At 40.6% G+C, this 461,373-nt stretch carries 476 protein-coding genes, 4 tRNA genes, 6 pseudogenes and 1 riboswitch (2 of these 487 only partly in view); of the genes and pseudogenes, 410 read left to right on the plus strand and 76 right to left on the minus strand.

The genetic code is table 11. The features are described from left to right. From C0213_02755 to C0213_02790, 8 genes are all read left to right on the plus strand, one after another. A protein-coding gene (locus tag C0213_02755; protein AUX11367.1) for an HD domain-containing protein crosses the window boundary here: on the plus strand, window positions 1–35 show its end. It extends 598 nt beyond the left edge of the window; only the last 35 of its 633 coding nucleotides appear in the window; its start codon lies beyond the left edge, outside the window; it ends in the stop codon at window positions 33–35. Window positions 36–242: 207 nt separating this feature from the next. After that, window positions 243–2,246, plus strand: coding sequence for an excinuclease ABC subunit B (locus C0213_02760; protein ID AUX11368.1), 2,004 nt, complete (start codon window positions 243–245; stop codon window positions 2,244–2,246). Between the two features lie 9 nt (window positions 2,247–2,255). After that, a complete protein-coding gene (locus tag C0213_02765; GenBank protein ID AUX11369.1) occupies window positions 2,256–5,108 on the plus strand; it encodes an excinuclease ABC subunit UvrA in 2,853 nt (950 codons plus the stop codon). A gap of 120 nt (window positions 5,109–5,228) precedes the next feature. Next, the gene (locus tag C0213_02770) at window positions 5,229–5,765 is read left to right on the plus strand and encodes a hypothetical protein (GenBank protein ID AUX11370.1); all 537 of its coding nucleotides are present in this window, start codon (window positions 5,229–5,231) and stop codon (window positions 5,763–5,765) included. 125 nt (window positions 5,766–5,890) lie between these two features. After that, a complete protein-coding gene (locus C0213_02775; protein ID AUX11371.1) occupies window positions 5,891–6,775 on the plus strand; it encodes an RNase adapter RapZ in 885 nt (294 codons plus the stop codon). Continuing rightward, the gene (locus tag C0213_02780) at window positions 6,772–7,806 is read left to right on the plus strand and encodes a hypothetical protein (protein AUX11372.1); all 1,035 of its coding nucleotides are present in this window, start codon (window positions 6,772–6,774) and stop codon (window positions 7,804–7,806) included. The genes C0213_02775 and C0213_02780 overlap by 4 nt, the downstream gene beginning before the upstream one ends. A 2-nt stretch (window positions 7,807–7,808) precedes the next feature. Next, window positions 7,809–8,753: a DNA-binding protein WhiA gene (gene whiA / locus C0213_02785; GenBank protein ID AUX11373.1), complete on the plus strand. Its 945-nt coding sequence runs from the start codon at window positions 7,809–7,811 to the stop codon at window positions 8,751–8,753. A 92-nt stretch (window positions 8,754–8,845) separates the two neighbouring features. Then, window positions 8,846–9,301 (plus strand): MarR family transcriptional regulator, encoded by a 456-nt coding sequence (locus C0213_02790; protein AUX11374.1) that lies wholly within the window; start codon window positions 8,846–8,848, stop codon window positions 9,299–9,301. A gap of 113 nt (window positions 9,302–9,414) precedes the next feature. Here the strand turns inward: C0213_02790 and C0213_02795 are convergent, their stop codons facing one another. Both C0213_02795 and clpP read right to left on the minus strand, forming a co-directional pair. After that, a complete protein-coding gene (locus tag C0213_02795) occupies window positions 9,415–9,939 on the minus strand; it encodes a DsbA family protein (protein ID AUX11375.1) in 525 nt (174 codons plus the stop codon). A 224-nt stretch (window positions 9,940–10,163) separates the two neighbouring features. Further along, window positions 10,164–10,748 (minus strand): ATP-dependent Clp protease proteolytic subunit, encoded by a 585-nt coding sequence (gene clpP, locus C0213_02800; protein AUX11376.1) that lies wholly within the window; start codon window positions 10,746–10,748, stop codon window positions 10,164–10,166. Between the two features lie 877 nt (window positions 10,749–11,625). Here clpP and C0213_02805 point away from each other — a divergent pair. The 18 genes from C0213_02805 to C0213_02890 all read left to right on the plus strand — a co-directional run bounded on the left by C0213_02805 (window position 11,626) and on the right by C0213_02890 (window position 27,759). Continuing rightward, on the plus strand, window positions 11,626–12,108 hold the full coding sequence (locus C0213_02805; protein ID AUX11377.1) for a PTS mannose transporter subunit IIAB: 483 nt from the start codon (window positions 11,626–11,628) through the stop codon (window positions 12,106–12,108). Between the two features lie 27 nt (window positions 12,109–12,135). Next, complete coding sequence (locus C0213_02810; protein ID AUX11378.1) at window positions 12,136–13,047, plus strand: PTS fructose transporter subunit IIC; 912 nt, start codon at window positions 12,136–12,138, stop codon at window positions 13,045–13,047. Beyond that, window positions 13,034–13,846, plus strand: coding sequence for a PTS fructose transporter subunit IID (locus C0213_02815; GenBank protein AUX11379.1), 813 nt, complete (start codon window positions 13,034–13,036; stop codon window positions 13,844–13,846). The genes C0213_02810 and C0213_02815 overlap by 14 nt, the downstream gene beginning before the upstream one ends. 82 nt (window positions 13,847–13,928) lie before the next feature. Continuing rightward, complete coding sequence (locus C0213_02820) at window positions 13,929–14,318, plus strand: PTS fructose transporter subunit IIA (GenBank protein ID AUX11380.1); 390 nt, start codon at window positions 13,929–13,931, stop codon at window positions 14,316–14,318. A 23-nt stretch (window positions 14,319–14,341) separates the two neighbouring features. Continuing rightward, the gene (locus C0213_02825) at window positions 14,342–14,503 is read left to right on the plus strand and encodes a hypothetical protein (protein AUX11381.1); all 162 of its coding nucleotides are present in this window, start codon (window positions 14,342–14,344) and stop codon (window positions 14,501–14,503) included. A 5-nt stretch (window positions 14,504–14,508) separates the two neighbouring features. Beyond that, window positions 14,509–15,135, plus strand: a complete 627-nt coding sequence (locus C0213_02830; protein AUX11382.1) for a hypothetical protein — start codon at window positions 14,509–14,511, stop codon at window positions 15,133–15,135. Between the two features lie 74 nt (window positions 15,136–15,209). After that, a complete protein-coding gene (locus C0213_02835; GenBank protein AUX11383.1) occupies window positions 15,210–15,974 on the plus strand; it encodes a GntR family transcriptional regulator in 765 nt (254 codons plus the stop codon). Window positions 15,975–15,999: 25 nt separating this feature from the next. Further along, entirely contained in the window at window positions 16,000–17,169 is a 1,170-nt protein-coding gene (agaS, locus tag C0213_02840) for a tagatose-6-phosphate ketose isomerase (protein AUX11384.1), read from the plus strand. Window positions 17,170–17,244: 75 nt separating this feature from the next. Next, window positions 17,245–18,354, plus strand: a complete 1,110-nt coding sequence (gene nagA / locus C0213_02845) for an N-acetylglucosamine-6-phosphate deacetylase (GenBank protein AUX12798.1) — start codon at window positions 17,245–17,247, stop codon at window positions 18,352–18,354. A gap of 29 nt (window positions 18,355–18,383) precedes the next feature. Then, window positions 18,384–19,370, plus strand: a complete 987-nt coding sequence (gene lacD / locus C0213_02850) for a tagatose-bisphosphate aldolase (GenBank protein AUX11385.1) — start codon at window positions 18,384–18,386, stop codon at window positions 19,368–19,370. 57 nt (window positions 19,371–19,427) lie between these two features. Then, the gene (lacC, locus tag C0213_02855) at window positions 19,428–20,366 is read left to right on the plus strand and encodes a tagatose-6-phosphate kinase (protein AUX11386.1); all 939 of its coding nucleotides are present in this window, start codon (window positions 19,428–19,430) and stop codon (window positions 20,364–20,366) included. A gap of 172 nt (window positions 20,367–20,538) precedes the next feature. Further along, the gene (locus tag C0213_02860) at window positions 20,539–22,377 is read left to right on the plus strand and encodes a hypothetical protein (GenBank protein AUX11387.1); all 1,839 of its coding nucleotides are present in this window, start codon (window positions 20,539–20,541) and stop codon (window positions 22,375–22,377) included. 25 nt (window positions 22,378–22,402) lie between these two features. Beyond that, window positions 22,403–23,443 (plus strand): peptidase M42, encoded by a 1,041-nt coding sequence (locus C0213_02865; GenBank protein ID AUX12799.1) that lies wholly within the window; start codon window positions 22,403–22,405, stop codon window positions 23,441–23,443. Between the two features lie 11 nt (window positions 23,444–23,454). Further along, a complete protein-coding gene (locus C0213_02870) occupies window positions 23,455–23,769 on the plus strand; it encodes a PTS lactose/cellobiose transporter subunit IIA (protein ID AUX11388.1) in 315 nt (104 codons plus the stop codon). A 1-nt stretch (window position 23,770) separates the two neighbouring features. Next, entirely contained in the window at window positions 23,771–24,103 is a 333-nt protein-coding gene (locus C0213_02875) for a PTS sugar transporter subunit IIB (GenBank protein AUX11389.1), read from the plus strand. 29 nt (window positions 24,104–24,132) lie between these two features. Next, window positions 24,133–25,461 carry a PTS sugar transporter subunit IIC gene (locus tag C0213_02880; GenBank protein AUX11390.1) on the plus strand — a complete coding sequence of 443 codons (1,329 nt, stop codon included), beginning with the start codon at window positions 24,133–24,135 and terminating at the stop codon, window positions 25,459–25,461. A gap of 14 nt (window positions 25,462–25,475) precedes the next feature. Next, window positions 25,476–26,540 (plus strand): peptidase M24 family protein, encoded by a 1,065-nt coding sequence (locus tag C0213_02885; protein AUX11391.1) that lies wholly within the window; start codon window positions 25,476–25,478, stop codon window positions 26,538–26,540. A 25-nt stretch (window positions 26,541–26,565) separates the two neighbouring features. Then, on the plus strand, window positions 26,566–27,759 hold the full coding sequence (locus tag C0213_02890; GenBank protein AUX11392.1) for an aminotransferase: 1,194 nt from the start codon (window positions 26,566–26,568) through the stop codon (window positions 27,757–27,759). A gap of 47 nt (window positions 27,760–27,806) precedes the next feature. Here C0213_02890 and C0213_02895 read toward each other — a convergent pair whose 3' ends face one another. Further along, a complete protein-coding gene (locus C0213_02895; GenBank protein ID AUX11393.1) occupies window positions 27,807–28,403 on the minus strand; it encodes a hypothetical protein in 597 nt (198 codons plus the stop codon). 199 nt (window positions 28,404–28,602) lie between these two features. Here C0213_02895 and C0213_02900 point away from each other — a divergent pair, with 199 nt between their 5' ends. From C0213_02900 to C0213_02920, 5 genes are all read left to right on the plus strand, one after another. Next, window positions 28,603–29,562: a nucleoside hydrolase gene (locus C0213_02900; GenBank protein AUX11394.1), complete on the plus strand. Its 960-nt coding sequence runs from the start codon at window positions 28,603–28,605 to the stop codon at window positions 29,560–29,562. A gap of 190 nt (window positions 29,563–29,752) precedes the next feature. Next, entirely contained in the window at window positions 29,753–37,267 is a 7,515-nt protein-coding gene (locus C0213_02905) for a hypothetical protein (GenBank protein AUX11395.1), read from the plus strand. Window positions 37,268–37,873: 606 nt separating this feature from the next. Further along, complete coding sequence (locus C0213_02910) at window positions 37,874–38,518, plus strand: NAD-dependent dehydratase (GenBank protein AUX11396.1); 645 nt, start codon at window positions 37,874–37,876, stop codon at window positions 38,516–38,518. Between the two features lie 100 nt (window positions 38,519–38,618). After that, window positions 38,619–38,999: a transcriptional regulator gene (locus C0213_02915; protein ID AUX11397.1), complete on the plus strand. Its 381-nt coding sequence runs from the start codon at window positions 38,619–38,621 to the stop codon at window positions 38,997–38,999. A 163-nt stretch (window positions 39,000–39,162) separates the two neighbouring features. Beyond that, the gene (locus tag C0213_02920) at window positions 39,163–39,909 is read left to right on the plus strand and encodes an oxidoreductase (protein ID AUX11398.1); all 747 of its coding nucleotides are present in this window, start codon (window positions 39,163–39,165) and stop codon (window positions 39,907–39,909) included. Between the two features lie 53 nt (window positions 39,910–39,962). Here the strand turns inward: C0213_02920 and C0213_02925 are convergent, their stop codons facing one another. Continuing rightward, window positions 39,963–41,081 carry an aryl-alcohol dehydrogenase gene (locus C0213_02925; GenBank protein AUX11399.1) on the minus strand — a complete coding sequence of 373 codons (1,119 nt, stop codon included), beginning with the start codon at window positions 41,079–41,081 and terminating at the stop codon, window positions 39,963–39,965. Window positions 41,082–41,191: 110 nt separating this feature from the next. After that, entirely contained in the window at window positions 41,192–41,833 is a 642-nt protein-coding gene (locus tag C0213_02930; protein AUX11400.1) for a 3-methyladenine DNA glycosylase, read from the minus strand. 138 nt (window positions 41,834–41,971) lie between these two features. Between C0213_02930 and C0213_02935 the strand changes: the two genes are divergently transcribed. From C0213_02935 to C0213_03010, 16 genes are all read left to right on the plus strand, one after another. Next, the gene (locus C0213_02935) at window positions 41,972–42,844 is read left to right on the plus strand and encodes an ABC transporter ATP-binding protein (protein ID AUX11401.1); all 873 of its coding nucleotides are present in this window, start codon (window positions 41,972–41,974) and stop codon (window positions 42,842–42,844) included. 3 nt (window positions 42,845–42,847) lie between these two features. Further along, on the plus strand, window positions 42,848–43,591 hold the full coding sequence (locus C0213_02940; protein ID AUX11402.1) for an ABC transporter permease: 744 nt from the start codon (window positions 42,848–42,850) through the stop codon (window positions 43,589–43,591). Continuing rightward, window positions 43,591–44,718 carry a hypothetical protein gene (locus C0213_02945; protein ID AUX11403.1) on the plus strand — a complete coding sequence of 376 codons (1,128 nt, stop codon included), beginning with the start codon at window positions 43,591–43,593 and terminating at the stop codon, window positions 44,716–44,718. The genes C0213_02940 and C0213_02945 overlap by 1 nt, the downstream gene beginning before the upstream one ends. After that, entirely contained in the window at window positions 44,711–45,316 is a 606-nt protein-coding gene (locus tag C0213_02950; protein AUX11404.1) for a DNA-binding response regulator, read from the plus strand. Before C0213_02945 ends, C0213_02950 begins: the two co-directional genes overlap by 8 nt. Before the next feature lie 69 nt (window positions 45,317–45,385). After that, the gene (locus C0213_02955; GenBank protein ID AUX11405.1) at window positions 45,386–45,712 is read left to right on the plus strand and encodes a hypothetical protein; all 327 of its coding nucleotides are present in this window, start codon (window positions 45,386–45,388) and stop codon (window positions 45,710–45,712) included. A gap of 123 nt (window positions 45,713–45,835) precedes the next feature. Next, window positions 45,836–47,476 carry a peptide ABC transporter substrate-binding protein gene (locus C0213_02960; protein AUX11406.1) on the plus strand — a complete coding sequence of 547 codons (1,641 nt, stop codon included), beginning with the start codon at window positions 45,836–45,838 and terminating at the stop codon, window positions 47,474–47,476. Between the two features lie 79 nt (window positions 47,477–47,555). After that, complete coding sequence (locus C0213_02965; protein ID AUX11407.1) at window positions 47,556–47,963, plus strand: organic hydroperoxide resistance protein; 408 nt, start codon at window positions 47,556–47,558, stop codon at window positions 47,961–47,963. Window positions 47,964–48,325: 362 nt separating this feature from the next. Beyond that, window positions 48,326–48,772 carry a hypothetical protein gene (locus C0213_02970; protein AUX11408.1) on the plus strand — a complete coding sequence of 149 codons (447 nt, stop codon included), beginning with the start codon at window positions 48,326–48,328 and terminating at the stop codon, window positions 48,770–48,772. 28 nt (window positions 48,773–48,800) lie between these two features. Continuing rightward, window positions 48,801–49,280: a hypothetical protein gene (locus C0213_02975; protein AUX11409.1), complete on the plus strand. Its 480-nt coding sequence runs from the start codon at window positions 48,801–48,803 to the stop codon at window positions 49,278–49,280. Window positions 49,281–49,298: 18 nt separating this feature from the next. Next, window positions 49,299–50,123 (plus strand): hypothetical protein, encoded by an 825-nt coding sequence (locus C0213_02980; GenBank protein AUX11410.1) that lies wholly within the window; start codon window positions 49,299–49,301, stop codon window positions 50,121–50,123. Continuing rightward, window positions 50,057–50,614 carry a signal peptidase I gene (lepB, locus tag C0213_02985; GenBank protein AUX11411.1) on the plus strand — a complete coding sequence of 186 codons (558 nt, stop codon included), beginning with the start codon at window positions 50,057–50,059 and terminating at the stop codon, window positions 50,612–50,614. Before C0213_02980 ends, lepB begins: the two co-directional genes overlap by 67 nt. 25 nt (window positions 50,615–50,639) lie before the next feature. Next, window positions 50,640–53,351 carry a hypothetical protein gene (locus tag C0213_02990; protein ID AUX11412.1) on the plus strand — a complete coding sequence of 904 codons (2,712 nt, stop codon included), beginning with the start codon at window positions 50,640–50,642 and terminating at the stop codon, window positions 53,349–53,351. A 41-nt stretch (window positions 53,352–53,392) separates the two neighbouring features. Beyond that, complete coding sequence (locus C0213_02995) at window positions 53,393–53,683, plus strand: hypothetical protein (GenBank protein AUX11413.1); 291 nt, start codon at window positions 53,393–53,395, stop codon at window positions 53,681–53,683. Continuing rightward, window positions 53,673–54,329 (plus strand): WxL domain-containing protein, encoded by a 657-nt coding sequence (locus tag C0213_03000; protein ID AUX11414.1) that lies wholly within the window; start codon window positions 53,673–53,675, stop codon window positions 54,327–54,329. Before C0213_02995 ends, C0213_03000 begins: the two co-directional genes overlap by 11 nt. Before the next feature lie 36 nt (window positions 54,330–54,365). Then, window positions 54,366–55,118 (plus strand): WxL domain-containing protein, encoded by a 753-nt coding sequence (locus C0213_03005; protein AUX11415.1) that lies wholly within the window; start codon window positions 54,366–54,368, stop codon window positions 55,116–55,118. A gap of 17 nt (window positions 55,119–55,135) precedes the next feature. After that, window positions 55,136–56,149, plus strand: coding sequence for a cell surface protein (locus C0213_03010; GenBank protein AUX11416.1), 1,014 nt, complete (start codon window positions 55,136–55,138; stop codon window positions 56,147–56,149). Between the two features lie 21 nt (window positions 56,150–56,170). Here C0213_03010 and C0213_03015 read toward each other — a convergent pair whose 3' ends face one another. Beyond that, complete coding sequence (locus C0213_03015; protein ID AUX11417.1) at window positions 56,171–56,521, minus strand: hypothetical protein; 351 nt, start codon at window positions 56,519–56,521, stop codon at window positions 56,171–56,173. 167 nt (window positions 56,522–56,688) lie between these two features. On the opposite strand from C0213_03015, the gene C0213_03020 reads away from it, so the two are divergent. Beyond that, entirely contained in the window at window positions 56,689–57,051 is a 363-nt protein-coding gene (locus C0213_03020; GenBank protein AUX11418.1) for a hypothetical protein, read from the plus strand. A 14-nt stretch (window positions 57,052–57,065) separates the two neighbouring features. Here the strand turns inward: C0213_03020 and C0213_03025 are convergent, their stop codons facing one another. Beyond that, a complete protein-coding gene (locus C0213_03025; GenBank protein AUX11419.1) occupies window positions 57,066–57,413 on the minus strand; it encodes a bacteriocin immunity protein in 348 nt (115 codons plus the stop codon). Window positions 57,414–57,589: 176 nt separating this feature from the next. On the opposite strand from C0213_03025, the gene C0213_03030 reads away from it, so the two are divergent. From C0213_03030 to C0213_03075, 10 genes are all read left to right on the plus strand, one after another. Further along, window positions 57,590–57,724, plus strand: a complete 135-nt coding sequence (locus tag C0213_03030) for a bacteriocin (protein AUX11420.1) — start codon at window positions 57,590–57,592, stop codon at window positions 57,722–57,724. 251 nt (window positions 57,725–57,975) lie between these two features. After that, on the plus strand, window positions 57,976–59,073 hold the full coding sequence (locus C0213_03035) for a hypothetical protein (GenBank protein AUX11421.1): 1,098 nt from the start codon (window positions 57,976–57,978) through the stop codon (window positions 59,071–59,073). Between the two features lies 1 nt (window position 59,074). Beyond that, window positions 59,075–59,821 carry a DNA-binding response regulator gene (locus C0213_03040; protein ID AUX11422.1) on the plus strand — a complete coding sequence of 249 codons (747 nt, stop codon included), beginning with the start codon at window positions 59,075–59,077 and terminating at the stop codon, window positions 59,819–59,821. Between the two features lie 423 nt (window positions 59,822–60,244). After that, window positions 60,245–60,841, plus strand: coding sequence for a hypothetical protein (locus tag C0213_03045; GenBank protein AUX11423.1), 597 nt, complete (start codon window positions 60,245–60,247; stop codon window positions 60,839–60,841). 1,132 nt (window positions 60,842–61,973) lie between these two features. Further along, window positions 61,974–62,309: a hypothetical protein gene (locus C0213_03050; GenBank protein AUX11424.1), complete on the plus strand. Its 336-nt coding sequence runs from the start codon at window positions 61,974–61,976 to the stop codon at window positions 62,307–62,309. A gap of 98 nt (window positions 62,310–62,407) precedes the next feature. After that, window positions 62,408–62,590 (plus strand): hypothetical protein, encoded by a 183-nt coding sequence (locus C0213_03055; protein ID AUX11425.1) that lies wholly within the window; start codon window positions 62,408–62,410, stop codon window positions 62,588–62,590. 135 nt (window positions 62,591–62,725) lie between these two features. Then, a complete protein-coding gene (locus C0213_03060; GenBank protein AUX11426.1) occupies window positions 62,726–63,058 on the plus strand; it encodes a bacteriocin immunity protein in 333 nt (110 codons plus the stop codon). 18 nt (window positions 63,059–63,076) lie between these two features. Continuing rightward, window positions 63,077–63,364 carry a bacteriocin immunity protein gene (locus tag C0213_03065; protein ID AUX11427.1) on the plus strand — a complete coding sequence of 96 codons (288 nt, stop codon included), beginning with the start codon at window positions 63,077–63,079 and terminating at the stop codon, window positions 63,362–63,364. Window positions 63,365–63,387: 23 nt separating this feature from the next. Continuing rightward, window positions 63,388–63,567: a hypothetical protein gene (locus C0213_03070; protein AUX11428.1), complete on the plus strand. Its 180-nt coding sequence runs from the start codon at window positions 63,388–63,390 to the stop codon at window positions 63,565–63,567. Window positions 63,568–63,598: 31 nt separating this feature from the next. After that, the gene (locus C0213_03075) at window positions 63,599–63,835 is read left to right on the plus strand and encodes a hypothetical protein (GenBank protein ID AUX11429.1); all 237 of its coding nucleotides are present in this window, start codon (window positions 63,599–63,601) and stop codon (window positions 63,833–63,835) included. A 72-nt stretch (window positions 63,836–63,907) separates the two neighbouring features. Here C0213_03075 and C0213_03080 read toward each other — a convergent pair whose 3' ends face one another. Next, window positions 63,908–64,231, minus strand: a complete 324-nt coding sequence (locus C0213_03080; protein ID AUX11430.1) for a hypothetical protein — start codon at window positions 64,229–64,231, stop codon at window positions 63,908–63,910. Between the two features lie 83 nt (window positions 64,232–64,314). Here C0213_03080 and C0213_03085 point away from each other — a divergent pair, with 83 nt between their 5' ends. The 3 genes from C0213_03085 (at window position 64,315) to C0213_03095 (ending at window position 66,585) form a co-directional block, all read left to right on the plus strand. After that, window positions 64,315–64,599 (plus strand): hypothetical protein, encoded by a 285-nt coding sequence (locus C0213_03085; GenBank protein AUX11431.1) that lies wholly within the window; start codon window positions 64,315–64,317, stop codon window positions 64,597–64,599. 169 nt (window positions 64,600–64,768) lie between these two features. Further along, a complete protein-coding gene (locus C0213_03090) occupies window positions 64,769–65,809 on the plus strand; it encodes a threonine ammonia-lyase (GenBank protein AUX11432.1) in 1,041 nt (346 codons plus the stop codon). 143 nt (window positions 65,810–65,952) lie between these two features. Beyond that, window positions 65,953–66,585: a hypothetical protein gene (locus tag C0213_03095; GenBank protein AUX11433.1), complete on the plus strand. Its 633-nt coding sequence runs from the start codon at window positions 65,953–65,955 to the stop codon at window positions 66,583–66,585. Here the strand turns inward: C0213_03095 and C0213_03100 are convergent. Continuing rightward, a complete protein-coding gene (locus C0213_03100; protein ID AUX11434.1) occupies window positions 66,572–67,009 on the minus strand; it encodes a hypothetical protein in 438 nt (145 codons plus the stop codon). The two genes, C0213_03095 and C0213_03100, sit on opposite strands and share 14 nt — an antisense overlap. Window positions 67,010–67,165: 156 nt before the next feature. Here C0213_03100 and C0213_03105 point away from each other — a divergent pair, with 156 nt between their 5' ends. The 3 genes from C0213_03105 (at window position 67,166) to C0213_03115 (ending at window position 69,167) form a co-directional block, all read left to right on the plus strand. Then, entirely contained in the window at window positions 67,166–68,518 is a 1,353-nt protein-coding gene (locus C0213_03105) for an FAD-dependent oxidoreductase (protein ID AUX11435.1), read from the plus strand. 158 nt (window positions 68,519–68,676) lie between these two features. Further along, window positions 68,677–68,919, plus strand: coding sequence for a twin-arginine translocase subunit TatA (locus tag C0213_03110; protein ID AUX11436.1), 243 nt, complete (start codon window positions 68,677–68,679; stop codon window positions 68,917–68,919). 11 nt (window positions 68,920–68,930) lie between these two features. Continuing rightward, entirely contained in the window at window positions 68,931–69,167 is a 237-nt protein-coding gene (locus C0213_03115; protein ID AUX11437.1) for a hypothetical protein, read from the plus strand. 39 nt (window positions 69,168–69,206) lie between these two features. On the opposite strand, the gene C0213_03120 is transcribed toward C0213_03115, so the two are convergent. Further along, a complete protein-coding gene (locus C0213_03120; protein ID AUX11438.1) occupies window positions 69,207–70,988 on the minus strand; it encodes a glycerophosphodiester phosphodiesterase in 1,782 nt (593 codons plus the stop codon). Between the two features lie 91 nt (window positions 70,989–71,079). Then, window positions 71,080–72,486 (minus strand): dipeptidase, encoded by a 1,407-nt coding sequence (locus tag C0213_03125; protein ID AUX11439.1) that lies wholly within the window; start codon window positions 72,484–72,486, stop codon window positions 71,080–71,082. 168 nt (window positions 72,487–72,654) lie between these two features. Here C0213_03125 and C0213_03130 point away from each other — a divergent pair, with 168 nt between their 5' ends. After that, complete coding sequence (locus tag C0213_03130) at window positions 72,655–73,329, plus strand: hypothetical protein (protein AUX11440.1); 675 nt, start codon at window positions 72,655–72,657, stop codon at window positions 73,327–73,329. 253 nt (window positions 73,330–73,582) lie between these two features. On the opposite strand, the gene C0213_03135 is transcribed toward C0213_03130, so the two are convergent. The 5 genes from C0213_03135 to C0213_03155 all read right to left on the minus strand — a co-directional run bounded on the left by C0213_03135 (window position 73,583) and on the right by C0213_03155 (window position 77,363). After that, window positions 73,583–74,710: a hypothetical protein gene (locus C0213_03135; protein AUX11441.1), complete on the minus strand. Its 1,128-nt coding sequence runs from the start codon at window positions 74,708–74,710 to the stop codon at window positions 73,583–73,585. A 102-nt stretch (window positions 74,711–74,812) separates the two neighbouring features. Beyond that, complete coding sequence (locus C0213_03140; protein ID AUX11442.1) at window positions 74,813–75,712, minus strand: hypothetical protein; 900 nt, start codon at window positions 75,710–75,712, stop codon at window positions 74,813–74,815. A 24-nt stretch (window positions 75,713–75,736) separates the two neighbouring features. Next, the gene (locus C0213_03145; protein AUX11443.1) at window positions 75,737–76,432 is read right to left on the minus strand and encodes a hypothetical protein; all 696 of its coding nucleotides are present in this window, start codon (window positions 76,430–76,432) and stop codon (window positions 75,737–75,739) included. A gap of 106 nt (window positions 76,433–76,538) precedes the next feature. Then, entirely contained in the window at window positions 76,539–76,991 is a 453-nt protein-coding gene (locus tag C0213_03150) for a toxin (GenBank protein ID AUX11444.1), read from the minus strand. Window positions 76,992–77,024: 33 nt separating this feature from the next. Further along, window positions 77,025–77,363: a hypothetical protein gene (locus C0213_03155; GenBank protein AUX12800.1), complete on the minus strand. Its 339-nt coding sequence runs from the start codon at window positions 77,361–77,363 to the stop codon at window positions 77,025–77,027. A 175-nt stretch (window positions 77,364–77,538) separates the two neighbouring features. Here C0213_03155 and C0213_03160 point away from each other — a divergent pair, with 175 nt between their 5' ends. Together C0213_03160 and C0213_03165 are read left to right on the plus strand one after the other, a co-directional pair. Next, the gene (locus C0213_03160; GenBank protein ID AUX11445.1) at window positions 77,539–77,793 is read left to right on the plus strand and encodes an XRE family transcriptional regulator; all 255 of its coding nucleotides are present in this window, start codon (window positions 77,539–77,541) and stop codon (window positions 77,791–77,793) included. A gap of 64 nt (window positions 77,794–77,857) precedes the next feature. Next, entirely contained in the window at window positions 77,858–78,085 is a 228-nt protein-coding gene (locus C0213_03165; protein AUX11446.1) for a hypothetical protein, read from the plus strand. Here the strand turns inward: C0213_03165 and C0213_03170 are convergent. Continuing rightward, window positions 78,080–79,057 (minus strand): hypothetical protein, encoded by a 978-nt coding sequence (locus C0213_03170; GenBank protein AUX11447.1) that lies wholly within the window; start codon window positions 79,055–79,057, stop codon window positions 78,080–78,082. The genes C0213_03165 and C0213_03170 overlap by 6 nt on opposite strands. Window positions 79,058–79,147: 90 nt before the next feature. Between C0213_03170 and C0213_03175 the strand changes: the two genes are divergently transcribed. From C0213_03175 to C0213_03390, 44 genes and pseudogenes are all read left to right on the plus strand, one after another. Beyond that, window positions 79,148–79,342: an XRE family transcriptional regulator gene (locus C0213_03175; protein ID AUX11448.1), complete on the plus strand. Its 195-nt coding sequence runs from the start codon at window positions 79,148–79,150 to the stop codon at window positions 79,340–79,342. A gap of 15 nt (window positions 79,343–79,357) precedes the next feature. Continuing rightward, the gene (locus C0213_03180) at window positions 79,358–79,681 is read left to right on the plus strand and encodes a hypothetical protein (GenBank protein AUX11449.1); all 324 of its coding nucleotides are present in this window, start codon (window positions 79,358–79,360) and stop codon (window positions 79,679–79,681) included. Beyond that, a complete protein-coding gene (locus C0213_03185; GenBank protein AUX11450.1) occupies window positions 79,678–79,866 on the plus strand; it encodes a hypothetical protein in 189 nt (62 codons plus the stop codon). The genes C0213_03180 and C0213_03185 overlap by 4 nt, the downstream gene beginning before the upstream one ends. Then, window positions 79,835–80,158 (plus strand): annotated as a pseudogene (locus tag C0213_03190) (hypothetical protein). Before C0213_03185 ends, C0213_03190 begins: the two are co-directional and overlap by 32 nt. Before the next feature lie 371 nt (window positions 80,159–80,529). After that, window positions 80,530–80,787, plus strand: a complete 258-nt coding sequence (locus C0213_03195; GenBank protein AUX11451.1) for a hypothetical protein — start codon at window positions 80,530–80,532, stop codon at window positions 80,785–80,787. Window positions 80,788–80,963: 176 nt separating this feature from the next. Next, a complete protein-coding gene (locus tag C0213_03200; GenBank protein AUX11452.1) occupies window positions 80,964–81,767 on the plus strand; it encodes a hypothetical protein in 804 nt (267 codons plus the stop codon). After that, window positions 81,764–81,985, plus strand: coding sequence for a hypothetical protein (locus C0213_03205; protein ID AUX11453.1), 222 nt, complete (start codon window positions 81,764–81,766; stop codon window positions 81,983–81,985). Before C0213_03200 ends, C0213_03205 begins: the two co-directional genes overlap by 4 nt. Next, entirely contained in the window at window positions 81,982–82,203 is a 222-nt protein-coding gene (locus C0213_03210) for a hypothetical protein (GenBank protein ID AUX11454.1), read from the plus strand. The genes C0213_03205 and C0213_03210 overlap by 4 nt, the downstream gene beginning before the upstream one ends. Further along, window positions 82,200–82,994, plus strand: a complete 795-nt coding sequence (locus C0213_03215) for a DNA methyltransferase (protein AUX11455.1) — start codon at window positions 82,200–82,202, stop codon at window positions 82,992–82,994. Before C0213_03210 ends, C0213_03215 begins: the two co-directional genes overlap by 4 nt. A 67-nt stretch (window positions 82,995–83,061) precedes the next feature. Next, window positions 83,062–83,364, plus strand: coding sequence for a hypothetical protein (locus C0213_03220; GenBank protein AUX11456.1), 303 nt, complete (start codon window positions 83,062–83,064; stop codon window positions 83,362–83,364). Window positions 83,365–83,422: 58 nt separating this feature from the next. Further along, window positions 83,423–83,695: a hypothetical protein gene (locus C0213_03225; protein ID AUX11457.1), complete on the plus strand. Its 273-nt coding sequence runs from the start codon at window positions 83,423–83,425 to the stop codon at window positions 83,693–83,695. A 167-nt stretch (window positions 83,696–83,862) separates the two neighbouring features. Then, window positions 83,863–84,084 (plus strand): hypothetical protein, encoded by a 222-nt coding sequence (locus C0213_03230; protein AUX11458.1) that lies wholly within the window; start codon window positions 83,863–83,865, stop codon window positions 84,082–84,084. Between the two features lie 150 nt (window positions 84,085–84,234). Next, complete coding sequence (locus C0213_03235) at window positions 84,235–84,492, plus strand: hypothetical protein (protein ID AUX11459.1); 258 nt, start codon at window positions 84,235–84,237, stop codon at window positions 84,490–84,492. 4 nt (window positions 84,493–84,496) lie between these two features. Further along, on the plus strand, window positions 84,497–84,925 hold the full coding sequence (locus C0213_03240; protein AUX11460.1) for a replication terminator protein: 429 nt from the start codon (window positions 84,497–84,499) through the stop codon (window positions 84,923–84,925). Between the two features lie 11 nt (window positions 84,926–84,936). Then, a complete protein-coding gene (locus tag C0213_03245; protein AUX11461.1) occupies window positions 84,937–85,305 on the plus strand; it encodes a hypothetical protein in 369 nt (122 codons plus the stop codon). Between the two features lie 12 nt (window positions 85,306–85,317). Further along, complete coding sequence (locus C0213_03250; GenBank protein ID AUX11462.1) at window positions 85,318–85,626, plus strand: hypothetical protein; 309 nt, start codon at window positions 85,318–85,320, stop codon at window positions 85,624–85,626. 1 nt (window position 85,627) lies between these two features. Next, entirely contained in the window at window positions 85,628–86,371 is a 744-nt protein-coding gene (locus C0213_03255; GenBank protein ID AUX11463.1) for a hypothetical protein, read from the plus strand. A gap of 13 nt (window positions 86,372–86,384) precedes the next feature. Then, window positions 86,385–86,906 carry a hypothetical protein gene (locus C0213_03260; protein ID AUX11464.1) on the plus strand — a complete coding sequence of 174 codons (522 nt, stop codon included), beginning with the start codon at window positions 86,385–86,387 and terminating at the stop codon, window positions 86,904–86,906. A 196-nt stretch (window positions 86,907–87,102) separates the two neighbouring features. Next, window positions 87,103–87,750: a hypothetical protein gene (locus C0213_03265; protein AUX11465.1), complete on the plus strand. Its 648-nt coding sequence runs from the start codon at window positions 87,103–87,105 to the stop codon at window positions 87,748–87,750. Window positions 87,751–87,796: 46 nt separating this feature from the next. Then, window positions 87,797–88,039, plus strand: a complete 243-nt coding sequence (locus tag C0213_03270; protein AUX11466.1) for a hypothetical protein — start codon at window positions 87,797–87,799, stop codon at window positions 88,037–88,039. A 70-nt stretch (window positions 88,040–88,109) separates the two neighbouring features. Next, window positions 88,110–88,379 carry a hypothetical protein gene (locus C0213_03275; protein ID AUX11467.1) on the plus strand — a complete coding sequence of 90 codons (270 nt, stop codon included), beginning with the start codon at window positions 88,110–88,112 and terminating at the stop codon, window positions 88,377–88,379. Continuing rightward, window positions 88,369–88,608 (plus strand): hypothetical protein, encoded by a 240-nt coding sequence (locus tag C0213_03280; GenBank protein ID AUX11468.1) that lies wholly within the window; start codon window positions 88,369–88,371, stop codon window positions 88,606–88,608. Before C0213_03275 ends, C0213_03280 begins: the two co-directional genes overlap by 11 nt. Further along, on the plus strand, window positions 88,601–88,927 hold the full coding sequence (locus C0213_03285; protein AUX11469.1) for an endonuclease: 327 nt from the start codon (window positions 88,601–88,603) through the stop codon (window positions 88,925–88,927). Before C0213_03280 ends, C0213_03285 begins: the two co-directional genes overlap by 8 nt. Before the next feature lie 135 nt (window positions 88,928–89,062). After that, window positions 89,063–89,518, plus strand: coding sequence for a phage terminase small subunit P27 family (locus C0213_03290; GenBank protein ID AUX11470.1), 456 nt, complete (start codon window positions 89,063–89,065; stop codon window positions 89,516–89,518). After that, the gene (locus tag C0213_03295; GenBank protein AUX12801.1) at window positions 89,508–91,280 is read left to right on the plus strand and encodes a terminase large subunit; all 1,773 of its coding nucleotides are present in this window, start codon (window positions 89,508–89,510) and stop codon (window positions 91,278–91,280) included. The genes C0213_03290 and C0213_03295 overlap by 11 nt, the downstream gene beginning before the upstream one ends. A 27-nt stretch (window positions 91,281–91,307) precedes the next feature. Then, window positions 91,308–92,552: a phage portal protein gene (locus C0213_03300; GenBank protein ID AUX12802.1), complete on the plus strand. Its 1,245-nt coding sequence runs from the start codon at window positions 91,308–91,310 to the stop codon at window positions 92,550–92,552. Further along, window positions 92,530–93,237: a Clp protease ClpP gene (locus C0213_03305; protein ID AUX12803.1), complete on the plus strand. Its 708-nt coding sequence runs from the start codon at window positions 92,530–92,532 to the stop codon at window positions 93,235–93,237. The genes C0213_03300 and C0213_03305 overlap by 23 nt, the downstream gene beginning before the upstream one ends. A gap of 2 nt (window positions 93,238–93,239) precedes the next feature. Next, entirely contained in the window at window positions 93,240–94,385 is a 1,146-nt protein-coding gene (locus C0213_03310) for a phage major capsid protein (protein AUX11471.1), read from the plus strand. Window positions 94,386–94,417: 32 nt separating this feature from the next. Then, a pseudogene (locus C0213_03315) lies at window positions 94,418–94,645 on the plus strand (hypothetical protein). Between the two features lie 4 nt (window positions 94,646–94,649). After that, window positions 94,650–94,964 (plus strand): DNA packaging protein, encoded by a 315-nt coding sequence (locus tag C0213_03320; GenBank protein ID AUX11472.1) that lies wholly within the window; start codon window positions 94,650–94,652, stop codon window positions 94,962–94,964. Then, window positions 94,957–95,328 (plus strand): head-tail adaptor protein, encoded by a 372-nt coding sequence (locus tag C0213_03325; GenBank protein AUX12804.1) that lies wholly within the window; start codon window positions 94,957–94,959, stop codon window positions 95,326–95,328. Before C0213_03320 ends, C0213_03325 begins: the two co-directional genes overlap by 8 nt. Window positions 95,329–95,330: 2 nt before the next feature. Next, the gene (locus C0213_03330) at window positions 95,331–95,753 is read left to right on the plus strand and encodes a head-tail adaptor protein (GenBank protein ID AUX11473.1); all 423 of its coding nucleotides are present in this window, start codon (window positions 95,331–95,333) and stop codon (window positions 95,751–95,753) included. Beyond that, the gene (locus C0213_03335; protein ID AUX11474.1) at window positions 95,750–96,118 is read left to right on the plus strand and encodes a hypothetical protein; all 369 of its coding nucleotides are present in this window, start codon (window positions 95,750–95,752) and stop codon (window positions 96,116–96,118) included. The genes C0213_03330 and C0213_03335 overlap by 4 nt, the downstream gene beginning before the upstream one ends. A 10-nt stretch (window positions 96,119–96,128) precedes the next feature. Next, entirely contained in the window at window positions 96,129–96,758 is a 630-nt protein-coding gene (locus tag C0213_03340) for a phage tail protein (protein AUX11475.1), read from the plus strand. Then, window positions 96,755–97,009 (plus strand): annotated as a pseudogene (locus C0213_03345) (hypothetical protein). The gene C0213_03340 and the pseudogene C0213_03345 overlap by 4 nt, the downstream one beginning before the upstream one ends. Before the next feature lie 23 nt (window positions 97,010–97,032). Further along, the gene (locus C0213_03350; protein ID AUX11476.1) at window positions 97,033–97,428 is read left to right on the plus strand and encodes a hypothetical protein; all 396 of its coding nucleotides are present in this window, start codon (window positions 97,033–97,035) and stop codon (window positions 97,426–97,428) included. A 211-nt stretch (window positions 97,429–97,639) separates the two neighbouring features. Next, window positions 97,640–101,860 carry a phage tail tape measure protein gene (locus tag C0213_03355; protein ID AUX11477.1) on the plus strand — a complete coding sequence of 1,407 codons (4,221 nt, stop codon included), beginning with the start codon at window positions 97,640–97,642 and terminating at the stop codon, window positions 101,858–101,860. A gap of 10 nt (window positions 101,861–101,870) precedes the next feature. After that, window positions 101,871–102,698: a phage tail family protein gene (locus tag C0213_03360; GenBank protein AUX11478.1), complete on the plus strand. Its 828-nt coding sequence runs from the start codon at window positions 101,871–101,873 to the stop codon at window positions 102,696–102,698. Continuing rightward, on the plus strand, window positions 102,695–104,197 hold the full coding sequence (locus C0213_03365; GenBank protein ID AUX11479.1) for a hypothetical protein: 1,503 nt from the start codon (window positions 102,695–102,697) through the stop codon (window positions 104,195–104,197). Before C0213_03360 ends, C0213_03365 begins: the two co-directional genes overlap by 4 nt. Continuing rightward, window positions 104,194–105,627 (plus strand): hypothetical protein, encoded by a 1,434-nt coding sequence (locus C0213_03370; GenBank protein AUX11480.1) that lies wholly within the window; start codon window positions 104,194–104,196, stop codon window positions 105,625–105,627. Before C0213_03365 ends, C0213_03370 begins: the two co-directional genes overlap by 4 nt. 10 nt (window positions 105,628–105,637) lie before the next feature. Next, the gene (locus C0213_03375) at window positions 105,638–106,417 is read left to right on the plus strand and encodes a hypothetical protein (GenBank protein ID AUX11481.1); all 780 of its coding nucleotides are present in this window, start codon (window positions 105,638–105,640) and stop codon (window positions 106,415–106,417) included. Next, on the plus strand, window positions 106,417–106,707 hold the full coding sequence (locus C0213_03380) for a hypothetical protein (protein AUX11482.1): 291 nt from the start codon (window positions 106,417–106,419) through the stop codon (window positions 106,705–106,707). Before C0213_03375 ends, C0213_03380 begins: the two co-directional genes overlap by 1 nt. Before the next feature lie 223 nt (window positions 106,708–106,930). Next, complete coding sequence (locus C0213_03385; protein ID AUX11483.1) at window positions 106,931–107,452, plus strand: hypothetical protein; 522 nt, start codon at window positions 106,931–106,933, stop codon at window positions 107,450–107,452. Then, window positions 107,439–108,365 (plus strand): hypothetical protein, encoded by a 927-nt coding sequence (locus C0213_03390; GenBank protein ID AUX11484.1) that lies wholly within the window; start codon window positions 107,439–107,441, stop codon window positions 108,363–108,365. The genes C0213_03385 and C0213_03390 overlap by 14 nt, the downstream gene beginning before the upstream one ends. Before the next feature lie 27 nt (window positions 108,366–108,392). On the opposite strand, the gene C0213_03395 is transcribed toward C0213_03390, so the two are convergent. Beyond that, complete coding sequence (locus C0213_03395; protein AUX11485.1) at window positions 108,393–109,547, minus strand: hypothetical protein; 1,155 nt, start codon at window positions 109,545–109,547, stop codon at window positions 108,393–108,395. A 107-nt stretch (window positions 109,548–109,654) separates the two neighbouring features. Between C0213_03395 and C0213_03400 the strand changes: the two genes are divergently transcribed. Further along, complete coding sequence (locus C0213_03400) at window positions 109,655–109,915, plus strand: hypothetical protein (GenBank protein ID AUX11486.1); 261 nt, start codon at window positions 109,655–109,657, stop codon at window positions 109,913–109,915. Window positions 109,916–109,944: 29 nt separating this feature from the next. Continuing rightward, window positions 109,945–110,223, plus strand: coding sequence for a hypothetical protein (locus C0213_03405; protein AUX11487.1), 279 nt, complete (start codon window positions 109,945–109,947; stop codon window positions 110,221–110,223). A 198-nt stretch (window positions 110,224–110,421) separates the two neighbouring features. Here C0213_03405 and C0213_03410 read toward each other — a convergent pair. After that, window positions 110,422–110,493, minus strand: a tRNA-Arg gene (locus C0213_03410). A gap of 291 nt (window positions 110,494–110,784) precedes the next feature. Between C0213_03410 and C0213_03415 the strand changes: the two genes are divergently transcribed. From C0213_03415 to C0213_03440, 6 genes are all read left to right on the plus strand, one after another. Then, complete coding sequence (locus C0213_03415) at window positions 110,785–111,822, plus strand: SorC family transcriptional regulator (protein ID AUX11488.1); 1,038 nt, start codon at window positions 110,785–110,787, stop codon at window positions 111,820–111,822. 38 nt (window positions 111,823–111,860) lie between these two features. Continuing rightward, window positions 111,861–112,877, plus strand: a complete 1,017-nt coding sequence (gene gap / locus C0213_03420; protein AUX11489.1) for a type I glyceraldehyde-3-phosphate dehydrogenase — start codon at window positions 111,861–111,863, stop codon at window positions 112,875–112,877. A gap of 100 nt (window positions 112,878–112,977) precedes the next feature. After that, the gene (pgk, locus tag C0213_03425; GenBank protein AUX11490.1) at window positions 112,978–114,192 is read left to right on the plus strand and encodes a phosphoglycerate kinase; all 1,215 of its coding nucleotides are present in this window, start codon (window positions 112,978–112,980) and stop codon (window positions 114,190–114,192) included. Between the two features lie 25 nt (window positions 114,193–114,217). Further along, window positions 114,218–114,973 carry a triose-phosphate isomerase gene (locus C0213_03430; protein ID AUX11491.1) on the plus strand — a complete coding sequence of 252 codons (756 nt, stop codon included), beginning with the start codon at window positions 114,218–114,220 and terminating at the stop codon, window positions 114,971–114,973. A 116-nt stretch (window positions 114,974–115,089) separates the two neighbouring features. Next, window positions 115,090–116,385, plus strand: coding sequence for a phosphopyruvate hydratase (locus tag C0213_03435; protein AUX11492.1), 1,296 nt, complete (start codon window positions 115,090–115,092; stop codon window positions 116,383–116,385). A 341-nt stretch (window positions 116,386–116,726) separates the two neighbouring features. After that, window positions 116,727–117,104 (plus strand): glyoxalase/bleomycin resistance/extradiol dioxygenase family protein, encoded by a 378-nt coding sequence (locus tag C0213_03440; protein AUX11493.1) that lies wholly within the window; start codon window positions 116,727–116,729, stop codon window positions 117,102–117,104. A 45-nt stretch (window positions 117,105–117,149) separates the two neighbouring features. Here the strand turns inward: C0213_03440 and C0213_03445 are convergent, their stop codons facing one another. Genes C0213_03445 through C0213_03460 form a run of 4 tightly spaced genes read right to left on the minus strand, consistent with a single transcriptional unit; the run spans window position 117,150 to window position 122,012 of the window. Then, the gene (locus tag C0213_03445; protein ID AUX11494.1) at window positions 117,150–118,205 is read right to left on the minus strand and encodes a hypothetical protein; all 1,056 of its coding nucleotides are present in this window, start codon (window positions 118,203–118,205) and stop codon (window positions 117,150–117,152) included. Window positions 118,206–118,222: 17 nt separating this feature from the next. Beyond that, the gene (locus tag C0213_03450; GenBank protein ID AUX11495.1) at window positions 118,223–118,924 is read right to left on the minus strand and encodes a hypothetical protein; all 702 of its coding nucleotides are present in this window, start codon (window positions 118,922–118,924) and stop codon (window positions 118,223–118,225) included. Next, window positions 118,905–119,261, minus strand: coding sequence for a hypothetical protein (locus C0213_03455; protein AUX11496.1), 357 nt, complete (start codon window positions 119,259–119,261; stop codon window positions 118,905–118,907). Before C0213_03455 ends, C0213_03450 begins: the two co-directional genes overlap by 20 nt. 21 nt (window positions 119,262–119,282) lie before the next feature. Then, window positions 119,283–122,012 carry a hypothetical protein gene (locus C0213_03460; GenBank protein AUX11497.1) on the minus strand — a complete coding sequence of 910 codons (2,730 nt, stop codon included), beginning with the start codon at window positions 122,010–122,012 and terminating at the stop codon, window positions 119,283–119,285. Window positions 122,013–122,214: 202 nt separating this feature from the next. Between C0213_03460 and argR (C0213_03465) the strand changes: the two genes are divergently transcribed. From argR (C0213_03465) to C0213_03485, 5 genes are all read left to right on the plus strand, one after another. After that, on the plus strand, window positions 122,215–122,682 hold the full coding sequence (gene argR / locus C0213_03465; protein AUX11498.1) for an arginine repressor: 468 nt from the start codon (window positions 122,215–122,217) through the stop codon (window positions 122,680–122,682). Window positions 122,683–122,951: 269 nt separating this feature from the next. After that, a complete protein-coding gene (locus tag C0213_03470; GenBank protein ID AUX11499.1) occupies window positions 122,952–124,103 on the plus strand; it encodes an osmoprotectant in 1,152 nt (383 codons plus the stop codon). Between the two features lie 14 nt (window positions 124,104–124,117). Next, complete coding sequence (locus C0213_03475) at window positions 124,118–124,744, plus strand: ABC transporter permease (GenBank protein AUX11500.1); 627 nt, start codon at window positions 124,118–124,120, stop codon at window positions 124,742–124,744. Window positions 124,745–124,755: 11 nt separating this feature from the next. Further along, window positions 124,756–125,691, plus strand: coding sequence for an osmoprotectant ABC transporter substrate-binding protein (locus C0213_03480; GenBank protein AUX11501.1), 936 nt, complete (start codon window positions 124,756–124,758; stop codon window positions 125,689–125,691). Continuing rightward, complete coding sequence (locus C0213_03485; protein ID AUX11502.1) at window positions 125,688–126,347, plus strand: ABC transporter permease; 660 nt, start codon at window positions 125,688–125,690, stop codon at window positions 126,345–126,347. Before C0213_03480 ends, C0213_03485 begins: the two co-directional genes overlap by 4 nt. 145 nt (window positions 126,348–126,492) lie before the next feature. Here C0213_03485 and C0213_03490 read toward each other — a convergent pair whose 3' ends face one another. Beyond that, window positions 126,493–127,383: an RluA family pseudouridine synthase gene (locus C0213_03490; protein AUX11503.1), complete on the minus strand. Its 891-nt coding sequence runs from the start codon at window positions 127,381–127,383 to the stop codon at window positions 126,493–126,495. Window positions 127,384–127,538: 155 nt separating this feature from the next. Between C0213_03490 and C0213_03495 the strand changes: the two genes are divergently transcribed. The 5 genes from C0213_03495 to C0213_03515 all read left to right on the plus strand — a co-directional run bounded on the left by C0213_03495 (window position 127,539) and on the right by C0213_03515 (window position 134,988). Then, window positions 127,539–129,620 carry a carboxypeptidase gene (locus tag C0213_03495; protein ID AUX11504.1) on the plus strand — a complete coding sequence of 694 codons (2,082 nt, stop codon included), beginning with the start codon at window positions 127,539–127,541 and terminating at the stop codon, window positions 129,618–129,620. 23 nt (window positions 129,621–129,643) lie between these two features. After that, entirely contained in the window at window positions 129,644–129,988 is a 345-nt protein-coding gene (locus tag C0213_03500) for a hypothetical protein (GenBank protein AUX11505.1), read from the plus strand. 134 nt (window positions 129,989–130,122) lie between these two features. After that, window positions 130,123–131,316 carry a DNA repair exonuclease gene (locus C0213_03505; protein ID AUX11506.1) on the plus strand — a complete coding sequence of 398 codons (1,194 nt, stop codon included), beginning with the start codon at window positions 130,123–130,125 and terminating at the stop codon, window positions 131,314–131,316. Between the two features lie 2 nt (window positions 131,317–131,318). Continuing rightward, complete coding sequence (locus C0213_03510) at window positions 131,319–134,030, plus strand: hypothetical protein (GenBank protein ID AUX11507.1); 2,712 nt, start codon at window positions 131,319–131,321, stop codon at window positions 134,028–134,030. Next, entirely contained in the window at window positions 134,020–134,988 is a 969-nt protein-coding gene (locus tag C0213_03515) for a 3'-5' exonuclease (GenBank protein AUX11508.1), read from the plus strand. Before C0213_03510 ends, C0213_03515 begins: the two co-directional genes overlap by 11 nt. 61 nt (window positions 134,989–135,049) lie before the next feature. On the opposite strand, the gene C0213_03520 is transcribed toward C0213_03515, so the two are convergent. The 3 genes from C0213_03520 to C0213_03530 form a co-directional block, all read right to left on the minus strand. Next, window positions 135,050–135,958, minus strand: a complete 909-nt coding sequence (locus C0213_03520; protein AUX12805.1) for a peptidylprolyl isomerase — start codon at window positions 135,956–135,958, stop codon at window positions 135,050–135,052. 162 nt (window positions 135,959–136,120) lie between these two features. Continuing rightward, on the minus strand, window positions 136,121–136,447 hold the full coding sequence (locus C0213_03525) for a hypothetical protein (GenBank protein AUX11509.1): 327 nt from the start codon (window positions 136,445–136,447) through the stop codon (window positions 136,121–136,123). A 2-nt stretch (window positions 136,448–136,449) separates the two neighbouring features. Next, window positions 136,450–136,878 (minus strand): HIT family protein, encoded by a 429-nt coding sequence (locus C0213_03530; protein ID AUX11510.1) that lies wholly within the window; start codon window positions 136,876–136,878, stop codon window positions 136,450–136,452. A 218-nt stretch (window positions 136,879–137,096) separates the two neighbouring features. On the opposite strand from C0213_03530, the gene C0213_03535 reads away from it, so the two are divergent. The 4 genes from C0213_03535 to C0213_03550 all read left to right on the plus strand — a co-directional run bounded on the left by C0213_03535 (window position 137,097) and on the right by C0213_03550 (window position 140,656). Next, on the plus strand, window positions 137,097–137,825 hold the full coding sequence (locus C0213_03535) for a multidrug ABC transporter ATP-binding protein (GenBank protein ID AUX11511.1): 729 nt from the start codon (window positions 137,097–137,099) through the stop codon (window positions 137,823–137,825). Then, window positions 137,825–139,027, plus strand: coding sequence for a multidrug ABC transporter permease (locus C0213_03540; GenBank protein ID AUX11512.1), 1,203 nt, complete (start codon window positions 137,825–137,827; stop codon window positions 139,025–139,027). The genes C0213_03535 and C0213_03540 overlap by 1 nt, the downstream gene beginning before the upstream one ends. A 132-nt stretch (window positions 139,028–139,159) precedes the next feature. Further along, window positions 139,160–139,954: a phosphotransferase gene (locus C0213_03545; GenBank protein AUX11513.1), complete on the plus strand. Its 795-nt coding sequence runs from the start codon at window positions 139,160–139,162 to the stop codon at window positions 139,952–139,954. Between the two features lie 60 nt (window positions 139,955–140,014). Continuing rightward, complete coding sequence (locus C0213_03550) at window positions 140,015–140,656, plus strand: tRNA (guanosine(46)-N7)-methyltransferase TrmB (GenBank protein ID AUX11514.1); 642 nt, start codon at window positions 140,015–140,017, stop codon at window positions 140,654–140,656. 82 nt (window positions 140,657–140,738) lie between these two features. Here C0213_03550 and C0213_03555 read toward each other — a convergent pair whose 3' ends face one another. Next, complete coding sequence (locus tag C0213_03555; GenBank protein AUX11515.1) at window positions 140,739–141,065, minus strand: hypothetical protein; 327 nt, start codon at window positions 141,063–141,065, stop codon at window positions 140,739–140,741. 122 nt (window positions 141,066–141,187) lie between these two features. Between C0213_03555 and C0213_03560 the strand changes: the two genes are divergently transcribed. The 7 genes from C0213_03560 (at window position 141,188) to C0213_03590 (ending at window position 147,704) form a co-directional block, all read left to right on the plus strand. Then, window positions 141,188–141,508, plus strand: a complete 321-nt coding sequence (locus C0213_03560; GenBank protein AUX11516.1) for a thioredoxin — start codon at window positions 141,188–141,190, stop codon at window positions 141,506–141,508. 18 nt (window positions 141,509–141,526) lie between these two features. After that, the gene (locus tag C0213_03565; protein AUX11517.1) at window positions 141,527–142,156 is read left to right on the plus strand and encodes a DUF4479 domain-containing protein; all 630 of its coding nucleotides are present in this window, start codon (window positions 141,527–141,529) and stop codon (window positions 142,154–142,156) included. Between the two features lie 180 nt (window positions 142,157–142,336). Continuing rightward, a complete protein-coding gene (gene asnB, locus C0213_03570; GenBank protein AUX11518.1) occupies window positions 142,337–144,241 on the plus strand; it encodes an asparagine synthase (glutamine-hydrolyzing) in 1,905 nt (634 codons plus the stop codon). 163 nt (window positions 144,242–144,404) lie between these two features. Further along, window positions 144,405–145,739 carry a UDP-N-acetylmuramate--L-alanine ligase gene (locus tag C0213_03575; GenBank protein ID AUX11519.1) on the plus strand — a complete coding sequence of 445 codons (1,335 nt, stop codon included), beginning with the start codon at window positions 144,405–144,407 and terminating at the stop codon, window positions 145,737–145,739. 96 nt (window positions 145,740–145,835) lie between these two features. Further along, window positions 145,836–146,537 carry a BAX inhibitor (BI)-1/YccA family protein gene (locus C0213_03580; protein ID AUX11520.1) on the plus strand — a complete coding sequence of 234 codons (702 nt, stop codon included), beginning with the start codon at window positions 145,836–145,838 and terminating at the stop codon, window positions 146,535–146,537. Between the two features lie 259 nt (window positions 146,538–146,796). Next, window positions 146,797–147,108, plus strand: a complete 312-nt coding sequence (locus tag C0213_03585; protein ID AUX11521.1) for a PadR family transcriptional regulator — start codon at window positions 146,797–146,799, stop codon at window positions 147,106–147,108. Continuing rightward, on the plus strand, window positions 147,105–147,704 hold the full coding sequence (locus C0213_03590) for a hypothetical protein (protein ID AUX11522.1): 600 nt from the start codon (window positions 147,105–147,107) through the stop codon (window positions 147,702–147,704). The genes C0213_03585 and C0213_03590 overlap by 4 nt, the downstream gene beginning before the upstream one ends. A gap of 214 nt (window positions 147,705–147,918) precedes the next feature. Here the strand turns inward: C0213_03590 and C0213_03595 are convergent, their stop codons facing one another. Together C0213_03595 and C0213_03600 are read right to left on the minus strand one after the other, a co-directional pair. After that, window positions 147,919–148,356, minus strand: a complete 438-nt coding sequence (locus C0213_03595; protein ID AUX11523.1) for a universal stress protein — start codon at window positions 148,354–148,356, stop codon at window positions 147,919–147,921. Between the two features lie 194 nt (window positions 148,357–148,550). After that, window positions 148,551–148,624, minus strand: a tRNA-Arg gene (locus tag C0213_03600). Between the two features lie 102 nt (window positions 148,625–148,726). Between C0213_03600 and C0213_03605 the strand changes: the two genes are divergently transcribed. The 29 genes from C0213_03605 (at window position 148,727) to C0213_03745 (ending at window position 185,444) form a co-directional block, all read left to right on the plus strand. After that, on the plus strand, window positions 148,727–151,138 hold the full coding sequence (locus tag C0213_03605) for a Xaa-Pro dipeptidyl-peptidase (protein ID AUX11524.1): 2,412 nt from the start codon (window positions 148,727–148,729) through the stop codon (window positions 151,136–151,138). 20 nt (window positions 151,139–151,158) lie between these two features. Then, on the plus strand, window positions 151,159–151,668 hold the full coding sequence (locus C0213_03610; GenBank protein AUX11525.1) for an acyl-CoA thioesterase: 510 nt from the start codon (window positions 151,159–151,161) through the stop codon (window positions 151,666–151,668). Window positions 151,669–151,926: 258 nt separating this feature from the next. Continuing rightward, complete coding sequence (locus tag C0213_03615) at window positions 151,927–152,325, plus strand: hypothetical protein (protein ID AUX11526.1); 399 nt, start codon at window positions 151,927–151,929, stop codon at window positions 152,323–152,325. Then, a complete protein-coding gene (locus C0213_03620) occupies window positions 152,297–154,114 on the plus strand; it encodes an acyltransferase (protein AUX11527.1) in 1,818 nt (605 codons plus the stop codon). Before C0213_03615 ends, C0213_03620 begins: the two co-directional genes overlap by 29 nt. 251 nt (window positions 154,115–154,365) lie before the next feature. Next, on the plus strand, window positions 154,366–155,604 hold the full coding sequence (locus tag C0213_03625; protein ID AUX12806.1) for a hypothetical protein: 1,239 nt from the start codon (window positions 154,366–154,368) through the stop codon (window positions 155,602–155,604). Between the two features lie 423 nt (window positions 155,605–156,027). Beyond that, entirely contained in the window at window positions 156,028–159,285 is a 3,258-nt protein-coding gene (locus C0213_03630) for a hypothetical protein (protein AUX11528.1), read from the plus strand. Beyond that, complete coding sequence (locus C0213_03635) at window positions 159,282–160,361, plus strand: cell surface protein (GenBank protein AUX11529.1); 1,080 nt, start codon at window positions 159,282–159,284, stop codon at window positions 160,359–160,361. Before C0213_03630 ends, C0213_03635 begins: the two co-directional genes overlap by 4 nt. Further along, window positions 160,358–161,413, plus strand: a complete 1,056-nt coding sequence (locus C0213_03640) for a hypothetical protein (protein AUX11530.1) — start codon at window positions 160,358–160,360, stop codon at window positions 161,411–161,413. The genes C0213_03635 and C0213_03640 overlap by 4 nt, the downstream gene beginning before the upstream one ends. A 326-nt stretch (window positions 161,414–161,739) precedes the next feature. Beyond that, window positions 161,740–162,633 carry a cell surface protein gene (locus C0213_03645; GenBank protein AUX11531.1) on the plus strand — a complete coding sequence of 298 codons (894 nt, stop codon included), beginning with the start codon at window positions 161,740–161,742 and terminating at the stop codon, window positions 162,631–162,633. A 31-nt stretch (window positions 162,634–162,664) separates the two neighbouring features. Next, window positions 162,665–163,036: a MarR family transcriptional regulator gene (locus tag C0213_03650; protein ID AUX11532.1), complete on the plus strand. Its 372-nt coding sequence runs from the start codon at window positions 162,665–162,667 to the stop codon at window positions 163,034–163,036. A 149-nt stretch (window positions 163,037–163,185) separates the two neighbouring features. Beyond that, window positions 163,186–164,832 (plus strand): hypothetical protein, encoded by a 1,647-nt coding sequence (locus C0213_03655; GenBank protein AUX11533.1) that lies wholly within the window; start codon window positions 163,186–163,188, stop codon window positions 164,830–164,832. A gap of 22 nt (window positions 164,833–164,854) precedes the next feature. Further along, the gene (locus tag C0213_03660; protein ID AUX11534.1) at window positions 164,855–165,646 is read left to right on the plus strand and encodes a hypothetical protein; all 792 of its coding nucleotides are present in this window, start codon (window positions 164,855–164,857) and stop codon (window positions 165,644–165,646) included. A gap of 234 nt (window positions 165,647–165,880) precedes the next feature. Then, the gene (locus tag C0213_03665) at window positions 165,881–167,062 is read left to right on the plus strand and encodes a penicillin-binding protein (protein AUX11535.1); all 1,182 of its coding nucleotides are present in this window, start codon (window positions 165,881–165,883) and stop codon (window positions 167,060–167,062) included. A gap of 174 nt (window positions 167,063–167,236) precedes the next feature. After that, window positions 167,237–168,754 (plus strand): glycerol kinase, encoded by a 1,518-nt coding sequence (glpK, locus tag C0213_03670; GenBank protein AUX11536.1) that lies wholly within the window; start codon window positions 167,237–167,239, stop codon window positions 168,752–168,754. 11 nt (window positions 168,755–168,765) lie between these two features. Next, window positions 168,766–170,592 carry a type 1 glycerol-3-phosphate oxidase gene (glpO, locus tag C0213_03675; GenBank protein ID AUX11537.1) on the plus strand — a complete coding sequence of 609 codons (1,827 nt, stop codon included), beginning with the start codon at window positions 168,766–168,768 and terminating at the stop codon, window positions 170,590–170,592. 24 nt (window positions 170,593–170,616) lie between these two features. Further along, window positions 170,617–171,336 carry an aquaporin gene (locus tag C0213_03680; GenBank protein ID AUX11538.1) on the plus strand — a complete coding sequence of 240 codons (720 nt, stop codon included), beginning with the start codon at window positions 170,617–170,619 and terminating at the stop codon, window positions 171,334–171,336. 222 nt (window positions 171,337–171,558) lie between these two features. Continuing rightward, window positions 171,559–172,044, plus strand: coding sequence for a 5-(carboxyamino)imidazole ribonucleotide mutase (purE, locus tag C0213_03685; GenBank protein AUX11539.1), 486 nt, complete (start codon window positions 171,559–171,561; stop codon window positions 172,042–172,044). Beyond that, window positions 172,028–173,179: a 5-(carboxyamino)imidazole ribonucleotide synthase gene (locus C0213_03690; protein ID AUX11540.1), complete on the plus strand. Its 1,152-nt coding sequence runs from the start codon at window positions 172,028–172,030 to the stop codon at window positions 173,177–173,179. Before purE ends, C0213_03690 begins: the two co-directional genes overlap by 17 nt. Beyond that, the gene (locus C0213_03695) at window positions 173,176–174,471 is read left to right on the plus strand and encodes an adenylosuccinate lyase (protein ID AUX11541.1); all 1,296 of its coding nucleotides are present in this window, start codon (window positions 173,176–173,178) and stop codon (window positions 174,469–174,471) included. Before C0213_03690 ends, C0213_03695 begins: the two co-directional genes overlap by 4 nt. A gap of 112 nt (window positions 174,472–174,583) precedes the next feature. Further along, entirely contained in the window at window positions 174,584–175,309 is a 726-nt protein-coding gene (locus C0213_03700; protein ID AUX11542.1) for a phosphoribosylaminoimidazolesuccinocarboxamide synthase, read from the plus strand. Next, window positions 175,302–175,562: a phosphoribosylformylglycinamidine synthase gene (locus C0213_03705; GenBank protein ID AUX11543.1), complete on the plus strand. Its 261-nt coding sequence runs from the start codon at window positions 175,302–175,304 to the stop codon at window positions 175,560–175,562. The genes C0213_03700 and C0213_03705 overlap by 8 nt, the downstream gene beginning before the upstream one ends. Next, window positions 175,559–176,236 (plus strand): phosphoribosylformylglycinamidine synthase I, encoded by a 678-nt coding sequence (locus C0213_03710; GenBank protein ID AUX11544.1) that lies wholly within the window; start codon window positions 175,559–175,561, stop codon window positions 176,234–176,236. The genes C0213_03705 and C0213_03710 overlap by 4 nt, the downstream gene beginning before the upstream one ends. Beyond that, window positions 176,226–178,451 carry a phosphoribosylformylglycinamidine synthase subunit PurL gene (locus C0213_03715; protein AUX11545.1) on the plus strand — a complete coding sequence of 742 codons (2,226 nt, stop codon included), beginning with the start codon at window positions 176,226–176,228 and terminating at the stop codon, window positions 178,449–178,451. The genes C0213_03710 and C0213_03715 overlap by 11 nt, the downstream gene beginning before the upstream one ends. Then, window positions 178,427–179,860 (plus strand): amidophosphoribosyltransferase, encoded by a 1,434-nt coding sequence (locus C0213_03720; GenBank protein ID AUX11546.1) that lies wholly within the window; start codon window positions 178,427–178,429, stop codon window positions 179,858–179,860. The genes C0213_03715 and C0213_03720 overlap by 25 nt, the downstream gene beginning before the upstream one ends. A 5-nt stretch (window positions 179,861–179,865) precedes the next feature. After that, complete coding sequence (locus tag C0213_03725; GenBank protein ID AUX11547.1) at window positions 179,866–180,894, plus strand: phosphoribosylformylglycinamidine cyclo-ligase; 1,029 nt, start codon at window positions 179,866–179,868, stop codon at window positions 180,892–180,894. After that, window positions 180,891–181,460 carry a phosphoribosylglycinamide formyltransferase gene (locus tag C0213_03730; protein ID AUX11548.1) on the plus strand — a complete coding sequence of 190 codons (570 nt, stop codon included), beginning with the start codon at window positions 180,891–180,893 and terminating at the stop codon, window positions 181,458–181,460. Before C0213_03725 ends, C0213_03730 begins: the two co-directional genes overlap by 4 nt. A 16-nt stretch (window positions 181,461–181,476) precedes the next feature. Next, entirely contained in the window at window positions 181,477–183,009 is a 1,533-nt protein-coding gene (gene purH / locus C0213_03735) for a bifunctional phosphoribosylaminoimidazolecarboxamide formyltransferase/inosine monophosphate cyclohydrolase (protein AUX11549.1), read from the plus strand. Between the two features lie 14 nt (window positions 183,010–183,023). After that, entirely contained in the window at window positions 183,024–184,274 is a 1,251-nt protein-coding gene (locus C0213_03740; protein ID AUX11550.1) for a phosphoribosylamine--glycine ligase, read from the plus strand. An 81-nt stretch (window positions 184,275–184,355) separates the two neighbouring features. Beyond that, complete coding sequence (locus tag C0213_03745) at window positions 184,356–185,444, plus strand: lactate oxidase (GenBank protein AUX11551.1); 1,089 nt, start codon at window positions 184,356–184,358, stop codon at window positions 185,442–185,444. 110 nt (window positions 185,445–185,554) lie between these two features. On the opposite strand, the gene C0213_03750 is transcribed toward C0213_03745, so the two are convergent. After that, window positions 185,555–185,797, minus strand: a complete 243-nt coding sequence (locus tag C0213_03750; GenBank protein AUX11552.1) for a hypothetical protein — start codon at window positions 185,795–185,797, stop codon at window positions 185,555–185,557. 206 nt (window positions 185,798–186,003) lie between these two features. Between C0213_03750 and C0213_03755 the strand changes: the two genes are divergently transcribed. From C0213_03755 to recN, 14 genes are all read left to right on the plus strand, one after another. Next, entirely contained in the window at window positions 186,004–186,624 is a 621-nt protein-coding gene (locus C0213_03755) for a TetR family transcriptional regulator (GenBank protein ID AUX11553.1), read from the plus strand. 147 nt (window positions 186,625–186,771) lie between these two features. Next, window positions 186,772–187,080, plus strand: coding sequence for a 50S ribosomal protein L21 (gene rplU, locus C0213_03760; GenBank protein AUX11554.1), 309 nt, complete (start codon window positions 186,772–186,774; stop codon window positions 187,078–187,080). Between the two features lie 14 nt (window positions 187,081–187,094). Continuing rightward, window positions 187,095–187,436, plus strand: coding sequence for a ribosomal-processing cysteine protease Prp (locus C0213_03765; protein ID AUX11555.1), 342 nt, complete (start codon window positions 187,095–187,097; stop codon window positions 187,434–187,436). A gap of 28 nt (window positions 187,437–187,464) precedes the next feature. Further along, window positions 187,465–187,752 carry a 50S ribosomal protein L27 gene (locus tag C0213_03770; GenBank protein AUX11556.1) on the plus strand — a complete coding sequence of 96 codons (288 nt, stop codon included), beginning with the start codon at window positions 187,465–187,467 and terminating at the stop codon, window positions 187,750–187,752. Window positions 187,753–188,051: 299 nt separating this feature from the next. Next, a complete protein-coding gene (gene efp, locus C0213_03775; protein AUX11557.1) occupies window positions 188,052–188,609 on the plus strand; it encodes an elongation factor P in 558 nt (185 codons plus the stop codon). Window positions 188,610–188,654: 45 nt separating this feature from the next. Further along, window positions 188,655–189,098, plus strand: a complete 444-nt coding sequence (locus C0213_03780; protein ID AUX11558.1) for an Asp23/Gls24 family envelope stress response protein — start codon at window positions 188,655–188,657, stop codon at window positions 189,096–189,098. Then, entirely contained in the window at window positions 189,098–189,526 is a 429-nt protein-coding gene (locus C0213_03785) for a N utilization substance protein B (protein ID AUX11559.1), read from the plus strand. Before C0213_03780 ends, C0213_03785 begins: the two co-directional genes overlap by 1 nt. Before the next feature lie 193 nt (window positions 189,527–189,719). Next, window positions 189,720–190,571 carry a bifunctional methylenetetrahydrofolate dehydrogenase/methenyltetrahydrofolate cyclohydrolase FolD gene (locus C0213_03790; GenBank protein AUX11560.1) on the plus strand — a complete coding sequence of 284 codons (852 nt, stop codon included), beginning with the start codon at window positions 189,720–189,722 and terminating at the stop codon, window positions 190,569–190,571. Further along, window positions 190,564–191,913: an exodeoxyribonuclease VII large subunit gene (locus C0213_03795; protein ID AUX11561.1), complete on the plus strand. Its 1,350-nt coding sequence runs from the start codon at window positions 190,564–190,566 to the stop codon at window positions 191,911–191,913. Before C0213_03790 ends, C0213_03795 begins: the two co-directional genes overlap by 8 nt. A gap of 1 nt (window position 191,914) precedes the next feature. After that, complete coding sequence (locus C0213_03800; protein AUX11562.1) at window positions 191,915–192,145, plus strand: exodeoxyribonuclease VII small subunit; 231 nt, start codon at window positions 191,915–191,917, stop codon at window positions 192,143–192,145. After that, window positions 192,145–193,017, plus strand: a complete 873-nt coding sequence (locus tag C0213_03805) for a polyprenyl synthetase family protein (GenBank protein ID AUX11563.1) — start codon at window positions 192,145–192,147, stop codon at window positions 193,015–193,017. The genes C0213_03800 and C0213_03805 overlap by 1 nt, the downstream gene beginning before the upstream one ends. A gap of 8 nt (window positions 193,018–193,025) precedes the next feature. Next, window positions 193,026–193,856, plus strand: a complete 831-nt coding sequence (locus tag C0213_03810; GenBank protein ID AUX11564.1) for a TlyA family rRNA (cytidine-2'-O)-methyltransferase — start codon at window positions 193,026–193,028, stop codon at window positions 193,854–193,856. A 78-nt stretch (window positions 193,857–193,934) separates the two neighbouring features. After that, a complete protein-coding gene (gene argR, locus C0213_03815; protein ID AUX11565.1) occupies window positions 193,935–194,387 on the plus strand; it encodes an arginine repressor in 453 nt (150 codons plus the stop codon). A gap of 49 nt (window positions 194,388–194,436) precedes the next feature. Continuing rightward, window positions 194,437–196,140: a DNA repair protein RecN gene (gene recN / locus C0213_03820; protein AUX11566.1), complete on the plus strand. Its 1,704-nt coding sequence runs from the start codon at window positions 194,437–194,439 to the stop codon at window positions 196,138–196,140. Between the two features lie 58 nt (window positions 196,141–196,198). Here the strand turns inward: recN and C0213_03825 are convergent, their stop codons facing one another. Beyond that, window positions 196,199–196,522: a hypothetical protein gene (locus C0213_03825; protein AUX11567.1), complete on the minus strand. Its 324-nt coding sequence runs from the start codon at window positions 196,520–196,522 to the stop codon at window positions 196,199–196,201. Window positions 196,523–196,643: 121 nt separating this feature from the next. Between C0213_03825 and C0213_03830 the strand changes: the two genes are divergently transcribed. The 12 genes from C0213_03830 (at window position 196,644) to C0213_03885 (ending at window position 208,799) form a co-directional block, all read left to right on the plus strand. Continuing rightward, the gene (locus tag C0213_03830) at window positions 196,644–196,868 is read left to right on the plus strand and encodes a hypothetical protein (protein ID AUX11568.1); all 225 of its coding nucleotides are present in this window, start codon (window positions 196,644–196,646) and stop codon (window positions 196,866–196,868) included. Window positions 196,869–196,939: 71 nt separating this feature from the next. Then, window positions 196,940–197,551: a guanylate kinase gene (locus C0213_03835; protein AUX11569.1), complete on the plus strand. Its 612-nt coding sequence runs from the start codon at window positions 196,940–196,942 to the stop codon at window positions 197,549–197,551. A gap of 4 nt (window positions 197,552–197,555) precedes the next feature. Continuing rightward, window positions 197,556–197,813, plus strand: coding sequence for a DNA-directed RNA polymerase subunit omega (locus C0213_03840; protein AUX11570.1), 258 nt, complete (start codon window positions 197,556–197,558; stop codon window positions 197,811–197,813). An 87-nt stretch (window positions 197,814–197,900) separates the two neighbouring features. Then, the gene (gene coaBC / locus C0213_03845) at window positions 197,901–199,118 is read left to right on the plus strand and encodes a bifunctional phosphopantothenoylcysteine decarboxylase/phosphopantothenate--cysteine ligase CoaBC (protein ID AUX11571.1); all 1,218 of its coding nucleotides are present in this window, start codon (window positions 197,901–197,903) and stop codon (window positions 199,116–199,118) included. A gap of 1 nt (window position 199,119) precedes the next feature. Then, the gene (locus tag C0213_03850; protein AUX11572.1) at window positions 199,120–201,537 is read left to right on the plus strand and encodes a primosomal protein N'; all 2,418 of its coding nucleotides are present in this window, start codon (window positions 199,120–199,122) and stop codon (window positions 201,535–201,537) included. Window positions 201,538–201,556: 19 nt separating this feature from the next. Next, the gene (locus C0213_03855) at window positions 201,557–202,513 is read left to right on the plus strand and encodes a methionyl-tRNA formyltransferase (protein ID AUX11573.1); all 957 of its coding nucleotides are present in this window, start codon (window positions 201,557–201,559) and stop codon (window positions 202,511–202,513) included. After that, complete coding sequence (locus C0213_03860; GenBank protein AUX11574.1) at window positions 202,503–203,846, plus strand: 16S rRNA (cytosine(967)-C(5))-methyltransferase RsmB; 1,344 nt, start codon at window positions 202,503–202,505, stop codon at window positions 203,844–203,846. The genes C0213_03855 and C0213_03860 overlap by 11 nt, the downstream gene beginning before the upstream one ends. A 21-nt stretch (window positions 203,847–203,867) precedes the next feature. Then, complete coding sequence (locus C0213_03865; protein AUX11575.1) at window positions 203,868–204,614, plus strand: protein-serine/threonine phosphatase; 747 nt, start codon at window positions 203,868–203,870, stop codon at window positions 204,612–204,614. After that, a complete protein-coding gene (locus C0213_03870; GenBank protein AUX11576.1) occupies window positions 204,611–206,491 on the plus strand; it encodes a serine/threonine protein kinase in 1,881 nt (626 codons plus the stop codon). The genes C0213_03865 and C0213_03870 overlap by 4 nt, the downstream gene beginning before the upstream one ends. Window positions 206,492–206,576: 85 nt before the next feature. Next, window positions 206,577–207,476, plus strand: a complete 900-nt coding sequence (gene rsgA, locus C0213_03875) for a ribosome small subunit-dependent GTPase A (GenBank protein ID AUX11577.1) — start codon at window positions 206,577–206,579, stop codon at window positions 207,474–207,476. Window positions 207,477–207,499: 23 nt separating this feature from the next. After that, window positions 207,500–208,162, plus strand: coding sequence for a ribulose-phosphate 3-epimerase (locus C0213_03880; GenBank protein AUX11578.1), 663 nt, complete (start codon window positions 207,500–207,502; stop codon window positions 208,160–208,162). Continuing rightward, window positions 208,149–208,799: a thiamine diphosphokinase gene (locus C0213_03885; protein ID AUX11579.1), complete on the plus strand. Its 651-nt coding sequence runs from the start codon at window positions 208,149–208,151 to the stop codon at window positions 208,797–208,799. The genes C0213_03880 and C0213_03885 overlap by 14 nt, the downstream gene beginning before the upstream one ends. 335 nt (window positions 208,800–209,134) lie before the next feature. Here C0213_03885 and C0213_03890 read toward each other — a convergent pair whose 3' ends face one another. Further along, entirely contained in the window at window positions 209,135–209,320 is a 186-nt protein-coding gene (locus tag C0213_03890) for a 50S ribosomal protein L28 (GenBank protein AUX11580.1), read from the minus strand. 302 nt (window positions 209,321–209,622) lie between these two features. Between C0213_03890 and C0213_03895 the strand changes: the two genes are divergently transcribed. The 13 genes and pseudogenes from C0213_03895 (at window position 209,623) to C0213_03955 (ending at window position 226,718) form a co-directional block, all read left to right on the plus strand. Continuing rightward, window positions 209,623–209,985, plus strand: a complete 363-nt coding sequence (locus C0213_03895) for an Asp23/Gls24 family envelope stress response protein (GenBank protein AUX11581.1) — start codon at window positions 209,623–209,625, stop codon at window positions 209,983–209,985. Window positions 209,986–210,048: 63 nt separating this feature from the next. Next, window positions 210,049–211,719, plus strand: a complete 1,671-nt coding sequence (locus C0213_03900; GenBank protein AUX11582.1) for a hypothetical protein — start codon at window positions 210,049–210,051, stop codon at window positions 211,717–211,719. Between the two features lie 208 nt (window positions 211,720–211,927). Then, entirely contained in the window at window positions 211,928–213,979 is a 2,052-nt protein-coding gene (locus C0213_03905; protein ID AUX11583.1) for a DNA helicase RecG, read from the plus strand. Window positions 213,980–213,998: 19 nt separating this feature from the next. Continuing rightward, window positions 213,999–215,012 (plus strand): phosphate acyltransferase PlsX, encoded by a 1,014-nt coding sequence (locus C0213_03910; GenBank protein AUX11584.1) that lies wholly within the window; start codon window positions 213,999–214,001, stop codon window positions 215,010–215,012. Between the two features lie 146 nt (window positions 215,013–215,158). Beyond that, window positions 215,159–215,401, plus strand: coding sequence for an acyl carrier protein (gene acpP / locus C0213_03915; protein AUX11585.1), 243 nt, complete (start codon window positions 215,159–215,161; stop codon window positions 215,399–215,401). 470 nt (window positions 215,402–215,871) lie between these two features. Next, on the plus strand, window positions 215,872–217,518 hold the full coding sequence (locus tag C0213_03920) for a peptide ABC transporter substrate-binding protein (GenBank protein AUX11586.1): 1,647 nt from the start codon (window positions 215,872–215,874) through the stop codon (window positions 217,516–217,518). 69 nt (window positions 217,519–217,587) lie between these two features. Continuing rightward, on the plus strand, window positions 217,588–218,523 hold the full coding sequence (locus tag C0213_03925) for an ABC transporter permease (protein ID AUX11587.1): 936 nt from the start codon (window positions 217,588–217,590) through the stop codon (window positions 218,521–218,523). After that, window positions 218,524–219,537: an ABC transporter permease gene (locus C0213_03930; GenBank protein ID AUX11588.1), complete on the plus strand. Its 1,014-nt coding sequence runs from the start codon at window positions 218,524–218,526 to the stop codon at window positions 219,535–219,537. Window positions 219,538–219,944: 407 nt separating this feature from the next. Then, window positions 219,945–220,970 (plus strand): ABC transporter ATP-binding protein, encoded by a 1,026-nt coding sequence (locus C0213_03935; GenBank protein ID AUX11589.1) that lies wholly within the window; start codon window positions 219,945–219,947, stop codon window positions 220,968–220,970. Window positions 220,971–220,998: 28 nt separating this feature from the next. After that, window positions 220,999–221,961 (plus strand): ABC transporter ATP-binding protein, encoded by a 963-nt coding sequence (locus tag C0213_03940; protein ID AUX11590.1) that lies wholly within the window; start codon window positions 220,999–221,001, stop codon window positions 221,959–221,961. Between the two features lie 170 nt (window positions 221,962–222,131). Further along, window positions 222,132–222,824, plus strand: a complete 693-nt coding sequence (locus tag C0213_03945; protein AUX11591.1) for a ribonuclease III — start codon at window positions 222,132–222,134, stop codon at window positions 222,822–222,824. A gap of 35 nt (window positions 222,825–222,859) precedes the next feature. Continuing rightward, window positions 222,860–226,420, plus strand: coding sequence for a chromosome segregation protein SMC (gene smc / locus C0213_03950; GenBank protein AUX11592.1), 3,561 nt, complete (start codon window positions 222,860–222,862; stop codon window positions 226,418–226,420). 172 nt (window positions 226,421–226,592) lie between these two features. After that, window positions 226,593–226,718: pseudogene (locus tag C0213_03955) on the plus strand (cell wall protein). Window positions 226,719–226,734: 16 nt separating this feature from the next. Here the strand turns inward: C0213_03955 and C0213_03960 are convergent. Next, a pseudogene (locus tag C0213_03960) lies at window positions 226,735–226,854 on the minus strand (EscT/YscT/HrcT family type III secretion system export apparatus protein). On the opposite strand from C0213_03960, the gene C0213_03965 reads away from it, so the two are divergent. From C0213_03965 to C0213_04020, 12 genes are all read left to right on the plus strand, one after another. Beyond that, window positions 226,811–227,959, plus strand: coding sequence for a signal recognition particle-docking protein FtsY (locus C0213_03965; GenBank protein ID AUX11593.1), 1,149 nt, complete (start codon window positions 226,811–226,813; stop codon window positions 227,957–227,959). The pseudogene C0213_03960 and the gene C0213_03965 sit on opposite strands and share 44 nt — an antisense overlap. A gap of 71 nt (window positions 227,960–228,030) precedes the next feature. Then, window positions 228,031–229,068 (plus strand): hypothetical protein, encoded by a 1,038-nt coding sequence (locus tag C0213_03970; protein AUX11594.1) that lies wholly within the window; start codon window positions 228,031–228,033, stop codon window positions 229,066–229,068. Between the two features lie 104 nt (window positions 229,069–229,172). Beyond that, window positions 229,173–230,456 carry a gluconate:proton symporter gene (locus tag C0213_03975; GenBank protein ID AUX11595.1) on the plus strand — a complete coding sequence of 428 codons (1,284 nt, stop codon included), beginning with the start codon at window positions 229,173–229,175 and terminating at the stop codon, window positions 230,454–230,456. Window positions 230,457–230,466: 10 nt separating this feature from the next. Beyond that, window positions 230,467–231,612, plus strand: coding sequence for a glycerate 2-kinase (locus tag C0213_03980; protein ID AUX11596.1), 1,146 nt, complete (start codon window positions 230,467–230,469; stop codon window positions 231,610–231,612). A gap of 124 nt (window positions 231,613–231,736) precedes the next feature. Further along, window positions 231,737–232,078: a putative DNA-binding protein gene (locus C0213_03985; GenBank protein ID AUX11597.1), complete on the plus strand. Its 342-nt coding sequence runs from the start codon at window positions 231,737–231,739 to the stop codon at window positions 232,076–232,078. A 24-nt stretch (window positions 232,079–232,102) separates the two neighbouring features. Continuing rightward, window positions 232,103–233,539: a signal recognition particle protein gene (locus tag C0213_03990; protein ID AUX11598.1), complete on the plus strand. Its 1,437-nt coding sequence runs from the start codon at window positions 232,103–232,105 to the stop codon at window positions 233,537–233,539. A 92-nt stretch (window positions 233,540–233,631) separates the two neighbouring features. After that, window positions 233,632–233,907: a 30S ribosomal protein S16 gene (locus tag C0213_03995; GenBank protein ID AUX11599.1), complete on the plus strand. Its 276-nt coding sequence runs from the start codon at window positions 233,632–233,634 to the stop codon at window positions 233,905–233,907. Between the two features lie 9 nt (window positions 233,908–233,916). Beyond that, a complete protein-coding gene (locus C0213_04000) occupies window positions 233,917–234,159 on the plus strand; it encodes a KH domain-containing protein (GenBank protein AUX11600.1) in 243 nt (80 codons plus the stop codon). Window positions 234,160–234,224: 65 nt separating this feature from the next. Beyond that, complete coding sequence (locus tag C0213_04005) at window positions 234,225–234,755, plus strand: ribosome maturation factor RimM (GenBank protein ID AUX11601.1); 531 nt, start codon at window positions 234,225–234,227, stop codon at window positions 234,753–234,755. Further along, on the plus strand, window positions 234,745–235,467 hold the full coding sequence (locus C0213_04010) for a tRNA (guanosine(37)-N1)-methyltransferase TrmD (protein ID AUX11602.1): 723 nt from the start codon (window positions 234,745–234,747) through the stop codon (window positions 235,465–235,467). Before C0213_04005 ends, C0213_04010 begins: the two co-directional genes overlap by 11 nt. 135 nt (window positions 235,468–235,602) lie before the next feature. After that, a complete protein-coding gene (locus C0213_04015; protein AUX11603.1) occupies window positions 235,603–235,950 on the plus strand; it encodes a 50S ribosomal protein L19 in 348 nt (115 codons plus the stop codon). A 77-nt stretch (window positions 235,951–236,027) separates the two neighbouring features. Next, complete coding sequence (locus C0213_04020; protein AUX11604.1) at window positions 236,028–236,216, plus strand: hypothetical protein; 189 nt, start codon at window positions 236,028–236,030, stop codon at window positions 236,214–236,216. Here the strand turns inward: C0213_04020 and C0213_04025 are convergent. Together C0213_04025 and C0213_04030 are read right to left on the minus strand one after the other, a co-directional pair. Beyond that, a complete protein-coding gene (locus tag C0213_04025) occupies window positions 236,213–236,617 on the minus strand; it encodes a hypothetical protein (protein AUX11605.1) in 405 nt (134 codons plus the stop codon). The genes C0213_04020 and C0213_04025 overlap by 4 nt on opposite strands. A gap of 290 nt (window positions 236,618–236,907) precedes the next feature. After that, complete coding sequence (locus tag C0213_04030) at window positions 236,908–237,255, minus strand: hypothetical protein (protein ID AUX11606.1); 348 nt, start codon at window positions 237,253–237,255, stop codon at window positions 236,908–236,910. 194 nt (window positions 237,256–237,449) lie between these two features. Here C0213_04030 and C0213_04035 point away from each other — a divergent pair, with 194 nt between their 5' ends. Together C0213_04035 and C0213_04040 are read left to right on the plus strand one after the other, a co-directional pair. After that, window positions 237,450–237,650, plus strand: a complete 201-nt coding sequence (locus C0213_04035; GenBank protein ID AUX12807.1) for a hypothetical protein — start codon at window positions 237,450–237,452, stop codon at window positions 237,648–237,650. Window positions 237,651–237,807: 157 nt separating this feature from the next. Beyond that, window positions 237,808–237,898 (plus strand) — tRNA-Ser (locus C0213_04040). Between the two features lie 222 nt (window positions 237,899–238,120). Here C0213_04040 and C0213_04045 read toward each other — a convergent pair. The 4 genes from C0213_04045 to C0213_04060 all read right to left on the minus strand — a co-directional run bounded on the left by C0213_04045 (window position 238,121) and on the right by C0213_04060 (window position 242,201). Beyond that, window positions 238,121–238,807, minus strand: a complete 687-nt coding sequence (locus tag C0213_04045; GenBank protein AUX11607.1) for a hypothetical protein — start codon at window positions 238,805–238,807, stop codon at window positions 238,121–238,123. A gap of 135 nt (window positions 238,808–238,942) precedes the next feature. Further along, complete coding sequence (locus tag C0213_04050; protein AUX11608.1) at window positions 238,943–239,854, minus strand: DNA adenine methylase; 912 nt, start codon at window positions 239,852–239,854, stop codon at window positions 238,943–238,945. Window positions 239,855–239,912: 58 nt separating this feature from the next. After that, window positions 239,913–241,544, minus strand: a complete 1,632-nt coding sequence (locus C0213_04055) for a hypothetical protein (GenBank protein ID AUX12808.1) — start codon at window positions 241,542–241,544, stop codon at window positions 239,913–239,915. A gap of 324 nt (window positions 241,545–241,868) precedes the next feature. Further along, the gene (locus tag C0213_04060) at window positions 241,869–242,201 is read right to left on the minus strand and encodes a hypothetical protein (protein ID AUX11609.1); all 333 of its coding nucleotides are present in this window, start codon (window positions 242,199–242,201) and stop codon (window positions 241,869–241,871) included. 212 nt (window positions 242,202–242,413) lie between these two features. On the opposite strand from C0213_04060, the gene C0213_04065 reads away from it, so the two are divergent. Next, window positions 242,414–242,656 (plus strand): hypothetical protein, encoded by a 243-nt coding sequence (locus tag C0213_04065; protein AUX11610.1) that lies wholly within the window; start codon window positions 242,414–242,416, stop codon window positions 242,654–242,656. 76 nt (window positions 242,657–242,732) lie between these two features. Here C0213_04065 and C0213_04070 read toward each other — a convergent pair whose 3' ends face one another. Then, a complete protein-coding gene (locus C0213_04070) occupies window positions 242,733–243,239 on the minus strand; it encodes a Cys-tRNA(Pro) deacylase (protein ID AUX11611.1) in 507 nt (168 codons plus the stop codon). Window positions 243,240–243,626: 387 nt separating this feature from the next. Here C0213_04070 and C0213_04075 point away from each other — a divergent pair, with 387 nt between their 5' ends. From C0213_04075 to C0213_04115, 9 genes are all read left to right on the plus strand, one after another. Further along, a complete protein-coding gene (locus tag C0213_04075) occupies window positions 243,627–244,073 on the plus strand; it encodes a hypothetical protein (protein AUX11612.1) in 447 nt (148 codons plus the stop codon). A gap of 32 nt (window positions 244,074–244,105) precedes the next feature. Next, window positions 244,106–244,492, plus strand: a complete 387-nt coding sequence (locus C0213_04080; protein ID AUX11613.1) for a hypothetical protein — start codon at window positions 244,106–244,108, stop codon at window positions 244,490–244,492. Window positions 244,493–244,636: 144 nt separating this feature from the next. Continuing rightward, the gene (locus tag C0213_04085) at window positions 244,637–245,161 is read left to right on the plus strand and encodes a DUF3013 domain-containing protein (GenBank protein ID AUX11614.1); all 525 of its coding nucleotides are present in this window, start codon (window positions 244,637–244,639) and stop codon (window positions 245,159–245,161) included. A 63-nt stretch (window positions 245,162–245,224) separates the two neighbouring features. Next, window positions 245,225–246,127 carry a 50S ribosomal protein L11 methyltransferase gene (locus tag C0213_04090; protein AUX11615.1) on the plus strand — a complete coding sequence of 301 codons (903 nt, stop codon included), beginning with the start codon at window positions 245,225–245,227 and terminating at the stop codon, window positions 246,125–246,127. An 11-nt stretch (window positions 246,128–246,138) separates the two neighbouring features. Next, on the plus strand, window positions 246,139–246,894 hold the full coding sequence (locus tag C0213_04095) for a 16S rRNA (uracil(1498)-N(3))-methyltransferase (GenBank protein AUX11616.1): 756 nt from the start codon (window positions 246,139–246,141) through the stop codon (window positions 246,892–246,894). A 39-nt stretch (window positions 246,895–246,933) separates the two neighbouring features. Next, a complete protein-coding gene (locus C0213_04100; GenBank protein AUX11617.1) occupies window positions 246,934–247,278 on the plus strand; it encodes a hypothetical protein in 345 nt (114 codons plus the stop codon). Between the two features lie 79 nt (window positions 247,279–247,357). Beyond that, window positions 247,358–249,589 carry a GTP pyrophosphokinase gene (locus C0213_04105; protein AUX11618.1) on the plus strand — a complete coding sequence of 744 codons (2,232 nt, stop codon included), beginning with the start codon at window positions 247,358–247,360 and terminating at the stop codon, window positions 249,587–249,589. A gap of 12 nt (window positions 249,590–249,601) precedes the next feature. Then, complete coding sequence (locus C0213_04110; protein AUX11619.1) at window positions 249,602–250,048, plus strand: D-aminoacyl-tRNA deacylase; 447 nt, start codon at window positions 249,602–249,604, stop codon at window positions 250,046–250,048. Then, the gene (locus tag C0213_04115) at window positions 250,048–250,674 is read left to right on the plus strand and encodes a haloacid dehalogenase (protein AUX11620.1); all 627 of its coding nucleotides are present in this window, start codon (window positions 250,048–250,050) and stop codon (window positions 250,672–250,674) included. The genes C0213_04110 and C0213_04115 overlap by 1 nt, the downstream gene beginning before the upstream one ends. A 37-nt stretch (window positions 250,675–250,711) precedes the next feature. Here C0213_04115 and C0213_04120 read toward each other — a convergent pair whose 3' ends face one another. Beyond that, entirely contained in the window at window positions 250,712–251,098 is a 387-nt protein-coding gene (locus C0213_04120) for a hypothetical protein (GenBank protein AUX11621.1), read from the minus strand. A 97-nt stretch (window positions 251,099–251,195) separates the two neighbouring features. Between C0213_04120 and C0213_04125 the strand changes: the two genes are divergently transcribed. The 25 genes from C0213_04125 (at window position 251,196) to C0213_04245 (ending at window position 276,885) form a co-directional block, all read left to right on the plus strand. Then, entirely contained in the window at window positions 251,196–251,318 is a 123-nt protein-coding gene (locus tag C0213_04125) for a DUF4044 domain-containing protein (GenBank protein AUX11622.1), read from the plus strand. 310 nt (window positions 251,319–251,628) lie between these two features. Further along, window positions 251,629–252,060 carry a cell division/cell wall cluster transcriptional repressor MraZ gene (locus C0213_04130; GenBank protein AUX11623.1) on the plus strand — a complete coding sequence of 144 codons (432 nt, stop codon included), beginning with the start codon at window positions 251,629–251,631 and terminating at the stop codon, window positions 252,058–252,060. Window positions 252,061–252,074: 14 nt separating this feature from the next. Next, on the plus strand, window positions 252,075–253,031 hold the full coding sequence (locus C0213_04135; GenBank protein ID AUX11624.1) for a 16S rRNA (cytosine(1402)-N(4))-methyltransferase: 957 nt from the start codon (window positions 252,075–252,077) through the stop codon (window positions 253,029–253,031). An 8-nt stretch (window positions 253,032–253,039) separates the two neighbouring features. Further along, window positions 253,040–253,417 carry a cell division protein FtsL gene (gene ftsL / locus C0213_04140; GenBank protein AUX12809.1) on the plus strand — a complete coding sequence of 126 codons (378 nt, stop codon included), beginning with the start codon at window positions 253,040–253,042 and terminating at the stop codon, window positions 253,415–253,417. Window positions 253,418–253,479: 62 nt separating this feature from the next. After that, window positions 253,480–255,552, plus strand: a complete 2,073-nt coding sequence (locus C0213_04145; GenBank protein AUX11625.1) for a penicillin-binding protein — start codon at window positions 253,480–253,482, stop codon at window positions 255,550–255,552. A 32-nt stretch (window positions 255,553–255,584) separates the two neighbouring features. Next, window positions 255,585–256,547 (plus strand): phospho-N-acetylmuramoyl-pentapeptide-transferase, encoded by a 963-nt coding sequence (locus C0213_04150; protein ID AUX11626.1) that lies wholly within the window; start codon window positions 255,585–255,587, stop codon window positions 256,545–256,547. Between the two features lie 15 nt (window positions 256,548–256,562). Beyond that, window positions 256,563–257,927 (plus strand): UDP-N-acetylmuramoyl-L-alanine--D-glutamate ligase, encoded by a 1,365-nt coding sequence (locus C0213_04155; GenBank protein AUX11627.1) that lies wholly within the window; start codon window positions 256,563–256,565, stop codon window positions 257,925–257,927. A 15-nt stretch (window positions 257,928–257,942) separates the two neighbouring features. Next, the gene (gene murG / locus C0213_04160; protein AUX11628.1) at window positions 257,943–259,043 is read left to right on the plus strand and encodes an undecaprenyldiphospho-muramoylpentapeptide beta-N-acetylglucosaminyltransferase; all 1,101 of its coding nucleotides are present in this window, start codon (window positions 257,943–257,945) and stop codon (window positions 259,041–259,043) included. 21 nt (window positions 259,044–259,064) lie between these two features. After that, entirely contained in the window at window positions 259,065–259,925 is an 861-nt protein-coding gene (locus C0213_04165) for a cell division protein FtsQ (protein ID AUX11629.1), read from the plus strand. Between the two features lie 129 nt (window positions 259,926–260,054). Further along, window positions 260,055–261,365 carry a cell division protein FtsA gene (ftsA, locus tag C0213_04170; protein AUX11630.1) on the plus strand — a complete coding sequence of 437 codons (1,311 nt, stop codon included), beginning with the start codon at window positions 260,055–260,057 and terminating at the stop codon, window positions 261,363–261,365. A gap of 27 nt (window positions 261,366–261,392) precedes the next feature. Continuing rightward, the gene (locus tag C0213_04175) at window positions 261,393–262,631 is read left to right on the plus strand and encodes a cell division protein FtsZ (protein ID AUX11631.1); all 1,239 of its coding nucleotides are present in this window, start codon (window positions 261,393–261,395) and stop codon (window positions 262,629–262,631) included. A gap of 15 nt (window positions 262,632–262,646) precedes the next feature. Continuing rightward, the gene (locus C0213_04180) at window positions 262,647–263,081 is read left to right on the plus strand and encodes a cell division protein SepF (protein ID AUX11632.1); all 435 of its coding nucleotides are present in this window, start codon (window positions 262,647–262,649) and stop codon (window positions 263,079–263,081) included. A 33-nt stretch (window positions 263,082–263,114) separates the two neighbouring features. Then, window positions 263,115–263,366 (plus strand): YggT family protein, encoded by a 252-nt coding sequence (locus C0213_04185; GenBank protein ID AUX12810.1) that lies wholly within the window; start codon window positions 263,115–263,117, stop codon window positions 263,364–263,366. A gap of 1 nt (window position 263,367) precedes the next feature. Beyond that, window positions 263,368–264,156: an RNA-binding protein gene (locus C0213_04190; GenBank protein AUX11633.1), complete on the plus strand. Its 789-nt coding sequence runs from the start codon at window positions 263,368–263,370 to the stop codon at window positions 264,154–264,156. 33 nt (window positions 264,157–264,189) lie between these two features. Beyond that, window positions 264,190–265,014, plus strand: coding sequence for an arabinan synthesis protein (locus C0213_04195; protein AUX11634.1), 825 nt, complete (start codon window positions 264,190–264,192; stop codon window positions 265,012–265,014). A 231-nt stretch (window positions 265,015–265,245) separates the two neighbouring features. Next, window positions 265,246–268,032, plus strand: a complete 2,787-nt coding sequence (locus tag C0213_04200) for an isoleucine--tRNA ligase (protein AUX11635.1) — start codon at window positions 265,246–265,248, stop codon at window positions 268,030–268,032. Window positions 268,033–268,241: 209 nt separating this feature from the next. Further along, the gene (locus tag C0213_04205; protein ID AUX11636.1) at window positions 268,242–269,222 is read left to right on the plus strand and encodes a transcriptional regulator; all 981 of its coding nucleotides are present in this window, start codon (window positions 268,242–268,244) and stop codon (window positions 269,220–269,222) included. A 219-nt stretch (window positions 269,223–269,441) separates the two neighbouring features. Continuing rightward, window positions 269,442–269,699 (plus strand): hypothetical protein, encoded by a 258-nt coding sequence (locus C0213_04210; protein AUX11637.1) that lies wholly within the window; start codon window positions 269,442–269,444, stop codon window positions 269,697–269,699. A 17-nt stretch (window positions 269,700–269,716) separates the two neighbouring features. After that, window positions 269,717–270,466: a sugar phosphate isomerase gene (locus C0213_04215; GenBank protein AUX11638.1), complete on the plus strand. Its 750-nt coding sequence runs from the start codon at window positions 269,717–269,719 to the stop codon at window positions 270,464–270,466. Between the two features lie 3 nt (window positions 270,467–270,469). Next, entirely contained in the window at window positions 270,470–271,756 is a 1,287-nt protein-coding gene (locus C0213_04220; GenBank protein ID AUX11639.1) for a gluconate:proton symporter, read from the plus strand. Window positions 271,757–271,790: 34 nt separating this feature from the next. Beyond that, the gene (locus C0213_04225) at window positions 271,791–272,753 is read left to right on the plus strand and encodes a 2-dehydro-3-deoxygluconokinase (protein ID AUX11640.1); all 963 of its coding nucleotides are present in this window, start codon (window positions 271,791–271,793) and stop codon (window positions 272,751–272,753) included. Next, the gene (locus tag C0213_04230) at window positions 272,750–273,376 is read left to right on the plus strand and encodes a 3-hexulose-6-phosphate synthase (GenBank protein ID AUX11641.1); all 627 of its coding nucleotides are present in this window, start codon (window positions 272,750–272,752) and stop codon (window positions 273,374–273,376) included. The genes C0213_04225 and C0213_04230 overlap by 4 nt, the downstream gene beginning before the upstream one ends. Continuing rightward, entirely contained in the window at window positions 273,373–273,915 is a 543-nt protein-coding gene (gene hxlB, locus C0213_04235) for a 6-phospho-3-hexuloisomerase (protein AUX11642.1), read from the plus strand. The genes C0213_04230 and hxlB overlap by 4 nt, the downstream gene beginning before the upstream one ends. Before the next feature lie 260 nt (window positions 273,916–274,175). Then, the gene (locus C0213_04240) at window positions 274,176–274,718 is read left to right on the plus strand and encodes a TetR/AcrR family transcriptional regulator (GenBank protein ID AUX11643.1); all 543 of its coding nucleotides are present in this window, start codon (window positions 274,176–274,178) and stop codon (window positions 274,716–274,718) included. 319 nt (window positions 274,719–275,037) lie between these two features. Further along, window positions 275,038–276,885: a hypothetical protein gene (locus tag C0213_04245; protein AUX11644.1), complete on the plus strand. Its 1,848-nt coding sequence runs from the start codon at window positions 275,038–275,040 to the stop codon at window positions 276,883–276,885. Between the two features lie 45 nt (window positions 276,886–276,930). On the opposite strand, the gene C0213_04250 is transcribed toward C0213_04245, so the two are convergent. Next, a complete protein-coding gene (locus C0213_04250; GenBank protein ID AUX11645.1) occupies window positions 276,931–277,611 on the minus strand; it encodes a GntR family transcriptional regulator in 681 nt (226 codons plus the stop codon). A 192-nt stretch (window positions 277,612–277,803) separates the two neighbouring features. Between C0213_04250 and C0213_04255 the strand changes: the two genes are divergently transcribed. From C0213_04255 to C0213_04335, 17 genes are all read left to right on the plus strand, one after another. Next, window positions 277,804–279,315, plus strand: a complete 1,512-nt coding sequence (locus tag C0213_04255) for an MFS transporter (GenBank protein ID AUX11646.1) — start codon at window positions 277,804–277,806, stop codon at window positions 279,313–279,315. A 21-nt stretch (window positions 279,316–279,336) separates the two neighbouring features. Then, on the plus strand, window positions 279,337–280,965 hold the full coding sequence (locus tag C0213_04260) for a mannitol dehydrogenase family protein (GenBank protein ID AUX11647.1): 1,629 nt from the start codon (window positions 279,337–279,339) through the stop codon (window positions 280,963–280,965). Continuing rightward, window positions 280,958–282,040 (plus strand): mannonate dehydratase, encoded by a 1,083-nt coding sequence (gene uxuA, locus C0213_04265; GenBank protein AUX12811.1) that lies wholly within the window; start codon window positions 280,958–280,960, stop codon window positions 282,038–282,040. The genes C0213_04260 and uxuA overlap by 8 nt, the downstream gene beginning before the upstream one ends. A gap of 16 nt (window positions 282,041–282,056) precedes the next feature. Then, window positions 282,057–283,478: a glucuronate isomerase gene (locus C0213_04270; GenBank protein ID AUX11648.1), complete on the plus strand. Its 1,422-nt coding sequence runs from the start codon at window positions 282,057–282,059 to the stop codon at window positions 283,476–283,478. Window positions 283,479–283,570: 92 nt separating this feature from the next. Beyond that, on the plus strand, window positions 283,571–284,902 hold the full coding sequence (locus tag C0213_04275) for a gluconate permease (GenBank protein ID AUX11649.1): 1,332 nt from the start codon (window positions 283,571–283,573) through the stop codon (window positions 284,900–284,902). Window positions 284,903–284,921: 19 nt separating this feature from the next. Further along, window positions 284,922–285,800, plus strand: coding sequence for a galactose mutarotase (locus C0213_04280; protein ID AUX11650.1), 879 nt, complete (start codon window positions 284,922–284,924; stop codon window positions 285,798–285,800). Window positions 285,801–286,005: 205 nt separating this feature from the next. Beyond that, complete coding sequence (locus tag C0213_04285; protein AUX11651.1) at window positions 286,006–287,355, plus strand: PTS sugar transporter subunit IIC; 1,350 nt, start codon at window positions 286,006–286,008, stop codon at window positions 287,353–287,355. Window positions 287,356–287,493: 138 nt separating this feature from the next. Further along, entirely contained in the window at window positions 287,494–288,198 is a 705-nt protein-coding gene (locus C0213_04290; GenBank protein ID AUX11652.1) for a GntR family transcriptional regulator, read from the plus strand. 67 nt (window positions 288,199–288,265) lie between these two features. Further along, window positions 288,266–289,408 carry an amidohydrolase/deacetylase family metallohydrolase gene (locus tag C0213_04295; protein AUX11653.1) on the plus strand — a complete coding sequence of 381 codons (1,143 nt, stop codon included), beginning with the start codon at window positions 288,266–288,268 and terminating at the stop codon, window positions 289,406–289,408. Further along, on the plus strand, window positions 289,392–290,492 hold the full coding sequence (locus C0213_04300; GenBank protein ID AUX11654.1) for a SelA-like pyridoxal phosphate-dependent enzyme: 1,101 nt from the start codon (window positions 289,392–289,394) through the stop codon (window positions 290,490–290,492). The genes C0213_04295 and C0213_04300 overlap by 17 nt, the downstream gene beginning before the upstream one ends. Before the next feature lie 9 nt (window positions 290,493–290,501). Continuing rightward, window positions 290,502–290,846, plus strand: a complete 345-nt coding sequence (locus C0213_04305; protein AUX11655.1) for a transcriptional regulator — start codon at window positions 290,502–290,504, stop codon at window positions 290,844–290,846. After that, a complete protein-coding gene (locus tag C0213_04310; GenBank protein ID AUX11656.1) occupies window positions 290,839–291,192 on the plus strand; it encodes a hypothetical protein in 354 nt (117 codons plus the stop codon). The genes C0213_04305 and C0213_04310 overlap by 8 nt, the downstream gene beginning before the upstream one ends. 12 nt (window positions 291,193–291,204) lie before the next feature. After that, window positions 291,205–291,561 carry a hypothetical protein gene (locus tag C0213_04315; GenBank protein ID AUX11657.1) on the plus strand — a complete coding sequence of 119 codons (357 nt, stop codon included), beginning with the start codon at window positions 291,205–291,207 and terminating at the stop codon, window positions 291,559–291,561. An 11-nt stretch (window positions 291,562–291,572) separates the two neighbouring features. After that, window positions 291,573–292,352 (plus strand): hypothetical protein, encoded by a 780-nt coding sequence (locus C0213_04320; GenBank protein ID AUX11658.1) that lies wholly within the window; start codon window positions 291,573–291,575, stop codon window positions 292,350–292,352. 10 nt (window positions 292,353–292,362) lie between these two features. Then, window positions 292,363–293,019 (plus strand): hypothetical protein, encoded by a 657-nt coding sequence (locus tag C0213_04325; GenBank protein ID AUX11659.1) that lies wholly within the window; start codon window positions 292,363–292,365, stop codon window positions 293,017–293,019. Between the two features lie 18 nt (window positions 293,020–293,037). Next, window positions 293,038–293,781, plus strand: coding sequence for a 2-dehydro-3-deoxyphosphooctonate aldolase (locus C0213_04330; GenBank protein ID AUX11660.1), 744 nt, complete (start codon window positions 293,038–293,040; stop codon window positions 293,779–293,781). A 54-nt stretch (window positions 293,782–293,835) separates the two neighbouring features. Further along, window positions 293,836–294,477, plus strand: a complete 642-nt coding sequence (locus C0213_04335; GenBank protein AUX11661.1) for a histidine phosphatase family protein — start codon at window positions 293,836–293,838, stop codon at window positions 294,475–294,477. Between the two features lie 62 nt (window positions 294,478–294,539). Here the strand turns inward: C0213_04335 and C0213_04340 are convergent, their stop codons facing one another. Next, complete coding sequence (locus C0213_04340; GenBank protein AUX11662.1) at window positions 294,540–295,187, minus strand: bifunctional 2-keto-4-hydroxyglutarate aldolase/2-keto-3-deoxy-6-phosphogluconate aldolase; 648 nt, start codon at window positions 295,185–295,187, stop codon at window positions 294,540–294,542. 108 nt (window positions 295,188–295,295) lie between these two features. Here C0213_04340 and C0213_04345 point away from each other — a divergent pair, with 108 nt between their 5' ends. Then, window positions 295,296–296,051, plus strand: coding sequence for an IclR family transcriptional regulator (locus C0213_04345; protein AUX11663.1), 756 nt, complete (start codon window positions 295,296–295,298; stop codon window positions 296,049–296,051). Between the two features lie 29 nt (window positions 296,052–296,080). Here the strand turns inward: C0213_04345 and C0213_04350 are convergent, their stop codons facing one another. From C0213_04350 to C0213_04365, 4 genes are all read right to left on the minus strand, one after another. Further along, the gene (locus tag C0213_04350) at window positions 296,081–296,320 is read right to left on the minus strand and encodes a hypothetical protein (protein AUX11664.1); all 240 of its coding nucleotides are present in this window, start codon (window positions 296,318–296,320) and stop codon (window positions 296,081–296,083) included. Between the two features lie 24 nt (window positions 296,321–296,344). After that, window positions 296,345–297,466: a glycosyl hydrolase family 88 gene (locus C0213_04355; protein AUX11665.1), complete on the minus strand. Its 1,122-nt coding sequence runs from the start codon at window positions 297,464–297,466 to the stop codon at window positions 296,345–296,347. Between the two features lie 13 nt (window positions 297,467–297,479). Further along, complete coding sequence (locus C0213_04360) at window positions 297,480–299,000, minus strand: MFS transporter (GenBank protein ID AUX11666.1); 1,521 nt, start codon at window positions 298,998–299,000, stop codon at window positions 297,480–297,482. 110 nt (window positions 299,001–299,110) lie between these two features. After that, window positions 299,111–299,926 carry a sugar phosphate isomerase/epimerase gene (locus tag C0213_04365; GenBank protein AUX11667.1) on the minus strand — a complete coding sequence of 272 codons (816 nt, stop codon included), beginning with the start codon at window positions 299,924–299,926 and terminating at the stop codon, window positions 299,111–299,113. A gap of 78 nt (window positions 299,927–300,004) precedes the next feature. On the opposite strand from C0213_04365, the gene C0213_04370 reads away from it, so the two are divergent. From C0213_04370 to C0213_04380, 3 genes are read left to right on the plus strand one after another with little or no spacing between them, the layout of a single operon-like run. Beyond that, complete coding sequence (locus C0213_04370; GenBank protein AUX11668.1) at window positions 300,005–301,288, plus strand: endopolygalacturonase; 1,284 nt, start codon at window positions 300,005–300,007, stop codon at window positions 301,286–301,288. A gap of 18 nt (window positions 301,289–301,306) precedes the next feature. Continuing rightward, window positions 301,307–302,731, plus strand: a complete 1,425-nt coding sequence (locus C0213_04375) for an altronate oxidoreductase (protein ID AUX11669.1) — start codon at window positions 301,307–301,309, stop codon at window positions 302,729–302,731. Continuing rightward, window positions 302,728–304,227, plus strand: coding sequence for an altronate hydrolase (locus C0213_04380; GenBank protein ID AUX11670.1), 1,500 nt, complete (start codon window positions 302,728–302,730; stop codon window positions 304,225–304,227). The genes C0213_04375 and C0213_04380 overlap by 4 nt, the downstream gene beginning before the upstream one ends. Window positions 304,228–304,279: 52 nt before the next feature. Here C0213_04380 and C0213_04385 read toward each other — a convergent pair whose 3' ends face one another. After that, window positions 304,280–305,263, minus strand: coding sequence for a transcriptional regulator (locus C0213_04385; GenBank protein ID AUX11671.1), 984 nt, complete (start codon window positions 305,261–305,263; stop codon window positions 304,280–304,282). 115 nt (window positions 305,264–305,378) lie between these two features. Then, window positions 305,379–306,719: an MFS transporter gene (locus C0213_04390; GenBank protein AUX12812.1), complete on the minus strand. Its 1,341-nt coding sequence runs from the start codon at window positions 306,717–306,719 to the stop codon at window positions 305,379–305,381. A gap of 313 nt (window positions 306,720–307,032) precedes the next feature. Here C0213_04390 and C0213_04395 point away from each other — a divergent pair, with 313 nt between their 5' ends. The 4 genes from C0213_04395 to C0213_04410 all read left to right on the plus strand — a co-directional run bounded on the left by C0213_04395 (window position 307,033) and on the right by C0213_04410 (window position 311,162). Continuing rightward, window positions 307,033–307,707: a hypothetical protein gene (locus C0213_04395; GenBank protein ID AUX11672.1), complete on the plus strand. Its 675-nt coding sequence runs from the start codon at window positions 307,033–307,035 to the stop codon at window positions 307,705–307,707. 115 nt (window positions 307,708–307,822) lie between these two features. Then, window positions 307,823–308,920, plus strand: coding sequence for a glycoside hydrolase 105 family protein (locus tag C0213_04400; GenBank protein ID AUX11673.1), 1,098 nt, complete (start codon window positions 307,823–307,825; stop codon window positions 308,918–308,920). 22 nt (window positions 308,921–308,942) lie between these two features. After that, window positions 308,943–310,241, plus strand: a complete 1,299-nt coding sequence (locus C0213_04405) for a glycoside hydrolase family 28 (protein ID AUX11674.1) — start codon at window positions 308,943–308,945, stop codon at window positions 310,239–310,241. A 78-nt stretch (window positions 310,242–310,319) separates the two neighbouring features. After that, window positions 310,320–311,162 carry a xylose isomerase gene (locus C0213_04410; protein AUX11675.1) on the plus strand — a complete coding sequence of 281 codons (843 nt, stop codon included), beginning with the start codon at window positions 310,320–310,322 and terminating at the stop codon, window positions 311,160–311,162. A gap of 428 nt (window positions 311,163–311,590) precedes the next feature. On the opposite strand, the gene C0213_04415 is transcribed toward C0213_04410, so the two are convergent. Next, window positions 311,591–312,541 (minus strand): hypothetical protein, encoded by a 951-nt coding sequence (locus C0213_04415; GenBank protein AUX11676.1) that lies wholly within the window; start codon window positions 312,539–312,541, stop codon window positions 311,591–311,593. Between the two features lie 105 nt (window positions 312,542–312,646). Here C0213_04415 and C0213_04420 point away from each other — a divergent pair, with 105 nt between their 5' ends. The 24 genes from C0213_04420 to C0213_04535 all read left to right on the plus strand — a co-directional run bounded on the left by C0213_04420 (window position 312,647) and on the right by C0213_04535 (window position 332,660). Further along, window positions 312,647–313,204 carry a flavodoxin gene (locus C0213_04420; protein AUX11677.1) on the plus strand — a complete coding sequence of 186 codons (558 nt, stop codon included), beginning with the start codon at window positions 312,647–312,649 and terminating at the stop codon, window positions 313,202–313,204. Between the two features lie 14 nt (window positions 313,205–313,218). Further along, window positions 313,219–314,211 carry a UDP-glucose 4-epimerase GalE gene (gene galE / locus C0213_04425; protein ID AUX11678.1) on the plus strand — a complete coding sequence of 331 codons (993 nt, stop codon included), beginning with the start codon at window positions 313,219–313,221 and terminating at the stop codon, window positions 314,209–314,211. Beyond that, window positions 314,208–314,582, plus strand: a complete 375-nt coding sequence (locus C0213_04430) for a methylglyoxal synthase (GenBank protein AUX11679.1) — start codon at window positions 314,208–314,210, stop codon at window positions 314,580–314,582. The genes galE (C0213_04425) and C0213_04430 overlap by 4 nt, the downstream gene beginning before the upstream one ends. 9 nt (window positions 314,583–314,591) lie before the next feature. Then, window positions 314,592–315,344 (plus strand): DUF4931 domain-containing protein, encoded by a 753-nt coding sequence (locus C0213_04435; protein AUX11680.1) that lies wholly within the window; start codon window positions 314,592–314,594, stop codon window positions 315,342–315,344. Between the two features lie 54 nt (window positions 315,345–315,398). Continuing rightward, window positions 315,399–316,073 (plus strand): hypothetical protein, encoded by a 675-nt coding sequence (locus C0213_04440; protein ID AUX11681.1) that lies wholly within the window; start codon window positions 315,399–315,401, stop codon window positions 316,071–316,073. Window positions 316,074–316,578: 505 nt separating this feature from the next. Then, window positions 316,579–318,048, plus strand: a complete 1,470-nt coding sequence (gene rhaB / locus C0213_04445) for a rhamnulokinase (GenBank protein AUX11682.1) — start codon at window positions 316,579–316,581, stop codon at window positions 318,046–318,048. Then, complete coding sequence (gene rhaM / locus C0213_04450; GenBank protein ID AUX11683.1) at window positions 318,045–318,374, plus strand: L-rhamnose mutarotase; 330 nt, start codon at window positions 318,045–318,047, stop codon at window positions 318,372–318,374. Before rhaB ends, rhaM begins: the two co-directional genes overlap by 4 nt. After that, window positions 318,367–319,620 carry an L-rhamnose isomerase gene (locus tag C0213_04455; protein ID AUX11684.1) on the plus strand — a complete coding sequence of 418 codons (1,254 nt, stop codon included), beginning with the start codon at window positions 318,367–318,369 and terminating at the stop codon, window positions 319,618–319,620. The genes rhaM and C0213_04455 overlap by 8 nt, the downstream gene beginning before the upstream one ends. Before the next feature lie 20 nt (window positions 319,621–319,640). Next, window positions 319,641–320,456, plus strand: coding sequence for a rhamnulose-1-phosphate aldolase (gene rhaD / locus C0213_04460; protein AUX11685.1), 816 nt, complete (start codon window positions 319,641–319,643; stop codon window positions 320,454–320,456). Between the two features lie 108 nt (window positions 320,457–320,564). Further along, on the plus strand, window positions 320,565–321,410 hold the full coding sequence (locus tag C0213_04465) for a 5-dehydro-4-deoxy-D-glucuronate isomerase (GenBank protein AUX11686.1): 846 nt from the start codon (window positions 320,565–320,567) through the stop codon (window positions 321,408–321,410). A 33-nt stretch (window positions 321,411–321,443) separates the two neighbouring features. Next, window positions 321,444–322,259, plus strand: a complete 816-nt coding sequence (locus tag C0213_04470; GenBank protein ID AUX11687.1) for a 2-deoxy-D-gluconate 3-dehydrogenase — start codon at window positions 321,444–321,446, stop codon at window positions 322,257–322,259. 51 nt (window positions 322,260–322,310) lie between these two features. Next, the gene (locus C0213_04475) at window positions 322,311–323,267 is read left to right on the plus strand and encodes a 2-dehydro-3-deoxygluconokinase (protein AUX11688.1); all 957 of its coding nucleotides are present in this window, start codon (window positions 322,311–322,313) and stop codon (window positions 323,265–323,267) included. Further along, on the plus strand, window positions 323,264–324,061 hold the full coding sequence (locus C0213_04480; protein ID AUX11689.1) for a hypothetical protein: 798 nt from the start codon (window positions 323,264–323,266) through the stop codon (window positions 324,059–324,061). The genes C0213_04475 and C0213_04480 overlap by 4 nt, the downstream gene beginning before the upstream one ends. A 98-nt stretch (window positions 324,062–324,159) precedes the next feature. Beyond that, the gene (locus tag C0213_04485; GenBank protein AUX11690.1) at window positions 324,160–324,396 is read left to right on the plus strand and encodes a hypothetical protein; all 237 of its coding nucleotides are present in this window, start codon (window positions 324,160–324,162) and stop codon (window positions 324,394–324,396) included. 192 nt (window positions 324,397–324,588) lie between these two features. Further along, on the plus strand, window positions 324,589–324,825 hold the full coding sequence (locus C0213_04490) for a hypothetical protein (GenBank protein AUX11691.1): 237 nt from the start codon (window positions 324,589–324,591) through the stop codon (window positions 324,823–324,825). A 244-nt stretch (window positions 324,826–325,069) separates the two neighbouring features. After that, window positions 325,070–326,077: a 2-keto-3-deoxygluconate permease gene (locus C0213_04495; protein ID AUX11692.1), complete on the plus strand. Its 1,008-nt coding sequence runs from the start codon at window positions 325,070–325,072 to the stop codon at window positions 326,075–326,077. A gap of 19 nt (window positions 326,078–326,096) precedes the next feature. Beyond that, complete coding sequence (locus C0213_04500; GenBank protein ID AUX11693.1) at window positions 326,097–326,354, plus strand: hypothetical protein; 258 nt, start codon at window positions 326,097–326,099, stop codon at window positions 326,352–326,354. Between the two features lie 170 nt (window positions 326,355–326,524). Next, window positions 326,525–327,229, plus strand: a complete 705-nt coding sequence (locus tag C0213_04505; protein AUX11694.1) for a GntR family transcriptional regulator — start codon at window positions 326,525–326,527, stop codon at window positions 327,227–327,229. An 11-nt stretch (window positions 327,230–327,240) separates the two neighbouring features. Further along, window positions 327,241–328,029, plus strand: a complete 789-nt coding sequence (locus C0213_04510) for a PTS sorbose transporter subunit IIC (protein ID AUX11695.1) — start codon at window positions 327,241–327,243, stop codon at window positions 328,027–328,029. After that, entirely contained in the window at window positions 328,022–328,822 is an 801-nt protein-coding gene (locus C0213_04515) for a PTS fructose transporter subunit IID (protein ID AUX11696.1), read from the plus strand. The genes C0213_04510 and C0213_04515 overlap by 8 nt, the downstream gene beginning before the upstream one ends. A 12-nt stretch (window positions 328,823–328,834) precedes the next feature. Continuing rightward, complete coding sequence (locus C0213_04520; protein ID AUX11697.1) at window positions 328,835–329,314, plus strand: PTS mannose/fructose/sorbose transporter subunit IIB; 480 nt, start codon at window positions 328,835–328,837, stop codon at window positions 329,312–329,314. 20 nt (window positions 329,315–329,334) lie between these two features. After that, the gene (locus C0213_04525; protein ID AUX11698.1) at window positions 329,335–330,477 is read left to right on the plus strand and encodes a glucuronyl hydrolase; all 1,143 of its coding nucleotides are present in this window, start codon (window positions 329,335–329,337) and stop codon (window positions 330,475–330,477) included. Window positions 330,478–330,489: 12 nt separating this feature from the next. Next, window positions 330,490–332,256: a beta-galactosidase gene (locus tag C0213_04530; protein ID AUX11699.1), complete on the plus strand. Its 1,767-nt coding sequence runs from the start codon at window positions 330,490–330,492 to the stop codon at window positions 332,254–332,256. Then, window positions 332,253–332,660, plus strand: a complete 408-nt coding sequence (locus tag C0213_04535; protein ID AUX11700.1) for a hypothetical protein — start codon at window positions 332,253–332,255, stop codon at window positions 332,658–332,660. The genes C0213_04530 and C0213_04535 overlap by 4 nt, the downstream gene beginning before the upstream one ends. 49 nt (window positions 332,661–332,709) lie before the next feature. On the opposite strand, the gene C0213_04540 is transcribed toward C0213_04535, so the two are convergent. The 4 genes from C0213_04540 to C0213_04555 all read right to left on the minus strand — a co-directional run bounded on the left by C0213_04540 (window position 332,710) and on the right by C0213_04555 (window position 336,585). Beyond that, a complete protein-coding gene (locus C0213_04540) occupies window positions 332,710–334,308 on the minus strand; it encodes a glycoside hydrolase family 43 protein (protein AUX11701.1) in 1,599 nt (532 codons plus the stop codon). 67 nt (window positions 334,309–334,375) lie between these two features. After that, window positions 334,376–335,233 carry a PTS mannose transporter subunit IIB gene (locus tag C0213_04545; protein AUX11702.1) on the minus strand — a complete coding sequence of 286 codons (858 nt, stop codon included), beginning with the start codon at window positions 335,231–335,233 and terminating at the stop codon, window positions 334,376–334,378. Continuing rightward, the gene (locus C0213_04550) at window positions 335,226–336,092 is read right to left on the minus strand and encodes a PTS sugar transporter subunit IIC (protein AUX11703.1); all 867 of its coding nucleotides are present in this window, start codon (window positions 336,090–336,092) and stop codon (window positions 335,226–335,228) included. Before C0213_04550 ends, C0213_04545 begins: the two co-directional genes overlap by 8 nt. 1 nt (window position 336,093) lies before the next feature. Next, entirely contained in the window at window positions 336,094–336,585 is a 492-nt protein-coding gene (locus C0213_04555) for a PTS mannose/fructose/sorbose transporter subunit IIB (GenBank protein AUX11704.1), read from the minus strand. Between the two features lie 211 nt (window positions 336,586–336,796). Here C0213_04555 and C0213_04560 point away from each other — a divergent pair, with 211 nt between their 5' ends. The 8 genes from C0213_04560 (at window position 336,797) to C0213_04595 (ending at window position 348,852) form a co-directional block, all read left to right on the plus strand. Next, a complete protein-coding gene (locus tag C0213_04560) occupies window positions 336,797–339,538 on the plus strand; it encodes a transcriptional regulator (GenBank protein AUX11705.1) in 2,742 nt (913 codons plus the stop codon). A 141-nt stretch (window positions 339,539–339,679) separates the two neighbouring features. Next, a complete protein-coding gene (locus tag C0213_04565) occupies window positions 339,680–340,084 on the plus strand; it encodes a PTS mannose transporter subunit IIA (protein ID AUX11706.1) in 405 nt (134 codons plus the stop codon). A gap of 21 nt (window positions 340,085–340,105) precedes the next feature. Further along, window positions 340,106–341,221: a glycosyl hydrolase family 88 gene (locus tag C0213_04570; GenBank protein AUX11707.1), complete on the plus strand. Its 1,116-nt coding sequence runs from the start codon at window positions 340,106–340,108 to the stop codon at window positions 341,219–341,221. A 15-nt stretch (window positions 341,222–341,236) separates the two neighbouring features. Then, window positions 341,237–342,061, plus strand: coding sequence for a hypothetical protein (locus tag C0213_04575; GenBank protein ID AUX11708.1), 825 nt, complete (start codon window positions 341,237–341,239; stop codon window positions 342,059–342,061). Then, a complete protein-coding gene (gene rpoN, locus C0213_04580) occupies window positions 342,051–343,343 on the plus strand; it encodes an RNA polymerase sigma-54 factor (GenBank protein ID AUX11709.1) in 1,293 nt (430 codons plus the stop codon). Before C0213_04575 ends, rpoN begins: the two co-directional genes overlap by 11 nt. Next, window positions 343,340–345,436 carry an alpha-galactosidase gene (locus tag C0213_04585; GenBank protein ID AUX11710.1) on the plus strand — a complete coding sequence of 699 codons (2,097 nt, stop codon included), beginning with the start codon at window positions 343,340–343,342 and terminating at the stop codon, window positions 345,434–345,436. The genes rpoN and C0213_04585 overlap by 4 nt, the downstream gene beginning before the upstream one ends. Before the next feature lie 14 nt (window positions 345,437–345,450). Beyond that, a complete protein-coding gene (locus C0213_04590) occupies window positions 345,451–346,653 on the plus strand; it encodes a glycoside hydrolase family 28 (protein AUX11711.1) in 1,203 nt (400 codons plus the stop codon). A gap of 126 nt (window positions 346,654–346,779) precedes the next feature. Further along, entirely contained in the window at window positions 346,780–348,852 is a 2,073-nt protein-coding gene (locus C0213_04595; GenBank protein ID AUX11712.1) for a DNA topoisomerase III, read from the plus strand. Between the two features lie 125 nt (window positions 348,853–348,977). Here C0213_04595 and C0213_04600 read toward each other — a convergent pair whose 3' ends face one another. Beyond that, window positions 348,978–349,832, minus strand: coding sequence for a DNA-entry nuclease (locus C0213_04600; protein ID AUX11713.1), 855 nt, complete (start codon window positions 349,830–349,832; stop codon window positions 348,978–348,980). A 108-nt stretch (window positions 349,833–349,940) separates the two neighbouring features. Further along, entirely contained in the window at window positions 349,941–350,933 is a 993-nt protein-coding gene (locus C0213_04605) for a LacI family transcriptional regulator (protein ID AUX11714.1), read from the minus strand. A 138-nt stretch (window positions 350,934–351,071) separates the two neighbouring features. Here C0213_04605 and C0213_04610 point away from each other — a divergent pair, with 138 nt between their 5' ends. The 9 genes from C0213_04610 to C0213_04650 all read left to right on the plus strand — a co-directional run bounded on the left by C0213_04610 (window position 351,072) and on the right by C0213_04650 (window position 363,122). Then, complete coding sequence (locus C0213_04610) at window positions 351,072–352,238, plus strand: galactokinase (GenBank protein AUX11715.1); 1,167 nt, start codon at window positions 351,072–351,074, stop codon at window positions 352,236–352,238. 25 nt (window positions 352,239–352,263) lie between these two features. Continuing rightward, window positions 352,264–353,256 carry a UDP-glucose 4-epimerase GalE gene (gene galE / locus C0213_04615; protein ID AUX11716.1) on the plus strand — a complete coding sequence of 331 codons (993 nt, stop codon included), beginning with the start codon at window positions 352,264–352,266 and terminating at the stop codon, window positions 353,254–353,256. Window positions 353,257–353,266: 10 nt separating this feature from the next. Further along, window positions 353,267–354,763, plus strand: coding sequence for a UDP-glucose--hexose-1-phosphate uridylyltransferase (gene galT / locus C0213_04620; GenBank protein AUX11717.1), 1,497 nt, complete (start codon window positions 353,267–353,269; stop codon window positions 354,761–354,763). Between the two features lie 45 nt (window positions 354,764–354,808). Continuing rightward, window positions 354,809–355,849 (plus strand): galactose-1-epimerase, encoded by a 1,041-nt coding sequence (locus tag C0213_04625; GenBank protein AUX11718.1) that lies wholly within the window; start codon window positions 354,809–354,811, stop codon window positions 355,847–355,849. 106 nt (window positions 355,850–355,955) lie between these two features. Next, window positions 355,956–356,156: a cold-shock protein gene (locus C0213_04630; GenBank protein ID AUX11719.1), complete on the plus strand. Its 201-nt coding sequence runs from the start codon at window positions 355,956–355,958 to the stop codon at window positions 356,154–356,156. 449 nt (window positions 356,157–356,605) lie between these two features. After that, on the plus strand, window positions 356,606–359,515 hold the full coding sequence (locus C0213_04635) for a hypothetical protein (protein AUX11720.1): 2,910 nt from the start codon (window positions 356,606–356,608) through the stop codon (window positions 359,513–359,515). A 305-nt stretch (window positions 359,516–359,820) separates the two neighbouring features. After that, the gene (locus C0213_04640; protein ID AUX11721.1) at window positions 359,821–361,080 is read left to right on the plus strand and encodes a tyrosine--tRNA ligase; all 1,260 of its coding nucleotides are present in this window, start codon (window positions 359,821–359,823) and stop codon (window positions 361,078–361,080) included. A gap of 168 nt (window positions 361,081–361,248) precedes the next feature. Beyond that, window positions 361,249–361,449 carry a hypothetical protein gene (locus C0213_04645; GenBank protein AUX11722.1) on the plus strand — a complete coding sequence of 67 codons (201 nt, stop codon included), beginning with the start codon at window positions 361,249–361,251 and terminating at the stop codon, window positions 361,447–361,449. A 245-nt stretch (window positions 361,450–361,694) separates the two neighbouring features. Next, the gene (locus C0213_04650) at window positions 361,695–363,122 is read left to right on the plus strand and encodes an MFS transporter (protein ID AUX11723.1); all 1,428 of its coding nucleotides are present in this window, start codon (window positions 361,695–361,697) and stop codon (window positions 363,120–363,122) included. Window positions 363,123–363,142: 20 nt separating this feature from the next. Here the strand turns inward: C0213_04650 and C0213_04655 are convergent, their stop codons facing one another. The 3 genes from C0213_04655 to C0213_04665 all read right to left on the minus strand — a co-directional run bounded on the left by C0213_04655 (window position 363,143) and on the right by C0213_04665 (window position 365,959). Further along, complete coding sequence (locus C0213_04655) at window positions 363,143–364,015, minus strand: hypothetical protein (protein AUX11724.1); 873 nt, start codon at window positions 364,013–364,015, stop codon at window positions 363,143–363,145. A gap of 67 nt (window positions 364,016–364,082) precedes the next feature. Beyond that, window positions 364,083–365,279 (minus strand): toxic anion resistance protein, encoded by a 1,197-nt coding sequence (locus C0213_04660; protein ID AUX11725.1) that lies wholly within the window; start codon window positions 365,277–365,279, stop codon window positions 364,083–364,085. Beyond that, window positions 365,279–365,959: a 5-bromo-4-chloroindolyl phosphate hydrolase gene (locus tag C0213_04665; protein ID AUX11726.1), complete on the minus strand. Its 681-nt coding sequence runs from the start codon at window positions 365,957–365,959 to the stop codon at window positions 365,279–365,281. The genes C0213_04660 and C0213_04665 overlap by 1 nt, the downstream gene beginning before the upstream one ends. 190 nt (window positions 365,960–366,149) lie before the next feature. Between C0213_04665 and C0213_04670 the strand changes: the two genes are divergently transcribed. The 8 genes and pseudogenes from C0213_04670 (at window position 366,150) to C0213_04705 (ending at window position 371,602) form a co-directional block, all read left to right on the plus strand. Continuing rightward, on the plus strand, window positions 366,150–366,692 hold the full coding sequence (locus C0213_04670) for an ADP-ribose pyrophosphatase (protein ID AUX11727.1): 543 nt from the start codon (window positions 366,150–366,152) through the stop codon (window positions 366,690–366,692). 11 nt (window positions 366,693–366,703) lie between these two features. After that, complete coding sequence (locus C0213_04675; GenBank protein AUX11728.1) at window positions 366,704–366,994, plus strand: hypothetical protein; 291 nt, start codon at window positions 366,704–366,706, stop codon at window positions 366,992–366,994. Window positions 366,995–367,036: 42 nt separating this feature from the next. Continuing rightward, entirely contained in the window at window positions 367,037–367,729 is a 693-nt protein-coding gene (locus tag C0213_04680; protein ID AUX11729.1) for a 5'-methylthioadenosine/S-adenosylhomocysteine nucleosidase, read from the plus strand. Window positions 367,730–368,025: 296 nt separating this feature from the next. Continuing rightward, a pseudogene (locus C0213_04685) lies at window positions 368,026–368,253 on the plus strand (RNA-binding protein). Between the two features lie 178 nt (window positions 368,254–368,431). After that, entirely contained in the window at window positions 368,432–368,773 is a 342-nt protein-coding gene (locus tag C0213_04690; GenBank protein AUX11730.1) for a thiol reductase thioredoxin, read from the plus strand. After that, entirely contained in the window at window positions 368,770–369,714 is a 945-nt protein-coding gene (trxB, locus tag C0213_04695) for a thioredoxin-disulfide reductase (protein AUX11731.1), read from the plus strand. Before C0213_04690 ends, trxB begins: the two co-directional genes overlap by 4 nt. 15 nt (window positions 369,715–369,729) lie before the next feature. Beyond that, window positions 369,730–370,380: a DsbA family oxidoreductase gene (locus tag C0213_04700; protein ID AUX11732.1), complete on the plus strand. Its 651-nt coding sequence runs from the start codon at window positions 369,730–369,732 to the stop codon at window positions 370,378–370,380. A 259-nt stretch (window positions 370,381–370,639) separates the two neighbouring features. Further along, window positions 370,640–371,602, plus strand: a complete 963-nt coding sequence (locus C0213_04705; GenBank protein ID AUX11733.1) for an LD-carboxypeptidase — start codon at window positions 370,640–370,642, stop codon at window positions 371,600–371,602. A 173-nt stretch (window positions 371,603–371,775) separates the two neighbouring features. On the opposite strand, the gene C0213_04710 is transcribed toward C0213_04705, so the two are convergent. The 4 genes from C0213_04710 to C0213_04725 all read right to left on the minus strand — a co-directional run bounded on the left by C0213_04710 (window position 371,776) and on the right by C0213_04725 (window position 375,073). Further along, a complete protein-coding gene (locus tag C0213_04710) occupies window positions 371,776–372,501 on the minus strand; it encodes a cobalt ABC transporter (GenBank protein AUX11734.1) in 726 nt (241 codons plus the stop codon). A 5-nt stretch (window positions 372,502–372,506) separates the two neighbouring features. Continuing rightward, on the minus strand, window positions 372,507–373,322 hold the full coding sequence (locus C0213_04715) for a cobalt ABC transporter permease (GenBank protein ID AUX11735.1): 816 nt from the start codon (window positions 373,320–373,322) through the stop codon (window positions 372,507–372,509). Further along, window positions 373,306–374,313 carry a cobalamin biosynthesis protein CbiM gene (locus C0213_04720; GenBank protein AUX11736.1) on the minus strand — a complete coding sequence of 336 codons (1,008 nt, stop codon included), beginning with the start codon at window positions 374,311–374,313 and terminating at the stop codon, window positions 373,306–373,308. Before C0213_04720 ends, C0213_04715 begins: the two co-directional genes overlap by 17 nt. A gap of 94 nt (window positions 374,314–374,407) precedes the next feature. Next, window positions 374,408–375,073, minus strand: a complete 666-nt coding sequence (locus C0213_04725) for a Crp/Fnr family transcriptional regulator (GenBank protein ID AUX11737.1) — start codon at window positions 375,071–375,073, stop codon at window positions 374,408–374,410. 234 nt (window positions 375,074–375,307) lie between these two features. On the opposite strand from C0213_04725, the gene C0213_04730 reads away from it, so the two are divergent. The 22 genes from C0213_04730 to C0213_04835 all read left to right on the plus strand — a co-directional run bounded on the left by C0213_04730 (window position 375,308) and on the right by C0213_04835 (window position 398,144). Continuing rightward, window positions 375,308–376,582, plus strand: coding sequence for a lactate racemization operon protein LarA (locus C0213_04730; GenBank protein AUX11738.1), 1,275 nt, complete (start codon window positions 375,308–375,310; stop codon window positions 376,580–376,582). Window positions 376,583–376,594: 12 nt separating this feature from the next. Further along, window positions 376,595–377,377 (plus strand): 1-(5-phosphoribosyl)-5-amino-4-imidazole-carboxylate carboxylase, encoded by a 783-nt coding sequence (locus C0213_04735; GenBank protein ID AUX11739.1) that lies wholly within the window; start codon window positions 376,595–376,597, stop codon window positions 377,375–377,377. Beyond that, on the plus strand, window positions 377,374–378,201 hold the full coding sequence (locus C0213_04740) for a lactate racemization operon protein (GenBank protein ID AUX11740.1): 828 nt from the start codon (window positions 377,374–377,376) through the stop codon (window positions 378,199–378,201). The genes C0213_04735 and C0213_04740 overlap by 4 nt, the downstream gene beginning before the upstream one ends. Next, window positions 378,183–378,653 (plus strand): hypothetical protein, encoded by a 471-nt coding sequence (locus C0213_04745; protein AUX11741.1) that lies wholly within the window; start codon window positions 378,183–378,185, stop codon window positions 378,651–378,653. The genes C0213_04740 and C0213_04745 overlap by 19 nt, the downstream gene beginning before the upstream one ends. 137 nt (window positions 378,654–378,790) lie before the next feature. Next, entirely contained in the window at window positions 378,791–379,504 is a 714-nt protein-coding gene (locus C0213_04750; GenBank protein AUX11742.1) for an aquaporin family protein, read from the plus strand. A 20-nt stretch (window positions 379,505–379,524) separates the two neighbouring features. Beyond that, window positions 379,525–379,830: a hypothetical protein gene (locus C0213_04755; protein AUX11743.1), complete on the plus strand. Its 306-nt coding sequence runs from the start codon at window positions 379,525–379,527 to the stop codon at window positions 379,828–379,830. Window positions 379,831–379,854: 24 nt separating this feature from the next. Then, window positions 379,855–380,691, plus strand: a complete 837-nt coding sequence (locus C0213_04760) for a TIGR00268 family protein (GenBank protein AUX11744.1) — start codon at window positions 379,855–379,857, stop codon at window positions 380,689–380,691. 127 nt (window positions 380,692–380,818) lie between these two features. Next, window positions 380,819–381,985 carry a cysteine desulfurase NifS gene (locus tag C0213_04765; protein ID AUX11745.1) on the plus strand — a complete coding sequence of 389 codons (1,167 nt, stop codon included), beginning with the start codon at window positions 380,819–380,821 and terminating at the stop codon, window positions 381,983–381,985. Window positions 381,986–382,044: 59 nt separating this feature from the next. Continuing rightward, entirely contained in the window at window positions 382,045–382,392 is a 348-nt protein-coding gene (locus C0213_04770) for a cysteine desulfurase (GenBank protein ID AUX11746.1), read from the plus strand. A gap of 186 nt (window positions 382,393–382,578) precedes the next feature. Further along, window positions 382,579–383,718, plus strand: a complete 1,140-nt coding sequence (locus C0213_04775; GenBank protein AUX11747.1) for a tRNA 2-thiouridine(34) synthase MnmA — start codon at window positions 382,579–382,581, stop codon at window positions 383,716–383,718. A gap of 159 nt (window positions 383,719–383,877) precedes the next feature. Continuing rightward, window positions 383,878–384,528: a deoxyribose-phosphate aldolase gene (gene deoC, locus C0213_04780; protein AUX11748.1), complete on the plus strand. Its 651-nt coding sequence runs from the start codon at window positions 383,878–383,880 to the stop codon at window positions 384,526–384,528. A 15-nt stretch (window positions 384,529–384,543) separates the two neighbouring features. Beyond that, window positions 384,544–385,734 (plus strand): phosphopentomutase, encoded by a 1,191-nt coding sequence (locus tag C0213_04785; protein ID AUX11749.1) that lies wholly within the window; start codon window positions 384,544–384,546, stop codon window positions 385,732–385,734. A 16-nt stretch (window positions 385,735–385,750) separates the two neighbouring features. Further along, the gene (deoD, locus tag C0213_04790) at window positions 385,751–386,455 is read left to right on the plus strand and encodes a purine-nucleoside phosphorylase (GenBank protein AUX11750.1); all 705 of its coding nucleotides are present in this window, start codon (window positions 385,751–385,753) and stop codon (window positions 386,453–386,455) included. A 21-nt stretch (window positions 386,456–386,476) separates the two neighbouring features. Next, window positions 386,477–387,706, plus strand: a complete 1,230-nt coding sequence (locus C0213_04795; protein AUX11751.1) for a NupC/NupG family nucleoside CNT transporter — start codon at window positions 386,477–386,479, stop codon at window positions 387,704–387,706. A gap of 23 nt (window positions 387,707–387,729) precedes the next feature. Further along, the gene (locus C0213_04800) at window positions 387,730–389,004 is read left to right on the plus strand and encodes a permease (protein ID AUX11752.1); all 1,275 of its coding nucleotides are present in this window, start codon (window positions 387,730–387,732) and stop codon (window positions 389,002–389,004) included. Between the two features lie 27 nt (window positions 389,005–389,031). Then, window positions 389,032–389,985 carry an RNA polymerase subunit sigma-70 gene (locus C0213_04805; GenBank protein AUX11753.1) on the plus strand — a complete coding sequence of 318 codons (954 nt, stop codon included), beginning with the start codon at window positions 389,032–389,034 and terminating at the stop codon, window positions 389,983–389,985. An 18-nt stretch (window positions 389,986–390,003) separates the two neighbouring features. Further along, a complete protein-coding gene (deoA, locus tag C0213_04810; protein AUX11754.1) occupies window positions 390,004–391,302 on the plus strand; it encodes a pyrimidine-nucleoside phosphorylase in 1,299 nt (432 codons plus the stop codon). 235 nt (window positions 391,303–391,537) lie between these two features. Further along, window positions 391,538–392,872 carry an FAD-dependent oxidoreductase gene (locus C0213_04815; GenBank protein AUX11755.1) on the plus strand — a complete coding sequence of 445 codons (1,335 nt, stop codon included), beginning with the start codon at window positions 391,538–391,540 and terminating at the stop codon, window positions 392,870–392,872. Between the two features lie 153 nt (window positions 392,873–393,025). After that, window positions 393,026–393,685 carry a histidine phosphatase family protein gene (locus C0213_04820; GenBank protein AUX11756.1) on the plus strand — a complete coding sequence of 220 codons (660 nt, stop codon included), beginning with the start codon at window positions 393,026–393,028 and terminating at the stop codon, window positions 393,683–393,685. Between the two features lie 11 nt (window positions 393,686–393,696). Further along, window positions 393,697–394,356 carry a hypothetical protein gene (locus C0213_04825; protein AUX11757.1) on the plus strand — a complete coding sequence of 220 codons (660 nt, stop codon included), beginning with the start codon at window positions 393,697–393,699 and terminating at the stop codon, window positions 394,354–394,356. 5 nt (window positions 394,357–394,361) lie between these two features. Continuing rightward, entirely contained in the window at window positions 394,362–396,890 is a 2,529-nt protein-coding gene (locus C0213_04830; GenBank protein AUX11758.1) for an ATP-dependent RecD-like DNA helicase, read from the plus strand. 42 nt (window positions 396,891–396,932) lie between these two features. Then, window positions 396,933–398,144, plus strand: coding sequence for a GNAT family N-acetyltransferase (locus C0213_04835; protein ID AUX11759.1), 1,212 nt, complete (start codon window positions 396,933–396,935; stop codon window positions 398,142–398,144). Window positions 398,145–398,204: 60 nt separating this feature from the next. Here C0213_04835 and C0213_04840 read toward each other — a convergent pair whose 3' ends face one another. Beyond that, a complete protein-coding gene (locus tag C0213_04840; GenBank protein AUX11760.1) occupies window positions 398,205–398,444 on the minus strand; it encodes a hypothetical protein in 240 nt (79 codons plus the stop codon). Between the two features lie 265 nt (window positions 398,445–398,709). Between C0213_04840 and C0213_04845 the strand changes: the two genes are divergently transcribed. From C0213_04845 to C0213_04940, 20 genes are all read left to right on the plus strand, one after another. Further along, complete coding sequence (locus C0213_04845; protein ID AUX11761.1) at window positions 398,710–399,321, plus strand: amino acid transporter; 612 nt, start codon at window positions 398,710–398,712, stop codon at window positions 399,319–399,321. A gap of 89 nt (window positions 399,322–399,410) precedes the next feature. Continuing rightward, complete coding sequence (locus tag C0213_04850) at window positions 399,411–400,523, plus strand: hypothetical protein (GenBank protein AUX11762.1); 1,113 nt, start codon at window positions 399,411–399,413, stop codon at window positions 400,521–400,523. Between the two features lie 179 nt (window positions 400,524–400,702). After that, a complete protein-coding gene (locus C0213_04855) occupies window positions 400,703–401,419 on the plus strand; it encodes a transcriptional regulator (protein ID AUX11763.1) in 717 nt (238 codons plus the stop codon). 1 nt (window position 401,420) lies between these two features. Then, window positions 401,421–401,975, plus strand: coding sequence for a RimJ/RimL family protein N-acetyltransferase (locus tag C0213_04860; GenBank protein AUX11764.1), 555 nt, complete (start codon window positions 401,421–401,423; stop codon window positions 401,973–401,975). Window positions 401,976–402,235: 260 nt separating this feature from the next. Then, complete coding sequence (locus tag C0213_04865) at window positions 402,236–402,691, plus strand: 3-hydroxyacyl-[acyl-carrier-protein] dehydratase FabZ (GenBank protein ID AUX11765.1); 456 nt, start codon at window positions 402,236–402,238, stop codon at window positions 402,689–402,691. Window positions 402,692–402,701: 10 nt separating this feature from the next. Continuing rightward, a complete protein-coding gene (locus C0213_04870) occupies window positions 402,702–403,682 on the plus strand; it encodes a 3-oxoacyl-ACP synthase (GenBank protein AUX11766.1) in 981 nt (326 codons plus the stop codon). Window positions 403,683–403,724: 42 nt separating this feature from the next. Beyond that, the gene (locus C0213_04875) at window positions 403,725–403,964 is read left to right on the plus strand and encodes an acyl carrier protein (GenBank protein ID AUX11767.1); all 240 of its coding nucleotides are present in this window, start codon (window positions 403,725–403,727) and stop codon (window positions 403,962–403,964) included. 151 nt (window positions 403,965–404,115) lie between these two features. After that, window positions 404,116–405,060 carry an ACP S-malonyltransferase gene (locus C0213_04880; GenBank protein ID AUX11768.1) on the plus strand — a complete coding sequence of 315 codons (945 nt, stop codon included), beginning with the start codon at window positions 404,116–404,118 and terminating at the stop codon, window positions 405,058–405,060. Further along, window positions 405,060–405,791 carry a 3-oxoacyl-[acyl-carrier-protein] reductase gene (gene fabG / locus C0213_04885; GenBank protein AUX11769.1) on the plus strand — a complete coding sequence of 244 codons (732 nt, stop codon included), beginning with the start codon at window positions 405,060–405,062 and terminating at the stop codon, window positions 405,789–405,791. The genes C0213_04880 and fabG overlap by 1 nt, the downstream gene beginning before the upstream one ends. A gap of 13 nt (window positions 405,792–405,804) precedes the next feature. Then, window positions 405,805–407,037, plus strand: a complete 1,233-nt coding sequence (gene fabF, locus C0213_04890) for a beta-ketoacyl-[acyl-carrier-protein] synthase II (GenBank protein AUX11770.1) — start codon at window positions 405,805–405,807, stop codon at window positions 407,035–407,037. Window positions 407,038–407,041: 4 nt separating this feature from the next. Beyond that, a complete protein-coding gene (gene accB, locus C0213_04895; protein ID AUX11771.1) occupies window positions 407,042–407,497 on the plus strand; it encodes an acetyl-CoA carboxylase biotin carboxyl carrier protein in 456 nt (151 codons plus the stop codon). 3 nt (window positions 407,498–407,500) lie between these two features. After that, window positions 407,501–407,923, plus strand: coding sequence for a 3-hydroxyacyl-[acyl-carrier-protein] dehydratase FabZ (gene fabZ, locus C0213_04900; protein AUX11772.1), 423 nt, complete (start codon window positions 407,501–407,503; stop codon window positions 407,921–407,923). A 13-nt stretch (window positions 407,924–407,936) separates the two neighbouring features. Then, a complete protein-coding gene (gene accC / locus C0213_04905; protein ID AUX11773.1) occupies window positions 407,937–409,283 on the plus strand; it encodes an acetyl-CoA carboxylase biotin carboxylase subunit in 1,347 nt (448 codons plus the stop codon). 13 nt (window positions 409,284–409,296) lie between these two features. Then, a complete protein-coding gene (locus tag C0213_04910; GenBank protein ID AUX11774.1) occupies window positions 409,297–410,148 on the plus strand; it encodes an acetyl-CoA carboxylase carboxyl transferase subunit beta in 852 nt (283 codons plus the stop codon). After that, window positions 410,126–410,923: an acetyl-CoA carboxylase carboxyl transferase subunit alpha gene (locus tag C0213_04915; protein AUX11775.1), complete on the plus strand. Its 798-nt coding sequence runs from the start codon at window positions 410,126–410,128 to the stop codon at window positions 410,921–410,923. The genes C0213_04910 and C0213_04915 overlap by 23 nt, the downstream gene beginning before the upstream one ends. A gap of 23 nt (window positions 410,924–410,946) precedes the next feature. Continuing rightward, window positions 410,947–411,696 (plus strand): enoyl-[acyl-carrier-protein] reductase FabI, encoded by a 750-nt coding sequence (locus C0213_04920; protein ID AUX11776.1) that lies wholly within the window; start codon window positions 410,947–410,949, stop codon window positions 411,694–411,696. Window positions 411,697–411,701: 5 nt separating this feature from the next. Further along, window positions 411,702–412,457: a biotin--[acetyl-CoA-carboxylase] ligase gene (locus tag C0213_04925; GenBank protein AUX11777.1), complete on the plus strand. Its 756-nt coding sequence runs from the start codon at window positions 411,702–411,704 to the stop codon at window positions 412,455–412,457. A 15-nt stretch (window positions 412,458–412,472) separates the two neighbouring features. Beyond that, a complete protein-coding gene (locus C0213_04930) occupies window positions 412,473–413,009 on the plus strand; it encodes a BioY family transporter (GenBank protein AUX11778.1) in 537 nt (178 codons plus the stop codon). A gap of 36 nt (window positions 413,010–413,045) precedes the next feature. Further along, complete coding sequence (locus C0213_04935) at window positions 413,046–414,257, plus strand: hypothetical protein (GenBank protein ID AUX11779.1); 1,212 nt, start codon at window positions 413,046–413,048, stop codon at window positions 414,255–414,257. Window positions 414,258–414,328: 71 nt separating this feature from the next. Continuing rightward, window positions 414,329–414,796 (plus strand): GAF domain-containing protein, encoded by a 468-nt coding sequence (locus C0213_04940; protein ID AUX11780.1) that lies wholly within the window; start codon window positions 414,329–414,331, stop codon window positions 414,794–414,796. Window positions 414,797–414,834: 38 nt separating this feature from the next. Here C0213_04940 and C0213_04945 read toward each other — a convergent pair whose 3' ends face one another. Both C0213_04945 and C0213_04950 read right to left on the minus strand, forming a co-directional pair. Next, a complete protein-coding gene (locus tag C0213_04945) occupies window positions 414,835–415,380 on the minus strand; it encodes an ECF transporter S component (protein AUX11781.1) in 546 nt (181 codons plus the stop codon). A gap of 12 nt (window positions 415,381–415,392) precedes the next feature. Then, window positions 415,393–416,367, minus strand: coding sequence for a nucleoside hydrolase (locus C0213_04950; GenBank protein AUX11782.1), 975 nt, complete (start codon window positions 416,365–416,367; stop codon window positions 415,393–415,395). Between the two features lie 18 nt (window positions 416,368–416,385). Further along, window positions 416,386–416,430: riboswitch (PreQ1 riboswitch) on the minus strand. Between the two features lie 172 nt (window positions 416,431–416,602). On the opposite strand from C0213_04950, the gene C0213_04955 reads away from it, so the two are divergent. Then, a tRNA-Ser gene (locus C0213_04955) sits at window positions 416,603–416,693 on the plus strand. Between the two features lie 136 nt (window positions 416,694–416,829). Here C0213_04955 and C0213_04960 read toward each other — a convergent pair. Further along, on the minus strand, window positions 416,830–417,432 hold the full coding sequence (locus C0213_04960) for a nitroreductase (GenBank protein AUX11783.1): 603 nt from the start codon (window positions 417,430–417,432) through the stop codon (window positions 416,830–416,832). Between the two features lie 107 nt (window positions 417,433–417,539). Beyond that, entirely contained in the window at window positions 417,540–417,929 is a 390-nt protein-coding gene (locus C0213_04965; protein AUX11784.1) for a hypothetical protein, read from the minus strand. Window positions 417,930–418,139: 210 nt separating this feature from the next. On the opposite strand from C0213_04965, the gene C0213_04970 reads away from it, so the two are divergent. From C0213_04970 to C0213_04980, 3 genes are all read left to right on the plus strand, one after another. Further along, window positions 418,140–419,114, plus strand: coding sequence for a hypothetical protein (locus C0213_04970; GenBank protein ID AUX11785.1), 975 nt, complete (start codon window positions 418,140–418,142; stop codon window positions 419,112–419,114). Between the two features lie 26 nt (window positions 419,115–419,140). Beyond that, on the plus strand, window positions 419,141–419,791 hold the full coding sequence (locus tag C0213_04975) for an HAD family phosphatase (protein ID AUX11786.1): 651 nt from the start codon (window positions 419,141–419,143) through the stop codon (window positions 419,789–419,791). Window positions 419,792–419,929: 138 nt separating this feature from the next. Further along, window positions 419,930–420,784, plus strand: a complete 855-nt coding sequence (locus C0213_04980) for an XRE family transcriptional regulator (protein ID AUX11787.1) — start codon at window positions 419,930–419,932, stop codon at window positions 420,782–420,784. A gap of 40 nt (window positions 420,785–420,824) precedes the next feature. Here the strand turns inward: C0213_04980 and C0213_04985 are convergent, their stop codons facing one another. From C0213_04985 to C0213_04995, 3 genes are all read right to left on the minus strand, one after another. Beyond that, the gene (locus C0213_04985) at window positions 420,825–421,319 is read right to left on the minus strand and encodes a universal stress protein (GenBank protein ID AUX11788.1); all 495 of its coding nucleotides are present in this window, start codon (window positions 421,317–421,319) and stop codon (window positions 420,825–420,827) included. A 62-nt stretch (window positions 421,320–421,381) separates the two neighbouring features. After that, window positions 421,382–421,657 (minus strand): hypothetical protein, encoded by a 276-nt coding sequence (locus tag C0213_04990; protein AUX11789.1) that lies wholly within the window; start codon window positions 421,655–421,657, stop codon window positions 421,382–421,384. A 314-nt stretch (window positions 421,658–421,971) separates the two neighbouring features. Beyond that, window positions 421,972–423,252: a recombinase RarA gene (locus C0213_04995; protein ID AUX11790.1), complete on the minus strand. Its 1,281-nt coding sequence runs from the start codon at window positions 423,250–423,252 to the stop codon at window positions 421,972–421,974. A 132-nt stretch (window positions 423,253–423,384) separates the two neighbouring features. Between C0213_04995 and C0213_05000 the strand changes: the two genes are divergently transcribed. Further along, window positions 423,385–425,664 (plus strand): bifunctional glutamate--cysteine ligase GshA/glutathione synthetase GshB, encoded by a 2,280-nt coding sequence (locus C0213_05000; GenBank protein AUX11791.1) that lies wholly within the window; start codon window positions 423,385–423,387, stop codon window positions 425,662–425,664. Window positions 425,665–425,716: 52 nt separating this feature from the next. On the opposite strand, the gene C0213_05005 is transcribed toward C0213_05000, so the two are convergent. Next, on the minus strand, window positions 425,717–426,160 hold the full coding sequence (locus C0213_05005) for a DUF1694 domain-containing protein (protein AUX11792.1): 444 nt from the start codon (window positions 426,158–426,160) through the stop codon (window positions 425,717–425,719). 70 nt (window positions 426,161–426,230) lie between these two features. Between C0213_05005 and C0213_05010 the strand changes: the two genes are divergently transcribed. Then, window positions 426,231–426,836, plus strand: a complete 606-nt coding sequence (locus C0213_05010) for a DUF1054 domain-containing protein (protein AUX11793.1) — start codon at window positions 426,231–426,233, stop codon at window positions 426,834–426,836. 95 nt (window positions 426,837–426,931) lie between these two features. Here the strand turns inward: C0213_05010 and C0213_05015 are convergent, their stop codons facing one another. After that, entirely contained in the window at window positions 426,932–427,537 is a 606-nt protein-coding gene (locus C0213_05015; protein ID AUX11794.1) for a 30S ribosomal protein S4, read from the minus strand. Between the two features lie 372 nt (window positions 427,538–427,909). Here C0213_05015 and C0213_05020 point away from each other — a divergent pair, with 372 nt between their 5' ends. From C0213_05020 to cls, 17 genes are all read left to right on the plus strand, one after another. Further along, window positions 427,910–429,622, plus strand: coding sequence for a septation ring formation regulator EzrA (locus tag C0213_05020; GenBank protein AUX11795.1), 1,713 nt, complete (start codon window positions 427,910–427,912; stop codon window positions 429,620–429,622). A gap of 159 nt (window positions 429,623–429,781) precedes the next feature. Continuing rightward, on the plus strand, window positions 429,782–430,930 hold the full coding sequence (locus C0213_05025) for an aminotransferase (protein AUX11796.1): 1,149 nt from the start codon (window positions 429,782–429,784) through the stop codon (window positions 430,928–430,930). 24 nt (window positions 430,931–430,954) lie between these two features. Further along, window positions 430,955–432,172, plus strand: coding sequence for a tRNA 4-thiouridine(8) synthase ThiI (locus C0213_05030; GenBank protein AUX11797.1), 1,218 nt, complete (start codon window positions 430,955–430,957; stop codon window positions 432,170–432,172). Between the two features lie 125 nt (window positions 432,173–432,297). Further along, a complete protein-coding gene (locus C0213_05035) occupies window positions 432,298–432,924 on the plus strand; it encodes a redox-sensing transcriptional repressor Rex (protein ID AUX11798.1) in 627 nt (208 codons plus the stop codon). Window positions 432,925–433,242: 318 nt separating this feature from the next. Beyond that, window positions 433,243–435,891: a valine--tRNA ligase gene (locus C0213_05040; GenBank protein ID AUX11799.1), complete on the plus strand. Its 2,649-nt coding sequence runs from the start codon at window positions 433,243–433,245 to the stop codon at window positions 435,889–435,891. 121 nt (window positions 435,892–436,012) lie between these two features. Next, on the plus strand, window positions 436,013–437,317 hold the full coding sequence (locus C0213_05045) for a bifunctional folylpolyglutamate synthase/dihydrofolate synthase (protein AUX11800.1): 1,305 nt from the start codon (window positions 436,013–436,015) through the stop codon (window positions 437,315–437,317). Window positions 437,318–437,345: 28 nt separating this feature from the next. Beyond that, window positions 437,346–437,969: a haloacid dehalogenase gene (locus C0213_05050; GenBank protein ID AUX12813.1), complete on the plus strand. Its 624-nt coding sequence runs from the start codon at window positions 437,346–437,348 to the stop codon at window positions 437,967–437,969. Window positions 437,970–438,042: 73 nt separating this feature from the next. Beyond that, window positions 438,043–438,717 carry a hypothetical protein gene (locus C0213_05055; GenBank protein AUX11801.1) on the plus strand — a complete coding sequence of 225 codons (675 nt, stop codon included), beginning with the start codon at window positions 438,043–438,045 and terminating at the stop codon, window positions 438,715–438,717. A 163-nt stretch (window positions 438,718–438,880) separates the two neighbouring features. Next, window positions 438,881–439,885 carry a rod shape-determining protein gene (locus tag C0213_05060; GenBank protein ID AUX11802.1) on the plus strand — a complete coding sequence of 335 codons (1,005 nt, stop codon included), beginning with the start codon at window positions 438,881–438,883 and terminating at the stop codon, window positions 439,883–439,885. Window positions 439,886–440,042: 157 nt separating this feature from the next. Continuing rightward, window positions 440,043–440,903, plus strand: a complete 861-nt coding sequence (mreC, locus tag C0213_05065; GenBank protein AUX11803.1) for a rod shape-determining protein MreC — start codon at window positions 440,043–440,045, stop codon at window positions 440,901–440,903. Continuing rightward, the gene (mreD, locus tag C0213_05070) at window positions 440,890–441,435 is read left to right on the plus strand and encodes a rod shape-determining protein MreD (protein AUX11804.1); all 546 of its coding nucleotides are present in this window, start codon (window positions 440,890–440,892) and stop codon (window positions 441,433–441,435) included. The genes mreC and mreD overlap by 14 nt, the downstream gene beginning before the upstream one ends. A gap of 16 nt (window positions 441,436–441,451) precedes the next feature. After that, a complete protein-coding gene (locus C0213_05075; protein ID AUX11805.1) occupies window positions 441,452–442,123 on the plus strand; it encodes a septation inhibitor protein in 672 nt (223 codons plus the stop codon). 1 nt (window position 442,124) lies between these two features. Further along, window positions 442,125–442,919 carry a septum site-determining protein MinD gene (minD, locus tag C0213_05080; GenBank protein AUX11806.1) on the plus strand — a complete coding sequence of 265 codons (795 nt, stop codon included), beginning with the start codon at window positions 442,125–442,127 and terminating at the stop codon, window positions 442,917–442,919. A gap of 451 nt (window positions 442,920–443,370) precedes the next feature. Then, on the plus strand, window positions 443,371–444,012 hold the full coding sequence (locus C0213_05085) for an amino acid ABC transporter permease (protein AUX11807.1): 642 nt from the start codon (window positions 443,371–443,373) through the stop codon (window positions 444,010–444,012). Window positions 444,013–444,024: 12 nt separating this feature from the next. Beyond that, window positions 444,025–444,666: a polar amino acid ABC transporter ATP-binding protein gene (locus C0213_05090; GenBank protein ID AUX11808.1), complete on the plus strand. Its 642-nt coding sequence runs from the start codon at window positions 444,025–444,027 to the stop codon at window positions 444,664–444,666. After that, window positions 444,666–445,466, plus strand: a complete 801-nt coding sequence (locus tag C0213_05095; GenBank protein AUX12814.1) for an amino acid ABC transporter substrate-binding protein — start codon at window positions 444,666–444,668, stop codon at window positions 445,464–445,466. The genes C0213_05090 and C0213_05095 overlap by 1 nt, the downstream gene beginning before the upstream one ends. 12 nt (window positions 445,467–445,478) lie before the next feature. Continuing rightward, a complete protein-coding gene (cls, locus tag C0213_05100; GenBank protein ID AUX11809.1) occupies window positions 445,479–446,915 on the plus strand; it encodes a cardiolipin synthase in 1,437 nt (478 codons plus the stop codon). Window positions 446,916–446,967: 52 nt separating this feature from the next. On the opposite strand, the gene C0213_05105 is transcribed toward cls, so the two are convergent. Next, window positions 446,968–448,290: an N-acetylmuramoyl-L-alanine amidase gene (locus C0213_05105; GenBank protein AUX11810.1), complete on the minus strand. Its 1,323-nt coding sequence runs from the start codon at window positions 448,288–448,290 to the stop codon at window positions 446,968–446,970. A 388-nt stretch (window positions 448,291–448,678) separates the two neighbouring features. Between C0213_05105 and C0213_05110 the strand changes: the two genes are divergently transcribed. The 8 genes from C0213_05110 (at window position 448,679) to C0213_05145 (ending at window position 457,438) form a co-directional block, all read left to right on the plus strand. Further along, on the plus strand, window positions 448,679–449,983 hold the full coding sequence (locus C0213_05110; protein AUX11811.1) for a histidine--tRNA ligase: 1,305 nt from the start codon (window positions 448,679–448,681) through the stop codon (window positions 449,981–449,983). Further along, the gene (locus tag C0213_05115) at window positions 449,983–451,755 is read left to right on the plus strand and encodes an aspartate--tRNA ligase (GenBank protein AUX11812.1); all 1,773 of its coding nucleotides are present in this window, start codon (window positions 449,983–449,985) and stop codon (window positions 451,753–451,755) included. The genes C0213_05110 and C0213_05115 overlap by 1 nt, the downstream gene beginning before the upstream one ends. 112 nt (window positions 451,756–451,867) lie before the next feature. Further along, on the plus strand, window positions 451,868–452,299 hold the full coding sequence (gene msrB / locus C0213_05120; protein ID AUX11813.1) for a peptide-methionine (R)-S-oxide reductase: 432 nt from the start codon (window positions 451,868–451,870) through the stop codon (window positions 452,297–452,299). Continuing rightward, complete coding sequence (gene msrA, locus C0213_05125; GenBank protein ID AUX11814.1) at window positions 452,299–452,817, plus strand: peptide-methionine (S)-S-oxide reductase; 519 nt, start codon at window positions 452,299–452,301, stop codon at window positions 452,815–452,817. The genes msrB and msrA overlap by 1 nt, the downstream gene beginning before the upstream one ends. Window positions 452,818–452,894: 77 nt before the next feature. Beyond that, entirely contained in the window at window positions 452,895–453,773 is an 879-nt protein-coding gene (locus C0213_05130) for a YitT family protein (GenBank protein ID AUX11815.1), read from the plus strand. A 162-nt stretch (window positions 453,774–453,935) separates the two neighbouring features. Further along, window positions 453,936–454,838, plus strand: a complete 903-nt coding sequence (locus tag C0213_05135; protein AUX11816.1) for a deoxyribonuclease IV — start codon at window positions 453,936–453,938, stop codon at window positions 454,836–454,838. Continuing rightward, the gene (locus C0213_05140; GenBank protein ID AUX11817.1) at window positions 454,835–456,700 is read left to right on the plus strand and encodes a DUF2207 domain-containing protein; all 1,866 of its coding nucleotides are present in this window, start codon (window positions 454,835–454,837) and stop codon (window positions 456,698–456,700) included. The genes C0213_05135 and C0213_05140 overlap by 4 nt, the downstream gene beginning before the upstream one ends. Window positions 456,701–456,784: 84 nt before the next feature. Next, the gene (locus C0213_05145) at window positions 456,785–457,438 is read left to right on the plus strand and encodes a nitroreductase (protein AUX11818.1); all 654 of its coding nucleotides are present in this window, start codon (window positions 456,785–456,787) and stop codon (window positions 457,436–457,438) included. Window positions 457,439–457,489: 51 nt separating this feature from the next. On the opposite strand, the gene C0213_05150 is transcribed toward C0213_05145, so the two are convergent. After that, entirely contained in the window at window positions 457,490–458,332 is an 843-nt protein-coding gene (locus tag C0213_05150) for a pyruvate, phosphate dikinase regulatory protein (protein ID AUX11819.1), read from the minus strand. Between the two features lie 208 nt (window positions 458,333–458,540). On the opposite strand from C0213_05150, the gene C0213_05155 reads away from it, so the two are divergent. The 6 genes from C0213_05155 to C0213_05180 form a co-directional block, all read left to right on the plus strand. After that, window positions 458,541–458,717 carry a 30S ribosomal protein S21 gene (locus tag C0213_05155; GenBank protein ID AUX11820.1) on the plus strand — a complete coding sequence of 59 codons (177 nt, stop codon included), beginning with the start codon at window positions 458,541–458,543 and terminating at the stop codon, window positions 458,715–458,717. A gap of 24 nt (window positions 458,718–458,741) precedes the next feature. Further along, a complete protein-coding gene (locus tag C0213_05160) occupies window positions 458,742–459,185 on the plus strand; it encodes a hypothetical protein (GenBank protein AUX11821.1) in 444 nt (147 codons plus the stop codon). 294 nt (window positions 459,186–459,479) lie between these two features. Next, window positions 459,480–460,448 carry a phosphate starvation-inducible protein PhoH gene (locus C0213_05165; GenBank protein ID AUX11822.1) on the plus strand — a complete coding sequence of 323 codons (969 nt, stop codon included), beginning with the start codon at window positions 459,480–459,482 and terminating at the stop codon, window positions 460,446–460,448. 9 nt (window positions 460,449–460,457) lie between these two features. Next, a complete protein-coding gene (locus tag C0213_05170; GenBank protein ID AUX11823.1) occupies window positions 460,458–460,934 on the plus strand; it encodes an rRNA maturation RNase YbeY in 477 nt (158 codons plus the stop codon). Continuing rightward, window positions 460,912–461,313 carry a diacylglycerol kinase gene (locus C0213_05175; GenBank protein AUX11824.1) on the plus strand — a complete coding sequence of 134 codons (402 nt, stop codon included), beginning with the start codon at window positions 460,912–460,914 and terminating at the stop codon, window positions 461,311–461,313. The genes C0213_05170 and C0213_05175 overlap by 23 nt, the downstream gene beginning before the upstream one ends. Window positions 461,314–461,338: 25 nt before the next feature. Beyond that, window positions 461,339–461,373, plus strand: partial view of a GTPase Era gene (locus tag C0213_05180; protein AUX11825.1) — the start only. Its footprint extends 868 nt past the window's final position; only the first 35 of its 903 coding nucleotides appear in the window; it begins with the start codon at window positions 461,339–461,341; its stop codon lies off the right edge, out of view.

The raw sequence follows: 461,373 nt of genomic DNA on the forward strand, positions 1-461,373 counted from the left end.
TGACGCAGTTGGTCCGTCAAACGTTGTCAAACTAGGCTAGTTCACTAGTGTGGCGAAAATATGTTCGGTATGTTAGAATGGTAATTGATAAAAAAGAGGGCGTCTGTTTAGTGGCTTAAGCACCACGTAGAGACGATCACTGACAACTTATAAATTTGTAATTTAAGAAGGTGTCTGGTACAAAACCCCGTTTTGTATCAGGCGCTTCTTTTATCGCAATAAAATGGCACTGGAGGCAATTCATGATTGATAGACAGAACGATAACCAATTTGACTTAGTCGCACCATACGAACCTGCTGGCGATCAACCTGCTGCAATTGAAACCTTAACGAAGAATTTTGAAGCGGGTGCTAAAGCCCAGGTCTTGATGGGTGCCACTGGGACTGGGAAAACTTTTACAATGTCCAATGTGATTAAGAATCTCAACAAACCAACGTTGATTATTTCGCATAATAAGACGTTGGCCGGACAATTATATGCCGAATTTAAGCAGTTTTTCCCCAACAACGCGGTTGAATATTTCGTGAGTTATTATGATTATTACCAACCAGAAGCCTATGTACCTTCCAGTGATACGTATATCGAAAAAGATTCGAGTATCAATGACGAAATCGATAAATTACGGCATTCAGCCACGAGTTCGTTATTAGAACGCAACGATGTGATTGTTGTGGCCTCTGTTTCTTGTATCTTTGGGTTAGGGGATCCACGCGAATACCAAAATCACGTCTTGTCATTGCGACCAGGGATGGAAGTTGAACGCAATGATTTATTACGTCAGCTAGTTGATATTCAATTTGAACGCAACGATATTGACTTTCAACGGGGACGCTTTAGAGTGCGCGGTGATGTCGTTGAAATTTTCCCAGCTTCTCGTGATGATCATGCTTTACGCGTTGAATTTTTTGGCGATGAAATTGATCGGATTGTCGAAGTCGATGCGCTAACTGGTGAAGTAATTGGCGAACGGTCACACGTTGCTATTTTCCCCGCAACGCATTTTATGACAAATGACGAAAAAATGGAAAAGGCGATTGAAAGTATTAAAGCTGAACTGGCTGAACGGCTAGCTGTTTTAAAAGGCGAAGGTAAATTATTAGAAGCGCAACGCCTTGAGCAACGGACAAACTATGATCTTGAAATGATGCAAGAGATGGGCTATTGCTCCGGGATTGAAAATTACTCACGCCATATGGAAGATCGCCAAGCCGGCGAACCGCCTTATACGTTGTTAGATTTCTTCCCAAAAGATTCAATCATGATGATTGATGAATCCCATGTTACTATGCCCCAAATTCGGGGGATGTACAATGGCGATCGCGCGCGGAAACAAATGTTAATTGACTATGGTTTCCGGTTACCAAGTGCGTTAGATAACCGCCCCTTAACGTTGCCAGAATTCGAAGAGCACGTGAATGAAATTATGTATGTGTCGGCCACACCTGGTCCTTACGAAGCGGAACAAACCGATATTCAAGTGGATCAGATTATTCGACCAACCGGCCTGTTGGATCCCAATATTGAAGTGCGGCCAATCATGGGTCAGATTGATGATTTAGTCGGTGAAATCAATGATCGCATTGAAAAGAACGAACGGGTCTTCATTACAACTTTAACCAAGAAAATGTCGGAAGATTTAACCGATTATCTCAAGGAACTGGGCATCAAAGTCCGGTACTTGCATAGTGATGTCAAGACGTTGGAACGAACGGAAATTATCCGTGATTTACGACTGGGTAAATTCGATGTCTTAATTGGGATTAACTTATTACGGGAAGGAATTGATGTGCCTGAAGTGTCCTTAGTGGCAATTTTAGATGCGGATAAGGAAGGCTTCTTACGTAGTGAACGGTCCTTAATCCAAACCATTGGCCGGGCATCTCGTAATGAAAATGGACAAGTCTTGTTGTATGCCGATAAGATTACAGACTCAATGCGCCACGCAATTGATGAGACTAAACGTCGACGGACAATTCAAGAAGAATATAATGCCGCCCACAATATCACACCGAAGACGATTATTAAACCAATTCGGGATGCAATTTCAATGGTACAATCGGTTGAACATCCAGAAGAAATTAAGATGACCAATGAGATTGATTTAGAGAACATGTCGAAGGCTGAAAAACTAGAAATGGTTGAACGACTATCCGAACAGATGCGCTTAGCAGCTAAGAAACTTGATTTTGAACAAGCGGCGACATTGCGCGATACCATTCTAGAATTAAAAAGTGAAATAGATTAGAGGTCAAGTATGGCAAATGATAAGATAGTAATTCACGGCGCACGCGCCCATAATTTAAAGGATATCGATGTTACGATTCCAAGAGATAAGTTGGTGGTTATCACTGGATTATCTGGTTCTGGGAAGAGTTCGTTAGCGTTTGATACGTTATACGCAGAAGGACAACGGCGGTATGTTGAGAGTTTATCAGCATATGCCCGTCAGTTCTTGGGGCAAATGGATAAACCGGATGTTGATTCAATTGACGGGTTAAGTCCAGCGATTTCGATTGACCAAAAGACGACCTCTAAGAATCCACGTTCAACAGTCGGAACAGTCACTGAAATCAATGATTATCTCCGCTTATTGTGGGCCCGAGTTGGTCAACCCATCTGTCCCAACGATGGGACTGAAATCAGTAGCCAATCAGTAGAACAAATGGTTGACCGGGTATTGGCTTTACCGGAGCGGACTAAACTCCAAATTATGTCACCAATCGTTCGTGGCAAAAAAGGCCAACACAAAAAAATCTTTGAGAAGATTCAACGTGAAGGCTATGTGCGTGTTCAAGTGGATGGCGAAGTGATGGATGTTAGCACCGACCTAGAATTAGATAAGAATAAGAAACATGATATCAATATTGTTGTTGATCGAATTGTCGTTAAAGACGGGGTGCGCTCACGGTTATTTGATTCATTTGAAGCAGCCTTGAGACTATCTGATGGATATGCGACAGCCGATGTAATTGGCGGCGAACAACTCTTATTCTCTGAACATTATGCGTGCCCAATCTGTGGGTTTACAGTTGGGGCATTAGAACCACGGCTATTCTCATTTAACGCGCCATTTGGGGCTTGTCCTGAATGTGATGGTTTGGGCTTAAAACTAGAAGTTGATACGGATCTCGTTGTGCCAGATACAAGTAAAACATTGCGTGAAGGGGCGATTGCACCTTGGAACCCAATCAGTTCGCAATACTACCCACAAATGTTAGAACAAGCTTGCACGGCCTTTAAAATCGATATGGACCGTCCTTTCAGTAAGTTGACACCTCGTCAAAAAGATATCATCTTAAATGGCTCACAAGGCAAAGAATTCCACTTCCATTATGAAAATGATTTTGGGGGCGTTCGCGATGTTGAAGTGCCTTTTGAAGGGGTCCTCAGCAATATTGATCGGCGTTATCGTGAAACGAATAGTGATTTCACACGGACGCAGATGCGCACTTATATGACGGAATTAACGTGTCAAACGTGTCACGGGAAGCGACTAAATCGCCAAGCTTTGGCGGTTAAAGTCGGTGGCCAAGATATCGCTGAAGTCTCAGACAATGCGATCAAAGATGGCCTTCCATTCTTCGATAACCTTGAACTTTCTGAAAAAGATCAAGTGATTGCGAAACCCATTTTGAAAGAAGTTCATGACCGCCTAACTTTCTTGATTAACGTCGGCTTAGACTATTTGACGTTGAGTCGTTCTGCTGGCACGCTTTCCGGTGGGGAAGCGCAACGGATTCGTTTGGCCACGCAAATTGGGTCGAACTTATCTGGCGTGCTTTACATCTTAGACGAACCTTCAATTGGGTTGCATCAACGTGATAATGACCGGTTAATCGGTTCTTTGAAGAAGATGCGCGATTTAGGGAACACCTTAATCGTGGTTGAACATGATGAAGATACGATGCGAGCAGCCGATTACCTAATTGATATTGGCCCAGGTGCTGGGGATCTTGGCGGAGAAGTGATGGCCGCTGGGACACCCACGGAAGTCGAACAAAACCCTAATTCCTTAACAGGCCGTTATTTAGCGGGGCAGGATTATATTCCGGTACCATTAAAACGGCGTCAAGGAAATGGTAAAAAGGTGCGGGTAACTGGCGCTGCTGAAAATAATTTAAAAGATTTAACGGTTGATTTTCCATTAGGTGAATTTGTCGCCGTGACCGGAGTTTCTGGATCGGGTAAATCAACATTAGTGAATACGATTTTGAAGAAGGCGCTTGCGCAAAAGATGAATCGTAATTCAGCTAAACCGGGGCAGTATAAGACTATCACGGGTTATCAAAATCTTGAGAAGTTGATTAATATCGACCAAAGTCCAATTGGCCGGACACCGCGGAGTAATCCAGCCACTTATACTGGAGTCTTCGATAATGTCCGTGATTTATTCGCCCAAACCAATGAAGCGAAGTTACGAGGCTACAAGAAGGGCCGTTTTAGTTTTAATGTGAAGGGCGGTCGCTGTGAAGCCTGCAAGGGTGACGGGATTATCAAGATTGAAATGAATTTCTTACCGGATGTCTACGTCCCTTGTGAAATTTGTCATGGTAGTCGTTATAATTCAGAAACTTTAGAAGTGGTTTACAAAGGCAAGAATATTGCTGAAATTTTGGATATGACCGTTTCTGAAGCAACTGAATTCTTCGAAAATATTCCTAAGATTGCCCGTAAACTACAAACAATCGTCGATGTTGGTCTAGGTTATGTAACATTGGGCCAATCGGCAACAACCTTATCTGGTGGAGAAGCCCAACGGATGAAATTGGCTTCTGAATTACAAAAGCAATCAACCGGTAAGAACTTGTATATCTTGGACGAACCAACAACTGGTTTGCATACGGATGATATCAAACGGTTGTTAGGCGTACTAGAACGGTTGGTTGATGAAGGCAACACGGTTTTAGTCATCGAACATAATCTAGATGTGATTAAAACAGCTGATTATATCATTGATTTAGGACCAGAAGGCGGTGACAAAGGTGGCACCATCGTTGCGACTGGCACACCTGAAACGTTGGTGAACGTTGCAGAAAGCTATACGGGGCGCTACTTGAAACCAATTTTAGAACGGGATACCGCCCGCACATTAGCGGCACAAGAATAGTCATGAAGCTGAGTCCTATTTTAGGCTCAGCTTTTTTGATGGGTTTCTTTTTACTAAAGTTATTGAGCATTGCTTCCAAAAAAAGTATGATAGATTTATTAGATAGGAAGAGGTGGTAAGATGTTTAGAAGAAATGATTGGCGCTTTGATTGGTCAGAACTAATGACCGGCATTATTTTCCTAATTGGAGCGTATTTCTTATTGAATAAGCCCCAAGCAACATTATCCGGCTTAGTCATCATTGTGGCGGTGGCTGCAATTATCCGGGGAGTGGCTAAAATTAGTGTTTACGGCCAGTTAAGACAAGATACGGGTATCCGGGCGACCGTGATGTTGATCAATGCTATTTTAGATATTGTGATTGGGTTATTATTCATCTTTAATATTCCAGCCGGTATCTTTACAATGAGTTATATGTTTGCAATCTGGTTCTTGTTAGATGCGGTTGTTGGTCTATTAAATGTGAGCCATTTGAAGCAATTTAACATGGGCTTATACATGCTATCAATCATATTAAACGTTTTAGGGTTGATTGTTGGTTTGTTATTATTAATGCATCCAGTGGTTGCAGCTGTAACAATGACAACTTTATTGGGTTTTTATTTTGTGATTGTGGGAGTCAATGCGATTGTGATTGCAATTGCGCGCCGCTTATAAAAACGAAAAGTCTAGAACAACATTCAGTTGTTTTAGACTTTTTTATGTTTATAGCCGTGTTTGCTTTCAATGACACGCCAGGAATGCTACAATAGAATAACCGATAATTCGAGGAGTGGGGACTAATGACAGATACATTGAATTTAGTAGTAATTACTGGGATGAGTGGTGCGGGTAAAACCGTTGCAATGCAGAGTTTTGAAGATTTAGGTTATTTCTGTGTTGATAATATGCCACCTTCATTATTACCCAAATTTTGGGAATTAGTGAAGGAATCCGGTAAGGTTACAAAGATCGCGTTAGTGATCGATTTACGTTCGCGCGCCTTTTATGATGGGATTATCGAAATGCTTTCCGGGCTTGATAATACCCAATTTGTCACAACTAAGATTCTATTCTTAGATGCTTCTGATGAAGAACTTGTTTCTCGCTATAAAGAAACGCGTCGTTCGCACCCACTTGCGCGTAATGGTCGTTTAATGGATGGGATTCATAAGGAACGTGAATTACTAACTGAAATCAGAAACCAATCTCAGATGGTGGTTAATACGTCAATGTTATCACCTCGCGAATTACGGGAACAGATTTTCCGGGTCTTTAAGACCTCTGATAATCCGTCATTTCATATCGAAGTGATGTCATTTGGATTTAAATATGGGTTGCCAATCGATGCTGATATTGTGATGGATGTGCGCTTCTTGCCTAATCCATACTATGTTGCGGAATTCAAAGCGTTAAATGGGTTAGATAAACCAGTTAGAGATTACGTTATGGAACAGCCCGCAACAGAACAATTTTATCAACAATTGACGGCCCTACTAAAAAGTATCATGCCAGGGTACCTTAAAGAAGGTAAAACCAGTGTCACGATTGCAATTGGCTGTACTGGCGGTCAACATCGCTCAGTCGCATTAGCACAACGTTTAGCGGATGATTTAGCCGTTGACTATCCAGTTGATGTGACGCATCGTGATATGAAGAAACGAAAGGAATCGGTGAACCGCTCATGACAGCTACTAATCGCATAATCCGGGTGATTAAAGGTCGTCGTCCCAAGGTGGTTGTGATTGGTGGTGGGACAGGCTTACCCGTTATTCTAAAAAGTTTACGTGAACAAAATGCGGATGCGACTGCCATTGTAACGGTTGCAGACGATGGTGGTTCATCTGGTGTGATTCGAGATTATATTAACGTTGTGCCACCTGGCGATATTCGCAACGTTTTGGTGGCTTTATCAGATTTACCACAATTGACGCTCGACATTTTTCAATATCGATTTAAATCACATGACGCCTTCTTTTCAGGCCATGCGATTGGTAATTTAATTATTGCGGCGCTTTCTGAAATGGAATCCGGCATCTTTGACGCGGTCCAACGACTTTCAGAAATGATGGCTGTCGATGGGCATGTTTACCCAGCCGCTAATGTGGCCTTAACGCTAAATGCAGCTTTCCAAGATGGCACACAATTGGCCGGTGAATCTGAAATTACCGCAGCACGCAAACAAATTAAGCGTGTCTGGGTGACCAAGACAGATCCTGAGGATCAAGAGGAACCAACCGCAGTTCAAGAAGTTGTCGCAGCAATCATGGCCGCTGATGTGGTGGTCCTCGGTCCAGGAAGCCTATTTACCAGCATTTTACCTAATTTAATGATTAAAAATCTTGGTGAGGCAGTTAAGCAAACCAAAGCCGAGGTTATTTACATTTGTAATATCATGACTCAAAAAGGCGAGACCGAGCGCTTCACAGATGCTGACCATGTCCGGGTTTTGAATGAACATCTAGGGCAACATGTGGTGGACACAGTTCTTGTCAATACTGGTCAGGTGCCAGCTAATTATTTGGATCACCAAAAATATGATGAAATTTTATGGCCAGTCGAACATGACTTTGATGGGCTGAGACAACTAGGTTGCCGAGTGATTTCGGACAATTTCTTAAAGCTCGATAATCATGGCGTCTTCCATAATGGTCAAAAGGTCGCAAGTGAAATTATGAATCTTGCCTTTCAGGTTAATACAACTAAGCGAGGTGAATAAGGATGGCTTCATACGCAAGTGAAGTAAAAAAAGAGCTAACGCAACTCGAAGTACATCCGGAACATGCACGGGCTGAACTAGCCGCTTTAATCAGAATGAATGGCTCATTAAGTTTGATGAATCACCAATTTGTTTTGAACGTGCAAACCGAAAATCCGGCGATCGCTCGCCGGATTTATAGTTTATTAAAGCAAAACTATCAAGTTGAATCAGAATTATTGGTTCGGCGCAAAATGAAATTAAAGAAAAATAATCAATATATTGTACGACTCAAATATGATACAAATACGGTTTTGAACGACTTAAACATCGTTGCTGAAGACGGGTTTACAATTCATACACGAGTGTCAGAAGATATCATTGATGAAGATCAGCGCGTCCGTTCATATCTAAGAGGGGCCTTTTTAGCTGGTGGTTCGGTTAATAATCCGGAAACTAGCCGCTATCACTTAGAGATTTATTCACTCTATGAAGAGCACAATCAAGATATTGTGCGGATGATGAATAGATTTGGGCTAAACGCTAAAACAACGGTTCGCCGCAGTGGTTACATTACTTATTTGAAAGAAGCGGAAAAAATTGCTGATTTCTTACAGGTGATTGGTGCCACGAATGCGATGTTGAAGTTTGAAGACATTCGAATTGTCCGTGATATGCGTAATTCAGTGAACCGGTTAGTTAACTGCGAAACAGCCAATTTAAATAAAACGATTGATGCGGCTGCGAAACAGATTGAAAATATCGAGTATTTAAGGGATTCAGTAGGGCTAGATAATTTACCCGCGAAATTGCGGGAAATTGCGTTATTACGGTTGGAATTTCCGGACATTACTTTGAAAGAACTTGGTGAAAAGATGCCGAGTGGGGCGATCTCAAAATCAGGGATTAACCATCGTTTAAGAAAATTAAATCAATTGGCTGAAGGTTACCAACAAAAAGTCATTTAGAAGAAATGCTCGTTAATAAATGCACAAGAGTTTGACTTTTACAATTAAATTGTGTACACTATAAACTAACGGGTTTCCGGGGAGGAAAATATATGATTAAACCAGTATTATTAGATGAGCAATTATGCTTTTCGATTTATCGCGCACAGAAAGCTTATAACCACTTTTACGGAAAGGTCTTAAAACCTTATGGCTTAACTTATCCACAATTCATCGCAATGTTAGCATTGTGGGAACATGGGACAATGTCAGTTAAGGAATTAGGTCACCATTTAGAATTAGATAGTGGGACATTAACACCACTATTGAAACGCCTAGAAGCGGATGGTTGGGTTGATCGTAAGCGTGCATCTGATGATGAACGTCGCGTTGACGTTTCATTAACAGAGCAAGCAGAATCACAAAAACTTGAAATTTACGAACGTGTTGGTAACTGTACCAACTACCTAGATTTCACAAGCGACAAATATCATGACTTACGTCAAAGCATGAACGAAGTCGAAAAACATTTAAATGCTATTCAAGCTGATACCGATCGATTTGCTTAAAGCGAATCATGATGAGTGCAAAAATTAAGCGGTCAAAATCCTTGTTATAAAGGATTTTGACCGCTTTTTATATTAAAAAGCGCGTCCTTGAGTAAATCAGGGGCGCACTTTATTTATTGAGCTTGTAAAATCATATCGAGTTCTTCTGGTGTTATTGATTCATCAAAGATGTGTTCACCAGCGATGATTGTTGGGACGAATTTGATATTGGCCGCTTGAGCTTCGTCAACAATGGCCGCTAACTGTACGGTATTATCAAGTGGACTTAGTTTAAGGTTAGCTTGCATGTATTTATCGAATTCAGAATCCGATAAATCAGGCCGCCATGTTTTTTGATGCGTGTAGAGAAAATGGATGGCGTTTAAAGCAATAGCGGGTTGATCGAAGGGTAGGTAAGTATGGGCGAGGTTACCAATTAATAGATCATCTTTATCCTTGTTATAAGGTTTGATGATTCGTCGTACTTGACCGGCTTCGACGGCCTTAGTGAGCTGTTCCTCGGATTTGAGGAACCATTTGCGACAATAGGGACAAGCTAAATTCAAAAATTCAACAAATGTGACGGGTGCTTCAGGGTGGCCAATGACAATCCCACCTTCAGTTGTCACTTGATCACTTTTAATAATACTAATATCCATCATAAAACCTCCTCTGTATTAAACTAAGTATAGCAAATACGCAGCAAAAAAGGACACCACAAGGATTAAACTTGAGGTGTCCTGTTTGAATTAATGTCCGGAATGAAAACGTGCTTCCTCAAACTACCTTTTCCGGTTAAACTAAAAATGGCAATCATGGTTGAAAAACACCATAATTGCCATTTTTTGTTAATCATCAAAGTCAAAGCGTTTGAGTCAGCACGCTATTTTGGTTGGTTAACCATAATGTCGTCAATCAAACCGTAATCTTTTGCTTCTTGGGCTGTCATGTAGTTATCACGATCAGTGTCTGCTTGTAATTTTTCGAATGTTTGGCCGGAATTGTCTGCCAAGATTTGGTTCAAGCGTTTCCGGGTCTTCAAGATTTCGCGAGCAGCGATTTCAATTTCAGTTTGCTGGCCTTGTGCACCACCTAAAGGTTGGTGAATCAAGACTGTTGAGTTAGGCAATGCAAAACGTTTACCTTTTGTCCCAGCTGAAAGTAAAACGCTGGCCATTGAAGCAGCCATGCCCATAGCGATGGTTTGAACGTCAGATTTGATGAAGTTCATTGTGTCCATGATAGCCAAACCGGCTGTCACAGAACCACCAGGTGAGTTGATGTAGATTGAAATATCCTTATCTGAATCTTGCGCATCTAAGAATAGTAATTGCGCAATGATTGTGTTAGCCATTTGGTCGTTTACTTCACCAGATAACATGATGATCCGGTCTTTTAATAGACGAGAATAAATATCGTAGGCGCGTTCGCCACGAGATGTTTGTTCGATAACTGTCGGTACTAACATTGAATTGCCTCCTTATATAAAGCTGGGAAGGTATGTTTAACCAAAGTAATTGGTTAATCCTCCCAATAATCTATAAACCAAATTTTACAGCAAAGGTCAACTATGGTCAAATGGTAAGCCCTAAATACTGATTAATTATGTAGGGTGCAATCCCATGCCAAATATGATATACTGTTTATTAGTTAATCAGCACGTATCACTGTAGTATCAAGTATTGTTTGAAGACTTTAATCAACTGGAGTAACCCTGGAGTTACAAGTAGTGTAAAGAGGCGGCTTACGCTGTTTAAACGAGAAAATATTTAGAAACACAAGAATTGAGACATAATTGCATTAACCCAAAAATAAAACCGGCATAAGAATATGCCCTAACCGCTAGTGATTAATACTAGCGAGTGGCGCCAATTAGTGACTGGCGCCCCCGACATTATGTCAGATTTAATATGCGAAATTAATTAGAAGGCCACCTAGGAATAGGTGGCCTTCGTCAATTCTATTAGAAAAAGATTAAGTTGCCTGAGGGTGATTTAATCTTTTTTTTATGAAAGTAAATAGATTAGTAATCAGTTTATTCGATAATTTTGGTATACCATTAAAACCCGCAAAAAGTAATCGATGGTTCTAAGAAAATGTAACTAAATCATTCAAATATAGAGATTGGTTAATACCACTTAAAAAGAGACTGGTCCACAAATTTAATTGTTCAAAAATGTTGGTTTAATAAGGTTTAAAGGAATGGATATAGATTTATAGTGGCGTAAAATTAATTGACAAAGAAAGCGTTATCATTTATATTGAAGCCAACTGGTAGTGATGAGTCACTGCTAGGTAGTGTTTATTATTTTTAGTGCAATTATCCGATATGGAGGGTGATATATATGTCAATCACGGCTGTTAGAATTGATGGACGACTCGTTCATGGCCAAGTAGCCAATCTCTGGACACCATCTTTAGGTGTTACGCGTATTATGGTTGTTGATAACCAAGTGGTGGATAGCGCTGTCGAGAAGGCTGGACTGAGAATGGCGACGCCTGCTGGGACTAAGCTTAGTGTTTTATCGGTTGATACAGCAGCTGATCACATCTTGGCCGGGCGCTATGATTCGCAGAAACTATTTTTAGTCGTTAAGAAACCTGAGACATTATTAGCATTAGTTGAAAAAGGGGTTAAATTACCTGAGATTAATGTCGGTAATATGTCACAAACTGATGAAACAAAGCACATCAATAAATCGATTAATGTGACGCCTCATGATGTTGATGTTTTCAAAGAACTTAGCGCTAGCGGTATTCCAATTACTAATCGAATGGTTCCAGGCGATAAGGTAAATGATTTTATGGCACTTATTAAAGACTTATAAAAATCTATTTAAAAAGGAGACATTATCATGGGCATTCAATGGTGGCAAATCTTATTACTAACGTTATACGCTGGTTATCAAATCTGTGATGAATTAACCATTAACTCTAGTGCGGGTTCGGCTGTTTTTGCTGGCTTTATCTCAGGCGTAATCATGGGCGATATGAAGACGGGCTTGATGATCGGTGGGGCAATGCAATTAACGGTTTTAGGTGTCGGAACGTTTGGCGGCTCTTCTAGAATCGATGCGAACTCGGGAACTGTTTTGGCAACCGCTTTTTCTGTTGGGTTAGGAATGAATCAAAATCAAGCAATTTCAGCAATTGCGGTACCGGTGGCAGCTTTATTAATTCAAACTGATATTATTGCGCGTTTTGCGAATACCTTTTTTGCACACCGGATTGATAAGTTGATTGAAGAGCACAAGTATCGCGCAATCGAAAGAAACTACCTGTATGGTGCGATTCCTTGGGCATTATCACGCGCACTACCAGTTTTCTTAGCATTGACTTTTGGTGGGGGCTTAGTTAACTCGGTTGTCAGTTATATGAATAGTCAATTGAGTTGGTTAGCGACCGGGCTTGAAACAGCAGGTGCTGTCTTGCCAGCCGTTGGATTTGCCATTTTATTAAGATATTTGCCAGTTAAAAAACACTTCCCATATTTAATTATTGGCTTTGTTTTAACGGCGATTTTGGCAACAATTTACGCTGCAGTGGGAGCTCTAGGGGGTGCTGTAACAGGTGTTGCAAAAGATTTTACTTATAACTTTGCTGGTTTACCAATGTTAGGGATTGCCTTAATCGGGTTTGGTTTTGCCGCAATTGAATACAAACGCGGTATGGATAAGCACGAGGCAACTCTTTCGGCAACACCTGGTGTAACTAAACAAGCCGTTGAATTAGACGATAAGGGGGAAATTGAAGATGACGAACTCTAATTATCAGTTAACCAAACAAGATTTTAAACAGATTAACCGTCGTAATTTATTCACTTTCCAATTAGGCTGGAATTATGAAAGAATGCAGAATACAAGTTACCTGTACATTATGTTGCCTCAAATACGTAAAATTTATGGGGATAATACCGACGAATTGAAGCAGGTGATGAAGAATGAAACCCAATTCTTTAATACGAGTAATTTCTTCAATACGATTATTACTGGGACCGATTTAGCTATTCAGGAAAAAGAAGGTATTAAATCACTTGAAACTGTTTCTGGGTTAAAGGTGGGCCTAATGGGTTCTTTTGCCGCGATCGGTGATTCAATCTTTGCTGCTTTGATACCGGCGATTTTCGGAGCAATTGCAGCTAATATGGCGGTTGCTGGTAATCCAACGGGGGTTTTCCTATGGATCGCCGTTAATATTGGGATTATGTACTTCCGGTGGCGTCAACTTGAATTTGCGTATAAAGAAGGCGTTAATTTAGTAACTCGGATGCAAGCTAAATTATCAGCGCTAACAGATGCAGCCACGCTTTTAGGGGTTTTCATGGTGGGGGCGCTAGTAGCGACGATGATCAATATTAAGATTGGTACAGTTATTCATTTAGGTGATTTAAACGTTGTTTTACAAGATAAGATTGATATGATCTTACCAAAATTGATTCCAGCAGCGATTGTGGGCCTTGTCTACTGGATGCTTGGTCGTAAAAATATGACCGCCACTCGGGCAATTTTCATCGTATTATTCGTATCAATTGCCCTTTCAGCAATTGGGGTGATTGCAAAAGGTTAATTTAATACCAGCCTCTCTCTACACGCGTGAATTGTAGCGGGGGGCTTTTATATTAAAAATAAAATGAATGGAGAACAATCATATGAGTACATTGGTATTAACAAGTCATGGGCGTTTTTGTGAAGAATTGAAAAAAAGTGTCGAATTAATTTTTGGACCACAAGATGAGATTCGAACATTGGCGCTGTTACCTGAAGAAGGCGAAGCAGATTATAGCCGTAAATTTAAAACGCTTCAGGCTGAAACAAACGGCGATAAATTAATTGTGTTAGCCGATCTAATGGGTGGGACGCCCGCTAATCAGGTTGCTAAGCTGGTGATGCAAGGTGCTGATATTGATTTATATACTGGGATGAATATGCCAATGTGTATTAGCTATCTCAATGCACAAATGACGGGGCAGCCACTCAATTTAGTGGCAGATGCAACAACCGGTATTAAATTTCTCAACGAGATGCTCCCTAAAAATTAAGCGTTAATAGAGAGGGGAAAAGTATGGGACTTAAGCTATTAGCCATTGACCTAGATGGCACCACTTTGAATTCACAAGGCGAAATTTCTGATGTTAATAAAGCGCATTTGCAGCAGATTGTTGCTGGTGGTGTTCAGTTGGTGGTTGCAACGGGTCGCAGTGTGCATTCGGCGAGTTTTTTTTAGAGAAAATGGCAGTGAAAGAAGCCTATATTGTGGCGTTAAATGGGGCCGCCGTTTTTAAATGGGGTGATCTAAACCCCTTGATGACGATTAAGATGCCAGTAACATTAGTTGAACAAGTGGTTGCTAATGGCGATTTGCAACAAGTCAATACCTATCTTAGTACAGATATGAGTTCTTATATTTTAGTACGTGATGAATCGTTATTGACGATGTTTGCTAAAAATGGGGAACTGACTACAATTGAGACGCTAGCTAACTTAGGTGATGACCAAGCGAAAGTTTCTAAGATGCTCTATTGTACGAAAAATCCAGCAATTCTAGCAGAACTCGTTGCCAAAACAAAGGATTTACCGGTGGCCGCGGTTAAACCGGATGAAATGTGTCTGGAAATAACGGCACAAGCTACGAGTAAAGCCAAAGGGTTACAGTTTTTAGGAAAGCGTTTAAATATTTTACCTGAGGAAATGGCTGCAATCGGAGATAGTGAAAATGATTTTGAAATGCTCAAATATGTAGGAAACGGCATTGTGATGGCTAATGGGATGCCACACATCAAGGCCATTGCGGATTACGTCACTTTGAGTAATGATCAAGATGGGGTAGCGCATGCTATCAATTATTTATTGCACTAAAGCCTTGTGGTACCTACCAATTACGTATAATTAGTCAGATGCCATTGACTTTAGGGTGTTAATAGGGTAGATTAATGTATGTGGTAGATACCAGTTACCAAGGAGGCGTTAGCGTGGTTACACATAAGAATAACCAACCACTTTATAATCAATTAGTGGATACTTTAAAAATTAAGATTGAAAATGAAATGAATGTAAATGATCGATTGCCCTCTGAACGTGAATTATCAACTCAATATGGATTGAGTCGGACGACGGTCAGAATCGCATTAAACGAACTGGAATTGATGGGATACGTTCATCGACAACATGGTAAAGGAACTTTTGTTTCAAATTTAATTAAGGGACAGACGGATTTAGGTGGTACCTACAGTTTTACAGAGCAAATGAAATCTTTAGGTAAGGTTCCTGAGACGAAGATTTTGAGTTTAAAAACAATGAAAGCCAACCAGTTTGTAGCAGAAGGATTAGGAATCGCTGTTGATGATGACATTATCAAAATGAAACGGCTACGTTCAGCAGATAATGAACCAATGATGTTAGAACGAACTTATTTGCCACTTAGTAAGTTTCCCGACTTAACGTTAGAAATGCTACAAACAACACCACTGTATGAACTCTTTATGAAGCGCTATAACCAAACAGTGAAAGTTGCAGATGAGATTTTATCGGTGGGGATTATGACGGCTAAAGATGCGCAACTCCTTAAATTTTATGAAGGCGCACCGGTCCTAAAGCTCAAACGGACAACTTATAATAATAAAAATGAAATTATCGAATATACACTGAGCGTGGCGCGTGGTGATAAATTTACCTATCATTTGCGGCATCAACGATAATTTTTTAAAGAAGGAGCGAAGTATTATGTTTGAAGAAAATGAAAGCGCATTATCGAAAATGGGCGCTAGTATTACGACCCACGAAATCAAACAGCAACCAACACTATGGCAAGAGGCCTTTGACAACTTTAAGGCCCAAGCAGTAAAAATTAACACCTTTCTTACAGCAATTACACCACAAAATGGCTTACCAATTCGGGTTATCTTTACCGGAGCAGGAACATCAGCTTATGTTGGGGATACAGTGATGCCTTATCTAAATCAAGCAGGGGATACGGAGCGTTACCAATTTGAAAGTATTCCAACCACTGATATTGTTGCGGCGCCGTATGATTATTTAAACCCTGATGTAACGACGATTCTAGTTTCATTTGCGAGAAGTGGTAACAGTCCTGAAAGTGTTGCAACAGTTGAAATTGCTAAGCAAGTGATTAAAGACTTATATGAAATCACGATTACTTGCGCACCGGATGGCCAACTAGCAGTTGCTTCTAAGAATGATGCTCGCAATTTATTGTTGATGATGCCAGCGGGTGCTAATGACCAAGGCTTTGCAATGACCGGTTCCTACAGTTGCATGTCACTCACGGCCCTATTGGTCTTTGATCAAACACCAATTGAGAAAAAAGCCCACTATGTCGCAAAAATAATTGCGATGGGTCAAGAAGTGATTGCACGGGAAGCGGAAATTCAAGCCGTCGTTGATTTGGACTTTGACCGAATTGTTTATCTAGGATCAGGGAGCTTATCTGGATTAACACGTGAAGCGCAATTGAAAGTGCTTGAATTAACAGCTGGTAAGTTAACAACGATGTTTGATTCATCAATGGGCTTCCGACATGGGCCTAAATCATTCGTTAACGAACAAACATTGGTTTTTGTTTTCGTCAATAACCAGCCTTACACGAGACAATACGATGTCGATATCTTGGAAGAAATCAACGGTGATCAAATTGCCGCTAAGACGTTAGCAATCGATGTGCAGGGCGCGCAAAATTTCTCAGGTGATCGGTTCACTTTCGAAAGCGGTTGCTCGCACTTGCCAGAAGGGTATCTAGCATTGGCAGATGTGATGTTTGCCCAAACGGTCTCCTTATTAAGTTCGATTAAGGTTGGCAACACACCTGATACACCATCACCCAGTGGGACGGTCAACCGCGTGGTTAAAGGGGTTACGATTCACGAATACGAATAGATTGGCCTTAAATATAATGATGATCTTGGGGGCTTTAAAGTGGCGACATATTATATTCATGCAGACAAATTTTTTTTGAAGAATAAAGTTGAAAATGGTGGCTATTTAGCCATTATTGATGGTCGTTTTGGAACATATCAAACAGAAAAACCAGACGGCGAGATTAAGGATTATAGTGGCAAATGGATTGCACCGGGACTCGTAGATACCCATATTCATGGCTTAAAAGGGCATGATGTAATGGATAATGACTTTGAGGGTGTTAAAGCAATGTCAGACGGGCTTTTAGAATGTGGGGTAACGTCTTTCTTACCCACGACCCTAACGGCAGCACCTGAAACATTGAATGAGGTGATTGCTGATATTGGGGATCATTATACGGAAGCTTCAGGGGCGAAGATTCAAGGCGTTTTCTTTGAAGGCCCATTCTTTACTGAAGAACATAAGGGCGCTCAAAATCCAAAGTACTTCTCTGATCCTAGTCTTGAAATTTTTAATCATTGGCAAGCGTTGGCCCATGGCATGATTAAAAAAATCGCCATTGCGCCGGAGCGAAAGGGTGCTAAAGTCTTCACGGCAACGTTAAAACAACAAGGCGTCAAAGTGGCGTTGGCCCATAGTAGTGCAACCTATGAAGAAGCAAAGGAAGTTGTTGAAGCAGGTGCTTCAATCTTCGTTCATACCTATAATGGCATGAGCCCACTAAATCACCGTGAACCGGGGATGGTTGGCGCCGCTATGACGCTCAAAGATGTTTTTGCTGAATTAATTTGTGACGGGCATCATGTCCATCCACAAGCCGCTCAAGCACTGATTAGTGTGCGAGGGACAGATCAAACCGCACTGATTACTGATTGTATGCGTGCTGGTGCAATGCCGGAAGGCCCATCAATGTTGGGTGAGTTCCCTGTAATGGTTAAAGATGGGGCGGCTCGCTTGGAATCTGGTAGTTTAGCAGGGAGTGTTTTAATGCTCAAGCAAGCTGTTAAACATATTGTGGATTGGAATATTGCGACACCCGCCCAAGCGATTAAGATGGCTAGTCAAGTACCCGCGGAAAGTGTCGGAATTGATAATCGATGTGGCAGTATTACACCGGAGCATGCTGCCGATTTCATTGTTTTTGATCATGATTTAAATCTTGTTGAAACTTATTTAGATGGTATTTTACGTTACCAAAAATAGTTAATTAATATTAAAGGAGATTTATACCTATGCTAAAACTAACACCTGCCAAAAAAGAAGCTTTGAAACGATTATCAACAAAGGATGGCATCATCAGTGCGCTCGCCATCGATCAACGCGGTTCATTGAAAAAAATGATTGCTAGTGATGTCCAAGGCAATCCAGAAAAAGAAATTGTTAACTTTAAAGTTGCTGTTTCCGAAGAACTAACACCATTTGCTTCATCAATTCTTTTAGATCCAGAATATGGCTTACCAGCTGCTAAAGCCCGGGATGACGATGCAGGTCTCTTATTGGCTTATGAAAAGACGGGGTATGACGCAACGACACCAGGGCGCTTACCTGATATTTTGGAGGATTGGTCAGTTCGTCGGATTAAGGAAAATGGTGCAGATGCGGTCAAGTTCCTTCTCTATTATGATACAGACGAAGATGATCATATTAATCACTTGAAACATGTTTTCATCGAACGTTTAGGAAGCGAATGTGTGGCAGAAGATATTCCATTTTTCCTTGAATTAGTGGCTTATGATGCGAATAACGATGACGCTAATGGTGCAGCCTATGCAAAGGTTAAACCACATAAAGTCATTGAAATGATGAAAGAATTCTCAAAAGCACAATATCACGTGGACGTTTTAAAGGTCGAAGTGCCGGTTAATATGAAATATGTCGAGGGCTTTGGCGATGGTGAAGTCGTTTATACAAAAGCAGAAGCGGCCGCATACTTTAAGGAACAAGCCCAAGCAACCGATTTACCATTTATCTTCCTAAGTGCCGGTGTGACAGCTAAATTATTCCAAGAGACATTAATTTTTGCCAAGGAATCAGGGTCAACCTTCAATGGTGTTTTATGCGGCCGAGCAACATGGAAAAACGGTGTCAAACCATTTGCTGCTGAAGGTGAACAAGCTGGCCGTCAGTGGTTACAAACACAAGGTAAGCAAAATATTGATGAACTAAATGCAGTTTTACAAAAGACAGCTACACCATGGTTTGGAAAAGTAATGGCATAAAAATAAAAGGGCTGACTTTGCGAAGTTTAGCCCTTTTTAATTAGGGAGGTAACCAGCATGATTTTAACAGTCACTTTAAATCCGGCAGTTGATATTTCTTATCCGCTTGATACCTTAGTTATCGATGATGTAAATCGGGTGACACAAGTTAGTAAAACGGCCGGTGGTAAAGGTTTAAACGTTTCAAGAGTCCTCCACCTAATGAATCAAGAATTATTAGCGACTGGGATTGTTGGCGGCCATATTGGTAACTTTATCAAACAAAAATTAGATGAAGATCATATTCAACACGCATTCTTCGAAATCAAGCAAGAGTCACGGAATGCGATTGCAATTTTACATGACGGCGGCCAACAAACTGAAATTCTAGAAGCCGGTCCCACGATTTCACAAGCTGATGCCCAAGCTTTCCTAGCGTTTTATGAGACCTTATTACCACGGGTTAACACAGTGACCTTATCGGGTAGTTTACCAGGGGGCTTATCAAATGATTACTATGCCAAAATGGTTACAATGGCGCGCGATGCGGGTGTTAATGCCATTCTGGATACATCTGGGGTTTCATTGGCGGCTAGTTTAGCAGCGCCTGTTAAACCAACTTTAATTAAACCTAATGAGACAGAAATCGCCCAATTAATAGGTCATTCAGTTGATGTTAATCATCTAGCAGCGTTAAAACATAGTTTACAGGAAGCGGTTTTTGAGGATGTTGAGTGGCTGGTTGTGTCGCTGGGGGCTGCGGGCGCATTTGCAAAACATAATAATCGATTTTATCGTGTGACCATTCCCAAAATCCACGTTGAAAATCCAGTTGGTTCTGGGGATGCGACGCTCGCCGGATTAGCAATGGGCATTGATGCAAACGCCTCGGATGAAATTATTCTTAAAACGGGGATGACTACCGGTATGTTAAATACCATGGAAAAACAAACAGGCTTCGTTAATCCTGAATTATTTGAGACTTATTTTGAGCAGGTAATAGTTGAAGAAGTTTAAAAGTTAATATAGTCCAAAGTTATGAATATCATGGCTTTGGATTTTTTTATACGCTTATTCAGGGTACTATTTTTCAAAAAAATTGGAAAAGGTTACCCTTTTAAAGCATTGCACTAGCCCATACAATAAACCTATAGAAGTAAGCGCTTACTTTAGGCAAAAGGAGGTCCCTATGCGATTGTATCGAATCGTAAAACTATTCCTTGATTATTCACAGTTTATGACTTTAGCAGATTTAGCGACAACTTTAAAAGTAAGTACCAGAACAATCAGAACAGATATCGACGAATTAATGAGAGATGCTGGTGAACAAGGGTTCGAAATCCTAGAGCGTCCTAAGAAGGGGTACTACTTGGTGATTCATGATTCAGAAAAATTCCAGTTGTACTTTGATACTTTGAAAAAGATTGATTTTAAAACGCCTGATCGCCGGCGCAATATGCTGTATGTAAACTTATTATTCCAAGCTGACTATCAGACAATTGCTAATTTGAGTGAATTGCTTCAAGTAAGCAAATCCCAAATAAAGATCGATTTAAAAAAATTAACACAAGAGAAAAGCTTAACAGGTCGATTGGAACGAAGAGCACACTACGGGCTTCGATTGACAGTTAGTTTTGAAGATCGACTAACAATGATGCTCGAACAATACTATGCAGCCGATACAGATTTTTTGACACTATATTATCAATTTCTTGATGCTGGTGTGGAAGAACAGTTAATTCATTTTGTTAATGCTTTGCTAGCAAATAGACAACAGTATCGAGATGAGCAATTAACTTTGATATATCAAAAATATTTTATCAGCTACGCTTTTATTGCGTTTAATAATCAGCTGTTATCACCAGCTGATTTTTCAGAAGCAGTATTTAGAGAACTGTTGGCAATCTCAGAATTTAAACCATGTGCGGATTATCTGGCGCAATTAATAACGGATCAATCAAAAGGATTGGATGTTCCACCAGTTGACTGCGTCAAAATCGAGCATGAAATTGAGTTATTTTTTCGTAAAATCGATGGTTTATACCAAACGAATATGTCTGAAGACCAGGAATTTATGCGATTAATTAAACTTCATATTCGGGCTTTGATTGGACGCCAGCCATTTCAAGAGGATTGTCACCAGCCATTAACAATTGAGATGAGTCAGCGATATGCTCAAGAATTTGATTTTTCATTAAAATTAGCAGATATGTTAGAAGAAGCCTTTAATATCCAGATTACTGCGGTCGAAGTAGGTTTGATTTGTACGCATCTAGCAGTTCATTTTGAGCGGCATAAATATCGACAGATAAATAATTATCGCAAAATCGCAATTGTTTGTTCGAGTGGTGGTGGGAGTGCGCATCTCATAAAACTTCAATTGAGTTATCTCTTCACAGATGCCACTATTGGGACTTTCGCCTTGAATGCTGAAGAACAGATTAGTACTTTTAGGCCGGATATTATTTTCTCGATTAGGCCGTTACGTGCGACTTACCAAGTACCAGTGGTTTTAATTAATGAATTGGGATTAGATTTAACGCCCAATACACTGTTAGAAGCAATTGCGCAACAAAGCAGTAATGTGGCCGAAAATGATAAACAAGTTTTTTTATCGCTATTCGATAAACACTATTTCAGACGAGAAAAAGGGATAACTTACCCACAATTATTAGCTCAGATGTCAAACCAACTCGAAGATGACGGAATTGTCGAGTCTGGCTTCACACAGAGTGTTTTGGAAAGAGAGAATTTACTGAGCACGCTGTATGGCGAACGACTGGCTATACCACATCCACTTGAACTACTTGCTAAGCGAAATCAAATCTCAGTGGCGCTTTTCCAACCAACACCGAATGAGCCGTTTAAAATTATTTTCCTTCTAGCAATTCAGGGCCAGCAAGTTAATTTAATCAGGATGGTTACCGAAAAAACTTTTCAATTACTAGGTAAGGAACAGATGCTTCGAGAACTGTCAGAGACAAGTAGCTTTGAAGAATTCTATGTCATATTAAAAAATAGTTTGTAAAAAAGGAGCAGTAATAATGGCGAACATCACAATTGAAACACTCGAAAAATTATCCAATGCGGATGGGATCGCATCTTGTGAACAAGAAGTTAGAGATGTCATCAAAGCGAGTATTAGTGAGCACGTTGATGATATTAGTTACGACGGTTTAGGCAGTCTTATCGCAACTAAGCAGGGGCAACCTGGTGGGCCCAAGATTATGATTTGCGCCCATATGGATGAGGTTGGGTTCATCGTTAGAAGTATTAGTACAGGCGGATTAATTCAATTAATGGTCGTTGGTGGCGTTAAGTTAAATGCGCAACAATTTCAAAAATTACGTGTGACTACGCAAACTGGCGCTAAAATCAGTGGGATTGTCTGTGGCGAATATGATAAAACAGCCGCCTCTAAGCTTTACCTGGATGTAGGGGCTACTAGCGCTGAAGACGTCGCCCAGTTAGGGATTCAAATTGGTGATATGGTGACTTACGCGACACCATTTGAATCGTTTGATTTAACTGATATTTATGCTGGCAAGGCGCTTGACGATCGATTAGGCTGTTTCATTATGACGGAAATTGCTAAGCGTTTAGCTGATGAATCGTTAGAAAGTACGATTCAATATGCTGCAACGAGTAGTGAAGAAGTTGGTATTCGGGGTGCAAAGACGGCAGTTTATACAGGTAATCCAGATGTCGTTTTTGTAATTGACGTCGCTTGTTTTCCAGATGAATACGTTCGAGATCATACAAATAATCGTCAAATTGGCAAAGGGATGATGTTAACGCATTTTGATCGTACGCTTGCCCCTAATCGTCAATTAATTAAGATGGTCAAAGAAACGGCCCAACGTCACCAGTGGCCACTTCAATTGGATATGTTTAACAACGGTGGTACTGACGGTGGAGAGGCGCATAAGGTTAATGAAGGGAAACCCACCGTAGTCACATGTTTACCTTGCCGTTATGGTCATTGTGCGTATTCAATGATTGATATGAAGGATATTGAAGATTGTATTTCAATTTATGTTGATTTATTAAAAAATTTCCATCAAAAAGATTTACAAAACTTACTCACATTTTAAGGAGCATACAGATGGCACAAAAAGAGATTGATATCATGACAATTATTTCGACAGCTGGAGATAGTAAGGCGAAGGCATTCATGGCGTTGAAAAAAGTTCGAGATAAGGACTATGTAGGGGCCCGTGCACTTATTGCCCAGGCGCGTCAAATTGGCACAGCTGCGCATAATATTCAAACAGATTTAATTACAGCAGAATTAGATCCGGATCAAGAGAGTCCAGAAATGGGGCTGTTGATGGTTCACGCGCAAGATCACTTTATGACGTCACAATTAGCTTGTGACTTAATCGAATCGTTAATCGATGTATTTGAAGGAGGAAAATAAAATGAGAATTTTACTTTGTTGTGCAGGTGGTTTTTCAACGAATATGTTAATGCAAAATATGAAAAAGGTCGTTCACGAAAGCCAAAAGTTAAACGATGATGATTTTGCATTCACGGCGATTCCCGCAGATAACTTGGAAAGCGAGATTGATAACTGGGATATTGTATTAGTTGGACCACAAATCACACATAAAATTGATTTTATCCAATCGTTAACCGAACCACGTCAAATTCCGTATGCCATTATTGATAAAGATGTTTATGGCCAAATGGATGGCGCAACAGTGATGAAATTAGCGTTGGTTACTTATAACAAATATCAAGCTGGCCACTAGTATAAATTAGATCGAAGGGAGAAATAGCGATGTTTTCAAAATTCGAAAGTATTATGAATCGGTTCTTCATGCCACTGGCGCATAAGGTCGATAATCAACCACACTTGAGTGCGATTAAAGCGGGGATGGTGGCAATGACCCCCTTTACTATTTTAGGAAGTTTCTTTGCCATTATTCCGGCATTGCCGAATATGATTGGTCTGAAGAATCCAGTCAGTCAGTTTATTCTAGGGAATGCTGAGTTACTCGATTTACCTGTTAAATTATCAATTGGTTTGATTGGATTATACGCCTGTATGTGTATTGCTTATCAACTCGGTAATCACTATAAATTGTACATCCCGGGTTGTGTAACATTGTCGACGTTCTCATTTTTATTTATCGCGGCATCGTTTACGAAAGATGGTGCGTTAGAATTTACCAATTTAGGCGCTAAAGGATTATTCGCTGGAATGATTGCGAGCATCTGTTCCGTTGAACTTTATCACTTCTGTAAAGCCAAGAATTTAACGGTTAGAATGCCAGAAGGAGTACCGGATTTTGTTTCTAAATCCTTTGAATTAATTCCAACTACGATTATTGTCGGCGGGACTTTTATTTTTGCGCGATTCCTCTCATTAGAATTAACCGGTCAACTACCACCAGATTTATTAACGAAACTATTAGCCCCACTAGTTGGGAGCATGGACAACCCATGGGCGGTATTGGGCTTAAACTTTGCGATTTGTACGATTTTCTTCTTTGGGATTCATTCTTCTGTTTTTGGACCGATTACGCGACCAATCATGGTAACGTTTATTGCCGAAAATATTGCTGCAATGCAAGCTGGTAAAGAATTACCACATTTTTATACAGCGGGGGTTTCAAGTGCTTTCTTCGGTTTTACAGGTGCCGGTATTACAATGGGCTGCGTTGTCGCCTGTATGATTTCAAAGAGCAAACGCTATCGTAAAATTGGTCAAGTAGCACTTTTTCCATCATTGTTTGGAATCAATGAACCCATTTTATTTGGGGCACCGATTATTTTAAACCCCATCATGTTTATTCCGTTTGTTTTTGGAGGCGCCATTATCGGAACGTTACCAATGTTCTTCATGAGTTGGGGTTGGATTGCAAAGCCAGTTTTTGATCCACCATATGTCGGTGTTTTCTTAGAAGGTTTTTTAACCAACGGTGATTGGCGGTCAATTGTCGCTAATTTATTACAATTTGTATTAGCAGTTGCAATTTATATCCCATTCTTCAAAGTCATGGAAAAAGCTGAATTAGAAGCGGAAAACAAATCAGTTGAAGCAAGTAAAGACATATTTAATGCGGATGACAAAGAAGTGCTTGATGGATTAGATCTTGATTTCTAGAAGGAGGCTTCAAAATGACCGTCCAAGTTGAAAAAGTGCAGCACCTTCTGGATGAAATGAACTTGCAAGCTTTGATTATTAAAAGTAAAGCGAATAAAACCTATTTAGAATCGTTAACAGGTAGCGGCGTTTGGTTACTGATAACCAAGCAAACTAAGTATGCCTTTATGGATGGTCGCTATGTGGCTGAAGCACAACAAAAAATGAGTGATTTTCAAATAGAAATAGTCTTCCAAGGGACGTATCTACAGGCGATTATTGAGAAATTAACGGCTTTACAAATTGATAATATTGGCTTTGAGGATCGCGCATTTTCAATTCAAGAGTATCAACTGCTACAAGCAGATGAGCATCATTTCGAGCCACTTGGTAGCCATTTGGCAGTTATCAGAGCGATTAAAACCGATGCTGAATTAGTCAAAATGAAGGCGGCTTGCCAGCTGACAGATACTGCTTTTGCGCAATTGTTACTGCATGTTAAAGCCGGTGTGAGCGAAAAATGGTTATTAGGGCAACTTTATGCGATTATTTTTGACTTGGGTGCTGACGGAATGGCGTTTGAGCCCATCATTGCATCTGGGATTAGAGGTGCAATGCCACATGGCCGGGCAACGGATAAATTGATTCAAGAAGGTGAACTTGTCACAATCGATTTTGGTATCATCTTAGCCGGCTATCAATCAGATATGACCAGGACAGTGGCTATTGGTCAACCAAGTGTTGCAATGAAGCGTGTTTATGAAACGGTCAAGGCTGCGCAACAATTGGGAATCGATAGTCTACAGGTTGGAACAGTGGCTGCCGACAATCATAGCATCGTAGCTGATTTCATTATGGGCCAGGGTTATGGTGATTATTTTAATCATGGTTTAGGTCATGGCATGGGAATTGGGGATGGCGAACTACCAGTGCTGAATGCTAAAAGCCCGGATCAATTACAAGTGGGTATGGTGATGTCGTGTGAACCGGGTATTTATATACCTGATTTAGGGGGGGTTCGGATTGAAGATGACGTGGTTATCACCAAAGATGGGCCTGTTATTTTAAACGAAACGACCAAGACGCTGTTGGTACTTTAAAATTAATGAATAAGGTGTGGCGTAAATGATAAAATATGATTTCGATACATGTGCGGATCGACGGATTGATCACGCGCGCAAATGGGACCGCAAAATTGTTCAGGGGAAATTTCCAAAAGTGAGAACTGATTTCATTCCCGTTTGGATTGCAGATATGGATTTTCAAGCAGCCCCCGAAATTCGAGAAGCCCTAGCAAATGTCGCGCTAAATGGGGCATACGGTTACACATATGCCACTGATGAATGGTACGACGCTGTTTTAAATTGGCAAAAAAGACGGCATCATAATCGGCTAGAGCGTGATTGGTTAACGCTCGGCTATGGAACCGTCCCTAATATGCATTATTTATACCAAGCCTTTTTGGCACCAGATGAAAAAGTCTTGATGAATACGCCAGTTTACGGACCATTCGCTTATGCGGCTGAACATAACGGGTATCAAATTGTTAAAAATAAGCTTAAATTAGAAAATAAACGATATACGATTGATTTTGAATTACTGGCAAAACAGTTACAAGACGATAAAATTAAGATTTATCTACTCTGTTCACCGCATAATCCAAGTGGTCGGATCTGGCAACTGTCTGAAATGCAACGGATTGCGCAGTTATGCCTCGAAAACAACGTCTTATTAGTTGTTGACGAGGTCCATTCTGAACATATTATTAACGGGCAATTTTATTCAGCCTTTCAATTGCCTAAACAGTATTGGAACCAATTAATTGTTTTAACCTCTCCCAATAAAGGATTCAACCTAGGCGGTTTAAAACTATCTTATTCAATTATTCCTAATGTAAAATTGCGGGAAAGATTACGTCAACAATATGCTAAAAATTCAATTACTTCACCTAATGTTTTTGGACAGATAGCGATGATTGCGGCTTATAATCAAGGGGAAGAATGGCTGAACCAATGTGAGGCGTATATCAAACAAAATTATGTAGATATTCAAGTCATGTTGGCTGAATCGTTTGATGGCTGGGAAATGTGTGACATGGATTCGTCTTATCTACCATGGGTTAATATTGCTAATACACCTTTTACGATGCATGAAATTGTTGACATGATGGCCAATGAAGCCGGTGTTATTTTGGGTGATGGCGATGATTACGTTGCGGATGGTGACACCTTTATTCGGTTAAATCTAGGCGCACCTAATGCATTGATTAAAGAATCAATGACTAGAATGGCAGAAGTTTGGCAAGCACATACAAAATAAAAATAACGGTTCAAAATCATAATAAGATTTTGAACCGTTATTTTTATTTAAGCATCATATTCCGCCAAGTCATAGTCTTGGATTGCCTTTTTGATTTTGGTTGCGTAGTTGGGGTCAGTGGCATAACCAGTCTTTTGTAAGAGATCGGCTTGTTCCGCATAATTAGTGAGGTTGGCGAGTGTTGTATAAGTGCCAACACTCAGAAAGTCACTATGATCTTGAATCGCGATTTCAAGAGAGGGGTAAACCTTGAAATAATCTTTAATGGTGGTTCGTTGATTATTTTCGTATTCATCGGTGGTCATTAGGATTTGCTGGCCTTGGTATTGACCCTTAACGCCAAAAAGATTATTGGCTTTGGTTGCTAAATCACTGCGTCCCCAGTCAGATTCAATAATGGCTTGGGCGATAATAATACTAGGTAAAACCTGATGTTTTTTTTGATAGACCAATTTAGCATTTTGACCGATTTTTTTAATGAAGCGACTTTGTCGTTGCTGTTCTTCTTGATTAGTTTCCCAAGTTCGAGCGGGTGTTTGACTGCTTTGATGTAGGCCGCAGCCGGTCAGTAGCACTAACAGACTACTGAAAATTAGTCCGATTCGTATTTTAGACGTGATTGTTGCCAATAAATTGCCTCCCAATTGATAGTAAGATTCAGCTTAACAAATAATACGGTAAAATAATCAAAATACCTCCGAATTTTAGTGTGATTTAGTTAATTTTAAATAAATTTAAGAATAATCGGTGGGATGTCAGTTTAGAATTTACGTTGTTCGCGCAATGCGGTACACTAAAGTTAGTTCCAAAAAAGCGTTCACAAAGTTTAGGAGGGGTTTTAAAATGACACACAAAATGATTTTAGATTTAGATACTGGAATTGATGATGCATTGGCGATTGCCTATGCATTAGGTTCACCAGAAGTTGAATTAATTGGCATTACCTCAGAATATGGCAATGTTTTGACGGAAAGAAGTGTCGTCAATAGTCAACAAATCTTACATTTATTGGGCCATCCAGAAATCCCTGTTTATTTGGGCGCTGGTCATTCTACAACGACGAACGACTTTAGCGTGTTACCAATTAGTGCGGAAATCCACGGGCAAGATGGGGTCGGCGAAATCCATTTAACACAGCCGCATCCGGATGCGGCTAGCCAGTCAGCTGTTGATTTTATATTAGCTGCTTGCCAACAATATGGAGCTGATCTCAGCATTGTGGCGACTGGCCCAATGACGAATTTAGCCCTAGCGATTCAAAAAGATTTGCCAACACTGCAAAAAGTGGGACAAATCGTTATCATGGGGGGCGCGCTCACCGTTTGTGGGAATGTTTCACCATATGCAGAAGCTAATATTAGCCAAGACCCAGAAGCAGCCGATTTACTTTTCAAGAGTGGGTTACCAGTCACGATGGTCGGTTTAGATGTGACGCTCAGAACACTCTTCACTAAGAAAGATACACAAGAGTGGCGGGCACTTGCAACGGATGCGGCGAAAGCCTATGCCGATATGGTTGATTATTATATTAAGGCGTATGAAGTGACATCACCGCATTTACATGGTTGCGCCTTACATGATCCATTAGCAGTGGCAGTGGCCATTGATCCAAGCCTTGTGACAACCTTCCCATTAAACTTAAAAACAGAGGTTGAGGGGCCTTCGCGCGGTCGGACAATCGGCGACAATGCTCGCTTGGACGATCCGAAAACGAGAACGGCTGTCTGCGTTCAAGTCGATACCCCTCGTTTTTTGAACGCGTTTAAAACACGGATTGGTCAACTCTTAAAAGCAGTAAAATAATTAACAAGCAGAAAAATAGGATTATTAAATTGAAGGTCGTATATTAGCGTTAAAGTAAGCGCCTGTGGCTAATTTAGTCATGGGGGCTTTTTTGTGTTATTTTTTGTAACTAATAATTACCATAAGCATATAATTACCTTTTGTGTTTTGTGAATGTTAATTTGAGATTATACGAAAGGAGTGTTGCCATATGAAAAAGGTTAGTCGTAAGAAAATGCTCAGGCGGACATTGTATGTCTGTAGTGGTACGTTATTATTACTAAATAGTGGTGTTGGGGTGGCAAGTGTCTTTGTCATTAATCAAAATCGGGCGCAAGCGAGCCAGGTGAATCCACGGGCCGGCTTAGCTGATGTCTCGATTTTACAAAATGCGAGTTTAACCTCGACAACGGGGACACAAATGACCCCTAATGCAGAGGGGAACTTTGATTTATCGTTAAACTACACAGGACAAGGTGTCGCCACAGTCGGTGTTGCGGATAAAAAAGTATTAGTTTATGCTTTACCCGCTTCACTTCAGGGGAAAGTTGTTGGCGGTAGTACAGTTGATATTCAAGCTGATCTTTTACCAATTACACCCGGGGATATCCCAGGTGTTAAGCCGTTATTTGATGCGTTAGGCTTAGCGATTACTGCATTGGATAAGGCTTTAAAAATTCCAGCAGTAGTTGCAGCCTTTGATGATTTGAAGCAAGTTCAAAGTTTAGGTAGTTATCAAGAAACGGTAACTGCTAATGTCTCCCCGGATGGCAAAACAATTTCGGTCGACTTTACGCAAGGATTTGGGCGTTATGTCCACCAAGCTTACGCAGCCTTATTCCATAGTCTCCGGGATGCGATTGCAGCCGTTCATTCGGACAATATCCTAATTGAGACTTTAGTGAAAGCGCTTCAAAAAGCGAGCGCCGAACTTTTTGAAGTAATCGATGCGATTGCCGGTGGTACGTCAACAATTTTAGATAGTGCTTTGAGTGGTAATTTATTAGGCTCAGCTAGTGGGACCTTGCATACGACGGTTAGTGATCCGGGTGTGCCAACTGCTACGGTGAAAGCAGCAGCCATTAATAATGCCTTAATTTCAGCAGACATTTTGACAGCGATTGAGCAAGAAGGGGAAGCAGTCACATTGAATTTCCCAACGACTGCGACTAACCCGATTGAAAATTATGATGTGGCAACGCCAACGGTAACCCAACCAGTGGCGGGGCAAACAACAGTCGCTGGTAATGTGATTTTAAAAGAACCGATTCCAGCTGGCACCACTTTTGAAGCAGTTGTAACCCTGGATGATGGCACAACTAAGACTGCGGCAGTGCAGGCTGACGGAACGTTTGCCGTGGATACGGGGGCTTTAACAGCTGGTCAAATTTTATCGACAAAAGTGGTGGCAACTAACGGCCAATATACAAAAGAAAGTACAGCGGTTGAATCAACGGTTAGCGATGTTTCAACTGAAAATCCAATCGAAAACTATGATGTGGCAACCCCGACAGTTGATCCTGCGACAGCGGGCGATACGAAATTAGACGGCCAAGTGACATTAAATCAACCAATCCCAGCTGGTACGACGTTTAAAGCCGTCGCAACTTTAGCGAACGGCACTGAAGTCAGTGCTGATGTAGACACAACGACCGGTAAATTTAGTATCGATACTGATCCATTAGTCGCCGGAGATGTGACGGTGAAAATCGTGGCAACAAATGGACAATTCACAAAACCAAGTGCCAACGTGACAGTCACAGTTGCGGATGCACCGATTGAAAATCCAATTGCCAATTATGATGTGGCAACCCCGACAGTTGATCCCGCAACAGCTGGCGATACGAAATTAGATGGCCAAGTGACATTAAATCAACCAATCCCAGCTGGTACGACGTTTAAAGCCGTCGCAACTTTAGCGAACGGCACTGAAGTCAGTGCTGATGTAGACACAACGACCGGTAAATTTAGTATCGATACTGATCCATTAGTCGCCGGAGATGTGACGGTGAAAATCGTGGCAACAAACGGTCAGTTCACGAAACCAAGTGCCAACGTAACGGTCACAGTTGTGGATGCACCGATTGAAAATCCAATTGCCAATTACGATGTGGCAACACCAACGGTCAATCCCGCAACAGCTGGGGATACGAAATTAGATGGCCAAGTGACATTAAATCAACCAATCCCAGCTGGTACGACGTTTAAAGCTGTCGCAACTTTAGCGAATGGGACAGAAGTCAGTGGTGATGTAGACACAACGACCGGTAAATTTAGTATTGGGACTGATCCATTAATTGCGGGCGATGTAACGGTAAAAATCGTGGCAACAAACGGTCAGTTTACAAAACCAAGTGCGAATGTAACGGTGACGGTTGCTGATGCACCAATTGAAGATCCAATCGCCAATTATGATGTGGCAACCCCAACGGTTGAAAAATCTTTTGCTGGTGATACGAGCGTTAAGGGCCATGTTGACTTGAAGACGCCAATTCCAGATAATACCAATTTTGAAGCAACTGTAACGCTTCCTGGTGGTCGTCAAGTTAAGGCGGAAGTGCAAGCAAATGGCGACTTTACGGTTAATACAGAAGATCCGCTAGTTGCAGGTAGTCAATTAGCTACCCATATTACAGCCATTAATGGTCAATTTACAAAAGAAGGGGCCGCAGTCAACTCAACGGTGGCCGACGCCCTACCAACTGATCCATTAGTTAACTATCAAGTGACAACCCCAACATTGGATTCAGCAATTGCTGGTCAAACCAAGGTGAGCGGTCACGTGAACTTACAGGTCCCAATTCCAGAGGGAACAACTTTCAAAGCTGAAGTGCAATTATCTGATGGTGGGACCGTTGCAGCCGATGTACAGGCTAACGGTGACTTTGAAGTCCCAACGCGGGCGTTAGTTGCGGGTGAAAATCTATCCGTGAAAGTAATCGCACAAAATGGCATCTATCAAAAAGAAAGTACACCAGCCTCATTATTGGTGAGTGAAGTTGTGCCAACCGATCCACTTGAAAATTATACAGTGGCGACACCGGATGTTAATCCGATGACAACTGATGATACACAACTAACAGGGAAAGTAACGCTAACGGATATACCAGCTGGTACGACTTTTGAAGCTGTGGTGACAATGGCGGATGGTAGTACCAAACGCGCCAATGTTAGCCCTGATGGCCAATTTATAATTGAAACAGGTCAATTAGCGGCTGATGATGTTTTATCGGTTAAAATCACTGCTAAAAATAGTGGTTATATTAAGGATAGTGCTTCAGTCGACGTGACGGTTACCCAAGCACCGGATACGAATCCATTAGCCAATTATACGGTTGCTCAACCAGTTGTAGACGCTGCTTATGCAGGTGATACGACAGTTACTGGGAAGGTTGATCTGACAACGAACCCAGCACCAGCCGGGACAACTTTTGAAGCAACAGTTATGCTACCAGACGGGACACTTAAAACGGCTGAAGTAGCAGATGACGGTACTTTTACGGTCACAACGGGTGAATTAAAGGCTGATGATATATTAGAAATTCATGTCACTGCCCACAATAGTGGTTATCAAAAAGAGAGTAATCCAGTTCAATTAACCGTTGACGCGACTGCAGAAACAAATCCGCTTGAAAACTACACGGTTAATGCACCAGTCGTAGCGCCGTTAACTGAAGGCGATACGGCAGTTAAAGGCCAGGTTAACCTAGGAATTCCGATTCCAAATGGGACGACTTTTGAAGCGATTGTGACACTTGCAGACGGGACCACTAAAGCTGTTACAATTGGTGCGGATGGTCAATTTACCGTACCAACGGCGGCCTTAGTTGCCGATGAGACGGTCGCTGTAAAGGTGGTCGCAACTAATGGCACATTTACCAAGGATAGTAGTGTCGTTTACCAAAAAGTGAGTCAAAAATTACCAACGGATCCAATTGCGGATTATGAAGTTGGGACACCAACAGTTGATCCGGTAACGGCTGATCAAACGCGTGTCACTGGTCAAGTTGTGCTTGCAGAACCGATTCCAGAAGGCACAAGTTTTGAAGCAACAGTTACCTTAGCTGACGGCACGCAAAAAACAGCCGTAGTTGATGAAAATGGCCATTTTACAATCGTGACCGGTAACTTAACTGAAGGTGATCAATTAACGGTGAAGGTAACCGCTAAGAATAGTATTTATACTAAAGATAGTGCGTTAGTAACGGTAAATGTTGGTCCAGCAGTTGAACAAAATCCACTCGCTGATTACGATGTCAATATGCCAGTATTGAATCCGGCTAAAGCGGGTGACACACATGTCAGTGGTTCTGTGACATTGAAACAACCAGTGCCGGCAGGAACAACTTTTGAAGCGAGCGTGACATTACAAGATGGCACAACGACAACCGCAACAATCTTGCCATCTGGTGAATTTACAGTTGGTACAAAACCATTGACAGCCGGTGAAATACTATCAGCTAAAGTAACTGCGATTAATGGAAACTTCAAGAAAGATAGTCAGACAGTCAGTTTGACGGTTGATGCAGGCTTACCAACTAATCCGATTGAAAATTATGACGTGGCAACACCAATGATGCAACCGGCAGTTGAAGGCGAGAAGTCAATCAAGGGGCAAGTTACATTAGCCCAACCAATTCCAAATGGGACGAGCTTTAAAGCGGTAATTACATTACCAGACGGCACGACGAAAGCGACAACCATCAATAGTAGTGGTCAGTTCGAATTAACGACCGATGCATTAGTGGCGGGGCAAACCTATACCGCTAAAGTAGTCGCAACAAATGGTGCGAATATGAAGGAAAGTCAATCCGCTTCCGTCACTGTTTCTGAAAAAGAAGAAACAGATCCATTAGTTGATTACAACGTGGCAACCCCAACGATTAATCAAGGAATTGCGGGTGAAACCCAAGTTAGTGGTCAAGTTCAACTTGATCCAGATTGGCCAGCAGGGACAACCTTTGAAGCGGTGATTGTATTACCAAACGGTCGGACACGCGCTGTGAGACTTGATTCTGGCGCAGTGGCACCGGATGGCAAATTTACAATTAATACAACGGCGCTAACGGCTAATCAAAAAGTCTTGGTTAAAATTGTTGCTAAAAATGGCACTTTCACGAAGGACAGTGCAAACGCTGAAATGATTGTTAAAGCAGCCCCAATCACTGATCCATTAGAAAACTATGACGTGGCAACCCCAAGCGTTGATCCAGTTAAAGCGGGCGACATAAAAGTGACAGGTAAAGTCGAATTAACCAAACCAATCCCAGACGGGACAACTTTTGAAGCTGTTGTGACATTGCCAAATGGCGATAAACAAACAGTCACAGTAGATGAAAATGGTAACTTTAATATCCCAATCGATGCAGTTAGAGAAGGCGACCAATTAACGGTCGAAGTGATCGCACATAATGGTGATCATGAAAAAGGTAGCGATAAAGTTAATGTGACGGTCGAAGCTGGTAATCCAGGTGAAACGAACCCACTAGAAAACTACGTCGTGGCTAAACCAAGTGTTGATCCAGTTAAAGCTGGCGACACAAAAGTGACAGGTAAAGTCGAATTAACCAAACCAATCCCAGACGGGACAAACTTTGAAGCTGTTGTAACATTACCAAATGGCGATAAACAAATAGTCACAGTAGATGAAAATGGTAACTTTAATATCCCAATCGACGCAGTTAAAGAAGGTGACCAATTAACGGTCGAAGTGATTGCGCATAACGGTGATCATGAAAAAGGTAGCGATAAAGTTAATGTGATCGTTGAAGCTGGTAATCCAGGCGAAACCAACCCACTAGAAAACTATGTGGTTGCCAAACCAAGTGTTGATCCAGTTAAAGCTGGCGACACAAAAGTCACAGGTAAAGTTGAATTAACCAAACCAATTCCTAAAGGGACAACTTTTGAAGCAGTTGTGACATTGCCAAATGGTGATAAACAAACAGTCACAATTGACGAGAATGGTAACTTTGATATCCCAATCGACGCAGTTAAAGAAGGCGACCAATTAACGGTCGAAGTGATTGCGCATAACGGTGATCATGAAAAAGGTAGCGATAAAGTTAATGTGATTGTTGAAGCTGGTAATCCAGGTGAAACCGATCCGCTTGAAAATTACTCAGTAGCAACGCCAACGATTAAACAAGGTGTTGCTGGTGAAACACAAGTTAGTGGGACGGTTCAATTAGATCCAGACTGGCCAGAGGGCACAACTTTTGAAGCTGTTATCGTCTTACCAAATGGCCGAACACGGATAGTTCGTCTCGATTCTGGGACAGTTGGGCCAGAAGGACAGTTCATTATCAATACTGCTCAATTGACAGCAAATCAAAAAGTGCAAATTAAGATTACAGCTAAAAATGGCACATTTACAAAAGATAGTGCGATTGCTGAAATGATTGTCAAAGCAGCACCGATCACCGATCCATTAGAAGACTATGTCGTAGCTAAACCAAGCGTTGAACCCGTTAAAGACGGCGACACGAAGGTGACAGGTAAGGTTGTATTAACGCAACCAATTCCAGAAAATACAACTTTTGAAGCTGTTGTCACAATGCCAAATGGTAAGCAAGAAACAGTACCAGTTGATAAAGATGGTAACTTTGTAGTACCAATCGATGCTGTTAAGTCAGGTGATAAATTAACAGTTGAAGTGATTGCCTACAATGGTAACTATCAAAAGGGTAGCGATAAAGTTAATGTGACGGTCGAAGCCGGTAATCCAGGTGAAACGAATCCACTAGAAAACTATGTGGTTGCGAAACCAAGTGTTGACCCGGTTAAAGCTGGTGATACGAAAGTAACAGGTAAGGTTGTATTAACACAACCAATTCCTAAAGGAACGACTTTCGAAGCCGTTGTAACATTGCCAAATGGCGATAAAGTGAAAGTGGCAGTTGATTCAAATGGCAACTTCATATTACCAATCGATGCAGTTAAAGCAGGTGATAAATTAACGGTCGAAATAATCGCACATAACGGCAATCACGAAAAGGGTAGCGATAAAGTTAATGTGACGGTTGAATCTGGTAATCCAGGTGAAACCAATCCGCTAGAAAACTACGTTGTTGCTAAACCAAGTGTTGACCCAGTTAAAGCGGGTGATACGCAAGTGACTGGTAAAGTCACTATCAATAAGCCATTCCCTAAAGGTACAATGTTTGAAGCAAGCGTGACAATGCCTGATGGTTCCGTTAAATACGGTATGGTTGATATCAACGGCAATTTCATCGTTAAAACAGGGCAATTAAAAGCCGGTCAAAGATTGATCGTCACGATAATTGCTCACAATGGTGACTTTGAAAAAGATGGTCAACCAGTCAGAATTCGTGTAGCCGCTAATGACCAGGATGGCTCTGGTACCGGCAATGGCAATGGCGATACTGGTAACAACACTGGTAACGGTGGCAACACGAATGGTAATTCAAACGGCAGTCATAACCCGGGCAATAATAATGCCGGTAATGGTGATAATGGCCAATTAGGGAATTCAAACAACGTCAATAATTTGACGAATAACGGATTGAATAGTAGTCAAAATAACCATTACATGTTAAATGTGGGTGTTAGTGACACAACTGGTGGTCAAAATGCTAACAGTAAAGATGGCGATTTACCACAAACAGACGCCAATAAGACTGGTGTCTGGGCAGCGGTTGGGGCATTCTTAATCGCAATGGTGACACTATTTAAGAGCTTATTACCAATCAAACGTGATAAATAATAAGTTATCTGAATAATGCCACAAAAAAAGGGTGATCATCATGATCACCCTTTTTGTATTTTCTTGGAAGGAAAATCGAGCTAGCGGGGATTGAACCCGCATTGATCATCATTTAGTGTTTCTAACTTGATTTTTCTTGGGAGGAATTTATCTGATGTATAAAGAATACCAATTGAATGTGAACGAAATGTGAAGATTCACAGATGAAACTAAGACGAATTGACGGCTTTTATGGGAAAGCAAAAATGCGAGGTAAAAAGTCGCTTAACAGCGGCCCTTTACCTCGCATCTTTGGTTGGCCAGCTATTGGGAGATAGCGGCCTGGCAATTGAAGTTCTTGGGAGGAATTTCAATTGATTACTTATTATTAGGATGGTTCTGGGAGTAAATCGACATAGGGAGGTATGCCGATTCGGTTAATCAGATGATACTTGGGAGGCGTTCATCTGATATATATATAGAATAACAATTAAATATGAACAAAGTATGAATATTTAATTGCGATTGTTAGATAAATATGACTATCTTTTTGTAAGTGTTTTTATTTGTAAAAAAGGTTAGCAGTCGCTACACTTTAGATAGTGATAAATTTAGGAGGCGTTTTAAATGGAAAAGGTATTAATATTAGGGGCGCATGGCAAGATTGCACAATTGACACGAGCACTATTGCTAGCTAAAACGGATGCGCAATTAGTGTTATTTCTAAGAAAAGCGAACCGACTAACAATCCAAGATCAACAACGCGAACAGTTGGTTGAAGGTGATGCTAGCCAGCAAGTCGATTTAGTCCAAGCGATGAAGGGCGTCACAGTCGTCTACGCAAATTTAGCGGGCGTTAATATTGAAACGCAGGCTAAAGCCGTTGTATCTGCTATGAAAACAGCGGGGGTTAAACGCTTAATTTGGATTTCAACACTCGGTATCTATGACGAAGTTCCCGGGGCATACGGTCAGTGGAACCATCAAATGTTAGACGATGGTTATTTACCAACATACGCAGCCGCCGCCAAGGTAATTGAAACGTCAGGATTAGCCTTTACAATTATTCGCCCAGCTTGGTTATCTGATAAGGACGAAATCGATTATGAAATTACACATCGTGCGGATGCTTTCAAAGGGACCGAAGTTTCCAGAAAAAGCGTCGCTGCAGAAGTTGTTCATTTGATTCAAAACCCAACTGAAGCAGTTGGTGATTCATTGGGCTTAAATAAACCCAATACAGAGGGTGACAAACCAGAATGGTACCGCTAAAAAAAGAAGGTCATAGCGACCTTCTTTTTTTGTGTTCGATTTTCTTTTGACGGCGGTTAGGGTATGATAGACCAATCATAATCAAATTGAGGTGGCTTTAATGAACGAACCACAAAATCATTATACAAATGGCGTCCTGATGACCTTAGCGGTGATGGGCACAAAATGGAAACCATTAATTTTATGTCATTTAGTGGATGGTCCCCAGAGACCGGCCGACTTAAAAAGAGCGGTTCAAGGAATCTCATCAAAAGTACTGACGGATCAACTACGAGAACTAGAGCGCGATGGGATTATTACACGGACTATTTTTAACGAAGTACCACCGCATGTCGAGTATGCTATTTCTGAATACGGGCAATCATTGGTGCCCATTCTAGGCGTGATGGCCAACTGGGGTGAAGCCCGAATTGATTTTCTAAAGCAAAGCGGTGTAGCAGTCGATTTGACTTACACAGATCATGAAAAATATGAACTTTAATGTAAAAATAAGCTGTTAAAAATTTTTTGAGATCGTCTTGATTAATTTAAGCTGCCATACCACAAAACTTACTTTAAAGTGCCTTAGTTAGTTGAAAGTGCGTAATTGTTTATTCCGATAAGCCGTCTATACTAGCCTTATCAACTAAAAGTGAGGAATAAAAATGACAATTCAAAATAAAGTCGTCGTGATTATCGGCGCATCAAGTGGAATTGGTAAAGAAACAGCTACGTTATTAGCGGCTAAGGGTGCCAAGTTGGTCTTAGCGGCTCGTCGTGAAAGTCTGTTGGCACCATTGGCTGCAGCGTTGACTGCTAAATACAATACGGAAATTATTTATCAAAAAACAGATGTGACGCAATTAGCGGAGGTGAAAGCACTGATTGATTCTGCAATCACTAAATTTGGTCGCATCGATGTGTTGTTTAACAATGCCGGGTTAATGCCTGTTTCAATGTTGCGCGACGGTAAAGTTGATGAATGGGAAGCAATGATTGATATTAATCTGAAGGGTGCTTTATACGGTATTAAATACGCCCTACCAATTATGGAACAACAAAAGAGTGGTCATATTATCACAACTGATTCAGTTGCGGGCCATTTTACAGGTGAAGGTTCGTCTGTTTATTCAGCCACTAAATACGCAATGCGGGCCGTGATGGAAGGCTTGCGCGTTGAAGAAGTTGGTAAAGGCATCAAATCAACGTTGATTTCACCAGGGCATGCGCAAACTGAATTGGCTGCCAAAATTAGTGATCCGAAATTAAGAGAAGCAGTTCTCAAGAGTGAAGCAGAAACGGGCTTGAGTGCCAACGATGTCGCTAATGCCGTGGTTTATGCAATTGAGACACCAGCCAACGTGGGAATCAATGAGGTCATTCTACGATCGATTGATCAGAGAGATTATTAGTCTAAAAGACTCAAAAAAAGCGAGATGCCTAGGCATCTCGCTTTTATTTTGGATTAGATTTGGTAATCAGGGTCGATAATTAAGACAGGTTTAATTGTTTCGCCCTTAATTGATGCTTCATTTGCAAGATTGATATCTTCGAAGCGATAGAATTTTTCAGTTTTATCAAATGGGAACATCCCTTGACGGTAGAATTCAATTAAACGCGGAATGTCGATTTGTGGGATTGAATCACCCATGTTGACGCCAACGACTGATTTATCGTTAACACATAAATCGTTCCAAGTATCGAGATCGATGTGGTTAGGGGTAACAGCGATTGTTGCTGAAACACCACCTTGGCAAAGTGCTTTGATTGAGTCTTCCATGACTGGGGTAATCCCAGTGGTATCGACACAGAAGTTCACACCACGGCCGTTAGTGAGTGCTTGAATAGCGGCAACCACATCGTCTGTTTGACGACTATTAATCGTATCAGTGGCGCCAAGTTCTTTAGCGAGTGCGAGGCGTTCGTCGATAATATCGACTGCGATGACTTTGGTACAGCCGGAAATTTTACCGGCCATCATTGCGGCTAAACCAACGGCTCCTGTGCCGAAGACGGCGATTGTATCACCAGGTTTTGGTTTTAAAGTATTTAAAACAGTACCACTACCAGTAACGTAGCCACAACCAAGCGGTCCGAGTTCACGTAAGTCTAAATCATCAGGCACTTTAACGGCATTTCGTTCACGAACGACAGTCGTTGTGGTGAATGATGATTGATCAAACATATCAGCAACATGGTGTTCGTTTTCGGTAAAGTGTGAACTACCATCTGGACGTACGCCAGAAAGGTTATTTTCAGCATAGTTTAAGCATTGGGTTGGCATCCCTTTAAGACAGTTTTCACAAATGCCACAAGCATAAAATGACAGAACGACATGATCGCCAACTTTTAAACTTTGGACGTTTGAGCCAACTTTTTCAACAATCCCGGAACCTTCATGACCAAGTACGATTGGATAGCCAATAATTGCGTCGCCTTTACGCAGCGCTTCATCAGAATGACAAATCCCGCTAGCGACCATGTGGACTTGCACATCGTCTGGATGAAGTGGGGCCAATTCGATATTATCTTTAATGACAAATGGTGCACCTTGTTGTTCAACAACGGCTGCTTTAATTTTCATGAGAATACCCTCTTATTTAAATATTTAATTCACAAATAATTATAACATTTTTGAAATCGTTTACAATATCAAATTAAGGCTATCAAGTAAAAAGGTTGAATAACCGGACCCTAAAGCCATCCGTGTTGTTCACGGTCCCAATCTTTTTTCAAAGTGCCGCTGACATAGGGATTACCGGTAATAAAATAACGGTAAGGGAGTTGGCCACTGGCCGCTTTAGCGTTAACCCCGATGCGGGGCGCCGTTGTAATGTGACGTGGTTGGCGCCGATTTGCGAGATCAATTGTTAATGGTGCGGTAGCCACATTTTTAAAAGTTAGTTGTTTATCATGAATCCCTAAGGCGCCCATTAATTTACCGGGGCCGTTAGTGAGGTTAACACCAGGTTTGTTCGGTCGATTGCGCTGCATCTGTGCCAAACCATGTGTAGGTTCAATGGCTCGGATCAAGACGCCCTGGGGCTGATCCACAGCTTGCGTCACGATATCAAATAGGAAGAAACTGCGTAATTGGTAGATATAAATTGTGCCCGGTTCGTGATAAAGGGGTTCACTAAACGGCGTGCGGCGCCCATTATAAGCGTGTGCGGCAGTATCTTGAGCACCCACGTAGGCTTCGGTTTCAACGATTAAACCACCGAGGGTCCCTTGGTGGCTCGTGTATAACAGGTGAGTCCCCAGTAAATCACGGGCAATCTCAGTTGTGGGCCGATTGGTAAAAAAAGCCATTGGTGCTGGTTGTATGCTTGTCATCTTAAAACCTCCAGACAAATTTATTTTAACACGGTGCTGCGAAGATGTGACATTTGTCATATCGAAATCATGACAAATGGGTCTAAGTGTGCGGGAGAGATTTCGCTATACTTGGTTTATTCAAACGAGGTGACTAAAATGATTGATATTCAACAATTAAAAATGCGATTCGATTCCCAAGTTGTTTTAGCAGGACTTGATTTAACTGTTCACCCGGGTGAAATTATCGGCTTGGTCGGTGCTAATGGGGCCGGCAAATCAACGTTAATTAACCTAATGTTGGGGCGATTAGCACCGACGCAAGGTCAGATTCGTATTTTGGGCGAACAACCAAATGAAAAACGCCACTTGAATCAAGTCGGTGCCATGACGCAAGGTGATATGCCACTAGCACGTTTAAAAGTGATTGAAGAACTGGCATTAGTGCGCAGTTATTATCAAACACCGCTAGCAACTGAAACGTTGTTAACCCTTGCGAACTTAACGGAACACGCCCAAAAATTAGTGTCACAGTTGTCAGGCGGTCAATTACGACGTTTATCGTTTGCCCTTGCTATGGCGGGCAATCCCCAGCTTCTCTTTTTAGATGAGCCGACGGTCGGCATGGATGTCGGTAGTCGGCAGCAGTTTTGGCAGCAGATTGATTATTTGAAAAAACAAGGGAAAACGATTATTTTAACGTCCCATTACTTAGAAGAAATTGAACAGATTGCGACTCGGATTTTAATTCTTAAGGCGGGCCAATTTCAATACGATGGGGACTTTGCCACGTTACAACGCCAATTCAAGAATGCGCAAGTTAGTTTTACGACGACCGAACCTCTGGATAGTTTTACACAGTGGTCAGCGGTTACCAGTGCCAGTCAAGATGGCGCAAAAGTGACATTACAAGTTAGTGATAGTGATCAGGTATTAGCACAGTTGGCGCCGTTATTGCTCACAAAGGTCCACGATATTCGAATTCAAGCGAGTTCGTTAGCCGATATCTATCACGACATAATGGGGGAATAATAGATGAAGACAGTGATGACACAAACAAAAATGGATTTTAAGCGGGCTTATCTAAGAAATCCCAGATTTGCCTTTTTCTCTTTATTAATGCCCATTGGCTTTTATCTCTTGTTTACCAAAGTGATGAATCAAGGTCTAGCGAGCGCAAGTTTCAATTTACAGTACATGGTTAGCATGACGACGTATAGTTTAATTCTCAGCAATATTTTTACGTTATCGACACTGCTTTATAACGATATGAGAGAAGGTTTGTTAGCGTTGATTGATCTGTCGCCAACGAGCAAAGCAACCTATTATACGGCAAAGTTGCTTAATTTAGGGGTTATCAACGGCGTAACCATTATCGTTATTTTTGTGGTCGCGGCACTTAGCAATCAGCTCCAATTGGCATGGACAACATGGCTATTAACAGTGGGGTGGTTGTGGCTAGCAAGTTTACCACTTTGTTTGCTGGGCATTAGCATTTCGTTTTTAAATGATGATAATCAAATTCAGTTGGCAGCGAATTTACTCGCATTTCCACTGGCAATTTTAAGCGGTCTTTGGTGGCCGTTAGCGCTGATGCCTAAACAGGTACAAGTCATTGGTCGTCACTTACCGGTTTATCCAATTAATCAAATCGCGCAATCAATCGTCTTAAAAAAGACGGTTCACTTCGCAGATTATGGCGTAACGCTTGGTTGGACTGTGATATTAGTTGGGCTTGTCGTATACTTAAATCATCATCAAAAGGGAGCACGTCATTAATGTCTTTTTTTAAACGTTACATTGCAATGCCCCAACAATACGGTCTTTTCCCGTATGTTTGGTTACTCTTTTTACTTTTCCCAATCGCCTATTCGTTTCCGTTTAAAACATTGCGGCAACAGGTCATTATAGGGTTGGTGCTTATTTTTGTGATCGCGTACCGCAATAGTTATGTCGCCACTACCTATCGACCATTTTGGTTGTTGCTCCAAATGGTGGTGAGTGCGATTCTTGCGGTGATTGTTCAAGCGCTCTATCTCAGTATTTATACGGCCTGGGTGTTTGGCTCGATTCCGATGCGCCGACGTAGTTTCTGGGGTTATTACGGGGCCTATATGCTGTCAATCTTGGTACCGACGCTTTTTCTTTACTATTATTATGGTGGTCAGATGGGGCGTGATGATTGGGTTGGCTTAGCCGTCTATGGCTTATTCTGCATTTTATCTCCATTTGCAGCCGGTTCAATTCAACGTTATAATCGCAAAAATCGGCAGTTAATGCAGACCAATCAACGATTGACGGAAATCATTAAACAAAATGAGCGCCAGCGAATTGCTCGTGATTTGCATGATAACTTAGGCCAATCGTTTTCGATGATTACTTTAAAAGCGGAATATGCGCGTAAATTATTGGCTAAAAAGCCGGATGCGGTGCCTGAACAACTATTGGCGATTGAACAAGCGTCCCGCCAGAATTTAAAAATGGTGCGTGACATTGTGGCCGGCTTACGCCAAACGACAATTGCCGAAGAATTGATTAATCAAGAACGTAATCTCAGCGTAGCGGGCATCATCTTATTAACGAAGGATGAAAATCAAATTGAAGGTTTACCACAATCAAACCAACAAGTATTAGCACAATGTTTGCACGAAGCAGTGACTAATATTATTCGTTACAGTCACGCCACGGAGTGTTACGTGACGTTTGCGCAATCGGCAACGACTTTTCAGATGACGATTCAAGATAACGGCCGAGGCTTGAAAAAGGCTGACCAGTTCAAAAGTCATGGGCTGGCAGGGATGCGTGAACGCTTGGAAGTGATTCAAGGTGAATTAACCGTTGATGGGCGCCACGGGACCACATTAACACTGACAATGCCAATTGCCACGGAGGCAAAAAATGATTAAACTTTATTTAGCAGAAGATCAACAACTTTTAAATACCGCACTAGCTGGTATTTTAGAGCTAGAAGATGACCTAACAATGATTGGAACCGCCACTAATGGCCAAATCGCCTTGGAACAGATTGCAACCTTACAACCGGATGTCGCTTTACTGGATATCGAGATGCCGGGGTTAACGGGACTTGAAATCGCTCGACGATTGCATGAACAACAGCCACAGGTTAAGGTCATCATTTTAACGACCTTTGCTCAGACTAGTTATTTTAAACAGGCGATTAGTGCTGAAGTTGCCGCTTATCTCTTAAAAGACGGCCCTAGTGATGATTTAATCGTCGCGATTCACTCGGTGATGGCGGGCAAAACAGTCTACGCACCAGAATTAGTGGTCGGCTTAACCAATCAACCGCAAAATCCACTTTCACAACGGGAAACCGATGTTTTGCAGGCGGTGGCCAACGGTTTGAGCAATAAAGAAGTCGCGCGCCAACTCTTCTTATCAGATGGGACCGTCCGTAATTATATGTCGATGATTCTCAGCAAATTAGCCGCCAGCAATCGGATTGAAGCAATCCAAATTGCGCGCCATAATGGCTGGTTATAACGGTCAGACTTTAAAATTGCATCGCAGTCGTTAATTGACTATGCTTGCAAGCATAAAGGAGGCGTTAATATGAGTTTAGAAAACCTGCATAAATGGGCATTTTTCTATTTTTCACCCGCATTTTCACCGGAACAAAATACCGTTATTAATCGCAATCAGGCTGGGACCTGTGAAATGATTACGGTCGGTTTTGATCCAAGTGCTAAAACGGATGGCTCGGTGATTGAACTTGCCGTACAATTGAAGGCAGAAGGGGTTCAGTTTATCGAACTTTGTGGTGGTTTTGGGCCAACTTGGACGACTAAAATTAATGAAGCATTGAACTACGAAATACCGGTGGGCGCGGTTATGTATGGCCCTGAATTCCGCCAACCATTATTTGAAATTATGCAATAAAACGGTTCCAAGCAGAGACTTACCTGAAAATCGCAGATAAGTCTCTTTTTTGAGTCTTTTTAATTAACTTTCTGGGTGCTGTTCGGTATAATTCACTTATAAATTGTAAGAAGGAGGGATACGATGTTAAAGAAGCGACGAACATTCATCATCGGATTGGGGGCTGCACTATTATGTAGTCTGTTCTTAATCCTCAATGTTGCTAATGTGCAGGCCAAACAAGTTTTACAGTTAGGCGCACAGGCGCCGCTTGATACGATCGATATCTCGACTTCAACGGGTTACGGTCAAACTGGTAATATTTACGAAGGTTTATACCGACTCGGCAAAAAAGGTAAAATTGAAGCGGGCTTAGCAAAGCGTAGCCAAGTTTCAGAAGATGGGTTAACGTGGACTTTTAAAATTAGAAAAGCACAATTTAGTAATGGGGATCCAATTCGGGCGCAAGATTTTGTTTATGCTTGGCAACGGACGATTAAACCAACGACTAAATCGCCTTACACGAACCTATTTAGTAATATCAAAAACGCTCCAGCGATTGCGGATGGCAAATTAGATCCAAAGCAATTAGGGGTCAAGGCTTTAGATAAACACACGCTACAAGTGACGTTAACCAAACCGGTTGCCTACATGAAGACCTTGATGGCTTACCCATTATTTGCGCCACAAGATCAAAAGGTGATTGAAAAGTACGGCAAGAAATACGCGACAAAATCAAAATACATGGTTTACTCGGGACCATTTACGCTTAAAGGTTGGTCTGGGACCAGTGAAGAATGGCAGTTCAAGAAAAATCCGCACTATTGGGATCATCAGAAAGTGAAATTAAGTGCGGTTAAATTTACGGTGTTGGAAAATACCAGCACGGCGTTATATCTCTATCAAGACGGGCGCTTAGATTTAACCCAACTCGATAATCAACAAGTTGAAAATTATAGTCGTAATCGCGATTTCAAGCGTTATCCATATGCGCAAACTTACTTCTTAAAATATAATTTCAACAGTGACAATCAACCGGTCAAGCATATTTTGAACAATCAAGATGCGCGTCTGGCACTATCCTTGGCGATTAATCGGAAGACAATGAACAACCGCCTCTATGGCTTTAAAACAAATCCGGTCACGGGCTTTGTCGCCTCTGGTTTAGCCAACTCACCCGTTAAAAAGGTCGACTTTGCCAAATCACAAGCCGTGCCACATACGGTCGATTACGAACCGAAACTGGCCAAAGAATATTGGCAAAAGGCGCTAAAAGCCACCGGGATGAAGAAGGTGACACTCTCATTAACAGTTGATAGTGATGATCCGAATACATCTTATGTCAGCCAGTATTTAAAAGGACAATTGGAAGAAATCTTACCAGGCTTCCAGCTCAACTTAAGAACGGTGCCTAGCCAAGTTGCAAGCAGTCGCGATCACGAGGGCGACTATGATATCTTATTATCCGCTTGGGGGGCCGATTTCAAAGATCCAATTTCATTCTTAGAAATCATGCTACCAGGAGCGGCCAATAATACTGGTGGTTTCAAGAATGCGGCTTACCAAAAAGCCGTTGATTTAGCCACGAATCAAGATGCCAATGACCCAAGTCAACGTTGGGCTGATATGGTCGAGGCAGCACAAGTCTTGAACCGCACACAAAGCTTGACACCGCTATACCAAAATGAAACGGGTTATCTCCAAAATCCGAAGGTCAAAGGGATTATCCATAATACCGCTGGGACCCAGTGGAGTTATAAGACCGCCTATATTAAGGGGCAATAAGCCACCAAACAGATTATTATTGTTTCAAGTGGCGCTATGCTAAAGTAAGGGTATCCAATTCAGAAAGAGGGTATTTTAAATGGCAAAGCAATATGAAACAACGATGATTAATGAAGGTGGCCGAAACGGGTTCGTTTACGACCCAGAAAAATCAACGAAGTATGTGATTAAAGCGCCGGGGACAGATAAAACTGGTAAGAGTACCAACCCGGAACAACTTTTCGCCGCTGGCTACAGTTCATGTTTTAACAGTGCCTTGGAACTCGTTTTAAGTCAGGATCAGATTAAAGCTGAAACGACGGTTAAAGCAACAGTCTCACTTTATAATGATGGTCCCGCAGATTTCTATATCGGGGTTGAACTTGTCGGTCATATTGAAGGCCTCTCGCCAGAAGATACGAAGCGCTACCTCGAAAAAGCTCACGAAGTTTGCCCATACTCTAAGGCAACACGTGGTAATATCGACGTTAAAATTGATGTCATGTAATTTAAAAATAAAAAGTTCTCTAGCAATCCATATGTTGATTGCTAGAGAACTTTTTTTGTTTTTAATTAAGTACTTAAATCACAATAGGATTATTATTTTTAATTTTAAGATAACGTTTTAATTATAGGACTTTTAAATAAAGTCAATGATATTAAGTGAAATCGCAACTTGTGAGTTGTGAACTTCTCAATAAATCTAGTTTATCCTATTGTTTAATTTTGCGCAAGATGATTTTTGCATTTTTTTAAAAATCCTGTCGTTATAAGGTGTTAAGCGCATACGTTGTGTAAGGTATAAAAATTTTCATAATAAATAATTTGCACGATATAAGAATTTATATTTCAAACCATAACTCACGAGTTATGGGTAACTCTGTTAGGTATTTTGGAGGTGGTAAAGTGCAATTTTTTAGTAAGTTATTTGAATTAAAGAAAGAGATTGATCAATTTTACAAGGCGGAGTTAGAGCGCTTTGATATTACCGATACGCAATTCTTCTTGTTAACTTATATTGATAGTGTGGAGCTTGCTAGCCCCACCAAGCTTTCAGGAATTTTTAATATCAGTACGCCAGCAATTTCACGTCTTTGTCGGGAATTAGAAAATAAACGACTCATTGAACGTTTCCGTGATAGTGGTATTCAAGCTGATTATCGCCTGGTATTCATTCGTTTAACACCAGCAGGGCGACATAAATTGGTAGCAGTTAACCAAGCATTAGACGACTTAATCAACGCAACTGAAGAAGATGCAATGGTCCATAAACTGGATGCTAGTCGCGCATTGATTAACACACTACAACTTAGTTAGCATTAGAAATTTGTCAGGAGAATGAAGAATGGAAGCTATTAATATCGAAGAAATTGAAGCATTAGATATAGAAGTGAAACGAATTATTGCAGAGCTACAAGCTGAAAAAGATAAGAATCAAGTCTTGATGACTGAAAATAATCAATTACGTCAAAAAGTGACCGAAACTGATCAATACCGGCATAAGGCTGAACAGTTAGCCCATGAAGTCCGTCATTTAAAAACACAAGGGCAAAGCAATATCTCAGAACTTAATAGCCAAGATATCTCAGAAATTATGGTCGCTGCCAAAGTCGCCGCTAACCAAATGGTCAAAAAAGCTGAAAAAGAAGCGCGCGATTATGAATTAACTAAAAGAGCAGCGCTTGAAACCGTTAAGGCTGAAGCGGATGTCTTTCAAACTAATTTGTTGAAGGTGAAAGCCCAAATCGAAAATGATTTGACGGCTTGGATGACGCGTATTGATGAAATTGCGCAAGTACCCACATCGACTGAACAGGAACACTAATAGATGGGATGAAGAATGATGATTAAACTATATCGCGGAGCGACTCCTGTTGAACGTGAGGATCAGGTAGCATTCGAGAATGATCCAGAACAAATCATTAAGACCTATAAAAAAATTATTGCCAAATACGCTAGTACACTACCGAGTCCCAAAATCTACGTCCAGTACTTAGAAATGCGTTACTATTTCGAAGTCGATGTTACAGGACATGCACGGGTACCGGTTCGCCGAGTTGTTCGTTTGTTGAAGAGTGCCTTTCCCCAATTTATTTGGACGCGGGTTGTTGAACACGCCGACAATCGTTATCGACTGGAATTCGTGCCGGTTTCTTGGTCGTATAGTGATTCGATCGATGCCGAACAAGTTTTAACTGCCGCGATTGCGGAAATGGGTTATGGCCAAAATGAATTATATGAGAGTATCAAGCAACAAATGGCGACGCTTTTTTTCGAACTATTTGATTTTGAACAAGCGGTGATGCGCCAAAAACCACAACAAGAAATTGTCGTTCCAAAGAAGGTTAGAACAATGAGTAAGCGTAATAGCGAACAAGATAACATAAGTGTAGCCGAAGAACCAGAACAGCCTATTATTGATCGGGAAGTAGCGCTGCAAGAAAAGATTAAGGATTTACTGGGTAAGTTATATGGCACTAAGGAAACGCAACAACCTACTGAAGAAATAAAAGAAGAAGCAAAAGTAGTACAAATTAGGCCGACTAGACTTAAGGAACAAAAGAGTGAACAGGTTACGCCCAATATTAAGGCACCAGTAGTATCGGAATCTGTGGGGGCGTTACTTGCCAAAATAAAAAAAAAAATCGCTCCTATCACGAAACAGTAAGTTTAAGGCAAGTTCGACTTAAAAAACAATTGATTTTAGGCGGTGTCAGTCTCGCAGTGGTTATTTCACTAGTTTTGTCGCTTGCTCAGTTTTTCGAAATCGCAAGCGTTGATGGCCAGTCAATGCAGCCAACTTTTCGGAATAATGAAATGGTTGTAATCGTGAAGAATCCCACAAAATTAACACGTGGTGATGTGATCGCTTTAAATGTACCTAGTATGGCAGATAAAACATTTATCAAGCGAATTATTGGGTTACCAGGAGATACCGTTTATGCTAGCGGCGGTACTTTATACATTAACGATAAGCCGATTGAACGTCTTGCCAAACAAGGACCGACACCCAAGTTTAGCTTATTAACGAGTACCGGGCAGACTATCGTTCCTGACAAAAAATTATTTGTATTAGGAGATAATCGCCAAAATTCAACTGATAGCCGTACTTTTGGATTTGTTGATTACGATGACATTATTGGAAAAGTTGGTCTATAGGAGGAAAAATGAAAAAATGAGAATAATGATACGAAAAAAACAAGCTATTCTTATTTGTTTAACTGTAACTTGTTTGATTGGACTTGTTTGGAGCATTTTGCGGTTAGAGCCGCATCTATTAGCAGGCGATACTCAAGTAGTAGATCTAGTAGTTAAAGGACAGACTGATCATCAGGAGATTCAATTAACAGTTGATGATCGAAATAGCGACGATACTAAGATAGTTGTCCCCCTAGGGAAAAATTTGGCATATCAACCAACAGAACAGACTAATGCTAGTGTTACATATGACCAGATTAATAACCAACTAGTAATTGATTGGTTGAAAGGGAGACCCAAAAATGCCCATTTAAAGCTTAATGCAAAACACCCGGGGACTTATGTTTTTAAAGCACAGACTACTCGGGATAATCAGCCCGTTAATTCTGAGTCAATAGCTATTACCGTTATTGACTCAGAGAAGAAGTTGTTAAGCCAGGGGAGTCAAGAATCGCTACCTGCTGCTACTAGCAATATCGAACAGATTGAAAATCAAGATACAGCTACCTCATCAAGAGACTCAAAACAAATTTTGCCAGTTGGTAAGCCAACAACCAAATTAGCCAGAGCCACAGTGCCAGCAGATACTGCTATTGTGAAACCCGCCGATTTGGGGAATCAACCTTGGTTATTGTATCTGTTGAAATTAAGATGGAAGATGGATATTACTCAAGGCAAAACAACATTTGGCGATTTGAAAAAAGTATATGGGTTAAGTGTCCGTTATAAATCTGGCGATACACCCACTGATTACTCAAAAATAACAGGACAGATTCCAGCGGGGATTAAATATTTTCCAAATTTAACTGAGATACAGTTAGGGAATCGATTCTACGAACCAAGTTTACAGGGATCTACACCGGCGCCTGGTATTACAGGAACAATTCCGACTGAAGTATATGGATTGAGTAAGTTACAGTTACTTTATTTATATAAGACAGGGATGTCAGGTGTGTTATCCAATGACCTTGGTAAGTTACAAAACTTAACCGCACTTTCTATCGTAGGCGGAAGTTTTACAGGAACAATTCCAGTTAATGTATCATCCTTAACGAAATTAACCGATTTTGAATTCGCTAGTATCAAAGGTTTGACGGGATCAGTACCTAAAGAACTAGGTAAATTAGTTAATATTATAAATTTTAACATCAGTAATGATAATCTTTCAGGAGAGTTACCATCAGAATTAGGGCAACTCACCAAAATGGATCAATTCATTATGGGGAATAATTTAATTAGTGGAGAGATACCTAAATCATTTGATAATTTAAAATCAGATACCTATATTGATGTCCGTTCTACAAAGTTGCATGGGAAATTATCACCTAAGTTATTAGCTAGAACGGGTAGCAAAACGTTATACACCATTAATACACAGCTAACAATGGATGATCCGCAAAGCGGTGTTGATTTAAATCCGGCATTTGTTAAAGATTCATTTCTTAAAGCTAAAGGACAGACAGGTGCTCCAGATAGTAAAGTACTTATTAATTATGCGAATCCTATATATAAAAGTACGGGAGGCCATATAAAAATGCAGGTACCATCAGGTGGTGCTATTCAGGTGTTTGATAAGGTTGGCGCAACCTCGATGGCAAAAACAAACTTAGGATTGGGGTCGCAAACGCCATCAACAGGCGATATCCTTCTTGCGGGCCATAGCTATCAAATTACAGATAGCAGTGGGCAAGTTGTTTATGATGGCAAGGCTGATCCTGATTTTAAATTAAAACCAACTACTAAAGATAAAAAATATATCATTCGGATGGATAATACACACGAGACATTTGACGACAAAACCAGTCCGTTGATGACGACAATTGTGATTGATGTTGCGTTGAAAGATGCCAAAGTGAAACAGAGTCTTAAGCCGGAAGATCCAGCAATTGGAACCGATAATAACGTAAAATATATCGTTAAAAAGCCGTTTAAAATGATTAGTACGGTTCAAAATGATGATACGTATAGTCTCGATTTAGATAATATGACTGAGAGAATCAAGGCTAACGATAAAGACAAAGTCACAATTGATGCAAGTACCTTTGAGATACTACCACCTGGTTCAACAAAATGGGTGAGCGTACCGAGAAGTGATGTTGTTACTGTAACAGATGGCTACCAAGTTAATTTAAACAACTTATCTGTTGGATCAGCTGAGCAAGTTAAATTACGTTATACAGTGACAACAAGCAAAGCTTTCATCGATAAGTCAGTATTAACAAGTGATGCAACAACTATCAATGATTATCATTATCCACTAATGGAAGCTAATTTTGATATTAGCGGTGAGTTACGTTTCTATCAGGTACCTAAAACGATGAGCTTTGCTGATAGTAAGATTGCGAGCCGGACAACTGAGATTGAACGTCAGTTACCTGATTGGAAAATGCAAATTGAAGATACTCGGTTAAATAAAACCAAATGGCATATAACAGCCAATTTAGTAGATAATTTAAAAAATAGCACAGGAGATGGCCTCGGAGATAGCGTTATCTTTAAGAAGTCCGGGCAATCTAATCAAATAATTAATCAAACAAATGCGGTAGATGTTTTTGACGGGACAAGTGACAGTAATGATTATCAAGATGTTAAATGGACAGCTGATACTGGGCCAGCATTAAGTGTTGCTCCCGGATTGGCAAAGCTAGGTAGCTATACTGGGACGATGCAATGGACCTTAATTGATGCGCCAGCTTAAATAAAAGAGGGGGGACCTGGGTGTTTAAGAGAGGATATCTAATGCTAATTGCTTTGATATTATTTTTTATTAGTATTAGCACAGTTGATGTTCGTGCGGCCACAATAACGAGTCACGCGAGCATCGGGTTTGATCAGACGTACATTCCGTCGACTGAACCACCCGTGATTGAAGATGGTCAACAAGTAGTGACGCCGACTGTCACGCCACCAGTAGAGCGATTACCACAAACGGGGACGGCTTCAATCTGGCAGTTACAAGTTTTAGGGAGTTTATTAATAACTGGGTACTTTGTAGCCAGAAAAAAAGGGAGATTTTACCATGAAAGTTAATCACATTATTTTAGCAAGTAGTTTATTAATGGCCGGTGTTACCGGACCAGCAACCACCGCATTTGCAGCTGGTGCACCAATTCAATCAACCACTAAAGGAGACGTTAATTTTACCCAATCCGCAACACCTTTAACGATTGATAGAGCTTCAAATATTCGTTTTGGGACACAAAGTATTTCAGCTAAGGAAGAGACTTATTCTGCAAAATTGGATAATGATGGGAAGACAGATGTCCCTAATTCAGTTGAGATTACAGATATTCGTGGTACTAATGCGGGATGGAAAGTTCAAATAGCACAAGGCGCACAATTAACAGCTAAAGATACTGCTGCTAAGAAATTGACGGGTGCCGTGATTACTTTAGATAATATCAACACAACAACGGATGCAACTAACCTAGCCGGTGCACCAACAGGTGGTTCTAAAATTGTCTTAGTACCAGGCGAATCATCAAAACCTGGCGCAGCTTTCGATGTTGCTGTCGCTCAAAAGGATCAGGGAATGGGTACTTGGAAAGCTAACTTTGGTGATACAAAATCTGGTGCCCAAAGTATCAAATTGACAGTTCCAGGGGCAACTGAAAAAGCTAAAGATGTGACGTATGAAACAACATTAATTTGGACATTAGCGGATACACCAGCTTAATGCGGATTAACTAATATATAGGGGAGTATTAAAATTATGAAGAAGACAATCAAATACACAACATTGACAATGGCAAGCCTACTAACAGTGGGGACTTTAATGAGTGCTACCAATACAGTTCAAGCGGCAGCACCCGTTGCGACAGATGGTGGTACCGTAAAGTCAGTAGGGACAATTAAATATGTAACGGATAACGATGTAACAGAACCAATTGATCCGATTAATCCTGATATTGAAAAACCAATCACACCAACAGACCCAGGTGATCACGAGAAACCAAGTGCTGGTCCGTTGAGTATTGATTACGTTTCTAACATTCGTTTTGGTGAACAAAAAACAACGGGTACTGACAAGACTTACTATGCTAATTTAGATAAAATCAATGAATCAGACGGAAAAGTCAATGAAGTACCTAACTTCGTGCAAGTAACTGATAAACGTGGGAGCAACGCTGGTTGGCATTTATCAGTCACTGAAGATGCTCAATTCAAAAATGGTAACGATACGTTAGATGGGGCCTTAATTACCATGAAAAACGGGACGCTCTCAACACCTAATGATGGTGAAGCACCTACTGCGAGTGCTGACATTAATTTAGTACCTGGTGTAGCATCAGATGTTTTAGATGCTGGTGTTGATAAAGGGACTGGGACTTGGTTAGATCGTTTCGGTAACGATGAAACAGACGGCAAACAAAGTATTTCAATGTTTGTCCCAGGTAAGACTAAAAAAGTACAAGGTGAATATAAGACCACATTAACATGGACTTTAACAGATTCACCAGCATAAGAAAGTGAGCGTTAAACATGCAGAAAAAAGGTTTAGGGTTATTGTTGGTGGGATTAGCATTCTTAGTATTATCGGTGAAGCCCGCCGCGGCAGCCGAAATGCAGTTCTCAGTCCAGGCTGAAATTCCGAAGAATCAGGTTGATAAAACCAAAAGTTACTTTGATCTGAAGATGCAACCCGGCCAAGAACAAGATTTAGTGGTTAATATGCGTAATGATACGGCCAAACCGGTCACAGTTAATGTATTGCCGAATACGGCCACCACTAACGATAACGGAATTGTTGCCTATAATGAACAAAAGAAAAATGATCAGTCATTAAAAATACCGTTTAAAGATATCGCGACCACTAATAAAGAAGTCACGGTACCCGCTAAAAGCAGTCAATCCATTAAGGTGAAGGTCAAGATGCCTGAGGCATCGTTTGATGGCACCGTTTTAGGTGGTATTTACTTTAGTGAAAAAGTCGCAGATACTAAATCTAAAAATAATGAATCAAGTCAAATTGTGAACCGCTATGCTTACGTGATTGGCGTTAAGTTGACGGAAACTGATAAAAAGGTTAAACCGGATCTACACTTAAAATCGGTGAAACCAAGTCAAGTGAACTACCGGAATGTAGTCAATGCTAATATTCAAAATGATCAAGCCGCGATTTTAACTGATTTGACAATTTCAGGCAAAATATATGAAAAAGGCGATTCAAAAGTGCTTTATCAAGCGAAGCGCGATAAATTACGAATGGCGCCTAATTCAAACTTTAACTTTGGCGTTAGTTTGAACAGTGAGACGTTTAAACCAGGGCGTTATACTTTTAAGGGCACGGCCAAAAGTGGTCAGCAACACTGGCGGTTCCAAAAAGACTTTGAAATCAAGAGTGCTGAAGCCAATAAGTACAATAAGAAAGACGTATCGATCGAACAAGATCATACGAATTTATATATTATTGCCGGTGCCGGCATTGTCTTAATTCTAATCATTATCATTGTGATTTTGATGCGCAAATTAAGAGATAATAAAAAAGAAGCATAATAAAGAAGACTCAATTCTATTTTAGAATTGGGTCTTCTTTATTTTATGTAACCAACTCTTTAAATTAACGCCAACAATGCAAAGCACCAAGCCAATGATGATTGCACTATAACCAGTTTGTTGACTGGCGATGATTGTCAGTATCAGTGCAATGAAGGCCGCAATCAACAGGCCATTTTGGCCGATTGAAATGGTGGCTTTGTGATACGCCACCGAACAAAGCGCTGCAATACCAATCGTGAGAGCGGCAATTAATAGAATCGCTTGCCAGTGGGGTTCCCATAAACTGAGAAGTGCACCGAGTAAGCTATAAGTACCCACGAGGACTGCTAGCGAATAATAATAAGCGTCAAGGGGATTGAATTTGTGCATGAATAAAAACCTACCTTATATCAATAGTGATTTAAGTATCACATGGTACAAGCGGTTCTTTCAATTGAGTGGACAGAACTTTACTATTTTATAAACAAATCAGGCGCCTTTTTTAACTAGATTGCTTCAGGTATACTAAATAAAAATCGTTATGTGGGGTAACTAAGATGACTCAGAAAAAGAAATGGCCGGTATGGCTCAAAATCGTGATGTGGTTTGGGATAATTGGTGGTGGCTTTGCGGTGATGATTCTTTTGAATCTAGCTTATTCAAAAGGGCTGACCGCAATTGCCCAGAGACTGGGTGTGCCTTATAGCTATTACCATCATATGCATCATGAGCGGCACCACTATGAAGAACAATATATGGCCAATGATTTCGACGAGGTGGGATTAATCTTAGCCATTTTAACGGTCTTAGGTGGCGTATACTTATGCTTCAGTTTACTAGAAAATCAGGATAAAAAACGCAAGAAACGTGCAATCAAACAACATAATAAGCGGCTTAATAAAGTAAAGCAACGTCACTAGTGGGCGTTGCTTTTTTAAACTCTAGCGTATTTACGGGCATTAGAATAGTTAAAAAATTCAGCTTTAGCGGTATAGTCGCCACGATAAACACTATTCCAGCCGGCTCTTTGACCATAAGCACCTAGGTCGATTAATAATTGTTCTTCAGATTTATTGAGATGAATTTTACCAAAGCCAACACTATAAATATAATTTGCGAGGCGGTTGACTAACGCTTCAGGATTCTTGGCAGTTTCAAGTGTGAGATAGACCTGACTCAAAACATCGGTAATGTCGAGAAGCGCGTTTGATTTATCTGGATGAGCCATTAGGCTGTTGTAAAGTGTATGAATGTTTTCCTTAGCAATTTCTTGATTAGTCATAATGAAAAGCCTCCACAAAAAGTATTATCAACATCTGTTTTAGTCTTCTTAGTAAATTTTGTCAACTTCAATAGAGTTCTTAACGTTAATCTGAAAAATGGTAACATTAATATTAAAAAATAAGATCTGCTTGTGAATTATGTATAATTTGATTAGACTAAAGAATAGGAGAAAGTATGATGATATTTAAAAAACTTTCAGAAAAAGAATTGCAAAAAATAAGCGGTGGTGTCGGAATACAAAAATGTAGTCTGGGATTTAGTTCACGAGAGTATTTAAATAAAATTACTAAATGGATTAAGCATCATTAAAAGGGCGCGGTAACGTGATTAAAATCAATCTAATTTTGGGCTTGTTACAAAATTCTGTTGTGATTTTTTCCATATTGAATATAGATCATTATTTAGAGAAACGGTATAAGTATTACTACTTGTTTAGTGATTTAGTAATCGCATTTTTTTTGGGAATAGTTGGTCTAATAATAGAGGATGCATATCTCATTGTTTTTATAATTGGGTGCATCCTATTTGGAGTACTAAAGAAAAAAAGTATATATATTGATTTGGTCCATGCTAGTTACATTCTTCTAGCTACTTTAATTGAAATTATTTTATTTATGTTAAGTGGGTATATCTGTCAGTTATTTTTATTGATGATGAAGATGAATTCAGATGATAGGTATTCTGAACTACTAGTAGTAAGCACTATCGTTTTATCAATTATTTTGCTATTAGCATTATCTGGATTAAAGCATTGGAAAAATAAACAGATTTTAATAATTACTAGCGAAATAAAAATGTTATCTTTGGAAAAAACAGTTTTTTATATGTTATTAACTTTATTTTTAGCAATGGAATTAGTCTTAATAATTAGTAATATACAATCCGTAACTGCTACCTTGCAAGTGGTTATAGTATTGGTTTTTATTATTTTTACATTTTTAATGGGCTCTCAGATTATGCTATCTATTAAAACATATGCGATACGACAGGAAACAGAAGATAAAATTGCGCGGAATCAACAACTTCAAGATTACCTAGTCAATATCGAACAGCAGTACACCGAATTACGGCGATTTAAGCACGATTATCAAAATATCTTGTTGTCGTTGGAGAGTTTTGCCGAAAAGGGCGATCAGCAACAGTTTAAGGCGTATTATCAGGAGTTATTAGCGCAACGGCCAATTCAAAGCGAAATTCAAGGGGCGGTCATCGCACAACTCGACTACTTGAAAAATGATCCTATTCGAGGATTAGTCATTCAAAAATTTTTAGCAGCTAAACAGGCTGGTGTCACCTTAAAATTCGAAATGACCGAACCAATCGAATTACAAACTGCTAATTTATTAACGGTTATTCGGATTATCGGTATTTTATTAGACAATGCCATTGAACAGGCTGTTCAAGAAACTGATAAATTGGTGAGCTGTGCTTTCTTACAATCTGAAGGCTTAATCGAAATCACGATTGAAAACACGGCCAGTCAAGTTAAGGATATCCAAGCATTTTCAGCGTTAGGCTATTCAACCAAAGGTGCTGGTCGGGGAACTGGTTTAGCTAATGTGCAGGATTTGATTGCCAAACAAACCAATTTATTCTTAGAAACACAGATTGAAAATAGAAAGTTACGACAAACATTGATGATTACGGAGGAAACTTAATTTGTATCCTGTTTATTTATTAGAGGATGATTTACAGCAACAAGCGATTTATCAGCAAATTATCGCGAATACGATTATGATTAACGAATTTGCAATGACTTTAACATGTGCTGCCAGTGATACCGAGACATTGTTGGCAGCAATTAAGGACCAACAACGAGGGTTATTCTTTTTGGATATGGAAATTGAAGATAACCGCCAAGCCGGTTTAGAAGTGGCAACTAAGATTCGGCAGATGATGCCGTTTGCGCAAATTGTCTTCATTACAACCCACGAGGAACTGACATTATTAACGTTAGAACGAAAAATAGCGCCCTTAGATTATATTCTCAAGGACCAATCAATGGCTGAAATCAAAAGGCAACTGATTGATGATCTGTTGTTGGCTGAGAAGCAAAATGAAGCAGCAGCGTATCACCGAGAAAATTTATTTAGTTATAAAATCGGTCCTCGCTTTTTCTCATTACCATTAAAGGAAGTTGTTTATTTATATACTGAAAAAGAAAATCCGGGGCATATTAATTTGTTAGCCGTTACTAGAAAGGTTACCTTTCTAGGAAATTTAAATGCGCTGGAAGCCCAATATCCAATGCTCTTTCGGTGTGATAAAAGTTACTTAGTTAACCTATCTAATATTGCCAATTATGACAGTAAAACGCGTAGCTTAAGTTTTATCGATGGCAGTGAAGCAAAGGTCTCGTTTCGTAAATCACGAGAACTAGTAGCTAAATTAAAACAAATGATGTAGCGCATATTAACGTTTAACAGATAAAGTTGAACGTTAATATTTTTTTGTAAGATGATTCAAAAATTACGTTACAATTATTTTGTAAGACAATAAGATATCGGCCGATGTAAAGACATCTTATGGTAATTTTAATGATAAAATAAATTTTTTATTAAGGGTGTAAAAGTGGAGAGAATAAGTGAATACAAAGTATTGAAGATGATAAATTAGGACTAGTTATTGGGGGACGAAATAATCTAGCATATGGTCTTGGTAAGTTAGTTCGTGCCGGTGTTGATATAGGAATAGCGATTGGGAGCAAAGATCGCTACAAACCAAGACACTAAATTAATGAAATCATAGGTAAGATAATTGAATACGTTAGAAGTGATTAGCCAGAGAAGGGCTGTTGGTGGGTTTGTATTATTAATAATAGGTTATTTATTGAGTAGTCGTATTAGTCTAGAAATTTCTTTTTTTAATATATCTTGCTTATTTTTAATCTTATTTTCGTATAGTGCACTGATTGTATTATTTGGTTATCAATCAACAAAAGATTTATTAAAACCTCTAAAACGACCTTTTGTGAGAAAAATATTATCAGCAGTTGGATTAAGTTTTCTAATTGTCTTTGGAATAAGTATTGTGTTAATGATGTTTTTTGGAGAAGTGGCGGTCACTCAGAATGGCAATATTCCATTCCTGAAGTCAACTACTGTAAGGTGGCAATTAGTGAGCTTGCTAATTATCTTTTTAAACATAATAGGTGAAGAATTATGGGTCGCTGGGATTGTTTTACCAATAGCGACTTGGCTAACAGAATATAAATTTAATTGGCTATTGGCTAATTTAATTGGCTGTTTAATTTTTGCATTAATCCATTTAGAGATTTATAAGTTCAATATTGCAATATGTCTAATTGTAGGATTTTCTAGGTATGGATTTTCGATGGCTTGGAAATCGAATGATACATTAAGAGGTGGGATATATGCGCATCTATTATATGACTCCTTATTGTTAGCTGTGAATATACTATTATAAAAAAGATTAGCGTCTAATCGATAATGAAGTGAACCCCAAAACTACTCCAATTTTTTGGGGTTCACTTCATAAACTTGGACATTAATCTTTGTATTTAGTAAGAAATAGCGTAGCATATTAGCTTAAATTCAAACGTACTGTTAACGTTAATCTCAATAAAATAATGTTAGTAGATAACGAGCCAGCTGGTAAGGAATGTATGACACGCTTAAGAGAATAAGCCATGGGGGATTAGTTTTAGTTGCATCGAGAAAAGGGTGACAAATAAGATGACCAAGGAAAAATTTAATTATTTTTTTGGTCTATCGAAATAATGATACTAGGTCTGGGCATATTAAATTGGAGAAAAAAACAATTTTATTAGTACCAATATTTATAATGCTTAATATTTTCTATCAATTTATTTATCAAAATATTATTCCAAATTTAGGTAGTACAGTAAATCAAAATGATTTAGTGAACACTATTCGTCATAACGTTGGCTTATTCTGGCTTTTTTCTACTAGTAGTAATTGCAGGAACAATTTCTGAAGAAATTATCTTTCAACGAGTAATTCAGTATAACTTATATGTAGAATTGAAACGATATCAATCCTTTAATAATTTGATATGCCGATATATCGCTATACTAGGTGCTACCATGTTATTTATACTTTTTCGTATCTGGGGAGAGTCTGATATTGGTTGGTTATTGGATTTGAGCAATAGCGGTCTTATTTTTTTTTGCAATTATTTATGATTTAACGAGATTCAAACTAATGTACCCAATAGTGGTTCATATCGGTATTAATTTACTTGCTTTTATTGCCGTAGTTTACTAAGCGTGTTAAAGGAGAATATAAAAATAGTGTTTCTTAAGAAAAGTAACGGGTTAATTATTATTTCAATTTTATTAATAATAGGTGGTATTGGTCTATTAATCATCTTCGGCAATGAAGATCGTTTTAGATTAGCGGATATAATGCTTATTATCGGGATAACCTTGTTTATTAATATTAAGTTCAAGGACTGTCATTAGCGTGTTTGATAGACATTTAAAATAAAAAACTAAACGTTGAAGTAAATTTATAGAGTCACAAAGTTACGATAATATTATTAAAGAAGCTTCTAAATAGTTTAAGGAGGAGAAGTTATGAAGAAATTATGCATATTAGTTTATCAAGGTCTGCCATTTCTGATTGATAATTTGGTTATCTTTAATAAGAAGGAACGGAATTTTGTGAAGAAGTTAAACAATAGAATCGATGAACTATCGATGAGTTGGCAAGTAGAACTTGATAGCTCATTTGGAAATATGAGAGATATTGAGGTCAAAACGCCTCAAGCCTTATTGCTAAAAAATGGTTTGCAGTATCGTTTAAATACTGGCAGCTTTCCCAAAAATGATATCTATCAATTGGGAGCTTTAGAATTACAAGAAGGTGATATTGATGCCGTTATTTCTTTTTTGAAGCATTTAGAGAGGTAGTTTGAATTTCTTTGATACACAATTATTTTGTAAGATATCAACTAGATACTTTATTAAAAAAATTAATATTTATATTTAAATGGAGGAGTGCATTAATAATGCGTTTAAAAAAGAATTTCTATAAATCATTAGATCTCTATATTGGTATTTGGGCCTTAATAGCTAGTTTTGCAGTATTCAATGAAACGATGTTTAGTGTTTCTTGGTGGTTGGATATTGTTGGTGTCATAATAGGGATTTCATTAATCGTATCAGGCTTATTTTTAGGCGATAAAGCTTAGTTTTTGCGCCTTCGAAATAGTAATAAGAATACATACTAAATATTAACGTTTAACCGATAAAGTTGAACGTTAATATTTTTTTTACTCGAAAATGGTAATTGGCAGCATAATAGTGTCATAAGGGAGTTGGTTATATTGGCAATTAATGATCAAGAACTATTCGATTTAATCGATGCAGCTTACAATGAAGATTTATCAAATCAACCACAAAAATATGAATACAAGGCAGCCTTATTGGCAGGTGCCAAGCGCTTAATCGAAGGTGCAGATTCGCTTAGTGTCTGTGTCGATATCTACAATGCTTATCATGAAAATTACATCGTATCGATAAGCTTACCGCGTGCTAATCGCAATTTATATGGTTACATTCATCATAAATTAGAAAAATTAGATCAAAAACGATTACGCGATTTGAATTTAGGTTACGGTTTAATTGCCTCTTCAATGATGTTTGGCGGTATGCATTAAGAATAGGAGTTGGATAATATGAAATGGTATTCAGGTGGTTCAGAACGTAGTGAACAAGCGATTATAACAATTAAGGCATTATTGACGGATTTACAAGATGCTTCGAAAGGACCTGCTTTACAAACTGTTTTAACGACTTATCAAGCAGAACTTGAAAGTAAAAAAGCAAGCGTGCCCTTGATTTTGAGTCGCTTAAATTTGGCAATTGTCAATGCGCTTCAAGAAGACGGTTTGACTTTATCAGCTGCGCAATCCGAACAGGTCAAAGCACTAACGGCACTCTCTAACATTCGTTATGGCTACTAACAGCATTTTTAAGGGGAATTGGAATGACATTTAATCACTTTTTTTATAAAGCAATTGATTTTTATTTTGGGCTCTATCTTTTATTTTCAAGCTGGTCGATTATTAACGAAAGTATCAGCACCATTTCATGGTGGTTCGACTGCTTCTGTATTGTGTTAGGTTTGTGGTTAATGATCGAAAACTTACTCACTAAGAAGGACTGATGATGTTTGTCGAATTGGAGGAAAAAATAAGTTGGCGAGTGATCAAGGATTGCTGAACATTTTGCGGTTAATTGAAGTCGCCTTGAGTGACCCGCAAGTAGCGGCAGATTACCAATTAGCTGCTCATTTAAATCGGGGCGCAGCGGCTGTTAAAAGCGGGTACTTGGATAGTCAATGCCGCAATGACTATCAACAAGCAATCAATTATTTCTTGATGGTTAATGGCTTTAAGGTTTCACCGGCCTTGATTCAATTAATGTCGTTATAAAATACGGTGCAACGATAAATATACGAAATCTAATAAGGGGTTGGGGCAAAAATAAATTTTGTCCCAACCCCTTTAATGATTCGCTAAAAATGCGACAACTGAGCGCGTACTAAGCGTTGATAGTTCTAGTGCGCCAAGTTGGTAGATTTGGCTTTGATCAAAAGCATGCCGATCAAATTGGTGCTGTAAGCCATTTTTTAGAATTAAGGCGTCTGGCTTTTTGGCCTTGATGGCCTGGCTGTCTCCAAAACTTTCATCTAGTGAAACATGCCAATCCAATTGTTTGGCGGCCAGCGCGGTGTTTAAGTGCATGATAAATTCCTGCTCGTGATGACTACTAAAGTTGCTCCCAATAATTAAAGGAAGGGTTGTATAGACTAAAATGGCTTCTTTCATCGTGATATCTCCTTGTTTGATAACTATCATATGCTATTATACAACTATTGATAGCGCTTTATATACAAAAGGAGGTTTTGATGATGTTTGATAAAACGTATTTTGATTTCTTTAAGCAGATGAGTTTAACCGGTGATGGCACCAGTTGGTATTTATTGGCGTTGAAGACGCCGTTAGAAGCAGCATCAGTCATTGAACGGCTTCAAGGGCAGTTCGACCAAATTCGTTTATACGGTGAAGGTTATAGTATTCGAAGCAGTTTGGGACAAGCAAAGGTGATTGAACTAATTGAACAATCTTTAAACCTAAAAGTTGAGCAAGACTTTCAATTAGTCAGTCTTTCGCAGTTTAATGCGATTGGACGTTAAATGTCGATAATAATGAGAAGCTGCTAATTACCATATGAAAACGTTCTAATAAACGCGGGATTCCCTTTGACAAGTGGGCCAAAGAGGACTACATTTAAATTGTGAATGATAGTACAAAAGGCACTAATATTCATGTTCAGGATTAATCAATATGGAAGAGGTGGCCACTATGGCAACAAATAATTTAGTTTTGAAGACAGCTGACATTTGTGATATTCGTGATATTGAAGAGGCGCGGGCAACAATCAAACCTTACATCCGGGAAACACCATTAATTCAATCGATGTTTTTAAGCCGGAATGTCGCTAAGGGCAATGTTTATCTGAAATTAGAAAACATGCAATTAACAGGCTCGTTCAAATTTAGAGGTGCCAATAACAAAATTAATCATTTAACTGAAGAACAACGGCAACGTGGGATTGTAACAGCATCAGCTGGTAACCATGCACAAGGTGTCGCATTAACCGCTAAGTTATTGGGAATTGATGCAACCGTTGTTATGCCCGAAGAAGCCCCAATTGCTAAACAAAAAGCAACGGCTGGCTACGGCGCTAATGTTGTCTTACACGGTGCAACGTTTAACGATGCGCGTTTATACATGGAACAATTAGCAGCAGAAAAAGGCATGACAATCGTTCATCCTTACGATGATCGTGAAGTCATGGCTGGCCAAGGGACAATTGGTCTTGAAATCTTAGATAAAATTTGGAATGTTGATACAGTAATTATCCCTGTTGGCGGGGGCGGCTTAATTTCAGGTGTGGCAACAGCTTTGAAATCTTTCAACCCATCAATTCACATTATCGGGGTTCAATCTGAAAACGTGCATGGGATGGCGGCCTCAATCGATGCTGGCGAAATCACAAGTCACCATGATGATTTCACATTAGCAGATGGTACCGATGTGGCTATTCCAGGGAACTTAACTTATCCAGTTGTTCAAAACCTAGTAGACGAATTTGTCTTAGTGACTGAAGACGAAATCGCAATGGCAATGACTGACTTGATGCAACGGACTAAGATTGTCACAGAAGGCGCTGGTGCCTTACCAACTGCTGCCTTATTAAGTGGCAAGATTGATCCTAAGTGGCTTGAAGATAAGAACATTGTTGCGATGGTTTCAGGCGGTAATGTTGATTTAACGCGGGTTTCAGGGATTATTGAACATCTCTTCAAACCAGCAGACACAAGTAAGGGTGTTGTTGGATAGATTATTTAAAAAAGGTATCGCGAATTTTCGCGATACCTTTTTTTGACGTTTATCGAGCAATTATTGACGTTCATTAGAATTGATCAACAGTTAAAACAGATTATGGGATACTAATCTTAAATCAAAAAATTAGGTGGTTTGAAATGTTTACTATGAAACGCGTCTGTTATTTCATATTGTTAGTTTTATTAACCAGTATGATCTATGTTGAAGCATTATTAGGGGTTAGCAATTATTATCTAGCCCAGCATGAAATACGGTTTATCGTGTTTGATTTAATCATGTGGGGACTCTTATTGGCTTTGTTGCTGGTTATTTATCGTCGCTTGTCAAAAGCTAACGGGCCAGAAGTAGCGGTCCCAGTGATTAAGAAGATTGGGATTATACTGCTCATGCTAGCAGTGAGTTACTTGTTAAACTGGTTTGATCAACAGTGGCATCCACTAGCGTTACCACAAAATCAAGTGGTGATTGATCAGCGAATGCAGGTAGCGCCTGATTTAACAACCATCGGTAATGGCTTAATCGCACCAACAATTGAAGAACTATTATTTAGAGGACTCTTTTTTAATTTCTTTTTCCTGAAGAAAACAAGGTTTAATGGTTTCTTGAAGATCATTGTATCAGGGCTGATATTTGGTAGCATGCATGAATTAGCAATTAATTATAATTGGTTGATTTATTGCGCGATGGGCTGGATTCTAGGTGCCACTTATTACTGGACGAAGGATTTGAAATGTTCAATGATTCTGCATGCCTTGATTAATTTGTTTTAGCTAATCGGTTGGCCCGCATCTGCAACAATTTCGAGGTGGTTGCCAACGAAATTGTGGTAAGGATAATGAAGAAGGTCATTGGTAATAATGGCGCTGGCATTTGAGCGCCCGAAAATTTCAGGATAATCGTGGTGAGCGTCGTGAAAGTCGATAGAATATTCAGGATTAATAATGAAAGTTCATAATGACCATCTTGTTTAGAGAGAATGTGGCCTGAGTATAAAACGCCAACAGCAAGAATAATATATAAGAAGTAAAAGCCCCCAAATAAAACAATGAAGCCACTAGGCGATTCCTTAGCCATTTTGAGAATCGTTTGGTCTGTAAAAACGGTGATAATCGTAGTGAGAATTTGGTAGGCGATATAGAGGGTTACGAGGTAGATCAATGTTGGAATATTGCGCTTTAATTTTTGTTTGAGCAATTACTTAGTCTCCAATCGAAGTTTTTGGTACTGTTAGTTTAGCATGTGAATAATGGTAAACGCTATAAAAAGAATGGTGGCGTAACCGAATTCATTTGTAATAATTATTATCTGCGTTATAATTAGATTGTACGAAATAGATAAGGAGTGATCAGTGTGAAAATTATTGTTGTCGGTTCATCCCATGGTGGGTTCGAAACAGTTCAAGAAAGTTTACTAGATTATCCGGATGCAACAATCCAATGGTACGAACAGGGCGATTTTCTATCGTTCTTATCCTGCGGGATGCAACTCTATTTAGAAGGAACAGTCAAGAATGTTGACGATGTTAGCTATGCAACGCCAGAAGGCATGCGTGCTAAAGGTGTCGATGTTCGTTTACAACAAGCTATTACAGCCATTAACGCTGACCAACATACGGTTCAGGTTAAGGATTTAAAAAATAATACAACTCGTGAAGAAAGTTACGATAAGCTCGTCTTAAGTGTCGGGGCCGTGCCATTTGAACTCCCCGTTGCTGGTCGGGATTTAGCTAACGTTTATGCAATGCGTGGTCGTGATTGGGCGATTAAGCTCAAGGCCAAAACAGTTGATCCAACTGTGAAAAACGTCGTTGTTATTGGCTCAGGTTATATCGGTATCGAAGCTGCTGAAGTCTTTGCCAAAGCTGGTAAAAACGTGACAGTTGTTGACGTCTTACCACGTCTATTGAGTTTATACCTCGATCAAGAATTTACAGATGAATTAACAACTGAAATGCAAGCTCATAATATTTACCCAGCAGTCGGTCAATCTGTTAAGGAATACCGCGGTGCTGATGGTAAAGTTACTAAGGTTGTGACGGATCAAGCCGAATATGATGCCGATTTAGTCATCGAAGCTGCTGGTATTCGTCCCAATACAGCTTGGTTGAAAGATGTACTTGATTTAGACCGCAGTGGGCGGATTAAGATCAATGAATATCTACAAACGAGTCAACCTGATATCTTTGCGGTGGGGGATGCAACGGTTGTTAAATATGCACCTACTGGCGAAGAAATTCCAATTGCTTTAGCAACGAATGCCCGCCGTCAAGGTCGCTACGCTGCTAAAAACTTGGTCACAGCTGACCAACCCGTACCAGCTGTTTCTGGTTCATCAGCCTTGAGTGTTTTCGATTATCACTTTGCTTCAACGGGGATTAAAGAAGGGACTGCTGATAAGTCAGGCGTTAAGACTCAATCCGTCGTTGTAACGGAAACTTATCGTCCACATTTCGTTCCAGCTGACGAAAATCCAGAAGTTAAATTCAAATTAACATTCGATCCTGAAACAGGCCGAATTTTAGGTGCACAAATCATGTCTAAAGCAGACGTCACAGCTAACATCAACGCCATTTCCTTAGCCATTCAAGGCAAGATGACGGTTGACGATTTAGCTTACGCTGACTTCTTCTTCCAACCTGGTTTCGACCGGCCTTGGAACATCATGAACGTTGCCGCTCAAAAGGCACAACGCTTGATGCACTAATAAAAGTGAAGCGCGTGTGTCATAAGTTGGGTATCTCCTGAGGATCAATATTAGACTATCAAAAAGGTGTTGCGGTGAAATAAATTTTTGCCGCGATACCTTTTTTATTTTGCCAAATGATAGCGTATAATAGAAGAAAAGTGATGGGGGTAAACAAAATGTCGATAGCTTATTTAATCGTTATCACACTGCTTTATATTGTGCTTTATATTGGTACTCGTAGACGGGGAAACCAGGAATTGATTAATGTCCTAATAATATGGCAAGTCCTGATTATCGTTAATATTATTTTTGACACAATTGGCCATGAACAAAGTATCGCTGGCTTATACAAGGCGGTTTATCCGATGGCACTGTCGTTCTTTTGTTATTTGGGGAAAGATATGTTTAAGAAGAAGTAGGGAGGTACATGATGCAACTTAATTTGTGGCGTGCTTTTAAAACTGCCTTTTTCTTTTTAAGCACAATGGTCATTGCAAAAATTATTTTTAAGTGGGCAGCTTTTCGTGAGTACTATACAAGTGGTAGCGCGGAATTAGGAGGAATGGGCATTAGCATGATTTTTCTGGGTGTTTATCTGGGGCTGTTATTACTACTAACCTTGCTTATTTTCGCTTATCTACAGGTAAAACAATTATTTAAAAAATAGGATATAAAAAAACGACCAGCAGCTGCTGGTCGTTTTTTGCTACCCAATACCCATGACATAAAAGGCTAATTTATCGGCGTAATGCGGTTTTGTATGTTGGTTTTGGGCTTGTGCAACTGCTTTGAGATTATCGGTGATCACGCCATCCGCACCAAAATACATCATTCGCTGGACTGCCTGTTGCTCATTGGGTGTCCAAACAAAGACGGCTTTCTTTTCTTGATGCGCCGCTTGAATGAAGTGCCGGTTGACCGTCGTCATTTCAACCGCGTAGAAATCGGCGTGTGAAATGGGTGGCCCGATGAAATTAAAAGGGAGGATATATCCGGTTTGAATTTGCGGTGCTGCCTTTTTGACATCTTCCACCACTTGCCAGTTCAAAGATTGGACCATGTGATCATGGGTCTCAATGTTGGCTTGGTATTTGGCTAGGAATTTTTGCACCAAACCCGGATTATTGGTAGTTGGCGTCTTGATTTCAATTAAGAGTTTTTGGTGGAGCTGATTGGCGAGTGCGAGATAATCGTCAAAAGACGCGATTGGCGCGGTGCGTTTATGTTCGCGCACGGTCAGATTGGTGAGTTGCGCCAGTGTTTTTGATTGCGGTGTTCCGGACTGACCAGTTAATGGGGCCAGCTGAAAATCATGAAAGACAACGAATTGATGATCTTTGGTCAGTTGGACATCCATTTCCACGTAGTCGGGTTTTAAACGGTGCGTTTTTTTGAGCGCAGTGAGTGAATTTTGGACACCATTTTTTTGAGAGACACCGCGGTGAGAGATACTGATGGGTTGTTGAATTGAGACGGCGCGAAGGTAATTCCAATTGTAAAAGCCGGTACCCATTAAAGTAACCATGGCCACTAGCAATAATAAGCCGCCATTGAGGGGAACGCTCAGTTTAAGACTAGAATAGTTAATCGCAGGCTGATTGAATTGCGAATCGGATAGTAGCGCATCAACCAGTATGAAAAAGATGGTGACAGTGGAGAGGACCAGGTTAATGAGAACGACCACTTGTAAAAATGTCATGAGGATAACGGCGCTCTGGAAGCCGACGCTGGTGTGCGTTTCAATGAACGCCTGAAGCTGGATTAATAAGAAGAAACTAACGGTTGTAAAACCCACGAGGCCTCCGACGATGAGTAACAACCGGCTAACTAGGGTTACCAGTTGGTAATGTGTAAAGCGCCAACTCGTGCGTAACGCCCTTTTTAATGACATTTGTTGAAGAATAATATTGGGAAGGGTGAAGATGAGGCGCAAACCAATATATAGCAAACTCAAATAAATTAATAGCCCCAAAACAGCAATCAGCCGTCGATTGGTGATGATGTAATCTAAAATAAAGGCCGGCAATTTAAATTTTGTCAATAAATCGGAGTGATAACCCAAACCGCCCAATGGGATAATTAGGATGTAATAATATAGGAAGAAAAAAATGGTACCGATGCGCAGATGCGTGATTTGGGCGACTGTCATCTTAAGTAATGCTTGCAGGGCCAGTGGTCGTTTAATCTGAATAAAATACACACTTAATAGTAGAAATGTGAATTCGAAGAAGGCCAATAATAAAATCAGCAGCGCAATCCCGACGAGCGCCAGAAGCGCAAAGGGGTGCTGGTGAATAAGTACGGGCAGATTGCTCAACGCTAAAAACTGAATCTGGTAATGTACTAAAATGAAGTAGCTGGCTTTACTTAAAAGCGGCAGGCAAATTAAAAGTAAAAAGCCGTGCATTAATAAAACACTGCGGAAATAAGCTTGGCTTTGTTTTAAAAACGTAAAGGTATTTAAAAATAACTTTTTAAAATATTGCATTAATATAGAAGCTCCTCAATAGAAACGTTTATAAGGACTATTGTACAACAAAAGAAGGGTTGAGTAACAACCGCTACTTAACCCTTCTTTATTAATCATTTAATGAATAGCGTAGTTTCATATGGTTGGCGCCGGTGGTTACCATTTTTCCAAGGAGTTGGTTGAGGTTCCTGAAGTAAGCATCAGCGAGCGTTTGGTTAGCGGCAGTCAGTTGTGCAGTACTATTCTCCGGATTAGCTAAAATTGCGGCATCCGTTTTAAGTTGAATCTTGCGACAATCAATTAATGCTTGGGCTTCAAAAGCATCACGGAGTCCTTGATAACGATCGAAGTCAGTATCTCCGAGTAGGGCTGTTAGACGATTTAACCAGTAAATGTTATTAGGATCAAAGCTGGTTTGTGTCTCGCGATAAACGGCCGGCGTCGTATTTGTATTGGCATAAAATGGCACTAAACCGTTAAAGGTGTTGGGGCCAAATGCTAACCAATGAATCCTGGCAATCGCTTCGGGGACATCGTTACGGATTTGCAGAATATGCGTTTCTTCATTGCGATTTAAACCGATTGTCCGGTAGCGTTGACGGACATCTTTTGAACCTGTGCCATAAGGATCAAAAGGCGTGTTCTCGAAATGAGAACTGAGGGCCCATTTAACGGCTTCAATCGTTAGTTTTTTAGTGGGGACCATCATGAAGGGCAGTTCTTGATCTTCATAGTCACCCTCATCAAGACCACCAAATGCTTTTAAAATGGCATAGGCGCGGGGATTATTATAGTGAGCATCTTTGATGGTTGCTGTGCCAAAGATGTGGCGGAGGTTTACTTGATCCTCATCAGGATTGAGATGGTATTGTGCAATTAGGCTTGGTAGATTTTCTGAGAATAGCGTATTTGGTGAGGCAAAATCGAATTCAGCAATGTTGAGACGATTAGGCGCAACGACAAAAGCGTTATCTGGGATGCGAATTGCTGCCCAGTGATGCCCGCCGATTGTTTCTAAATACCAAACTTCATCGTGATCAGAAAAGGCAATACCATTGGTTTCATAAGTCCCATAGGTTTCAAGGAGTTGACCAAGCCGTAAAACGGCTTGGCGAGCTGATTGGCTATAAGGCAGAACAAGTGTTACGAAATCCGCTTCACCAATTCCGTCATCAGTTAGCGGATCAATTGCTAAGATATGAGGATTGTTGGTAATTGTTTCGCATGCCGTCATCGCGACGTTGGCGCTATTAATGCCGGCACCAGCCCAAATGCCATATTGATCATCGGCATCGGGTGTCGAAGTGTAACGTAACGGATTTGTAGGTAATTTGATTTTGAGCCCATTAATGGCTGAGGTGTAATCAATGGGTTGATCGGCTGGTTGAATAACGCGGAATTTTTGCGGATTAGGCTTATTGTAGCCATCCTCGTTTCTAGCGATAAGGGTTGAACCATCAAGCGTGGCTTTTTTCCCCACTAAAATGGTTGTACAAGAACTGATTCGTTTATTCAAAAGAAGGACTCCTTCAGGGTTTATTATTTATTATAAGCCAAGTTACCACTCAATCCCTATGAGACATAATAAAAAGTGAGTAACTATTTAAAAATAGCGATTACTTTGGTATAGTGTCAGTATAAAGTTAAAGGGATTTACGAATAGGATACTTTTGGGGGGAACAAGATGGCGAAGTACAAAAAGGGGCCAATTATGACGCAATGGGAGTCTGATTTTTCAAAAGCGCGTGCTAAACGTAAGAAGACGCTGATCATCCAGGGAGTGGTTTTAGTGTTGATCGTCGCTGGTGGGTTAACCTGGTTTATCAGAAATAACAATGCTAGCCAAAGTGTTGCCCAAAAAGGGTCAACGCAATCAGGCGTTTTTTATCAACCATCCTCTGAGCGAACGAAAGCGGCTAGTGACGAAGTGGTCATTAATGAAAAAGATTTTAAAGCATCGGCCAGCAGTGCTGCCGCCGAAGCCAACAACCAAGACGGTTGGGAGGGTGTCTACCCAGATAAATACGTTAAAGGGGCACTGACAACCGATTATATGAACTTTATTGCGATGAACAATAGTGGATTGCGCTGGTTACAAGGAAATGGCTACCGTTTATTGACGGAAAGTGAATTCTTCAAAGAAACCGGCCAAGCAGCACAAAAGAAACAAAAAGTGGATATGAAAAAAGTTGTGGTCAGAGATCCAGGCACGAGCTTACCTGCTTTAAATGACGCCTATGGCCATCCACGTTACTCATATTTCTGGGCAACAAAAGCCCAAAAAGCCATTTTGGGCCAAGTTAAGGTTAATAATCAATACCTCTTCTTTGAAGTAGGGAATAGTTTCTTTGATAAATAAGACAACAAAAAAGCCCCGTCGATTTGATAAAATCGACGGGGCTTTTTATTATGATATATCTATATGCGCCACCCGGGAATTTAAACCACATTCAAACCATTTGAAAACTATTATTAGTGAGTTGCTTAAAACGTTGATATATAAGGGATAGTGGGGGTATATGGCAGGTCAAACCTTTGACTTTCTTTTTTGAATTCTCTGCATTTATTCTGCGTTTTCTGCACGAAATCTGCACGAATCTGCATGCCAAAATTTATAGATTACTCAAAATTTTGAGTGCTTTTTCATCTTCACGTTCGCGACTAGTTTGAAGTAAATGCGTATAGACTTCATAAGTTACACTTGTATTTGCGTGGCCAAGTCGTTCAGAAATATAATCAATTGAGACACCTTTGGCAATGAGCATAGAAGCATGTGTATGACGTAAGCCGTGAAAGGTGATGACATTTCTAGTCTTTAGTTCAAGTAGTATTTTTTTAAGTGTTTTGTTAGCTGCAGTGTCGCTGGGAATCTCGTGGCGGTTGGTCATAAAGACGAAACCTAGTTTGTTTTTAAATCCTTGTTTTAAAAATTGACTCCGTTGCTGAACCTGCAATGACTTTAGAATTTTAGCAAGTTGCGGTGTGATTGATATTGTTCGATTCGATGTGATCGTTTTTGTTTTAGTGAAACCTTTTCGTGTTTTATAATCGTAGGCCTTGTTGATCGTGATGGTGCGGGCTTCAAAGTCCACACAATCCCAAGTTAAGCCAGCGACTTCGCCATACCGACAACCCGTCAGTAAGCCAAATAGTATTTCAATTCTAGTGACCGCCATAAAAGAGCCGGTTTCGATACATAGTTTTTTTAATCGCTCTGCTTCATCGTACTCCAAAAACTTCAAGCTGCTGTCTTTAGATTCTAAACCAGTAATTAATGCGCCAAAGGTAAAATCACGTGTGAGTAGGCCATCGTTAATAGCATACTTGACAGCATTTCTAAAATAGCTATTTAGTAATCGCGTGCTATCCTTAACGTGCGTTTCAGCGTATTGATCTAACATCCTTTGATAATCAGCGGATTTAACATTCCTTAATTTAACATTTCCAAAATTCGTTTCAACTAGTTTAATGGCCACTTTATATTTCGATTCGGTTGTTTGATGTAGCCGCCCAATCTTATAAGTTTTGGCCCATTTCTCGAAGTAACCAGCAAAGGTTGTATCGGTAACAGTAACCAGGGTACCAGCATTCTTCATTAGTTCGAGTTCTTGTGCAGCTGCTATGGCGTCTGATTTTTTCTTGAAACCACTCTTTTGTTTGTTGTGAGTTCTATCAATTGAAACCCGATAGCCCCAAGTACCATTACGTTTAAAAATTTGTGCCATTGTTAAAACCTCCATTTTAAGCTAAAATAGAGTACGCAAATAGCGCACAATATTTTGCGTTATTTCTGTGAAGCACATCCAACTGTTTGGCGACGGGGGATGTGCTTTTATTATTTATTAATGTTGATTTTTTAAAGAGGTAATATAATATTCGTTGAAAACAGCGCTGATCCCATCAAGTAACATGTCACATATTCCCTTAGATGTGTAGCCACTATTGTGATGGTCGACGGAATTGCGTAACCTAAATAATGTATCTATATAAGTTTGTTGTCGAGATTCAAGAAGAATTGGTTCTTTTGTGAACGCCTTTAAATAGTCTTTTGCTGTAGGATTCCTACCTAGAGATTTTTCAACCCCATAATTAGTCAATATCAGAAGCATAAGGTGTTCGAGAGTACTCCCAATACCGGCCGCACATAGGAACCATTTTTGATTCTCATAGGCAAACAAACATTGGTTGAATTCGTCACTAAACTGGTTATTATTAATTACGGATAGCATTTCGTTGAAATGATATTTATCAATGAATATTTTTTTATTAAGAAGTGGGAACTGCTGAGTTATGTTTTTCTGTTCCAACATATTCTTTGAATTATTGTATTCTCTACTTACAAAGCTTTTCACCCAATCTAGTAGATTTTCTTCAACCGAATTAGACAATGGAAAAGTTGCATAAATACTGTTTGGGTTAACTTTATTCTTTAAATTAGGTTCAATTAAGTTTTGATTTGCTAAATAATTGAATCTTTCTTCTGTTATAAAAAGTGATTCGAATTCATAATTGTGTGTTTCCGTAACGAATGAGGCTTCAATTAACTCATCTTTAGAAGATTCAATTGCGAATATTATATATACAGTTCCCACATTAGAGAACACTTCATACATATAAATTTGGATCTTTTTTTTAGCTGACCACATGAAGCGATTAAGTTCAGCATCTTTAACACCGATATAGTCTAATTGTTGATCATATGCTAATTTTATTTTTTTTAGAAGTTTATCATTATTTTCCATTATATTAAGCACCTCTGGATATTTTTAAACCAAACTATACATCATAATACCAATTATTTTATTGCCAAGATATTTTTCATTAATCCCAACATTAATCTGGTTCTGATTAACAGTACCGCGGCCGCTGATTGTACCTTTTATCGAAATTGTTGAACCAACGCTAATCTTTTGTTTAGTTTTTCCTACAGCCAGGAATTCCTGTTCTGATTTTTCAGTAGGAGTTAGTAGTAGGTGGTATTCTCCCATCTTATCCGCACCGATATCTTTAACGTAAAAATTAGGTAAGATGACGTTAGAAGCAAATAGATCATCATCAGAATACTTAGACATATCATTTACATCAAAAAGTGAATTTATATCTTTATATTGATTATCACTTGATGACTCAGAGTGACTAGTAGAATTTACTGATTTCGTTTCTTTTTTTGAATTCGATGATTCAATTTTCTTAGAAAGAGCGGCTGATTCTTTAATTGATTCTGAGTGATCCTTCTTTGACTCGATACTTTCTGAATGTTCTTTTGCAGCCGTAATTTCATGCTTTGATTGCATATTGGAAAGTGGGCTACCAACAGCAGTGCCGATTATAGCTACAAGAACAGTAATTAAAGTTTTTTTCGAAAGATAGCGTTTCGATTTGTAGATTTGGTAACCATTAAAAATAATAAAAACTAAAGTGGCGATAAGAATTATATCTCCTATGAATCTTATAAACCCCATGACAATACTCCTCCAAATATGTTAAAATATGCACATGGTTGTTGCTTTTTTTATTTTATCGGAGCAGCATTTGCGTCTTACTTCCCAACGAAGTAGGGCGCTTTTTTTATGCTTTTAAAATCTGAATACCATTGGCGAAATTGATTAAAATATTATCTTTTACAATAACACCGTATTTCTCACGGTAATATGCTAAAACGTCGAAGAGGTATTCGACAGTCACGTCTAAGTGATCAGCTAGCTCAAATTCGTTGGTTGACTGCCAGTAAGCTGTAACTAACTTATCGAGTGGCACCAGACGGTTAAATGAGCGGCGACGTGCAATTGTTTCTTGCTTGGCGCTCTCAATATCATTTGGATTAAGAATATTGCCAACCGATATTTCTTGATGACTAATTTCTTCGACCAACGTTTGGGCTTGCTCAGTCCGCGTACGATTAGCGTTTATGATAATCGTTTTACCAATACATAAACCATCAACGCCCACAGGCATGTCGGTTCGTGGTTTAATATCAAATTCTGTAGATGATTCTGCAATTAATGAGTCGAGCATATCCATATATAATTCACATCACTTATTCTTGGGATGATATTACTTTTTAGAGCGCTTAATCATGTCAATGTAATCAATGATTTTTGCCATGTCGTCGTCGGTGAAATCTTTATTAAGGTGAGCTGCTATCAGTTCAGCGTCTGAACTGACTTCAGAATTTTTTCTGTCCTTATAGGTGGTATCGATATCACTTTTTCCAACACCGAAGGCATCAGCAATTTTTTGAAGTACACCGTGAGATGGTTTAGATCTAAGATTTAAATAATCACTCATAGTACTTTTACTAATACCAACTTTTTCAGCGAGTGTCGATTGATTGTAATTACTTTCGGATAAGTATTTACGGATATTCTCAGCGATGACTTTCCGCTGAAACATTTCATCTTCGGTTAATTCTCTTACCATAGTGACCTCCGCCAAGCTTTAATTTATAGACATAGTATAATACGAAAAATTCGAACTTACAATAATAAAATACGAAAATACTGAACTTTTGTGTTGACAGTACGAAAATATCGTACTAAGATGTGAAGTAACGAAAGGAGGTTGTCACATGAAAAGTTTAGAGCAGTTGCGAAAAGGTGTTGGTTTATCTCAATTAGAATTGGCGACCTTGTTTAAAGTGTCTGATAGAACGATTTATAACTATGAAAGAGACTCAACTAATATTCCGAACTCATTGTTAGATAAGTATATGATTGCTTTCGATATCGAGTACGATGATATTTTTTTAGGTAAAAAGTACGATTTTATCGTACAACAACAAAAACTAATCCATAGAAGACTAAAGGATAAGAAGTTAGCCTAGTATTGAATTTCTTTTTCCATTTCAACAGGTTGCTACGTTACTAATAGTGGGAGGTGATTTAGGGATGAAGAAAAGCGATGAGATTAGAGAAGCGTACTTAACTAAATTTGAACGAAATAATTCACTGGAAGAGTTTGGCGTTTCTGATGGCGAAAAAATGGTTGGAACAAAATTAGTTGATCTAATGAAAAAAGAAGACTTAACGTACGATTCAGCGTACGCCAGTCTTCAATATGCTTATAACTTATTAAAGTATGAATCTAATTTTTTGAAGCTACCAGATAAATTATAAATACTTTGAAACTACTTTATAGATTGCGACTATAACAACGGCGAACCATGCGTATGCTTCAACAGCATCTTTAGCTTTAACCAAGATATTCGTAAAGGAAATAGCCCAAGATACTAATACAGAAATAATTGTAGGGAGGCTAAAACCATCATTAAGCATGTCTATAACAGTTTTATTCAGGTATTCCACAAGTTCGATATTTTCCTCAACAAGATTTTCAGAACCTACGTCTGTATCGCTGGTGGATTGTCCTGGTTGCCAATCATTGTTTTCAGGAATAGCTTCATCAGATTTCAAATTACTTGTTTGATCATTACGCTGATAGCTCACACTTTCAGGATTGAAAGTATTGTAATCAAAATTTTTGGACATGATGGCGCCAAATGATTTAATGTCCATCGTCTTGGAGATACTATTCCATGCACTGGCAGTTTTAATGTTGACCTTAATCGCTTCAGAAATTGGTGAGGTAAGAGATTGGGTACTATCAAGAATGTTATTTATAGCTGAAATTTTATTGGAATAGGAGCTAGCTTCGCTTCCTAAGTCAGTAGTTATAGCTAGTTTTATCGATCCATTTGACAGTGACGGCTGTTTGAATGATTCGATGGTAGGTACAGTCAGTTTTACCGAATCATTTATCAATGAGGATTGTTTAATTTCCCCAATATTGGGTACGTTCAAGGATATTGTTCCTGGGTCAGCAACTGCTGATTTCATAGATTCGATTGATGATATCGATTGTTTAACTAATCCAATATCAGATATAGTACGGTTTAATGCGATGTTTGATGATAGTTTTTGGTTCACTTCAGAGAATGAAGTAGTTATATGTTTGCGTGGGGATAAGGTAATGTTTGTTAAGTTTTCAGACAATTTTGTTTGTGTTGCTAGAATTTCGTTTACATGGGGTATCGAAATCTGTAAACCTTTAAGCCTCGTTTTATAAGAACTTTTGAAAGCATCGGACATTATTGTACACCGCCAAATATATTAGTATATCTCAATTATATACAGTATACAGAGCGTGGTCAAACGTGTGTTCTATGAGAGGGAAGTAAAATGTGGAATAAAATCGAACAACTAATGATTAAACAAGGATTAAATCAAAATACGTTAGCAAGGCGCATGAGTATTAGTACAAGTACCTTGACTGAACTAAAAATGAATCGAATCAAGAAACCAAGCTTTGAACTTATGTGTAAGTTTGCAGATGCATTAGGTGTTAGTTTGGATGATTTAAGAAGTAATGAATAAGTAGGAGGTAAAACAATGGAACGTACTAAAGTCATCGTCCCACAGTTCACAATCGAATTGCCAGCTGGCATGGAGTTAATTGCCACTGAAGACAGAGAACGGTTGGAAGCCGATCAACAGATTATCTGGGATTTAAATAAAGCCTGCGAGGTATCAGGTTATACCTATAAAGACCTCTCCAAAATACTGCAGGTGTTTAAGAAGCAACTGGATATTGATAATGGTGGCTGTGTTTTCTATCCATTCAATGGTGGCAAATACAAAATTGAATCATTGAAATTTACGCAGTTCTTGCGGAATAACTTTCCAAGAATTATGAAGGAGTTGAAGTACAAATGAATAAGAATTTTTATCTAGCAGTCATGATCAGCATTATCGCAGGTCTCTATATTCCGAAAGACATGCAATTTATCGTGACAGTAATAATCATGAGCTCAATCGTTACTTTTATCGGTATTAATTACAAGGAATTCTTTAAAGGAGGAAATGACGATGAACGAACTGATTCAGACATTTCAAAGTAACGACGGACAGACGGTTGTCAGTGGTCGCGACTTACATCGCTTCTTGAAAGTTGGCAAAGATTTCTCGACCTGGTTCAAAGACATGGTGGCATACGGCTTTGTAGAGGAAAGAGACTTTTCCCCAATTTCGGGGAAAAGTTCTGGTGGTCGCCCGCGCATTGAATACGCGATGACAATTGACATGGCTAAAGAGGTTTCCATGATCCAGCGCACAGAAGTTGGTAAGATGGCCCGACAGTATTTTATTGATATGGAAAAACAGGCTAAGGCCTTACCAATGTCAATGGAAGACATGATGATCAACCAGCTGCAGGAACAAAAGAAAATTAAGTCGGACGTCAACATGTTAAAAGATAACATGCGCATCACATCAACTAATCAATTTACGCTTCAGTCGTACGGTCGCAAGCAAGTCGTTTCAATCTTAGGTGGGAAAAAGTCAGCTGCTTATCAGCATTTCAGCGCTAAAGCCTTCAGCCAATTGTGGCGCGACTTCAAACAAGCGTTTAGCATTCCCCGATACAGCGACTTACCCCAAGCCAAGTTTGATGACGGGCTTGAATTCATTGAAAACTGGTTACCAGATACTGAGTTGAGAATGTCAATTCAACGCTTAAACCGAAGCAACATTTTTCAAACAATTAATTAATGGAGGATTTTAAGATGAACGACAAATTAAAAAAGCCGCAGACCTTTTCAGTCTGGGCTAAATCAGAATATGCCCAAATGGTAGCGACACAGATTCAACATGATATCCAAAGTCTTTTCGGCATGGCACCTAATATCGAAGTTGGGGGATTCGCCAGCGACGATGATCGACCAATTCGCATTAATTATTACGGTAGCAAAACAGAGGTTCAATCAGTTAAGAAAATGATTAGCGACCGCTATGAACTGAGTATTAATAATGATGAGTTTTAATCAAAATTTAGGCACAAAAAAAGGCCTCAACTCTCACGAGTCAAGACTTCAATAATTCATCCGATAACTGAATTATACCGCTGTTAAGGCGTTGAAGTCAACATATGAGAGAACGGCCTATAGCGTGCTTGTATGCTGTATTAACTTAACGACGTTTTAAAAGTGGGTGTAATCAAATGAGGTTTGTACGGGAGAAAAAAATATACTGTGGGCCAAGTTATGTTGAGGTCGATATCATTCCTAGAACTTGGGAAGCGGATATGGTTGCTAAACGAGGGACACGATCTAAGAAAAAAAGAGAGTCGGCTCCAAAGCAGCGCAACTTGAACGAGAAAAATGCTAAGCGATATCTCAGACAGTTGGGTAATGGAAACTTTACTGAGGGTGATTGGTTCATTAGTTTGAGCTATCAAGATAAATTCCAACCAGAGACTATGGAGCAGGCAGAAAAAGAAGTCGGAAACTATATTCGTCGATTGAAAGCCAGATATAAGAAGTTAGGCCAGGAACTCAAATATATTTTGGTCAATGAAGGTGGGGCCAAAAAGGTTCGTTTCAACCACCATCTGGTGATAAATAGTCTAGATGAAGGCTTAACCAGGGATGACGTTGAAGCATTATGGGCTAAGAAACCAAAAGGTCAGAAAAAAGAACGAATTGGGACAGTCAATTCTAAGTATATTCAAACTAATGAGAATGGCCTTGAAAGAATCATGGCCTATATGAGCAAGGACCCTAAAGGCAGAAAGCGCTGGTCATCATCTCGTAATTTGAAGCGACCGGACTCTAGACCAAACGATCATAAATATGGACCACGAACGCTTGAAAAAGTTGCACAGACACCTGATCAGGGGATGACCTACTTTACTAAGAAATATCCTGAATACGATATTAGTGAAGTTGAAGCAAAATACTACGAAGAAACCGGCTGGCACGTCTATCTGAAGATGTGGCGCCGTGTGGAGAGGATTAATAGATGATGAAAACAAAGACATTTAGATTTGATGAACTAGAACCAAAAGCTAAAAAAAGAGCAATATTTGAAGCCTATGTCTATCTCAGCGATAAATATGAATACAGTAACAAAGAAGGGTACGAGCCAATAAATAAAAATGTCATGAAAGAAGTCGAAAAATCTGTGTACACAGGAACAGGTCAGGCTTATGGACTTGTAAAAGAAGAGGAGGCTCACAAATGACAGTACAATCAAAAATTAAAGTACCGCGCGCTTATTGCATTGGTCGTGTTCAGGATCATGTGATTCGAGAATACAGTTTGTTTTTATACAACGATATCGTTTTGGCACAAGCCGATTGCGATTCATTGAACGGTGTCGATAAGCAATTGGACCAGGTCGAGGGATGTTGGACAGTATTGGAATTTGGCAGACCAATATTTGTGGGGTCGATGGGATGAAACGTATCTTAAATTATCCCGGTTCCAAATGGACGATGGCCAGCTTTATTTGCTCCATTATGCCAGATGATTATACGACCTATGTTGAACCGTTTTTCGGGTCCGGAGCAGTTTTCTTCAACAAAGAACCCAGCACAATTGAAACCATCAATGATCTTGATTCAAGGTTAGTTAATTTCTTTCGAGTGTGTAGGGATGAACCAGCTGCTTTAATTAAAAAGGTTCAACTGACGCCGCTTAGTCGTGAAGAGTACGAATTGAGTTATCAAGTAAGTGATGACCCAGTGGAGGACGCTCGTCGAATGCTAGTGCGAAGTTGGCAAGCGATTGGTGGTAAGACTTCAGATAAAACTGGTTGGCGGGCCAATATCAATGTGAATGGATCCAAGATAAACGAATGGAACCATTTAGATGAACGAATAGCAGCTGTCGCCACCAGACTGAAGCAGGCGCAGATTGAACACCAGAACGCCTTTAAATTATTAGACCGCTACAACAGACCTAAGGTACTCGCCTATGTGGACCCGCCTTACTTATTGAGCACGCGGACCAAACGGCATTATAAGCATGAATTTACTGACGCTGATCACGAGGCTTTACTCGATCAGCTGGTTAATTTTGACGGTTATGTGATTTTATCTGGATATGAGTCTGATATGTATAACGACTTCTTAGCGGATTGGAGCAAGATTCATTTCGAGGTCGGCGTTGAATCGGGTGGTCGAGCTACTGAAACAATTTGGTGTAACTATCCAATCCAGCAACCTGTGAAACAAATGGAATTGATTTAAACATTTGGCGATTAGGTCATATTCCACACTTATGCATTAATAATCAAATGTTTTAGGAGGGAACGCCATGATCGAACATTATCAGTCAACCGAGCGTGTTACAGCAGAGGAATTTGATGGTTCTAAGCAGATGATGAAAAAATATAAAATCATCAAGCAGAGAAGAGGGCCGCATGATTACACAATGCATGCATATAGCGATATCGGGATGGATATTGGCGATTATATTTTGATCGGCAATCCAGGAGAATATAGCAGCATGTCGAAATATGTTTTTGAATTGAGGTTTGAGAAATCATATTTCGACCCAATCCCACTGAGTAGGCGGAAGGGTAAATCATTATTATTTGAACAAGCCTCCCTACTTTAGCTGATTGAGATACGAAAATAAAAAGACCGCGTTAGCAGTCAGTCGGAAGGAATTCAATATGGAACCAATAGTAATTACGTTACCTGAAAAATGCAGAGAATTAGCAGAGGAAGTGGTTGGTTGCTATGGGTATAACAGCGCAATCGAACCATTATGTAATGAGCCATTGTGTGAATCAGAGTTACAGCATTTATTGAGTGATTGGCTGGAGGGTGCGGGTGACTTAAAGATGTATCAAAAGCAATTGAATCTAAAGAATGCAGCATTCGAAATGTTATTAGGTGCCATCTTTGTTGCAGACCTAATTAAGTTCAAGGAGGCACCCCAATGATCTATATCATTTTGTTCCTAGCAACTACTGGCCTCCCGTTCGTCAAATTAATCATGGGATGCATCATCTTATTCGTTTTATCAGGCCTATTCATTTATCGAAAGGAGACATGGTAATTAAATGAAATATCAAGACTTAATGACGGTGGTAAAGGTGGAGGAAGGCTAATGGCGAAAATAGATGAAATTAAAAATCGCGATGACTACCAAGATATGCTTGAATACGGCCATCGAATGGTTGAAGCATGGGAAGAGTACACCGATTACAAGTTGAAGCTTCAAGAGAAAATGCAAGGGACTTCTTACGACTGGCAAAAACCTGCAACCTTGGCTAAACAATTAGACAAGCTATACGCTGAAAAGTATATGCCCACTGGGGAGGAAGACTAATGGACGATTATCGTGTTGAAAAACTAGCGGATGACATTCGCGCCGGTATGAAAATCACAACTAACATGGTTCGGCGCTTCTATCGCATCCCTGATCAAGAAGCAATCGACTTACTGAAGAAGTCAAAACTTAGAGCGGAGGAGCTTGATTATGATAGAGAAGTTCAAAAACAAAGTGAAAGCGATGCTAAGCGGCAGGCGCAAAGATACTTCGGTGGATCATCAGGATACCGCTCAAACTCATATCGATAGAGTTGAAATTGGTATTAGCACCGTTGACCTTGCCAGACAGCTTAAAGCAATTAGACAGCTGCTTCTTAGACCGAAGATTCGTCTTAATTACGATGAAAAACATTTTGGCATGACCTCATATCAGAAATGGCATAAATCTAACAAGAAATGGAGATAGCATTATGGCTGAACAACTTTTTAATTTCGACTTATCAAAAATCGCAGATGGTGGTGCACAGGAGAAATTCACCACTGAATTGCAAAAGGTCGCCGATAACATTCTAGATTTAAATACCGAATCCAAAACAAAACGAAAGGTCACGATTGATTTGACCTTCATCCCCAATGACAAACGAGATGCCGTTGACGTGGCAGTCGATGTGAAGTCTAAGTTGGCACCGCAAGTTGGTGTCACGACAACGATGCTATTGGGCCGAAATATCGATACTGGCATGGTTGCTGTCGCTGAATTGAAATCAGGTGTGCCAGGACAGACCTACTTTGATACTGAAGACGAGACAATCAAGACCGACACCGGCGAACCGATTGATGACATTGAAGCAGATAGTTCTAAAAAAGATAATGTGATTGATTTACAAAATCAGGGATAGGGGTGAGTGATATGAATCAATGGGATGAATTACCAGAAATCGAAGTTCTTAAAAGAAAGATACTAATCAATAAAAAAGATTTATTCGAAGGAGCATATTATATTAATCCGACAAGTGAAGAACCATTTCATGATACGGAAGATGTGTATGATGTGGCATTGGTCTCAGACTTGATTGAAAGAAATATAGGTGACTTTAATAATGTTGCCTATGCTAAAACATTAATCGAGACTACCAACTATCCTAATGACCAGTTAATCCGGATTGAGGGCTTTGATGATGGCACCTATTTACTCATAGAAATTTGGCATTCGGATAATGAAGATGGCTACGGCGCTATCGTTAGTGAGTTAGTTGAAAATTGGAAAGAATTAATTTAGGAGGGACACAATATGCTATTTACTTACAACGGTGAAAAATATGACACGTATAAGAATAATGGATTACAGAGAACACAAGATGATGACTTGAAGTTGAAAGTTGTTAATGAATATTTTGACGAACCTGATCAAGTGTTAAAAGAGTGTAGTTTAGATATCGCTTTTGAATTGGCGCTAATGTCTGCCAGGTATGAAGATATCATTTCAGAAGTAACTGGTGGGGAATTTTCAAAGGCTGGTACCTATCCTGAATGGGTCGTCAAAGAAACAGAAGCGTACTTTAAAGAAATATATAAAGAATTAGATTCGGAGGATGATTAACATGGAAATGACAACCGAAACAATCAACAGATTACACGAATTAAGTTTGGAAGCTGGAAAGGGTAAGGTGCTTGAGGTTGATGGCGAGCACTTCGCTATTGACGGTAATGGGGATGTCCGCCTACTTAAACCGCAAAACTTATCCGATACTGCAGTTGAAGTCACAACACTCATGGGTGTCGTCGACTTGGTTAAAAGTATGGACGAACGTAAAACGCAAAATCTTTATATCCAAGTTAAGTCACCAACCAAGGTGATTGTTTTCGGTCACTTAGATGATTACGGTCGTCGTGAGCAGTTGGTTCGCGCTAAGGCTATGACGCCTGAAATTTATTACGGTAACTTTTTAGACCAAGAACAAATGAATATCTCATTGCAGTCACAGTTTGAAGAAACTAAAGACCGTGACATTCTTTTGAAAGTGATTGGTAATCTGAAGGAAGAAGCTGTCCGCAACGCTAGTGATGATGGCGTGAGCCAAGCAGTCACAATTAAAACCGGTGTCGTATCTGTTGAACAAGTTAAAGTACCAAACCCAGTTGGCTTGGCACCATACCGGACGTTTAACGAAGTCACGCAACCAACCAGTAACTTCGTATTCCGGATGCGCGAAGGGATGAAGAGTGCCATCTTTGCAGCAGATGGCGGTGCCTGGGAACTTGAAGCAATGAGCAATGTCAAAGAGTATTTGACTAGAAATCTGGATGAAGAAATTAATAGTGGTCATGTGATTGTGATTGCCTAAGGGGATGAAGTAGTTGTCAATTGAAGTAACGAATGAATTAGTTGAAGATATTGCCAGTGCCGTATTAAAGAAACAACGCAAGTTAACCCGTAAGCAACAGAAGCTTGAAACCAATCGACGACTACGGAATACCAGAATGTTGCTCGAACATTATCGCCCACTCACTGATCACATTCTTTTAAGTGAAAAATCAGCGGTTGAGACAATGGAATACGAGATTGAACATGGTACCGTGATTCGATTGGAGTCAGTCGGTAAGTATCATGAGAAGTCACGCCAATTATTGAAGTACATCAACATGGCATTGGCAATGTATAAAGAGCGATGTGAGAACTGGGATGACCTTGCTTTCCGGCGTTATCGCACGATTGAATGGTTGTACTTATCCACAGCCCATTTAAGTGAGAGCGAGATTGCTAAGTATTACAATGTTGACCGTTCAGTCATCAATCGTGATAAAGACCGTGCTATCAACGAATTATCGGTGTTGCTATTCGGAATCGATGCAATTTTAGACGGATTTACGAGCCGCTAGAGCTTGCACAAATCTTGCACACAAAGGTCACAAATCCAGTGTTATAGTAGTATTATAGAAATATTCAGTTGAGGGAATATTTCTGATGAAAAAGTTAGTCAACATCGCGTGGAGTCCTGCCAGAAATGGCGGGACTTTTTAATGTTTTGGTACATAAATAATTATGATACTATTAATTTGAGAGGTGATGGCTACTATGAGTGATTCCAAAGAAAAAGAAAAAACAAATCATGATTTAGCTGGAAATGAATACTCCAGTCGTGATATGGAGGTCTGGGAATATTGGGCCAATAAACAAAAAGGTATAAGAAGAATGGCTAGACGAGTAATTGTTATGATTGTGAAAAAAGGAGAATTCTTTCTATTAGGTGCTTTTATCAATTTGTTTGTGGACCTTGCCTTTATATCGATTCATGGCAAATGGTTTGAAAATTCAACGAACGCGGCAAAAGGAACAATATTTAATGGCGATTTTCGTGGTAATACCTTAATTGGATTAACGGTTTTTACAAGTATAATTATGGGTATCTCATTTATTGCTGTTCAGGCTAGGTCATCAGAAATGGTAATTACACTCTTTAGAAAATCCGCTGATGCTTTACTGTACTTCGCCCTTGGATCTTGGATACTAGTCAAGCCTTGGCACAATAATTATTTGTTATTTACATGTATGTGTATTTTCACATTGGTAGGATCGTGTTCAATCGCGCAAATAATCATTGTTTTAATTAGGAGTACTGTTTCATATGTGAAAAGTCCAGTTGAGAATGAGGCAGTATTAAAAAAGATGAACTTTATCTGGATTGTTATTGCAGCGATAATTGGATGGATGTTGAAGAAATAGTATTGAAATAAGTTTTGCTATAACATTTATAAAGGGAGAGTTGAAAATGGAAAAATTTAAAGTAAAAGTATACGTTGAAAAGAAGAAAGATTTCAGTACCGCAAGTGGTCACGCGGCAAATGGAAGGATATATGAATTGCCGATTATTCCTAGAAAAGGTGACTATCTTGTACTAGACACGACGATGGATGATAATCATGTTGAGTCATCAAGATACGAAGTCTATATTGTGAATATCATGAATACGGGTAATGTCGATGCTCAAATTCATGTCTTAACAGACGAATAAGATTATTATTAATAAGCCAGCTTAATCGCTGGCTTATTTTTGTGCAATCAATTAAAAGGAGGAATTATCCATGCAAAAGCCAATCATCAATGCAACCGTGAGTCGGACATCAGTTGATGCCGATCCAACGTTTAAGATAATCGTGCCTAACAATGTCGAAACAACTGAACTAGAATATGTATTGACCAGAGTCATGTACAACATGGTACGCATCTATGCGAGAGGGAAGCACATCCCATTTGAGGATGCGCTGGTGCAATATAAAGAAGCGGTGGCCGTTCATATCGGTGTGATCTACGACCAGGAACAGAAGTTAAAGGAGGAACAAGATGGCAGATAGAGTCGTGATGATGTCGCAAGATGAATACGATGAGATCATCAATGGTGTGAGTGGACTACCATTCGAAGTGAACCGAACAGTAGGTAGCAATGGTCAGTTTGTTCGGACTGTAATTGAGGTGTCTAAGTCTAAGATGGAACAGGCACTACAAGTCAATGACTTTGAAGCGGTATCGCCAGCTGATGGGTCACCAATCAACTACGCCTGCAACGTGAAGTGGATTGACTGACAAGTATATCCGCTTCTATCACACCAAGGCATGGCAGTCAGCGCGCAAGCTGGCACTAGTCCGTGACCATTACCTATGTCAAGAGTGTCTGCGAGCAGGCATCGTGACCTATGCACGCATTGTCCATCACATCATTCCATTAAAAGATAATTGGTCAAAACGTTGTGATTTAAAAAATTTAGAAACCATTTGTCCTGAACACCATAATCAGGATCACCCAGAAAAAGCAACAGCAAATAAGCAAGAAGCCAAACATCTGCACGCACAGAAAAAGCGGGCAGATGTTTTTGTATTCCATGCGAACCATGAATTGAAGTAGCCCCCCTAGGTCCGATAATTTTTTGATGAAGTTCTAAAACAACGGTGATGAGATCCCCACACAATAAATTCGTTTTTCAAAATTTTTTTAATCGTCGAATTTGGGCGGTTTCAGAAAAGAAAGGAGGGATGTTAGATGCCGAGAACTGCTAAAAGTGCCATGTTGCATATTATGGAGGGAAATCCCAATAATAAAACAAAGAAAGAGCTTCAAAAACGTCAAAAGAATGAGTTGAAGATGAAATTATCGGCGGATAATCTTGTCCCTCCAAAATGGTTGAGTGCTGGTGCAGCCAAAAGATTTACTGAAATCGTAAAAATTATGGGCCCAACCGGTATTTTGAGTGACAGTGATGTTGATACATTAGCCATTTATTGCGATACCTTAGTGGATTATCAAGCTTATAAAAACAAGGTTAAAAAGTTGGGGATGTTTAAAGATGGTAAGGTTAATCCGTTTGTCCGTGAGAAACGCAACACTGCCATTCTACTGAATCGCTATGCTAATGAGCTTGGATTAACCCCATCTGCGCGTGCTTCAATGGCCATTCATATGGGTGACGATGAAGACGGTGATGAAGATGACTTCTAAGATTCTTGAGTATAGTCAGACAAAACTAGAACGTTGGTGGGCGGCTTACAAAGCTGAAAAATTAGGTTGGGCTTATCTGCAGGAACCATCACCGCAGTTATTAACGACTTTTTATGCGGAGATGGTTGCTGAAGGTTCGATTGAAGCCAGTGAAGAGAATATTCAAGCGGCACAGCGCCACCTAAAAGATTTGAAGCGCCAAGGCACGGATGATTTTCCATGGATATTTGATGAAGAGCGCGCTTGGCGCCCAATTCGTTTTATCGAAAAGAAGTGCAAACCATCAAAGGGTGATTTTAAGCAGCTGGTTCTTCAACCATGGCAACATTTTATTATTGGATCAATGTGTGGGTGGGTTCATCGTGATTCAGGGATCCGCAGATTCCGTGAAGGTGTGATTTTTGTTGGGCGTAAAAATGGGAAGACTACGCTTGAATCAGGGTTGGCTGATTATATGGCTGGTTTTGATGACGAACGTGGTGCTAACGTCTATTTCTTGGCCAACTCGCAAGCACAAGCGCGGAAGCTCTATGATGAATCAAAAGCGATGATTGAAGTATCACCTTATTTATCAAAGCGGTTTGTCACCACACGTTCAGAAATTCGCTTCCCTAAGAATCACTGTACGATCGTACCAATGTCGGCTGAAAAGAATAACAAAGATGGGGAAAATCTCCATTTTGCCGTGTTTGATGAAATTCACGAGTATAAAGATTATCAATTAATCTCAGTTATGAAACGATCACGGGGCGCACGTCGGCAACCGTTGATCATTTACATTTCAACTGCCGGCACAGTTTTAGATGGGCCATTAATGGACTTTGTCGATAATGGCAAAGAATGTCTATCCGATTATGATGCGCATTTAGATGAGAGAACCTTCTATTATTTAGCGAAGTTGGACAGTATCGAAGAAGCTGATGATCCTGAATTATGGGTCAAAGCCAATCCCAATATCTGCATGATGTCGATGGTCGATATGATCACGGATTACAAAAAAGATAAGAAAACGCCTGCTGAATTTGCTGACTGGATTACCAAACAATTTAATATTTTCAGCTCAACTGATGAATTGAGTTTCGTCACACTAGACACCATTAATAAGAATAATGGCGAAGTTGATCTTGAATCGTTAGTGGGGATGGAGTGTATCGGAGGTTATGACTTATCCGAAACAGAAGATTTCACCGCGGCTGGTCTTGAATTTAAATTGGAAGATGGCCGAGTATTCTGGCTAATGAAATCATGGGTACCACAAGCGCGTTTTGATATTGATAAGAATCCGGAGCGATTACGTGAGTGGGAACAAGCCGGTTATTTGGAGATTATCCCAGGTGATTACGTTAATTATGAGTACGTTTATAACTGGTTTGTTGAACAAGCTAAGCACTATAAGATTACTCAAATTAATTACGATAAAGCCAAGGCCTTGTTCTTGAACCAAGCACTAATTGACTATGGATTTAAGACCGAAGTTACCCGGCAAGGCTTCACAACGTTGGGTGGGCCAATGCAAAACGTTAAGGAGTTGCTATTGGACGGTCGTGTGGTCACAAATAATAATAAAATGTTCCGCTGGTATCTCAATAATGTTAAATTGGTCACTGACCGGCTGAATAACTGGATGCCAACTAAGCAAGGTCGTAACCGGAAGATTGATGGGTTCGCGGCCTTTTTGAATGCGCATGTGACAATGGTCGAGCGACTGCAGGCCAAACCGAAAACTGGCCGGATTAAATATGTATCGTTCAATGATATCTAATTGAAAGGAGGTGATATATTGCAAATGATGCAGCGGCTTAGACAATTTTTTAGTAAGAATCGGTCGACCGTCAGTAATAAAGGTGGCGGACTCAGTTCGTGGATTGGTAAACATTTCTTTGGGATTAACAATGAAGCAATGGACACGAATGAGACAATTTTTAGTGTCATCACACAGTTAGCAAACACCTTGTCATCATTGCCATTGAAGTTATTTGATAATTATGAAGAGCGGAAGGATATGGCGGTTGCTGATCTAATTAAATATCAACCAAATCCTGTTATGACAACTTTTGAGTTCATCAATAAATTAGAAGTTGATAGGAATAAGGACGGAAATGGCTATGCCTTAATTGAACGGGACCATTATTTACAGCCCATTGCGCTATGGCCGATTCCGCCAGAGTATGTTTCAGTGCTTCAAAACACAGACGATAATTCAATTTGGTATCAAATCACAGGTGTCAATCAGAATATGTTAGTTGACAGCCAGCAGATGATTCATGTTAAGCATATCACTGGGGCTTCACGCCTAACGGGTATTTCGCCGATTAGCGTGCTCAAGAATGCATTGGCATTTGATAAGGCAGTTGCGACCTTCTCACTGAATGAAATGAGTAAGACGGATAGCTTTAAGGTAACTTATGAAGCTAATCTTGATGATGAGAAGCGTGAGAATACCATTGAGGATTTCAAACGGTTTAAAAATGATAACGGTGGGGTCCTATTTCAAGAACCAGGCGTTACTGTGGACCAAATCAAGCGTGAATTCGTCTCTGGCGATGTGATCAACACCGAAAAAATAACGCATACGCGAATCGCGAATGCATTCAATATTCCGATTTCATTCATCAACAATATCAATAATACGGTTGCAACCAACAATGAGCAGATTATGACGCAATTCGTTCAAAAGACTTTAACACCGATTGTGCGCCAATATGAACAAGAACTGACCATCAAACTATTGACCCAAAAGCAACGGAAACAAGGTCTTTATTTAAAGTTCAACATGAACGGCTTGATGCGTGGGGATGTGCAAGCGCGGACTGCGTTCTATCAAGCCATGCGCCGTGGTGGTGTCTTTTCAACCAATACAATTTTAGGATTGGAAGATATGCCACTGTCAAAAGAGCCAATGGCCGAGAAATTATTTGTTTCAGGTGACCTGTATCCAATCGATATGGATCCGACACAACGAAAGGGGGTGAGTTCAAATGCCAAAGAAGATCAACAAGCCGTTCTGGTCAATGACCCAGACAAGTCAGACTGAAGCTAGTATCAACATTGATGGGGAAATTACTACGTATCAATGGGATAAATCAGATACTACCGGCGCATCTTTTAGGGATGATTTAAAGGCCTTAGGGGATGTAGATGTGATTAATTTACACATTAATTCGCCGGGTGGTTCCGTTTTTGAAGGGATTTCAATCTTTAACCAACTAAAACAGAATAAGGCAACCATCAACGTTTATGTTGACGGGTTAGCTGCTTCAATCGCAAGTGTGATCGCAATGGCCGGTGACACTATTTTTGTACCTGAAAATTCTATGCTAATGATCCATAATCCGTGGACGTATTGCGTTGGCAACTCTGCAGAGTTGCGTAAACAAGCCGATGATTTAGATCGAATTGCTGAATCAAGTGTCACAACGTATTTAGCGAAATCTGATGGCAAGATTTCTGAAGAAAAGCTTCGTCAGTTGTTGGATGAAGAAACATGGTTATCCGCCAGCGAAGCAGTTGAATATGGGTTAGCTGATGAAGTGCTACCAGCTAATCAAATGGCCGCTTCAATCAGTGATGAGTTCAAGCAGCGTTATCAAAACGTTCCATCAGCATTATTAAAGCAAACAACACCAGCAACGCCGGATACAAGTGCCATGCGCCAAAAAATGATTAACCGAGCAACAAAAACAAACGAATTAATTAAACAAACCTTAGGAGGATTTTAAAAATGCCAGTCACATTATTTCAGAAGAAACAAAACCTAGCTAATATTGGTGCTGAATTAGCACAAGTTAATGATGATATTGCCCAAAAAGCAGGTAACCCTGCGATTGAAGATTCAGTCTTAAATGAATTAAGTCAAAAAGCGGATGGACTTGAAAATCGTTTTAACATGTTAAAACGTCAAATTGATCGTGAAGAACAAGATTCAGCTAAAAAAGCGAAGCAAGCAGAACCATCAGATGATCCTAAACAAAAGGTCACAGACGCTTATGCCGGTTTAATTCGTGCAACTATGTCCAACCAAGCAGTTGATACCAACATTCTTCAAGCACTAGGCGATGACAAAGATACAACTGGTGGTCAAAACATCTTACCTGTTACTGTTTCAAACAACTTGATTAGCGAACCAATGGAAGATAATCCATTGCGTCAAGATGAAATTGTCAGTGGTATCACGAATTTAATCTTGCCAAGAATCGCTTATTCAATCGACGATGATGACTTTGTTGCTGATCAAACTGTCTCTAAAGAATTGGAATTAAAAGGAGACACAGTTTCATTTGGTCGCTTCAAATCTAAATTAAAAGCAGCCATTTCTGAAACAGTTTTAAACGGTACAAATACCGCCTTAGTTCAATACGTCAACGATGCATTGGCTTCAGCTGCCGCTGCTAAAGAAAAGAAAGTTCAATTTGCAACAACGCCTAAAGCGGGTGAAGAGCACATGAGCTTTTACTCAGATGAAGTTGGTATTAAGAAGATTACTGAATCAACATTGTTTGATGCAATTACGCAAGCTGCTGGTGATATCAATGATGCATTTCAAACGAATGTAAAGGTTTATATGCGCCGACCAGAATATTTACGGATGATCAAAGAATTATCAAATAGTTCAGTTACTTTATTCGGTAAAGCACCGGAAGAAATTATTGGTTATCCAGTTCGCTTTACTGAACGTGCATCAATTCCTGTTATTGGTAATTTTAAGTATGCGCAATTGAACTATGAAATTGCGTCAACACTCTACGAACAATGGAAAGACTATGATAAAGGGGTAAATTACTTTAGCTTAACCGCCTGGTTCGATCATCAAATCTTATTAGCTTCAGCATTCCGTTTAGCAGTCGTTGGTGATTCCCCAAAACAGTAACTGGCGTTGATTTAGACCAGAAAACCTTAGCTTTAAAGGTTGGTGAAACTGCCACTTTAAAGGCAATGGTTCAACCAAGTGATGCAACTAATCAAACTGTTGCATTCTCAACGTCAGACACAAAATTAGCAACCGTCACACCGGTTCAAGGTAAAGTTACCGCCGTCGCTGTTGGTGAAGCTGATATCACGGTCACAACTGAAGATGGTGGCAAAACTGCAGTGTGCCATGTCACGATTACGGAAGCAGCTGGGAGCTGATTAAATGAAACTAACTGATTTAAAGAATAAATTAGCAATTGATAGTGATGTCTTTAATAGTATGTGGCAATTGTCATTAGATGCCGCCGAAGCCATGATTCAGGGCGCGGTTGGCTCGCAAAAGCCAGAGTTCTACGAAGACAACAAGCTGTATGAAATGGCAGTTGTCATGCTAACCGATCACTTTTTTAAGAATCGTTCAGCAACAACGACTGGCAACATCAAGGAAACACCACTCGGCGTGCAGTCAATTATTCTACAACTGAAACCTGCATACCGGTTATTCAAGGGAGGAGGTGATTCCGGTGCCGATAACTGAAACTGGTCAGTTAGACCAAACAATTTCGATTGTTATCCCAGGTAAGTCTAAATTCGATGAGTTTGGTGATTTAGTGAGTCGTGAAGATAAAGTCATCTATGAACGACTATTCGCGATGCAACGAACCAAAAAATCAGATGATGTTGGACAAAACTTACCGGAATTAAGGACGCAAGCTCAGTTCGTGATTCGCCATCGTCAATCACAAGAAACGATGATTACAACTAACATGCTATTGCAGCATTGGAAGTTGGTTGACGGAAGTAAGGTGGATGTTATCGAGTACCAGATTGATGATTTTAATCAGGATACGCAGTACGGCGATTGGGATGTTATTATCTGCCATCGTGTGCCGGAGGTGTGACGATGAGTTTTACAATCGAAGATAATATTGTTGAGGGCTTGAGGGAACTAGGAGCTAAGGCCACACGAGTTCAGAATAAAGCAACCCGAACAGGCAGTCAGGTCTTTGCTGAAGCATTGAAACACAACACACCCTATGAAGATCGGTCAGACCGTTCTTGGAAGGGACAACGTGAGATGGACAGAATCAAGGGAACTAAGTCAGTGTTCAAACACATGCGGGATGATATCCAGGTATCTGGTATTGATCAATTCGGACATATTAATGTTGGGTTTGGGAAGGACACCTATTGGCGAGTTCATTTTGTTGAGTTGGGAACGCCAAATTATGCGCCGAATCCATTTATCTCAAAGACTGTATCTGAAACGCAAAGTGTTTATCAAACCACCGTTGCAACTATCCTAAAAAAGGAGTTGGGACTATGAGAATTGGGGCAATTCAGGTCGGTAATATTCTCAAATCAATTACCTCTTTTGAAGAGCGAATTTATACGTTGAAGAAGATTCCTGAAACAGTTCTGCAGGAAAAACAAACGCCATTTGTTCAAATTCATGGACTGCCTGTGGGGAATAATTACTATTCAAGCAATAAGAAGTTTGGTGAGATTGCATCAGTACAAATTGCGGTGTATGTACAAACGAATCGTGAGGCTGAACAATTTTTAACGCAAATAGAAACATTACTGAGCGCTCATGAATTTGAGTGCTCTTTTTTTGAAGTTAATCCAAATTATGAATACGGACTTGTCGTCCTAACAATGCGGTTTAACAAATATCAAAGATTAAAGTGAGGGAAAAATAATGCCAGAAACAAAAAAACGTAAAGCAATTGGCACCGCCGGATTTCGGCGAGTGTTTATTGGGATTATGGATCAAGACGAAAAAGTAACTAAGGTTGTTAAAGTCGATGAAACGTCCGGTGGGGCGATTGATTTTAAGGCTACCGGTTTTACTGGCCAATCAAATGTTGTTTATGCATCAAATATCGCTTATTGGATTTCTGATGCCGGAACAGGTACTGGGAAAATTGAATTATCAACTGTTGAATTACCAGATGATGTTTCAACCGCCGTTCTAGGAGATGAAGTCGATGAAAATGGCATCTACGTCACTAAAGCAGATGTTAAACAACCTTATGTTGCGATCATTGCTGAAGCCCAAGATTTGGAAGGTAATCCAATGTGGATTGGGGTTGGGAAAGCTAAGTTCGGCACAACCGACGGCGATGAATTGAAGACTGCTGAAGACAAAGGGATGACGCCTAACAACGTATCGCTTTCAGCACAAGCAATCACCCGTAAATCAGACAAGATTGTCAAAGCAAAAGCGACGGCCAGCAATGGCACAACATTAGAACAGTTCGCAACCAAAATGTTTCCAAGTTGGAGCGGCGATCTAGAAAATATTGACGGTGACTCCCCAAAAGTGTAACTGGCGTTGATCTAGACCAAACAACTTTAGCCTTCAAAGTTGGCGAAACTGCCACTTTGAAGGCCATGGTTCAACCAAGTGATGCAACGAATCAAACCGTTGCATTTTCAACGTCAGATTCAACCTTAGCAAGTGTGACACCGGTTCAAGGTAAAGTCACCGCCATCGCTGTTGGTGAAGCTGATATTACAGTTACTACTGAAGATGGTGGCAAGACAGCAGTGTGCCACGTCACGATTATAGCAGCTTAATTAAAAATTGAAGGAGCATAACTATGATTAAAATTGATTTATACGATGCAAAAAATGACGAAACAGCTCATTACGAAAAGACACACATCGAATTTGGAATGTTTAAAAAAATTGCGAAATTTAATAAGGAAGTGAATCGTAAAGAAGCTGAAGCAAGCCTAATGCGGCAAAAGTTTAATCAAGGTATTTTGACCTCTGAAGAAGAAGCGAAGTACGTAAACATGATGGCCGGTTCTGAAATCGAAGATATTGAAGCAATGGAAAAATTAATTGTTGAATTATTTAACCATCCAAAAGTAACCACTAAATCAATTGAATCTGGTCTAGATTTAAGTAAGGGTATGGAAACCTTACAGGGGATTCTTAATGATGCCATGGGTGGGATTAAAGCAGATGCGGATCATCCAGCAAAAAAATAACGCCGGATGAAGCACTTGAAATCCTTGATGATATCACGAAACAATTGATGGAAAATGGCACCCCATTCAACGACATTGAGTCAATGGATGCGGGTGCTTTTTTTGATTATTTAGACCGGATGTCATCTGATCAACCGGCTTCAGATGAAGATACTCAGTATCTATCTGCGGTTGAATTCTACAATCAATTCTAGAGAAAGGAGGATAAAATATGGCAGCTGCAGGACGTCCTCTTGGCTCAATGGTTGTTAGTTTAGGGATGGATGGGAGTAAATTTGAAACTGGTTTGAAGAATATTCAAAATCAGTTCAAGTTAGCTAAATCCGAGATGAAAGCCAATCTTTCCGTATTAAGTAGCACCGAATCTGCGTATGATAAAGCGGCTGGTCGAGTTGATGGCTTAACCAAAGTGATGAGCGTCAATGATCGCCAGATTGAGACGCTCACTAAGTCGTACAAGGAACAAGTTCGAATCAATGGTGAGTATTCTGATACCGCTCAAAAAACTGGGGCTAAAATTAATAACTTGGTGCGGGAACAGGCGAATTATAAGCGTCAATTAGATGATGCTAAAATCGCGATGCGAGAAGCAGAACGTGGCACCCAAAGTTATCAGAATGCTTTGAGTCGTCAGACGCGTGAAATGAAAGCCAACTTGTCAGTCTTATCGATGCAAGGTAAAGAAACTGAGGCTAGTCGGACTAAATATCAATCACTCGGTCGTCAACTAGATGATTACAATAAGTTAATTGGTGCTGAAAAATCAAAGTTGGAAGATTTAATCAGCATCAAAGGCAAAGATGCACAACAAACGTTGGAACAGAAAACGAAGATTGTTGAGCTAACGAGTGAGCAGAAAAAGGCCCAGTATCAGTATGATGAACTTGGAAAATCAGTTAAAAATATGTCTGAAAAAAATGCTCGAGCGGTCGATTCGCTTGGGCATTTTTCGACTAAAACAAAAGAAGTTGGTGAGCATGTCAGTTCAGCTGGCCATTCGCTAACCGGTTTTAGTACGTTGGCAGTTGGTGCCTTTACCATCGGAACAGTGCAAGCAACGAAGTTCCAGCACACAATGCAAGTTGTAAAGAATAACATCGAAACTGGTGGTGAATCAGCAAAAGCCGCTATTAAAGGGACTGCCATCATGACCAAAGATGCTGAACAGTTTTCAACTAAGTATGGGATTTCAGTTCAAAAAATCTCAGAAGGTTACTTGGATTTGGTTAAGCGTGGTTATGATTCGAATCAGGCAATTGGGTCGATGAACACTTTGCTCCAAGGGTCAATTGCTTCAGGCGATGATTTTAACGACGTTATTAAAGTGACAACTTCCACGCTCGAGTCGTTTAATATGCGGTCAAGTTCAACTGCTGGGATGATGAAGAACACTACTGAAGTAACGAATAAATTAGCGTTCGTTGCTGATAAAACATCAACAGGGTTCCAAGACTTAGGGATTGGGATGTCATACGTTGGTGGTTCTGCTTATCAAGCTGGTTTGTCATTATCCGAAACTGCGTCATCAATGGGGTTACTTTCTAATAATGGTCTTGAAGCCGATAAAGCTGGTACTGGTTTACGGAAGGTTATTAATAGTTTAGTTAGTCCTACTAAGACTGGACAAGCAGCATTGGATGAGTATGGTATCTCAATTAAAGATGCTAATGGTCAAATGCGGCCCCTATCGAATATCATGGGTCAATTTCAACAGAAATTATCAGGTTTGAGTAAAACCAAGAAATTAGACTTATTTCATGGGATGTTTGGAACAACTGGCCAGCAAGCAGGATTAATTCTAGAAGAAAATGGGAATAAAATTGGCGAGTTGGCTGATGAAACTGATCGTGCTGCTAAGAGTAATTATGCAGCGACTTTATCAGCGAAAAATATGCAAACCGCTCAGAATCAAATGAACAAGTTTAAAGAGACGGCTAATATTTTGGCGATTCAATTTTCTACGACTTTATTACCAGCATTAACGTCCGTAGCTAATGGTATTTCGAAGTTAATGGGTAAATTAACTGAGATGCCTGAAGGCGCAAGAAAAATTACTGCCTTTGCAATCTTAGGCGCGGCTGCATTGGGACCGTTATTAATTGGTATTGGCGCATTAATTAAATCAGTAGGTGCGATTACTGGTGCCGTTAAAGGCCTGATAGGGTTCTTTAGTGGTGGTAGTTGGTTAGCGACTACACTGACAGGACCTGTCGGAATAGCAGCCTTGGCTGTTGCCGGCTTAGCAACTGGCTTTGTATTGGCATATAAGAAATTTAAACCGTTCCATGATTTGGTTAATTCCGGAGTGGCTAAGTTTAAGGCAATTTCAAAAGCAATTTCAGACTTGTTTACAAATAGTTTTAGTTCTAAAAAAGCCAGCCAGGCGACTAGCATTTTAACCAAGTTATTACCGATGGGGACGCTTGGACCAACCTTGGCAGGTATTAATAAGATTAAAACAACGTTAAACGGGTTGAAGATATTGGGAACCGGCGTTGGAACGACACTTGCGGGAGCTGCTAAAAAGGTAGCGAATGCGTTTAAAGCGATGTTCCAAGTTTTCAATGGGAGTAAAGCAGGCGCCAAAGCATTACAGAATATATTCCCTAAACCAGTAGCAAATACGATCATTGCTTTAACAAAGCAAGTTAGAGCAAGTTTTAATTCGATGGGAACTTCAATTAAAAATATTGTTAGTTCAATCAGTAAGACAATTACGCCAATTTTTAAAGGAATCGGTAAAATTTTCAGTCAAGTGGTTGGGTCGATGGTGAACTATTGGCATAAAAATGGTAACGATATGAAACAGGCCTTTACCAATATTTTTGGTGGCATCTTAATTGTTGTTACTGCAAAGATTAAAGCCGTGTTGTCCGTTGTGTCGGTAGTGTTAAAAGTCTTATCAGCAACTATTTCTGCAATATTAAATGTTATTCGAAATGTCTTTAGCCAAGTATTTGGAAGTTTGCAGACAATTGTAAAAGGCGCTTTAAACATCATTCAAGGTGTATTCAGTGTGTTTGCGGGCGTCTTTACCGGTAATTGGTCAAAAGTATGGTCTGGTGTTAAACAGATTTTTAAAGGTATTTGGGATACGTTTAAAGGAATTGTTGGTGGCGTATTAAACGTTATTTCTGGATTAGTCAATTCAGGGATTGACGGTGTTAACTGGTTAACCTCTAAATTTGGTGCTAAAGCTATCGGTCACATTCCGTCGGTGAAGTGGGCGACGGGGACGACTAAGATGTATCCGAATGGTGTGCCAACCAATCAGATTGCAACGGTCAATGACGGTGGCAAGAAAGAAATGGTGATCTATCCGAATGGACAGGCAATCATTCCTGATGGTTGGAATACGCAGATGTTTCTACCTAAGGGCTCTCATGTTATTAATGGTGATGACACAGAACGTTTGACGACTGGTCATTATTATAAAAATGGGACGCTGGGAAATATTGGCTCAGCGCTCTCAGGCGTCTTTGGCAAAATTAAAGATAGCATTTCTTTTGTTGGGAATGTTATTGCACATCCGATTAAGTATTTGAAGCAAGCTTTTGAGTCTAAATTAAACTTAGGTGGTAAGACAAGTTTTGTGATTGAAAATGTTAAGGGTGTCGGTGGTTACGTGATTAACGCAGTCAAAGATAAAATTGTTGAAGCATTGAAATCTTGGAAGACTGAAAATGATACTTCAGAACCAAGTGGCTCGGGTGTTGCACGTTGGCGCAGCTCAGTTAAAAAAGCTTTAGGTATGCTTAACCTCTCTACAAGTCAATCGATGATTGCTAAGGTTCTCCGTCAGATTCAAACTGAATCCGGCGGGAATCCTAAGGCGGTTGGTGGCGATGACGGTTACGTATCAGAGGGGAAAGCAACAGGATTAATGCAAGTTAAACCAGGAACCTTTAATGCGTATAAGCTAAAGGGCCACGGTAATATTATGAACGGCTTTGATAATCTTTTAGCTGGATTGAACTATGCAAAACATCGATATGGAAGTGATTTATCTTTCTTAGGTAAGGGCCATGGCTATGAAAATGGTGGGTTCATCTATAGAGAACAGATTGCGCGGATTGGTGAGGGTAATAAGGCGGAAGCCGTTGTGCCATTAACTAACCGCACTAGAGCGATGCAGATTCTAGCTCAGATTAAAGATCGGTACGGTTTGGATGGTGGCAGTCAACTGGTCCTAAAAGACCAACGTTCAACAACTACTAATAATGACTCTAAAATCTTAAATGAAATTGCGCGTAATCAGCAAATCATGATTGAGATGTTCAGATCGTTACTCCAAATGATTAATACAATTATTGCGTTAATCCAGGCTAATCCGGAACAAGCAAGTTCAACCGGACTAGTAAGCCAGTTAGGCGATCTGCTAGACCAGGCAAAGCAAACTAAGAAACAATTAAAAAAATATCAATTAGGATAGGAGTGTTCAGATGATTCCTGAATTATTTGTGACAAAGGACGGACAGACGATTAATATCGATGCGTTCAAAGGGTTGAATTTCACCGGTTTAACGACACAGTCCCCACAAAGCATTACAAACTATCAGTCAAATAAAATTAGAGATGGGTCCGTTCAAAACGGGCCTATTTTATTTGGCAGTCGAACGGTTACCGCTGATTTCTATTTTGACGGTGAAGATGTTTATGACTATAAATTAGCATGCCAAGATATTTGGCGACTTTTATTTTCTCGTGAGCCAATCACTTTACGAGAATCTCAAATGCCTGGACTTAATATGGAAGTTATCGCAAAACCATTTGATGTTACCAGATTAAATTGGCATGAAATGACATTTTCCGTTGAATTCGATATGCCGTCTGGTTATCGCCATTCTTTAGTGAAGTCCGATCAGCTGCAGTTTATTTATGATGAAGAACTATCTCAATTTGGGATGAATTTACCAAATGGTGAAGATTTAGCATACCGCTTCAAGCAGACTAGATTTAAAGTTTATAATCCGTCTGATGTAGTTATTGATCCTTATTGGCAGAAACATGATTTGGACATCATTATCAAAGGTATGGGGACACCAACCATTACGAATCTCACAAATGGTTACGGTATTGCGTTAAATCGGGCGCTCACGGCGAACGACACGCTCATTTGGCACGGGGTTCGCCCACTACTGAACGGGGCGAGCTGTGAACGCGTCACAAATCACGGCCATATCCAACTTGAGAAGGGATGGAACGATATTAGTGTGACTGGATTGACTAATGTCGACATCACTTTTAGTTTCCCATTCCTTTATCTATGATTGATTTTAAAAAGCAGAAAGTGTTGGTTCGTGATTTCAATAATCAATATGAGGAAACAGTCACCTCGATTAATTTTGAAGAACTAGTACGTAGTTGGAAAAAGAATTCAGATTATCAGGTTGAGTTCACAGCGCTAAATGATGGTTCATTAGCTTATAATCTTTTGCGGAATGAAAACTCATTGTTAATTGATGGCCAAGAATACGTGATTAAACAAGCTGAGAGGTCACTGGATGGCTATGACAAATCGGTGGCTGTCACAGCGACACATATTTATTTTGAAGCGACACGGATTTATAACTATCAAACTAAATCAGGCACCATCACCTACAGTCTTCAAGATATCCTCCACTATTTTTTCGACAACAATTCCTACGGTTTCACTTGGGAGGTTATTGGAAGTTTCAGCAAGGTTCAGATTGAAAACTTGGGCAATACTAGTGCACTGGACGCGCTCAACACGTGCGTCGATAAGTTCAATTGCGTGATTTATCCCGACAACAAGCACATCCGGATTTACGCCCGCGACGCTTGGCAGAAGCAGGTCGACAAGTCCTATCTTTACGGGTACAACACGACGACCTTCAGCTGCAGCTGGGACACCACTGCGATTCAAAATGTCACGATGTGTTACGGAAAACAAAAGGAGGGCGCTGAAGGCCAGTATTACTTCCCGCCTTTTATGACCAAGAATGCCACGAGTATTAAGCGGTGGGGTGAGCGCCCAGGCGCCGAGATTTCGGATGAAAGGTTTACTGACAAGAATGCGATGAACGCCTACGCCATGAGTTCAATGCAAGGTGATCCAGTCACGACGATGGCGCTCACTTATGACGGCGATGACCAAGTTTTACCTGGCGAAGTTTGGTATCTGCGCGTGGAACCGGAACAGTTTGATACGGATGTCGAAGTCACGGGCATCACGGATTATCCATTCGCCCCCGATCATAAACCAGAAGTCGAATTGGATAACTCGGTCCGGACACTTTTAGACGAGGATATTGCTCAGGAACGACTGGTCAAGGAAGCCATTAAGCATAATCAGGCGGCCGCACAAGAGATTAAAGCTACTAACGAAAAGGCAGTGAAGGCCTACGACTCGCGCTTCATCGGCGACTTGTACGGCACGCCAACCAGATTAACACGCGCCACCGGCCCACAATTGCCGGGATACATCCTAAAAGTCCCAGCAGACAACCCAGACCTAGGCCTGAAAAAGGACCAACAATTCTATGCTGCTACAGCAGTTAATTATGTGGAAGGCTTGGCGGAATATGTAACGGGAATGCTGCCGGTAATACCGGAGATACCAAAGTACGAACCGGCGACACCAACGAAAGATGGATTAATGAGCGCTGGTGATAAAGCCAAATTGGATAAATTAAAAATAGAACCGTTGACCAGCATCCAGATGAAAGATGCGGTTAGCGGTTCTATTTATCAAGTCACTATTGAAAATGGTGAGATTAAAGTTAAGAAAGGAGAGAATAAAAATTGAAAATACCTAATTTTTTAAGTGACCTATGGGATGAGCCTAGCCTATTTCAAAATAGAGAAGCTAGAAATCAGAAACAGCATAATTGGGAAGCCTTGCGGGGATTTGCAAAATCGGTGGGTAACTTCCTATTAGTTGCGGTTAATTCAGTAAATGATGCTGTAAAAAATGCCGATGATCGAATGACTGATATTGAGGATAGTTTCAACAGCCAAATATCTGGTAGCACGAGTCTTGATGAAGTGATTGCTGGGAGAAAACCAAAAGGGAAGGCATCTTATAAAACAATCGGTCTACGGATGGATGATATGATTACCATTGAAGATGGCACTATTACGACGAATGAATCCATAGATATTGGCGGTAAATTAGATCCGGTTATTAAAGAACAACTAGATGAATTCGTATTAACCTTACCTAGAGACGGTTTTAAAGTGTTAATGGTAACCGATTCACATTATGAAGATCTTTACGATGAAAGCAGCCCGTTTAGCTACCCATATGCTTCGGACGCTTTAGCTCATCTAAATGCTGTTAATTATCTAAGCCAATATGTGGATGTGGTCATTGCTGGTGGCGATAATACTAATGGGTTAAATCAAGATGTTAGTCATTCAATCGCGGACCAGGCGCAGTATTGCGCCAAGATTTTACAAACCGAAACAGATTCGGATAAGTTTATTCTACTAGGTAATCACGACGATGCTTCTACTGGGATTCGATTGGAAAAAATCACACCAAACAAGATTGTTAAAGAGGATGATTTTAAGAGGCTATTTAGAACTGGCGAATTAATTAATGACGAAAAACGTGATGGTGATAGCCTTTATTTCTACAAAGATTATCCAGATTCAAAAATCCGTTTAATCGGTCTTAACGGGTTAGATGTCCCTGAAGATAAGACTATCGACGATGGGACTTTAAAGTTTACGCGTTATCTAGATTACTCATATAGTCAAAAGCAGATTGATTGGCTAGTGAATGAGGCTTTGTCGAATATCTCGGAAGGTTATCAAATTGTTGTTATGACTCATATCCCGCTAGTTTACGGATTTTCGCCTAGCGTTGAAACCATTTGGGCTAACGGTAATATTCTTGAAGGTTTGCTTAATGCTGTTGCAACTGGCGGACGTTTTACAGGAAAGTCGGAAGACGGAATTCCTAGCGAGTTACAAGCGATTGTGGCTGCTGACTTTACAACGCAAGGCCCACGCAAGGTAGCAGGATTATGGGCTGGTCATGTTCATGCTGAGAAAATAACTAAACGAGATAACTTCACGCAATGCTTGTTTATCAACGACTGTAATACTAATCCAGATAATATCGGAACGATTCAAGCTTTAGGAATAACGATTGCGACAGTTGATCCAGCGGCTTCAAAGGTAACCTTATCTGGAATTGGCCGAGCAACAAACCGGCAATATAACTATTAGGAGGGAAAACATGAAATTAAAACAGACGATTAATTTACTTACGCGGTCAGTTGCGGCGTTGAACGCTAAGTCCGGCTTATTGGTTAGCCGACAAAATCCGGGTCTTGCAAGCCCTGAAATGAAGCGCCAGTTAGAATCACTTTTCGACCATAGAATTGAGCTTAATGATAAAAACACCGATGTTAATACATTACCGCCTGGTCAATACGTCGGAGGGAGTAATTTAGTTAATGCCCCAATTACTCAAATGGGGAATGAATTTTTTATTGATGTATCTGTGGCTAAGAATGGCGATAAGGTTCTATACGCAACTAATATCCCCACCGGGTCAACTTGGAAGAAGGTCATCGCTCATGGTGACACTAGTGGGCTTTATTATCCTAGAAACTGGACTAAAATCACCACTGAAACGGTACTTTGGAGCGGTATGGGTGACGTCGCTGTTGGACAAGTCCTTAAACTAATTGATAAATGGAGCTTCTACGACGGCTTAATTATCACTTACAACTTGAACGGAGCAATTGGTAGTGTCCGAATGCAAGTGCCGCGTTCGGATTTCCCGACTGGAGTTCCGTCACAAATGTATTTTGTCGGGTTCAATGTTTCAAATACACTATCTGAAAATGCCATTAATGTCGATATTGCGGAAGGTTATCTTGAAAAAGTGAATGAGTCAAACCTTAAACTAGGCAGCTTTAACCACATTATTGCGAACTTGGCGAAAGGAACGGCTCAATATAACGTGGGACAAGGCTCATTTCAAATTAACAATATTTTGGGGGTGAGATAATGATTTTAAGTATTAATAAAAAAAGTGAGATTTTATCTTACGTTGAAATCGGTGGTATCGAGGGCGGATTAGAGTACATTGGAGAATTACCTGACGGATTTAGGGATAATTTTAAACCGAGATATTATCTATTATCTAATGGACTAATTGAAGTTAATCCTGATTATTCTGAGCCAACTACCGAAGAACCAAAACCAGTGTTAACCCAGCAAGACGAAATCAACGCTCATCTATTTAAAATGAATCTAGATTTGCAACTTAAACTGAAGGAGTTGGAATCCAATGGATAAAGAGTATATTGCGTTTTTATTTCATCACGGAGAGCTAGACCGTGATTATTTAAAGCTAGCCGTTGAGTTTGGTCAACTAACGCAAGCTGATTTTGATGACATTACTAAACCAAACGGGGCAGAATAATGGGGCTATTTAGAGGTTTAAAATACGCGTTACCAATAGCAATCCTCCTCTGGATTGCTATTTTTTATATCATCATTAAAGGAGGCACCAGAATTATTGATTGTTTTACAAACCTTATATGACATGCTAGCAGTGCAGTTCCACAAAATGAGCCAACCAAAAATGCTCCTGCAGACTGCAGCTGTCGCCATCGCTTTTAAAATCCCTGGATGGGTGTTTCATCAAGGCCCCACGATTAATCATGCGGTGATGATCGTCGTGCTGGTCGTGGTGATGTGTTGCGATTGGCTGTCGGGGTCGGTCCTCGCGCATCGGTCGCCGGTTATGCTCCACAACAGTCACTACGGCAACGAGGCGATGATCCGCGACGCCATCATCGTTTTTATCTGCTTCGGCTTCATGGGGATGGACTTTGTACTCAAAAGTAAATCATTTCTATTCGCGGTCTTCACCGCAGCGTTTATCGCGCAAAACATGAACTCAGTGCTAAGTAACGTCTATGTCCTTGGATGGAATAAATACTTCCCAATGTGGCTATTCAGCTTACTAAAAGACGAAATCATTTCAAAAGTTAAAAAATATTATCAAAAAGGGGAACCAGAAAATGAAAAAGAATAAATTAATGAAACTAGTAGTCGCCGGAATGGCGGCTTTTTTAATGGCCGTAGGAACAACAACCGGTGCACAGGCTGTGTATTCGATTGACTACACGTATGCATTTAATGCCAACCAAGGTAGTTCGCAACGCGCTTTAAATATGTATTTAATCTTGCATGAAGTCGGTGGCGAGGCGCCTGGCGTGAATGTCGCCATGAATATGAAAAATAACTATACGCCTTATTCTGCTTACTCAACATTTATCGTTGGCGATGGTGGACACGTCTACCAAATTGGCGAACCCGGTTATGTTGCATACGCTGCAGGTGATGCTAACGGCTACAGCCCAGTTCAAATCGAGCTACAACACACATACGACAAGGCCACGTTCGCTAAAAACTACGCAACCTACATCGAACTTGCCCGTGACTATGCCAAAAAATATGGTATTCCATTGACCTTAGACGCAGGTGGTGCTGGAACACCAGGGATTAAATCGCACCTTTGGATTACCCAAAACATCTGGGGTGATCACGTCGACCCTTACGGTTATCTAGCATCAATGGGCATTTCTAAAGCTAAGTTGGCGAATGATTTGGCAAAAGGGACAACTAATGTCGGTGGAGGTAATACTACGCCAACCAATCCCACAAAGCCAACTACGCCAAGTAATTCAAGTGTACCAGCAGGCTTCACAGCTGAACGCGGTACATTCGTAAATGGTGATACGCCAATCATGGACCGTGTCGGTGGTGCATCTGTCTACAATACACGCGGCGAATACTTGCAACCATACGCAAGTTGGTCATATGACAGTTACAAGCGCATCGGAAACTTAGTTTGGATTCACCAAGTATTCTTTAACGGCACGCGTAACATTGATGTGTTTATCCCAGTCCGTGAGGGATCATGTCCATGGGGGACATTCAAGTAGGCATTAAAAAAGCCCTCGAATGAGGGCTTATACATAGGAGCTATTTCGAACATATTCATCTTTTAGAATGTTTAAATCCGTATCCTTCCAAATTAAATTACTGGTTGCAAAATGGATAGTATCTGAATTAATGCTGGTATCTAATTCCTCTTTGTCACCCCATAGATTCATCTTTTTAACGAGACTTTTAAATTTTTTCCCTCTATCAGTATATTGAGCGTTATAGAAAAGTATCATTAAGTGATTTTCACTTAGTTGAGTTCGTAAAATGCCGCAGTATTTATTAATTACCTTGTCTGAGTTAGAGAAATCAAGAATAATCTTTAAAATTCGATGAACGGTTCTAAAATAGATACCATGCTTGTTATCTAAGAGTATCTTTTCAATAATTTCTTTTTTTTCGGTTTCTGAAATTTCAGAAGACATTTCCATAGTTTCATGATGAAACATTTCAAATAACTCCTCTTTCCAGCACCCAATATCAGAAGCTTTATCAGGAAATTTTTTTTGAATGTCTGATATAAGGCTATTGAAAAGGGTGTTGTTGCCTTCACTATTAAATATTAAATCTATTGCGTTTACTGGATTATTATTAAAATTTGTTATTATTAGAAGACTCTCCAGCTGATTATCTAATACATCATCTGGGTAATTTGAATCCGTATTTTCAGTATCTCCTTTATAATAAGAATAGTATATGGAAGAACGCTCAGATAAGTTTATATCACTCAAGTTAGTAATATGATCCAGAAATTCGGGTTTCCGGATAGGAATCCGTTTGGAATCTAATGTAGATGGATTGTTTTTAATTTTTTGTAGTTTTGTTTGCTCCCAATCTAAATATAAATTATCGAGTTTAGTAAAAACATCATTTAAGAATGGTTCATTTCGTTTGTAATTGCTTTTAATCTCATCAGTACGTAATTTATTAAGTTTCAATTGTGATTTGGTTTTTATTTTATCTAATGTTGTTTTGATCTCATCAGAACTATTTTCATTTGAAGAAATAACCTTATTAAGTAAAGAAATCAAATGAAAAAATAAATTATCAAAGTTGTTATTTTTGTTATTTTTGGCAGTGACGATTGAAGTATATACTGTGGCAATTAGTGCAAGTGTTGCAATGATGGTACTGATGTTAGAAATTAACCACTTTAGAGCACTGTTCATAATCAAATACATCTCCTTGTATGATAGTTAACTCCATTAGTATACCAAATCACAAAAGAATTACCACTTGACTTATACGAACGTACATTCGTATAATATAACTCGAAGGAGTGGTCGAGATGGAATATGTCAGCTTAAAAGGGACTATCAATAGCGCCGTTAAAGTCATCAGCTTCAGCCCGTACCTTGTTCGGTTCAAACTTAAAACAGCGGAACAGAATTATAATTGCCTGGTCGCAAAAGATGCGTTGAATTTTATGTATGTTGCCGAAGAAGCTGCAGGTATTTCAATTTTCGGCCACTTGAATAAGAGGAAACAACTAATCGTAGACAAGTACCATGTCAAGAATGTTATTCCAAATTTATCTGTTGTAAGATAATACGAGAACAAAAGTCGGGAGCGAATTGAATGAAGCAATTTGAACCAGCACGGATTAACGATCAGTATTCTTTAGTTTTGAACCCAACCGGAAATGTCGACCTATATAGGGAAGGAATCGGCGAGGTGGGTAGTATGAGTTACTATTACACGCGAAACGATTTACCACTGTTCATCTGTCGCCACGATCCAACAGCAGATTTGAGAACTATTCATGACGTGATGGTGCAACTGGATAACCAGATGGATGAAATGGTCGAATGTGGTTGCTTAATGGTAGGTGGCCGGAATGTTGCAATTCAGAGATAAATAAAAATGCCATCCTAAATTAGGGTGGCATTTTTGATTTCTTCTATAATATAAATTGATTTATAGTTGGGTGCAGAATGAATCGGATAGCTACTTAAAGGCAAAATAAAAACCCGTCAACTTAATGACGAGTTTTATACTTTTTCTGCACCAATCTGCACGGAAGACTTACAAAGCCTAGTACAAAAGGTATATATATGCGCCACCCGGGAGTCGAACCCGGATCTCAAGAACCGGAATCTTGGGTGCTATCCATTACACTAGCGGCGCAACCTAATATGTGTACTCAACAGTACAATATATTATTTTAGCGGATTTCTAGAAAAATTTCAAGCCCAAATTTTAATAAATCGCGATAAATCAACGTTTTAAAATTATTCGGAAAGAAAACGTATTCATTAAGCGCAAAGCATTGCATGTATTTTACTCACTTGATATAATGGTCTTGTTCAAAGGATAAGTTACTAGTTTTAGTAAGTTGCCTTTTATTTTTTGCCAGACATGGGTCGATTGATGACACAGATGGACATTTAATGTCCCACCGGAAAGTAGGCGAGAGCAATGCGCGATGAGTTATCTGCAATAGAAGCGGTTGCGCCTGATTTTGTCGGTGTCGTTAAGAAACGTTACCAAGTCCTACAGCATATTGATTGGCTTGCACCAGTTGGGCGACGCACACTTGCTGAGCAGCTCAAATTGAGTGAAAGAGTCATTCGGACGGAGACGGATTTTTTAAAGGCACAAGGTTTGCTTAATTCGTCAAAATCAGGTATGGTTTTAACTGTCAAAGGACAAGAAGTTCTTGATCAGTTGAAACAAGTAATGGACCAATTCTTAGGATTACGGCAGACCGAACGAGAGTTGAGTCGCTACCTTGGAATTGAGCATTGCTTAATTGTATCTGGCAATAGTGATGAACAACCAAAAGTCCTCACCGAAATGGGCAAATTAGTCAATAGTACGTTACAGTTATTATTACCACAAGGCCAAAGCGTTGTGGCGGTAATGGGTGGTACGACGATGGCTAAGGCAGCTCATGAACTGTCAACCGATCTTTCTAAAAAGCGCAATTTAATCTTTGTGCCGGCTAGAGGTGGGATTGGTGAGAGTGTTGATATTCAGGCGAATGCGGTTTGTGCCGAGATGGCCAGCCAAACTGGTGGTAAACATCGGGCATTATACGTTCCTGAACAGGTGAGTGAGAAGACTTATGCCCCACTATTAGAAGAACCAAGTGTTCAAGAAGTGTTGAAGCTGATTGAACGCAGTCGCGGCGTGTTGCATAGTATTGGCGAAGCCATTACGATGGCAGAACGGCGGGATATGCCGATTGAAACCATCAAGATGCTGAAAGAAAAGCATGCGGTGGGTGAGGCCTTCGGTTACTTCTTTAACGCACAAGGCGAAGTGGTGTACAAGATTCCGCGAATTGGATTACAGATTCGTGACTTATTAAATATTCCGTGTGTACTCGCGGTTGCAGGTGGGACTTCTAAGGCCCAAGCAATTGAAGCGTACATGCACCTCGCACCTCAACAGACGTGGTTAATCACGGATGAGGGTGCCGCAAACTCGATTTTACAAGGGGCAACCCTTTAAAATAAAAATTTTCATTTCCTAAAGGAGGAAATTCTATTATGACTACAAAAGTAGGGATTAATGGTTTCGGACGTATTGGTCGTTTAGCTTTACGTCGTATTTACGCAACAAGCAGTGACGTTTTGGAAGTTGTTGCTATCAATGATTTAACATCACCAGACATGTTAGCACACTTATTAAAGTATGATACAGCTCATGGTCAATTCGATCACGAAGTATCAGCTACAGAAAACAGCATCGTTATCGATGGCAAGAACATTCCAGTTTATGCTGAATCAGATGCACGTAATATTCCTTGGGTTAAGAATGATGGCGTTGACTTAGTACTTGAAAGTACTGGTTTCTACACATCAGAAGAAAAAGCACAAGCTCATCTTGATGCCGGTGCTAAAAAAGTTCTTATCTCAGCTCCTGCTGGTGCTGTTAAGACAGTTGTTTACGGTGTTAATGATGACACTATCACAGCTGATGACAACATCATCTCAGCTGCTTCATGTACTACAAACTGTTTAGCACCTTTAGCTAAAGCAGTTAACGATGCTTTCGGTATCAAAGCTGGTACAATGACAACAATCCATGCTTACACAGCTACACAAAAATTACAAGATGGTCCTGATCGTGGTGGAAACGTACGTGCTGCACGTGCTGCTGCTGCTAACATCATCCCTCATTCAACTGGTGCTGCTAAAGCTCTTGGCTTAGTTGTTCCTGCATTGAAGGGTAAACTTGACGGCCACGCACAACGTGTCCCAGTTATCACTGGTTCATTGACAGAATTAGTTGCAACTCTTGACAAAGAAGTTACAGCTGACGAAATCAACGCTGCTGTTAAGAAAGTTACTGAAGGTAACGAATCATTTGGTTACAATGCTGACCAAATCGTTTCATCAGATATCATCGGTACAGAATTCGGTTCAGTATTCGATCCTACTCAAACACAAATCGTTGGCGGTGGCGCAGGCCAAGTTGTCAAAGTTGTTGCTTGGTATGACAACGAATCAGGCTTTACAGCTCAAATGATCCGTACATTAGAAAAATTTGCTAGCTTAATCTAATTTCACTTTTGTGAACTTAGAAATGCGATAGCATTTTATAAGGCGGGAGGAGGTAAACTCCTTCCGTCTTTTTTTATGAAAATCTAGGAGGTTTGTCCACATGGCAAAACAAACAGTTGCAGATTTAAAAGATATTAAAGGCAAAAAAGTCTTAGTACGTGTTGACTTTAATGTACCAATCAAAGGCGGCGTTATCGGTGACGATAACCGTATCGTAGCTGCTTTACCAACAATCCAATACATCATCGACAATGGTGGCAAGGCTATCTTACTTTCTCACTTGGGCCGTATCAAGAGTGACGAAGACAAGAAAGAATTGACATTGAAACCAGTTGCTGCACGTCTTGGCGAATTATTAAACAAAGACGTTGCTTTCGTTGCTTCAAACGAAGGTCAAGAATTAGAAGATGCAATCAATGCAATGACTGATGGTCAAGTATTGGTTATGGAAAACACTCGTTTCCAAGATATCGACAACGACTTTGGCAAACGCGAAAGTAAAAACGATCCTAAGTTGGGCGAATACTGGGCATCATTAGGCGACATGTTCGTCAACGACGCTTTTGGTACAGCTCACCGTGCTCACGCATCAAACGTTGGGATTGCAACCGCTATGAAAGCTAATAACAAACCTGCAGTTGCTGGTTACTTATTAGAAAAAGAAATCAAATTCTTGGGCGAAGCAGTTGACGCACCAGAACGTCCATTTGTTGCTATCTTAGGTGGCGCAAAGGTTTCTGACAAGATCGGTGTTATCGAACATTTATTAGCTAAAGCTGACAAAGTGATTGTTGGTGGTGGTATGACTTATACTTTCTACGCTGCTAAAGGTTTATCAATTGGTAACTCATTAGTTGAAGAAGATAAGATCGAATTAGCTAAAGAATTAATCGAAAAAGCTGGCGACAAATTAGTATTGCCTGTTGATAACGTTGTTGCAGACGCATTCTCAAACGATGCTAAGACAGAAACTGTTGAAGGTAACATTCCTGATGGCTACATGGCATTAGATATCGGACCTAAAGCAATTGCTGACTTCGAAAACGTGCTTAAAGATGCTAAGACTGTTGTTTGGAACGGCCCTATGGGTGTGTTCGAAATGGACAACTTTGCTAAGGGTACATTGGCAATTGGCGAATTCTTAGGTAACTTATCAGGCGCTACAACAATCGTCGGTGGTGGCGATTCAACAGCCGCAGTTAAGAAATTAGGCGTTGGCGACAAGTTAACACATATTTCTACTGGTGGTGGCGCATCACTTGAATACCTAGAAGGTAAGACATTACCTGGTATCGCTGCTATTTCAGACAAATAATTTAAAATTAAGAGGAGATTTTCTCATGCGTAAACCAATCATTGCTGGTAACTGGAAAATGAACATGAACCCAACTCAAACAACTGAGTTCGTTAATGCTATCAAAGCCAACTTACCTAAGTTTGATCAAACAGAATCAGTTATCGGGGCACCTGCTGTTGACTTACCTGCTTTATTAGAAGCAGCTAAAGGCACAGACTTAAAAGTTGCTGCTGAAAACTGTTACTTCGAAGATGCTGGTGCATTTACTGGCGAAACTTCACCAAAAACTTTGAATGAAATGGGTGTTGATTACGTCATCATCGGTCATTCAGAACGTCGTGATTATTTCCACGAAACTGATGAAGATATCAACAAAAAAGCACACGCAATCTTCAAAAACAACATGACACCTATCTTCTGTTGTGGTGAATCATTAGAAACTCGTGAAGCTGGCAAAGCTGAAGAATGGGTTTCAAACCAAGTCACAGAAGGTCTTAAAGGCCTTTCAGCTGACCAAGTTAGCTCAATGGTAATTGCTTACGAACCAATCTGGGCAATCGGTACTGGTAAAACTGCTTCTGCTGATCAAGCACAAGAAATCTGTGCTGTTGTTCGTCAAACAGTTGCTAAGTTATACGACCAAACAGTTGCTGACAAAGTTCGTATCCAATACGGTGGTTCAGTTAAACCTGCAAACGTTAAAGAAATCATGGGCAAAGAAGACATCGATGGTGGTTTAGTTGGTGGCGCAAGCATGGAACCTGCTTCATTCTTAGATCTTGTTCACTTTAACGACTAATTTTTCGCCGTATGTATTTACGAATCGCTAAAAATTAGCTAAAATAAGATGTGGGCTTTGCCTGACATCCAAAAAAGTGCTGGTGAATATCATCAGCCAAAAAAGGAGAAAATTACATGTCAATTATTACTGATATTTTAGGCCGCGAAGTCTTAGACTCACGTGGTAATCCTACTGTCGAAGTTGAAGTTTATACTGAAGATGGCGGCTTTGGTCGCGCAATCGTTCCATCAGGTGCTTCAACTGGTGAACATGAAGCTGTTGAATTACGTGACGGCGACAAATCACGTTTTGGTGGCAAGGGTGTATTAAAGGCTGTTGAAAACGTAAATGGCCCTCTTGCTAAAGAAATCGTAGGTTTCGACACAACTGACCAACGCGGTATTGATGCTGCAATGATCAAGTTAGACGGTACTGAAAACAAAGGTAAATTAGGCGCTAACGCAATCTTAGGCGTTTCATTGGCTGCTGCACGTGCTGCTGCTGACGAATTAGGCTTACCATTGTACGAATACTTAGGCGGCCCTAACGCTCACGTATTACCAACACCAATGATGAACGTTATCAATGGTGGTGCTCACTCAGATAACAAAGTTGATTTCCAAGAATTCATGATCATGCCTGTTGGTGCTAAATCTGTACGCGAAGCTATCCGTATGGGTTCAGAAACTTTCCAAGCATTGAAGAGTCTTTTATCAGCTGACGGTAAAGTAACTTCTGTTGGTGATGAAGGTGGTTTCGCACCTGATTTTGCAAACAACGAAGAACCTTTACAATACTTGATCAAAGCTATCGAAAAAGCTGGTTACAAACCAGGCGAAGATATCTCAATCGCTATCGACGTTGCTTCATCAGAATTATGGAACAACGAAGACAAGACATACAAATTACGTTGGTCAACTGGTGAAGAATTCACAACACCTGAATTCGTTAAATACCTTGAAGGCTTAGTTGCTAAATACCCAATCATTTCAATCGAAGATCCTATCGATGAAAACAACTGGGAAGACTGGGCATCAATCACTAAAGAACTTGGCGAAAAAGTTCAACTTGTTGGTGATGACTTCTTCGTAACAAACACTGATTACCTACGTAAAGGTATTAAGATGGGCGCTGCTAACTCAATTCTTGTTAAAGTTAACCAAATCGGTACATTAACAGAATCATTAGAAGCAATCGAAATGGCTAAAGAAGCTGGCTACACAGCTGTTGTTTCACATCGTTCAGGTGAAACTGAAGATACAACAATCGCTGACTTAGTTGTTGCTACAAATGCTGGCCAAATCAAGACAGGTTCAATGAGCCGTACTGATCGTTTAGCTAAGTACAACCAATTAATGCGTATTGAAGAACAATTAGGTGATACAGCTTCATACAAAGGTATCAACTCATTCTACAATATCAAAAAATAATAGGTGCGTTCGGAGCCGTTTAGGCTTTGAGGATTAACCTAAAAACAGGCGTTACGGTGGTTTTCACTGTGACGCCTGTTTTGTAGTTAACCGGAAAAGGCTGGTTCGAAAAGCCCGATGAATGCGTTCGAGCTTGATTAGGTTTTGAGCATTAGCCTAGGGTTGTGAACAATTGGTGTAACCGATTGTTTGCAATGCATAGCTAAGCGCAGAAATTTAGCTTGAAAAGCATATTAAAAAAGGGCATCTCATTACTGAGATGCCCTTTTTTATGCTATCGTTGTAACCGTTTTAAATCAATGTCATAATAGAATTATCAAACATAAGTGAGGGATAATTTAATGCATATTGAACATGTCGGTTTATGGGTTCATGATTTAGAAACAATGATGACCTTTTATCAAACGATGTTTCAAGCGACTGCGGGTGAGTTGTATGAGAATCACAAAAAAGGATTCCAATCATACTTTTTAACTTTCACAGATGGTGCACGGTTAGAGCTTATGCATCAAGATAGTGAGTTGGCTGGCTTAGCCACCAAGGGCCAAATTGCGCACTTAGCACTGGCTGTTGGTAGTGAAACTGCGGTTGATCAATTAGTCGCCAAGTTGCAAGCACAAGGCTTACCATTGCTAAATGGCCCACGAGTAACGGGCGATGGTTATTACGAGGCAGTCGTTCAAGATCCTGAACAAAATCTAATTGAATTGACGGTTTAAGCCGACAAAAAAGAGTTACTGCTAGGAGTAACTCTTTTTTGTTGGTCAAGATTTTAGTCGATCAATTTCGGCTTTGAGGGCCTGATTTTCTTTTTGTTTCTTTCGGTAACGCCAATAGACGTAGGCCAAAATCAACAGAATAAGCGTTAATCCAGCTAGGATATAAGGCCAGTAGTCGGTTTCAGGCGTCAAGCTGACGTCTTTTTGGTTCCACTTAGCAGCAGTTTGACGATTGATTGTAAAGTGCCGGGTGAAATGCCAAGTGCGACCTTCTGAACGGACTGTTAAATCAAGCGTGTAACGGCCGGGTTTAAACCGATCATTAAGCGGTAGATAAAACTGCATAACCGAATTGGGTGCAAATTGGACTTGCTTTTTCTCGGTTTGATAAAGTTTTTTCTTCTGGTTATGCTTGGTGACAAAAGCGTTTAATGACGTTTGGTTTTGGAACTTAGGCTGGACATTACGAATATTAGCAATAATTTGGTTGGTCCCCATATGTTGGCCAGTTTTGACAGCCCCCAGTTTGAATTCTGGTGTGACGCTTTGATCATTACTACGGGCAACCACCGCCACTGCGTATGCAAATTTGTTCCGCACGCTAATTTGTTGTGTTACTTTTGAGGCTGTAGGGACTTCAGTTGCGCTAATCCCGCCCACTAATTGGCCGTTAAAAGTTTTATCAGGTGCTTTCAGGCGAATATTGACGACTTTTTGTTCATGAGCGGTTAACGTAATATTCTTTTTGGCTGGTTTCAGATGTTTGCCCAGGGGATATTTGAGCGTTTTATCTGATTGATTCACATTATCGCTATAGTTGACGACGCCGTTAATATTGGTGGTCGCTGTGTTGGTTTGCACGCGAACTTTAATTGGTTGGTCCTTATGATTGACTAATTTAATCTGGAGGTCTTGTTGTTGCTTGGGTTGGACAACTAAATCAAAATAACTTAATTGTTTGTCGGCCTGGTTATCAGGCGGAATAATGGTCATCGCAAAATCCGCTACGGGTTGCGCGGCTTGTATGGATTGTGCCTGGGCGAAGAGGGCAATTAGGCCAAATAACAGGCCGATAACTAGTCTTTTAATTGTTGTCCGCATATTCAAAAACTCCTTTGTTAGCTATTTGGGCTAGCGATTAAAGTCCATGTGATATCTGATTGATAGTGTGCTTTGTCTGTGGGATTAATGGTCTTGGGTACATGGAGGAAGATAGCGTCACTAGCTGTTCCTGAAGTTGGTGCAGTCCCTAATGTTGCGACAACGTTCCCGAAGGATGTCGCGCCACCTTTCATAAAGGTACTTGCTTGATCGTTAATTTGAACGGTTTGATTGCTAGTTGTTGGTAAGGCAGCATCGCCCTTATTAGCACCATCAATGGTCACGTTTGGTGTTTTAAAGAAAATGTTAACGCCGGTTAAGACGTCGGAAGGATTGGCGTCACTTGCGTCGGTAGTGCCAGCGTTAGCGAAATCCGTTTGGGCTACTTGTAGGTCCCAACCATCTAATTTAGCTTGGCTACGATCATCTTGAATTGAAACGACATTACTAGTGGTAAGCGTGTTTGCTGTGCCAATGTGAGAGCCACTTGCTACCGCTGCTAAATCTTGATCCGCTGAACGATCAATTTCATGAGAGCCAAAGTGGAAGTCAGGAACAGCAGTAATCACTAATGGATTACTTTTTTCAGTAAAGACAACCGCGGCATCGGTCGTTTTTCCATCAACATCTGTCGGAGCGGCTTGAATTTGGCCTGCTGAGAGAAGAGTTGTTGTTGCAAGTAGTGAGAATAAAGTTGTGCTAATCATTGTTTTTTTCATAGTAGGTCGCCTCTTTCTTAATGAGTAGAATAGTAGTTAATAATAGGAGCAATCCGCTAAGTTGATAATAGCGTATATCGGTAATGCTGGTTTGTGGTAAGCGTTGTGTTAACGGTGGTACATATTCGAGCGGGGTCATGTGCCATTCATTGTGAATGGGGCCCGCGTTGTCCGGTGCGGCAATCAAAGGCGGCCGTGGTAGGGGGACGACCGGTAGTGTTTGCTGATTGCTAAATTGAATTGTCGCACTCGAAGTGGCGGGTACGGCCTCTGCACGAATCGGGGTGAATAATAGACTACCACCTAGCAGAAAAGTGAAGAAATAGCGTTTATACATCGCATCTAACCTCCTAACGATTTAATTGGGGGCAGTGATGAGCATTAATTCTAATTCAGCCGTATACGGGGTTGCGGCTTGTTTAGGACCAGCCGGAAATTGGGCTTGAACCGTTTCTTGCAGCAGATCCGTTAAATCCGTTTCATCAGCACCTGGTTGAATCGGTGCGTGGGCGGCTTTTAAATAAAGTTGTTGCGGTTGTCCGGCAACCAATGGCTTAGTGGTCTGATCTTTACGCCAAATCAGCGCATTATCGAGAGTGGCTTGACCAGCGGTAAAAGGTTGCTTGAGGTTGACCTGAACGGCCCAGTCCCCCCGGTTAGTGGCTCGTGGATCAGAGACAATCAGGCTGGTATCTGCTGTCTTAGTATAGGGGTAGAGAGGACTTTGACTATTGGTAAGCGGCAGACTACCAAAATCGAGATGAGTCGGTGCTGCTAGAAAGCCTAGCTTGCCAGCTGGAATATCCTTTAGCACCTTCCGGACAGGCGTTGTGAGCGTGTATGGCGCTGGATAGTTAGCTTCGACAACAATCTGATTGGGTTGCGTTGGTAAATCAGATTCAAATTGATAGTCGAAAGTTTGGTTGGCAGCCGCCGTTTTAGCAGGGCCTTTTAATAATGATTGCCCCGCGGCACTGAGAAAGTTCAGTGTGAGTTCACTGCTAGGTGTCGCTTGTCCGGCAAACTTGAAATTAAAGTGGGGGTCATCGTCATTTGGTAACCCGGTGTCATTTGTTAAATTAATGATTTCTGGTGGAAGTGGCGCTTGGAGTAGTAGTGTTTTCACTGCCGTTGAGTCACCAAGGGCCTTGAGCTTAGTTTCTAGTGCTAGATCTGTACTCGTAGCAGTTGGCGTTGCTCCAGCACGCCATTCAAAGTGTGCAAATGGGTAAACCGTCTTCGTTTGATCTTTTTCCGTCAGCTGGATACCACGATAGATGGTGTGTGGGCTTGTACTTTTAAGATTCACTTGCATGTTTAGAAAAATTTTACCAGTGTCGTTATTATTAAAAGTGACGTTAGCATCACCAATTGAAAGTGGTGCGGTCACCGTGTTACTAACACCTTGTATCATAGGAATCGCTGTGGTAGTTTGATTGTTGAAGACAACGGTACTCCTGTCGGCAATTAGCATTTCCGAACCAGCTTTAGAAAGTGGTAGGAGGCCTTTACTTCCAGTTTGAGCACCGTTAATGGTGTAAGTAACCTGACTACCCTCTAAAAAATGATATTGGAGTACACGTGCAATTGTTGAAGCATAAAATTGACCAAAAGTGGCGTCCAATTTACCAGCAATTCTAGTAATAATGGGTGAATCTTGGGCTGTTGAGATGAAATTATTGGTAATATTAAACTTTGCTTGAGAGGTACTATCGACATTAATGATAGGGATTGTTGTATCCGTTGGACTATAAAGTGAGCTGTAAAAATCTTTATCTGATTGTAAATCAAGCGTACTATTTTGAGTGGCGCTCAACTGACTATCCTTGGTATTACCGACAAATGTATCATTGGCAGTATGGATTTTGATGGTACTGTTTTGATCGGCTTTAATGGGTGAATTGGTTTGAGAAGCACTGTAAAGACTTCCTGATAATGCCATATTAACCGTGCTACCGTTAGTAGCCGTAATGCCTTGGTTTTTAGAACCACTAGTTGTATAGTTAGTGGCTTGCGGGACAATTAAACTCGCACCATTGGTGACGGTTGTTGGCGAACTGTTATTGCCAGAATAGCGGAAGATTGGCCCGGTTGAATTCAGAGTCAGACTCGCGCCTGTGCCGGCTACATCAATAGCCACATCTTGGGAACTAAGACTGGTTGCGCCGATAATGGATTGATTTGTTGAGAGTATCACTTTGGCACCATTACTGACAAAAATACCACTCCGACCATCACTATTACTATTAGCATAGTTGGCAGATAAAAATCCGGCTGAACCGTTATGACTGATGGTCGTTTGCCCACCGTTAAATTCGAGACGAGCAGCTTCAGCAAACTCTTGGGAGTAAAGTCCGGTTGATTGGACAAATTGATTGGTACCGCTAAAGGCGATTGTACCACGCATAAGGTGAAGGGCCTGTGCGCTACCAGCGTATGTGACATTATGAAAGGCCAAGGTTGTTGTATCACTGTTAGTATCCCCATAGTAATGGCAGATACCGTAATAATTATTGTTAGTCAATTGGAGATTAGTGAACGTAATTGTTTTTCCTTTCATGCCTGTTCCCTCTAAATAGAGGGCCGTTGCTGCATTAATGGACGAAGGATCTTCAATCTTTAAGAAATGGGGTTGGCCGGTTAATGGATCAGCACCATCGATTGTGACATTTTGTGGATTAGCTTTGCCGATTTGAATTCGTTGAATCGTATTTAAAGTAATATCAGCGGTTAGTTGAACACTTTCACCGTCTTCCAAAGCCGTTTTCAATTCGGCTGCATTCGCAACTGGTGTGAGACCGGCTTTGACGCCGGGAGTTTGTTTGATAAGTGGCTTGAGCGGTTCAACTGGCTCTTGCGTTGGTGTTTTGACCGATTCAGATTCGGATTTTTTTGATGCTGCAGTTGTTGAGCCTGATGACGATTCAGTGGCTGGTGAATCGCTTGAATGGTCTTGTTCGACGAGGACTGAAGCTTGCGATTCACTTGGTGGTGCTGATGCTGATTCCTCAGCACGACTAACTTGGATGGGGGATAGAAGTGCAATGGATAGACTTAGTAATAAGAGATATGAAACGGGGGTCTTCATCAGCATAGCCTCCTTGATTCCTTGTATATTTTATATCTTATAATAATCATAAATAATAAAAAATAATAAGTCAATTAATGTGATTGTATGAGCAATTTTATCATTTAGGGGTACGCCTAAGATTAAAAAATGATAGCGCTGTTTGTTAGCCACCAAAACTGGTATAATAAGGTTAATTAGATTCGTCGGAGGAGTGATCGTGATGAAAAAAGTAGACCGACAGACACGGATTGAACAGATTATTAATCAGCAAGTGATAACCACTCAAGAAGAATTACTAGCAACACTAAGAGATGATGGCATTGATGCCACCCAGGCGACAATCTCGCGCGATATTCGCGAGATGCAGATTGTTAAAGCGCGCGATGTGAACGGTGAGTTACGCTATACCGTTTTTCATGATGATGAGCGGACGCAAGAACAACGGTTGAACGATAAGTTGCGTGAAGTTGCCTTGACGATTACCCAGGTTCAGGTGATGAACGTGATTAAAACTGTTCCTAGTAATGGTAATTTATTAGCAGCGTTGATTGATGATCTGGGATATGAAGATGTCGTCGGGACGCTTGCTGGGCATGATACAATTGTGGTTATCAGCCCGGATGAAGCACATGCGGCCGATTTAAATCAACGGTTTTCGGCACATTTAGCACGCCGTAAAAGGGACTAAATTTTAAAATTAATTATAAAGGGCAACAATAAGTGAGACATTCATAGCTGACTTATTGTTGCCCTTTTTCTGAAGGTATTAATGATGAGTAAGTATTCGTAATGACTTATTTAAGTAAGTGTATGACTGCAAGAAATTATCGGAAAAAAGTTGATATTCAGCAATTTAAGGCTGAAGTGTAAGCCTTATCAATTGACACTCACTCGTTATCTTCTTAACATGAACTATATAAATAAATTTATGCTAATGCATTTATTAGGAGGTTAATGATGGCACATTATCTAGAATTTGACCATGTTTCAAAGATTTATCGCGGTGGTAATAAGGCCGTTGATGACATTAGCTTCACAGTTGATCAAGGGGAATTCATTTGCCTAATTGGGACATCTGGTTCCGGCAAAACAACGACAATGCGCATGATTAACCGGATGATTAATCCCACTCACGGCACAATTACGTTAGATGGGCAACCACTAGCGGATACGGACCCTGTTAAATTACGACGAAAAATTGGGTACGTCATTCAAAATATCGGATTAATGCCCCATATGACGATTCGCGATAATATTACGATTGTGCCTAAATTATTAAAATGGTCTGATGAAGATCGCGAAAAAAAAGCACGAGAATTATTAAAATTGGTGGAACTACCTGCTGACTTTTTAGATCGTTATCCCAATCAATTATCGGGTGGCCAACAACAACGAATCGGTGTGATTCGCGCATTGGCTGCGGGGCAAGATATTATTTTAATGGACGAACCCTTTGGGGCACTTGACCCGATTACGCGTGAAGCACTCCAAGATTTGGTTAAGCAATTGCAAGTTGAGATGGGCAAAACGGTGATTTTTGTGACCCATGATATGGACGAAGCGCTCAAGTTGTCGTCGCGAATTGTGATTATGGACGGTGGCAAAATTATCCAATATGGCACGCCCAATGAGATTTTAAGACAGCCCGCTAACGATTTTGTTAAAGACTTAATTGGTCATGATCGTTTATTAGAGGCTAAACCGAATGTTGAAACCGTGGGGCAAATTATGCTGAAGACGCCGGTTGCCATTACGCCGGATAAATCATTAAGTTTTGCCATTAAATTAATGCGGCAACGGCGGGTTGATACGCTGTTAGTCGTTGACGAGCAACAGCAACTCCAAGGGTTAGTAGATCTGGAAAATATTGATCATCATTACAAAGATGCAGGGACCGTGCAAGATATCATGTCGACAAAGGTCAACTTTGTCAATCAAACCGATCTAGTCCGCGATACAATTGAACGGATATTAAAGCGTGGTTGGAAATATGTACCGGTTGTCGATGATGACCATCACTTAGTGGGCATTGTGACGCGAACAGCGCTTGTCGACGTCGTTTATGACGCTGTTTGGGGCGATGACGAGCCAGATAATGTAACAGACTAAAGGAGGCTAGCGTAATGCTTAATTTTTTAAACCAAAATGGGGCCGACCTCTTGATTAAAACCTGGGAGCAACTTTATATCTCGGCCATTGCGTTACTATTAGGGGCATTAGTTGCAGTACCGCTCGGGATTGCCTTGACGCGCGTGCCCAAGACCGCGAAAGTCGTGATTGCAATTGCCAGTATGTTACAGACGGTTCCCTCACTGGCATTACTAGCGTTAATGATTCCGTTACTCGGGATTGGGAAGGTGCCCGCCATTGTGGCCTTGTTTATCTATTCGTTATTACCGATTTTACGCAATACCTATATTGGGATGAACGATGTTGACCCAGTGTTAAAAGATAGCGCCAAAGGCATGGGGATGACGCCGCTCCAGTCAATCATGCAAGTGGAAGTTCCGATGGCGATGCCAGTCATTATGTCCGGCATTCGCTTATCGGCGGTCTACGTCATCGCTTGGGCGACACTCGCGTCATATATTGGTGCCGGTGGTCTTGGGGATTTCATCTTCAACGGGTTAAACCTATTTAAACCGGATTTAATTATCGGCGGGACAATCCCGGTCACAATTTTAGCCTTGTTGGTTGATTTCTTGCTTGGTCGTCTCGAAAAAAGAATGACACCCGTTGCCATTCGCTAAAGGAGGTCGCTATGTTAAAAAGATTAAAAAAAATCACAGCCGTCACGCTGCTTAGTGGCTGCCTTTTGCTATTAGGCAGTTGTGGTTTGCCCGGTCTTGGTGGCTCGACAAAGGATACCATTCGGATTAGTTCTCAAAGTACGACGGAATCTCAAATTTTAGCCAATATCGTCAGTCAATTGATTGCGCATGAAACGGATAACAAGGTCGAATTGGTCAATAATCTGGGGTCTTCAACCGTCACGCATGAATCATTAATCCGCGGTGATGCGGATATTTCAACGAGTCGGTATGCCGGAACCGAGATTACCGGCACGTTAAAAATGAAGCCCACGAAGGACCCCCAAAAGGCCCAAACAATCGTAAAGCGCGAATTCAAAGACCGTTACCAACAAACGTGGTTTCCAACCTATGGCTTTGCCGATACCTACGCCTTCATGGTGACGCAGCAAATGGCTAAAAAGTACCATCTGGAAACGGTCAGCGATTTAGGCCGGGTGGCGAAGCAATTAACCGCCGGTGTTGACTCGGTGTGGGTCAACCATGAAGGGGATGGCTATCAAGAATTCAAGCAAACTTACGGCTACGATTTTAAGAAAGTTGCACCAATGCAAATCGGTTTAGTCTATAGCGCACTGGCGGCCGGTAAAATGGACGTCGTCTTAGGGTATTCGACTGATGGGCGGATTAAGAGTTACAACTTGAAGGTCTTAAAGGATGACCGCCACTTTTTCCCACCATATGATGCTAGTCTAGTTGCTACTGATCAGATTTTAAAACAACATCCAGAACTGAAACCACTTTTAAAGCGGTTATCCGGGCAAATCAATCTTGATACGATGCAGACGCTCAATTACCAAGTGGATAACGACTTGCTAGAACCCGCTGTGGTGGCTAAGCAATTCTTGACGCAACATGATTACTTTAAGAAAGGAGCCAACAAATGACGCATTTAAACACGTGGCAACAGCTACTTTATTATTTCCAACATAATGGTGGTTACGTTTTAAGCCAATTTAATCGGCACTTCTTAATTTCAATCTATGGGGTGTTATTAGCGGCCATCATTGGGATTCCGATTGGGATTTTGATTGCGCATCGTAAAAAAATGAGCGATGTGGTAATCGGCATTGCCAACGTTATCCAAACGGTACCGTCCTTAGCGATGCTATCAATCATTATGTTGGGCTTAGGCTTAGGCACTAATACGGTGATTATGACGGTCTTTTTATATTCGTTATTACCAATCATCAAAAATACGTATACTGGGATGATTAATGTCTCACCAAATATTCTGGATTCCGGTCTGGGTATGGGGATGACCAAGTGGCAATTATTGACGATGGTTGAATTACCCTTGTCCTTAGCCGTGATTATGGCGGGGATTCGCAATGCGCTCGTAGTGGCAATCGGAATCACCGCGATTGGTTCATTTGTCGGGGCCGGTGGTTTGGGTGATATTATCATTCGGGGGACGAATGCGACCGACGGCGGTGCGCTAATTTTAGCTGGGGCGTTACCAACGGCTTTGATGGCAATTATTGCCGATCTCGTTTTAGGGTTCATCCAACGCCGGTTAGAAGCGCCACAAGCCCATCATTGAAAACGCTAAAAAAGGAGCCCAGACAAAATTTACTTTTGTCTGGGCTCCTTTTTGGGATAGCCGAATCCTCGAAACGTGTTCTATCAGTTATCTCCTGGAGGATTAATAAAGATCCCCGGCTGATAGCCCACTTTCTTTTATTTGGTTATGAAAGATAGGGTTCAAACGCATCAGGAACTGGTGCCGTGACGGTTTGCGGGTGATCCGTATAAGGTTCTGTATACCGCAACGTCTGACCGTGGAGTAAGAGTCGTGGGGTTGTGTCGGTCGGGTTATAGAGGGGATCGCCTAGGATTGGATGACCAATACTGGCTAGATGGACGCGAATTTGATGGGTCCGGCCAGTTTCAAGATCGACCGCTAACACCGCCGTCGCGCCTTTCCGACTTAAAACGCGGTAGTGGGTAATCGCCGATAAACCGTTGATGTAATCGACACAACGTTGACGATCATTTTCTGGGTCGACACCGATGGGCGAATTAATGGTCGCATGCTCTGCCAGTTCGTGTTTGGAATCATTGACGATGGCAATGTACTGGCGGGCCATCTTTTTTTGACTGAGTTGGCGATTTAAAATTCCGATCACAATCGGGGTTTTGCCAATCAATAAAACGCCACTGGTAGCTTCGTCAATGCGGTGGACCATGTAGGCCTTTTTCCCTTGTTGGGCGAGGTAAAAGGCGACTTGATTCATTAATGTGCCGTTTTCACCGGGGCGGTTGGGATGGGTTTTAATGCCGGCAGGCTTATTGACGATTAATAAATCGTCACTTTCAAATAAGACACTGAATGATTGCGTCGCATCTAGTTCGTAGTTTTGAACTTTGACGGACACCTCTGAAAAATTCAGCGTGATTTCATCGCCAGGTTCTACGTTGCGGTTAAACGCGCGGTATTGACCGTTGACGAGTATTTCACGATTAATCCGCAAGAAATGTTGCATTTTTTGCGGTACTAACCAGTGATTGAGCAGTCCACGGACTGACATCGGACTAAAGTCTGTTTCTAAAGTTACTTTTTTTTGGTAAATTATCATCAGCGTAAACCACCTTCAAGCTACCAGTTTAGCGAATTTGGCACTAAAAGTAAATTTTAAAAGATTATTAATGTCAACGCACTGGCATAAGGGGCATCCTGGAATATGCTACAATATAACAAAGTACGATGTAAATTGATTAAAAGAGGGATTGTATGAATAAGCAGGATTCGCCGATTTGGTTGGCGATTAAACGTTTTTTTAAACGGGCGTGGCGAGTCGTGAAGTATGTTTGGTATCGACTACAATTAACCCGCTGGTTGATTTTGGGGATATTACTTTTAATATTTTTCATGAGTAGCTACTTAACCTTTAAAGCAAAAACGGCTAACGTTGGGGAAATTAAGGCCAACTTACAAACATCAACAACACTTTATGATGATAAAGATGCACGAGCGGGGACCTTATACACTCAAAAAGGCACGTACGTCGAATTAGATAAGATTTCGCCCGAGATTCAAAATGCCGTGATTTCGACGGAAGATCGCTCCTTTTATACGAATCCGGGCTTTAGCGTCAAGGGCTTGGCCCGCGCCGCTGTCAACTTAGTCATTCACCACGGACAAATTACCGGTGGGGGGAGTACGTTGACCCAGCAGCTCGCCAAAAATGCGAAGTTGAGTCAGAAGCAGACTTTCTCCCGGAAGTTTGAAGAACTCTTCCTAGCGGTTCAAATTACGAAGACTTACTCTAAAAAAGATATCTTAGCGATGTATTTAAATAACGCCTACTTCGGTAATGGGGTGTGGGGCGTACAAGATGCCTCTAGACGGTACTTCGGTAAAAATGCCAGCGAATTAGATGCTAGTGAAGCGGCCGTGATTGCCGCCATGCTCCGTAGTCCAAGTTACTATAATCCGGCTGATCATTTAGATAACGCTACATCACGGCGAAATTTAATTCTCGGCTTAATGGTGGATAACGGGAAATTGACGGAGAGCCAGGCAAAAGCGGCGAAGAGTGAACCATTAGTCGTTAAAAATACCTTGGAACAAAACGATAGTTACAAATATCCTTACTACTTTGATGAAGTTGTAAATGAAGCGGTTAAACGGTTCGGGCTTAAAGAAGAAGATCTCGTTAAAAACGGCTATAAGATTTACACCGCACTTGATCAATCACAACAAAGTAAGATGGAAAATACCTTCGAGCAAAATTGGTTATTCCCAGACAATGCGGCTGATGGCACCTTAGTGCAAGGCAGCTCCATTGCTATCGATCCGAAAACAGGTGGTGTATCGGCCGTGGTTGGTGGGCGTGGCGATTACACGATTCGTGGGTATAGTCGAATTACCCAAATGAAACGGCAGCCGGGTTCGACAATTAAACCGTTGGCCGTTTATACACCAGCTCTAGAAGATGGCTATCACTATGATTCTTCTCTTCAAGATAAGAAGAAGAGTTACGGAACCAATAAATATACACCAACTAATCCAGATAATGTTTATACCGGTTCAATGCCGATGTATCAAGCAGTGGCCAATAGTACGAATGCGCCTGCTGTTTGGTTGTTAAATCAAATTGGGCTTAAACGCGGCATCAAGTCAGTTGAAGATTTCGGGATCTCAGTCCCTAAGAGTGACCAAAACTTAGCGATGGCCCTTGGTGGTTGGCAAGGAGGGGTTTCACCTTATCAAATGGCGAGTGCTTATACGGCTTTTGCCAATAACGGGGAACTTTCTGAGACCCACTTTATTCGAAAGATTGTGGATGCCAGTGGCGCCGTTATTGTTGATAACACGACACCATCGAAATCCCGGATTATGAGTCAGAAAACCGCTAAGGAAATGACCAGCATGATGTTGGGCGTTTATAACAGTGGGACTGGGCGTTACGCTAAACCAGATGGCTATCAAGTCGCTGGTAAATCCGGTAGTACCGAAGTCCCCGACAGTTACGGTTACGGCACGAAGGATCAATGGTTAATCGGGTATACCCCGGATATTGTGGTCGCGACTTGGATGGGCTACGATAAGACGGATCAAGAACACTTTATGAAAAATACCAGTATCGATGGCCTAGCGCCAATCTTTAAATACGAAATGCAACAGTTGTTACCAACGACGGCCCAAACTAGCTTTGATACGGAAGACGCGCAATCAATGGCTAAAAAAGAAGACAATCAGGATTCTGACAAAGTCGTCAATTCGCTGCAATCGGGAATTAAAGATGGTGTAAATAAAGCGAAAGAAACGGTCAATCAATGGTATAATAACTTGAAAGGTTTTTTTAACTAAATTCATGTAAGGGAGTCACTACTATGACAGTCAACATTTATGATGATGCGAACCAAATGGCAACTAATTTACAAACATTACCACAATTTTTAGGCTTGCAAAATGCTTTTGCAGCACTTAAGAAGGATGATATTGCCTTCACAATGTTCAAGAAATTTCAAACACAACAAATGACTTTACAACAAAAACAAATGCAAGGCGAAGAATTAACGGATGACGAAATCAAAGAAATCCAAGAACTTGCTCAAAAAATCGGTGATATCGATGCTATCAAGAACTTGATGGAACAAGAACGCCAATTAAGCCAATTAATGGATGAATTAAACCAAATCATCTCAAAACCAATTGCTGATATCTACCAAGCCTAGAACGTATTTTTTAAGAGGAGTATCGAGTCGCAAAACGCGCACTTGATGCTTCTTTTTTTAGTGGTAAGGCGCCTTTCTAAGCCTTAGTTGCAATGCTATAATAAGACATATTACCAAAATGGGGGATAGCGATCATGAAATTTATTCACGCGGCTGATGCGCATATTGATAGTCCGTTTGTCGGATTAAAAAAAGCGTCAACCAATTTATGGACGACGATTCACGAATCAACTTTTACCGCCTTTGAAAAATTAGTGCAAACGGCCATTGATGAAGCTGTTGATTTTGTTTTATTAGTGGGTGATTCATTTGATCAAGAGGCCCAGAGTTTACAAGTCCAAAACTTTTTGAAACAACAATTTGAACGCTTAAACGCTGTTGAAATCCCAGTTTATCTTAGTTATGGGAATCATGATTACTGGGATCCCAACCAAATTCATTTCGATTTTCCAAAAAATGTCCATGTTTTTACAACTGATGTTGAAGCCAAAACACTAACGACTAAAGCCCAAGAAACGGTCACGATTGTTGGTTTTAGTTACGGGCAACGGTGGTTAGCAGCGGATCAAACCGCCCAATTTCCGCCACGAGCGGCTACGACTTATACAATTGGGACGTTGCATGGTAGCCAGAGTACGGCATCTGATGCGGATCATTACGCACCGTTTACGTTAAGCGGGCTCAACCAACTACAATATGATTATTGGGCACTAGGACATATTCATAAACGCCAAATTTTACAAGCACGGCCGTATGTCGTTTATCCGGGTAACTTGCAAGGCCGGCATAAGAATGAACCCGGTGAAAAAGGTTTTTATTTAGTGACCGCGCAAGCGGGGCAATTCGAGCTTGAATTCAAACCGACGACGGTGATTGAATGGCAACGGCAACGGTTTGAGATTCCTGAAAATCCAAGTTTGAATCAATTGCAAGAAGGTTTGAGGACACAATTATTGCAAAGTGAAACAGCAAGCTTAGTGGCTTTGGAATTGACGCACGCTGAACGGTTATCAAGTGATCTGATTCAACGCGTTAATAATGGTGAGTTACTCGCCTATTTACAAACAGACCTTGAGGCTAGCGCTATCATGCATTGGCCGTACGCGCTTAAACTACAGTTTGCTTCCCAACAACAATTTAGCCAGATTGATCAAGCCTATTGGCAAGCGGCGGCTGATAAGATTTTTACGCCAGATTACATCTTGGAAAAGGCGCAACCGCTCTTGAAAGAAAAATTCATCCGAGAAGCCCTTGTAGATCCCGATTTTCAAGCGGACTTGCAGGCAATGGCTGAAACGATTTTACAAGAAAAGAAGCTGGAGGACTAAGCATGCGGATTAAAACAATTAACATCTTTGGCTTTGGTAAGTGGCACGATCAAATAATTGATTTACAAACTGATTACCAGGTGTTATATGGCCAAAATGAAGCTGGTAAATCAACCATCACGGCGTTTATTAAAGGTGTCTTGTTTGGGTTTGCGACTGGCAAGCAAAAGTATGAACAATATTTACCTAAAAGCGGGGCACAGTATGGTGGCGAGTTAATTGTCGACTATCATGATCGTGAGATTACGATTCGGCGAGTTGCCGGCAAAGCGGGCGGCGAGGTAACGGTTATTGACCAGGGTAAGGAGTTTGGTGCGGATTATTTGAACCAACTGATTGCGCCCGCCGACAAAGCGCTTTTTACACAGATTTTTGAAACTAATCAACAGGATTTAAATCAGATTTTTGGTCTAACTGCCGATGATTTTATGCAACATCTCTTAACGATTGGCGCGGTTGGTAGCCATGAATGGCTTGCTTTTGAGACTAGTTTGGATAAAGCTAGTCAGCAAATCTATAAACCATCGGGTCGCAAGTGGCCATTGAATAAAGCCTTAAAACAATATCCGGAAATTCAACAAGCTGTTAGCCAGGCTAAAGCGGCTAATCAGCAATACGAAAGTAACGATCAACAACTACAACAAGCACTGCAGACGCTGAAGCAAGATCAGACAACATTAGCTAAAGTGCAAACCCAAAAAAATCAGCAGCAACAATTACTAGAACGTTGGCCGAAGTACATGGAGTGGCAGGCCTTACAAGAAGCTTTAGCAACGACCAAGCCTTTTGACAGCACTTTGTATACGCAATATCAAAAGATCGAACAGCAACGTCAAGAATCACAAGCGGCATTAGCAGACGCTAAACAAGCGGTGGCCGCAATTCAAGAAACGCTCGATCAAACAGGAGAGTTTCGGTTTTATCAAACCCATCAAGCTGCAATTGATGGGTTATTAGAAGAATGGTCAACACGGCAAAAGCAAGCCCAACAATTAGCACTACAACAAACGCAATTGACGCAGTTGACGAGCGAACAAGCAGCATTAGCTACCAAATACCAATGGGCGACGACGGCCACGTTACCAACGGTCTTAAGCACCGACCAGCTAGAGCAGTTACAAGTGGCCAATACCACCTACGAACAAACGCAAACCACTAATCGGGTTTTAACAGAGCAATTAACAGCCTTGATCGAACAGGTGGCCGAACAAGAACAATTAGTGACCACTTTGGAAACCCCAGTGGCCGTTGCTAGTTCAACACCAATCAGCAATATTTATTTCGGCTTAGGGATTGTTGGTTTATTAGGCGTCTTTTTACCCGGCGGCTTAAAAGCAGTTGCTTTGTTAGGGTTAGGATTACTTGGTTATGGGTTATACACCAAGTATCAAAAACAACAAAAACAAACGGCCGATACAACGCAAAAGGCACAGTGGCAACAAGCGCTCGCTAAGCTCGACCAGTTACAAGCGGATCTTCAGGAAAAACAAACAGCTCTTGCAGATGGACAACAAGCTTTAAACACCAGTCAGCAACAAGTCGCTGCGCTTTTAAGTGCGAACGGATATCCGAACGAAGCAACGGTGACACAAGTTATGAACCAACAAGATGCCTTAGCGCGGATGCAACACTTGCAAGCATTAATGGCCCAACAAAGTGCTGAGATTAACACGCTTCAAGTGGCCTTAACCGATTATTTTGACCAGTTTGCATTTGCTCATGATTGGTTAGGGGCGCTGCAAGGCGAACCACTGCATAACCTAGCGCAAATTGAACAATTTAAGAGTCGACTTGACCAATTGAAACAAGCCCTCGCACAGGATAATGAACGCTATGAGTATCAACAACAACAAGTAGCGCGTTTACAAAGACAAGATCAAGAACGTCAAATTCAACAAGCTGACTTGCTTGAAAAAGCTCATCTCAAAACGGTCGCTGAACTAGAACAATGTGCAGCCGTTGAACAGCAACGTCAAGTCCAACAACAACGCCAAACAGATCTTGAACATGAATTAGCAAGCTATTTGCCCCAATTACAAGACTTTGAAGACCAAGCAGCCCTTGAAACAGCAATCGATCAATTGACGCAACAAACAGCAACGTTAACGGCGGCAATTCACACCCAACAACAGACGGTGGCCGAGTTACAAGTGATTCAACAAAAGTTAGTGGATAGCGATGCTTATCAACGGCAACGACAAGCACAGTTAAATGCCGAAGCTGATATGCTTGGCTTAGCACAAGATTGGTTGGCCAAACAACTGGCAATCGATTGGATTCAAGCAACCCTAACGGCAGCTTCCCAAGAACGCTTCCCCCGTTTATTGGCAAAAGCTACGCAATACTTTGCAATTTTAACGCAGAATCGGTATATTGAAATTACTTTCGAAGCGGCAACCTTAACTGTCCTTCGACAAGACCAGGTTTTATTTGAGGTTGGCGAACTTTCGCAAGGAACGGCAGAGCAATTATATATTGCATTGCGCTTTGCGTTTGCAGAAGAAATCGCCGATGTTGTTTCACTACCACTATTGGTAGACGATGGTTTCGTCAATTTCGATGATCAACGGCAAGCAGCGGTTTGGCAGTTATTGCAAAACCTCAGCGGGGCACATCAAGTGATTTACTTGACAGCTAATCCGCGAACTGAAGCCGCTTTTGGCACAGAACACTGGTTAAACTTAGAGAAGGTAGGGGTAGCAAATGACGACTAAAAAGTTATATGATTACCAAAACGATGAAAACTTAGCGCTATTTGTTTTAATTAAAGCAGCGGATGTCAGAGTTGCTAAAAATGGCAAGCAATTTATTGCCTTTACATTTCAAGATCAATCTGGACAAATTAGTGGTAAGTATTGGGATGCCTCTGATGAAGATGTGGCTTTATTTACAGCTGGTAAGATTGTCCATCTTCAAGGTAAACGGGAACTTTATCAAAGTAACCCACAAATTAAAATTTATAAAATCCGCTTAGCGACTGAAGACGAACCACAAGTTATTGAACAATTTATCCAAAAGGCACCGGTACAAACGGCTGATATGGAAGAAGAAATTAGCCAAGTGCTTTTTGAAATTACCAATCCTAATTGGCAACGGTTGGTGCGCCACTTGATTCAAAAGCACCAGGTGGACTTCTTTAGTTTCCCAGCCGCCAAGACGAATCACCATGCTTTTGCTGGTGGCTTAGCCTACCATACGTTATCGATGTTACGGCTAGCTAAAACAATTGCCGCCCAATATCCACAAATTGATGCGGCTTTATTGTATTCAGGTGTTTTATTGCATGATTTAGGCAAGACCCTGGAATTATCGGGGCCGGTTTCAACGGAATACACCGTACGTGGGAATTTAATCGGGCATATTGTACTAGTTGATGAAGAGATTGTTAAGGCCTGTGAAACGTTAAAAATCGATATTAATAGTGAAGATATGTTGGTACTCAGACATGTTGTCTTAGCCCATCACGGTTTAATGGAATATGGGTCACCAGTGCGACCACAAATCTTAGAAGCAGAAGTGCTTCATCAAATCGATGAAATGGACGCCAGCATTACGATGATGACGCAATCTTTACAACATGCAGAAGCAGGGCAGTATACTGAACGGCTTTTTGCAATGGATGGTCGGCATTTCTACCGGCCAGTTAATGATCAACAATTGTCGCAAGACTAACTAAAAAAAGAGCTTCAACCAAACAGTTATCTGTTTGGTTGAAGCTCTTTTTTAAAACTGATTATTTTGATGATTTAGCTGATGATTTCTTAGCGTTAACGCCGTAGCTTGAAAGGATATCTGATAAATCTTTATCCTTGATTGTTACGTCGGCTTTCTTAAGTACCTTCGTGTAAACCTTAGCCATCACAGTTTGATCACTAGACCACTTAGCGTAAACTTGGTCAGTTAATGTCTTCTTGTGATCTGCCATCTTACCTTTACCAGGGTTCTTGATCATCCGGATAACGTGGTAGCCATATGATGTCTTAACCGGTGTGGTTGTGTATTCGTTTGTCTTCAACTTGAAGGCAGCTGTTTTGAAGGTTGCATCTAATGATGTATCTGTGCTATCAAAGACAGGTAATTTACCGCCATCTTTTTTAGTACCAGTATCTGTTGAGTACTTCTTAGCTAAAGCGTTGAAGTTCTTAGTTGAGTTGTCTTTCTTAAGTTCAGAAATAACTGTTTCAGCAGTGTCTTTCTTTTCAACTAAGATATGTTGAACTTCAACTTTTGGTTCGTATGATTTCCATTGTTTCTTCAAATCAGCATTGGTTACTTTTTTGTTAGCCTTTAAAGCAGCGTTAGCTAACATTTGCGTTGTGATTTGGTTTTTGAATGAAGTTGTTGTTAAACCACTTTGTGCAAGTACTGAGTTGAAAGATGAACCGTATTGTTTTTTATAAGTGTTGTAAGTTTTGTCGATTTTTTTGTCGAGGCTCTTGCTACCGTATTGTTCTTGAAGCGCTTTTTGCAAGATCATTTGTTGTACTTGTTGCTTGCCGGCAGAAGTTTCCTTAATTTCTTTGTAGAATTCGTCTTGAGTGATTTTACCACCCTTAAGAGTTGCGATTGTGTTGCTACCACAACCTGCTAGTGTAACTACCATTAATAGACTGGCAGCGGCTAATAGCCATTTTTTCATTATATGACACATCCTTATCAATTATTGTAAATACGATTAATACCGTGAATTCATCAATTAATATAACACATAAACGGGCTGAATTAAATCAGTGAGCGAAAATTTCACAGAACCTTCAAATTTAGCTTTTTTATGAAGAGACTTAAAAAAGACAGATAAATGCTGTTATAGCGCCTTTAAATCGTTTGTAAGGCGGTTAATTGATTCTGAAATTTGGGCAACACGCGGTTGCGCTTCAAATGAAAAAGTTTGAACAGCATCGCTAATATCCGCAAGTGAATCAACAGCGGTGGTCTTAATTTCATCTGAAAGCTGACTGGCAGTGTTTTGTAAATTAATTGCACTAATTTGAACATCTTGTGCTTGGTTGGTGACGTCCGTTAAATAATGGCTGATTGCTTGTTGCCGTTCTAGCCCCGTTTTTTTAGCGGTTAATAGTGCATAAGTTGTGCCCAGGAGGCTACCAACCAGTAATCCTTTTGAAAATGACATCGCTAAGCCTCCAATTGTTTTTTAATCGAATCAGCAATCGTTTGCAACTTTTCTGGTGTATAATCCGCTGAGTTATCAGCAAATTGTATAGAGAAGCCATCTGCTGTCGTGTAGCGAGGGAGTAGGTGGATATGAGAATGAAAAACAGATTGGTAAGCAACCTCACCGTTATTATTACAAATATTCATCCCTTTGATGGCAGGATTACTTGCTTTAATCGCATTAGCAATCTTGGGCACCCGGCTGAAAACCGCTGCAGCTAAGTCGGCGTCATATTCGAAAATATTGGCAACATGTTGCTTGGGAATGATTAGGGTATGGCCAGGGGTGGTCTGGGTAATATCGAGAAATGCTTTGACAACGTCATCTTCATAGACAACGGTGCTCGGAATTTCCTGACGAACAATTTTACAAAAAATACAATCATCCATTAATTAAATACCTACTTTCTATAGATTGGAGTGCTGTATACCGTTAATGCTATCATAATAACGCGCTTTCTGCTACTAAATCACGGCCAATTGAGTTAATCGTTCGTTATCAATGAAAGGGTTTGTTAAAATTAATCATTGATGATAAAATTCGTGTTAAGTGTTTGTCAGAAAAGGGTATCAACTAATTTTAATTTAAGTAAAATGAGGCAAGTTAAATGAGTCTAGAAATTAAGCAATTAACGGGTGGTTACGCCCACGTACCAGTACTCCAAACGGTGAGCTTTACAGTTCCCAATCAACAGGTTGTCGGCTTGATCGGTTTAAACGGAGCCGGTAAATCAACAACCATTAAACATATTATTGGGTTATTGACACCGCAAAAAGGGACGATTACGCTCAATGGTGTCACGTTGCAATCCAATCCAGATCAATATCGGCAAAGTATGGCCTATGTGCCTGAAACACCAGTCCTTTACCCAGAATTGACGTTGCGGGAACATTTAGAATTAACAATGATGGCCTACGATTTGGATTTCGAAAAAACATGGAATAAAGCGATGGTGCTGTTGAAAAAGTTCCGACTCGACAATAAGTTGGATTGGTTCCCAGTTCATTTTTCAAAAGGGATGCGCCAAAAAGTGATGATCGTCAACGCTTTTATGACTGATGCTGACTTATTCATCATAGATGAGCCTTTCACGGGACTTGATCCGCTCGCTATTCATGATTTATTAGATATTATTGCTGAGAAAAAAGCAGCCGGGGCGGCGATTTTGATGTCGACCCATATTTTAGCCACGGCACAACAATACGCCGATTCGTTTGTCCTATTGAATCAAGGTAAGGTCCGGACAACCGGGACGCTTGAAGAACTGAAGGCAGAATTTAACATGGCAGATGCAAACTTAGATGATATCTATTTGCAAATGACGAAAGAAGGTTAATGATGCGACAGTTATGGCAAAAACGTGTTCGACAACATATTCAAGAACAAGTTAAATATCTCAAACTAGTTTTTAATGACCATTTCGTCTTAGCTTTAATTTTTCTACTGGGCGCATTAGGTTATACGTATGCTAATGCCGTCAAAACCTTGGATCCCAAAGCATGGTGGCTTAAATTACTATTAAGTCTCGTCTTATTAGCGGCAGTTAGCTTTGGTCGCTTTGCAACCTTGCTTAAAGAGGCGGACAGTGTCTTTTTGTTACCGAAGGAAAGTGATTTGCCGGTTTATTTAAAAGCGGCGCGGGGGTATAGCACCTGGTTACCGGTCGTTTTTACCGGGCTGGTAACGGGATTAATTGCACCAACCCTGCTGATTACAAAAACTGTGCCGAGCTGGCAATTGCTGCTTGTTTGGGCTACATTAATTGCAATCAAAGATCGCCGCTTTTCAAATCAATTATTGAATTGGTACCAAATAGATGCCAAGCTACCCAAGGTTGTTTGGTTATTAATTGACTGGCTGTTAATCGGTAGCCAACTTTTTAGCGGCTGGGCGCTTGCGGGAGTCTTAATCGCAAGCGGGTTGGCTTACTATCAACGGCGTCAGTTGGCAACTATTCAACAAGCAACATTGTTTGATTGGTTAGCAGCGGTCAGCGCTGAGGATTCAAGAATGGGGCGGATTTATCGCCTATACAATCTCTTTACAGATGTACCGGGGTTAAATAGTCAGGTTAAACGGCGCCGTTACTTGGATTGGTTATTGCCAGTTGCTAAGCGAGTTGGCAATCCATATTTGTATCTATACACACGTGGTTTTGTTCGCGGGACAGAGTTTAGCGGGTTATACGTTCGCCTAGTGGTTTTAGGAGGCATCATTCTATGTTTCAGCCATCTCTGGTGGTTGAGCTTAGCGCTAGGGTTGTTATTAATCTACTTAGTCGGCTTTCAATTATTACCGTTTTATACCCAATACGAACAAATTATTTTTACCCATCTGTATCCGGTTGCTAAACAAGCTCGCGTGAAAGCTTTTCAACAACTTTTACTGGGTTTATTATTGTGCCAAGCAATCTTGTTTAGCGTGATACTCCTATTAACGATGGGCTTCAGCGGATATGTCGGCTTAAGTATCGTTGCGCTATTTAGCTTAGTGGGTGTTTTTGTTCAGTTCTATTTACCAAAACGATTGGTTAAATAATCCCGAATTCGAAGGGGTGTCTACTTGACGTAGCACGTGTGCGTATTATATGATACTGGTAGTTAAAAATCAGTTGAAGTAACGCGGTGCCACGGGGTAGGCACCTTATTTTATTGTAAAGGAGTCGGGTGGATGAATTTCGACTTAGATACCGGTTGGCAAGTACGTTCAGCTGGTGGTGATACGGGTGCCGCTTATTTAGGCGTCCGGGCATCAGAGAAGATATTTTTAAAACGAAATACGTCGCCATTTTTAGCGGCTCTTTCTGCAGAAGGCATTACACCACGTTTAATCTGGACCAAACGGATCTCAAGTGGGGATGTGTTAACCGCACAAGAATGGCTAAATGGTCGGACGCTCAAGCGTGACGAGATGAATAGCCCGCAAGTTGCCAAATTATTGGCGCGGGTGCATCAATCGCATCTACTAAAACGCATGTTACAAAAGGTTGGTGGTCAGGTCTGGCAAGCACCAGAGATGTTGCAGACTTACTTCTATGATTTACCGCAAGATTTACGGCAACATCCTTTTTTAGCACAAACGAGTCAGTATTTAAAAGACACGATGTCAGCATTACAAACACCTTCTCTAGAGGTGTGTCATGGCGATTTAAGTCATAAGAATTGGTTGTTGTCTGATATCAATCGTTTGTACCTAGTCGATTGGGATTCAGCAATGTTAGCTGATCCAGCTGTCGATTTCGGAATGATTTTATTTCAATATGTTCCACGTCAAGAATGGCAAGAGTGGCTTGAAAACTACGGTTTAGAGGTAACGCCTGAATTATTGATGCGCGTTAACTGGTACGGTAGTTTGAACTTACTCCAAAGCATTAAGCACCATTATCAGCGTGGTCGTTTTACTGAAATGAACCATGACATATTGCGTTTAGAAGAAGTTCTTTCTGAAATAATTAAAAAAAATTAAATGCCAAAAGGTTGGGCAATTGTCCAACCTTTTTAATTGGCAGCAAATGAGGAGTTTATTATGCGTTTAAGAAACAAACCTTGGGCAGCGGATTTAATCGCTGAAAATCCAGACATGATCTTGGTGAGCCCAGAAAAGATTGCCGGTAACTGGCAAAGCCGTTTTGCCAAGGCACAACCAATTTATATCGAAGTCGGTTCAGGTAAGGGGCAATTCATTACTCAAATGGCTCAAAAATACCCAGACCGCAACTTTATCGCGGTTGAAATTCAAGAATCAGCGATTGCCGTTATCTTGCAAAAACAAGTTGAGTTGAAACTCCCTAATCTTCAATTATTGTTAGGGAATGGGGCCGCATTGACGACTTTTTTTGCCGAAAACGAAGTCGCAGGGGTTTACTTAAACTTCTCTGATCCTTGGCCTAAAACGCGCCATGAAAAACGGCGCTTAACCTATAAATCATTCTTGGCTGAATACCAACAAATTATGCAACCAACGGGTTATTTACGTTTTAAGACCGATAACCAAGGCTTGTTTGAATACTCATTAGTGAGTTTAAATGCGTACGGGATGGTTTTTGATGATATTTCACTTGATTTACACAATAGTGATTTAGCAGAAGACAATATCCAAACAGAATATGAAGAAAAATTCAGTAAGCGCGGCCAAGTTATTTATCGTTTAGAAGCACATTACAAATAGTCTGCTTTAAAAAACACGTTTCAAAATAGCATCTCAAGCCAAACAAAAAACACTTACCAATCCGGTAAGTGTTTTTATTTGTTTAAAGTTGTGAAAATTCAATGACAACACCCGTTTTAGCATCAACTTTGAAGTGGAATTGGTTCGTGCCTTCTTCACGTTCGCAGATAACACCGCCTTGATAAACTGGGAAAGTCCGCTTGTTTTGTGAAAATAGATGAGGACTTTCCTCAATCCAAGAGCCGACGATTTGCCCTTCATGGCGAAGGCTTGCTTTAACATCTTCTAAAATCTTGTCGAGCTTAACCATCTTCTGTTGGGTTTTATATTGTCTGGTACCGGCTGCTGCCGCAACGGCTAGTCCGAAACCAGTTAAGAGATATTTTAACGTTTGACTATTTTTTTTCAAAAAAAAACTCCTCAGTAAATTTATCTTTAAATAGTATAGCACACTTTTTTGAGGAACAAGAGTGGACATTTGACCACAAACCGCTTATATTAAAACGAGTAGTTAAATTGAAGGGGTGCATAATGAAAGAATTCGCAAAGATGGCAGAAACAAATCTAACCCATCTCATTACCAAAGGAAAACATGTCTTATTTTTTACAGCAACGTGGTGTAGCGATTGCCGGTTTATTAAACCCGCAATGCCTGAAATCGAAGCTGAATTCCCAGAATATGAATTTATCGAAATTGATCGTGATCAATACATCGATATTTGTGAAGAATGGGAAATCTTCGGTATTCCAAGCTTTGTTGTGATTGATAATGGCCGTGAAGTTGGTCGTTTTGTGAATAAGGACCGGAAGACAAAACGTGAAATTTCAGAATTTATTCACTCATTAAGTTAATTTTAAAGGAGTCATAAAATGCTAATTGCAAGTATGAACCAAAAATCTTTTCCAAATATTCTCGTTGTGATGACCCAACCAGATGTGGCTAATCAGGTAACGACTGAGAAACAATCAATTGTCAGAATTAGCGATCAAGCAGATCAGACAATTGGTTATAACTTTTTAGCAATCGATCAATTATTACCTGAATTACAATTTAACGGGGTCCAAGCGCTCAGTGCTGCGGATGTCGCAACTTTAAATCAAGCTCTTGAAGCTGCTGATTTCACACCTGATTTAGTTGCTGACGAGACTCCACACATTGTGGTTGGTTATGTGCAGGAATGCGATGTGCATCCAGATTCCGATCATATGCACGTGACACAAACCCAAATTGCACCTGATCAAACGGTTCAAATCGTTTGTGGGGCTGCAAACATTGCGCAAGGCCAAAAAGTAATTGTCGCAACAGTTGGCGCAGTGATGCCAGAAGGTAAAATCATCTGGCCTGGTCAATTACGTGGTGTTCAAAGTGATGGTATGATTTGTGCTGCCCGTGAAATTGGTGTCGAAGGTGCACCGGCCAAAGGCATTATGGTCTTACCAGATGATTGGGAAGTTGGCCAAGCAGTGACGGCTGATGCAGTTGCCGCGCTATTAAAATAATTAAGCAACTTACGAATTTGTTATGGGCTTATTAAAAATAAAATAGTATGATAGTAAATAGCAATTAATTAGTTAATGAAGCCTAATTAATTGTTATTTAGTTTTTAAATTTTTTGATAATAAATGATTAAAAGTCTAATGAAGAGATTAATATCAGACTATTAAAGAGGAGTTAACCGTATGTGTGGGATTGTCGGATTTGCTGGTGGATTGTTTGATTTACCAAAGAAAAAAGAAGTATTGAACCAACAAATGGATGTCATTAAACATCGTGGCCCAAGTGGTGCGGGGGATTTCATCGATGATAAAGTGGCACTTGGTTTCCGACGGTTATCAATTATTGATTTAACCAAAGGTGATCAACCCATTTATAATGAAGATCATACTAAATTGATTTTCTTTAATGGTGAAGTGTACAACTACCGTGAAATTCGTAAGGAATTGGAACCATTAGGTCACGAATTTAAGACGGATTCAGATACTGAAACAATTTTGCATGCCTATGAACAATGGGGCAAAGATGTTTTGAAGAAGATTCGTGGGATGTTTGTGTTCGTGATTTACGATTTACAAACGAAGACCTTATTTGGCGCCCGTGATTTCTTCGGGATCAAGCCCCTTTATTACACAACGCTTGATGATGGCACCTTTATGTTTAGTAGTGAAATTAAAACATTCATGCGGCATCCAGAATTTAAGCGGACATTAAACAAGCAGGCACTTAAATCATTCATGATGAACCAATACAATGATTTACAAGAGACTTTCTTTGAAGGGGTCTTCAGATTCCCGGCCGGTCATTACTTCACTTACCAGGATGGCCAATTAGATATTGAGAAGTACTGGGATATGCAATTTGATCCTTCTAACTTATCTTTTGAAGAAGAAGTTAAGAAAATTGATGCTTCTGTCGAAGAATCAATCAAGATGCATAACGTTGCTGACGTACCAGTGGGTGCCTTTCTTTCAGAAGGGGTCGACAGTAGTTACGTGACAAGTATCTTGCAACCACAAGAAGTCTTCAGTGTTGGTTTTGACGACCAAACTTATAATGAAGTAACAGCTGCTCGTGCTTTGGCAGACGAACTGGGCTTTAACTTCAATGAAACTAAAGTTAAAGCGGACGATGCGTTTGCTGAATTTGATAAAATCCAATATTACTTGGACGAACCAGACGGGAACCCATCATGTGTGCCATTATGGTTCTTATCACGTTTTGCCCGTGAAAAAGTGACCGTTGCGCTTTCAGGTGAAGGTGCTGATGAATTGTTTGCCGGCTACGTTAACTACGGAATGCATTCACACAACACAACAATCAAGGCTTTCACATCTAGTTTGAAGAAATTACCAAAGGGTGCTCGTGCTAAATTGGCGAAGACAGTCAAAAAGATGCCAGCCTTCCCTGGTCGGGTTCATTTATATACGAACTTGGCTAACCCTAAGGAATTTTATGCCGGTCAATCAGTAATTTATGATATCGAAAATCCAAGTATTTTTGGTTCCGATGAAGCCAATCAATACTTGAAACCTGCTTATCAAAATGACGCAACGATTCAAGAAAATTATCAAGCGGACTTTGATCGGGTTAAAGATGCTGATCCCGTTTCACAAATGCAATACATTGATATGCATCACTTTATGTTAAATGATATTTTGCAAAAAGCTGATAAATTATCAATGGCGCACAGCTTGGAACTTCGGGTACCATTTTTAGATCCGAAAGTTGCTAAAACTGCTGGGCAAGTGCCAACTGAATACTTGATTAACAGTAAGGATACTAAGTATGCTTACCGTCAAGCTTCTGCTAAGCATTTACCAGCTGCTTGGGCCAACAGACCTAAGTTAGGTTTCCCAGTACCCATCAAGCAATGGTTAGAAACTGATAAGTATTATGAACAAGTCAAAGCGCTCTTTAGCGAAGATTTCGTCAGTGAATTCTTTGATCAAGGTCAATTACTAGCTTTACTTGACGCTAATAAGGAACAGCGGATTAATGGCCGTCGTAAGATTTGGACAATTTTCACGTTCCTAACGTGGTATAAAGTTTATTTCATGAATATTGAAGATTATTTAGTATTAGGTTAAATACAGAGCGGCCCGGGCAAAAGTTATTTTTGCCCGGGCCGCTTTTTTTGAGGAAATGTTGATTTTTAAGGATTCATTATTTAGCTCAAACGCCCGATATGGTAAACTTAAAGAGATTTGATTTAAATATACTTAGTGACTTTCTGAAAAGAGGACATTTAAAATGATAACAAGTGAAACGGTTTACCACTTTGTGGGTATTAAAGGATCAGGCATGAGTGCTTTAGCGCTCGTATTAAACGATTTAGGTTATCAAGTACAAGGGTCAGATATCGACCAATATACCTTTACACAACGGGATTTGGAGAAGGCAGGTATTAAAATTTTACCTTTCTCAGCCGATAATCTTCACGAAGGCTTGACGGTAATTGCTGGTAATGCTTTCCAAGATGATCAAATTGAAATTAAGACCGCGCTGGAAATGGGCTTGCCAGTTGTGCGTTATCACCAATTCTTGGGTGAACTCTTGAAAAATTATACCAGTATCGGTGTTGCTGGTGCGCATGGTAAAACAAGTACCAGTGGTTTATTAGCACACGTTTTAAGTGGCGTTGCTAAAACAAGTTTCTTAGTGGGGGATGGAACCGGTAAGGGCATCAAAGATGCACAATTCTTCGCTTTTGAAGCGGATGAATATCGCCGTCATTTCTTAGCTTACTCACCAGATTACTTAATCATGACCAACATCGACTTTGATCATCCCGATTATTATACGGGCATTGAAGATGTTTTCGATGCTTTCCAATCAGAAGCCTATAAGGTGCAAAAAGGGATTTTTGCCTGGGGTGATGATCCAGAATTAAGAAAACTAAAAGCAAATGCCCCAATTTATTACTACGGTACTAAGTCAGACGATGATTTCCAAGCACGCAATATTCAACGGACCGTTGAAGGGTCAGAATTTGATGCTTATTATCACGATGAAAATATCGGGCATTACCACGTGCCATTATACGGCGAACACAACGTACTTAATAGTTTAGCTGTGATTGCCGTTAGTTACCTCGAAAAAATTGATGGCCGTGAAGTTGCACGTGAATTGGCTGACTTCAAGGGGGTTAAACGCCGCTTTACTGAAAAGAAAGTTGCAGACGTTACGATTATTGATGACTATGCGCATCATCCATCAGAAATTAAAGCGACTTTAGATGCAGCCCGTCAAAAATATCCAGATCGCCAAATCGTAGCAGTTTTCCAACCGCATACATTTACCCGGACAATTGCGTTAATGGACGACTTTGCCGCTAGTTTAAACCTTGCGGATGAAGTTTTCTTAACAGATATCTTCAGTTCTGTTCGTGAAAAATCAGGTAAGGTTTCAAGCGCTGATTTAGGTGCTAAAATCACTAAGGGTGGCCGGGTCCTTACATTGGATAACATGTCACCATTATTAGACTTTGAACAACCAGTAGTCGTCTTCATGGGGGCCGGCGATGTTCAAAAATACGAATATGCTTACGAAGAATTATTAAGTAACTTAAGTCCTAAGGATAACTAAAGATTCAGGCAAGATGATTGTGTTTTAGTCATTTTTTGTTACAATATTGCTAACCGAGGATTATACCTCGTTAGAAATATTAAGAGGTGATTATTCATGGATGGAAGACGCGTGGTCAATGTCGATAGCGAATCACGATTTTTTAGTAAAGTATACGGATTAATGGCTTTAGGGGTTGGTATATCAGCACTCGTTGCTGTTTTACTAGTCACAGTTTTTGCAAGTCAAACCGTAGCCATTTTAAGCAGTAGCAGTACTTGGATGGTCTGGGGATTAATGATTGTCGAAATGATTTTGGTCGTTCAGATCAGTCGCAAGGCAACCAAGAATCCGTCAGCTTCAATGATGATGTTTATTGCTTACGCGCTGTTAAACGGCTTAACGTTTACGGTCATCTTATTAGCGTATAACATCGGTCAGATTGGTGCCGCATTTATTTCCAGTGCATTAGTCTTTGTTGCGATGTCGGCTTACGGCCGGATGACGAAGAACAACTTAAGTGGTTTTGGGAAGTTTGCCATGATGGGCTTAATTGGGATTATTATTGTATCCCTCGTTAATGCTTTCATGGGCTCAGCTGCTATCGAGTACTTCTTATCTTATGCAATGTTAATTGTTTTCATCATTTTAACAGCCTGGGATAACCAAAAACTAAGCTTGTTATATCGTCAATACGGTTCAACTGGGGAAGTTTCAATCTCAGGATTAGCCGTGATGGGTGCTTTAACACTTTATCTAGATTTCGTTAACTTATTTATTACTATGATCCAAATCTTTGGTTTCGGTAATCGAGACTAATTTAAAAAGAATGTGTTGTCAGTGGTTAGCTTTTGAGTATTTGCAGAACTGGGCGAATCGGTGATGAAATCACCAATTTGACAAGTTTAGCAAAACGCAGAAAGTTACTGACAAAAGCACGTTTATACTAGCAACATTCGGTTATCAAGAAGGGGTCTGAGACAAAATTTACTTTTGTCCCAGATCCTTTTTTTATGGCTAATTATGTTTGACATAATACTATGCAAAGTATAGTATTATATTTTGAAAGGATGATGACATGAACGCGCAATTAAAGAAGGGGTTGTTAGAATTTTGTGTTTTAGCAACGCTTAAAAAAGCCGATTCCTATGGCTATCAGATTATTAAAGATACTTCAAGCGTCATTGAAATCTCTGATTCAACTTTGTATCCCATCTTAAAACGGCTCGAAAAACAAGCACAGATTGAAAGTTACCAAGTGGCGCATAATGGACGGTTACGGAAATATTTCCACCTAACACCTATTGGCACAGCTGCGATTGACCAGTTTTTAAAGGAATGGACACAAGTAACGACAATCTATGAGTATATTAAAGGAGAAGCATCATGACTAAAAATGAGTTTATCAAAGATTTAGCGGCCGCTTTAACGCGCTATGGCGTGAGCGATGCTGCCAACACGATTGATTATTACGATGAATTGATTGATGACCACATTGAAGGCGGGGAAACTGAAGGCGCCGTGATAGCTAGTTTAGAGACCCCCAATCAAATCGCCGCTCAATTGGCGGATCAGTTTCAACCAACACAGGTTCAACGGCAAAAAATGTCACCGTTAGTATTAATAATGTTAGTCGTATTGTTGGTGTTGGGCTCGCCACTTTGGGGTAGTTTGTTATTAACCGCAATTGTTTTACTCGCGGTGGGTTATTTATTGCTATGGATTGGGCCTTTGATCGGTGGGACACTAGCAATCGCTGGCATTGTGGGCGGTGGCGTTAGTTTAATCTTCTCCTGCTTTGTCGCTTTAAGCGAGGGCGCCGTAGTTGGCTTGATGCAACTGGGCATAAGTTTTGTGATGGTGGGTGTTGGCATCCTAATCGGTGGGATAACCTGGTATTTTTCAAAATATATTGTGCAGTTTTCAATCGGCTTAACACGGTGGTTGATTCGAAAAAGTCAAAGACAATCAAAGGTGGTGGCTTAAATGCTCACAAAAATTAGAATGAATTGGTTTAAGATTAGTTTAGTGATGATCGTCATCGGCCTTTTAATCATGGGTGTGAGCTATACGCTAAGTGGCTTTGATGGTGGTCTTTTTCAAGAACAAGGCAGTCATGATTGGTTTAGAACGTTTAATTTTTAAGATTGCAAAAAAGGCACGCCCTACAAAATTTTGTAGGACGTGCCTTTTTAAATCCTTATTTGACCAGCAAAACGTTAGCCTTAGCGTGGCTGCTGACATATTGGGCGACAGAACCAACCATCATTCGTTCGATAGCCCCTTTACCGGTAATACCTAAGACGATCAGGTCAATTCCAAATTCTTCGGGGATGCGAATCGCAATTTCTTTTTTAGGAGAAGCGACTTCTAAAATGGGGGTTACCTTTTCAAGGCCATGGTTGTGCGCGTAACGCACGTTAGCAGCTAGTTGGGATTTTACCCGATCTTTCTCTAAAGCGGTCACCTTGGCGTACATACTTGCATCTGGTGAAACGAAAATATCATTCGGGACAATTCGCGCGACAAATAGTTCAGCGTCGTTGCGCTTGGCAATTTCAACAGCTTCCATAAAAGCTTTATTGGCAAGCTCGGAACCATCGACACCGACTAGGATTTTTTGATAAGTCGTTAACATAAGACAACATCCTTTCTAGGTAACTTATTGTTAAGATAAGTATATTAGGCCGGCGCGCTTTAAACAATTTAAACGCTTACAGAAATATGTGTGGTTCTTGGGTGGCAAGAATATTTTAACGCACAAAAAAATAGATGAGAACGTTGATTTAACAACGTTCTCATCTATCAAGATTGTCTCGGATGACGCCAAAATGTCACAGGCGAGATTCGAACTCGCGACCTACGGTTTAGAAGACCGTTGCTCTATCCAGCTGAGCTACTATGACAAAAAGATTGGTTATTGCTTTTAGATTATCAAGCAACATGCTATATTATAAGCAATTGAAGTATCTGATGTCAATTGAAATTCGTAGAAATGGGGTAAAAAAATGAAATTAAATCAGTTTGCACGGTTAACCACCACTTATTCGGAACAAATAAAGGCCTTACAACGGATTAAGCTCCTTGATGAAGGCTATGAAGCACTATCAGTTCAAACTTTAGCACAACAAATATTCGCACGGTTCTTCCCAGAGGCCCATTCAAAAACGGCTCAACATGAACAGATGCAAAAAATTCAAGCGACGGCTAGTTTAAATTTAGCGGATTATTTGGCAAGCATCTCAACTTCATTTGATCAACGAACATTTTATAATATTGCATTGCAATTGCTAGGGTTTAAGGTGGCCACTGATTTTCAATTTAATCATCCCCGGCGATTCATGGCAAAAGTTGGCATACCATATGTTGATCAACCAGTCTTAACCCAACAACTCTTTTTAGAAGCTGTTTACCTCTTATTAACAACCCGTAGTCAAAACGGCATGCTTTATTTAGATTGCTTGGCTAATCGCGGCTTCTTTGCGCACTGGCAAAAAGCAGCTGCACCGGCGTTCTTAATTTTTAATGGTAAAACCCAACCCGTGTTTGATACACAACACTTTATTCGTGAAGTGGTTTATGTTGAATCCAGTTTGGATACCGATTTGGACGGGCACCTTGACTTGCTTGAAACGACAATCTTTAGACCTAAAGAAACGGAACAAGGCTTACGTGTCCCTGTTTTATACACGGCTAGTCCTTATTATAAGGGGACTAACGATGTTGATGCTGATTTGCATAACGTCGATGTGCCAATTGAACCTAAAGCGGCTATCCAACCCCACTTGACGGATTTGAAGACCGAGGGCCAACAAGCTATACCGGCCGCTAGAGAACCACTTGGAGAAACAACTGAAACGGAATTAGAAGCCGCTGATGATAGTAACTACCTGTTAAATGATTATTTCTTAGCACGGGGGTTTGCAACGGTTTATGCCGGTGGTATCGGGACCCGGGGTTCAGATGGCATGCGGACGTGTGGTTCACCAGAAGAAACAGCCTCTACCACTGCGATTATTGAATGGTTAGCGGGTAATCGGCGGGCTTATACTAACAAAACAGATCGGATTGAAATTAAGGCTTGGTGGTGCAATCAAAAAGTCGCCATGACTGGGAAGTCTTATCTAGGCACTTTGGCGACTGCCGCTGCGACAACTGGTGTCGAGGGGTTGAAGACGGTTATCGCCGAAGCCGCCATCTCCAGTTGGTATGATTACTACCGTGAAAACGGCTTGGTAGTGGCCCCGGTTGATTGCCAAGGTGAAGATGCAGATGTTTTAGCAAAACTCTGTCAAACTAGACAGATGGATGCGGCAGATCACGCTAAATCCGGCGCACTTTTTGAAGAGCAGTTAGCAGCTTTACGAGAAGGCCAAGATCGGATCACAGGGAATTACAACGCCTTTTGGGCGGCACGTAATTACCGGGACAATGTTCAAAAAATCAATTGTGATGTCGTTTTAGTCCATGGTTTAAATGATTGGAACGTTAAATTGCAAAATGCCGGGGCACTATGGGATGATTTACGGCAATTGCCAATCGAAAAGAAAATTTTCTTGCATCAAGGGCAACATATTTATATGAATAATATCCAATCAATCGACTTTACCGATATGATGAACTTATGGTTGAGTTATCAATTGTTAGACATTGACAACCATGCGCCAGAGGTTTTACCAACCGTGACAATTCAAGATAATACGCAAGAAGCAACTTGGCATACCCAAGATGATTGGTTAAACCCTAAAAATCCACGGCAAACGTATTTCTTAAACGATCAAGAACATCTGGATTTGGATCAGAAATCGACAACGGCCGTGGCTAATTTTGTTGATGATGGTGTAGCTTTGTTTAAAAAACAGCATCTCAGTGAGGCTATTTGGCAGGATCAATTACTAGCACCACAATCTGACTTTGCGCAAAACCGCTTATTAATGTTATCACCAGCCCAATCGAAACAATTAGTGATTGATGGGCGGGTACAGTTGAAAACGAAAGTCGCAGTTAATGCCAATCGTGGTTTGTTGAGCGTGATGTTGGTCGATTACGGCTTATTCAGTCGTTTAGGCACAGCACCAGCGGTTTTAGCCGCTAAAGGGCAACAATTAGGCTATCACTGGCGTTATGATGATTTGAAAGAATTTAAATTAGGGCCCCTTAGTCCTTATCAATTGATTACTAAGGGCCATCTCAATTTACAAAATCGCCACAATAGCTATCAAACTGAGACAGTAAACGCAGATACTTTTTATGAGGTTCAACTAGATTTACAACCTACGCATTACCATCTAGCAGCGGGCCATCAGCTAGGTTTGGTAATCTATGCAACGGATATGGGCATGACATTGCGTGAAGAACAACAAAACCAATACCAAGTGGATCTAAGTGCAAGTCGCTTAGTAATCCCTACTTTGGATTAATTGTGAATGGAGCGTTTTGAATGACAGAATCAGTAACTTGTCGCCAAACTTTATCAATTAGTAATCATCGGGTCTTTGCGAGTGATTTGAATGAGCATGAAACAGTTTATGGTGGCCGATTATTAGAACTATTGGATGGGGCAGCTTCGATTGCAGCTAGTCGGCTAGCGCGCGTTGAAACCGTGACGGCCAGTATTGATCAATTAAATTTTATTGCGCCATTTAAATTACAGGATTCCTTATGTATTGAAAGCTACGTGGTCGGTGTTGGCCACCGTTCAATTGAAGTTTTTACAAAAATTATTGGCGAACATTTACAAACCGGGGAGCGTTTCTTGGGTTTGACCGCCTTTTTAACCTTTGTTACGACTGAAAAGACGCCCGATTTACCTGCGATTACACCAGTAACGGCCGAGGAACAATTCATCTGTGCAGGTTATAGTCAAAGAAAAGCACAACGTTTGGCTAATTTTAAAAATCAACAAGCGTTTAATCAACAAATCAATCTTGATTATCCATGGGATTACTAACCGAGAAAGCTAGCCACTTTAGTGGTTAGCTTTTTTAATGTCTTCATCAAAAATAATGAATGGTTAATGATAGATGAATTTTCAAAATACTGGATTGGCAGCTCATCTAAATTATGATAAAGTTGGTATGCTTATGGTGCTAACAATTTTAAGGGCTTAATTTAGTTGGCACATTAGTAGTAATGGAGATTTGGATAACATCATTAATGTTATTCATTACTATTGAGTAACATTATTTTGGGGGAGGATTATGACGGAATGCAACAGGTGAAAAGTTTCTTTTCAAAGGGTGCCAACATTATGTTAAGTATTCTTTTGTTGATTGTTTTTGTGTGTTTGGTGATTACGTTGGAACCACGCGATAGCGGGGTGCAATCAATCAGTTTAGATCGTGATCGATTACAGTATCAGGGGGCTGTTGAGAAGGGCCGCTTCAGTGGTGATGGTAAGCTCATGTTAAAAAATGGTGACTATTATAGTGGCCAATTTAAAAATGGTCGTTTTGACGGCACGGGGCAATTTATTTCTCATGAAGGTTGGCAGTACAAGGGCCAATTTAAAGCGGGCGCACCTTATGGTAAAGGTGAACTGAAGAAAAACCATGTGACTTATAAGGGGGATCTCGTTAATGGGAAGTATCAAGAAAGCAAGAATTAGATGGTTTAGTTTAATTCGCATTTTTGGCCTTGGGATGGTTTTATACTATCACTACTTTAAAACAAGATATGCCGGTGGCTTTGTCGGGGTCGATGTCTTTTTCACCTTTTCAGGTTACCTCATTACAGCGCTGTTTATTGATGAATTTATCCGGCGTGATCAAGTGAAGTTATGGGCGTTTTATCGCCGCCGGTTTAACCGGATTTTTCCACCATTATTATTAATGGTTTTAATCGCAGTGCCGCTATCTTTAATTGCGAATCCGGATTTAAGAACGAATTTAACGAAACAAATTACAGCTACTTTGAGTTTTACAACTAATTTTTATGAAATTAGTACGGGTGGCAGTTATGAAACTAATTTTATTCCGCACTTATTTGTGCATACATGGTCATTAGCAGTTGAAATGCACTTTTATTTAATTTGGGGCTTAATGGTCTATCTTGTTTCAAGGACTGTCAAAAGTGCGAAGCATTTTAGAACGGCAATTTTCAGCGTTTCCTTTATTCTATTTGCCGTTAGTTTTCTATCAATGTTTACGCAAATTAAAGGGTTATCTGAATATTCACCGATTTATTTCTCAAGTTTAACGCATGGCTATCCATTCTTTGTCGGTGCAATGATTGGGAGCTTTTGTGGCGTTGGTCAATCAGCAAAGGGCTTTAATCAATTAACGAGTCGCTTGACCTGGCGGACCCCGTTAATGGGATTTGTAGTCAGTGCATTGTTATTATTTGGTTTAGGCACGCGTCTCAAGTTTGATCAAGCCAGTACGTATGCTTATGGGATCTTGCTAGGGAGCTTAATCACAGGGGGGCTCATTATCTTTGCGCGTTTATTACATGATAAGGCGCCCAATGTGGCTGAACCACGCTTCATTACCTACCTAGCAGATATTAGTTATGCGATGTATCTTTTCCACTGGCCATTGTACATTATCTTTTTAAGTTACTTTAACAACAATACCAAGGCAGTAGTGGCCGCTCTAATTGGTTCGGTTATTTTCTCAACACTGTCTTATTATTACATCGAACCACTTTTGATGGGCAAACCAGTTGCTTACCAAAAGGCGATCGGTGGCCCGTTGTTGTTTGTCATGGTGATTTTAGGCGTAGTGACAGCTAACCATGCAATTGATGCACCACATATGTCTTCTTTAGAACAACACCTGTGGGTCGGCAATCTTTATCAAGATACTGATCAAATTCAAGCGGTTCACGCTAAGGTTAGCCAACCTAAACAAACGGCACCAGTTAGCCAAGCTAACTACAATGTGCCTCAAGGGATTAGCATTATCGGCGATAGTGTCACGTTAGGTGCTCGGAGTTATTTATTAGAACATGTTAAAAATAGTGACATTAACGCTGAAGGTAATCGTCGAATGGATCAGGCGTATGACGTATTGATGGAGCAACAAAATAATAATCAGTTGCGGGAATACGTTGTAATCTGTATCGGCACAAATGCTTTTCCTGATTTTAAAGAACAAATTGACAAGATTGTCCATGATTTGAAAAAAGGACATCGTCTGATTTTTATGACCCCGTATGACGGTCATGCAGACGCGACTTATGATAGTACCAAAATTGCGGTTTATGAACGGACACTACCGGCTAAATATCCATTTATCACGGTTACGGACTGGAATAAAATCGCTGCTAGCCATCCAGAAGTCTTTGTAGGCACTGATGGCACCCATTTTGGTGGTATTGAAAAAGGTAACATTTTATATACGAAGGGTATTAACGATGCCATTAAAACGGCCGGTAAAAAGAGTGTAAAAGCATAATTTAAAATAGAGCGCTAATCAGCTAGCCTTTAGGGGCTAATTGATTGGGGCTCTTTTTATAATTGACACACGAGGCGACTGTTACGTCCCTTAACAGTTGGTGTGACTAGATTTTTTATAACGGAGACTTATGGTTGTAACTTGATTGTAATATGAATGTAACATTATTGGTCTATACTATAACCTATCAATAAAACACGGGGTAATTATAAAAAATGTCTTTCAAAAAAGTAATCACAAGCGCAATTGTAATGAGTATGGTGGCCGTTTCAGCACTAAATACAGTCGCAGTTAAAGCAGCCACAGTTGATGAAACGCAAGAAGCCATTACAAATAATAAAAGCGAAACTGCCAAATTATTAAAGGATATTGCTGCAGCTAATGCTGACAATATCAAATTACAACAACAAATTACTGATAATACGACGAAAATTGAAACGACTAAAACAAATATTGATCAAGCGACTCAAAAAATCGCAACCTTAAAAACACAAATCACAAGCGCAAAAGCTGAAGTTCAAAAAAGAACAACGGTTCTTAAGGCACAACTTGTTGCTCTACAAAAACAAACAGGCGACACGGTTAGTGGGAATGTTTACTTTGATTTCGTCTTGAACTCAAAAGACTTTTCTGATCTTGTTGCAAGATCATTCACAGTCAACAAGTTAAATCAAGCAAGCAAATCAGCGCTAGAAGATGTCAAAGCAGCTAAAGCAGAATATTCAAATTTAATGACAGAACAAGAAACAACTAAAGCTAATTTACAAGCTGAAAAGACAAGTCTTGAAACACAACAAACTGATTTGAAGGCCATGAAAGCTAAATCAGATCAACAACAAGACGCATTAAACCAAAAGATTAATGATAACAAAGCAACATTAGAAGCACTACAAACACAATATGATGAAGCTGCGGCTGCTTTAAAGGTTGCTAACGATCAGGCTAAAGCAACAAAAGCAACAAAAGCTGACCAAGCCGCTAAGGACACTTCAGATAAATCAGAAGCAACAAGTACTTCAAGCGACAGTAAAGCAAGTACTTCAAGTAAAGTAGAAAACAAAGCAAGTGATAACAGTGAATCAAAGAAATCTAACGATGACAGTAATGTGAGCGAAGGTGACGGTAGTTCACATGGTAACGTTGCTGGCAACTCATATGCATGGGGTCAATGTACTTGGTATGTTAAACAAGTTGCACCTTGGGCTGGTAACAACTGGGGTAACGGCGGTCAATGGGGTGCTTCTGCATCAGCAGCTGGTTTCCGTGTCGATCACACACCTTCAGCCGGCGCAATCATTGTCTTTGTACCTGGTCAATCAGTAGGTGGTCAATGGACTGCTGATCCGACTTACGGTCACGTTGGGTACGTCCAATCAGTTAGTGGCAACAGTGTCACAATTACGCAAGGCGGCATGGGTTTTGCTAACGCAGCTGGCCCAAATACTGCAACCCTTTCAGATGGTGGCAGTTACATGTATATTCACCGTTAATTATGATTGTGACTGAAAGCGACAAATTAAAATGATTAGAAGAATAGATAGAAAGAGTAACCTAGTGGTTACTCTTTTTTTATCTAACACTAATAATCGTATTTTTCTACAAAACAACGTATTAGCGTAATCCAAAAAAGAGTAGCCATTAGGCTACTCTTTTTTTTATTATTAATAGTTCTGTTTTTAACATTTAAATATTCCTTATGTATAAAGTTAGTTGTCTTTATAGCATTTGGAGTGTCATTGTGAGTTGAATCATAACTCAGGAGTTATGATTCAATTAGCTTCCTTACAGTCAATAACATTAACAAATTTTGGGAATGTTGTCAATAAGGGATTTGTAAATAACTGATATATGCAAGCCAACATATTTTGGAAAAGTTCACAACTCCTGAGATACGACACGAAAGAGGCTTAATAATGAAAAGATTAGGATACTTTTTTTGGATAATAATGAGTTTAATTTTGTTTTTACAAATTAGTAACAAAATAGTTTTAGGACAAACTAATAATGCTACATCACAAGAAAGAGTTACTATCAAAAATACCAAAAGCAAACTCACAGATGTCAAAAGTACGGATATCGATGATGGTATCACTAATTGGAAAGAATCGGGGAAAACAACTGCTAGTTCAATTATGGAACCATCTTACCCAAATAAAGGGTTAATATATTCGTTTGGGACCCTGGTGGGTGGAGAAGATAGTAGTCAGGATAGTAAAATTGATAGTTCTACAGGTTTGATAATTAATGGACAACCTAATGTTGGTATTTTGGACAATAATAAAATTGAATCAATTTATTATAATGGTGCCAGCAAAATTAATGCTAACGGTAATTCAATGGCCTTTGGGTTAGTCTTTGATCCGAACGCCCCTGCTGGAAGAATTTCGAAGTATTCTGTATTGATCAATAAGTTACAAAATAAAAAATATTATCTTGGTCAAGACGGTAACAATACGGTTATGAAAATTATGGGAGATTTTAATCGTGACGGGCATCAATTTATTATAGAAATCTTATTGAGACCTGAAAAAACGACTGATAAAGTAGTTGTCAATCAAGAAATGTTTATTAAAAATATTGGGACTACGGATGAATCTTTTGGGGTGTTTTATGGTGGAGATGTTGCGGTAGCTGAAGATGATCGAGTAGCAATGCAATCATTAGGCAATAATGAAGGTTTGTATCTGGAAGGTGCTGCTGGAAAGTATAAATTATTGTTGGAAATGGATCAGCAATACGGGCCTAGTGATTTTGTAGGCAGTCCTTTAAACCAAAAATGGTTATCGGGATTTTCAGGCGCTACTTTTAATGGTCAAGGGATTGTTAATACACCAATTGGGTTAACCCCTGGTGCAACCGTCATTCCGGCGGGCAATGATACAACTTATACTTTGAAATGGCCTTATCAAACGCTAGCACCAGGTGGTGTTTATCACGTTGTGCACGGGATACAGGGTTTAATTGGTGAAATAGTGCGCCCCGTATTTTCCAAAACGTATCAGAATTTAACTTCTAAAGATGGTAAAAATCGCATTAATGACACTGTAAAGTTTGATGTATCGTTAAAAAACCTTGGGTTTCAAGATAGAATTTCAGGCATTAAGATACAGGATCAAATAACTGATGATTTTAAACTTGATCCAAGCAGTATTGTATTAGTAAAAGCTGATGGTTCTAAAGAGAAGGTGCCAGAATCAGCTTATAATACGACTACAAAAGAGCTACTAATTAATGTGAAGGACAAAGTCGCAGATAACAAAATAGTTTCAATTGAATATGATGCTTCAATAGCCCCGCAAGCAGCTGGTAAAGAAGTAACTAATACAGCCAATTTAGACTGCATAGATGATATTGGTGGGCAAGCATTTAAGCGCCAAGCTACTGTGAAATTTTATGTTGAAAAAGCTAACTATTTAGATCAAGTCACCAAATTAGTCCGTAATGATTCCCAAAAAGAACAGAATTATCAATCAACTACGCAAGCAGCTAATGGTGATAAAGTATCATATCAAATTAATTATCATGTAGATGCCAACTCACCTAGTGGCTTTGCATCAGGCACGTTGGTTGATAATTTGCCAGCCGAGTTAAATTTGAATGGCCCAATCACAGTGAGCTATAGCGATGGCACAACACAGACAGTGACTGATTTGAAAAATTTAAAACTAAATCCGATGAAAAAAGGTGAGTCAGTTAAGGTAGCATTCAGCGCAATTGTTAACGCTTCTAAAAGTAAGGTCATCAGAAATACGGTTAGTGTTATTGGACAATCCAATGCGGGTGATTCAATTAAGGGGACAGATTATGCAGACCTCAATCTAGTCGTACCAGCGGCTAAAATTAAACATGAACTAAAGAATGAAACGACACCCGATAAAGATTTCGGTGAGGTGACAGAGGGTAATAAAGGTGATGTCATCTCGTATCGGTTTACGATTAACGATTTTTCTAGCACACAAAAACAAGCTTACCTTGAGAAAATTACGGACCAAACTAATGATTTGGAACTCGTCAAGGATTCGATTCAGATTAAATATACACCTAAACAAGGCAGTGCTATTAGTTGGAATGTCAATCAAGCAGGTCAGGATGAATTCAAAAATAATCACCGGCTTCAATTAACTAATGGTAACGTAATAGATTTTGAAAAAGGCGATAAGGTTATCGTCACTTATAAAATGAAGATTACGACACCAGATTTAAAAAAAGTCATCATTAATAACGGCACATATAATGCTAAAGCTGGTGTGACAGCACCAATCAAATCAAATGATACTAAAATTACTACTAAATCCGGAATGGGACAAGTTACATTTCGCTACATTGATCGTAAAACAGGTCAATCAATTGGAGATAAAGAGGTAATTGTGACTGGACCGTTTGGAAAAAAAGTTTCGGAGTTAACTTCTAATGAAACGAGTGGTCATCAGGATCCTAATAAAATTAGACCAGCATACATTCAAGATTATGTCGCAGTAGATTACACGGATGAACTGGATTTGAGTCATGCGACTTACTATCGGCCACAAGATATTGACCCCGTTATTGATCAGAAACCGCAAGTCTATACTATCCGTTATGAACGTTCAGGATTAAACTTCTCAGCGCCTAAAAAGTTTGAATTCGGGGAATACTTAGCTAATCCGAGTGATGCAACATACTACCTTAAAGCATTAAAAGATAATCAAGGTCAAAAAGTACCATATAATATAACGATTTCAGATTATTACGGGGTTAAAGATTGGTCATTAGGAGTTAAACAAAATAAGCAATTTGAAGCTAGTATCGCTAATAATCAAGGCAACCAGCAGACAGTACAATTGGATCGAGCAAAATTACGATTTAAAAATGCTAGTTTTAGTCAGTTGGTGACTGACAGTCAAAATACAGCGACTGACCAAAGTAATGTCATCAATCAGTTTCAATTGACGCCAGGAGAGCCCTTAAAAACACTCGTTAATTATCATAAGAACGGGAAATATGTAGCTGGAAATGGTGATAATAATAAAAATCAACAGTATGATAACCCAGGATTTTCAACCTATAGTTATCAATTTGGTGATCAAAAAGATGCCGATAATAGTATTAGTTTACATGTCCCAGCAACGACTAAACGCTATAAAACCCGTTATACGTCACAGTTAACTTGGACATTAACTGTTGCACCATGATCAAGTTTATAAATTATAAAGAGGTAAGCACTTTGAAAAATTGGATAAAAATTATTGGCCTAAGCACTACGATAGCAATGGCTTGTTTTTCTGCGGCTAAAATTGATACGGAAGCAACGACTCAAACGCAAAATAGTGATTTTGAAATTCAACGTTTAGAAACTAAGTCGCAAGTTAATAATGATTTGAAGTATTTTGACTTAAAAATTAAGCCAGGGACTACTGAAACGCTTAAAATGCGAATCCAAAATTTTACAAATCATAAAATTACGGTCAAAACAGCTATTCGTAATAGTTATACCCAAATTGGTGGAGGGCTTAATTTTACGACACAAACAAGAAACTTAGATTCTAGTTTGAAAATACCATTAACCAAAATTGCTAAGGTTCGTAAAGAGGACCGGATCGTTAACTTAGGACCGCAAGAAGTACGAGATGTTTCGGCTACTGTTAAGATGCCCGTTGATCAAACTAGAGGAATGATTTATGGTGATTGGCAGTTTATTGAGTACATGAAAGATAAGGGGGCCGGTTCTGCAGTCTCAAGTAATTATGCGTACTCTGTTGGCATTGCACTTCGGGGCAATCATTATCGAATTTACCCAGAACTGAAATTTGATAAAGCAAAAGAGTTACTATACGAAAAACATGCAGCGATGGGAATTGATTTACGCAATACGCAACCCATGTTACTGCAAAATGTCATCATGCAAGCTGTTGTTTCAAAAGAAGGATTGTATTCTTCAAAACATGTTTTTAATGTAACCAAGAGTAAAATAGCGCCAAATTCTAAAATAACATTACCTATTACTTGGGCTTACGATCAATTAAAACCTGGTAAATATAATATCAATGTTAAAGTCAAAGGCGAAAATGATTGGAATCACCTACCAATGATTTGGACTTTCAAAAAAACATTTGTTGTTAACAAGAAAGATGCGCAACGAATTAATCAATTAGCGATTAAGCAACCTAAGAATAAATGGTTGTACGTAAGTGTTGCTAGCGGTGCGCTACTATTAGTGGCGTTAACTGAATTACTAAAGCTCTTATTGACTAGTGGTGTTACAAAGTGAAAAAAGGCATTAAATTTATAGTTTTTATTTTAGTGATTACGGTTATTTTTATAGTAGATAGTGCCGAAGTTAGTGCTAAATCTAATCGTATTAGAGCGCCTAAAAGTCAGGTAGAACCAATAACGGTTCAAGTTTTACCGGTGTTACCAAGTGATAATATCGGGGGATCACACCTTGGCTACTACGTGTTGCCCGCAAATAAACGGAAAAAGCGATATGAGAAGCTTAAATTATTTAATCCAACTAATCAGGCACTAAAAGTTAGATTTAGAGTTGTTGATGCGACGACTAATGATAATGGCTCAGTTGATTATACTGGCCAAAATAAAGTTGATCCAACACTACTAAAAGAACCTGGTTCAGAGTTAATTAAAACGCCAGTAGCAATAACATTAAAACCAAAGCAGTTGAAGGAAGTAGCTCTAGAAATTAATCAGCTAGCCTCGACCTTTAGGGGGCAAAAGGCAACGGCAGTTAATGTATTAGCTAGTGGCATCAATAACCAACAAAGTAGCATTCAAAACCAATATAACTATGCAATTGGGGTTATCCTGCAAGGAAAATCGTTATCGAAAAAAGCATTAAAGAAATTAAATCTTAGCGGAATTAAAGTCCGATTAATTGGGAATAAAAAACCAGCAATTAGTATTCGACTAACTAATCCAGACGCAACTTACTTAAAAGAAACAAAAATCACGCTAAGGCTTGTTAATCAAAGATATAGTTTTTTTAACTATCAGATGACGCAAAAAGACCTTAAGATTGCGCCTAATTCTAAATTCTATGAAGATGTTTTGTTAGGGGGCAAACGGCTAGTGCCGGGTGTATATAAGTTAACAATGACGACTAATAACGAGCGTTACCACTGGACGACTAGTCAATATGTCAAAATTACTAAAAATCAAGCACGGTTTATCAACATGAATAACGATCAGTACCTAAAAAAGAAGAAGCAATTAATTGAAATCACAATTTCCGTACTAATGTTATCAATTTTAATGGCATTATTTTATCGGTTTAGGGAAAGAAAGAAGGATTATTTACGTGAATAAGTTATCGATTATCCATTATGTTAACCAAAATAATTATCAAAAAGTTAAGTGGGGACTGATTGCGCTGACGATAGTGTTATCAATCATTTTCTGCAGTAGCCTATATGCTGCAATTAAGTTTCAGCAAGAATTAAATTCATTTACAACGATCACATTAGGCAACTAGACAATAATATTGTTGCTTTAACTACTGGACAGCTCAAGATATTTGAGCTAGAGACGCACCACCTAACGCACGTTTATAACCTCAGCGCCTGATAAGGTGTTTGAGTTATAAAAATATAACACGACATTGTCGTAAAATTATTTAAAGGAGGAATTTCAACATGAAATTCAATAATTTAACAAGTGCTGTATTAATCAGTGCATCAGTTTTATCAATCTTTGCTGTACCAACTGCTACATTTGCTGCAACACATGAAGGGACACCAGTCGATAACGGCGGGGTACCATTGCCACAAAATGATACAACAACAGCTGGGATTTCTTTTGGGGACAACAATCCTAACCCTAATACTGGTTTCTTACGCCTTCAGATGGTACCACACGTATTGGACTTTGGTAACCATGCTAAGTTTGATACTGCATACACAACTTTCACAGCTGATGGCCAAAACTATGCGAATAAAGGTAATAACCAACATGTATCATATGATAATACAGATGCAAATAAAACAAGTATTTTGAATACAAAAGATACGGCTTTAACTAAAGCTGGGCTTGCAGGCGATGCATGGGTAACGGTTGTTGATAAACAAGTGACACGTGATAAATTACCAACCTTTGATCAAGCAACAACGCAAGAAGCTGGTGATTGGCAATTAAACGTTAAAGCAGATGATGCCTTGAAATCAGTGAGCGGACAAGAGTTAACCGACGCACAATTATTGTTCAAAAATACAACTTATGGTCGGACAACAGATGTTTTTGGTTTAACAAATGAAGCGCAAGATTCAACATTTGCGACTGATTTTGGTGCAACCAATGCAGCTGATAAAGGTGATAAGGATATTAATGATATCACCAAGAGTTTTGCTTTGGACATGAGCTCAAAAGACGTGAACCATCAAGTAGCAACTGCCGCAAAAAATGAAGGTACTGGTGCTAATGTACTTGGCTGGAACCCTGCAGATATTCAGTTGATTTTACCAAGTGCTACAGCAGTTGGTAATGCAATTTATACAGCTAATTTAACTTGGACATTATCTACTGGTAAATAATTAGTAGTGAGTGTGTGGGGGTGCCGTTAATATGGACATTGAACAAACGGATTACTGTAATTGGTATATAGAAGTACAAGGTCTAATAAGTGTTTTAAATAATATAACAAATCAATACAATATTAGTTTTGATCAATTTCTATTATTAGAAGAATTGATTGTAAATCCAGGTGCGTCACCGACAGATTTAGCAGATATCTTTAAGGTTTCAACTCCCGCTGTTTCTAGAAAATTGAAGGCTTTGCAATCCAAAAGTATGATTGTAAAATCCAGAAATGATTTGAAAGATCAACGACTTGTTCATATTAAAGTAACAAATCAGGGTAGGCAAATTTATAATGAATTGCGAAGAAAAGTTGATGATTTTCATGAACACTCGAGTAATAATATTTATTCTAGATAAAGTTGCAAACAACTAAATTGTATTAGTTATTATTGATTGTTAGTATAACAAAAAAGTGTTGAAAGCGAATTTCCAATGTGCTAAATTATATTTGTTATAACGAATAGATGATATAACAAATAATTAATTAGACAAAGGAGTTAATCATTATGAATAAATTTACGAGTAGTCTTCTAATAAGTGTTGCGAGCGCCTCTGTATTAGGATTAGCGACTGGAATACAACCAGTTGAAGCTTCATCTAAAATACAAACAGTACAGTCAAAACTATTAAGTAATGAGTTACAAGATTTTAATTTTACTAAAGGGCCTGATTTCTATTCGGGAACTTTTAGGAGCTTACAAGCTAATCACTTAGTTAATGGTAATATCACTAATAAAACGACGGAATTGAGCATTTATTACAATCTGACCTTCCCGGGACAAAATTTTGTTTTAAGAGATTCTTCGGGTCATCCCGTGTATACACTGCCACAAAGTCTACAGGGGACCATTAAGATTAATACACCTTTTAAAGTTGGTGAGACTTATAGTTTAGGAACAAGTATGTCGGCTTCTAACTTTTTAAGTTTTAAAGTTGTTTCAGGCGATACTATAGAAGCACCAACCATTAATAAAATTACGAGTCAGGATAGTTACGTTACTGGTACTGGTGTTGCGGGCGCCACTATCCATCTAACAATTGGTGGTGACAACTACAATGGTGTCGTTGATAACCAAGGGAATTATAAAATTTCTTTAAATAAAAATTACGCTGCCAATACCGCTATCACATTGTATCAAGAAAAAAATGGGGTTAAGAGCAATACTATAAATGCGATTGTCGTTGCACCCGATAAGTTAGCCAAGCCGGTATTAAATAGAGTAACTGTTAATGATCAAAAAGTGACAGGTTCAGGTGTTCCAGGTGCCACTGTGTATTTACTAATCGGCAATGATCACTACCAAGGGACTGTTGATAGTAATGGTCAATTCACAGTTTTAACGAACAAATATTATCCATTGGGAACATCGATCACGGTATACCAAGAAAAAGATGGGGTTAAAAGTGATGATGTAACCGGTTCAGTTGCTGCACCTGAATATTTGGAAATGCCGAAGTTAAATACAGTTTCTGATACAGATACTGTTGTAACTGGGACAGGTACCCCGGGCGCAACAATTTATCTCAATATTAATGGGGCACATTTCCATGCGAAGATTTCTGATAAGGGAGAATTTATTGTTAATATTGAAAAAAATTATCCCGTTAACACACCAATCGAAGCGTATCAGGAATATAATGGTGTTCAAAGCGATACCACAACAACTTATGTTCAGGCATCAACAAAATTAGTTGTTAAAGAGATTAAAACTAATTCTACTAGCATTACAGGAACAGCTGTTCCAAATGCAACGATTCATGTTGTAATTGGCGATCGAGACTTTGAAGGTAAAGCTGATAGTGATGGTAATTTTGTAGTAGATTTGCAAGGTGCAACTTATAAGGCTGGCACAGACGTTACAGTAACAGCTAAAAGCGCATCAGGTGTAGAAACTAAGCATGTTCAGATTTATCCTAAAGATCCTGTAATTAATACTGTATATGAAGGAGATAATTCCATTCGTGGCACTGCGGATGCAGGTGCTACAGTAGTGATTAAAGTTGGTGCTACTGAATATCGGACGATAGCAGATTCAGATGGCGATTTTCGACAATCAGTAGATCCTAATTTAGTTGTATCAGGTGCTAAAGTGACTGTTTATAGTATTAGTGGTGGTTTAGATAGTGCTAAGTCAGAAGTTACAGTAAAATAAATTGAAGATGGGGGAAGTACAATTGCGAAAAATATTTTTTTGCTGTCTGTTAATGCTTGCCTTTTCACATTTTATTGTGAATGCCACTGGTGCTAAAGCTAGTATAAATACATCAACTTGTAGTTCAGAAGCTGATAGTCTTAATGCGAATTGGAATATTTTGGAATATGAGACGCCTTCGGCAATACCGGTAGATGAGCTTTTTCGTCAAGGATTATATGATGCTAATAAGCAACAATACTCAGTTGGAATTAATGCTGGTAATTTAGACCAAACTAAATTGACCACGGTTAAAAGGTTTAAATTAGAAAAAGGGAAAACTTACAAATTAGATGTGAATTATTATATCTCTATGAGTAACGTGAACCTAAAAAACACCTACATTGATTTTAATGGAGAAGAACGAATTAATACGCCTACTTCGGCTGGAGGTCAGAAGTATTCCAAAGTAATTACGCCCGATAAAGATGAAACTTATAAAATCACCTTAAAATTAGAAACATTTCAAGGTGCCAATGTGACCATGATGCTGTCGTATGGAAAAGGAGAAGGCTTGGTTAAAATGCCGGATAAGCCGACTGTGGATCCAGTAAAAGCTAATCAAGATATTGTGACTGGTACAGGGACGCCTGGCAACACTATTTTGGTAAAAAATATAAATGGTGTTGAGATTGGTAGAGCTATTGTCGCAAGTGATGGCGAATATTCTGTTAAAGTAAATGAGCCTTTAGTCGAAGGTGAGATATTAAGAGTTTATCAGATGAGTGATGACTTATTAAGTGAGGCAACGCCAATACTTGTCATTAAAGCGTAAGTACTCACTGATGGCTTATGATTTCGAATTTGTCTATTTTGATTTGGTGAGAAGCAGCTCACAATTGATAATTTTTAGTATAAAAATTTAAAGCGCAGCTAATACCAATTTTTTGGTGTTGACTGCGCTTTTGTAGCGCCTTTTTTAGATAACAATATTGTCACTTCTAATGCTAGCATAAGTATTGTACATTATTATTAATGAGTGAAACTTAGCAATTGGGAGGGCAATGAGATGACTAAGCGAAATTTAATGATTATCAGTAGTATCGTTATTGTATTGGGGGCGCTTGGTGCTGGTGGTTATGTTGTTAAAGATCAACTAAATCAAAAGGCAATTCAACAAGAAAAGGTTGAAAAACAGGTCCAACAACGAAAACGCCAAAGTGAACAGGTGGCAAAGGATAAATTAGAAAGTAGCGCCAAGCAAAAAATGCGTGTAAAAAATGCAACTAAGCCAATGCCTACAGTGGTTGCTGATAATGCGTTAGATCAATATTTTAAGCAAGTTAACTTCTCGGGCACGGCATTAATCGTTAAAGATAACAAAATTATGCTTAATAAAGGGTATGGTACTGCTAATGAAGCGGCCAAACGAGTGAATACCCCCGATACACTGTACCCCATTGCATCAACTGAAAAGGCACTGATTGCAACTGGTATTTTACAATTAAATCAGCAAGGTAAATTAAAGGTGACTGATCCAGTGGCGAAATATTTACCCCAATTTCCTAACGGTCAGCAGATCAAATTGACCGATTTATTGCACCATACTTCCGGTATTGTAGGGCGTGATCAGGATAACCAGGAAAAATCGAGTGATCAATTGTTAACTGAAATTATTGAAAACGGGACTAAGGGGCAACCAGGCACTTGGCATTATTTAGATGCTAATTATATTGTGCTTGTTAAGATTTTAGAAAAAGTCAGTCATCAAAACTACCAAGATTATTTACAAAATAAGATTATCAAACCAAGTAAGATGGTGCATACGGGCTTTATGTCCGCGCAATATCCGCAACTAGCCAATGCATCTGTGGGGTATCAAATCAAGGGCGGTGTGAAAAAAGCCGAGATGTTACCGAACTTTAGTCAACTTTATGGTGTCGGTGATATGTATATGACGGCCATGGATATGTATCGTTTTGATAAGGCGCTCTGGACGCATAAGTTAATTAACCAGCAACAAACCGCTTTGATGTTTAAGCCAGGTAGTGATTCTCATTATGGGATGGGCATGTACAATGATCCAGCGTTGATTGTCAATCGTGGTTATCTCTCTGGTTGGAGTGTTTCAAACGGCTTCAGTCATGGTGGCCGAATTTATATCGTATTATTTTCAAATGTTAAGAACGATAAAACGTCATTAAGCAAGATGAATAGTGATTTATACAGTCGATTAGTGGCCAATATATAACCTTAAAAAGACGGTGAGCGAAGGGCTCAACCGTCTTTTTTTGCAACTTTTAACCCCCTGGAAAGATTGTGCGAAATTTAATTTGGGCAAAACGCTTCCATTTTGGATACCGGTACTCTATAATAAAAAACAAGGAAACGTTTTCCAAAGAAATTTTGTTAAAGGAGGATTAAAATGACTGAAAAATACATTCTTGCGATTGATGAGGGGACGACGAGTACGCGTTCGATTATTTTTAACCATGATGGTCAAAAAGTCGCGGATGCGCAACGTGAGTTTCCACAGTACTTTCCGGAACCCGGTTGGGTAGAGCATAACGCGAATGAAATTTGGAACGCCGTTTTATCAACTATTGCAAACGCTTTTATTAAATCTGGTATTCAACCCAACCAAATAGCGGGGATTGGGATTACTAATCAACGTGAAACAACCGTTATTTGGGACAAGGCAACCGGCCTACCAATTTACAATGCGGTGGTTTGGCAATCGCGGCAAACTAACGACATTGCTGAAAAACTTAAGACAGATGGCTACGAAGATTTAATCCATAAAAAGACAGGCTTGATTGTTGATGCTTATTTCTCAGCAACCAAGATTCGTTGGATCTTAGACCAAGTACCAGGCGCACAAGAACGTGCTGAAAAGGGCGAATTACTTTTTGGGACAATCGATACCTGGATTACTTGGAAACTAACTGGGGGCGCAACGCACGTCACTGATTATACCAATGCTAGTCGGACGATGATTTTTAACATCCACGACTTGGATTGGGATGATGATATCTTAAATATTCTCAATATTCCACGAGCAATGTTACCTGATGTGCGACCAAATTCTGAAGTTTATGGCGAAACGGCACCTTATCATTTTTATGGTAGTAGCGTGCCAATTTCAGGGATGGCCGGCGATCAACAAGCAGCCTTGTTTGGTCAATTAGCCTTACAACCTGGGATGGTTAAGAATACTTATGGGACAGGTTCATTTATCGTGATGAATACGGGTGAAAAGCCAACGATGTCTGAAAATAATTTATTAACGACAATCGGCTATTCAATCAATGGTAAAGTGAACTACGCTTTGGAAGGATCAGTCTTTGTTGCTGGGTCAGCCATTCAATGGTTAAGAGATAGTATGCAATTAGTTGAGAAATCTTCGGATTCTGAAGCTGCTGCTAAAGCCTCAACAAGTTTAAACGAAGTTTACGTTGTACCAGCCTTTACCGGCTTAGGCGCACCCTATTGGGACGCTGAAGCACGGGGCTCAATTCTCGGTATTACGCGTGGGACGAACCGTCAGGATATTATTAAAGCAACACTGCAATCATTAGCTTATCAAACACGTGACGTTGTTCAAACCATGCAAAGAGATACTGGGATTGATATCAAGATGCTGCGTGTCGATGGGGGTGCTGCTAATAATAACTACCTCATGCAATTCCAAGCAGACATTCTAAATAGCGCCATTGAAAAAGCCGCTAACCTAGAAACAACGGCTATGGGTGCTGCCTTCTTGGCTGGCCTAGCTGTTGGTTTCTGGCAAGATACAGACGAATTAGCACAAATTTTCTCTGTTGGGCAACGTTTCGAACCTAATATGCCAGAAGAAGAACGTGAAGATCTATATGCTGGTTGGCAACAAGCAATTGAAGCAACAAAAATTTTCAAACATCGTCCATATAAGATGAACGAATAAGGAGGATTATTATGACATTTTCATTAGATAGCCGTCAACAAACCATTCAAAACTTAAAGAACGAACAACTTGATTTATTAATCATTGGTGGTGGGATCACTGGTGCAGGGGTCGCAATTCAATCCGCCGCATCTGGTATTAAAACCGGTTTAATTGAAATGCAAGATTTTGCAGAAGGCACATCATCACGGTCAACGAAGTTAGTCCATGGTGGGATTCGCTACTTGAAGACTTTCGATGTCGGGGTTGTTGCTGATACTGTTAGCGAACGGGCCGTTGTTCAAGGCATCGCACCTCACATTCCACGGCCTACGCCAATGCTTTTACCAATCTATGATGAACCAGAAGCAACTTACGATATGTTCAGCGTTAAAATTGCGATGGATTTATATGATAAATTGGCTGGAGTGACTGGCACGCAATATGCTAACTACACAATTGATCGTAAAGAAGTCCTCCAACGCGAACCTGGTTTGAAGTCCGAAAACTTAAAAGGGGCTGGTGTTTACTTAGACTTCGTTAATAACGATGCCCGTTTAGTTATTGAAAACATCAAGGAAGCTGATGAATTAGGTGCATTAGTTGCTAGCCACGTTAAAGCAGTCGGGATGACTTATGATGCTAACGGCCGCGTGAATGGCTTGAAAGCACATGATGATTTGACGGATGAAACATTCGATATTCATGCCAAATTAGTTATTAATACAGCCGGCCCTTGGGTTGATAAAGTTAACGCGTTGAATACTGAAGTGAAAGCCCAAGAAACATTGCGGCCAACTAAAGGGATTCATTTAGTCGTTGATAGCAGCCGTTTATCAGTACCACAACCAACATATTTTGATTCAGGTCTCCATGATGGTCGCATGATTTTTGTTGTGCCACGCGAAGGTAAGACATACTTCGGGACAACTGATACAGACTACACAGGTGATTACAAACACCCACGCGTTGAACAAACAGACGTTGATTATTTATTAAAGGCTATCAATAACCGTTATCCTAACGTTGATATCGCATTAGACGATATTGAAGCAAGTTGGGCCGGATTACGACCATTAATCGCCAATAATGGTAGTTCTGATTATAACGGTGGTGGCGCTAATAGCGGGAAGGTTTCAGAAGAATCATTCAATAACTTAATTAAGACGGTTGATGATTACGAAAACAAGACGGCTGCCCGTGCGGATGTGGAAAAGGCAATCAGTCAATTAAGAACAGCCCATGCAGAAGAAACAGTTACCCCTTCACAAGTCTCACGTGGGAGTTCACTTAAAGTGGCTGAAAACGGCTTAATGACTTTATCAGGTGGTAAGATTACGGACTATCGTAAGATGGCTGCCGGCGCATTAGAAATGATTCGTGATATCTTGAAGAAAGACTTCAATGAAACGGTTCGTGAAATCGATTCTAAGAAGTTACAAGTATCAGGTGGTCATTTTGATCCTAATAACGTTGAAGATACATTGAAATTCTACGCAAAAGTGGCAATGAGCAAAGGTATCTCAGAAGATGATGCTACTGATTTAGCTAACCGCTTTGGTTCAAACGTTAGCCGGGTGGTTTCATATGCAGATCAAGGGACAGCTGAAGGCTTGAATTTGAAAGAAACCATTAGTTTAAGATACTCAGTTAACGAAGAAATGACTTTAACACCAGTTGATTACTTATTGCGCCGAACAAACTTTGTTTTATTCCACAATGATCAATTGGCAGCCATCAAACAACCAGTTGTCAATGAAATGGCGCGTCTCTTGAATTGGGATGCTGCTGAAAAAGAACGTCAAACAGCGCAATTAGATGCCGCAATCGCTGAAGCACAACTCGACTATTTAAAATAGTGAGTTGAATAAGGAGGAAACCTTATGGATAATTCAATCATGGTCCAAGCGCTCGGCGAATTGGTCGGGACATTTATTTTAGTCCTCTTAGGGGACGGGGTCGTTGCTGGTGTTAGTTTAGCAAAGACTAAGGCCAATGGTGCCGGTTGGATTGCAATTACGTTAGGTTGGGGGTTTGCCGTAACGCTAGGTGTTTACGCATCAGCATTTATGGGACCGGCCCATTTAAACCCAGCAGTTACACTCGCTTTTGCAATTATCGGTAAAGTATCATGGTCTGTTGTACTACCATTTATCATTGCGCAAATGATCGGGGCTTTCTTGGGGGCAGTTGTTGTTTGGATTCAATACTACCCACATTGGCAAGCCACCGATGATCAATCGGCAATTTTGGGGACTTTTGCAACTGGTCCCGCAATTAGAAGTCCATTTGCGAACTTAATGAGTGAAGTTATTGGGACGTTTGTCTTAGTATACGCATTATTAGCATTAACACGGGGCCAATTTACCGAAGGGTTAAACCCACTGGTAGTTGGTGTCATCATTACAGCAATCGGGTTATCACTTGGTGGGACGACCGGTTATGCGATTAATCCAGCTCGGGATTTAGGGCCGCGGATTGCGCATGCGGTATTACCAATTGCCAATAAAGGTGATTCTGACTGGCAATACAGCTGGATTCCAGTTGTTGGTCCCTTCGTTGGTGGGATTTTAGGGGCATTATTATTTGTGCTATTACCTTAATAAATATCTTTAAAAAGAGTGATTCATTAAATGATGAATCACTCTTTTTTTGTTCGCTTTTTTTAAATAAACGATATTTTTTAAAAGCTATTTTATAATCATCTTGCAAATAACACGTATAATTTATAAAAATATAACTAAATAATACGGATTCCCCTTTGACTTATGACGTTATGGTTGTTAAAATCAAACCATAATCAATTACGAAAGTAGGCCAATTGAATGACGGATGTAGCGATTGTAATGGGATCGATTTCTGATTGGGAAACAATGCAAGCAACAGCTCAGATTTTAGCGGATTTGAACGTGAGTTATACTAAAAAAGTCATTTCGGCACACCGGATGCCAATGGAAATGACTACATTTGCGCAAAGCGCAGCACCAGAAGGTTATCAAGTCATTATTGCGGGCGCTGGAGGTGCGGCACATCTACCAGGGATGTTGGCAGCTAACACGGTTCTGCCAGTCATCGGAGTCCCAATTCAAAGCAAGGCACTTAATGGGATGGACTCATTATTATCAATGGTCCAAATGCCAAGTGGAGTCCCAGTAGCGACGGTAGCGATAGGCAAGGCGGGAGCAATTAACGCAGGTTTATTGGCAACCCAAATCTGTGGGCTTAAAACACCGATTTATCAGAAGGCATTAGTACAATACAGCCAAACACTTCATCAAAAGGCGGTGGCAAGTAATGACCAACTTAACTAAGCAAATTCTTCCAGGCCAGGTCATCGGGATCATTGGGGGCGGCCAATTAGGACAGATGATGACTTTGGCCGCTAAATCGATGGGTTTTAAAGTGATTGTGCTTGATCCGCAAGTTGATTGTCCGGCCGGCCAAGTAGCGGATGACCAAATTATCGCAGCTTACGATGACGAGAATCAAATCATTGAATTGGCGAAACGTTCGGATGTGGTGACTTATGAATTTGAGAATGTGGACGCCACAACGATTGAAAAAGCGCAACGGTTAACACAAATTCCCCAAGGGACCAAGGCGTTACGAATTGCCCAAGATCGGGTTTTGGAAAAGCAATTTTTAGCAACCGAGAAATTACCGCACGCCGCCTTTAAAGTGGTGACTTCGATTAGTGACTTAACTAAGGCGGTTGCCGAGATTGGCTTACCTTGTCTCTTGAAAACGGCCCGAGGTGGTTACGATGGTAAAGGGCAATTTGTCTTAAGACGAGCTAGCGATATTGAAGCTGCTAAGGAGCTCTTGGATTTTGGCGTTTGTGTGTTAGAAGAGATGGTGATGTTTGAACAAGAGGTTTCAGTCATGATTAGCCAAAACTGGGCAGGGCAGCAGGCACTTTTTCCAGTAATTGAAAACCAACACCGGCATAACATATTACATATTAGTATTTGCCCAGCGCGGGTCCCGGCGGCGGTTGCACAAGAAGCTCAGAAAATTGCGCAGAAAATTGCGACGGAAATAGAATTGGTGGGGACGCTTGGTGTGGAGTTCTTCGTAACGCCAGCTGGCCAGCTGTTTGTGAACGAAATCGCACCAAGACCGCATAATTCAGGTCATTTAACGATTGAAGCCTGTGATATATCGCAATTTATGGCGCATATCCGCGGGGTTTGCAATTGGCCGCTCCAAACGCCGCGCCTTTGGCAATCGGCGGTAATGGTCAATGTCTTGGGCCAAGATGTGCCAGGCGCAATAGCCAAGAGCTGCCAAGCAACTGATTGGTATTATCACGATTATGGCAAGGCTGAGCGCAAAGAAAATCGGAAGATGGGGCATGTTACCTTGTTGAGCGATGATTTAAGTAAAACACTTGCTGAGATTGAGGCAACACAAATTTGGGCATTACCAAAGGAGCAGATAAAATGATTGAACGTTATACAAATCCTGACATGGGTGCGATTTGGACCGACCACAATAAATACAATGCTTGGTTGGCAGTTGAAATCTTGGCGGATGAGGCATGGTCCAAACTGGGGCATATTCCAGCAGAAGATGTCGCTAAGATTAAAGCCAACGCGCAATTCTCAATTCCCCGGATGCTAGAAATTGAGCAGGAAACAAGGCATGATGTGGTGGCGTTCACCCGCGCTGTTTCGGAATCACTAGGCGCTGAACGGAAATGGGTTCATTATGGGTTAACGTCTACTGACGTCGTTGATACAGCTTACGGCTATTTATTGAAACAAGCGAATGCCATTTTACGAGCTGATATCGATGCTTTGTTAGCCGTGATTGCCAAGCAAGCTAAACGTTATCAAGATACAGTTATGATGGGGCGGACCCATGGCGTGCACGCCGAACCGACAACTTTTGGGTTGAAATTAGCCCTTTGGTATTCCGAATTAAAACGCCATAAAGAACGTTTTGAAGCAGCAGCTGAAGGTGTTGAAGCCGGTAAAATTAGCGGGGCAGTGGGGACTTTTGCGAATATTCCCCCCTTTGTTGAAAGTTATGTTTGTGAGCAATTGGGGATTCGGGCCCAAGAGATTTCAACCCAAGTATTGCCGAGAGATTTACACGCCGCTTATGTTGCTGAGATGGCGTTATTAGCCACCTCTATCGAAAAATTTGCAACTGAAATTCGTGGTCTGCAAAAATCAGAAACGCGTGAAGTGGAGGAGTATTTTGCTAAAGGGCAAAAAGGCTCTTCGGCAATGCCGCATAAACGCAACCCGATTGGTTCGGAAAATATCACCGGGTTAACGCGCGTCATTCGGGGGCATATGGTAACGGCTTATGAAGATGTGTCCCTGTGGCATGAACGCGATATTTCACATAGCTCTGCTGAACGAATTATTTTACCGGATACAACTATTTTATTAGATTATATTCTCAAGCGGTTTACAAAAATTATGACGAACTTGACGGTCTTCCCAGAAAATATGAAACGCAATATGGGTCGGACTTTTGGTTTGATTTACAGTCAACGTGTGTTATTGAAGTTGATTGATCACGGCCTTTCAAGAGAAGCGGCCTACGACTTGATTCAACCGAAGACAGCCCGCTCTTGGGATGAACAAATTGATTTCAGACCGTTGCTCGAAGCTGATGAACAAGTAATGCGCATTCTAACACCGGCCGATTTGGATGATGCGTTTGACTATCATTATCATATTCGCCACGTGGCCGAAATTTTTGAACGTGTCGGGTTGGGTTAAAAATAAACGAACTTTGAAAGAGTAATCATTTCAAAGTTTTTTTATGGCAAAAATAAAAACGAACAATTATTAATTATTTTATAAAATAATATGTCTATTGGAGGAAGAAACGATGAGCGAAACGTTACTTTATTCTGGGAAAGCCAAGGACTTATTTTCAACTGACGACCCCGAAGTCTTAAAAATGATTTATAAGGATCAAGCGACAGCTTTGAATGGTAAGCGTAAAGAACAGATTACTGGTAAAGGGGCCGTTAATTATGAAATTTCAAAATTAATATTTGCCTATTTAAGCCAACAAGGCATCGAAACCCATTTAATTAAAAATATCTCAGAAACCGAACAACTCGTCAAAAAGGTCACCATTATCCCGTTGGAAGTAGTTTTGAGAAATGTTGTTGCCGGTAGCTTTGCCCGGAAGTTTGGTCAGCCATTGGGACAACGATTAGACCAACCGATTATTGAATATTATTACAAAAATGATGCTTTGGATGATCCGGCTATTAATATCTCACAAGCAACGGCTTTGAAACTGGTGACGCCAACGGAAGTGGCTACGATTGAAGCTATGACGAAGCAGATCAATGCTTTATTGATTAAGTTATTCACTGAAATCGGTATTGATTTAATTGATTTTAAATTGGAATTTGGTCGCTACCAAGGACGGTTAATTTTAGCGGATGAATTTTCACCAGATAATTGTCGGCTTTGGGATCAACAAACACACGCATCATTAGATAAGGATGTGTTCCGCCAGAATAAGGGCGACTTAGTCACGGTCTATGAGACGGTTTTACAACGCTTAACAAAAACGATTGGGGGTTTTGCAAATGTATAACGTGCAAGTTTATGTCACCTATAAAGATTCAGTTCTAGATCCACAAGGTCAAGCGGTTCAAGGGGCGCTTCAACGTTTAGGCTTTGAAGGGATTAGTCAAATGCGGATTGGTAAGTTTTTCGAAATGCAAGTAACCGGTGCGGATCAAGGCGCTGTGATTGATAAGGTTGAAGCAATTTGTGATCAACTATTAGCTAATCCAAATATGGAACAATACCGCTACGACTTACAATTGGTGGAGGGTGCAAAATGAAATTTGCAGTGCTTGTTTTTCCAGGATCAAATTGTGATGCCGATTTATACCACGCAATTGTCGATGTCTGCCATGAAGAAGCGGCGTATGTCTCTTACACAGCAACCAGCTTAGCCGGTTTTGATGCGGTGTTGATTCCAGGTGGGTTTTCATACGGCGATTATTTACGCAGTGGCGCGATTGCCAAATTGGCGCCGATTATGACGGCGGTGGTGGCTTTTGCTAAAGCGGGCAAACCGGTTTTAGGAATCTGCAACGGTTTCCAGATTTTAACGGAAGCGGGCTTATTACCAGGTGCATTATTGCCTAATCGCCAAACGCATTTCATTTGCGAAACGGTAGCTTTACAGGTTGAAAACAGCGACACACGTTTTACAAATCAATATGTAAAAGGGGCCACAATTGCGCTACCAATTGCTCACGGTGAAGGTAATTATTATTGTGATCCAGAAACGTTGGCTCAATTGCACGCCAACCACCAAATCGCATTTACTTATGCAACCGACGTTAATGGCAGCTTAGACAATATCGCGGGCATCACGAACGAAGCGGGAAATGTTTTAGGGATGATGCCGCATCCAGAACGCGCCGTTGAAGCTTTATTAGGCAGTGCGGATGGCCTAGGTGTTTTCCAATCAATTTTGAAAAGCGGGGTAGCAACGCATGGTGAATAATCCAACGGCAACTGAGATTCAACAAACCAAGTTATACCAACAATGGGGCTTAACCGATAGTGAATACGAATTGATTTGTACTAAAATCTTAAAACGATTGCCAAATTACACAGAGACGGGCCTTTTCTCGGTTATGTGGAGTGAACATTGTTCGTATAAAAACTCCAAACCGATTCTTAAAAAATTTCCAACGAATGGCCCCCACGTGCTACAAGGACCCGGTGAGGGGGCTGGGATTTTAGATATTGGTGATGGTCAAGCTGTTGTTTTCAAGGCGGAAAGTCATAATCATCCCTCTGCTGTTGAACCTTATGAAGGGGCCGCTACTGGGGTCGGTGGGATTATCCGCGACATTTTTTCAATGGGTGCAACGCCGATCGCCATTCTAGACAGTTTGCGGTTTGGGGAACTCAATGATAATCAAACCAAGTATCTGGTCCAGGAAGTGGTTGCTGGGATTGGCGGTTATGGTAATTGTATTGGGATTCCAACCGTCGGCGGGGAAATCAGCTTTGATCCATGCTATCAAGCCAATCCACTGGTGAATGCGATGTGTGTTGGTTTGATTGAACAAAAAGATATTCAACAAGGTAAAGCGCGAGGGGCTGGCAATAGTGTGTTGTATGTCGGCGCCAAAACGGGCCGCGATGGGATTCATGGGGCCACCTTTGCATCGGATGAATTTGCAGAAGGGAAAGCAACCCAACGCTCAGCGGTTCAAGTCGGCGATCCATTCATGGAGAAATTATTGATGGATGCTTGCTTAGCATTAATTTTGCAACATTCAGATTGGTTAGTCGGGATTCAAGATATGGGCGCCGCCGGGTTAGTTTCATCAACTGCCGAAATGGCGGCTAAAGCGGGGACCGGGATGATTTTAGACCTGGACCAAGTCCCGCAACGTGAAACCGATATGTCCGCTTATGAAATCATGTTATCCGAATCGCAAGAACGGATGGCTTTATGTGTTAAGGCCGGTTATGAAGAGCAAGTGATTGCCTTATTTAAAGGTTACGACTTAGATGCCGTTCGGATTGGTGAAGTGACAACCAAAGAACAATACCAACTATGGCACCAAGGCCAATTGGTCGCTGATTTACCAGTAGCGGCCTTAACGGATGCCGCACCGGTCTATCATAAGGCCCAAGCAAAACCAGAACGCTTAGCAACTTTTGCCGCCCAAGCGCCTTATGTACCCAATATAACGGACACTCAGGCAACTTGGTTGGCACTATTGAAACAACCAACAATCGCAGATAAAAGTTCATTCTATCGCCACTATGATGCCCAAGTAAAAACCAATACCGTTGTTTTACCAGGGAGCGATGCAGCCGTAGTGCGGATTCGTGGGACCCAAAAGGCGCTTGCGATGACGACTGACTGTAACGGCCGCTATCTTTATCTAGATCCCCACGTGGGCGGTCAAATCGCAGTCGCTGAAGCTGCTCGAAATATTGTCGCTGCTGGTGGACAACCGCTAGGGATTACGGATTGTTTGAATTACGGTAATCCTGAAAAACCAGCTGTTTTCTGGGAATTTGATCAGAGCGCCCAAGGAATTGCTGCGGCTTGTGCGGCTTTTGGCACCCCAGTGATTTCGGGAAACGTCTCACTATATAACGAATTTAACGGAGAAGCGATTTACCCCACACCAATGATTGGGATGGTCGGTTTAATTCGAGATATCAAAGACATTACCACGCAAGATTTTAAGCAAGCTGATGATTTAATTTATTTGATTGGTGAAACTGACGATCATTATGCTGGTAGTGAATTACAAAAAATGCAACAAGGGGCTATTTCGGGCCAACTGGGGCACTTCTCGCTAACTACGGAAAAAGCTAACCAGGACCTTGTTTTACACGCGATTCAACAGGGCTTAATTGCCAGTGCACATGATTTAGCAGAAGGTGGCTTAGCAGTGGCCCTTTCTGAAGCAACCTTCAAGCGAGGTTTGGGGTATCACGTACAAGTAGATTTGGCTAGTCGTCAATTATTTGCCGAAACGCAATCGCGATTTATTGTGACGGTTAAAGCGGTCGACCAAGCTGCTTTTGAACAGCTTAGCCACCAATCAGCTCAATTGATTGGTCGGGTAACGGCTGAACCGGTGATGCATATTCAAACGAAAGATGAAACGATTGCCTTGACCGTTGAAGCGGCCAAGGATGCTTGGGAGGCGGCTTTACCATGCTTAATGAAATCAGAAGCTTAAATGAAGAATGTGGTGTCTTTGGGGTTTGGGGCCATCCAGATGCCAATCAATTAGCTTATTTTGGCCTCCATAGTCTCCAACACCGCGGGCAAGAAGGGGCGGGAATCGTTACTAATGATCATGGTCAATTACTAGGTTATCGCGATCGTGGTTTATTAGCTGATGTTTTCCGGAACCCAGAAAACTTAGCCCAATTAACCGGCGAAGCAGCGATCGGCCACGTTCGGTATGCAACCGCCGGCAGCCATGGTCTTGAAAATATTCAACCTTTTTTGTTTGACTTTGCCGATGGTCAATTTGCGTTAGCGCATAACGGTAATTTAACCAACGCGGTTACGTTACGGCGTCAATTGGAAGCCGAGGGTGCCATTTTAAAATCTAGTTCTGATTCAGAAATTTTAATGCATCTGATTCGGCGGGCGGCTGGTTCGGATTTACACACTAAGCTTAAAACGGCTCTCAACCAAATTCACGGGGGTTTTGCTTACGTTTTATTAACACAGGATTCCTTGATTGCAATGCTTGATCCTAATGGTTTTCGACCATTATCGATTGGGCAAATGGCCAATGGGGCGTACGTCGTTGCCAGTGAAACGTGTGCGCTGAATGCGGTCGAAGCGACTTTTATTCGGGACGTCCAACCCGGTGAAATCGTGACAATTGATCGAGATGGCTTGCATGCGGATTTCTTTACGACCGAAACGACCCATTCAATTTGTTCGATGGAATATATCTATTTCGCCCGACCAGATTCTGATATTTGTGGGATTAATGTCCACGCGGCACGCAAGCGAATGGGAAAACGATTGGCGGTGGAAACGGGCGTTGAGGCTGATATGGTGATTGGGGTGCCTAACTCATCACTTTCCGCAGCAAGCGGGTATGCAGAAGCTAGTGGCCTGCCGTATGAAATGGGCTTGGTTAAAAACCAATATGTCGGTCGAACCTTTATTCAACCGACGCAAGCACTGCGGGAGCAAGGTGTTAATCGCAAGTTAGCGGTTGTTAAAAGTGTTGTGGCGGGTAAACGCATTGTGTTAGTTGACGATTCAATTGTTCGTGGCACCACGAGCAAGCATATTGTTAAGCGGCTAAAAGAAGCTGGGGCGCTAGAAGTGCATTTACGTGTTGCTTCACCGCCATTGAAATACCCGTGTTTTTACGGGATTGACATTCAAACGCGCGAAGAATTAATTGCGGCGCGCCAAAGTGTCGCTCAAATGTGTGAAACAATCGGTGCCGATTCGTTGGCCTTTTTGAGTCAAGAAGGCTTGATTGATGCGATTGGCTTACACCAAGATGCACCGTATTCGGGGTTATGTATGGCGTATTTTAACGGCGATTATCCAACGCCGCTATACGATTATGAAGCAGATTATCAAGCGAGTTTAAAACAAGATAAGGAGTAATCGAGATGACAGATGCATACCAAAAAGCGGGCGTTGATGTGACGGCTGGTTACGAAGTTGTTGCCCGGATTCAAAAGAAAGTAGGAGCTGATAATCACAATATTGGCAGTTTCGGCGGACAATACGCGCTAGAAATAGCCCAGTATCAAAAGCCAGTGTTGGTCTCGAGTACGGATGGTGTTGGTACGAAATTGATGGTGGCTTTTGCAGCTAATCAACATGCCACCATCGGGATTGATTGTGTGGCGATGTGTGTCAATGACATCATCGCGCAAGGTGCACAGCCGTTATACTTCTTAGACTATTTAGCGACTGGTAAAACTGATCCGGATAAGATTGAACAAATCGTCGCTGGTGTGCTCGAAGGTTGCAAGCAAGCCAATATGGCTTTAATTGGCGGTGAAACGGCCGAAATGCCTGGTATGTATGCGGCTAAGCATTATGACGTTGCCGGTTTTGCGGTGGGGATTGCTGAACAAGATGCGCTTGTGACCGGTGAAACGATTCAAGCCGGCGACGTTCTGATTGGAGTGGCGTCTAGCGGCATCCATTCGAATGGCTATTCATTGGTTCGCAAAATCTTTTTTGAGCAAAATGATTTGACGGTGGCCAGTCAATTACCTGAATTACCTGGCAAACCACTAGGTGATTGGTTATTAACGCCGACCAAGATTTACGTTGAAGATTTACAGCCGCTACTGCAACAACGGGTGATTAAAGGCGCTGCGCATATCACAGGTGGCGGTTTTATTGAAAACGTCCCGCGGATGTTACCGACTGATTTAGCGGCGCACTTAACGTTGGGCAGTTGGCCGGTTTTGCCGATTTTTAAAGCCTTACAACAATATGGCCAACTCGCTGAAATGGCGATGTATAACATCTTTAATATGGGGATTGGGATGGTCTTGGCGGTTGCGCCAGCAGCAGCCCCGACCGTTTTAGCACACTTGAATGCCAAGCAGGAACAAGCTTATCAGATTGGGACCGTTCAAAAACGGCAACAAGCGGCGGTTGAATTGGTGGCGGCCAAATGAGAGTGGCAATTTTTGCATCTGGTACAGGGAGTAACTTCGAAGCGATTGCTGATAATCAACGCTTACAACAAGCGGGCCTTGAAATTGTCCAACTGGTTTGCGATCGCCCGCAAGCAGCTGTGATTGAAAAGGCGCACCGGCGGGAGGTACCGGTGACGGTTTTGGCACCACGTCAGTTTGAAAATCGTCAAGCTTACGAGCAAGCAGTCGTTGCCCAGTTGGCACCTTTGGCAATCGATTATATTATCTTGGCGGGTTACATGCGAATTATCACGCCTGTTTTACTGGGGGCTTATCCGCAGCGGATTATTAATATCCATCCGGCATTGTTACCGGCTTTTCCGGGGATTCATGGGATTGAAGACGCATACCATGCCAAGGTGAGTGAAACCGGCGTGACGGTCCACTATATCGATGAAGGCGTGGACACAGGGCCAATCATCGCCCAAGCAACCGTTCCGGTGAAAACAACGGATACGTTAGCAACACTAGAAGCACGCGTTCACGCGGTCGAACATCAATTATATCCAGCTGTGATTTATGATTTAATTCAAAAAAATAATTAAAGGGAGCTTTTAACACATGAAAAGAGCATTGATTAGCGTTTCAGACAAAACGGGTATTGTGGCATTTGCCCAAGGATTAGTAGCGGCAGATTTTGAAATCATTTCAACCGGTGGCACTTTTAGCGCCTTGGAAAAAGCGGGTGTGTCAGTGACACCCATTGATGAAGTGACTCATTTTCCTGAAATGTTAGACGGCCGGGTTAAAACCCTCCATCCCAATATCCACGGTGGCCTATTGGCTAAACGCGATGAACCAACGCATATGGCGGCACTTGTTGAACACGAGATTACGCCGATTGATCTGGTCTGTGTTAACCTTTATCCCTTTAAAGAAACGATTCAAAAACCGGCGATTACCCAGGCCCAAGCGATTGAACAAATTGATATTGGTGGCCCATCAATGTTGCGTTCAGCCGCTAAAAACTTCAAGTCAGTATATGTCGTGGTGGATCAAGCCGACTACGACGAAACATTGGCGCAATTGCAACAAGACGATGTGACTTACCGCCGTCATTTAGCCGCTAAAGCCTTCCGGCATACGGCTGCCTACGATAGCTTGATTGCCAGCTATCTGTCAGATGCTGATGCGGTTGAGTTTCCTGAAAAACTTTCCTTAACATACGACTTCAAACAAGCATTACGATATGGCGAAAATGCCCATCAAAAAGCCGCTTTTTACCAAAGCGCCTTGCCAAGCGCTTTTTCAATTGCCTCTGCCCACCAATTGCACGGAAAAGAATTGTCCTATAACAATATTAAGGATGCAGATGCGGCGATTAAAGTCGCTGCGGAATTCAGCGAACCTTGCGTAGTGGCGATGAAGCACATGAATCCGTGTGGTGTTGGGTTGGGGAAAACTATCTACGATGCGTGGCAAAAAGCTTTTGCGGCCGATTCGGTTTCAATTTTTGGCGGGATCATTGCCTTGAACCGCGAAGTGGATGTTCAAACAGCCAACGCTTTGCATGACTTATTCTTGGAAATTGTCATTGCCCCCAGTTTTGCGCCAGAAGCATTAGCAATCCTTGAAAAGAAAAAGAATATCCGGTTGATGACACTTGATTTTGAACAAGCCGCCAAAGCAGATCGTTTCGAAACCGTTTCGGTCTTAGGCGGTCTATTGGTTCAAGAAAGAGATCGCTTAACCGATCAAGCATCCGAATTGAAGCCGGTTACCACTAAAGTGCCAACGGAAGCTGAAAAAGAAGCGCTCCTATTTGCGCAACGTGTGGTGAAACACGTCAAGAGTAACGCGATTGTTGTCGCAACTAAAGATCAAACGTTAGGCATTGGCGCCGGTCAGATGAACCGGGTTGGCTCGGTTAAAATTGCGTTGGAACAAGCATTAGCTAACGGCATGCAAGCACCGTTTGTGTTAGCATCAGATGCCTTCTTCCCAATGGACGATAGTGTGGCATACGCTGCTGAACATGGTATCACAGCGATTATTCAACCTGGTGGTTCGATTAAAGATCAAGATTCAATCGACATGGCGGACCAAAAAGGGGTCAGCATGGTCTTTACAAATCGTCGTCATTTTAAACATTAAGAGGTGGCAATTAAATGGATATCTTGGTGATTGGCAGTGGTGCGCGTGAGCATACACTGGCACGTGAACTACTAAAAAGTGAACAAGTTGAACAGGTCTATTGCTTGCCCGGAAATCCGGGGATGCAATTGGATCAGATAAAAACGGCCGCAATTGACGTCGATGATTTTGAGCAGTTAATTGTGTTTGCAAAAGAACAGGCGGTGGCTTATACCATCGTTGGGCCAGAACAACCGTTAGTCGCCGGGATTGTAGATGCGTTTCAAGCGGCGGGCTTAGCAATTTTTGGCCCGACGAAACAAGCCGCGGCATTGGAAGGCTCAAAAACTTTTGCCAAAGAAATAATGGCTCAGGCAAAAGTGCCGACTGCCCAATATCAAACGGTGACCAACGAATCAGAGGCGTTATCCGCGTTGGAAGGGCGCTCGTTACCAATCGTCATCAAGGCCGATGGGTTAGCGGCCGGTAAAGGGGTCGTGATTGCCGAAAGTTTGGCGGATGGGCTAGCAGCCGTTCGACGGTTCTTTAAACAAGGGCGCCGCCAGATTCTGATCGAGGATTACCTAGTTGGTGAAGAATTCTCGTTAATGGCATTAGTGGCCGATAATCAAGTTTATCCGTTGCCGATTGCCCAAGACCATAAGCGGGCTTTTGAAGGTGATCGAGGGCCGAATACTGGCGGGATGGGTGCTTATTGCCCAGTCCCGCAAATTAGTGACCAAATGGTGCAAACGGCAGTTGAAACGATTATCAAACCGATGGTCGCAACGATGGCCGCTAACGGCACACCATTTACCGGCGTTTTATACGCGGGGCTAATTGCGACCGCAACGGGCATCAAAGTGATTGAATTTAACGTGCGTTTTGGTGATCCAGAAACGCAAGTCGTGCTACCGCGCTTGCAGAGCGATCTAGCGCAAGTCTTTCAGCAATTATTAACCCATCAGCAACCGATTCTGGATTGGCAAGCAGCTGGGGTGACGTTGGGGGTTGTGGTGGCTGCTAAAGGTTATCCAAATCAAGCGCCAGCCATTTTTCAGTTGGCACCAAGCGCCCGTTTTAAAGTGGCTAATAGTCAGTTTAGTTTTGCCGGTGTGGCAGCGACCACTGGGGGCTTAATGAGTAGTGGGGGCCGTTTATATACAGCCGTTTATACGGCACCCACTATGGCGCAAGCACGGGTTCAGATCGAAGCGGACTTACAATCGGTGGCCAATCCGCAAAGTTTTTATCGCCGGGATATTGGGTTTAAAAGTCAAATATAGGAAAGCGAGTACAAATGTTTGCTAATCACTATGTAAGTGCTATATCATGATCATGTTAATTAAAAGAAAGAGGCAATTATTATGACATATCATACAAGTGACGCAGAAACACCAATTGATGTTTTAAACTTAGCATCGTTAGAAGGTCGTGTGAAAGAACGAATGGAAGCCGGCGCTTTTGGCTATATTCGTGGCGGTTCAGAAGATGAATGGACAATGACTGAAAATACTAGTGCCTTCAATCAAAAAAAGATTATGCCCCGTGTTTTACAAGGCGTTGAACACGCTGATTTGCACACGAAATTGTGGGATATCGATTTGAAGACGCCAATTATCCAAGCCCCTTCAGCCGCACAAGGCTTAGCCCATGAAAAGGGTGAAGTAGATACTGCCAAAGGGATGGCTGCAGCCGGTTCAATTTTTTCAATTAGTACGTATGCCAATACACTCGTTGAAGATGCCGCCGCCGCAGCGCCTGATGCACCACAATTCTTCCAACTTTATATGAGCAAAGACGATCAATTTAATGAATTCTTACTACAAAAGGCAGTTAAAGCCGGTGTTAAAGCGATTATTTTAACAGTGGATTCAACATTAGGTGGTTATCGTGAAGCGGATATTCAAACAAAATTCCAATTCCCATTACCAATGCCTAATTTAGCAGCTTATAGTAACTCAGATGGTGCTGGCAAAGGGATTTCAGAAATCTATGCGGCGGCTAAACAAGGTATCGTACCAGAAGATATTCAAAAGATTAAAGAAATTACGCACCTACCCGTCATCGTCAAAGGGATTCAATCACCGGTTGATGCTGAATTAGCGATCCAAGCCGGTGCTGATGGCATTTGGGTATCAAATCATGGCGGCCGTCAATTAGATGGTGGGCCTGCTTCTTTTGAAGTTTTACCATTAGTGGCCCAACAAGTTGCCAAACGGGTGCCAATCATCTTTGATAGTGGCGTGCGTCGTGGTGAACACGTTTTTAAAGCACTTGCTAGTGGTGCTGATTTAGTCGCAATTGGGCGCCCAATCATCTATGGTTTAAACCTAGGTGGCGCACAAGGGGTGACCTCTGTGATTGATCATTTGAACCATGAATTATCAATTACGATGCAATTGGCGGGCACCAAGACAATCGATGCCGTTAAAGAAACAACATTACTTGATTAAGCTGATATGATATACTAAAGGTCCTTGGCAGGGGCACAAACAGCACAACAAAAGGCGGACTTCAGGACAAATTTAAATTTGCCTTGAGGTCCGCCTTTTGTTAATTAGAATTAATGCCGGTTGACAGTCGGTAAGTCTGCTAAGAATAATTCGCTCGCGACTAAGCCGATTAAGCTTAAAATGAAGTAAACCCAGTGGGCGCCACTCCCCCAACCAAAGAGGCTAGCGTCGATGCTAACTAAGATGATGAAAATGAGACAGTTAAGGACTAGCCCAATTCGAAATGTTAATTGGCTAGCGACGACCGCGAATAAAACAATTGAAAGAAAAATAGTAAAAAATGCAGAAATCAAAATAATGACCACCTAACACTGTCCGATTTAAGATACTTGTTTCATTCTACTATAAGAAATAGCTGACGACAATTAAATTTAGATGTGGTTTTTTGAATCTAAAAAGTTCATTTTAAAAAACACCAACTTTAAAAGCAAATGCTAGACAGTTATTAAAAAAACAGGCTATACTAGACGCGAAGTAGCCAAAGAATGGGGGAACTAAAATGGTTCGTGAAAGTAATTCTGAAACGACCGACCCACGCGTCCAGCGAACAAAGCAACAGTTGCGTCGGGCGCTAGTTGAACTATTAAAAACAGCCACCACTAAAGAAATTTCAATTCAAGCCATTACGAAACAAGCGCAGATTACACGGGGGACTTTTTACCTTCATTATGAAGACAAAAGTGATTTCATCCAAAAAACAGTTCAGGATTTAATCCGGGATTTGTATCGGACGATTACAGTTCAAAATGACAAACTGGTGCCACCTTACCAACAGATTAATTTATTGGCCTTATTTGAATATGTTGAACGGCGTCAAGATGCCTTTAAAGTATTTCATAAAAATGATACGAGCTTAGCTTTTAAGGCGCAATTAACGGCTGAAATGCGCCGGTTAATTGAAGGCTACCTCACCAATTTATTTCAAGAAGCAACGCAAGCCGATCAGATTGAACTCAGCATTACCGCCGATTATTTAGCTGGGGCGAGTTTAGTGCTCGTCTTTAAATGGATTGAAGACGGTTTAGTCTATTCACCACGCTACATGGCCAAGATGCTTTATCAGCTCATTCAAATGCCGAACATGGCTTTTAACGTGGCGGGCTTCTTTGTTGAAGCATAAATAGGTATTGACTCGGTCGCCAATATTTGATATCATATGAACGTTGTAATTGTGAGCTCCACAGCTGCAACCGCGCATACTAAGGCATTAAGTACTATGATTAGTCACCTTAGTTGGCGAGTCTAAGAAAAAATAGGAGGTGCACACATGTACGCAATTATCAAAACAGGTGGCAAACAATATAAGGTAGAAGCTGGTCAAGCAATCTACGTTGAAAAGTTAGCCGCAGAAGCTGGCGAAAAAGTAACTTTTGATCAAGTTATTTTAGTTGGTGGTGAAACAACTAAGGTTGGTACACCAAACATTGATGGTGTTACTGTTGATGGTACTGTTGAAAAACAAGGGCGCGAAAAGAAAGTTGTTACTTTCAAATACAAACCTAAGAAACACAGTCATCAAAAGAAGGGTCATCGTCAACCATATACTAAAGTGATGATCGACGCTATCAACGCTTAATTGAGGGAAATAAGATGATTAAGGCTGACTTTATCGTCAATGCGGATTCGCAAATTATTTCTTTTCAAATTACGGGTCATGCTGACTCGGGTCCTTACGGGAGTGATATCGTTTGTGCAGCTGTTTCAGCCGTCTCAATTGGGACGATTAACAGTTTGCAAAAGCTCGCTGGTTTTGAACCAGAGGTAGAAGCAGATAACCTAAATGGTGGTTTGTTAACCTGTCAAGTGCCGGCAACGGTTACGGGACAAGCTTTGGCAACCGCGCAAATTCTCTTGCAGAATTTGCAACTGACGCTCGAAGATATTACGCAACAATATGGGCAGTACATTCAAGTACAAACAAAACGTAAATAGACAGTTAATAAACAGGAGGTGCATTTAGATGTTACAAATGAATTTACAATTCTTCTCTCACCATAAGGGTGGCGGTTCAACAACTAACGGCCGTAACTCTGCAGGTCGTCGTTTAGGTTCTAAACGTGCTGATGGCCAAACTGTTACAGCTGGTTCAATCCTTTACCGTCAACGCGGTACAAAGATTCACCCAGGTGAAAATGTTGGTCGCGGTGGCGATGACACATTATTTGCTCTTGTCGAAGGTGTCGTTCGTTTCGAACGTTTCGGTAAAAACAAGAAGAAAGTTTCTGTTTATACAGCAGAAGCTAAATAATGCTTTAAAAACACCCATATTTCGTGGGTGTTTTTTATTTGCTTAAGATTGCTCAGGTCGATTTGTATAAATCAGTGATAACTGGTATACTTGTAACTCAAGCAACAAACCATTGACAATCTAACTGTGAGTGCAAATCGCGATTAAAAGTGATTTGGCATAACTAAAAGGATTGGCTTTGGCCAATCCTTTTTTTACATACAATCAGTTTAAACGACTGGAAAGACTTGCTTTTAAACCTGATTTCTTGCTATGATTAGGGCAATGGCATCCTTTTAAAAAAGTACGGAGGAAGATTAATGTTATCAGTTAATGATTTTAAAAACGGCTTAACAATTGAATTTGACAACAACCTATGGCGAGTGGTTGAATTCCAACATGTTAAACCAGGTAAGGGTGGCGCTTTTGTCCGCTCAAAACTTAAGAATTTAAGAACCGGTGCTAACCAAGAAAAGACATTCCGGTCAACTGAAAAAGTTGAAAAAGCAATTATTGATACAAAATCAATGCAATATCTTTATGCAGATGGCGACAACCATGTCTTCATGGATACAGAAACTTATGAACAATTGGAATTACCAGCAGCACAAATTCAAGATGAATTAAAATTCTTGAAGGAAAACATGCAAGTTTCAATCATGATGTTTGGGAGTGAAACCTTAGGGGTTGAACTACCTAAGACGGTTGATTTAGCAGTTGCCGCAACCGAACCAGGTGTGCGTGGCGATACATCTTCGGGTGGTACCAAACCAGCAACACTAGAAACAGGCTTAGTGGTTCAAGTACCATTCTTCATTAACGAAGGCGATGTATTAACAATTAATACATCAGATAGTACTTACATTTCGCGTGCCTAACAGCAGCGTTTAACTGCTGGTAAGAATTTGTTAGGAGGGTTATTGATGGCTGAAGAAACAAATATTGTATTAGATACGCAAGAAAATTCATTGGGTAAGATCCAAATGGCACCTGAAGTGGTGGAAGTCATTTTAGGCATTGCCGCAAGCCAAATTGAAGGCGTTCATCAGATGCGTGGCACGATTTCATCATCGATTAACGAATTATTTGGTCGTTCAAATCATGGTAAGGGCGTCACTTTAAAGGTAGTAGACGGTAAAGTTAATGCAGACGTTTACGTCTACCTTAACTATGGCGTTTCTGTCCCTAAAGTGGCCCTTGCGATGCAAGAAGCCTTGAAGGAACAGTTATTATTTATGACTGACTTAGAATTAGCGGAAGTCAACGTACATGTTGTTGGCGTCGTAACCGAAAAAACACAAAATATTATTGATCCAGATGATTTGTTTAACGATGAAACACCTGATCTAAATGGAGACCAATCTTAATGCCTAATTTTAATCGACACCAAATTCGACAAGCAGCCTTCCAAGTGCTGTTTACCCTTAATGCGAATCAATCTTTAGAATTAGAGGATGCTTATCAAGCTGTTTTAACGATGGATCAATTTGATGCTGAAGAAGTCACACCAGTTGAAGTGCCTGCTTATTTGGCTTTCTTAGTATCAGGTGTGACTGAAAATCAAGCAGCCCTTGATGCAGCATTAACCCCTTATTTGAAAAAAGGTTGGCAACTTTCTCGGTTGGCAAAACCAGACCTTATTATTTTGCGATTAGGTTTGTTTGAAATGCAAAACTCAACCGAAGCACCTGCTAAAGTCGCTTTGAATGAAGCCCTTGAACTTGCAAAACAATTTACAGACGATCAAGCAAAAGGTTTTATCAACGGGGTTTTATCTAAATTCGTTGAAGCTTAGTCATAAAATGACAAAATAAAAGTAAATTGATTAACTAGTAAAATACGAACGAAATCCCTTAAAACACGTTAAAAGTATTTTTTTAGCGTGTTTTTTTAGGTTTAACGACAATTTATCAACCGAAAATGCTAAAAAAACGACTAATTATGTTAAAATGAAAACATCAAATATCGATATATAGGGGTTGTTAATTTTGGAATTACTAGATGGGCGAGTACTGGCCAATGAACTAACACAGGCACAACAAGCAGCAGTTGAAAGACTTAAACAACAAGGGGTAACACCCAAACTAGTGGTCATCATGGTCGGTGATGATCCAGCGAGTGCGATTTATACGCAAAGTAAACAAAAAAGAGCCACTAAAATTGGGATGGCATCAGAACTGAAGCGCCTTCCGGCTGAAACGACCGAAGCTGAATTGTTGGCTTTAGTGAAGACGCTGAATGACGATCATAGCGTTGATGGTATTTTGGTACAATTGCCGTTACCCAAACAAATTAATGAAGATCATGTCATCCAAGCAATCGACGCCCAAAAAGACGTTGATGGCTTTAGTCCCGTTAATATTGGGCAATTATGGCTTAACCAACCAGGTTTAGTGGCTTGTACCCCCAATGGGATTATGTGTTTATTGGCAGCCCACAAGATCGATGTGGCTGGTAAAAACGTTGTGATTGTTGGTCGGAGTAATATCGTTGGGCGGCCTTTGGCGGCATTGATGCTCAATGCTAACGCGACCGTAACGATTGCCCACAGTCGCACAGCGAATCTAAAAGCTTTAACGAAAACGGCCGATATTTTGGTGGCCGCTATTGGTAAGCCGCACTTTTTTGGTGTTGATGCGGTCAAAGAAGGCGCAGTGGTGATTGACGTCGGGATTAATCGTCTCGAAGACGGTTCAGTGACTGGCGACGTTGATTTCGAAGCCCTTCAAACGCACGTCAGCGCAATGACCCCAGTGCCACGAGGTGTGGGGCCAATGACGATTACAATGTTAATGGAACAAACGATTGAAATTGCAAAGGAACGTGTCAAACGTGGTTAAACCAACTGATTATTTAACAGTCACCGCTTTAACGCAATATTTGAAGGCTAAATTTGAACGTGATCCGTATTTGGATCGGGTTTATTTGACTGGTGAAATTTCTAACTTTCGTCTAAGACCTAATGCGCATCAATATTTTAGTTTGAAGGATAATAAGGCTAAAATTAGTGCGATTATGTTTAAGTCGGCCTTTGAAAAGGTGAAGTTTACGCCGGAAGAAGGGATGAAGGTCCTTGTTGTGGGGCGGATTTCATTATATGAAGCCTCTGGTAATTATCAAATCTACGTTGAACGTATGGAACCCGATGGCTTAGGTGCGCTGTACCAAGCCTATGAGCAATTAAAGGCGAAGTTAGCAACAGAAGGGTTGTTTGATTTACCTAAGCAACCTTTGGTACGTTTTCCCAAACGGATTGCGGTGATTACGAGTCCTTCTGGGGCAGTGATTCGCGATATTATTACGACTACCCAACGGCGCTATCCGATCGCACAGTTAGTGTTATTCCCGGCGCTTGTCCAAGGTGACGGAGCAGCTGATGTTTTAGTCGAGCGACTTAAACAAATTAATGAACAGGGCGACTTCGATACGATTATTATCGGTCGAGGGGGTGGCTCGATTGAAGATTTATGGCCGTTTAATGAAGAACGGGTGGCGCGGGCGATTGTGGCCAGTCAGATTCCGGTCATTTCATCAGTGGGTCATGAAACCGATACGACGATTGCTGATTTGGTCGCGGATGTTCGAGCCGCAACACCAACTGCGGCTGCCGAATTAGCAACACCTGTTTTAACGGATGAAATTTTAAAATTACAACAACAGCGTTTACGGTTATACCAAGCCTTTTCAAAAACCGTTGCGCTTAATAAAAAACAACTCGATCATTTGCAAAATAGTTATGTTCTAAAACAACCTAAACGTTTATATGATGGGTATCTTCAAAATGTTGACCAACTACAACGGCGATTATTGACCGCACAACAGCAATTGTTAAAAGATCGGCGCCAACAGGTCCAATTGTTGCAACAACGATTAACGGCTCAATCACCACTGATGGCGGTCCAACAAGCGCAAAAAGATATTACTGAACAACAACGACGTTTAAACCAAGCGATGAATCGTTTAATGGCCGATCGCCGGCAAAAGGCTGTACAAGCCATTACAGCACTCGATTTGGTTAGTCCTTTGAAGATTTTAGGCCGCGGGTTCGCCTATGTGACGGATGATCAGCAACAAGTTCTGAAAAAAGTGGCTGACTTTAAGGCCCAACAACCGATTGAATTACACGTTCAAGATGGGTTAGTAACAGCTGAAGTTATCGCGATCCATAAAGGAGAAGATTAAAATGGCAGAAAAAAAATTAACGTTTGAAGAAAATTTAGCGCAATTAGAAGTGATCGTCAACGAATTGGAAACGGGCGATGTACCGCTTGAAAAAGCAATGACGGCCTTTCAAAAAGGCGTCAAGCTCAGCCAAACGCTCGAAGAAACATTGAGCCAAGCTGAAAAAACAATGGCTAAAGTAATGGCCGATAACGGTGAAGAAGTGCCATTAGATGCTGAGGATCAACAGTAATGACTAATTTTAAACAATTAGCGGCCCGTGAATTACCGCAGTTTGATGCTTATTTAAAAAGTGAATTAGCCAAAATTCAAGAACCAACTTTACAAAAAGCGATGACATACTCAGTCATGGCAGGCGGCAAACGCTTGCGGCCGCTCTTGTTATTTGCAGTCTTAGAAAGTGCTGGTCAAAGCTTTGACGAGACAGCTTTTAGAGCTGCTGGTGCGCTGGAATTAATCCATAGTTACTCGTTAATCCATGATGACTTACCTGCAATGGACAACGATGATTTACGGCGCGGTCAGCCGACGAATCATAAGGTTTTTGGTGAAGCGGAGGCTATTTTGGCTGGCGATGGGTTATTAACACTGGCTTTTGAGTGGCTAGCGACATTGAGTGTGACGGCTGAACAACGAATCGAACTTGTTCGGTTACTGGCACAAGCGGCCGGTGCTAATGGCATGGTTGCTGGTCAAATTGAAGATATTGAAGGCGAACAAAAAACGTTGACGGTGGCGCAATTGCAACAAGTTCATCATCTTAAAACAGGTTGCTTAATTGAAGTCGCGGTGGGCATGGGTGCGGTCTTAGCCCAACTTGACGCTGCTGAAACGGCTGCTTTACGCGGTTTTGCGCAACAATTCGGCTTAGCCTTTCAGATTCAAGATGATATCTTAGATGTCACTAGTACCACTGCGGAAATGGGTAAAGCCGTCCATAAAGATGCTGCCGAACACAAGAATACCTTCCCCATTTTATTAGGGTTGCCCGGGGCTCAAGCAGCGCTCCACACGACTTGCCAACAAGCACAACAACAATTGGCACAAGTCACGACTTTTGATCGGACTTTATTAAATAGTTTTTTGGACTATTTCAACGAATAGGAGAACAGATGAAAAAAGAACGGGTAGACGTACTATTAGTACAGCAAGGTTTATTTGAATCACGGGAACAAGGTAAGCGGGCAATTATGGCTGGTGAAGTTTATGGGAAAAATGATGAACGAATCGACAAGCCCGGCGAAAAAATCGATGCTGAAACCGTATTAAGAGTTAAAGGCCACAAAATCCCATATGTGGGTCGGGGCGCTTTGAAATTGGCGAAAGCCATCGACGTTTTTGATATCGATCTTAAAGATAAATTGACGCTAGATATCGGTTCATCAACAGGTGGGTTCACCGATGTTGCGTTGCGCAATGGCGCACGCCGCTGTTATGCGCTTGACGTAGGTTATAATCAATTGGCTTGGAAGTTGCGTGAAGATCCCCGCGTGGTGGTCATGGAACGGGTTAATTTCCGTTATAGCCAACCAGAAGACTTTACCGATGGGTTACCAGATTTTGCGATGACTGATGTTTCTTTTATTTCGTTGCATAAAATATTGGTACCTTTAAAGCCAATTCTTAAACCTAATTGTGATGCAGTTGCTCTGATTAAACCTCAATTTGAAGCCGGGCCAGCCAACGTGGGTAAAAATGGGATTGTCCGCGATCCTAAGGTTCATAAAAACGTTGTGACAGATATCGTCAACTTTAGTCTAGCAACGGGCTATGATGTTTTAGGACTTGATTTTTCACCGATTAAAGGTGGCGAAGGAAATATCGAGTTCTTAATTCATCTTAGAAATACAGAAGCACAGACAGGCACACTTGCTGATACCGTGAATATTGATGCGGTTTTAGAACGGGCTTATGCAGAATTAAAACGACCTTCCGGAAAATAATGCATAAATCTTTGTGTTTTATGTATAAATACGCTATCATGTGAGTTAGAATTGTTATTCACAAGAAGAGGTGTTTTGATGCGTAAAGTAGACCGACAACGACTATTGAGAAACTTAATTCAAACTCATGAAATTGAACGCCAAGAAGATTTTGTTAAACTCTTACAGGCCGAACAAATTGAGGTCACGCAAGCCACGATTTCGCGTGATATCAAAGAAATGCAGTTGGTGAAAGTTCCTAATGCAGATGAAGGCTATCACTATAGCTTGCCACTTGAGAAAAAATTGGATGTTAAAGAAAAATTGCGGCGCACATTGCGCGATGCCTATGTGACCCATAATCAACAGGATTATTTTGTGGTGATTAAGGCGCATCCTGGTAATGCCCCCGCGATTGCGAGTTTATTAGATCAATTACAATCCGAAGATATTTTTGGGACAATTGGTGGCGATGACACAGTTCTGATTATTTGTAAATCTGAGGAACAAGCAAAACAATTCAGATTATTTATCGAAGACTTGCTAAAGTAATTTAGCAAGTTTTTTTAAGACAGAGGTAAGATGAAAGGGGCATTTTCAAATGCTACAAGAATTAGTCATTCACGACTTTGCAATTATAGATCAATTAGCCATTAGTTTCGATGAAGGGATGACGGTTCTTTCTGGTGAAACAGGTGCCGGAAAATCGATTATTATTGATGCGGTTGGCTTGTTAGCTGGTGGCCGGGGCTCGCAGGATTTCATTCGAACTGGTGCGAAGAAAGCGACTCTGGAAGGGCTCTTTACGCTACCTGAAAATGGTGCGACGGCTGCACTTTTAGCTGAATATGGGATTGAACATGATGATCAAACCATTTTATTACAACGTGATTTAGCGTTAAACGGCCATAATGTTTGTCGGATCAATGGTCATTTGGTCAATACGACGACGCTTAAAAAGATTGGTGAAACATTAGTCGATATTCATGGTCAAAATGAACATCAAGAATTAATGTATCCGGATCGGCATTTAGGGTTACTAGATGAGTTTGCGCACACGGCATTAATAGAGGCTAAAGCAGCCTATCAAGAAACGTATCAAGCTTACCGGCAAACGGAAAAAGCGTTGAAGAAGAAACAACAAAATGAGCAAGAATGGGCCCAACGCCTTGATATGCTTAAATTTCAAACTAATGAAATTGATGCAGCGCAATTACAACCCGATGAAGAAAGTAAGCTAATCGAAGAACGCGCAAAACTTAGCAACTTCCAACGCATCAATCAGGCCTTGCAAGCTAGTCGTGCGATTTTATCTGGGGAAGAGGGCAATGCACTGGATCAAATTGCGATTGCAATGAACCAGATGCAAGAAATTGCGGAATTAGATCCTGAATTTAAAAGAATTGCCGATAATTTACAAACAGGCTACTATACACTACAAGATAGTGGTAGTGATATTAGTCGGGAAGTCGATAATCTTGAATGGGACGAAGCACGTTTGGATGAAATCGAACAGCGCTTAGAAACGATTAATAATCTCGAACATAAATATGGTGACTCAATTCCTGAAATTTTAGCTTATGGGGCGCAGATTACCAAAGAATTGCAAGATATGCAGGCCACAGAAGCTAACGCAAGCGAATTAGAGCAACAATTTGAACAACAACAGGCCCAATTGCTGCAAGAAGCAGCTGTTCTTTCTGAAAAACGCCGAGCAGCCGCCCAACAGTTGGAAAAGGCTGTTCATCAACAACTCAAAGCACTCTACATGGCTAAAACGGTTTTCAAAGTTGAATTTACCACGGTTGATGACCAACAATTTATGCGCAGTGGGCGGGATAAAGTTGAATTTTATATTCAACCTAATCCAGGTGAAAAGTTACGGCCACTTGCCAAGACAGCTTCTGGTGGGGAATTGTCACGATTGATGTTGGCTCTTAAAACAATTTTTTCAGAATCACAAGGTGTTACCAGCATTATTTTTGATGAAGTTGATACCGGGGTCAGCGGGCGTGTTGCGCAAGCCATTGCCAATAAGATTAGTGAAATTGCGCAACACTCACAAGTCCTCTGTATTACGCATTTGCCACAAGTAGCGGCGATGAGTGATCATCAATACCAAATTCAAAAACAAATTAAACAAAACCGCACAGAAACATCAATCCAAAAGGTAACTGGGAAAAAACGGGTTGCCGAATTGGCTCGGATGTTGGCGGGGACAGAAGTGACGGAATTAACACTAGAACACGCCCAAGAATTAGTGGACCTCGCGGAAACTGCTAAAGCGCAGATTAGACAAGCATAATAAAGAAGGGGTTAGGACTTTTTGTCCTAACCCCTTCTTTGGCGGTCATCGTTTAATATTAGTTATTCTTTGAGATGTAGCGGATTTGATTTAAAGTAACGATTTTATAAAGATTAGAGTGATTTTCTTTTAACAAGTAAGTTTGTTCGTCGAGTTGTTTGATCAAGCGACCGCTGACTTGTTCGATGTGTTCGGCCACGTTGAACTGGATAGCCAAACGGTAATGACGATCAAAAGCTTGCATCATATAAAGTTGAATTTGGTGGGGGCGCATCTGCGGTTGTTCGATTAATTCTTGGGTATTATCGAGTTCGAAAAAGCGTTGATACCGGCGCACCAATTCATGACTAAAGCCGACTACTGCTGATTGTTTGATTTCCATAACATGTTGTCCTCCGAACGTTTGTTTGTATTTCTATTATACGAACAAACGTTCTAATCTGCAAGCGCAAAATTAATTTTTTTCGTGTATAATAGATTAAACGATGCGAAAGGGTGATTTGATGAGTGATATCAACTACGAAATTATGGCTGAAATTGGGGTTATTAGTGAAAATAAGGCCGGCTGGAAAAAAGAATTGAATTTAATCGCTTGGAACGGCCGTGCACCCAAGTTTGATTTAAGAGATTGGGCGCCTGATCATGCGAAGATGGGTAAGGGCATCACGCTGACTAATGAAGAAGTCGCGCAATTGCAAATAATATTAAATGAGATGAACCTAAAGTAGACTTGTAATTGGCAGTCATCTAGTGATAAAATAGAACTTAACTATTTTATAAAGAAGAGGGAATTACGTAGATGTCCAATCGAGGAATGTTAATCGTTTTATCCGGCCCATCAGGGGTTGGTAAAGGAACTGTCCGTCAAGCAATGCTAGAAGATGAATTTCGTGATTTTCACTATTCAGTTTCAATGACGACTAGAAAGCCAAGACCAGGCGAACAAGATGGTGTTGACTACTATTTTGTGAGCAAAGAAGAATTCGAGCAAGAAATTGCAAATGATGGTATGCTAGAGTATGCACAGTATGTTGATAATTATTACGGCACACCGATGAAGTATGTCAATCAAACCTTAGAATCAGGTCGCGATGTCTTATTAGAAATCGAAGTCCAAGGTGCAATGCAGGTACGAGAAAAATGTCCAGATGGCGTGTTTATCTTTTTAACACCGCCTGATTTATTGGAATTACGCAATCGTATCCAAAAACGAGGCACTGATGATCAAGCAACGATTGATAAGCGCATGCAAAAAGCAGCCGACGAAATTCGGATGATGGAAAATTATGATTACGCTGTTGTCAATGATGAAATTCCAAATGCCGTTCAACGGATTGAAAAGATTATTGAGAGTGAACACCTACGAGTACCACGTGTGATTGATCAATATAAGAAAATGATAGGGGAATAATAAAATGATTGTATATCCTTCAATTGATAAGTTACTAGAAAATGTTAACTCACGCTATTCATTAGCCGTTTTAGCAAGCAAGCGAGCACATCAAATCGAAGCTGGCGATTTGAAAATGTTATCAGAATATAAATCACCTAAAACTGTAGGGATGGCAATGGAAGAAATTGCTGCTGGCAATGTGACCGTTGATCCTGATTCATTAATGCTTGAAAAAGATGCTGAAAAAATGGATAAGCTTTCTCAAAAAGATGGCGAATAAGAATAATTAGCGAACCGCATTTTTAGTTTATTCATCGTGGGATGTCTAAATTAAGAGGCGGTTTTTTTATTTAAGGAGGTTTTTAAAATGGTGAGTTTAGAAAACAAGCACGTTACAGTTTATGTAACCGGTGGGATTGCGGTCTATAAGGTCGCTAGTTTAGTGCGCCAGTTAATCAAAAATGGGGCAATTGTTCGCGTGGCAATGACGCAGGCTGCTACCGAATTTGTGACACCATTGACCTTTGCAACATTAACACGCCAAGAAGTACTAACTGATTTAATGACGATGAATCATCCAGAACAAGTCGCTCACATTCATTTAGCCGACTGGACTGAACTGGCAATTATTGCCCCCGCAACGGCCAATATTGTCGGCAAGTTAGCAAATGGCATTGCGGACGATTTTGTCACGACAGCGCTTTTGGCAACTACGGCACCTAAGTTGTTGGTACCTGCTATGAATGAACATATGTGGTTAAACCCCGCAACACAACGCAACTTAACGCAATTAAAAGCAGACGGATTTGCGATTGTGCAACCTGCTACTGGTTTTTTAGCGGAAGGCTATGAAGGCCAAGGGCGTTTTCCAGAAGAAACGGTGATTATGGGCAATGTTTATCGTCAGTTAACCCCTAAGCACTTGCAAGGTAAGGTGGTTTTAGTGACTGCCGGTGGCACGCAGGAACCTTTAGATCCGGTCCGCTATATTGGTAACCGGTCATCTGGTAAAATGGGGTATGCGCTAGCTGAAATGGCGGCGCAAATGGGGGCGAAGGTCACTTTGATTAGTACACGGCCGGAATTGGCGGTTCCTGCTAATCTAGCGCAAGTTATTTATGTGCGAACGGCAGCTGAATTACAAGGGGCCGTTGCAAGTTTATACAATGAAGCGGATGTCGTAATTATGGCCGCTGCTGTTGCCGATTTTAAACCGGCCCAATATGTCTCACAAAAAATCAAAAAACAAGTTGGTCAAACTGATATGACGCTTGAACTCAAGCGGACACCGGATATTTTAGCGACACTGGGTCAAGAAAAGAAAAAACAATACTTAGTGGGCTTTGCAGCTGAAACCAACGATTTAATGGCGCATGCACAAGCTAAATTAACGGCTAAACAGGTCGACTTATTAGTGGCCAATGATGTTAGTCAAACTGATCGAGGCTTTGGTGCTGATCAAAATGCGGTGACGCTTTTACGGCCCAATCAAGCACCAGAAGCATTACCATTAGCTTCTAAAAAAGTGATTGCCACACAAATTTTAGAACGAATCAGTGTAGCGCTCAGCTCAAAGGAGGAATAGCATGCCCCAGATTGCTAAAGTAATCGTTGATGTGCCGACAATGCAAACCAATCGGCCGTACGATTATCAGGTACCGGCCACTTTAGTTGATGTCATTCAGCCGGGGATGCGGGTCATTATTCCGTTTGGAAATGGTGACCGGAAGATTCAGGGTTTTGTCTTGCAAGTTTTAGATCAGCCTAGCTTCACGGGCCAGTTAAAAGCAATCGAGGCAGTCGTTGATTTAGAACCGGCGGTTAATCCTGAGTTACTGTCGCTTTCGGATTGGTTAGCACAACGAACGTACGCTTTTCAGATTACGTGTCTACAGACGATGTTACCCAGTGTGATGCGCGCTAAATATACGAAAACCGCGACGCTAATTGATGAAATTCCAGCAGACTTACAGGCCAGTCTGTTCAATGGCAATGACGAATTGACTTTTGATCAAAATTTAGCGCCTGATAAGTTAAAGCAACTCATGCAGTTGCAACGCCAAGGCAAAATTAGCGTCACTTATCACGTTGATAACCGGGCACAAGTTAAACAATTAACGGCGATTGAACCGGCGCTGAGTTTTGAACAATTGGAAGAAGCGCGGCTGGGCTTGCGAAAGTCAGCTCAAAAGCAAAGCCAATTAATCAGCTATTTGCAGACGCTGATTGATCAAGAGGCCCCCACTTTATTAAAGACGATTCTAGAAAAAACGCCTTTTACGCGGGAAAATATTCGTGTGGGTGCGGAAAAAGGTTGGTTACGCCAAGTTAAGGTGGAAACTTACCGGAATCCGTACGCTAATGCTGTTGAATCAACTCATAAAATGACGTTAACGAGTGAACAAGAAACGGCGGTTGATGCGGTCGTTCAAGCTGCCACGACGGATGCCTCAGAAGTATTTTTAATTGAAGGTATCACCGGTAGTGGGAAGACTGAAGTTTATTTACAAACAATTGATGCCGTCTTGCAACAAGGAAAAACGGCACTGATGTTAGTCCCTGAAATTGCCTTGACGCCGCAGATGGTGCAACGTGTGAAGGGGCGCTTTGGTGATTTAGTCGCGGTGTTGCATAGTGGTTTATCTGAAGGTGAGAAATACGACGAATGGCGCCGCATTGAACGCAAAGAAGCACGCGTAGTTGTCGGTGCGCGGTCAGCCGTTTTTGCACCCCTTGAAAATATCGGCGTGATTATTATGGATGAAGAACATGAAGCCAGTTATAAACAAGACGAAAGTCCGCGGTATCATGCACGCGATGTTGCAATTTGGCGGAGTCAGTATCATCACTGTCCGGTCATTTTAGGCAGTGCCACGCCATCATTAGAATCCCGGGCGCGGGCGCAAAAAGATGTCTACCATCTGATTCGCCTGACACAACGGGTCAACCAACAAGCCTTACCAGCTGTGGAGCTAGTTGATATGCGTGAGGCAATGAAGGTTCAAAAAGCCAGCAACTTTTCACCGGCGTTATTAGCCGGCATCAAAGAACGGATGCAAAAGGGCGAGCAAAGTGTGTTACTTCTAAATCGCCGTGGGTTTTCATCGTTTATCATGTGTCGCGATTGCGGGTTTGTCTTGCAGTGTCCTAACTGTGATATTTCGTTAACGCTGCATATGGATACACACTCAATGAAATGCCATTATTGTGGGCACGAAGAAGCGATTCCTAAGATTTGCCCGAACTGTCAGAGTCGTCAAATTCGCTATTTTGGGACTGGCACACAAAAAGTCGAAGCTGAATTACAAGAATTAATACCTGAAGCACGAATCTTGCGGATGGACGTTGATACGACTCGCAAAAAAGGCGCGCATGCTAAATTATTGAAAAAATTTGGAGAACATAAAGCTGATATCTTATTAGGAACACAGATGATTGCTAAAGGCTTAGATTTTCCAGACGTAACCTTAGTCGGGGTGATCAACGCGGATACAGCTTTAGGCTTACCGGATTTTCGGGCGAGTGAACGGACTTTCCAATTATTAACGCAGGTTAGTGGTCGTGCGGGGCGTGCGGATAAGGTGGGACAAGTGATTGTCCAATCTTATAATCCCGAGAATTACGCGATTCAATTTGCTAAACAGCATGATTATGAAGGCTTTTATCAATACGAAATGGCAGTACGCCACCGTGGCGGCTATCCGCCTTATTACTTTACGGTGAAGGTGACGGTTAGCCATCCTGAAGAAGCACTTGCCGCAAAGAAGAGCTTTCAAATTGCCAAACAGATGCGACCAATTTTATCCGACCAAGCACTGATTCTCGGGCCCACACCGAAATCAATTGCACGGATTAATAATCGTTATTTTTACCAAATTGTGATTAAATATAAACAGGAACCACAACTTCAGGCTAAATTAGCCGAAATACTAGAGACCACCCAAATCGATACTCGTCATGGGTTTAAGATTGGGCTGGATAATGAACCTCTACAATTTACTTAAAAGTGAGCGTGATTGATTAATGACATCCATCGTATTTATGGGAACACCCCAATTTTCAGTACCAATTTTAGAAGCCCTTGTGGCAAATGATTACCAAATCTTGGCAGTTGTGACCCAACCGGATCGGAAAGTTGGTCGTAAACAAGTTTTGCAACAAACACCGGTTAAAGAAGCGGCAGTTCGATTAAACTTGCCAGTATTCCAACCAGAAAAACTCAGTGGTAGTCCTGAACTGGCTGATGTGATTGCCTTACAACCGGATTTAATTGTGACGGCAGCTTACGGTCAATTCTTACCAACGAAATTATTAGAAGCCGCTAAAATCGCTGCGATTAATGTCCATGGCTCATTATTGCCTAAGTATCGTGGCGGCGCCCCAATTCAATACGCCGTTTTAAATGGCGATTCAGAAATCGGGATTACCATCATGCACATGGCTAAGAAAATGGATGCTGGCGATATGATCGAACAAGCCAGCATTCCAATTGAAGCCACAGACGACACCGGTAGTTTATTCGATAAGTTAAGCTACGTCGGTCGAGATCTCTTATTGAAGACCTTACCAGGGATTATTGCCCAAACAGCACCCCGGACACCGCAAGACGAAGCGCAAGTCACTTTTGCCTATAACATTACCAAGGAACAGGAACAATTAGACATCAACCAATCTGCTGAACAGTTGGTTAACCAAATTCGCGCTTTACGGCCACAACCCGGGGCTTGGCTAGCGGTTAATGGGCAACGGACGAAGATTTGGCAAGCAACGGTTGCAGAAACAACAACTGATCAAGCAGCTGGTGTGATCGTCGCACTAAATAAAAAAGATTTCGAATTAGCGGCCGGCAACGGGACGGTTTTAAAAATTACTGAAATTCAACCAGCCGGTAAAGCCAAGATGCCAGTGCAATCCTATTTAAATGGGGTTGGCAAGCAACTAGCAGTCGGTCAACAAGTGGTGGTGCCAGATGCCGAATAAGACACCGCGCTACTTAGCTGTTGAAATATTGACGGCAATTGCTAAACAAAATAGTTATTCAAACTTGGCGTTAGACCAAGTAATCAATAAGAACCGATTAAACCCACAAGATGCGGGCTTTTTAACGCAACTTGTTTACGGTGTTATTCAGCATGAATACACGTTGGATTATTATTTAGCACCTTTCATTCAAAAACCTAAAAAGATGGACAACTGGGTTCGCCAAGTTCTCAGAACCGCAGTTTATCAACAAGTTTATTTAGATCGGGTGCCAGAACATGCTATTTTCTACGAAGCAACTGAAATTGCTAAAAAAATGGGGCATGCGGGGGTCGCTAAGCTCGTGACGGCGATTTTACGGCAGTTACAACGCAGTGGCTTACCAGACCTCAAGGCGATTGCTGATCCAATTGAGCGTCTCAGCGTGCAGTACAGTGTGCCACAATGGTTGGTGGCAAAACTGCAAGCAGATTTAGGGGATGATAAACTCGAATCATTGCTCGCGACAATTAATCAACCAGCCAACGCCTCATTGCGAGTTAATACGCGGGTCAATACGGTGGATGCCGTGTTAGCTGAATTACAACCGCAGTTTAAGGACCTCCAACCGAGTCAGATTGCCAAGGTTGGTTTAGTCGCACAAGGCGGTCATTTAGCTAGTGGTGCGTTATTTGAAGCGGGCGATTATACGATTCAAGATGAAAGTTCAATGTTAGTTGCACCTAGTTTAGATATTCAACCCGGTGATCAAGTGCTAGATGCTTGTGCCGCACCTGGTGGCAAGACAACGCATATGGCAACTTATTTGGATGCGCAACAAGGTGGTCAAATCACGGCCTTAGACATTCATGATCATAAAGTCCGCTTAATTGAACAAAATGCGAAGCGGCTCCATGTTGAAGATGTTGTTAGCGCCCAAGCCCTAGATGCACGTAAAGTGGGCGAACAGTTTGGTGAGGCACATTTCGATAAAATTTTAGTCGATGCGCCTTGTTCGGGGTTAGGGTTAATGCGTCGGAAGCCAGAAATTAAATATAGCCGCCAACCAGCGGACTTATTGAATCTACAACGGATTCAATTAGCGATTTTAGAAGCCGTTGCGCCTACCTTGAAAGTCGGTGGACGTCTAACTTATAGTACGTGTACCATCGTTCCGGAAGAAAATCAACAAGTGGTGGCCGCTTTTGTTGCTAACCACCCCGAATTTGAAATTGAACCGGTGCCACTTGAATTACCATTAGCGCAAAATCAAGCAAGTCCTTTTGTCCAAATCTATCCAGATGATTACCAAACAGACGGCTTTTTCATCGCTTGTTTGAAACGACGGGCATAACTACAATTGAGGTGATTTTTTATGGAAGTTGCATATCAAACAGATGTCGGTCAACAGCGACAGAATAATCAAGATTACGTGGGCTTTTATACCAACCAACGCGGTGTTCAATTTGCAATTGTCGCCGACGGCATGGGCGGTCATTTAGGGGGCGATGTGGCCTCTGAGATGGCGGTTTCCCATATTGGACATGAATTTGAAAAAACTGATGATACTGATATTGAAGCAATGGTTAAATGGCTGATTTTTGAATTACAAAGAGAAAATCAACATATCTTAGCCAAAGCCAACCAATACGATGATTTATCGGGGATGGGCACGACCTTAGTGGCAGTCTTAATCTCCGGGACGCACTATTTAGTCGCTAATATCGGCGATAGCCGCGTTTATCGTCTTAGACGGAATACGTTACGGCAATTAACCGAAGATCATTCGCTAGTTAACGAACTGGTTAAACAAGGAGAGTTAACAGCAGAAGCCGCTAAGCATCATCCACAAAAAAATATCATTACGCGCACATTAGGTGTCTCTCAAGAAGTCGACGCCGATGTGACAATTTATGAATTTGAACCAGACGATTACTTACTATTATGTACGGATGGTCTGACGAACATGGTTGATGACGAGCAACTGAAACAGACGTTGATGGCAGAGATGACACTTGAAGAAAAATGTGCTGCTTTAATTCAACAAGCGAATGAAGCTGGTGGTATGGATAATATCACAGCGCTCATCTTGCATCACGAAGGTGAGGTGCCAGCACCATGATGGAACCAGGTTACGCTGTAGCAGGGCGTTATAAGATTATTCAACCCATCGGCGAAGGTGGTATGGCAAATGTTTATTTAGCACAGGATTTAATTTTAGATCGGCAAGTGGCCGTTAAAGTTTTACGTTTAGATTTGCGAAATGATCCGGATACGGTCCGTCGCTTCACACGAGAAGCGTTGGCGACGACTGAATTAAATCATCCCAATATTGTCAGTATTTATGATGTTGGTGAAGAAAATAGTATGCAGTATATTATTATGGAATATGTTAAGGGCACCGATCTCAAGAAGTATATCGTAGAACATTTCCCAATTCCGTATCAACGCGTGATTGATATTATGACGCAGATTTTATCTGCAGTTCAAAACGCACATGCGCATAATATTATTCACCGGGATTTAAAACCGCAAAATATTTTGGTTGATGAAGATGGCAACGTTAAGATTAGTGACTTTGGGATTGCGATTGCACTCAGTGAGACGGCGATGACTCAAACCAACACGTTGTTGGGGTCTGTTCACTATCTTTCACCGGAACAAGCGCGAGGTTCGATGGCAACGAAGCAGTCTGATATCTATTCGCTAGGGATTGTACTTTATGAACTATTGACTGGGATGGTGCCTTTTGAAGGTGAATCGGCTGTTTCGATTGCAATTAAACATTTCCAAGATGAAGTCCCACCAGTACGTGATTACGATCCTCGTATTCCACAAGCCTTAGAAAATGTTGTTTTAAAAGCGACTGCTAAAGATCCAGATGAACGCTACAGCGGCGTTGACGCAATGATGGCTGACTTAGCAACTTCTTTATCAGCTAGTCGTGCGCACGAACCTAAATTTGTACCATCTAAAGCGGATGATTTAAGTGAAACAAAAGTTATTCCGGCATTAGATCCAGAAGGCATCACCCGTAACAACGCTGAAGAACAAGTGAAAGAAACAGAAACAACTCAGGACAAGCCTAAAAAGCCAAGTAAATCTAAGCGTAAGTGGTGGTTACTAGGCGGTGGCGGACTGATCTTGATTTTACTGGCAACGGTCATTGCTTTTGCTGTTCAGGGTAGTGATGTAACGGTGCCTGATTTAACGGACATGACGCAACAAAATGCGGAAGCTGCTTTAACTGATAAAAAACTAAAAGTCGGCACGGTCCAGAAAACGACGAGTCAAAAATATAGTAAAGGGCACGTTATTCGGACAACGCCTAAGGCTGGGTTGAGTGTTAAATCTAGAAGTACGGTTGATTTAATTGTTAGCTCAGGACGTCAGAAGTTTGAGATTAAAGATTATACCAATCAAGATTATAACGACGTTCAAGAGGCCTTGAAGGCCAAGGGTTTCTCTGTTAAACGGAAATACCAAAGTTCAACTGAAGTGAGTCCCGGCTTGATTACCGACCAAAGTATTGCGGCTGGTAAAAAGGTAGTGCCAAGCAAAACCACGATTACTTTAACAGTCAGCAGCGGCAAGCCAAGTTTTGCGTTGCATAATTTAAGCAACTATACAAAACAAGGGATTCAAGCTTATGCTGCCCAAAATGGGTTAACCGTTAGTTTCTCGGAAGAATATTCCGCAAGTGTTTCTGAAGGAATGGTGATTAGTCAATCACCTGCAAGTGGTACAATGGTTCAAGAAGGCGATAGCGTAAGCGTTATCCTTTCTAAAGGTGGACGACCGGTTGAACACAATTCTGTTGAGACGTCGAGTTCAAATTCAAACGCTGAATCAAGTGCTTCTGAATCAAGTCAATCTAGTGAAAGTAGTGCAAGTGAATCAGTAAGCGAATCAGAGAGTGAGTCAGCGAGCGAATCAGAGAGTGAATCGCTCAGCAGTTCAGTTAGTCAAAGTAGTCAATCAAGTGTTCAAGCGAAGTAACACTTAGCGAAAGTGGGTTGTAACCGTCATTTACGGGAGAACCAAAAAAATATGTAATACGTTAAAAATAATGGGAGGTGACCTATTGCAGACCGGACAGATTATTCGGGCCCTCAGTGGGTTTTATGATGTACAAAGTGAACACAAAATTTATCGAACACGCGCTCGAGGTAATTTTCGGAAACGTAAAATTACCCCGTTGGTCGGTGATTTCGTTGAATTTGAAAGTGAAAGTCAAACAGAAAGCGGCTATATCTTGGAGATTTTAGACCGCAAAAATGAAATGATTCGGCCACCAGTGGCGAATATTGATCAGGCCGTCGTCATTGTTTCAGCAGTCGAACCTGATTTTTCGTTGAACTTATTAGATCGTTTTTTGATTTATTTAGAAAGTTTGAATATTCAAGGACTCGTCTATTTGACGAAAACCGATATGATTTCTGACGAAAAATATCAAGCAATTAAGCAATCTTTGGATTACTATGAAAAAGTGGGTTATCCAATTTTTGCCCCCAGAACGGCATTTACACCAGAGATTATTCAAGCAATTGAAGACACATTCCCTGATAAAACAACCGTCTTTACGGGGCAAACAGGGGCGGGAAAATCAACGCTGCTTAATCACATTGATTCTAAATTAAACTTAGCAACGGCTGAAATTTCACAAAGTTTAAACCGTGGGAAGCATACGACGCGCCATATCGAACTAATCCCATTGAACGATGGGTTAGTCGGTGATACACCAGGCTTTTCATCACTGGGGATTTTAAATGTGACGAGCGAAACTTTAGTGAGTCGTTATCCTGAATTTAGAGAAATCGGACAGGATTGTAAGTTTAGAACTTGCCAACACGTGATGGAACCTAAATGTGCGGTTAAAGCGGCCGTTGATGCTGGTGAAATTATGCAAAGTCGTTATACGAACTATTTGCAATTCCGGGCTGAATTAAAGGATATTCGGCCTGTTTATAAAAAATCAAAATAAGAAATTGGATGGGAGTTTTTAAAATGACACAAATCGCACCTTCGATTTTAAGCGCAGATTTTATGAATTTACAACGGGATGTTCAAAACCTTGAGGCAGCAGGTGCCGACTTATTGCATATCGATATTATGGATGGTATGTTTGTGCCTAATATGTCTTTTGGTGCGCAAGTGGTCAGTGGTATTCGTCCCCTAACGCAATTAGGCTTAGATGTGCATTTAATGGTTGAACAACCAGAACGTTACATCGAACAATTCATCACAGCTGGTTCTGATTTAATCATGATTCACGCCGAAGCAACCGAACATCTTTATCGTGGACTGCAAATGATTAAAGATGCGGGTGTTAAAGCCGGGGTTGTTATCAACCCAGGGACACCAGTGAGCTATATCGAATCTGTATTACCATTGGTTGACCAAGTTTTAGTAATGACGGTCAATCCTGGTTTTGGTGGTCAAAAATTCATTCCAGCAATGTTAACGAAGGTTGCTGAATTAGCAGCTTATCGCGAAGCACACGCTGATGCTGATTTTACAATCGAAGTTGACGGTGGTGTTAACGACCAAACAATCGCAGCTTGTGCCAAAGCGGGCGCTGATGTCTTTGTAGCAGGCTCATACACATTTGCTGGTGATTTAGCAACGCGGATTGAAACCCTTAAGAAGGCTGCTAATGAAGCGCGTTAATTTATTAGCAGGCGGTCCAGTTGATCAGTGGGCACCGGAACTGGCCACAATCACAACGGTTCCAGGAAAATGGATTACAGCTGATCGTGGGACGTTACGTTTATTGCAACAAGGTGTGACGCCGACGGTTGCGGTCGGTGATTTTGATTCTATTACCCCGGCCGAAAAAGAACAGGTACTAGCAGCCGTCAGTGACATTCGTTCGGTTCAAGCCGAAAAAGACGAAACAGATACGCAATTAGCGTTATCGATTGCTTTTGAAGAACTGCAGGCTGACCGTGTGGTGGTCTATGGTGCGACTGGGGGCCGAATTGATCATTTCCTAGCCAATCTCTTTATGCCAGTCGAGGAACGCTTTAGAACGGTTCTCAATCGCATTGAGATGCGTGATCGGCAAAATGCGATTCAATTCTATACGCCAGGGAGATATGAGCTGACAAAAGAAGCTGATAAAAAGTACCTTGCGTTTGTGCCACTCGTACCAACGACGGATTTAAACTTAGTAGATGAAAAATATCCACTCGCACATTTTGATACGACGGTCCCAATTTCGTGGGCCAGCAACGAATTCATTGGCAAAAAAGCGCATTTTAATTTTAAAACGGGCATCGTAGCGGTGATTCAAAGTAAAGATTAAAAGAGAGTGTTTGAAACGGTTTGACTTTGAGCATTAGCACAGCTCGGCGAGTAACTGCTGCAAGCAGTTGTTTGACGAGTGACGCTAAGCACAGAAGTCAGTTTCAAAAAGCACGTTTAAGCCATTAAAATTCGAATATAAAAAGGCTCGACAAATTTATTTTGTCGAGCCTTTTTTGATGGAAACGTGCTTTTGCCAGTAACTTTCTGCGCTTTGCTACACTTGTCAAACCGGCGATTTCATCGTCAATTCGATGATCAAAAGCTAATCACTGGCAACGCACGCTATTTTGGCGCAAAAAAATAGATTGTCCGAAGACAATCTAAGCAACGAAATTAAACACGAGTAACTTTGCCTGATTTCAAAGCACGAGCAGAAACCCAAACACGTTTAGGTTTGCCATCAACTAAGATACGTACTTTTTGTAAATTTGGCTTCCAAGAACGACGAGATGCGTTCAAAGCGTGTGAACGCTTGTTGCCAAATGATGTTTTACGGCCGGTAATAACGTCTTTTGCCATGGTCTATTCCTCCTTTTAGTAAAGCCGGTAGAAGAATTAACGAGAAACATAATATGATTCAGTTAGTCTTAATAGTTGCATGCATGCACACCGGCTTACACAATTCACTTAAACAATTTACCATAATAGTTGAGCTAATGCAAGAACTCTTACAAGGAAAATTACTTGACAGGTCATTTTTTAAGGGTAGTATCTAATAAAAGCATGCGTTATACTAAGCAATACAGGTTCGTTAAAGTACTTTGAAAGTTATCGGAGCTATGCTAAAATAACATTAAGTATGTCACAAGGAGGCTATTTTAATGGCTGTTAAAATTAAGACCCAATACGGCGATATCGATATTACGAATAATGTGATTGCCACGGTCGTTGGCGGTGCTGCAACTGATATTTATGGCATCGTTGGTATGGCAAGCAAGAATCAAATTCGTGACAATTTAAATGAAATTTTAAATCGTGAAAATTACAATCGGGGCGTTGTTGTTCGTCAAGAAGAAAATGGCGTGGCAATCGACGTTTATATTATTTGTGGTTATGGCATTAAGATCTCAGAAGTTTGCCGTAATGTTCAAAGTAAGGTTAAATATAATCTTGAAACAATGTTGGGTGTTAGTGCAAACTCAGTTAATGTTTATGTTCAAGGTGTACGTGTATTAGAAGACTAAAATAATGAGCGGAGCTGGTGGTTAAAGCCAGTTCTATTTGTTTTCGTTCGAGGAGGAACATTCGTGAAAGTTACTGAAATTACAGCAACCGAGTTTCAAGCAATGATGCGGGTTGCTGCACATCGCTTAACTAAAAATGCAGAATTTGTGAATTCATTAAACGTTTTCCCAGTACCTGATGGGGATACAGGAACTAATATGAGTTTAACTTTTCAAAGTGGTGCTAAGGCGGTTAATGAAAATAATGCGCAAGCAGTTGGTGAATTATCAAAGAGTTTAGCAAAAGGCCTATTAATGGGTGCCCGCGGTAACTCTGGTGTGATTAGTTCACAAATCTTCCGTGGTTTTTCAAAGAGTATGGAAGAAAAAACAAGTTTAACGGCCCAAGATTTAGCAGATGCTTTTACAAGTGGCGTTCAAACCGCGTACAAAGCGGTGATGAAACCCGTCGAAGGGACGATTTTAACAGTTGCGCGTGAAGGTGCTAAAGCGGGTGCCAAAGTCGCTGCCCAAACAGATGATATTGGTGCAGTTGTTGAAGCGGTCGTTGAAGGTTCTAAGAAGGCTTTATTGAAGACCCCTGAATTATTGCCCGTCTTAAAAGAAGTCGGCGTTGTCGATTCTGGTGGCCAAGGCTTAGTTTTCATTTATGAAGGTTTCTTAGAAGGCTTAACAGGTCAAGCACCTGCCAAGGACCTTTATACTCCTGATGAAGCTGAAATGGATGAAATGGTTAACGCTAACCACCACCAAACAGCACAAATGGGGACTGAAGAAATCGAAAATGGTTACTGTACAGAAATCATGGTTGCACTTGGCGACGGTACCACAGTTGATCGCGAATTTGACTATGATGAATTCAGAAACCATCTAGACGGTATTGGCGACTCATTATTAGTCGTTGCCGACGATGAAGTGGTTAAAGTCCATGTCCATACAGAACATCCAGGAACAGTGATGGCTTATGGCCAACATTTTGGTTCATTGATGAAAATCAAAGTCGATAATATGCGGTTGCAACATGATACAATTGTTGAAAATGATCAACAAGCAGCAGCGCCTGTTCAAGCAGAACCAGTTGATACTGGGATTATTGCGATTGCAGCTGGTGCTGGTGTGGCCGAACTCTTCAGAAGTTTAGGGGCTACTTATATTCTAAGTGGTGGTCAAACAATGAATCCAAGTACACAAGATATTTTGGATGCCATTCAAGCAGCTAACGCGAAGAAAGTTATTTTATTACCAAATAATAAAAACATCTTCTTAGCAGCTGAACAAGCTGCCGAAGTTGCTGAAATTCCGGTTGAAATTGTTCAAAGTCGGACAATCGCACAAGGAATGACGGCTCTCTTGTCATTTGACCCGTCGGCAGAATTGCAAGCTAACCAAGCAGCGATGACTGAAGCCCTTGATACGGTGATTAGTGGTCAAGTGACACAAGCCATTCGCGATACAACGCTTGATGGTCTTGAAATTAAAAAAGACGATTACATGGGGATTATCGACGGTAAGATTAAAGTCTCAACGGCCAATCGCCAAACAGCAGCGATTGAAATGGTTCAAACCATGTTGGATGAAGACAGTGAAATCGTCACAATTATCGTTGGTGAAGACGGTGATATGACAGAAGCTGAAGCCATTAGTGATGCCATCATGGCCCAAGACGATGAATTGGAAGTTGAAATTCACGAAGGGGACCAACCTGTTTATCCATACTTAATTTCAGTTGAATAATTAATCAAATAAAACAGGAATGGGGCTATTAAAAATACCTGATTCCTGTTTTTTAGTAGAAGTGCGCATTAAAGAAGTGTGTTTGAAACGTTTTGACTCTGAGCATTAACTTAATTTGGCGAATTGGCGATGCAATCGCTGATTTGACAAATGTTGTTAAGCGCAAGCGTCAGTTTCAAAAAGCACGTTCAAATCATCAAAAAAGGAGGTGCTGTCAGTGTTAAGTTTAACGGATTCTGTGACTGTTTTAACGGGTGTTGGCCCGAAGCGTTTGACAGCCCTCAATCAATTAGGAATCGCAACAATCAGTGATTTATTGTATTATTTTCCATTTCGCTATGAGGACTTGAAGGTCAAGGATCTCTCAGAAGCGGTCGATCAGGAAAAGGTGACCTTAAAAGGAACGGTTGTCGCTGATCCAGTCGTCAGTCGTTGGGGGCCGGGGAAGACCCGCTTAAACGTTCGGTTATTGATTAATCACGATGTCATTATGGTGACCTTTTTCAATCAACCTTACTTGAAGGATAAATTTGAAGCGGGCGTGGATATTGCTGTTTATGGTAAATGGGACGCTAGACGGAATAGTTTAACCGGGATGAAGGTTTTAGCGGTTCAATCGGCGGATAATCCTTCTTTTGCGGCGATTTATTCCACCAATAAAAATGTGCGTCAAGGCACGCTCGTGAAATTAATCCGCGAAGCATTTGATAATTATCGCAATGTCATTCCGGATTTGATTCCGGCTGACATCCGCGAGCGGTATAAATTAGTTTCTGAAGTAGAGCTGATTGCCGGAATGCATTTTCCGGAAAGCTATCCAGAAGCCAAACAGGCGCGCCGGACTGCAATTTTCCACGAATTTTTCTTGTACCAACTGCAATTGCAGGCGATTAAACAAGCAGACCGCCACGTTGAAAATGGTTTAGCGCTACCTTACCAAAACGCAGCGCTTAAAGAATTTATTAAGACGTTACCGTTTGATTTAACGGATGCTCAAAAACGAGTGGTCAACGAGATTTGTTTGGACCTTAAGGCACCGGCGCATATGAACCGCCTTTTACAAGGGGATGTTGGGTCTGGGAAGACGATTGTCGCGGCGATTGCGATGTTTGCGGCGGTGACGGCCGGGTTCCAAGCGGCCTTAATGGTCCCGACCGAAATTTTGGCGGAACAACATTATCAGAGCCTGCAAAAGCTCTATGCACCAATGAATGTGACGGTTGGTTTATTGACCGGTTCGACAACGGCCAAGGAGCGGCGGACATTGTTGGCGGATATTGAATCTGGGCGGATCAATATCATTGTCGGCACGCACGCACTTATTCAAGATGCCGTCGTTTACCACAAGTTAGGTTTTGCCGTCATTGATGAGCAACATCGGTTTGGGGTTAATCAACGGCGTGTATTGCGTGAGAAAGGTTTACAGCCCGATATGCTGGCAATGACAGCGACACCGATTCCGCGGACCTTGGCAATTACCGCCTATGGCGAAATGGATGTTTCGACTATCGATGAATTGCCTAAAGGGCGGATTCCGATTGAAACCAGTTGGGTGCGGAGTAACCAAGTTGAACAAGCACTCTCGTTTGTCCAAAAACAATTAGCAGACAACTCGCAAGTTTTTGCGATTACGCCGTTAATTGCGGAATCGGAACAAATGGATCTCAAAAATGCGGAAGAAATCTACGCAACTTTGGCGGACCGGTTTGAGCCACAGTACCATGTGGCGCTATTACACGGTAAGTTGAAGGATGACGAGAAAAATCGGATTATGACGGCTTTTTCAAATAATGAGATTCAACTACTGGTTTCAACGACCGTTGTTGAAGTCGGGGTCGATGTGCCTAATGCGACCGTGATGATGATCTTTGATGCTGACCGGTTTGGCTTAGCCCAACTCCATCAATTGCGTGGCCGGGTTGGCCGGGGCAAGAAAAAGGCCTATTGTCTATTGATTGCTGATCCTAAGAATCAACAAGGTGTGGACCGAATGACGATTATGACCGAAACGACCAACGGTTTTGTCGTCGCGCAAAAGGATTTGGAGTTGCGAGGTCCCGGTGAGGTCTTTGGTGATCGCCAATCAGGATTACCAGTTTTCAAGGTTGGTGATCCAGTGGCTGATTTTGCCAGTTTACAGGTCGCCCAACAAGAAGTTCAAAAAATATTTACGGTTGATCCTACTTTTAGCCAACCGTTGTATGCGCCTTTAAAAGCGTACCTCGCACAGCAAAAACAAAACTATCAAACATTAGATTAATGAAAGAAGAGGAAGTAGCATGAAAGTAGCAGTTGATGCAATGGGCGGCGATTTCGCGCCTCAATCAGTAATTGAAGGGGTTTTACAAGCGCGTTCAGAATTTACGGACTTAGATTTTATTCTATACGGTGATCAAGCACAGATTGAACCCTTAATCGATGATATGACGCGGTTAACAATTGTGCATACCACAGAAAAGATTGCGAGTGATGATGAACCAGTCCGCGCTATTCGCCGTAAGAAGCAGGCCTCAATGGTTTTAGCGGCTCAAGCAGTTAAAGATGGCCAAGCAGATGCACTCTTCTCATTAGGGAATACAGGGGCCTTATTAGCAGCCGGTTTATTTATTATTGGTCGAGTAAAAGGGATTGATCGCCCAGGCTTAATGCCAACCTTACCATCGATTAATTCTGATGAAGGGTTCAATATGTTAGATGTGGGGGCCAATGCTGAAGCTAAGCCAGAACACTTGCATCAATACGGGTTAATGGGTAATTTCTATGCTAAAGACGTTCGGGGCATCGAAAATCCGCGAATTGCTTTGTTAAACAATGGGACAGAAGCGACTAAGGGTGACGAATTGCATAAGGCAACGTACCAACTTTTAGCGGATGATCCAGATTTGAACTTTGTCGGGAACGTTGAAGCTAACGATTTGTTAAAAGGTGTTGCCGATGTTGTTGTGACAGATGGTTTTACCGGGAATGCCACGTTAAAAGCAATCGAAGGCACTGCTACAATCGTTATGTCGCAAGTGAAACACGCCATTATGGATGCTGGGATTAAAGAAAAAATTGGTGGGCTATTATTAAAAGGGAGCGTCGGTGGTATCAAGGAAAAATTTGATACCTCAGTTTATGGCGGAGCCGTTTTACTTGGTTTGAAAGCACCGGTTATCAAGGCACACGGGGCTGCCGATGCACGTACGGTTTACTATACGGTTAAACAAATCCATGCGATGTTGGCCAATCAAACCGTTCAAAAAGTCATCGATTATTTCAGTAATCAAGCAACACAAAAGAATTCTGATTAATAGCTAGACAATGTCTTTCAAAGGCGTTACAATGACTTTCACAGGCATAAAAATCGTTTGCTTGAAAGAAACGTAGAAGTTATGTATAATCACTGGATACCCAAAATAATTAGGTGCGAAAGTGTTTCAATTTGGAGGTTTTTAACATGAGTGAACAAGAAATCTTTGATAAGATTGCAGCAATTATTGCTGACCGATTTGAATTGACCCAAGACCAGGTCACAAATGAATTGAATTTTAAGGCAGATCTTGATGCTGATTCAATTGATATTGTTGAGTTCGTCTTAGAATTGGAAGACACATTTGGTGCCGAGATTCCAGATGAAGAAGCTGAAAAAATCGCAACAGTGGCTGATGCCGTTGCATACATTAAAGCGAAGACCAAATAAAGTAGTCAATTGGACCGTGATAATTCACGGTCTATTTTTTTGAGAGTGTACTAGCAGTCGGGTATATCCTGCGGATTAACAAAGAGTGGCAAATGATTGCACAGTAATCGTTTGCCGGGCGACGTTAACCACAAGGATATGATTAATAGCACACGTTTAGTATAGGAAGGTTAGCTAAAAGTCACTTTTAGCTAACCTTCCTATTTTTTTATCCAAAATAAGACGGATAACTTTTCGAAGTTTCAAAAGAGCGCTATGATTAAAGGCGTGAATCCTTTAGGCGTTAAAAACGGTGGATGTAAAATGAGTATTTTCACATAATAACCGTTATAATTTATGAGAGATTCTAATTTTAGAATCACGAACGTTGCTAACTCAATGAAATTAAATTAGAATATTTTAATCTTTATTATTTACTTTTCATTTTCAATCAGGTATGATTATTTTTAACAACTGAAGGGAGTGTCCACATGAGACGAGAAAAGGGTTTAGTATTAGGTGTAACGACGGTGGCGATAACATTATTATTGGCAGCGTGTGGTTCCTCAGGTAGCAAGAATGCAAGTTCAACAGATACGGTTAGTTTTTCAACAACCGATGTGATTTCAACAATGGATCCTGCATTGAACACCGACGTGATTGGGGCGCAGGCGTTAACGGACACGATGGAAGGTCTTTACCGTTATGAAGGGAAGACCATTAAACCAGCGATTGCGACGAAAGTGGTTAAACCAACGAATAATGGCTTAACATATACTTTCCCATTACGTAAAGACGCGAAATGGAGTAACGGCAAGGCTGTGACAGCGGAAGATTTCGTCTATGCATGGCGCCGAGTTGTTGATCCCAAGGTTGGCTCACAATATGCTTACATTTATGAAGGCATTGAAAATGCAGCCGCCATTACTTCAGGTAAACAACCCGTTAGTTCATTAGGGGTAGTTGCTAAGGATAAACATACATTACAAGTTACTTTAGAAAAACCAATTCCATACTTCAGTCAATTAATGACCAGTTCGACATTCTTCCCAGTCTATCCAGATGCTGTTAAGAAAGCGGGTAAGAGTTACGGGACAAATGCTAAGACATTAGTCTTCAACGGCCCTTACAAGTTATCTGGTTGGAACGGCCCAGATAGTGCTTGGAAAGAAGTTAAAAATACTAACTACTGGAACGCTAAAGCGGTTAAAGTGAAAACTTTGAAATACCAAGTGGTTAAAGATCCTTCAACTGCTTTGAACTTATTCCAAAGTAATAAGCTTGATCGCACAAATATCAGTGGCGATACTGCTAAACAAATGAAGAATGATTCTCATTATTCAACCCAACAACAAGCTGCTACATTCTATATGCAAGTTAACCAAGCTAAGAACCCAATCTTCAAGAATGCCAAGATCAGACAGGCAATCTCAATGACGATTAACCGTAAAGAGTTGGTTAACCAAGTGTTAGGTGACGGTTCTGCACCAGTAGCTTCATTAACGCCAAAAGGGATGAGTTTTGACCCAACGACTAAAAAAGATTTCACGAGTGAATTAAGCGCTGAGGGTAAAAAACATGCAACATATAATCCTAAAGAAGCAACGAAGCTTTGGAAGGAAGGCTTAGCTGAAACCGGTCAAACGGGTAAGACGTTTAACTACACATTATTAGGTGATGATACGGATACTGCTAAGAAACAAGCAGAATATCTTCAAGATACGCTTGAAAAGAACTTACCTGGTTTGAAGGTGACACTTGCCAACGTACCATTTAAGACACGTTTAACACGTTCGGATAACGGTGATTTCGACATGGTTGTCAGTGCTTGGAATGCTGATTTCCCAGACCCAATTACATTCTTAGACTTATTCGTGACTGGTGGTGACAATAATAACGGTAAGTGGAGTAATCCTGAATTCGATGCTCAAATCAAAGCAAGTAAAACAGAAAATGCCAATAACGATAAAGCAAGATGGCAAAATCTCATCAAAGCCCAAGATATTATGAATAAAGAATCTGGTGTCATTCCATTGTATCAATCAGGACGTGCGTACCTCACTAACTCAAGCGTCAAAGGGTTAGATTACGGTCCTTCTGGAAGTTACAATAATGTCTCACTTTATTTAAAAAAATAAACTGACTTTATAAAAGATGGGTTTCGGCGTTGAAAAACAATGAAGCCCGTTTTTGTTAGGAGCGAACTTATGAGTAAATATTTGATTAAACGGATTTTTTACCTAGTATTAACGCTATTCATTGTCGCTTCTGTGACGTTCTTCATGATGAAACTGATGCCTGGGACGCCATATACGAATCAACAAAAGATGAGCGCTGATCAATTAAGAATTATGAACGAACAATACGGTTTGAATAAGCCGCTGTTCCAACAATATATTATTTATCTAGGTGGTTTGTTGCACGGTGATTTTGGGACGTCTTTCCAATTTAATAATCAACCGGTTGCCAACCTCATCATGACGCGTTTAGGACCCTCACTTCAAATCGGGGCCCAAGCCATGCTTTTAGGGTCCGTTTTAGGAGTCTTATTAGGGGCAGTCGCGGCAATTCGCAAGAATACTTGGGTGGATGGCGTGGCGACGTTCTTTTCAATCTTGGGGATTTCAATTCCCAACTTCGTCTTAGCCGTTTTACTCCAATTCTTCTTAGCCTTCAAATTACAAATGTTCCCAATCGCCTTATGGGATGGTTGGTCATCTAGTATCCTACCATCGTTAGCGCTAGCAGTAGCGCCATTAGCTAATACAGCCCGCTTCATGCGGACTGAAATGGTCGATGTCTTAAGTAGTGATTACATCGAATTGGCTAAGGCCAAGGGGAACTCTAAATGGCAAACGGTTGCCAAACATGCGCTTCGTAATTCGATGATTCCGGTTGTGACAATCATCGGCCCAATGGCGGTCAACTTAATGACTGGTTCATTGGTTGTTGAAAATATCTTCTCAATTCCCGGTATTGGGGAACAATTTGTTAAATCAATCATGACCAATGATTATCCAACCATCATGGGCTTGACGATTTTCTACTCATTCTTATTAACCGTTATTATTTTAGTCGTTGATATTTTATACGGGATTATCGATCCGCGTATTCGATTGAGCGACGGTCAGGGGGCACGTTAAATGGCAGATGCGAAGCTAACAGCAGGATCTTTTAAACCACTTAATCAAGATACACATGAAGAACAAGAAAAAATTAGTGCACCCTCATTAACGTTTATGCAAGACGCAATTCGGCGCTTGAAGCAAAATAAGGTGGCGGTGGTCTCATTATTCGTACTGTTGATCATCATTGTCGCAGCCGCGTTGGCGCCCGTAATTGCACCACACAATCCCAATACGCAAAATGTGGCGTATGCCAACCTCCCCCCTAAAATTGGTGACGGTCAAATCCCAGGCTTTAAAGGTGAGATGGATGTTTCCGGCGTTAAAGTTGATAAATATCAACAAGCTGGTGTGCCTAAAGGCAAGTATTTCATTTTAGGGACTGATTACCTCGGCCGGGATTTATTCTCACGAATTCTTTATGGGACCCGTTTATCCTTATTAATCGGGGTCCTAGCGACGCTCGTTGATTTGTTGATCGGGATTCCATACGGGATTATTTCCGGTTGGCGGGGCGGTCGGATTGATACGTTCATGCAACGGTTTATTGAAATTATCTCATCAATTCCCAACTTAATTGTTGTGGTGCTGATGATGTTAATTCTACGACCAGGACTTTTATCAATCGTCATTGCGATCGGTTTTACTGGCTGGATTACGATGGCCCGCCTGATTCGGGCGCAGACCTTCCAACTAAAGGAGCAAGAATTTGTGCTCGCTGCTAGAACGTTAGGGGAGACACCGTTCAAGATTGCGATGAAACATTTAGTACCTAACTTATCATCAACGATTATTATTCAAACGATGTTTACCATTCCGAGTGCGATCTTCTTCGAAGCATTCTTAAGTTTTATTGGGATTGGGATTCCTGCACCTAACGCATCGCTAGGGACTTTATTATCTGATGGGCAAAAAGCCTTCCGGTTCTTACCCTATCAAATGTGGTACCCAGCAGCCGTCTTATGTGTCATCATGATTGCCGTCAACTTACTAGCAGACGGACTAAGAGACGCATTTGATCCAAAATCATAAAGTGTGTCAAAAGCGATTATATTCTGAGGATCAGCATAGCAAGACGAATGATTGCTGCAAGCAATCGTTTGACTTGTGTCGCTAACCGCAGGAATATGCTTTTGAAAGCACGTTTCAAAAAGAGTGTGTCATTAACGATAGCTTTTGAGCATTTGTATAGAGTTGTGAATGAGCGACATAGTCGGTTGTTTACAATTCGTAGCAAAGCGCAGAAAGCTGTTAATGAAAGCACGTTTCAAAAAAAGTGCGTTGGGAATGGTTTGACTTTGAGCATTAACTTAGTGTTGTGAATAATCGGTATAACCGATTGTTTGCAATAGGTCGTTAAGGACAGAAGTCAGTTCCAAAAAGCACGTTTCAAATTACGAAAAAAGACCGTTCGCGGTCTCATAGTTGGAGGTCGTCAAATGGCAAATATTTTAGAAGTTAATCATTTAAGCATTGATTTTAAGACCTATGCAGGTGACGTCCATGCAATTCGGGATGTTAGTTTTAACCTTAAAAAAGGGGAAACGCTAGCCATTGTTGGTGAATCTGGTTCAGGTAAATCGGTAACCGTGCGTAGCGTTATGGGGTTGCTGGCCAGTAACGCCCACGTTAAAGCTGGGACCGTCATGTATCATGGCGATGATTTATTGAAAAAACCCGAACGTGAAATGGATGCGATTCGCGGGAGCGACATCTCGATGATCTTCCAAGATCCGATGACCTCGCTTGATCCAACCATGACAATCGGCAAACAAGTGGCAGAACCTTTATTGGTTCACAAAACGATGAACAAAGAAGATGCGATGAAACGGGCGCAAACCGTGTTAGAATTAGTCGGCATTCCGAACGCCAAAGAACGGATGAAAGATTATCCGCACCAATTTTCTGGTGGGCAGCGGCAACGGATTGTAATCGCAATTGCGATTGTTGATTATCCACAAATCTTGATTGCAGATGAACCAACAACTGCCTTAGATGTAACGGTGCAAGCGCAAATCATCGACTTGATGAAGGAACTACAACGTAAAATCGAAACGTCAATCATCTTTATCACCCATGATTTAGGCGTGGTGGCCGGGATTGCGGATCGAGTCGCGGTGATGTATGCCGGCAAGATTATCGAATACGGTTTGGTGGACGAAGTCTTTTATGAACCCAAACACCCATATACTTGGGGCTTATTAAATTCGATGCCCACACTCGAAACGGCGGGCAAGTTAGAGGCGATTCCGGGGACACCGCCAGATTTGTTGGACCCACCTAAAGGGGATGCTTTTGCCCCTCGGAATCCGTACGCACTGCAAATCGATGTGGAAGAAGAACCGCCATTCTTTGAAGTTTCCAAAACGCATTTTGCGGCAACTTGGTTATTGCATCCAGATGCACCAGCGGTTGAACCACCCGCAGCAATCCAAGCTTTGATGAAAAAACATAACGTGCTTTAAATTATAAATAAGAAAGTAGGCCTGTCAGATGGATCAACAGCAACGTAAAGTCTTAGTTGAAGTCAAACATTTAAAACAATACTTTAATCCGGGCAAAAAATCCGAAGTGAAGGCCATCGATGATATTTCCTTCGAGATTTACGAAGGTGAAACATTCGGGTTAGTTGGCGAGTCTGGTTCGGGTAAAAGTACGACTGGGCGCAGTATTATCCGGCTTTACAGCCCAACTAGTGGTGAAATTAATTTTGATGGGCAAGATATCAGTAAAATCAAGGAACACAGTCGCCAGATGAAGGAATTCCGCAAAGAAATTCAAATGATTTTCCAAGATCCATACGCGTCACTTAATCCGCGGATGAAGGTCAAAGATATCATTGCTGAAGGGTTGCATATTCATCATTTGGTCAAAAATGAAGCCGAAAGTGATGCGCGCGTCAATGAATTGCTCGATTTAGTCGGACTCAATAAGGATCACGCGACACGTTACCCACATGAATTCTCTGGTGGGCAACGGCAACGGATTGGAATTGCCCGCGCTTTAGCCGTTAAACCCAAATTCATCATTGCTGACGAACCCATCTCAGCTTTGGATGTGTCAATTCAGGCGCAAGTTGTCAACTTGTTAAAAGAGATTCAGGAACAACAAAATCTCACATATCTCTTTATCGCCCATGATTTATCGATGGTGAAATACATTAGTGATCGCATCGCCGTCATGCATAACGGTAAGATTATGGAATTGGCAGCCGCGGATGATATTTACGATCGCCCACTCCATCCGTATACGCAAAGTTTATTATCGGCGGTGCCATTGCCTGATCCGAAGGTTGAACGTCAACGGCGTCGGATGCCTTATGATAGCTCAATTGAAAGTGACGATGGTGATCGCCAATTACGAGAAGTCGCGCCTGAACACTATGTTTATGCGACTGAAGCGGAAGTTGCGGCTTACCAATCAGCTTTAGCGACACTTGTGCAACAAGCTAATTAAATGAGAAACGTCTATTTTGAAATATTTGTTTGCGTGTTAAAATAAATATTTCAGAACAGACGTTTTTTTATGCGCCTTTAATTCGGAATACCGGCGTTCGGCGCTGTTTTTTTAGCCGTATAAACGGTATAATAGTGAAAGATTAATCAGTTGAAATGGGGTATTTAATTTTGGATGCAGCACTAGTCAGCGAGCTTCGCGCCCGTTATGGTATTGAATTTAATAATTTAGCACTTTTGGACGAAGCGTTCACACATTCGTCTTACGTTAATGAACATCGCGAGTTAGGCTTGCGGGACAATGAACGGTTGGAATTTCTAGGCGATGCCGTTATGGAAATCACGGTCTCAGAATACCTCTACAAAAAGTATCCTGACTGGCCAGAAGGTAAGTTAACACGTTTACGAGCAGCAATCGTCTGCACGAAGAGTTTCAGTAGCTTTTCAAAAGAAGCCCACTTTGACCGTTACATCCGCTTAGGGAAAGGTGAAGAGAAAAATGGCGCCCGCGCTCGGGCAACACTTTTGGAAGATTTATTTGAAGCTTTCAACGGCGCTTTATTCTTAGACCAAGGTCGTGGCGCTGTTGTTGATTTTGTTTCACAAGTCATTTTCCCCAAGATTGAAGCCGGTGAATTCTCAGATCAAACAGATTACAAGACGAATTTACAAGAGTTTTTACAACAAGATGGTGAAATCGAAATTGACTATCAATTATTAGCAGAAGTTGGTCCGTCACATGACCGTCAATTTGAAGTGGATGTATTAGTTGGCGATCGAGTATTAGGCTCTGGTGTGGGTCGCAATAAGAAAGCTGCCGAACAAGCAGCAGCTAAAAAAGCGTTAGAACAACTTAAAGCATAATTGCGATTATCAAGTTAGTGTAGGGAGTTTAGTGCATGCAGTTAAAATCATTAGTCTTATCAGGCTTTAAATCATTTGCTGATAAGACAGAAATTAATTTTTCAGACGGCTTAACCGGCATTGTCGGCCCGAACGGGAGCGGTAAGAGTAATATCACAGAAGCAATTCGTTGGGCGATGGGCGAACAATCGGCCAAGAGCTTGCGTGGCGAAAAGATGCCCGATATTATTTTTGCCGGTACTGATTTACGGCCTCAGATGAATCGCGCCGAAGTCACGTTGAATTTCGATAATAGTGACCACTATTTAAATCAAGAACTAGATAATGTGACGGTTACCCGGCGCCTATTTCGCAACGGCGATAGTGAGTTTTATTTAAATCAAAAAAGTTGTCGATTAAAGGATATCGTCAACTTATTTATGGATTCTGGCTTAGGGCGAGAATCTTTTTCAATTATTTCGCAAGGTCGGGTTGAAGCTATTTTTAACAGTAAACCTGAGGATCGGCGCAATATCATTGAAGAAGCGGCCGGTGTTTTAAAATATAAACAACAAAAGAAAAAGGCCCAATCGGAATTAGATCAAACCGATGAAAATTTAAGTCGGATTGCCGATATTGTTTACGAATTAAAGGGGCAAGTTGAACCGCTTAAAGAACAAAGCAGTATCGCACAAGATTATTTGGAACAAAAAGCCCAATTTAACGCTTTGCATCAACAATTGTTGGTCGTTGAAATTGATCAATTAGCAGCGGATCAAACCCAATATCAAGCCCAAGCCAAGACACTCGCCAAAGCGTTAGGTGAGATTGAAAGTGAGATCCAAGAAACCAATACGGCGTTGGCCGATAATCAACAAGCGGTCGCAACGTTGGATCAAGAAATTGAAACGGCCAATGAAACCTTATTGGTTAAGAGTCGTTTAGCTGAAAACTTACAAGGTCAAGAAAACGTTTCTAAGGAACGGGCCAGTTATACTGACGCTAATCGCCAAAACTTGGTCGATCGAATCGCCCAATTAGAAACGCAATCGACAACGGCTAAACAACAACAAATCGCACTCAAGGCAACCTACACAGAAAAAGTCGCAACACTAACTGACTTGAAAAATGAGTTAGCGACCTTGAAACGACAAGCATCAGGTAGTGAGGCCGAATTAAAGGCGAAGATTGAACAAATCCGTCAAGATTATATCGACCAGATGCAAGCCCAAACAACTAACCGTAATGAACAACAATATCTAGAAAAAGCGTTGCTCCAAACGAAGACGCAATTGACACGTCAAGATAGCTCAATCAGTGAAACGAGTGCGCAATTGACCCAGATGCAAGCTGACAAGGCGGCCAAAGAAGCGCAAGTTGCCCAATTAGCAACAGACTACGCGGCTTTAGAAACACAACTAAGTCAATTACAACAACAAATCAGTGCGACACAGAAGCAATATCAAACGGAACAAAATAACTGGTTCCAAGCTTCTGGTATCTTGCAAAAGGCCAAGGCTAAACAAGCCAGTTTAGCTGAATTAAACGATGATTATGCCGGTTTCTACCAAGGTGTCAAAGCAGTCTTGAAGCAAAAGCAACAATTACCCGGTTTACTGGGCGCGGTCGCTGAATTAATGACGGTGCCTAATGACTATCAACAAGCGATTGAATTAGCATTAGGGGCGCAATTGCAACAAATCGTCACGACAGATGAAAAGACGGCGCAACAGGCAATCGATTATTTGAAACGTAATCGACTAGGTCGGGCCACCTTTTTACCAAATAATGTCGTGAAACCGCGGACTTTACCAAGCAGTTTGGTGAACCAATTGCAAACCGAACCCGGTTTTATCGGGATTGCGAGTGACTTAATTCAGTTTGACAATGTTGTTAGCCCGGTCATGATGCATTTGATGGGCAATTTAATTATCTTGACTGAACTGACAGAAGCAATTAAGATTGGCCGTTTGACGGGGCATCGGTACCGGATTGTCACTTTAGCAGGAGACATCTTAAGTCCAGGGGGCTCAATGACTGGGGGCCATAATAATCGCCAAAATAATGGTGGTTTATTGGCCCGGAAGCAAACATTAACAGATTTGGAACAACAAATTAGTAAAATGCAATTGGCCTTGGATCAAAAGCAAACCAAGGTGCAAGCTTTACATCAAAATCTGGCAGAGCAACAGGCGCAACTTGAACAACAACAAGGCGCCTTTGAAACGGCCAAGACATATTACCAAACCCAAAAAAATGAGTTGACGTTATTAAACGAACGTCTCACGCAATTCGAACGCCAACAACAAGCGACGGATTATCAAGTCCAACAACAACAACAAAGTTACGACGCGGACTTGAAACGCCAAGGCGAATTACAGGCAGCAGCTACTGAGATTGAAGCCCAACTCACGCAGTTAAAAGCGGACCTGGATGCAGCTAATGAACAACTACAACATTTTGACCAGAGTCAAGAGCAGATTCGCCAACAACAAACGGCTTTGGAAACGAAGCTGGCAGTCGCGCAATCTGAACAAAAAAATGTGCAAGAAAAACTTACTGATGCCACGCAATTGGCTAACGATTTAACGCAACAACTTGCAACGAGTCAACAAGCGCTCACAGCATTGCAACAAGCTGATTCTGAAGATGCGATGACGCAAAAAGAACGGCGGACGCAACTGAAGACCACTAAAGCACTAATCCAAAAACTGACGGCCGAATTGGCAACAAAACGGACGGCGCGAGAAACGCTGAAGGCCACGCAACAAACATTACAAGCCAACGCCACACGTGTTTACCAATTGCAACGGAATTCTTTAGCTGAGCAAGAACAAAATGCGGTTGCTCTAAATCGTGTTAAGATTAATATTGACCAACGTTTAACGACGTTGCGTGAAGATTATCAGTTGAGTTATGAAGCGGCTAAATCAGCTCTACAAGCTTCCGATTTAACGAATGACCAATTGAAATCAAAACTTAAGCTTTTGAAATTAGGCTTAGCCGATTTAGGGACTGTCAATTTAGCCGCTATTGAGGATTATCAACGCGTTAAGGAACGCTATGATTTCTTAATGCAACAAGATGCCGATTTATTGGATGCCAAGTCACAATTATTAGCGTCAATGGCTGAAATGGATGCGGAAGTTGAAAAACGCTTCAAGCAAACGTTTGACCAAACTGCAGCGGCTTTTGAAGAAATCTTCCCAATGATGTTTGGCGGTGGGCACGCGTCATTAACCTTGACGGACCCAGCTGCTTTATTAACCAGTGGGATTGATATCATCGCACAACCACCTGGCAAAAAACTACAACGCCTTAGCCTGTTATCAGGTGGCGAGCGCGCATTAACGGCGATTACGTTGTTATTTGCCATTTTAAAAGTGCGGCCCGTACCATTTTGTATTTTGGACGAAGTGGAAGCGTCATTGGATGAAGCCAATGTCGATCGCTTCGGTCGTTTTATGAAACGCTATGAGAGTGAGACGCAATTTATCGTTATTACGCATCGCAAGGGCACCATGACCCAAGCCAACCGATTATACGGGGTAACAATGGCAGAATCAGGCATCTCGAAGATCGTATCCGTCTCGTTAGAAGAACACGAAACCGCCTAGGAGGTAAGACATGGGATTATTTGATCGCATTAAAAAAGCATTCACGCTAGAACCAGAAAAAGAACCAGAAAAAGTCGACGAACAAGCAACGCCTGCTGAAAAGGAAGTTGACAATCCAGCTGAAGAATCGACAGAAAAGCTTGACGATTCAACCAGCGAGGCCGATTCTGGAGAAACACCAGAAACACCAGAAACACCAGAAACACCAGAAACACCAGAAACACCAGAAACACCAGAAACACCAGAAACACCAGAAACACCAGAAACACCAGAAACACCAGAAACACCAGAAACACCAGAAACACCAGAAACAAAACACCAGAAACACCAGAAACACCAGAAACACCAGAAACACCAGAAACACCAGTCGAAGAAGAACCAACTGAACCAGTGGTCGCAGAGACACCAACACCAGTTGAACCAGAGCCAGAACCGGAAGTTGTTGAACCTGAAGTAACAGCGGCGCCTGAAGCGGCAATTGTTACCGATGAACCAACAGCCTCAGAAGAAACAACGGTGGCAGACGATGCGGAAACCGAACCTGTTCAAGCAGCCCAAACTGAAAAATATGATCAAGGGTTAGAAAAATCACGGAAGACTTTTGGACAACGGTTAAACGCCTTGTTCGCTAACTTCAGAAGTGTCGATGAATCTTTCTTTGACGACGTTGAAGAAATGTTAATCGAAGCCGATGTTGGTTATGAAACAGCAATGAAAATTGCAGATGAGTTACGTGAAGAAGTGAAGTTACGCAACGTTAAGAAACCAGAAGCCGTTTCACAAGCGATTGTTGAAAAATTAGTCGATTTATATGGTCAAGAAGGACAACAAGAAGATAATGAATTACATTTCGCCCCAGAAGGTGAATTGACAGTCTTTCTTTTCGTTGGCGTCAACGGTGCTGGCAAGACAACTTCCATCGGGAAGTTTGCTCACCAACTAGAAAAGGCCGGTAAGAAGGTCTTGCTTGCCGCTGGTGATACGTTTAGAGCGGGCGCTATCGAACAATTGCAAGAATGGGGCCGCCGTGTTTCAGTACCAGTAGTCGCTAATAAAGCGGGTAGTGATCCAGCCGCCGTTGCGTTTGATGCCGTTAAGCGGGCTAAAGAAGAGAACTTCGATATCTTATTAGTTGATACGGCTGGTCGTTTGCAAAATAACGTCAACTTGATGAAGGAACTTGAAAAGGTGAAACGCGTGATTACGCGTGAAATCCCAAGCGCTCCTCAAGAGGTCTTGTTAGTATTAGACGCAACGACTGGGCAAAACGCCTTGGTTCAAGCGAAACAATTTAAATCAACCACTGACGTCACCGGAATTGTGTTAACAAAACTGGACGGTTCTGCTAAAGGTGGGATTGTTCTTGCTGTTCGGACCGAGTTACACTTGCCAGTTAAGATGGTTGGTTTAGGTGAACAAATGAATGATTTACAATTATTCGATCCTAACCGCTTTGTTTATGGTTTATTCAAAGACATTATTGTCGGGGATGGCCCACAAAGTGAGATTGATACGGATGTTAGTCAGGCAATCAAATAGAAAACTGATAAAGTGTATTAAGCAGGCTACGGGCCTCTTGATACACTTTTTTAATAAGGTGGTTTTTGAAAATGGAAATGGATAAAGTGCTGGCGCAAAAAGTCGTTGCGCGGTTACATCGAGAAATTCCGTACAACATTAATGTGATGGATCAGCAAGGCACCATCATTGCTAGTGGTGAACCTAGTCGGGTTGGTCAAAGCCATCCGGGCGCAATTGAAGCGATTCAAGGCCGGAAGACTAACATCATTGAACAAGATCAACCAGACGGTACGTTGCGTGGGTTTAATATGCCGATTGTGGTGCAAAATGAGGTAATTGGTGTCGTTGGTATTACGGGTGCTCCGGAGAATCTCACTTATATTGCACCACTGGTCAAAGTGACGACTGAGCTCTTAACAGAACAGGCACTCGCTGATCAAGTGTTATCACGGGCTAAACGCCGTTTGGAACGTTTTTTATTTGATTGGTTGGCGATTCAAGAATCAGCAGCGCTAACACCCGATTTTGTGCAAGAAGCCAATGCGTTGGGCGTTAATATTGATGAGCAATATCAAGCGCTGGTTATTAAAACAGCACATTTATTACCAGAAACGGTTGAAGTTGGCAGTTATAAATTGCGCATAACGCCGGATGAATTGTTAATCTTGACGCGCCAAGCAGAAGTGTTGATACACTGGCGGCAAAATGCGAGAGAGGTGCAAGCGGCTGTGGGCATTAGTCAACCCCAGAAGTTAGTGAGTGAGGCTTTAAAGCAAGCTCGTGAAGTGATTAAGTACAATCAAGGCACGAATCAAAAATTACTGTACTATACAGCTGAAGTTGATTATGCCTATCGATTATTATCGGCGGACATAGTCGTGGATGAGTACGTTGAAAAATTTAGGACGCTTGCGCAGACGGATTCGGGTCAGGTATTGATTACTACTTTTCAGAAATACTTCAGGAATAATGGCAATATTGTCGCGACCGCACACCAATTGCATATCCACCGTAATACATTGAATTATCGGCTAGCTCAGATTAAAGATAAGTTAGGTCTAGATCCTAAGCAATACAATGAACTTGTTATTTTATATACGGCCTTCCTGAATTATGAATTACAATAATTGTGCATATGACCAATAAAGTTAGCTATTCTGTCAATGTTATATAGCAGCGTTACCGATTACAATGATTGTGTTATATAACAATGCGGGAGGGTGATTTAGAAATGACAATTATTTGGTGGGCAGCTCTGATTGGGCTGGCAGTAGCGATTATTTTAATTTTAAGTCGGTTAAATCCGGTTTATGCATTATTGATGGGTACAATTGTAGGGGCATTAGTCGGCGGCGCTAGTTTAGCACAAACTGTTGATATTATTGTCACTGGTGCACAAAGTGTGATGGGCACTGTTATCCGGGTATTAGCAGCTGGTGTCTTAGCCGGTGTGATGATGGAATCTGGTGCAGCAGATGCGATTGCGCGAGCGATTGTCGAAAAAATGGGTGATCGTTTTGCAATTTTAGCATTAACCTTAGCAACAATGATTATCACCGGTGTCGGGGTTTTTATCCCAGTTGCCGTTTTAATTGTGGCGCCAATTGCATTAGAGGTTGGTCAAAGAATGCACATTTCTAAATTAGCCTTGTTAGTGGCATTATCCGGTGGTGGTAAGGCTGGTAACTTGATTTCGCCTAACCCCAATACAATTGCTGCAGCTAAAGGGTTTAATCTTGAATTAAGCCAAGTGATGGTGGCCGATTTTATACCAGCACTTTTTGGCTTAGCCATGGCAGTCTTATTAGCGACGTTGCTACGCCATAAAGGCACACAGGTTACAGCGGCCGATATTGCACAACAACAAACGACAACTAAAGATATTCCTAGTCTAAAAACGGCCATTGTAACACCGCTATTGGCAATTATCCTGTTACTCATTAATCCAATGGGGAATATTTTACATCTCAAAGCGCTACAAAGTTTTCAAGTGGATGCCATGTACATCCTCCCAATTGCTGGGATTGTTGGGACACTTGCGATGGGGAAAGCTAGCCATTTATTGGATTATATGAAAGCCGGAATGAACCGGATGACAGATGTTGTCTTAATCTTAATCGGTGCCGGTTCAATTGCCGGATTAATTGGCGCTTCAAACTTACCAAGTCAAGTGGTTTCATTGGTTAAAGCGAGCGGCATTTCTGGGACATTCTTAGCACCAATTTCCGGAATTTTAATGTCGGCTGCGACAGCATCGACATCAACAGGTGTTATTTTAGCCACAGGTTCATTCAGTAAACCTATTTTGGCCTTTGGGATTCCGGCTTTAGGAGCGGCTGTTATGGTACACGCGGGTGCGATGGTCATTGATCAATTGCCACATGGTAATTACTTCCATGTAACAGCTAACGCGATGCAGATGAGTTTTAAAGAAAGAATGCAAGCCGTTATTTGGGAAGCATGTGTTGGTTTGACAATGACAATTGTGGCCGTTGTAATGTACGGCATATTATGAGGTGAATAAAATGAAAATTGTATTAGCACCAGATTCATTTAAAAATTCAGTGACGGCCATCGAAGCGAGTCATGCGCTACGGGCCGGGTTTGAAAAAGTTTTTCCAAAAGCGACGTATGTTGAAGTTCCTATGGCAGATGGCGGCGAGGGAACTGTGCAATCGATGGTTGATGCCACAGGCGGTCGTTTTCTAACGGCGGAAGTCGTGAATCCTTTAGGGCAAAAAGTCACTGCGCAATATGGGATTCTAGGCGACCAAGAAACAGCGGTCATTGAAATGGCCGCTGCCAGCGGGATTCAATTCATCAATGAACAAACACGTAATCCGTTAGTAACGACGACATATGGCACGGGTCAGTTGATTGAAGCGGCCGTTAAACAAGGCGTTAAAACGATTATTATCGGTCTTGGCGGTAGTGCCACCAATGATGGTGGTGCCGGAATGGCACAAGCCCTCGGCGTTCAACTATTGGACGCTAATCAGCAAACTCTAAAGTTTGGCGGGGGTGCTTTGGCTGACCTAGCAAGTATCGATGTGTCTGGGATGTTACCAGCCTTAGCGGACGTTGAAATTGTCATTGCATCAGATGTTACTAATCCTTTAGTCGGCGAAAAAGGGGCCTCGGCCGTCTTCGGTCCGCAAAAAGGAGCGACGCCTGAAATGGTCGCGCAGTTGGATCAAAACTTAGCGCACTATGCAACCATTATCGAACGTGATTTAGGCGTCAGGGTTGCGCAAACACCAGGCGCCGGTGCGGCTGGTGGCTTAGGCGCTGGTTTGTTGGCCTTTACAAAGGCACAATTACAGCCGGGCGTTGAAATTGTGATTGAAAAAACACAACTCAAGACCGCCGTTGCAGACGCCGATATTGTTGTCACGGGTGAAGGCGGGATTGATTTCCAAACCCAATACGGTAAAACCCCGATTGGTGTCGCAAAAGCGGTCAAAGCGGTTAATCCGCAAGCGACCGTGATTGCGATTGCCGGTAATATTGGTGAAGGAACTGATGTCCTCTATGATTTAGGGATTGATAGTATCTTTTGTTCAACACCGGGGGTCATGTCGTTGGAAAAGGCGTTAGCCAATACCAAGGCTAATTTAACCCAAACGAGTATGAATATCGCACGCTTAATTCAAAAAACAAAGATGCGCTAGATTAATTTAAAACACACTCAATTTAGAGTGTGTTTTTTAGTGCGCTAATCCGAATAAAAGTTGACTAACCCCGTTAAAATCGGTACTCTAGTACTTAGGTCAATCTACTATTTGGAGGCGTCAAATGGAACTCGCACAAAACGCACGAATGAATTCACTATTTGAATTTTATGGCGCACTTTTAACGGCGAAACAACATAGTTATCTCTCATTATATTATGGCGATGATTTCTCATTAGGCGAAATTGCTGAAGAGTATCAAGTTAGTCGGCAAGCGGTCTATGATAATATCCGCCGGACTGAAAAAATTCTTGAGGGCTATGAAGCTAAGTTGCATCTGTTTCAAAATTACGAACAGCAAAACGCTAGTGCAGATGCGCTCCAGAAGTATATTCAAGCTCAGTATCCAAATGATCAGCAATTAGCCAAACTCTTGGCAGACTTGTTGAATCTCACTGAACAATAAATCAATTTAAAGGAATGATCATTAATGGCATTTGAAGGACTGACAGAAAGATTACAAGGGGCATTAAGTAAATTACGCCGTAAAGGGAAGGTTACTGAAGCGGATGTCAACCAAGCGATGCGTGAAATTCGCTTAGCATTATTAGAAGCCGATGTTAACTTTAAAGTGGTTAAAGACTTCATTAAAGTCGTTAAGGAAAAGGCGATTGGGACGGAAGTGTTGGAGAGTCTCTCACCAGCACAACAAATCGTTAAGATTGTTGATGAAGAATTAACCAAAATGATGGGTGAAACGGCTGTGCCGTTGAACAAATCACCAAAAATTCCCACGATTATTATGATGGTCGGGCTTCAAGGGGCCGGGAAAACCACGACTGCTGGGAAATTAGCCACTTATTTAATCAAGAATGAAAAGGCACGGCCATTGATGATTGCGGCCGATATTTATCGTCCAGCCGCTATCGATCAATTGAAGACGGTCGGGGAACAAGTTGGGGCCCCAGTCTTTGAAATGGGCACGGATGTTAATCCGGTTGAAATCGTGCGTCAAGGGTTGGCACAAGCTGCTTTACAAAAAAACGATTACGTCTTAATTGATACGGCTGGTCGTTTACAAATCGATGAAGCGCTAATGCAAGAATTGGCTGATATCAACGATTTAGCTCATCCCAATGAAATCCTGTTAACAGTTGATGCCATGACTGGGCAAGCTGCGGTCGACGTTGCTGAAGGCTTTAACAGCCGCTTAGACATCACTGGGGTTGTCTTAACTAAATTAGACGGTGACACTCGTGGTGGGGCTGCCCTTTCAATTCGTGCGGTAACTGGTAAGCCAATCAAATTCACTGGACAAGGTGAAAAATTAAACCAATTAGATGTCTTCTATCCTGATCGGATGAGTAGCCGAATCTTAGGCATGGGCGACATGTTGAGCTTGATTGAAAAGGCTCAAGAAGATTACGATGAACAAAAAGCGGTGGATATGGCCGAAAAAATCAAAGAAAACAGCTTTGATTTTAATGATTTTCTCGATCAAATGGATCAATTACAAAATATGGGGCCATTGGAAGATATCATGAAGATGATTCCAGGGATGGCTAATAACCCACAACTTAAAAATATCAAGATGGATCCTAAGGATATGGCCCACATGAAGGCGATTGTGCAATCAATGACACCGCAAGAACGGGAAAATCCAGATTTATTGAACCCAAGTCGCCGTCGTCGTTTAGCTGCTGGTGCTGGCCGGCCAATCGTTGAAGTCAACCGGATGATTAAACAGTTCAATCAATCTAAGAAGATGATGAACCAAATGTCAAAAGGCAACTTTAACGGCATGGAAGGTTTAATGGGCAATGGCATCAAGGGTAAGATGGGCAAGATGGCCATGAACTCAATGATGAAAAAGCAAAAGAAGAACAAGAAAAAACGGCTTAAGAACGCACGCCGCTTTAAATCTTAAAAAAATTCGCCCTGTAAAGAAAAAACACTTTACACGGCCTTTAAAATTTGGTATATTATGACATGTTAAAGAATTAATAGGAGGTGGCATTAATGTCAGTTAAAATTCGTATGAAACGTATGGGTTCTAAAAAACGCCCATTCTACCGTATCGTTGTTGCAGATTCACGTTCACCACGTGATGGTCGCTTTATCCAACAAGTAGGTTACTACAATCCATTAACAGAACCTGTTGACTTGAAGTTAGAAGAAGAAGTTATCATGGACTGGTTACAAAAAGGCGCACAACCTTCTGATACAGTACGTAATCTTTTATCAAAACAAGGGATTATGCAAAAATATCACGAAGCTCGCTTCGCTAAAAAGTAGGGATTTGTTATGACAGACGTGAAAGAACTAATTATTGCAATTGTTCAGCCACTTGTCGAACATCCCGATGATGTCAAATTGACTGAACATGAGACGGAACGTTTTATGGAATTTGACTTACAGGTTAATCCATCAGATATCGGACGTATTATTGGTAAGCAAGGCCGGGTAGCGCAGTCAATCCGGACCATTGTCTATAGTGTGAAAACACCTTATCAAAAACGCGTTCGCTTAAATATTGTAGATGCCTAATCAAACGTTTAAATGAAGCAGAGATGTTTTGTTTAAGCGTTTTTTGTTGAATAAGGAGAAATTAAATGCCAGAAAAATACTATCAAGTCGGTAAAATTGTGAATACGCACGGTATTCGTGGTGAGGTTCGCGTCATTGCGACAACCGATTTTACAGAAGAACGGTTTAAAAAGGGAACGCACTTGGCGGTTGAAATGCCAAATGGCTTAACACCAGTGACGGTTTCTGCAATGCGTCAACATAAGCAATTTTATCTATTACAATTCGAAGGCTTAGGAAACATTAACGACGTCGAATTATTTAAGGGACACAACCTCAAAATTGCGGCCAGTGAACGTGATGATCAACTTGAAGACGATGAATATTACTACGGCGATATCATTGGCTTAGAAGTGGTTGAAGAATCTGATGGGACAAGCTATGGTAAGGTCTCAGAAATCATCGATCCCGGTCCTAATGACGTGTGGGTCATCAAACGGCGCGGGCGTTCTGATTTATTATTACCATTTTTGAAGTCAGTCATTAAAAAAATTGATATTGAAGCGGGTAAGGCCTACGTTGAAGTACCAGAAGGATTGATTGATAATGAAGATTGATGTTTTAAGTTTATTCCCAGATATGGTTCAAAATGGCTTATCGCAATCAATTATCGGTAAGGCCATCGATCGAGATTTAATTGACCTAGAAGTTACCGACTTCCGTGATTTTTCAGTCAATAAACATAATTCGGTGGATGATGCGCCTTATGGTGGTGGTGCGGGGATGTTACTCCGGCCACAACCTATTTTTGAAGCGATGGACCAAGTGAACGCTAAAAATCCCGGCCATAAACGGGTTATTTTATTAGATCCCGCGGGGGTTACTTTTAATCAGAAGGTCGCCGAAGAATTCGCGCAAGAAGATCACCTCGTATTCATCTGTGGTCATTATGAAGGCTATGACGAACGTATTCGGACCTTGGTGACCGATGAAGTCTCATTAGGTGATTTCGTCGTCACAGGGGGCGAATTAGGCGCTATGGTGATGATTGATGCCATTTCACGACTAGTACCTGGTGTTTTAGGTAACGAACAGTCAGCCGTCACCGATTCATTCTCAACAGGTCTATTAGAACACCCCCAATACACGCGACCACCAGAATATCGCGGGTTAAAAGTACCAGAAGTATTGATGAACGGTAACCATAAACTTATCAATGAATGGCGGGACAAGATGTCTTTGAAACGGACTTATGAACGCCGGCCGGATTTATTAGAAAACTTTGATCTAAGTCCAGACCAACAAAAGTGGTTACGTGAAATTAAATAAGCGGCCGCTGAAAAATAGGTCTTTTAATTAAGTTTGATTTATGCTAAAATTGATAGCTGTGATGATAAGTCACAAAACAACGGTATTCCGCTGGCGCAAGACGTTAATGAATATCTGTGAAAAGGAGAGATTCAGATGAATCCATTAATTCAAGAAATTACTAAGTCACAATTACGTTCAGATATTCCTAGCTTCCGTCCTGGTGACAGCGTACGTGTTCACGTGCGTGTTGTTGAAGGTACTCGCGAACGTATCCAATTATTCGAAGGTGTTGTTATCAAACGTCACGGTGTTGGCGTTAGTGAAACTTATACTGTTCGTAAGATCAGTAGCGGTGTTGGTGTGGAAAGAACTTTCCCATTACACTCACCTCGTGTTGCTAAATTAGAAGTTACTCGTCATGGCCGTGTACGTCGTGCTAAGTTATACTACTTACGCGCATTACGTGGTAAGGCAGCTCGTATCAAAGAAGCTCGTCGTTAAGATGACATTTAAAAAGGCCGACTCATTACGAGGCGGCCTTTCTTTATGTGGTTATTTTGTAAGTTAGGTGATGAAAAATGAACCATTGGATTTATATTGTCATGTATCAAGCAAACCCACTCTATTATGAGAAGAGTAAGATGATCCGCGCGTTTAGCTCGGAACAACGGGCTAAGGAATACGTTTCGTTATTAAATGAAACGCCCTATGCCAACCAATCTTTAAAAGAGGGCCATTACACCTATCAAAAATTAAGTCTCAATTAACTTAATAAATGGCGCTTATAAGACGCAATCTGTGGTTTCTTCGGAACTGCTGGTTGCGTTTTTTTGATGGGCTCTGGTTTAGAGGTTGCCATCAAAGCGATTATTGGCTGACACAGTAGGGTGATGATTGAAAGGCCAAGGATGATGAGTAAGGCATGCAGTGCACCAGGTGATTGTTTTAATTCATCGAAGTAGGCCTCAAAACGGTTGTTGAAGCTATTGATCTTTTGTTCGGCATGATCGCTAGGCGTTGCATGATGTGCCTTAGGGCCACGGTGTGTTTCGAAACTAACCCGGCTTTGAGTCTGATTACGCGTGACGCCTCTATCAAATAAGTAAGGGCTTACAAACGGGAGCGCAAATAAACAAATGAGATTTAAAATAACAAGATACCGTTTCATGATGAGACCTCCCAATAGTTCTATATTCAAACTAATTATATCACAAAATAATGTTTAACAGGGTTTTGATTTAAAAAATGACGGGCTTATAACGATAAAAAAGGAGTGTGCCATAAGTCGGGATATCCCGAGGATTAACACAGAATGGCGAATGATTGCTGCAAGTAATCGTTTGACATTCAGGGTTAACCGGAAGGATATGACTTATAGCACACGTTTAGGCTATTAAAGTACGGATATCAAAAAGGAGGCTGAGACCAATTTTACTTTTGTCTCAGCCTCCTGATTGGTTAATTACGAGCGATATATGATTTGAGTGCCAGTACTAAACCGGCGAATAAGAAAATAATAGCGAGTAATAAATAATTAGGAATAATAATTAACGTTAAATAACCTAAGATCGCCAGTAAGTTAGTGAAAAGCGCGATATTTTGTTCTAGTGACAACAAGTAGGCGATGACATGCAAAAGAATCGCGACCAAGGCTAACCACCAAACTTTACCGATAGCGTCCATATAAGTCGGTAAGAAATTAGAAAATGGCGGATTCAGGATCAAAATTAAAGCCGATTGGACCAGCGTCACGACTAAAAAAATAAAATCAAAGAAGAAAGGAAACTTGTAAGGTGATATTTTCATCTGAGAGAACCTCTATCGTCAAAGTATAAGATAGTATTAGTATAGCGGAGTTGAAGGGAAAAGGAAATAGGGGGAATCGTGCAACTTTGATAGAAGATAAAATGTTGCTTATTTTTAGTAAGTGATGTATGATGAATTTGTCAAAGATGAGCAACGCATCAATGATTTTAAAAGTTGAAATGGAGATGAAGGCAATGTTAGTCATTAAATACGTAAATGGTCAAAATAGTGCCGAAAAAATTTATCAAAAAGCCGCTGAGTTTGTGGCAAATCAACAACTAGAAGTCCCCGACTTTGAAGACTATGTTCAAATTACGGAAGTCACATTCGATGGTAAACCATTGACACTAGCCGATGCAACCATGCGGGGGCTATATAATTATTTAAACCAATAAAATGAGAGAATAAAAAAACGTTGCTTAGAAAAAGCGGCGTTTTTGGGTGTTTTGTAAAAGATCATAGGGGCGGTGGCATAAATATGTTCTAGTGGGTGATAGGTTAGAATAATGCCTTTTCAGTTTGTTATAAATCTGGTATAATAAGGACTGTTATGGAGAGTTGGCAGAGTGGTAATGCAACGGACTCGAAATCCGTCGAACCGGCTTATACCGGCGCGCAGGTTCAAATCCTGTACTCTCCTTCAAGTTTCATCTCATAGTATCACATAGTTGCTAAAAGGCTGTTAAAAAGCCATTTAGCAACTTTTTTATTGCAATCATAAATTCTATATTTGCCCATGTTTGCTATCAAAGTAGGGTCAAAAGGGATAGTCAAAATTGATTGTATTGCTGTAAATTTTCACTTTTTCAGACTATATTCAGAGACGCTTACAGCAACAAGGGGTTAGTCATCTTTTTTGACTATCCTAGTAATCGACATCTAATGCAGACTTTAGCTTATCCTTTTGATTTGAAGTGGCATGAGCGTATATGTCCATCGTCACACTAATGTTTTTATGGCCTAAGCGCTCTTGTACCGCTTTAGGTGTAATTGTATTATCTTTCTCGAACAGCCATATTGCATGCGTATGGCGCAAACCGTGCGGGGTGATTCGATGGACGAAAGTCTTATAATAGTCATCGCTAGTCAGTTGGTAAGTAGTTTTAAATGTTTCGGAACCCTGATCTATAATGCTGTCTAGCCGGTTATTAAGCTTGCCGAGATTTAACCAAGTACCTTTTTCGCTTGGAAAGACGAGATTAGTAGTACTGTGGCTATATTCTTTCAGCGTATTAGCCACGAGGTTGTTAATGTCCATTGTGCGATAAAATAACCACTTAGGCGGCTGGGTTGCCAGCTTGCCTTTACGTAATCCGGTGTAAGCTATTGTAATCGTGCATCGTACCATACAGTTAGCGCGACCTTGGTAGACATCGTAAAATGTAAGGTTGTCATTAGTCGATGTATCGTAATCATATTTATTGTTCATTACCAGCGCTTCAATTTTACGGTACGCCGCGTTGACCAAGGTTGGTGTTTTGAACCCACGCCGAGTAGTGATAGATCTTTTATACCATTCCTTAATGGTATTATTTTTAGCGCACTTAAACATTAGTGTCCCTCTTGGTTTTACATAAATAGATTGAAATAAGTATTAATAATATGGATATAACTCAGATGATCAATACTAAAAAAAGAGAACGTAGGTTCTCTTTAGTGTTAAATATAAAACCCTGAAATTAAGGATTTATATTTCTCTTAGTATGATATTTGCGTACGATTCTAACATTGTAAGGTTATTTGAGTACATTACTTCTTTTGCCATACCCCGTTTTGAATTATTAGCGGTGTATCTAATATCATATTCAAACCGTTGTTCGCTATTGGCATATATCTCTCTAATCGCTGTTACGTTGTCATACGTTGTAATCCATTTATAATCATTAAGGCTAAGGATACTTCTTGCCATAGTTGAGTGATCTTCATGATTAAATGAGGAGAAGTATAGATTACTACCTTGGTCATAGTAAGGAGGATCGAAGAAAATGAATGTATTATCGGTATCAGTTTCTTGTTGCATGATTGGAATAAGTTTAAGTGCATCTAATTGTGTTAGGCGAATTCTATCTTTCAAAGAGTGTATCAAATTTATCTTTCTAATAAGTGTGTTTTTATTGAACCTAGCATAAATTTTAGTATTCAGTTGCATCTTTCCGCCGATAGGACCACCAGTTATAATACCACTTCTATTCGTTCTATTTAAAAATAGTGTTGCAAATGCATTATCAATGGAATGCGCATTTGTATTATTTTGTAAATATAAAGATCGTATTTCATTCCAATATTCGATATTATATTCATCTGAATGAACGCTACCTGTTTGATAATCAAATGGAACTTGGTTTATTCTTTCAATTAATTGCTCGGGTGTATTTAATATGGCGTACCAAACTGAATAGATTGATCTATCATAGTCATTAATCCAAATGTTGTCTATTTTATCTTCGACTAGTAATTTTATGGCCAGTCCTGACCCACCAGCAAAAGCTTCAATATAGGTTCCGTTTTCAACATGGTTAATTTCTAAAAGATGTTCTACAAATTTATAGAGTTGAGATTTTCCACCAGGATATCTAAAAGGAGACATAGTAATAGACATAGGATTCACTTCCTTTTAAGTTAATTATAATAAAAAATGTTTCTTGGACAGAAAAGAATTAATTAATTGTAAAACCGTTATTTTTCATTATTTCTTTTATATCTGAATAAATAGTCTTTTTGAAAGGATCGAAAAGATTATTATTTTGCTTTACATACATTCTAATATATTTTTTGTTTGTTTGGACATCATTGTTATACCAATTTTTAAAGTATTTTGTTGGTGTGTTCTCTTTTTTTGACTGTTCAGGATCAAGTGGGAGGTTAAAGTTATGAAAATCTTGTTTAAACATTTCTTTTGTTCTATCAAACCTCTTAAAGAATTCATGATCACTATCAAGAGATAAAATCCAGTAGACAACCTCTTTTTCAATTGGAAATTCAAAAAGACTAGGGACGGCGTAATGTCTTTTAAAACTATTATGTGAAGAGATTTTGTTACGCCTATCGGCATCTGAAATAACGATGGCATCAATTTTGTTTAGAACATTTGGGTAGTTTGAACAGAGTTTATCCAATAAAACGTATGAAGAGCCGGAATTGCTAGGTGATACTTCAAACTCCCAGGTTATATATTTTTGATATTTCCGTTCAGATAAAATAATTTTTAAATAATTTTTTGCAACTTTATCTTCACAAAAAATCGTAATTTTAGAACTTTGTGCTAACTCATCGTTAGTAACATCGGAAAGGGTTAATTCCCTATAAGCGTCTTTATAAGGTGGGTTTTTTAAAATATTTAACTTACCCTCGGATGCGAATGCAGAAGAAATTAAGTTTAAAGCTATCGAGTTTTTATATTTATCTAAAAGTTCATATGAATATTGAATTAAACTGAGGGAGTGAGTATTTAAAATGATTTTAACTTTATATTCCTTTGACCAGTTCAGTAAATATTTAAGTAGGTTATTTTGTGCTATAGGATGTAAACTAGCTTCAAATTCATCAATGGACCATATACCAGTAAGTTGGGTTAATTTATTTTCTTTATTCACTTCAAATAAACGTTGAAAAGATAGCATTGTATTAATGAAAGAACTTAGATTATCTTCACCCGATGAAATAGAATTGATATCATAATATGAATTAGTGGGGGCTATAGGATGTTTAGCTACTCGCCCCTCTTGAGCATTGTAATTTTGACTAGAGCTAAAATCAGTTCTTAATAATATTGATTCAAAAAAAGCTGCTATTTGATCAATTTCTTTTTGAGTATATTCGATACTATCATTCTTTTGAGGTTCTTTTTTAAAATCTACAAGAGGATACAGTCTGTCTAGTTTTGAATAGATTGATGGCAAGTTAAAATATCCGTCTCCTGATGCTCTACCACTTGGAACAAGTCTAAACCTAGTGACTTTACCTGTAGTAGGGTCTTTTTCTGGATATAATGGTATAGGTTCATTTAAATTGAGATCATCGTTAATGTTCATCTTGATATGATAAAGATAGTTAGTGTTATCTTTATCTAATGAAAATTTAAAAACATCGGATAGTTTGGTTTCCATTTTTTTATTGAAAATATCTCTGGCATCTGTTCTGAATGGCTGTGCAATTAATCCCATTAAAGATGATTTTAAAGTGCCATTTCGGCCAAAAACTACTGTCAAATTATTTCCAAGTTCAAAATCCTGATTAATGAATTTCCTAAACTCATTAATTTGCAATCCATATATATCTTTAATTTGCATTTCCTTATTATTTGAAAGTCCTAATTCTTTTTTATTCTTAAAGTCAATCGACATGAAAGTTTTCTCCTAATTAGTAATGTAGTTATTAAAATCTTCAGTCACAAATCGAACGTGGCTAGCCCACCAGAGTAGAGTTGTAAAAATATAATATATAAGTAATTAAATATATATCAATGATAAATAGTATATCAAATATTTAGGCAAATACTATCTGACTATGTGCATAAATGTACGAAGAATGTAATTTGTAACATATCGTAAATAAAACTCGAGCAATTTTGAAAAAATACTCGGGGTTTTTCTGTATCATTAATCAAAAAAGTTCTATTTTTTTAAATCTGTGTAAGAAATGATCCAAGAGCCTAATACTGACTTGGTGGTTTTGACTTTAATAGTTACAGTTTCACCAACTTTAACTTTAGGATTATCGGTGTTTGTAATATTTAGGTGTTTGCCAGTTTGCATATTGTAACCAAAAGCGCTAGAAGGTTCTAATTTGTTAACTTTAAACTGTACGGTCTTGCCATCGATGCTCTTGCCTGCGTTTAGAGCAGATTCCGCAGTGCTAGCTGTGTAATCTGGTTTCTTGGTACCGCAAGCTGTTAATATCAAAAGTAGTGATAGTGTTGAAACTAGAGTAATGATTATTTTTTTCATTCTAAAATTCCTCCAAATAAACCTGTTGTTACTATGAGTTTACTCTTGGAATCAGTGGGAGTAAATAACCATACATAAAAATTAACAAGCATAATCCCGCATCCACCCCGATGTAATCGTTCTCCTTATGTATAGTTTTACCTTATTGAACAATTAGTAATTTGTGCAAAACGATTAATTATGTTATCCTTTTTACAAGGAGATGAGTGACCGTGAATAAACATTTTTATGGGAAATACGAGATTACCGAAGCGCAAGATGAGGGACAGTATGTCGCAACGATCAAACTACGTCAGTCGATTAAGAAGGTAGTGGTAAAATCCGATGCACTAACAACTTTAGCGCAAGCGGGTGTGACCCCACAAACGGTCATTCACAATATTGTGAAGACACCAAACTTGTTGAAGGATAAGGTGATTGTTTCTAATCACAACTTGGCAGGTTATTTAGATTAAGAAAACTAAAAAAGACATCGATTCGCAATGTTAAACCACTATGGCTAGTGATTGCATTGGCGATTCGATGTCTTTTTTAATCTTCACTAATATCCGCGAATGTGCCTGAGACTACCCGGCTTAAATCTTGCGGGTTAATCTGGATGGAGCGACCAATTTTGCCGGATGAAACGAAAATGAGCGGTTCTTTTTCGGCTTGTTGGTCAATGTAAATTGGAAAGTGTGCTTTTTCCCAGATACCGACCGGGGTGTTGGCGCCGTGTTCGTAACCGGTTGTTGCCACGAGGTCCTTTAACGGTACCATCGCGATTTTTTTGTTGCCAGAAATTTTGCTGAGTTTCTTTTCATCTAAATGACAATCGATTGGGACGACGCCGACAATCGGGCCGGTTTGTTTGCCAGAGAGCACGAGTGTCTTATAGATAAGATGTTCGTCGATGTCTAGGTGATCGACTTGCATTTGTGCGACATGATGTTCTTCATGTGTTGGAAATTCAAATTGTGTATAGGCGACCTTTTGCTTGTCTAATATTTTTTCGACAAGGGTCTTTGCGAGTTGTCCTTGTTTTTTCTTTTTACCCAAAATAGATGCCACTCCTTTAGTAATTATAGTTAGTTTACGGCAAAATACTAAAAATGTAAATTTAAGGCCCGCCATTATTGTTGGATAGCGGTATAATGATTTTAAATAAGGAGTTGATTGTGATGAAATGGTTTAGAAAACGGCAAGAAACAGTAAGTAGCGTTCAAGCGCATGATTTTACGCAATTAGTCAGTCAAGCAAGGGATGATGATGCGCATTATCAAAAGCTTCGGATGGCTTTTTCGGGGCTCACAAAACCATATCAGCAGCCAATTCGTAAAAAATAGTGATTCGTATGAGCTTATTCTTTAATAAATTTCAATTATTTTGATAATCTATACTTAAGTCAATTATTGACTAATTGAAAGATTGAAGGAGCGAATATCGATGACAACCAAGACGATACCAGCTGTAAGCTATGTGGTTCAGGTGAATCAATTACTCGAAAGATTCGTTGTATTTGAAACGGTGTTCTCCGAGTGTACTCAAACTTGTAGGAATATTATTTTAGGAAGATGCACAGTTGGTGAGACGCTTGAAACACTTGAGCATTATTTTGACCAGAATTTAACCGTGCTTAGAGCATTTGTTGCACAAGTTGCGGCTGTGCAACCCCCAGATGCGTTTGTCACGATTAACCAGCAATTAATTACGGCACTTGAACACTATGTGGATGCGACGGAAACGATGGTGTATTCTTTTGAAGGTCCGGCCACGGAGGTTTACGCGCACGTCTTGGCTGCCCGCCACGCGCAAGAAGCGCAACGGGAACAAATCAATACGGTCTTACATGCGATTTCTAAGGTTAGTTTTTCAACCGCTGATATGGCATAATAAAGGTAATTTAAATTTGAGCAGGTGACGTTATGAATAGACAGACTTGGCATTTTCTTTTTTATAAATCAGGCTTTACTAAAGATCAGATTGATCAGTTACTAGCCTATTTAGGACAGCGACAGAATTTTGGCGGTTTTCCGCTTGTTTCATTGACGCAAGATGGTGATAGCAGTGATATTCGGTTTGTAACGATGGTTTTTGATCCGTTATCAGAGATTATCCCGTCCGTCCAAGAAGAAATGGCGAAGTTTATTCTAATGCATGCGATTCGGCCGGCCGATAATTCACAAGAAGCTGACATGCGCTTATATGGGCGGATCATGAGTCATTCACTCGAAGATTTAGGCATTGAATTTCATCGCTATGATGCTAATACAATGGATATTAATTATTGGGGCCAAAAAAAGGCCGATTAAAAACTGATGATTAAATCAGAAAACGATTAAGCCGGAGACGTTCGTCACGGCTTTTTTTCGTGTTTCAGCTGATAAGTGCTTTAGATTCATTGCGTAATCAGGTATGATATTAGCAGGTGTTCGGCTATTATTGATAGCCGATGAATGAACAAATTAAAGGATACGGTGACAATGATGGTCGAAAAAAACATGTTAGAATTTTTTGAAACAGAATTAGATGATTTACAATTTAGCGGCGACATCAACATCAACTGGGATAAACAATCACGGGCGATTGAATTAGAATTCACGTTAAATGTGACGAAGAGTCAAGAATTAGCTGTTGAAGATCAAAATGGCGAATTAAATGAATCAGATGAAATTAGTTATGAAGATGCAATTTTATTCTTCGATGAAAGTAAAATCGATGGTTTTGAATATGCCGACAACTATTTAGCTGTGATTCCATTTTCTGGCCGTCAAGGGTTAAATGCGCAAGTCGGTCGCGGTGTTTTCAATTACCTTCAAGATTTATTAGATGATGGTGAAGATCGCTTAGCTGCCTTTGTAAATGATGAATCAGATGACGAAACATTTATCCTAGAATGGGATGACACGGTTTTCCAGGCAACCGTTGCTCAAGCTAGTGATGACTTAGCTAAAAAATACTACACTTACCCTAAATACTAAGAATCGATTTCAACGACAGGTCAAATTCTTTTGGCCTGTTTTAATCATTAAGGAGCAGAATACATGGAATGGACGAAAGTCACAGTTGCAACTGTCAATGAAGCAGTTGAAGCAATCGCAAATATTTTAACCGAAGCTGGCGCTGAAGGAATTCAAATCGAAGACGCCTCAATTAACGCTACTTTAGTCGGAGAAGTGGCAGCAGTTAGTGCCTTTTTCCCAGAGACGGTTTTTGTCCCTGAAAAGTTACCGTTGATTCGTCAACGCGTGTTACAACTCACGGAATTTGGCTTAGCAATTGGTGAAGGCAGCGTTAATCTCCAACAAGTGGCCGATGATGATTGGGCAACGGCGTGGAAAAAGTATTATCAACCAACCCGTTTAACGCGCTTCTTAACGGTGGTGCCCAGTTGGACGGATTATCAACCAACAGATGAACGCGAAGCTTTAATTCGAATGGACCCAGGGATGGCTTTTGGTACTGGGACCCACCCTACGACGCATCTTTCAGTACAAATGTTAGAAATGGTTTTACGTGGTGGTGAACAATTGATTGACGTTGGGACAGGTTCGGGTGTCTTGAGTATTGCAGCGGCTCACTTAGGCGTTCAAGATATTCGCGCGTACGATGTCGATCAAGTCGCAGTGGACGCTGCGGTGGCTAATTTCGATTTGAACCCCGTTACAAAAGGCATTATTGCCAAGCCCAACGATTTATTACACGGGATTACTGGGGCGGCGGACGTAATTGTCGCTAACATGTTACCAGTGGTCTTAGTGCCCCTAATTCCACAAGTGCCGGCCTTATTAAAAGAAGGCGGCCACTTGTTATTGGCTGGGATTATCACTGAAAAAGAAACGGTCATTCGCGAAACATTGAGCGCTAATGGCTTAATGGTTGAAGAAAGCCTTCATATGGGCGACTGGGTCGGCTTGATTACACGGCTAAAGACGGACGAAGATTAGAGGTCAAATGAATGCAACGGTATTTTATTGAAGAAAATGTGACGGTTGGTCAAGCATTACAATTAACCGGTGAAACGGCACATCATATGCTCAAGGTGATGCGGATGCAAGTTGGTGATCAGATTGAAATCGTAACGCCAGAGGAACTAGCCTTTGTCGCACAATTACAAGCTGCGGATGCGACGCAAAAGCAAGCAACTGTGACAATTGAAGCAGCCTTGGAAACAAATGTTGAGCTGCCAATTGCAACGACGGTTGTTTGTGGCCTGTCTAAAGGTGATAAGACCGATTGGATCGTTCAAAAAGGTACGCAACTAGGCGCACATCGCTTTATCTTTTGTAATAGTCAATTTTCGGTAGCGCGTTGGGATGCTAAAAGGCAGGTGAAGAAACTAGCACGGCTGCAAAAGATTGCCCAAGAAGCGGCTGAACAGGCACACAGAATTCACGTGCCAGTGATTGAATGGCGTGCGAGTTTAACGGCAATTGCTGAAGAATCAGCGACTATCAAATTAGTGGCGTACGAAGAGTCAGCCAAAGCTGGTGAACATGGTCAATTGGTGCAAAGCTTACAAGCCGCACAACCAGGCCAAAGTTTAATCTGTGTTTTTGGCCCAGAAGGTGGGATCGCACCAAAGGAAATTGAAGTCTTACAAGCCGCCGGTTTCTTATTGGCCGGTTTAGGACCGCGGATTTTACGGGCCGAAACGGCACCGTTATATCTACTGAGCGCAATTTCATATGTGACAGAATTGAGTACTTTATAGTATGATAGGTAATAATAATTTTTATAGAGGGGCTTCACAATGGATAAAATTAAAAATAATCGCTTTTTAAAGCAAGTTTGGGTGCGTTACTTCTTAGTAGCGCTACTGCTTGCCGTTGTATTGCCACTCGTTTTCGGTTGGTTATCAATTAGTAAAACGTGGCGTATTGGGTTGTTGTTTATGGCAATTAATGGTTGCGCGGCCTTTTTCATCGGCTACCGCATTCAGAAAACACACGCCCCTTGGTATAATATTTTTTATCTGCCAGTTTTATTTGCCTTGATGGTTGTTATCCGCTTCGCAGATTATAATTATTGGTTTGTCCCAATCTACTTCTTACTAAGTTACTTGGGCATTAATACTGCGTACGAACGTCGCAAATAAAACTGACTCGACAAACTGTTGAGTCAGTTTTGTTGTTTAAAAACAAATTTTAGTAGAGTCAGAATTGGAGTTGGGCAAGATGTCAGAAGAAAAAGTGATTTCACAGCAAGAAGTGATCCAGCTATGTCAGAAATACATGAATGCTGAGCATCTTGCTTTCGTGCAAAAGGCGTATGATTTTGCGGCGTATGTGCATAAGGAACAAGCACGGCAATCAGGTGAACCGTACATTATTCATCCGATTCAAGTGGCAGGTATTTTAGCGGAACTAAAGATGGATCCAGCAACGGTTGCATCGGGCTATTTGCACGATGTGGTTGAAGACACCAATATTACCTTAGGTGATGTCCAAGAGATGTTTGGCCAAGATGTGGCCATCATCGTGGATGGTGTGACGAAATTAGGAAAAATTAAGTATAAATCGCATCAAGAACAACTTGCTGAAAATCATCGGAAGATGTTGTTGGCCATGGCTAAGGATTTACGGGTCATTATGGTGAAACTAGCTGATCGTCTGCATAATATGCGAACGCTGAAGCATTTGAAACCCGAAAAGCAACGGCGGATTGCCAATGAAACGTTGGAAATTTATGCGCCATTAGCTGATCGTTTAGGGATTAGCAAGATTAAGTGGGAACTAGAAGATATCTCGCTACGCTACCTTAACCCACAACAATACTACCGGATTGTTCATTTGATGAATTCTAAGCGGACGCAACGTGAAGCGTACATTCAAGGAGCAATTGAAGACATCAAGGACTCAGTTGCCGATTTGGATATGAATTACGAAATTTACGGTCGTCCTAAACATTTATACTCGATTTATCGCAAAATGCGCGATCAGCACAAGCAATTCGAAGAACTCTATGATTTACTTGCAATTCGGGTGGTGGTTGACTCAATTAAGGATTGTTATGCCGTTTTAGGCGCTATCCACACCAAGTGGAAACCAATGCCAGGTCGTTTTAAAGACTATATTGCAATGCCCAAAGCGAATATGTATCAATCGATTCATACCACGGTGATTGGCCCTAAAGGCAAACCGCTCGAAGTGCAAATCCGGACCCAAGAAATGCATAACGTTGCTGAATATGGGGTTGCAGCACATTGGGCTTATAAAGAAGGCGTTAAGGAACAAATTAAGATCGATGAATCAGGGCGTAAGTTAGATTTATTCCGTGAAATTCTAGAAATTCAAGACGCCTCAGATGATGCCTCAGAATTTATGGAAAGTGTCAAAGGTGATATCTTTAGCGATCGGGTCTACGTCTTCACCCCTAAAGGTGATGTTTACGAGTTGCCAAAAGGTTCAGTGCCAATCGATTTTGCCTACCTCGTGCATACGGAAGTGGGTAATCACGCAGTTGGTGCCAAAATTAACGGCAAAATCGTGCCATTAAATTATCAATTACGTAACGGTGATATTGTCGAAATGCTAACATCAACCAGTGCGACACCCAGTCGAGATTGGATTAAGTTAGCATTCACAGCCCGTGCCCGCAATAAAGTGAAACGCTACTTTAAAAAAGAAGATCGGGACGAAAATGTTGAAAAAGGCCGAAATGCTATTGAACATTTATTGTTAGAACAAGGACATACTGTGAAGACCCATCTGAATAAGGATAGCTTGGCGGTCATTTTGCCACACTTTAACTTTAATTCAGAAGAAGAATTATTCGCAGCGGTTGGTTTTGGTGAAATTTCAGCGCAAGCAGTTTTGAATCGCTTGACATTAAAAGAACGGCGTGAAAAAGAAGAGAACGAACAAAAAGCGCTGGAAGCCGAAATTTTATCGGCCAAAGATTCTCAAAAACCAGGGCAAAAAGCTGCGGGCAGTCACATTACGATTAAGCACGAAGACGGTGTGATTATTCAAGGTGTCGATAATGTATTGGTCCGCTTAAGTAAGTGTTGTAACCCAGTGCCAGGCGACGATATTGTTGGTTACGTGACAAAAGGGCGTGGTGTTTCAGTCCATCGTCGTGATTGTCCAAATATCGTCGATCGTGCCGATATGAACAGTCGACTAACAGAAGTCAGTTGGGAAAACACATCGGCTAAACACGACCAACTCTATGATGCCAACCTAGAGGTCTACGGGTACAACCGTGGGGGATTATTAAATGATGTCTTACAAGTGTTGAATGCGCACAGTAAGCAGCTTAACAATGTCATGGGGCGGATTGACCATGATAAGATGGCCGATATTCATGTCACGGTTGGGATCCGCAATATTGATCATCTTGAACGGATTATGGATGCAGTAAAAAACATTCCAGATGTTTACGAAGTTAAACGAGTGCAAGGATAGGAGTCGTTAATCATGAAAGTAGTCTTACAACGTGTCAGCCAAGCAAGTGTCACAATTGAAGAACAAGTCGTCGGTCAAATTAACAAGGGCTTTTTATTATTAGTTGGGATTTGTGATGACGATACAGAGGCCGATTTAGATTACCTTGTCAAAAAAATTAGCCAATTGCGGGTTTTTGAAGATGAAGCAGGGAAGATGAATTTAGCATTGGGTCAAGTTAATGGCGCTATTTTATCAGTGTCACAATTTACGTTATACGCCTCAACCAAGAAGGGGAACCGGCCTAGTTTTACAGACGCGGGGCAACCGGACTATGCGCAAAAAATGTACAACTTATTTAATCAAAAATTAGCGGCTACTGGCATCGCTGTTGAAACCGGCGAATTTGGGGCGGATATGCAAGTCGCCTTGGTTAACGACGGTCCGGTCACGATTTTATTTGATACGAGGGATAATTAATGGTTTATCAAAATGCGATTTGGGACTTTGATGGGACACTCTACGATACGTATCCGGTCATGTTAAAAGCGCTCGTTGCGGTTTATCAGCAGCAACAAGTGCCGGTTGATCAGGATGCGTTATACAAGGCAATTAAGCAAACGTCAATTAAAAAAGTGTTGCAAGCCTTGGCTGATCAAACGGGGACGACATTTGCGACATTAGACCAACACTATCATCAACTTGAGGCGAAGATGCAAGTTGCACCGCAACCTTATCCGGGCGCAGCGGCTATTTTAGAACGGGTTAGTCAAACTGGGCAGAACTTTTTGATGACGCATCGCGATACGGCCGCCCGAAAATATTTGGCTGAACAGCATCTCGATCAGTATTTTACGGAGATTGTTACAAGCCGAAATGGGTTTGCGCGCAAACCAGCGCCGGACAGTTTGAATTATCTCTGCGATCGTTATCAACTAGATAAAGCAAAGACGGTCATGGTTGGTGATCGGGCATTGGACATTGAAGCGGGGATTAACGCTGGGCTGCAAACGGTCTATTTCGATGTCGATCGCTTACCAATTGCGGTCCAACCGACAGTGACGATTACTGATTTATCAATGCTGATTGATTATTTTAATAAATGATATTTAAAAAGTCGCATGCTAATTTAGCATGCGACTTTTATTTTACAATCAGTGCGATAACGAGAAAGGCGAGATACCAAGCGCTCGCCATCAATAAGACGAACCGCCACCAACTTTTGAAAAACTTACGAGGGTAGAGGGCGTGATCGTAATAAAACCGTGTTAGACTCCAGACGATACCCCATAAACAGATTGCCAAGCAGAAAAACCAGCCAGCTTTGTTGAAGAATGGTTGGCTAAGCGCGATCGCACTGATTAAAAGTGGTACGGGTAGCCAGTCGATGAAGTGGATTTGTTTTTTGAAGAAACGCTGTAAGATAGTATTTAAACCGTAACCGATAGCTAAGCAAATTAGCGGTAGTAAGATAAAAAATAACGTGGCCGTAAATGGCATTTGAATCACCTCGAAAGTTAATATCCCCATTGTACCGTCTTTCTGAAAAGATAAAAAGGACTAAGTTGCACTTTGCGTTGTTTCGGTGTAAACTGCTGATAAGAAAAAGGACTAGGTGGTGGAATCGTTGAAGAAACAAACAAGTACTTTTAGTCGGATAACCAAGATTTTTGTTTGGGTTATGTTAATCGCCACAGTAGGCTCTGTTATTTTTGGCTCATTAGCAGCAACTGGCGTTTTAAACTTCTAAAATTAATTAAGTAATCAGTCTGGGGCGTTGGTCCCAGGCTTTTTTTGTGGGTGTGTCTCTTAAAGGGGATGCGGTGAAGTTATTCTGTTCCTTTTTTTAGGATTGGAAGGCTGATCATAAAATTGTTAATCGGTGAGCAAGTGAGCGATTAACGTCCCATTTATTTAAGGTGCAAAATGGTTACGGATAGCGGGTTAATGCGGATAAACGCTAAAAGATAAGATTTTGGTTTTTTTTGGTCAAAATGTGGTAGAAAGTGGGGGATTATGGTAGACTAAAATGAGTTGAGGTGGGTAAAGGGGTGAAGTATATGTTCATGGGTGAATTTCATCACACAATCGATACGAAGAACCGACTGATTGTACCAGCTAGGTTCCGCGAAGCATTAGGAACTGAATTCGTGTTGACCCGTGGCATGGACAATTGTATCTTCGGTTACCCGCTCAGCGAATGGGAACAGTTAGAAGACAAATTAAAACAACTGCCACTCGCTAAAAAAGATGCACGGGCTTTTGTGCGCTTTTTCTACTCAGCTGCGGTGCAATGTACCCCTGATAAACAGGGCCGCATTATGATTCCTCAAGCCTTAGCAACCCACGCTTCTTTAGCAAAAGAATGTGTGCTGATTGGGGTTTCTAATCGAATCGAAATTTGGAGCCAGGAAAAATGGGCGAGCTTTAGTGAAGAAGCTGAAGAAAATTTTGATGACATCGCTGAAAATATGTTAGATTTTGATTTTTAAAGGATGGTAACAAGATGACAGAAACATTTAAACATCAAAGTGTTTTATTAAAAGAAACGGTTGATGCCTTAAATGTTCAGCCAGATGGGATTTACGTTGATGCAACACTAGGTGGTGGCGGTCATAGTGAATACTTATTGTCACAATTAACAACCGGACATCTTTATTCATTTGATCAAGACGACCACGCACTTGAAAGTAGTCGCCAACGGTTAGCGAAGTATGCGGATGCAGGCCAAGTGACATTTATTAAGAGTAACTTTCGTTTTTTGAAAGCAGCACTCGCTGAACAAGGCATCACGAAGATTGATGGCATTTTATACGACTTAGGGGTTTCATCACCACAGTTTGATGATGCCCAACGTGGTTTTAGTTATAAAAAAGAAGCGCCACTGGACATGCGTATGGATCAAGGCGCCGAGTTAACAGCGTATACAATCGTTAACGAATGGTCTTATCAACAATTGATTAAAATTTTCTTCAGATATGGTGAAGAAAAATTCTCAAAGCAAGTGGCTCGTAAAATTGAACAACAACGAGAAATTGCACCAATTGAAACAACAATCCAATTAGCAGATTTAATTAAAGAAGCAATCCCAGCACCGGCAAGACGGACGGGGGGGCATCCAGCTAAGCGGATTTTCCAAGCAATCCGAATTGCGGTTAATGATGAATTAGGCGCCATTGAAGACTCAGTCGAACAAGCTATTCCATTGGTCAAGGTTGGCGGTCGGATTAGTATCATTACGTTCCAATCATTGGAAGACCGTTTAGTGAAAACAATGTTTAAAGAACAAGCGACATTACCTGATATTCCTAAAGGATTACCGATTATGCCGGGCACTGAAAAGACTGTTTTAAAACTGGTTAATCGTAAACCAATCCTACCAACAGAAGACGAGTTAACGGTTAACCACCGGGCACACAGTGCTAAGTTAAGAGTAGCTGAAAAACAAAAAGAAATAGACTAGAAGGAATGATTATGATGGCAACCAATGCAGCTCGCCAACTAACGACCCCAGAAAGTATTCCGAGTCAGGTTCAAGAACCTGCTCGTCAATCAGCGCAACAAACAACTCAAAAAGTAGCTTATTCAACACTTGAAAAATTAGCCGTCACCGTGATTGGGATTGCTTTTTTTGCAATGTTGGTGAGTTTGCTCTCGACTAAAATCGCAGTGGTTAATGCGCAACGAACATTAGAAAATACCACCCAAGATATGAGTCAGACACGTGCTAAAAATAATGATTTAAAACAAGAAATCGGAGAATTAACCAGCTCCGATCGTTTAGATGCCTTTGCTAAGAAAAATAATCTGAAATTAAACGAAAACAATATTCGGAATGTGGCTAAATGAGAAATTTATTTAGGACACATAGGAGTCCACGACAGAATCGACGCATATTTGGCGAAGTTTTATTGCTGATTATCGCGGCGATTTTTCTGATTTTCATGGGTCGTTTTGCGTACATCGCTGCAACCGGGCATATTGCAGGGGTTGATTTGACTAAACGATCAAACAAGAAATATGAAGGGGACTCCGTTATTCGAGCACAACGCGGCACAATCTATGATTCATCGGGCAATGTTTTAGCACAAGATACCAATGCCTATGCCGTATATGCGGTATTGAGTCATGATTACGTTACTGCGGATAAAAAACCACTATATGTGACAGATAAAAAAAAGACAGCAAAGGCGCTCAGCAAGTACCTTCCCATGAGTGAGGCTAATATTTATAAGCAATTGACGCCAAAAAATAAGGCCGTTTATCAAGTGGAATTTGGAAGTGCCGGGCAAAATTTATCCCTTAGTATTAAACGGAAAATTGAAAAACAAAATTTAACTGGGATTTATTTTAAAGAATCGCCAACGCGTTTATACCCTAATGGGACTTTTGCGTCGCATGTGGTGGGGATTGCGCAGACACCTAAAGGGTCCGAAGATAGTGGTAATCAAGATTTAGTGGGTGTCATGGGTGTTGAAAAATATTTCAATGAACAACTAACCGGTCAAGATGGCTATAAAAATCTGACGAAAGATTCGTATGGTTATTCAATTAATCAGAACAAAAATAAAGTCAAAGCTGCTAAAAACGGCCAAGATGTGTACTTAACATTAGATTCACGACTTCAGTCCTATTTAGAGAGTCTATTGAGTAAGGTTAATAAAAAATACCAACCGGCGAGCATGAACGCCGTTTTAATGAATGCTAAGACCGGCGAAATTTTAGCGGCCTCACAACGACCAACGTTTAACGCAAGTACTAAAAAAGGAATTGGTGATGTTTGGCGCGACACCTTGGTCGAAGATGGTTACGAACCGGGTTCGGTTTTGAAGATTGCGACACTGTCAGCCGCAATTGATTCCGGTCATTATAATCCAGATCAATACTATAAATCGGGTTCTGTGTTGGTCAGTGGTAAGAAAATTAGTGATTGGCAGACCGCTGGGTGGGGAATGATTCCACTTAGTCAAGCGTTTGCCCGTTCAAGTAACGTTGGGATGGTCAAACTAGAGCAGGAAATGGGTGCTCAGACTTGGAAGTCTTATATTGAAAAATTTGGGTTCCTTAAGAAAACGGGGATCGAATTACCAGGTGAGACAGCGGGTACCTTGCAATATGAACGGCCATTGGATCAAGCGACAACCTCATTTGGCCAAGGGATTAATGTCAATGTGATGCAGATGTTGCAAATGACAAGTGCCATCGCTAATAACGGGACCATGATTAAACCGCAAATTTTGGCGGGCGTTGGTCAAGAACACCAAATCACACCGATTAAGGCTGGTAAGCCAATCAAAGCTAGCACGGCTAAGAAAGTCATGCAAAATATGGAAGACGTGGTTTACAAAGATTATGGGACGGGGCAGGTTTACCAAATTCCGGGTTATAAAATTGCAGCTAAAACTGGGACCGCCCAAATTACGGATCCGAACGGTGGCTATTTAACCGGTGCTAGCAACTACATCTTCTCAGTATCGGGGATTGCTCCAGCTGATGATCCCAAATATGTTTTATATATTACAATGAAGCAACCGGGCAATATGACGGATAGTGCGGAAACGATTTTATCGCAGGTCTTTAATCCAATGATGAAACGAGCGCTAGAATATACGAAGGAAGCTGAAAAAGATAAGCAACAACAAGTTAAAGTGGCCTCTGTTTTGAGTCAATCAACTAAAGATGCGCAAAAGAGATTAGAAGCGCAAAACTTAAAGACAACATTGGTGGGTAGTGGCAATCTCGTCGTGCAACAATTACCAAAAGCCGGCAGTGTCATTTTACCGAACCAACGGGTCTTATTGATGACCAACGGTGCCATGACGATGCCCGATGTTAATGGTTGGTCAAAAAACGACTTATTGAAACTAGCACAATTAACCGGTATTGATGTTGATATCAAGGGCAGTGGATATGCTTATCATCAAAGTCTAGCGGTCAATAGTTTGTTAGACGGCGTCAAGCAAATTAAGGTACAATTAAAATAGTCAAATAAGAGTGGATTAAAGGAGTTTATATCATGTTAACGGGACAATTTTTAATACCCCTAATGAGTGGGTTTGTAATCACGGTGATCTTCATGCCGTTGTTCATCGGTTATTTACGGTTTAAAAAAGAAGGGCAAACCATTCGTGATGAAGGCCCTAAGTGGCACGCTAAAAAGAATGGGACGCCAACGATGGGTGGGTTGGTGTTCATCATTGCCGCAGTGATTTCTAGTATCTGGGTTGCTATCTGGTTGCAACAATTGACCAATAGTTTATGGATTGCGTTATTCATCTTGGTACTATATGGTTTACTTGGCTTTTCAGATGACTTTATCAAAGTTTTTAAAAAGCAAAATCTTGGTTTGCGGGCTTGGCAAAAACTAGCCGGTCAAATCTTGGGTGGCGCTGTTTTCTTAGCGGTTTATTTCCACGAAGGTTTCAGCCACGCACTTAATATGCCATTCATCGGCACAATTTCTAGCAGCTGGTTTTTTAGTTTATTTGTTATCGTATGGTTGGTTGGTTTTTCAAACGCGGTTAATTTAGCGGATGGGATTGACGGCCTGGTTGCTGGGTTAGCAATCGTGTCGTTCACAACTTATACGATTATTGCTTTTAGACAAAATCAAATCGACGTTGCGATTTTTGGCTTAACAATTATTGGGGGCTTGATTGGATTCTTAATCTTTAATCACAAGCCAGCTCAAATTTTCATGGGTGACGTTGGTTCATTAGCCCTTGGTGGGGCGTTGGCAGCCATGTCAATTCTCTTACACCGTGAATTCTCACTATTATTAATTGGCCTGGTTTATGTCATTGAAACGGCCAGTGTGATGCTTCAAGTTGCTTCATTCAAACTATTCCATAAACGAATCTTTAAAATGAGTCCCATCCACCATCACTTTGAAATGTCTGGTTGGAGCGAATGGCGTATTGATATCAGTTTTTGGGTATTTAGTATTATCTGTTCAGCAATTTATCTGTTAATTTTTTAGAAGAGGGCGAATTCGATGAGAACCATCGCAACATATCAAAATCAATCTGTTTTAGTATTAGGACTCGGTAAAAGTGGCATCAATGCTGCTAAGCTATTATTACAATTAGGCGCAAAAGTCACTGTTAATGACGGCCAAGATCAAGAAGATACACCAGCAGTCGCTGAATTACGGGCACTGGGGGCAACCGTTATTACGGGGAGTCATCCAATTGCTTTATTTGAAGAAGGATTTCAGTACCTCTTTAAAAACCCAGGGATTCGCTATGATAATCCAATGGTAGCAGAAGCGATTAAACGTGAGATTCCGGTCTTAACGGAACCTGAACTGGCTTATGAAGTTTCTGAAGCTGATTGGGTGAGCGTGACTGGCTCAAACGGTAAAACAACTACCACGACTTTAATTGCCTTAATGTTGAATTATCAACGCGCACAAGGTCATGCTTATGCTGCTGGTAACATTGGGATCCCCTTGAGTGAAGTCGCTCAAAAAGCAACGGCCCAAGATACAATGGTCACTGAATTATCAAGTTTCCAATTGATGGGCACCACAACGGTTAGACCCAAGGTGGCGGTCTTAACGAATATCTACGAGGCCCATCTTGATTATCACGGCTCACGTGAAAATTACGTGCAAGCCAAGATGCGAATTGTCCAAAATCAAACAGCTTCGGATTACTTTGTTGTGAACTGGGACTTACCAGAATTAAGAACTTTAAGCCAACAAACTAAAGCGCAAGTGGTGCCATTTTCTAGATTAGGCGCTTCGGAAGCAGGCGCTTATGTCAAAGATGGCCAATTATGTTTTAAAGGTGAAGTCATCATGCCAGTGACCGATATTAATGTGCCTGGCGATCATAATGTTGAAAATGCCTTAGCAGCACTGGCAGCCGCTAAGTTAATGGGCCAATCAAACGAAGCGATTATTGAAGTTCTAACGACCTTTACAGGCGTTAAACACCGGATGCAATTTGTTAAAGAATTTGCCGGTCGTCGTTTCTATAACGATTCAAAAGCGACCAATATGGAAGCGACAGAGGTTGCTTTGAAGAGTTTCAAACAACCTATCGTCCTCATTGCTGGGGGCCTTGATCGCGGCTTTACGTTTGACCCATTAACTGATTTGTTGAAAGCCCATGTCAAGGCGATTATCCTTTATGGTGAAACCAAGCAATTGTTGGCGCAAACGGCCAAGGAAGCCGGGATTGAAACGATTGAAATTGTTGATCAATTAACTGAAGCGGTGCCCGCAGCTTATGCAGCGAGCCAAGAGGGTGATGTGATCTTATTATCACCTGCTTGTGCCAGTTGGGATCAATTCAAAACGTTTGAAGAACGTGGCGATGTCTACATTGATGCGGTTGAACAAATTACAGAATAAATTGGAGATTTAATAATGAGAGTAATGATATCTGGCGGTGGCACAGGTGGCCACATTTACCCAGCACTAGCCTTAATTGAACGTCTAAAACAACGTGGTTTGTTAGATGCCGTATTATATGTCGGAACAGAGCGTGGTTTAGAAAGTAAAATCGTGCCTGATCAGGGTATCGCTTTTAAAACACTCGAGATTCAAGGGTTTAAACGCTCAATGAATCTTAATGGGATTAAAACTAATCTTAAAACAATCGAATTATTTATGAGCAGTATTAAGTCTGCTAAAAAAATGATTAAAGAATTCAAACCAGATGTGGTTATTGGTACCGGTGGTTATGTATCAGGTTCCCTGTTATATGCGGCTAGTCGTTTAAAAGTACCAACGATTATTCATGAACAAAATTCAGCAGCCGGCGTGACGAATAAATTCTTAGCACGATTTGTTGATAAAGTGGCGATTTCTTTTGAGTCTGTCAGCGACCAATTTCCAATGCACAAAGTCGTTTTAACAGGGAATCCACGGGCCCAACAAGTGGCCGGAATGGTCCCCAATGAACGCTTAAGCGAATTTGGTTTAAAAACAGATAGTCCGACTGTCATGATTTTTGGTGGTAGTCGTGGCGCACCAAGTATCAATAAGGCATTTATTGATGCGGTGCCACTTTTAAACGAACGCGACTATCAAGTCCTATTCGTATCTGGTCAAGTCCATTATGAAAATGTGCAAGCAGCCTTGGCTAACACTACTTTGAATAGTAATTTAGCGTTTGTGCCTTACATTAGCAACATGCCAGAAGTTTTACCTGACTTGAAGGCAATTGTCGGCCGGGCAGGAGCGACTAGCCTTGCGGAAATTACGGCATTGGGAATCCCCTCAATTTTGATTCCTAGTCCATACGTGACAAATGATCATCAAACTAAAAATGCGCAAAGTTTAGTGAAAGAAGACGCCGCTATTTTAATTCCAGAATCAGAATTAACCGGTGCTAGTCTTGTCAAAGCGCTAGATACATTATTTGAAACACCAGAAAAACAACATGCGATGGCCAAAGCCGCTAAGAAGAGCGGTATTCCGGATGCATCAGACCGGATTATTGAGGTTATTGAAACGATTATTTAATTGTAGAAAGAAGCGTGTGACTTGAAAAATAATAAAAAGCAGCTCGGGTCACATGATCCGCTACAGTTATTAAAGGTGTGGCGCGCCTACCAGATTAAGCGTTGGAAGCGGCAGCGTCGACAACGCTTAAAACCCGGGCGCCCCACAATTACCAACCAATTACCGCAGTTAAAGAAACAACGTGGTAAAAAGATTAGATGGCAACTAGTGGTCATTTTAGGGATTTTTACGCTAGGCAGTTTGACCGCCACTTATTTCATTTCAACCAAGAGTGATATTCAACAGTTATCGGTCAATGGCACTAAATCGGTGCCTGATCAACAGGTGATTAATGCAAGTGGTATTCAACTCGGCGATAATGTGTTGTGGCAATTAATGCAGCATAATAAAGCCAAAGCCAACATTCAAAAGAAATTGCCTAAAATTAGACAGGTTAACCTACAAGTGAGTCAAATGAATCATGTGGCAATTAATGTTTCAGAATATAAGACGGTGGGGTACATGTTTAAACATAAGCAATATTACCCAATTTTAGAAAATGGGACCATTTTAAAAACGAAAATGACTCAATCATTGGGAAATAGTCCAGTGTATAGCCATTTTAAAAATGACCGTTATTTGAAACTAGGCCTTAAACTCTATAATGATATTCCGGATAGTATTCAAAGTGCGGTTTCCGAGATTCGTTTAACGGCCCAAAACGATAATCCTTATCAAGTTCACTTATATATGAACGATGGTAATGAAGTGATTGGTGATTTGAGAACGTTAGCCAAAAAGATTAAATATTATCCAGTTTTAGTGAAACAAATGGACGGTAAAGGAAAAATTGACCTTGAAGTGGGTGCGTATTCAAAATTATTTAAGCAATCGAAGTCGTAATCGCTTAAATTATTAGTTAATAGGCTTCAAATAACATTCTAAGACTTTCTAAACGTAGTCTAAATGTGGTACTATTTAGCATAGGAATCATTTTATTCTAATTGAATGCAAGGAGGTTCCACATATTTAATGGAGAATTCAAATATATATGTTGGGCTTGATGTTGGAACTACTTCAATTAAAGTTATTGTTGCAGAATCAATGAATAAACAATTAAACGTGATTGGTGTTGGGTCGGCAAGATCTAATGGGTTGAGTCGCGGGACAATTGTCGATATTGATCAAGCAGTTTCCGCTATTCAACAAGCCGTTCAACAAGCAGAGCAAAAAGCAAATATTGAAATTACACAAGTTGTTGCAGGCATCCCAGCTAACTTATTACAAATTGAAGAATGCCAAGGGATGATTGCTGTTTCTGATCAATCAAAAGAAATCACCAGTCAAGATGTGCAAGATGTCGCAAGTGCTGCTTTAGTACGGAACTTGCCACCAGAACGCGAAATTTTAACCGTCCTCCCGATGCAATTTACGGTAGACGGTTTTGACGGGATTAAAGACCCTCGCGGGATGATGGGTGTCAGACTTGAGATGTCAGGAATTTTATTCACGGCACCTAAGACAATGATTCATAATTTAAAAAAATGTATTGAAAAAGCAGGTCTTGAACTATCACAATTAGTTGTTAATCCATTAGCATTAGGTAAATTAGCACTATCAGATGGTGAACAAGATTTTGGTGCGATTATTGTGGATTTAGGCGGCGGTCAAAGTACTGCAGCGGTTATTCATGATCATCAATTAAAATTTACTGCAATTGACCAAGAAGGTGGCGACCATATCACCAAAGATATTTCAGTGGTCTTAAATACATCAATTGAAAATGCAGAAAAAGCCAAACGTGATTATGGGAATGCTGATTCACTAGTTGCTTCAGAGGAAGAACAAATTCCAATCGAAGTCGTCGGTCAAACCGCGCCCATTCAAATCACGGAGAAGAAACTAGCTGAAATTATCGAAGCACGGATGATGCAAATCTTTGATCGCCTCAAGGCGGCCTTGGATAAAGTCAATGCGTTCGATATGCCGGGCGGAATTATTATGACTGGCGGTGTGACAGCTTTACCTGGAATTGTTGATTTAGCTCAGGAAGTTTTTAATTGTCCGGTTAAACTCTACATTCCAGATCAAATGGGATTACGTCATCCTTCGTTTGCGCAAGGGTTAAGTTTAATTAACTACATAGCTAACTTGACGGAAGTGGATTGGCTGGTTCAAAGTGCGCTTGGCAATGTCGAGCAATTTGAAGCACGTCAAACAGTAACGAAGTCAACTGCTAAGACTCAAGCGACACCTAAAGAAGCACCACAAAAGAAACATAAAACTGAATCAAAGCATACATTCGAAGGCCTAAAAAGTTTCTTTAGTAACTTTTTTGAATAGGGCTAGTCGTTACAGGAGGAAAAGCATATGGAATATTCATTAGATGCGGAACAAGAAAACAATGGCGCAGTTATTAAAGTAATTGGTGTCGGCGGTGCTGGTGGCAATGCCGTTAACCGAATGATCGATGAAGGTGTAAAAGGCGTTCATTTTATCGCGGCTAATACTGACGTACAAGCGCTCGAAGATTCAAAAGCAGAAACTAAAATCCAATTAGGACCTAAATTAACACGTGGTTTAGGGGCCGGTTCAACACCTGATATTGGCCAAAAAGCTGCTGAAGAAAGCGAAGAAGTTTTAGCAGAAGCCTTAAAAGGCGCTGATTTAATCTTCGTTACAGGCGGTATGGGTGGCGGTACTGGTACCGGTGCTGCTCCAGTGGTCGCTAAAGTTGCTAAAGACTTAGGCGCATTGACGGTGGGGGTTGTTACACGACCATTTACATTTGAAGGTCCTAAACGTGGTAAAAACGCTGCTTCAGGGATTGCTGAATTAAAACAACACGTTGATACATTAGTCATTATTGCTAATAACCGTTTACTTGAAATTGTTGACAAGAAGACACCAATGTTAGAAGCTTTCCATGAAGCTGATAATGTTTTACGTCAAGGGGTTCAAGGCATTTCTGATTTAATCACTTCACCTGGTTATGTTAACTTGGATTTCGCTGATGTTAAAACCGTGATGGCCAACCAAGGTTCTGCCTTGATGGGGATTGGTTCAGCGACTGGTGAAAACCGGACAGCAGAAGCAACGAAGAAGGCTATTTCATCACCATTATTGGAAGTTTCAATCGATGGCGCAGAACAAGTCCTCTTAAACATCACTGGTGGCCCAGACTTATCATTATTTGAAGCGCAAGATGCTGCCGGTATCGTTCAACAAGCGGCAACAAGTGAAGTCAACTTGATCTTTGGGACATCAATTAACGAAAACCTTGGAGACGAAGTGGTCGTAACTGTCATTGCAACTGGGATCGATAACGATGGTAAGACACCAAAACGTCCCGAAGCGACTCAAACCACTAGCCAACCCGTACAACCTAGTACACCTAAACCAACGGCTAATGATGATCCTTTCGGCAATTGGGACATGCGTCGTGAACCTAACCCACGCGAACAAGCTAAAGCTACTGAAAAATTTGATGAAGTTGAAAAGAAAGACTTCGACATCTTCAAACGGACAGCACAAGTAGACAGTGACACTGTGGATACCAAACAAGATAATAATGATGTACCCCCATTCTTTAAACGACGTCGTAAATAATTAGGAGGATGACTGATGGCTGGTAAATTTAGTTTCAGTAATTTTTTCGGCATGACAGAAGATGAAGATTATTCAACTGATCTGCAAGGAACCAATACAACTGATGAAGTCAGTCCAACATCACGTCCGGATAATATTATTTCAATGACCGCCGCAGGCAATGCTAAGATGAATAAAATCGTACTTTGCGAACCACGTATTTACTCCGATGCCAAAAAAGTCGGTAAGCATTTACTCGAAAATAAAGCTGTTATTGTCAATTTTACGAGAATTGAGGGTGCGCAAGCGTCACGCATAATTGATTTTCTGACCGGGACTGTTTTCGCAATTAATGGCGAAATTCAACGGGTCGGTGAACAAATCTTTTTATGTACGCCACCAAACTATGAAATTGACGGTAATTTATCGGATATTATCGATCAAAATGATTTTGATTCTGAGGTGAACTAAGTGCAATTTGTAATCTACTTATTAATGTTCCTAATGCAAGCCACAAGGATTTATGTGGGGATCATCTTTATTTATTGTCTATTAACCTGGATTCCAGGTGCAATGGATTCTAAATTAGGTCAGTTACTTGCGAGATTGGTTGAACCATTCTTAGGGGTTTTTGATCGGATCATACCAGCAATTGGAGGAATTGGATTTTCCGCCATTATTGCTGGCTTTGTCTTGTATTTAGTCGAACGTGGCTTAGGAACTATTATTCAATTGTTAGTCACGGGGTATTATTAAGATGGCGGATAGCGAAGCAGTTTATCAGCACTTTAGAAAAAGTGAAGCGCCATTTGTTGCACAAGTTCTCGATTGGATTGAACAAGCAACAACTGAATACCGCGCAATACTAACAGATTTTTTAGACCCTAGACAGGCTTATATCTTACAAACCTTAATTGGTGAAAAGGGTGAGCTTAAATACCATTTTAATGGTGGCTATAATGCCGCTGAACGACAACGTGCGTTGATTGCACCAACTTATTTTGAACCTGAGGAAGCCGATTTTGAAATCCAACTCTTTGAAATTCGTTATCCAATTAAATTTGCACAGCTTTCACATGGTAAAATTTTAGGGACATTAGTCAACGCTGGTATTGATCGGAACGTGTTTGGCGATATCATGACGGACGGTCAACGGTGGCAATTTTTCGTCACAACTAAGATGGCTGATTATGTAGTCAGTCAGATTACGAAAATCGGTAAAGTTACTGTTCATCTTGAAGAACAGGCTTATACCGAGTTGATTATCCCCAAGGAAGCTTGGCAATTTGAACAGCTACTAGTCAGTTCATTTCGATTAGATACAATCATCGCAGCCGTGTACAATATGTCACGGCAACGTGCCAAAGAGCTGGTTCAAGGCAATAAAGTGAAGTTAAATTGGCAAGCCTTTGACAAGCCTGATTTTGAATTAGACTTATTAGACATCATTTCTGTGCGCGGCTATGGTCGAATCCAGCTCAAATCAATTGATGGTCAAACACGTAAAGAAAAGTACCGTGTGACACTAGGTATTCTGAGAAAATAATAGAAATGTTGAAAATGACGGAGGGATTTCAGAATGGTTTTAACACCTTTAGATATTCATAACAAAGAGTTCGGTAATAAGATGCGGGGTTATAATCCTGATCAAGTTAATGACTTTTTAGATCAAGTGATTAAGGATTACGAATCAGTTTTAAATGAAAATGATGCTTTGAAAGCAGAATTAAAATCAAGTGACGAAAAAGTGACTTACTTTAACGAATTAAAAGATGCCTTGAACCAATCAATTATTGTGGCCCAAGAAGCAGCTGATAAAGTTAAAGAAAATGCTAAAAGAGAAGCAGAAATTATTCAAACTGAAACAGAAAAGAATTCTAAATCAATCTTGAATGATGCGACTGAAAAAGCCAACCATATTATTGAAGATGCAACGGAACGTGCTAAACAAATCGCTATTGAAACAGATGACTTGAAGAAACAAACACGCGTTTTCCGTCAAAGATTACAAGTGATGCTTGAATCACAATTAGAAGTTGTTAAGAGTCCTGAATGGACGGACCTATTATCTAAAGATGATTTAGCTGGTCATGAAGCATTATCTGCAGAAATTGACCTGACAGACCTTGACAGCAAGAAGCATAATCTAGTAGACTCAGAGACAGTAGTTAAACCATGGGACGATATTACAACAGATGACTTTTCTGACCAAACAACCCACACGATTGTTTTCCCTGATGATCAGTTGCCTGAAGTAACTGAAGAAGAAACACCTGAAGCACCAGCAGTTAAAGCTGATACTTTAGACGATGAAATTCATTCAGAAGAAGTTCATAATGACTATAGCTATAATCCGATTGAAGAAGACGATAGCGAACCATTAACAGACAATAACAAGAATTAACAAATTAAATAACATTTAAGCGAGCCAACGACTGGTGGAAGGTTGGTAATGCTCTATTTAGTGTGTATCACCTTGTTGTTTTTCAGATGAACCAAGTAGTTTGAAACGGTCAATGCCCGTTAACGCATCTTAAGGAGGGTCTTAGACTCTCAAAATTAGGTGGTACCACGAAGATTTCGTCCTATAGCGGGCGGAGTCTTTTTTTGTTTTAAAAAATTGAGGAGTGATTTAATGCGTATCAAAGAAACATTAAACTTGGGTAAGACAGCTTTCCCAATGCGAGCAGGTTTGCCTAATCGTGAAATCGATTGGCAAAAGGGTTGGGCCGATAACAACCTTTATCAACAACGGCAAAAATTAAATGAAGGCAAACCATCATTCGTGCTTCATGATGGCCCGCCATTTGCAAACGGCAATATCCACATGGGTCATGCCTTAAATAAAACCAGTAAAGATATCATCGTTCGTTACAAATCAATGAACGGGTTCCGGGCACCTTTTGTCCCTGGTTGGGATACACATGGTTTGCCAATCGAACAAGCCTTGGCTAAAAAGGGTATCAAGCGGAAGGAAATGAGCCTTGTTGACTACCGTAAACTTTGTTACGACTATGCCATGGAACAAGTCAACAAACAACGCGAAGACTTTAAACGCCTGGGAATTTCTGCTGATTGGGATCACCCATACATTACGTTAACAGCTGATTTCGAAGCTGAAGAAATTCGGGTCTTCGGTGAAATGGCTAAAAAAGGTTATATCTATAAAGGTAAGAAGCCAGTTTACTGGTCACCTTCATCAGAATCAACCTTAGCGGAAGCTGAAATTGAATACAAAGACATCAAGTCACCATCAATGTATGTTGCGTTTAACGTGGTTGATGGTAAAGATTTATTAGATGCTGACACAAAATTCATCATCTGGACAACAACGCCATGGACAATTCCTGCTAACTTAGGGATTGCGGTTAACCCAGCTTTCGATTATGTTCAAGTATTAGCTGACGGTCAAAAATACGTGGTTGCTGCAGAACGTTTGAACAAGATGACCGATCTTCTTGGTTGGGAATCAGTTGAAATCTTGAAGACGTTCAAGGGTGTTGACATGGAATTAATGACAGCCCGCCACCCATTATATGACCGTGAATCATTGGTAATTCTAGGGAACCACGTCACATTAGAAACTGGGACTGGTTTGGTGCATACGGCACCAGGTCACGGTGAAGATGATTATAACGCTGGGACTAAATACAAGTTACCAGTGCTGTCAGTCGTTGATAGCAAAGGGATTATGACTGAAGATGCCCCTGGTTTTGAAGGTGTTTATTACGATAAAGCCAACCCAATGGTGACAGAAGCGCTTGAAAAGAACGGCTCATTATTGAAACTTGACTTCTTCACGCATAGTTACCCACATGACTGGCGGACAAAGAAACCCGTTATCTTCCGGGCAACAGCCCAATGGTTCGCCTCAATCGATGCGTTCCGCGATCAAATCTTGGCACAAATCGAAAAAGTTGAATTCATGCCAGAATGGGGTAAGACCCGTCTTTACAACATGATCCGCGATCGTGGCGATTGGGTTATCTCTCGTCAACGGGCATGGGGTGTGCCATTACCAATCTTCTACGCTGAAGACGGGACAGAAATCATCACACCAGAAACAATCGAACGTGTGGCGCAACTCTTTGCAGAACACGGTTCAAACGTTTGGTTTGAATGGGATGCTAAAGACTTATTACCAGCTGGCTTTACCCATCCTGGTAGCCCAAATGGTGAATTTACAAAAGAAAAAGATATCATGGATGTTTGGTTTGATTCAGGTTCATCACATCAAGCTGTTTTAGCGGCTCGTGATGAATTAACTTATCCAGCAGACTTAATCTTAGAAGGTTCAGATCAATATCGTGGTTGGTTTAACTCAAGTTTAATCACAAGTGTGGCGGTTGGCGAAGTGAGCCCTTATAAAGCTGTTATCTCACAAGGCTTCGTCTTAGACGGTAATGGTCGTAAGATGAGTAAATCACTTGGTAATACGATCTTACCTGAAAAGATCATCAAACAAATGGGTGCAGATATTGTCCGTCTCTGGGTCGCCTCAGTTGATGCTAGCTCAGATGTGAAAGTGACAATGGAAAACTTCCAACAAGTCAGTGAAGCTTATCGTAAGATTCGGAACACAATGCGTTTCATGATTGCTAACACAACTGACTTCGACCCGGCTAAAGATACAGTTGATTACGCAGAATTAGGTTCAGTTGATAAGTTCATGTTGGTGCGCTTAAACGCAATCATCGCCAGCTGTAAAGCGGCGTATGATGCTTATGACTTTGCCACAGTTTATAAGACAATCAACATGTTCTTGACGAATGAATTATCAGCCTTCTACTTAGATTTCGCTAAAGACGTTGTTTATATTGATGGTCAAAATGATGCGCCTCGTCGTAACATGCAAACTGTTTTCTATGCCGTAACAGTTGCCTTGACGAAGTTATTGACACCAATCTTGCCACATACAGCTGAAGAAATCTGGAGCTACTTACACGAACCAGAAGAATTCGTTCAATTAGCTGAAATGCCAGAAGTAACCCATTTTGCTGGTGAAGAAGACTTAGTTGAAACTTGGAATGCCTTCATGGGTATCCGGGATGATGTCTTAAAAGCCCTTGAAACAGCCCGGATGGACAAGGTCATCGGTAAGTCATTAGAAGCGGCTGTCACACTTTATCCAAACGAAACCAATGCTGCTTTATTAGCTTCATTGGATGCTGATGTGAAACAATTATTGATTGTCTCACAATTAACAATTGCAGATCAAGCCTCAGAAGTGCCAGCTGAAGCCACCCAATTTGACGGCATTGCGGTTAGTGTGGCGCATGCTGAGGGTGATGTTTGTGATCGTTGTCGGATGGTTAAGACCGACGTCGGTTCAGACGACAAGTTCCCAATGCTTTGTGCGCGTTGTGCTGCGATTGTGACAGCCAACTACCCAGAAGCAGTTGCTGAAGGTTTAGAAAAATAAACATGATGCTAACATGTATTTTGGAGGCCCAATTCATTTATGGATGGGCCTTTTTTATGTTTATCGAGTGGTGAGTCAAATGGTAACTGGTAATATAATAAGTAATTTTAAGCGTATCATTAAAGTACTAATCTCTAACTGATTTACTTTTTAATCAAAAAGTAGTTATAATTATAAGAATAGAAATTAATTAATGATTGGATGAAAAGATGGTTGTTAAAGTAAATATTAAAGACGTTGCAGCTAAAGCAAATGTATCAATCGCAACTGTATCACGATTTTTAAACGGTAAGACGGAACGGATGTCAAAAGAAACGGCTTTAAGAGTGCAGAACGCAGTTCAGGAATTAGGTTACGTTCCCAATGACGCGGCGCGACAAATGATTACTAGAAAAAGTAAATTAATCGCGGTTATTGTTGCCGATATCGATGATTATTTTGCAACCGAAATGTTCAAAGGAATAAGTTCGATTTTAGATGCGAAGGGTTATACAGCAGTTTTATTTGATTCTAATTCTAATAAAGAAAGAGAATTAGAGTTGATTAAAATTGTTGGAGAAAAGTTATTTGATGCATTAATTATTCAGCCGATAACGAATAAAGAGTCAGAGATAAAAACGGCATTAAAAAGAGAAATTCCCATTGTAGCTGTTGATCGTGAATTAAGTGATGCTACGGTTTCTACAGTTAGAACTAATAATTTTGATATTAGTAAAAAAGTTACTAATTACTATATGCGACAAGGATACGAAAAAGTTGTCATTGTAACTGGAGAAATAGTGGGGATATCAACACGTGAGGAACGGTATGCGGGTATAAAATCAGTTTGTGATAATAGTATGTTAGTAGAAGTTTCGGAAAAAGATCTTAAGTTAAATGATACTTATGATACTTTAAAAAATATCCTAATCAGTTCTAATGAACGAACCGTAATATTTTCGTTAAAAGAACGATGGTTATTACACCTGATTCCACGATTAATGGCTGATGGATTTATGAATAGTTACGGAGTAGCAATTACTGGATTTTCTGATACAGATGTTATAAAGGCAATAAATCCATTGGTATCTTTAATTAACCAGAATCCCTATCTTCAAGGTGCTAGTGCGGCTGAGCTTTTATTTGATGAGCTAAGTACAGGTAAGACTGATAGACCACAAAAAATAATAATATCGGGAAAATTTAAATAATACGAATCGTTTTCTGAGCCCTAAAAATTCAGTAGTCAATCGAATTTTTAGGGCTATTTTTTATGGAGAATAATTTTCCGTTGGTAAACGTTTACCCTAATTTGCGGTTTTTTAGAATAAAAAAAGCATAAAATGCTGTAATTCTATTGAAAAATGCAAGGTAAACGTTTACACTGTTATTTGTAAGCGCTTATACATTTAATATCAGGGGGTTTCTGCATGGCTAAGAGAACATTCTTAGATTTAGATAAATTCGCATTAGGTTTTGCTTCTACGACGGTAGGGGCAGAATTTACAGATCAAGATATGGTAAAAACAGCTAAGAAATACCTAGCAGCCTATTTAACGGCTTATTATCTGGCAGAAAATTTTAATGAAATAGAAAGAAGCAACTTCGAAGGTTCAGATGAAGAGAAGTTTGAAGATATGAGCTTTGAAAAACTTATGAACAAGGTTAAGAATCTTAATAAATATTAATATTGGAGGATTAAGACATGACAGTTATTTTAAATACTTGGATATTTGAAAATGATATAAAAAAAGGTATTAAGCAAAGTGATCTTATTAATAGAGTCGCTAAGTTGAAGGTTGACGGTATCGAAGTTAGAAGAGAATATTTTACTAGTTTTACTGAAGAGCTACCAATTATCGCCAGTAAAGCGCAAGAGTCCGGTCTGATTGTTAATTATAGTGTGCCAGACCAGATTTTTCTCGAGAATGGTGATTTAAATCCGGAATTAATGACCTATTTTGATGAAGGGTTACTAATGGGAATTGATAAGATTAAGTTTAACCTTGGCAGTTTTAATAAATTTAATGGTGATTTGGCCGAGGTATTCAGCGCATTTCCATTAGAACAAATAACCATGAATATTGAGAATGATCAAACAAAATTGAGCGGTTCAGCTGATGCATTGATTAAATTTTTAAGTTGTGCTAAAGAAAATAATGTTCGAGTTGGTTTTGTTTATGATCTTGGTAATTGGGCTTTTACTAAGCAAGATCCAATTGCAAGTGCAGATTTATTAGCGCCTTATACAGACTACATTCATTTGAAGAATACATTAGCTGATAGTACAGATAATCTAAAGACATCGTCAGATTTAGAACAGGGTATGTATGATTGGCGGCGAGTACTAGATCATTTACCACAAGATGCACCGTGTGCGATTGAATATCCAATGGAAAATGATGCACTAGTTGAGTCGCAAATTTTGTTACTGAAAAAGAAACTAGGAGAATGAAGTATGGCTACTATAATACCAATTTTACTATTAATTAGTTTTGCTGGATTTATTGTCTATATACTAAAAGGTGGCAATCTAATGGTTGGTTTTTTCGTAATGGCAATTCTGTGGGCAATCATTGGGCAAATTCCGTTTGATAAGGCTGTTCAAAAGATATTTGCAGAACCTGCACTTAATTATGGTTCTACAATTATCTATATCGCATTTGGCTCTTGGTTTGGTCGAGTGCTAGTCGAGAGTGGCATTGCACCTGCTATTTCAGAAACAACTAATAAGGTTGGAAAAAAGCGGCCGTTAATTGCTGCAATCTTAATTGTATTAGTTACGGCTTTTATATTCGTTAGTGCCTATGGTGTCGGTTCGGTAATTGCAATTGGAGTTATTTTACTACCAATTATGTTATCTTTAGGAATTCCTAGAGATATTGCATTAACTGCATTTGTACTATCGATTGGTGCTCCAATGTACATCAATGTTGTTTTGTTTAACCAAATTAAAGCTTTTTTCCCAACCGCAGTCTATGGTGGAAAATATTTAGTGTTTGGTTGGATAGCGATGGCCGTTCAATTAATTGCTGTTATCATTTTTTTGACAATCAATCGGCATAAATTCAATCAACAAAACATTCAGGAAAATCTCGACATAGTGGGTGAATCTAGGATTGATTCACCAGCAATCAAGATACCTAAAATTGCATTTATCGTACCGATTATTCCGGTTGTTATGAATATGCTCTTTAAATGGGATGCAATTCCAGCACTAATCTTGGCAACATTGATTGCAATTGGGATTACCGGTAATATGAAGGGGTATAAAAAATTCATACGTTTTACAAATAGTACGATTCAACAGTCTATTTCCGATATCGCTGGCTTAATTATGTTTTTAATGGCACTGGTAATGTTTGCGGGTGCTGCGCAACTTAACGCAGTTAGATTCCAAACTATTTTTAGTATTATTTTGCCACATAACCATTTGATTTTAGCGTTAGCCTTAGGAGTATTAGCACCATTAGCGTTATTTAGAGGCCCATTACATGTTTGGGGGGCCGGTGCGGCTACCGCAGCCGTTCTTTCAGGAACTGGACTGTTTAATGACGCATTTTTATTACCTTTACTATATGTACCAACGCTACTAGCAGTATCAACCGATCTGACCCAATCATGGAATGTTTGGGGTTTGGATTATATGAAAGTTCAATCAAAAGATTTACTGAAGCATGGTGTGCCCATAATGTGGTGCGTTTCCATTATTAATGAAATTTTAGTTTATTATTTCTTTGGTTAAATTGATTTATTAAATATGAAGGGATGTAAGAATTATGAGCGAAGTTATTACAATTGGAGAACCATTAGTTTGTTTTGCCTCAAAAGATATTGATCAGAGTCTTGCAGCAGCAACCAATTTTCAAAAGATATTAGGTGGGGCCGAATTAAATGTTGCAATCGGTGTTAAACGTTTAGGGCATACAGTCGACTATATTACGCAAGTTGGCTCGGATCCATTTGGAGACTTCGTTAAAGCAACAATTGCTGAACATGGCGTGGGAACTCGATACATTAGTGAAGATGCAGATTATTGGACGGGACATCAAATAAAGCAACTTGTATCTAAAGGTGATCCAGCGACATTTAATTATCGAAAAGGCTCAGCAGCTGCCCATCTTAATAGTGAAGTTATAAATAATATTGATTTAACAGACGTTAAGATTGCCCATATGTCAGGAATATTTCCAGCTATTTCAGCAACTGCGGAACAAACATTCAGAAATTTATTAGAAAAATTAGTTCGAGAAGATAAATTTATTACCTTTGATCCTAACTTACGACCTTCATTATGGGATAATGAAGAGGTGATGCGCACAACAATTAATGAATTGGCAGCTTACGCGGATGTTGTCTTACCCGGTGTTGAAGAAGGTAAGATTTTAATGGGCAGTGATGATCCAGAAGAAATTGCTGATTTTTATTTGAAGGGTAACAGAACTAAAACTGTGATTGTTAAAGTTGGTGCGGAGGGTGCTTTTATTAAAAATAAGGATGGTTCAACAAACTTAATTAAAGGTTTTAAAGTTGATAAAGTAGTTGATACTGTTGGTGCTGGTGATGGATTTGCGTTAGGAGTGATTACAGCAATTCTCGATGGAAAATCGATTGAATCGGCTGTCTTACGTGGGAATGCAGTTGGTGCCTTACAAGTTCAAACACCAGGAGATAATGACGGTTACCCAACTGTCGAACAACTAAGTGCTTTTTACCAAATGAAAGGTGTTCAAGAAAAATGAAATTACAAGTTGCAATTGATAGAGTAACACTAGAGGATGCTTATCAAAGTATTCAACAGCTTGATGGTATTGTGGATATTATTGAAATCGGGACATCTTTAATTAAGGAATACGGACTATTTGCTTTAAGCGATTTTAAATCGAAGGTTGTCCATTCAGAGCTATTATTTGACTTAAAGGCAATTGATGAAGGCGTTTATGAATTTGAAAAAGGGTACGCAGCTAATGCGGATAGTTTAACTGTGATGGGAAGTGCCTCAATCGATACCCTTAAACAAACATATAACCTGGCAATGAGTGCTAAAAAAATGATCCTAATTGACTTATTAGAAACCAATAATGATAAAATCAACCAATTAAAACAGTTTGATGAAGCTATTTTTAATTTACATTATTCCTATGATAATAAGAATCAGAATTTTGATGCGGTCAAAGCAGTCTCAGAATTTCATACTAATTTCCCAGAAATTAAGAATATTGCTGTCGCTGGGGGAATTAATTTAGATCAGGCAGAAAAGCTAAATAAGCAAGCTATTGTTGATCGAATTATAGTTGGTGGTAGTATTATGAATAGTCGTAATTCAATCGAAGCGGCGACCAAGTTTATGGAGGTAATAAAATGAGTTTACTAAATGAAATTATGAGTGAAATTAACACTGTTATTGGACAGGTTAGCGATGCAGAATTAGACCAAGCAGAAGGACTAATTACTAAAGATAAAAGAATTTTTATTTTAGGTGCTGGCCGGTCAGGATTAATGGCTAAAGGTTTCGCAATGCGATTAATGCATATCGGCTATACAGTTTTTGTAATTGGTGAAACAATTACACCCTCGATTGCTGACGGGGATGTCTTAGTATCTGTATCAGGATCTGGATCAACTAAGAGTGTCTTAGAACCAACCGTGAATGCCAAAAAAATTGGTGTAAAAGTAATTGGCGTAACCAGTAACAAAGATTCTCAATTAGCAAAGGTTGCCGATCAAGCAATTATTGTACCTGGTGCGACTAAAAATGATGATAGCGTTAAATCAATTCAATTATTGAGTACGTTATTTGATCAGAGTGTGCACATCACATTAGATGCATTAGTTTTAAAAATCAGTTTAAGAGATAATATCTCAAACGAACAAGCTAAGACAACCCATTCTAATTTAGAATAATTAATTTGTAGTAACTAATATATAAGAATAAGAATATTTATAGGTATACGTTATTAATTTTATAATGATTAAAACTTAAAAAAGGTGCTAGGGTAGATAACCGCTATCCTAGCACCTTTTTATATTTTTAAGATAAATGGAATATCAATGGCAATTAGATAACGCTCACATTTGTGTTAAATAAGTCTTTACTAATTTGACATACATCAATGCTATTTTTTGATAAACTGGAATAGGAAAAATTAAGAAGGGGTGGGTAAATGGGGCAAGGACAAGTTATGAAGCAACATATGGCATTAAATTTAATGCAATTATTATCAAAGAAACGGCAACGAAAATTAACCGTCGCCGAGTTTTTAGAACAGGCAGAGGTCTCGCGAACGACCTTTTATTATCATTTCCCAAATGGGATGTGTGGTCTGTTTAGATGGACATTAGAACAAGAGGTACTAGCGCTGGTAAGGCAGGCGATTTGCGCCGGCCACTGGGAAGAGGGCTGTCATGAGATGGTCCACTTTGTGACGCGTTATCCTGAATTTTGTTTAAATATCTATCGTTTCTCGGATGAAATGGAACGTTGTGCTTTCTTTGAATCCTTCACAACGACTGTCTTTAAACAAGTACTTGAAAAATATCGAGCTCACTACACCGACACAGAGTTGAAAGACTTTGAAAGCTTTTACAGTGGGGCACTCGTTAACCAAATTGATCGGTGGTTTGAGGGGAATTTAAAGGAACCAGGCGAGGCCATTGATGTGCGCGTCTGTTTTAATTTACGTCAAATTGAACGTCTGATGAAATAATAACTGTACAAATGAAGTGTTTTGTTCGGGATTAGAACAAGTTGCCTTGTTTGTCAGTGGTGACCAAATCATGATTTGGTAAACTAAGAGTGTACCAATATTAAAAAAAAGCGCAATAACCATGATAAAAAGCCCGGCCATTGGCCGGGCTTTTTATGCGATATCTTCAACAACGTTATTAATAAAAACTAATTAACGCTATTTAAATTAACGGTTATCTAGCTGACTATTTTACCTATGAAACGACGCCATATCAGCTATTTTCCTATGCTATAATAAAAAAATCTTGAGTATCGAGATAATTATGGAGGGGTAAAATATGAAAAGCTACCAGACAATTTTATTATCGAGTATGGTTTTAAGCACACTAAATACGGGGACCGTATTAGCTGACACAGCAAATCAAAAAACAGCTACGGATCAAACAGAACAAACCAAGACCGTTGCCAATAGTAGTCGTGTCACTTCAACGCATCAATCTAATGGCGCCACTACAAGTTCAGCAACAACAGTGAGCGCTGTGGCACTGGCACCCAAATCAACAGTTCAACAACCAACCAGTCAATCAATCAGCGCTAAATCAGTCACGCCTGTGGCCACACAACACACGCAGCAATCAGTTAGTCAAACAAAAGCAATACCAACTGCAACCCAACAAGCTGGCAGTGTTGCCTTGACGCCTGCCAATTTTCCAGACGCGGGGTTGCGAAAAAAGGTCAGTCAATTTGATTCGGACAAAGACGATGCTTTATCACCAACCGAATTAGCAAAGATAACATCACTTAACTTGTATAATACTGGTGTGAAAGATATAACGGGGATTAAATTATTAACCCATCTATCAAACTTAGATGTTAGTTTTTCAGAATTAACAAAATTAGATTTACGCGGCATGACATCATTAACTGAGATCGATTATAATGGAAGCCCTAATTTGACAGAAATTGACGTTAGAGAATGTCCTAATCTAGTTTCAGCCTTTCATTCAGTGAAAAACGAAACGGTTTATATCTCAGCGGGAATGACGCAATACATTGGTTGCCCATACGTTGATGAGCATACGGGGCACATCGTCATTGATTTGAGAGGTGTTGCTCAAAGCCAACCAAATGGCTCAAAAACAGTTGATTTAAGTCGGGTGATTTCGCCTGATTTATTGGCAGTATTTAAAAAACACCAACAACCTGGTTTTGATGTTAATACGAATATGCTAACAATTCCAGCTAATCAGACAAGTTCAACCTATGTAGCCGGTGAAGATGATATGTATAACGATACAAACTGGTTATTCTACACCAATTATGATAACCAAGCCTTACCTGTAACAGCGAAATATGTTGATGAACAGGGTCGAGAATTAGCAAAGTCAGAAACCCTCAAAGGCGATTTAGGTGAACAATATAAGACTGTTCAAAAGGATATTGCTGGTTATACATTAAAAGAAGTACAAGGCGAAGCTACTGGAACCTATGCGAAGCAAGCCCAAACAGTGACATACGTTTATGCAAAAAAAGCCGCAGTCGTTACTGAAAAAGGAACAGTCACAGCGAAATACGTTGACGAAAAAGGCCAAGAGATTGCAAAAACAGAAATATTGAGTGGCAAAGTGGGCGACCAATACACAACAACTCAAAAAACAATCAACGGCTATACCTTCAAAAAGGTCGAAGGCACCACAACGGGCAAGTATATGAAGGCCAACCAAACAGTGACGTATGTCTATGCGAAAAAGGCCGCGGTCGTTACTGAAAAAGGAACGGTCACAGCGAAATACATTGATGAAAAAGGTCAAGAGATTGCGAAATCAGAGATTTTAAGCGGCAAAGTAGGGGATCAATACACAACTACCCAAAAAACAATCAACGACTATACCTTCAAGAAGGTGGAAGGTACAAAAACTGGCAAGTACACAAAGGCTAGCCAAACGGTAACCTATGTTTATACTAAGAAGGCCGATGTAACAGCAACGCGCCCAACAACACCTAATAAACCCAATAACCACGTTAACAAGACCCCAAATACCAATCAGCAAACAACTGTTAAAGAGACAGGTAAAAAGAAACTGCCACAAACTGGCACTAATAATGTTTTAGGCGTAACAATCGCTGGTTTACTATTAACCGCAGCAGCTGGCTTCAAATTGATTTTAGGGCGCAAGCAAAATTAGACTAACTAAAAAGGTGACCTTATAAAGGTCACCTTTTTGTGTGCGCTAATCAATATTAATAAAGTAATCGGGAAAGGTATCAATCAAGGTTTGTTGTTCTTCAAGCATCAAGTGTAAGTGATCGACCACTAGTTTAGTAGCTAGTGGTGTATTGTTGGCTTTGACCGCTTTGAGAATTGCCAGATGTTGATCAATTAGTTTTTGCCATTTAAGATTGGTGATTTTTAAACGTAACCATCTAAAACGAGTCAGTTGACTATTGAGAATTTGAAGCCACTCCCAAATCTGTGCTTTATCAGCAGCGATGTAAAAAGCTTTATGAAATTCATCATCCATTGCAAAAAAACCTTGTGCATCATTTTGATTATAGTAATATTCTTGCAGTTTAATAATTCGTTCTAGTTCTGGGGTGATAGTATCAGTACTCTTAGCAATCGCTTCTTTAACAATTTCCTTTTCGATATTCTCACGAACAAAACGTGCATTTTTAGCACTTTCTAAATCAATTTTAGCGACATAGGAACCACTTTGGGGGACAACATCGATTAAGTTGTCTTTTTTTAGATGGATTAATGCTTCTCTAACTGGTGTTCGACCTAAATCGATATCGCTGGTAATCATATTTTCTGAAATCTTTTGGCCCGGGATGTAATCAGCTAATAAAATTTTTTGTTTAATTAACTCGTAAGCGGTCCGTTGCATGTTGGTTGTATTCATCATTAACATTTTCAAGCCTCACTCTCGTAACTATTTTACTTGTTTTTTGATAGCATGGCAATGAAAGCGGTAAAAAAACTGTTGACACATGATTCACTTTGGATTATATTGTAAGCGTAAACAAACATACTAGTATATCAGTTTATTAATTTTTTTTAGCGGTTAATGTGTGCTATTGAGCAAACAATTAGGAGGATTCCGATGGAAAAGAAGAAAAGAATTTATACGCCTAAAGAAGTGACGATTGGTCGGTCACTTGCGTATGGTTTAACGGATGTCATGGGAGGCGCCGCGTTTACGATTGTAGGTGCCTTTTTACTTTATTTCTTTACCACTTTTGCCGGCTTAACTGCGGTTGAAGGGGCTGCTATTATTGGGATTGCAAGAATTGTAGACGCTATCACAAGTTTAGTGATGGGAAGTTTGACCGATAACTTTTATAAAACAAAATTAGGGAAACGCTTTGGACGTCGCCATTTCTGGCTGTTAATTGGTTCACCATTAATGTTGGAATATGTTTTAATGTGGGTTACAGGGATGAACTTCTGGTATTATCTAATCGTTTATCTATTGTTTGAAATTATTGCTGCGTCAGTCTTAATTCCTTGGGAAACCTTACCAACTGAAATGACGACTGATTATAAGGCACGGACAAAGATGTCAACTTGTCGGATGTTCATTTCAGCCACGGGGACCTTTTTAGCAACGTTTGTGCCGGGCCAAATTATCAATATGATGGGGCAACATAATTCATATGCTTACTTTGTCAATGCTTTAGTTTTTGCTCTGATTTTTGCGGCATGTATTATGGCATCTAATTTGGCTACTTGGGAACGTGAAATTACGCCTGAGATGGAAGCTGAATTTGCTAAGGCCCCTAAATTAGGTCTCTGGGGCGGTTTGAAAAAGCAAGTTAAAGATTATCTATCAACACTTAAAATTAAGAGTTTTAGAAAGCATTTATTGATCTACCTATTCTCGTTCACTGGTAAAGATGTCTACAATACGATTTTCGTTTACTTCGGTGTTTCTTGTTTAGGTATTTCCGCAACTAATTCAGCTAACATCCTATCATTATCATTCGTTGGGATTTTGGTAACCGTCATTGCCGGTTTCTTAATGGTTAAAAAAGGCCCACGGTTCTTATTCTTATCAGGTTATTCAATCATGTTCCTGATGTTGGGTGCTTTTTACATGATCTATCGGGTTAAACCAGACAATATTATGATGTGGTTGATGATTGTCGGGTTAATTTATCAAGTCGGCCGGGCAACATTAGAATTTACACCATGGAACGTCTTTCCATTTATTCCAGACTTAGATGAAATCGTTACCAAGCAACATCGCGAAGGAATTTATGCCGCTGTAATGACTTTTGTACGTAAATCAACAGTTGCGATTGCGACTTTCGTTGTTGGCTTAGTCTTACAATCCGGTGGCTATAAAGAAGGCCAAACTGTTCAAAGTGTTGGGACACAAGATACAATCGTCAGCATCTTAATTATCGGAACGGGGGGGTTAATCTTAATTGCCTTCTGTGTGGCTTTAACCTTCAAGTTAAATCGTGAAACGCATGATATTTTAGTCGATGAAATGAACCGTCTAAAAGAAGGTGGCTCAAAAGCCGATGTCACACCTGAAGCTAAAGAAGTTGTCGAAGAATTAACTGGCTTTAAGTATGATCAAGTTTGGAATGAAGACAATGCTAAATAAAAGATTGAGAGGGGATTTACAATGGTTCATTTAACAGATGATTATCGGTTCCACAAAGAAGCTTTCGAAGCAGGTGCAATTAATGTACCGCAATATTCGCAAATGGCAATCGATGAAGAAACGAATAACGCACCAGTTTGGGTTCATTTTGGTGGCGGGAACCTCTTCAGATGTTTCCACGCTGCGATTGCACAATCTCTATTAAATCAAGGCGAACTGAAAAGCGGCGTAGTCGTGGCGGAAACTTATGATGACGAAGTGGTCAGTCGTATCTATCGGCCATATAATAATCGGATTTTACAAGTGATTACCAAAGCTGATGGTCAATTTGAAAAGCATTTATTGGCAAGTGTCGCGGAAAGTTATTTCTTTAACCAGAGTAATCAAACTGATTGGCAAGCAATGATGGCCATTTTTGCAAAACCAAGTCTCCAATTTGCCACTTTCTCAATCACTGAAAAAGGGTATAACTTATGGCAAAGTAACGGCAATTTATTAGAGATGGTCGCTCAAGATATCGAAAATGGCCCAGAAGCGCCATTAAATAATATGGCCGGTGTGACGGCATTGCTTTACCATCGTTATCAAAATGGGGCCACACCAATTGCGATGATCAGTACGGATAACTTCTCTCAAAATGGCGACCGTTTAAAGAAGAGCGTTTTGACGGTTGCCCAAGGGTGGGTGGCTAAAGGGCACGTACCAGCTGAATTTATCGATTATTTAACGGATACCAAGCAAGTTAGCTTCCCATTATCGATGATTGACCGGATTACGCCGAACCCTTCACAAACAGTTGCTGATCAATTGGCAGCAGCTGGGTTAGAAGATAATACCATTTTGCATACAACCAAAGGGACGAATATCGCACCATTTGGGAATACTGAAGAAACGCACTATTTGGTGATTGAAGATGCCTTTCCAAATGGACGACCAGATCTAACCAAAGCCGGTGTTTACTTAGTCTCACGGGACGTTGTGAATGATGTTGATGAGATGAAAGTAACCACTTGTTTGAACCCGTTACACACATCACTAGCAGTCTTTGGTTGCCTATTAGGTTATCAATCAATTTCAGCAGAAATGCAAAATCCAGATTTAGTCCAATTAATTAAGCAAATTGGTTATCACGAAGGTCTACCAGTTGTGAAGGATCCGGGCATCATTAATCCTAAACAATTTATTGATGAAGTTGTTAATAAGCGATTACCAAATCCATTTATTCCGGATACCCCACAACGAATTGCCAGTGATACGTCACAAAAGATGGCGATTCGCTACGGTGTTACCTTACAACATTACGTTGACCGTTCTGATTTAACACCAACGCAACTTCATTTTATTCCGTTGACGATTGCTGCTTGGTGTCGTTACTTAGTTGGTCTAGATGACAATGGGGCTGCTTTTGACCTGAGTCCTGATCCATTACTCAGTGAATTACAAGCTGATTTGAAGGATCTTCAATTAGGACAAGCAATTGATGCACATGCATTGTTACAACCAATCTTAAGTAATAAAACAATCTTTGGCCTTGATTTATATCAAATCGAGCTTGGGACTCGGATTGAAACACTTTTCAGTCAAATGATGGCTGAAAAAGGTGCAATTGCCGCCACATTACACACATTAATTGAAAAGGAAGCTGAATAATATGCAAAACATGGGTTTTAGATGGTATGGCTCAAATGATGATCCAATTAAGCTACAAGCAATCAAACAAATTCCAGGTACAACACAAGTCGTGGGGGCCCTCTTTGATATTCCAGTTGGGGAAGTTTGGCCTAAAGAAAAAATTGCGGCTTTAAAAGCAGAAGTCGAAGCGGCCGGATTAAAATTAGAAGTTATCGAATCGGTCAATATTCATGATGATATTAAAATCGGCTTACCAAGTCGGGATCAATATATCGAAAACTATAAGACAACTATTCGTAATTTAGCAGAATACGGGATTAAAGTGATTTGCTACAACTTCATGCCAATCTTTGACTGGGTACGGACAAACTTGGCTTATGAACTACCTGATGGCTCAACCGATTTAGCCTTTGAACATCGTTTTGTTGAAGGTGATCCAGAAGACATTATCAAATCAGTTGAAAAGGATTCAAATGGCTATGTTTTACCAGGTTGGGAACCAGAACGTTTGGCCGAAGTAAAACACCTATTCAAGGCTTATCAATCAGTTGATGAACAAAAGCTAGCTGAAAACTTAGATTATTTCTTAAATGCCATCTTACCAACTTGTGAAGAGGTCGGGATTAAAATGGCGATTCATCCCGATGATCCACCCCGTCCACTATTCGGCTTACCACGGATTATGAAAAACAGAGACGATATGGTGCGGATTGAAAAGATGTATGAAAGTCCTAATAACGGCTTTACCTTATGTACCGGTTCATTAGGTGAAAATCCAGATAATGATGTACCAGCGATTATCCGCGAATTTGTTGGTCGTAATAAGGTACCATTCGTTCACGCGCGGAATATTAAGTTCATGACAGACGGTGATTTCCACGAATCAGCGCACTTATCATCAGAAGGTTCATTGGATATGTTTGAAATCATGAAGGCTTTACACGACAGTCACTTTGATGGTTACATTCGTCCTGATCACGGCCGAATGATTTGGGGTGAAGTCGGTCGTCCCGGTTACGGTTTATACGATCGTGCGTTGGGGATTACCTATTTAAACGGTTTATGGGAAGCAATTGATAAAATGGATCGCTAAAAAGGGGGACGGCACAATGACACTTTTAAATGAAGATTTTCTCTTAACTAATGAGATGGGTCAGAAACTTTATCACGATCACGCAGCAAAGATGCCAATTATTGATTTTCACTGCCATCTCAACCCAAAAGAAATCTATGAGAATCATAATTATCCAAATCTAACACGGATTTGGTTGAACGATGGCTTGTTTGGGGATCACTACAAGTGGCGCTTAATGCGAACTAACGGCGTACCAGAAAACTTAATTACAGGTGACGGCGATGAATATCAAAAATTTATGGCGTGGACCAAAACCATTGAAAAAGCAATTGGCAATCCACTATATGAATGGGCTCATTTGGAACTCAAACGCTACTTTGGAATTGATGAACCTTTAACGAGTGAATCGGCGCCTCGTATTTGGGAAAAAGCTAACGCATTACTAGCAACGGATGACTTTTCACCCCGCGGTCTAATCAAAAATTCAAACGTCAAAGTTGTTTGCACAACGGATGATCCTGCTTCTGATTTGCAGTATCACAAATTATTGCAAGCCCAAGAAGCTGAAAATGGCTTTAAGGTATTACCAGCAATGCGCCCGGATAAAGCATTCAATATCGCTGCAGCAAGTTTTAACGACTACTTAGCTGAATTGGGGCAGGCTGCCGGTATTACAATTAACAACTTTGCAGATTTGATTCAAGCATTCGAACAACGCTTTGATTATTTTGAAGCCTTAGGCGGGCGCCTTTCTGATCACGGGTTGAATACATTCCATTATGTGCCCGCTTCAGAAGCACAAGTGGATCAAATCTTGCAAAAAGGTCGGGACAATGCACCGTTAACGGCAACGGATGTTGATGCTTACTTAACCGCATTATTAACGCAATTAATGCGGATCAATCAAGCGCACGACTGGACAATGCAATTCCATATGAATGCGATCCGCAATGCTAACAAACCAATGTTTGCTAAGATTGGCGCTGATACAGGTTTTGATTCAATGGGCACCCAAGCGGATATTGCCGCTGAATTTATGAAGCTCTTAACGGCCGTTCAAATTGATGATCACTTGCCTAAGATGATTTTATATTCATTAAATCCTAATGACTGGTTACAATTGGCAACTGGGATGGGTTCTTTCCAAGAAGGCCCCGTTCAAAAGATTCAATTGGGCTGTGCTTGGTGGTTTAACGATACACGAGAAGGGATGCAGGATCAATTGACGATTATGGCGCACCAAAGCTTAATCGCCAACTTTGTCGGTATGTTGACCGATTCACGGAGCTTCCTCTCTTATCCACGTCATGAGTACTTTAGACGAGTGCTATGTAACTTAGTGGGTGAATGGGCGGCTCGCGGTCAGGTCCCTGACGATGAGGCCTTCTTAGGCAAGATTGTCGAAGACATTGCCTACAATAACGCACACGAATATTTTGGATTTTTTTTAAATTAGGCAAACAGTAGTGTACAGTAACTAACGACGAAAAGGGCGCCACTACAAAACATTGTTTTGGAAGTGACGTCTTTTTTATTAGGGGGATATTTATGGAACATGTTGTACCACTTTTATGGGTAGTTGTCGGAATTTTTATATTGTTAACGTTAAATCTAAAATTTAAAATGCATAATGTATTAGCATTACTGATTGTAGCGATATTTGTATCAGTTGCTGAAGGCGTCCATATCGATAAAATAGTGCCAATTATCGAAAAGGGTCTTGGCGGAACCTTGGGCAAATTAGCATTAATTATTGTTTTTGGAGCGATTATTGGTAAGATGATGACTGACTCAGGTGCTTCTCAACGAATTGCGCGCACAATTATTGACCGATTCGGGGTTAAGTATCTCCAATTTTCGTTGTTGTTGATTGGGACAATATTTGGGATGGCAATGTTTTATGAAGTGGCCTTCTTAATTACGGCACCGTTAGTTATCAGTATTGCTAAAGAGGCCAAGATTCCATACATGAAATTAATTGTACCCACAGTTGCTGGTGCAACTATGGGACACAGTATCTTTCCACCACAGCCAGGGCCAATGGCGTTAGTAACAGCGTTCAATGCTAATATTAGCCAAGTTTACATTTATGGTCTAATTGTGATTGTGCCGACAATTATTTGTTCCGGTGTTATTTTAACGAAGTTTATTCCAGGAATTGCTCAGATGCCATTATCAGAAAATATGGCACCTTCTGAAGCAATCGATTTGGAAAAAGCACCAAACTTTATGACCAGTTTAATGGTGCCACTAATCCCGGCATTTCTAATGATTATTGCATCGATTATTAATTTTAGTATTGATTCAAAATCAACTTTATATCAAATTGTGAATTTTTTTGGTAGCGCTGAAATTAGTATGTTAATCGCGGTGCTTGTTTCGATGGTTGTTTTTGGCTACAAGTGTGGGAAGACTAGCGGCCAAGTTACAACGATGATGAATGAAGCAATTGCTGGTGTCTCGAACGTCTTACTGGTCATTAGTGCTGGCGGGATTTTAAAAGAAGTCATTATCGAATCAGGCGTTGGTGATCACATTGTTGGTTTAGTTGAGAAAATGCCTGTTTCGCCAATTATTCTCGCCTTTATTATTACGGTAATTATCCGAATTCTAACGGGGCAAGGTGCTGTGGCCGCAATTACAGCGGCGGGAATTGTCCAGCCGATGGTCGCAGCGTTCAATATCAATCCAGTACTAATGGTTCTCGCAATTGCTTGTGGGAGTAATACCATTACCTTAATGTATGATGGGGGCTTTTTACTGTTCAAAGAAACATTTGGTATTTCAATGAAAGACACGTTCAAAACATGGGGATTATTAGAACTAGTTAATTCGCTAGTTGGTTTAGCGGTCGTTATGTTATTAAATATTGTACTTTAATTCAAGGAGGAGAAAAGTTATGTATCGTATTGAAAATGAACAATTGAGCGTCACGATTAATCCAGTGGGGGCTGAAATTACGAGTATTTATAATAAGCAGGCTGATTTTGAGTATATTTGGCAGGGTGTTCAATGGCCTAAGCATGCGCCGGTTTTATTTCCAGCTATTGGGCGTTCAAATGAAGACGCTTACCTAATTGATGGTCAAACGTATGACATGCCACAACATGGTTTTGTAGCGGATCAGCATTTCACATTAGAAGCACAAACGACAACCAGTTTAAGCTTGAAGTTAGTTGCTAATGAGACGACTTTACAGTATTATCCCTATCACTTTGAGTTGATAATTGGCTTGCAATTAGAGGCAGATCAATTGTGCTTCACAGCGACAGTCAATAATTTAGAGGATCAAAACTTGTCATTTTCATTTGGGTCGCATCCAGCTTTTAATGTACCTATCAACGATGAAGGCCATTTTGATGAATACCAAATCACTTTTGCAACGCCAGAAGATGAAATCCGCTATTTTGAAATTATTAAAACACCTAATCCTTATCGTTCAGGGAAATTATGCACCTTGAAGCATGTTGAAAATAAAACGGTCCCCCTAACACATAAAATGTTTGAAAAAGGATTATTGATTATTGAAAACCAATTAGCAGGGATTAAACTCACCTCAGAAAAGAGTGCCCATAGTATTGGCCTTGATTTAGGCGATTTCAAGTATCTGACATTGTGGACCAAAGAGGGCGCAGATGCGCCGTTTTTGTGCTTAGAACCATTCTACGGGCTACCAGATGTTGCTGGTGACAAACGGGAACTGGCGACTAAGGAAGCTAACTATCATTTAGCAGCAAAAGAAACAGCGTCAATTGGCTATACAATGACATTTAAATAACAAATTTCATGAGGACTAGCTCGGTGAATAACTGGGGCTAGTCCTTTTTAATGCATCTACAATAACTAATAATTGCATAATAAATTTAAGAAAGCGATTGCAAGATAGCGTTTGCAGTGCTATTATTTCTTTATAAAGAAAACGGTTTCTGAATTAGAAACTTCATTACTAATCAGTCAACCGGGTAAAGAAGGGCGTTTGAGAAATGGGATTTATTAATTATATTTTATCGTTGGGTGCAAGTGTCATGATGCCGATTATTTTCTTAATTGTCGGTTTGATTTTGGGAATGGGCTTAGGTAAATCATTAAAATCCGGCCTTTCTGTCGGGGTTGGTTTTGTAGGCCTTAGTACATTAACGCAATTGTTAGCTGATAATTTAGGCCCCGCGGTGACGCGAATGGTTAAAATTTACGGTCTGCATTTACATACACTGGATATTGGTTGGCCAGCTGCTTCCGCAGTCGCATTTGGGACGCAAGTTGGCGCGATCATTATTCCTTTAGGGTTAGTTGTTAATATTTTAATGTTACTAACCAAGACAACGAAAACGTTGAACATTGATTTATGGAATTACTGGCATTTTGCTTTTATCGGTTCAATCGTTTCAATTGCCACGAAGAGTTTCTTATGGGGAAGTTTTGCTGCCATCATCGTCTTTATAATCACAATGGTTGGTGCCGATTTATCGCAAGAACGTGTCGCGCGCTTTTACGGTAAGAAACTAGACGGGATTTCTTTGCCACACGCATTTTGTGTCAGCTTCATTCCGTTAGCAATTGTCGTTAACTGGTTAATCGATAAAATACCAGGGCTAAACAAAATTGATTTTGATGCCGAAAAATTACAAAAGCGCTTTGGGATTTTAGGCGATCCGATTTTCTTAGGGGTGATTATCGGGATTTTAATCGGTGTCTTAGCTAAATATAGCCTGGCCAAAACACTTCAATTGGGGATAATTTTAAGCGCTGTCATGGTCTTAATTCCACGAATTACGTCACTCTTTATTGAAGGGCTAGCACCAATTTCTAAACGTTCACAAGCTTTGATAAGTCGTAAGTTTGAAGGCCGTTCATTCAATATTGGGATGACACCAGCGTTAGTGATCGGGCATCCAACAACATTGGTAGTTTCATTGGTATTAGTGCCTACAATTTTATTCTTATCAATTGTCATTCCAGGTAACGAATTCTTACCACTGGCGAGCTTGTCAGGCTTGATTTATATCTTCCCAATGGTTTTGCCATACACAAATGGGAACGTGTTTAGAACCTTTATCACAGGCTTATTGGCATTAATTATCGGTGTCTTATCAGCAACAAGCCTAGCTCGCATCTTCACGTATGCCGTTAGAATGGTCCAAGCGAGCTTGATTCCTGCTGGTACACCATCAGTGGCCAGCATCGACTTTGCAGCTAGCCCGTTAGCATGGTTAGCCTACGAGTTAGTCGCTAAGATCAGCATTATCGGTCCTGCTATTTTGGTCATCTTCACATTATGGTTAATGATCTATAATCGCCGTCAAATTCAAAAAGAAGAACAAGCAGCACGCTAACGAATAGGCAGTTAATCCTGGAAGAGGGATTAGCTGCCTATTATTGTGTTATTAAATAATTATTTAGCAATAAGCTTGTTTAAAAGCTTCAGCGTCGTATATACTCTAATTAATGAATAAAATGAACGGAGAAAAGTTATGAGCAGAAAAATATTATATCAAGATATCTCAGACGATTTAAAAAAGAAAATTTTTCAGAATCAATATCCTGTAGAAACATTGATGCCAACTGAGAATGAATTGGAAGCGCTATATAACGTCAGCAAAATTACAATTCGCAATGCCATTAATTTATTAGTTAGTGAGGGTTATGTCGAAAAACAAAGTGGTAAGGGTACGACCGTTATCAGTAATCGATTGTTTAATAAGTTATCACGTGCGGAATCATTTTCGAGCATCTTGGAAAAACGTGGTTTAAAATTAGAAAAACAAATCATTGATATCACGGAGATTCCAGCTGATGAAGCTGAAATTAAATTTGAAATTGGTAAATTAACCAACCGTGTTTCCAAAATTTCAAAACAATATCTGTTAGACGGTGTACCCTATATTTTATTTACACATTACTTACCATTCCAAATGAATGCTCACTTGCGTAATGAACTTAATGTTTCTTCTTTATATCAAGTTTTAAAAGAAGTCGGTGAGATTGCAAGTTCGTTTGACGATACTTTTGAAGGCCACTTGTTAACAAAGTCAGAGCAATCTGCTTTAAATACGGATCAGGTAGTTGGCATTAAACGCATCAGAAAAGCTTACAATGAAAAGAATCAGTTGATTGAATATTCAATCGCTATCTATAATACAACGATGAATCCTTACGAAATTAGATATGAATTGTGAGGTTCTGTATTTACAATTAAACATTATAATGTTATGATGAATTCATAATCTTGAGGGAGGCATCGTGATGATTGATTTATACGTAAAGAACGGTCGGTCGATTTCCGGCGAGCCAATTGAGATTCTAATTGAGTACGGTAAAATAAAAGCGGTTTCAAAAAAATTCGATAATATTACAGCACGTAAAATATTGGATTTAAAGCAGTCTGCTTATGTTAGCGCTGGTTGGATTGATGATCATGTTCATTGTTATGAGAAGTTAGCGTTGTATTCTGATCAACCTGATTTAGATGGTGTGACAGCAGGGGTTACAACCGTGATTGATGCTGGTTCAACAGGCGCCGATAATCTAGCTGATTTTTATCAGTTAGCGTCCAAGGCTAAAACTAATGTCTATGCAATGTGCAATATTTCGAAAACAGGGATTATTGCTCAAGACGAATTAGGTGATTTAAAGCGGATCCAACCACAATTAGTCAGTGAAACATTAGCGCAATATCAAAAACAATTTGTTGTTGGTATCAAAGCTCGTATGAGCAAATCGGTAGTTGCGGGAAATGGTATTGTCCCTCTTGAACGGGCTAAAGCGATTCAAAGACAGAATGCTGGCATTCCACTAATGGTTCATATTGGGACAAATCCACCGGAACTTTCGGAAATTATGGCAATGCTTGATCCTGGTGATATTATTACGCACTGCTATAACGGTAAACCCAATGGTATTTTGGACCATGAGCTTGGACAGATTAAGCAATTTGCAATTGAAGCTTATCAACGTGGCATTATCTTCGACGTTGGACACGGAACTGAAAGCTTTAGTTTTGAAGTTGCTCAAAAAGCAAAAGAAATCGGATTAGCACCACAAACGATTAGTAGTGATTTATATCACCGTAATCGGGAGAATGGACCAGTTTATAATTTAGCGACTTGTCTGGATAAAATGTATTATTTAGGTTATTCCTTAGCCGAATTGATACCGATGATTACCAGTCAACCAGCTGCTAATTTTAAGTTGATGCACAAAGGTCACCTAGCGGCCGGCTTTGATGGCGATTTAACTATTTTTAGTATTGAAAATCAGGAAAAAATATTAACTGATTCAAATGGGTATCAAGTCACCACACACCGCGTCTTTGCCCCACATTATTCAGTGGTCGGCGGGACGGTTTATCAAACAAATATGGAGGTGCAACATGGCGAATTTGTATGAAAAATATGATTTAAAGCAAGTTATTAATGCTAGTGGCAAGATGACCATCTTAGGGGTTTCTAAAGTGGGTGCTAATAGTATTCAAGCACAGCAGTTTGGTGATGAAAATTTCTTTGAGATGAGCGATTTGGTAACAAAAACGGGTCAATATTTAGCACAGTTATTAGATGCTGAAGCTGCAGTAATTGTCTCATCAGCATCCGCAGCAATCGCACAGGCAATCGCTGGGATTATTGGAAAGGGTAGTCAATATCATCTTTATCATCCATATACCGATAAGATTAATAAACGAGAAATTATCATTCCAAAAGGTCAAAACGTCGATTATGGGACACCTGAAGAAGTCATGATTGAACTAGGTGGCGGCCGGATGGTGGAAGCTGGGTACGCTAATATGTGTTCAGCGGATCATGTTGAGATGATGATTAACGATCAAACCGCTGCCATTTTATATGTTAAGAGCCACCACGCTGTTCAAAAGAGTATGTTGACGATTGAAAGTGCCATTGAAGTGGCCCACCGGCATAATCTACCACTTATTTTGGATGCGGCTGCCGAAGAAGATTTAAAGAAGTATATTAAAATGGGTGCTGATATTGTGATTTATAGTGGTGCCAAAGCTTTTTCTGGGCCGTCATCGTGTTTAGTATTAGGTAATAAACAGTATATTGATTGGTTGGGATTGCAATCTAAAGGTATCGGCCGAGCAATGAAAATTGGTAAGGATAACATTCTTGGTTTGACTCAAGCGATTGAAGATTATGTTCAATTTGGACCAGAGACTGGTCAAAGGATGATTGAACGGTTAACACCTTTTGTAGCACAAATTAATCAAATAGAAGGTCTTGAATGTGAAATCGTACAAGACTCCGCCGGGCGCGATATTTACCGGGCTAGTGTCAAAGTTGCTAAAACGGCTCGGATGAATGCGCAACAATTGATTACGGCATTAAAAAAGGATAGTCCAGCTATTTATACACGGGAATATCGGGCAAATATGGGAATTATCGAATTTGATATCCGAGCAGTTTTTGAACCAGAAATGAAACTTATTCTAGATAAGCTCAATAAAATAATGAAGTAGGTGATCATAATGAACACAGCAACCCAAGCAATGATTGTGGCAAGTATTAATCCTACTAAATGTGAGGCCATATTGAAAAGTGCATTGGCTAAAATGAAAGCGGTTAACGCTACCCCGGATGAGAACCAGATTGAGATATTAGCCAATCATTTAATCGAGATGGTTACGCGTTCAGAAAATAATGAACCGCTAATGGCGATTGATCCAACTGTTTTTAGTGAATTATCAGAAGATAGTTTGGCAGCAGCTGCACAAATTGTTGAGGAAATTGGTCATCTGAACATTGATGAAAAGTATGTTTTAGCAGTGCATTTTGAAGTTGCCAAAAATAAGGAGGAAATTAATCATGGTTAAAATTATAATTGCGGATCGAATGGGTAAAGGTCAAAAAATTGCAGAAGGCATTAGAAAAGCAGGTGGTGAGGCAGTCGTTGTACCCGGTATGGGTGCTGATATGCGCTTGGGTGATGTCATGCAAAAAGAAAATGCTGACTTAGGACTCTCATTTTGTGGAAGTGGTGGTGCTGGCGCAATCACTGCCAAAAATAAGTATGGTTATACAGAACGTCACGGTATGCGTTCAGTTCAAGAAGGAATCACAGCAATTCAAGATGGTATCCAAGCACTTGGGTTTGGGTTTATGGATACGGAAGAATTAGGCCAAGGCCTTACGGAAGCTTATTTAAAACGACACAGTTAAAAGGAGAACGCGATGGCTAATTATCAGGTGCAGCAACAGATGACAGTAACGGTCAGTGGTAGTGGTGAAAGTGCAGAAGTAGCGACAGCCGCTGCTTTAGCTCAGATTTCCAAGCAAGTTGGTCAACCCGACGAACTTGTCTTTCAGATTACACCGCAATCAATTACAGTGACTAAGGCTGAAAAGCAAGTATATACTGAACGATTCTTATGGTTTTTCTTGCCTCGAGAACGAACAAATTATCAGATGACATTAGCAGTAGAAGTTGCGGTCAAGTTACTCGATCTTCAAGCAATTCCGTTTCATGAGCAACGTGTACAGGCGCCCGATAATATGCCACTGCCAAAACTTAAATTTAAAAGGGAATAGGAGGCTGTAAAATGACAATCATCATAATTTTAATGAAATCTATTCTAATTGGTGGCTTGGTTGGTTTTGCTGCCGGAATGGGTGCCGCACGAATGTTCAACGCACCGACAGTACAAGCCTTGGGTGCTTTTAGAACGTTAGGTGAAATGAATGCTTGTGAAGGTGATCCTGCGTCACATTTCTCATTTGGACTAGGTTTTTTCTTCAATGCTTGGGCGTCAACGGTTGGCGCTGGAGCATTCACGCAAGATGTGACGCACCGGGTTATTCCCAATTGGGCGGCTGCTTCATTGTTGATTAGGAATAAGAAACTAGAAGAAACGGTGCATAATCCACGGAAAATGGCCATTTCAGGTGGCTTGATTGGGATTGTTGTCGTGTCCTTCTTAAATACAACTGCTTCAGCAATTCCTAAGTCATTGCAAGTGACTGCTGTGAAGGTTTTAGTGCCGGCAGCTGATTTATTGATTAATATCGTCATGCCAATTATTTTCTTATTGGCAGCAATTGATGCGGGTAAACGTTCTGGCCTTTGGGCAATCATTTTTGGTGGCTTATCAGCGATGATTATGGGGAATGCCGTACCAGGAATTGTTTTAGGTATTTTGATTGGTAAAGGTGTTGATGATTTAGGCTGGACTAAAACAACCAAAATGATGTTAGGCGCTATTATTTTACTGTTTATCCTTAGTGGTTTCTTTAGAGGATTTGATGTTGAAATGATCCAGAGTTTTAAACTATCAGTACCAGATTGGTTAACAAATATGCATGGTGTATTCAAAGTTAAATAGGAGGTTGGCAATGGACACAATTGAGATTAATAAAAAAAGCTTTTGGTATTCCGAATGGTCATTCCCAATTCTAGTTGGCTTAATGTCCGCCGGTGTTTTTGCGGGAACCCATATGTATTACCAATACGGTGTTGGGGCGTTTAATGAAGTTGCCATTGTTGCGATGCTAAAAGCGGGGATGGATGGTGGTTCTTACGGTGCTGCCGCAGCGTTTGGGGCTAGTTTCTTATTCGCGAGAATTCTAGAAGGGTCACTTGTTGGGATCTTAGATTTAGGTGGTTCAATTCTGACGGGTGTTGGAATTGGGATTCCTGCAATTTTATTGAGTATTGGTTGGAAGGCACCGATTGAAAATTTTGCTTTTGCAATTGTTATGGGCCTTTTCTTGGGGATTGTGATTGGAATCATCATTACAACCGTACGTAAATACACAATTAATCAATCGAATGCCACTTTTGGTGCTGATGTGATGATGGGGGCCGGGAATTCATCAGGACGATTTTTAGGGCCATTAATTATCTTGAGTGCGGCCAGTGCTTCAATTCCGATTGGGATTGGGGCCACAATTGGAGCAGTAATCTTCTATCTATGGAAGAAACCAATCGCAGGTGGCGCAATTTTAGGGGCGATGATCTTAGGTGCATTTTTCCCAATTGCTTTAAAATAGATGAAAAGAGGAAAAATAATGACTTTACAACCACAATTTTACAAGGACCGCGTTTGTTTAAACGTGTTAGCTAATTCTGTTGAGAATGCACAAGATTGTTATGAAGCAGCAAAAGGAAATATTGTTTTAGGGGTACTCTCTAAAAATTATGCGACAGATGAAGCCGCCATTACGGATATGAAACGTTATCAGGCAGCAACTAATAATGCACTATCGGTTGGCTTGGGAGCAGGAGATCCTAATCAAAGTACGATGGTCACGCGCTTAGTTGGTACGTTACAACCACAACACGTTAATCAAGTTTTTACAGGTGTTGGGGCTTCAAGACAAGCATTGGGTCAGACCGAAACGTTCATTAATGGCTTAGTATCGCCAACTGGTCGGGTTGGTTTTGTCAATATTGCAACGGGTCCTTTAAGTAGTCGTAGCTCACAGGCAGTGGTTCCAATTGAAACGGCAATCGCACTTCTGAAGGATATGGGGGGAAGTTCAATTAAATTTTTCCCTATGAAGGGCCTAGCTTGCAAGGCAGAATATGAAGTAATTGCTAAAGCATGTTCTGATAATGATTTTAGTCTAGAACCTACTGGTGGAATTGATTTAGATAACTTTGAAGAAATTCTACAGATTGCGTTAGACGCAGGCGTGAAAAAGGTGATTCCACACATTTATAGTTCGATCATCGATCAAACGACAGGGGATACACGACCATCTGATGTGGCACGCTTATTTGAAATCGTTCAACGCTTAGTAATAGCATAAAAAAAGAGTACGCCTAAAAAAATTTAGGCGTACTTTATTTATGGTGGAGGGAAAATGAAAACAGTAGACATTTATTTTGTACGACATGGGCAAACATACTTTAATTTAATGCATAAAATGCAAGGTTGGTCAGATTCACCCTTAACGGCAGAAGGAGTTGATTGTGTAACCACTACAGGGCAGTCTTTAAAAACGATTGATTTTGATGCTGTATATAGTTCAGATTTGAAACGAGCTCTGGATACAGCAATCATTATTTGTCAGCAAAGCAAACATGAATTACCTAAGATTCAGCAGTTACCAACTCTTCGGGAAGTATTTTTCGGCGGCTTTGAAGGTTTAAATAACTTAGAAACTTGGGCGATTGTTGGAAAACCACTGGGTTGTAAAACTCAGGCTGAGATTATTGAGCGATATTCAATCGATATTGCCCGAGATGTGATGCATCAAGCAGATCCGTTTGGTTATGCAGAAGATGCAGCCGCATTTTGGTCACGTTTTGAAAGTGCTCGGCAAATATTACTGAGTGAAAACAGGAATCATGCTAGAATATTAGTGGTTACGCACGGGACATTTTTAAAAATGTTGCTATTGAAATATTTTGGCGATGTTATTTCAATTGAATCGGCTTTTCCAGAAAATGGTAGTGTGACGAAAATCAGAATTAGTCATGAAAAGATGGTATTATTAAAATAACCCTAAAAAAGGCGCTCCAGACAAAGATTTATTTGTCCGGAGCGCCTCATATTGTTTAATTTTTAAGCATGCATAATTCTTTCGAATTCTGCATGGTATGCTTTGGCATTTTCAGTTACTTTGGCAAAATCACCTTTTTCAGCAGGGCCAACAAGGTTCCCACCAGCACCAACGACGACTACGCCTTTAGCAAACCAGTCTTTCATATTTTCTAAGTTAACACCGCCAGTTGGCATGATGTTGACATATGGGAATGGGGCTTTAACAGCTGAGATGAAGCCTTGGCCAACAACACTACCAGGGAAGACTTTCACGATATCAGAACCAAATGACATTGCTGTTTGGATTTCAGTAATTGTCATGCAGCCTGGCATATAAGGGATTTGGTAGAGGTTACACATTTTAGCAACTTCTTCGTTGAAGGAAGGGCTTACAATGAATTCCGCACCAGCCATGATTGCGATCCGAGCTGTAATTGGTTCTAAAACAGTACCGGCACCGATACAAACTTCAGGGTCATCCTTGAATTCTTGTTTCAATTCAGCGATAATTTTATCAGCTTCTGGGGCAGTGAATGTTAATTCGATACCTTTAACGCCACCGACGATACATGCCTTGGCTGCTTGATAGGCTTCGTCCTTAGAAGCACCACGAACAACAGCTACCACACCAGTGTTTTTAACCTTTTGAAGAATATCCATTTTTTGCAAAAAAATCAGCTCCATTTCCATATAATAAATTTACTTTTTGATAAAGAAACTATATAATAGTTATATTATAACGCTTTCATTCTAGAAAACAAGTAGGAGATTGTAAAAATGACAGAAACAAAATCGTATGGCACCGTCTTAATTAAGGCCAAACAAATTCTAGATTATTTAATGGATCAGCCGGCAGGGCAGACATTAAAAGAAATTAGTGATGGCTTACAAAGTACTAAATCAACCACTTTAAAAGTGCTCGCAACAATGTGTGAGTTGAATTTGTTGTGGCGCTCAGAAAATGATAAACGTTATTTTTTGGGATCGGAATTGATTGGTTACGGGCAAAAAGCATTGTCTGAGTTTGATATTAAGAATGTTGCGGTCCCATACCTACAAGAATTGCGCGATGAAACTGGTGAAACAGTCCATCTGGGCATTCATGCCGGTGATTTTGTTGTTTTCTTGGAAAAACTAGAAAGTCCCCGCAGCGTTAACTTGAAATCAAAAGTTGGGGGGAAGCTAAACCTCTTTAGTTCGGCCATGGGCAAGGCCTTTTTGGCGACAATGCCGGATGAACAAGTAACGGCTTATTTGAATCGGGTGGCGTTAACTGCACTCACAACGCATACGATTACCGATCCAAACGAGCTCCAAAGGCAGATTAACCAGGTTAAAGAACGCCATTATTCAATTGACGATCGTGAAAATGAAGAAGAAGTTTTCTGTGTGGGTGCCGTTTTGGAAAAGCACAATCGTGTTTTTGGGGCATTTAGTGTCAGCACACCGGATTATCGGTTAGATGCCAAACGGAAAAAGGCGATTACCACAGCGGTTTTGAAAACGAAAGAAATGATTGAAAGACATCTTTAAAAAAAGAATCCTAATTAGGATTCTTTTTTTTATTGATTTTCTGAAATTTTAGAGAGACTAGTAAACAGTTTCTGCTTATCATCATCTTTAAAATAACTAAATTGATTTGCTTCAAGTTGATTAAATTGTGATGTTAAGTAATATGCTTGTAAGAACAAGGTCAGATGATCTTTAGCAATCCTTTGGTTGTCTGTAGCGTCAGATTGAAAGTTATTAATAACAGCATATGCGAATTTTTCAGGATCAATTTCTAATTTCTCATTTTTCATAATTATTACAGAACTCCTTTCAGTTTATAGGTATTGTTGCATTTCACAAATTAGTAATAAGAAGGGGCCAACCCCTTTGTGATCATTGGTAACAATTGGTTCACTCATATAATAGGCAAAAGAGCCATCTCGTTTAGATGGTCCACCAAGTCCACCTACATGAGCGATTTTGTTAACGTTAACGTAATTTTCTTTAGTAACACTGATAAATTGACGTAAGGCTTGTTTATAGCCTTCCAGTAAGAACGGTAACCAATTGTCTTTATTAATATAGTTTAAACGAATTGATTTGGCAATAGCTGTTAGAATCATTAAGCTACCTGACGATTCTAAATAATTTAATGGTCGATCCCCTTCATCCGGAATTTGATACCAAAGATTTGTTTTAGAATCTGCAACTTTACGTAAGGAATTTAAAAGATTATTAAGGTTATTTAGGATATCGATACGTTGTGGATTGCTTGCTGGAATGTATTCCAATACATCAACCATGGCCATTACAAACCAGCCTATACTTCGTGTCCAAAAATGTGGAGAGTGTCCATTAATAGTATTAGCCCAAGGCTGGGTCTTTTTTGCATCATAAGCATGATAACATAGACCAGTTTTTGAATCTAAGGTAACATTGTAAGCAGTAATAAATTGGTGCACAACATCAGCAAGATCATTATCTGATTTAAATTGGCTAAGATATCGCCCATAGAATACAGATCCCATATACAGACCATCTAACCATACTTGATTGGGATAGATTTTTTTATGCCAAAAGGTCCCTTCTGGTGTCCGGGGTTGTTCTGATAACTGATTATATAATTTATCTGCAGCTTTTTTATATTTTAAATCATGCGTTTGTTCAAATAAGTCGAGCAGGATTTTTCCATTATTAATATGATCTAGATTGAATTCTGAAAAAGAGTAGCCGTCGATGTTACCATCATCGTCTAAATAGGCGTCAATATTATTCTTGATATAGTTAAAATATTTTTTATCGCCACTGGCTAAGAATATCTGGAACATTCCAGATAACATTAAGCCATCTTCATATTCCCACTTGTGTTTTAAGTTCATATTAGGTTCGCGGTTAATTAGCGTATCCCCTGCAAGTTGAATCCAGTTAGTTTGTAAATTACCATAATTATTATACATAGATTAAATCCTCCTAGTGATCTATAACTTGATTATTTTCTTCGCTTGACTGGTAGCCAACGGTATTGTTACCAAAACAGTCTTCATATTTAAACCCAGTTAGTTCTTCTACAACACTACGCGTTCTTGGGTTTACGTCTGACATTGAGCCACCTTTATGAATTCTATCAAGCTCATCTAAAATAATTTGATGTGTTTCGTGATTAAGTTTCATTTTATGTGATGAATACATGCCCAATAATGCAAGACCGATGACACCTATTAATAAAACACCAACAATAGCATGAACAGCGGATAATGGCTGCGTGGTTGCCCCTGCTTTAAAGCCGAACTGGGAGAGAACAACTCCTAAAATAAAGACAATTGTTGCGCGAATTAATTTACCAGCCATAGTCATTGCGCCAGAGTATACACCTTCTCGTCTTCGGTTAGTCACAACTTCGTCAACGTCAGCTAAGAATGTATAAACAGTCCAAGGGATATAATATACACCACCTGTGCCAATCCCGAATACTGCGGTCACACCGACTACTAGCCATGTAAGATGTGGAATTTGAAGGAAATAAATAAGTGAATATGAAATAACTGAAAGAATAACAATTGAAAGAGCACCACTGAATGGTTTTGTAAATCCTTTTTTGGCACAAATAACGATAAAAATAGCTGTAGAGATAAGTTGGAGAATACTACTCATACTATTTAATTCCGATACAAGAGTAGAAGGACGTTGTAACACAAACACAATAAAGTAAGTAAATGTCGCAGTAAATAACCATTCAGCACCAAATCCAAAAAGGTACATACCCATATGATGTCTAAAAGTTCTAACTCTAAAGGTCGATAAAATATCGATAAATAGTTTTTTAATAGCTTCAAATACATTTTTAACATGTTCATCGGTTACTTCTGATGCTGATTTTTCCCATGAGTTGAGATAAAGGAAAGTTAAGGCGATCACCATAATTAGGCAATAAACGGTACCAGTTGCTAAAAAGGAATAAGGAGATGATTTACCAAGAATACCAAAAAAGATCCCTGGAAGAGCCGCACCTAAAAAGTTAGCAACCTTACCGAACATCGCTTTATAGCCAGTTAAATATGTTCGTTCATCGAAATCAGTGGTCATTTCGACAGCTAATGTTTCGTATGGAATCATAACCATGGTATAAGTTATTTCAAAGCCAACGTAGGTTAATAAATAGTAAAAGAAATCCATACCAGTAACCCATAAAGCAGGATAAATAAGCATTAAAGGAATTCCTAACAAAATAAAAAAGCGACGACGACCAAATCTTTGGCCTAATCGTGTTTGATAGAAACCATCTGTTATGAAACCCATTAGTGGATTTAAAATAACATCTAGATAGGTTGCTATGGAGAAAATTAAGGATGCTTTAATAACTGAGAGACCACAAAATGTTGTGTAAAAGAATAATAGCCAAGCACCGGAAATTGCTAACGCACCGCTACCTAATAAATTACCACTACCGTAAGCTAATCGGGTTAAAAGTGTAATTTTATGTTTTTTTATCATGAATACCACGCTCCAATCAGATAATTATGTTATCGTTAACATTTACAGATAAAAGATATCACATTAGTTAAGCGCTTACAAGGGTAAAGTTAAATAGTTCACATAAAAAGTTAGAATATATCCTTAATATCTTTAATGTCAGATAGGGAGGTTGATTCTAAGAAGTAATTTAAATTAATGCTTTTTTTGTTTATTAAACTAAAAAGGTACGATTTATCAAGTAATCCTTTCCCAAAGGGAACAACAACTAATTTATGATTGATTATCTTAAAATCCTTAAGATGACAGGCAGTAATTGAGTCACCATACAGACTGAAAGCCTCAGTAATAATATCTTTTTGATTAAGATAGTTTTTAGGAGTTAGTAAGTTTACAGGATCAAAAATAATTTTTAAATGTTGAGGATTTGCGATTATATCAAGTAATTCTTTAGTTAATTGATTGGTGTATAAGGGATGGTTAATACCTGGCTCTATAGCAACAATTGTATTTTGATGCGTAGCATAACTAACAAGTGTTTTGACAGAACTTACGACTTTTTGAAAAGCATAGTCGGTAAAATTCTTTTCTGTATAACCGTCATCACTTAGACTGCCTGTCTCGGTTGCAACAACACTTCCAGGAAAATACCGTGATAAATCGAGAAATTTTTTAAAAAGATTAAGATTCAAATCACGTTGATAGATATTAGAATCGATTATGTTAGTATAGCAGCCAAGAATGGGAACCGATATTTGGTGTAATTGTAATTGGTTAACTATAACATGCAAATAATTTTGATCTATCGTTTGAAAATTAAAATTATTTGGGAACGATTTTGTTAGAGCAAGTTGAATTTGCGACATATTGAGTGATTCTAAAATACTTATTAATTCTTCAAGGTTATTCTTGTTGAGATCATGGGCACGAACACCAAGGTTTTTCAAAATAAACGCCTCCAGATATTGACATATTGTGAAAAAATGATTTAATTATGTTAACGCTAACATAAAGGAGTGTAAACCATGCCTAATATAAAATCAATAGTTGACTATGGGGCAGATCCAACTGGAAGAGTAGATTCAACTAAGGCAATTAAGAGATGTATTCAAGCAATCAAAGATGAGTCTGGTGGGTGCTTAGTTATTCCAAGTGGTGAATATATAACAGGTGCCATCCAACTTTGTAGCAACCTAACAATCGAAGTTTGTGCAGGTGCGACCTTAAAGTTTGTAGCAGACTCAAAGCGATATCCTTTAGTTACATCCAGATGGGAGGGTGCAGATTCAATTGTTCATCAAGCTTGCATTTATGGAACCCAGGTACACAATATTACGATTAAAGGACAAGGAACGATTGATGGGAATGGTCGGTATTGGTGGGATAACTTTAAGTCGAAAAGTTTGAATAATCCTCGTCCGTATTTAATTTCAATTGAACATTCAAATAATATAAAAATTCAGGATATTCAATTAGTTAATTCTCCGAGTTGGACAGTTCATCCGATGGAATCAACTAGAATATTGATTCAAAATATTTTAGTAGAGAATCCGATTGATTCTCCCAATACTGATGGGATTAATCCAGAATCATGCCGTGATGTCCGGATTGAAAATTGCATTTTTAATGTCGGTGATGACTGTATTGCGATTAAATCTGGAACTGAAGATGCAATTCGTAAAAGTCCATGCGAAGATATTATTATAACAAATTGTACAATGAATCATGGTCATGGTGGCGTTGTGATAGGGAGTGAAATGAGTGGTGATATTCGAAGAGTGATGATTACGGATTGTATCTTTAACGACACTGACAGAGGTATACGAATGAAGACACGTCGTGGTCGAGGTGGAAAAGTAAGCGATATTACTGTTGATAATATATTAATGACAAATACAATTTGCCCATTGGTTATCAATTCTTATTATTTCTGTGGTCCAGGTGGGAAATATAGTGTAGTTGCTGATAAAGAAAAACAACCGATAAATAATCAAACGCCTTATTATGAAAATATTACAATTAGTAATATCACGGCTAGAAAGACAAGAGCATGTGCTGCATTTATTTATGGGCTACCTGAAGCACCAATTCGTAATTTGAGATTAACAAATATAGCAATTGATTTAGTTAAAGATCATACATTGCCAGCTGTAGAGCCCGCTATGATTCAAGATGGTCAAAAAATGAGAGCAGAGAAACTGTTTATGGTTAATACTGAGAATACTAAAATAACAAATATGACAGTCGACGGCATGAATACACAATTATTTTATACTGAAAAGAATAATTTAAACTTAAAAAATGATTGATAAAGGGGAACATATTAAATGGAAATGATAAATGCGGTTATTAAGCGAGAAAAAGAATTGCCAACTAAAGTCCTACAATTTGGCGAAGGGAATTTTCTAAGAGCTTTCGTTGATTGGCAAATTCAACAGATGAATAATCAAGGTTTATTTAACGGTGGGGTGAAGGTCATTCAACCAATTGAACACGGCATGGTTAATCGACTAGCGGATCAAGATAATCTCTATACGGTTTTACTGGAAGGGTTATTAGCAGGAAAAAAAATTCAATCTTCGGAAGTCATCACTGCTATTAATGGGACTGTTAACCCGTATGCTGATTTTGCAGCCTATCTTGATTTGGCACAAGATGATAATCTTGCGTTTATTTTCTCCAATACGACTGAAGCCGGTATTCAGTTTGATCCAACAGACCAATTGACGACTAGCACACCAAATACTTATCCAGGCAAATTGACAGCGCTATTATACGAACGCTTTAAGTTACAAAAGGCCGGCTTTGACATCATTCCTTGCGAATTGATTAACCATAATGGTGATCAATTGAAAGATTGTGTTTTGAAATACGCCGATCTTTGGTCACTCGGAGCTGACTTTAAGCAATGGGTCAACACAGAAAATCGGTTCTATTCAACATTGGTTGACCGGATTGTACCCGGTTATCCTAAGGAACGGGCTGCCGAATTATGTGAACAATTCGGTTACCAAGATGATTTAATTGTTAAGGCTGAACCCTTTTTAATCTTTGTCATTGAAGGGGATGCCAGCTTAGCGGAACGATTACCATTAAAAGCGGCCGGCATTAATGTTGTCATCACCGACGATATGCAACCTTATCGTGAACGCAAAGTACGCTTGCTAAACGGCCCGCATAGTACGATGGCTCCTATTGCGCGCTTAGCTGGCTTAGAAACGGTGGGTCAAGTGATGGCTGATCCTGATTTTAGCCAGTTTATTAACGATGAAATGTATACCGAAATTATGCCAGTAATCGATTTGCCTCACCAAGAATTGGCTGATTATGCGGAAGGCATTAAGGAACGTTTTGCTAATCCGTATGTTAAACACGAATTGGCATCAATCGCGTTAAATAGCATTTCTAAATTTAAAGCGCGCCTCTTACCTAGCTTACAACAAAATATTGAACAACAGCATCAAGTTCCCGTTCGAATGGCACTCGCCTTAGCCGCTTTATTAGTCATTTATGGGGACTATCCTGATATTGCAATTGAACCTAACGATACACCGGAAACAATCGCTTTTTTCAAAACTATTCAACAACAACCAGATTATATCGAAAAGGCATTGGCTGCTGAAGCCTTATGGGGAGTGGATTTAACGCAATTACCTGGCTTAGAGGCAACTGTTAAAGCTGATATGGCACAAATTTTGAATCAACAAACACGGCAATTAGTACGTGCGATTAATAAAGGAGAAACACTATGAATCAATACGTCATTTTAAACGCGAATGATAACGTTGCAGTAGCTTTGCAAGATCTAACGGCTGGAACTGTGATAGCAGATCTTGAAACACCGGTCACGCTGCAAGAGGACGTCAAACGCGGGCATAAATTCACACTACAAGCACTCTCAAAAAATGCCGATGTCATTAAATATGGTTATCCAATTGGCCATGTGACTGAAGATGTTGTGGCTGGACAATGGGTGCATACGCATAATCTGGCCACTAACTTGAAGGACCAACTGGCTTATGATTATCAACCAATGACCATTCCCAACCATTATCAAAAGGAACCAGAACGGTATTTTATGGGGTATCAGCGCGATAACGGAAAAGTCGGCATTCGAAATAACCTCTACATTATTCCAACCGTAGGCTGTATCAATCCCTTGTTGGACATCTTTGTACAACAATTTAAGGCGCTTCATCCAGATAATGGCTCATTTGATAACATCATCGTTTTGAAACATCCCTATGGTTGTTCACAATTGGGTGACGATTTTGAAATGACCCGCCGAATTTTAGTGGATGCCGCGCTTCAACCAAATGCTGGTGGGGTCTTAGTCTTTGGTCTCGGTTGTGAAAATAACCAGATGGACGGGATGAAAGCGGCCATCGAAGCCTACGAACCGATTAATCCAGATCGTATGAAATTTATCATTTCACAAGAAGTGAAAGATGAACTAGGTGATGCACTAGATTTATTGGAAGAACTAAATGAAGCCGCTAAAGATGATCATCGTGTGAAATGTCCGCTAAGTGATTTGAAGATTGGCTTGAAATGTGGCGGTTCAGATGGGCTATCCGGGGTCACTGCCAACCCGTTATTAGGCCGCTTATCAGATTATATTGTGGCCCAAGGTGGTTCAACGGTTTTAACGGAAGTCCCAGAAATGTTTGGCGCTGAACAAATCTTAATGTCACGGGCTAAGGATCAACCGACTTTTGAAAAAATTGTCGAATTGATTAATGATTTTAAAGCTTACTTTGAATCTTATCACCAACCTATTTATGAAAACCCATCACCAGGTAATAAAGAAGGTGGGATTTCAACTTTAGAGGATAAATCGCTAGGGTGTACGCAAAAATCAGGGACTTCACCAGTATGCGATGTTTTACAATACGGCGATAAATTGAAGACTAATGGCTTGTCACTATTACAAGCACCCGGAAATGATTTAGTCTCATCATCAGCATTGGCTTCTGCTGATTGTCAGATGGTGCTCTTTACAACCGGTCGGGGGACACCGTTTGCGACTTATGTCCCAACTGTTAAAGTGGCGTCAAATTCCTACATTGCAGATAAGAAACCACGTTGGATTGACTTTGATGCTGGCCAATTAATGAACAAATCAATGGATGATTTGGCGGATCAATTCATCGATTTTATTATCGAAACAGCAAGTGGCCGTCCAACTAATAACGAACAATTTGGGATTCACGGGATTGCTATTTTTAAAAATGGTGTCACGGAATAAAATTAGGAATCAAAAAAAGAGTCACAATTATTAATTGTGACTCTTTTTTTAGTTACAGTAAATTATCGTCTGTCTTATGTTTGCGTGTTTCCGATGGGAGTTCATGGTAGGCCTTCTTATATTCCTTGTAGAAGTAGTTCTTGTTCGTATAGCCGATTTCAGCGATGATATCGTCGATTGTTCGCTGCGTCGAGCTGATCAAAAGATGGGCTTTCAGTAGCTTTTGCTTATTGAGTAACTCTGTAAAGGTGACGTGTGTTTCAGCCTTAATGAAGTTACTGAGGTAGTTTTTGGTGTAGCTTAGCTTCTCTGCTAAGGCAGTGAGGGTTAGTGTTGTATAGTCCTTTTCAATAATCGCAAAAATCCGGTTTAAAAGATCGTTGGGCATCTGATTGGTGTCCCGGACCATGCTGGGATCATAGTTGCGCATTAATTCAGTTAGCAAAATGATTAAATAATGGCTGATAATCACATCCGAAAAATCGGCTGGAAAGTAGTACTCGGTCAGTAATTGTTCAATGACATTACTAATTTTAGGCAAGTTATCTTGGAAGAGTAAGAAGTTCTTCTGCGCCTCGGTATGGTTGTTGATTAAGAAATCAAATAAAATACTGCGGTTTGATTTCATCTGTTCGAGCCAGTGAAGATTGATATTTTGATTTTGAAAGAGAATGTTGATCAAGATATCATTCTCGCCTAATGGTTCAATTGAATGTTCACTACCGATATCAATTAAGAGAATATCATGTTGTTTTAAATGCACTTTTTGTCCATCGATAATTTCGGTACACTCACCGGAATAGATATAGTTGAGCTCCATAAAATCGTGAGAGTGTTTTGGATAGGCAGCATAGCGATTGTGTTTATTGATGTAAATATCTTTATTTTTGAAGAAGTACTGACTTTCCAGTTTAAATTCGGCTGGTGACTCAGGGACCGTAGCCGTGGGAAAGTCGGGGACAAAGCGGTGGCTGGTTCGTTGTAGTGTCTCAATCGGTGTTTCTTGTTTTAAAAAAGTGGCTAAAGTTTGTTCCATTTAGAGGTCTCCTAAAACAAATTATCAGTAATGTAACTGATTACATCGTAGCATAAGATTAAAAAAAACGCTAAGTAAAATGAGATTTACTTAGCGTCTTAAAGATTAGTTGAGATTAATCTTGGTTGTTAATTTCTTTAAGTTTAGCATCAACATCATCAATTGTCTTCTTGTTAAGTGGGTATAAGAAGGCAAGGATTAATGCAGCGATTAATAATAATGCGGCTGGTAATAAGTTCGCTAAACCATAAATCCGGTTTTCAACGGCGATACTTTGAACGGCACCACCATTTGTTGATGATTGGTAGCCGATTAATTGAAGCATGAAACCACCGATCCCACCAGCTAAGGCTTGGCCAACTTTACGAGCGAATGAATTTACACCGTAAACGGTACCGTCTTCACGATAGCCAGTCACGTATTGATGGTAATCAATAACGTCAGTGATGAAAGCCCAGACCATTAAGTTGAAAAGTGAAAAACCTAAAGTTGCGATGAACATGAAGACAAGGTAAACCCAAGCATTGTGAATGTGCATGAAGTACATGATGAAATATAAAGCAGATGAGAAAACTAAGGTCACAACACTGGCTTCTTTCTTACCAAAACGTTTGATCACCCAAGTTGCAAAAGGTGCAAGCAAGATAACTGTCCCGTAAGTGAAGAGAAGGGCGATTGACATCGCTTCTTTGTTATGGAAATAGTCATTGAAAAGATAAGTAGTGGTTGTGCCTGATAAGATTTGGTTGATAACGATGAATAAATCGACAGCAACAAGGGCAAGTAATGCTTTGTTTTTAGCCATTCCTTTTAATAAATCTTTAGCGCTTACTTTTTCATGTTTTTGAATTTGAACCCGTTCAGTTGTTAGTTTGTATGTCATATTGTATGACAAGAAGGCAAGTAATGAACAAACGATTGCGATAATGAAGAAACGCATGTTTGAAACAACTTGGCGACCATCAGCAGCTTGTGCGTACATGAAGATAGGGATTAAGAACCCAGTTGAAGCACCACCGATAGCTGAGCCTAAACTTCTGAAAGTTGATAATGAAGCACGGTGATCGGGGTCAGCACTAATTGCTGAAGCCATTGAACCGTAAGGGATATTGATTGCTGATAAGAAAATCCCATAAACCAGGTATGAAATGAAGATGTAGACAATCTTTAAGGTCATTGGTAATGAGTGCATGAATGGTAAGAACATGATGATTGTAATTAAGCAGAAAGGATATTTCATCCGACGAATCCAAGGACGGAAACGACCTTCACTGGTTAAGGCCGTTGTGTCGGCAATCCGGCCCACTGTAACATCAGCAAAAGCATCGATAATTCTAGCTGTTAAGAATAAAATCCCAACTACCCCACCGGCAATCCCGAGCACGTTCGTGTAATAAATCATTAGGAAACTATTCACAAGGCCGAGTATAAAACAATTCCCTAAATCACCGAACATGTAACCAATTTTGTCGCGAAGACCAAATGGTTTGGCGTTAGTTTTCACAGCTTCGTGTTGCGCTGTGGTTGATTGAGTACCTGGATGAGTCGCTGTAGGTGCTTTCATATTATGCATCTCCTTAAAAAATTATGAATGATTTCTGGTAAACGCTTACAGTCTTATTGAACAATATCCACCGGTCCGTCGCAATATGTTTTTTTATGTTTATTTGTATCACTTATACATATTAGGTATTTTTAAGCAGAAAATAAAGCGCTAACACTGTACAATTAAGGCATAGCCAATTTTTAATTGTGAGGAGGAGAATACTGTGTATGCTGAAAATGGGGCATTAAGGAAACTAACTGTGTTTGAAACGTTATTTTATTTTATTATTTCGATCTTATTGAACGGATTGGCGAATGCCTTAACAGTTGCTACTAATCTAGGGAGTGCAATCTGGACAGCTTCGGCAGCTAATTTAGCGAGTTACTTACACAGCGGATTGGGATTGATTTTATTCTTATATGGAATTATTGTTATTTTTGTCAATATCATCTTGTTGCGCCGAGTCGATATGCGCCGGATTATTGGCAACTTGATTTTCATTATGCCGTTTAGTTACTTGGTTCAGCAATTTACTAAGATGTTTGTTGAACTCGGAGTAGGGCGCTTGCCTTTTGGTCCCAGAATCGCCTTGGACTTAGTCGGGGTTGTATTGATTGGCGTTGCGGTGTCAATCTATCAACGGGTTCGGATTGTGTTACATCCCAATGATGACTTATCGTATATTCTGCGATTCAGTTTTTTCCATGGGAATGCAGCGATTGGGCAGTATGTTAGCTACACGTTACCCTTGTTAGTTGTTTTATTCTGTTGGCTCCAAACTAAAAGTCTAGTCGCAATCAATATTGGGACTGCGATTTCGTTAGTTATTCAAGGCCCAATTACCGGCTGGTCGGATAAGCACGTCTTTACACACTTGAAACACCGGCCAACGATTTAGTTATCTGTATATTTGTTAATGCCATCTTAATAATCTGTATTGTGGCTTCCTTGTGAAGTTTGTATGATAATCAGTGAAAGCGGTTGCTAAAGACCGTAAGCTAGGAGGAAAAATTATGACACAATTAATTTCAAAAAAGAATCTTGAAGGTAAAATTGATTTATTAATCGACAACTTAGTGCATTTAAGCGATCCAACTGGTGAATTTTCAATCAAAGTCGCTGATGGCTCAATCATTGATAACAAGAGTTTTAACTACTGGGAATGGACATCAGGCATTGGTTTATACGGGATGACGAAATACTACGAATTAACCCGTAAACCAGAAATCTTAGCGCAAATGATCAAATGGTTTGATGATCAATTCGAAAAAGAACCAGTTGAAAAAAATATCAATACCATGGTTCAAATGCAAACACTCGCATTTTTATACGAAGAAACTGGCGATAAAAAATACTTACCATATCTTAAATCATGGGGCAAATGGTTATACGAAGACCTCCCAAGAACAGAACGCGGTGGCTTCCAACACGTTACTTTCGGTGATTTAAACGAAAATGAAATGTGGGATGATACCTTAATGATGAGTGTCTTAACACTTGCCAAATTAGGGAAACTTTTCAAAAATGATGATTATATTGAAGAAGCTAAGAAACAATTCTTATTACACATTCAATTCTTAGCAGACAAGAAAACAGGCCTTTGGTATCACGGTTGGAACTTCAACGAACGCAATAACTTCTCAGGCGCTTTCTGGGGCCGTGGTAACTCATGGATTACAATTGCGATTCCTGAATTCTTAGAATTAGTTGACTTCAAAGAAAACGATGCGGTTAAATCATTCTTAGAAATGAACCTCCAATATCAAATCGATACATTGGCAAAATACCAAGCTGATAATGGCTTCTGGCACACTCTAGTGGATGATCCAGACTCATATATTGAAGGTTCAGCAACCGCTGGCTTTGCGTATGGGATTTTGAAATCAATTCATAATCACTATATCAGCGAAGACTATCGTGAAATGGGCTTAAAAGCGGTGAAAGCGGTACTTGATAATATTGATGAAACGGGCGCTTTAGCTTACGTTTCAGCTGGGACACCAATGGGCGAAACCAAAGACTTCTATAAGAATATCAAGATTTCAGTGATGCCTTATGGTCAATCAATGGCGACCCTTTGTCTCTGCGAATACTTGAGTGAATTCTATTAATCATCATTAAGAAGGTGAGTCGATGCGCGTTCAACTGACAGATTATGAAACTTATGCGGATGGTCAAACATTGAGTACGGTTTACTTGCAACAAGCGATTGATGCTTGTGAGCCGTTTGATACGCTGGTCATTCCGGCGGGGCGTTACTTAGTGGGGTCACTCTTTTTAAAAAGTCATCTAACGCTTTATTTTGAAAAAGGTGCAACCTTAATTGGTTCAACTGACTTACAGGATTATCCTGAAATTCAGACGCGTGTCGCGGGCGTTGAAATGCAATGGCCCGCTGCGATTTTGAACTTAATCGGCGTAACTGATGTGACGCTTAAAGGACCTGGCTTGATTGACGGTCAGGGACCCGTTTGGTGGGACCGTTATTGGGGCGCTGATCAAAAAGGTGGTGCGCGTGCCGATTATGACGCGCGTCAATTGCGCTGGATTGTCGATTACGAAGTGCGCCGGCCCCGCGAAATTTTGGTTTATGAATCACAGCAGATTAGTATTAATGACTTAACGTTGCGGCAGTCTGGTTTTTGGAACTTGCAGATTACCTATTCGCAACATGTGCATGTGGCAGGGATTACCATTTGTGATAACAATGGTCCTAGTACGGATGGAATTGATATTGATTCATCGCAATATGTTTTGGTTGAAGATTGTCAATTGGCTTGTGGGGATGATTGTATTGTTATTAAGTCTGGCCGAGACGGTGACGGATTGCGTGTCAATCGGCCATCTGAACATATCGAAATCAAGAACTGTCAAATCAACGGTGGTTATGGGATTGTGATTGGGAGTGAAATTTCAGCAGGTGTTCAACATGTGCATATTCATGATATTGTTTATCAAAACAGTGGTTGTGGCTTTCGCATGAAATCATCGGCTGCTCGGGGTGGCTTCATCCGCGATGTCCGCGTCGAACGCCTAACAATGATTAATGTCCAATTTCCGTTTTCATGGTTATTAAATTGGCACCCCAGTTATAATCAAAAAGAATTCGACCGACCAGTTAGCGAGATGCCGGTCGCTTGGCAGGCAGTCGCCGCTCAAATTCCAGAGGATCAACAAAAGAGTTTGGTTGAAGACATCGTCGTTCAAGATGTGCAGGCGACGCTGACGGCAGACTATCAATTGCCATCACGGGCCTTTGATATTGGCGCTTATCCTGATAAACCAATGACCAATATCACTTTCCGGCACGTGGCAATTGAGGCCAAGGAATTTGGAAAAATCATCGCTGTTAAACAATTACAGTTTGATGATGTCGTTGTTTCGGTTGAAAATGCCAATAATGATGCCAATGATCACTACGATAATCGTTAAAAATAAACACAAATGAGGAGGTACTGAAATCTGCAGTTGGGTTTTAGTACCTTTTTTATTGAAAAGGAGTTATAAAAGATGTTAACACTTGGATTAAGAGCACATGATTTTATGATTAGTGATGATTTAGAGCAATTAACACAAACCATTGCCGATAACGGCGTGCGCGTCGTCCAATTTGCCAATGGGATTTCATTACCGCACTTGAGTCAAAATGGGCGCGGTATTTCAGCGGGATTAGGGTTCCAAGTTAATCAAATGATGCAAGCCCAAAAGATTCAAATCGGCGTTTTAAGTAGCTATATTAATCTCATTGATCCTGATGAAACCAAACAAGCGGCTAATATTGCGCAATTCAAACAATATTTAACGTTGGCCGGGACTTATGGGGCCCATTTAGTCGCGACCGAACCGGGCAGCTTAGATCCTGAGTTTAAACCCACAACACGCAATTACACACCAGAAGTGGTTCAAAAGACAATCGCCAATGTCCAAGCATTAGTGACGACTGCTGAAAAGGTGGGCCAATTGGTCGGAATTGAAGCCGGCATTAATCATCCGATTCATTCTTTAGAGACAATCGACCAATTGTTAAAGACGGTTGATTCACCCAATCTGAAGATTATTTTAGATCCCGTCAATTTATTGAATGAAGACAATAAAGGCGACCTTTATCAAATTTTGGAAGAGGGCTTGGCCCGCTTTGGCGATGCGATTTATGCGGTTCATGTGAAGGACTATCAATTTGAAACGACTAAAGATATTATGGCCCCTGGGACCGGCGTCATGGATTTTGAACGGTTCTTTAAAATCATGGCGCACTATCAACCGGCAGGACTTGTTATTTTAGACGAAGCCCCAAGAGAAGGCTTGGAAGCAGGGATTCAATTGTTGCAACAAACGATTGAACGCATAGCTTAAGCTAATAAGGGAACTGAAAGAATGAAATACGAGTAGGTACAGTTTTATCAGTATAATAAAAGCATACAAAAAGGAGCCATGCGGTAACATGACCCCTTTAAGTTAAGCAGACCGTTTCGACGGTGGCAGTAAAACTAAATTAAATTATCTTAAAATAGCCGACACCGCTAAGTGGACGGCTATTTTTTTTGTTAAATTTCAAGATTTCAACGACCAACGTAGCCAAGGCGATTGCTAATATTAAAAGTACAATTTAACTTAAACTCCAGTTATTAAAGTAAAAACTTTAACAATTGGCGTATTTTTATGACTAAAATCTCTAAACAGACGAAGTTAAAAGTATTACTTGAGTATGAATAAGAAAATCTTGAACTACGTATTAAAAATAGAGTATTTGCGATACAAATCAATGATGATTTGAGGAATAATTAAGAAAATGACTTTTCAAGCATAGTGATGTTTTGTTGCAGTAAGTGTAAGTTTTGTTTGCGTTTTAAAGCAATTAATAATAACCGTAGAAAATGATCATTATTTGTTGTGAAAGATAGGTACATAGAACGTATGTAAGCTCTCTCTGCTTCCTTTGGTTTTTCTTGAAGAATTAGAATTTCTCCTAACTCAAATAAGATTTCTGCCGATCTGTATATTGTCTTTCGAGAAGACTCAAATAAGATACCCTTTTCAGCGATTTCAACGGCATCATCGTATTTTTCTAATGCTTTTAAATTTTTGCAAGCATTATAATAAATTGTTCCTAGTGTTTGAGTAGACATTTGCATTTTAATATGGTCGATATTTTTATAGGCAATTTCAAACAGAACGGAAGCCTTCTCGTATTTAGAGGTCAAATAATAGCAACTTGCAGCACCTGCGATAAGCAAAGTTTCGATTTTGGAGAATTCTTTTTTATGTTTTGGGAAGTCAAAAATAGACTGAAATGACGTTATATTTGTTTCTTGTAATGCGAGCCTATAGATCTCCAAAGCTTTTGACGGCTTTTTTTCGTAGTAATTTATGTAAATTCCTTTATAACAAAGAAATTGTTGTTTTGAAATTGGATTATTACAATATTTATTTAGGATATTGTCTGTCAATAAGAATGCCATTTTACGGTAATTACGGCAATTAACTAAGGATTCAAGTTCATTTAATATAACGTTAACCTGACGTTCTTGATTTTCGTAGAAGTCACTTTTTTCGAAGACATCTAAAGAAATCCCCAATTTGTTACTTATTGATGTAACTACCTCGATAGAGGGAACCCTCAATCCTTTTTCAATCAAACTGATATTTCCTTGGGAACAGATTCCTTGAGCCAACTCAGCTTGAGTTAGATTTTGGTACTTACGATAGAAACTGATTATTTCCCCAATGTTCATCGAATTAACCCCTTAAATTATTACGATTGTAATATGATGTTTTCCTTTCCATTGATTATACTCGTTTAGTATGTAAATTGTTAGATAGGTAAGGGAGAACTTAAGATGAAGATTTTATTAGTTAATGGATATGCAGAACATGTTGATAGTAATGGCGGGTTAAATAAATTATTATTTCACACATTTTTGAATAGAGTTAGACAAGAAAATGAGGTAAGAGTTTCTACTGTAGAAGATTATCGACCAATTGATGAGGTAAATAAGTTTTTATGGGCGGATTTAGTGTTTTTTCAGTTTCCAATTTATTGGTTTCAAGTGCCCGGTAAGTTAAAAAAATATTTGGACGATGTATTTATGTACAATGAATTTTACGGATCATCTAATCATTATGGTGATGGCGGCATGATGGGTGATACTAAATATATTGTATCGACTACTTGGAATGCTCCAGAATATGCGTTTAATAATTCAAGTGAATTTTTTGAAGGGAAAAATGTAGATGATGTGCTATTCCCACTATATTGTGCCTTCAAATACTGTGGATTTAAACCACTAGTTCCTGAAGAACGCGCTTTATCGTTTCACGACGTTGTAAAGAATCCTAATGCTAAAGAATATGTCAATGTAATGCAGAAATTTATCAACGACAATATTGTTAAATAAATGGAGGAATTATCATGGATACAATTCTAGTTGCCGGTGGTGCAGGCTATATTGGCTCACATATGGTTTATTACTTAATTGATAAAGGTTTTGATGTCGTAGTCGCGGATAACCTCTCTACTGGTTTTAGAGAGGCAGTTCATTCTAAAGCTAGGTTTTACCAAGGAGATACTAGAGATAAAGAATTTTTAAGAGGTTTGTTTAAAAAAGAAAAGATTGATGCTGTGATTCATATGGATGCATACTCAATTGTGCCAGAGTCCGTCGCAAGTCCGCTCAAATATTTCGACAATAACGTTATTGGTGTCATTTCATTATTGGAAGTAATGGAGGAATATAGCATAAAGAGAATTGTATTTTCGACGACTGCTGCAGTTTATGGTATTCCAGAGGCAAAATATATACAAGAAGATGATGCGAAAAATCCAATCAATCCATATGGTGATAGTAAATTAATGATGGAACGTATTATGCAATGGGTAGATCAAGCTGATGGCATTAAGTATGTTGCTCTTAGGTATTTTAATGCAGCAGGTGCTCATCCAAACGGACAGATTGGTGAAGCGCACAGTAAGGAGACGCATCTCATTCCAAACATTTTAAAGGTAGCGGCTGATGATAGTCGTACGTTCCATATCTACGGTGATGATTATAATACGCCTGATGGCACCAACGTCAGAGATTACGTTCATATATTAGATTTGGCTCAAGCGCATGTATTGGCACTCGAATATATGAAATTGGGTCACTCAAGCACTGCATTTAATTTAGGCTCTAATCAGGGCTATTCGGTTAAAGAAATACTTGATGCGACTCGAGAAGTGACTGGTAAGGCAATACCTACAACTATTTCACCTCGAAGACCGGGGGACCCAGATGTATTGGTAGCGGACAGTACGAAAGCAAGAGAAGTTCTTGGTTGGAAACCAAAACATAGCGACGTCAAAGATATCATTGAAACAGCCTGGAACTGGCACAAAAATAACCCCGAAGGATATAAGAAATGAAAATCGCTTTAGTTGCACATAATGAAAAAAAACAAGAATTATTGAATATTACCAAACAATACAGTCAAATTTTAAAAAAACAAGAGTTATTCTCAACAAAGCATACTGGAATGGAAATTGAAAAAATGGGAATTTCCGACATTAAGTTATTTGAAAGTGGTCCAGATGGTGGTGATATTGAGGTAGCAAATATGATATTGAAACATGACTTGGATATTTTAATATTTCTAATCAATCCATTGAGCTCACATCCTCATGAGAATGATATCCAAATGTTGGTCAGAATATCAAATCTTCATGATGTCGTGTTTGCGACTAATAGTGCAACAGCAAGAGTGGTACTAGATTCACTACAAAAGCATTGTCAATGAGGTGAGTGCATGAGTAAAAATATACTAACTTTTGTTGCAACAACAGGCATTCGGAAAACTAAGATAAAACATGAGTGTCCGTTTTGCTCTACAAACAAATTGAGTGGTGTGATCGACACACAGGGAGAAATGATTCTACTAGAGAATAAGTATCCGACACTTGAAAATACTACTCAGTTGGTACTGATAGAATCGGAAAAGCATGATGGCGATATATCAAATTACGAAATAAATGAATGGGAATGTATACTAAACTATGCTGTAAGTAGCTGGGAAGAATTAATAAATTCAGGAGAGTTCAAAAGCGTTTTATTGTATAAAAATTTTGGGCCGGAATCTGGAGGTTCACAAGATCATCCACACATGCAAATAGTTGGATTGAAAAATTCAAATGGCTACAAAAGTATTACGGGAGATGACTTCAGTGGTCCAATACTTTATCAAGAGGCAGGTGTGATAGCAAGTATATCGGAATCCCCAATTATGGGTTTTTTCGAGACAAATATTATCTGGCACACTGATGAAAAATTGCCGATAGCTGCAAAAATAATCCAAAACACCGTCAAATTCGTTTTGAATCAGTATTATCAAGGCCTTTGTAATTCCTACAATCTTTTTTTCTATAAGATTGAAAACCAATATATTTGTAAGGTTGTTCCAAGGTTTATTGCATCCCCATATTTTGTTGGATATAGAATTGGACAAAAATTCGATAATCATTATGTACAGCATATCAAAGAAGATTTTTTAAAATTTTGCTAGCAATTTAACTATTAGTAAATCAGTGTTTTTAATAAAAAAAGGAGAAACACAAAGATGTTTTTAAGAAAAATGAATTCTCATATTTCAAACATGAAAGTGCATGGGTTCATAATATCGGGGTTTAACTTTACGTTTAATGGGGTGGAATATCCTACTGTCGTTAGCATAGCGGCGTCAGATTTGAGTGACTATGACCAGCAAGGAATACTTTGTGCCATTATAGTTGTCAATCCTCAGAATGATCAGCAGCACTTCAATATGATATATTCTGAAACTAATGGCCTTCGTGCAGGAAAACATAATGGTGATTTCTATGATTTTTTTGGAATCGACACTAACAATTCCCAAGAAAATCATTTTGGTAGATTAATTGGCTCCATTGGAATCTCAATGAATGAAGCAATATCTCCGATTTATACAGGCATCTTTCCAGCAAAGGTAAAGGCAGCAATAAGGGATAACGCTGCTAATAGCGACCCTGAAAACCCTAATAAGAAGTATTGCATCGGTATTAGGTTAAACCCTCAAAATCAATTTGGTGTTTATGGCCAACGATCAGAATTTAATACTGAAAAAACCCACAAGATGCGGCCGGATTTATTTGCGCTTTATGCCAATGATTCTCGTATAAGTTTTTTATATTCAGAAAATCCAGATCAAGAAAAAACAGATTCTGAGATTGTTTTGAATTTCAATCAAAATCAAGCAAACATGCGAAACAGACCATAACTTTCATTGTAACTGTAATTATAATGAAAGTTATAGAGTACGCTATTTTCAAATGAATATGTATCATATAACTACTTTCAGGGAACTAATAATAATGATATTTTCCGGATTCTCCTGAATTGCTGTACCTTTTATGAATTTAAAAAACAATTTTAGGTGTAGATGACACAAAATATATCTATACAGAAATAATTGTAAAAGTATGTCATAGTTCTAACAAAGTAAATATGTAGTTGTCTTGTCTAGGCGGTATGTTGTCGATATTTTATCGACGATGTGTCGCCTAGTTTTATTTCGATCCGTTTTGTAGTGTCATTTTGCTCTTTCAGAATAGATTAAGTTTTTGTTGGTTAGAGTTACTAAAGGGTTTTGCTTATATTCTAGAGCAAAAATTAACATAATCTGTATATATGATATTTTTACGATTTTAAGTGTTATTGAAAGCGGTTGCCGCAAGCGGTTTAATAAGACTATGAGCTAAGCAATAAGATAGAAGGTGACGATTTTGGGAAAGAAATACATTGCAATCGATATCGGTGCTTCAAGTGGCCGATTAATGCTAGGTTACTTACAAAATGAACAATTAAAAATTCAAGAACTGCATCGCTTCAAAAATGATTTTCATAAAGAAAATGAACGTGATTGTTGGGACATTGATTATTTAGTCCAACAAATTCTATTGGGTTTAGAAAAAGCCAAAGCGCAAGGTATCGATTCAGCAACGCTTGGTATTGATACTTGGGGTGTTGATTATATCTTGGTCGGTGACGACGGACAGAAACTGGCAGATCCAGTAAGCTATCGTGATCACCGGACACAAAGCGCCTTTAATGAGCTAACAGCGCAATATTCAAAAGACTATATTTACGAAAAAACAGGGATTCAATTTTTAAACTTTAATACGTTGTATCAACTCTATTCTGAAAACCAAAAGATGTTGCAAGCGACGGATAAAATTTTGATGGTACCCGATTACCTAGGTTATGTTTTAACCGGCAATTCGGTAACTGAGGTCACAAACGCATCAACGACGCAAATGTTGAACTTGCGAGAAGGGCTTTTCGATAATCATTTATTGGAAAAACTAAAGGTTTCGGCCCATCAATTCCCACATTTAGTTGAGGCTGGCACCTATCTGGGTAAGATTACGAATAAATGGCACCGCCAATATGCCATTCCAGAATGCGACGTGATTACAGTAGCGACCCACGACACAGCTTCGGCGGTTGTTGGGACACCAGGTGTTGGCGATAAATGGGCTTTTCTAAGCTCAGGCACTTGGTCGTTGATTGGCCGTGAATTGAACGTTCCGGAAAATGGGCAAGCGGCCTTTGAACAAAACTACACCAATGAATGGGGCGCATATGGCACTTACCGTTTCTTGAAGAACATCATGGGTTTGTGGATGGTCCAACGAATCAAAGCAGAGCTTAAGAATAAATACAGTTTTGCAGAGATGGCGGCATTAGCGGCTAAGGAGAAACCATTCCAGCAATTTATGGACGTCAACGACGACTGTTTCATTAACCCTGAGAGCATGATTCAAGCTATTCAAGACTATTGTCAAAAAACGGGGCAAAAAATGCCTCATTCAGTTGGCGAACTCGTCAACGCAGTTTATTCCAACTTAGCACTTGATTATGCGACCCAATTAGGCGTTCTAGCAGAGATCACCGCTAAACCCGTTGAGCAACTCAATATCGTCGGTGGTGGTAGCAATGTCGCTTACCTCAATCAATTAACCAGTGACTTGGCACAAATGCCAGTCGTCGCTGGACCGGGTGAAGCAACTGCCATCGGGAATTTAATCGTCCAGATGATTAGTACCCACGAACTACAAGATGTCGCAGCGGGTCGAAAAGTTATTCAAGCCTCATTTGATCTGAAGACTTTCACGCCACAAACCACTTACAGTGATGTCTTAACCAATTACCAACAATTTCTTAAAACACTTAAAGAGGTGGCCAGCAATTGAAACGAATCGCACAAATTATGTATTTAAAACCAGATCAGGCGGCCGAATATGAAAAACGGCACGCGCAGTTATGGCCAGAAATGCAACAAGCACTTAACCAATATGGTGCCCGCAATTATTCGATCTTTTTAGAACATGCAACCGGCCATTTATTCGCCTATTTAGAAGTAAAAGACGAGGCGCAATATCAAAAAATCGCCGATACCGATATTTGTCGAAAATGGTGGCATTATATGGCACCACTCATGAAAACTAACACCGACGAAAGTCCGGTAGCAGTCGACCTACAAGAAGTATTTCATTTAGAGGAGGAGCATCATGAATAAAGTCGCATCAGCATATGAAATCGCAAAAGAACGCTACGCAGCAATTGGCGTTGATACCGAAGCCGTTTTAAAGGCACTAGGACAAGTTAAATTATCAATCCATAGTTGGCAAGGGGATGACGTTCATGGCTTCTTGTTCCCCAACCAAGAATTAACCGGTGGGATCGGTGTTAGTGGTAATTACCCAGGAGTTGCGACCACCCCTGATCAATTGAGCAGTGATTTATCAAAAGCACTCTCATTGATTCCTGGCCAACATAAAGTCCAATTACACGCCATTTACGCGGTAACTGATCAAAAGAAAGATTTAGACGAATTAGAACCAGAAGATTTCAAATATTGGGTAGATTGGGCTAAAAAAGAAGGTGTAGGCCTTGATATGAACGGCACATTCTTCTCACATCCCATGTTAAAAGATGGCTTTACATTAGCTAGTCCTGACAAAGCGGTTCGCGATTTCTGGATTGAACATGGTAAACGAAGCCGTAAAATTGCTAACTATTTTGGTAAAGAATTAGGCCAACAATCCGTTAATAATTTCTGGATTCCAGATGGTTACAAAGATAATCCAATTGATAAATTAACACCGCGGTTACGTTTAATTGATTCATTGGATGAAATTATTAAAGACCCATTACCAGAACAAAATACGATTGAAACTTTCGAAGGTAAGTTATTCGGAACCGGGGTCGAATCTTACACAGTTGGCTCACATGAATTCTATGCCAACTACGCCTTAACGCGTCAAAAACTCTGGACAATCGATGCTGGTCATTTCCACCCAACAGAAGATGTTTCTGATAAGTTCTCAGCCTTCTTGCCATTTGGTAAAGGTTTGATGCTCCACGTTTCACGGCCAGTACGTTGGGATAGTGACCACGTGGTTATCATGGACGATGCTTTGATTCGCATGATGCGCTCATTAGTTCGCGATGATTTATTAAGCAAAACAAATATCGGTTTAGATTTCTTCGATGCCACAATCAACCGAATTGCTGGTTGGGTAATCGGTGCACGTGCAACACAAAAGGCCGTTTTAATGGGCATGTTAGCCCCAATCGACACGCTTAAAGCAATGGAAATTGATGGTGATTTAACGAAACGCCTTGCGATTACCGAAGAATTGAAATCATATCCATTTGGTGCTGTTTGGGATGAATTCTGTGCACGTCAAAACGTACCAGTTGGCACAGATTGGCTGGCTGATGTTGATCAATATGAAAAAGATGTTTTACTAAAACGCTAAGCGAAAGAGGAATGAGAGAAATGACAAAATTTATTAATTCACCACTTGTAAAAGAAGTTGCTAAAATTACCTTTAGATTATACGATCACGGTTGGGATGAACGAAATGGTGGTAACGTCAGCTATCGGATTCTCCCTGAAGAATTAACGGATTATGATGACATCCAAACAGTTAAAAGAACAATTCCAATTAACTTTGATGGCCGCGATTTAGCCGGTATGTATTTCTTGGTCTCAGCAACTGGTCGTTATTTCAAAAATATCATCGATTTCCCAGAACGTGATTTAGGCTTAGTACGCATCACAGAAGACGGTAAAGCAGTAGACTTGTTATGGGGCTATTCAGACGGGGCAGCACCTACTAGTGAATTCCCAACGCATTTGATGGGTCATCAAGCCCGTTTGGCAGAACACAGCGACCAACGAGTAGTTATGCATTGTCACCCAACAAACTTAATCGCTATGACATTTACGCAAAAATTAGACGAAAAAATCTTCAGCCGGATTTTATGGAAGATGCAAACTGAATCATTAGTGGTCTTCCCAGAAGGTATCGGCATCATTCCTTGGATGGTACCCGGTACGAACCAAATTGGTGAAGCTACAGCTGCTAAATTGAAAGATTTCCGGGCTGTTATCTGGCCACAACATGGCTTATTCGGCACTGGTGCAACGATTGACGAAGCTTTTGGCTTAATCGAAACAATTGAAAAAGCAGCTCAAATTTGGACTGTCATTCAACAACAAGGTGGCAAGATTGAACAAACTATTACTGATCAAGACCTCTTAGACCTTGCTAAAGTCTTCAATGTTCAACCAAATCGGGCATTTATTTAATCCGACTGAAAACGCTTGTATTTTTCGAACAAATGCGTTATATTTACAATATAATTTATTTATAGAGAATTAGGTTTCTCTATAAGAAATATTTTGAGGAGGATTATCATGACTTTTTCAATGCAAACAAACTACTCACACAGCCCGGAAGATATTCGCCACTATTCAACCGAAAAATTACGGGAACAATTCTTAGTTGAAAAATTATTCAACGCAGGCGACATTCTCTTAACTTATACTTACAACGATCGGATGATCTTTGGTGGGGTCACACCTGCTGCTGAACCACTTGAAATCAAATTAGACAAAGACTTAGGTGTTGATTATTTCTTACAACGCCGTGAATTAGGCATTATCAACATTGGTGGTGCTGGTTCAATCACAATCGATGGTCAAAAAGAATCAATGGTTCAACACGATGGTTACTACGTCGGTATGGGAATCAAACATGTGGTCTTTGAATCAGACGACATTAACAATCCTGCTAAATTCTACGTGGTTTCAACACCAGCCCACAAAAACTATCCTAACAAGAAATTGCCATTTGCCAATGCTTTAGCTAAACCAATTGGCGATCAAGCACATATGAACAAACGGACAATTTACAAGTATATCGATGCAACGCAAATGGATACTTGTCAATTACAAATGGGCTACACAGTCTTAGAACCAGGTTCATCATGGAATACAATGCCAGCGCACACCCATGCACGTCGGATGGAAACATACATGTACTTCGAATTCTCAGAACCTGATACAAAAGTTTTCCACTACATGGGTGCCCCTGAAGAATCAAAACATATTGTGATGGGCAATGAACAAGCCGTTGTTAACCCAAGTTGGTCAATTCACTGTGGTGTTGGGACAACCAACTATTCATTCATCTGGGCAATGTGTGGCGAAAACCAAACATATGATGATATGGATGCCGTTTCAATGGACGACTTAAAATAAAAATTAACCATATATAAAGGAGTTTACCTAATCATGGCACAATCAATTGAAGAAATTAAAGCAAACGAAGCAGCACTAGATCAATTCAAAATGAACTTTTTCGACTTAACTGGTAAAGTTGCCGTTGTGACTGGTGGTAATACTGGTTTAGGCCAAGGCTATGCCGTTGCATTAGCTGAAGCTGGCGCAGACATTTTCATCCCAACATTCGGGACTGCCGAATGGGACGAAACACGCGCAATGATCGAAAAACGTGGCCGCAAGGTTGAATTCATGGATGTTGATTTAACAAAAGAAGGCGTTGCTGAAGAAGTTGTTAAAACAGTTATCGAAAAATTCGGTCACATTGATATCTTAGTTAATAACGCTGGTATGATTCGTCGTAACCCATTACTTGAATCATCAGATAAAGATTGGGATATGGTGATTAACATCAACTTGAACGCTGTTTACCACATGTCAATGGCCGCTGCTAAAGAAATGGCTAAACAAAAATCAGGTAAGATTATCAACATTGGTTCAATGTTATCATTCCAAGGTGGTAAGTTCATTCCTTCATACACTGCTTCAAAACATGGTGTTGCTGGTTTAACAAAATCATTTGCAAGTGAACTTGGCGAATACAACATCCAAGTAAACGCGATTGCACCTGGTTACATCAAGACTGCTAACACAGCACCAATTCGTGCCGACAAAGCACGTAATAAAGAAATTCTTGATCGGATTCCTGCTGGACACTGGGCAGAACCACATGAATTAATGGGCGTTGCTGTCTTCTTAGCAAGCAAAGCATCAGATTACGTTACTGGACATATCTTAGCCGTAGATGGTGGCTACTTAGTACGTTAAAAACTTAGAAGGCGGCCAGTTGGTCGCCTTTTTTTATGGTGGGTGAGAACAATGACAAAAAGCTTTTTAACAATCGGTGAACCAATGGCGGTTTTTAGTGCAGACGAACCAGATGTTAGTTTAGAAGCAGCCAAACATTTTACACGTTACATCGCTGGCGCAGAATTGAACGTTGCGATTGGTTTAGCACGTCTAAAACATCAAGCCACTTATCTAACTGCATTAGGCGAAGATCCATTCGGAGTTTCAATTAAACAAGAAATTAAAGATAACCAAATTGATACGCAATATATCGAAACAATGCCGGATTATTGGACGGGCTTTTATTTGAAACAACGCGTTACAACTGGTGATCCTGCGGTTTATTTCTACCGGAAGAATTCGGCCGCTGCTCATTTTAATCAACAGATTATTGATCAGGTTGATTTCAGTCAGGTAGGATTAATTCATCTTTCTGGGATTATGGCTGGTATTTCGGAAAACGGCCTTGTGGCGGTTCAAAAACTTTTTGAAAAAGCCCAAGCCAACCAGATTACGACGACTTTCGATCCGAATATTCGCAAACCACTTTGGTCTTCGGAAGAAAAAATGATTACCACCCTTAATGCGCTTGCTAAGGAAGCGACTATCATTTTGCCAGGCATCAATGAAGGTGAATTATTGATGGGCTCGCGCGATCCGAAGGCGATTGCTGATTTTTATTTGAACCGAAGTGACATCACCCAGACCGTGATTGTCAAATTAGGACCAGCCGGTGCTTATATTCAAACCAAAGCAGGCGAATCGATAACGGTTAGTGGCTATCACGTTGCCCACGTCGTCGATACTGTCGGGGCTGGCGATGGCTTTGCGGTTGGTTTAATATCCGGACTATTGGAAGGGCTATCATTGCCTGATGCCGCCAAACGGGCTTGTGCGATTGGGGCGTTGGCCGTGCAAAGTGCCGGCGATAGTGAAGGCTATCCAACAAACGATCAATTAAAACAATTCATGGAGGCGCAAAAATGACAGTTACGCTACAATTATTAGATGCCAACCAAAAAGTGGTCAAAGAACGCAGCGGGCAAACCGAAACGTATCTTGATTATCATTCACAATATACCTTTGGGGATGCTTATCAAGTCATTTGTGACCAAGCACCTTGCCATTTAATGGTGCAATTAGATCCTAGTTTGCAACCCGCACTAATTTATGTTGCTGGGGCACACTGGCGGTATCAAGTCCCCTTTAATTTGCAACGCGAATGGCCTTATCCTGATGGTGCCTTTTTAGGGAAGAACCACTACGCAACTGTCCGCCTAGCAACAGACGCCGAGATTCAAGCTGACAGAAACGTGGCTCAAAATAGTCATGATCAACACGATGATTCAGGTGCCTACCCACACGCGTCAGCAAACGCAGAAACACGCGGTGAAACAGTTTTTTACGCTAAAAATGCGATTGACGGCCTTGTGGCTAATGAAAGTCATGGTAATTATCCGTACCAATCATGGGGAATTGATCAGCAAGATGATGCTGAATTAACACTTGAATTTGGCCGCCCAGTCGTGCTTAATCGTGTGGGTATCGTTTTACGCGCTGATTATCCGCACGATAGTTATTGGACCGCAATGACAATTGTCTTTTCGGATGGTAGCCAAGAAGTGCTCGCACCACAAAAAGTCAGTGAAATGCAAAATTTTAGCTTCTCGGAACGAACGGTCACAAGTCTTAAATTAACAAACTTACAAAAGGATCAAGACTCATCAACTTTCCCAGCCTTAACTGAAATTGCTTGTTTTGGGCATGACGTTTTAGCCTAATAATCTGTATATCTGTTAAATCGTTCTTAAAATAGGGTATTGCTAAATCAATCGATAATCTGTAACATATTTCTTTATTCGGCAAAGTGGGGTAATGAATTGTGAATAAGAAGATGAAGATTGATCCAAACGAGTTTGCGCTTGCCGTGATTGGTGGCTCACCAATTACTGCTAGTGATGACACACGTGCCAGTAAAGACGCGTTGAAGCGCTACTTAACAGCCTATTATTTAATTGAACAGTTTAATGAATTGGAAGCAAGCCAATTTACGCTTGCTAAAAATCCTGATTTTAAATTATTGATGAAGGCTTTTGAGACGTTAAAATTTGACTAGCACGGACTAAAAAGCGCTGAGAATCGTAAAATGAATCGCAGCGCTTTTTGGTATGGAGACTGTCGTTTAAGAGAATAACAGTATATTTGATACTTAAATCATAAAATGGATGATTGGGAAAGTCTGTCAAAGGGGCTATATTAAACCTGTAAACGCTTACTTGAATTATCTTATTTAAAAGGGGATTACGTCATGATTGATAAAAAAATGAAGATTGATCCAAACGAATTTGCACTCGCTGTTGTTGGCGGAACAACATTACCAGAAGGTGACGATACAAGAGCTAGCAAAACAGCTTTGAAGCGTTATTTATCAGCTTATATGTTGATTGAAGAATTCAACGATTTAGAAGCAAGCCAATTCAGTATGCTAAAAAAAGCCGACAGAGAATTGTTGGCAAAAGCGTTGGATGGGATGAAGTTTGATTAATTAAAGAGGTCAAAATAAATAATTAAAGCCACGACAAATTTATGATTTGTCGTGGCTTTTTGTATGCTTAAATGCGTCATTGAAAACGTTTGCAAAGAATGCTTGCGAGGTGTATATTAAAGTTATAATTTTGATATCAGCAAACAAGTTTCCGTATAAGAAATTTGTTTAGAAGGGTGGTGCCAACAATCAAATTAGTGTTTTTTGTTTTTGAAATTCAAAATAATATGTTGGGGGCATCATGATGGAGATTAAAAAAACGATTGAAAAGATACCTGGTGGGATGATGGTTGTACCACTATTTTTAGGAACCCTTGTTAATACAATTTGGCCGGGTGTTGATAAATTTTACGGCGGTTTTACTGGCAATTATTTGGTTGGCACTTCTGTTATTTTATTCATGTTTTTCTTCAGTGTTGGCACTACAATTGATCTCAAATCAACAGGTTATATCGCAAAAAAAGGCTTATCATTATTAATCTTTAAAGTATTGTTAGCGGGGTTACTAGGTGTTATTATTAATCATTTCCTACCGCGTTCAGGTGTCCAGGGGGGCCTCTTTGCCGGATTTTCAGTTTTAGCGGTGATTGCATCATTTAATGAAACCAATGGTGGTCTTTATATGGCTTTGATGACAACGTTAGGGCGTGAGGAAGATGCTGCGGGGTTCCCATTCATCAGTATTGAATCTGGGCCATTTATGACGATGGTGACCATGGGGGTTGCCGGAATTGCAGCTTTCCCATGGCAATCATTAGTGTCAACGTTGATTCCATTTGTACTAGGGATTACATTAGGCTCACTCGATCATGAATTCAGAAAAATGTTTAAACCAATTGTTCCTGCGATGGTCCCATTTTTCGCATTCACATTGGGTTATAGCTTAAACTTTGGTATGATCTTCAAGTCAGGTTTCATGGGAATTTTCATGGGTTTTGCAGTCGTTTTAGTTTCAGGATCTGTTTTATCATTTGTCGATCGGGTCTTCACCCATTCAGATGGGGTTGCCGGTTGGGCTGCTTCATCAACCGCCGGCGCAGCGGTTGCCGTTCCATATGCAATCGCTGAAACCAATCCAAGTTTTGCATCAACCGCAAGTTCAGCAACAGCGATTGTGGCAACCAGTGTGTTGGTAACGTCAATTTTAACACCGATTGTGACGATGTACTTCGAGAGACGGGCGCGCGCTAAAGGCTTGCCAATTGTACCTGAAAAGTACAAGAATCAGTTCCAAGAAGCTAAAAATAGATAATTAGAAAGTGGGGACGATGATGAATAATAAAAAAATAAATATTGATCCCGAAAAATTTGCTTATCATTTCATTGATTCAATTGCGGTACCAAATGAAAAGGATCAAATGGAAAAGAATGCTAAAAACAAACTCGTTGGTTTTTTAACCGCTTATTACCTAATCAATAATTTCAATCAAATGGAAAACGGCATGTTTGACCAGGTGAAGGCTAAGAAAGTTGAAAACATGAGTTATAAGGAATTATTGGAAGAAGTATCGAAGTTGACGTATTTTTAGAGGAGATGGTTTATAAAATACGTTCAGACTACAAAAGAGGCGTTAAGGCAAAATTAATTTTTGCCTTAACGTCTATTTTTTATTTTATTATCAATAAACCGTTTACAAAACGTTCGGCATGCGTTATATTTTACTTATAAGGTTAACCGGTTAAGTGGAGGAGATTGATAATGAAACCTAAATATCAGCAAGTTGAACAGTTTTTATTGTATCAATTGAAAAATGGTGAATTTAAGGAAGGCGATAAGTTCTATTCCGAAGCGGAATTGAAAGAAAAATTTTCGGTTAGTTCTGCAACCGTTATCAAGGCGATTAACGAATTGGTGACAAAAGGCTTACTGGTTCGTCAACAAGGAAAAGGGACTTTTGTTTCAAAGGCTAGACAGGGAAAGCTTGTTAAATTCTTTGATCACGAAAAAGTAACCGATGCGGATGAACAAGTTCAGGTGTATTCAATTGAAAAAGAGCATGAACCGCGAATTTTAAGCGAACTACGGTTAGAAGATGATCAGGATTATTATCATATTACGCGAATTCGGATGGTTAATCAGTTACCGGTTTATGTCCAACACACATATCTGTTGAGCGAATATTTTAATGATTTAGCATTATTTGATCAGGACTATTATTCATCAATCTATGAACGGATTCGTGAAGATAGTGGGATTGATTTATTTAATATTGATATGGACGAAACAACCGAAATCGTCTTTCCAGTGCCGGCGCTTGAACAAAAATTAATGGCGCTAGAAGACGAGCACCAGCCTGCAGCTTTTATTAAACGCCATAGTTATCTTTTTGATAATAAGGTGATTGAATATGTCGAAAGTTATAAACGTTGGGATTATTTTGAGTTTCAGATTAAAACAATCTAGGAGGAGACAACATGCATATTGAGTGGTGGCAAATTTTATTATTAACGCTTTATTCTGGTTTTGCAATTTATGATGGCAATAATACAACTTTTGGAGCCGTTAAACCGACAATGGCTGGTTTTTTCGCTGGTTTAATCTTAGGGGATGTTCAAACCGGCTTAATTGTTGGGGGAACGCTGAATTTACTAGTTCTCGGTGTTGGAAATTTTGGGGGCTCATCAATGCCCGATTATATGACGGGCGCGTTATTAGGAACGGCTTTTGCGGTTATGAGTGGTAAAGGCGCAGAATTTGGGGCAACTTTAGCTGTGCCAATTGGCTTATTAATGATTCAACTAGATGTCTTGGCGCGTTTTTGTAACACATTCATTCAACATCGTGCCGAAACATTAGTCAGTGAACAGCATTTGAAACGAGCGACTTATATGAATTTAATGGGGATTATTCCAACTTCCCTCTCGAGAATGTTACCTGTTTTCTTAGCATTAGTTTTCGGTTCACAATTCGTTCAAGGGGTTGTTGACAGTTTACCAATGTGGTTAATGAATGGTTTGAAGACGGCCGGCGGTATTTTACCAGCTTTAGGGATTGCGATTTTGTTGCGTTACTTACCGGTTCAAAAAAATATGGCCTTTTTATTAGTGGGCTTTTTCTTAGCAGCTTTCCTAAAAGTACCGGTGATTGGTGCAGCAATGATCGGTTTAGCCATGGCTTTAGTAGCCTTTAACTTTGATTCACCACGTGCACAAGTCGCTACTGGCGAAAATTCAGTAAACGGAGATGACATGGAAGATGAATAATGAACAAATTAAATTAAGTCCAGAAATGAAAAAAGTCTTTTGGCGTTGGTATTTCTTTGGACAAGCGGGCTGGAACTACGAAAAAATGCAAGGGCTTGGCTATTATTACAGTATTTATCCATTAATTGATAATTTGTACGGTGCTAGCGATGAAGGCGCTCGGGTGGCAGTCAGTGAATTACAATTTTTCAATACGAACAACTCAATGGCTCCCATTATTTTAGGGGTCGATGGTGCGATTCAAGAAAGCCAAGGCGAGTCTTCTAAAGATGCAGTTGCGTCATTAAAAACCGGGATGATGGGCCCACTAGCCGGAATCGGCGATACGTTATTTGCGGTTATTCCCAATACAATCATCGGTTCAATTGCCTCTTACATGGCTTTAAAGGGGAATCCGTTTGCGTTAATTCTATGGATTGCGTTTGGGTTCTTACGTTTGGCTGTCATGCGTAGTTTCTTCTTCATGGGTTATAAAGAAGGCGTTAAGTTAATCAATTCATTGGGCGATCGGCTGAAGAAAATTACGAGTGCCGCTAATGTTTTAGGGATGACCGTTATTGGGGCCTTAATTCCATCGGTCATTACAGCTGGGTTTGTTTATCAATTCAAAAATGGTGGCGTTAAAATTTCGATTCAAAGTTTGGCAGATCAAATCATGCCAGGTTTAGCGCCAGCATTAGTTGTTTTATTCACTTATTGGTTACTTGGTCGGAAACATATGAATTCGACACGGGTGACATTAATTTTAATTCTAGTGGGCATTTTAGCCTATAACTTGAAAGTTTTTGCTTAGGAGGCAGTTATGATGAAAGGTTTTGTAAATATTAGAATCGATGATCGGTTAATTCATGGGCAGGTCGCTACGCGCTGGTCAACCGGCTTGAGAGCAACACGGATTATGGTCATTGATAATGACGTCGCCAATGATGATGTTCAAAAAAGCGTGCTTAGAATGGCAGCGCCTTCTGGCATCAGTACATCAATTATTACGGAAGAAAAAGCCATCACGAATATCAAAGCAGGTAAATATGAAAATCAACGCGTGTTATTAGTTGTGAGACGTCCCAAAGTACTCTTAAATTTAATCAATGCGGGCTTACCAATTGATAAAATTAATGTCGGTAACATGTCTAATCGTGATAATACAACTCAAGTTAAGAAGTCGGTTAGTTTGACCGCTGAAGAACGGGCTGATATTGAAGCAATCATGGCTAAAGGTGTCTTAGTGACTGCTCAAATGGTCCCAGATGATCCTGAAACTGACTTTAAACAATTCTTGAAGTAGTCATACGAGGAGGATGATTGATGACTGATAAGTTACTAATGAAAGGGCAACTGGTAACGGATGAATGGCTTGATAGTCACTTACAAAAGTGTGTTACTCAAATCAAACGGGAAATACCGAGATTTGCAGACCATTTTCCATCCGCTTGTACGACCCACATGCAATATCGGATTAAAGGAAATGATGATTGGACCAACGGCTTTTGGACGGCAATGGTCTGGCAAGCCTATGAACTAACGGGTGATACTGTATTTAAAGCAACTGCGCAAGAACATTTACGTAGTTTTGACCAACGATTACGTGAGCATTTTGTTTTGGACCATCATGATATTGGTTTTTTGTATTCATTGTCAGCTTTTGCTGGCTATCGGATTACACAACAATCATCAGCTAAACAGCAAGTCTTGCAAGCAGCAGATGTGTTGATGAGTCGCTATCAAGAAAAAGGCGGCTTCATTCAAGCTTGGGGCGCATTAGATGATCCTAAAGAATATCGGTTAATTATTGACTCCTTGCTAAATTTACCGTTGCTGTTTGAAGCCAGTCGCATTTCAGGCGATGAACGGTATCAAAAAGTAGGGCAAGCACATTATCAAAAGGTTTTAGCTAACATTGTGCGGTCAGATTACTCGACCTATCATACCTTTTATTTTGACCCTGAAACTGGGGCGCCGGTTAAAGGGATGACCCACCAAGGCTTTTCAGATGAATCGTGTTGGGCACGGGGCCAAGCCTGGATTTTACTAGGGATTCCTTTGCATCATCGGTTCTTCCCTGATAGCGATGATCAGGCATTGTATCAAAAATTATTAGCATATTATTTTAAGCAGTTACCAGAAGACGGGATACCTTATTGGGATTTAATTTTTACCGCCCAAGATGGTGAACCGCGGGATAGTTCGGCCGCTGCGATTGTTGCGTGTGGTTTAATTGAAGCGCAGGAACAAGGCTATTTAAGTAACGGGATTGAATTGGCAAAGGGCATTCTTTATGAATTAGGAATGCATTATGAGACGCAAGGGACTGAAGAAGGGCTTTTGCGCCACGGCGTGTATGCCTATGCGGAACATAAAGGTGTTGATGAAGCTAACTTATGGGGCGATTATTTCTATATGGAAGCCCTGATGCGCTTGCGAAGAAGTGATTGGAAGACTTATTGGTGAGAAGGTAGGCTTATGACGACTTTTGAAATTGGAACAGATTTTTTATTGGATCAACAGCCATTTAAGATTTATGCCGGCGCAATCCATTATTTCAGAATTGCACCAGGACAATGGCGCTATACGTTAAAAAAAGCAAAAGCAGCCGGATTAAATACGATTGAAACCTATGTACCGTGGAATATGCACGAACCGGTTGAGCAGCAATTTGATTTTTCAGGGGCGCTCGATTTAAAGCGCTTTATTAAAATAGCCGCTGAAGAAGGCCTCTACGTGATTGTCCGTCCCAGTCCGTATATTTGTGCTGAATGGGAATTTGGTGGTTTTCCAGCGTGGTTACTAAAATATCCAGATATGATTGTCCGGTCCAACACACCACTGTTTATTAGTAAAGTAGCAGCTTATTATCACCGTTTATTTCAAGAATTGGTACCACTGCAAGTGACGCACGGGGGACCAATTTTGATGATGCAAGTTGAAAATGAATATGGGTCTTTTGGTAATGACAAATCTTATTTGCGCCAGATCAAGCAATTAATGCTAAATAATGGTGTTGATGTGCCGTTATTTACTTCTGATGGCAGTTGGCTGCAAGCACTAGAAGCTGGCAGTCTGATTGAAGATGGTATATTAGCAACGGCTAATTTTGGCTCCCATGCTAAAGAAAATTTAACGGTTTTACAACAATTCTTTGAACAACATGATCAGAAATGGCCGTTAATGTGTATGGAATTTTGGGATGGCTGGTTTAGTCGCTGGCAGGAACCAGTTGTGCAAAGAGCAAGTGCTGATTTTGAACACGATTTACGAGAATTAGTTGATTTTGGTGCCAGTTTCAACCTTTACATGTTCCGCGGCGGCAGTAACTGGGGTTTTTGGAACGGGTGCTCATCTAGAAATAATGTTGATTTACCGCAAGTAACATCATATGATTACGACGCCATTTTACATGAAGATGGTACTGAAAATGGTAAGTTTGCGGCGTTGCAACATGTGCTGGGTGTTACTGGTGAGATTGGGGTGGCTGAAGAACGAGCTATCCAACCGCGACAATTGCCGTCAATCGCCGTTCAAAAGACGGTCCGTTTAGTTGATGTGTTAGATGATTTAGCGCAACCAGTGACTTCATTGGCACCACAATTAATGCCGGCTATTGGCTCGGGTTATGGCTATATTTTCTATCGAACAACAGTCCACGGTCAGGGAAAACCTGAGACATTACGTTTAGTTGACGCCTCCGATCGCGCTGATATTTATCTCAATCAACAGTTGTTAGACACGCAATACCAAGCCACTTTAGGCACCGATTTAACGCCAACTTTGGAAGCAGATAACCAGCTAGAAATATTAGTTGAAAACATGGGGCGGGTTAATTATGGCACGCGTTTATTATCCCCAACCCAGAAAAAGGGAATCCGGACCGGGGTCGTGATTGATCGTCACCTTCATTTTGGTTGGCAACAGTGGGCACTGGATTTTAAATCAATTACGCATATCGATTGGACCAAGCAACTCTCTAATTATGGTCCCACTTTAAATCGATTTACTTTTGATTTAGACCAGACAGTGAATACGTATCTAAACTGTGCTGCTTTTGGGAAGGGAATCGTCTTGGTGAATGGGCATCATATTGGGCGTTACTGGTCAGTCGGACCAATTGCAACGCTCTATGTTCCTAGCGACTTTTTGAACGTTGGCCATAACGAAATTGTTGTTTTTGAAACAACGACGACCCCCATCACACAGTTAGAATTTACAGATAAAAGGATGATTAGCGAATGAGACAATTAATATTAGTCAGTCATGGTGATTTGGCTAAAAGTTATTTAACGAGCTTAGATATGATTGCCGGTGGGCATGATAATGTAACGGCCATCACCTTCGATGGTGAAATTAGTAAGACGTTATTGGGGGATCAAATTGAAGTCGCGCTTAACCCAGATGCACAAGAAGTGATTATCGTCGTTGATTTACCAGGCGGGACACCATGTAATGTTGTACTAGAACGCTACTTAACGGATGAGCGCATCACAATTTTAGCCAGTTTGAACTTACCAATGATTTTAGAGCTTTATTTAAATCTTGGTCAGGCGGATTATCAAATGACACAAGCAATTAAAACGGCTATTAGTAATACCTATGATGTGAAGCAACAACTCAGTAACCAAACTGAAGACGATGAATAAAACTAAAAGAGCCAGCCAAACATCTAGTAAGATGAAGGGCTGGCTCTTTTTAATGTTTTTCAACATAATTAAAGTATTTAAAATCAGCAAATGAAGCGTGGTGGTCAAGATCTTGCGTACAGATACCGACCATTGCGCCGGTAAATGCTAATTTACCATGGGCTTTAATAAAATCATCACTTAATTGATCTGCGGGTAAGACGTCACCGATTGGCTGTAGGTCTTGTTTGCCAAGCGCATAATAAAATTGTGCTTGGTTACGGTTAACTGTAACTGCTAATCGAATTGATTGATGTTCGGGGATACTAATTCGTTCGGAATGGTAGGCAAATTGATTAATCGTATCACTTTCAACTTGGATTGTTTTTTCATGACGTTCTTCATCGTAAGAAACTTGCAGATAGTGCCAATTATCCGTGTCATAAAAGAGCACTAAGCCAGCAAGTTGTTGAAAAGAAGTTGGGTCAAAGGTCATTTCGGTTTCTACACGGAAGTTAAAATGTTGCCATCGGCGGGCAATCAGTGTTTGTTGGTGTAAGCTGGTAATACTTTGTTCACCATAAAGTCGTAAATAGCCAGGATGATCCGATAGTGAGATACACCGTTGATTAGCAGTGGGTGCTTGGCGAAGTCCTTTAAAATAATTTGGTAATTGTGTTGTATTAAAATCACAGAATGTACTAAAATCGCTTTTTTGACGACTATTCTTAGCGATTGATGGGACTGGCACTGCTAAATCTGGGAAGATAGTGCCATTAGTTAGTCGGGGCCACTCATCAATCCAATCGATTTTTTGGAGGGCGGTTTCTCGGCCTAATGGGCAATTTCCACGTTCAGTTAACGGGCGAGCGCAAATATGCGTGATATACCATTCATCAGGGGCGACTTCAATAAAAGAAGCATGCCCACTTTTTTGAAGGGGGTTAGTCGGATCAGGTTTAGTTGTTAGTAACGGGTGGTATGGCGATTGTTCATAAGGGCCCATAATTTGTCGCGACCGACAGACGGTTGCGGCGTGACTATAGCCGGTGCCACCGGCAGCACATAATAAATAATACCAGCCGTCTTTTTTTAATATCTGAGGCCCCTCGCAAACGCCTAAATCAGTGCCGGTAAAGAAATGATGGCGTGTCCCTGTCAATTCTAATGTCTCAGCATTAAATTCTTGAATGACTAGGCCAGCAAAATTGGGCTTTTCGAGGCGATGATCAAATAACATACTCATAAGGTAATGTTTGCCATCGTCGTCATGGAAAAAGGCGGGATCGAAACCAGAAGCCGTGACAAAATGCGGCTGACTCCAGGGACCGGTGATTTCTGGCGCAAACATAACATAATTCAAAGTGTCCTTAAAAGCTGTGCCGGTTTTAACATCGGTGATGAGTAACCAAAATTGACTATCGGCGTAACTAAGGTGAGGGGCCCAGATACTACCGGAATTATAATTACCCGTTAAATCGATAACGGCGTCGTTTTCTAGCGGGGAACTGACTAATTCCCAATTGATGAGATCAATTGAGTGATAGATTTCAACACCAGGTAGCCATTCAAACGTTGAAGTTGCCAGATAGTAATCTTGACCGACCTTTACAACGGAAGCATCGGGATTAAAACCGGGTAGGATTGGATTTTTAAAAGTTTTCATCATTAATATGCTCCTATCAATGCTAAAAAAGAGGTGGCAACTGCCCCTCTTTTTAGCGTCTATTCAATAATTAACCAGTGATTCCTAAGACAGTTAGGATAATTGCGATTAAAAAGACAGTTAATAATGCGCGTACAGGACGATTATGTTTACGCAGGTAAGCGAAACAAAGCATTGTTAAGGTTAGTGGTAATAGACCAGGTAAAATGGAATCTAAAATTTGTTGAAGATTAAATTCGGTGCCACCAATCTTTTGTGAGAAGGTAGTTGTAAAGGTTACAAATTGTGCTGTCATTGCGCCGGTCATGATTAAACCTAAAACAGTACAACCTTTAGTAATCGCATTGAAAGAACCGCTCTTCATGGCCTTAGAGATGAAGGCGCCACCTGATTTATAGCCTAATACGCCACCAAACCAACGAATCAGTGCATTAGGGATACTAGCAACGACTAAGAAGAGGATAGGGCCCAGAATATTTCCTTGTTGACTAAGCCCTAGGGCAACACCCGTTGCGACAACTCGGATAACTGAAAGATAAACCGAATCACCAATACCGGCAAGTGGGCCCATTAAAGCTGTTTTAAGTGCGCTAATCGAAGTTTCATCGAATGGCGTACCGTTATCAGTCGCTAATTTATTTTCTTCTTCCATTGAAATCGTTAAAGCAGCGATGAAGTTATTCATTCCGGTATTAGTATTGTAAAAATCTTGATGGCGGGCCATAGCCGCATAGAACGCGTCAGTACCTTTACCATATATATTCTCTAGGAAGGGTTCCATAACCCACGAATAAGTAATGCCCTGCTGTTTGGTATAGCTAGCACAAAACATAAGATAGTTACTGCGCCAAAAGAGCTTCCAGAGTAGCTTACGTTCTTTTTTATCGAGTTTAGTCGATAATACTTTTGTTTCTGTTGGATTAGTCATTGAAAAAATCCTCACTTTCATCGTTAGAATCAACCGTTTCGGTTGCAGTTTGTTTATTATTGTTGTTGTGGCGTAATTCGGCCATTACAACAAGAGCTGCGATAATAAAACCAATGAAGGCAATTTGAATTAGGGAAAGCATTTTAGTTGGCGCAGTTGTTAATGCAACTGCACCTTTAGTTAAGCGACCATCTGTTGCTTTGTCGTAGGTGAAGAATGCACCTAATGCGAATCCTAAGAAGTAAAATGGGATGAGGCTCTTTTCCCAAAGCATTTTAAGTAGCAAGGCAATCCCGATAGCGGGTAACATAGTTGCAGCAACGGTCATTGAGCTTTGAATCCAAGTTGGAATAGCTTCAATTAAAGCTTTAATGGCATTAGTACCAACCATAATTGAAATGAAACCAAGTAGAAAATAAACTAATTCAAAACCCCAAAACTGAAGTGACCAGAGTCGATTAAAAGCTTTAATATTTTTATCTTTAATATGTTTTTCAAAACGTGGGACAAGGGATGTAATAACCATTTTCATAACTGTATAGATTAAAGTTCCTAATAATGAAATTGGAACGGCTAAGGCAATTGCGGTTTCGATTTTAGAACCTAAGATCATTGCAAATGCGCCGCCGAAAATGGATCCCAATGTAAAATCGGATGGCATAACGCCACCGAGATTGACGTTTCCTAGGAAAATTAATTCTAATTGAGCCCCAAGAATAATCCCTTCAGTGGGGTGACCAAGTAAAATCCCTAGTAGAGCAACGATAAAAATTGGCCGAGAAAGTTGAGAACTAAACCACCAATCTAAAAACTTAGCGAGTGCGACAACAAAACCAACAATGAGTGCGTTCATTAACATATTAATGGCCTCCTAGTAATTGATTTAATGATTGTTCAGGATCGCTGGGAAGCGGTTGATAAGTAAAATCATAGCCATCAGCGAACATCTTTTGGAAAATTTGTTCATCTGTTTTTGATAGGTAAACGGTTTCTGTCACTTTGCGCTTATCACTTAGGACACCACCGATTCGGCCATAGTTAGCAATATTTAAACGTGGTTTCTGAGTGAGATGTGGGACTAGTCCAGCAACATATTTTGGATCGTTGGTAACAACTAATATTTTGAGTGCTTCTGAACGTGGGTCATTTAAGATCTTAATGGCTTTATCAAGTGGTAAGATAGCTGCTTTTACGCCAGCAGGAGCTGCCATTTTAAGCGCGCTAATCTGAATTTCATTGGTAGCAATTTTGTCACTGATAACGACAATGCGACTAATTCCTAATTCCTTTGACCATTTAACCGCCACCTGTCCATGGATAAGTCGATCGTCAATTCTAATCATACTAATCATTGTAAAACCTCCTAATATAAAATAAATAATGTGAATGATGCCATGCTTGTTGTAAGCCTGCAAATTACTATAAGCAAGTAACGTGCCAAGTTGTGTCGACTGGATGAATCAGCTTTTTATCACAGGGATTGCAATTTAAACGCGGCGTGGTATAGTAAATTCGACAGAAATAAAAACGGTTACAATTGTGTCGAAGAAAAGGAATGAGTCGATGAGCCTAGATAAAGTAAAAAATGAAGTCGTTAAAGAAACGTTAGCATTACGGACGATTGCAGATATTAAAAATATAACAACTGAAAAAATTGCGACGCAAGTCCAGTTGAGCCGCAATACGGTTAGTCAGTATTTGAATGAATTATTAAAATCTGGTGCGGTGGTTCAGGTTAAATCGCGACCGGCTAATTTTTTTGATCGAGAAACTTTTACGGAATTATTTTTTAAACCGCAAACGCTAATATACAGTACCTTAGCCGCTTTAACGGCTGAACAGAGTGCGACACAAAGCGTCTTTCAATCTTTTATTGGTAGTCAAGAGAGTATGCGCATCGGGATTGAACATATTACGACAGCCATTAATTATCCACCAAACGGGCTACCGATGATTTTTTCTGGTAGTACCGGTGTGGGGAAGAGTTATCTGGCCAAACTAACCTATGATTATTGTGTTGAAAAAGGAATTTTGAGTGAACAAGCTCCTTTTATGACGCTCAATTGTGCGCAGTATTATCATAATCCGGAGTTACTTTCGAGCAATCTTTTTGGTTATGCCAAAGGGAGTTTTACCGGGGCAACAACTGATTTTAAAGGGTTACTAGAATCGGCTGATGGAGGCGTTTTGTTTTTAGATGAATGTCACCGCTTAGATCCTGAAAGCCAAGAAAAACTTTTTTCGTTTATGGATACGGGTACTTTTCAACGGATGGGGGAAAATAATGTGACTCGGCGGGCAAACGTGCGCCTGATATTTGCGACCACTGAGGATTTAAACGAAACATTCCTAAAAACCTTTATGCGGCGTATTCCAGTGTCGGTTAAGGTGCCTGATTTAAATAATCGCTCTAAAACGGAATTGAAATTACACATCTTCAAAGCCTTTATTCAAGAAAGTGAACGGTTAGGGCGGCCTATCACGGTGAGTGCCTGGGTGATCAATCGGCTTTATAATTTAAAATATAAGAGTAACGTTGGTGAGTTAAAGACTAATATTCGACTATTATGCGCGCGCGTTTTCAGTCAGGAGAAGACTGCGGAGACGATTGTTATCAATTCAGAAAGTATTGGCAATACTTTTTTAACAAATCTAATGGCTTCTAAAGAGCAAGAAGTTGTAGTCAAAGAAGCCGTTAACTTCAGTCCGACAAGTCAACTGACAGATTTTGAAGATCAATTGCAGGATGAAAATTCATTGCTATTAAATGGCTTACAAAAAATATTAGGCTTAGTTGAGCAATATCAACAGCGCACATTATCGTTAGAGAATGTCAAACGACAACTGGCTCGTGAAGCGGCTGCCCTAATCGATCGTATTGTGCATGGCGATCAGCAATTTCAAGATGAATCTTTAAAATATATGACCGCCGTGATTCAAGGGTTATTTGATTATCTTGAGTCATCTTTCTTCGTTAAAATTAAGGGAAATGCGATTGTTGCGATTGCTAACTATATTTACCGGAAGAATGATTTTGAAATTAAAATAACGCCTAAGGAAACGATCTTGTTAGAACGACTGTTAGGTTTAATCTCAGAGAATGCGGGGATTGAGACCCAGTTGTTGAAATCATTCTTAGACTTAGTTAAGACAAAACTGGACTTTAAATTAGATTTGTTTAGCCAAGTTTTACTGATGGGTTATTTAATTAGCTTGGAAATTGATTATCAACGCTCAGGCCAATCAGCGATTATCTTAGCGCATGGTTTTTCAACCGCTAGTAGTATCGCGGATGTTGCCAACCAATTTTTGGATTATAAGGTTTTTGATGCGTTTGATATGCCGTTATCAATTTCAGTCAATCAAGTGCGGGAATTTATGGACCAGTATTTGAAGAAATACGATTGTTCAAAGGGACTGGTTATTCTAGTGGATATGGGGTCTTTAATGGTCTTGCCGGAATCGCTAGAAGAAGTTGTCGACGGACCACTTTTAGTTATTAGTAATGTTTCAACTCAAGAAGCGCTGTATGTGGGGGAATTAATTCGTAGTGGGACCGCAATTGATGAAATTGGGCGCAAGGTTCAAGAAAAACTGCGGCCAACGTATCGACTGAGTTACCCAATTGTTAAAAAAGCCCCGATGATTATTACGACTTGTCATACTGGCGTTGGTTCAGCAAAACAAATTCAAAAATTCTTAGAGAATAGTATGCCTCAGAATCTCGATTATCGCATTGAGGCAGTTGATTATGCCTATTTAACGCAATACGCAGATCAAAGTCCGTACTTTAATCAATATGATGTCGTTTCGATTGTCGGAACAAGTGATCCTCAAATTCCGGGAATGCCGTTTATTTCATTAGAAAAATTGGTATCGACAGGAGACAAGGAAATTGTTCACCAAATTTTTCCAACGATCGAAGATTCGACGGTGTTAGATCAAATTAATGATAAGTTAATTCAAAACATGTCAATTGAGCGTCTATTATCGGCAGTCACGATTTTAGATGTCAAAAAAGTGATTGAATCAGTGAGCCAATTAATTGGCCGCCTTGAAGAAGGCTCACAAATTAAATTATCTAACAATCAGAAGGCTATTTTATACGTGCACATTAGCGCACTAATTGAACGTTTAATTCGGAATGAAAAGCCCCTGGAATATCATCCTGATAATGAAGCAGAACGTGTTCAGGGTCTCCAGCAGATTGCCAGAGCACTGGGGACGATTGAGTCGAGCTATGGCATTAATGTTTCAGATGGTGAACGTAATTATTTATACGATATTATTTTTGAAGGTGAATAAGAAATACAAAAGCTGGGATAAATAGCATTTTATCGGCAGCTTTTTTTGATGCTATAACATTATGGGGCGTTACTTCGACACAAAAGTGGCATGAAACTTGCTTATAGAAAAGTGTAAGTGAAAGATGAAGGGGTAATAGCGATGAACAGAATTATTTTGATATCACACAATCGGTTAGCAGAAGGGATGAAACGTGCGGTAGAAATGATCGCAGGCCCGCAAGCTAATTTAGAATGTTTGGGTCTGATGCCAGGAGAACAACCAGATGCATTAATTGACAGTTTTAAACAAACCATCCAACCAGAACAAAATATTATTATTTTGGCCGATATTGTTGGAGGTAGTATGTGTAACGCAGCAATGGCTTTGTTACCACTCCCTAATGTCAGGATAATTGGTGGGATGAATCTAGCATTGGTGTTAGAAGTCGTTTTAGCTACACCACAAACTGAAGCGGAAATCCAACACGTTATTGAAAGTGCTTCGCAAAATATGCACGAGATTCAATTGGTAGCAAATCAAGAACGAGAAGAAGACTTTTTCTAAATTAAAGGAGTGTTGAAATTAATGGATAAGCAACAATGGGCAACACAAATACTCAGTAAAATTGAATTAAAGGTTGATCAAGAACTTCAGCGTTTAGGAGACCAAATTCCCTATATGGCCGTTGATGGGCATTACACTGATATGGGCGCTAAAGACATTACTTGGTGGACAAATGGCTTTTGGTCAGGCATTTTATGGCAGTTATACCACGCTACAGGTAAGCCAATTTACAAAGAAACGGCTCAAAAAAATGAAGAACGCTTAGATCAAGCTTTTTTAAACTTCAAGGGCTTACATCACGATGTTGGCTTTATGTGGTTGCATACTGCAGTCGCAAACTATCGCCTGACACAAAATCCAAAATCATTACAACGGGGCTTACATGCCGCTGAGTTGTTAGCGGGTCGCTATAATCCACGCGGGCAATTTATTCGTTCGTGGAATCGCGATCGAGCAGGATGGGTCATTATCGATAGTATGTTAAATATTCCGTTATTGTACTGGGCGCAAGAAGCCCTAGACGATCCGCGGTTTGGTTTTATTGCGGAAGATCATGCGGATAAAGTAATGACTAATATTGTGCGAGCAGACGGTTCGGTCGCACACATTGGTGTCTTTGACCCACAGGATGGTACCTTGCTAGAAACCTTAGGTGGTCAAGGTTACGGTGTTGGCTCTTCTTGGTCACGCGGACAAGCATGGGCCATTTATGGTTTTGCGCTTAGTTATCGGCATACTCACAAGGCGGTATATCTTGATACAGCTAAAAAAGTCGCGAATTACTTTATTGCTAATATTCAAAAAACAGGTTACATTCCGGTATCAGATTTTAGAGCGCCACAAACACCAGTGAAAGTTGATACTTCTGCGGCAACGTGTGCTGCTTGTGGGTTCTTAGAAATTGCGCGGCATGTACCTGAAAATGAACGACCACTTTATGAAGAGGCGGCCGTTAATATCTTGAAGGCGATTGTTGAAAAGCATGTTGATTGGCGTACTGAGGCAGATGGCATTGTTTTGGATGCGACACCAGCTTATCATGAGGAAGAAACTGTCCAAACCCCAATCATCTATTCGGATTATTATTTTATTGAAGCTATTTTACGTTTGCTGAATCAGGACTTTCTAATCTGGTAAAAAGGAGCTAAGTATTTGATAAAAATGGTAGGAACGGATTTAGATGGCACATTATTAAATCGTCAGAATCAGATTTCAACTATTAATCGCCAAACAATTCAGGGATTGGCACAACAGCAAGTTGTATTTGCAATTACTTCGGGGCGAAAGGCGGACTCTATCCAAGCCGTTTTTAAGGATTTGAACGTTAGTGGCTATAAAGTCTGCTTAAATGGTAGTTATGTATTAGGACCAGCTGATGAAGTCCTCTATGAGGCGCCTTTATCAATTACAACGATTCGCCAAATATTGGGGATTGGCTTACAAAATCAAGTGCAGGTCTTTTTTAATAGCGCCGCTGTTTCATTTTATTACCAACCAACTACTTCTCAAATTGCAATTCCTGAATTTGTTCATGGTAATCCCAGTATCGTACAGATTCAATCAGAGCAAGCATTGCTAGCAACGATTGAAAAACAAGGTCTTAATATCTATAAAGCGGCTTTTACAACCACCGATACTGAAGCGTTAACCACATGTTTAAAGACCCTAGAGCAACAGCAAATTGTCAATCAAGTTTGGTCAGATCGTAATTACTTGGAGATGACCGCTAAGGGGGTTACCAAGTTAACAGGCATCAAGAAAATTGCCGAGTACCTGGCGCTTGATTTAACCGAGATTGCTTGTTTTGGTGATTATGATAATGATATTGAAATGTTAGCTGGGGTTGGTTATGGGGTGGCAATGAGTAATGCGGTTCAAAAAGTTAAACAAGCCAGTTATTTGATAATTGATAATCAGCATGCAGAGGGTGTCGGTAATGGTATTAAACAGTTAATGGGTGAGCAAAATGGCGCTTAAACAAGGACAACAATTAGCAGAAAAGCAATCACAACAACTTAAATTGTCGCAGAGTATGCAACAGTCCATCATGATGTTGCAGCTGGATACGATCGATTTACTAAGTTACCTCAAAGAGAGTAGTTTGGAAAATCCATTATTTGATGTGCAAGAAAAATATGGTCAATACGTTGCGAGTCAAAATACGGCAACGTATCAGATTAAAGATGAACAACGCTCTTTATTTGAATACTTGCTAGAGCAAATTCAACTAACGATGCGGCAAACACCGCTTAGGGATTTAGTAATTTATCTAGTCGAACAACTAGATCCCAATGGCTATTTACAATTAAGTGATGCGGAGATATTAACTGAGCTAGCAATTGACCCCATTATGCTCCAAGATGCTAAAACATTATTGCAGCGGTTAGATCCACCAGGTGTGGGGGCTAGTTCTTTACAAGAGTGTTTACTGTTACAAGCACAGCATGCTGAACAATTCGTACCAGTAGGAACAGTGACGATTTTATCGAGCCAATTTGAAGCATTAGTTGCACATGATTGGCAGGCTATTCAAACCCAGTGTGGCTTAACCGCAAAACAAGTGATAGATTGCCAGCAATATATCCAGCAGCTAACGGCCGCACCAGGGCAAATTTATACCAGTCAACGGTCGCAAGTAATTGTGCCAGACTTGATTTTGAAGATTGATGATAAGCACTTGACGTTAAGTTTTTCAAAATATGGGAATCCAGAATTGATATTCGCAAATGAAACCTATCAAACCTTAAAACAATCAACAGATCAAGAGGTGCGGCGCTATATCAATGAAAAAGAATCCGATTATCAAAAATTGGTCTACAATTTGGAACGCCGCAAAAAGACGATTAGCTTAATTGGTCGCTGTATTATCGCCAAGCAACAGGCATTTTTCTTACAGCAGACAACTTCGTTAGCGCCGTTATTACTTCGGGATATAGCAAACGAACTTCAATTAAGTGAATCGACTGTTAGTCGTGCAGTCAATGGTAAATATCTACAAACGCCGACGGGAACGTTTGAATTAAAAACATTTTTTGCACGGCGGAGTAAAGTTAAGCAAGGTGAAACGATGCGTTCGGTCGATCAAGTGCAGAAAATTATTCAACAAATGATTGCTAATGAGTTGCCACAGCAGCCGTTGAGTGATCAAAAAATCAGTGAAGCACTTAAGACGCAAGGGCTGCAGCTTGCTAGACGAACTGTTGCTAAATATCGGGAAGAATTAGCAATTCCCCCAGCAACCAAGAGGAGGAAAAAATGATAAAAGAGAGTCGTCAGTATAAAAAGTATACATTTGATTCAATCGTTGCAGCATATTCAATTGGTGAAAAGAGTGGTGCAGTAGGACTAGTCATTTATCCCCAAAGCCGTGCTCATGAAGTAAAAATTGCAAAAACGCCAGTAGACTCTCTAGTCCAGGTGGCCCTAGCTGGAGATACTGCCAGCAAAGGTTTTACGAACGGTTGGAGTATGCATAACAGTGAAACGACACAAACTTTAACCTACTTAGATCAATCCGTTGAAGAAAATCAACAACAAATTAGCATTACAACCCAAATGCAAGATGCAAAAGGGAATTTAGTGACGCACTTGTTAACGTGGCATAAAGGCTATCCAGTTTTAGAAATGCAGTCACGATTTGAAAACCGAACGGCTACAGCCGTCTGGTTGGAAAATTTATCAAGTTTTTCGATCAGTCAACTATCGCCGCTTTCAGTGCCCAATCAGCCTAGAACGTTATCTTTAACACGCTTCAGAAGTAAATGGGCGATGGAAGGTCGGCTTGAGCGCCACTATATTGAAGATTACCAATTGGAACCGAGTTGGAAACCCTCTGGTGGCAGTGTTGAAAAGATTGGTCAAGTGGGTTCGATGCCGGTTAGAGGCTTCTTTCCATATTTGGGAGTTGCTGATGAAGCGCATCAAGTTTATTGGGCCTTTCAACTTGCGATACCAACGTCTTGGCAAATTGAAGCCTATCGGAAGCAAGATGATTTAATCATCACCGGTGGTTTGGCAGATTATAATTACGGTCACTGGCGTAAATCAATTTTACCAGGTACCAGTTTTACCACCCCTGTCGCTAGGGTAACAGTCGGGACGGGATCGCAAGAAGCAGTTAATCAGCAATTAGCAACTTTAACGCAGGCGAGTTTGGTGCAACATCCCAATTCCGATGCGACTGAATTACCGATTGTGTTTAATGAATTCTGTACATCTTGGGGCACACCGCGCCAAGCCGATTTAGAACAAGAATTGGCGATTATTAAGCAACACCAGGTTAAATATTTTGTGATTGATGCAGGCTGGTATGCTGATCAAGCGGGTTCTTGGGAAAATAAAATGGGGGACTGGACGGTTAGTGAAAATCTATTTCCAAATGGCCTAGCAGCACTTTCTAAAAAAGTACGCCAAGCTGGGTTAATTCCCGGTATTTGGTTTGAATTTGAGGTCGTTGGTAAGGATAGTACCGCTTTTAATTGGGTGGATCATTTAGTTAAAAAAGATGGCCTACCAGTGACTGCTGGGACACGTCGCTTTTGGGATATGACGGATCCGTGGGTTCAAGACTATCTCAGACAACACGTTATCCAGTTATTGAAAGATAATGATATTGGCTATTTGAAAATCGATTATAACGAAAATATCGGTGTTGGTTGTGATGATGAATCCTTAGGTGAGGGGTTACGCAAACAAATACTAGCAACACAAGCCTTTATTCGGAAAATTAGAACGATGGTGCCAGGAATTGTGATCGAAAACTGCTCTTCTGGCGGTCACCGCTTAGAACCATCTATGATGGCGCTAACTGATATGTCATCTTATTCCGATGCGCATGAAACGTGGTCGATTCCGATGATTGCCGCTACCTTGCAACAGCATATGTTGCCAGTTCAGGCGCAAATCTGGGCCGTGTTACATCAGGCTGATTCAATTCAACAGATTCAATATGTGATGAGTGCGACATTCCTCGGGCGTATGTGTCTTTCAGGGGATGTTACGCATCTATCACAAGCACAATGGCAGAGTGTCGATGACGGGATTGCATTTTATCAACGATTGAAAACAATCCTTAAAAAAGGACAGTCGACATTTTATGGGCGTGCGCCACAAACATATGGGGAGCCGGATGGTAGCCAACTCGTAATTAGAAAAACTACAGATGAACAATTATTGGTGTTTCATAATTTTAAGACTGACTGGCAAACATTCAAAATAGAAATTGATTGGCAAAAATGGCAGATTGATAGCCAATATGGTGAAATGACTCAAGTTCAAAAAACAGCAACCGGACTCGTTTTTACTGGTCAAAAGACTTATTGTGCGAGTGCCATTTATTTAGTGAGACGCTAAAGTGAGGGTGAGAAATGCGTAATCAAGAATTTAACATTATCGATTTCGGCGCGCAAGCAGATACGATCCAACTCCAGACCGTTGCAATTCAAGCCTGTATTGAGGCGTGCCGCGAAGCAGGTGGTGGCCAAATAACGGTTCCCACCGGCCGCTTTTTAATTGGTAGTCTACGATTGTATTCCGATATGACGCTCTATTTGCAGGCGGGTGCACAGCTGATAGGAAGTCCCAATTATCTAGACTACGAGGATTTTCAAGTACCGACGACCATAATGTACGCTAATGATGCCTATTATCAGACTAAATGGCACCTACCACCCTATTATTTTTATGGCTTAATCACTGCTTTTCAGGCTGAAAATATCAGTATTATTGGTGAACCAGGTGCGGTAATCGATGGCTGTGATACTTACGATGCTAACGGAGAAGAACAATTTCGAGGGCCAATGGGAATTGTCATGTCACAAGTTAAACATTTGCAACTAATAGGTTATACGATGCAAAATAGTGCTAATTGGTCACATTGTTTGGATGGTTGTGAGCAGGTTTTAATTGAGCGAGTGACAGTTCAAGCAGGCCATGATGGCTTTAATTTGCATCATTCTCGAGCGATTAAAGTCCAAAATTGTCATTTGGAAACGGGTGATGATTGCTTTGCAGGCTATGATATTCGACAATTACAGGTGACTAATTGCCAATTAAATACGGCTTGTAATGTTTTTCGAGTAGGGGGACACCAATTAGTAGTTGATAATTGCCAAATTAAGGGACCAGGGCGTTATCCGCATTTATCGCAAGATACTTATAATACACATGCGTTATTTAAGTATTATTCGATTGATGTCGATCAGATGACGCCTGTTCAACAAGATATAACGTTTCAAGACTGTTTAATTGATAATATTGGTCAGTTAATCGTCTACGACTTTGGTAATCGAAATTTTATGCAGACAAATCGCCCATTGGACCAGATTAATTTTAAAAGAACGACAATCAATCACTTAACCCAATCTTCAACGATTAACGGGCAGCATTTGACGGTCTCGTTTGAAAAAACATTAATTAACTTTAATAGTAAGCAACCATTTTTAACGTTTAAAACGCCAATTACACTTAAGTTGAACGAAGTAACTTTTAAACGGCCAACAACAATAATGTTAGCAAACGGCCAACAACTAACGCTTGATTCTCAAATCAATTTAATTGTTACTAAATAAAATAGGGAGGCTAGGCAAAAGTAATTCTTGTCTGGCCCCCCTTGTTTTTATGTTTCATTCCCCTTTCAATATGCGTTATACTATTAGTCAGTAACTAATCTGAGCAATTCATTAAGAGGAATTTAAATGCGTAAAAAACTAGTCATTACTGAAAAACCGAGCGTTGCTAAAGAGCTCGCCAAGGTTCTCGGTACTAATCAGAAAACTAAAACCTATTTTGAAGGCGATCAATACGTGATTACATGGGCGTTTGGTCATCTTTTATCATTACAATTACCGGAAGATATTAAAAAAGAGTGGCAACAATGGCGTTTGGAAGATTTACCGATTATTCCTAAGCACATTGGGCTCAAACCACTTCCTAAAACGGGTGGGCAATTAAAGGCTATCAGTCATTTGGCGCATCGTCAGGACATTTCAGGGGCCGTCATTGCGACTGATTCTGGGCGTGAAGGGGAAGCTGTTGCCCGTTATATTTTGGAATGGATTAAATTTGATAAGCCAGTCGAACGACTTTGGATTTCATCACAAACGACTAAGGCGATTAAAGAAGGTTTTGCCAATCTGAAACCAGCTAAGCAGTTTGATAACCTGTACGCTTCAGCGCTTGCGCGGGGCCATGCGGATTGGTTGATTGGCTTGAACGTCACGCGGGCCTTAACGACGAAATATGAAGATAATTTGTCAGCAGGGCGGGTCCAAACACCAACATTGGCTTTTGTGAACGAAACGGCACAACAAATTAGTCGTTTTAAACCCGAAAAATATTACACAATTCAATTAAAAGTTGGCCAAGAACAAGCCACGCTCCAAATGGCTAAACCACAGGGCTTAAAAGACCGTGCGCAAGCCGAAACGTTAGTCGCTAAATTAAAACAGGCACAAGGTAAAGTGGTTAATGTCAAGACGAGTCAAAAATCACAAGCTGCACCACTGCCTTATGATTTAACGGAATTACAACAAGTTGCTAATGCAATGTACGGCTTATCGGCTAAAAAGACGTTATCATTGATTCAATCATTATATGAAATTCATAAAGTTGTTAGTTATCCGCGGACGGATTCTAAATATCTTTCAACAGATATTGAAGGCACATTGAAGGAACGTTTATCGGCCTTAGTGAAGTTTGATCCGCGCGCCAAACAATACTTAGGGCAAGGCGCTAAGGTGAAACAACCGGCTGTTTTCAACGATCGAAAGGTCACTGATCACTACGCCTTAATTCCGACCGAAGAACCGGTCAGAGCTGAAAAATTATCAACCGATGAATTGCGGATGTATCGCTTAATTGTCGAACGTTTTATGGGCTTATTTGCGGATCAATATGTCACAGCCATTACGAAAGCGACTGTTCAGTTTGGGGATTACACCTTTACCTTTAAACAAACTAAAGTCGTTCAACAAGGTTGGCATGCGGATTCCAAAGAGACTCCAACTACAAGTGTTGATTGGCAAGAAGGCGCAGTGGTGCCTGCCGAATTTTCAATTAAGGAACAATTAACATCTGCACCGAAACCCTTAACTGAAGGGACCTTATTAGGTAAGATGGAACACTATGGCTTGGGGACACCAGCAACGCGGGCCGAAATTATCGAAAAATTAGTGCGCAGTGAACTCTTAGAACGCCGGGGTCATTCCTTAGCAGTGACACCTAAGGGGCAACAACTGTTGAAATTGGTTAATAAAACATTAGTCTCACCAGAATTGACCGGTAAATGGGAAAACTCATTAGAGGCGATTGCGCGTGGTCAAGAAAATCAAAAAGCGTTCATCACTGAAATCGAAGCGGCCACTAAGACCTTGGTTTCTGAGATTAAAAAGAGTGAAACTGAATATCACGATTTCGCGATTACCAACAAGAAATGTCCAGAATGTGACCATCCGTTGAAGGAGCGTAATACGCGTGACGGCAAGGTTTACGTCTGCACAAACTGTCATTATCGGCGTCGTAAGGATCCCAAAGTTTCCAACCATCGGTGCCCACAATGTCATAAGAAAATGGTCATCATTGAAGGCCAAGCCGGCGCTTATTTCCGCTGCTTGAACGATGGGACGACGGAAAAAATGCTCGATAAAAAAGATCGTAAGAAGAAAATTTCAAAACATGAAGAACGCCGCTTAATTCAAAAAGTGAACCAAGAAGAAGAACCAGCCGAAAGTCCACTAGCAGCAGCATTGCGCAAGGCAATGGAGAAATAACGGATTCAAAAAAAGTATGCGGTTAATATTTGAATATAAACATAACTCGTATATAAATTAGTATTATTTCAATTTATAAAAAGAAGCAGTCCCCGTTAGAAAACCTAACCGTGGCTGCTTCTTTTTTAGAATCGATTTTTGATATTATTGACGGTATTTTCTGTCCCTTTTACAATCGGATGATTATCTTTTACTTGAACGTTGGCATCTAAGTGAGACCGACCGGTTGCGTAGTCAAAGGCGACACCGGGTTCGACGTTCCAGACATAATCGTTGAAATTAAGGGTGCCATCTGTTGAGATGGCTTGGACCCAGTAACCACGGGGCATTAATTCATTACCACGAAAGACGGTTGTCACTTTATAGATTACTTTTTTATTAGCGGCCAGTGCGTTGCGAACCTTTTCTTCAAAAATCTGCATCGTCTTTTGATTACTATATTCGGTCTGAGTCGCCAGATTTAGCGGATTATCTAAACTACCTGGTTGGCCCGGTTGAAAGTGACCATTTTGATCAAAATTAAAACTAATGGTGTAAGCAATCAGGTGACCACGGTTTTGAGGCGTGATGCGGCGACCGTTGACGACCAGTGGTTGATTATGCCAACCAGTTGGATGCCAAACTTGGCGTGAACGTCCTTCAGATTTTCCGAGGTTGCGGGAAGAAAGGTAAGCTGTGGCTGAAGTCGTTCGATTAAGTTGATCCAGTTGACCGTAATCGATTTTTTCACTGGTCCAATCGGCACTAGTCAACTGGCTTTTGTCGTTGTTGATGACAAGATAAGCAGCGCTGCCATTTTCAAAGTCGCGGTTAGCAATTGCCTGATAATCAGGACTGACTTGTGCCTGTTGCGTGGTGGACTGTGTAACCGCGGGGATTTTCTGGGTGATATCTTGCAGGATATTATTGCGACCACCCAAATAACCAATCGCAAGGATGGCGACGGTTAATAGTAGCCGACGCATTTTTTTCGTTTTCAAAATAGTGACTCCTAACATTATCTGATTTTACTATTATACCGTGGATTGGAACTAGGAATGATAAAAAAAGGCCAGGACAAAATTTATTTTGTCCCAGCCCCATACGCGTTATTTTGAACTGTTACGCAATGTCAGTGAGGTCCCAATCGTAATGACTTGTGGAATGACTTGTTCTGCGTCGAGTTGCTTAATTAATAATTCAGCTGCTGATTGGCCCATTTGTTCGGTGTAGACCTTAACCGAGCTGAGTGTTGGGAACGTGTATTGGCAGATTGACGTGTCATTAAAGCTAATCAAACTGAGTTGCTCAGGTACTTTGATGGCTGCTTCGTGAAGGGCGCGCAATGCGCCAACTGCCATGGCGTCGTTAGCGATGAAGAGTGCTTCTGGTAAGTTATCAGCCTGTTCATGAAGTAACTGGGTAATGAGCTGGTAACCAGATTCCGGTGTGAAATCGCCGGTAAGTAGCCATTCGGGATGGAAGTTGTTTTGTTTTTTAAGATAATGTTTGAAGTGGGTTGAGCGGGGGTCAGTGTCCAATTTAACATTGTCGGACGTGCTTTCTTGGCCCGTTAACATCCCGATTTTGGTTAAACCACTCGCCATAAAATGATCGACAACTGCTTTGACCGGTGTTTTGAAATCGGTCATGACACAACTAATCTCGTAGTCTAAGGTATTCATATCAACAAAGACGAGATTGCGGTTTAATTTCTTTAAACGGGTAATCTGACCCAAGCTGTATTTACCGATGACAATGACACCCGCAGCATCATAAAGGGTATCGAAAGGATCGTTTTGAAAAAAACGAGTGACTTCAAAACCGAGTTCTTGCAGCTTCTTTTCAACGCCCAGGCGAATTGATAAGTAGTAGAGGTCTTCCAATTCTTCTGTAGCGGTATACCATTCGACAATCGCGATGCGGCCCCGATGGTTATTATTTTTTTTAGTGTTCTTAGTGTAGCTAAGGCTTTCAGCGGCTTCAAAAATGCGTTGGCGGGTTTCATCACTTACAGAAAGGGATTGATCGTAATTTAAAACCCGGGAGACAGTTGCGTTTGAAACTTTAGCTAATTGTGCGATATCTTTAATAGTTGCCAAGGTGCACCTCTCAATTCAGTGTTTACTACTATCTAGTTTAGCATACTACCTGAAAATAATGCGCGCGTTAAAAAAATAGTTTGATTTTTTAGTAAATGTTTAGTAAAATGAAAGCGATTAATAAAGGAGGAATTTACCATGAACATGACAGAATTGAATACCGCATTTAAAGCAGCCTACAACAAGGAACCTGAAGCAAGTTACTTTGCCCCTGGTCGGATCAACTTAATTGGTGAACATACAGATTATAACGGCGGCCACGTTTTCCCAACAGCAATCACATTAGGGACATACGCAGTCGTTGCTAAACGTGAAGATCAAACAATCAATCTTTTATCAGGCAACTTCGAAGATGCTGGTGTCATTTCATTTGACCTTAGCGATTTATCATATCAAAAAGCACACAACTGGGCCAACTATCCTAAAGGCATGATTGTTTACTTACAAGAACAAGGTTATACAATCGATCATGGTTTGGATATTTATTTAAAAGGTAATATTCCCAATGGTGCTGGTTTATCATCATCAGCTTCCATCGAATTATTAATGGGTGTTATTTTAGAAGACCAATTTAACTTAGATATCGATCGTGTCGACCTTGTTAAAACAGGGATGATGGTTGAAAATAAATTTATCGGTGTTAACTCAGGTATCATGGATCAATTCGCAGTTGGGATGAGCAAGGCTAACCACGCCATTTTACTTGATACCAACACCTTGGATTATGATTTGGTCCCAATCGACTTACAAGACAACGTGATCATCATCATGAACACTAACAAACGTCGTGAATTAGCTGATTCTAAATATAACGAACGTCGTAGTGAATGTGAAAAAGCCTTAGCGATTTTACAGACTAAAAATGATATCCAATCATTAGGTGATTTAGATAACGAAACATTTGATTTACAAACATACATGTTACAAGACGAAAACTTATTAAAACGTGCTCGTCACGCTGTATCTGAAAACCAACGGACAATGAAGGCGAGAGAAGCCCTCAAGAACAACGACCTTGAACGCTTCGGCAAGTTAGTGAATGCCTCACACGTGTCATTACAATTTGATTATGAAGTTACTGGGATTGAATTAGATACCTTGGTTCAATCAGCTTGGCAACAACCTGGCGTCTTAGGTGCTCGGATGACTGGTGCCGGCTTTGGCGGTTGTGCCATTGCGATTGTTGCAAAAGACCAAGTTGAAAACTTTGAAGAAAATGTTGCGAAGGCTTATACCGATAAAATTGGTTATGCGCCAAGCTTCTATGTCGCAGAAATCGCTGACGGTGCTAAGAAGTTAGGTTAATCATTAAATTAGGAGGGGTTTCAATATGTCAATTCTAGTATTAGGCGGTGCCGGTTATATCGGTTCCCATACAGTTGATCAATTAATTGAACGCGGTTATGACGTTGCAGTTGTCGATAATTTAGTCACGGGCCACAAGGCGGCGATTAACGCTAATGCCCGTTTTTATAAAGGTGACGTGCGCGATCGAGAATTTATGCGCAATGTTTTCCAACAAGAAGACGTTAGTGGTGTCATTCACTTTGCGGCTTTTTCAATCGTGCCAGAATCAATGCAAGCGCCCTTAAAATATTTTGACAACAATACTTATGGGATGACGGCGCTACTTGAAGTGATGAACGAATTCGACGTTAAACGGATCGTCTTTTCATCAACGGCGGCGACTTATGGGGAACCTAAGGCAATTCCAATTAAGGAATCCGACCCCCAAGTCCCAACTAATCCTTATGGTGAAAGTAAGTTGATGATGGAAACGATGATGAAGTGGGCCGATAAAGCTTACGGCATCAAGTTTGTCGCCTTGCGCTACTTCAACGTGGTCGGTGCCAAACCAGATGGTTCAATTGGTGAAGATCATCACCCAGAAACACACTTGTTACCAATCGTATTACAAGTCGCTGCTGGCAAACGTGATCAATTATCAATCTTTGGTGACGACTACGATACACCAGATGGTACCAACGTCCGTGATTACGTGCACGTTTTAGATTTAGCGGATGCGCACATCTTGGCCTTTGAATATCTCAAAGACGGCCATGATAGCAACGCCTTTAACTTAGGTTCATCAACTGGCTTTTCAAATATGGAAATTGTCGAAGCTACTCGTAAAGTGACTGGCAAGGCAATTCCTGTGACGATGGCACCGCGTCGGGCTGGTGATCCAAGTACCTTGATTGCCGCAAGTGACAAAGCGCGTGAAACGCTTGGCTGGGCTCCTAAATATGACAATATGGAAGCAATTATTGAAACCGCATGGAATTGGCACTTAAACCATCCTAATGGTTATGCAGATCGGTAGAGGAAAGAATATGCAAGCAAGAGAATTGATTCAAAAGTTTATTACAAAAGTCAGCACTTTTCCAGAAACAACTTATACGGCTGAAGATGAACAATATTTATTTAACGTTGTCCTCGATTTAGTTGGCGAAGGTGATGAGACACCAGTTGTTGCTCAAGAGACAACCACTTTGATTGACTTGAAAGAAGCGTTGGTTCAATTGGCAGTTGACCATCAGCGGATTCAAGATTTAGCGGCTGAACGCGATATTTTGGGCGCTAAGTTGATGGATTTGGTGACACCATTGCCAAGTGCCGTTAACAAGCGTTTTTGGACGTTATACGAAAAGGACCCCGAAAAGGCGTTGGCTTATTTCTACGAATTAAGCCAAGCCAACGATTATATCAAGGTCGCCGCAATCGCGAAGAATATCGCTTATGATGTACCTACTAAATATGGCGATTTAGAAATTACGATTAACCTTTCAAAACCCGAAAAAGATCCTAAACAAATTGCGTTAGCTAAAACGATGAAACAAACGGGTTATCCTAAATGCCAACTTTGTTTAGAAAATGAAGGGTATGCGGGTCGGTTGGATTTCCCAGCGCGGCGTAATCATCGCATTGTGCGCTTTGATTTAGGCCAACAAACATGGGGCTTCCAATATTCGCCCTATGCTTATTTCAATGAACATTCAATCTTCTTGGATGGCAAACACGAACCAATGGTGATTGATCAAACCACGTTTAAAAACCTACTACAAATTGTTAAACAGTTCCCGGGCTACTTTGCCGGGAGTAACGCTGATTTACCAATCGTAGGGGGTTCAATTTTAACGCATGAACATTATCAAGGTGGCCGACATGATTTTCCAATGGCTAAAGCGCCAATCAGCACACCACTTCAATTTGCGGGTTATGATGATATTCAAGCCGGAATTGTTGAATGGCCAATGTCGGTTATTCGTTTGACGGGTAGCGATGCTAAACGCATTGAAACACTTGCTGCTGACATTTTGACTAAGTGGCAACACTACAGTGATCCAGAAGTCCAAGTCTTAGCACAAGAAGCAGATGGGACACCGCACCACACGATTACACCGATTGCGAGAATGCGCGGGGATCAATATGAAATTGATTTGGTCTTACGTGATAATCAAACATCGCCAGAACATCCAGATGGTATTTATCATCCACACGCAGATGTCCAACATATTAAAAAAGAAAATATTGGTTTAATCGAAGTCATGGGCTTGGCGATTTTACCACCACGTTTGAAGTCTGAAATGGCAGAAGTTGAAAAATGCCTCTGTGATCAACCAAATGAAATGGCCGCTTATCATAAAACATGGGCCGACCAAATCAAGGCGGAACATTCAGCAATTACACCAGCCAATGTTACGGCATTGGTTCAAAATGAAGTCGGTAAAGTCTTCATGCGTGTTTTAGAAGATGCGGGTGTCTTCAAGCGTGATGCAAAAGGACAAGCAGCATTTATCAAATTTACAGAGTGTGTCAACAACGGCTAAAAAGTGTTGCTCACAACCGTTTAAAAATCAATTGGAGGTCAAGTCATGAAATATTGGCGTCAGGAATTTGGGACGATTAATGGTCAGACTGTTTGGCAACATTGGTTAGAAAATAGTCAGGGCTATCAACTAGCAGTTATCGATTATGGGGCAACCATCACGAATTTAGTGATGCCCGATAAAGCAGGACAATTTAAAAATGTAGTGATCGGTTACGATAATTTAGCGGATTATCTTAAACAAGAAGCTTACTTTGGTGCCACGGTTGGCCGAGTAGCTGGTCGAATTGGTAAAGGGGCCTTCACATTAGACGGCCACGATTATCAATTGCCACTTAATAATGGCGAAAACACCAATCATGGTGGCCCTAATAGTTTTGAGTCTCAAGTTTGGCAAGCAAGTGTTGAAGAACAAGCCGACGCAATTAGTGTTACTTTTAAATTAACCAGTCCTGACGGTGCTAATGGCTTCCCAGGGAACTTGTCAGTTGCGACGACTTACACGTTGAATGAAAAGAATGAATGGTTGGTTGATTACCAAGCAACATCCGATCAAACAACGCTTTTCAATCCTACTTGTCACGTTTACTTAAACCTAACCGGGGATTTCGATCAATTGGTCGACGGTCATCAATTGCAAATTGACAGCGATCGTTTCGGCGAAATTCAACCAGATGGACTACCAACTGGTCAATTATTGCCAGTTGATCAAACTGTTTTTGATTTACGGCAACCACGTGCAATCGCGGAGGCTTTTGCCAGCCAAGAAACACAAAATCGCTTGGTAAATGGCTACGATCATCCCTTCTTATTAAATAAAAATGCGGATCGAAATGATGCGGTTTTAACTGAACCAATTAGTGGTCGCTCACTAACGATTAATACGGAAGGTAATGCGATTGTCATCTACACTGCCAACGGTTTCGGGAGCGAACCAAATCTGACGGATAAGGCGATTCAGCCGCACGAAGCGGTCGCGATTGAAGCCCAAATGATGCCAGATGCGATTCATCATGCGGACTTTGGGAATGTTATTTTAAAGGCCAACGAACAGTACCATCGGCAAACATGTTACAAGTTAAATTAATCAGAGTTTCTGATTGCATGCGGTTACAAAATCACGTATAATGAACTTGTTTAGAAGACCAATACGGTTGGCTAGATAATATAGTGTATTTTAAAGGAGTAACATCATGGAAAAAGGAACAGTAAAATGGTTTAACAATGAAAAAGGTTTTGGCTTTATCTCAGTTGAAGGCCAAGACGATATCTTCGTACATTTCAGTGCTATCCAAGACGAAGGCTTCAAATCATTAGAAGAAGGCCAAGCCGTAGAATTCGACATCGTTGAAGGTACACGTGGCGCACAAGCTGCTAACGTTAAAAAACTATAATCTTAAAAAAGATTAATGATACTAAAGAAGGCCCTAAATCGACTAGATTTAGGGCTTTTTTAGTATTTTCAAGCTATAAAAATGGGATAACAATTAAAATTAGATGATAAAAATCACCTGAAATACGATTGCTAACATCTTCACAACTTAGCTGTGAAAGTGAATAATTGTCGGACTGCTATTCATTTCTTAGGTTAACTTGGCAATGATTAAGGACGGATGAATAATTAAATTATTTGTGAAATAACACCGCTAGTGCTAACGCGATAAAAAAGAGACGAAAAGTTAATGTCATGTATTTCTTTGTATTATTAGAATATTTATGATGGGCTTGTTTAAGGTCTGACAAAAGCGGTAAACTAATATGCGAAATATCGACAATTATTAACCACGTTAAAATAATGTTGTTATTTAATTAGTGGATATTTGATTAGTGGGAGTGTAGCAGTGTGAAGAAATTATGGATAACCTTATTGTTTGTTTTCGGGATAGTTATTTCATTAACAAGAACTAGTTCATTACGGGTCGAGGCCAAGCAAGAAGTAAATAAAGAATCAGTTTCGTTGAGTACAACTAGTAATATTGAGAAGAAGATTTCTAATAGAACAAGTGGTTTGGAGTCAGTTGATAAAGTCAAAAAATCTAAATTAAAAACAAATGAATCGAGCATTCGTGATTCAGAGTTAACCCCCATTGATGATGGTATTGATAATTGGGAACCAGTGGCACAAACAGAAGTGGGATCACTTTCAGTTGGGGTGAATCAAAGTTTGAAGTATACCTTTGCTAATTCAGATGGTTCTGTTTCCCAACGAATAGGGGGTAAAATAGTTGATTATATGGCACCTAAGTATAATATTTATATAGACGACAATGGTAAAGTAATTGGTGCATTTATGAATCATCAAGGTGGTCAGCGTTCGTCATACGACTACGCATTGATTATTAATAAAAAATTTTTAGCGCTCCCTACTTTAAAGGATACTTCGTTAGCATTTAATATGCCGGATTACAAATTCTATCGAGGATATGATCAAACGGGTCAAAAAGTATTGAAAGCAGTTGGAATGACAGCCATTTCGAACTGGGAGGTTCCCGAACAGCATTACCAAGTAGAATTTGTTCTCAGACCGATGATCGGTCGTGCGGTTATACAACAAGAAATGTATATCACTAATTCCGATAGTCAGCCACATGACGCGGCTGTTTTCTTCGCTAAGTATTTGAAATTAGATGATAATCAGTATGTTCACCACTATGCACAAGGGAATAATGCAGGGTTGTATATGCAAGAAGAAAAATATAAATTATTTATGAATATGAAAGTACCGCATGGACCAACCTACTATTCATTACCTGTTTATTCATTTAATCAAGGCGAGGATGGCGATGCGCGCTCTACCTATGGCTACAATGGCTATTCTGGACTATCAATCAACAGTGTGGGGCTTGAATCTAAGCATTTAGCAGAGGGTACTAAGTTGACGCCTAGTGGTGGTGATGGTGTTGGATTGGGTGCGTATAGTAATAAATGGCAGTGGGAGAACTTTCAACCGGGAGTAGTTAAACATTATCGAACTGATATCGGGATGACACCTGCTAGTGTAGTTGTGCCAGATGCAACATTAGACTATCAGAATAATACTAGCAAGAATGGTAAAAATTATGTTGGGAACCAATTAACCTTAACTTTAGCGGCTCATAATCTGGGCTTTAAGAGTACATGGAAAGATGTAACGATTACGCATACGGTACCGGTTGATCTTGATATCGACACTAGTGACGTTCAAATTGAACTAAACGATGGGACAAAAGTAAAACCAGCAGAAACAAGTTATGATGAAAAGACACGTCTTCTAACAATTAAATTACCCAATGACTTAACAGATGGTCAATGGGGAAAGTTAATATATAATGCAACTATTAACCGCTCTGCCTCTGGTTCAATCATTAAGCCTAGTTTTGTGGCCCAAGGCGACAACCATGAAGCAACTGCAACAGAAGATATTCCTGTTGAGCTGTCATCAGTAACGTTAGATAAAACAGTTCGAACAACTACTAACCCCAACGCAGTTTATAAGAATGCTATTGAGACTTATGCTAAGGCCATTTTAGACTATAAGATTGAACTTAGACTTGATAATAAAAGTGCGACACTGACGAGTGGGACCCTAAAAGATACCCTACCGAAGGGGTTAACCTTAGTCTCCAATTCAGCAAAAATTCAATATAGTTCAGATGATGCACCTGAACCAATACCAAATATAGGTGCGATTCAGTTAAAATCAATGCTGCCTGGACAGACAACCACGCTCACGTATCAAGCTCAGGTAAATGAAGGACTTCCCGAAGACACGGTTATCAAAAATAAAGTTGAATTTTCAGGAAAAACAGCAAATGGTGATTTGGATGCATTGACGTCAGAAGCATCTGCTAAAATAGTTGCGCCTAAAGTTGGTAAAGTGATGTTTAAGTATATTGATCGACAAACCGGTGAACCAATTGGTGCGAAACAGGTAACTGCTTCGGGGACAATTGGTAAGCATGTCTCAGAATTAACGCCAGCCGATATAAGCGATGGACAAGACCCCAATAAGATTCGTCCGGCTTATATTGATGGCTATACACCAGTTGATTTAACTGATGCTGATGATTTAACAACAGCGACATTTAGCGCGGCTAAGGATATTGATCCAGAAATTCAAGCTGGCGAAATAACCTATACTATCCGCTATGAAAAACAACGACTGGCAATTACAGCATTACCAATAAAGATGGATTTTGGGATGTTAAGTGATACCCAAAATGAACGGACCTTTTATTTGCCAGCACCAACGGCGATACCGCGTTCAGGCTATCAGAAAAATCCGTATCATATTGAAATCTCAGATTATTGGGGGATTAGGAACTGGTCTTTAGACGTCAAGCAACAACACCAATTTGAAGGCCAATATGTTTTACGTGATAAACAAGGGCAAATTACCTCTGAAACAGCTCAAAAAGTTATTTTAAATGGTGCCAGGTTACAGTTTAATAATGCTAAATTAACGACTATTCATGCTGATGGTCAGACTGGCGAAGAAAGTAAAATTGATGCACTAGATCATTTTAATTTGGATCCTAATGGTACACCACGGCGTTTAATAGTACAAAATAAGCGTGGTCACTTCTTAGAAAATTCAAGTGATAATCAAAGTAATTTAACTTATGATCATCCAGGGTATTCTGTATATCGTTATCAATTTGGTGATGAGCAGTCTGCCGATTATAGTATTGGCTTACATGTGCCGGCGACAACTAAACGTTATGCAACACATTATAATACTAAGTTACAATGGAATTTAACTGTAGCACCTTAATAATTAGATTGACATTAGCGTGAAAATCGATTAACGTATAATCATAGTTAAATATCAATGACCGCGTAATGAGTAGAGACTAAGCCGCTATATCAGAGAGCTGGGGTTGCTGGAAACCAGTATATGCTTGGAATCGAATTACAATACGCTAAGTGGTCAGACGTGTGATTGACGTACCAATCAATGAGTGATGCTAGGTAACTAGCATAATTCGGGTGGTACCGCGAACTTAAATTTTAAGTCGTCCCTGTAATCTTCTCACGAGGATTATGGGGACTTTTTTTATTATATTAGGAGGGTTTCAAATGCAAAAGAATATTATTGATGAATTAACATGGCGCGACGCGATTAACCAACAAACAGATGCTGACGGGTTACGCGAATTAACTGAAAAGAAGAGTATCTCATTATACTGTGGGGTTGATCCTACTGGCGATAGTATGCATATCGGGCATTTAATTCCCTTCATGATGATGAAACGTTTCCAATTGGCTGGTCATCACCCATATATCGTTATCGGTGGGGGAACAGGTTCAATCGGTGATCCAAGTGGTCGTAAATCAGAACGTCAACTCCAAACAATGGAAATGGTTCAACATAACGTTGAAGCTTTATCGGGCCAAATGAAACGGTTATTCGGCACGGATGCTAACGTTTCAATGGTTAACAACTACGACTGGTTATCAAAAATTTCATTGTTAGATTTCTTACGTGATTACGGTAAGTTATTTAACATCAACACAATGTTGGCTAAAGACGTGGTTGCTAGTCGTTTAGATGTTGGGATTTCATTTACTGAATTCACCTACCAAATCTTACAATCAGTCGATTTCATGCACCTTTACAAAGCACACGATGTGCAACTACAAATCGGGGGTGCTGATCAATGGGGTAATATCACTTCAGGGATCGATATGATTCATAAAATTGAAGGTAGCGAAACAGAAGTCTACGGCTTAACAATTCCATTGATGCTCAAGGCTGATGGAACGAAGTTTGGTAAGACAGCTGGCGGTGCCATCTGGTTAGATCCTGAAAAGACAACCCCATACGAATTCTACCAATTCTGGTTAAACCAAGATGACCGGGATGTCGTTAAATACTTGAAATACTTCACTTTCTTAGATGAAGCTGAAATTAACGAACTCGCTAAAACAGTTGAAACAGCCCCTGAAAAACGGGTTGCCCAACGTCGCTTAGCTGAAGAAGTAACGCGTTTTGTGCATGGCCAAGCTGAATTAGAAGGGGCCCAAAAGATTACGGAAGTGCTTTTCTCAGGCGATATCAAAGCCTTAGATGTCAAAGAAGCAGAACAAGCCTTCCAAAAAGCACCAACAGTTGAAATCACAGCTGAAAAGAAAAATATCGTTGATTTCTTAGTGGACGCTGGGATTGAATCATCAAAACGACAAGCACGTGAAGATGTGCAAAACGGCGCCATCACAATTAACGGTGACCGTCTCCGCGAAACAACCCTTGAAATTGACCCAAGCGAAAACTTCGAAGGTAAATTTGTCATTGTCCGTCGCGGCAAGAAAAAATACTTCTTGGCAAGAGTAAAATAGAAGTGCGTTTGAAACGGTTTGACTCTGAGCATTAACATAATTTGGCGAATTAGCGATGAAATCGCTGATTTGACAAATGTCGTTAAGCACAGGAGTCAGTTTCAAAAAGCACGTTAAATAAAGTGAGTGCTGACTCGAGTTGGTTAGGCTTCGAGGATTAACGGTAAAATGGGTATTATGGCGGTTCTTGCCATAATACCCATTTTGCAGTTAACCGGAAAAGGCTACTCGAGAAGCACGTTAAATAAAATGAGTGCGTTCAAGCTTGGTCAACTTTTGAGCATTAGCACAGGGAAGCGAATTAGCGACACAGTCGATGATTTGATTCACAGCGCTAAGCGCAGAAAGTTAGCTTGGAAAGCACGTTAAAATAAAGAAGTGCATTTGGTTGCGGTTAGCAACTGAGCATTAATAAAAAATCGGCAGTAATCTAGGTTTTAGGATTACTGCCGATTTTAGTAGATTAAGCGGAGGTTGTTGCAACCAAAAGCACGTTAAAAATCACCCCTAACCCTCTTTACGAGCGTTCAGGGGTGATTTTTTTATATTTAATTTTCTGAAAGAAGGGTATACTTATTATTAAATAAATTGAAAAGAAAGAAAGTGACTTACAGATGGCGTTAAGTTATGCAGATAATCCGCAGGTTCAAAAGAATCGTTGGCGGATATTAACGGCGGTGGGGCTTTTTACCTTCATGGCCACCCTTGATGGGAGTATCGTCAATATTGCGTTACCTGTCATGAGTCGGGATTTGAAAATTCCGATGAATCAATCAGAATGGATTGTCTCGATATATTTGATTATGATTTGTGCTTTATTGCTATTATTTGGTAAAGTTGGCGATGCCTTCGGGAAAGTTAAAGTTTTCAAGATTGGGACTTTTCTTTTCGTATTAGGCTCATTACTATGTGGGTTTAACGGTGGCCTACCATTGTTACTTGGTGCGCGGGTCGTTCAAGCGCTAGGGGCTTCAATGACCATGAGTAATAATAACGGGATTATCACCGAAGTTTTCCCATTAAAAGAACGGGGCCGGGCATTAGGGTTAACCGGCTCATTTGTGGCTTTAGGCAGTATCGCGGGTCCCGGGATTGGTGGTTTGATCCTCGCACACTTTAGTTGGGGCTATATTTTCTGGATTAACGTGCCAATTGGTATTTTAACGATTATTTTTGGGCATTTTATTTTACCAAAAGATATTATTAAAACGCACGAAAAAATTGATTATGCCGGATTTGTTAGTTTTGCGGCCTTGATTGTCAGCTTATTCCTTGGCATTTTTATCGGCCAACAAATTGGTTTTACATCACCAATCATTTTAACGGCTTTTGTGGTAGCCTTAATCAGTGCCGGAATCTTTGTTTGGATCGAACAACATGTTGAACAGCCCTTATTATCATTTAGATTATTCAAGAATGTTGATTTTAGCTTAAGTTTGCTATGTGCATTCTTAATTTTTGTCGTCAATTTCTTCTTCAACGTCATTTCGCCATTCTATTTGGAAAATGCATTGGGCTTAGCGCCTAATTTGGCCGGTTATAGTTTAATGATTTTCCCAATCGTACAGGTGGTTGTGGCCCCAATTGCCGGTAGTATTTCAGATAAAATTGGTCCAGAATTATTAACCTTTGTCGGCTTGATTTTAATCTCAATTAGCCAAGTCGGTTATATGTTGATGAATTTACAAACGCCAATTTGGTTATTCATGTTCTTTGTCGGTTTAGTCGGACTGGGCAATGGGATTTTTCAAGCCCCCAATAATACAATTGTCATGAGTTCAGTTGGGGTTCAAGACTTAGGCGTTGCTGGTGGGATTAACGCCTTAGCGCGTAACTTAGGGATGGTCTTTGGGATTTCATTATCGACAACGGTCTTGTACGCCGCAATGAGTCGTAATTACGGTCAAAAAGTAACGGGATACATTCCAGGGCATGCGGACGTCTTCATTGCTGGGATGCATGATGCCTTCATGGTCGCCTTGGTTATTTGCTTGATTGCGACAGCCTTAACAGGATGGCGGATGCTGAAACATCGTCATTAAAATAAAAGCCATCAATTCTTTTAGGAATTGATGGCTTTTTCGTTAGCTGAAATTTGGCGGCTCTTAATCAAATACTGTGCGAGCGTTATGATAATTAGGACGTTACTGAACTGAAAATGATAACGCTGGAGCGGTAATCCGACAAGAAGGACTAATAAGAAGATTAAGTAGCCTTTTTGCCGTACGGTTTGAGCAGGATTACGATTAATGAAAACCCCTATCATTAGGGCGAATTTAAAAAAGAGTGTGATGAAGTAAAATAGGTTAAACGCTGGGCCTGATGGTGCGCTAAGTTTTAAGTAGTTACTTAGGATTAAACCCCATAAATTAATGATTAAGTAAAGATGGCGTTTGGAAAAGGCGATTGGTTTGAAGGCCGTTTTTGTGATAAATAATCGTGTAAAAAGCCAGATGCCCCAAATGCCGATTAGGGTTTGACTAAGATAAACAAGCATTAAAATGAAAGTAATTCGAGAATTAAAAACCGCTGCTACTGCTGTTATACCAACACTTGTGTTGGTGAAAAAAGCAACGACGGTGAGTGTGATATCAGATAATCCAAGGATCAATAAACTCGTCAAGGCGAGTGATGCGTTAATTTGACATCTTATCTGATAAATTAAAATGGCTAATAATAAGCATAATAGTACGGCTGTCATATTAGCTACCAATATGCCTTTTGTCCCCATAATACTGACAATCGAATAAGACGATTCAAAGAAAGGAAATCCCCAAAATAGATTTTCGTTACCAGTTAGATTAATTAGACTGGTGTATAGTTCGCCGGTCAGCCGGATGACACTCATACTAATCTGGCCTAGAAGAATGATTAATAAAAACCAATGACTGACGCGGGGATGACCAATAATTTTCCAATTTTTCTTTTTAAACATCTACAAGAACCCTACTTTCCAATATAAAAACTGATTATAACATAAAAAAGCACTCAGATGAGTGCTTTTAGTTGACGTTCTTAGGACCCGCGTTATTCGTTGTTTGGCCTTGTGTGTAGGCTAATAAATGATCACGTAAGTCATTTTCCATGTGGTTTAATTCTTTTTCAGCCATTTGCCGTTTTTCATGACCTTCTTGTTGAATCTTCAAGGTTTCTTGAAGGGTTTCGACTAAGTCGTTTTGGGTCTTTTGAAGGGTTTCGATATCAACAACACCCCGTTCGTTTTCCTTAGCAGTTTCAATCGAAGACATCTTCAACATCGCACTATTTTTCTTCAAGAGATCGTTAGTTGTTTCGGAAACTTGGCGTTGTGCAGTGACCGCATCTTTTTGACGGAGGAGGGTCAAGGCGATTGCGACTTGGTTCTTCCAAAGTGGAATTGCGGTGTTAATTGAGGCTTGAATCTTTTCAGCGAGCGCTTGGTTCGTATTTTGAATTAAGCGAATTTGTGGCGCTTGTTGGAGCGTAATTTGACGGGCTAACTCTAAATCATAAGTCCGCTTTTCAAGCCGGTTCTTAAATTGATTGAGATCATTGACCTCTTGCACAGCCATTTGGTTGTTATCATTTTCGGCTTTCGCCATGGCAGCTGGAATCTCAGTTTGATCGAGGGCTTGTAACTTGAGTTGACCAGCGGCGATGTAGATATTAAGTGCATCAAAGTAGGCTTTGTTTTTAGCGTATAGCCCTTCCAATGTTTCGTTATCACGCATTAAACCGTCTTTTTCTTTTTCCAGTTTGATCGCAATCCCGTCGATTTGAGCACCAATCTTTTGATACTTAGCAGTGACTTCGTAAACTGATTTTTTAATCTTACCAAACATTCGTTTGAAAACGTTGCTGTCTTCAGCCCGTAATTCGTCCGGGTTAGCTTCGTTTAGACGATACATCAACGAGGTCAGTGCGTCGCCGATTTCACCAGTTTCTTGGCTTTGAACTTGATTCAACATTGTTTGCGAAAAAGCACCTAGTTTCTTTTGAGCCTGGGCGCCGTAATTGAGAACTGCTTGTTGATCGTTAACGTCTAATTGTTCAGCCAATTGTTGGGCTTGTTGTTGTTGTTCAGGGGAGAGTTGGTTTAGTAATTCTTCACCTGATTTTTTGGTAACTGTTTCTTCAGTAACGGCAGGGGCCGCTTGATCAAATGGGTCCTTTAATAAATCACTCATTAAATCATCTTGTTTTTCGGTAACGTCTGTCATTAGTTTTCCTCCTTGTGGTCAGGGGTTGTTTGTTGTTTTGCAACTGAGATTTCAGTGTCGAGATCGTCTAAATCATCGGCCACAAAAGTTGCGTAATCTTGCTTAATTTGTTGGCTCAAAGCATCGATTGCTTCGGCAGATTTATCCAAAACAGCGTAAGTATCAGTCGTCTTAACTTCATGATGACTAATCTCGATGAATTTGCGCGTTAATTCATTAATGGAAGGTAAGTGACGATAGAGAAAATCGCTGGCTAAGTGCAAGCGTTTGGGTTCCTTGACGATTGCTTGGAACATAGCTTGACTGACACGCGTTGTTTCTTGATTTAAATCAATCGCCTTTAATTTAGGAAGAGCTTGCATGTTAGTTGCTAAAGCTTGAACTTCAATTTCGGCTTGGTGCATTGTTGATCTGAAGAAATCAATCTCATCATCACTCATGCCGGCATCTTGATAGTGCTTCAACATTTTATCTGAAATTTTGTGATTTGTTTTGTATTGGGGTTGTTGCTTAAGGCGTTTAAAACTGATTAGCATGTAGACCGCAGCGAGTAAGACACCTAGGCCGACCCACAAGAAGTTATCCCAATCGCCATAGAAATCAAAAAGAGTTGCGAACGTTGGAATTGAAACTGCCATAATTAGAAAGCCAATACACCATATTTTTATTTTTTTAAACATCATTGTCAGCTCCTAAATTTATATTGATGAGTTCATTTTAACAGTAATTTCATCAAAAAGGTATCAGCCTAAGGATGGATATTTAATCCCAACCAAATAATGAACTTTTACGGACTGATAGCGGACGATTTCAAAAGCGCGTATAATGATTGACAAGAATGCAAACTTAATTAAAGGTGGCTAATTTTAAATGTCTTATGAGGAAAAGGTATTATCTGAAGAAACACTTTTTAAAGGGCATGTGATTGATCTGGCGGTTCAACAAGTTGCCTTACCTGATGGTCAAACCGCCAGTCGCGAAATTGTCTATCACCATGGTGCGGTGGGGATTATTCCAATCACAACTGATGGTGAGCTATTATTGGTACGACAATGGCGCGCACCAATGCAACGTGAAACCCTTGAAATTCCAGCAGGAAAAATTGATTTAGGTGAAACGGACTTGGCTAAAGTTGCTTTACGAGAATTAAATGAAGAAACAGGCTTAACAACGGCTAATTTGCAAGAAATTGCTGAATTCTTTACATCGCCAGGTTTTTCTAATGAAAAAATGACGCTCTTTTATACGACGGCGCTAACACCGGTGGCTAATAAACGCCCGTTAGATGATGATGAGTTTTTGAATGTTGAACGTTTAACACTTGCACAAGCGCAAGCAGCTGTTAAGAGTGGGCTCATTTGTGATGCCAAAACAATTATGGCGCTATACTACTGGCAATTACAAAGCAAATAGGAGGGCTGACAATGGCTAATGAACCGAGTACGCGTGAAGCTTACCGCCAACAAAAAGAGGCGGCAGAAGCGGCTTTTAAACAACGCGATCAAGAACGGTTAAGAACCGAACGGGAATATGCCCGACAAAAGCAAAAGGCAGCCTTTAAAGCTGTGACTGAAGACGCCCCCGAAAAGAAGCGGCGGCGTGAGAAAAAAGAAGACCTCCCAGCTGTTAAACGCTTGAAGTATCGTTTGAACTGGGCGATCGGCATTACATTGGGATTAATTATAATCGTTTACTTGATCTTGTTTTTCCTATAAAATGGTAAAGTCGATTATTTTTAGGAAACGGAGAATATTAATATGAAAATTAGTGTCGTTTGTGCCATGGAAGAAGAAATTCGGACGTTATTAACGCAGTTAGAAGACGTTCAAGAACATACAGTGGCAGGCAATACCTTCTATAAAGGCCATTTGTACGGTCATGAAGTCACATTAGTTGAATCAGGGATTGGTAAAGTGCAAGCTGGGATGACAACGGCGATTTTATTAGCCGAAGAAAAACCAGATGTTGTGATTAATACCGGTTCAGCTGGTGGGATTGGCGAAGGCTTACACATCGGTGACGTTGTGATTTCAAGTCAAGTCGCATACCATGATGCTGAAGCAACGGCCTTTGGTTATTTACCAGGTCAATTACCGCAACAACCCCAACGTTTTGAAGGGGATGCTGACACAATTAAGCAAATTGAAGCGGCTGCCAAAGCAGTTGACTTACAACCACGTGTTGGTTTAATCGTCACGGGGGACCAATTTATCGCCAGCCAAGATAAAATCAAAGCAATTAAAGAAATCTATCCAGAAGCCCTTTCTTGTGAAATGGAAGGCGCAGCGATTGGCCAAGTGGCAACCCAATTTGGCATTCCATTTGTTGTTATCCGCGCCATGAGTGATGTTGGTGATGAAGATGCCGGTGTAACGTTTGACGAATTCATCGTAGAAGCCGGTCAAAAATCAGCAGCAATGCTCCTCAACTTCTTGAAGAATATTAAATAAGAATGAGTGCGTTTCAAGCTGGTTAGCTTTTGAGCATTAGCACAGGGGAGCGAATAAGCGACAAGGTCGCTTATTTGATTCACAGGGCTAAGCGCAGAAAGTTAGCTTGAAAAGCACGTTAAAAAAAGAAGTGTGTTTGAAACGGGATGACTCTGAGCATTAGCACAGGGAAACAAATGAGCGACCGAGTAAGTCTAGCTTTGATGCTAGGCTTATTTTTTTGGTAAAATAGTGATTTCTGGTAAACTAACGCTAATCTAATAACTGGATGCGGAGGGTTACCAGTGACATTAGGTGGACAAGGGAAGCCCGTTGCGATTACTAAAAAAATGAGATGTAAAATCATTGCTTATAATAAGGTATCGGCTGATTATGCTTATTTAGAAGGAGAGGGTAATCGAACGCTTGCTTATTGGCGAGCGGTTCATGACCCTTTTTTTGCGGCTGAATATGCCGAGTTACACCGAACATTTGAGCCAACGATCCCTTGTTTATGCGAGCGATTTATTGTTGTGAAAGTTTGAGTTGTCGTGCAATAGCTTCGTTAAAATTAATTAGTATAAGTATGCGGCTGTCTTTTTAAAGATAGCCGTATTTTTTTAGAGTTTAAAAATTGACAGAAATAAAATACGTGGTAATATTTACCTATTCAATGAATTCGTTGAATGAATTTTGATTTCAAAATAATGTGGAGGAACACTGATGGAAAAATTACCGGTTATGAGTAAAAAAGCGCTAGATACAAAATTAAAACAGGGTAAATATGTATTAGTTTTTATGGCAGATTGGTGTCCTGACTGCCATTTTATTAAGCCTCACTTACCAGAAATTGAATCTGATTTTCCAGATTATCAGTTTATTGAGGTTGATCGCGACGAAAATATTGATTTGGCACAAGCGTTAAATATTTTTGGCATCCCAAGCTTCATCGCTTATCAAGATGGTTATGAAATCAGTCGATTAGTTAATAAAGAACGTAAAACGAAAGCAGAAGTTGAACAATTTTTAAATAATATTACTACTAATGGAGGTGCAGACAAATGATGGATTATGACGTTATTGTAATCGGTGCTGGACCTGGGGGCATGACTGCGGCGATGTATGCTGCTCGGGCTAATTTGAAAGTAGCAATGCTTGATCGCGGTGTTTATGGTGGTCAAATGAATAATACAGATGATATTGAAAACTATCCGGGTTATCAGTCGATTAAAGGTCCTGAATTGGGAGAAAGAATGTATGAAACGGCTACTAATGCGGGGGTCGAATTTGTTTATGGCGATGTTCAAGAGGTGACAATTGATGAGCACCAGACTAAGCATATTCGTACTGATAGTGATGATTTCACAACTAAAGTAGTGATTATTGCAACAGGATCAACGAACCGCAAGTTGGGAGTTTTAGGGGAAGAAAAATACTCCGGCAAAGGGATCTCGTATTGTGCAGTTTGTGATGGGGCTTTCTTTAAAAATAAAAATGTGACGGTAGTTGGTGGTGGTGATTCCGCTATTTCGGAAGGTCTATATTTAGCCAATATCACCAAGAATGTTAACGTAATTCATCGCCGGGATGAATTACGCGCCCAAAAGGTGCTTCAAAACCGCGCCTTTGCAAATGATAAGATGGCTTTTACGTGGCATGCGGGTGTCACTGAAATTATGGGTGATGATCAACATGTGACGGGGGTTAAGATGCTCGACAATGAAACTGGGGAAGAAAAAATAATCAATACTTCCGGTGTTTTCATTTACGTTGGGAATGTTCCTAACAGCCAAATGTTTAAAAAGCTCAATATTACAGATGAAGCTGGTTGGATTGTGACAGATACCGAAATGGCAACGTCAATTCCTGGGATTTACGCCGTTGGAGATGTCCGCCAGAAAAAATTACGCCAAATTACAACAGCAGTTGGGGATGGTGGAATCGCTGGGCAAAATGCTTTTGAATATATTGAACAGTTAAATTATGAGGCAACGATTAAACAATAGAGGATGGTTATTGAAATGGAAATTAAGTATTGGTCAGATATTGCGTGCCCTTTTTGTTATATCGGTTCGAATCGGATGAAGCGGGCAATGAAAGAAATTGGAATTTACGATGACACACAATTAGTATTTAAATCTTTTGAGTTAGACCCAACGGCTCCTAAAGAGACAACTGAAGGCTATATTAATCACTTTACGCAAGGTAATCGAGCCTTGGAAGCACAAGCAAAAGATCAAATGGCTTATATTGAACAAATGGCTAAGGACGATGGGTTACCAATGGCAATTAATCGGGTTGTCCCAACAAATACGATTGATGCTCATCGATTAATTAAGTTGGCGGAAAGTAAAGAAAATCCGGTACTGACTGAAAAGGTCATCAAACGTTTTTATCAAGTTTACTTTAATGATGGGCAATCAATCGCGGATCATGCTATTTTATTAGCGGCTGCTACTGAAGTGGGATTGGATAAAAATGAAGTGAGCCAGGTTTTAAATTCGGATGACTATCACCAGGCTGTACTGGATGATGAAAATGAAGCACAGCAATTAGGGATTCATGCCGCCCCTTATTTTGTAATTAATAATAAGTACGCCATCAGTGGGGCGCAACCTTATGAGGCCTTTGTAAAAGCACTTAAGCAAATTCAATCAAAGGAGCAAGCATAATGAATGATAATCCGTTTGAAACAATTGAAATTACCGGCAATGATCCTGAATCCGGTATCTGTGGGCCGGATGGCTGCCTGATTGCCGATCACCAGGATAATGATAACAATTCAGAAAGTTAGTTAAATAAGAACCTTAGCTATTTAGGAAAATAGCTAAGGCTTTTATTTTGGTTAAAAGTAAGTGGCTATATTGTTGACTAAACTAATTAACCCAGTTAGACTGATTGAAATTGCCTGTAAAAAAGGAGTGAATTTAGATGATTCCCAAACGATTATCAAAAGGCGATGAGATTCGGGTCATCGCACCTAGCAATAGTTTACAAAGTGTAGGCGGGTTTGGTGCTAATCAAGTGGCGCACAAACGCCTGAATGACCTTGGATATCAGGTCACATTTGGTCAAAATGTGATGGTGATGGATTGTTTAAATTCAAGTCCAATTGAGGCGCGGGTTGCTGATTTACATGCGGCTTTTTTAGATGATAACGTCAAAGCAATTTTGGCAGTGACTGGTGGTTATAATGCCAACGAATTATTGCCATACCTCGATTTTGAGTTGATTGCTAAACACCCTAAGATTATTTGCGGCTATTCTGACTTTACATCGTTGGCCAATGCGATTACCGCTAAGACCGGCTTAGTGACCTACTACGGCCCATCTTATATTGCATTTAAATTAGCGGATCAACTCGGTGACTATCAAGTTCAGAATTGGCAAAAGGTGATGACTCAGGGTGCGGACCCAGTTCGGTTGACTGCGTCTGCTCAATGGGCAAGTGATGCATGGTACTTGCCGGATGCTAAGCGCGACTACTACGACAACCAATGGCAGACATATACCAAAGGCCGCGTGACGGGTGAGTTAGTGGGGGGCAACTTAAATACGCTCTATGCCTTACAAGGAACGCCTTACCAACCAAATTATGATCGTAAAATTTTATTGCTCGAGTGTTCAGATGATTCTGATCGTTATGATTTTTCACGCAATCTAGCGGCACTCTTACAAAGTATTCAACAACCGCGGGCACTGATTATCGGGCGGGTTCCGACTGATGTTGATTTGGATGAAGAAATGCTTTTATATATTTTAGCGAAATTTCCAATTTTAAAGACGATACCAGTCCTCTATCATGTCAATGTTGGGCATACGCAACCGATTCTGACATTGCCAATTGGCCAGACAATTACGGTGGATGCGACGGAGAAATGGTTGCAGATTTAGTATCTATTCAAGTTTGGTTATTTTTTTAGATTTTAGAAGTTTTAAAAAGTTTATGAATCGAAATGAATAATGACTTTTGAGACTGACACAAATTTACTTTTGTGCCAGCCTTTTTTAATAAAAAAACGCACCTTCATCAGAAGATACGTTTCTAGACTTATATTTTAAAGATATTATAACTGTCTTAAAGCTGCCATTAGGGCTGGTTGCCGTTGAATTTCCGTTAGCGGTAAATCATTGGTAATTTGATGGTCTTCATTAAAAATAACAATTCGCTTAGCGATTTGTTGGACCTGTTTGTAGTTATGACTGGCAAGCAAAATACTTTTGCCAGCCTGGTTCAGCTGTTGTAATAGTTGGACTAATAGTGTCTGATAGGCTGCTGATAAACCATTAAAGGGTTCATCCCAAATAATCATTTCGGGATTCATCGTTAAGACGCTCCCTAATGCGACTAATTTTTTCTCGCCACCTGATAATTGATATGGAACCCGGTCGGCTAATTTCTCGATGTGGAGTAGTTTCAAACAATCTTGGACCCGCCTTTGTACGTCTACTGTAGCCAGACCCATTTGTTCTGGTCCAAAGGCGAGTTCGGCGGAAACCGTTTCGTTGAAGAGTTGCACATCACTGTTTTGAAAAACAAAGCCGACCGCACGATGTAAGGCGGTCGTTTGAGCCGCATTTTTTAAAAAATGGTGATCAACTAACTGGTCCTTAAAATAATATTGGCCGGCCGTTGGTTCGATTAAACCGTTAATTAATTTGAATAAGGTTGATTTACCAGAACCGTTGGGCCCCATAAACGCGACTGCTTCACCAGGCTGAATAGTGAGCGAAATATCCGCCAAACTATCTGTTTGGGTGTAAGCGTAGTGAACGTGATTGAGTTGTAGCATATTAATTACCTCCGAATGAGACAGAATAGACCAATTAAAGCAAAATCCCAACCGATTAAGCGCCAATCATAACGAGTAATGGTCAGAGGGGGCCGTCGATTGCTTTGACCAGTGTAGCCACGCAGCACCATTGCGTGATATAAATCAGTCATATAGGCGCGCGCACTGAGATAAAGGCGCCCAATAAGTGAACCGACTAAATGTTGCCTTTTTTTCGCTTTGCCAGTGGCCCGTAAACGAATTGCCCAGAGTGATTCTTGTAAGAATTGGGCTAATAAATGACTGTATTTAAGGCTGATTTCTAACGTTAAAATCAACAGCGTCGGAAGTTTGAGCTGGCGTAAGGCTAAAATAAACGTGGGCCAGGTAATCGTTTGGACAAAAAAGCCAATATTAAATAAAATCACTTCAGTGCGAATGATGAAATACCAAGTCGTCTGAATTTGACCGAGCCAGAAATTCGGTAAAACTAAGGCGAGTGCGATCAAACTAATACTGGCGACGCGTTTTAGAAGTGGTCCAATTTGATAGCTTGGCAATCGGCAAATCCGGATTAAGGTTAGTAGGCCGATTAACCAGACGAGTAAAGCGCTATGTGTGAGGACTAGGATGAAGAGTGTCACAAGAAAGCTGATAAGTTGAATGCCAGGTGTTTGATGACAAGTATGTTGGTTTGTGTGAGTAGCAGGTTGTGCTAGTCGATTTAAAACCGTTTCGAGTAACCGTAAATTTTGAATTAAAAAACGGTCGGGTTTAGCGACCGTTTGGGGGATTATTTCTGTTTTGTTGAGCCAATCAGGTAGTTTAGGCGTGGGTTGCATAATGGTTAATCACCAGTTTTCCAATGAGATAGAAGATAAGAACCGCTGTGAGTGCAGATAGCATGTAGCCAAGTGGCAGGGGAAGCCCTTGGATCGTGTAATCGCTAAAGAGGGCGTTAAAGTTTAAGCCATGGGCCATCCCGGTCGGGAGGACTTGGCTAAGATGGGCTGCTTTCAATTGTTGCAAGAGTTCGCTTGCGTCCCATTCACCCCAAGCAGTGCCACTTGCTAATAAACCAATCGGTGACAAAATAATCAAACCAGCGATGAAAGTATAAAGGGCGTGATGTAGTTTTTTAGGAGTTGCTACCACAGCGCTTTTTTGAGGGGCGGCATAAAGTTCGTTAGGGGCGACTTTTTTGATAAATTGATAGACCGCAACCGTGAAACCAGCTTCAACCCAGCCGGCCACTAATAGGTGGGCGAATAACATTGCTGGAATCGCAATGTGTAGCGGGTAAGGGGCGTAAAGTGGTTGACCAGCTGCGTCATGGGCGATTAAGGGTTGTAAGCCAAGTTCAATGCCCGCCATTAAAGCCGCGGCGTTGATGCCTAGATAAGCACCAAGGATAACACCCAACTTTTCATGATGCGATTTTTGGAAAAGTCGATAAATACCATAACCGACAAAAGGCATAACAACCGCCATATTGAAGATATTAGCACCGAGCGCGAGGATGCCACCATCGCCAAACAAGAAAGCTTGTGTCACTAAGGCCAGGGTTACCGATAAACTGGCGGCATACGGGCCAATCAGGATAGCGAGTAAAGTAGCACCAACGGCATGAGCGGTTGTCCCGCCAGGAATCGGTACGTTAAACATCATCATTAAAAATGAAAGAGAAGCGGAGATGCCTAGCATTGGTACCGTTTCTTTTTTTTCGGATATTTGTAATTTAACTTTTTTTAAGGCTAATCCAACGACTGGAACAGCTGCAACAAAGAAAAAGGCGCAGGTTTGTGGGCTTAAGTAATTATCGGGAATATGCATAGAATGAAACCTCCATTGAGTGATTTGTTGCTGTTAATGTTACGCGTCTCATAGGGGTTTTCAATATCTTTTCATGTATACAAATGTTAACAAATTAGTTGGCAATGTTATCTAATAAGTAACTCACATCTTTAATTAAAAATTTGTGACCACTGGTTTGTAAGACGCCATCTTTTTTTAACTGATTGAGCATTCGGTTGACGCTACTTCTGGAGCTAATGCCACAAAAACCAGCGATATCTTCGTTGGTGACTACAAAGTCAATGAGGATGCCATCTTTTTGTTTGACGCCAAACAGATCCATTAGATTGTATAAGAAGGCGCATAAACCACCCTTTTTACCATTCATCATCATCTTTTGAAGGCGATAAATATTTTCGGATAGTTTTTTGCGATAGTAGTTTTTAATGTAATTTTGTAATTCGGGCGTTCCGTTGACATAGTTCCAAAAGGTGACCCGGTCAATTTGATAAAAAGTGGCTTCATCAGATTCAATACGGACATTAAAGGGTTGATCCGTATACTTAGAGACTTCATCTCGTAAGAGTGAGATGACATCAGGCTGTGCAATATAAGATAAGTTAAATTCACGACCATCTTGCAAGATAATCGAATTTTTAATAATCCCCTTTTTTAAAATATAGGTATAACGTTCTTCTAGACCGTGATAAGTCAGATACGTATGTCTTTTTTTAGTAATAATTGGTACGTGACGCTCTTCTAAAAAGTTAATTAAAAATTCAATATCGTTTAAAACCATAATTCTATTAGCCTACCCTTAGTTGAGATTGATAATCAATATACTTATTGTTCTATAACTTGAGTCTTAAGTGTACGCTATTTCGTTCAAATATTTGTTAACATTTGTAACCTTCCTTTTATAACGTTTAATGTTGTTTATAAATTATACCGCATTGTTTTCAGAAAATCTGTATAACTATAACCGTAGCTTTTTTAAGCATTAATTTAGAATCGAGAAAGGAAGTCCTACAGTTTGGTAGCTATAAAATTACCTTACGATCAAAAAATTATTACGGCCAATATTCCGGATACTAATTTTGCCGGGAAGCTGGTTTCCCAAGCAGCCACTTATCAAAATCCATTAAGTGAAGCTGAAACGGTTGAACAATCATTGGATAATCCCATTGATAGTCCTAAATTGGAAGAATTGGCGAAGGGCAAGAAGAACATTGTCATTATTAGTTCCGATCATACTCGTCCGGTTCCTTCACATATCATCACACCCATTCTTTTAAGACGGATTCGTTCCGTAGCCCCAGATGCACGGATTCGTATTTTGGTGGCCACCGGATTTCACCGGCCTTCAACGCACGAAGAATTGGTTAACAAATATGGTGAAGAAATTGTTGCTAATGAAGAAATCGTCATGCACATCTCAACTGATGATAGTTCAGTGGTTAAAATTGGTCAATTACCTTCAGGTGGCGATTGTATTATCAATAAAATCGCTGTGGAAGCTGACTTATTAATTTCAGAAGGTTTCATTGAATCTCATTTCTTTGCTGGCTTTTCTGGTGGTCGGAAATCAGTTTTACCAGGTGTAGCGTCATATAAAACAATCATGGCTAATCACTCAGGTGAATTTATCAACTCGCATTATTCAAGAACCGGTAATTTAATGCATAACCCAGTCCACAAGGATATGGTTTATGCCGCTAAAAAAGCTGGTCTTGAATTTATCTTGAATGTCGTTTTGGATGAAGACAAACACATCATCGGTTCATTCGCAGGTAACTTAGAAACAGCGCATAAAAAAGGTTGTGATTTCGTTGAGAGTTTATCTGAAGTCGACAAAATTGACTGTGATATTGCTATTTCGACGAATGGTGGTTACCCACTTGATCAAAATATCTACCAAGCAGTCAAAGGGATGACCGCTGCTGAAGCCACCAACAAACAAGGCGGCGTCATTATCATGGTCGCTGGTGCGCGTGATGGGCATGGCGGTGATGGGTTCTACCATAATATCGCTGACGTTAAGGATCCTAAGGAATTCTTAGAGCAAGCGATTAACACACCACGGCTTGAAACGGTGCCCGATCAATGGACGTCACAAATTTTAGCCCGGATTTTAGTGCAACATCACGTGATTTTCGTATCAGATTTAGTTGATCCCCAATTAATTACCGATATGCATATGGAACTGGCAACTAGTTTAGATGCTGCTTTAGAACGGGCTTACGCAATTGAAGGTGCGGACGCAAAAGTAACCGTCATTCCTGATGGATTAGGGGTCATTGTTAAATAACAAATAGAAAGAATGAGAAACTTGGACACAACTAATGCGCTCCAACAGCTTTTAGTAGCTGTTGCGCAACAAAAAATAAGCATCGCAGAAGCGACTCACCAAATCGAAAAAACACAGACGATTGATGATCTAGGCTTTGCCAAGGTTGACTTAAGTCGTCAAAAACGTAATGGGTATCCAGAAGTGATTTATGGCGCTGGTAAAACAGCCGAGCAAATCATTGGGATTATCGATTCTTTAAAGCGCCATGCTGAAAATATTCTCTGTACGAGAGTCACCCCCAAAAAGTATGCGGCGATTAGAGTTGCCGAACCGGCTGCCCACTATGATGAAATAGCCCAGTGTGTCACTTTGATGTTAAAACCAGTCTCACAAACTAAGCATTATATTGCTGTCGTAACGGCTGGTACTTCTGATATGGCGGTTGCTGAAGAAGCAGCCGTCACCGCAGAGGTCTATGGTAACCAAGTCAAACGAATTTATGATGTGGGTGTCGCCGGTATTCATCGCCTTTTTGAGCATTTAGATGAGATTCGTGAGGCCCAGGTGGTAATTGTGGTCGCTGGGATGGAAGGTGCTCTAGCCAGTGTTGTCGGTGGGTTAATTGAAAAGCCACTGATTGCCGTCCCCACTAGCATCGGCTATGGCACTAACTTTGGTGGCTTAACGGCGCTGATGACGATGCTTAATAGTTGTGCCTCAGGCATTACGGTTGTCAATGTCGATAATGGCTTTGGCGCCGGTTACTCAGCAAGTATGATTAATCATTTAAGTGATACGGAGGATGACAAATGAGAACTCTTTATTTAGACGCTTTTTCAGGGATTAGTGGCGATATGTTTATTGGGGCTTTGCTTGATTTAGGGCTTGATTTTAAACAATTTGAAACTGAACTTGCTAAGTTGAATATTTCTGGCTACCACCTACATGCGGCACGCATTGCTAAAAGTAGTATTTATGGGACCGATTTTGATGTTCATTTACCAGAATCCGTGCACAAGGATGAGGGTTTCGTTGAAGTAACACCAGCTCATCATCATCATGAGCACGTACATCAACATGCCAATGGGCACACCCACAGTCACGGAGATGACGTGCGACATCTGAAGGATATCGAAGCGATTATCGATCATAGTGATTTAAGCGATTATGTTAAAACTAATGCTAAACAGGTTTTTACAGAAATTGCCAAATCAGAAGCGGTCGTTCACGAATTACCATTAAGTGATGTCCATTTCCACGAAGTTGGTGCGCTCGATTCAATCGTTGATATTGTCGGCGCGTTTGTCGCCCTCGAATTATTGGCAGTCGATCAAGTCTATTCATCCGAATTAACGGATGGCAGTGGCTTTATCAAAGTGGCCCACGGGATGATGCCCGTCCCAGTACCAGCTGTGATGCAGATGCGAGTGGGCAGTGCGATTCCGATTAAGCAAAACCCAGAGATTCATACGGAATTGATTACGCCAACGGGAATGGGGATTGTCAAGACAATTGTCGATCAATTCCGTCCAATTCCTGATAATCAAACAATTACTAAAGTCGGTTATGGCTTTGGTAAACGGGAAACACCACAACTCAACGCATTACGTGTGATGTTGTGCGAAAAAAAAAACTAAGCCAACAAGTTGTTGAGAAAAAGTCAGATCAGATATTAGTGTTGGAGGCCAACATTGATGATCAGTCAGCGGAAAGTTTAGCACCGGTTTTAGATTTATTGATGGATAATGGGGCGCTCGATGCCTTTTTCAGTTCCATTCAAATGAAGAAAAACCGACCAGCTATTAAACTAACGGTCATGATTCATCCAGCCGATCAGCAAGCTATGACTTATCTGATCTTGAAACACACATCAACCGTTGGTGTACGTTACCAGACAATGGGGCGTACTATTATGCCACGGCATTTTATCACCGTCACGACGAGTTACGGTGATATTCGGGTCAAAGTGGTTAATTATGACGATATTGAAAAATATACACCAGAATTTGACGACTGTTTAGCAGCCGCTAAGACGCATGACGTGGCACTTAATCAAGTTTATCTCGCTGTTTATCAGCAATTAAAATAAAAGTGCGTTGCCAGTGGTTAGCTTGCGAGCATTTGCCTAATCAGACGAATTGCCGACAAAGTCGGTGATTTGACTGATGTAGCAAAGCACAGCAAGATACTGGCAAAAGCACGTTTAAAATTTGGAGGAATTTATTCATGGTTCATCAGTTATTAGCAGAATTTATGGGCACAGCGCTCATGATTATTTTCGGGGTCGGGGTTCATAGTGATGAAGTCCTAAAGGGGTCAAAATATCGTGGTTCAGGGCATTTATTTGCGATTACAACCTGGGGCTTCGGGATTACAGTAGCCTTATTCATCTTCGGGGATGTTTCAATCAACCCAGCCATGGTATTGGCACAATGTGTTTTAGGCAATATTTCATGGGCAATGTTTATTCCTTATTCCGTTGCTGAAGTCTTAGGTGGGATTGTTGGGGCAGTGATTGTCTACATTATGTACGCCGACGAATTTAAAGCTTCAGAAGGCAATGTGGATCCAGTCGCTGTTCGCAATATTTTCTCAACAGCACCTGGTATCCGTAATTTACCACGGAATTTCTTCGTTGAATTTTTTGCAACATTCGTCTTTATTGCATCAATTATTGCCATTACACAAATCAAGACGCCTGGGATTGCCCCAATTGCTGTTGGTTTACTTGTTTGGGCAATTGGGATGGGAATGGGCGGTCCTACTGGATTTGCGATGAACTTGGCGCGTGATATGGGGCCTAGAATTGCCCACGCTATTTTACCCATCAAAAATAAAGCTAACTCAGATTGGCAATACGGCATTATCGTACCAGGGATTGCCCCATTTGTTGGGGGCTTATGTGCCGCACTTTTCATGCGGAGCTTCTTTGGTATCTAATTCAATCGGAGGAATCAATTATGCGTGAACAAATTAAACAAACTCAAAATATGATGGTCGACTTATTTGAAGTTGCCGCACATGCCTCACAACCAGGGACAATTTCAACAAGCTTGATTGAAGCCCAACAAGCACTTTTAACCGCGGAACAACTATACGGGGATTTAGACGATGCACAACAGAATGCGGGTCAATCAACATTCAAACACTTTGTTGATAGTGCCACAGATTTGAATTTAATGATTGTCAAAAGTTTAGATAATAATGATTTAGCTTATGCTGATCGGATTCAAAATGGTTTATCAGAATTAAAACAATTAATTTAATTATATAGAAAGAAGTCTTTAAAAATGAATACCTTATCTGAAAAAAAAGCAATGCTAACTGCCAATTTACAACAAATGGGAAAAGTAATCGTGGCTTTTTCTGGCGGGATTGATAGCACATTAGTGTTAAAAATGGCTTTAGAAACGCTCGGCAAGGAAAATGTCTTAGCAGTCGTTGCTAACTCAGAATTATTCACAGATGAAGAATTTAATAAAGCAATGGCCTTAGCAAATGAAATGGGTGCCAACGTTGAAGCAACCACTTTAAATTACTTATCCGATGAACATATTGCTAACAACACACCAGAAACTTGGTATTACAGCAAGAAGATGTTCTATACACAATTAAACCAAATCGCTGCTGAAAAAGGTTTTGATCATGTCTTAGACGGTATGATTATGGATGACAACAGTGATTTCCGTCCGGGTTTACGGGCTCGTGATGAAGCTGGTGCAGAAAGTGTTCTTCAAACAGCTGGGTTCTATAAAATTGATGTTCGTCAATTAGCAAAAGCATTAAACTTGAATAACTGGAACAAAGTGGCCAGCTGTTCAGTTTCTTCACGCTTCCCATATAACACAGCCTTAACAGAAGACAAGATTGCACAAGTCATGCAATCTGAAAAATTCTTGCGTGATTTAGGTTTTGCAACGGTCCGTGTCCGTTATCACGAATCAATCGCCCGGGTTGAAGTCCCAGAAGCCCAAATTGCAGACTTCTTAACACACAGTGAACAAATTAACCAAGCACTACAACAAGTTGGTTTTGAATTTGTGACCGTTGATTTAGCCGGTTTCAAGAGTGGTCGGATGAACGAATCATTATCAGAACAACAAAAAGCAGCCTTAATGACGGCTTAATTGAAGCAATATTAAAAGATTAGGGGTTAACCCTAGTCTTTTTTTAGTTTTGAAGTGTTTCGACCGCTAATAAAGTGGCTTCTATGTTAAACTAACATAGATACTTTTTAAAACGAGGCGAAAAATTTTGGAACATATTTATTTAGACAACGCAGCAACGACCCCGATTGCCCCAAAGGTAATTGAGACGATGACCACGCAAATGGCCCAATATTTTGGGAATGCGTCAAGCACCCATTTCTTTGGACGCCAAGCACACACGGTTTTAGATACAAGTCGGCATATTTTAGCGCAAAGTATTAATGCGAAGGATAACGACATTATTTTAACCAGTGGTGCTACTGAAAGTAATAACATGGCAATCCTACAAACGGCTCAAAAACGAGCTAACGAAGGTCAACGGATTATCACGACAGCCATTGAACATCATTCTGTTTTAAAACCAATGGCTTATTTAGAAAGCCAAGGGTTTGATGTCGTTTATTTGCCTGTTAACAAACAAGGTGTTATTGAATTGGCTGACTTAAAGGCTGCCTTAACCCCTGAAACAATCTTAGTCTCGATTATGATGGGGAATAATGAAATTGGCAGTCATATGCCGATCCATGAAATCGGCCAACTTGTTCATGAATCAAATGCGTGGTTCCATACGGATGCCACGCAGGCCTATGGGCTATTGGACATCGATGTGCAAGCAGATCAGATTGATATGTTATCTGTTTCAGCACACAAGATTAATGGGCCTAAGCAAATTGGTTTCTTGTACGTGAATGACGCAATTCATTTGCCATCATTTTTAATGGGTGGCGAGCAAGAAAAGAAACGCCGTGCGGGGACAGAAAATATTCCAGCCGTCGCTGGGTTTGCCAAGGCGGTTGAATTGTTGACACCAGCTGTTAAGGCTGAACATCGCGCTCGGTATGCTGGTTTCAAACAACAAGTCTTAGAGACGCTTCAAGCAAACGGGATTGATTTTGAAGTCAATGGTGCAGGTCGTGACGATATGGTGGGTCACGTATTAAATCTGTGGATTAAAGGTGTTTCAACCTATGTCTTGCAGATGAACCTTGATTTAGCAGGCTTTGCGATTTCAGGTGGTTCAGCATGTACTGCTGGTGATTTGGAACCCTCACACGTTCTGATCGCCATGTACGGTGAAGATAGCCCACGAGTTGCCGAAAGTATTCGAATTAGTTTTGGTGTTGAGACCACTGAAGCAGATGTGACTGCCTTTTGTGCCGCATTAACTAAAATTGTGCAAAAAAACTTGGCTAAGCAAGCCGGTAAAGCCTAGGCGCAACCGCTTCATCTATGCTAAAATGAAACTATCAATCAGTTGATGGAGGTAGCAAGATGGCTTTATTAAAAGAGACAGCAACGGTTTTAGGCAATACGACACAATATGGGTTAAGTGATGCCGTTAAGAAATATACATTACGGGATACTGGCTTCATGCCAACCAACAATGGTAATTTCCAATTGGAACGGCCCCTTGATCCTAATTCACCCTTTAATACAGCGATTAAGCTTAAAATTACGGTTGGTAAAGAATTGAAGACGCTCAAAATGTCGGTCACTTCCGCTGATGGGTTACATCCAGTTAACATTTTTAAGGATGAAAAGAACGCTGAAAACGTTGAACAATTTAATTTCATTATTAATCACTTGATTGAACGGGATATTTTGGTAGCCCAAGCATAATCAAATGAGGATGGGAACGCTACCAATGGTCAAAGTTGGTTAGGGTTCCTTTTTTATTGACAATTACTTATGAAAAGTGAGTGTTATGGTTTGAAATATGAGCGAGGATTGCTATAATGGTAGTACTGGAATTCACGACCTTCAAATCGTAGAAAACTAGAATCTATTTGAAATGATGGTGATATTGTGGTTGACCACAGTAATACACGAGTCGTCGTTGGTATGAGCGGCGGCGTGGACTCATCAGTCACAGCCTTATTGTTAAAGCAACAAGGTTATGACGTGATTGGTGTTTTCATGAAAAATTGGGACGATACGGATGAGAATGGGGTCTGTACCGCAACGGAAGATTATGAGGATGTTGCCAAGGTTGCTTCTAAAATTGGCATTCCTTATTATTCCGTTAACTTCGAAAAGGAATACTGGGACCGCGTGTTCGAATATTTCTTAGACGAATATAAGCACGGTAGAACACCTAATCCAGACGTCATGTGTAATAAAGAAGTGAAATTCAAGGCTTTCTTAGATTACGCAATGGAACTAGACGCTGATTTCATCGCAATGGGCCACTATGCTCAGATCGAACGCGATGAAAACGGCATTGCCCACATGTTGCGTGGCGGTGATAGCAATAAAGATCAAACATACTTCTTGAGTGCACTTTCTCAAGATCAATTACAAAAATCAATGTTCCCAATCGGTCACATGCAAAAATCAGAAGTCCGTCGTTTAGCTGAAGAAGCTGGCTTAGCAACTGCTAAGAAGAAGGACTCAACTGGGATTTGTTTCATCGGCGAACGGAACTTTAAGCAATTCTTAGGCGAATACTTACCAGCACAACCAGGTAAGATGATGACTGTCGACGGTCTTGAAAAAGGCACCCATGATGGTTTGATGTACTACACAATCGGTCAACGTTCTGGTCTTGGTATCGGTGGCGGTGGCGAATCAAACGATCCATGGTTTGTTGTCGGCAAAGACTTAGAGCAGAATATTCTTTATGTGGGCCAAGGCTATCATAACGAGTTACTCTATGCTGACCAATTGGATGCAAGTAAGATGACTTGGATCACACCAATTGATCACGGCACAGATTTCCATTGCACAGCGAAGTTCCGTTATCGTCAACAAGATGTTGGCGTAACAGTTCACATGACTTCAGAGACAACTGCCACAGTTGTCTTCGATGCGCCAGTGCGCGCTATTACACCCGGACAAGCTGTTGTTTTCTACGACGGCGCCGAATGTTTAGGTGGGGGCACAATCGACGTGGCTTATAAAGTCGCTAACGATGACGCTGACAAGCAAGTTTTACAATACGTCTAATTAAAAGAATTCACGACCCATTAGGAAGAAGCGATGCCAAAGATCATCTTGGCATCGCTTCTTTTTTGGACTGATTTTACATAATTTCAAGATAGGTGTTTACAAATGTTCAAAACGGTGTTAAATTGAAAGCGTTAACAAAACGAGGAGGCGCTAATTATGAATTTAGCAAAATATATCGACCATACATTATTAAAACCCGAGGCAACAATGGCCCAAGTAGACCAAATTATCACAGAAGCAAAAACCTATCAATTTGCATCGGTTTGTTTAAATCCTTACTGGGTGAAACGTGCTAGTGATGCACTTCAAGATAGCGACGTTAAAGTTGTGACTGTCATTGGATTTCCTTTGGGCGCAACCACGACAGCTACTAAGGTTTTTGAAGCCCAAGATGCCATTGAAAATGGGGCTGATGAATTAGACATGGTTATCAATGTTGGTGAATTGAAAGCAGGTCACGATGAACAAGTGTTAAGTGATATTCAAGCCGTTGTCAAAGCAGGCCATGCTGCTCAAAAACACGTGAAGGTTATTATTGAAACTTGTCTATTATCGGATGAAGAAAAACGACGTGCTTGTGAATTATCTGAACAAGCAGGTGCTGATTTTGTTAAAACATCAACTGGTTTTTCAACTGGTGGCGCAACGGTTGCAGACGTTACTTTAATGCGTTCAGTTGTTGGTGATCGGTTAGGGGTTAAGGCCTCTGGCGGTATCCATTCAAAAGAAGACGCCGAAGCAATGATTGCAGCTGGTGCAAATCGATTAGGCGCCAGTGCCGGGGTTAAAATCATGAACAGCAAATAAAAGGAGCGAACAAAAATGCAATTCAAACGGGTTTTTACAGTTGTCTTAGATTCAGTTGGGATTGGTGAAGCAAGCGATGCTGCCAATTTTAATGATGTCGGTGCCGACACCCTTGGCCATATCGGGGCGTTTTATGGGGAACAATTTAAGTTGCCTAACTTACAAAAATTAGGCTTAGGTAATATTCGCGCATCTGATCCGATTAAGGGCATCCCTGCGGTGCAACCAGCATCGGGCTATTTTGGTAAGATGCAAGAAACTTCAGTGGGTAAAGATAGTATGGATGGTCATTGGGAAATGATGGGGTTACCGGTTAAAGAACCACTTGGCTTTTTCCCTAATGGCTTCCCCAACGAATTAATTCAAAAACTAGCTGTTTTTAGTGGTCGTTCTGTAATTGTTAACCGCCCCTATTCAGGGACCGATGTGATTCGCGATTATGGGGAAGAACAACTCGCAACAGGCGCTTTAATTGTTTACACGTCCGGTGATTCCGTCTTACAAATTGCTGCTAATGAAGCGGTCATTCCGCTTGAGGAATTATACCGAATTTGCGAATATGCTCGGCAAATAACAATTGAAAAGCCATACCGAATCGGCCGCGTCATTGCACGTCCCTTTAAAGGACAAGACAAAGCGCATTTTGAACGGACTTCAGATCGGCATGATTATACATTAGAACCAACCGGGACGACTGATATGGATCGTTTGAAGGCAGCTGGCTTGGAGGTCCTTGCAGTGGGTAAGATTAACGATATCTTTTCTGGTAAAGGGATTACAAGTGGTGTGCATACAGAAAGTAACCATGATGGGATGGTCCAAACCATCAAGAATGCACAAACCGATTTCACCGGGTTTAGTTTTACAAACTTAGTTGATTTCGATGCGATGTACGGTCATCGTCGTAATCCAGAAGGTTACGGGGCCGCTTTAATGGCATTTGACCAACAACTAGGCGAATTATTAGCCGTTTTAAAACCCGATGACTTGTTATTAATTACGGCAGATCATGGCAATGATCCTGGTTTCAAAGGGACTGATCATACGCGTGAATATGTGCCATTGTTAGCTTATTCACCTAGCTTAGCGGGTAACCAATCACTTGGTGTTCGTACAACTTTTGCCGATCTAGGCGCAACGATTTTAGAAAACTTTGATTGTCCAGCAGGAGAAATTGGCACGAGCTTTTTAACACAATTAAAATAATGGAGGCGTCATTTCTATGAGTACACATATTGAAGCCCAACAAGGGGACATTGCAGAAACTGTTTTATTACCTGGTGATCCATTGCGCGCTAAATATATCGCTGAAACGTTTTTAACAGATGTGCATCGCTATAACACAATTCGGAATGCATTTGGTTATACCGGTTACTACAAAGGGCAAGCTATTTCAGTCCAAGCTTCTGGTATGGGGATTCCATCCATTTCAATTTACGCTAATGAATTAATTCAATTCTATGGTGTTAAACGGTTAATTCGCGTTGGCACTTGTGGCGGTTTAGGGACTGATGTTCACGTCAGAGACGTTGTCATCGCCCAATCCGCAAGTACAGATTCTGCTATTATTCAAAATACATTTGGTGCTGGGTTGTATTATGCACCGACGGCCGATTTTAAACTTTTAATGAAGGCTTACCAAGCAGCCCAACAAGCACGCATTGCGGTTAAGGTTGGTAATATCTTATCAGAGGATCGTTTTTACAACGATGAAATTGATCGACAAAAGCTAATCCAATATGGTGTTTTAGGTTCTGAAATGGAAGCTGCAGCACTTTATATGTTGGCAGCGAAGTTTAACGTTCAAGCATTAGCCGTGTTGACGATTAGTAATCACATCATTACCGGGGAAGAAACCTCAGCTGAAGAACGCGAAAAATCGTTCAACGAAATGATAACGGTTGCATTAGAGGCTGGTATTGCTTAAAACAGGGAAGTAGGGGACGAAATGTATCTTTTAGTGAATATTATCGGTTTAATTGTCTTTGTCGGGTTGGCCTTTTTATTCTCGAAACAAAAGTCGCAGATTAAATGGCGTTCAATTGGTATTATGATGGCAATCAATCTTTTTCTAGCTTGGTTCTTAACCGGCTTTCCAATTGGCCGCAATATCGTTATGGGGGCGGCCAATGGGTTTAACTGGTTGGTGCAAGTCGCTTATACCGGGATTGCCTTTGCTTTACCAAGTTGGGTCGCCGTTAAGCAAATGGATTTTGTGACGAGTGTTTTGTTACCAATTCTAATGATTATCCCGTTATTCGATATTTTGACGTATATCGGGGTTTTACCATGGATTATCAAGTGGTTAGGGCGGGGCTTATCAAAAGTAACGGGCCAACCAAAGTTTGAATCATTTTTCGCAGTTGAAATGATGTTTTTGGGGAACACTGAAGCGTTAGCTGTTTCAGCATTACAACTCAAACAAATGAAAGGCGAACGGAACTTAACGTTAGCCATGATGTCAATGAGCTGTGTAACAGCGTCCATTATTGGGGCGTATACACAAATGATGCCGGGGCAATTTATTTTAACCGCGATTCCGATTAATATTATTAACGCGATTATTGTTACCAATATCTTGAATCCCGTTGAAGTGACCCCAGAAGAAGATACGATTGCAACGATGAGTGGTAGTGGGTCAGATACTTCCGACGAACAAGTAGATGTACAAGGTAAAGAACCCTTCTTTTCATTTTTAGGGGATTCAATCTTGAATGCTGGTAAGTTAGTTTTGATCATCACTGCTAACGTTATTGCCTTTGTGGCATTAGCTGCTTTGATTGATAAAGTCTTACAATTGATTAATCCTTGGATTACATTGGAACATCTTTTAGGGATTATCATGTTCCCATTTGCTTGGTTGATGGGCTTAGATGTTAGTCACGCTTTTGAATTTGCGCAGTTTATGGGGACTAAGTTAGTGACAAATGAATTTGTTGTGATGGGCAAAGTGACAAATACGATTGGCGATTTTGCACCACATTACAAGGCCATTTTAACGGTCTTCATGACCTCGTTTGCCAACTTCTCAACAGTCGGCATGATTATCGGGGCATTCAAAGGCTTAGTCGATAAATCGAAGAATAATTTAATTGCTAAAAACGTTGGGTATATGTTACTTTCTGGTATTTTAGTATCATTATTATCAGCAGCAACTGTTGGCTTATTCGTTTGGTAATTTGAAAGGGAGTTTTTAGAAAAATGGCATTTCAGGCGGCACGTAAAAATCAAATTCGAACAGAAATTTTAGCAGGTATCACAAGCTTCTTTGCGATTTCATATATCATTGTTGTTAACCCAATGATTTTAAAAGATGCGGGAATTCCAGCTAATCTTAGTGTGTTCGCCACGATTTTTTCATCAGCAATTGGCTGTTTTATCATGGGGCTTTGGGCCAAGGCACCAATTGTTTTGACACCTGGGATGGGGGTTAACGCCTTTTTCACGTATACCCTAGTGGTAGGGATGCATTTGACTTGGCAACAAGCCGTGGCCATCTCTTTTTTCAGTAGTTTGATTTATGTTGGGATTGCCTTTACGCCGCTTAGTGAGCGTTTATCGGCCTTAATCCCAGCATCGTTAAAGGCGGGGATTACGGTTGGCATTGGGTTATTCCTAGTTGTTTTAGGGCTTGAAAAAGCCGAACTGATTCGCTCGGGTGGTACGCAGTCGTTGCTTGCTTTAGGTGATTTGAGTCAAGCAACGCCCTTGTTAGCCCTTTTAGGGTTGACCGTTACGCTCGTATTGTATTTAAGACAAATACCAGGGAGTTTTATCGTCGGCATTTTCTTAATCAGTGGGCTTTCAGGAATCTTTAGACTTGTGCCACAAGCCACAACCCAGATTACGATTAGTCAAATTCGTGACTATCCGCAACTCTTAATGCAGGGTGATTTTAGTTCTTTATGGACGTTGAAATTTGGACTCGCCGTTTTTTCAATGACCATGATCTTAGTTTTTGAGTCGATGGGCTTGTTGGAAGGTCTGTTGACCAATCAGCAACAATTTAAACGCGCCTTTCAAGCCAGTGCGGTAACGACTTTACTCTCGGGGTTCTTAGGGACCAGTCCCACCGTCGCAGCTGCCGAAAGTGCTTCAGGGATTGAAAGTGGTGGGCGAACGGGCATCACCGCTTTTACGGCGGGCACATTATTTTTAGGCGCTCTTTTCTTTATTCCATTGTTGCGCTTTGTGCCTCAAGCGGCAATTGCACCAGTCATTATTATTACCGGTGCTTTGATGATGATGCAGGTCCAAGCAATTGATTTGCAAGATTTTACAGAATGGTTTCCAGCCTTTTTAATGATCGTTTTGATTCCATTAACAGGTTCAATTTCAACAGGCTTAGCATTTGGCTTCGTCTTTTACCCAATTGTGAAATGGGCGGGCCACAAAACACGACAATTAAATTGGACTTTAGTTGGCTTAGCGATGCTTTTTCTATTAGAATTGATTTGTAATACTTTTTTGATGTAATGAATTTGATGAATAGAGGTTCAAATCATGGTAGAAATTGAGTCGCATAAAAAAACACAACAGAGTTTAGCTGTTGCCAATTTATATTACAAAGCCAATATGAGTCAGGAAGAAATCGCTAAAAAACTAGCCATTTCCAGACCAACCGTTTCACGGCTTTTGCAATATGCTAAAGAAATCGGGATTGTCCGGATTGAAATTGTTGACCCCTATGCTAGTGCGCAAGCATTAGAAGCGTTAATTCAACAAAAATATGATTTACCTGAAGTGCACGTCGTTTATACAGATGCCGCCGATTATCAGCGGACAATTGCTCAGTTGGGACAATATGCAGCTGATTATTTAACGTCAATTGTTAAAGATAATGATTTAATCGGTGTCAGTTGGGGTAAGACATTAAATCAAGTCGCGCTAGCACTGAAAGAACAAACGGCTCAAAACGTCAATATTATTGAGTTAAAGGGGAGTGTTACTTACACCCCCACACCGGTTTATGCCGAAGAAGTCCTGATGAAATTTGGGGCGGCTTTCCATACAGCCCCCCATGTCTTGCCGTTACCGGTTGTTTTTGGCAACCAAACGACACACGATGTTGTCATGGAAGATCGCCATATTCGACGGATGATTGAGATGGGCAAGCAAGCAAACATTGCGATTTATACGGTCGGTACGGTGCGGGATGAAGCCTTACTTTTTCAAACGGGTTATTTTAATAAAGAAGAACAAGCAGTGCTGCAACAAAAAGCGGTCGGCGATATTTGCTCGCGCTTTTATAACACGAGTGGTCAAGTGACATGTGCAGCAATTGATCAGCGAACCGTTGGGATTCAACTCGCGGATTTGAAGACGAAGGAACATAGTATTTTAGTAGCAGGCGGGCAACAAAAAATTGCGGCCATTAAAGGCGCATTAGCGGGGCACTATGCCAATTGTTTAATTATCGATGTGCATACAGCCCAAGCATTGATTGCCCCTGACTAATAAGAAGGAGTGATTAGCATGAGAATGGTCGATATCATTGATCATAAGCGACAAGGTGGCGCCTTAACAGCAGCAGAAATCCAATTCTTTATTGATGGGTATACAGATGGCACCATTCCAGATTATCAAGCAAGTGCGTTACTGATGGCGATTTATTTTAATGACATGACAGATGATGAACGGGCATTATTGACGATGACGATGATGCGCTCTGGCGATCAATTAGATCTTTCGATGATTGACGGTGTCAAAGTCGATAAACATTCAACGGGTGGTGTCGGTGATAAGACCAGTATTCCACTCGCACCAATGATTGCAGCGTTAGGGATTCCCATCCCGATGATTTCAGGGCGCGGTTTAGGCCATACTGGTGGCACTTTGGATAAATTGGAAGCGATTCCAAATTTTAATATTTCATTAACGGAAGAAGCCTTTAAAAAGCAAGTGGCGGAGATTAAGCTTGCGATTATTGGGGCAACCGGTAATATTGCCCCCGCTGATAAGAAGATTTATGCCCTCAGAGATGTGACTGATACGGTTGATTCAATTCCATTAATTGCTGGGTCAATCATGAGTAAGAAGATTGCTTCAGGGACCGATGCGCTGGTATTGGATGTTAAGACTGGTTCTGGGGCCTTTATGAAGACCGAAGAAGATGCTAAAGAATTGGCGCAAGCTCTCGTTAATATTGGGCGTAGTGTGGGGATGCAATGTATGGCCGTTATTTCGGATATGAATCAACCTTTGGGCAATGCGATTGGAAATGCACTTGAAATTGAAGAGTCAATTGACATCTTAAAAGGGGAAGGACCGGCTGATATTACGGAGTTAATTTTAACATTAGGCAGCCAAATGGTCGTTTTAGCCGGGAAGGCTACTACGCTAGATGAAGCGCGTCAATTACTCCAAGGCGTGATTGATGGTGGTCGAGCACTTGAAGCCTTTCGTCAAATGATTATTTATCAAGGTGGCGATCCTGCTGTTATTGAAAATCCAAAATTGATGCCACAAGCACAATATCAAATCGAATTACCTGCTAAAAAAAGTGGTTATGTGACTGAAATGACGGCGAATGAAATGGGGATTGCTAGCATGCTACTTGGCGGTGGCCGGCAAGCGAAGACCGACGAAATTGATTACGCAGTCGGATTAGTCTTACACAAAAAGATTGGCGATGCCGTTCAAAAAGGTGAAAGTTTATTGACGATTTATAGTAATCGAGAAGATGTTAAATCGATTGAGGACTTGCTTTATGCCAATATTAAGATTGGCTCAGAAGCGCAAAAAGTCACTTTAATTCATGCGTTGATTCAATAATAGAAAGGACGTTAATGGGAGATTTTAACCATTAACGTCTTTTTTAGAATAAAATCACAATGTATCGATTAAATAACGCATAAACAATCAAATTTATTTGTGAAATTTAATAAATCACTAGCCAGAATTGACAAATTCGAACTAAATAGCGTACAATATAATTACACGCTGATTGCGTGATGTTTCACAAAAAATAACGATGAAATCGTTTTTAGATATTTTAGGAGGCAACACTATGAAAGTAGCAGTAATTGGTTGTACACACGCAGGCACTTTTGCAACACAAGCAACATTGACAGCTCACCCAGATTGGGATGTCACTGTTTATGAAACACATGACAATTTGTCATTCCTATCTTGTGGGATTGCACTTTGGGTAGGTGGCCATGTCTCTGATCCTAAAAAAATGTTCTATTCAAGTCCAGAAATGTTAGCCCAATTGGGTGCCCATATGAAAATGCAACATACTGTCTTGAAAGCAGACTTAAAAGAAAAAGTCTTGCACGTTAAGAACTTAGTTACTTCTGAGGAAACAATTGAAAAATTTGATAAAATTATTGTCACAACTGGTTCTTCACCAGTCATTCCACCAATTGAAAGTATTGATAATCCCAACGTTAAATTATGTAAAAACTGGGAACATGCTAACGAATTGAAGAAGAGTGCACCTGATGTGAAGAGCGTCATTGTGATTGGTTCTGGTTATATTGGTGCTGAATTGGCTGAAGCTTATGCGACAACTGATAAGAAAGTGACCTTGATTGATGCTTTACCACATGCACTTGGTAAAAACTTTGATCCTAATATCTCTGAGATTGTTGAACAAGATTACAGAGATCACGGTGTTCAATTAGCCTTAAGTGAAAAGGTAGTTAGCTTCTCAGGCACTGATCAAGTAACTGTTAAGACGGATAAGAATGAATATACAGCTGACCTTGCAATTTTATGTGTTGGTTTCAGACCAAATACTGGCCTCTTCAAAGATCAAGTTGAAATGCTAGGCAACGGTGCGATTACAACTGATGAATATATGCAAACATCTGTTAAAGGTGTCTATGCTGCCGGCGATGCCGCTGCTGTTTACTATAACCCAACGCAAAAAGCAGATTACATTCCCTTGGCAACCAATGCTGTTCGCCAAGGCTTGTTAATTGGTCGTAATATTGAAACGCCAACTGAAAAATATATGGGGACGCAAGCAACATCAGCCGTTGAATTGTTCGGTCGGACATATTCTGGTAGTGGTTTGACCGTTGAAGGCGCTAAGGTCCGCGGAATGTCCGTTGCGACAACTACTTTGACTGAAGATTATCGCCCAGACTTCATGCCATCAACAACACCTGTTTTGATGAACTTAACATGGGATCCTAAGACGCGCCAAGTTTTAGGGGGTTCATTTACAAGTCAATATGACATTGCACAAGCGGCTAACGTGATTTCAATGGCTATCCAAACTAAAATGACAATTGATCAATTAGCAATGGTCGACATGTTCTTCCAACCTAACTATGATCAACCGTTAAACTATGTCAATGCAATTGCAATGAAAGCTGTTGCTGAAAGTAATTAATCAAAAAATGCGTGAAACGCTTTTAAAGGTACTGGGAAAATCTTTTCCCCGGTGCCTTTTTTGCTATAAAAAACGACCTTTTAATAGGATAGACTTGAATTTAGGCGATGACTCTTTCATAATGAAAAGTAAGTTATTTTGAGGAGAAAGTGTATGACAACTTTATATTTTGTACGTCACGGTAAAACTGAATGGAATTTGGCGGGGCGCTATCAAGGCGCTAATGGTGATTCGCCACTACTGGCTTCTAGTTATACAGAAATCGGTGAATTAGCTGATTATTTAAAAGATATTCAGTTTGCCCATCTCTATACGAGCCCGATGAAGCGCACGCGTGTGACGTCAGCGACCCTTAAAAAGGATTTACACCAAGATTTTCCCATTACAGTGGTTGATGGCCTCCACGAATTTGACCTGGGCTTAATGGAAGGCATGTATTTCACTGAAGTTAAGGAACGGTTCCCCGAAACGTTACGGACATTTCGCGAAGCACCGGCTGAATATGATGCGAGCGTCATTAATGGTGAAAGCTTTCCGCAAGTAATCAAACGCACAACTGCGGCGATTGCGCAGATCATGGCTACGGCTAAACCAGATGATCAGATTTTAATTGTGAGTCATGGCGCAGCGCTAGTGGCCATGATTCAGGCGTTATTGAAAACCCCCTTGGCAGATATTCGTGCTCACGGTGGTTTAACGAACTCATCGGTCACAACTTTAAAAACGACTGATCAAGGTCAATCGTTTGAACTATTAGATTGGAACGAAACGTCCTTTTTAAGCCGCACACTTTCTGCGTCAGATACCATTTAGGAGATGATTTGATGAAACCCGAAATTTTAAAAAAATGGGCAGCTGGGCAACATGAAGAAGCCGTTCAACAGTTAGTTGATTATTTAGAAAAAACACCCACGGACATCGAAGCATATGTCACGCTCGCGACTTTTCTGACAACCCTCAAGGATTATGAACAGGCCGAAGTCTTATTACAAAAAGCGTTAACGCAGTTTCCAGGAAATGACGCGCTCGAATATGCACTCGGCACCCTTTATTATCAAGCGGAAGCTTATCAACAAGCCGAAACTATCTTCTCGCAATTGGTGAAAGACACTCAGGCCCTAGATGCACAGTATATGTTGGCCCAAACTTACCATCAATTGGCACAAAATGCGCGAGCAATGGCTTTTGCGCTTACTGTTCAAGAAAAACAACCCGAGCAATTGGATGCTAATATCTTAGTCGGCAATATTTTGATTAGTCTAGGCGATTTTGACCAAGCACAGACCTACTTTAAAAAGGCACATCGCATCGATGCTCAAAACGGGGAAGCGGTCTTCAAATATGGTTTAACCCAGCTGGTTCTTGGTCAAGAAAGCCAGTCATATTTTGAACGTGCCAAAGCGTTAGATCCAGCATATTTTGAAAAAAACAAACAACAACTGATTGATATTGAAGGCTTTATGCGCGCCAAAGATCAGAAATAATAGGGATGGCGATTTTGGAAACAGAAAATACGGTCGATAATAAACCAACCGTTACCGGAACGGTCCAAAGTATCTTTTACGAGAATCCCGGTAACTTTTTTAAGATTCTCTTGATTAAAATTGCCCATAAAACGATTGATTGGCATGAGCCGGAGATTGTGGTGACTGGTAGTTTTGGCGATATTAAAGAAGATGAGCGTTATACGTTCTATGGTAAAGTCATCACGCATCCTAAATATGGACAACAATTTCAAGCTGACAACTATCAGGTTGACCAACCGACGACTAAGACAGGCTTAGTCGCCTATTTATCGGGCGAAAAATTCGCTGGTATTGGCCAGAAAACAGCCGAGAAGATTGTCGATACCTTAGGGTTAGACGCGATTGATAAAATTTTATCAGATTCAACTGTACTGGCGCCTCTAGGGCTAAACGCGAAGAAGCAAGCGACGTTGGTTGAAACGTTGACGATTAATAATGGGATGGAACAAATCATTATTGGGCTTAATAATTATGGTTTTGGGAGCTCGATGGCCTATAATATCTACCAAACTTATCACGAAGATACCTTGAAGATTATTCAAGAAAATCCTTATCAATTAGTCGCCGATATTGCCGGTATTGGGTTTAAACGAGCGGATAATTTGGCCGAAAAGATTGGCTTTGCAGCTGATTCACCAGCCCGGATTCAAGGCGCATTGATGCAAGCCTTGAACGAACTGACCAATCAAGCCGGCGATACCTTCACCCAAGCTAAACCTTTATTAGCAGCCAGTATCCAATTGATGGAACAAGCCCGAAACGTGGCGATTGACCCGAATTTAGTGGCAGAGCAACTAATGGTCTTAGCACACGATGGCAAAGTGGTCGGCGATGAGAACCGGATCTATCCGAATGGTTTGTACAACGCGGAATGGCAGATTGCCAACCACTTAATGCGAATTGAGAATGAACGGGATAAAATTAGTTATCCTAAACATGATCTGGATAAGGAAATTCGCCGGCTTGAGAAACGCTTTAAGATGAGCTATGATGACGTCCAAAAAAATGCAATCAAACTGGCGATGACTCACAGAGCCTTCTTATTAACAGGGGGCCCTGGTACTGGGAAAACAACCATTATTAATGGGATTGTGACTTTATTTGCCGAGTTAAATGGTCTTTCACTTGATATCAATGAATACAAAGACACACCGTTTCCAATTTTATTGGCGGCACCCACCGGGCGGGCCGCTAAACGGATGAGCGAAACAACTGGCTTGCCAGCTAGCACGATTCATCGTTTGTTAGGCATTACGGGCCGTGAAAATAATCCTGATATCGATAGTAAAGAACTAGAAGGTGGCTTATTGATTGTCGATGAAATGTCGATGGTCGATACGTATCTTTTCAGATCATTAATTCGAGCGGTGCCTAGCAATATGCAAGTCGTCTTTGTTGGTGATAAAGATCAGTTGCCATCGGTTGGTGCGGGCCAAGTCTTTTTTGATTTATTACAGAGTCAGGCAATTCCGGCAATCGAATTGCAACAAATCTACCGCCAAGACGATGAGTCGACGATTATTCCATTAGCCCATGAAATTAATCAGGGGCAACTACCAGCTGATTTACTCCAACCACAAAAGGATCGGAGTTTTATTCAGTGCAGCCCTTATCAGATTGAATCCGTGATTAAGCAAGTAGTCACTAAAGCGAAAGAACGGGGCTTTGAGACGAAGGATATTCAGGTGTTAGCACCGATGTATCGGGGCGCAGCCGGAATCGATCAATTAAATCCCATGATCCAAAATATCATGAATCCGAAAGTCGATGATCGTAAGAAACAAGTTAGTTTAGGTAACGTTCATTACCGAATTGGTGATAAGATTTTACATCTAGTCAATAGTCCAGAACTAAACGTTTTTAACGGTGAAATCGGGCAAATAACCGGGATTACGTATGCTAAAGATAGTGATGATAAGATGGACGAGTTAACGATTGCTTTTGATAGTACCGAAATTACCTATAAACGGACAGAATGGCATAAAATTACGCTAGCTTATTGTACATCGATTCATAAGGCCCAAGGTTCTGAATTTGAAATGGTGATTTTGCCATTAGTTAACCAATATCAACGGATGTTGAAACGGAATTTGTTATATACAGCAGTGACCCGAGCACGCTCATTATTGATTTTAATTGGGGAACCAAGTGCTTTTGATAAGGCGGCTAAGGAACTATCCGCAAACCGACAAACAACGCTTAAAGAACGGATTATCAGCGTCTTTAATGGTGAAAAAGTGAGTCAGGCAGTTAAAACTGCTAGTGTGGGCTTAACGGAAGCTAAACCAACTGTTGAAAAACCAACGCCGGCTAAAGAAGTAGCGCCAGAACAGTTAGCGCTAGTGGATGATGCAGCTGACAGCGAAGAGACGATTCAAGAAGCACCGGCTAATTATGAATTAACACCAGCCTTGGTGGGTGGTCATCAGATTGACCCGATGATTGGGATGGCGGATTTAACGCCGTACACATTCATGACAGATGCTAAGTAGTGTATAATAAGAAAAACGATTAAATAAAAATGAGGCGAAACAATGGCTGACCAGCGAGCTAATTTAGAAATTAGACCCGTGACAATCGAGTATTTAGAACAATTTAATGACTTATTACGATATGTTTTCCAAGTAACCGATCAGGAAGTTTCTGATAGTGGGTATGAAGAAGGCGAACTAGAACGTGCTAAACGGCCGGTCTTAGAAAAATCAGATGTGATTGGTTGGTTTAATGGCGATGAATTAATTTCCCAACTCGCAATTTATCCTTGTGAAGTTAATATTCATGGAAAAATTTTTAAAATGGCTGGGTTAACCGGTGTGGGCACTTACCCAGAATATGCCGGCCACGGTTTAATGCATGATTTAGTTAAAGTCGGCTTAGACCAAATGCGGCAAAATAAACAATGGATTTCCTATCTCTATCCTTACAGCATTCCTTTTTACCGTAAAAAGGGCTGGGAGATTATGTCTGATCATCTGACTTATGATATTCGTGATAGTCAATTACCAAAGCAACAACCCGTTAATGGGCACGTTGAACGTTTGGACATTGACGATGCGGATGTGATTATGATGTATGATAAATTCGCGCTTCGCAACCATGGTGCTATGATTCGCAATGAATTAAATTGGGATGAATATTGGCGTTGGGAAAACGAAGAAGAACGGATTGCTGGCGTTTATTATGATGAAAATGAAGAACCAACTGGCTATGTACTTTATTGGATTGCGAATGAAGTCTTTCATATTAAAGAAATGATTTATTTGAATCAAGAAGCCCGGATTGGGTTATGGAATTTTATTGGTGCGCATTATTCAATGGTCGACCACGTTAAAGGTAATCTTTATCAAGATGAACCGATTACGTTCCTATTGGATGATGGGGATATTGAACAGACTATTAAACCCTATTTTATGGCGCGGATTGTTGATGCTAAGGAATTTTTACAAGCTTATCCATTTGAAACGGATGGGCAAGCCTTCCATATTGAATTAACAGATCCATTAGCTGAATGGAATAACGGTACATTCGGGGTCTATTGGGATCAACAAGGAAAAGTGCATGTTACGAGTCGGCCGGTTGGCGAAAAGGTCGTTTGTGATATTCAAACGTTGACGACCATGTTGATGAGTTACCGACGACCATCATATTTGGCCAAGATTGAACGCCTGCAAGCCACAAAACAAACGCTTAAAAACTTAGAGAATATTATTCCCGTTGAACAACCTTACTTCTCAGATTATTTCTAAAAAAAGAGCCCTCAGTATTGGCAGTTAGCCAGAACTGAGGGTTCTTTTGGAATAATGGCATTATGGACGGATTGATATTTCAATAATGTCCGCACTTGAATAAATAATATCAGGATTGCGCTTAGCGATAAATAAAGGCGTCTCTTTGATGAAATGCGTTATGAACGCGACAATATCTTGATGAGGAAAGTCTCTAATAGCAAGCTTATTAGTACGAGGCGCATCCGCTGCTGTTCCGCATAGGACGTCATCTTCTTTGAGGACGATCTTTGTGTTGTCGAATAACGTTAATTTAACCATAATTTAAAACCACCTTTCGATATTTATTGTATCGATAAGAAAGCGTTTTTACAAGAAAAATAGTTAACGTAGTGTAGTAAATTATATCGCCAACAATTGACTAATCGATTAGATAATAACGGTCATTAAGATAACACCGATAATGAATGATGACGATAAGCTAATTTAAAGGACTAGACGGCGCTGTTAAATTCAGATAGAGTAGAGGTTTACAGGCAGTTTTAGTGAACTAGAACTGGATGGTGAGATTTAGAGGAGGATTTAGATGATTTTTTTTAAAGGAATGCTAATTGGCTTTGCTTTTGTTGCGCCAATTGGGATGCAAAATATTTTCGTGTTTAATAATGCGTTATCGAATACGACACGGCGCGCGGTTTTAAATAGTTTGTTTATTTGGCTATTTGATGCGCTCTTTTCCGTGGTGGCCTTTTATGGCATTGGTGCGGTGATTATTCAAAATGAAATTATTAAGCATACGATTATGGGAATCGGTGGGCTCTTAATCTTGTGGATTGGTTATACGATTTTACGGAGCGCGCGAGCGGCCGTTGAATTTGGTAAACTGCAGCCAATGCCACTCAAAAAAGTAATTTTCACAGCCTTTATTGCCGTCTGGGGTAATCCCCAAGCCTTGATTGATGGGACATTGATGCTCGGTGCCCTACGCGGTGACATGACTGCCAGTCAATCACTACCATTTATCATCGGCGTGGTGACGGCAACTGCTAGTTGGTTCTTCGGGATTGCAATCTTGTTTAGTATTTTTAGAGATAAGGTATCGCCTAAATTTCTAATGTGGGTCAATATCCTTAGCGCACTAATTATTATCGGTTACGGTTTGATGTTAATTGTGAAAGTGGCCGGGATTTTGATTTAGGCCGCAAAAAACGTTCATCAATTGATGGGCGTTTTTTTAGCCGTTAAGAACGGTATGATAGAAGAAAGTAAAAAATGGAGGCCTTACTAATGGCTGAATTATTAAAAGATATTTACACAGAAGCCTTCCTGACGACCTTTAGTCAGCAGGTTCAACAAGTTTATCGCCCCTTTAAAGCCGGCCAATTCGTGGCCGGCGTTTTAGCCGATAATTGGGCTGAATTAACGTTGAAACAACGGACTCGCCAAATTGCAACCGTACTCGGGCAATTTTTACCACAGGACTATTCAGAAGCGATTGCGCTTTTAGAACAGTTGGCACCTGATTGTCAGGGCCTTGCCTATCTCTTTTTCCCGGATTTCGTTGTTGTCTATGGCACCCGTCCCGAGGATTGGACGCTTTCAATGCATGCGCTTGAGGTTTTTACCCCACAATCTTCAGCGGAGTTCGCCATCCGGACTTTTATTTTAAAGGACCCAGAGCGCGCGATGATCCAAATGACACAATGGACGCAAAGCGACAATGCCCATGTGCGGCGTTTAGCGAGTGAAGGCTGTCGGCCACGTTTGCCTTGGGGAGAATCTTTACCGGTATTTAAACAAAATCCGACACCGGTCTTAGCAATTCTAGAACGGCTGAAAAATGACCCTGAACTATATGTCCGCCGCAGTGTCGCCAATAATTTGAATGATATCGCTAAGGATCATCCGCAATTGGTGATTGAAACGGCAAAAAAGTGGCAAGGACAATCTGAGGCCGTTGACTGGATCATTCGTCATGGTTGCCGGACGTTATTGCGAAAGGATTTCTTGGCGGTTCAAACCTTATTTGGCTATGCAGCCGATAGTCCCGCAAAGCCGTTAGTGCTAGCAGCAACCGTCCAAATGACCGCGAAAATTGTGGCCATTGGCGATAAATTAGCGTTTCACTATCAGATTCGGTTTAGACCGGAAGCTAAGCTACTGGTTCGGGTTGAATACGCAGTGGATTATGTGAAGGCCAATGGGCAACAGTCGCGTAAGTTATTTAAGCTAGCGGAAAAAGAAATTGATGGTCGCCAAGGGCTACGTGGTGAACGGCAAATTAATTTTAAAGATTTGACGACTCGGAAACACTATCCAGGGCAACATAACGTGGCACTGATTGTCAATGGACGAGAAGTGGCTAAAACGGCGTTTGAAGTGATCCGGCGTGAGGGGTGACTTTTTTTCGAAAACGTGTTATTCACACCAACTTTCTGTACTTTACGAGACTTGTCAAACCGGCGTCTTTGACGCCAATTCGCCAAGTAGCGTAAATGTTCAAAAGTAACCCGGTGTGAATAACACTCTGTTGACCTTTGGGTTACCCTAGGGTTTATACTTTTTTGTGAGGTGAGAAGATGGCTGAAAAATTATTGACGATTTCGGCATTTGCCAAATTATTTAAGACAACGCAGTACACCATCCGGCATTATGAGGATAAGGGGCTGTTATTGCCAGCGAAAATCGCTGAGAATGGCTATCGGCAATATGGCATGGCCGAGGCATATCAATTATCGTTTATTTTATTTTTGCGGGCATTAGGCTTATCAGTAGCCGAAATAAAGTTGATTTTAACAACGGATTATCCAGAACAAACGATGCTTCTGAATAAAAAACAAGCGCTGCAAGAAGAAATTGCCCGGTTACAAGCATTAGAGCAAACTGTTGATGAGCAATTACAACAAGCGACTCATGAAACAACCTATCAGGTCAATCAAACAATTCACTTGCGCGTTTTAAAACGGCTACCATTTGCGCAAGATTTTGACTTATCGGTAGTTGAAGCAATTGATTGGCAGCCTGATTTGATGGTTCGCCAGCTGTATTATGTGATTGGTGAAATGGATTATGCGATTTGTATCGCAACGCCCACGCCAAGCGACTACCACATTGAAGCTGGTTATTATGAATTCACGACAATTGAAGCTGCTAGCGGTGCAGAATTTGATACCGCCTTGTCAGCCATCACGGCTCACCAAAAATTACCGTTAATTGGCATTGAAGCACGAGGCACTTTTTTGAGCCCGGGCAAACACTTAGCGGTTAAAATACTAGGAAAAAGGCAGGCACAATAATATGCAACTTGCAACACAACGCTTAATCCTCAGACCATTTGAATTGGCGGATGATCAAGCAATCTATGAATACGCAAAGGATCCAGCGATTGGCCCCATCGCCGGTTGGCCAGTGCACACTAGCGTCGCTCACAGTCGCGAACTCATTCAAAACTACTTAATGACAGAAGGAATCTATTCAGTTAATTTGAAAACAGCACCGCAACATGCAATCGGTAGTGTGGGGTTAGAATTGGTTAAAAACGGCGGCGGCCAACCCTTTATGGGTGAGAATGATGCCGAAATTGGTTATTGGATTGGTGTCCCATATTGGGGGCAAGGTTTGATTCCAGAAGCGTCAAAAGCGATTTTAGCATACGGCTTTGAAATGCTTAAACTTGATAATATTTGGTGTGGTTATTATGACGGTAACCAACAATCAAAGCGCGCGCAAGAAAAATTAGGCTTCCAACCAGAATTGACGATTGATGAAATGTATAATCCACTATTAGATGATACGCGCCAAGAACACTTCACGAAGATGACCAAGAAACAGTGGCAAGCGTTAAAGCATTAAAATATAAAAGATTATTCCCCGACCATTTCGGTTTCTCCCGAATGATTGGGGGATTTTTTTGTATTTTATTCATTTTAAAATTTTATTGTATATGACATAAACAAATCGCGATAAATCGGCTTTTTTGCCACCTTATGCGATATTTCGACGTAAAATATATTTTAAAGTCGAATTGACTTCAAAAAAAACATGTGGTATTGTTCATGAATGGAAATGCGATACGCCGTATTACATTTTTAAATAATCAATGGGGAGGCATTATGACACTCTTAAATACAACTGAGATTATGGCGCTAATTCCAAATCGGTACCCAATTATTTATATTGATACTGTTGAGTCGTTAGTACCTGGGCAAGAAGTGGTCGCAATCAAGAACGTCACGATTAATGAACAATTCATGCGGGGCTATCGTCCTGATTCACCACAGATGCCAAATACATTAATGATTGAAGCTTTGGCACAGACGGCTTCAATATTAATTTTAAAATCACCAGAATTCTTTGGGAAGACGGCTTATCTGGGCGCTGCTAAAAACGTTTTGTTCCATCAAACGGTTCGGCCCGGTGATCAAATCGTCTTCACGGTTAAATTAACTAAGAAAAAAGAAAATATGGGAGTTGTCCAAACCAATGCGACTGTTAATGGTCAAATGGTTTGTGAAGCGGAGCTAACCTTTGTTGTGGCCCCGCGCGATGATCTCCTCGGAAAAAAGTAGAGGTTAACAAATGGCCTTTAAAATAATTGAAACGGCAAGTGCTTTACCCGCCAACATTGTGACCAACGACGATTTAACGGCCATTATGGAAACTTCTAATGAATGGATTGAAAGTCGAACAGGTATTTTAGAAAGACGGATTTCGGAAACGGAAAATACGTCTGATTTATGCTTACGCGTGGCACAAACGTTATTGGCCAAAAGCGGTATCGCAGTTTCACAAATTAAGGCGATTATCGTTGCGACGATGACGCCGGATTATTACACACCTTCGACAGCAGCTATTGTGCAGGGCCGATTAGGTGCTGACCAAGCATTTGCGTTTGATATTAGCGCCGCTTGTTCCGGCTTTACCTACGCACTATCTGCTGCGCGAGGCTACGTGCAGACACCAGATGATTATGTTTTGGTCATCGGTGGCGAAGTTATTTCTAAAATGCTTGATTGGTCAGATCGCAGTACTGCCGTTTTATTCGGTGATGGCGCTGCGGGTGTCTTGTTACAAGGCACTACCACTGACCAAGCAAGTTGGGTTAGTGAAAAGCTAATCACGATTGGGACGGAAAGTGACCAATTAGTTTCAGGTTACGCACCGGTTAAACGGCCTAATTTCGGTCAGGTTGGTCAAACGCAAGTCGGGATTGATTTTTTCAAAATGACCGGTCAAGCAATCTACCAATTTTCAACACGGCGCGTCCCCAAAGCAATTGAAGCGGCGGTCTTAGAAGCCGGTTTGACACTTGATCAAATCGATCACTTCTTAGTCCACCAAGCGAATTCACGCTTGATTACAAAAATGGCTAGCATGTTGGATCAACCGCTAACCAAGTTTCCAATGAATTTACAGCATTATGGCAATACTTCGGCTGCCAGTATTCCACTGCTATTAGCGGAACAAGTCGAAGCAAACCATGTTAAGCGCGGTGATTTATGCGTACTCTGTGGTTTTGGCGGTGGGTTAACCATCGGCATTCAAATTATTCGTTATTAAAAATAAACTAAAAAAATTAATTAATTATAAGGGGTTTTAATCATGACACAAGCAGAAATCTTAAAAAAAGTACAAGCAGTTATCGCAGAACAATTAGACGTTGAAGAAAGCCAAGTAACACCAACAACGAACATTCGTGAAGATTTAGATGCAGATAGCTTAGATATCTTTGAAGTAATGAACCAATTAGAAGACGACATGGAACTTAAATTAGATCCAGACGAATCAATCGTAACGGTTCAAAACGTTGTCGACTACATCGAAAAAACGATGAACAAATAAAGAGTGTGTTTCACCCGGGTATATCCTGAGGATTAGCATAGTATGGCGAATAAGCGCTGTAAGCAATTATTTGGCATACGTCGCTAACCGGAAGGATATAGGTGAAAAAGCACGTTTCAAAATGGACATTTAGCAATCTAAAGGAGCACAGATGATGGTTAAAATTGGACTTTTAATGAGCGGTCAGGGTAGCGAAGCCGTTGGAATGGGGAATGATTTATATCAAGATTATCCCATTTACCGCGACACGATTGACCAAGCGAGTCAGCTGACACAACTTGATTTACAAAAAATCATGAATGATGCTGATTTGTTAGGTCAAACACGTTATGCGCAACCGGCGATCGTGGCCATGAGCGTTGGGATTAGCCGTTTATTAACAGATGCGGGGATCTCAACAGCGGGGGCCTTAGGGCTGAGCTTAGGGGAATATTCAGCATTGATTGCCAGTGGCATGCTTGATTTGACGACCGGTTTACCGCTCGTTGCTAAGCGTGGTGCTTTAATGCAAGCGACTGTTGAAGCACAGCCTGGTGCAATGATTGCAATCTTAAAACCTGATATTAATCAAATTCAAGCAGCTTGTGAGACGATTCAAAAGACTGGTGAAACGGTGGCGATTGCGAATTACAATTCGTCCAAACAAATCGTCGTTGGTGGGACTCAAAAGGGGATTCAGGCGTTAACGACGTTATTTGAAACGCTTGAAGTAGCGCCTAAAGTGATTCCGTTACCTGTTAAAGGGGCCTTTCATACCGCTTTATTTGAAGGAACGGCGCATCAATTTGAGCAAGCACTAGCGCAAGTTACTTTTAAAGCGGGCGTTTATCCCGTAATCAGTAATACGACTGAACAACCTTTTGAAGTCGCTAGCTTACAAGCAACCTTAATCGCACAGATGTATCAACCAACTCATTTTGCGACTGGCCTGACACAATTGGCCAAGCAAGAGGTGACAACGGTTATCGAAGTAGGGCCGGGTAACGCACTTAGCAAGTTTGCACGCCAAACGGTCCCTCAATTAGATCGATTTAATATTAGCAGTAGCGCACAGTTTGAAACTGTCGTAGCTGCCTTGAAAGAAGGCGCACATTAATGACTTCAAATGAAAAAGTAGCCGTGATTACTGGTGGTAGCCGCGGTATTGGTCGGGCAATTGCCCTCAAATTTGCAGCAGCAGGTTATCAACTCGTGCTTAATGCGCGTTCAGCATTAGATGCTGAACTCGTTCAAGCAATCGAAGATTTAGGGGTGACCTATTTGTTCGTCCAAGGCGATATTACTGCCGCAGACACCGCTGATCGTTTGGTTAAAGCAACCTTTGAACGCTATGGTCGCTTGGACGTCTTGGTGAATAATGCCGGTATTACGCGCGATAAGCTCGTGATGGCGATGTCCGTTGAAGATTTCCAAGCGGTTGTTGATGTCAACTTGGTCGGCACTTTTAGAGTGACCCAAGTGGCCTTTAAAAAAATGTTACGCCAACGTAGTGGTTGTATTATCAACCTGTCAAGCGTGATTGGCCAACACGGTAATATGGGCCAAGCCAATTACGCCGCTAGTAAAGCGGGCGTAATTGGGTTCACTCAATCTGTCGCCAAAGAAGGCGCTCTGCGTAACGTCCGGTGTAACGCGATTGCACCAGGAATGATTGAAACTGAAATGACAGCGGTCTTAAAACCGAGTGTTAAAGAAGCGATTATGACGCAGATTCCATTACAGCGTTTTGGTCAACCAGAAGAAGTGGCATCAGCCGCTTTATTTTTAGCAGAAAATGACTATTTGACGGGGCAAGTTTTGACTGTCGATGGCGGGATGACAATATAAGTGAGGGATTAAGATGACGAGAGTAGTAATTACAGGAATGGGCGTTGTGGCACCTTTAGGAAACGACGTTGAGACATTTACACGTCGAATTCTAGCGGGCGAATTAGGTATTGGCCCCATTACAAAATTTGACGCAAGCACGACCGGTGTGTCATTAGCTGCCGAAGTTCTTGATTTTGATCCGACATTACGAATCGGCAAGAAAAAAGCAAAGCGAATGGATTTATTTTCACAATACGCGCTTGATAGTGCACTAGCAGCACTCGAACAAGCCGGCATTAACGACGAAAATACCGCACCAGCCGATATGGGCGTTATTTACGGTTCTGGGATTGGTGGTTTAACGACGATTCAAGAACAAGTGACGCGCATGGTTGAAAAGGGTGCTGATCATATCTCACCACTTTTCGTGCCTAAATCAATTGGAAATATGGCTGCGGCCAACATCGCCATTGAAATCGGTGCGCAAAATATTTGTACAACGATCGTAACGGCTTGTTCAAGTGGGGCTAATGCGATTGGTGAGGCTTATCGTCAAATTAAAGAAAACCGGGCGACTGTGATGGTGACTGGTGGTTCTGAAGCCTCAATCAATGAAATTGGGATTGGTGGTTTTGCGGCGTTATCAACGTTATCAACTGCAACGGATCCAGCACGGGCTTCATTGCCTTTTGACGCAGACCGTAAAGGGTTTGTGATGGGTGAAGGTGGTGCCACTTTAATTTTAGAAAGTCTTGAACACGCACAAGCACGCCATGCAACGATTTTAGGTGAAGTCACAGGTTACGGGACCAATTGTGATGCCTACCATATGACATCACCTAATCCAAATGGTGAAGTTGCTGCGCGGGCAATGCAAATGGCAATTGATGAAGCCGGGATTACAGCGGCTGATGTTGATTACGTTAACGCACACGGTACTGGGACAGTCGCCAATGAATTAGCAGAATCTGCTGCTTTGGCACGTGTTTTTGGTGACGAAGGCACAGTTCCTGTCAGCAGCACGAAGAGTATGACCGGCCATTTATTAGGGGCAGCCGGTGCGCTTGAAGCAGTCGTTACAATTGGTGCTTTACAAGCCGGTACTTTGCCACCGAACGTGGGGTTACAAAATACTGATCCGGACTGTCATGTGAACTTAATTAAGACACCACTAGCTGCCCCAGACGCACAATATGGTATGAGTAACTCATTTGGCTTTGGTGGCCATAACGCTGTGTTGTTGTTGAAGAAATGGAGCGATTAGTTAAATGAACTACGATGAAGTCAAAGAAATGGTGGCCTTGTTTAATCAATCAGGCAACCAAGAAATGCAACTTGAAACAAGTGATATCAAACTTTATTTAAATAAACGAGGCGTTCAAGATGTGCAACACGCGCCAGTAGCGCCATCAGTGACACCCACAACGCCCATGACAAGTACGCCAACTGAGGCGCCTGAAGCACCTGTGGCTGTTGCTGATGATACAGTTGCGATTGAAGCACCATTAGTTGGGAGTATTTATTTACAACCCGCACCGGCTGATCCAGCTTTTGTGAAGGTTGGTCAAACAGTGGCGGTTGGCGATGTCGTTTGTGTGATTGAAGCCATGAAGATGATGACGGAAGTCAAAAGTACGGTGGCTGGGACAATTACTGAAATCCTCGTTCAAAACGAAGAATTAGTTGAATACCAACAACCCCTATTTAAAGTGAAAGAAGGCTAAACCATGTTAGATAGTCAAGAAATCCAAGCGATTCTACCCCATCGTTATCCGATGTTATTAATCGATCGTGTATTGAGTTTTGCACCAGGTGAATTTGCGATTGCCCGGAAAAACGTGTCAATCAACGAAGCGGTTTTCCAAGGCCATTTTCCAGGTAATCCAGTATTGCCAGGGGTTTTCATTTTAGAAGCCATGGCGCAAACTGGGGCGGTCGCTTTATTGACGCTTGATCAATTTAAAGGGCGGACAGCCTTTTTTGGTGGCGTTAAGTCGGCTAAATTCAGACGGGTGGTTCGTCCTGGCGATACACTTGAAATTAAAGTCACACTTGAAAAATTAAAAGATCGGATTGGGGTCGGTAAAGCGATCGCAACGGTTGATGGTGAAAAAGCCTGTACCGCAGAATTAACATTTATTATCGAATAGGAGGCACCACGCGATGTTTAAGAAAGTATTAGTCGCTAATCGGGGCGAAATCGCGTTGCACATCATTCGGACGTTAAAAGAAATGGGCATTCCCTCAGTATCGGTTTATTCTAAAGCTGATAAAAGTAGTTTGCACGTTCAACTAGCGGACGAAGCGGTCTGCATCGGCGGTAATCGACCACAAGAATCCTATTTAAATATGCAAAACGTTTTATCCGCAGCGATTGGGACTGGTTGCGACGCGATTCATCCAGGGTATGGTTTTCTATCTGAAAACAGTCAATTTGCTGAAATGTGTGAAGCCTGTGGCGTGACGTTTATCGGTCCTTCTAGTCAAGTGATTGCGCAGATGGGTGATAAAAGTCAGGCCAAAACTAGTATGAAGGCGGCCGCCGTGCCGTTGATTCCTGGGAGTGATGGCCCACTAAAAAGTCTCGCAGACGCTAAAATTGTCGCTGCTAAAGTTGGTTATCCCGTGATGATTAAAGCCGTCGCCGGTGGTGGTGGTAAAGGGATTCGTTTTGTTGACGATGAAAGCCAACTCGCTGACAGTTATGCGCAAGCACAATTAGAAGCGGCCGGTGCTTTTGGCAATGATCAATTGTACCTAGAAAAAATTATGCTGGACGTTAAACATATCGAAGTTCAAATTTTCAGAGATCGCTTCGGCAATGCTGTCTACTTCCCAGAACGGGATTGTTCAATGCAACGCTTTAAACAAAAGGTGATTGAAGAAACACCGTCGGCTTTATTAACACCAGCTGAACGGGCTGAATTGGGCGCCATTGCACTCAAAGCGGCTGAACAAATTAATTATGAAAATACGGGGACCGTTGAATTTTTAATGGACCAAAATCATCAGTTTTATTTCTTAGAAATGAACACCCGAATTCAAGTTGAACATCCGGTAACCGAAATGGTCACAGGGGTCGACCTTGTGCGGGAACAAATCTTGGTGGCTGCAGGGGCACCATTATCATTTGATCAAGCCGCTGTTGAAACCCGTGGCTTTGCACTTGAATGTCGTTTAAATGCTGAAGATCCGGACAATCACTTTGCCCCATCGGCGGGTACGGTGAACTATTTATACTTACCAACTGGTAACTTAGGTGTGCGCATTGACACACATTTATTCAGTGGTTATGCAATTTCACCGTTTTACGATGCGATGATTGGCAAGTTAATTACCTGGGGCGCAACGCGAGAAATTGCGATTGCTAAAATGCATCGGGTGCTCAATGAGTTGATTGTTTCAGGAATTAAAACGAATGCCCAGTTCCAACAAACGTTATTAGAAGATCCGGTCTTTTTAAGTAGTCAAGCGACGACGGATTATTTAACGTCATTAGCAACAGATTAAAAGGGGGGGCACCATGCAATTATTTAATGCCGTTCGTAATATCGGTAAAGCCCATCTTAAATATAATCAAGAAGCACGACAAAAGGTGCCAGATGGTTTATGGGTGGCTTGTCCTAAGTGTCAGCAATCGATTTATCATAAGGACCTTGGTTATTATCGGACTTGTCCGGTCTGTCAATATGGTTTTCGGACGCGGGCTAAGGTTCGTCTAGATTGGTTGGTGGATAGTTTTGAACCAGCTGGCGATCTAGCGCAAACCCCTAATCCGCTCCATTTTCCCAAATATCCACAGAAATTACGAAAAGCACAACAAATTACCGGACTAGAAGATAGTATTTTGACCGGCGTGGCGACTATTAAGCAACAAAAATTCGCCTTGGGCATTATGGATCCTTATTTTATTATGGGGAGCATGGGCAGTGCGACGGGCGAAAAAATTACGCGCCTCTTTGAACTGGCCACTGAAAAAGGTTTACCCGTGATTCTAATTGCGGCTTCTGGGGGTGCTCGGATGCAAGAAGGGATTTTTTCCTTGATGCAGATGGCTAAAACCTCGGCAGCCGTTAAACGGCATGCTGAACAAGGGTTATTGTACATTAGCTTATTAACCGATCCGACAACCGGGGGGGTAACAGCTAGTTTTGCAACGGAAGCGGATATTATTTTAGCCGAACCCAAAGCAGTGATTGGCTTTGCAGGGCGGCGCGTGATTGAACAGACGATGCACGAACAGATTGCACCAGATTTACAAGATGCCGAAACTGTCTTAAAAAACGGTTTTATTGATCAAATCGTAGCACGTCAGGATCAAAAGAAAGTACTTCATCAATTGTTGAAGTTACATGAAAGAGGGGCTCATTATTAATCGTCAAAAAAAGACAGCCGCTAAGATTGTCGCCGGCGCCCGTAGTAGTCAAAAAATAACGACACCGGCATTATTGGCCAACCTTTTTGATGATTTGATGATTCTCAAAGGCGACCGCGTCGGCGGCGAAGATCCAGCCATTATTGGCGGGATTGCATTATTTAATAATCAGCCGGTGACGGTGATTGCAACTAATAAAGGGACAACGCTTGAAGAACGCATGGCGTGTCACTTTGGTTGCCCTGAACCCGCCGGTTATCGCAAAGCATTACGGTTGATGAAGGAAGCAGAGAAATTTAAACGACCGATTATCACTTTGGTGAATACCGCTGGGGCTTATCCCGGGGCGCACGCCGAAGCGACCGGTCAGGGAATGGCGATTGCTAATAATTTATACGAAATCAGCACCCTGAAAACACCAATGATCAGCGTAATCTTCGGTGAAGGGGGTTCGGGTGGTGCCTTGGCACTGGCCTGTGGGGACCAAGTTTGGATGACCACTGAGAGTATGTATTCAATTTTATCGCCAGAAGGTTTTGCTTCAATTTTATGGAAAGATAGCCAGCGTGCTGATGAAGCGGCGGCAATCATGCAATTAACACCCCAATCTTTACAAGAGGCCGGTGTGATTGAAGGGATTATTCAAGAAGAACCAGATGAACACCTTTTCTGTCAAAACATTACGACCGTTTTAACCGAACAACTAAACCAATTACAACAATTACCTGTCGAGACTTTATTGGCCAATCGACAAGCCAGATTCCGGCAATTTTAACGAAAAAAAGGAGTGTCAGAAACGTGTTAAATGGAAAGAAAATCCTAGTGATGGGCGTTGCTAATCAAAGAAGTATCGCGTGGGGATGTGCACAAGCAATTACACAAGCTGGTGGGGAGGTTATCTATACCTACCAAAACGATCGGATTAAGCAGAGTTTGTCAAAATTTGTTCCCGAAACCAGTTTATTGGTTGAATGTGATGTCAGCGATGATGCCGCAATCGCACAAACCTTTGCTGAAATTAAAGCCAAAGTGGGGCAAATTGATGGCATCGTTCATGCGATTGCCTATGCCAACCGTGAAGAACTAGAAGGCATGGTTTACGAAACATCTCGCTCAGGTTACTTGTTAGCGCAAGAAATTAGTGCATATTCATTAATCGCTGTCGCTAAATATGGTCGTGACCTCTTAAAACCAAATGGCAGCATTGTGACAATGACTTACTTTGGTTCAGAACGCGCTGTTCCTAACTACAACGTGATGGGCATTGCTAAAGCATCATTAGAAGCTAGCGTTCGCTATTTAGCACGGGATTTAGGCGCTGACCAAATTCGCGTTAATGCCATTTCTGCAGGGGCCATTAAGACGCTTGCAGTGACCGGGGTTAAAGATTTCCGTTCATTATTAGAAGAATCAGAAAAACGAACTGTTGATGGTCAATCAGTCACGATTGAAGAAGTTGGGAATGTCGCTGGGTTCTTACTTAGCGATATGGCAACTGGTGTGACGGGTGACATTATCTACGTTGACAAAGGCGTTCATTTACAATAGACTTAATGACAATCGAGACGGCGCAAATACAGCGGGTACTTTCCCCGGCACTACGCGATTTGCTCACTATCTCAGTTCAGCAAGCACTACCTTCAACTAACGCTTATTTGTTGCAACAGCCAATGACTGACCAACAATGGTCAGTCGTGATAGCACAACAACAAACACAAGGCCGCGGTCAAAGAGACCACCAATTTGTATCACCGATTGGTGGTCTTTATTTAAGTCTTTTGATGCCCGTTCGAGATCCGGCGTGTTTTAATGCCTTTCAACAAACAGCCGCGGCGGGTGTAGCGCTTGCTGAAACGATTCAAGCCTTACTGGATTATGAAGTTCAGCTTAAATGGGTCAATGACGTCTATGATCAGCGGCAAAAATTAGCAGGCATTCTAACGGAGGGGTATCTCGATGATACCGGCCGCTTAAGTGGTGTCGTGGTGGGGGTCGGGCTTAATTTTGCCTCAACGATTGAAACGGAACGCATCGGTAACTTGCGGGCGCTAGTATTGGCACGGCAAGTATCGATTAACCAATTTAGTGGTCAGTATCTTAATCGATTGTATGCACTTTTACAGCTACCAGTGAGTGTGTTAACACAACGTTATCAACATTGGACACCATTGGTTGGTCGTAAGCTCCAAACAATTGCCGGACAACCAGTTGAAGATATGAGTGTTAGTGCACTCAAGCCAGATGGCACATTAATTTTAAGTAATCAACAAATCGTGCAAATTGGGCAAAAAGTCCGATTTGCGGATTAGTAAGCGGGAGGAATTATGATGTCAATGTCAGTTGCGCGCCGGTTAAGCTATATCGGTGTTTGTCTAGCCTTGTTAATTGTTTGTGCCCAGATTAGTATTCCGATTTGGATTGTTCCGATTACACTTCAAACGCTAGCTGTTGGGCTGATTGCCACCGTTCTACCGTTACAGTTGAGTAGTGCGGTGATTGCAGCTTATTTATTGCTAGGTTTGGTTGGCTTACCGGTTTTTGCTAATTTCGCGGGTGGGGCCAGCGTCATCGTGGGCCCGACAGGTGGTTATCTATTTGGCTTTATCATTTATATTGGCATTGTGCATTACGGCCTGCGTTATTTTGGTCATTCACGGCGCGTGCTGTTTAGTGTTAACTTACTCGCCAGTCTCTGCCAGTTATTAATTGGTACGCTGTGGTTGAGAATTGCACTTCATTTAGGGTGGCAAGCCAGCTTCTTAACTGGTTTTGCGCCCTATGTCCCGATTGAAATATTAAAAAGTGGGCTGATTGTAGCAGTGATTGCACGCTTACCACAACGCATTCAACAGTTCCATTAATCATCAAGAAAGTCGCCGAATAAGGCGACTTTTTTGATGGTCAAAAAAAGCAAGATTTGCATAATATGCTATAATAAAACCGTTATCATATTCAAGTACGATGGGGGAGATTATATGAAAAAGCAAGGGGTATTATTTGGGGCAGCAGCACTCTTATTATTAGCCGGATGCAGTCAAAAGGTTGAAGGACCTAAGTCAGCAGCCAAAAGTAGCAGTACGAGCCAACAAGTTAAAACATCAAAAAAAGCGCAGAAAGCAACGACGAGCTCGGCTAAAAAAGTGAGTCGTAAACAAGTAACCCAAACGTCATCATCAGCTAAAGCGGTCTGGTCTTCGGCCAAGTCACAAGCATTGAAGACCTATATGGCCAGTTTTAGTCAAGCAATGAATCAACAATATGTTGAATATTCACCAAGCCAAAGTGGCGAATATTATGGTATTCAATTTCCAGATTATTTAGATGAAGATAAAGTAGCGGTTGATGATCAACACGTTACTGTTAGTTGGTCCGAAAATGGCGTTGGCCAAGCAGATTACCAAGTTGTGGGTATTTATTCGGATTATAATAATGCACCAAGTATGGGAGCGCATCTGTACCTATTTACAATTCATGATGGTCAGCCAGTTGTATTAATCACGGAACAAACGCAAGGCATGCCAGACAATTTGATGCACTTCAAAGAAACAGCCAATACTGATTTGAAGCAAAACTTTGCACAGATTGTCGGTGGTGGCTCGGCAACAACGGCTAATACAACCAAAACGCCATCGTCAATTGCCAGCTATCAAGTGCCATCAGAATTAGCTGGCACTTGGTATGGTTATAGTGAGTATAGTAAGCAGTCAGAGCAAATTGATACGCTTGAAATAGCTGGGAATAAGCTGACGCTAAATGGCGAAACAACTGAATTACATCAAGATAGTGAACGAACAAGTCAAGATCGCGAACTATTGAGTGGTAAAGGTGATCCAAATCAAATAGATAAAAATAAAATGGACAATTGGGGTGTTATTAAAGAGTTTGATGTCGAGGGTCGTCATTGGCTCAATGTTCGTGGTTGGTATCAAAGTGCCGGGGATGGTAGTTATTACGGTGTTAAGAGCCGTAGTATCGATGGACAAACCATGCCTGTTTTAACGATTGCTGGTGGGGCCGGTATGTGGCCTAGTCAACATTTCTATCCAACTAAGGCAGCGGCGTTGTCAATGAAAGACACGAAATTTGATGATGAGCATAATCAAGAATAATTAAAAAATTCACCGGAATTGCGCAAGATTCAGCTTTCCTCTATAATAACTTGAAAAGAGGAGTGATGGAGATGTTTAAATCGCGTGATGAAAAGGTAGCGGCTTACGAAATGCTACTTAAGCAACAAGCGGCGTTATTAGAAGGCGAAACCAATTTAATTGCTAATTTGGCTAATTCTTCGGCTTTATTGAACCAAACGCTACCAGAAACGGTTTTTGCCGGTTACTATTTGTATCAAGATAATGAGTTAGTCTTAGGGCCTTTTCAAGGCAATGTCTCATGTATGCATATTCCGATGGGTAAAGGGGTTTGTGGTGAAGCTGCCGCTGAGCAAGCGACTGTGATTGTAACGGATGTGACGGAACATCAAAATTACATCGCCTGTGACTCAACGGCCCGTTCTGAAATCGTCGTACCAATGATGAAAGACGCGCGATTGATCGGTGTTTTAGATCTCGATAGCCGCGAAGTCGGCGCTTACGATGCGGTTGATCAAGAATACTTAGAACGTTACGTGCAGTTGCTAATGCAAGCATAAAAAAACAAGGTCCCTAAAAGGGGCCTTGTTTTTAATTTCTAGAGTGTAGCGATTTGTTTTTTAAGATGATAACAAACTTGGGTTACAATCACAATTGCCAACAAGCGATCCAAATAGTCAGTTCCGGCTTGAACAAGTGTGATGCTTGCAAATTGATTGAGGCCGAGACCACTGAGTAGTTGAACAATCATGCTGGAGCCTGAAGACGTAATCCCGTGGAATAGGAAATACGTAATCAATGAACTGACAACGGTGCCCGGTAAAGCGACGCCGATGGCAACTAACGGTATTTCACGTTTGTTACGGTGATGTTGGTACAAAAACCAGCCAGCTAGTAAACCGGTTAAAAGGCCATCTGGTAAATAGTATAGCGCGAATAAGTCAGTTGTAATACCGCTAAGAACACTACTAGCAGTTGCTGTTAACGCACCAGCTAACGGGCCTAGTAAGGCACCAGCAAGGATTGTCCCGATGCTATCGAGATAAATTGGTAATCGTAAGACGAGCGCAATGTTACTGCCGACGTAATTTAGGGCGATTGCCAAAGCGATGATCGTTAAGTGGCGTGTTTTAAATTTTTTCATTAAAGGTTGTTCCTATCTGAGTTTTTTTAAGTCCGTTTTAATCATTGAAGCCTGTGCATTTAAAACGACGGTCAAAAACTGTTCAAAGAAACGATTTGTATCCACCTCAGTTAAAATGAGGCTATTAACAGGACGGTGCCAAAAGTCGAAGCGGTCCACCAGTGTTTGGCCAATACTGATGCCGGTTGTTTCGACGGTGGTGTAGCTTTCAAAGCCCTGACAAAGGGTCGGGTCGATGAAATAGGCGACTGCGAGCGGATCATTAATGACACAGCCGATGACGTGTTCATATTGCCAGTGGAAATCAAAATAAAACTGCGTAATAGCGGCTAAATAGTCACCAACTTCAGGATTGATCCGCTGACAATAAGACAGTAGGGTGGGTGTGAAGACAATTTTGCGAGTGACATCTAAGCCAATCATTTCAATTTTATGATTGAGCTGTTCGTAAACTGCTAAAGCGGCCTCCGGATCACTCCAATAATTGAATTCCGCTACCGGTGAGCAATTACCGTGACTTTTATACGTGCCACCCATTGAGACGAAGCGCGCGCAGTTAGCCCCTAATTGGGGATTTAATGTCAGCGCGGTTGCAATATTGGTCAGCGGCCCGAGTGCAATAATGCTAGTATCACTGGGTGCTTCAAAAGTCGTTGCTAAAAAGTCGGCTGCCGATTGCTCAGCGGCCTTGGTAGTTGTTTGACGGCGAATATGACTATCACCCAAACCATCCATACCATGCGTATCTTGAGCGCTAACAAAGGTCTTCTTGAGCGGCTGGGCCGCACCAGCGTAGACCGGGATATCTAGTCGACCGAGTCGTTCTAGACATTTAAAGGCATTGTCGACGCCAATTTCGACGGGGACGTTGCCGCAAACAATCGTTAAAGCAACGACTTCTACTTCAGGCGATTGAATGGCCAAATTCAACGCGAGGGTGTCATCGATGCCGGGATCGCAATCAATAATAATTTTGCGAGTTTGCATTTATTTCTAACCTCCTTGAGATCCTTAGTTTTTTATTCTGGGAAGTTTCCGAACCAGTCCAAGCGGGGCTTAGGCGCTTGATTTCAAATGCACCATTTCATGATAACGTGTAGCGGGCATCCTGTAAATAGAAGACGTTAAGATCGATTTGAAAAAAATTAAATAACTTAGTAAATTTGAGTTGACATTGATTATTAGACTTGGTATTATAATAAACGTTGTAAGATATTGATACGGAGAATTACCCAAGTCTGGCTGAAGGGAACGGTCTTGAAAACCGTCAGGTGGGTTCTGCCCACGCGAGAGTTCGAATCTCTCATTCTCCTTAATAAATAACAGATAAATACCTCATTGATTAATCGATGAGGTGTTTTTTTGTCGTTAAATAGCACAAATAAAAAATGACCAGTCGATTGAAAAATCAATGACTGATCATTTTTGAAAGGCTCTAATTAAAAGCGATTATTTGTTGTATGTTGTGAAGCGGTCTTCAATTGTTGCATATTCCTTCGTATCTGCTGGATTTTCGATTGAGCCAAATGGCATTTGAGCACGAAGTTTCCAGTTTGATGGGATGTTCCATTTAGCAGCAACAGCTTCGTCAATGACTGGGTTGTAATGTTGTAGGTTAGCACCAATATTATGTTCAGCAAGTGCCATCCATGTTGCGTATTGTGCCATACCATTTGATTGTTCTGCCCAAACAGGGAAGTTGTCAGCATATAATGGGACATTTTCTTGGAAGTTCTTAATAGTATCTTGATCTTCAAAGAAAAGTACGGTGCCAACGCCACCAGCAAATGATGCTAGTTTAGCTTGTGTATTGGGGAAGTGTTCAGCAGGTGTTAATGGTTTTAAAGCACTTGCTGTAATATCATTCCATAAAGTATCGTTGGCTTCACCGAATAAAATAACTGCGCGTGAACCTTGACCATTGAAAGCACTGGGTGTTTCTTTGATTGTTTTGAAGATTAATTCTGAAACTTCAGCTTCCGTTAAGTCGATGTTTTGACCTAAAGCATAGATTGAACGGCGTTGTTTTTGTAAATCGTATAAGTTTGTCATATTTAAAATACCCCTTTAGAAGTTAGTTTATTGATAACAGGTATTACTATAACATACTTACAAAAGATAAGTAAAGTGTTTTTGTAAGCCTTTTTCAAAAATATAGCTTATTGCGCATTAAAAATTGTTTGCAATTTAATTGGTAAATCCTTATTTGGTACGGCTTCCCATGTTTTTATAAAACGTCCCTTAGCCGCTAATTTAAGATAATAATTTTCTTTGAGTTGTTTTGGTGCTTGGAAAACGATGGGATAATGAGTCCCATCTGCTCGATAGGCTTCTTGACGATAGACATAGTCACCATGTTCCCGAATAGTTCCGTAACGATTGGCCGTTTTAACATAGACCGCTTCTTTGGGAATTAAAAGATTGAATCGATCCCACTGTTGTGCGAGATCGCTATCTGGATTATCGGAGCGGGTTACTGCTGATCCGATAATTGGAACACTAATCAATAATAAGATTACTGCGAGACAACTGAATAATATTTTTTTCATGATAAACCACCTTTTTTTATGATTAATACTAGTCTAACAAGGATGACGGTAGTGGTATTCGGTCGGAAGCACGAATTATTTTGGGTGAAACGAACATTTTTGTCACTTTCAGAAAGCGATTTATCAATCTTAACGGTTTATGTCTGGGTTAGAATACTCTATAATAAGGAGCTATGAGCAGTTGTCTGTAGAAAGTAGGGTGACGATTAATTGAAACAAGTTCAAAATGTTATTCAGCAACTTACAGAAATTAGAACAGCACTAATGAATGGTGAAATTTATCAATCTGTACCAGAAAAAGTATTAGCCGTCATGGACGGTGTTCAATATAAAACGCGCCGCACGCACATTGCAATTCCGGATGATGCGGATGCCGCTTTAGCACGGATCGCTGCAATTGACCAACAAATCAAAACGGACGGGAAAGCCGCTCAAATTTCGGATGAAGCGTTGGACGATTTATTACGGCATATGGCTAGTCCAGACGCGCGTGTGCGAGATAAGGGCGTCTTTTATCTCTTTAATCGTTTGTTGCGCCAAACGGTCTTAACTAAGGCTCAATTATTATGGGTTAAGGATCGTTTAGTAAGTGACGACTATTTATTTGCCCATATTTTTGAACCAGAAAACGATGGTGTTTTTTTGCGCTCATTTAGTGCGATGTTTTTAGCCGGCGTTTTATATGCCAATCGGACATTTTATCACGTTTTAACAGAGGCCGAGTTAGTGGCGATTGAAATGCGACTAATGGCATACACGGTGATTGAATTAGATTCGCGAGGGTATGTTGAAGGTAAGGGTTGGGCGCACGCGATGACCCATATGATTAACGTCTGGTCTGAGTTAAACGAAACGACAGAATTACAACGAGCAGACAAATTATTAATGTTAGTGGTTGTCATGCAAGCTTATCGGTTCTCAGATAATGCATTGGCGTATGGCGAAGACAGTCATTTAACCAATGTCATTATCAATTTGATGAAGAAGAATCGTTTATATGTTGATTATTTCTTAATCGTCTTGCAAGAATGGCAACAAGCAATGTTGACCATTGCGCCAGAAGAAAATGTGGCTTTTTGGAATCGCTGGTATAATCGCAACCGATTTTTGCAGTCATTATTGATACAACCAGAATTACCAGAAAAAATTGCGGATTATTTACGTAAAATTTCTGATTTATTTTAAGATGATGAGTGAGGATTGAAACAAGTATGACAGTTAAAGGTGTAATTTTTGATGTTGATGGCATCTTAGTCAACAGTGAACCATATTATTTTGAGCAACGCTTAACATTTTTAAATGCAATTGGGGCAAAGTTAACCGTTGAAGAAAGTCGGCGTCAAATTGGATCCAATATGAACGCTGTTTTAAAACAGGTTTATCCAGGTAAAACGACTGATCAGTATGCCATGATCAAAGAAGGCTACCGCTCGTATAAACGTAGACATCCGATTCGCTTTGATACGATTTTAAACCAAGAGGCGCAGTTGCTTTTGGCTGAGATTGCGCCGAAATATCAAATTGGATTAGCTTCAGCTGGTGAGCGGCAAATCATTAATCAAATGCTTCAAGAAACTAAATTAGCCCCTTATTTTGAAACGATTGTCAGTGGGGCGGAGACCGCCCACAACAAGCCGGCACCGGATGTTTATACAACCGCAGTCGCCCAATTGGGGTTAAAAAGCGATGAAGCAGTGGCTATTGAAGATTCTGAATTTGGCATTAAAGCCGGCAAAGCAGCAGGCTTAACGGTCATTGCTTTAAAACCACTAGATAGCCAATTCAAAATTAATCAAGCAGAAGCTGATTACCATGTTGAATCATTGACCGAAGTACCGGCAATTTTGGCACAATTATCCTAAAAGTGGCTTCTAAAGTTGAGATTATTTTTTAGTTAATTGGCTAAATAACGTATATTAATACCTGTTTATCGTATATAATGATAGACAGGTATTAAGTGTCAACCGGATTAAATAAGAATGTCACTGGGGAATTTGAAGATGATGAAGATATTAGGGGAAAACTTTAAACGAATCCGTAAATCAAAAGGATTCACGCAAGCTGATTTAGCGCATGGTATTTGCACGCAAGCGACGGTTAGTCTCGTCGAACGTCGCAATCAGGTACCAAGTACGAAAATCTTAATGCAGCTTTGTCAGCGCTTGGAGGTCTCGGTCGATAAAATTATCGTCCAAGAAGAAGATCAGCTACACGTTTTAATGCGTAAGTTACAGGATTTAGCAAATGATGATGCGTTCGAACAAGCCCATCAAGTTATTCAACAGATTCATAGTAATGAATTGGTTGAATCTGAAGACTTTAAACGTTATTACTACTATCAAGGACAAATTAGTTTGTTGTTACAAGATAGTCCAGATGATGCGTTATTTTTCTTTCATCGGGCCTATGAGCAATATGTAACGTCACGAACGGATACGTACGGTGTTTTATGTATTATTGGCATGAGCTTAGCCAACGTGAAAAAAGGACAGCTAGATCGCGCGCAAAAGCAAGTTGATAAGGCAATTAGAATTATGGATAGTGAACCGGGCTTAATGATGATTGATTTTCCAAATCATTTACGGATTTATGGCACCATTGCTGAAATCTTTTGCGCACTAGGCGCTTATCCAACAGCAAGACGGTATGTACAAGAAGCAATCCAAGAAGCTTTAGACAAGCACAGTTTATATTTACTAGACTATCTCTATTTTGTCTTAGGACAAATTGAGGTTCAACGTGAGAATGCCCAAAAAGCATTACAACATTTCCGCGTTGCTCAGACACTTGCTCAGATTAGAAAACATTCTTTAATTTTGACGCAGGCTAACGCACAAATACAAAAATTAGATTAAAAAAAGCTGAGGCCCTAGGGTCTCAGCTTTTTTAGTATCATTAAATATCTTGGCCAATACTACTTTTTTTCTTATTGAGTGCATGTTTATTATCGAGATCTGTTCTAACCACTAAAACGTCACAAACAGCTGTCCGCGTAACGTATTCCGTTACTGAACCGATTAATAATCGTTCAACCGCGTTTAGCCCTGTGGCACCAATCATAATTAAATCAATGTCTTTTTTCTCAGGGACTTCACGAGCGATGAGGCTCTTAGGTGCACCATATTCAATACTGTAATCGACATCGGTTAAGCCGAGATCATTAGCAGTCACGATATATTCATCCATTGTTTTTTTAGCTGTTTCTGTAACTTGTTCAACCATTGCTGAATCGAAACTAGAAATGTTTTGGAAAGCGCGTGTATCGATAACGTGAATCAAATGTAATTGACCGTTGTTTCTAAGGGCTACTTCAACTGCTTTTCTAAAAGCGAGTTCAGCTTCATAGGAACCATCAATTGCGACCAAAATATGTTTATATTGTTGTAACATAGTCATCACCTCATTTAGATTTACAAGCTTATTGTACGCTAATTCAGGAACAAAAGTAAAACTTAAAGACTAGAAGCAAAAGATAATGCAACAAATCCAGCGACTAAACTAGCTGCAATCACAGTGATTAAATTCCATGTGAGTGGTAGCACTATAAAAATAACAAGGCCTAACACGGCAATCAACAAGAGTAACCAACCAGCAACTAGCATACGACGACCTAAGCGACGGTTCTCAGCGAGGTTGAAAAGCAAAAATGATTTATTCTGGTAGTAACAAAGCACACCGCCTAATAGGGCAATAACTACCAAAAATAAAATAAGCACAAAAGAAATCAAACGAAAACCTCCTAAAAATTGTCAACAAAAAAGGGCCAACGCAAACGTTAGCCCTGTCAAAGTCATTGGACTTTGGGAAATCTAGTGATACCGTAGAAGCTTCCCGATAGTTGAGCCCGCTTTAATATGCAGGTGGGTCAGACTATTGTTAGACTTGGTTCCTTCATGAAAAAGTATACACTTGCTAACAACTCGTCCATCCCATTAACGAATTACTTGATCGGTCAACATAAGGTGGGAAGACGCGCATACCTTAGAAATCCTACTATTATAGTAGCATGCTTAGAGGATTGGTGCAACTTATTTGTAACCGTTCACTTATGGGAGCTTGCCTGTCTAAGCCGTTCAAGTTGTTGTTTTAAAACTTGCTCGTACTTACCAGTTGCTTTGGCTTCATAGTAATGACTACCTAAGAGTTTAGTAGGGAGGTAGTCTTGTGCCACCCAATCATTGGGATAGTTATGCGGATACTTGTAATCAACACCGTGGCCAAGCTTAGCAGCACCAGTGTAATGCGCGTCTTTTAAATGGGCGGGGACTTCGCCAGCCTTACCAGCGCGAATGTCACCTAACGCATTATCAATGGCTGTAATGGCTGAATCTGACTTAGGTGAAAGGCAGAGGTCAATCACAGCAACTGCTAGTGGAATACGGGCTTCAGGAAAGCCTAATTGTTTGGCGGCCGTTACTGCTTCAACCGTGCGGGCACAGGCTTGAGGATTGGCTAAACCAACGTCTTCATAGGCCATCGTCATTAGCCGGCGGCTGATAGATGGTAGGTCACCAGCTTCAATTAAGCGTCCCATATAATGCAAGGCAGCATCAACGTCGCTACCACGAACAGATTTTTGAAAAGCTGAAATAACATCATAGTGGGCATCGCCATCTTTATCATGGGTAATGGCCTTTCTTTGAACGCATTCCTCAATAACAGCGAGATCAATATCAATTAAGCCGGTTTCTGGGTTTTTAGGCGTTGAGCGGACGGCTAATTCTAGCGCATTTAAAGCACTTCGAAGATCACCATTGGTGACTTGTGCGAGATATTTTTCAGCCGTTTCATCAAGGTTAACGGGTTCATCACCTAAGCCTTTTTGCGAATCGGTTAAGGCGCGTTGAATAGCGACGTGAATATCGGCTTCATTGAGTGGATGGACTTCAAATATCTGGGTTCGACTCCGAATGGCGGGGTTGATTGTGATATAAGGATTTTCGGTGGTAGCGCCAATTAGAATAATTCGACCACTTTCGAGATGGGGGAGTAAAAAATCCTGTTTCGTTTTATCGAGGCGATGAATTTCATCGAGTAATAAAATAACGGTTCCGCTCATTTTAGCTTCTTCAGCGACGATTTGGAGATCTTTTTTACTGTCTGTTGCGGCATTCAGCATGCGAAAGGCGTATTGCGTACTACCAGCAATGGCGCTAGCGATACTGGTTTTTCCGGTACCAGGCGGCCCATACAGAATCATTGACGAAAGTAATTTAGCGTCAACCATTCGCCGGATAATCTTTTGCGGGCCTACTAAGTGTGTCTGACCCACAATTTCATCAATATTTGTGGGGCGCATACGATATGCGAGTGGTTGTTGCATAGCTGTCATCCTTTTAAAATAATGTTTGTTACCAGTATAACACGTGTCAAAATTTAACAACGGTCTAGCGTTTTAAAAAGCACTTGGGATGTGTATAATGAAAATACAACTTTGAATAAAAGAGGCCTCGATATGTCCAATCAACTATTTGAACAAATTCAACAATTACATTTAGCCCCACTTTTAAATTGGGGGGCCTTCGGCATTGAAAAAGAAGGGCACCGGGTGACAGCTACTGGCCAACTAAGTCCGCTTGACCATCCAGTAAGCTTAGGTTCTCGTGATTTTCATCCGTACATTAAAACTGATTTTGCTGAAATGCAGACGGAATTGGTCAGTGATACCTTCGATAATACCGACGAAATTATGCAACAACTAGGTGCCTTATCAGAAGTGCTTGCGATGAATTTAGCCGAAGATGAATTGATTTGGCCGCTCAGTATGCCACCTGTTTTGCCCAATGATGAAGCGGCGATCCCAATTGCGAACGTCGCACCAGATGCGCGTGCTTACCGCGAGTACTTAGCTAATCGTTACGGTCGCCGGCTACAGATGATTTCGGGGGTCCACTTTAATTTTAGCTTAGCACCAGCCCTAATTGCGCGCCTATATGACGAGGCTTATCATGATCAATTTGCAACGGTAAAAGATTTTAGCGATATGTTGTACTTACAGATTGCCCAGAATTATAGCCAATATCGTTATTTACTGACTTATTTATTTGGTGCTAGTCCGATTACGGAAGCGCATTTTCAAACAGAGACAACGAACTTGCCGGAGCATGCCGTTCGTAGTTTACGTTCGAGTCAACTTTTTGGCTATGCTAATCATAACTTGGCGGTATCGTTTGAATCGGTTGCTGCTTATCACGATTCATTGGAACGGGCAGTTAGCAAAAAACAATTGATTTCAGAACGTGAATACTATGGGAGCGTTCGGTTACGTAGTCATGGTCACCTTGTTCAAGATGGTGTCGATTATCTTGAATTCCGCGGTTTTGATTTGAATCCATTCGCTGCTAGCGGCGTGACACAAGAACAACTTGATTTTCTCCATCTATTCTTTACGTACTTATTATCGTTACCTAAGGCCGCTAAAAGCTTAACGGATCGCATGACCGAAGGACAACAGTTAAATGAAGCAATTGCGCTTGAAGATGCGACAAAGGCATCCGCACAACAAGCAAAGATGCAAGCGTTAATGGCTAATATTCGTCAATTTATCACGACTTATCAACTGGATCAACGCTTTATCGATGCGTGGGCGCTTATGAACGAGCGGGTCAATGATTTCAAACAAACATTGAGTTATCAGTTAGTTCAAGAAGTGCAAGACAATTCTTTAACCGCTTTTGCCATACAACAAGCACGACACTTTAAACGGCAATTAACTGAGAAACCATTCCAATTACAAGGCTATACGGATATGGAATTATCAACGCAAATGTTAATGTTAGATGCCTTTCAAAAGGGCCTCCACGTTGCCGTATTAGATCGCAGTGATCAATTTGTCGAATTGACCTATCAACAACATCATGAATTGGTGAAAAATGGCAATATAACCAGCCTCGATCGTTTAATCAGCTGGCCGCTAGTGGATAATAAAGTTGTTACCAAGATTGTTTTGGCTAACCAAGGTATTCGCGTTCCAGCAGGTGCTGAATATGCGGATTTAGAAATTGCCAAGCGTGATTATCAAGCAGCCTTTGGACAACGGGCATTAGTGATTAAGCCCAAGACCAGTAACATGGGAGCTGGGATTACGACCTTTTTAACGCGACCATCAGAAGCAGATTTTGTCACGGCTTTTAAACTCGCACAACAATATGACCAGCAGGTATTGGTTGAAGAGTATATTGCTGGTTCGGAATACCGTTTCTTAGTGATGGATCATCAGGTGCAAGCGGTCTTGGAACGCGTGCCCGCCAATGTTGTTGGTGATGGGCGTTCAACGATCACGCAATTGGTTGCTAAGAAAAATCGAAACGAATTCCGTGGTGAGGATCACCGCACGCCGCTCCAAAATATTCGCTTAGGGGCGCGTGAACAAATGATTCTGAAACAACAAGGTTATCAAGTCGATGACGTACCCATGCGGGGGTCACAGGTCTTTTTACTACAAAATTCTAATATTTCAAATGGTGGGGATTCTGTTGACGTGACGGATGATATCGATGAGAGCTACTTTGCGATTGCCGAAAAGGTTGCAGCAATTCTCAATCTGAATGTCGCTGGTATTGATATTATTATTCCGAATTTATATCAACCGTATGATCCTGAGCATCCTGAAATGGCGGTTGTTTTAGAAGCTAACTACAATCCAGCGATGTTGATGCATCTCTTCCCAATGATGGGGCAACCACGCCGGGTGACAGCTAAAATGTTAACGATGTTGTTCCCTGAAATGGATTAATTGAAAAAAATACTAAAAAAGCCGTTGGCATTGCCAACGGCTTTTTTAGTGGTTAATCGAATAGCCGACCGAAAAGGCCTTCTTTTTTAGGCTTTTCCGAAGTCGTTGCTGTTGCTGGATATTTAGCGCTGATTGCGACGGTTTCGCAATTAATCGCGTCCTTGGCAACGACTAGCAAGCCGATCGCTTCTGGGGCAGTTTGCGCAGTTTCGTTATTGACCAAAGTAAATTCAACTTGGTGTTTGGTAATTGCCGCGAGATAATTAGTGGCCGCGTCATTTTTACCATTCAAGAGAATATGGTAAGCCTTGAAATCAGATAGGTGGCTTTCGAAGGTTGCTTGAATTGCAGGTTGGCTTAATTCAGCATTGGTAATGCTAAGCAAGACGCGTTCGCGCAAAGAGCCTAAATACCGACGACGTTCATCAGGATTAGTTTGGGGCGCGCCATGGATCGCACTATCTAGATGTTGTTGCAATTGATCGTTCTCTGACAAAATGGTCACCTCATTTCTAATTTGTGCTATATTAGAACTAAATCTAAGTATAACATGTTGGAGGGAAAAGATGTTTACACGTGCTGATTTTGAAATTTTTGATGATCCGACTCTAAAGGGACGTTTGAATAAAATTTATACCGAACTTGATCCCAAATTTGAAGTATTTGGGGCCCAATTACAAGATGAACTGGCAGCAGCCACTAAACGCGAATTTACGCTGCATATTGCCAAACATTTACGCCGCTTCAAGAATCCACCGATGAATACTTGGATGGCCCTTAGCGAGAGTTCACGTGGCTACAAGATGATGCCGCACTTTGAAGTTGGTTTTTGGGATGACCGAATTTTCGTTTGGATTGCCTTAATGGCCGAGATGCCAGATAAGACGGATCATGCACCACTATTGGCGAGCCAATCAGAGAGTCTCTTAAAGGACTTTGCTGATTATGATTTAAGTTATGATCACATGACGAAACAAAAATTTCCAATGTCACCGGCTAATTTGCAATTGATCCAAGACAAGTTTGCTAAGACCAAAAAAGGGGAGTGGCTCCTCGGAAAAGTCTATTTGAAAGACAATCCTTTATTTGAACAACCAGCAGCACTAATGGCTGATATTCAAACCACGTTATTAAAAATGGTTCCACTTTATGAATTAATAAATGCTAAATAAACCAAAAGGCGCTGCTAAACTTTAGTAACGCCTTTTTTGATGATAAAAAAAGAGCCAGACCGAAGTCTGACTCTTTTAATTGAACAGATAACTGCTTATCTGTTGTAGAATTCAACGATTAAGGCTTCGTCGATTTCTGGTTCTAATTCTGAACGTTCTGGTAAACGAACAAGTGAGCCTTTTAAGTTGTCAGCGTCAAATTCAACGAATGAAGGACGACCAACAGTGCCTTCGATAGCGTCTTTGATGATAACAAGGTTCTTAGATTTTTCACGGATTGAAATTTCTTGACCAGGTTTTACTTCGTATGAAGGAATATCAACACGTTTGCCATCAACGGTAACGTGACCATGGTTAACTAATTGACGTGCTTGTGCACGAGTGCTTGCTAAACCTAAACGATAAACAATGTTGTCTAAACGTTGTTCTAGTAAGATCATCAAGTTAACACCATGTTTACCTTCGCGAATCTTACCAGCGCGAGCAAATAAGTTTCTGAATTGGCGTTCTGTTAAACCATACATTAAACGTAGTTTTTGCTTTTCGCTTAATTGCATACCATATTCTGAAATCTTACCGCGACGGTCGTTACCATGTTGACCAGGAGCGTATGGGCGACGGGCAAGTTCTTTACCTGTACCTGATAATGAAATTCCTAAACGACGTGAAAGTTTCCACTTTGGACCTGTATAACGTGACATAAAAAAATCCTCCAATAATTGTTTTGGAGTAAAATAATCCGATGTAAACTTAGTAATCGTTCAGTTCACTTATTAACAATCTTCACCTTTGCAGCCGCAAGGTTACACAATTGAACCAAAACTCTGGGCAAATGAACTGTTGACGGCTTTACCGTTTACTGCTGCATTATTTTACACAATGGCTAGTATAGCTTATTCATTGGGACAACGCAAGTTATTTTAATAGCTGTTTGGTTTAATTTTTATACAATTTATCAGCAAATAGTACTGTATCAAAGGCTTATTCATGCTATAATCAAGATTAGTTTGTAATAAAGAAATCGGTTAACTATTTAAAAATCTGAGTTAAATCGCAAAAGGGTGGGTCTTTGAATGCTTTACATTCTCATAGGAATTGTAGTCGTGGTTTTGATTGGCTACTTAGGAGTTGCTTTTTATCAGCGTTACTTCACCAAACAAATTAAAAGTTTAGAAGAACGCAAGGGCGCTTTAATGGCGTTGCCGATTCCCGAACGATTAACGAAGTTGCGCGCACTCCGTTTAACAGGTGAAAGCCAACAAAACTTTGATCGCTGGGAAAAACAATACAACGAGATTACTAATCATAATTTTGAGGCGATTGAGGCTTATTTATTTGATGCGGAAACAGCCAATGGTAAATATCAATTCCTATTAGTCGCACGAATTTTAAAACAATTACGTGCTTATCTGAAGGAAACGGATCAAGATCTTATTGATGTGCAAGACGCATTAGATCAGTTATTGTCAAACGAGGCCGATACGCGGGAACAAATCGAAACCTTGCGTGTAAAATATCAAGGCCTACGTAAGCGGCTTTTGACGAAGAGCTTTTCGTTTGGACCAGGGTTAGCGGGTTTAGAAAATATTTTAGGGCAACTAGAAACTGACTTTAATCAGGCTAATGAATTAACCGGCGCCGGGGATTATTTAGGTGCTAAAATGATGTTACAAAAATTAATAGCACAAACTGATGATTTAGAAGATAAAATGGCGCGTATTCCAAAGCGCTATAGCGAATTAGCTAATGAATTTCCCGAACAAATTGATGAGATTAGTGAAACGTATCAAGCCATGTTGCGGGAGCATTATAATTTTGGTGATGATCAATTAGAAGTACAACTCACGCAGGTCACAGAACGTGTGGATAAGAGTTTAGATTTAATGGAAGCTCTTGATATTGAATCTGTTGAAGCCAATAATGGTGAAATTGCGCAAAATATTGATCAACTTTACGCAAGTTTAGAGGTTGAATTGAACGCGCGCCAAACGGTTGAAGAACATATTGGTAAGACTGAAACGATTGTCTCTCATGCCCAAACGCAAAACCGAGAATTATTATTAGAACTTGATCATTTAAACCAAAGCTATGCTTTAACACATGATGAGTTAGTGACGGCTAAGAAATTAACGAAACAAATTAATGAACAAAAAGCAATTCTTGAAGGGCACCAAGGCAAGATTGCAAATCATGAAGCCGTCTATTCCGTTATTGCGGATGATTTAATGGCCATTGATGAACGATTGACTGATATTGAAACACAACAAAGAGATATCCATGAACGAGTTTCAGGCTTACATCAAGGTGAAGCAGTTGCTAATGAGAACTTGCAACAATTCGAATTAGAATTGCGGAACTTAAAACGAACCGTTGAAAAATTACATTTACCAGGTCTTGCGGACAGTTACCTTGATTTCTTCTTCGTTGTCACGGATGAGATTAAACGTTTAGATCATGATTTAAGTCAGATTAAGATTAATTTAGACGAAATTGCCAAACAAATGGTACTCATCCAAGATGATTTAGATAAATTGAAAGTGAAAACTAATAATTTAATCGATAGCGCGTTGATTACAGAACAACTATTGCAATATGCTAACCGCTACCGAATTGATTTCCCAGAAATTCAAGCGGCTTGTGAGGAAGCGCAAGCGGTCTTTAATCGTGAATTTGATTATCCTAAGGCAGTTGATATTTTAGCAACAGCTTTAGAACGAATTGATCCAGGGGCTTATACACAAGTTGAAAAGAACTATTATAATCAAAAACAAACGGATGCATTATAATCTTTAAAAAAGTGGGCTAAAAGATAGCGCTGATATTAATCAGGTGTTGTCTTTTGGCCCATTCTTGTGTTTAATGTAAGATAGAACACTGGTCTTTATAAAAGAATTTGTTATAATTAAAAAAGTTTAAATACTAATTTTTAGTAAGAAGGATCGATAATGATTTATTTTGATAATAGTGCGACTACCAAGATAGCGCCCGGCGCGCTTCAAACTTACCAGGCAGTCAGCGAACAGTTTTACGGTAATCCCTCAAGTTTACACGTTGTCGGCGAAAAAGCATTCCATCTACTAGAACAATCACGGCAGCAAATTGCCGATTTATTAGGGGTTCAATCAGATGAAATCTACTTCACCAGTGGCGGGACTGAAGGTGACAACTGGGTGTTAAAAGGCACTGCGATTGAAAAGAGTGCTTTTGGTAAGCATCTAATCACAACGTCCGTTGAACATCCAGCCATCATCAAATCAATGCAACAACTCGAAAAATTAGGTTTTGAAGTAACCTACTTACCAGTTGATAAGTTTGGGCGGATTAATCCGGCTGATTTAAAAGCAGCGATTCGTTCCGATACTATTTTGGTGTCAATCATGGCCGTTAATAATGAAATTGGGACCTGTCAACCATTAATGGCAGCGGCAGAAATCTTAAAAGATTATCCTAATATTCATTTCCACGTTGATGCGGTTCAAGGCATCGGTAAAGGTATCCAAAAAGAAATCTTTAACGACCGCGTTGATTTTGTAACACTTTCTGGGCATAAGTTCCATGGCCCACGGGGAACAGGGATTTTATACAAAAAACGGAGTCGGCATCTCGCACCGTTATTAACCGGTGGGGGGCAAGAACATGATTTGCGTTCTGGTACCGAAAATGTTCCGGCAATTGCCGCCATGGCGAAGGCGCTGCGGTTGTTGTTGACTGATGAAGCACAAAAGGTTCAAAAACAAGCAGCCATCCGTGAACGCATCTATCAACACGTCAGCCAAGCTGAAAAAACGGTGATGTTTTCACAATTGACGTCTGATTTTGCACCGCATATCTTATGCTTTGCAATCAAGGGTGTTCGGGGTGAAACGACGGTGCATGCTTTTGAAGAACATGAAATCTATATTTCAACGACGAGTGCTTGTTCTTCTAAGAAGGGCATGGAATCAAGTACGTTAAAAGCAATGCATGTTAATGAAAAGATTGCGACAAGTGCCATTCGGATTTCATTGGACGAATATAACACGTTAGCTGAAGCAGACGAATTCATCAAAGCTTTTGACCAAATTAACCACCGTTTCAAGAAAATTAATTCTTAAAATTAAACATTAAGGGAGATATTAATGCAATACACTGAAATTATGGTTCGCTATGGCGAGCTTTCAACAAAAGGTAAAAACCGTAATGACTTTATCGGTCGTTTGAACGGTAATGTGACCAAAGCGCTCCACGAATATAAACAGCTCCGCATTCATCCTAAACGTGACCGGATGCACATTGTTTTAAACGGTGACGATGCTGAAGGGGTTATCGAACGCTTACGCCACGTTTTCGGGATTCAAAACTTCTCACCAAGTATTCAAGTTAATCGCGATTTAGATTCGGTTAAAGAAACAGCTTTAGCGATGATGAAAGAAATCGGCAAGCCCGGTATGACTTTCAAGGTTAATACGCGGCGTTCGGATCATAACTTCTTCTTGGATACCAATGATATGAACCGTGAATTGGGCGGTTACTTATCAGACGAATTACCAGAACTAGAAGTTCAAATGAAAAAACCAGATATCACTTTGCGCGTTGAAATTCGCCAAGATGCGATTTATTTGACGAACCAAGTGATCCAAGGGGCCGGTGGTTTACCTGTTGGCTCAGCCGGTAAAGGGATGTTGATGTTGTCTGGTGGGATTGATTCACCAGTTGCGGGCTATTTAACGCTTAAACGGGGCGTGGATATTGAAATGGTTCATTTCTTCAGCCCACCATACACAAGTGATAATGCTTTAAATAAGGCGAAAGAATTAACGGCTAAATTGGTACCATACGTTGGCGGGATTAAGTTTATCGAAGTCCCATTCACGGAAATTCAAGAAGAAGTGAAACATTCTGTACCAGAAGGTTACTTGATGACGATTCAACGACGGATGATGTTGCGTTTAACGGATCAAATTCGGGCTAAACGTCAAGGATTAGCGATTTTTAATGGTGAATCAGTTGGCCAAGTGGCCTCACAAACGCTTGAAAGCATGTTGGCAATCAACGATGTCACAACAACGCCGATCGTCCGCCCAGTAGCAACGATGGATAAGAATGAAATCATCGAAATCGCTAAAGATATCGATACGTATGATTTATCAATTATGCCATTTGAAGATTGTTGTACGATTTTTGCACCACCAGCACCAAAAACGCGTCCTAATTTGGATAAAACACGTTTTTACGAACAACGAATTGATGTCGACGCTTTAATCGAACGCTCACTTGCCGGTGTTAAGGTAACGGAAATTAAAGCAGGCGATCAATTCTTAAATCAAGACGAAGAAATTATCGCTGAACTTTTATAGCATCGAAAGGTCCAACCAGAAATGGTTGGGCTTTTTTGTTTTAAAAGAATATGAAATATTTCACAAAAATGAAAGCGCTTATGTTATGATAAATTTATCAGGATTAATAAAGTGAGGTTAGCAAAATGAGAACGCCAAAGCATGATTTACCAGAAGCAGTTGCTAAACGGATTCCAATTTATTATCGTTACTTTAAACTGCTCGAAACAGATGGTATCGAGCGGATTAAATCGGAACAATTGGCAAAATTGGTGGCCATTCCTTCGGCGACGATTCGCCGCGACTTTTCTTATATTGGTGACTTAGGCCGGAGTGGTTATGGTTATGAAGTGAGTCACTTAATTCAAATTTTCTCGGCTGTTTTGAAAGCCGATATTTTAACTAAAATGGCCGTTATTGGGGTTGGCAATTTGGGGCGGGCCCTAATTGAAAATAACTTTAGACGCAACGCTAACTTACAGATTACGTGTGCGTTTGATACGAATCCCGCATTAGTCGGACAAAACTTAAATGGGGTTCCGATTTATCCCATTGACCAACTGGCAACTGTTATTCCCGCTGCTGGCATCACAACGGCGATTTCGACCGTGCCTAGTGAAGCCTCACAACAGTCAGCTGAGCAATTGATTGATGCCGGGATTACGTCGATTTTGAATTTTGCACCGACACGTCTGCAAGTGCCACGGCATATCAATGTGCGCTATTTAGATTTAACGGCAGAACTGCAAACTTTATTATTATTTGAGGAATGAAGGGCCTAGCCTATTGACCTTTGGCGTCGACTCAGCTAAACTATTAACAACGCGTTGAACAAGAGCGATTAATGTGGGGCTAGTTTAGAGAGAAGATGCATGGCTGAGACGTCTTCCAATGACCAATTAATCGGTAGCTTGTGAGCTGTTAACCTGAAATTCAGTAGGGCTAACCGGACCATTTCGTTCGTTAACAAATCATGAGTTGGGGACTAGTCTAGTCCTAATTTAGGTGGTACCGCGAAAAAGCATTCGTCCTATTGTGAGGAATGCTTTTTTGTTTGCCATTAAACGCAATATTCAAAAGGAGTGAAGCAGATGACTGATCACAAAGAAATGTCAACCAAATACGATCCTAATCAAGTCGAAGACGGTCGTTATCAAGATTGGTTAAAAGAAGATTTATTTAAACCAAATGCCAATCCAGATGCAAAACCATATTCAATTGTTATTCCACCGCCCAATGTTACAGGTAAACTACATTTAGGCCATGCTTGGGATACAACTTTACAAGATATGTTAATTCGCCAAAAACGGATGCAAGGTTACGATGTGTTATGGCTACCAGGAATGGATCACGCCGGTATCGCAACCCAAGCCAAAGTTGAAGCGAAATTAGCAGAACAAGGTATCTCACGTTATGACCTTGGCCGCGAAAAATTCATCGATCAAGTTTGGGAATGGAAAGATGAATACGCCGCAACAATTCATGATCAATGGGCCAAAATGGGCTTATCACTTGATTACTCACGTGAACGGTTCACATTAGACGATGGTTTATCAGACGCTGTTCGTAAAGTCTTTGTTAACTTATACAACAAGGGCTTAATCTATCGTGGCGAATATATCATCAATTGGGATCCAAAAGCGCGGACTGCTTTATCAGATATCGAAGTGCTTCATCAAGATGATGAAGGGGCCTTTTATCATGTCAGCTACCCATTGACAGACGGTTCTGGTAGCATCGAAATTGCCACAACACGTCCCGAAACATTACCTGGTGATACAGCAATTGCCGTTCACCCAGATGATGAACGTTACGCTGATCTTGTTGGTAAGACGGTCACATTGCCATTGATGAATCGTGAAATTCCCATTATTGCTGATTACTATGTTGATAAGGATTTTGGAACAGGGGCGCTTAAGATTACACCAGCGCACGACCCTAACGATTTTGAAGTTGGTAACCGTCATGACTTACCACGGATTAACGTGATGAATGAAGATGCAAGCATGAACGAAAGTGCCGGTAAGTATAACGGGATGGATCGTTTTGAAGCACGTAAAGCAATTGTTGCTGACTTGAAAGAACAAGGTTTCTTAATCAAAGTTGAGCCAATGACGCATAGTGTTGGTCATTCAGAACGGACTGGTGTTCAAGTTGAAGCCCGGCTTTCAACCCAATGGTTTGTTAAGATGAAGCCACTTGCTGAAATGGCTTTGAAGAATCAAGAAACAGATCAAAAGGTTAACTTTGTGCCAGAACGTTTCGAAAATACCTTCACACAATGGATGGAAAACGTTCATGATTGGGTTATTTCACGTCAATTATGGTGGGGACACCAAATTCCAGCTTGGTACCATAAACAAACTGGTGAAATGTATGTTGGCGAAGAAGCACCAGCAGATATTGAAAACTGGATCCAAGATTCTGACGTCTTAGACACATGGTTCAGTAGTGCCTTATGGCCATTTTCAACAATGGGTTGGCCTAACACCGAAGCACCTGATTTCAAACGCTATTTCCCAACCAATACGTTGGTAACTGGTTATGACATCATCTTCTTCTGGGTATCACGAATGATCTTCCAAAGTTTGGAATTCACGGAACAACGCCCATTCGAACACGTCCTCATTCATGGTTTAATCCGGGATGAACAAGGCCGTAAGATGAGTAAATCACTTGGCAACGGGATTGACCCAATGGAAGTCATTGAAAAATACGGTGCCGATGCATTACGTTGGTTCTTAACAATTGGTTCAACACCTGGTCAAGATGTGCGTTTCAGTTATACGAAGATGGATGCTGCCTGGAACTTCATTAATAAGATTTGGAACGCGAGTCGTTTCGTGATCATGAATCTTGAAGATACACCAGCACCAACTAAGGTTCCAGAAGCTGCTAACCTCGATTTAACGGATAAATGGATCTTAAGTCAATTAAACCAAACGGTTGCTGACGTGACCCGTTTATACGAAGGCTTTGAATTTGGTGAAGCTGGTCGGACATTGTATAACTTTATCTGGAATGATTTCTGTGATTGGTATATTGAAATGGCTAAAGAAGTGCTTTATGGTGATGATCAAGAAGCAATTGCCAATAAACGCTATAACTTAGCCTACGTATTGGACCAAACATTGCGTCTATTACACCCAGTAATGCCATTTGTAACGGAAGAAATTTGGCAAAGTATGCCACATACTGGCGCATCAATCATGACCGCTAGCTATCCTGAAGTACATGCTGCATTAGATGATCAAGAAGCAACAACTCAAATGAACGCCTTGATCGACTTAATCAGAAGTGTTCGGAATATCCGTTCAGAAGCAAATGCGCCATTAAGCAAGCCAATCGATATCTTAATCAACATCCAAGATACACCTTTGATGGCCATCTTTAAGCAAAATCAAGACTTTATCGAACGTTTCGTTCATCCTAAATCACTTGAAATTGCCGAAGGCCTAACAGCCCCTGCATTAGCGAAGACAGCCATTATCAGTGGTGCTGAAGTTTACGTGCCATTGGCAGAACTATTGGACCTAGACGAAGAAATTACGCGCTTAGAAGGCGAATTGAAACGTCTAAACGGCGAAATCAAACGCGCACAAGGTAAGTTAGCCAATAAAGGTTTCACTGACCGTGCCCCTGAAAAAGTCGTCCAAGAAGAACGCGATAAACAAGCTGATTATGAACAACAATATCAATCAGTTGAAAAACGGCTTGCAGAACTAAAAGCAGCCCGTTAAAGTACATCTCAAAACACCACCTTATTTTAAGGTGGTGTTTTTGTGTGCCATCAGTTTTTGGCAACCGATTAGCGGTCAATCTATGCTAGAATGGAAGGAGCATGTTAAAGGGGATTGAGCAATGTTGGTGACAGATTACGAAACAGCTTTGGCGTATATTCATTCACGGCCAAGATTACATAAAGAAGCAAATTTAAACCGAATGACCCAGTTATTAGCGGCACTCGGTAATCCACATCAGGGACAACAGTTTATTCATGTGACAGGCACCAATGGGAAAGGCTCAGTAGTCAATATGGTCAGTAGCTTGCTGGTCGAATTGGGTTTAAAAGTTGGTCGCTACACATCACCATTTATTACCCGTTTCAATGAACGGATTGCGATTGATCAACAACCGATTGCCGATGCTGATTTGGTTGCGATTACGCAATATGTTCAACAGACCATTGAAACAGTTCAACAAGCAGACGCGGACTTTGAAGTGACGGAATTTGAATTAATTACTGCAATTATGTTCACTTATTTCAAACAGCAAGCCGTTGATATTGCGGTTATTGAAGTTGGCATTGGCGGTTTATATGATTCTACTAACGTCTTAACACCGTTGATTTCGGTGATTACTTCGGTGGGGCTAGATCATCAAGCCTTGCTAGGCGATACGCTGGCAGCGATTGCCACCCAAAAAGCCGGCATTATCAAAGCCCAGCATCCGGTAGTGATTGGTAAATTACCAGCAGAAGCGCAAACGGTGATTGTTGAAACGGCCAAACGATTAGCTAGTCCGCTAGCAATTAGTGGGGTCGACTTTTCGACAACGGCAGTTAAAACCCTACCAACTTGGGGCCAACAGTTGAATTTTCAGAATCAAACGGTGACGCTTAAGCAACTTCAAATACCGTTGATGGGCGATTATCAGATTGAAAATGCCGCAGTCGCGTTAGAAACCTTTTGTCAGTATTTAGCGTTAACGCAGCAGCCACTTGATATTAAACCAATTAAGCGGGGTTTGGCTCACGTGAGTTGGCCGGGTCGGTTTGAAAAAGTAAATGATGAACCATTAATCATCTTGGATGGGGCGCATAATCCAGCCGGTGTTGAACAATTAGTTAAAACCGCCAAGCATCAATTTAAGCATCAAGATATTTACATTTTATTTGGGGCATTGGGTGATAAATCGCTGGCGGGAATGCTGCCTAAGCTAAATCGGCTAGCAACCCGCTTAGTATTAACAACGGTCCCGGATAACCCGCGGGCTGCCACTCAGACGCAATATGCGGCAGTTGATGACACGATTTCATTTGAAGCGGATTGGCCGGTGGCATTGACCACAATGATTAGCCATTTATCGGCGGATGACGTTTTATTAGTGACCGGTTCATTGTATTTGATTAGTACCATTCGTAGTTATTTTAAAGGAGTGTCGTAGTATGCAAACTAGAGGAATTATTTTTGACATGGACGGCTTATTAGTCGATTCAGAAAAAGTTTATTATCAAGCTAACCAATTAGCAGCGCAAAAAATGGGTTTTGAAATGACAGCAGAGGACCATCAAGCTATTCTGGGAACAACGGATACCTATTTACGTCAATATTTCTTACAAAAATTAGGTTCACCAGAATTAGTAAAACAGTTTATTGATTTATCTTATAAAACAGTAGATGAGATTATTCAAGACCAAGGGGTGGCCGTTAAGCCTGGTTTAGTAGAGTTGCTAGATTACTGTGATGAGCGCGGTATTAACCGCGTAATTGCTTCTAGTAATTTCAGAACCATGGTCGAAGATTTTATGCAAAGCACCGGATTAAAGCCACGCTTCAATCAGATTGTCTCAGGTGATGAAGTAATCCACGGTAAACCTCATCCAGAAATCTTTTTAAAGGCTTTAGATAAACTTGCGATTCCAGCGCCTAGCGCTTTAGTACTCGAAGATTCACCCAATGGTATTTTAGCAGCTAGCAAGGCTGATATTCCAGTGATTATGGTACCGGATTTGATTGCGCCAACTGCGGTGACTAAGCAACAAACATTGGCAACGGTTGATAATTTAGCAGCAGTTATTCCGTTTTTAGAAAAATAAGGGGCTAATTAACACGTATAGTTAAATGAATCAAAAAGGCGGTTAGAAATGCCTTTTGCAGGAGGCTATAGCGATGTTAACGAGTCAATCAAAACTACAACCCAGAGAACAAGTGGCACTGTATGGAGCGGCCAGTCTAAGTGATGAACAATTAGCAACTGTGATTTTACGTTCGGGGACTCAACATTTGCCCGTTGAAGCTGTTGCACAAAAGTTATTGCAACACTACCCCGACTTTCAAGACCTTGAGCAAGCTGATTTGGCGCAATTACGGCAAATCGAGGGGATTGGTCCAGTTAAGGCAATTGAACTCCAAGCGATTTGTGAGTTGAGTCGGCGGCTCCAAAATCAACGTACATTGCGTTTTGGCGTGGTGGCTTCCAGTCAGATGGTGGGCCAACGGATGATTGAATCCTTGGCGGGGGAGACGCAAGAACAGTTACTGGCAGTCTATTTAGATGTTAAAAATCAGATTATTCAGATTAAGCAACTCTATCTGGGCACACTCAATAGTTCTGTTGCACACCCCCGAGAGGTTTTTAAGTGGGCGGTTCAATATTCAGCCGCCAAGTTTATTCTGGTTCATAATCATCCAAGTGGCCAATTAACGCCATCGACGCAAGATATCAATTTTACAAAAAGAATTGTCAATTGCGGGCAGTTGATGGGTATTACTTGTTTGGACCATTTAATCATTGGCAGTGCACAGTATCTAAGTTTACGTGAGGAAGGGTATTTGATTGATTAGAAGTGTCTGGAATCTTGTTAAGAATCTATTAATTTTAAAGCAGACTTGAAAAATCTCCTGAAAATCAGGTACCATGAAGCTACATTGCGTTTTTTATTATTAAAAATTATGATATAATGCCAATGACTATAAAAACGTTTGGTTATTGAAGGAGAGAAAAATAGTGTTCGGATTAGGGACTAGAAATATTGGTATCGACTTAGGTACCGCAAACACACTTGTATATATGGACGGGAAAGACATTGTCTTAAGAGAACCCTCTGTTGTCGCCAAAAATACACAAACAGGTGAAGTCATCGCTGTCGGTTCCGAAGCACGCGACATGATCGGCCGGACACCTGGTAATATTGTAGCGATTCGTCCTATGAAAGACGGCGTTATTGCAGATTACGATACAACTGCGGCAATGCTTAAATATTTTATCGAAAAAACAATCGGCCATTCATCAAGCAAGCCGTTTGTAATGGTTTGTGTGCCTAGCGGGGTCACAGAAGTTGAAAAACGTGCTGTTATCGATGCCACTAAAGTTGCTGGTGCGCGTGATGCTTATGTGATTGAAGAACCTTTTGCAGCTGCAATCGGGGCCGGACTTCCTGTGATGGATCCAACTGGGAGCATGGTTGTTGATATCGGTGGTGGGACAACAGACGTTGCGACCATTTCTTTAGGTGGGATTGTCTCAAGTCGTTCAATTCGAATGGCTGGCGATAAGTTTGACGACGCAATTATTTCTTACATCCGTCAAAACAGTAACCTATTAATTGGTGAACGGACAGCTGAACAAATCAAATTAGCGATTGCTTCAGCATCACCAGAACGTGCTAAAGAAGTTGAATCAATGAGTGTTCGGGGCCGTGATTTAGTCACTGGGCTACCAAAGACGGTTGATATCAAAGCAAGTGATATTGCCGAAGCGATTAAAGAAATCGTGACAGCAATTATTGATGCAATCAAAGAAACCCTTGAAGAAACATCTCCTGAAATTGCAGCCGATGTGATTGATCACGGGATTGTTTTAACTGGTGGTGGGGCTTTATTAAAACATTTACCAGAAGTAATTTCGGATGCCACTAAAGTACCGGTCTTCATTGCGCAAGATCCATTGGACTGTGTTGCAGTTGGTACTGGTGAATCATTGAAGAATATCGAAGTCATGAAAAAAAATTAAGATTAGCGTAAAGTTGTGGGACAAAGAGCGGTTAGCGTTTAAGTAGGCCTAAATTAGTGATTGATTCAGGTTTTTTTGAATCAACCGCACAAGGCCCTTAATAACCGGTTTTTGTCCCATATTTACGATATTAAAGATGGATGGTGGCGAATAAACCATGCAAAAATTCTTTTCAAATAAAAAGTTAATTATTTTATTGGTGACATTAATCGTCTGCATGGGCTTTATTGCAATGTCAGTTGGCTTACGCAACAGCAAGAAGAGTCCCAGCTTTATCCGGCAATTTGGCAACGACGTGACCGGTATTACCAACCAAGTCATTAGTGTTCCTGCTAATGGGATTGGTAAGGGCGTCGATGCATTGACAGACTTGGTTAATACTTATCAAGAAAATAAAGCCTTAAAAGCGCAGTTAGATGACTTAGCCCAAACAAAGGTGCAAGCGCAGACCTTAAAAGAAGAAAATAAGAACTTGAAAAAAGAACTGAACTTAGCGGGCACTTTAACGGATTACACAACGCTTAACGCTTCTGTGTTGTCACGTAATCCGGATAATTGGCAGAATTCGTTGGTGATCAATAAAGGGGCTTTAGCCGGGCTTAAGAAAAACATGCCAGTGATGTCTGAATCCGGCATTATCGGGCGGATTTCGGAAGTTAATAAGACTAATGCTAAGGTAGAACTTGTTTCAAGTACTGGTCGTAATAGTAATGGTTTTGCCGCGGTGGTTAATACCAAAGATGGTAAACAAGTCAACGGGATTATGACAGGCTATAATTCAGATAAGAAACAATTAAAATTAGGCCAGATTAAAACCGACACCGCGATTGCTAAAGGTGACAAAGTCGTTACTTCTGGCCTCGGTGGTTTGACACCTAAGGGCCTTTACTTGGGTAAGGTGGCTTCAGTTAAGAAGGACGACTATGGTTTGGCGTTGACCGTTTATGTTACACCGGCCGCTGATTTAAATAACTTAACAGTTGTGACGGTTATCAAACGTTCGATTGAAGGTGAGTAATATGGGGACATTTCGCTTGAAACATCGCTATTTAATCCCAGTTTACTTGCTAGTTGCTTTTTACTTGGATGGTGCGATTAGTTCATTAGGATCGCAATGGTTATATACACCAGACCATACCTTAATTAGTCGATTGTTTATGTTAATGTTTATCATGGTTGCGTTTGTGCTACCGGAAGAGACGAATTTATCATGGTATGCAGTGGGGATTGGTCTTTTGTATGATTTATATTATACGGGAATGATTGGGATGTATCTTTTTGTACTGCCACTGATTATTTATATCGTGCGTTATTTAAAGCAATACATTCCAGATTCGCCGTTCTTTATTGGGTTAGTCGACGTTATTTGTTTAACGTTGTTGGAGACGCCCATTTATATTATGAATCGACTTGTTAATTTAACAAGTATGACACCAATTGATTTTATTAGTAACGTTTTAGCACCGACAATTGCATTAAACTTAGTCTTTTTTATCTTTTTGTATTTGCCTTTAAAGAAATTATTGCTAAAATTAAAATCAGAACGATGAGGGGTTTGATTTTTTTATGGATGCAGTCACGTTAAGAGGACGCAAAGAAGGATTCGAATTAAACATTGATGCTGGTGCCGATTTTGATCAAGCATTAGATTCAATTGTCGCATTATTAAGTAAAATTCGCTCAGAACAACCTAAGTTAGGTAATGACAAGATTGAACTCGAATTAACGACTGGGATGCGTTTATTGAGTGAACAACAAAAAAAGGCGTTGTATCAAACGCTAGAACCATTTTCTGAATTTGATATCATGAGTATTCAATCTTCAGTCATGACGATTGAACAAGCCCAAATCGAACGGCAAGAAAATAGTATTCATGTTGAACCGAATGTTATTCGGAGCGGACAAGAGGTTAACTATGTCGGTGATGTTTTATTTGTTGGTAATCTACATCAAGGTGCTGTGATTAAAGCTACCGGAAGTATTTTCATTTTAGGTTCTGTAGCAGGGATTGTGCATGCTGGGTTCCCAGATAATGCGGATGCCATTGTTGCGGGGAATTTAACGAAAGCAGTCCAACTTAGAATTGCTGATGCGGTTGAAATTATTGATCCAAAGAAAACGCCCTTTAATTCACAAAGTATTAGTTATATTAATGATTTACACGTCATCGATTACGGTGAGATAACGGATTTAAAACAAATCAATCCTAAATTATATCGTAAAATGGAGGAGCAATAAAATGGGAACAGCTTTGGTCATCACATCCGGTAAAGGCGGTGTTGGTAAAACAACTTCGAGCGCTAATATTGGAACGGCGCTTGCGCTTTTGGATAAAAAAGTTTGTTTGCTTGATTTAGATATCGGTTTAAGAAATTTAGACGTCGTATTGGGATTAAGTAATCGAATCATCTATGATATCGTGGATGTTGCCAAAGGCCGTGCCAAACTACATCAAGCGTTGATTAAAGATAAACGCTTTGATGAAAAACTCTATTTATTACCAGCTGCACAAAACACGGATAAAGAAGCACTTGTACCAGAAGACGTCACAGCGATTGTGACGGCGTTAAAAGAAGAATTTGATTTTGTGATTATTGATTGTCCAGCTGGGATCGAATCCGGCTTTAAAAACGCGATTGCTGGGGCAGATGGTGCGATTGTGGTCGCAACACCTGAAATTTCATCAGTTAGTGATGCTGATCGCGTTGTTGGCTTGCTTGAAGAAACTGAAATGCAAATTGCACCACGCTTGGTGATTAACCGAATTCGTCGGCACATGATGAACGATGGTGAAACAATGGATGTCGATGAAATTACGAAACATCTTTCGGTTTCATTATTGGGGATTGTTTTTGATGATGATGCGGTTATCAAGACATCCAATGCTGGCGAACCAATTGTCTTAGATCCTAAGAACTCGGCTAGCCAAGGTTATCGTAATATTGCGCGCCGTTTATTAGGCGAAACAGTCCCTTTGATGACGCTTAAAGAAAAGAAAATTGGCTTTTGGGGTCGACTTTTTGGTAAAAAATAGTTGACTTTTTGAGCGAGAATTACTAGAATAATGACAATACTTAAAACGTTGAACGGACCAAATTAGTTTTTAAGGCACAGAGAGCTGAGGTATGGTGTAAATCAGCCCTTCGAAACTAGTGGCACATCCGTGAGTTGATTATCTGAAATTAGTAAGATAATCCGTTAGCCCGTTATCGCTGTAGTTTTAGAAACTACATAAGTTTAAGCAATGTGAGTTGTTTATTAAACTGAGGTGGCACCGCGATAATATTCGTCCTCTTGGAGTAATCCGAGGGGACTTTTTTATTGGTCTAAAACTAGTAGAGTTGTTTGCTGTGAAGTAAACAAAAATCTGAGGTGGAACCGCGAATGATCGCCCTCTTGACGTGTAAACGTGAAGAGGGCTTTTTTTGTGGCAACGTTTAGCTAAAATATTTTGAAGGATATGTTTATATAAGGGAGATTTTATCATGCAATATAGTTTATCAATTTTACCAGCGCTTTTAAGTGGCGCTAAAATGACGTTAGCCATTTTTAGTTTAACTGTGATTGGTGCCATTCCACTGGGGTTATTATTAAGCCTCGGCTTGTTATCTAAGTTTAAGCCATTGCATTATTTACTCAATTTGTATGTTTGGTTAATGCGGGGGACGCCACTATTATTACAATTAATTTTTGTCTTTTACGGCTTACCGGTGATTGGGATTGTTTTTAATCGTTTCGACGCTGCATTAATTGCCTTTATCTTGAATTACGCCGCTTACTTTGCTGAAATCTTTAGAGGGGGCTTTCAAGCGGTTGATGATGGTCAAATCGAAGCCGCATCAGTTTTAGGATTAACCTATCCCCAAACCATTTTAAAAATTATTGTGCCTCAAACGATTAAAATTGTTTTACCATCTGTCGGTAATGAAGTCATTAATTTGATCAAGGATTCATCATTAGTTTATGTGATTGGGATTGGCGATTTATTACGGGCAGGAAACGTTGCCAGCGCGCGTGATGTTAATTTAGTGCCATTGTTGTTAGTGGGGGTCATTTATCTCGCGTTAACTGCCATTTGTACGTGGTTATTGGGTCGTTTAGAACAATATTATCGTTATTACCGTTAGGAGGACTTATCGATGTTTAAAGTAGAAAATATTAATCAGTCGTTCAAAGGGCGTCAAATTTTGAATGACTTAAATTTAGAAGTTGAAACGGGCAGTATTTTAGCAATCGTAGGGCCTAGTGGGGCGGGTAAATCAACATTGCTCCGTTTAATCAGTGGATTAGACCAACCGGATAGTGGCCGATTTGTGATTGATGGTGAAACATATGTCCCAAGTGCCGCTGAAAAAGGGGGCCGGATAGGCGTTGTTTTTCAAGATTTCCGGCTATTCCCGCATTTATCAGTGTTAGAAAACGTCACGTTAGCGCCTAAGATGGTTAAAAAATTAGCTAAGGATAAAGCTAACGTATTAGGACAGCAATTATTGCAACAATTAGGATTAAGCGCACAAGAAGCCGCTTATCCGTTTCAATTATCAGGTGGTCAACGGCAACGAGTGGCAATTGCGCGTGCACTAGCCATGCAACCGGATATTTTGTGTTATGACGAACCAACCAGTGCCTTAGATCCATCGTTAGTCGCTAATGTGGCAGAATTGATTCTGGGGCTTAAAGAAGACGGTATGACCCAGATTGTTGTGACCCATGATATTCAATTTGCAAATAAAATCGCTGATCAAGTTTTTGAATTACAACCAAACGAGGCCGAAAAATGATGAGATTAAAGAGATTAGCAACCGCCGGCTTATTATTAGGGCTATTAGTCAGCTTAGCGGGCTGTCATAGTCGGCAAAAAACTGATAGTTGGGCAACGATTGAACGCCGTCAAAAAGTGGTGGTCGGAATTGATGATAGCTTTGTGCCAATGACTTATCGTGAGAAAAACGGGCAATTGACGGGCTTTGATGTTGAATTAGCCAAGGCGATTTTTAAAGGCAGTGGTATTCAGGTTGATTTCCAATCGATTGATTGGGATATGAAAGAAACCGAATTGAACAATCAAACGATTGATTTAATTTGGAGTGGTTATTCTAAGACCGAAGAACGGGCTAAAAGAGTAGCCTTCAGTCAACCCTATCTCACGAATCACCAGATGATTGTCTCGATGAAACAGAACCCAGTGAATCGCTTAGCTGATTTAAAAGGTCAAAATTTGGGCGTTCAAACCGGTTCTTCTGGGATGGCGCAATTGGATCGGCAACCAGCTGTTTTGAAACAAAAAATTGCCAATCAAACGCCAATCCTATATGATACCTATAACAATGCTTTTATTGATTTACAAGCTAAGCGGATTAAGGGCATCTTAATTGATCAAGTTTATGCTGACTTTGAGATTAAAGCACGGACGAATGGGGCAGATTTTCAAGCCATTGAAAGTCCTTTTGCGGCCGAGAAGTTTGCGGTTGGCATGCGTCCCGAAGATCAAAAATTACGACGCTTTATTAATCGCCGGTATCAAGTCCTTAAACAAAATGGACAATTAGCGAAGATTCAAGCCAAGTGGTTTAAAGAATAGGACGCGACAGAGATGACGACGATGATTATCATAATTCTTAGTCTTATATTAGTAATTAATACAATCGGAGCGGTGATTACCGTTTTTCGGCAATCAAGAGATATTGCGGCAACTTGGGCCTGGCTACTCGTTTTAATTTTGTTGCCAGTGATTGGGTTTGGGTTTTATCTCTTTTTTGGTAAAAAATTATCAGCAGAGCATCTTTACGATTTGCGGACGCAAGCAAAACTAGGGATTGATGCACGGGTGACGCAACAAAAAGCGGAATTACGGCAACGACGCAAGCAAAACCATCATTCACCGACACCGGAGATTCAAAGCTTAATTAATCTCTTTTTAGTATCTAATACAGCTGTTTTGACGCAAGAAAATAAGGTGTCAGTCTTAACGGACACAACCACTGCCCAAGAACGACTACTGGCCGATATGAGCCGTGCTCGCGATCATATTCATCTAGAATACTATGCTTTTTTCGATGATCCTTTCGGGCACATCTTAATCAAGACGCTCGCTTATAAAGCGTATCAGGGGGTTAAGGTCCGCGTTATTTATGACGGCTTTGGCTCGCAAAAGGTGCCGCGTTCCTTTTTCAAACCGCTAGAAGAAGCGGGGGGACAAGTAACGCCCTTTTTCAGTTCACGGTTTCGATTCATTAATTTTCGATTGAATTTTAGAAACCACCGCCAATTGGTGGTCATCGATGGTAACACAGCCTATCTCGGCAACTTTAACCAACATAGTGTTGATACGCATTTACCGGTTCGAGATACGCGCTTACGGGTGAGTGGTGATGGTGTCTTGTCGTTTCAATCACGCTTTTTTATGGATTGGAATGCAGCGACACAACGCCAAAAAGTTTATTATAGCCAGCACTACTTTCCAAGTTCTGTTGAACATGGCAAAACTAGTATGCAACTTGTTTCGGGCGGTCCGGATCGTGATTTGCCTGAAATCAAACTGGGTTTCTTGAAGTTAATTGCGGCCGCTAAAAAACGATTGTGGATTCAAACGCCCTTTTTTATTCCGGATGATTCTGTTTTGGCAGCGTTAATACTCGCTATTAATTCTGGGGTAACCGTTAAAATTATGATACCTGAAAAGGCTAAACACAGCTTAGTCCAACATGCCAATCTCTATTATGCTAGGCAAATTGTTAAAGCAGGTGGCCAGATTTACTTATACAAAGCGAGTGCTTTTAGAGCGCGGACAATGATGGTCGATGGCCAGCTTTCGGCGGTGGGGACGGCTAATTTGGATATTCGGAGTTTTAAACTTAATTTTGAAACGACGAACTTTTTATATGATCCGGCCTTAACCAATACATTGGAATTGACCTTCCAAAAGGATCTCAAAGCCAGCGTGCCACTCACCAAACAACAGTTAAACGCACAAACAACTAATCAGCGCCTTTCGCAAGATTTAGCCCGGTTATTGGCTCCGATTTTATAAAAGTAGTCATAAAAAGGCCCTCGAAAATTTCGAGGGCCTTTTTTGATAGTGATTATTTGAAATAGTTTTGTAAACCGGCGTAAACGGCGTCGGCCACTTTTTCTTGATAACTACTACTACTGATGTAATTAAAGTCTTGATCAGAATTGATATAACCCATTTCCAATAGAACAGAAGGGCGTTCGTTATCGCGAAGTACTTGATAATTACCATATTCAACACCACGATTGGTAAGTGGTAATGATTTGATTTGATTATTCAGCGCGTTAGCTAAACTAGTATCCTTACTATTTGAGTAGTAATAAGTGGTTGTCCCACTTGCTTGGTTAGATTGCGCACTGGAATCAAAATGAATACTGATAAAGGCATCGGCACGTAATTTGTTAGAAAGGGCTGGTCGTGGTGCTAAATCGACGAATTTATCAGACGAACGGGTTAAGACCACGTTGGCCCCTGCAGCTTGTAACTTCTTGGCGATCGCATCGACGGTCTTAAGCGTATAAGTCTTTTCGTATTTATTACTATTTGATAGCGCCCCAACATCGTTACCACCGTGACCGGCATCTAAAACGATGGTTGCTTCAGAAAGAGAGGTAGCACTTGTTTTAACGACTTCGTTCTTAGCTGAAGGGGTGACGACCCAGCTGGCGACATAACCCGTATTGCCGTCTGAGTCTTTAACTTTGTACCAAGTGTCGCTCTTATCGAGATACGTTAGCTTCGTGTTGGCGGAATAGACTTGAGAATAGGCGTAGTTGACACCAGGACCGCTGCGCAACTTAGTATTATCCAATTGCGTTGTGACGGATTTAATATCAGAAGTGGATTGACTGCCACTATCATCTGTTTTCGTATCCGTTTGAACAGCTGTTGGTGCTTCGTTAGAAATACTAATCAGGTCACTTTGGACCCAGCCAACCGCTGAATTATATTTAACTTGGCTCCAACCGTTTTGTTGGTAGAGAACCGTTAATTTGTCGCCTTTATTGACTTTTCCTAACAGTGGGCTGCTAGCATTGCTGCTTTGGCGGACGTTAGCAAAAGAGTTGGTAACCGTTGCGACCCGGTTAGAGGTTGCGCTGACTTCTGTATTATTGACCAACCAACTGGCAACCCAGCCGATTTTGTCGCCACTCAAGCGGACTTGGTACCAGTTGTTTTTTTGGGAGATAACGTTCATCACTTCGCCTTTGCTTGCCTGGCCCATTGTATCGTAGGAAAGACCGGGTCCTTGGCGCACATTAACGACGTTGGCTTTAATAGTAATTTGTTGGTACGTTGCAAGGACGTGTGTCGCGAAGAGACCGACACCAACTAGAATGAATAATATGAGAACGGCAGGATACCGTTTTATCCAGTTCAAAGGTTTTTGCATATCTTCAACACCTTTGTCATTTATTTATAAGAGCTTCATATGGTTCATTATAGCAAAGATAGTGGATATCTAAAGGGGTTGACCCTTAAAAATTAGAAAAAATTCAGGAATTATTGACTTTTTTTTCAAATAACGTTAATCTAATAGCAACGAGAATATGAGATGACCAGTGATAAAGTATGGTAAACGCACCACTTAACAGAGACGATTTCAGAGCTGAAAGAAATTGACGGTGTCCACCTGACTGCTTTTGAGGTCTGCGTGTCTAACACGCCGTTGGCTAACAACGTTATGCTTAAGCAAAAATTAAGGTGGTACCGTGCATTCAAGCACCCTTGTTCAATAACAGGGGTGTTTTTTTATTGGGTATCTATTGGAGGAATGGAACATGGGTTATCAAAAGCCAAAAGGCACAGCCGATATTTTGCCAGGAGAATCAGATCAATGGCAACTTGTTGAAAAAACAGCGCGCGACGTTTTTGCGCGTTATCAATTTAAGGAAATCAGAACACCATTATTCGAAAGCTACGATGTCTTTTCACGAAGCTCAGGTGATACATCTGATATTGTCAGCAAAGAAATGTATGATTTCATGGATAAAGGGGATCGGCATATTGCGTTGCGCCCAGAAGGCACAGCCGGTGTTGTCCGCGCCTTTGTTGAAAATAAATTATACGGTCCTGAACATCAAAAACCTTACAAGGTGTATTACATGGGCCCTATGTTCCGTTATGAACGACCACAATCAGGTCGGCAACGTCAATTCCACCAAATCGGTGTCGAATCATTTGGTTCTGAAAGTCCAGCGGTGGATGTTGAAGTCATCAGCATGGCAATGCGGCTATTGCGTGAATTTAAGATCACCGATTTGAAATTAGCGATTAATACACTGGGCGATGCTGCTAGCCGGGCGGCTTATCATGAAGCCTTGGTTAACTACTTGGAACCACACTTTGATGAATTAAGTGACGATTCTAAGGTCCGGTTACATAAGAATCCATTGCGGGTTCTTGATAGTAAAGATGCGAAGGACCAAGAAATTGTTAAAGATGCACCCGTCATTCTTGATTATTTAACGGATGAAGCCAAAGTGCATTTCAATACAGTGAAGACTTTATTAGAATCATTAAACATTCCATACGAAGTTGATACTGAAATGGTTCGTGGTTTAGATTATTATAACCACACCATCTTTGAAATCATGACGAACAATAAAGTTTTAGGTCGTGGCTATACAACCGTCTTAGCTGGTGGCCGTTACAGTGGTTTAGTTGAACAACTGGGTGGCCCTGACATGCCGGGGGTTGGTTTTGGCCTAGGTGTTGAACGCTTATTATTATTAATGAACGCTCAAAATAGTGACCTAGTCGCGGCACCTGTTTTAGATGCCTATGTAGTTGGCATCGGTGTTGAAACGAGTGCAACCACGCTTCACTTGGTTGAAAGCTTGCGTGAAGCTGGTTTAACGGCTGATCGTGATTATTTAGATCGGAAACCAAAAGCCCAATTTAAGACCGCTAATAAGTTAAATGCCCAATTTGTGGTGACAATCGGTGAATCAGAATTAGCCGATAAGACGGCCCACGTGAAGGATATGACCAGTGGGGTTGAAATCACAGTGCCATTGACGACGTTGGAAGCTGATTTTGCAGCAGTTAAAAATGAACTAAAAGCACAAGAGGAGAATGCATAATGAAAACAAGAACAACTTACAGTGGTTTAGTTGATGAAACGTTTGTTGGTCAAACAGTCACATTACATGGCTGGGTTCAAAAACGTCGGAGTTTAGGTAATTTAATCTTCGTTGATTTACGTGATCGTGAAGGTTTAGTTCAATTAGTCTTTAACCAAGATAATGCTGACATCTTAACGCTTGCTAACACTTTACGTAATGAATACGTTATTGAAGTGACCGGGACGGTACAAGCGCGTGATGCAGCGGCTATTAACCCAGATATGAAGACGGGTAAGGTAGAAGTCATCGTGAGCGAATTAACGATTTTAAACGAAGCTAAAAACTTACCTTTTGAAATCAAAGATGGCATCACGACTTCTGAAGAAACCAAATTAAAGTATCGCTACCTTGATTTACGGCGGCCAGAAATGCAACAAGCAATTATTCGCCGTTCACAAATTACGCAAGCAGCCCACAAATATTTGGACAATAATGGTTTCTTAAACATCGAAACACCTGATTTAACCCGTTCAACACCAGAAGGCGCTCGTGATTACTTAGTGCCATCTCGTGTTTATCCTGGCAGTTTCTATGCCTTGCCACAATCACCACAAGTTTTCAAACAACTTTTGATGGATGCTGGTTTTGATCGTTACTACCAAATGGCCCGTTGTTTCCGTGATGAAGATTTACGGGGCGATCGTCAACCAGAATTTACACAAATCGATGTTGAAACATCATTTATGAGTGCCGAAGAAATTCAAGAACAAGCAGAAGGTATTATCAAACAAGTCATGCACGATGTTATGCAGATTGATGTGCCAACGCCATTCAAACGCATGAAATGGCAAGAAGCAATGGATCGTTACGGTTCAGATAAACCTGATATTCGTTTTGGCCTTGAAATCCAAGACTTAACTGAAATGATGAAAACTAGTTCATTTAAGGTCTTCAGTGACACTGCTAATAGTGGTAATCTGGTCCGCGCAATTGTCGTTCCAGAAGGTGCTGCTAAGTACTCACGGAAGATGTTGGACGAACAAACAGAATACATCAAACGTTACGGTGCTAAAGGGATGGCCTGGGTCAAAGTTGTTGATGGTGAATTGACAGGACCAGCTGCTAAATTCTTAAAAGAACAAGAAGCTGAATTACTTGGTGCCTTATCAGCTAAAGATGGTGATTTAGTACTCTTTGTCGCTGATAAATTCCAAGTAGTCTGCGATAGCTTAGGCTACTTACGGAAACACTTTGCACACGACATGGGCTTAGTCGATGAATCACAATTTGCCTATCTTTGGGTTGTTGATTGGCCATTATTTGAATACGATGAAGGTTTTGGTCGTTGGATTGCAGCACATCATCCATTCACCCGTCCAAACGATAGTGATATTGATTTATTGGAAACTGATCCGCATAAAGCACATGCGCAATCATATGATATTATCTTAAACGGTTATGAATTAGGTGGCGGTTCACTTCGTATCTACCAACGTGATATCCAAGAAAGAATGTTCAAAGCACTTGGTATCAGTCCTGAAACTTACGAAGAACAATTTGGTCACTTATTAAGTGCCATGGACTTCGGTTTCCCACCACATGGTGGTTTCGCGATTGGCCTTGATCGTTTCGCAATGCTACTTGCCGGCCGTGATAATATTCGCGACGTGATTGCCTTCCCTAAAAACTCACATGCTTCAGAACCAATGACGAATGCTCCTAGTCGTGTTGCACCAGCACAATTAGATGAACTTGGCTTAGAAGTTGAACCAGAAGTTGAAAAAGATTAATAAAATACTAAACAAAAAGGACTTCCCAAATGGGGAGTCCTTTTTTGTGAGCATATTAATCGCTAATTGTGTGCATCCGACTATAATAATAACCACGAAGGAGTGATGGATAATGAGCGATGATTTACGACAACAATTAACACCGGAACAATATGCGGTGACACAGGAGAATGCAACTGAGATGCCATTTAGTGGTGAGTACGACCAATTTGATCAACCAGGCATCTATGTTGATGTTGTTAGTCATGAGCCGCTATTTAGTTCCTTAGATAAATATGACGCTGGGTGTGGTTGGCCTTCATTTACGCGCCCCATTGTTAAATTAAATGAAAAACGGGACCAATCACACGGAATGGAACGCGTTGAAGTTCGTAGTCAGAATGCTGATTCGCATTTAGGCCATGTCTTTACGGACGGTCCGCAAGAACAAGGTGGTCTGCGGTATTGTATCAATTCAGCAGCCTTGAAGTTTATTCCTAAAGATGATTTAAAAGCTGCAGGGTATGGCGAGTATCTTACCTTATTTGAAAAGGAGGGTCAATAATGGCAACTGAGACAGCAATTTTTGCAGGTGGGTGTTTCTGGTGTATGGTGCATCCGTTCGATCAACAACCAGGGATTCTTAAAGTGGTTTCTGGTTACACTGGTGGCCATGTCGCTAACCCAACCTATGAACAAGTTTGTTCACATACAACGGGGCATACCGAAGCAGTTGAAATTACGTTTGATCCCGCAGTGATTTCGTACGCTGAATTGGTCGAAATTTATTGGCGCCAAACAGATCCAACAGACGCCATGGGCCAATTCCAAGACCGCGGCGACAGTTATCGTCCAGTAATCTTTGTTAATTCAGCGCAACAACGGGCAATTGCGGAAGCATCCAAGGAAAAATTGATTGCCAGTGGTCGATTTGATGAGCCGATTGTGACACAAATCGAAGCAGCTAAACCCTTTTATCCTGCTGAAGAATATCATCAAGACTTCTATAAAAAGGAACCTTGGCGAGCAGAATTAGGAGAAGTCAAGCGAAAAGCCTTTATTCGAGAAAAATGGTCGGATTAATTCTAAAATAGCCTTTAGTATTAAGGGTTTGTGTGCTAGAATGGAAGACATTAAAACGAATGATAGGTGATTATTAAGTGGACGATCTAGCGCGAAAACATCAGAACATGGCCAAAGTTTCGGCGGCTATCTTATATGGGATTTGTGTATCAATTGCATTGAACTTTTTCTGGGAAGAAGGCGGCGTATACGCCTCGGGCATTACCGGGTTCGCGCAATTTATTCACACCGTGACGGCAAAGTTTATGCCGTTTCTACCATTTCCATTATCGACTTCTTTGATGTTATTCTTGCTAAACGTACCACTTTTTGTTTTAGCTTGGTTTAAAATTGGGCATCACTTTACAATTTACACGTTTATTGCTGTTATTTTCTCCAGTTTGATGGTTCAAATTATGCCGTTGACCCAATTGACGGATAACCCAATTATCTGTGCGATTTTTGGGGCTGTTATTAATGGCTTTGGGACTGGGATGGCCTTGAAAAATGATATCTCAACCGGTGGGTTAGATATTATCGGAATTGTTCTTCGGAAGAAGACCGGGCGTTCTGTTGGGACCATCAATATTATCTTTAACGTTGCGTTAGTCTTTGCGGCTGGCTTTATCTTCGGTTGGGAACATGCTTTATATAGTATTTTGAGCATTTTCGTCAATGGTAAGGTCATCGATATGGTCTATACACGTCAACAAAAGATGCAAGTCATGATCATTACGGACAACCCTAAAGTCGTGATTCAAATGATTCAAGACGAGATGCGTCGCGGGATTACGATTGTGCATGACGTTGAAGGGGCTTATAATCGCGAAGAAAAAACGATGTTATTCACTGTTATCTCACGGTTTGAAATGCATGACCTGGAGATGGTCATGAAAGAAGCTGATGACCACGCTTTTGTCAGCATTACAGAAGCGGTCAAGATCTTGGGGCATTTCTACGAACCAAAAATTAAATAACGATCAAAGAGCCGTCAATGTTAAATTGACGGCTCTTTTATTTTGGGAGCAAGCATCCGTTTCGAATGAGGGCTTAACGACTAATAAGCATACTCTTTTTCGCTTGCTTTTTATGCTGGTATCTGTGACAATCGAAGTAATTATGATAGGTGGAGGTACGCAATGTTATTAGGTAGTCACGTTAGTATGAAGGGGAAAGAAATGCTGCTAGGTTCAGCACAACAGGCGGCCGAATTTGGGGCAAATACATTCATGATTTATACTGGAGCCCCTCAAAATACCCGGCGTAAACCAATTGAAGAGTTAAACATTCCAGCAGCACAAGCATTAATTGCGGCCCAAAACTTAGGCCCAATTGTCGTCCATGCGCCTTATATCGTTAACTTAGGCAATACGGTGAAACCAGAAAACTTTAAATTTGCGATTGAATTTTTACAGCAAGAAGTCATTCGAGCGGAAGCGCTAGGCGCAAGTCAAATCGTTTTACATCCGGGTGCACATGTTGGTGCAGGCGCAGAGGCTGGTATTAAACAAATTATTAAAGGGTTAAATGAAATTTTACGACCAGATCAAACGGCTCAAATTGCCTTGGAAACAATGGCTGGCAAAGGAACAGAAGTTGGTCGTCGTTTTGAAGAAATCGCACAAATGATTGACGGTGTCACACTAAACGATAAGTTGTCAGTAACGTTTGATACGTGTCATACCAGTGATGCGGGTTACAATATTCGCGAGGATTTTGATGGTGTTTTAAATGAATTTGATCATATTATCGGTTTGGACCGGCTTAAGGTGATTCATTTAAACGATTCCAAGAATCCGCAAGGGGCGCATAAAGATCGGCACGCCAATATCGGATTTGGTGAAATTGGTTTTGACGCCCTACATGGTGTTGTAACCCATCCGCAGCTTGTTGATGTGCCTAAAATTATGGAAACACCATATGTCGGTGAGGACAAGAAGCATAATTTTGCACCATATGCATACGAAATTGCGATGCTCAAAAAGGGTCAGTTTGACCCAGAATTATTAACGAAGATTGAGCAGAATGAAGGTCGATTATGAGATTAAAACGTACTCACTATCTTTGGCTAACGCTAATTGTTTTACCGATTTTGTTATTACTGGTCAAACCGGTCCAAGCAGCCGATACGTACGATATTAGTCGCTATCACGTTCAGGTTAACGTCCAAAAAGACGGTAGCGCACAAGTAGAGCAAAACATGCATTTTGATATCCAAGATGATATTAACGGTATTTACCTCAATCAAAATTTACAAACAACAGCTGGTGAGCCTAAAAAGTTGGTGCAACCACAAGTGGCCGTTAATGGCCGGACTTTCCAAGCGAGTCAATCCGAGACGGCGGGAACGTATTCGCTAACCAATGATAATCAAAAGTATCGCTTTAAGCTCTACCAACCGGCGTCAGAAGATGATCGGTTAGCGGTCACTTTGAAATATCAATTGCAAAATCTGATTATCAATTATCAAGATACTGCTGAATTGAATTGGAAGGTGATTGGGGATGCTTGGGATAGCAGTCTGGGCGATGTGCAAGTCACGATTCAATTACCCACGGCATTGAAACCGTCCGAATTAAAGTCGTGGACCCATGGTGATTTAGATGGGCAGCAAATTGTTGATCCCGCAAAAGGGCGGGTTACTATCAAAATGACGAATAATCCCGCTAATCAATTTGTGGAATCGCATCTTATTTTTCCAACTGCTGTTACACCTAATAACCCCAATCGAGTGGCTAAAAAACAACGAGCAACAATTTTAGCGCAAGAAGCGAAATTGGCCAAGGAAGCTAATCAAGCACGTCAGGCACAACAACGCCGGTATTGGGTATTATCAGTGATTGCAGTGGTCTTAGCACCAGTTTTATTGCTAGGCGCTTGGTATCGGGTTAAACGGGCATTGCCCCGGATGCATTATCAGGGTCATGCGCCAGAACACGTCTACGAGTTACCAGATGATAATGGTCCAGCTGTTATCCGTTATTTATTAGCATTACCAATGACGGAAAAAGCAAAAGAAGCCAGTTTATCAGCTACGATTTTAGATTTGGTAGCCCGTAAAAACCTGACAATCGAGGTCCAAACGCCTGAAAAACAGGTTTTTAGAAAAGCAAAACCACAATTCACGTTAACGTTGTTAAATCGTAATCGATTATCACGGTCTGAGCAAAAATTAGTGACTTGGTTATTCGATGTCATTGGGAATGGACAACAGGTTAGTCTTTTTGAAATTGAAAAATATCCTAAACGCCATAGTGAAAAGGTCTTTAATCAACATTATCGCGGATGGCAAATGGCCGTTGAAGACGAAGCAAACCAAAGTGGCTGGCTACGCGAGCGCGTTTTCGCCGTTGCAACTAGTTTAAATTATTGGTTGATAGGACTTGGTACACTAACCGTGATCTTAATGTTAGCAGCGTTAATCGAAGTCGTCGCTTGGTGGACGATTTTACCAATGTTGTTCGCCTTTCTTCTGACGGGCTGGCAGAGGATGCGATTGCAATTATGGACGCAACATGGTTATGAAAAACGGGGCGAGTGGTTAGGTTTTAAACAGATGTTGAAAGATATTTCGACACTTGATATGGCCAACGTACCAGACGTCATGTTGTGGGATCGTTATTTGAGTTTTGCGACAGCCTTTGGAGTAGCCGATAAAGTGGTTAAAGCGTTGCAGATTAAATTGACTCCCGAGCAATTACAAACATTGCCACTAGGGTACTATTACTATTATGGCTATACTGGTGGCCTCAACATTGGGCAATCCTTTACAAGCGCCCTGAGCAGTAGTGTCAATAGTGCGGTCAGTGCGGCTAATCCAACTAGTGTCAGTGGTGGCTCTGGCGGATTCTCCGGCGGTTCATCAGGTGGTTTTGGTGGCGGTTCCGGCGGTGGTACGTTCTAGCAAACAAATGATGATGATATTTTTATTAAACGTGGTATGACTATTAAGAATAAGTGATACCAGGTAAGTTTGGGAGGTGCCCTCATGGAATTTAACGACGTTATCAATAGTAGAAAATCGATCCGCTCGTTTGATCCCCACAAAACAGTATCAGATGACTTGATTAAAAAAATTATTACATCAGCCCAACGAACACCGTCATGGACGAATTCACAACCTTGGCGAGTTTACGTGGCAACGGGTGAGACACTGGCTAATATCAAAGCAGATCATCTTGAACGGACGCAAAATAAGGTCAAGGGAAATTCTGATTTAGCAGTGATTCATCGTGCTGACTGGGGTCAGGCGATGGCTGAAAATAGTCGGGTTTGGAACACTGAAATCAGGGATTATTTGGGTGAGGCAGGTTTGACAGCATTTAGTGATTTGCAAATGCACCTTTTTAACGCACCAGCCGTTATCTATTTGACCGTTGAGCGCAAAGTCTCATCGTGGATGATTTATGATATGGGCGCCTTTAGCCAGTCGATTTTACTGGCGGCGGCCAATGAACAGGTCGATACGATTCCGGCTTATGAAACAGCTAAATATCCGGATGCCATTCGCAAAATTGTGGGTATTCCCGATAATGAAGTAATTATTGGGGGCATTGCGATGGGTTATCGCAGTGAGGGCAGGATCAACCAATTCCACGCTAAACGAAGTGCACTTGATCATTTCTTGACGATTAAACATTAAAAAAGGCCTCGGCAAATTAAATTTTGTCCGAGGTCTTTTATTTTGAGGTAGTTAATTAACGTGGTCTGTCGAGCTACTTGCAAAATCTAAACCAGTTTGTTCGAGAATGATAGCCGCTGTTTCTTCAATGGAACGGTTGGCGACATTGATGACTTGGCAACCGATTTTATCATATAAATCTTGGGCGAAGTCTAATTCAGCCTTGATTTCATCCATATCGGAATAGGTTGTGTCGGGATTTAAACCATAGGCAATCATCCGTTCACGACGAATGTTATTTAAAACTTCAGGTGTATTCATCAAGCCAATAATCTTCTTGGGATCAACATGCCATATTTCGTCTGGAATGTGCGCCTGTGGCACGATAGGTAAGTTGGCCACCTTGATGTTCCGATTCGCTAAAAATAGCGACAGGGGCGTTTTAGAGGTCCGAGAGACCCCTAATAAGACAATATCTGCCTCTAAGAAGCCGTGAGGATCCTTACCATCATCGTACATGACGGCAAATTCCATCGCTGAAATCCGGTCAAAGTACCGATCGTTTAAATGATGAAGTGCGCCGGCTTCACCGGATGGGGCTAAACTTGTTTTAGCAGTAATTAATTTAGTGAGTGGGCTCATCATATCAAATGACGCAATTTTTTTAGCATCACAATAATTTTGAGCGATTTCCGAAAGGCCGGTCGTTGCCAACGTATGAACGACAATTGTTTCTTCTGGAACAGCCTTACTTAAAACGTCGGTTAATTTATCAACGGAATGAACGAATGGAAAACGAATAATATCAGGTTTAACGTTAGGATATTGCGCTAAGGCTGCTTGCGCAAGTTGTAAAGCGGTCTGACCAACTGAATCTGAGAGGACAAAAACCGTTAAGGGGGTAGACTGTGACATAATAAAACTCCTTTTTGCACTTTTATAGCGCTATCATATCATATTTGGGCAAAAAACGGCGATATTTAAAAAAAGTTTTAATTAATTGCCCGTGGGTTATTGACCGTATTTTCAACATTCGCTATAATAGCAAAGAACAGTTTATGTGAAACCAATTTTTTGGCGCGCATAAACGGTTATACTTAGCACGCGAGGGGAGGGATATCATATGGGCAAGACAGTCGTTCGCAGTAACGAATCTCTAGATGATGCTCTTCGTCGCTTCAAGCGTTCCGTATCAAAAGCTGGTACAATACAAGAATATCGTAAACGTGAATTTTACGAGAAACCAAGTGTAAAACGTAAGTTGAAATCAGAAGCAGCAAGAAAACGTAAGAAATTCTAATTTCTTCATAAAGGAAATGATTGAATGAGTTTACTTGAACAATTGAGTTCTGATTTGAAAACGGCGATGAAGGCCAAGGATAAGTTGCGACTAACAGTTATTCGGAGTTTAAAGACCGCTTTAACTAACGCAAAAATTAGTGCAGGGCAAGACTTATCTTCTGACGAAGAACTAAGTGTATTATCATCACAAGTTAAGCAGCGTAAGGATTCTTTAGCTGAGTTTGAAAAGGGTGATCGTGCAGATCTCGCTGAACAAGCAAAAGCTGAAATTGAAATCATACAAGCTTATTTACCAGAACAGTTGGATGAAGCCGCTGTGATTGTAATTGTTGATGAAGCAATGCAGGCAACAGGAGCGACAGGCAAGGCTGACTTTGGTAAGGTGATGCAATATGTAATGCCTAAGGTCAAAGGACGAGCTGATGGCGCAATGGTCAATCAAGTCGTTAAATCAAAATTGAGTTAATTTTTGGTAGGACTTCCCGCGGGAGGTCCTACTTTTTTTGTGGCAAAGACGGGCTTAAACAAGGAAATCAGTTAATTTTTCCCCTTTGTGATTATAAAGTCGCTATAATTGGAGAAATAGCGCGGTTGTCTGCTTTTAAAACCGGGCTTGATTGTGATAGAATGAATGTAGTTTTCATCTTGAAAGGATGAATCGTGCTATTGAAAGTTGGTTTGGATACTTTCAAGGTAGTTTGATTTTGAAATGTGTTTAGATGAATAAACTCATCCGAACATTCTGAGAGGGGTTTACTTTTTGGTTGAGGTAGAAGAGCGTTTATTTCAATTAGCAACGCCTAATTTGGCGGCTGCTTTAATGGGTGCACATGATCACTTTTTAAAAATCATTGAAGAAAGTCTAACCGTTGAATTGATTGCGTTTGATGATCATATTACGATTCGGGGGACTCAACCGGGGTTAAGACAAGCAAACGCGGTTTTAGAGAGTCTAGTCGCGTTATTACAACACGGTGTGATCCTCAAGGAGACAGATGTGGTCAGTGCGACGAAAATGGCGCTCAAAGGGACGTTAAATCAATTCGAGGCCCTTTACACTGAACCGCTCATCAATGACCGCAAGGGCCAACCAATTCGCGTTAAAACGTTTGGTCAACGCCAATATATCGATGCGATTCGCCACAACGATGTGACGTTTGGCATTGGGCCTGCCGGAACTGGTAAAACCTTCCTAGCAGTTGTGATGGCGATTGCCGCTTTGAAAAAAGGAACGGTTGAACGCATTATTTTAACCCGGCCAGCGGTTGAAGCCGGTGAAAGTCTCGGCTTTTTACCAGGTGATCTAAAAGAAAAGGTTGATCCGTATTTACGGCCCATCTACGACGCACTTTATGCAGTCTTGGGCAAAGAACATACGGAGCGATTAATGGACCGTGGGGTTATTGAAATTGCGCCACTGGCTTATATGCGGGGGCGGACGTTGGAAGAAGCCTTCGTTATTTTAGATGAGGCCCAAAATACAACGCCAGCTCAAATGAAGATGTTTTTAACCCGGTTAGGCTTTAATTCTAAAATGATTGTTAATGGCGATATCAGCCAAATTGATTTACCCAATAAAACCCAAAGCGGGCTAGTACAAGCGGAACAGATTTTGCGCGACATTCCTAAAATTAGCTTTGTGCAATTTAGCGCGGAAGACGTTGTTCGGCACCCAGTTGTCGCGAGAATTATTAATGCCTATGCGGCAATGGATAAGACGAGAAAGTAGGACGAATGAATGGATATTCAAATCATCGATGAAACAAAAATTGTACCAGAAGCACAAATTAAATTGGTGGAAGATGTATTAGAGTTTGCTGGTCAAAAGCTTGAATTAGCTGAAGATACAGAAATGTCAGTAACGTTTGTAACTAACGAACGCATTCGCCAAATTAATCAAGAATATCGTAATACAGATCGCGCGACTGATGTCATCAGTTTTGCCATTGAAGAAGATCCTGAAGAAGAAGGCTTACCTGCCAATTTTGAAGAATTGTTTGATATTCCTAAGAATATTGGTGACTTATTTGTTTCGCTAGAAAAAGCTGCTGAACAAGCCAAAACTTATGGACATTCATTTGAACGTGAATTAGGCTATACAATGGTCCATGGCTTCCTTCATTTGAATGGTTATGATCACATTCATACTGAAGATGAAGTTAAAATGATTCCGTTACAGGAGACTATCTTAGATGAATTCGGACTCAAACGCTAAAAAGACGCAGACGGATAAAAATCGTAATTTTAATCAATCGACACACCACGCTTTAGACGGAATTATCACCGCTTTTAAGGAAGAAGCTAACCTGAGACGGGATTTCGTGATTGCAGTGGTTGTTTTGGGAGCGGGTTATTTTGCCCGGTTACACTATCTAGATTGGTTATTTTTGATCTTAGCGATTTTTATGGTGTTGCTGGCTGAATTTTGGAATACCGTGATGGAACACTTTGTTGACTTATTGGTCGATCGGCAATTTCATCCACTGGCTAAGAAGATTAAGGATATTAGTGCTGGTAGTGTTTTAATTGGTGCGTGTTTAGCCGTGATTATCGGTTGTGTTGTTTTTGGACACGCTTTGCTTTATTATTTTTAAAAGAGATTTAAAAAAGGGGACTATTATGTCAGATACTTATCGCTCAGGCTTTGTGGCCAT

Origin of the sequence: Latilactobacillus sakei (genome assembly GCA_002953655.1) — a bacterium.
GTDB classification, from domain to species: domain Bacteria; phylum Bacillota; class Bacilli; order Lactobacillales; family Lactobacillaceae; genus Latilactobacillus; species Latilactobacillus sakei_A.

Excerpts from the sequence above, each read along its gene's own strand:
- C0213_02760 (AUX11368.1), top strand. The coding sequence starts at position 243 with ATGATTGATAGACAGAACGATAACCAATTTGACTTAGTCGCACCATAC.
- C0213_02765 (AUX11369.1), top strand. The coding sequence starts at position 2,256 with ATGGCAAATGATAAGATAGTAATTCACGGCGCACGCGCCCATAATTTA.
- C0213_02770 (AUX11370.1), top strand. The coding sequence starts at position 5,229 with ATGTTTAGAAGAAATGATTGGCGCTTTGATTGGTCAGAACTAATGACC.
- C0213_02775 (AUX11371.1), top strand. The coding sequence starts at position 5,891 with ATGACAGATACATTGAATTTAGTAGTAATTACTGGGATGAGTGGTGCG.
- C0213_02780 (AUX11372.1), top strand. The coding sequence starts at position 6,772 with ATGACAGCTACTAATCGCATAATCCGGGTGATTAAAGGTCGTCGTCCC.
- whiA (AUX11373.1), top strand. The coding sequence starts at position 7,809 with ATGGCTTCATACGCAAGTGAAGTAAAAAAAGAGCTAACGCAACTCGAA.
- C0213_02790 (AUX11374.1), top strand. The coding sequence starts at position 8,846 with ATGATTAAACCAGTATTATTAGATGAGCAATTATGCTTTTCGATTTAT.
- C0213_02795 (AUX11375.1), bottom strand. The coding sequence starts at position 9,939 with ATGGATATTAGTATTATTAAAAGTGATCAAGTGACAACTGAAGGTGGG.
- clpP (AUX11376.1), bottom strand. The coding sequence starts at position 10,748 with ATGTTAGTACCGACAGTTATCGAACAAACATCTCGTGGCGAACGCGCC.
- C0213_02805 (AUX11377.1), top strand. The coding sequence starts at position 11,626 with ATGTCAATCACGGCTGTTAGAATTGATGGACGACTCGTTCATGGCCAA.
- C0213_02810 (AUX11378.1), top strand. The coding sequence starts at position 12,136 with ATGGGCATTCAATGGTGGCAAATCTTATTACTAACGTTATACGCTGGT.
- C0213_02815 (AUX11379.1), top strand. The coding sequence starts at position 13,034 with ATGACGAACTCTAATTATCAGTTAACCAAACAAGATTTTAAACAGATT.
- C0213_02820 (AUX11380.1), top strand. The coding sequence starts at position 13,929 with ATGAGTACATTGGTATTAACAAGTCATGGGCGTTTTTGTGAAGAATTG.
- C0213_02825 (AUX11381.1), top strand. The coding sequence starts at position 14,342 with ATGGGACTTAAGCTATTAGCCATTGACCTAGATGGCACCACTTTGAAT.
- C0213_02830 (AUX11382.1), top strand. The coding sequence starts at position 14,509 with ATGGCAGTGAAAGAAGCCTATATTGTGGCGTTAAATGGGGCCGCCGTT.
- C0213_02835 (AUX11383.1), top strand. The coding sequence starts at position 15,210 with ATGTATGTGGTAGATACCAGTTACCAAGGAGGCGTTAGCGTGGTTACA.
- agaS (AUX11384.1), top strand. The coding sequence starts at position 16,000 with ATGTTTGAAGAAAATGAAAGCGCATTATCGAAAATGGGCGCTAGTATT.
- lacD (AUX11385.1), top strand. The coding sequence starts at position 18,384 with ATGCTAAAACTAACACCTGCCAAAAAAGAAGCTTTGAAACGATTATCA.
- lacC (AUX11386.1), top strand. The coding sequence starts at position 19,428 with ATGATTTTAACAGTCACTTTAAATCCGGCAGTTGATATTTCTTATCCG.
- C0213_02860 (AUX11387.1), top strand. The coding sequence starts at position 20,539 with ATGCGATTGTATCGAATCGTAAAACTATTCCTTGATTATTCACAGTTT.
- C0213_02870 (AUX11388.1), top strand. The coding sequence starts at position 23,455 with ATGGCACAAAAAGAGATTGATATCATGACAATTATTTCGACAGCTGGA.
- C0213_02875 (AUX11389.1), top strand. The coding sequence starts at position 23,771 with ATGAGAATTTTACTTTGTTGTGCAGGTGGTTTTTCAACGAATATGTTA.
- C0213_02880 (AUX11390.1), top strand. The coding sequence starts at position 24,133 with ATGTTTTCAAAATTCGAAAGTATTATGAATCGGTTCTTCATGCCACTG.
- C0213_02885 (AUX11391.1), top strand. The coding sequence starts at position 25,476 with ATGACCGTCCAAGTTGAAAAAGTGCAGCACCTTCTGGATGAAATGAAC.
- C0213_02890 (AUX11392.1), top strand. The coding sequence starts at position 26,566 with ATGATAAAATATGATTTCGATACATGTGCGGATCGACGGATTGATCAC.
- C0213_02900 (AUX11394.1), top strand. The coding sequence starts at position 28,603 with ATGACACACAAAATGATTTTAGATTTAGATACTGGAATTGATGATGCA.
- C0213_02905 (AUX11395.1), top strand. The coding sequence starts at position 29,753 with ATGAAAAAGGTTAGTCGTAAGAAAATGCTCAGGCGGACATTGTATGTC.
- C0213_02910 (AUX11396.1), top strand. The coding sequence starts at position 37,874 with ATGGAAAAGGTATTAATATTAGGGGCGCATGGCAAGATTGCACAATTG.
- C0213_02915 (AUX11397.1), top strand. The coding sequence starts at position 38,619 with ATGAACGAACCACAAAATCATTATACAAATGGCGTCCTGATGACCTTA.
- C0213_02920 (AUX11398.1), top strand. The coding sequence starts at position 39,163 with ATGACAATTCAAAATAAAGTCGTCGTGATTATCGGCGCATCAAGTGGA.
- C0213_02925 (AUX11399.1), bottom strand. The coding sequence starts at position 41,081 with ATGAAAATTAAAGCAGCCGTTGTTGAACAACAAGGTGCACCATTTGTC.
- C0213_02930 (AUX11400.1), bottom strand. The coding sequence starts at position 41,833 with ATGACAAGCATACAACCAGCACCAATGGCTTTTTTTACCAATCGGCCC.
- C0213_02935 (AUX11401.1), top strand. The coding sequence starts at position 41,972 with ATGATTGATATTCAACAATTAAAAATGCGATTCGATTCCCAAGTTGTT.
- C0213_02940 (AUX11402.1), top strand. The coding sequence starts at position 42,848 with ATGAAGACAGTGATGACACAAACAAAAATGGATTTTAAGCGGGCTTAT.
- C0213_02945 (AUX11403.1), top strand. The coding sequence starts at position 43,591 with ATGTCTTTTTTTAAACGTTACATTGCAATGCCCCAACAATACGGTCTT.
- C0213_02950 (AUX11404.1), top strand. The coding sequence starts at position 44,711 with ATGATTAAACTTTATTTAGCAGAAGATCAACAACTTTTAAATACCGCA.
- C0213_02955 (AUX11405.1), top strand. The coding sequence starts at position 45,386 with ATGAGTTTAGAAAACCTGCATAAATGGGCATTTTTCTATTTTTCACCC.
- C0213_02960 (AUX11406.1), top strand. The coding sequence starts at position 45,836 with ATGTTAAAGAAGCGACGAACATTCATCATCGGATTGGGGGCTGCACTA.
- C0213_02965 (AUX11407.1), top strand. The coding sequence starts at position 47,556 with ATGGCAAAGCAATATGAAACAACGATGATTAATGAAGGTGGCCGAAAC.
- C0213_02970 (AUX11408.1), top strand. The coding sequence starts at position 48,326 with ATGGGTAACTCTGTTAGGTATTTTGGAGGTGGTAAAGTGCAATTTTTT.
- C0213_02975 (AUX11409.1), top strand. The coding sequence starts at position 48,801 with ATGGAAGCTATTAATATCGAAGAAATTGAAGCATTAGATATAGAAGTG.
- C0213_02980 (AUX11410.1), top strand. The coding sequence starts at position 49,299 with ATGATTAAACTATATCGCGGAGCGACTCCTGTTGAACGTGAGGATCAG.
- C0213_02990 (AUX11412.1), top strand. The coding sequence starts at position 50,640 with ATGATACGAAAAAAACAAGCTATTCTTATTTGTTTAACTGTAACTTGT.
- C0213_02995 (AUX11413.1), top strand. The coding sequence starts at position 53,393 with ATGCTAATTGCTTTGATATTATTTTTTATTAGTATTAGCACAGTTGAT.
- C0213_03000 (AUX11414.1), top strand. The coding sequence starts at position 53,673 with ATGAAAGTTAATCACATTATTTTAGCAAGTAGTTTATTAATGGCCGGT.
- C0213_03005 (AUX11415.1), top strand. The coding sequence starts at position 54,366 with ATGAAGAAGACAATCAAATACACAACATTGACAATGGCAAGCCTACTA.
- C0213_03010 (AUX11416.1), top strand. The coding sequence starts at position 55,136 with ATGCAGAAAAAAGGTTTAGGGTTATTGTTGGTGGGATTAGCATTCTTA.
- C0213_03015 (AUX11417.1), bottom strand. The coding sequence starts at position 56,521 with ATGCACAAATTCAATCCCCTTGACGCTTATTATTATTCGCTAGCAGTC.
- C0213_03020 (AUX11418.1), top strand. The coding sequence starts at position 56,689 with ATGACTCAGAAAAAGAAATGGCCGGTATGGCTCAAAATCGTGATGTGG.
- C0213_03025 (AUX11419.1), bottom strand. The coding sequence starts at position 57,413 with ATGACTAATCAAGAAATTGCTAAGGAAAACATTCATACACTTTACAAC.
- C0213_03030 (AUX11420.1), top strand. The coding sequence starts at position 57,590 with ATGATGATATTTAAAAAACTTTCAGAAAAAGAATTGCAAAAAATAAGC.
- C0213_03050 (AUX11424.1), top strand. The coding sequence starts at position 61,974 with ATGAAGAAATTATGCATATTAGTTTATCAAGGTCTGCCATTTCTGATT.
- C0213_03055 (AUX11425.1), top strand. The coding sequence starts at position 62,408 with ATGCGTTTAAAAAAGAATTTCTATAAATCATTAGATCTCTATATTGGT.
- C0213_03065 (AUX11427.1), top strand. The coding sequence starts at position 63,077 with ATGAAATGGTATTCAGGTGGTTCAGAACGTAGTGAACAAGCGATTATA.
- C0213_03070 (AUX11428.1), top strand. The coding sequence starts at position 63,388 with ATGACATTTAATCACTTTTTTTATAAAGCAATTGATTTTTATTTTGGG.
- C0213_03080 (AUX11430.1), bottom strand. The coding sequence starts at position 64,231 with ATGAAAGAAGCCATTTTAGTCTATACAACCCTTCCTTTAATTATTGGG.
- C0213_03085 (AUX11431.1), top strand. The coding sequence starts at position 64,315 with ATGTTTGATAAAACGTATTTTGATTTCTTTAAGCAGATGAGTTTAACC.
- C0213_03090 (AUX11432.1), top strand. The coding sequence starts at position 64,769 with ATGGCAACAAATAATTTAGTTTTGAAGACAGCTGACATTTGTGATATT.
- C0213_03095 (AUX11433.1), top strand. The coding sequence starts at position 65,953 with ATGTTTACTATGAAACGCGTCTGTTATTTCATATTGTTAGTTTTATTA.
- C0213_03110 (AUX11436.1), top strand. The coding sequence starts at position 68,677 with ATGTCGATAGCTTATTTAATCGTTATCACACTGCTTTATATTGTGCTT.
- C0213_03115 (AUX11437.1), top strand. The coding sequence starts at position 68,931 with ATGCAACTTAATTTGTGGCGTGCTTTTAAAACTGCCTTTTTCTTTTTA.
- C0213_03120 (AUX11438.1), bottom strand. The coding sequence starts at position 70,988 with ATGCAATATTTTAAAAAGTTATTTTTAAATACCTTTACGTTTTTAAAA.
- C0213_03130 (AUX11440.1), top strand. The coding sequence starts at position 72,655 with ATGGCGAAGTACAAAAAGGGGCCAATTATGACGCAATGGGAGTCTGAT.
- C0213_03135 (AUX11441.1), bottom strand. The coding sequence starts at position 74,710 with ATGGAGGTTTTAACAATGGCACAAATTTTTAAACGTAATGGTACTTGG.
- C0213_03140 (AUX11442.1), bottom strand. The coding sequence starts at position 75,712 with ATGGAAAATAATGATAAACTTCTAAAAAAAATAAAATTAGCATATGAT.
- C0213_03145 (AUX11443.1), bottom strand. The coding sequence starts at position 76,432 with ATGGGGTTTATAAGATTCATAGGAGATATAATTCTTATCGCCACTTTA.
- C0213_03150 (AUX11444.1), bottom strand. The coding sequence starts at position 76,991 with ATGGATATGCTCGACTCATTAATTGCAGAATCATCTACAGAATTTGAT.
- C0213_03155 (AUX12800.1), bottom strand. The coding sequence starts at position 77,363 with ATGTTTCAGCGGAAAGTCATCGCTGAGAATATCCGTAAATACTTATCC.
- C0213_03160 (AUX11445.1), top strand. The coding sequence starts at position 77,539 with ATGAAAAGTTTAGAGCAGTTGCGAAAAGGTGTTGGTTTATCTCAATTA.
- C0213_03165 (AUX11446.1), top strand. The coding sequence starts at position 77,858 with ATGAAGAAAAGCGATGAGATTAGAGAAGCGTACTTAACTAAATTTGAA.
- C0213_03170 (AUX11447.1), bottom strand. The coding sequence starts at position 79,057 with ATGTCCGATGCTTTCAAAAGTTCTTATAAAACGAGGCTTAAAGGTTTA.
- C0213_03175 (AUX11448.1), top strand. The coding sequence starts at position 79,148 with ATGTGGAATAAAATCGAACAACTAATGATTAAACAAGGATTAAATCAA.
- C0213_03180 (AUX11449.1), top strand. The coding sequence starts at position 79,358 with ATGGAACGTACTAAAGTCATCGTCCCACAGTTCACAATCGAATTGCCA.
- C0213_03185 (AUX11450.1), top strand. The coding sequence starts at position 79,678 with ATGAATAAGAATTTTTATCTAGCAGTCATGATCAGCATTATCGCAGGT.
- C0213_03195 (AUX11451.1), top strand. The coding sequence starts at position 80,530 with ATGAACGACAAATTAAAAAAGCCGCAGACCTTTTCAGTCTGGGCTAAA.
- C0213_03200 (AUX11452.1), top strand. The coding sequence starts at position 80,964 with ATGAGGTTTGTACGGGAGAAAAAAATATACTGTGGGCCAAGTTATGTT.
- C0213_03205 (AUX11453.1), top strand. The coding sequence starts at position 81,764 with ATGATGAAAACAAAGACATTTAGATTTGATGAACTAGAACCAAAAGCT.
- C0213_03210 (AUX11454.1), top strand. The coding sequence starts at position 81,982 with ATGACAGTACAATCAAAAATTAAAGTACCGCGCGCTTATTGCATTGGT.
- C0213_03215 (AUX11455.1), top strand. The coding sequence starts at position 82,200 with ATGAAACGTATCTTAAATTATCCCGGTTCCAAATGGACGATGGCCAGC.
- C0213_03220 (AUX11456.1), top strand. The coding sequence starts at position 83,062 with ATGATCGAACATTATCAGTCAACCGAGCGTGTTACAGCAGAGGAATTT.
- C0213_03225 (AUX11457.1), top strand. The coding sequence starts at position 83,423 with ATGGAACCAATAGTAATTACGTTACCTGAAAAATGCAGAGAATTAGCA.
- C0213_03230 (AUX11458.1), top strand. The coding sequence starts at position 83,863 with ATGGCGAAAATAGATGAAATTAAAAATCGCGATGACTACCAAGATATG.
- C0213_03235 (AUX11459.1), top strand. The coding sequence starts at position 84,235 with ATGATAGAGAAGTTCAAAAACAAAGTGAAAGCGATGCTAAGCGGCAGG.
- C0213_03240 (AUX11460.1), top strand. The coding sequence starts at position 84,497 with ATGGCTGAACAACTTTTTAATTTCGACTTATCAAAAATCGCAGATGGT.
- C0213_03245 (AUX11461.1), top strand. The coding sequence starts at position 84,937 with ATGAATCAATGGGATGAATTACCAGAAATCGAAGTTCTTAAAAGAAAG.
- C0213_03250 (AUX11462.1), top strand. The coding sequence starts at position 85,318 with ATGCTATTTACTTACAACGGTGAAAAATATGACACGTATAAGAATAAT.
- C0213_03255 (AUX11463.1), top strand. The coding sequence starts at position 85,628 with ATGGAAATGACAACCGAAACAATCAACAGATTACACGAATTAAGTTTG.
- C0213_03265 (AUX11465.1), top strand. The coding sequence starts at position 87,103 with ATGAGTGATTCCAAAGAAAAAGAAAAAACAAATCATGATTTAGCTGGA.
- C0213_03270 (AUX11466.1), top strand. The coding sequence starts at position 87,797 with ATGGAAAAATTTAAAGTAAAAGTATACGTTGAAAAGAAGAAAGATTTC.
- C0213_03275 (AUX11467.1), top strand. The coding sequence starts at position 88,110 with ATGCAAAAGCCAATCATCAATGCAACCGTGAGTCGGACATCAGTTGAT.
- C0213_03280 (AUX11468.1), top strand. The coding sequence starts at position 88,369 with ATGGCAGATAGAGTCGTGATGATGTCGCAAGATGAATACGATGAGATC.
- C0213_03290 (AUX11470.1), top strand. The coding sequence starts at position 89,063 with ATGCCGAGAACTGCTAAAAGTGCCATGTTGCATATTATGGAGGGAAAT.
- C0213_03295 (AUX12801.1), top strand. The coding sequence starts at position 89,508 with ATGACTTCTAAGATTCTTGAGTATAGTCAGACAAAACTAGAACGTTGG.
- C0213_03300 (AUX12802.1), top strand. The coding sequence starts at position 91,308 with ATGCAGCGGCTTAGACAATTTTTTAGTAAGAATCGGTCGACCGTCAGT.
- C0213_03305 (AUX12803.1), top strand. The coding sequence starts at position 92,530 with ATGACCCAGACAAGTCAGACTGAAGCTAGTATCAACATTGATGGGGAA.
- C0213_03310 (AUX11471.1), top strand. The coding sequence starts at position 93,240 with ATGCCAGTCACATTATTTCAGAAGAAACAAAACCTAGCTAATATTGGT.
- C0213_03320 (AUX11472.1), top strand. The coding sequence starts at position 94,650 with ATGAAACTAACTGATTTAAAGAATAAATTAGCAATTGATAGTGATGTC.
- C0213_03330 (AUX11473.1), top strand. The coding sequence starts at position 95,331 with ATGAGTTTTACAATCGAAGATAATATTGTTGAGGGCTTGAGGGAACTA.
- C0213_03335 (AUX11474.1), top strand. The coding sequence starts at position 95,750 with ATGAGAATTGGGGCAATTCAGGTCGGTAATATTCTCAAATCAATTACC.
- C0213_03340 (AUX11475.1), top strand. The coding sequence starts at position 96,129 with ATGCCAGAAACAAAAAAACGTAAAGCAATTGGCACCGCCGGATTTCGG.
- C0213_03350 (AUX11476.1), top strand. The coding sequence starts at position 97,033 with ATGATTAAAATTGATTTATACGATGCAAAAAATGACGAAACAGCTCAT.
- C0213_03355 (AUX11477.1), top strand. The coding sequence starts at position 97,640 with ATGGCAGCTGCAGGACGTCCTCTTGGCTCAATGGTTGTTAGTTTAGGG.
- C0213_03360 (AUX11478.1), top strand. The coding sequence starts at position 101,871 with ATGATTCCTGAATTATTTGTGACAAAGGACGGACAGACGATTAATATC.
- C0213_03365 (AUX11479.1), top strand. The coding sequence starts at position 102,695 with ATGATTGATTTTAAAAAGCAGAAAGTGTTGGTTCGTGATTTCAATAAT.
- C0213_03375 (AUX11481.1), top strand. The coding sequence starts at position 105,638 with ATGAAATTAAAACAGACGATTAATTTACTTACGCGGTCAGTTGCGGCG.
- C0213_03380 (AUX11482.1), top strand. The coding sequence starts at position 106,417 with ATGATTTTAAGTATTAATAAAAAAAGTGAGATTTTATCTTACGTTGAA.
- C0213_03390 (AUX11484.1), top strand. The coding sequence starts at position 107,439 with ATGAAAAAGAATAAATTAATGAAACTAGTAGTCGCCGGAATGGCGGCT.
- C0213_03395 (AUX11485.1), bottom strand. The coding sequence starts at position 109,547 with ATGTATTTGATTATGAACAGTGCTCTAAAGTGGTTAATTTCTAACATC.
- C0213_03400 (AUX11486.1), top strand. The coding sequence starts at position 109,655 with ATGGAATATGTCAGCTTAAAAGGGACTATCAATAGCGCCGTTAAAGTC.
- C0213_03405 (AUX11487.1), top strand. The coding sequence starts at position 109,945 with ATGAAGCAATTTGAACCAGCACGGATTAACGATCAGTATTCTTTAGTT.
- C0213_03415 (AUX11488.1), top strand. The coding sequence starts at position 110,785 with ATGCGCGATGAGTTATCTGCAATAGAAGCGGTTGCGCCTGATTTTGTC.
- gap (AUX11489.1), top strand. The coding sequence starts at position 111,861 with ATGACTACAAAAGTAGGGATTAATGGTTTCGGACGTATTGGTCGTTTA.
- pgk (AUX11490.1), top strand. The coding sequence starts at position 112,978 with ATGGCAAAACAAACAGTTGCAGATTTAAAAGATATTAAAGGCAAAAAA.
- C0213_03430 (AUX11491.1), top strand. The coding sequence starts at position 114,218 with ATGCGTAAACCAATCATTGCTGGTAACTGGAAAATGAACATGAACCCA.
- C0213_03435 (AUX11492.1), top strand. The coding sequence starts at position 115,090 with ATGTCAATTATTACTGATATTTTAGGCCGCGAAGTCTTAGACTCACGT.
- C0213_03440 (AUX11493.1), top strand. The coding sequence starts at position 116,727 with ATGCATATTGAACATGTCGGTTTATGGGTTCATGATTTAGAAACAATG.
- C0213_03445 (AUX11494.1), bottom strand. The coding sequence starts at position 118,205 with ATGCGGACAACAATTAAAAGACTAGTTATCGGCCTGTTATTTGGCCTA.
- C0213_03450 (AUX11495.1), bottom strand. The coding sequence starts at position 118,924 with ATGAAAAAAACAATGATTAGCACAACTTTATTCTCACTACTTGCAACA.
- C0213_03455 (AUX11496.1), bottom strand. The coding sequence starts at position 119,261 with ATGTATAAACGCTATTTCTTCACTTTTCTGCTAGGTGGTAGTCTATTA.
- C0213_03460 (AUX11497.1), bottom strand. The coding sequence starts at position 122,012 with ATGAAGACCCCCGTTTCATATCTCTTATTACTAAGTCTATCCATTGCA.
- argR (AUX11498.1), top strand. The coding sequence starts at position 122,215 with ATGAAAAAAGTAGACCGACAGACACGGATTGAACAGATTATTAATCAG.
- C0213_03470 (AUX11499.1), top strand. The coding sequence starts at position 122,952 with ATGGCACATTATCTAGAATTTGACCATGTTTCAAAGATTTATCGCGGT.
- C0213_03475 (AUX11500.1), top strand. The coding sequence starts at position 124,118 with ATGCTTAATTTTTTAAACCAAAATGGGGCCGACCTCTTGATTAAAACC.
- C0213_03480 (AUX11501.1), top strand. The coding sequence starts at position 124,756 with ATGTTAAAAAGATTAAAAAAAATCACAGCCGTCACGCTGCTTAGTGGC.
- C0213_03485 (AUX11502.1), top strand. The coding sequence starts at position 125,688 with ATGACGCATTTAAACACGTGGCAACAGCTACTTTATTATTTCCAACAT.
- C0213_03490 (AUX11503.1), bottom strand. The coding sequence starts at position 127,383 with ATGATAATTTACCAAAAAAAAGTAACTTTAGAAACAGACTTTAGTCCG.
- C0213_03495 (AUX11504.1), top strand. The coding sequence starts at position 127,539 with ATGAATAAGCAGGATTCGCCGATTTGGTTGGCGATTAAACGTTTTTTT.
- C0213_03500 (AUX11505.1), top strand. The coding sequence starts at position 129,644 with ATGACAGTCAACATTTATGATGATGCGAACCAAATGGCAACTAATTTA.
- C0213_03505 (AUX11506.1), top strand. The coding sequence starts at position 130,123 with ATGAAATTTATTCACGCGGCTGATGCGCATATTGATAGTCCGTTTGTC.
- C0213_03510 (AUX11507.1), top strand. The coding sequence starts at position 131,319 with ATGCGGATTAAAACAATTAACATCTTTGGCTTTGGTAAGTGGCACGAT.
- C0213_03515 (AUX11508.1), top strand. The coding sequence starts at position 134,020 with ATGACGACTAAAAAGTTATATGATTACCAAAACGATGAAAACTTAGCG.
- C0213_03525 (AUX11509.1), bottom strand. The coding sequence starts at position 136,447 with ATGTCATTTTCAAAAGGATTACTGGTTGGTAGCCTCCTGGGCACAACT.
- C0213_03530 (AUX11510.1), bottom strand. The coding sequence starts at position 136,878 with ATGGATGATTGTATTTTTTGTAAAATTGTTCGTCAGGAAATTCCGAGC.
- C0213_03535 (AUX11511.1), top strand. The coding sequence starts at position 137,097 with ATGAGTCTAGAAATTAAGCAATTAACGGGTGGTTACGCCCACGTACCA.
- C0213_03540 (AUX11512.1), top strand. The coding sequence starts at position 137,825 with ATGATGCGACAGTTATGGCAAAAACGTGTTCGACAACATATTCAAGAA.
- C0213_03545 (AUX11513.1), top strand. The coding sequence starts at position 139,160 with ATGAATTTCGACTTAGATACCGGTTGGCAAGTACGTTCAGCTGGTGGT.
- C0213_03550 (AUX11514.1), top strand. The coding sequence starts at position 140,015 with ATGCGTTTAAGAAACAAACCTTGGGCAGCGGATTTAATCGCTGAAAAT.
- C0213_03560 (AUX11516.1), top strand. The coding sequence starts at position 141,188 with ATGAAAGAATTCGCAAAGATGGCAGAAACAAATCTAACCCATCTCATT.
- C0213_03565 (AUX11517.1), top strand. The coding sequence starts at position 141,527 with ATGCTAATTGCAAGTATGAACCAAAAATCTTTTCCAAATATTCTCGTT.
- asnB (AUX11518.1), top strand. The coding sequence starts at position 142,337 with ATGTGTGGGATTGTCGGATTTGCTGGTGGATTGTTTGATTTACCAAAG.
- C0213_03575 (AUX11519.1), top strand. The coding sequence starts at position 144,405 with ATGATAACAAGTGAAACGGTTTACCACTTTGTGGGTATTAAAGGATCA.
- C0213_03580 (AUX11520.1), top strand. The coding sequence starts at position 145,836 with ATGGATGGAAGACGCGTGGTCAATGTCGATAGCGAATCACGATTTTTT.
- C0213_03585 (AUX11521.1), top strand. The coding sequence starts at position 146,797 with ATGAACGCGCAATTAAAGAAGGGGTTGTTAGAATTTTGTGTTTTAGCA.
- C0213_03590 (AUX11522.1), top strand. The coding sequence starts at position 147,105 with ATGACTAAAAATGAGTTTATCAAAGATTTAGCGGCCGCTTTAACGCGC.
- C0213_03595 (AUX11523.1), bottom strand. The coding sequence starts at position 148,356 with ATGTTAACGACTTATCAAAAAATCCTAGTCGGTGTCGATGGTTCCGAG.
- C0213_03605 (AUX11524.1), top strand. The coding sequence starts at position 148,727 with ATGAAATTAAATCAGTTTGCACGGTTAACCACCACTTATTCGGAACAA.
- C0213_03610 (AUX11525.1), top strand. The coding sequence starts at position 151,159 with ATGACAGAATCAGTAACTTGTCGCCAAACTTTATCAATTAGTAATCAT.
- C0213_03615 (AUX11526.1), top strand. The coding sequence starts at position 151,927 with ATGCAACAGGTGAAAAGTTTCTTTTCAAAGGGTGCCAACATTATGTTA.
- C0213_03620 (AUX11527.1), top strand. The coding sequence starts at position 152,297 with ATGGGAAGTATCAAGAAAGCAAGAATTAGATGGTTTAGTTTAATTCGC.
- C0213_03625 (AUX12806.1), top strand. The coding sequence starts at position 154,366 with ATGAGTATGGTGGCCGTTTCAGCACTAAATACAGTCGCAGTTAAAGCA.
- C0213_03630 (AUX11528.1), top strand. The coding sequence starts at position 156,028 with ATGAAAAGATTAGGATACTTTTTTTGGATAATAATGAGTTTAATTTTG.
- C0213_03635 (AUX11529.1), top strand. The coding sequence starts at position 159,282 with ATGATCAAGTTTATAAATTATAAAGAGGTAAGCACTTTGAAAAATTGG.
- C0213_03645 (AUX11531.1), top strand. The coding sequence starts at position 161,740 with ATGAAATTCAATAATTTAACAAGTGCTGTATTAATCAGTGCATCAGTT.
- C0213_03650 (AUX11532.1), top strand. The coding sequence starts at position 162,665 with ATGGACATTGAACAAACGGATTACTGTAATTGGTATATAGAAGTACAA.
- C0213_03655 (AUX11533.1), top strand. The coding sequence starts at position 163,186 with ATGAATAAATTTACGAGTAGTCTTCTAATAAGTGTTGCGAGCGCCTCT.
- C0213_03665 (AUX11535.1), top strand. The coding sequence starts at position 165,881 with ATGACTAAGCGAAATTTAATGATTATCAGTAGTATCGTTATTGTATTG.
- glpK (AUX11536.1), top strand. The coding sequence starts at position 167,237 with ATGACTGAAAAATACATTCTTGCGATTGATGAGGGGACGACGAGTACG.
- glpO (AUX11537.1), top strand. The coding sequence starts at position 168,766 with ATGACATTTTCATTAGATAGCCGTCAACAAACCATTCAAAACTTAAAG.
- C0213_03680 (AUX11538.1), top strand. The coding sequence starts at position 170,617 with ATGGATAATTCAATCATGGTCCAAGCGCTCGGCGAATTGGTCGGGACA.
- purE (AUX11539.1), top strand. The coding sequence starts at position 171,559 with ATGACGGATGTAGCGATTGTAATGGGATCGATTTCTGATTGGGAAACA.
- C0213_03690 (AUX11540.1), top strand. The coding sequence starts at position 172,028 with ATGACCAACTTAACTAAGCAAATTCTTCCAGGCCAGGTCATCGGGATC.
- C0213_03695 (AUX11541.1), top strand. The coding sequence starts at position 173,176 with ATGATTGAACGTTATACAAATCCTGACATGGGTGCGATTTGGACCGAC.
- C0213_03700 (AUX11542.1), top strand. The coding sequence starts at position 174,584 with ATGAGCGAAACGTTACTTTATTCTGGGAAAGCCAAGGACTTATTTTCA.
- C0213_03705 (AUX11543.1), top strand. The coding sequence starts at position 175,302 with ATGTATAACGTGCAAGTTTATGTCACCTATAAAGATTCAGTTCTAGAT.
- C0213_03710 (AUX11544.1), top strand. The coding sequence starts at position 175,559 with ATGAAATTTGCAGTGCTTGTTTTTCCAGGATCAAATTGTGATGCCGAT.
- C0213_03715 (AUX11545.1), top strand. The coding sequence starts at position 176,226 with ATGGTGAATAATCCAACGGCAACTGAGATTCAACAAACCAAGTTATAC.
- C0213_03720 (AUX11546.1), top strand. The coding sequence starts at position 178,427 with ATGCTTAATGAAATCAGAAGCTTAAATGAAGAATGTGGTGTCTTTGGG.
- C0213_03725 (AUX11547.1), top strand. The coding sequence starts at position 179,866 with ATGACAGATGCATACCAAAAAGCGGGCGTTGATGTGACGGCTGGTTAC.
- C0213_03730 (AUX11548.1), top strand. The coding sequence starts at position 180,891 with ATGAGAGTGGCAATTTTTGCATCTGGTACAGGGAGTAACTTCGAAGCG.
- purH (AUX11549.1), top strand. The coding sequence starts at position 181,477 with ATGAAAAGAGCATTGATTAGCGTTTCAGACAAAACGGGTATTGTGGCA.
- C0213_03740 (AUX11550.1), top strand. The coding sequence starts at position 183,024 with ATGGATATCTTGGTGATTGGCAGTGGTGCGCGTGAGCATACACTGGCA.
- C0213_03745 (AUX11551.1), top strand. The coding sequence starts at position 184,356 with ATGACATATCATACAAGTGACGCAGAAACACCAATTGATGTTTTAAAC.
- C0213_03755 (AUX11553.1), top strand. The coding sequence starts at position 186,004 with ATGGTTCGTGAAAGTAATTCTGAAACGACCGACCCACGCGTCCAGCGA.
- rplU (AUX11554.1), top strand. The coding sequence starts at position 186,772 with ATGTACGCAATTATCAAAACAGGTGGCAAACAATATAAGGTAGAAGCT.
- C0213_03765 (AUX11555.1), top strand. The coding sequence starts at position 187,095 with ATGATTAAGGCTGACTTTATCGTCAATGCGGATTCGCAAATTATTTCT.
- C0213_03770 (AUX11556.1), top strand. The coding sequence starts at position 187,465 with ATGTTACAAATGAATTTACAATTCTTCTCTCACCATAAGGGTGGCGGT.
- efp (AUX11557.1), top strand. The coding sequence starts at position 188,052 with ATGTTATCAGTTAATGATTTTAAAAACGGCTTAACAATTGAATTTGAC.
- C0213_03780 (AUX11558.1), top strand. The coding sequence starts at position 188,655 with ATGGCTGAAGAAACAAATATTGTATTAGATACGCAAGAAAATTCATTG.
- C0213_03785 (AUX11559.1), top strand. The coding sequence starts at position 189,098 with ATGCCTAATTTTAATCGACACCAAATTCGACAAGCAGCCTTCCAAGTG.
- C0213_03800 (AUX11562.1), top strand. The coding sequence starts at position 191,915 with ATGGCAGAAAAAAAATTAACGTTTGAAGAAAATTTAGCGCAATTAGAA.
- C0213_03805 (AUX11563.1), top strand. The coding sequence starts at position 192,145 with ATGACTAATTTTAAACAATTAGCGGCCCGTGAATTACCGCAGTTTGAT.
- C0213_03810 (AUX11564.1), top strand. The coding sequence starts at position 193,026 with ATGAAAAAAGAACGGGTAGACGTACTATTAGTACAGCAAGGTTTATTT.
- argR (AUX11565.1), top strand. The coding sequence starts at position 193,935 with ATGCGTAAAGTAGACCGACAACGACTATTGAGAAACTTAATTCAAACT.
- recN (AUX11566.1), top strand. The coding sequence starts at position 194,437 with ATGCTACAAGAATTAGTCATTCACGACTTTGCAATTATAGATCAATTA.
- C0213_03825 (AUX11567.1), bottom strand. The coding sequence starts at position 196,522 with ATGGAAATCAAACAATCAGCAGTAGTCGGCTTTAGTCATGAATTGGTG.
- C0213_03830 (AUX11568.1), top strand. The coding sequence starts at position 196,644 with ATGAGTGATATCAACTACGAAATTATGGCTGAAATTGGGGTTATTAGT.
- C0213_03835 (AUX11569.1), top strand. The coding sequence starts at position 196,940 with ATGTCCAATCGAGGAATGTTAATCGTTTTATCCGGCCCATCAGGGGTT.
- C0213_03840 (AUX11570.1), top strand. The coding sequence starts at position 197,556 with ATGATTGTATATCCTTCAATTGATAAGTTACTAGAAAATGTTAACTCA.
- coaBC (AUX11571.1), top strand. The coding sequence starts at position 197,901 with ATGGTGAGTTTAGAAAACAAGCACGTTACAGTTTATGTAACCGGTGGG.
- C0213_03850 (AUX11572.1), top strand. The coding sequence starts at position 199,120 with ATGCCCCAGATTGCTAAAGTAATCGTTGATGTGCCGACAATGCAAACC.
- C0213_03855 (AUX11573.1), top strand. The coding sequence starts at position 201,557 with ATGACATCCATCGTATTTATGGGAACACCCCAATTTTCAGTACCAATT.
- C0213_03860 (AUX11574.1), top strand. The coding sequence starts at position 202,503 with ATGCCGAATAAGACACCGCGCTACTTAGCTGTTGAAATATTGACGGCA.
- C0213_03865 (AUX11575.1), top strand. The coding sequence starts at position 203,868 with ATGGAAGTTGCATATCAAACAGATGTCGGTCAACAGCGACAGAATAAT.
- C0213_03870 (AUX11576.1), top strand. The coding sequence starts at position 204,611 with ATGATGGAACCAGGTTACGCTGTAGCAGGGCGTTATAAGATTATTCAA.
- C0213_03880 (AUX11578.1), top strand. The coding sequence starts at position 207,500 with ATGACACAAATCGCACCTTCGATTTTAAGCGCAGATTTTATGAATTTA.
- C0213_03885 (AUX11579.1), top strand. The coding sequence starts at position 208,149 with ATGAAGCGCGTTAATTTATTAGCAGGCGGTCCAGTTGATCAGTGGGCA.
- C0213_03890 (AUX11580.1), bottom strand. The coding sequence starts at position 209,320 with ATGGCAAAAGACGTTATTACCGGCCGTAAAACATCATTTGGCAACAAG.
- C0213_03895 (AUX11581.1), top strand. The coding sequence starts at position 209,623 with ATGGCTGTTAAAATTAAGACCCAATACGGCGATATCGATATTACGAAT.
- C0213_03910 (AUX11584.1), top strand. The coding sequence starts at position 213,999 with ATGAAAGTAGCAGTTGATGCAATGGGCGGCGATTTCGCGCCTCAATCA.
- acpP (AUX11585.1), top strand. The coding sequence starts at position 215,159 with ATGAGTGAACAAGAAATCTTTGATAAGATTGCAGCAATTATTGCTGAC.
- C0213_03920 (AUX11586.1), top strand. The coding sequence starts at position 215,872 with ATGAGACGAGAAAAGGGTTTAGTATTAGGTGTAACGACGGTGGCGATA.
- C0213_03925 (AUX11587.1), top strand. The coding sequence starts at position 217,588 with ATGAGTAAATATTTGATTAAACGGATTTTTTACCTAGTATTAACGCTA.
- C0213_03930 (AUX11588.1), top strand. The coding sequence starts at position 218,524 with ATGGCAGATGCGAAGCTAACAGCAGGATCTTTTAAACCACTTAATCAA.
- C0213_03935 (AUX11589.1), top strand. The coding sequence starts at position 219,945 with ATGGCAAATATTTTAGAAGTTAATCATTTAAGCATTGATTTTAAGACC.
- C0213_03940 (AUX11590.1), top strand. The coding sequence starts at position 220,999 with ATGGATCAACAGCAACGTAAAGTCTTAGTTGAAGTCAAACATTTAAAA.
- smc (AUX11592.1), top strand. The coding sequence starts at position 222,860 with ATGCAGTTAAAATCATTAGTCTTATCAGGCTTTAAATCATTTGCTGAT.
- C0213_03970 (AUX11594.1), top strand. The coding sequence starts at position 228,031 with ATGGAAATGGATAAAGTGCTGGCGCAAAAAGTCGTTGCGCGGTTACAT.
- C0213_03975 (AUX11595.1), top strand. The coding sequence starts at position 229,173 with ATGACAATTATTTGGTGGGCAGCTCTGATTGGGCTGGCAGTAGCGATT.
- C0213_03980 (AUX11596.1), top strand. The coding sequence starts at position 230,467 with ATGAAAATTGTATTAGCACCAGATTCATTTAAAAATTCAGTGACGGCC.
- C0213_03985 (AUX11597.1), top strand. The coding sequence starts at position 231,737 with ATGGAACTCGCACAAAACGCACGAATGAATTCACTATTTGAATTTTAT.
- C0213_03990 (AUX11598.1), top strand. The coding sequence starts at position 232,103 with ATGGCATTTGAAGGACTGACAGAAAGATTACAAGGGGCATTAAGTAAA.
- C0213_03995 (AUX11599.1), top strand. The coding sequence starts at position 233,632 with ATGTCAGTTAAAATTCGTATGAAACGTATGGGTTCTAAAAAACGCCCA.
- C0213_04000 (AUX11600.1), top strand. The coding sequence starts at position 233,917 with ATGACAGACGTGAAAGAACTAATTATTGCAATTGTTCAGCCACTTGTC.
- C0213_04005 (AUX11601.1), top strand. The coding sequence starts at position 234,225 with ATGCCAGAAAAATACTATCAAGTCGGTAAAATTGTGAATACGCACGGT.
- C0213_04010 (AUX11602.1), top strand. The coding sequence starts at position 234,745 with ATGAAGATTGATGTTTTAAGTTTATTCCCAGATATGGTTCAAAATGGC.
- C0213_04015 (AUX11603.1), top strand. The coding sequence starts at position 235,603 with ATGAATCCATTAATTCAAGAAATTACTAAGTCACAATTACGTTCAGAT.
- C0213_04020 (AUX11604.1), top strand. The coding sequence starts at position 236,028 with ATGAACCATTGGATTTATATTGTCATGTATCAAGCAAACCCACTCTAT.
- C0213_04025 (AUX11605.1), bottom strand. The coding sequence starts at position 236,617 with ATGAAACGGTATCTTGTTATTTTAAATCTCATTTGTTTATTTGCGCTC.
- C0213_04030 (AUX11606.1), bottom strand. The coding sequence starts at position 237,255 with ATGAAAATATCACCTTACAAGTTTCCTTTCTTCTTTGATTTTATTTTT.
- C0213_04035 (AUX12807.1), top strand. The coding sequence starts at position 237,450 with ATGTTAGTCATTAAATACGTAAATGGTCAAAATAGTGCCGAAAAAATT.
- C0213_04045 (AUX11607.1), bottom strand. The coding sequence starts at position 238,807 with ATGTTTAAGTGCGCTAAAAATAATACCATTAAGGAATGGTATAAAAGA.
- C0213_04050 (AUX11608.1), bottom strand. The coding sequence starts at position 239,854 with ATGTCTATTACTATGTCTCCTTTTAGATATCCTGGTGGAAAATCTCAA.
- C0213_04055 (AUX12808.1), bottom strand. The coding sequence starts at position 241,544 with ATGCAAATTAAAGATATATATGGATTGCAAATTAATGAGTTTAGGAAA.
- C0213_04060 (AUX11609.1), bottom strand. The coding sequence starts at position 242,201 with ATGAAAAAAATAATCATTACTCTAGTTTCAACACTATCACTACTTTTG.
- C0213_04075 (AUX11612.1), top strand. The coding sequence starts at position 243,627 with ATGACAACCAAGACGATACCAGCTGTAAGCTATGTGGTTCAGGTGAAT.
- C0213_04080 (AUX11613.1), top strand. The coding sequence starts at position 244,106 with ATGAATAGACAGACTTGGCATTTTCTTTTTTATAAATCAGGCTTTACT.
- C0213_04085 (AUX11614.1), top strand. The coding sequence starts at position 244,637 with ATGAACAAATTAAAGGATACGGTGACAATGATGGTCGAAAAAAACATG.
- C0213_04090 (AUX11615.1), top strand. The coding sequence starts at position 245,225 with ATGGAATGGACGAAAGTCACAGTTGCAACTGTCAATGAAGCAGTTGAA.
- C0213_04095 (AUX11616.1), top strand. The coding sequence starts at position 246,139 with ATGCAACGGTATTTTATTGAAGAAAATGTGACGGTTGGTCAAGCATTA.
- C0213_04100 (AUX11617.1), top strand. The coding sequence starts at position 246,934 with ATGGATAAAATTAAAAATAATCGCTTTTTAAAGCAAGTTTGGGTGCGT.
- C0213_04105 (AUX11618.1), top strand. The coding sequence starts at position 247,358 with ATGTCAGAAGAAAAAGTGATTTCACAGCAAGAAGTGATCCAGCTATGT.
- C0213_04110 (AUX11619.1), top strand. The coding sequence starts at position 249,602 with ATGAAAGTAGTCTTACAACGTGTCAGCCAAGCAAGTGTCACAATTGAA.
- C0213_04115 (AUX11620.1), top strand. The coding sequence starts at position 250,048 with ATGGTTTATCAAAATGCGATTTGGGACTTTGATGGGACACTCTACGAT.
- C0213_04120 (AUX11621.1), bottom strand. The coding sequence starts at position 251,098 with ATGGGGATATTAACTTTCGAGGTGATTCAAATGCCATTTACGGCCACG.
- C0213_04130 (AUX11623.1), top strand. The coding sequence starts at position 251,629 with ATGTTCATGGGTGAATTTCATCACACAATCGATACGAAGAACCGACTG.
- C0213_04135 (AUX11624.1), top strand. The coding sequence starts at position 252,075 with ATGACAGAAACATTTAAACATCAAAGTGTTTTATTAAAAGAAACGGTT.
- C0213_04150 (AUX11626.1), top strand. The coding sequence starts at position 255,585 with ATGTTAACGGGACAATTTTTAATACCCCTAATGAGTGGGTTTGTAATC.
- C0213_04155 (AUX11627.1), top strand. The coding sequence starts at position 256,563 with ATGAGAACCATCGCAACATATCAAAATCAATCTGTTTTAGTATTAGGA.
- murG (AUX11628.1), top strand. The coding sequence starts at position 257,943 with ATGAGAGTAATGATATCTGGCGGTGGCACAGGTGGCCACATTTACCCA.
- ftsA (AUX11630.1), top strand. The coding sequence starts at position 260,055 with ATGGAGAATTCAAATATATATGTTGGGCTTGATGTTGGAACTACTTCA.
- C0213_04175 (AUX11631.1), top strand. The coding sequence starts at position 261,393 with ATGGAATATTCATTAGATGCGGAACAAGAAAACAATGGCGCAGTTATT.
- C0213_04180 (AUX11632.1), top strand. The coding sequence starts at position 262,647 with ATGGCTGGTAAATTTAGTTTCAGTAATTTTTTCGGCATGACAGAAGAT.
- C0213_04185 (AUX12810.1), top strand. The coding sequence starts at position 263,115 with ATGCAAGCCACAAGGATTTATGTGGGGATCATCTTTATTTATTGTCTA.
- C0213_04190 (AUX11633.1), top strand. The coding sequence starts at position 263,368 with ATGGCGGATAGCGAAGCAGTTTATCAGCACTTTAGAAAAAGTGAAGCG.
- C0213_04195 (AUX11634.1), top strand. The coding sequence starts at position 264,190 with ATGGTTTTAACACCTTTAGATATTCATAACAAAGAGTTCGGTAATAAG.
- C0213_04200 (AUX11635.1), top strand. The coding sequence starts at position 265,246 with ATGCGTATCAAAGAAACATTAAACTTGGGTAAGACAGCTTTCCCAATG.
- C0213_04205 (AUX11636.1), top strand. The coding sequence starts at position 268,242 with ATGGTTGTTAAAGTAAATATTAAAGACGTTGCAGCTAAAGCAAATGTA.
- C0213_04210 (AUX11637.1), top strand. The coding sequence starts at position 269,442 with ATGGCTAAGAGAACATTCTTAGATTTAGATAAATTCGCATTAGGTTTT.
- C0213_04215 (AUX11638.1), top strand. The coding sequence starts at position 269,717 with ATGACAGTTATTTTAAATACTTGGATATTTGAAAATGATATAAAAAAA.
- C0213_04220 (AUX11639.1), top strand. The coding sequence starts at position 270,470 with ATGGCTACTATAATACCAATTTTACTATTAATTAGTTTTGCTGGATTT.
- C0213_04225 (AUX11640.1), top strand. The coding sequence starts at position 271,791 with ATGAGCGAAGTTATTACAATTGGAGAACCATTAGTTTGTTTTGCCTCA.
- C0213_04230 (AUX11641.1), top strand. The coding sequence starts at position 272,750 with ATGAAATTACAAGTTGCAATTGATAGAGTAACACTAGAGGATGCTTAT.
- hxlB (AUX11642.1), top strand. The coding sequence starts at position 273,373 with ATGAGTTTACTAAATGAAATTATGAGTGAAATTAACACTGTTATTGGA.
- C0213_04240 (AUX11643.1), top strand. The coding sequence starts at position 274,176 with ATGGGGCAAGGACAAGTTATGAAGCAACATATGGCATTAAATTTAATG.
- C0213_04245 (AUX11644.1), top strand. The coding sequence starts at position 275,038 with ATGAAAAGCTACCAGACAATTTTATTATCGAGTATGGTTTTAAGCACA.
- C0213_04250 (AUX11645.1), bottom strand. The coding sequence starts at position 277,611 with ATGTTAATGATGAATACAACCAACATGCAACGGACCGCTTACGAGTTA.
- C0213_04255 (AUX11646.1), top strand. The coding sequence starts at position 277,804 with ATGGAAAAGAAGAAAAGAATTTATACGCCTAAAGAAGTGACGATTGGT.
- C0213_04260 (AUX11647.1), top strand. The coding sequence starts at position 279,337 with ATGGTTCATTTAACAGATGATTATCGGTTCCACAAAGAAGCTTTCGAA.
- C0213_04270 (AUX11648.1), top strand. The coding sequence starts at position 282,057 with ATGACACTTTTAAATGAAGATTTTCTCTTAACTAATGAGATGGGTCAG.
- C0213_04275 (AUX11649.1), top strand. The coding sequence starts at position 283,571 with ATGGAACATGTTGTACCACTTTTATGGGTAGTTGTCGGAATTTTTATA.
- C0213_04280 (AUX11650.1), top strand. The coding sequence starts at position 284,922 with ATGTATCGTATTGAAAATGAACAATTGAGCGTCACGATTAATCCAGTG.
- C0213_04285 (AUX11651.1), top strand. The coding sequence starts at position 286,006 with ATGGGATTTATTAATTATATTTTATCGTTGGGTGCAAGTGTCATGATG.
- C0213_04290 (AUX11652.1), top strand. The coding sequence starts at position 287,494 with ATGAGCAGAAAAATATTATATCAAGATATCTCAGACGATTTAAAAAAG.
- C0213_04295 (AUX11653.1), top strand. The coding sequence starts at position 288,266 with ATGATTGATTTATACGTAAAGAACGGTCGGTCGATTTCCGGCGAGCCA.
- C0213_04300 (AUX11654.1), top strand. The coding sequence starts at position 289,392 with ATGGCGAATTTGTATGAAAAATATGATTTAAAGCAAGTTATTAATGCT.
- C0213_04305 (AUX11655.1), top strand. The coding sequence starts at position 290,502 with ATGAACACAGCAACCCAAGCAATGATTGTGGCAAGTATTAATCCTACT.
- C0213_04310 (AUX11656.1), top strand. The coding sequence starts at position 290,839 with ATGGTTAAAATTATAATTGCGGATCGAATGGGTAAAGGTCAAAAAATT.
- C0213_04315 (AUX11657.1), top strand. The coding sequence starts at position 291,205 with ATGGCTAATTATCAGGTGCAGCAACAGATGACAGTAACGGTCAGTGGT.
- C0213_04320 (AUX11658.1), top strand. The coding sequence starts at position 291,573 with ATGACAATCATCATAATTTTAATGAAATCTATTCTAATTGGTGGCTTG.
- C0213_04325 (AUX11659.1), top strand. The coding sequence starts at position 292,363 with ATGGACACAATTGAGATTAATAAAAAAAGCTTTTGGTATTCCGAATGG.
- C0213_04330 (AUX11660.1), top strand. The coding sequence starts at position 293,038 with ATGACTTTACAACCACAATTTTACAAGGACCGCGTTTGTTTAAACGTG.
- C0213_04335 (AUX11661.1), top strand. The coding sequence starts at position 293,836 with ATGAAAACAGTAGACATTTATTTTGTACGACATGGGCAAACATACTTT.
- C0213_04345 (AUX11663.1), top strand. The coding sequence starts at position 295,296 with ATGACAGAAACAAAATCGTATGGCACCGTCTTAATTAAGGCCAAACAA.
- C0213_04350 (AUX11664.1), bottom strand. The coding sequence starts at position 296,320 with ATGAAAAATGAGAAATTAGAAATTGATCCTGAAAAATTCGCATATGCT.
- C0213_04355 (AUX11665.1), bottom strand. The coding sequence starts at position 297,466 with ATGTATAATAATTATGGTAATTTACAAACTAACTGGATTCAACTTGCA.
- C0213_04360 (AUX11666.1), bottom strand. The coding sequence starts at position 299,000 with ATGATAAAAAAACATAAAATTACACTTTTAACCCGATTAGCTTACGGT.
- C0213_04370 (AUX11668.1), top strand. The coding sequence starts at position 300,005 with ATGCCTAATATAAAATCAATAGTTGACTATGGGGCAGATCCAACTGGA.
- C0213_04375 (AUX11669.1), top strand. The coding sequence starts at position 301,307 with ATGGAAATGATAAATGCGGTTATTAAGCGAGAAAAAGAATTGCCAACT.
- C0213_04380 (AUX11670.1), top strand. The coding sequence starts at position 302,728 with ATGAATCAATACGTCATTTTAAACGCGAATGATAACGTTGCAGTAGCT.
- C0213_04385 (AUX11671.1), bottom strand. The coding sequence starts at position 305,263 with ATGGAACAAACTTTAGCCACTTTTTTAAAACAAGAAACACCGATTGAG.
- C0213_04390 (AUX12812.1), bottom strand. The coding sequence starts at position 306,719 with ATGTTCGGTGATTTAGGGAATTGTTTTATACTCGGCCTTGTGAATAGT.
- C0213_04400 (AUX11673.1), top strand. The coding sequence starts at position 307,823 with ATGACACAATTAATTTCAAAAAAGAATCTTGAAGGTAAAATTGATTTA.
- C0213_04405 (AUX11674.1), top strand. The coding sequence starts at position 308,943 with ATGCGCGTTCAACTGACAGATTATGAAACTTATGCGGATGGTCAAACA.
- C0213_04410 (AUX11675.1), top strand. The coding sequence starts at position 310,320 with ATGTTAACACTTGGATTAAGAGCACATGATTTTATGATTAGTGATGAT.
- C0213_04415 (AUX11676.1), bottom strand. The coding sequence starts at position 312,541 with ATGAACATTGGGGAAATAATCAGTTTCTATCGTAAGTACCAAAATCTA.
- C0213_04420 (AUX11677.1), top strand. The coding sequence starts at position 312,647 with ATGAAGATTTTATTAGTTAATGGATATGCAGAACATGTTGATAGTAAT.
- galE (AUX11678.1), top strand. The coding sequence starts at position 313,219 with ATGGATACAATTCTAGTTGCCGGTGGTGCAGGCTATATTGGCTCACAT.
- C0213_04430 (AUX11679.1), top strand. The coding sequence starts at position 314,208 with ATGAAAATCGCTTTAGTTGCACATAATGAAAAAAAACAAGAATTATTG.
- C0213_04435 (AUX11680.1), top strand. The coding sequence starts at position 314,592 with ATGAGTAAAAATATACTAACTTTTGTTGCAACAACAGGCATTCGGAAA.
- C0213_04440 (AUX11681.1), top strand. The coding sequence starts at position 315,399 with ATGTTTTTAAGAAAAATGAATTCTCATATTTCAAACATGAAAGTGCAT.
- C0213_04455 (AUX11684.1), top strand. The coding sequence starts at position 318,367 with ATGAATAAAGTCGCATCAGCATATGAAATCGCAAAAGAACGCTACGCA.
- rhaD (AUX11685.1), top strand. The coding sequence starts at position 319,641 with ATGACAAAATTTATTAATTCACCACTTGTAAAAGAAGTTGCTAAAATT.
- C0213_04465 (AUX11686.1), top strand. The coding sequence starts at position 320,565 with ATGACTTTTTCAATGCAAACAAACTACTCACACAGCCCGGAAGATATT.
- C0213_04470 (AUX11687.1), top strand. The coding sequence starts at position 321,444 with ATGGCACAATCAATTGAAGAAATTAAAGCAAACGAAGCAGCACTAGAT.
- C0213_04475 (AUX11688.1), top strand. The coding sequence starts at position 322,311 with ATGACAAAAAGCTTTTTAACAATCGGTGAACCAATGGCGGTTTTTAGT.
- C0213_04480 (AUX11689.1), top strand. The coding sequence starts at position 323,264 with ATGACAGTTACGCTACAATTATTAGATGCCAACCAAAAAGTGGTCAAA.
- C0213_04490 (AUX11691.1), top strand. The coding sequence starts at position 324,589 with ATGATTGATAAAAAAATGAAGATTGATCCAAACGAATTTGCACTCGCT.
- C0213_04495 (AUX11692.1), top strand. The coding sequence starts at position 325,070 with ATGGAGATTAAAAAAACGATTGAAAAGATACCTGGTGGGATGATGGTT.
- C0213_04500 (AUX11693.1), top strand. The coding sequence starts at position 326,097 with ATGAATAATAAAAAAATAAATATTGATCCCGAAAAATTTGCTTATCAT.
- C0213_04505 (AUX11694.1), top strand. The coding sequence starts at position 326,525 with ATGAAACCTAAATATCAGCAAGTTGAACAGTTTTTATTGTATCAATTG.
- C0213_04510 (AUX11695.1), top strand. The coding sequence starts at position 327,241 with ATGCATATTGAGTGGTGGCAAATTTTATTATTAACGCTTTATTCTGGT.
- C0213_04515 (AUX11696.1), top strand. The coding sequence starts at position 328,022 with ATGAATAATGAACAAATTAAATTAAGTCCAGAAATGAAAAAAGTCTTT.
- C0213_04520 (AUX11697.1), top strand. The coding sequence starts at position 328,835 with ATGAAAGGTTTTGTAAATATTAGAATCGATGATCGGTTAATTCATGGG.
- C0213_04525 (AUX11698.1), top strand. The coding sequence starts at position 329,335 with ATGACTGATAAGTTACTAATGAAAGGGCAACTGGTAACGGATGAATGG.
- C0213_04530 (AUX11699.1), top strand. The coding sequence starts at position 330,490 with ATGACGACTTTTGAAATTGGAACAGATTTTTTATTGGATCAACAGCCA.
- C0213_04535 (AUX11700.1), top strand. The coding sequence starts at position 332,253 with ATGAGACAATTAATATTAGTCAGTCATGGTGATTTGGCTAAAAGTTAT.
- C0213_04540 (AUX11701.1), bottom strand. The coding sequence starts at position 334,308 with ATGATGAAAACTTTTAAAAATCCAATCCTACCCGGTTTTAATCCCGAT.
- C0213_04545 (AUX11702.1), bottom strand. The coding sequence starts at position 335,233 with ATGACTAATCCAACAGAAACAAAAGTATTATCGACTAAACTCGATAAA.
- C0213_04550 (AUX11703.1), bottom strand. The coding sequence starts at position 336,092 with ATGTTAATGAACGCACTCATTGTTGGTTTTGTTGTCGCACTCGCTAAG.
- C0213_04555 (AUX11704.1), bottom strand. The coding sequence starts at position 336,585 with ATGATTAGTATGATTAGAATTGACGATCGACTTATCCATGGACAGGTG.
- C0213_04560 (AUX11705.1), top strand. The coding sequence starts at position 336,797 with ATGAGCCTAGATAAAGTAAAAAATGAAGTCGTTAAAGAAACGTTAGCA.
- C0213_04565 (AUX11706.1), top strand. The coding sequence starts at position 339,680 with ATGAACAGAATTATTTTGATATCACACAATCGGTTAGCAGAAGGGATG.
- C0213_04570 (AUX11707.1), top strand. The coding sequence starts at position 340,106 with ATGGATAAGCAACAATGGGCAACACAAATACTCAGTAAAATTGAATTA.
- rpoN (AUX11709.1), top strand. The coding sequence starts at position 342,051 with ATGGCGCTTAAACAAGGACAACAATTAGCAGAAAAGCAATCACAACAA.
- C0213_04585 (AUX11710.1), top strand. The coding sequence starts at position 343,340 with ATGATAAAAGAGAGTCGTCAGTATAAAAAGTATACATTTGATTCAATC.
- C0213_04590 (AUX11711.1), top strand. The coding sequence starts at position 345,451 with ATGCGTAATCAAGAATTTAACATTATCGATTTCGGCGCGCAAGCAGAT.
- C0213_04595 (AUX11712.1), top strand. The coding sequence starts at position 346,780 with ATGCGTAAAAAACTAGTCATTACTGAAAAACCGAGCGTTGCTAAAGAG.
- C0213_04610 (AUX11715.1), top strand. The coding sequence starts at position 351,072 with ATGAACATGACAGAATTGAATACCGCATTTAAAGCAGCCTACAACAAG.
- galE (AUX11716.1), top strand. The coding sequence starts at position 352,264 with ATGTCAATTCTAGTATTAGGCGGTGCCGGTTATATCGGTTCCCATACA.
- galT (AUX11717.1), top strand. The coding sequence starts at position 353,267 with ATGCAAGCAAGAGAATTGATTCAAAAGTTTATTACAAAAGTCAGCACT.
- C0213_04625 (AUX11718.1), top strand. The coding sequence starts at position 354,809 with ATGAAATATTGGCGTCAGGAATTTGGGACGATTAATGGTCAGACTGTT.
- C0213_04630 (AUX11719.1), top strand. The coding sequence starts at position 355,956 with ATGGAAAAAGGAACAGTAAAATGGTTTAACAATGAAAAAGGTTTTGGC.
- C0213_04640 (AUX11721.1), top strand. The coding sequence starts at position 359,821 with ATGCAAAAGAATATTATTGATGAATTAACATGGCGCGACGCGATTAAC.
- C0213_04645 (AUX11722.1), top strand. The coding sequence starts at position 361,249 with ATGGGTATTATGGCGGTTCTTGCCATAATACCCATTTTGCAGTTAACC.
- C0213_04650 (AUX11723.1), top strand. The coding sequence starts at position 361,695 with ATGGCGTTAAGTTATGCAGATAATCCGCAGGTTCAAAAGAATCGTTGG.
- C0213_04655 (AUX11724.1), bottom strand. The coding sequence starts at position 364,015 with ATGTTTAAAAAGAAAAATTGGAAAATTATTGGTCATCCCCGCGTCAGT.
- C0213_04660 (AUX11725.1), bottom strand. The coding sequence starts at position 365,279 with ATGACAGACGTTACCGAAAAACAAGATGATTTAATGAGTGATTTATTA.
- C0213_04665 (AUX11726.1), bottom strand. The coding sequence starts at position 365,959 with ATGTTTAAAAAAATAAAAATATGGTGTATTGGCTTTCTAATTATGGCA.
- C0213_04670 (AUX11727.1), top strand. The coding sequence starts at position 366,150 with ATGTCTTATGAGGAAAAGGTATTATCTGAAGAAACACTTTTTAAAGGG.
- C0213_04675 (AUX11728.1), top strand. The coding sequence starts at position 366,704 with ATGGCTAATGAACCGAGTACGCGTGAAGCTTACCGCCAACAAAAAGAG.
- C0213_04680 (AUX11729.1), top strand. The coding sequence starts at position 367,037 with ATGAAAATTAGTGTCGTTTGTGCCATGGAAGAAGAAATTCGGACGTTA.
- C0213_04690 (AUX11730.1), top strand. The coding sequence starts at position 368,432 with ATGGAAAAATTACCGGTTATGAGTAAAAAAGCGCTAGATACAAAATTA.
- trxB (AUX11731.1), top strand. The coding sequence starts at position 368,770 with ATGATGGATTATGACGTTATTGTAATCGGTGCTGGACCTGGGGGCATG.
- C0213_04700 (AUX11732.1), top strand. The coding sequence starts at position 369,730 with ATGGAAATTAAGTATTGGTCAGATATTGCGTGCCCTTTTTGTTATATC.
- C0213_04705 (AUX11733.1), top strand. The coding sequence starts at position 370,640 with ATGATTCCCAAACGATTATCAAAAGGCGATGAGATTCGGGTCATCGCA.
- C0213_04710 (AUX11734.1), bottom strand. The coding sequence starts at position 372,501 with ATGCTACAACTCAATCACGTTCACTACGCTTACACCCAAACAGATAGT.
- C0213_04715 (AUX11735.1), bottom strand. The coding sequence starts at position 373,322 with ATGCAACCCACGCCTAAACTACCTGATTGGCTCAACAAAACAGAAATA.
- C0213_04720 (AUX11736.1), bottom strand. The coding sequence starts at position 374,313 with ATGCATATTCCCGATAATTACTTAAGCCCACAAACCTGCGCCTTTTTC.
- C0213_04725 (AUX11737.1), bottom strand. The coding sequence starts at position 375,073 with ATGGTTTTAAACGATATTGAATTTTTAATTAACTTTTTAGAAGAGCGT.
- C0213_04735 (AUX11739.1), top strand. The coding sequence starts at position 376,595 with ATGAGAAACTTGGACACAACTAATGCGCTCCAACAGCTTTTAGTAGCT.
- C0213_04740 (AUX11740.1), top strand. The coding sequence starts at position 377,374 with ATGAGAACTCTTTATTTAGACGCTTTTTCAGGGATTAGTGGCGATATG.
- C0213_04750 (AUX11742.1), top strand. The coding sequence starts at position 378,791 with ATGGTTCATCAGTTATTAGCAGAATTTATGGGCACAGCGCTCATGATT.
- C0213_04755 (AUX11743.1), top strand. The coding sequence starts at position 379,525 with ATGCGTGAACAAATTAAACAAACTCAAAATATGATGGTCGACTTATTT.
- C0213_04760 (AUX11744.1), top strand. The coding sequence starts at position 379,855 with ATGAATACCTTATCTGAAAAAAAAGCAATGCTAACTGCCAATTTACAA.
- C0213_04770 (AUX11746.1), top strand. The coding sequence starts at position 382,045 with ATGGCTTTATTAAAAGAGACAGCAACGGTTTTAGGCAATACGACACAA.
- deoC (AUX11748.1), top strand. The coding sequence starts at position 383,878 with ATGAATTTAGCAAAATATATCGACCATACATTATTAAAACCCGAGGCA.
- C0213_04785 (AUX11749.1), top strand. The coding sequence starts at position 384,544 with ATGCAATTCAAACGGGTTTTTACAGTTGTCTTAGATTCAGTTGGGATT.
- deoD (AUX11750.1), top strand. The coding sequence starts at position 385,751 with ATGAGTACACATATTGAAGCCCAACAAGGGGACATTGCAGAAACTGTT.
- C0213_04795 (AUX11751.1), top strand. The coding sequence starts at position 386,477 with ATGTATCTTTTAGTGAATATTATCGGTTTAATTGTCTTTGTCGGGTTG.
- C0213_04800 (AUX11752.1), top strand. The coding sequence starts at position 387,730 with ATGGCATTTCAGGCGGCACGTAAAAATCAAATTCGAACAGAAATTTTA.
- C0213_04805 (AUX11753.1), top strand. The coding sequence starts at position 389,032 with ATGGTAGAAATTGAGTCGCATAAAAAAACACAACAGAGTTTAGCTGTT.
- deoA (AUX11754.1), top strand. The coding sequence starts at position 390,004 with ATGAGAATGGTCGATATCATTGATCATAAGCGACAAGGTGGCGCCTTA.
- C0213_04815 (AUX11755.1), top strand. The coding sequence starts at position 391,538 with ATGAAAGTAGCAGTAATTGGTTGTACACACGCAGGCACTTTTGCAACA.
- C0213_04820 (AUX11756.1), top strand. The coding sequence starts at position 393,026 with ATGACAACTTTATATTTTGTACGTCACGGTAAAACTGAATGGAATTTG.
- C0213_04825 (AUX11757.1), top strand. The coding sequence starts at position 393,697 with ATGAAACCCGAAATTTTAAAAAAATGGGCAGCTGGGCAACATGAAGAA.
- C0213_04830 (AUX11758.1), top strand. The coding sequence starts at position 394,362 with ATGGCGATTTTGGAAACAGAAAATACGGTCGATAATAAACCAACCGTT.
- C0213_04835 (AUX11759.1), top strand. The coding sequence starts at position 396,933 with ATGGCTGACCAGCGAGCTAATTTAGAAATTAGACCCGTGACAATCGAG.
- C0213_04840 (AUX11760.1), bottom strand. The coding sequence starts at position 398,444 with ATGGTTAAATTAACGTTATTCGACAACACAAAGATCGTCCTCAAAGAA.
- C0213_04845 (AUX11761.1), top strand. The coding sequence starts at position 398,710 with ATGATTTTTTTTAAAGGAATGCTAATTGGCTTTGCTTTTGTTGCGCCA.
- C0213_04850 (AUX11762.1), top strand. The coding sequence starts at position 399,411 with ATGGCTGAATTATTAAAAGATATTTACACAGAAGCCTTCCTGACGACC.
- C0213_04855 (AUX11763.1), top strand. The coding sequence starts at position 400,703 with ATGGCTGAAAAATTATTGACGATTTCGGCATTTGCCAAATTATTTAAG.
- C0213_04860 (AUX11764.1), top strand. The coding sequence starts at position 401,421 with ATGCAACTTGCAACACAACGCTTAATCCTCAGACCATTTGAATTGGCG.
- C0213_04865 (AUX11765.1), top strand. The coding sequence starts at position 402,236 with ATGACACTCTTAAATACAACTGAGATTATGGCGCTAATTCCAAATCGG.
- C0213_04870 (AUX11766.1), top strand. The coding sequence starts at position 402,702 with ATGGCCTTTAAAATAATTGAAACGGCAAGTGCTTTACCCGCCAACATT.
- C0213_04875 (AUX11767.1), top strand. The coding sequence starts at position 403,725 with ATGACACAAGCAGAAATCTTAAAAAAAGTACAAGCAGTTATCGCAGAA.
- C0213_04880 (AUX11768.1), top strand. The coding sequence starts at position 404,116 with ATGATGGTTAAAATTGGACTTTTAATGAGCGGTCAGGGTAGCGAAGCC.
- fabG (AUX11769.1), top strand. The coding sequence starts at position 405,060 with ATGACTTCAAATGAAAAAGTAGCCGTGATTACTGGTGGTAGCCGCGGT.
- fabF (AUX11770.1), top strand. The coding sequence starts at position 405,805 with ATGACGAGAGTAGTAATTACAGGAATGGGCGTTGTGGCACCTTTAGGA.
- accB (AUX11771.1), top strand. The coding sequence starts at position 407,042 with ATGAACTACGATGAAGTCAAAGAAATGGTGGCCTTGTTTAATCAATCA.
- fabZ (AUX11772.1), top strand. The coding sequence starts at position 407,501 with ATGTTAGATAGTCAAGAAATCCAAGCGATTCTACCCCATCGTTATCCG.
- accC (AUX11773.1), top strand. The coding sequence starts at position 407,937 with ATGTTTAAGAAAGTATTAGTCGCTAATCGGGGCGAAATCGCGTTGCAC.
- C0213_04910 (AUX11774.1), top strand. The coding sequence starts at position 409,297 with ATGCAATTATTTAATGCCGTTCGTAATATCGGTAAAGCCCATCTTAAA.
- C0213_04915 (AUX11775.1), top strand. The coding sequence starts at position 410,126 with ATGAAAGAGGGGCTCATTATTAATCGTCAAAAAAAGACAGCCGCTAAG.
- C0213_04925 (AUX11777.1), top strand. The coding sequence starts at position 411,702 with ATGACAATCGAGACGGCGCAAATACAGCGGGTACTTTCCCCGGCACTA.
- C0213_04930 (AUX11778.1), top strand. The coding sequence starts at position 412,473 with ATGATGTCAATGTCAGTTGCGCGCCGGTTAAGCTATATCGGTGTTTGT.
- C0213_04935 (AUX11779.1), top strand. The coding sequence starts at position 413,046 with ATGGTCAAAAAAAGCAAGATTTGCATAATATGCTATAATAAAACCGTT.
- C0213_04940 (AUX11780.1), top strand. The coding sequence starts at position 414,329 with ATGTTTAAATCGCGTGATGAAAAGGTAGCGGCTTACGAAATGCTACTT.
- C0213_04945 (AUX11781.1), bottom strand. The coding sequence starts at position 415,380 with ATGAAAAAATTTAAAACACGCCACTTAACGATCATCGCTTTGGCAATC.
- C0213_04950 (AUX11782.1), bottom strand. The coding sequence starts at position 416,367 with ATGCAAACTCGCAAAATTATTATTGATTGCGATCCCGGCATCGATGAC.
- C0213_04960 (AUX11783.1), bottom strand. The coding sequence starts at position 417,432 with ATGACAAACTTATACGATTTACAAAAACAACGCCGTTCAATCTATGCT.
- C0213_04965 (AUX11784.1), bottom strand. The coding sequence starts at position 417,929 with ATGAAAAAAATATTATTCAGTTGTCTCGCAGTAATCTTATTATTGATT.
- C0213_04975 (AUX11786.1), top strand. The coding sequence starts at position 419,141 with ATGACAGTTAAAGGTGTAATTTTTGATGTTGATGGCATCTTAGTCAAC.
- C0213_04980 (AUX11787.1), top strand. The coding sequence starts at position 419,930 with ATGATGAAGATATTAGGGGAAAACTTTAAACGAATCCGTAAATCAAAA.
- C0213_04985 (AUX11788.1), bottom strand. The coding sequence starts at position 421,319 with ATGTTACAACAATATAAACATATTTTGGTCGCAATTGATGGTTCCTAT.
- C0213_04995 (AUX11790.1), bottom strand. The coding sequence starts at position 423,252 with ATGCAACAACCACTCGCATATCGTATGCGCCCCACAAATATTGATGAA.
- C0213_05000 (AUX11791.1), top strand. The coding sequence starts at position 423,385 with ATGTCCAATCAACTATTTGAACAAATTCAACAATTACATTTAGCCCCA.
- C0213_05010 (AUX11793.1), top strand. The coding sequence starts at position 426,231 with ATGTTTACACGTGCTGATTTTGAAATTTTTGATGATCCGACTCTAAAG.
- C0213_05015 (AUX11794.1), bottom strand. The coding sequence starts at position 427,537 with ATGTCACGTTATACAGGTCCAAAGTGGAAACTTTCACGTCGTTTAGGA.
- C0213_05020 (AUX11795.1), top strand. The coding sequence starts at position 427,910 with ATGCTTTACATTCTCATAGGAATTGTAGTCGTGGTTTTGATTGGCTAC.
- C0213_05025 (AUX11796.1), top strand. The coding sequence starts at position 429,782 with ATGATTTATTTTGATAATAGTGCGACTACCAAGATAGCGCCCGGCGCG.
- C0213_05030 (AUX11797.1), top strand. The coding sequence starts at position 430,955 with ATGCAATACACTGAAATTATGGTTCGCTATGGCGAGCTTTCAACAAAA.
- C0213_05035 (AUX11798.1), top strand. The coding sequence starts at position 432,298 with ATGAGAACGCCAAAGCATGATTTACCAGAAGCAGTTGCTAAACGGATT.
- C0213_05040 (AUX11799.1), top strand. The coding sequence starts at position 433,243 with ATGACTGATCACAAAGAAATGTCAACCAAATACGATCCTAATCAAGTC.
- C0213_05045 (AUX11800.1), top strand. The coding sequence starts at position 436,013 with ATGTTGGTGACAGATTACGAAACAGCTTTGGCGTATATTCATTCACGG.
- C0213_05050 (AUX12813.1), top strand. The coding sequence starts at position 437,346 with ATGGACGGCTTATTAGTCGATTCAGAAAAAGTTTATTATCAAGCTAAC.
- C0213_05055 (AUX11801.1), top strand. The coding sequence starts at position 438,043 with ATGTTAACGAGTCAATCAAAACTACAACCCAGAGAACAAGTGGCACTG.
- mreC (AUX11803.1), top strand. The coding sequence starts at position 440,043 with ATGCAAAAATTCTTTTCAAATAAAAAGTTAATTATTTTATTGGTGACA.
- C0213_05075 (AUX11805.1), top strand. The coding sequence starts at position 441,452 with ATGGATGCAGTCACGTTAAGAGGACGCAAAGAAGGATTCGAATTAAAC.
- minD (AUX11806.1), top strand. The coding sequence starts at position 442,125 with ATGGGAACAGCTTTGGTCATCACATCCGGTAAAGGCGGTGTTGGTAAA.
- C0213_05085 (AUX11807.1), top strand. The coding sequence starts at position 443,371 with ATGCAATATAGTTTATCAATTTTACCAGCGCTTTTAAGTGGCGCTAAA.
- C0213_05090 (AUX11808.1), top strand. The coding sequence starts at position 444,025 with ATGTTTAAAGTAGAAAATATTAATCAGTCGTTCAAAGGGCGTCAAATT.
- C0213_05095 (AUX12814.1), top strand. The coding sequence starts at position 444,666 with ATGAGATTAAAGAGATTAGCAACCGCCGGCTTATTATTAGGGCTATTA.
- cls (AUX11809.1), top strand. The coding sequence starts at position 445,479 with ATGACGACGATGATTATCATAATTCTTAGTCTTATATTAGTAATTAAT.
- C0213_05105 (AUX11810.1), bottom strand. The coding sequence starts at position 448,290 with ATGCAAAAACCTTTGAACTGGATAAAACGGTATCCTGCCGTTCTCATA.
- C0213_05110 (AUX11811.1), top strand. The coding sequence starts at position 448,679 with ATGGGTTATCAAAAGCCAAAAGGCACAGCCGATATTTTGCCAGGAGAA.
- C0213_05115 (AUX11812.1), top strand. The coding sequence starts at position 449,983 with ATGAAAACAAGAACAACTTACAGTGGTTTAGTTGATGAAACGTTTGTT.
- msrB (AUX11813.1), top strand. The coding sequence starts at position 451,868 with ATGAGCGATGATTTACGACAACAATTAACACCGGAACAATATGCGGTG.
- msrA (AUX11814.1), top strand. The coding sequence starts at position 452,299 with ATGGCAACTGAGACAGCAATTTTTGCAGGTGGGTGTTTCTGGTGTATG.
- C0213_05135 (AUX11816.1), top strand. The coding sequence starts at position 453,936 with ATGTTATTAGGTAGTCACGTTAGTATGAAGGGGAAAGAAATGCTGCTA.
- C0213_05140 (AUX11817.1), top strand. The coding sequence starts at position 454,835 with ATGAGATTAAAACGTACTCACTATCTTTGGCTAACGCTAATTGTTTTA.
- C0213_05145 (AUX11818.1), top strand. The coding sequence starts at position 456,785 with ATGGAATTTAACGACGTTATCAATAGTAGAAAATCGATCCGCTCGTTT.
- C0213_05150 (AUX11819.1), bottom strand. The coding sequence starts at position 458,332 with ATGTCACAGTCTACCCCCTTAACGGTTTTTGTCCTCTCAGATTCAGTT.
- C0213_05155 (AUX11820.1), top strand. The coding sequence starts at position 458,541 with ATGGGCAAGACAGTCGTTCGCAGTAACGAATCTCTAGATGATGCTCTT.
- C0213_05160 (AUX11821.1), top strand. The coding sequence starts at position 458,742 with ATGAGTTTACTTGAACAATTGAGTTCTGATTTGAAAACGGCGATGAAG.
- C0213_05170 (AUX11823.1), top strand. The coding sequence starts at position 460,458 with ATGGATATTCAAATCATCGATGAAACAAAAATTGTACCAGAAGCACAA.
- C0213_05175 (AUX11824.1), top strand. The coding sequence starts at position 460,912 with ATGAATTCGGACTCAAACGCTAAAAAGACGCAGACGGATAAAAATCGT.